Source organism: Bradyrhizobium sp. dw_411 (genome assembly GCF_018449695.1).
Classification (GTDB): Bacteria; Pseudomonadota; Alphaproteobacteria; order Rhizobiales; family Xanthobacteraceae; genus Bradyrhizobium.
Genome location: NZ_JAAVUY010000004.1, coordinates 1 through 449,735 on the forward strand (window position 1 = coordinate 1; position 449,735 = coordinate 449,735).

Below are 449,735 nucleotides of genomic sequence, written 5' to 3' on the forward strand. Positions count from 1 at the left end.
GCCGGCGCGCCCGCTCTTGCTGCCATTCGCAACGGCCAACCCGATCCAATCATTGCTGCGATCGAGCGATATCGCGCTGCGGCGAAGGTTGAGAATGACGCTGAAGCCGATTTCATTCGTCGCGAAAAACTGTTGCTCGACACGGTCGGACAGCGTGAACCGTCAATTGGAGTGTTTAATTTAGCGGGTTCGGCGCAAGGTCCCGCGTATGGCCAACAATGCACGGCATATTCGCACGACCAGATCGATGCTCTCTGTCCACCGGATCGGTTCGGGGAAATGAACCGATCGCACCATGAGTTCTTCGAGGGCTTTGTGAAGCGTCATGAAGAGATCATGGGAGACGCAGAGCGAGTTCGACAGGATGCCTCGGAACCTCGGTTCGATGCGCTTGCAGATCTCGTCGAAACAGTTCCGACAACGATGGCGGGTGTTTTCGCGCTTATCGAATGGCAACGGGATACGATCGACCTCGATGGCCAAGCACTGCACACCCGCCACTATTCGATTTTGTGTGACACGATCGGTGATGCGTTGCGCAGGCTGCGCTCCTGAACCACAGAGACCCCGCCGGTTTTAGCGCCGGCGGGTGTCTTGCCCTGTGGAAAAGCCGCGGACGAATCAGGCCGCTTCATGATCGGCAGACGACGGCGCCGCAAGGGCCGGAGAGTTGATCGTCGCCTTATGACCAGCAACAAAAAACCTAATATTCTGAAATGTTTCTCGCGTTTGTAAGAGCGTCGTTAGATGAGTTCGCGCGAATTCACTGTCTTGAATTAGCCGAAATACGCCAACGAGATAATACTCCAGCACGTCCTTTGAATTTCCGAAGAATACGCCGTCCCGGAAAACGGCACACGCGATCTCGAGGGCGTTGGCGAGATCAGCGAATGCGTGACGCCGCTCCGACTCTCCTGGTGCCGCTAGGAAAGCGTTCCAATTTTGCCGGAAGGTCTCGCTCAGCGCCATCAAAGAAGCGCCAGACCCAGCCTTCCGGGCGAGGGAGAGTTGACGGGCTGCGTACACGATCGCGCAGATTCCGAGTGGCAGCGCAAAAAGGGCCGCCAAACCAGACCAATACTGGATCGTCTCGGCCAGAGGCCAATCCATCATTTCTTCTGTTCAGACGGAGCGGGAGCCGGCGCCGGAGCATCTGCGCCCGAAGTCTGTTGAGCCTGCCCAGATTGAGGCTGTGTATTTAAACGATCCCGGAGATGTGCGGTCGTCTGGTGTCTTTGGACGGGCACTTGTTCGCCCGCAGGTCGCAGATCCGCGAGCTTTTCGCGAAGATGCGAGACAGTCATGTGATCATGGGCGTGCGTCGGATTAGATTTCTTATCAGGCATCGATCATCCTCTAATGCAAGTGTGCGTTGGATTGTGCGTAGATACCGAGATAAAACATAAAACTGAACATTATCAGCGACTTAATTAAATAACTGGCGGAAGGGGTGTCAACCGAAGGGCACTGGAAAAGCTACGGTATTTCCGATTTTCGGGTTTGACCCCACGAACTATCCCACGGCGTGAAAGTATGCCCGTCCCTAAGCAAGTATGAGCGGCCGCACTTGATGGGCGGGCCTTTGCTGATAGTGGCGATGTCGGGAGACCCATTTTTGGGGGTTTAGCTCGGTTGCGGCGCTTGATCCGGGTGCGATATAATCCCCGCGAATTCAGGGTTCAGCCGTAGTGGGACCCGCGATTCACTGGGATGCCGAAGTGGCGTGGCACGCTCACCTGAGGGTCTCCGCGAAGGTCGAAGGAAATCTAATCCTAGGCTCAACCGGAGGAATGAAAGATGAAGGCAACGTCCATAAAAATGCAAACAACCATCCAAAAAATGCGCGCGCGCATTCTAAAAGGCTTCGCAATACTCACGGTTCTGGGGACCCTGTAAGGGGGAGACGTTGCTGCGCCAACTTCTACCGTTAGTGAAGACCGGTACCACATAGCTGGAAGAACCGTTCCCCGCCAGATTAGGCCTCGGCAAAAGCCGGGGCCTTTTCATTTTCAGATAAGTAAGTTGGCAGTCCAGACTGACACGGGGCCGTGAAAAGCCACAGAGATTCTGATTTTCGATTCGCTGTCAATCGCTCGCTGTGATTTGTAATCTAGCGTTCTCGATGACTTCATTTATCGGAACGAGTCCGTTCGTCATCTGTGTATAGCGGGTGTTGTCCACATGGAAAAAATGCGGATTCGGCTGTCATCCACAGGCTAAGCTGATGATTCCATTCTAGGAATCGCATAAAAACTAGGGTTGTGCACAGCCACACGCAACGCTTGCGCGGATTCCGCAAATCAATCACCTAGTAGGGGAGCCAGATGGCGTTCTTGCAAAACACCACCTGGCGCCTGGAGCCGAGTCGAAACTCACTTCCGCAACGCTGAGGGTTTTCTCTCATCTCCAGGCACCCTGTCAACATTTGCGCGATGTCATTTTCGCGCCACGGTGAGGCTTGCCTGATGTTTAAGAAAACTAATTGGACGGCGCGCGCTCGCCGTTTTCTGAATCGTAACTGGAAGTTTTTGATGCAGAGCGGCATCAACATACTCAGCATCCTGCATAAGTAGTTAGTGCTGGAACTGAGCATTCGAATTGACACTCTGCAACTTGGGCGCGAGTATTTCGGCCATTTTGGGGGCTGCGATGTTCACAGCGAAAATTACTGGCGTGATTCCGAAGGGGATGAACATAACGTCTGCCCCGGTCGAAACCCGCGAGTTCGACAACATTACTGCGGCCAAGCAGTGGCTTTTGGGGGAGGCCCTGAGCAATCTTCCAACACCCGTAAGTACGGTTGAGGTCTTTTCAGGGGGCCAATCCATCTGGCGTGAATGGCACTGGAGCCATGACGCCTTGAAGTCCAAGAACGAGCTTTGGTGGGACGCGAAAGACCCAAGCCGTCACGAGCGCGAAGCGGCGCAGGTTGAGCGTAAGCGTCAGGTGGAATCAGGCCAGATACCCTATAGCCAGCTTTCATTGAAAGAGCAGTTCGAGAGAGCCAACCCTCGTTGGCTCGGGCCTTACTTTGCGTGGCTTCCGACCAGCACAATGGACGCCGGGACCATCTGGATGAGCGAATACTGGGTACGCGCGACCCTGGGCGTGAAGTACAAGAGCAAATCGTTCTTTTTCGACAACGATTAGGTGTCTTGGAATGGCGACGTTTATCGGTCTGGCTATACTCTTTTTATTTTCGGGTGGATTCGTCGCCTTCGGATGTGACAGAGGATACGACTACATCGCGAAGGTCCAAGAGAATCCCAACGAAGTGGCGATACGATTAGCGAGGCTTGACCTTATTTCGTACCTGCTCACGAGTGTGCCGCTCATGGGCGGGTTGATGATCATACTAGGCAGGGACCCGGATTTTATCGTTCAGCTCCCGCTGCCAAGCGCCTGGAACGACTACACCACCGGCTCGCTTTGCTTGATCGCATCCATTGGAATTGGTTTAGGTGTCGCCCGCCGACGTTGGACGCTAAAAACGTTGGCCAAGCGGTAAGGTATTGCCCTGCTGCAATCTTGGAGATTGCTCTGTGCATCCCCATCTGAGGTTGAGCGAGAGGGGTTCAAATGATGACAGACCTGACCGACGAAGATATTCGAGTTTTGCAGTATATCGCAGACCGCGGCGACGCCGGTATCACGACCGATCGGGCGCTGCTCCGTTATCGTGCCTTGGCAAAAACTGGTCTGTTGCAACATCGGGCAGTCAGCCTGGACGCCGAGTGGTTCGGGTTGTCGGAGCAGGGCCGCGAAGCGTTAGAGCAGGCGACCGCCGCCACATGACTACGAACGAAACCATCCCGGCAGATCAAACTCCAAACGCCAATCGGCCGCCACTTCACTTTCTTCAAAAATGGGGCGCTATCGCCGCCATGGGAAGCTTCTTCGTTGGCGCCACGATACTGACTCTCACGTACATCAACTTTCAATCGCCTGAAACAAAGCGGCAGGAAGCTATTCTGAGAGAGCTGTCATACGACTTCTTCGCTTCCGAGGGATCGATTCCCCTCAATTCCCAAGACTATCGAGACGCGGCTGCCCCCTACATTAACAGGCGCTTGGCGGAGATGAATGAAACTTGGCGGTTCGATCCTAAAACGGACCGAAGAGTCCCGTTTCGTTGATTGCGACCCACTGAGACGGCCCATAGCGTGAAAAAGACAAATGCGCCGATCAGCACGGCAACGGAAAAAGGTAATAAGGGCGAGGAAAACTTGGCCATGCAGACCAAGAGCACGTTGGCTGTTTTGTCGGCCCCACTTCGGCTGAATTATCTGTCTGGCCTTAAGAACGCCAGTGTGGGCAATTGAGGGAATTTATTCATGGATGATTCCAAAGTTAAGTGGCGACCGATAGCTACCGCGCCGCGGGATTTAGCAGTCGTCCGCTTGCGGCTCGAAAATGGCGTCGGCCCCAATCGCGAACCGATCGAAACTATCGGTTACCATGTTGGTGGCGGAGCGTGGGTTCAATCGCCCAACGGCGGTACGATGCTCCCAACACATTGGGCACCTCTTGAAGACGCATCCGATAGCGAAACCCCGAGCTGATATCTCACTTTCGCGACGGGCGATATTTTAGAAAAAGGCAGAAGAGCTTTTTCTGGCCGCTGATCGGTACATCAAAAATTTATTCATGTTGCAAGCGCAGCACGCTTGCTGGATCATTCACGCGGCCATCTTCCGCTGAATCAATCACACCTATCCCGGATTCTGGTAATAAATGGATCGGCCGACTAAAGCCGGCCATCATGTCATTGTTTGATCTTAGTCTCGTCCTTGAACCCACGCGCCTCGCACGCTTCATTTGCGTGCAGGCCTATCGACACCGCCTCGGCTGAGGGCGTCCACCGATAGCTTGTTGAAGTTATCCAGATCAGCGCGGCGCTTGGGTGCCGAAGTAAAGCGTGATAGACACCTCGATATCACCCTCTAGCGGCTTCCTTTTCCATTGGCTTTTAGCTTCGCACTGGTACTGCTCTTTGAGAGCTTTGCCCTCGGGCGTCATGTAGGTAGTTGAAAAGCCGTTCCGGCAAGTGTTGCGGTAAATATGCTGGGTAGACTTTGGCTCACCCTTAGGTACGATAGTGGCCGCTTCCACTACCTAAGCGTACCATGCCCATATTCCTGCTGACGTATCCCTTTGCCGCGAACACAGCCGAGTCATCACCTATGAGCTGGCTGCAATTTACTGACTCGATGTTTGGTCACCTTGTATGGCCCGCTGTGGTGATCTTTATTATTTTCATGCTGCGACCTCACTTGGGACCGCTTCTTGCTCGTTTAAGCGAATTTGGCTTTGGCGGAGCGACCTTAAAATTTGATCGGTTGCTTTCAAAGGGTAGGGAAATCATCGCCGAAGCTGACGCGCCGGAGGAGACTGAACCAGAACAAAAGCCGACAATTAGAGATGCTGAAAAGGTCTCGTCTCAACAAAGAGAGTTGCAGCGCAAGCTGGAACGAACGAAGCGCACACTCAATCTGTTAAAAGCATGGCGGGTAACTGGCACTCCTGTTCCTCACGCATTCTCCGAAGTCGAAACCGAACTGGAGAAAATTGGCGAGCAATTAAACGTAAAAGCCAGAAATGGGATGCTCGTCAGAATGCTAGTCACTAGGGGGCTGCTTATGCCCGAGTTGCAAGAACTTTACGATACGCTTCGCAAAGGGCGTGACGCCGCTGTGCACGGTGAATTAGATCCGACTATCACGCAATACAAAGAATACACTAATCAAGCGGCCTTCCTCGTTGGCTTTCTCAAGGGGGTGTCGGCGAAGCTAGAAGAGAATAAACCCCGCGGTTAAGCGGGGTAGAAGGTTTCATTGCGGGTCATCAGCTCTCGACGCGGCTTTCTAAGTCCCTTACCGCGCCAGCGTGCCTAACCGCTGCTCTGGGAAGAATCGCACGAAGCTAAGCGAGTTGTTCAGGGGCTCATGGTCGTGCGTAGTTTAGCAATCTCTGCGCGGACTAGTTTCAGGCACTGAATGCAGTGCGTTCCAAGGCCGGTCAATGTGAACATCTGAAATTAATTTCAGTAGATTGGCTTGGCGTGGGTCCGGCAATCGAACGGGCCGTCTTTGCCTGAGCCCTTGATGTTGGCGTTGTAGTACTGGCCCATCGACGACGCATTGAGGAAGGCGTCATAGCTCAAGGCGGGCAGTTCACAGTAGGGGTAGTAGGTGCCTTTGAGCTGTACCACCATGAACTGCTTGGCCTTGTCGTAGCAGGCGCGGTTGATGAAGCTGCTTCTGGTGACATCGGTGCAGGCGAAGGTCTTAAGGTCGAGCGAGCCGTAATACTTCACGTCGATGGTCTCGGCTTCGGCCCAGGTCGCATTGGTGATGATTGAAATGAGAAGTGTGAGAATGCGCAGCATTGAAATTTCCCAAGGCCTCGTGGCTACCAACGGCCAAACCAACCTTTTTTCTGCTCTTCTAGATTTGAGCCGCCATCTGCTTTTTCAATTTGCTGGCGATAGATAATTGGAAATTCGTCATCGTTGTAAAATGGCATATCGACAAGCTCCAGCCCCTGAAAAACTGCAAACTTCAAATGTTGGCCGGTGAGCAACGCGATGAGCTGACGTTGAATTCCTTGTGAAGTCCGGGGCGACATGAGTGCGCCTTTTCCACCATCGACGGATTTTACATCCACGCCCACCGGCATAGAGCGGTCGGCACCCATTGGGACGAGTGAAACACCCAAGTCGAGGCCGTCCACAACCGCGAATGGTGCGAACCTGTACGAAAGGGTCGTTGCCGTGGAGCCTTTTTCGATCTTGCAGGTAAAAATGATGATGGCGACGTGCTGTTTCGTCCGGGAGTCCGTATAGTCCATGCGGCGTTTCATCTCGCCGTCTTCAACCGACCACGCGCTGTAATCCACGCCTACTGCCATGGTGTCCTCCTGCCGGGTACTCAGATTCGCACTAGACACGGGTCGATTGCAAGTCCCGTTTAGGGGTGCTGCAAGTGGCAGCTGGGAAAATCTGAAATTGTTTGACGATCGGGACTGGTCGGCTCACGATTCCAGCGTGCAAACAATCCAAACCAAGAAGCGGGGCGGGCGCCGCGTCGGCAGCGCGGTACTGGCCGGTTTGGAGAACCGACACTACGCGTTCCCGTGCGCCGTTCGACGACTGGCTCATTGATATCCGGCAACGCCAGCGGATTAAACGGCTCGACCTGCAGCGCCGCGTATCGGAGTTGCTGCGAGATAACGGCCAAAGCCCACAAGCGCATCATCTTCGAACATCAGAACTGGTACGCGCGCGACATCCGCTATGTGCCGGCGGGGCAGGAGACCTGGGGGCGCTACCTTCGCCACGGCGGCGGTGTTGGTAATGCAGGTCGGGCATATGGCTGAGTCGTCCGGGACGGGGCCTCGGCATGTTGCGGCTGTGGCTGATGGTCGGAAGTTCCGCTTGCTGGCTGAGGAGCCTTACTCGGCTCAGTGACGGGTGGTTGCAGTTCTGTACGGCGCGTCGATTCACGAATTGTCAGATAGAACGAAACCGCCATGATGGCTGCAGAAGGCCGTGACTGATTTGCCGAAACGGCGTCATCGGCATCCAGTACGGCAAGCGGCCAGTTCGATCTCGCGATGTCACGGCGCCATAAAGCACTGAATTGACAGGGGTAATCTGAATTACCCTTTCATTTAGTATCAGATTGAGGAACCGCTGATACCTCAGCGGAAGGCGGTGCGTCGCTGCGGTTGGCGACTGGCCGTCGCGCTACCGTGCGAGTGCGTTGCGGTTTTTGCCCAGTCCCACACGGTCGAAACAGGGCGTCGCAAGACAGGAGGTCGGCGTGTCAGATCAGGATGCGAAATACTCAGATTTGGTGGAGATCGCCAAATGCAGCGGCGATTTCAAGAAGAATTATGGGGCGGCCGGCGGGGGTCTGCTCATGGCTTGGTTCTCGTGGCTTGCTCACCTTGCCAACCGTCCTCGACCTGTTTTGCGGCTCGGGTGGCTTTTCGCTGGGGCCAGTGCCTACTACGGTGCCTGGAAGCTGTGGTTGTCCTGACCGAAACCTTAGGGTTGCGCAATGGGTTTGCTGGAAGACTGGTTATCCTTCACGGATAGGCTGCTCGCAACGGGAGTCTCCGTCATATCAACCGGGGTGGTTGACCTGGCCGAGGAGAGCCGTGCCGACCCCAAGGTGCTGTGCCTCCTGCTTCTGACCCGCACGATGTCCCACGTCAAAGCGGTGAGGGCACTGGCAAAGGTAGGCAGGACACTGGAAGCCCGCATCCTTGCCCGCAATTGCTTCGAGAACAGCTTCTATGTCGCCCGGCTGGCCAAGGACGGCAACAAGTTCGTCATGGAAATGCTGGAAGACGAGAAGAAGCGCAGGGTGGCACGGGGCCAGCTCCTGTTTGAACACCAGCTCGTCATGGAGGACGAAACGGAATCGAAGTTCCGCCAGTGGATGAAAGACCACAAGGGCTGGGCGAAGGGGGAGACCCTAAGCCCCAAGGGGATCGTCAGAAAAACGTCGATCGAGAAAAGCTACGTCTTCTATTCGGAGCTGTCCGTCGATGCCCATCCGTCAACCGATACGCTTTCCCGCTACCTTCTGCCGGCGGACGAACAGGGCCGTCCCGGAATCGACCTTGAGCCGCCGTTGAACCCGGAGGAACTGGTCGATACGCTGAACCTCAATGCCTGCGCGGTTCTTGGCGTGCTGTTCGGCGTTAATGAGGTGATGGAAGCCGAAGCGTCGCACCTTCTGACCGATCTCGCGAACGAGTATCAGGAGCTGGAGAGGCGCGGCAGGGAACGAACCGACAAGCGAGAGGGCGGCGAACGTGGCGTACAGTGAAGCCTACTTGGGTGAGAGCTTGAATGATCGGGCCAACGATGCTGCGAGAGAAGGTGCGGCCGCATTAAACGCTGTAATGCGGCAAAACGCTGCCCTTGGACGGCTGGCCAGCGGAAACACGTTGATCGGGTTTGGGAATAAGGTGTGTAGGGTCTTCGGCGAGCAATTCGATAGCGCTGCTAAGTTCACCTTCAGCGTGACGGGCGGCAACGCGCCCGAGACCATCAAACCACTGGATTACTTCGCCGGACGGGTAGTGGAAATGCTCTGCCAAAAGCTTGTCGAGTTTGGTCCGCAAACAGGGCTTGACGAAAGGACTTGGGCTCGGGAGCTAAACCTTACCCGCCAATGATCCGTGTGCTCGATCAAGGTTTATCTGAACCCGGGAATTGAATCATGAAGTTGCATGCTGATCGCGTGTATCGCATCAGCAAGATTGTGCGGATCGCCAGCTTGTCGATGAGTGATCGCAGTCTCTTGCAGTGTCTGAACAAAATTTGCAGCATCCAGGGCGCCCCTCTTATCTAGCTCAATCACAAGGGTACGTAGCACCGACAGCATGCCTAGGACTAAACGGTCTCCCGGAATTTTCTGTTCATTTGCCATTTTTGCCGACTCCAGTTTGCGGAAAATAACATCTTCCCTTACGCGTAGGTTTGGGCCTAATTATTTCACTTCGTCTCTCGTTCTTCTTCTTCCCTAAAATAGCACTCTCTGGCATGTATGCCCGATCTGGCTCATTGAAGAGAATTGCAAATTGGGTCACGCTTCGTCGGTGACCACTTTTTTGGGTGACCGTATGGCAAGACTCGCAGGATTTCCGGCAGAGACGTTTTTTGCGATGCAGCGCATCCGCGAAACGGCGCTTGTGAAATTTGATAGCCTTTTCTCACCCGATAGAAACATCTGGACTCTCGAATCGCTTCGACAATTTCACTCGTTGTTCGTCGATCGATTCGACGATGGCCAAGGTAACTTCCTTGAAAAATTCAAAAAGCAACTTGAAGGAGCTAACAATGATATTGTGCAGCTTGCCGCCGAACTTCTCTATGTTCAACAGTTCTTCACAAGTCTCACCGGACCAGACAAAAAACTGGAAAACGTAACGACGATCCTTAGCTGGGGCGCGCATTCGCCGCAAATTCCACGTTGGGCGGTTGAAGGTGTGCAGCACAAAATTGCCGCCGACCAGAGCTTCAATCAGCACCGTCCGTTTCATCTCGCCTGGCTGAGTGAATTCTTAATTCATTGGCAGGAGTTGCAAGCGGTGACGAGAGATAAACTACTTAGCGATCCATTTGGCTTTGCCAAAGATGTGCGCAGCATAGAATTTGAGCGCGGAGCCTTCCAGCCGATGCAGGAGGCGTGGCTGCACATCGCGTTCCCAGAAACGTTCGAAAGCATCTCGTCAAGAAATGATAAGAAACAGATACGTGACGCCTTTTATGACCGCCTTACCAAGGGTCCTTCCGAGAATATTGATGCAGATCTTTTAGAAATTCGCAACAAATTGACAGAGCAAGCAGGAGCGGGATTTCATTTTTACAGATCGCCAATCGTTGAACAATGGAAAGAAGCAAACCTTTATGAGCACGACATTGATTTAATTCGGCAAAGCCGATCTCGTGAGAAATACGCGGATTTTTCTGCGGAGGAAAAAGCAGCACACAAGCGGGTGCACGAGGCACTTCTAAGGCTCGGTCAGGTTGCGCTTGATGAACTCGGTGGGCCCAGAAACTATGTTCTCAAACGCACTTCAGGATTCCATCCCGAGTCTGGAATTCGCGGGGGAAAGCCAAAAGACCTTTGGTTTGGGATCTATCGTAAGGAAAATGAAGACAAATTTCTTGGTAACCCTCAAATCTTTATGATTGTCTCAGGCCGAGGAATCGAATGGGGATTTTCTCCCTTGACGCACCCGGATGATTTTTCAAATCAAGAGATGCGACGGCGTACACGGGAGATTGCCAAGGCCGTACTCGAGCAACTTCCTGTCGCTGGCTCGCTCGAAGCCCAAGAGCTGGCCTCCCAGCTTTCGGAATCAGGCAACTGGCACTTTAGACGAAAACAGCGTCTTGACCCAAAGCAGTCGGAGTTTGCCTCTCTGGCGGATTGGCTTTCGTTTCTGCATACAGATGAGGGCGCAAAGAACGCCGGTGGGGGGATTACTCGATATGCACTGGGCAAAGAAATTGACGGGCTAGAGCTTGTAGAGGAAGTCAAACAAATGACGCAACTCTTCAAACCGCTCATGGAGCGGATAATAGCGGAGTCGCCACCGACCGCCGCCGCATTCAAAGAGCCCGAACCTATTGAATCAGTCAGCCCCGTTGCGCTCACGCCTTTCGGCGAGCTCCTGCGAGCCTTCCTTCAGGAACTTAGCCTTGTACGAGGCGGGCCCTTCCAGAAGACGGATCCTCTCTGGAATGCAATGTCGGCCGTGAAAAATCGACTGGAACAGTTTGAGCCGGTTCAAAGCCGTCCCAATTTTCAGGTAAATATTAGTGTTGGCCAAGGTAACTGGGCGACCGTGCCGTGGATAGCAATCCTGAACACCAACGTTACAAAGTCAACCCAGGAAGGTGTCTATATTGTTTTTCTTATTTCCAAAGAACTGAACCGCATTTTTCTGACTTTGAATCAAGGTACGACGAATCTCGTTCAAGAACTAGGCCAACGCGAGGCACAAAAACAGATGCTTGACGTTGCTAGCAAGACGCGGAGTGTCGTTTCAGAACTCGCATCAGCAGGATTTATTTTAGACAATGAAATTGAATTGGGCGGCGGAGGTTGGCTTGCGAAAAACTATGAGATTGGAACCATAGCGCACATCGATTTTGGGACAGACAACTATCCAAATGATGAACATATGAATGCGTTGCTCGAGGCATTGATCAAAGCCTACGACCGAGCAGTTGACGAAACGCCATCAGAGACTCTTCCGACAAAAGACAGTTCCCTAGAGACGCAAGCAATTGAAGCGGAGGCATACAGGATAGAAGATGCTCTCTCAGAACTGTTCCTGGAGCAGGCACAGCTCGAGCACCTTTTGACGATCTGGGACGCAAAGAAGAATATTATCCTACAGGGAGCGCCTGGCGTCGGTAAAAGCTTCGTAGCTAAACGTCTCGCCTACCTCATACTTGGGCAGAAAGATTCCAGCCGGATCGAAACAGTTCAATTTCACCAGTCTTACAGCTACGAAGACTTCGTTCAAGGATATCGTCCCAATGGAAAAGGGGGCTTCACGCTTCGCGATGGCGTCTTTCACAGATTCTGTGAAAAGGCGAGACTTTCGCCGGGCCGAAAACACGTGTTCATTATAGATGAAATTAATCGAGGCAATCTTTCGAAGATATTGGGCGAGCTCATGCTGCTTGTTGAGCCCGACAAAAGAGGTCCGGCGTGGGCCACGAGTCTGACTTATGCTCAGCCCGACGAGCCGCGATTTTTCGTGCCCAAAAACGTTTACCTGCTGGGTATGATGAATACTGCCGATCGATCACTATCGATGGTTGATTACGCGCTTCGTAGACGGTTCTCGTTTATATCACTTGAGCCGATGTTTGGGAGCAGTAAATTCAGATCGCTCCTTGCCGACAATGGCATCCCTCAGCCGATGATCGATCTTATCGTTTCACGCATGATTGAACTGAATGTGGCGATTGGCGAAGACCGCGCAAATCTCGGACCAGGCTACCGAATAGGACACAGCTTCTTCGTGCCGATTGAAGACTTTGAATATGATTCCGGTTGGTACCGACGTGTAATTGAAACAGAAGTGCACCCACTACTTGAAGAGTACTGGTTCGACGACCCCGATAAAGCTCAGGGCTGGCTTCAAAAGCTTCTTGAAGGCAGCGCGATATGAAGATTCCAATTCGGAATCTTTACTATTTGTTTCTCTATGCCTGGGCTCAATTCCCCGACGGTGCTATGGGGGAAGCTGGAATTGACGAAAGCCCCGATCTTCCAAACCTATTTGCCAAGATGCTCGCGGCGGGGACACGCAGAATGTTGAGGCGGGGTCTCGATCGAGGCTACAAAACATTTACCCACGAAGTAGTCGGTCCGCGCGGTCGTCTTCGCTTGGATCGCATGATCAAAGAGGCAACCCAGCTTCGAGGCACGGCAATCTGCGATCTCGATGAACTGACCCACGATGTTCTGCACAATCAAGTTTTGAAAGCAACACTGGCGAGCCTTGCAATTTGTCAGGACGTTGAAAAGGCAGCAAGGCATGACCTCCGAGCCCTGGGGAAACTCTTTTACGACGTCGAAGACATACGCCTTTCGGCGAGTGATTTCCGTCGGATCGCTGTATCGCGAAATAATCGTCAGTACGTTTTTCTCATGCGACTGTGCGAATTCGTCTACTGGTCTTTAATGCCTGATGAGCGCGGAGCGAGATCGCGATTTCAGCACGTACTCGACGACGAAGTGCGCATGTCGGCTGTTTTTGAGACGTTTCTCAGGAATTTCTTTCAATTTCATCGAACCGAGTATCGCGTCCGCGCCGAATCGCCGACGTGGCACGTCACTGATGCTACCCAAGATGACCTTGCATTGTTGCCACGAATGATCACGGATATCACACTCCGCCAATCAGATCATACGATCATTATCGACGCAAAATATTATAAAACGACATTAGCAAAGGGACTTTACGGGGAGAGAGTAAAATCAGACAACCTTTATCAGCTGATCACCTATCTTCAGCACGAGCGCAATAGTCAAAAGGACAGAGCTCTCTCGGGCATGTTGTTATACCCAGATGTAGGCCGGTCGCTTCACTTAAAATATCGACTGCTCGATATTCCAGTTCTTGTTGCCACAGTTGACTTAGCCCAAGAGTGGCGAGCCATCGAGAAGCAACTGCATGGTCTGTTGGAAGATTGCGCCGCAGCTGCACGCTCGACAAATGGCCAGAAAAGTTCGCCTCCGGGCATTTTATAGCTCGCGTCATGTCGAAGCCCGTGTCTGTTGGAGAAGCACTGAACTGACCCAGCCATCGGGTGGCCTCGGGGTTCAATAGCGCCTCGGCGGGGCTCAGAATGAATTAGCCGGAGCAATCTCTCGCTTCAGGGCCGCAATCCGCTTGGCGGCTTCCTTACTGGTCAGGTTCTCGGCGAACAGCTTGGACTGCTCGGGCTACTGTTACCAGTACGTCTATTGCAAACTTACCGACGTACCGTGGATCAATCTCGCGACTCACCGAATTTGAAAGCAAGATCAATAACCCTCGGCGGAGGGTAGATCCGCCGAGACTGAGCGGGCAGGGGTGTCAACCGAGGAGCGCTGAAAAAGCTACGGTATTTCCGATTTTCGGGTTTGATCCCACGAACTATCCCACGGTGAAAAAGCATGTGGGATGATGCCAGCCTGGGCGAAAGCCAAGGGCGATACGCTGGAGAGCTACAGAGTGTAAGTGCCCCGTATGGTGGGGCTGACCTTTAGAGCGAGGCCCTTGGGCTGCGACCGACGATTCTCCTGCTTTTGCCTTTAACTTGCAAACTATGCCGTTTGCCATGCAGCGGTTTCACAGAGGGTCACCAGGATTTCAGATTTATCGTCAAACTCAAAAGAGCCGGCATTAACGCCGCCTCGGCCGCGCTTTTGCTGGGACGGATGCTGGCCACAATAGAGACCCTTTGTGCGGAGCGGGACCCGCTGAGGAAGGAGCAGGGCGGCCCCGTGAAAGGGAAAGCTTTGGGCGGGAGGTCTTCGTGAGCATTCCCCGATACTTTTCCGACGAGCCGGCTCTGTCGCCGTTCCTCGAAGCCCTGAACGAGGTTCGCCACTTGGCCACTCGGGGAGGATGGTGCTGGCAACATGTCCAGGCCATCACAGTAGCGATCAACGAGTACGCTGAAGCCGCGACAGGAAATCGGGAGTATTTTCTCAATAGCCGCACTCAATTGGTGGTGGTAGGACGGCTGGAGACATTCCGTAGGGCTACATGATGGCCGCCGAGGCACCGCCGCCGAGCGATATCCCAAATGTATTCGGCATGAACGAGCCGCAGCACATGCTGACGAAGCTCTATGTCGAGATACATGACCTTTCCAATTCGCTTTCGGTGTGGACGAAGAGCGAGTCTTTTCCACGGCCGCTGTTCATCGTCTGGAATACCGCGATGACTGCGTGGCACATCACCGACTGGCTGTGGGCGTCAAAGCAGACCACCCGCGACATGCTCTCCAAAAAGTTCGGGTTCGATTACATTGAAGATACGATAAGCGGCCGCGAAAAGGGTCTTTCGAAATTTCAGAACTCCGTTCGCGAAGCTTTTCGAGAGCTGCACGTTTGTCGTGAACTTGCGAACGCCTCAAAGCATATGCGCCTGAAATCAAATGACCCGGACATTCGCGCCGAAGTTGAGTGGCACGAAGCGAAAGAGGCAGTTGGTGAAGTCAAGGTCGGAGACCTCATCATGAACCTGTTTGTATTCGACAAGGGAGAAAAGACCGACGTTCAACTGATACTCATCGAGGCGGCCGGTTACTGGGAAAAACTTCTCAGGGATGAAGGCCTTCTCTCGAAAGACGCTGTGCTGCCGTCGAAGGTTATTCCAGCTAACCAGTGAACATCACCAGACATTCTGAGTGTCCGACAAACCATGCCCGCGCCCTTGCAAGTGGTGCAATTTGCGGAATGCGTGACCCAGCCGTTTTTTGCAGCCCTTCAGTTGCTCTTTTCGGATACGTGACAGGGTTCTTTAGCTGATGACCGGCAAGCAGGTATTCGGCCTTATCATTATTTGGCTAGCCGGAAGTGAAGGCGCTCCGATGGGGCGCCTTTTGTATTTCTGAAAACAGAAATTAGGTCTAGCCCCGTCGGGCAAATCATTGGTCTAACTATTTGATCGCGAAACGGGCACAAACTACAAAAGCGCCGCGTTAATGATCGTTTTTCGCCGGATTACGCGAGCCGTTTTGGCTATCGCCCAATTAGTTAGATGATTATATTTGGCTGTCGGCGTACCCCCATGGGTTCGAGTCCTTACAACATTGGGGTTTGGAACAAAACTGGAACATTTGATCTGCTGTGCTAGCTAAGTTTGGCTAAGCTGCAACATCGGATAACTAAACGCGTTGATGGAAGTAGAAGTTATCGCTGTGTGGCAGGCACTTCTAACGTCCTGGATAGATGTCTAGGACCATTGTTGAGTCACTGAATCAAACCCCTTTATGAGGGCAGGTAAATGGCGAGTATTAAACCACCCAAAAAGGTGGACGATGTTCTGCGCCCGAAATTTGGTAGCATGGCAAGCATCTTGGCTCAATCACCCGCCGTCGCTGATTCATTTGGGCGCTGGCCAGGCTTCGCTTTAATGGTTTTGGCCATGATGGTTATGCTGATTATTGGTCTTGCTGGGGTTGCTGCCTTAGCAAAGGGAATTTCGATTGTCGTTCCTCACTACTCACTGTCGGTGTCATCGTTGTTTTGGGTTTGAGAAACCACCACGTTTCAAAAGCGGGAGCCACTGGCCAAGGTTGAGGTGCGGGTGCGGGAATCGACGCCGTCCGAAAAGCCTGAAGCAGCCGACAGCGCCACGATGCTCAAGTTGTTGCGGCAAAACCCCGGCAAGTCAGAAGCGGAAATCGCCGCTATAATGCAGCAGACGGTTTGACGAAGGGAAAAATGCAAGACGATGTTTTCGTTGAAGGTCTCGCCAGAGCTGAGGAGGTGCGAATTGCCCTCACAGATCGGTTCGAATGGTTCACGCACGACACAGGGTTTTCGCACCTGACTCAGGTTAGAGATAGTGGGCTGCCAACAAGGGAATATGAGCCTTGGGAGATTCCTGTCGATGTAAAGGAGGCTAGAGGCGGTGAGGCAAATTGTCGTATTTTATGCTTTCATCCGCTCGGCGCGAAATTGCGACCACCTAGCAGCAAAGAGCGCCCGCATATTCGGCTTGCAGTTGCGGGCGCGGATTTGCCAAAGCTCGTCGGCCTGGACTGGACATACGAGCAGAAATTAGTGCGATCGAGGAGACGGGCTCGTGCATCTGCGCCGATTGAAGATGTAAGCGTAGAAATAGCTAACGAACTCGGGTCGGTATCGGTCTACGAACCCATTAAGCCAGAGTTGCTTAGAGTGTGGACGATAGGAGCTTCGGATGATCCGGCAGCATGGCCGTGGTTAAACGACACGAAAAATGATGAAATAATGAAGTTTTGAGCAAGCCAAGCGCCGCTGAACTCCACCATCCACTGGGGGGGATTCTGGGAGACTGGGAAGGGTCTGAAGGCTCACGACTGGTTCGTCATCCCCCTGACGCTGCGTGTGCACCGCCTGTATCACTCTTTGGGGCGAGACTCGTGGGAGCGCCGGTTCGGCACCCACCAAGCCCTTTTAAAGCGGTTCTGGGAGGAGGCCGGATTCGTGCCTGGAGATTTCATGACCGTGGGGATGGCGCCGAAGCGGTTGAATGGCTGAAACGAGTATTGGCTAGATTGCTGTAAAATAGGCAAATGCCTACTGAGTATGATGAATTATGTGGCATATGTATTGCATTGCTCTCTGTGAAGGTCATTGAACATGGAATCCCGGCTGACGGCTCTCGGGTTTCCAAACGGAGAGCTGCGTCATGGGCTATCTGTTCACAGATGGATATGAGTCGTGTAGGAGCGGCGACGGTGCGTTGCGCCGCTCTCGAATCTCTGATCCCATACCCTTTGCTGATTCGAAGGTTCTCCAAGATATTAAATGGAGGACCATGTCGTGAGCCCCCCCGAGCTAATCGTTAAGTTCTGGCCGCCCAGCATTACAGCCAAGGGAGTGGTGGCGATTAACGCTATCCGCCGACCGCTGGCCTTTGCGGTGTACGCGCGGCCGGTTGTGGCTATTATTATTGGCCTAGCCCTACTGTTTGAGGGGCACCAATATCTCCCTTGGGCGTTGAGACTGCTTAGGTTCTGGTAGGTAGCGTTTGTGAGTAAAGTAGTGAAATCGCGCGTGTGCGCTGCGTCAGCGGCGATGCCTGGATTCATCAAACCCCAGCTAGCCACCCTGAAGGCCAAAGCTCCCTCTGGAAGCCAGTGGCTCCATGAAATCAAATTCGACGGCTAACGGTACAGGTTCACGTCAACTCAGGTCGGAAGAAGGTCTACACCCGCAACGGCCTGGACTGGACGAAGAGGTTTTCACTCATTGCCGGCGCCCTGGATATTCCTGGTCAGGTCATCATCGACGGGGAAGTTCGTGAAAGACGGCCGGACGAATTTCTCTGAACTCCAGGCTGAACTTTCCAAGGGCCATCAAGATAACCTGATCTATTACGCCTTCGACCTTCTGTGGAGGGACGGGGATCTGCGCAAACTCCCCCAGATCGAACGTAAGCAACGTTCGTCCGATCTGCTTGGTGAAAACGACATCGGCATGCCCATTATCTATTCCGAACACCTGATCGGTGACGGGCAGGAGATGTTTGAGCACGCCGCCAAACAGAACTTTGAAGGAATCGTTTCAAAGCGTGCCGACGCCCCTTACCGATCGGAGCGTAACCAAGGCTGGATAAAAATCAAAACCGTTCAGAAAGGGGAATTCCCGGTCATCGGATTCGTGAAGGACCCAACCGGTGTCGCCGCTCTTTTCCTCGGTAAAAACGAAGGGAAAGACCTCGTCTACATGGGCAAGGTCGGTACCGGCTAGTCCCGAACGGTCTCCAGCAAGATTCGGAAGCAGCTCGATACCGTGGTGAGCCCGAAATCCACACTGACGAAACAGGTCAAAATACCGAAGGCGACGTGGGTTGACCCAGTCTTCGTGGCAGATGTGGAATTCAGGGATATCACGTCGGAAGGGCTCTTAAGGCAGTCCTCTTTCAAAGGACTATCTAAAAAATAGACCCACCGTTTTGATGGTGATTGTTGCGGACCTCGCCTTAGTTGCTAAGTCGGCCTACCGCAACTACTCTTGATCTTGAGCACTTCCTCGTTAGAAATCTGCATTGGTTCAAAGTCGGGTGGAATTTGATGTCGAATCCATTTGTTTCCGCCGTATTGGGCGCGATCGGCACTGCTCTCGGGGCGTGGTTAGTTTCATTGATACCCGGCGTGAGAAAGTGGGTGGCCGGGCAGTTTAAAGAACGGCCGCAGGCATCTATCATTATTCTTAGTGGGCTTATTGCGACCGCGATCTCGATAGTGACACTATATGCCTACGAGAAGCGCCTGATTTTCGCAGGGTCTGCAACGGAGGTTTATCAATGTCCTAGAGCTGGAGACCTTGAGGGTGAGGGCTCTTTTGCTTGGGCATCGTTCGGTTGTGTTGGTCAGGTGTCCTCTCTCCCAGAATGTCAAAACGCTGGGTGGAATATCAAGCAGAACGCTGCAACTTATAAAGCGCATAGCTGCAAGAGGATCGGAGAGCTAAAGTACGATACATCCGACAAGTGAGGGTCGTCTCAAGATTCAAAGCCCCCGAGGGGCTTTGAATCATTCCCTTACTGTTTTCCGCTAGCTTGAGTGAGTGCGCTTAAACTAAAGCCGGGTGCCTTCTTGCTCAAGAGGTGAAGCGATGTTTGAATTTCCCGCCCACCTCCGTTAGCGACAAGGCGGAACGTGATGGCGGCTCCATCAACCCACCGCAGCGGCATTGATAGCGCATGGTGTCGCAAGCGGTCTAGCCGCGGAGCTCCGCCAAAAGAAATGGACTGTTGGGAAGTTGAAGCAAGCCGGTGAAGCGAAGCTGCACGAGCTCAGGCTGCCTGCTTTCGCGATCGATGTTTTGCTGAAAGGACGCGCGGCCTGAGATTCCGTTCAAGAACCTTACAGGAGCCCTCTTCGCCAACCATTTCGCATGCTGCGTCTGCCGTGATCCGAGGAAGAACAGCAAGCTCAGTCCGACGCCAAAACCCTCGTGGGGGTAGCGCTCTTGCAGCCGCCTGTGGTCGTCAACTAGCCGCAATCCGTAAGATCGGTCGTCGGCAGGGGTACATTGTACAGGTCGATGGCTTCGCCGCGGGCGCGGGCGCGGTACTGTTCCTCGGTGTAGAGAATGGTCGATGTAGCGGCCTCGATGTTTGACTGAGGCCACCTAAAATCCATTCTATCTGAGACGAACGCAGCAAACGCCGTGGCGTCGTCTTGCGATGGGATATCTCGCTTGAACCGCAAATCCAAGAATCCAGTGAGTGCCAACCGGTAAAGCGGGGCAGCGTAGATGTAGAGCGACCTTTGGGACGGTCGAACAGCCAGACGTTCCCTTGTCACTGGATTGCCGTGGAGGAAGTCATTCCGGGCTTTGTAGAGTTCGCCGTAAATCCAGCAGGGCAGAATGTCCTTGGTCTGGGTCGTCTTGAACCCATGAGCCTCATAGATCGGCGTACTCAAGGCTGGTAGGCCAAACTCCACGGTTTTGAGGTTGTCATAAACCTTAAAGAAAGCCGATGACTTGGCCGGTGAAAGGATCTCGAACGCACTGACCCAGAGAGAAACCTGTCGGCCGATATCGTACATCGTTACTTCGACGCCGGCAGGCATGAGAGCTGCGAAGTTGGCCATGTTCAAAGACCTGAATAGTGCCACGTCGTCGTGTTCTGGTGTTTCCGTTCGGTAGCACCGCTGCCAACGCGTCAACAGCTCCTTCAGCAGGATTTTATCGATAAAGCCATGGTCAAGGTGTCGGGGCGAAATCCCTGGCGAGGATTGACCACGTAAACGAGTCACTTCGTCCATTCCACTGGTCGCCATGGTCATCGACAGGAGATGTTCGTAATTCTTGTCGAGCATCCATGGGTAAATTGAAAACCAATTGGAATAGTGGATACCCATACCACCGTGCCCGAACCTGAGAGACTTGGCCCAGCTCAGTGGGATTACAGACATTGAAACGCTGTCACGGAATGCGGCCAGAGCTTCCACACCCCGGAAAGCTGGTGGGGCGTCCTTGTGAGCCAGCACAAAGCTTGGGGCCAATGAACGGCCGAACTCGGTCTTGAAACTGCCGATGTAGGTTTGAAAGGCTGGATGGGCCGAGGCAATTTCGCCAATCCTCGGGTCGGCGGTCGAAACCAGCGCCACATCTTCGGATTCAATAGCTTCGGTGAGGGCGATGTTCGGCAGGGTGAACATCGGTATCCAGTCGGCCATCCGAAACTCCGTTGAAAAGCGTGAGACTGCACAGTTTCCCGTTCCCGTTGTAGCGGCGATTACTGTATTCTGGGTCGGGAATATGGCGGGTGACTATGGAAAAAGAGTACTTTGAGAGAGCGCTTAGACAGCGTGTCGTCGCAGCTCGTGGAGAGTGCGCGACCGCGTTGGACGGGATCATGCGACGACACGCTGCCGCGGGCAGGTTGGCCAGTGGGGCGACCCTGAAGGCGTTTACCGACGAAACGGTAGGCGTCTTTAAGGCGTCATACCTCGAAGCCCAGCGTTTCTCGTTTGAACTGGCAGGCTCAAATGAAGAGGTCGATCGGCTTAGCCGGTTTGCCTCGGAGATGATTGATGCCTTCATGGCTGAGGTCACTGAACGGTCTAACAGGACGGGGATTCAAGGGACCGTCGTCCCAAACCAGCTCGGGGTGCTGCGCCGGTTTCTCGAAGACCTGAGGACGGGTCTGACTGACGATTACCAGCACGGCATGCAGGGAAATCAGCGCTTAAAGAAAGACCCCATCGTGAACGTCATCAATAACCAGACCAACAGCCCAGGCGCCATCCAGCAGGTCGGGATAGGAGATAATTTCTCCCAGCAGGCGTTCGCGCAAAACCATCAGGAACTGGTGAACGCTATCGACCGGGCCTTGGCATCTGACGCATTTGCGCAACTCTCGCCTGACAGAAAAGAGGCGTTTAGCGACACGGCCCTAGTCGTGAAGGAAGAGGCGGCGAAGGCGCAACCTGATGTCGGCAAGTTGAAACGGTGGGGAAGACGGCTGGTCGATCTCGGCAAGGATCTCGGGATAAAGGTGGCAACGGCTGAAATCGTGCACCTTCTGGCCAAGATGTTCGGGGCGTAAATGGCCGCTACGTACGATGAACTGCTCGACCTGTCAGAGTTTGATGGCCAATCGCTACTGGCTAAATACATCCACCACGGCGGCGACATCAATAACTTCGCGACAACATGGGAATATGTCTCGTTCACGTATAGCCTCGCGTTCGACGAGCTTGCGCGAAAGGCATATGAACCCGGTCACTGCGTCAGTAACCTGAGCATTCCGCTTTTCTTTCTCGCCCGCCATTCGATCGAGCTGGCGCTCAAGACCGCTATTCTCGAATACGCAGAAACGGACGATACCACGCCCAAGTCGGATGGTCATGACCTTGTTGTTCTGTGGAAGGAACTTTCAGGTTGTATGGAGCGATGGGGATGCCCGGCGACAGATGATTGGGGCGTTATCGTAGCCAAGCAGATAGCCGATATCCAAGAGGTTGACCCAAAGGGGGATCGCTTTCGATACCCGACCGATATCAAGGGCAAACGGTTCGAACTGACCCACGTAGAGCTTGAGGGGCTTGTGAGGGCGCACAACAGCATAACGACGTATCTCGATGCGTGTGCGAATATGCACTCGGATGGCTACCGCGGTTGACGCTTTGGCGAAGTAGACTGCCTCTGTCGAAGAGACCCTAGGCGGGGCTCTCACTGCTTTCACGATGAGCAGGTTGCGACATCAATCCAAAATCTCTAACCTATTCTACAGGGCTGGATTATCTGGCTGAGCCGGATTTGTGCCGCATGAGCGCGTTTGCAGGCAGGCCGACAATGCCTTTATCGAACTCTTTAATCGTCGGGCACAATTCAGTCAGCCGCTGCAATGCGGGTGAGATTCCCGAATAAGCTTAAGCACTTCGAGCCGGGCCAGAGCGGCAATGCCTAGCATCGCGCCCTACCGTGTGACGCAGCGTGGATGATGGTGTCGGTCAAATCGACGAAGCGCCGAATCTAAACGCTAAATCAATGACAGTCGGCGGAAAGTACATCCGCCTAGCAATACGCCGAAGCAGCGACGGGGAATCGCGAATAGTTTTGGACCAAGCCACAGTCGGTTGGTGGTAGTAGGAGGGGAGATATTTGCTACCTGAAGCGATCAGCTATTGCCCAAGCGGGTTTGCTAAACAACCGCATCCTCGAGATCCTGACGTCCGACACGTAGAGCCTGTCCCATCCTTCTACGGGCATTCTGCAAGGCGTCGTAAAAGTCATCAGCCGCCAGGCTTAGACTTTCTGGAGATTGGGCTCGAGCCATGTCCTCCGTGGACCATTCTCGGTTCAATTGTTTCGCCAGCGCAAACACGACGGCACGGCCAACCTTAAGCGTCATCGTACGCTCTGCAAGGTCGTGCGCCATGCGACGCATAATCTCCGGATCCGGGGACGCCGCATATTCCGTCTCTAAAACAGATTTCATTTCATTTACGGATGGGTAGTTCATGTTCACGAACAACTGCCCCGACTCCCGATAGAACTTAGCGGCTTTTCCTTTAATGCCTTTCTCTTCAATCGCAGCATCATCATGTAACGGTATGATTTCGGGGGCCCTCTCGGCATTCAGCGAGACGGTAGCCCGCTTAGCACCGGTGGGAGCAGCGAGGACGTCGTCCTGGATGCCGCGCGGGTTCTTTCCGGATGACGCTCCATTCCCGTCACCCTGTTGATTTCCCCGCACGCCAATCCCTTGATTGCGATCGACAAGTATGTCGCCTTGGAGTGTGACTCGCGGTGTTTCGGAGCGAATACGCAAGGCGTTTAGAAGTTTTTGTAATTCATTACGAATCTCTCCAGCACTTTCGGAATCCGCTGGCGACAGGGAGGAGATGATTTTCAAGAGCCATTCGGGTCGCTTTTCTCTAACCAAGTTGGCAAAATCCTCAGCCTCAACCTGTCTTTGATCATCTTCTTTGTACCGTAAAAACTGTCGATATGCTTCAGGACGCACGGCAAAATCATCCGGCAACTCTATGTGCACGGAGATGTGTTTGGCTCCGAACGCTATCCCAAAAATCGGCGCGTCAAGCGTCCACTGTCGCCCGCGCTTCAAGTCGTACATTTCATTCTTGTGAACAATTGCGCAGGTGCTCACGTCAGTTGTCATAGCCCCGCTTACAGAGGCATTGTGGCTGGTGCTCTTGAGCGGAGGATCATAGAAATAATGGATAGTGATTCCCGTGGAACTCGACACACTTTCGGAGTGACCTAGTTGATAGGCGCGGCTAGGGATGGTTTTGAAAACCCGCGTTCCGTCCAACTTGTGTGCACCAGGTGCAAATCGCACCAACAAGCCCTCGGGAAGTCTGTAGAACCGGTGATAAAGCGTGTCGGCAATCCATTGTTTTTGGACTGACGGATTGCCATCGTATGGATCACGCACGGTATCTTGGTCGGCGCGATTTCCGAAGAGTACTACTTCGGTCCAGTCTCGTGCGAGATCGTAGCTGCCTTCTGATTTGCATGCTTCTGTCACATCGACCACCTCCTCGATGGTGCCAGTTTCCGAAAGCTCCCGCCTGTAGCGACCGTACACGCCATCGCGTTCGCACAAGATGACTTCGCTAACCACTCCTTGTTTACAAGATCGGTATCTAAGGCCGTAGCGATTGGAGGGCAGGGAAGCTACTTTGGCACCCATCCCAAAGTTCTCATCCAGGCCTTTGTCTTTTCCTAGCGATGCAGCCAAGTCACATACGCCGTGCAGTTCTTCACTGGACATACCTGCTCCCGTATTCCAAATGCACAACTTCTGAACGCCCCCGATCTCCTTGACCTTGATCTCGATTACTTTCGATCCATCAACTGTTGACATCGCCGATTCTTCGGCATTCTTGAAAAGCTCTCTGATCATCATCGTTTTTGGGCACCGCTCGATCAGGCTGGCGATCAAGAACGCTTCATCTGCGACGTGCAGCGGGGCAACCTTGGTGGTTTCAAACATGCGATAGGACTTTCAATTGAAGGGAAAATTGAACCTCGCCCTAAACTAGGACGAGGTTCACTGGCATTCTCACTTTTGATGGCGGTTCGGTAATTTTAGGCGCCACCGGATCATGTCTGAAAGGATCGGGAAGATGTCATTGTGCTTTGCGCCGAAACGCATGAGCCCACCCTGGAATGATCCCAGATCGCGGTTCGCATCGCCGGTAATCTCGCCGCCGGCGGGAAGATATGCGGCGAGCCCGGCTAATCCCATGTCACTTCGTTCGGTTTCGCCGAGTTCGTAGTAGCGCCACATTGGATTGTTGTGGCTGAAGTCCAGCGAATTCAATCGCGAAAAGAATGTATCCAAAAGCGTGTCCCCGTTGTCGGGACGACGATTCGAGAAAGCTAGATCAAAGACCACTTTCGCAATTGCTTTCAACACGACCGGTTGAGCGGCGACCGTTTTGAGCTTTGCGCCCGGTTTCCCATAATCTTTGATCCTAAGAATTGAACTCCACATACGCGACACAGTTTCGACGCGCGGCTCAACAATTGCCGGCGTAGCACCAGCGACATTACCTTTGTTGAGAAACGCGGTGGCGTTTACGGCGACGATATCTCGACGAGAAAGGGCGCCGTCGTCATTGTTCCAATCGGTCTGTTCGCTTTCGCAATCCTTCAACTTAAGCTCGTTGATGAGGACATCTTCGATGAACTTGGTAATTGGGTTCGAGCCATCGAATTTGAGCGATAGGGATCGGGTGACCTTCTTTCCGAGATTGTTGAGATCGTGGAACAATTGCCTTTCTTGGTCGATCGAGAGGCCAAGATGCAATTCGACCTGGACCGTCGCGAACGATCGGGCGCATTCGAGTGCTTCCATCCATACGGCCATGTCTTCCGGCGCGACCTTGCCCCTAGCAGTGTAAAGATTATTGCGAGCCGGATAGCTTCCAGTCTTCGTGACAGTTTCAAGGAATTCCCTGGTGATCTGCCCTCCTGCCAAGCGATGCTGGCCATCAATCATCCACCATCGATAGTGCCGGGGCAGGTAGACCTGAAATCCGCGTGTCTCATTGTTGGTGGAGAGAATGCGATCAGCCCGGACGGACGGCTTGTCGGGCTGAATGTCGCGGATGTTCGCGACAAACGGCTGAAGCGAAAAATAGGGCTGTGATCCCAATTGATGCAGCACAGTGCCGAACGTCTCAGGGATTTCTTTGCCTTGGAGGTGCTTCCTGGCCATGGCTGCGTTTACTAGCCCTTTCAGCATGTAAACCGCCAAGCCGCGGGCATGGTTCATGTCCAGCGGCCGCTGAGCAACTTCCCCTTTTTCAGGATCGTTCGCGACCGATGACCATTCGATCAACTTCATCAGCGTCACATCCGCCGCCCACGTCATCCGGCCGAGATTGTAACCCACCAGTACCGTGAACGGCTCTTCGTCAGAGCTTGTGAAGGTCATCATCTCGTCCAGGCTGCCTGAGGTGATTAGCGCCTCATCGACCGCCATCGGCTTCGGCATACCCTGCGTATTTCCAAACATAAGCACCTCCCGCAAATCGGCAAAATTACCGTCCTGGCCTCTATAAATATTATCCCAGGAAGAAGTCAAATCTTTTTTTTCGGCTTCGATAACATTCCTGGGATAAAATATAATTCACCTGGATGATTGTGCTGGCCGGCTTGGCGCTAGTCTTTGGAGCGGAAATAATCGACAAACCAACAACTTAGAGAAGAGCATGCTAAGTTACTCAATTTTACCCCGAGGGTCTGTCACAGCTGAGGGCGAGCCAAAATGACTAAAAGCTATTTTGTCGAATCGGTCTTTGAGAGCCGCAGTGATTGGGCTGCAAATTCATCCTCGGCTTGGGTCTCAGAACGACCCTCGGCGTTGGTAGGGTGTTCGTAGATGGAGGATTGGATGGCCAGACACTTCGGTTTCAAAGCACCATCTGCTGCCGCACCGTCGGGGTCCATAAGTTCTTCCAGCGCTACGCCGGACCTGACTGCCTCGGCGTCTGCATCGAAGAACCATTCTCAGGGCAGTTCTCCAGCGGCAAGGCTCTCTTCCCCACGCTCGGTGCTGCCATCCTCGCCTCCGAGCTGGCGAGGCTCCCATGGTCGGTGATCCGTCTCAGCAAACTGAAAGTCCACGCCACCGGCAAAGGCAACGCCAAGAAGCCCGACATGCAGGCCGCCGCCAAGGCACTTTGGGGAAAGATCTGGGCGACGACGAAGCGGATGCTGCCTGGGCGGGCGCGTATGCGTTAGACTGCGGACTCTTCCACTAACGCCGCAGGTCGGAATGTTCGATATTCGGAATTCAGCCGATTTCTATCGCAAGTGTTTGGACGATTATTCGTCGTTGCTTTTCAACCCGTCCTACGCCGGCTTCGCCATAAACTGCGCTATGTCCTCCTACCATTTGGCTGAATGGATTTGGGGCGACTGGCTCAAGACCGACCATGTCCTGAAGGCTCGGCTGAAGGTGAAGAGTTGCGACGATTTCAAAGGGTGGGTTGAGGCTCAATGCCCATTCTTTAAAACCGTTCAATCGATCGCCAATGGCTCGAAACATTTCAACCGTAACGTTTCAGGAAACACTGCAAAAATGGAAGGCGTTGCGGAGGACGAGGGCTTTGAGCGGGATCACTTGGTCGTACTGACGGACGATAACACCATGCGCAGTATCGAGGATATGATTCAGGTACTGCTCACCTTCTGGCATGATTTCCTTGAAGAACACTCGATCTACAAGGACTTAAAGAGTCCCGACGAGGTGGGAAACGAGTCTTAGCGCGCTTTCAGCATTTCGACTTTGGCTTCCGCCTTGCGTATGTCAGCAGCCTTAATGTAGGTGCTGTCGGCTTGGAAATTCTTCAGCCGGGTCGCGGTGTAATGGTGGCAACGCTCGCGCGTCGCGGTAACCGTGATGCTCCACAGCTTGGCTATCGATCGTGTCGTTTCGCATAACGCGAAGCTGCGCGCGGTCGTTAACAAGATGATTGCGAACATCACCAAGGCGACAATAGGGGAGAAAAAGCGTGCGTTGAAAGCAATTGCCACAAGCTCGGCGAATAATTTTCAGGCGCTGTTCAACGACTTGCTGGTAAACCCGCGGGGATACGATTTCGATCGGGACAAGAAGAGCATCGAGGCGCTTCGTCACCTGCTGACCTCAACGTCGCAACAGTTCCCACTCACGATCGCCAAGCCTGCTGCGGCCAATGGTGCCGAATTGAAGAGGGTGGTTGATGCGGTGACGGCCCAATTCAAGCAACTCGTCGAATACAACGACCTATCGCGGCTGCTGTGGGACGGCTCTACTCCTAAATCGGAGAAGGCCGCACAGCTCTTTTATTTCGGCGTGGCGGACTCGTACTGTAAGGCGAACAACATCGACATCTGGCCGGAAGTCCACTCAGGCGGCGGTCCCGTCGATTTCAAGTTTTCCACCGGGTACAACGGCTCTCCAAGGGGACGGTGGAGCACGGTTACAAAGAGCAGCTCGAAACCTACAAGACTGCCGCCCAGACCGACGAGGGTCTGTTTCTAGTCATCAACGTGGGCCGGATGGGTAGCAAGCTCACGAAAATTAATAAATTGAGGAAGGAACGGATTGAAAAGGGCGAGCGCGCCTCAGACATCGTCGTCGTTGACGCCACGCGGAAACTGTCGGCCAGCAAGCGCACTAAGGGAACTTGATGCGCAAAATCACTCTCGCCAACCTTCATCAAATGCATCAACAGAGAGAGTGATAACGGCATACGGGGAGCGCTCGCCGACCGAGCGACGCAGCGTGGATGACGACGTGGGTCAAATCCACGAATCGTCGAATCTAAACGCAAAATCAACAACCATAGGCGGAGAGTGCATCCGCCTCAGCGTGACCGACTGAGGAATGATCAACATCGCCAGTGCGTTTTTCCTTGTCTATGCTTGCCGGCTACCGTCGGTTGTGGCTGAATGCCGACGGGGGGAATGGTCATGCTTCGGTGCCTTTTGCTTTGTGTTGCGGCGGTTAGCCTTTCCGCTTGCGACCTGACGTCCGGCAATTCATTCGCATCTCCATCAGGGGCTATCGTCAATACGACAAAATGTAACCGCTCATCAGACGCCTGCTTTCAAAAAGCGGCGGCGATATGCGGGGGACCGTATCAGGTTATAGATAGCGACAGCCATCCGGGCGGAGCTTTCACTGACGGAACGGCTGGCCCCGTCGTTTGGTACAACATGACTTATCAATGCGGCCCATCGGATGGCAAAATGCCAGCATTCCCCTTCAGAGTTGGCGGAGGGCCGCCGCCGACTACGGTCAATGCAAACGTGAGCATCCAACAACGCTAGGTGGGGCTGAAACCTCCGACAACGCCGTGAGCGTGTCGTGGCTGCTAGCATCCACTCGGCTCGCGGCGCGATCGAGCCGCATCGAAAAATTGCGCTTAGCGAACGGGCGATTCAATGAATGTTTCCCCAGGGTCGCAGTCGCCTTGGTTCAATTACGTGTTGAATCTCCGCGACACCTTCGCGCGCCCGCGCGTACTGCGGATCATGACCACTTATCACCGCGAATTCTTCATGCCGTTCCATCGTTTGATCTCTCAACAAGTTATTTGCGATGAGACGCGGTCACTCGATTCAAACGCTGCGTTGTGACGCATCGCTGAGTGTTTTCCATGGTTGGATGCTTTCGTTGGTTTCGCCAATTAAGTCTTTGAAATTTCAGCCTCACACCTCACATCACCCTCACATCGCCTCACAAATGTGATGTCACAAATCCTCACATCACATCACACACCCCTTTAGGGGTGTGAGTGTGAGGGGAGTGCGAGAGGAATTGGTGGGGGCGGAATTTTAAGCCGTACTTGGCCATCCATTTCAATTATCTGTTGAGTCAAAGCGTCCTTGATGCGCTTGAAGGGCTGCCATGGATTTTTGGCGTCGGATTTCAGTAGACCAGCCTTGGTCAATTCCTCTTTCCAATAATCGACATGGACAGCGCCGTCCTGGCCATGCGAGGCGATCACACACTTGAGCGCGTCGAGAGCTTGCGTCTGTTTAGGGGTCAATCTGGAATCGGCTGGACGGGCTTCTGTGGCCGTCTGATCGGGCTTGTGGGGCGATAGGATCGAGACCGTAAAAGACCTTTCCGGTATGGTACGCTCTCCCACGACGAAGGCCGGGCGCGTAACCGTAAAGTCTTCCGGCTCGAATGTCGCAAGCTCTCCCACGGGCACGTCGTTGGCCTTGACGATCTCCGCCGTCCCCTTGTTGATATAGACAGCCAAGTCCATATGGGCGCGCTTAGCGCTGTTGCCGCGCTCTTCCTTCTTTCCGTCCTTGCCTGAGTGACCAACCGTTAAGAAGTGATAGTTGCTGCTACTGTACCGATCTCGGATTTTTCCAAGATGCGCGCAGGCATAGGTTTGTGTTGCGGCTAGATTTTCGTCACAGCCCCCCATCGCTTTCGCCCAACTATCGAATACTACCAAGCCAACGGCACACCGATTTTGACGTTCGAATTCAAAAATCGTGTCCGAAACGCTTTCGACACAAGCTGGGTCGCAAAGATTTACGGGGTCAGGGCAGACCGCGATAGGAAGATCATCCGGAAGACTGTCCCGCTTTTTATATGCCTCTAATCGGCGCCGATGTAGGGCCGCACGCTCTGTTGCGAAAATGAGAACCCCGTTCGGTATTTCTTCGTTCGGTTCGGAACCCGGAGCGAATTTGTAACCACGCCAGTCACGTTTGCTCGCAATGTGAATTGCTATATCATCGATAACGGTTGACTTGCCTTGACCGTCTCTGCCGAACCAAGTCGAGTCCTCGTTGAGCGCAATCACGCCTTCAATTAGCCAGTCCTTGGGCTCCTGATTGCCGAAGTCCGCGAAGGTCGCGAAGTTGAGGCTCTTGAATATGACTATTTCATCGTCTTCGTCGTAAGTGATCCCGTGCTCGACGGTGGTCTTAGTAAGCTTGCCGTTTTTGTAAACTTTTCCATCTCGAATGAAATGCATCGTTTAGGGTTTCTGTCGGCACGGACGTGCGGACGGTCATAACCCCCCGATGCGAAACGCTTGACCTTTTGGACCGGTTGCGATATGAAACTAGTTGTCAAGCCAATTCCAATGCAATCAGCCCCGGTCGCGCGCTAACGCGGTCGGGGTTTTTGCGTTTAGGCGGCTTGGGACGTTCCGGCTTCGCGAGCGGCGCGCCAGGTGATGTATGCATCACGGCTTATGCGGCGAGTGCTGCCAAGGGGGTATGTCCGTGGCGCCTTACCTTGTGAATCAAGTTTGTAGAAAAAGCTCCGCGAGATTTTCTCGGCGGCGCAAAACTCGTTGATGGTGAAAGACTCGTCCATGACAGGGCTCCGATTTGAGCGCTCGCCAAGGCAATAAAAAGCCGAGGGCGAGCACAAGATTGATTTGTGCTGTTCGCTCTCGGCGCGGATACTCTGCCCACGTCGTTCGGGGTTTCGCCAGACTGATCCTGCCAGTCCATCCACTACACCATGTGCCCTCACGAACACATCGTTTGCGCAACCAAGTGCGCAATGGCCCCTAGAAACTGTCCCCATGTATACACGCTTTTCGCCAAAAATCTACCAACGAGAAGTTAACGGTGCGCGGCGGGAATTGCAGCTATGCGAGCATCAACGGGAATTTGCGTGGCACTCCGGTGTTTCCTTATTCAGACAGCTACAGTCAGCAGATATTTGCACTCACGCAACGCTGCGATGTAAACAGATATTTGCACTAACGCAGTAGTCGGCCCATTCATTCATAAGAGCGCGCCGCTTCGCGAGCGCCGTTGAGCGGCGATAGGCAACTTCCGTTTCGTCCCCGACAGCATGCGCCAGCGCCATTTCGGCAATCTCGCGCGGAAACGTCGTACAGTCGCCGGCCCAATCTCGGAACGTCGATCGCATGCCGTGCGTCGTGGCCGGAGAGTTAGTGTGGCGCGCAATGCAGTTTGACAACGTGACATCCGACACGGGCCGGAACGGAATTTGAGCCAAGGCTAGGTTCGCTAGCGGCACCTTGTGCTCACGCTCTGCTTTCATGCGAACGGCCGGAATCGTCCAAAGGTCTCCCTTTACCTCGCCGGCCGGGTTCATCGCGTCGGCCTCGTTGAACCGACATGCGGTCAGGATGATCCAGCGAAGCATCCGAGCGGCGTGGCTCGTGTCGCCTGCCAGTGAGCGCCAGAACTGCGGCATTTCTTCATAGGGCAGGGCCGGGTGGTGCTGCACGTCGGACTTACGGCGTCGCGCCAGGAACTGATCCAGATGGCCGCGCCACAGCGCGGGATTTTCGCCAGTTCGTAGACCTTCGGCCTTTGCGCCATTCAAGATCGCTTCAACGCGTCCGCGCACCCGCCGCGCCGTTTCTTTCTTCTCGTTCCATATCGGGTCGAGCACTTTGCGAACGGCTGCGGTATCGACGTCACAGACCCGCAAATGCCCAATGTGCGGATGGGCGTAATCGCGCAAGCTATTTGACCACTGTTGGCGATGCTTATCGTTTTTCCAGCCGGCCTCTTTGCCCGCGATGTACCGCTTTGCATAGGCTTCGAACGTGATCGCCCCCGTGGCGTCGGCCTTGACCTTGGCTCGCTCGGCTATGCGGTGCTCAATGGGATCGACGCTATTCCGCACAAGGGAGCGCGCCGCACTGGCGGCCTCGCGTGCCGCGGCCAAGCCAACGTCCCGCATGGGACCTAGGCCCATGAACCTCTCTTTGCCGGTAACGGGCGATTTGAACCGGAAAACCCAACTCGCGTTTCCGTTCTTATCGACGTCGAGCCGTAGCCCGTCACCGTCAGCCAGTTTGTCGCCAGGCTTGGCATTCTTCACTGCCAATGCGGTTAGAGTTCCCATCGCTAATCCCTCCAAAGTGTCCGCCTAAACCCACGTCCTCACCCACGTCTGAAACGCGGATACGGGTTGACACGCGGAGACATTGAAACATGCGAAACTTAATTTTCGCGTTAAATTTCAATGGTTTGGGTGTCAGGTATGGACGTGTAAAGACACGTATGGATTAGCAGGTGGCGGAAGGGGTGGGATTCGAACCCACGGTACCCTTGCAGGCACGCCGGTTTTCAAGACCGGTGCCTTAAACCACTCGGCCACCCTTCCAAACCAGTAATATCAAGCACTTAACTTAGGGTGCCTGAGAACGCAACCCGAACGACTGTCCCAAGATTGTCCCAAACGCCATTTCAGGTGCCCAGGACCGCGTTGATCGCAGCCGCCGCCTTGCTATCGTCCTTCCTAAACAGGTGCGCGTAGATCCGCAACGTGATGTCCGGCTTACTGTGACCGAGCCGCTTCGAAATGGTGACGATATCCACCCCTAGATCGATCAATTGGCTGGCATGGGTATGGCGCAGGTTGTGGAAACCTACGTCAGGCATCTCGATCTGATCCGCGAAGTCGCTCCATGCTTTGCTGATGCGCTTCTGAGAAGGCAAAGCACCGTCGACCCCAACGAAAAGCAGCATCCCGGGTGCCAGCTTGCCTGCCCCTAATTTGATGCGCAGTTCCAATTGAGCCTTGCGGAAATCGCGCAGCGTATCGACCAGCTGATCGGGCAGGGTGACGTCACGGCGCCCGGCTTTGGTTTTCGGTGCTTTGAATCGGATCCCTTGCGTTTTGGTCTCCTCCAGCGCCTCACGGACCTCGATCACCTTGCGCTCCAGATCGACGCGACCCCATCGCAGCGCGAGGACTTCACCAATGCGCATGCCTGTGAACAGCGAGATCATGGCCGGTACAAATAGGCGGTGAGGGCGCAAGCGCTCGATAAACGCCGGCAGGTCTTTCACGATCACCATTTCTTCGTCACCAACCTTCGGCGGCGACTGCGCGGCAACTACGTTTTTAACGGTGACTTCGTTTCGGACGGCATCGCTGAGAGCTTTGCCAAGGACGCGGTGCGCGTGACCGATCGTTCGGGGTGCAAGGCCGCCTTTGCCGTCCGCTCTGCCACTATTCCGCAATGTGGTGTGCCACTCCTCGATGTCGAGCGGTCGCAGCTTCTGGACAAGCTTCGTGCCCAGGTGCGGGGCGATCTGATTTTCGACAAGCTCGCGATACCTGTCCGCGGTGCGGGCGGTGATTTCGCCGGACGCTTCCCAATGCTCCACACGCGAACGAACGAAATCAGCGACCACGATCTTACTCGGTTCGACGAATTGTCCCTTGTCGGCTGAGCCAAGCAGATCGCGGATCTTCGCTTCTGCTTCTTCCTTCGTGCCGTCGAACATCTGGGTGTGCCGCTTGCCCTTCACCCGGTACCGGATGCGGAATTTGTTCTGCCCGAATTGTTGAAGGCCACCGGTACGACCTGTCCGCTTGCGCTTGGCTCTAGTCATTGCCTTCACCCTTTCGATTGCCGTGGATACGCTCGATTTCCTGCAAGGTTTCTCTGTTGATGGCGCGTACGCGATCGCGAGCTGCGCGATCACGATTTTGCAGCACGTTGTCAGCCAATGCGGTCCCCACGTCGTCAGCGTTATTGAAGGGGACGCTTGCAAGCGGCCTGTCCCGAAACGGTGCCACCTTGACGTCGTCGAACAGGTTGTCGTTGTAATCGGCAGGCCGCCATTTTGAGATTGCGCGTAGCAGCATGCGCCGGAAGGTTCGATGCGCAATGCCGTCGCTGTGCCATTGAGTGCCAAGCTCAAGCTCGACCTCACGTGCTAGCTCGAAGATCAGGTGCGAGAATTCTCTAGTCGGTTCGTCCGCCTCGTCTTCCAGGGCAACGAGATCAAGTCCGCGCTTGATGGCGTCGGTGATGCTCTCATCGCGCTTACGCAGCCGATCATAGGTTTCGCGCGGCAGACGAATTGCCGTCTGCACAGATTCTTTCTCCGGTTTTTTCACAACCCGCGTTCTCCTATTGCCAAGTTATACAAATCAGGAATATGTGTTTATACAATCCGAGTGATTTGGTCAAACAAATTCGGACGTTTATGGATACTGCAAGACGGAGAGCGACGAGCATGTCGAACGCATTAAAAGGAAAAACTGCGGAAAATCAGGCGGTTATTGACCGACTTCGCGACGAATCATGTGAGGTTTTGTCGGTAGAAGAAGCTGGTCGGAAGCTCGGTTTGGGCCGGGCAGCCGCCTATGCACACGCCAAAGCGGGCCATCTGCCGATCATCCGGTTGGGCAACCGCATGCTGGTGCCGAAGGCGGCCTTCGCGAAGCTGTTGGCATCGGCCTGAGGTTTGCAACATGGGTGCACGCCGGCCTGAGCTGACCGAGCCTGTTGTCGTCGATCAGTGGTGGGCCAACCGGCGCCACGACGCGATCGTCTTCACGCTTCAGAGCTATCTCGGTCACAACCTAATCGATCTGCGCAAGCACGCGATGGGGCGCGATGGCGTGCTGAAACCGACGTCAAAGGGCATCACCATCAAGGTGACCAGACTGAGGGACCTGCGCCAGGCAATCGAGAAGGCGATCAAGAAGGCCGAGGAGCTTGGACTTGTCGACGCGGAGGGCGCCGAGTGAACGCCCCGGTCCGATTAGAACCCGAACTTGAGGACCTCACGCAAGAATTCGCGGAGTGCTGCGCCATTCAAGCATGGTTCCTGAACGAAGGCTGGATTTCGAAGCAGCAGGCAGTCGATAACCTGCAGCACCTCGTTGAGAGCCTTAACGTGCCAGTCGAGGACCGAGACGCGGCTCAGGCCATCATGGCCGAGGCCTTCAGACCCCGCGACGAGGCCGAGGAAGAAGACCTGCCTTCGGACTATGCTGCGCAGATCGTTCGGCAGTGGGAATTAGCTGACGCGCGGGATCGATGGCAGCACACCGGTGAACCGCCGCCGGTGCCAGGCACAACACCTTTTGGCAATTCCCGGACGACTGATCGCGTTCCGCAGTCGACGATTGATGCGCTCAAATTCGTCGTCAGTCTCGGTGATGCAGAATATCTCGCCAAGTGGCTGCGGGATCACTCCAACGTCGCGCCGGCGCTCCTCGAGCAAATGCGGGAGGCCGCTTGATGGTATCGCCAGCAAACCTTGCAATGGCTCGACGCGTTTTCGCGGACCTCGGATATACGTCGGCACCTCAGGATGACGGTCCGCCGGATGATGGATATGAGGGGCCGATCGAGCTCCCAGAATCTGCCGACACCGAGCCCCACGACGTGTCGCTGGCCACTGAGACATCGCCGCGCAAGACTTCTGAGGAGAAGTCGAAAACGCTGCACCCTACGGCATTTCGATTGCGCGATCCTGCGACAATCCCGCCGAGGGATTCATTGTACGGCAACCACTACATGCGGGGATACGTTAGCGGCACCGTCGCGCCCGGTGGGTTGGGCAAGTCGAGCCTTGCTTTGCTTGAGGCCACGGCGATGTGCTCGGCGCGCAGTCTCCTTGGCTATCCCGTCAGGCAACCGCTCCGAGTCTGGTATTGGGGCGGAGAGGATCCGGTAGAAGAAACCGAGCGCCGGCTGGGCGCTATTCGCCTCCACTACGACATTCGGGACGAAGAGATCGATGGGCGGCTTTTCTGCGATAGTGGCCGCGACATGTCCATCCGGATCGCCGCGATGGTGCGCCAGCAGGCCGTAGTAGACGACAAGCTCGTCGACGAAATTATCGCAGCTCTCAAGTCGGTCGATGCGGATGTTATGATCGTCGACCCGTTTGTCGCCTCGCACGGTCTGCCCGAGAACGACAACACGGCGACCGACTGGATGATGAAGCGCGGTTGGGTCAGGATCGCGGCCGAGGCCAACGTTGCCGTGGATCTTGTCCACCACGTCAGGAAGAACGGCGGGCAGGGCGACACGACTGTTGAGGACGCCCGCGGCGCCTCGGCCACGCTCGCCGCGCTTCGTTCAGCCCGGGTGCTCAACATCATGTCGCCCGAGGACGCCAGGACGGCCGCGGTTCCGGCTGACGAACGCTGGCGGCATTTCAACGTTCAGGTGGGCAAGGCCAACATGTCGCCCCGAACCGGGAAGCCGAAATGGTATCGGCTGGCTTCAGTCAGCCTCGGCAACGGCACCGAAACGCGGCCGGAGGATTACGTCGGCGTGGTGACCGCGTGGACGATGCCGGGTGCCCTCGATGACGTTCAGGTTGGGGACCTCGTGAAGGTCCAAGAATCCATCCGGGACGGCGCGTGGGGCTCCAGTAGGCAGGCAGGCGATTGGGCCGGCTACGCCATCGGCCAAGCGCTGGACATCAACACCGGCACTGACGACGGCAAGGCGAAGGTCAACAGCATGCTCTCAGCGTGGCTCAAGTCAGGCGCCTTGAGGGAGGAAAGCCGGCACGACCACAAGAAGGGACGGGCCCGCCCGTTCATCGTCGTAGGGGTGCAATCATGACGGTCTCGCACTTTCGCACTTGTGGTGCGAGTGGACTGCGAGAAGTGCAAGAAACACCCTCGCACCCCACCTCTATAGGGGTGTGGGGTGTGGTGGGAGAGTTCGCACTGGGGTGCGTGAACAACCTCATCAGCCTGCATAGCGACGTAACTCCGCAACTGCCTGGCGCTGGCGCTGGATATATGCAGGCACCTCGCCGAGCTAGTAACGCGTTACTTCGAAGCTTGGGACAGCTGCTGGGACACGACAAGCCTTGCGACGATTGCGAAGCGCTGATCCTGCTCGACAATTTTCCTCGCCATCACCGGTCTTCGTATTCGGTGCAGTGCTCCGGGCCGGAGGAAACCTAGAAATGGCGCGATATCTGGGGGATGGGCCGGCAGCAAGGGGGGGCGTACGGGGGGTGGCCGGCGATCCTGGCGCTCTCGGCATAGTCGACATCTCTCGTCTGGTTCGCGCCGTCTCCGAAAATTTTGGGCGGCCGTCTAAAGAAAACCTCGTCAACAAATGACAGCAAAGGTCATCACCTCGATGCCCGGGCTTCTCGACGCCATTCGAGCGCGACGGGATGAACTGAACATCAGCAACGAGACTATCGACGAAATCGCGGGGCTGCCGGCGCGCTACACGAGCAAGCTGCTGTCACCCATACCGGTGCGCGGAATCAGCCACATGTCCCTGACGGCGATCCTGGGGGCGCTGGGTATCGGTTTGGTGGTCGTCGAGGACACCGGCCAGCGGGAGAAGGTGGCGGGCCGCTGGCAGCCGCGCAAGCGCGCTCCCAACCGCAAACTCTCGGGTGCGTTGTTAGAGCCAGCAATCCAGCCGATGTTGTCGTCAACGAACGGAGGTCCCGATGTCCAAACCACTTTTGAGTTTCCGGCCGAAGCCTGAACTTGCCGAGCAGATCAAGGCGGCGGCCTCGGAAGACCGTCGGCCGGTAAGCCAGTTTATCTCCAATCTGATCGAGGATGCGCTGGCTGCACGGCGACCCGGTGATCAAAGGACGGCCGCATGACCGATGTAGCTCAACTCCGCGCGCCGGCGATTGCCGAGAAACTTGAGGCCGCCCGCGCGTTGCTTGCTGCCCACAGCGGCGAAGTGGCACAGACCGTGCTCGACGCGGTCGAGAATGTGCCCGGGGCATTGAAGCGGTTGACCGACCTTCGCACGCGCATTTCGACCGGCGAACTCGCCGTGGCGGAGCTCGAAAAGGCCTATGATCTGGCCGGTCAGATTGACCGGCAGGCCAGCGTCGCCGCGGCGACGAAAATGCGGGGCGAACAGCTTGTCGCGTTCCGCAAGGAATTCGAGGCACGGCAGACGGCGATGGCGGCTGTTCTCAAAGCTGCCGCGGCCATGGCATCTGCATACGGCGAGTATTCGGAAGCAACGTTGCGGGCCGCGGCGGTGATCCCATCGGGCACCACCGTGCCACCGATCGCCATCGGTGGAGAGGGTATGTATGGCGCGGCGTTTGGACCGTGCGAACGGTTGATCCTGGCTGAGCTCTACCGGTTGGCGCCCGAGCGGGCGGACGGGATAGGCCGGTTTGTGTTGCCTTTCGCAAAGCCGCCATCGGAGCGGTTCCGCGGCAATCACCCCGCGATTCCGGCCGGCATCGAAGAATTGCGCGCTGCTGACGCCGCAATCCTCGCCGATGTCTCCCAACAAATCGAGAACCTGAACGAGGCGGCCATGCGCTTCGCGCTCGCCCCTGAACGAAAGGACGCGGCATGAACAAGTTGGCAGGACTGACGAAAGTTGATTGCGCAATCGGCTGCACCGCTGAGGGATGCGTCATAGCCGATGGCCGGCCGCACTGCATGCACCCCTGCAAATCTGGCGTGCCCTTCTCCTTCAAGGAGGATCCCGCGATCCAGAAAATCTATGCCGATGCCTGCACCGTACTGGGCGTCCAGAACAAACATCTGGTGGAGCAATGACCGATCAGGCCCATATCCCCGAGACGGCCGTCGCGGCCAGTGAAAAACTCGCAACCCTGCAGGCGGATAAGGATTGGACCGGCAAACTGCTCGCCGGCGATGCTGCCGTGACGCAGGAATGGAACGGACTGCACGAGCGCGTTCACCGCGGCGACGACGAGGCCAAGGAGGCGAAGTCGCTCGCGGATCGCGTAGCCGCCGCCATGACCGGGGATCAGCGGAGCCTGTCCGATCCGGAAGCCAAGCAGATGAACTCCACCGCTGCGATGCTTCGCGAACTCGGCATCCGCGATGAGGTCGTGACGCAGACGCTATCCGGCCGCGACGTCACCCAGGCCGAATTCGACGCCGTGATGAACTGGCAGACCCGCGTGATGCGATCCGCCGAATTCACCAAGCGATATCTCAGCGGCGATCCGGAGGCCTGTCAAAAGATGACGCTCGCCGCGATCGTGCTTTCCAGCAACATAAAAACCGAACTGAGGAGTTCCTGACATGCGGCTCAAATGTGAATTTCGCCATCTCAAGACCGACGACGAGAAAGAGATCGTTGTCACGCTCAACGGCGCCGAGTGCCAATCGGTCGAAAGCCTGCGCAAGCACAAGGGTACGGAAACGGCCGATCTTCACGCACAAGCCTACGCACTGCGCCATGCCTATGGCGAGATACCGGACGGCTGGCGACACACGAAGCCGCCGACGCTTCTTCCTGTCTCCTGATCATTGGAGAAAACCAGATGTCTATCGGTCCCCCAACCACAAGCGCAACTCACGACGCCACCGGCAACGCGAGCGAAGCCACCAGGCAGGCCGCCGACGCCGCAGCACTTGCGACGTTTAAAGCTGGCGGCACCTCGGCGGCGTATCAAACGACACTGAATGCGAACGCGGCAGCCGACTTTCGCCGGCGCATCGCCAGCGCGGTCGGAAATGGCATTGATCCAGCGGTCTTTCGCCAAGGCCTTTGGGAACTGACGGGAAGCTTCACCTGATGTCCGGCAAGAACGACATTCAAACTCGTCGACGTAAAATTATGAAACACAAACTCAATGCCTTCCTGGGTCTGCTTGCCGCCGGCTTGCTCCTCTACGCCGCGCCTGCGCTTGCCCAGACGCTTCCATACACGCTTCCGGGAAATACTGTCGTCGGGCGCCCCAACATCGGCACGGGCGAGGCAACCGCGATGCAGTTCGATCAGTTCGCATCGAGCCTCCGCGCTTCCGGCTTGCTCGCTGGAGTCTCCGTCGGCGGCAGCGTAGCCGATGGTGATTTCGTATTCTTTGATGGGTCAACGGGCGGGACGATCAAGGACGGCGGTGCGGTTCTTCCAAATAACAGGCTCGCCAACATGCCGGCCGCGACGTTCAAGTGCAATCCGACCAACGCCACCGCGGCCATTCAGGACTGCACGATTCCGGGCCTGATTGCCCGAGGTGCCCCGGATGCCAACAACGACAAAATTCTGATCTACGACAGCGCTGCTGGAATGCTCAAATACGTGACGCCGGGACAGATCGCATCGCCAGCGACGGCTGGCGTATCTTCCTTCAATGGGCAAACCGGCGCCATCAATCTGTATGGCCCGCCCCAAGGCCGCCTGACGCTCACTAGCGGCACGGCAATCCCGATTTCGAGCGTTGCCGGTGCGACAACCCTGTATTATACGCCGGCGGGCGGACAATTCGTGCCGATCTACAATGGCACTCAATTTGTGATGACCGATATCGGCGGCGAGCTCTCGCAGGCTACGACAGACACCACCAAATCGCCATCCGCCGTCGCCCCTTCTCAAGTATACGATATCTTCGTATGGAACGATTCCGGGACCAGCCGGGCGACGCGCGGGCCGGCTTGGTCGGCGGGCACAGGCGGATCGAACACGGTACGAGGCACAGGCGCAGGATCGACTGCGCTCACGCTTCTCAAAGGGTTCTTAGTGAACGCCAATGCGATCACAAACGGCCCTCCTGCCAACCAGGGAACCTATGTCGGAACCGTCATGTCTGACGCTGCGTCGGCGTTGGATATGACGTTCGGCGGATCATCAGCGGGCGGCACGGCGGCCGTTCTCGGCGTCTGGAACGCCTATAATCGCGTGCATGTCACAGCGAAGGTCAACGATAACACGGCCAGTTGGACCTATTCCGGCGGGGGACAGTCGGTCGATGCCAGTACGAATAACCGCGTGAGTTTTGTTTCCGGTCTTCAGACGGATTCCATTATTGCAGACTACTACGTCACGGCGATCACGGCCGCCACTTCAGGCTCATTCTGCTTTGTCGGACCCGCACTCGATTCTGCGGCCACATCCAACAGCCGCTCCGGTACGCAAACTACCGCAGCCGTTGCAATGGATGTGTGGGCAAATGCACACAAGATATATCCTCCGCAAGTTGGGTCTCATTTTGTCCAAGCCACTGAAGCCGCTGACGGGACGCATCCCTGCACGTTCCTCGGCGGAGCGACGCCGCAGGCCCTCGAATTCCAAATGCAGATGTGATGAAAATGCTCTTGAAAATTGTTCTCGCAGTGCTGCTGGCGCTTGCTGCGCCCGTCGCTAACGCCTTTGAAGGGAATGCCCTCTCTGGGCCTGATCCATTTCTCTATACGACGCCGGGGCCGGGCTTTTGCTGCGGCAATTCCGTTTCGTCGAAGACGATGACTTCCCAGATCATCAACACCGGTGTTCGCAATCTCGTCATCGTGCTCGCCGGGCAGAGCAACGTTTGCGACAATCACGGCGCGGCCTATACGCCGACAAATGCCAGCAAGATCGACAACATGTACCCCTATGGTGGGGGGATTTACGCGGCGTCCGATCCTATTTTGGGCACGTCAGCCGACAGCGCGGCGTTGGGGCCGGGCAATTTCGTTCTGCGGCTTGCGGACAACCTGATCACCGCAGGGCTGTTCGATCGGGTCATCATTTTCGCGATCGGTATTGGCGGCACGTCGATCGCCGACTGGGACACCGGGGTTGCTACCGGGCGTTGGCAACCGACCTTCAATCGCCTCAAGGCGAAGGGGATCATGCCGGGGCTAGCAAACACCACGATTGCAATCATCTGGGGGCAGGGCGAACAGGATGCCAGTCTCGGAACGTCTCAAGCTGCATATGCAGCGGGCTTGAACAATGTCATCAACCAGGCGCGCGCTGCGGGCTTCTCGCAAAGCAATGTTCCATTTTTCGTTGCCGAGGAAACGTGGTTCGGCGGCACGACTTCAGCAAATGTGCAGAACGCACAAAGCGCCATCGTCAATCATGCCAGCAATATCTGGGCGGGTCCGAACGCTGACAGTTTGAATAGTTCCAATCGTCAGGATAACACCCATTTCAATCCGACCGGCGCGGCTGCCGTTGCGACGCTTTGGCAGGCCGCGCTGCATGCTTTCGGAGCGCCGTTTTGAGGACCTTCCTACGTGCAGGCGACTGTTTTTTATTGACGAACGACGGCGGTAGCGGCGCCAACAAGACGGTGCAGACAGGCTGCCCCTAACCGGTGCCCTCAGTGAGCATGTCGCCCGGGGACATGCCCTTCGACCCATTTAATGAGAGCCGGAGATCCTGCGACCGACCCTGTCATCAGCCGGTCGCGGGTGTGGAAAAGTCAGTGGCGGTTAGTTAGATACTTTCGTCCAAACCCCCTTGGTGTCCTTCATGTCGCGATGGGTCTCCTTGGAATCCCAATCCATGCATGTGCGCACGTCGCCGAAATCATTGAATGTACAAAGCTCTCGTTCAACGATTTTGCCATCCAGATTCTCTCGAGTAAGTGCAATGGCATCAGTCCCATCGAGCTTGAACATCACCCCCGTGGCACAGGTCCGCTCCTCGGGTTGACAAGATCGAAGCGTTTTCGGGGTGCCACCGTTTTGCTGTCGGGACAATTCGAAAGCCTTATTCGTGAAGTCTTTCCAAGATACAGGCGCGGATGCCTTTGTTGCTTGTTGCAATTGCATCGGTGCGCCCGGTTGCGTTTGTGGGGCAAGAGGCCCTGCTGACGCAACGGGAAGCTGTATCGGCTTTCCGACCATCGTTGTTCCCATCGACTGGAGATCAGCGGGGCTTAGCCAAACCATCTCCGATGGTGGTGTGACGACCATGCGTCCAATAATGGCAGACGGAACACCTAATTCCTTCGCCATTTTGGCCATCGAGACTGTTGCTGCATTGGATTGAACGGTCTCTGCGCCATTCTCGTCCGATGCGCCGTGCACGCCGATCTGCGCTGTATAATTCGCGAACTTTGTTTCACCTGCCGCGAAAACCAAAAAGCAAGCCGACGCGCAGGTGGCACCTTGGCCTACGTTTGTTGCCATTTTCGCAAATCTTACTGCATCGGCTATTTTTGCTCCCTCGAGAAGGTTTCCGCCGGGAGAATTTAGCCGGATTGAGGAAACAAACTTGCCGGCGTCATTAGCGACTTTGATTGCAGCCTTCAGCCCGTCAGAGTCGCCCGGGACTATCTCGCCCGAAATAGAAATTACTATGCGGCCATCCTTCAGTGCCGATGGTTTCATGTCTGCCGCTGATGCTCGATGCGTGCTCAAAAAAGCGATTGTAGCTCCCAAGGAGACGACCCAAAAGCCCCACCTCATAACTCAACTCCCCTCAACAACCCATGGAATATTCACGCAACTGGGGCGCGAGCGCAATGGCAAACGCGCGAAAAGCCGCCCGTGAGGGCTTGGCAATTACATGCAGGGCGCTATCTATGATCCGTCTGGGTAGCTCAAAATCGTAGAGCAGCCGTCCGACAAGCCCTCGGGTACATGATCGAACGGATGATGGCGATGCCCCCAGATGCGCACGGACTTTGGGATTAGGCACGCCGAGGCCCGAAAGGGCCGGGCCGGTCAGGCTATGTCCGGCGCGTTGCGTTTCGGCAACCTAACCCTGCGTTTCGGCCGCGCTGCCTTTTCGGCGTCCTTTTTTCGCTTCTCTTCCTGACGTCGCAGGAGGCGGTCTTCATAAGTAACGCCGCCGATTTGTGACATCAGCCCGACGAGCCGAGCCCTGCCTTTCACGCCAGGGCCCAATCGGGCAGCCTCCAGTTCGCGCATGTGGGCGAGCATTCGTTCGATATCCGTCGCCGCGAATTTCTTGCTCCGCCCCATTCGGAGGTAGAACGGAACACCGGCGGCATCGACAGGATTTTCGGCCAGCCAGTATTCAAGCCAACGCCTTGAAACGCGAAGCTCGTTGGCGGCCTCGTTGATCGTGAGCACGGGCATGGCGGGTGATCGAGTCAGAAAGGGGGGGCGGTTAGACTTCGTCCTTCGGTTTGGATCTTGGCAATCGCCCTCTTGGCTGACGAGGTCGCTTCGTCTTTTCCGTCTGCTTTCGAAGCTTCAGAAGTCCCGCATAGCCGCCGCTCGGGAAAGGTGGCCCTGACCGCCCTAACTGGCGCGGTGAAAAAGCTGGCAACGGCTTTGGTCTGGTCGCCTCCAAAATCGCTTCAACATCCTGTTTCGTCAGCACCATACGGTTGCCGAGAATGCGGCATGCGCCGAGCTGTCGCGCCAGGTTTCGGACGCGCCTTGCAGACCAACCGCAGCGCTTCGCTAGCTCATCTGGCGTTGTAACTTCGGGCAAGTCCACGGCCACGTCAACGAGGGTTCGACGGGATCGGCAGCCCGTTGTGCTTATCCAGCCATGCTTTGACCGCCGGCCAGTACCGCCTCGAACCAAAGAGCGGCTGCTTCCTCGGAAAATTGTACTTGCTCTCAAGCCCCGGCAACATCGATCGCATGATCTTTTCGGGCACACCAATGCGCCGGATCAACTCTGCATCGGTAAGATACAGCTTGTCCTTCTCGCGTTCGAGCGTTTCAGGCACTGGCGCAGTCATGATGCAGTCCTCCGATTGGGGACAGGCGATCATGCTAAGCGGCGCTTGGCGAATCCGAATGCGGCAACTTCCCCGCAATCCACCGGGCGGCGCGCGCAAAAGCCCCCCGTTGAGGGGAATTGCTTTTTTAACCAAATCAGCGGAGCATGGTCAGTGGGTGTAGAAACCCTGACCGAGAATATGGCCGCATTCCCTGCAAGGAATTGCCTTGTCGCCTGCAAGCGACGTGGCGGCGGCTGAACCGTATCTTCCCGAGAGGGAGGATACTCACGGACGCGCTTAGCGGCGCGGCACCGATCGGGCCATCATGGCCGGAGGGCGCCGTTCTGTCCAGCCTCGCAAGGGGTAAAAGCGTCGCACCTGTCTTCTCGGCAGGTTTCTACCCTCCGGCTGCCGGCCCGTTGCCGGTGACGGCTGTAGAAAGCCAAACCGAGAAGTAAAATCCCATGACCATCGAAAGACCCATGTTTCCGCCCCGTGCGGAGTCCGTGGATTCGTTTTCCCATCAACCCGCTACCGGACAACCCGAGAGCGGAAACCGCGCCAGTGACTCTCCCAACCCGTTTGGGGACGTCGACCTCGCGCTGCTGCGGTTTGTCCGATGCCTGATCCGGATCGGCCTGACCCTCGACCAGGTCGGCGCCGTTGTATCCGCCGAATTGGAGCGGGCCGAAGCCCTCGCATCGAAAAGGAGGCCACGCAGGTATTGGATCTCCGGACCGTATCTGGTTTCCGGACCCGCAGAAGTGAGGGCCTGAACCATGTCAAGCAACGTCATCACGTTCCCCGAGGCGACCGGCCTTTTTCCCAAGCGAAAGGCCATCCCGATCAACAACGAGCCGGAGTACGAGGCTCCGATAGAGTCCGATTGGCGATCTCGCGAGTGCGTTCAGCGCGACATCGACGAGCACAAAGCTTCCCGGGACCGTTATGCGAAAGCAGTGGCCTGGGTGGCCGCGGCCGAATCTGAAAATCTCCCGCCAGCCAATATCGAAGCGGCACGGCAGGAGCAGGTACGGCTCTACGGGGAAATGCAGGCCTCGGCGCGCAACTTGTTGATCGTGATGCCAACCGATGCGAAGGCGCTGGTCGACCTGCTGCTGTATCTCGAGAGGAATTTCAGCGTGCTGCCGCAGGAGATCATGCGGGGCGGTGGTGCCGGCGAGTCGCTGGCTTTCTACCTGCTCCGTACCGTGCGGCTCTCACTTCGCCCGATCGCGAGATACGGGAAAGGGAAGCACGGGCCGACGTCATGAAGCGCCGGCAACGGTTGGCCGCGCACGCAAGACGGACGAAGCGATAGACGATATCTATCCCGGGCGCCCACGTACGAACGCTGGCGCCCGGACCCACGCTCGCGGAGGAAATAACATGCGAAATTTGATCGAAGACAGAAGAGTCCTCAAGATGCAATTCGAAGCCTTCGCACACTATGCGAGACATGAGAGCGGAAGGCCCGAATCCGCATATTGTTTCGATGCACTTGCGACCAGCGTTGACGACGTCTCGCCCGAACTGTTGGAGGCTTATGTGGAAATGTTCCAGAAGATCGAACACAGGCCAGTCGGCAGCGCCTTAAAGCAATCGATCCAGCAGGGATTATGGTCGCCCACAGATGCGACAGAATACATGGAGCGCTTCATTGCGTTTGCATCTGGAACAGGGGCGCCTTCCTGAGCGTCGGCGCCGATCGGGCGGAAGCGCAACCGACAGCGGACCACCGCGCATGCGAGGCGGCTGCTGCGATGAATTTAGGAGGGGCCGCCATTCACACTGGCGGCCCTTCTGCGCGCCGTCCCGTGGCCTGACGGCCTTGGGGCGAGCACCAGCGTCATACAGCCGCAGCGTGTATGAGCCTAAAGCATGATAATTATCAGAGGTTGTAAATTATTTATTGGAGGTTTTAAGATGAGTGATCAACATTCTTCTACTCCCTCGAAAAGCTCGTCAGACGGCGCCGGCGCATCGATGCCCGACGCAATGGTCGTCAAACAGGAACAAAAGCTAAGCGCAAACCCAAAACTGCTTGATGGAAACTGTCGATTTATTAACCGGTACAACGGGCGCTGCACAGTCTCAGTGTGGTACACTACCGGTGGTGTGAGCAACGCCACATTGCAAAATCAAGGCGACTATTGGGATCTCCGCGTCAGGGATGGCGATTGCTATTGCTGGGATCATAACGGCGCGTGCAACGCGAATTGCTCGTTACGTTGTTCTCCAGGCGGAACCTACTACGTGGGCTAAGAGACGACCTTCCGAGAGGTAGCTGACATTGACCGGTTTGCACTGTGACCGGGCAGCCATGCCAGTAGACTGAACCAATGAAACCGATGGGCCGCCGGAAAACAAAAGCCGGCGACCCATACGCGCGGAACGATTCTGGGTCGTTGCGGGTGGGAGAAGGGGTTCGGCGGCAAGGGGACGAGCGCAGGCCAAAACTGCATCGCTTATAATTTTAATGGCCTTAATTGTCGATCCGGGAGGGAAGAGTGATAAAACGCGCTCGAGCTTTGACCTTCGTTTTGCTGCTGGGGACTTGCTTGCCGCAAGCTTCGACAGCTCAGTTTTTCAACCAGCCTGCGGTCAATCCGCCCACGATCGTTAATCCGCAATGTGGCCCATGTAGGGATAGATGTGTGGATACTAGGGTGGCTTGCAAAATGAACGTCTGCAGAAGGATGGGGGGACGAGTCGATAACGCCCAAAGCTGCAGTTATGTGAAAAACCAGCGTGGTTTTGTTGATGAGCTTCGATTTTGCGAACAGCAAGAAACAGCCTGTTGGACGACTTGTGGTGATTGCCCTCCATAAGTCCCGTTACAACCTCCGGCGGAGGGGTAGTCCCACGTTGCGTTGCGGCGCTACCGAGCGCGCGCCGCCGTCGGTTCCCGCTTGCCGATCAACCAGGGCCAAGTCAGCCCGCCAATCCCGGACTCACCAGCGGGCTCTCCTAGAGTCGGGGAGGGGCTATCCAGTTTGCGGGCTCAGGTCCGCGCCTTTTTACACCGGCACGCGCACGCTGACGGCATCCGCAAACGCTTGAAAATCTTCAATCGATCCCTCGTGTCGGATGAACGGATACATCTGGCTGGCACCTGACGGTGTGATATCAACAAGCGAGCCGTCTTCGATCTCCACGACGGCATGAGCGGCCACCTCCCAGTAGTACGTCAAAGGGGGGAGCGGGCGAAAAATCACATATCCCGGAACATGCTTGTGGTCAGGTTTGTGATGCACCCACGTCGCAACATTAGAGTGACAATTGGCGGGTCTTGGTCGCCATTCAGTGCCGTCAGCGCCCCGTATAAGTACCGTCCTCGTGACCGGTAGCGTGGCGGCATCAAGTCGAGCAATGATGGCGCGGGCCTTAGCGACGAGATCGTTCTCGATCATCGGGCAATACCTTGTCCCAACCCGTGTCCCAATTGGAGCAATACCGTGCCGGACTTAGCGAGACCGGCCAAGACGGCATACGGCAAAGTCTAAGCGGAAGTCCTTGCGTCAGTGGACTAAGCTAGACGCATATGGACCCCACTGAACAGATGCGGGTGTATTTCAAGACCGGTGCCTTAAACCACTCGGCCACCCTTCCGTTGCTGCGACATCAATCACTTAGGATCAGCAGGGTCAAGAACGAGGTGTGAACAAACGCTCACTTGGCCCCAATTCGGCCCCAGCGGGTCTCACGGCTTGAGAAACCCGGCCGCAAAGGCGGCGATTGCGCTGGTCATTGTCGTCGGCCCCCTTGGTCCGCCGCCGCTTGGCACCCCCGGGAACCAGTATATAGGCCGGAGTTTCTTCAAAATCTCGTTAGGGTGTCGGTCGTCATCAAGTTCATTCCGTGAACTTGATCTTCCCAATTTTATCCTGCGTTCCTATCGCAACCCGAATGGTTTCCCTGGAAGAACGTGCGTGACAACGTCGCTTTTGGTCCAAAGATGCGGGGCCTGGGCAAGGTCGAGCGGTACCGTGCCGCCGATCAATTCCTGAAGCTGGTGGGCCTTTCGGGCTTCGAACGGTTCTACCCGTCGCAGCTCTCCGGCGGGATGCAGCAGCGTGTCGAGATCGCGCGGGTTCTTATCAATCCGCCCCGGGTGCTCTTGATGGACGAACCCTTCAGCGCACTCGATGCGCAGACCCGCAGCATGATGCAGGAGGTTCTGCTCGACATCTGGAGCAAGATTCCGACTACAACCGTATTTGTAACCCACGATATCGACGAGGCGCTGTTTCTTGCCGATCGGATCATCGTGATGAGCGCAAGGCCGGGACGCGTGATCGAAGACATAGTTCTGTCATTCGACAGGCCGCGCCATCCGCAGCTTGTCACCGAAATCGAGTTCGTGCGCCTGAAACGTCATATCCTCGAGCTGTTGCGACGCCCGGATGAGTCATCGTTGCCGCGGCGTCTGGACTGAGACTGCTGCTGGAATTGCCTGCTTCCCGTTACGCGAAATCCTTGCGCAGGGGCGTCGCCTCCGGGTTTACTCGTTATCAAGAAAATGCAGCAGCGCGGCGTTGAAGAGCGCGGGATCCTGCAGGAATGCGAAGTGACTGGTATTGGGCAGGATCAAGAGGCCTGCGTTCGGGATCGTGGCGGCAATATATTCGGTATGCGCGCGCTTGATCGCCTCGTCGTGATCGCCGTCGACCACCAGGACTTGCGCGTGAATCGATTGTAACTGGGCGTCGGTCCAGTTGGGTTCGGTCTCCCACATCCTGGTGATCTGAGCGACGAAGGCATCATAGTCCTTCGGTGTCGCAGATAGCTTGGCGTATTCGCCTTTCGCGCGCTCGATAAATCGCGCAAACACCGGGGCCTTTTCAACACCTTCCTGGACACCTGACGTGATGGTGTTGGCGGCGAATGCAAACACTTTGCCTACCCGCTCCGGATGACGGATGGCGAGATCGAGGCCGAGGATGGCACCATCGCTCCAGCCCACTACATCGGCTTTCGCGATATGTAGCGTGTCGAGCAGCGCGACAACGTCATCGGCCATGAGATCGTAACCGTAAGGGCGGGTGTCACGCGTACTTCGCCCATGGCCGCGGCTGTCCATGACGATCACGGTGTGACGCCGGGCGAGAACCCTGACCTGATGGCCCCAATAGTTCGAATTCGAAAGTCCGCCGTGTAGAAGAACGACCGGGGAACCGTGGCCGATAGTTGCGTAGTAAAGGTTGATGCCGTTGACGTTGGCACGGCCGATATGTTGTCCGGGGACCGGCGCGGGTGTCGGGGGCAGTGTTTGCCAAAGCGGCTCAGCGTGGCCGGCCTGAAGAGGAAGCAGTAGCAGGAATATCAAAAGCAGGATGCGCATCGGCAATTACCTTGATGGATTGCGGGATGGCGATGGCTCGGTACATTCCCAACCAAGCCTCTCATCATGGCTTCGTCAAGTTCTTCATTCGAACGAACCTTCCTAGGTTATGCAGATGGGCCGCGGCTGCGACCATGATCTTTCCGGCGGGAGCTCCGAATGTAATGCGATTGTTGCAAGCTTGCGCAAACAACGCTTGTTTCCTTTCATTGACTGGTAGACGTTTGTTCTTACGATTGATTGGATTGGCGGGCTAACCGCAATGATCAACCTGCCGTTTCAGAACTTGCTTGTCGCGTGGGTACGTGTCGAGTCCAGCAACCTCCATCGCGTAACCCACGCGACACGCCCTTTTTCTACCGCAGTCCAGGATTTGGCAGGAAGTTCGCCGCCGACGCCGCGATGTGTGGTGTTCGAACGATGCTCGCATGGCTCGCGACGCAGACTACATGATGCGCATCGTGGTGGCGGATATGGCGGATATGCAGAGCATTATCTTCATGCTGCGACTTCCGCCGAAGCACCGAGATATGCTTCCACAATGGCCGGCGACCGGGCCAGTTGCTCAGCCGGGCCTTCCAACACGATGCGGCCCCCTTCGAGGACATAGCCGCGCTTGGCAAGAGCCAGCGCTTTGCGTGCATTTTGTTCGACCAACAGCACAGTCAGGCCTTGCTTGTTCAGTTCGTCCAGCAGTGCGAATATCTCCGAGACTATTAGCGGTGCAAGGCCCATGGAGGGCTCGTCCAGCAGCAGTACCCGCGGCCCAGCCATCAGCGCACGGCCGATGGCGAGCATCTGTTGCTCACCGCCGGACAACAGGCCCGCCGGCTGGCGGCGGCGCTCTTTCAGACGGGGAAAGCGATCGTAGATTGCCGCGAGCGTGTCTGCGGAGCCGCCACCCTTGCGACCGTAAGCGCCGACGCGCAGGTTTTCCTCTACGCTGAGCGGCGCAATAACCTGTCGGCCCTCCGGCACAAGGGACAGGCCCGCACGGACGATCTTTTCGGTCGGGCGGCCGCTGATCGGCTCGCCGTCCAGTCGAACCACGCCGCCCAGCGGGCGCAGCAGTCCCGCTAACGTATTGAGCAGGGTGGTCTTGCCAGCGCCATTTGTACCGATGACCGTGACGATTTCACCTGCGCCGACATGCAGCGACACGTCCTTCAATACGGCAGGACCGCCATAGCCCGAGGAAAGGCCGACAACCTCAAGCATCTTCGGCTCCCAGATAGGCTTCAATCACTTTCGGATCGGAGCGCACGGCCTCCGGCTTTCCGGACGCGATTGAATTCCCCTGATTGAGCACATGAATTTCGTCACATACGCCCATCACAAGATCCATATCGTGTTCGACCAGCAGGACGGTGAGGCCACGCTCGGGCAGGCCTGCGATGAGATCTCGCAGGGAAGTCCGTTCGCTATGGGTCATACCGGCGGCCGGTTCATCGAGCAACAGAAGCCGCGGCTCGGACGCAAGTGCGCGGGCGATTTCGATCCGCCGGCGGTCGCCATAAGACAAGCCGCCGGCGAGGGTGTCGGCGTGCTGACCGGCACCGACCTGATCAAGCAGCTTCAGGCCGCAGGCGCGGCGATCGCGTTCTATTCGTCCCAATCGCGGCAGGCGCAGCAAGATGTCCAATGCTCCCGCCGAAGGCGTCCGCAGCGCCAGCGTGACATTCTGCAGGGCTGTCAGGTCCGGAATCAGGCGAATATGCTGGAACGTGCGGGCGATGCCGCGCCGCGCCAGCAGGTTTGCGGGCAACCCTTGCACCGGCGCGCCGTCCAGCAATATAGCGCCGTCAGTCGGCGCGTCGACGCCGCTGATCACATTCATCAGCGTGGTCTTGCCCGAGCCGTTCGGTCCAATGAGACCGATCACCGCACCGCGCGGCAACGAAAAAGAGACATTCGATAATGCCGCGACACCGCCGAAATGTCGCGAGACGCTCCGCAGTTCCAGAAGCGGAGTCACGATGCCGCCCTCCGCCGTGACAATTTCGGCAGGCCAACCAGGCCAGCCGGCAGAAACAGCACGACCGCCAGCATCGTCACGCCGATAAGGATTTCTCGCATCTGGGCCGAGAAGCGCAAAGCCTCCGGCAGGACGACAAGAACACTCGCGCCGATCACGGGGCCGGCCAAGTTCCACACCCCGCCCAATACCGGCGCAATCACGGTATCCACGCTGCGCAGAAACCCAAAATCGCCGGGAGCAATGAACATATTGAGATGCGCCGCCAGTCCGCCACCTAACCCGGCGATGGCACCGGACGCCGTGAACAACGCAAGCTTGAAGCGCGCGACATCGTGGCCTGCGGTGGAGACAGCGAGTTCGTCAGCGGCAATGGCACGCATGCGCTCACCAACAGCCGAATGACGTACCGCCCAGATGAGGTAGATGACCAGCGCAAGCAGCCCCGCAAGCTGCCATGTTTCGGTAAGCTGCGGGATACCGAAGACCCCGAGTGCACCGCCGGTCACCGAATCCCAGTTCAATGCAATGATCCGGACGACTTCCGTAAAAGCCAGTGTCGCCATGGTGAAGTAGTCACCGCGCAGCCGCAGCACCAGCGAGCCGAGGCCAAAAGCCGCGAGAGATGCCGCCACAAGGGCAGCCGTCAGTGCCGGCGCGAAGCTCCAGCCCTGCTGCATGGTAAGCCAGATCGAGAGGTAGGCCCCGATCGCCATCAGCCCACCCGTCGCCAGCGAGAAGAGATTGACGCCGAGCAGGATAAAGCAGCCGAACGCGAGCATGGAATTCAGCAGGCAGAGATCGATGACATTGTGATAGGCATAAAAAAGATCGGTCATGCGCGCGTGGTCTCGCGCGTGGCGAACAAACCGGTCGGCCTGGTCAACAGGATCAGAAGGACGATACCGAACCCAACCGCATCGCGGTAACCCGAACCGACGACGACGACGCTTGCGACTTCGACCAGTCCGAGCAGCACGCCGCCCACAAGTGCGCCCACGATATTGCCAAGGCCTCCGAGGATCAACACTGTCAGGCCCTTGAGCAGGATGCCGTCACCCATGAAGGGTGAAACCGACTGGAACAGGAGCGACCACAATACGCCGGCGCCTCCGGCCAACGCACCGGAAACGAAAAAGGTCATCAGCCGGATTCGATCCACCGGCACGCCAACCAGACGGGCGACATTTTCACTGAATGCCACGGTCCGGATGGCGCGTCCGACATTGGTGTAGCGCAGCAACGCGGCAAGCGCGATCACCATCAAGAGCGCCGCGCCGATGGCGACAATCTGCAGAAGTTGCAGGCGGGCACCCAGCAGTTCCAGTGCGGCGCCCGCAAGCGCATTGTCCGGATAGCGCACGACCTGCGTGCCGAATATTTCCTGCGCGAGCCCGATCAGGATCCGGGCCAGCGCGAGGCCGCCGACCATGCCCATCCAGCGATGCGCACCACGCCGTTGCAACGGCCGGAACACCAGCACCTCGCTCAACACGCCAAGCAAGCCCGCGGCGGTCGCCGCAGCAAGGATGGCCAGAGGCAACGGCAACGCCAGGGTGCGAACGACTTCAAGCCCCACATACGCGCCCCACATGAAGACCGCGCCTTGCGACAGATTGAGCACGTTCATGACGCCGAAGACGAGCGTGAAACCGATGGCAAAAACGGCGTAAATGGCGCCGAGCGAGACGCCATTCACAAGCTGCTGAACAAGCACGTCAGACTCAGCTTGTCGCCGCCGCGACGAAGACTTTGCTCTTGCCGTCGCCGATCAGCACCTTGGGCTGCACCGTTGCGTCGCGATCCGCCGACCAGCCAAAACGCCCGAGCACGCCTTCGAAATCACTGATCGATGCGAGCTTGTCGCGCGTGAGCCGGCTGTTGGTCACATCGTCGGCGCGCCTGATAGCTTCGGCGAGCAGATAGGCCGCATCGTAGCCCTGGGCGGCATAAATGTCCGGCGATGAGCCGTAACGCTTCTGGTAGGCGGCAACGAATGCCTTGCTGCGCGGGCTGTCGTAACCTTCAAACCACGACGCGCCGACGATGATACCGTCGGCGGCCGGGCCCGCCAGATCAAACAATTTGGCCGAGATATTGGCGTTGCAGCCGATGAAAGTGATCTTGTCGTCGAAGCCGAGCTGGCGCGCCTGCCGCAAGATGGCGGCGGCTTCCTCGGCAAGCGTGCCAAGGATGACGGCGTCGGGCTTCTGTTCACGGATTTTGGTGAGTTGCGCGGAGAAATCGACGTCGCCCCGCTGGTAGCTTTCGATGCCGACCTGTTCAAGGCCAAGTTCCGTTACGGCCTTTTTCTGCACATCATGTGCCCCGCGCGTGAGCGCATCGTCGAGCCCGTAAATCAATGCCACCTTTTTGATGCCGCGCTTCTGTACGGCATAGCGCAACACGGTGGGAAATACCTGGTCTTCCGGAATGCTGGTGCGAAAAATAAAGTCACCCATCTTGGTGAGATTCGGCGCCGTATTCGAACTCGCGATCACCGGTATGCCGGCCTGCTGGGCGATCGGATCGGCAGCGAAGGCAGAATTGGACAAGGTCGGTCCGAGAATGGCGACGACCTTGTCCTGGCGAATGAGCCGCTGGAAAATGTTGACGGTCTGGCCGCGATCCGCGCCATCGTCCGCATGGATCGCTTCCAGTTTGATGTCCTTGAGGGTATTCGCAGCATTGATTTCCGCAAAGGCCAGCTCGATCGCCTGCTTTTGCTGGATGCCATAGAGCGCGGCTGATCCGCCCGTCGTGGATTGCACCAGGCCGATCTTCGCGACACGCGTCGTTTGGGCGAACACCGCCGAGCCGGACAAAGCGACGGCGCCACCGATGGTCAACACCGCGCGGCGGGAAAGAGTAACGGAGGCCATATCTAATCCTCTGCAAAGACCTGAATTGTTGTTTGAGAGTCTTTGTGTAGGAGGCGCAAAAGCTGAGTCAAGCAATTGAAATAAAACAAGAGGAAGTTCCAAATAGTCGGCGCGATTGAGAACGATCGAACTGACCAGCGGGAATTTTATGCAAGTTTTGTTCGTCGTATACAAAGCGCGTAGACGCCAAAAATCCTTGTTATCCATGAAGCATAACGCCCTGAACGGCTATTGCATTGTCGATGCACGTTTAGGTGATGCAGGGCAGATGATCCTGGATGTCAAACCAGAATCATTCCGTCAACGCTTCGGCACTTTTAGTGGTGCTTCGGGAATGTTCGTTTCATTTGAAGTCAATACTGGAGAACAACGACGTCGTGTTAGTCCAATCAAGGCAAACTAAATGCGGAGGGTATGCGCTATAGCAAAGCCATGTTTCTGCCAGATGCAGCCAAAGGCTTGGGGATTAATATGCGCAATCCGTCACGACGCGATTTATTGATTGGAACGACGGCGCTGGCCGGCGCCATCATAGCCGGCGAAGGTCCGACATTCGCCGCTGAGCCTTTCGACCTCGTGATCCGGGGCGGTGAAGTCATTGATCCCAGTCAAAACTTACGTGGCATTCGTGACGTCGGCATTCGATATGGTCAGATTGCCGCGGTCGAACCCACGATTGATCCGGCGCGTGCCAAGCGCTCTATCGACGCCAAGGGAAAACTGGTCACGCCCGGTCTGGTCGATCTGCATACGCATATTTATGCGTATGGATCCGCAATTGGCATTCCGCCCGATGAATTGGTGCCATTCTCCGGCACCACCACCTATGTAAGCGCCGGTGATGCCGGGGCTAATAACTTCTCGGCATTCAAGCGGGCCTTGGTGGCGCAATCCCGCAGCCGGGTTTTTGCTTTCGTGAACATCTCCACGATCGGACTGGCCGGCTTCCCGGTCGGCGAGACCGAAAATATCAAATATGCCGATGCCGATGCGACCGCGCGGACCATCGCTGAAAATCAGGATATCGTGCTCGGCGCGAAGGTGCGGGAAACCCTGGCCATCGTCGGCAACAACGGGATCGAGCCGCTCAAGCGCGCCATCGAAGCCGTTGAACTCTCCGGCACCAAGGGCCGGGTAATGTGCCACATCGGAGATGCACCCGGTGATTTGCAGGTCCTGGTCAATACGCTGCGCCCGGGCGATATCCTGACGCACCCCTACAGCAGTCTTGGTAATAACACCGTGCAGAACGGCAAGGTTCTGCCGGCACTGCTGGAAGCAAAAAAGCGCGGGGTACTTATCGACGTCGGGCACGGAGCAGGCAGTTTCAATTTCGATATCGCGGAGGCGGCAATCCAGCAGGGGCTGACCTTTGACACCATTTCCAGCGATGTGCATGTGGTTGCTGCAAACACGCCGAGCCAGCCCTATTTGCCCTGGGTCTTGAGCAAATTTCTGGCGCTGGGCTTCTCGCTCGAGGACGTTATCGCGGCTGCGACCATCAAACCCGCGACGATCATCGGGAAGGTGCCAAAACTCGGCACGCTTCAGATCGGTGCACCCGGCGACGTATCAATTCTTGAGCTTATCGAGGGGCCGGTACAGTTGCTCGACACCTCGAACAATCCGCGTACCGGCAAGGCATATCTCAAGGCAGTGCAAACCGTGCGCGAAGGCGTGCCGTTCGGCCGTCCATATCAATTGCCATTTGCCGCGAACTAATGGTCGTTGCGCGACCGATTGACGGCGGTCGATCTGAGGGCACGCCGGTTTGCGGAATCGTCTCCGTGCCTTCTTCCTGAGCTTTTTGAGGGGGAACGCGGATGTCATTACCACGGTCCGTCATCCGCACGCCGGTTCCATCCGAAGAATGGCCTTCTCTTTGTGATGGGAAAAACGAAATGGACGATTTTTCGCCGAGCGATAGTCTGGCGTTAGTCAATTAGCGAGCGGCGAATGCCGAACGATAAACTCAGGGAAGTGAAACATACGTCCGAACTGCCCGGGCCTGAGCGCGCGCGAGCAACTGCCGCGCGGCCGCGGCGAGAATCTCCCGATCAATCCAGGCAACTTTCGGATCGGACTCGCTTGCAGAGCGGGCTTCGCAAGATCAAGGAACCGCGCAAGATCGAAATAGACGATGTTATCCTTGAGACGTTCACGCTGCCACTAGAGGCAGCGCGGCTCGAAGTCCGCGCCATCATTGGCGATATCTCAAAGCGCGGATACCAGAAAATCGTCGAACGCTGGCGGCAGCTTCCCGATGGGCAGATTCAGTTTACCTTGCGACGTTTGCCAGCCACGGAGTGAAGGATCCAGTTTTTGCGGTGACATAACGATCAATCGTGGAGGCTTGAATGATGCTCGACGTTGCCGAACGCACTATTGCGGAACGCGTCAGAACAATCGTAGTCGACCAACTGATCGTCGATCCTGACGATGTCGTGGACACCGCCAATTTCATTGATGACCTTGGTGCCGACAGCCTGGATATGGTTGAAATGGCGATCAAGTTCGAACGGGAATTTGGTTTCGAGATTACCGACGATGCCGCGGAATTTATTTTGACCGTTGGCGATGCCGTCAAATTTCTGGAAAAACACGCGATCACCTAATGTGCCGTAGACCTATGTCGCGGCCAGCCAGCCGACCGCGTCAGCTCTGCGTGGATCTGCGGCCGAAACGATCTCTTCGACATAGACGCAGATCGTACAGCCAAACATGCGGTGTTCGAATCCGACAGGCCCCACTGAAATCCGCAATGTCACTTCGCGCGCATTGCATAATTTGCAGCGTCGCCGGGTTGGCTGAGCGGCGACATTTCGCGCAGCGAATGCCGAATCGCAGATCATTTCATCACATCAAACGATAGCCGAGCTTGGTTGCCATCGTGACGGTTGCATCAACCGGCCGCCTCAATGTTCGCGCAATTTTTCCGGCGGGGAGGGCTTGTTTGGCCATGCCCTTTAGCCTGAATTTATCGACGGCTGTCCATTCCCGCTCGGCGGGTCGGCGCTTCTTGTCGACAATATGTTGCTTGCTCGATCTCTGTTGCAGCATCACTTGCTAATTTCCTCACTGGCTTTGGTGTTGGACAGGATTCGTCGATTGCCGGATCGCAGCCGCGGTCGCGTGCTGCGGACTGGCAAACGACTTTCCATCCAGGACGTCAAATTCCCTGGTTGCGGAGAAAAACACAAAGCCAAGGCGATCCCTGACGACGAGGCCCGCCGCACCATGGTGAGTCTCTATGATGTAATTATCGGACATATCGGAGCCTATCGGCGTGATTTGAAAACCAACGTCTGTTGGAGAGACCTGTAACGGAGCGACTTTGACTGATTGCTTGAGTGCGATCATGCAATCGAGCCACCGCATACCGGCTGCGTCAAGCAAGTTGAAAAAATAAGAGAATGTCTATCGTTCCCTAAATTTGCGGCCAATAGCCATCACCCGAGTTGAAACAATCGCGTAATAATCTTCTCGATGGTCCGGCCGACGCCGGCGAGAATCGCGAATGGCCGCAGCCAAGCAACGCGCAACGTGTTGACGCTGCCCGGATTGCTTGCGGCGATATCTACCCTAAATCAGGCAATGCTTATGGGGTAAGATGCGGCGCAGTGTTTGGCTGCGGAGCGCCTTCGAGTTCGCTTTCCGAAGGCAATTTTTCGTCGTGAATCGGAAGCGATGTTCCGATCCAGAAGGGATCGTCGGCGTGATCCCTTCGCGGGTTCACCGTATTGGGATGAACGAGGATACTCAGGCCGCCGTGGTTGAGCATCAGCCACGGTACCAATGTTGCGAAATGCTCTTTGGCAAAGGCGACTTGAAACATCGCACCATCGTGAGGGCCGACGCGCACGTCATGCCAACGGCCAAGCTGCACCGGAAAACGTTCACCGATCCAGGTACGCAACTGTTCAGCCGTAGGTCTCGTGGTCGCTGGGTCATAATAGATATGAGCATGATAGCTCGATATTTCAGCGATTGGCCTTGGGATCGTCATAGCCGTTGTTTCGCTCATTGGGATGCTGTCGCCGTTGGATCGATCAAATGAGTGTAGCACAGGAAGACGGTAGACGAAATTATGCCTTCGTCCCGGCGACGGATAGCCTGCGCGCCACATTCCTTTCGTAAAGAACTTGTTCCGGAGAACGGATGCGCCGCCCGGTCGAAGGTTTTGGAATTCAATATCGGCGGCGGGTACGACATTGTTTCGCAAGGCATATTCCAGAGGGTTTGGGGATGAGTGTCGATACAGGGGTGCGTGGACCAGCGCAGTCAGTGAACGATCAAGGTGTCAACGTCGAGTCGCGGTGGCGTCTCGACCGTATTGTTGCGGAGTTGCGGAAGTCGCGCGACGTCCTGCACAATATCAGGCAGGATGGTCCGATCCGCCGGGCGCCGTCGCGTGAAGCGCTGGAAACCATAGTCGACGGACTCGTGGAAGCAATATTTCCGCGGCACTATGGGAGATCCGACCTCGACACCGAGAATATCGATTATTTCGTTGGCAATGCGCTGAATATCGCGCTCAACGGACTTTTTGAACAGGTGCACCGCGGCAGCCTGTTTGTGTCCGATGGGCCGGCGTCCGATCAGGCCTTGCAAGACGCGATCGAGCTGACCCGAACGTTTGCGTCGACGCTGCCGGAAACCCGCGGTGTGCTCGTCAGCGATCTCCGCGCAGCGTTCGTCGGGGATCCCGCCGCGACCAGCTTTCCGGAGATCCTGATCGGCTATCCCGGCATGACCGCTATCATCCATCATCGGATCGCCCATGTTCTGTATCGTCTGGGTGCAAGACTGGTGGCTCGCCTGATCGCCGAGATTGCGCATACCAAAACCGGCATCGACATTCATCCGGGTGCCGACATCGGTCCGAGTTTCTTCATCGATCACGGAACCGGGGTCGTGATCGGCGAGACCACGGTTATTGGCGAACGGGTACGGATCTATCAAGCAGTCACGCTCGGAGCGCGGCATTTCCCAACTGACAATGAGGGAAATATCGTCAAGGGAGCCGCCCGGCATCCTGTCGTCGAAGACGACGTCATCATCTATGCGGGCGCGACCATCCTTGGCCGCATCGTGATCGGGCAGGGATCGACGATTGGCGGGAACGTCTGGCTGACGGAAGACGTGCCTCCGAACAGTTTCGTTACGCAGGCGACAGTCCGTAGCAAGGCTGGTCCGCGATAACAGAGTTCACATGATGGTAAAGTTTCTTCCGGGCTTGCTGCGCTGGAAGGAATTTTCGGCTAACGCGCGAATTATACGATAGCTATCTTATTTTCGACGACCCATTGGCGGAACCACGGATCGGATGCAAATTTATTGGCGTCTTGGCTGTTGTGGATTCGGCTCTCCGTAATTGGGTGGTCGCTACATGCAACCTTTCTGGAAAGACGGGTGAAACATGCCGATATTCGTCATCTGTATCTTGCTTAAAATATTAGAGCGGTCGCCTGCGAGTTCGATTGCGTCGCTGGCGGCAATCCGAAGCGCAACGTACTGATCGTAATTACCAGGTGCGGTCTCGATCGAGAATGAATCGACAGGCGCGGGGGCCGTAAGCGGAGATAGTCAAATTGACGGACCAGTTTCCAAAATTTGCGGCATTGCCATTTGTGGCTATTGACGATGACGTTGTCGTTGGTGCGCCGGTGCGCTGCATTAGCGAAAGCGCTGCGATCGCGTGCGCTCAGCGTCTTTTGACGGTTTTCGGAAATGTAGGATCCGTCGTCCTTCGCAGGTCGGCTGCTTCGAGCGATAAACTGGACGTCATTCAGATATTCGGCGAGGTGCCATGCTCAGATGATTTCGCAAGTACGCTGTTTGAGATCGCGGCAACGGCGCGTCAGGCCAGTCATTGAGATGTGGCGGTTGTTATCGGCTGCGAAGAAGCACTTAAGTTGCTTGTGCATGTCGCGTTGATCAGAAAAGAATTCTTCGATGCGCGCCGTCGTTAAAAACATTCGGTTAAGTACGGACACGATCGAAGAATTACAGACTTAAGATTGCGCGGTTTGGATTCTATAATTGACTGTAGCGGTGGATAGTAGTTACCAGCGGTGCTCAAACAATTTCGAGTGATAACGAGCAACGCCATGCCACGAAGATTATCGATTGAGGCCGGCGCCGGAAATGTCTGGTCGCGTTCGATATTCGCGGTTCTCGCCGCAATCTTGTTTCTTGTGGAGCCCGCCGGCGCCGCAGATCAACCGCCTTATCGATTGGGTTATCTGGTTGACGCGTCGGGTCCGCAGCAGACGACGATCAAGCCGGCTTATGATGCATTCCGGCTTTACGTCGACGAATTGAACAAGAAGGGTGGCGTCAACGGCAGGAAGGTGGAAATCCTCGCTCGGGATACGCAGAGCGATGTGCAGCGATCACTCGACGCGGTTCAAGATCTCGGTCGTCAGGAGGTGATTGGCATTCTCGGCCTCGCCGCGACGAACGCGCATGCCGCTGTGTATGCGTCAGCCAAGAAGCTGGGCATCCCTGTTCTTGCCGGTTACCCGATCAATATTCCAACTGTTCTGCCGCCAGCCAAGGAGGGCGCGTTCGGAGTTGGACTGGAGCTCTCGCTGGCAGGTACCGTCGGCGGCTATCTTGCACGACAGGTTAGTCCGCAGGGCAAAAGTACGATTTGCATTGCCTTTGAGGTGCCTGGCTCGATGCTGTCATGCCAGAAAATCGTAGATACGGCCAAGGCGCACGGCTTCACCCAGGCCGAGACTCTTACCGTCCCGATACAACAGCGGGATTTCCGCGCCGTCGTCGAACGGATCGTCAGGGCGAATCCCGATGTCGTGACCATGTGCCTTGGACAGGCTCACGTTGCGTCGTTGCTGCCCGTGCTTGCTGGTTCCGGATATGGCGGCATCTTCCTGTCAATGGACACCGGTATTGGCGACGATACAGTGCGTGCGGCGACGCCACCCGACTCCAAGCTAACCGTGTACAGCTATGGACGCTACGTCAGTGTCCAGGACGGAAGCAGCCCCACATTGACGGCTCTTCGGGCTGCGCTGAAGGAGGGCGGACTGAATGACCAGACGTCCAGCTATCCCGGCGGATGGGCCCTGGGCCTGGTAATCACCGAAGCCCTGCGCAAATGCGACAGCGGCTGCGCGAAACCGTCAAATTTTGAATCCGCGCTTGAGAAGATCAACGTCGATACCGATGGGCTGACCGGTGTGCCCATCCAGCTCGCCGCCGACGATCATTACGGTCCGAGTGCGTACCGGCTTTATAAATACGACAACAAGGCGCGCACGTTCAGCGCTGTCGGCGATTGGTTGCATATCGGGAGCAACGGCAAGATCAGCGAGTAGACATATGACTGTCTTGCCGTATGCGATCAATACGCTGAGTACGGCTGTTGTTTATGCGCTGTTCGCGCTCGCGATCGTGTTTGCCTATCGGACCAGCCGGATCCTGCTGTTTTGTGTAGGTGAGATCGGAGTGATGTCGGCCTATGTTCTTTCTGCAGTGTTACACTGGACGGGTACCACCGCGGGCGGCATAGTCTTGGCTGTCGCCATGACGCTCCTGTTCGATACGGTGATCGGGATCGTGCTTTTCTTCGTGCTCGGACAAGAGAAGCAGGAAGATCCCTTCACCGGCACAGCAATTACGATTGCGCTCGCCATCTTCTTCGCCGGCTGCATCAGCGTGATCTGGGGCGGACAGGTTGAGCAATTACCCTTTCCGAACGGAACGATATCTGTTGCCGGCGCGTCGATCTCGATTATCAGCGTCATATCCATTGCGGTCGGCGCTATTGTGGCTCTTGCCATTCTTGCGCTGTTCTACAACACGTCCATTGGGATCGAACTGCAGGCGTTGGCGAACAACCGCGAACTCGCCGTCCTTAACGGCATCCCCGTCAACTCCCGCATGTTGACTGTCTGGATTGCGGCTTCAATTGTCAGCGGTCTGGCCGGTGTCTTGTCGGGTGCGATCTCATCCGTATCGGCCGGAGGGACGGCTGTAGGCTTTTCCGGTCTGGTGGCTGCCATCATCGGTGGGCTGACGAGCCCGGGCGGCGCCATTGCCGGCGCCATGCTGTTAGCGGCCGGCGAGAACATCACCAGTCTGTTCCTGGATGTTCGCTACAGCGCGGTCGTTCCTGTCGGCTTGCTCGTGGCGCTATTGGCCCTGCGGCCTTACGGCCTGAGTGCCCGAGTCGAGCGCATTGTACGGACCTAGCATGAGCCTGGAACACGCAACGCGATCGCAGGATTGGCCGCGCAGAGAGCTGTATGGCGTTGCTGCTCTGGTCATTCTTGCCGCGGCTCCGTTTTATCTTGGCGCCTATGCGTTGCACTTGGCGGTGAGCGGCGGTCTGATGGCCGTGGGAGCGATGGCTCTGACGGTGATATCGGGTTCTGCCGGTTTGCCGTCGTTAGGGTCTGCGGCTTTCCTTGCGATCGGAGCGTTTACATCCGGCATTCTGGCTACGCAATTGGGTTTTGGCTTGCTGCCGTCGATGATCGTAAGTGCGGTCCTGGGACTTCTGGCCGGTGTTATCGTCGCGGCGCTGACGCTCCGCGTGTCGGGTCTTTATCTCGCGGTTGGTACCCTGGCGCTGCAAAATGTCGTGCATGTCGTCGCAACGGATCTGGATCTCAAGCTGACCTATGCCGCGGGTTTCATGCTCGAAGATCCCGTCTTGTTTGGTGTCACCATCAACACGCTGGTGCGATGGTGGGTCCTCGTGCTCATTCTCATGGCCCTGACATTTTGCATCTTCCGCTTTCTTTTGCGCAGCCACATCGGTCGAGAATGGAGCTTGCTTCGCGTGCACCCGACGGCTGCCGCGGCGCTTGGCATTTTCGGCGCCGGTAGCCGGGTTCAGGTGTTCGCGCTGACCTCGGCGGTCATCGCAGTTGCCGGCGCATTGGGTGCCTATCATATCGGCAATGTGCAGGCGGACACTTACACGGTCCAGCTCGCTATTATTTATCTAACGGTCGCCGCGCTGGGGGGAGCCGGCAATCTCGTTGGAGCAATCGTGGCGTCGTATATCGTCATTCTGCTCCCGGCCTTCATTTCCGCAGCGATGGGCTTGCTGGCGATCGATGCCACCTCTCGGGCTGCCGGATTGGAGAGCGTTGCGATCGGCATCATCCTGATCTTTGCGTTGCTGCAGGGGCCGCAGCAGATCGCGGGTTGGCTGATGCGATGGAAGGTGACCCATGCCGGGCGCTGACGATAGCTGGCTTTCCCTTCGCGAGGTCAGCATCCTCTATCGCGGCAAGATCGCGGTGGAGCGTTTGTCCCTCGACGTCGCTCAGGGTGAGAGCGTGGCCGTCGCCGGCGGCAACGGGGCCGGCAAGACCTCGCTTCTCAGCGCGATTGCCGGGATCGCGCGCAAAGGACAGCGGATTGAAGGAAGGGCGGTCTTTCGGGGCAGGGACCTGCAATGGGGCGATGTACCTGATCATATCGACGCCGGCATCCGCCTTGTTCCTGAACGGGACAAGGTTTTCAGCCTGCTCACCGTCGCGGAGAATCTTCAGATTGGCATGCGACGGCGCGATCGGAAGACTGTTGCGGCGGCGGATGCCTTCGGCTGGTTCCCGCGCCTCGCAGAGCGTCGAACTACGCTCGCAGGTAATTTGTCCGGCGGAGAACAACAGATGTTGGGGATAGCCATGAGCCTGCTGGCCTCGCCCAGTCTCTTGCTGCTCGACGAACCAACTCTCGGATTGGCGGCGCCGGTGATTGAAAACCTTTGTGACAGCCTGACGAAATTGCGCCGCGATCTCGGCTTGACGATGATCGTCGCGGAATCCGACTCCCAGTGGCTGCCACGGCTTGTCGAGCGCGCGATCGTTATCGATAGAGGCCGGCTCATCGGCAAAGTAGATCGTGTCGACGAGGCCAATCTCGCTGCCGTTCACGATTTGATGCTCGGCGTTGTCGCATCTCAGGGCGTTGGAGAGGTCATCGCGCATGCCCTATAACCAAAGTTCGGCTACCGCGGATAGCCCCGTACTCGAACTGGACAAGGTCAGCCTTGCGTTCGGAGGAGTGAGCGTCCTCAACCGGATTTCCCTGAGCGTGGGCCAATCGGAAGTATTGGCACTGATAGGCCCGAACGGCGCCGGGAAATCCGCGTTATTGAATTGCGTCAGCGGTGTCTACCGGCCGCAGCAGGGGGCGCGCATTGCGCTTGGGGGAATCCGCATCGATCACCTGCCTCCTCACAAGATCGCGCGCGTTGGCGTGCGTCGTACGTTTCAAGGCCTGAATCTGATCCTGGACCGCTCCGTCCTCGATAACATTTTGTTGGGGTGGACACCGCTGTTCAGCCTGAACGTGCTGGGGATGCTCGCAAGACCTCTACGCGCCCGGCGCGAAGAAAGGGAAGCGCGCGAGCGTGCGTCCGAGATCATCGCACTCTGCGGCTTGAAGCATCTGGCAGACCGCCGGTGTGCCGATCTTCCGCTTGGAATCCTGCGCCGGGTCGATCTGGCCCGTGCATTGGTGAGCGATCCGAAGCTATTGCTGCTTGACGAGCCGGCGTCCGGGCTCAGTCATGACGAGCGTCCCATCATAGGTGAGATGGTTCGCCTGGCGCTCAGCCGGAAAGGCCTGTCGGTCCTGTGGATCGAACACGATCTGGATCTCGTGTTTTCCGAAGCACAACGGGCCGTGGTCCTGCATCACGGTGATCTGATCGACGTCGGCGATCCCCGGATATCAGCGGATCGGGCTCGCCTTATCAGCTCTTATAAGGCAGGCCGGAAAGCGGCGGCCCCTGCCATCGCGGCCTGAGCAGCCCCGGCGCTCAGGCGGCGAAAGCGGCTCTGCCTATGGCCTGCCGGCGTCGAGCCAGTCGGCGAGTTGCTTAACGCCTTTCAGGCCAAGCTCGTGGCTGGGATATTCCGCATTTTCGCTCTCGAATGTGCGGATCAGACGCAATGCCGAGGGATTAAGCGCCTTAATCTCCTCGATAAGTTTCTGCGCCTCAGCCTCGAGGTCCGCAGCCTTGACAACCCTGTTGATCAGACCGAGTTCGCGCGCTTCGTGCGCCGGCACGTCGCGTCCGGTCAGGTAAAGTTCGCTGGCGATCTTTGGCGAGATAAAGTGCGGCAGATAGAGGACGACAATCAGCGGCGCCAGGGCGTGCTTGATCTCGTCGAATCCGAATACCGCCGTGTCCGCGGCGATCGAGATGGAGCTGTGTAATGCCACGCCGGTGCCGAAACCCTTTGCGCCGCCCTGGATGAGCGAGATGCTGACGCCCGGAAAGCGTCGCAGCAGATCGTTCGCCCGCAGGATCAGCGACAGATTGTCCCGGCGGCTGATGTCGATTTTTTCCTTCTGGTCGCGGCCCAGCGTGAAGTCGTCGCCTTTAGCATCGATCACCAGACCGATGGCGCCGCGCTCCGTCGCGTCCTGTAACGCCGCGATGTAATCGTTCATCATTTTGTAGGTGAAGCGGTTTGACGTGCCGGGGCTATCGAAGGTGATCCGGGCAATCGATCCGTCATTCTTGTAGACAATCATTCGTAAACTCCAAGGCCTAGATTTTCGCGAAGCGTCTCGCCCGCGATTTCGGTGCGGAAGATTCCGCGTTTCTGGAGCAGCGGGACCACTTCGCTGACCAATTCGCTCAAGCCGTCCGGCAGTACATCGATCATGATGTTGAAACCGTCGGCAGCGCCGGCTTCGTGCCAGTGCGCGATCGTGTCGGCCACCTGTTCGGGAGTGCCGACCACCTGAAGATGGCCGCCGCCGTTGCGATACAGAATTTCACGAACCGTCAGCCGCTCGGAAGTTGCCAGATTAACCGCGGCGGAACGAAATCCCTCGGACGCGCGGAATGACTTGTTGGCCTCGATTAGCTCGACCGGAAGCGGCGCATCGAGTTCGAGTTGCTCCACGCGCACGCCGACGCGCAGCGCAAGTTTGCGCAGCTCGGCATTTCCCGAAAGGCGGTCAAGATCGTCCTTGCGGCGGCGCGCCTCGGCTTCCGTTCCGCCGAGGATGGGGACAATGCCGGGCAGTATCTTGATGCTGTGCGGGTCACGCCGGTAGGTCTGTGCGCGCGTCTTGATGTCGTCCCGAAAAGTCTTCGCGGCCTCAAGCGTGTTGCGTGCGGTGAAAACGACATCGGCGACCCGGGCGGCAAGCTCGCGCCCGGGGCCGGAAGAGCCGGCCTGGAACAGGACCGGCCAGCCTTGCGGCGAGCGCGGAAGTGTGAGGGGACCCCGGACATCAAAGTGACTGCCGTGATGATCGATCGCATGCACGCGGCTGCTATCGGCGAACGTGCCCGTCGTCTTGTTGCCGACCAGCGAACCCGGTTCCCAGCTTCCCCAGAGGCTGCGCACGACATCGACAAATTCCTCTGCCCGGTCGTACCGCGCATCGCCGCGCGGCAAGGCTTCGGAGCCGAAATTCGCCGCGACATCGGGCACGAAAGTGGTGACGATATTCCACCCGGCACGGCCGCGGCTGAGATGGTCGAGCGAAGCAAAACGACGCGCGAGATTATAAGGCTCGTTGTACGTTGTGGAGGCCGTGGCCACCAAGCCGACGTGGCTGGTGGTCGCGGCGAGTGCAGCCAGAACGGTAGCGGGATCCATAGCCCCGAGATTGGGCCGCTCGAAGTTCTCCTCGCTTACCGCCAGCGTGTCGGCGAGAAAGAGCGCATGCAGAAGACCTTTTTCGGCGAGGCGGCCGATCTCCTGGTAGTAGCCGATGTCGGTATAAGCGAATGGATCTGCGTCGCCGTAACGCCATGCGCCCAGATGCATGCCCAGGCCCATGACGGTGGCATTGAGAATCAAATCGCGATTCACGTCTGCGCCACGCGAAGCTTGCGTTGTTCGAGCAGCGGCAACACGTTCCTGGCGAAGAAATCAAGTTCGGGGGCGTAGTCGTAAAACCCGATCTGGATGCCGTCGATGCCGGCGTCGTGTAATTGCTGGATCTGCTCGGCGACATCTTCAGGCGATCCAATGATCTGGATGTGGCCGCCGAGGATGCGATCCGCCGGAACGTGTTTTGCCCAGCCCTTTGCGTCCCCGCCTGAATGGCGTGCGGTGTAACCACGTATCGAGTCGAGGTCGGCATGCTCGACGATCGCGTCGCGGTAGGCCAGGGCTTCGGCGCGCGTCGGCTTGCAGATGATCAGCGGGAAAATGATGACTTTTCCGGTGCGGCCGGTCGCGGCATAGGAGGCGCGGATCGATGCGGTGTGAGCGGGCAGGGCCTTGATTGCATTCTCGAAGATCGCACCCGCCGGACTTGATGTGAACACGATGTCCGAATGGCGTGCAGCATAGTCGAAGCCGACCTTCGAGGCACTGGCCGATACCATGATGGGGCGATCGTAGAGTGGGCGCGGCGATACGTAGGCGCCTTCGAGCTTGTAGAAGCGGCCCTCGAACGTGATATTGTCCTCGCCGGCCCAAAGCTGTTCCATGATGGATGAAAATTCGCCGGCGCGATCGTAGCGGGCATCGTGCTCGATGCGATCCATACCGAACATCAGTGGCTCGGTCGCATCGTAGCCCGTCACAATGTTGAGTCCGAACCGTCCGCCCGAGATGTGGTCCGCTGTGGCGGCGAAACGAGCGAGATGGAGCGGGTGCCAGTTACCGTACAGCACATGCACTGTCGAAATGGTGATGATGCGCGTCGTCACCGGCGCAAGTGCTACGGTCGAGATGAATGGATCGAGGAAATTCTCGCGATAATGCGATTCTCCGCCGAATCCACCCTTCGGAAGCCATTGTTGCAGACCAAACACGAAATCGAATCCGTATTTTTCCGCCGTTAATGTAAGAGCCTTGTTGTATTCGAAATCCCAGCGGGTCGCCCTCGGCAGAGTCGATTGAGAGAATCCACCCGTCTGTGTCGGAAGGAACAGGCCCAGCATCATTGGCTGACGAATGGCACGTGCGAGTGGACTATTCTCGAAAGAGAGCGGGCCGTGGAAAATTGTATCAGCTCGCGGCGACGTTTGAAGCATAAGTCATACCTTGTGCGATGATGCAGAAACAGCTGCGATTATGCGGCTGCAATAGCGTTGACTTGTTGTATGGAGAATATAATCAGACCGTCAAGCTTCGGTGAAGCGCATCACTGTTGCGCTGTGATGCATAGAAAAAAAATGATGCAGAGGATGTTCGGAATGAACGAAGTTCATCGCAAGGCGGACCAGAAAAAGAATGTTGGTCTTTTGGTCCCGCCACTCACTCCTTTTACCGACGATCTGAAGATCGATATCAAGTCGTTGCACGTCGGTGTCGACTACATCGTCGAGCGGGTTCGTCCGACAACCATCATTGCGGCTGGCGTTGAAGCGCAGGAATATCAGTTCCTGTCTTTCGAAGAGCGCAAGACGCTCATCGAGCAAACGATAAAAGCGGTAAATGGACGCATTCCGGTCGCGGTCGGAGTTTCGCATCCTTCCTTCCGGATCGCCGTCGAGCTCGCTCATTTCGCGGAAAAAGCAGGTGCCCAGCAGTTGCAGCTTCTCGCGCCGCAGAAGCCGACCGGTGGCGTGCCGACGACGAAGGAGTTGGTCGCGTATTTCGAATCGATCGGGCGCGAGACCTCGCTGCCGATCATTCTCTATCTCAACGCCGGCCCGGGAGCCGATCTCAGCATTGATGCGACGATCGAGCTCGCCAAGCTCGATTTCATTCACGGCATCAAAGAGAGTTCGCGAGACCTGGCGCGGGTATCACGACTGATTGTCGAGATCGATCATGCCGGTTACGCGCAGTACTTCACCACGATGCAGATGCTGTTGATCACCCTTCAGCTTGGCGGTTCCGGAATTACGTTGCCGCCACCGGCTGCCGAGCTTGCGCGTCACGTTATCAATGCCTATGAGGCCGGCGATCTTGAGAGAGCGACGCAATTGCAGTTGCAGTTTGCGACGTTTCCGGGGAAATGGATGCCGTTCGGCCTAGCCGCCGTCATGAAAGCCGCGTCGAATTTCATCGGCATCCCGGCCGGCGAGCCATATCCTCCCTATGCCCCGGTATCGGGCGACGCGCTTGCTTCATTACATCGTTTTCTGTCAACCACCGACCTGACGCGCAAGGAGCTCCTACGTGCTTAATGTTAAGCGTTTATCGATCGACGAAGCCCGCATCCTTATCGAAGGCTCCATTGTCGCGTCACGTGAGATCAATATTCCCATGTGCATCGCTGTCGTCGATGAATCCGGCTATCTGATCGCCTTCGAGCGGATGGATGGCGGCAAGATCAGCAGCGTCAGCATCGCAATTGACAAGGCATTCACGGCCGCCGCCGCCCGCAACGGAACGCATGTGTACAATCAACTCTGCGTGCCCGGGCAACCCACCTTTGGGATTCACATCACCAACGGCGGGCATTTCAGCGTAATCGGCGGGGGGCTGCCGGTGAAGGTCAGCGGCGAGATCGTAGGCGGCGTCGGAATCAGCGCCGGCACGGCGGTACAAGACGTCGCCGTAGGGGAGCAGGCGCTCAAATATTTCTATGAGAAGACGGGGTACGCTCCCTGATCGAAGCGGTTGCTGCAGATCGAACAAACGAAACCAGGATTGACCCCGCTGCCGATCGCCGCAGCGGGTCGATGGGCCGCCGATGATGAGCTTTGGCTACTCGATCAGTAGCAGCACCTGGCCGTCCTCGATTTTGACAGGAAATGTTTTGATGCTTTCCGTGACCGGCTCCAGGGTCGGCTGTCCATTGGTCACGTCAAATCGGCCCTGATGCAGCGGGCACTCGATTTCATTGCCTTCGAGGTATCCTTCGCAAAGCCGGGCATGGCCGTGGGTGCAGATGTTCGCAGTGGCGTAGACCTCGCCATCAACGCCATACAGCGCGATCTCCTGCTCGCCGACTGTCACCGCAATGGCGTCGCCTTCGCGCACGTCGGTCCGCGCCGCTACCCGCTGCCATTCTCCACTCATAGATACCTCGGAAATGTTGGCGCGCACGGTGCAGCGGCGACGCTTGTATGATCGATTGCTTCAGAGCGGATAGATGATCGAATTCGGGACCAATTCGCTGTCGAAGATGCACAGCCTCGATTTGAACTTGAGTCCTTCGTCCGTCTTGCGGACGACATCGATGTAGCGGCCGACGTTGAAAACCTCGGAGAATTCATCCTGCTTGGTGCGCAGCACGAGGTAGTTCGCCTCCGAACGGATTTCGTTGTCATCGGCCGCAAGGACGCGAGGAGCGGCAACGATATGCCGTTGGTAATAAGGATCGTGATAGAGCGTCTCGCGGATGCCGTAGACGCGGTCCTTGAGCATGCCCTTGCTTTCCAGCCAAATGATGGAAAGCGGCAATTTGCGATCGTAGTTCTCCCTCGGTTGAATGCGATATTCGCATTCTTCAAGAAAGAAATCGGGCCACTTCTCGAAATCGCCCTGATCCAGGCAGGCCGAGTATTCGCTGTAGAGGTTTTGCAGCGCCATATACCCGCTGCTCACGTCGATCATCGTCAGATCTCCATCACTTTTCGCCAATAAGAGAACATGGCCCGGATCGGATTCTCGGTGATCAAATGGTTCACTTCGCCCCAGTCGCGGCCGCCTTGTTCGGCCAATGTGCTGCGGGTCGGTTCCTGCTCATACGATTCCTGACAGAATTCGAGCACTTCGCCGTCATCCGCCGAGACGTAGCCGGCCGGTCCGAACATGTTGGCCTGCCGCAGGCGCCGCAGCGACATGTCGGGATCGTCCTCCTCAAAGCCGAAATGCGTCCAGACGAAATCGAACGAGCCGGGACCGCGCGGCATGATCTGCCGGGTGGACATGCTGTTCGACTGCTGCTGCACGATCAGGTTCGGGAACAACGTCAGCATCACGACGGTCGGTCCGTTCCACCAGGCTTCCGGTTTGACATCGACGATCCGCTTATCGTGCAGGACCATGCCTTCCTTGAAGCTGGCGACGCCTTTGGTCACGCCGCTGTCCGCCTGCTCCTTTTCGCGGGTGGACGCCATCGCCCCGTGACGGCCATGCACGTCCGTGACGAGGCGTGACTTCTGATCGCCGCGGATCAGTCCGAACACCACGAACCATGTATGCAAAAGGCCCACATGATAGGGGTCCTTGATGTTTTCCTGCATCAGCTTCCAGTTGCTGGGCACGCGCTGGCGCGAGTAGCCGATGACCTTGAGCTTGCGGCCGTTAAAGACGCGATCGAAATAGGCCAGGATTTCAGGACCAAGATAGCTCTCGAACGATTCGATGTCGTGATCGAACGACGCGAAGATCACGCCGTTGCGCACGGCCACCTTGAGCTTGTTGAGGGGATGGTCCGCCGGCTTGAAGTCGGCCGGCATGCCGCCACGCACTTCGCCGTCCTTTTTCAGGCCGCGGCGGAACGGCACGCCCTGCAGGTTGCCCTTCAGGTCGTAGGTCCACTGGTGATACGGGCAGAGAAATTCCTTGGTGTTACCGAATTTCTCCCGGCAGAACTGGGCGCCGCGATGGGCGCAGATATTCTCGACGGCAGTTACCGAACCATCGGTGTCCCTGGCGACGACGATAGAGCGCTCACCCACAGACGAGCGCTTGAAATCGCCGGGATTGGGAATTTCGGCTTCAAGGCCGACATAGTTCCAATGCTTGGTGTAGAAAATGCGCTGGAGTTCACGCTGGTAAACTTCCGGGTCGGTGTAGGCCCAGAAAGGTATCCGGCTGGACCCTTCATGGCTCCATACCGGCATTTCGACATCGGCATCTGACTGGATCGGTGATTGCTGTTGCATCGGCGCGCCTCCGCATTTCTTCCCTGATGGATAGAGGTAACGCGACCTCCGTCCCAAAGCGACGAAAGGCGCTGAATGTTCGTTATCACCCGGGATGATCTTGCTTATGTTGCGCTGCAACAATCCGCAAAACACCCATTGAACAAAGCTTAATACGCTATATCCATATAAATACAACGATTCTAGACTGGGGCCTGGACTTCAAGACGACCGATAGTGAAGCTGTGGACCCGGAAAAAATCGACCTCAACCTGCTTCTTGTCTTTTCGCACCTGTTCCGTGAGAAGCGCGTGCGGCGCGTCGCCGACATTCTCGGCATGTCGCAGCCCGGCGTCAGCAACGCACTCAACCGGCTCCGCAGCCTTCTGAACGACGAATTGTTCGTCCGCACCCCCCATGGCATGGAGCCGACATCCTATGCCATGCAACTGGCTGGCCCGATCTCCGAGGCGCTGGAGCAAATCCGAAGCGCGCTCGATGTCGGGAATCCCTTCGATCCTGCGACCAGTAAACGCCGGTTCACGATCGCGATGACCGACATCGGCGAAATCGACTTCCTGCCGAGCATGATGGACGCCGTCGGACGCGTGGCGCCCTCGGTCACGATCAACACGGTGCGCAATAACGCCTTGCATCTGAGGGAGGAAATGGAGAACGGTCAGGTCAATCTGGCCGTCGGGCTTCTTCCGGACCTGCAAACCAACTTCTTCACGCGGCAACTGACCGTCAGTGAATATGTCTGCCTGTTCCGGCGCGGACATCCGCTCGATAAATTGCACATCACGCTCGACGAGTTTGTCGCAGCCTCACATCTCGTCGTGGTGTCGGCAGGAACCGGACACGGGGTAGCTGATGAGGAATTCGAACGGCGCGGCATCGCGCGGGACGTCAAATTGAGAATCCCGCATTTTGCGTCGGTCGGGTATATCCTGCACGAAACCGATCTCATCACGACGGTTCCGCAGCGGCTGGTCAACCGGTGCGCCGGTCCCTTCGACTTGTCGTCCGTACCGGTGCCTTTCGAACTGCCGTCAATCCCCATCAATCTGTTCTGGTCCGCTCGCTATCACCGCGATCCGGCCAATCAATGGCTACGTTCGATGATGGTGGAGACCTTCAACAAGGAGGAGGCCGTTCGACAGAGCGCCGGCCCGCAATCTCCGGCGCTCCTTGCGTCAACTTTAGCGATTCACCGGGGGTAGGGGATGTTGCGTTGCTGGATAGCTATTCAGACGCATCCAGCCGGCAAGCGTCCCGGTATCGGCGCGGGCTTGTTTGAAAGGCAGTGCGAAAGGCACGGCTGAAACTGCTGGATTCCGAAAAGCCCCAGCGAAAGGCGATCGACGTGATACTTTGGTGATTGAGACTGGCGTCGGCCAGGTCGCGGCGGCAGCATGCCAGGCGCCGCTCACGGACGTATTCACCGACGGTGCTGCCTGAGCTTTGCCGAAAGATTTGCTGGAGATGTCCACTGGATATTCCGACGGCCGCGGCGATTTGTTCGACCGATAGAAGCGGATCCCCCAGCATCTGCGATATATAAGCGCATGCGCGCGCAAAGCTCGATGCGGATAGATTGTGGCCGCGCCGACCGGCATTGCCCTCGAAGAAAAATCGCGCAGCCAGCGCAAGGTGATCGAGCGCACGATTGGCAGCGGCGGGCAAAAGAATCGGATCGATCGCAGAGACAAAACGCTCAAGCAGAACGATGTTTTGACGGGCGATCACGGTCAGCGCATCGTCGCCGGACAGCGCCATTCCGGCGACATCGCGGCTCCTTGGCATGATGTCATAGAACAACGGAGCGGGCATTCTGAGAATATTTTGCCGGAACGTCTGCGGGAAAATCACCTCATAGGGGCGGGCGGTATCGAGGAAGCCGATGTCGCCCGGCTTGAGCGTGGCCTGCTGCTCGCTTTGGCGGATCGTGCAGGTGCCTTCTTCCTGAACCATCAGAAGCCAGGTTGGTTCGGTCTGCATACTGATCAATTCGCGGGTGCGACGAACCCGCTGCGGATCGGCTTCGACATGCACCAGGTCGAAGCTCGGCATATGCGCGAGAGGAATTGGCTGGGCGTGGATAGCGCCAGCATAGGGATGCGCATCGCCAAGCGCAGTTGCTTCGACGCCCGCGATGGTGTGGCACACAACTTCACGCCAAAAATCGAGACGCTGCGCCGCAGGCACGCTTGCCGTCGTCAGCAGGCCCGCGATCTTCCCATATTCGGCCAGCAGGGCAGCTTTGCCATGCCGTGTCGTGCCTGGCAGCGAAGTCACGGCGGACCTCGGTGAAATCTGTTTCGACGAGCCGAAATCTAATCATAGGGCATCCGGACTGTCGACGAGAAATCTGAGTTTAAGTCAAATCGTGACTGCAAACTGTCAAGACGCCCTCGCGGGCCGGAGCCAACCTCAAGCCCAGAGATAAGCGCCATTCCCTGGGACCGGCGCTATATCCCGACGAAATTAACGCATCCCCGCACAAGGAGAGATCACATGGCCGCATCGCATGAGATGATCAACGGAGTCCCGAACTACAATCTCTACATTGCCGGTGAGTGGGTGCGCTCGCTGCGCAACGACGCCACGGAAAGCACCAATCCGGCAACGGGCGAGCTTTTCGCGCGGGTCCAGCAGGCGGGCGCAGCCGAAACCGAAAAGGCCATCACAGCGGCTCACAAGTCCTACAAGAGCTGGTTCGAGACGCCGGTTTCGCAGCGGGAATCCATATTCCTGAAGGCGGCCGATGTGCTCGGCGCCAAGGCCCAGGAGATCACCGAGGTCCTGGTTGCCGAGTCCGGATCGGTCTATGGCAAGGCCGGGTTCGAGGTCGGCTATTGCTTTGACCTGTTGCGCACCGCTGCCGCCGAAATGCGCCGCTCGCCCGGCGAGACCATGCCGCTGACCGCGCCCGGGCAATTCGGTTTCACCATTCGCCAGCCGCTCGGCGTGATCGCGGGGATCGCGCCGTTCAATGCACCATTTTTGCTCGCGATGAAAAAAGTGGTGATGGCATTGGCCGCGGGCAACGGATTTGTCCTCAAGCCGTCCGAACTCACGCCCGTCACTGGACTAAAGATCGCGGAAGTGTTCCACGAGGCCGGGCTCCCGCCGGGCTTGCTCAGCGTTATTCCAGGGCCGGCCGCCGAGATCGGCGCGACGATCTTCAAGGATCCCCGCGTGCGCATGATCACGTTTACGGGCTCGACCCACACCGGTCGCATGCTGGCGGTGGAAGCGGCCAAGACGTTGAAGCGCTTCACGCTGGAGATGGGCGGCAAAAGCCCGCTGATCGTATTGGGCGATGCGGATGTTGACTACGCGGTGAAAGCCGCGGCGTTCGGTATCTTTTTCCATCAGGGTCAGGTCTGCATGGCGAATTCGCGCATTCTGGTCGAGGAGCCGATATTCGATGCGTTTTGCGAGCGCTTCGCCGCGGTCGCCAAGAGCCTCAAGGTCGGCGATCCCCGCGAGCCCGATACTGTGATCGGGCCATTGATCCGCGGCACCCAGTGCGCCGTGATCGATGGCCATGTCGAAGACGCCGTCGCCAAGGGCGCGAAACTGATGTGCGGAGCCACCCACAAGGATCAGTATTATTGGCCCACCGTTCTCAGCGGCGTCACGTCCGACATGCGCATCTTCCATGAAGAAAGCTTCGGCCCGGTCACCTCGATCATCAAGGTTCGCGACCACGAAGAGGCGCTGGAGCTCGCCAACGCCACCGACTACGGCCTGTCATCGGGTGTGATCACCAACAACATGCAGAAGGCGCTCGACCTGGCCTTCGGGCTCGAATCCGGCATGGTCCATCTCAACGATTGCACGGTGTCGGACGAACCGCACGTACCCTTTGGTGGCGTCAAGAACAGCGGCTATGGCCGCGAAGGCGGTCGCTTCTCGATGGAAGAGATGACCGAACTCAAATGGATCACCGTGCAGCGGGGCCAGCGTCAGTTTCCGATCTGACGGCGGCTCCTTTGAAGTGACGTGCTTTGTGAAGTGACTTGCCCCGGGGGATGCGACGCCCTCGGGGCTTATACTTCCGGCGATGATCGGGCTACGGACAACGGACCGTCATTCCACGTCGCTTTGTTGTGGCGCAATGCGGGTGGTTGCGAATGTATCTGTCGTCAAGATGATAGCGGCGACGATCGCCAATCCGCCGCCAAGCAGGCAGACGCCGGACCAACCACCCAACGTCCAGGCGAGGCCTCCAGTGAGGGCGCCAATGGCTCCGCCTGAGAAGGTCGCAACCATGTAGACCGTGTTGAGCCGCCCTCGGATCGTGTGGTCAATTCCAAAGATCCTGGTTTGATTGGCGACCTGACCGCTTTGCAACCCGAAGTCCAGCAAGTTGACGGCGACGACCAGGCCGATGATGGAGGCCGCGCCCCATGTTCCCGCAATCGCAAAGCTGAGCGCCGTTGCGCAGAGCGCGGCGGCATTCACGGGTGCGGTTCCGAAGCGGTCTGAAAAGCGCCCTGCGGCGGGCGCGACAAGTGCTCCGGGCGCACCCCACAGCCCAAAAAGCCCCACAGCCGTCGGCCCCAGTGCGAAGGCCGGCGTTTCCAGGTGAAATGCCAGCGTTGCCCAGAACGCGGAGAAGGCTCCGAAGATGCAGAAATTCATCCCCATCGAGACCAAAAGCGATCGGTGACGCAGCAGCGAAGGCAGCGATGCGAGAAGATCCCGATAACGTGTCGGTGCTCTTTCCTTCGCCTCCGGCAGGAAGTGCGGCACGATGAAGAGGAGGATCGTGGTCAGGGCCGCGGCTAAAGCGTATGGCGCGCGCCATGATCCGCTGAACCCCGCCACAGCGCCCGAAATGGTGCGTGAGAGAAGAATGCCCAGCACGAGCCCGATCTGAAGGGCGCCGAGGCTGCGGCCACGATTCTCCGGCGCGACCAAGGTCGGCGCCAATGGCATCAGGATTTGCGGGATCACCGTGACGGTCGCAAAGCATACGCTCGCAACCAGCAGAACCGGGACGTTTGGCGACAATGCCGCCGCGGCGAGGCCAATCGCTGTCACCGCCATCAGCGACCGGACGAGCAACGCGGGCTTTGCCATATCGGCAAGCGGAACAATCAACAGAATGCCGAGCGCATATCCAACCTGGGTCGCAACAGCGACAAGCGAGGCTGCTTTCTCGGCAATGCCGAATTGCTGCGCCATTTGCGCCAGCAGCGGCTGGCACAGATAGATATTCCCGACCATCACGCCGCAAGCGACGGCCAATACCGGAATGGAGCCAGCCCGTACGCCGGGCAGCGTTAACGATCGTTGCATTGTAGTGCTTTCAGGGTTTGGCAGTGTCAGCTCGAAGCGTGCTTTTTGCCAGCCTCATCCAGTGCCGCGAACTCGCCGTCCGACAAGACGATATCCGCCGCAGCGACGTTCTCTTCCAGATGCTTGACCTTTGACGTGCCGGGGATGGGCAACATCACCGGGCTTCGCTTCAACACCCAGGCCAGCGCGATCTGGCTCGGGGCAGCCCCGTGCTTTGCCGCGATCGCATTTAAAAGCGAGCCAGGTTTGGCGAGATCGCCCGCCGCCAAGGGAAACCAGGGGATGAAGCCAATGTGCTGCTGCTCGCAATAGTCGAGAACGTCTTCGCTGCCGCGATCGACGAGGTTGTAACGGTTCTGCACCGTCGCAACCTTGAATATCTGGGAAGCCGACTTGATCTCGGCAATCGATACCTCACTCAAGCCCGCACAGCGAATGAGGCCTTGATCGAGCAGGGAGCGGATAGCGCCGAATTGCTCGCTGCTTGGCACGTTTGGATCGATGCGATGGAGCTGCCACAGGCCGATCTGCTCAACGCCGAGTTGCTTCAGGCTCTTGTGAACCTCAGCGACGAGGTATTCCGGACGTCCATTCGGGACCCAGTTATTTGGCCCGGGCCGCTCAAGGCCGCCCTTTGTTGCCACCAGTAGATTTTTGTAGGGATGCAACGCCTCGTGGATCAGTTTTTCCGAGACGTCGGGACCATAGGAATCCGCGGTATCGATAAAGTTCACGCCAATTTCAGGCAACCGCTTGAGGGTGCGGATCGCTTCCGCGCGATCCCTGGGTTCACCCCAGATTCCGTCACCGGTGATTCGCATCGCACCGAAACCGAGACGATTGACGTCAAATTCATTGCCGATTTTGAAGCTGCCGGACTTACCCGCATCGATCGTGGTCATTGTATTTCCTAATCCCGCCTAACGTTAGCCGATCGCGAAAACCCCTTCCGCGATTGCAGGGACTTCATCCTGCCGTCGAGCGGTCGGGTGGCGGGCAACGAATAGCTTCTCGTGAAGACGCCCTATAGCGCCTCAGGTTAGATAGTTCGATCCTGTGATTGAGACAATGAACTTGTTGTGAGGCGCATTTTTCGCTTATTTCCGTGCCCGCATAAGACTGAGGCAGTTGCCATCCGGTGAGCGCGGCTCCGCGCATTTTGCCACGCGAACTGCCTTCGGCAGCATGTGTTTTGCTCAGAGAATAACCAGCAAAGTCCTCGTTTTCAGGCAATCCACAAAACATCGCCCCATCGATATATGTAATGGTATATAGCGAAGGAAATTATCACGAATTCGCGACTGAACGACCGGCAAGAAGTTCAGAATTTTTAGAAATTACGAAAACTCCCACGTGATCATGCCGCTACTTTTGTTTCCAGGAGTCTCTCATGAATCCCGCTTCGTTCGACGTCATTGACGGTCTGCCGCACTACAAGCTTTTCATCAATGGCGCATGGATAAGGTCGTCACGAAACATTCTGGCGGACGATATCAACCCGGCGACGGGGAAGGTGTTTGCGCGCACGCAACAAGCGGGCGCCGAGGAAGTAGATAAAGCCATCGCGGCTGCCGATGCGGCGGCGGCGACCTGGGGTAAAACCATGGTTGCCGAACGGGAGGTCATACTGCTGCGTACGGTGGACGTCATCGTTCGACGGACGGCCGAAATCCGCGACATGCTGATCGAGGAATGCGGCTCGGTATTTTCCAAGGCATTGTGGGAAATCGAATACGTGCTCGATGCACTGCGCGCTGCCGCGGGCGACGCTCGTCATGTCATGGGCGAGACGATGCCGATGACCATGCCCGGGCAAATTTCGATCTCGCTGCGCAAGCCGCTTGGCGTTATCGCCGGGATCGCGCCGTTCAATTCGCCGTTCCTGCTGTCGATGAAAAAGATCGTCTATGCGCTGGCGGCCGGGAATACCTTCGTACTCAAGCCGTCCGAAGAGACGCCCGTTTCGGGCGCGCTGATTGCCGATATCTTTGAGGAGGCAGGCCTTCCGGCTGGCGTGCTGAACGTTGTCCCGGGCGTACCTGCGGAAGTGGGGGATCGGTTGATCGCGGATCCGCGCGTGAAAATGATCACCTTCACCGGCTCGACCCGCACTGGCCGTCATCTGGCCGCGGAGGCTGGAAAGCATCTCAAGAAATTCACGCTGGAAATGGGCGGCAAGAGCCCCCTGATCGTGTTGAAGGATGCCGATGTCGATTACGCGGTCGATGCCGCCGCTTTCGGGGTCTATCTGCATCAGGGACAGGTCTGCATGGCCAGCTCCAAGGTCATCGTCGAGGAGCCGCTGTTCGACGCTTTCGCCGAGAAATTCAAGATCAAGACCGCCGGCATCAAGGTCGGCGATCCCAGGGATCCTGAAACGGTGATTGGACCGCTGATCCGCGCGCGGCAATGCGGCTTCATCGACGGCCAGCTCAAGGACGCGACCGAGAAGGGCGCCAAAGTCGTGGCAGGCGGTACCCACGAAGGCCAGTTTTATCAACCGACAGTCCTCACCGGCGTCGAACCATCGATGCGCATCTACCACGAGGAGACCTTCGGGCCGGTGGTCTCACTCATTCGGGCGAAGGACGCGGATGATGCGCTTCGCATCGCCAACGACACCGAATACGGGCTTTCCGCCGCCGTGATTACCAACGACATGCAGAAGGCGCTCGATATCTCGATGCGACTGGAATCCGGCATGGTGCACGTCAACGACGCGACGATCTCCGACGAGCCCCATGCACCTTTCGGCGGCACCAAGAACAGCGGTTTCGGCCGCGAGGGTGGGCGCTACTCGCTCGAGGAAATGACCGAGGTCAAATGGGTGACGATCCAGATGGGGAAGCGTCAGTTTCCTTTTTAACGGCCACGCCGAGAGGATTTAAACAGGCGAGGGACCGCTACGGCGGTATCATCTTGTGCGAAACGTTCTTCGCCACCGTGTAACCCTGAAGCCCCTCGGTGCCGCCCTCGCGTCCATAGCCGCTGTCCTTGACGCCGCCAAACGGCGTCTCGGCCAGCGATGCGACGAAATGGTTGATCGAGAGATTTCCGACCTCGACCTCATTGGCGAGACGATCGGCATTGCCAGCCGATCGGGTGAAGGCATAACCGGCGAGGCCATAGGGCAGCGAATTGGCCTTCTCGATCGCCTCGTCCAGGTCGCGCACGGGGTTGACGAGGGCCAGCGGACCGAACGGCTCCTCGCTCATGACGCGCGCATCGTCCGGTACATCGGCAAGAACGGTGAGAGGAAAGAAATAGCCTCGGTTGCCGATCCGGCTGCCGCCGGCAAGCACGCGTGCGCCCTTTGACTTTGCGTCGGCAACGAACGCTTCCATGGCATCGATCCGCCGTGAATTGGCCAAAGGACCCATCTGCATCTTTGGATCGAGACCGTTACCGACCCTGAGCTGAGACGCCTTTTCGGCGAATGAATCGGCAAACTTCTGATAAATCGACTCCTGAACAAAGAACCGCGTTGGCGAAACGCAGACTTGCCCGGCATTGCGTGACTTGCCCGTGACGGAGGCGGTCGCCGTGGTGAGCGGATCGACGTCGTCGCAGACGATGACCGGTGCGTGACCGCCGAGCTCCATGATCACCGGCTTCATATAGCGGCCGGCCATCTCCGCGAGTGATTTCCCGACGGGGATCGAACCGGTGAAGGTAATGAGGCGGATCGATGATTGCGGGATCAGGTAACTAGAGATCTCGGCCGGGTTGCCGAACACCAGATTGAGCACGCCAGGAGGTAACCCGGCATCGTGGAAGGCCCGCACGAGCTGTACCGCGCCCGCCGGGGTTTCTTCCGAGGCCTTGAGAATGATCGAGCAGCCGGAGGACAGCGCCCCCGCTACTTTGCGCGCGGGCGAACTCATCGGGAAATTCCACGGCGAGAACGCGGCCACAGGTCCGATCGGCTGGCGCAGAACTGTATGGCGTATGCCTTCTTCGCTGGGGATGACGCGGCCGTAAAGCCGCAGTCCCTCTGTGGCATCCCATTCGATGATGTCGCAGCCGCGCAGGATCTCGAGCCGGGCTTGTTCGATCGGCTTGCCCTGTTCGAGCGTCATTGCGGTCGCCATGTCGTCCACACGCTGGCGGATGAGACCAGCGGCCTTCAGGATGATTTGCGATCGCTTGGCGGGCGAGGTCTTTCTCCAGATTGCAAATCCCCGTTCAGCCGCAGCCAACGCATCATCGAGATCGCTTTTGGTCGCGGTGGGAACAGTCCCGAGGACGCTTTCGTCCGCGGGATTGATCACCGGCACTCCGCTGGCGCGCTTCCAGCGGCCATCGATATAGAGTTCGATATCGGGGTAATTGGTCATGGTACCCTATGGCGTTGGCGGAGCTAAAACTCCGCTGGGATCAGTTCAAACGCAGATCGCGCATCTCCGGTTCGAACCAGTCGAAGGGGTCGTTGCTTTTGTTGATCATGACGGCCTTGGTGTAAAAGTAATGGTCGAACGACTCCTGACCGAATTCGCGTCCGGTGCCGGAATCCTTGACGCCGCCCCAGGGAGAGGCCGCATCGACCCGATGATGGTCATTGACCCAGATGATGCCGGCTTCGAGGTCTTCGGCGAAACGAAGCGCGCGTGCGACGTTGTTGGTGCGTACCGCCGCGGCCAGGCCATATTGTGAATCATTGGCGATACGGAGCGCGTCTTCCTCGGTGTCAAACGGCATCACGACGGTGAACGGCCCGAACACCTCTTCGCGCGCGATCCGCATATCCGGCGTGACATCGGCGAAAACCGTAGGCTCGACATAAAACCCGCCGCTGCCCTTGAGATGTTCGGGGACGCCGCCGCCGGCGACCAGCCGGGCACCTTCGTCGAGGCCGATTTTCACGAAATCCAGCACCCGCTGACGCTGGCGTTCGGAAACAACCGGCCCCATCTGCGTCGTCTTCGCAAAGGGATCGCCGACCGCAATACCCCGGGCCTTGGCTGCGAGTTTCTCGACGAATTCCTTGTAGATCGTCCGCTGCACCAAATGCCGGGAAGAACAGATGCAGGTCTGTCCGGCGCCGATGAAGGTGCCGAACGCGGCATAGTTCACCGACTGGTCGATGTCGTAATCGTCGAACACGATCACCGGGGCCTTGCCGCCGAGCTCAAGCGTTTGATGGGCAAAATGGCGGGCGGCAGCCGCACCCGCGAGCCGGCCGGACTCCGTGCCGCCGGTCAGCACCAGTTTTTGGACGCCGGGATGACTGGTAAGGGCCTTGCCGGTGGTCGCGCCGAGGCCGGTTATGAGGTTGAACACCCCCGGCGGCAATCCGGCCTCGTTGAAGATTTCCCAGGCCCGTATCGTCGTCAGCGGGGTATATTCCGAAGGCTTTACGACGGTCGTGCAGCCGGACGCGAAGGTCGGCGCGAGATTGCGCGCGGCGATCAACAGGGGATGGTTGAAGGGCGTGATGTTGGCGACGACACCGACCGGGCGGCGCAGGGTATAGCCGAGATAGTTGCCGTCGACGGGAATGACCGCGTCGCGCTTCGATAGCGCCAGACCGGCATTGTAACGGAACAGGTCCGCCACCTTTCCGAGTTGTGCCCTGGTTTCGCGGGTCGGCCGTCCGTTGTTTAGCGTCTCGAGCTCATAAAGCTCATCCAGATGCTTTTCGAGTGCGTCGCCAAGCTTGTAAACCAGCTTCGCGCGGGTGCGCTCCGACATCTTGCGCCACTCTTTGCTTTCGAAGGCGCGTCGGGCGCTGGCAATGGCCGTATCGACGTCAGCCTCATTGGCGTTGACGGAGTGGCCGATGACTTCGCCGTTTCCCGGCGAGATGATCGGAAAGGTCTCGCGCGTGCCCGCGGGCAGTTCCTTGCCGTCGATGAACAGGCCGCGAACCGGCTTGGAGGTCGCGTTCGATACGGCGTTTTTTGGCTCTGGCTTATTCATGTTTATCTCCCTGGCCTTTCTCGCAAATCGCGGCGGCACCGAGTAAACACCCGCGGCCGCATTGAACCCGTCGGCTGGTCTATTATTTATCGTTCGATCACGCTATATTTGTTTGAATATAACGAGTCAAATATTAGGGTCGGACCGGTAGCAAAAGGCCCCGGGGCTCTCGCTTTTGTTACCTCAAGTTACCTCGTTACCTTGCCAAAATGCCGCACCGCGAGGCTCCGGGATTCGGAGATCCCTCGCGAACAAATCGCTCCAACAAACGGGTGAAACAATGTCCGACGTCAAAGGAAAAGTTGTCGCGATCACGGGGGCATCGAGCGGCATCGGCGAAGCGGCCGCTCGTTTGCTGGCCGCGGCGGGAGCGAAGGTCGTTCTCGGCGCGCGGCGGGTTGACAGACTGGAAGCCATTGCCGGCGATATCCGCAAGAACAAGGGGGAGGTCGAGGTTCAGGCGATCGACGTCAGCAAGCGTGAAGACCTGACTCGCTTTGTCCAGAAGGCACAGGACCGGTTCGGCAGGCTTGACGTTCTGGTCAATAACGCCGGCCTGATGCCGCTGTCGCCGCTGGACGACCTCAGGGTCGACGAGTGGGACCGCATGATCGATGTCAACATCAAGGGCGTTCTCTATGGAATAGCCGCGGCGCTGCCGGTGTTTCGAAAGCAGGGCAGCGGTCATTTCATCAACATCTCGTCGGTTGCGGGCCATCGCGTGGCGCCGACCGGTGCGGTCTATTCCGGCACCAAGTTTGCGGTGCGTGCGATTTCCGAGGGCCTGCGGCAGGAGGCCGGCGACAAGATCAGGGTGACGATCATTTCGCCGGGCGCGGTGGAGTCCGAGCTGGCCGAAACCATCACCAATCCTGCCGTAAAAAAGCGTATTGAAGACTATCGCAAGATGGCCATCCCGGCCGACGCAATCGCCGCCGCGATGGTATATGCCATCGGGCAGCCTGATAATGTCGACGTCAGCGAGATACTGATCCGCCCGACCGCACAGCCAAACTAGCAGAGCCCGGGCGACGGGTTCAAGGAGACGAAAATGGACTATGTAAAATTCGGCAGGACCGGTCTTGGCGTGTCGCGCCTATGCATCGGCTGCATGACCTACGGCATCCCGGATCGAGGAGCACACACATGGACGCTCGACGAGGAAAAAAGCCGGCCGCTGATCAAGCAGGCGATCGAACTCGGCATCAATTTCTTTGATACGGCCAACGTCTATTCGGACGGCACATCGGAAGAGATTCTTGGCCGCGCGCTGAAAGATTTCACGCGCCGGGAGGACGTCGTCATCGCAACCAAAGTAAACAGCCGGATGAGGCCGGGCCCGAACGGGGCAGGGCTGTCACGCAAGGCTATCGTCGGCGAATTGGACAACAGCCTGCGCCGTCTCGGGACGGATTTCGTCGATCTCTACCAAATTCATCGATTGGATCGGACGGTCCCGATCGAAGAGACCATGGAAGCGCTTCATGACGTCGTGAAGGCCGGTAAGGTCCGCTATATCGGCGCTTCCAGCATGTATGCCTGGGAGTTTTCCAAGGCGATTTACACGTCGCGGCTGCACGGCTGGACCGAATTCATCAGCATGCAAAATCACATCAATCTACTCAATCGTGAAGAGGAGCGCGAGATGCTCCCGCTTTGCATCGATCAGGGCATCGCTGTGATGCCGTGGAGTCCGCTGGCGCGGGGACGTCTGACCCGGGCATGGGATGAAAGCAGCTCACGTCAGGAGACCGACGAGTTCGGAAAAAAGCTCTACGACCAGTTCCCGGACACCGATCGCCTGATTGTCGATCAGGTCGGCGTCATTGCGAGCGCCAGAGGTGTGCCCCGCGCACAGGTCGCGCTGGCCTGGCTGCTGCAAAAGAAGGGCATGACCTCTCCGATCGTGGGCGCGTCGAAGCCGGATCATTTGAAGGATGCGGTTGCAGCACTCGCGTTGAAACTCACGGCCGAAGAGGTCGCCGCACTGGAGCGGCCTTACGTGCCGCACAGCGTATCGGGCTTTTGATTGGCGAGTACAAGGGATTTGGGACTACGGCTGTAATGCCGGGACGGCGCCATTGGCTTTAAACGGGAGAAACGTTCAACCATGCTTCTTTTTGTGCTGGCCTATCTCGGCGGCGTGCTGACCATCGTTAGCCCCTGTATCCTGCCGGTTATTCCCTTCGTGCTGGCGCGGGCCGATCGTCCGTTCATGCGAAACGGTCTGCCGATGCTGGTCGGCATGGCCTTGGCATTCGCTGTTGTCGCAACTCTGGCATCGGTTGCGGGCGGCTGGGTGGTTTCGGCCAATCAATACGGGCGAATAGCGGCGCTAACGCTGCTGGCGATCTTCGGCGTGACGTTGCTGTTTCCCGAGGTCGCCGACCGGCTGATGCGGCCGCTGGTCGCCGTTGGCGCCCGGTTGTCGCAGTCGGCGGACCAGGCATCGGATGGTTCGATTCTGGCGCCGCTGTTGCTCGGGGTCGCGACGGGCTTTCTGTGGGCCCCCTGCGCCGGACCCGTGTTGGGTCTCATCCTGACTGGCGCGGCGCTTCAGGGGGCCAGCATCAAGACCACGCTGTTGCTGCTGACCTATGCCGCCGGCGCGGCGACGTCGCTAGCTTTGGCGCTCGCTATCGGCGGCCGGGTTTTCGCGGCCATGAAACGCTCGATCGGAGCCGGCGAGTGGATCCGACGCGGTTTGGGCGCGGCGGTGCTTGCGGCGATTGTCGCGATCGCGCTCGGTCTCGACACCGGCTTTCTGACCAACGTATCGGTCGGGAGCACGACGTCCCTCGAGCAAGGCTTGCTCGATAAATTGCGTCCTCGCGAAGCTTCAACGGCAATGACCGGCGGTCCATCGATGATGCGGGCCAAGCCGGATGGACAAAACGAGGACCTGCCGTCCGAGGGCGAGATGCCTTCTCTATCAGGCGCTGTCGAATGGCTGAATTCAGCACCTCTGACAGCCGAAGGTTTGAAGGGGAAGGTCGTCCTGGTGGATTTCTGGACCTATTCCTGCATCAACTGCCTGCGCGCGATCCCTTACGTGCGCGCCTGGGCCGAGAAATACCGGGATCACGGCCTGGTCGTGATCGGCGTGCACGCGCCTGAATTTGCGTTTGAGCGAAACGTCGACAATGTGAAGAAGGCGATCGCGATGCTGGGAATTAAATATCCGGTCGCGATCGACAATGAATACAAGATCTGGCGGGCCTTCGAAAACGAATATTGGCCGGCGCATTATTTCATCGACGCAAAAGGCATGATCCGTCACCACCATTTCGGGGAGGGCGATTACGACGAGTCCGAAGCCATCATCCAGAAGCTGCTGGCGGAGGCCGGCGACAGCCACGTGCCGACCGGCACGGTCGCCGTCAATGCGTCAGGTATCGAGGCGGCTTCGACCCAGGGAGACGTCAAGTCACCCGAGACGTATATCGGCTACAACCGCATCGAACATTTCGTCTCGCCGGGTGGCGTGGTGCAGGACGCAAGCCATGTCTATGCGGCCGGTCCGCCGAGATTGAACGACTGGTCGCTGGCCGGTAACTGGACCGTCGGCAACGAGCGCGCACTGCTGAACGACAAGGATGGCAGCATCATCTATCGCTTCCATGCGCACGATCTGCATCTCGTGCTTGGGCCTGACCCGGACGGCAAACCCGTTCGCTTTGTCGTGACCATCGACGGCAAGCCCCCGGGGGAAGCGCATGGCGTCGATACCGATGCTGACGGGCAGGGCGTGGTGACGGCGCAGCGTCTCTATCAATTGGTGCGCGATCACGGGACGGTCGCGGATCACACCTTCGAAATCCGGTTTCTCGATCCCGGTGTCCAGGCTTACGCCTTTACGTTCGGCTGATTTGCGGGCTGGGCGATTTCACGCAGCCAGCGGGTGAACACACGGTTCGCCCGGGGCGCCAGGCCGCTTGCGAGTTTGGATGTGGCGGCGCGCAATTCCGGAACGGAGATTTTGGCGGCCGCAAGCTCGACGGCGTGGCCGACATACCATTCCTCGAGCTGGCGCGGATCGGCTTCCAGATGAAACTGGAGGGCGAGGGCGCTGCGGCCATAGGCGAAGGCCTGATTTTCATAATGAGCGTTGGATGCCAGTCTTTGGGCGCCCTTGGGCAGGTCGAAGCTATCTCCGTGCCAGTGCAGGACGGTCGCCTCGGTTTCCGCAAGCGGGTTCAGGCAGGACGATATGCCCTCGCTGGTGAGCTTAACCTTGCCCCAGCCGATTTCCTTGACCGGGCCGGCATAGACCCGGCTGCCGAGCGCCCGTGCCATCAACTGGCTGCCCAGGCAGATCCCGAGCGTGGGCAAATCCCGCGACAGCCGATGCTCGATCAGGGCCAGTTCGGATTTGAGGAACGGATAAATGTCGGTCTCGTAGGCGCCGATGGGGCCTCCCAGGATTACCAGCAGATTGGCATTTCGAATTGAATCATGAAGCAGGTCATCGACCGCCGCCTCGCAGAACGAAACATCCCAGCCCTCGCGCTCCATGACGGGTGCCAGCAGGCCCAAATCCTCGAACGCAACATGACGGACGGCGACGGCAGAACGGCGATGCTGGATCATTCGAACGGGCTCGCGCAACGGTGATACACGCGCTTATACGCCAAGTTCATAGGTCATGTGGAAGCTCTTCAACGGGGGTGACCTAGTTCACGTTCACGGTGGGTTTGGCCGCATGTTCGGTCACTAGCGCCTCGCCAAGTTCGCTTTGCAATTCACGTCCCATCGAGAAGCAGACTGTGAATCCGTCGGTCGTGCTCAGCGTCACCATTCCGGTCGCCAAGTCAGACGATTGTTCGATCGCCCAGGACGCAAGCGGATAAGCGTAGCGCAGGCTTTGATCCTTGAACCGTGAACGAAGCGCCCTGGTGATGAGGTCCGGCAGCGTCATGGCAAGCGCCCCAACCTGATTGATCGAGAGGCGGATCGTGGCCGGCTTGCCATCCTTATCGATGAGGCCAAGAAGAATCGCGCTGCCGTCCGGCGCAACGTCACAGGCGGTGAGCGATTGGCTTTCGATGTTCATGAGAGCTCTCGTGTCGTGGTTTCGTTATATCAATACAAATATAACGAAACCCGCAAGTTCGTCCAGTCCGCCACGCGGACCAATGGCACGGATGACCTGGCCGGTTCCTGCGCAGGTCCGGGACAGGCCTCCCGAATTTGGCTGGACGACGGGGCATTGCGGCGCCGTCGTGACGATCATGTATCCGGCGTCGAAATATCCATTGGAATATAACGTTGACGGCCCATTCGGCCGGGAGCACACTCGCAGGCAGGCGTGCTCGCATTAAGTCTGAGACAACGACGCCAGAGGTCCTGAGGACCTCAAACGCGCATGACCGGCCATGTGCAGGCCGGCGTGCCACCGAGGCAACGACCTCGGTAATGACTGCCGGAAATCAACACCACGACGCCCAAATGGCGCACAACAGGGAGAACGTCATGTATCATGAAGCGATCGAGAAAGTTTCCAAACAGGTTCTGATCCGAGAGCGATACGAAAATTTCATCGGCGGCAAATGGGTAGCTCCGCAAGAAGGGCGCTATTTTGATAATCCCAGCCCCGTCACCGGTAAAAGGCTTTGCGCGGTTCCGCGCTCCTCTGCAGCCGATATCGAACTGGCGCTCGACGCGGCTCACAAGGCCAGGGACGCCTGGGGCAAGACCTCGGTCCAGGAGCGCTCCCGCGTCCTCAACAAGATCGCCGACAAGCTCGAAGCCAATCTGGATCTGCTGGCGCTGGTCGAAACCCTCGACAATGGCAAGCCGATCCGCGAGACCACCTATGCCGACATGCCGCTCGTTGTCGACCATTGGCGCTATTTCGCCAGCGTTGTGCGGGCGCAGGAAGGCGGCATCTCGGAGATCGATGCCGAGACCGTCGCCTATCACTATCATGAGCCGCTCGGGGTCGTCGGTCAGATCATTCCCTGGAATTTCCCGATCCTGATGGCGACGTGGAAATTGGCGCCGGCGCTCGCCGCGGGCAATTGCGTGGTGCTCAAGCCCGCCGAGCAGACACCGCTTGGCATCCTCGTGGTGATGGAACTGATCGCCGACCTGCTGCCGCCTGGCGTCGTCAATGTCGTCAACGGATTCGGGGTCGAGGCCGGCAAGCCGCTCGCCCAGAACAAGCGGATTGCCAAGATCGCCTTCACCGGCGAGACCACGACGGGTCGCCTGATCATGCAATACGCCTCGGACAATATCATTCCGGTGACGCTCGAACTCGGCGGCAAGTCGCCGAACATCTTCTTCGCCGACGTCGCCGATGCAGACGATGAATTCTTCGATAAGGCGCTCGAAGGTTTTGCCATGTTCGCGCTTAATCAGGGCGAGGTCTGCACCTGTCCGAGCCGTGCGCTGATTCAGGAATCGGTCTACGACCGCTTCATGGAACGCGCCGTCGCCCGGACCAAGAAGATCAAGCAGGGGCATCCGCTCGACGCGACCACGATGATCGGCGCCCAGGCTTCGAACGACCAGCTTGAGAAGATTCTTTCCTACTTCGACATCGGCAAGCAGGAAGGGGCGAAGGTCCTGACCGGTGGCAAGCGTGCGCAGCTCGGCGGCGAAATCGCCGAAGGCTATTACGTCGAGCCGACGATCTTCGAAGGCAACAACAAGATGCGAGTGTTCCAGGAGGAAATCTTCGGCCCGGTGGTGTCGGTCACGAAGTTCAAGGATGACGACGAGGCGCTCGCCATCGCCAACGACACGCTTTACGGGCTTGGTGCGGGTGTCTGGACCCGCAACGGCAACCGCGCCTACCGCTTCGGCCGGGCCATTCAAGCCGGCCGGGTGTGGACGAACTGCTATCACGCCTATCCGGCCCACGCCGCCTTCGGCGGATACAAGGCATCCGGCATCGGCCGTGAAAACCACAAGATGATGCTCGACCACTACCAGCAAACCAAGAATGTCCTGGTGAGCTACGGCACCAAGGCGCTTGGTTTCTTCTGAGGACCGAAGTAACGGAATAAATTAAAAATAGAACCGTCATTGCGAGCGAAGCGAAGCAATCCATCCTATCGCAAAGAAAGAATGGATTGCTTCGTCGCTTCGCTTCTCGCAATGACGAGAGGAATTTGGTCATGGTCAACCGGGTTGAGATCACGGATAAGGCGGCCGAAGTGGTGGCGCGCCTCAAAGGCCAGCATGGCGCCCTGATGTTCCATCAGTCCGGCGGCTGCTGCGATGGGTCGGCGCCGATGTGTTATCCGGCCGGTGACTTCCGGGTCGGACCGCAGGATGTGCTGCTGGGACAAATTGCCGGCTGCAAATTCTATATCGGTGCCAACCAATTCGATTATTGGAAACATACCCAGCTTATCATCGACGTGGTGCCCGGTCGCGGTTCCGGCTTTTCCGTCGAGGCGCCCGAAGGCGTGCGGTTTTTAACGCGCAGCCGCGTGTTCACCGATGAAGAGGTTGCCGAACTGGAAGCGGCAGGGCCGCCGGCGCGCGCAGCGTGACGATGGTTGGCATGCTGTCGTCTATTTCGATGTTGCCACAACGATCAATCCGATCGCGACGAGCGCGATAGACAACAGGTTTTTCGGAGATACTTTCTCTTTCAGCAACAGGACCCCGATCAGCGCCGCAAACAGCACGCTGCATTCACGAAAAGCGACGACGCTCGCTACTGGATTTCGGCTCAGCGCCCACAGCAATATCGCAAAGGATGAAACGCCAAGAACGCCCGCGGCGATCGTCGTGCCTTTGGCCCCGCGCACTTCCGCCCATATCTGCGGTCCACGAATGGCGCGCGCGACGGCAAAGAAACTCAGGCTGTCGAGAACAATCAGCCACGCAGTGAATGACGACCATCCGGACACGCTTCGTGTTCCCAGGGCGTCAACGACCGAGTATCCCGCGACCATCACGCTCGCGGCGGCCGCTGCCAACAGCGTTCGAACAGGAAGGCTTGAACGTTTCGGCTCAATCGATAGTCCAATGACGCCGCAGACGATCACGGCTATTCCGGCCAACTGCATCGGCTTTGGCAGTTGCGAAAGCAGCAGGTACGACAGAACAGTCGCAAACAAGGGAACCAGACCGCGCGCCAACGGATAGGCCCGGCTCAGTTCGCTTCTATCATAGGCCAGCGCGAGACTGACTTTGTAAGCCGCATGCAAAACAAGCGAAAGCAGCAGGATCGGCCATACTTCGATCGACGGGGCCGGCACCAGGAACAGGAACGGGAAAGTGAGAACCGCGCTCACCAGTCCCATCCCGGCGAGCACCGAAAGGCTGCTTCCCGTCTTGACGATGGCATGCCAGCTTGCGTGAAAAAGACCCGCAAGCAGCATCAGGACGACAGCGGCGGGATCCACGCAATCAATCTTTCCCGGGATGCCATTGGATTGGTGCAAAATAGGGGCGCTGATCCCGCTTGAAGGATTCGCGCGAAATAATCCGGCTGGACGGATTTAACGTGATCGCTTCGCACTCAGCTTGCGTGACGTAGCGCAATCTTGCGATTTCCTCGCCATCGGCCTTCAGGGCTCCGCCGATGACCGATGCCTCGAACGCGATGGTCGTGTAGTAGGTGAGGTCACCGTTCGGGTAGCGGACCAGGAACTCCGGACCGCCAAACACACCGACCAACCTTTCCGGTCTGACGAGCAGGCCGGTTTCTTCAAAGCACTCGCGAACCGCCGCGTCCGCGGGATTCTCATTGGGGTCGATGGCTCCGCCCGGCAAGGTCCATCCGCCGGTCCCGGTGTCTTCTCCCAACAGCAGCCGGCCACTCGAATCGAAAACGGAAATGGATGCGGCGGTGATGGTGAGAAGATCGTGGCCAACCTTGGCTCGGACGGCGGCCAGATGAGACGAAATCGGCATTGAACATTCCTTCGTAGTTTTTTTCTTCGCGTGACGGGCGCGAGTAAAGCTACGTACCCATTTCGGAGACCATCAACCACTGCTGATATGAGCCGGGCGGCTTCGATCCGTCCCGAAATAATGCGAAATGGCGGCAGGGACCTGATCCAGACGACAAACCTTTGGAAATCGGGAGCAATTGCCGCAAAAGCAACGATTGGTTCACCACGCCCACGCTCTCCCCATTTTCGCCGTGTTCGGGCTGCGGTATGTTCATACGTTGATGCGGAAATGGGCTGCATCGGGGACGTATGGCCGCAAAGTGCTCAAGTAGGCACACGGCCGTTGGAATGGTATTTGGGGCGTATGGGGATTCGACGGTCAGATCCGGTTTTCCGGGCGGCGCGCGGCGCTGCAGCCGTGGCGGCATGCCTTTTCCTCGCCAATTGTGCTTCATCAAGCCTTTCCAGCCGGGTCGATCCCAAATATGGCGTTTCCAGCAGTCCCCGGGTCGTCGCCCTTGGTGACCCCGTGCCAAAGGGCGGGGGGACTTACCGCGTCGGCAAACCCTACACCGTCGCCGGACGGGTCTACGTCCCCGAAGAAGACGTCAACTACCGTGAGGAGGGTCTCGCTTCCTGGTACGGCGATGATTTCCACGGGCGACTGACCGCCAATGGCGAGGTGTTCGACATGGGGTCGCTATCCGCGGCCCATCCCACGCTTCCGATGCCGTGTTATGCGCGCGTTACCAATCTCAGCAACGGCAAATCCCTGATCGTCCGTGTCAACGATCGCGGTCCCTATCACGGCAACCGCGTGATGGACGTCTCCAGCCGGGCTGCCGATATGCTCGAATTCAAGGGTAACGGCGTCGCGCGCGTGCGGGTCGAATATGTCGGCCGGGCGCCGCTCGAAGGCTCTGACGACCGCCAGTTGATGGCGACCTTGCGCACCGGCGTGCCGGCTCCGTCGCCTTCATTGGTCCGGGTGGCTTCCGCCCGTCCGTTCATTCCGGAAATGTCCGGATCGTCGCGCCCAATCCGTGGTGAGGTTCCGATGCCGGAGGGGCGGCCCTACAGCCTCGGCAATACCTCGGCGGATCAGTCGTCGCTGTCCGCGACATCCGAGATGTCCGCATCTGCGCGGTCGCGCTCAAGCAGCCGCGTCCTCGAAAACCCGCGCGCGGTGTCATATGAGGATGATGGTCGCTACTCGCCTGACGCCAGGGCGGTCTCGGCCTACGCCCCGGTCGATCCGCGCGGCCCCAGCGAGATTTTGGCCGGACGCGGCCTTTACTAGCGGACCTCGCTGTGGCCTAGCGGCCAACTTCCTTCAGAAACGCAATCAAGGCCACATTGACCTCGGCGGGACATTCCTGCTGAATCCAGTGGCCGGCGCCGTCGATGATGAGCTTTTGCTTGAGGTTCGGCAGAACCCGCTCCATGTCGGCCACACGCTTGCCGCCCATTAGACCGGTGACAACCGCGTCGTTTGAGCCCGCGATGAACAGTGATGGTTGAACGATCCGCGCGCCTTGCCATGGCGCGGTCAATTCCCAGTTGCGATCGATGTTGCGGTACCAATTGAGGCCGCCCCGGAACCCGGTTCTCCGGTAGATCTCGATAAAATAGGAAAGCTCGGCCTCACTGAGCCAACCTGGCAGCGGCGTACTGGCGCTGACGTCACCGAGAAATCCCAGGCCGTCCGCGATGAACAGAGACGCCTCGGGGTCGGAAAATCCGCGCCCCAGCACGGTTCGCATCGTCAGATCGACATCGCGCTCCAATTCGCGTTCCGCGACGCCGGGTGTCTGAAAATATTGCCAATAGAAATTGCGGATACCGATATCGCGTAAATTTTCGAGCGGCCGGCCACGTCCTCGAACAGGCGGCGGCACGCTCAAGCCCGCAACCGCGGTGAACACATCGGGGCGGAACATCGCCGCATGCCAGGCAACCGGCGCGCCCCAATCATGGCCGACAATGATCGCCTGCTTTTCCCCGAGGGCTGCGACCAGCGCAACCATATCGCCGACATTGTCGAAGATGCTGTATGCATCGACCTTGACGGGAGCGCTGGTTCGGCCAAAGCCCCGCATATCCGGAGCGGCAACATGGAAGCCGGCCGCCGCCAACACCGGAATTTGATGCCGCCAGGAATAGGACAATTCCGGCCAGCCATGGCAGAGCAACACCAGCGGGCCTTCGCCCTGTTCGAGCAGAAATATCTCGATCCCATTGGCGGAAATGGTGCGTGAAGATTGCATCGCTTTTCCGCCTTGTTTCCGCGACTTTTTTGAAAAATTTGCAATCCGGTGCGAGATGGATATCTGCCAAACCATAGACGGTTTGGCGGAAAGATCACGGCGACTGGACCGTCCCGCCACCGTGCGTAAAACCTGTGTTGTTCCCGATACTTCCAACTGTTAGAGCATAATCCGGGAACGTGGAAAGCGGTTTTCCGGACACGATCCTGATCTACCCTCTCAAGGCGTACCGATGACTGGCAAAATATCATCCACACGCAAGGACCGGTCCGCGCCCCGGTGGCGCGGCCTGATCGCCGCCGCGGTCGTCATCGCGGTGGGGTGGGGAGGCATGGTCTATGCCGCCAATAACAGCGTGCAGGGCGCCACCAAGAAAGACGAGCTTGGCTTCGATGGCGACGCGCCGACCGCGATCCTGATCGAGGCCTCCAGCGGTAGCGTACTGTTCGAGAAGAATGCCGACGAGTTGAGGGCGCCGTCCAGCATGATGAAGCTGATGACCGCGGAAGTGGTTTTCCATGCCCTCAAGCAGGGCGACATCAAACTGGCCGACGAATACCGGGTCAGCGAGTATGCCTGGCGCAAAGGCGGCGCGCCGGCCGGCGGCTCGACGATGTTTGCCGCCATCCATAGCAAGATTTCCGTGGACGATCTGTTGCACGGCGCGCTGATCCAGAGCGGTAACGATGCCTGTATCGTGCTGGCAGAGGGACTTGCCGGCAACGAAGACAGCTTTGCGCAGATGATGACCAAACGCGCGCGCGAATTGGGGCTGACGCGTTCGACCTTTGCCAATTCCAACGGCCTGCCGAACCCCGGCAACAAGATGACGGTGCGTGAGCTTGCAACCCTTGCGCGCTATGTGATCCAGACCTACCCCGATTTCTACAAGATATTTGGCGAACGCGAATTCACCTGGAACAAGATACGGCAGCCGAACCGCAATCCGCTGCTGACTTCGCTCGACGGCGCCGACGGGCTCAAGACCGGATATACCAAAGAGGGTGGCTACGGCATGGTCGGCTCAGCGGTGCAGAACGGCATCCGCCTGATCGTTGTCATCAATGGTCTCGACGACCCCGAAGATCGTGCTTCCGAGGCAAAGAAAATGCTCGAATGGGGATTTAAGAATTTCGAAGTGCGCACCTTGTTCGCCGCGGATCAGACGGTCGGCTACGCCAAGGTGTTTGGCGGCGAAAGCCGGTCGGTGCAGCTCGCCAGCCATGAGCCGATCAAGGTCATGGTGCAGAAGAACGGCACCGATAAATTGATCGCGCGCGTCGTCTATAATGGGCCGGTCCGTGCCCCCTTCGAGTCCGGCCAGCAGGTCGGTGTCGTTAAGGTCTGGCGCGGCACCAATATCGCCGTGGAGGCGCCGGTCTATACGGCGGAAGCAGTCAGCAAGGGATCGACGATGCGGCGGGCGTTCGATGGCGTGAGCGAACTCGTAATCGGGATGTTTCGCGCGGGCGCCGAGAAACTCTGAACATGGCCGAGGCAGCGGTTAAACGAATTCCCGGGCGCGGACGTTTCATCTCCTTTGAAGGCGGAGAGGGATCCGGCAAATCCACGCAGATCAAGATGCTGAGCGAACGCCTGGATGCCGCAAAACTACGCGCCATTGTCACGCGCGAGCCCGGAGGATCGCCGGGCGCCGAAATTATCCGGCATCTGGTGTTATCGGGCATGGGCAAATTGCTGGGCCCGGATGCGGAAACGCTGTTGTTCGCCGCTGCGCGCGACGACCATGTGCGATCGGTGATCCAGCCGGCCCTGAGCCAGGGAATTTGGGTGCTGTGCGACCGGTTTTCGGATTCGACGCGCGTCTATCAGGGCAGGCTGGGGCAGGTGGCTCCCGCGATCCTCAATGCGATGGAGCGGGTGACCATTGGCGATCTCAAGCCGGACTTGACAATCATCCTGGATATCCCGGTCGAGATCGGCATGCAGCGCGCGGCCGTCCGACGCGGCACCGGCGCACCCGACAGATTCGAATCCGAAGACGTCAAGTTTCATCAGGAATTGCGCGACGCCTATCGCCAGATCGCGGCGGCCGAGCCGCAGCGATGCGTATTGATTGACGCCAATGCCGACGCCGGCACGGTTGCCGCGAGCGTATGGTCCGTCTTGCGCGACCGTTTCTTTACGGCCGACGCCGCCAATTTGGCGAGTTCAGCATGAGCGCCCGTCAGGTCGAGCCCAAGATCAGCGTGGCGCATCCGCGCGAGATATCGGCATTTTTCGGGCATCACGAAGCCGAGACGGCCTTGCTTAACGCTTATCGCAGCGGGCGTATCCCGCATGCGTGGCTGATCGGCGGCGCGCAAGGCATCGGCAAGGCCACGCTGGCTTACCGGATGGCGCGGTTCGTGCTGGCGCACCGCGATCCCCTGGCCGCGGATGTACAACGCGCCGAGAACTTGAACATTGATCCGTCCGATCCGGTTGCACGCCATGTCGCGGCCAATGCCCATGGCGGCCTGCTCACGCTGGAACGGAGCCTCAACGACAAGGGCGTGATGCGCACGGTCATTACGGTCGACGAGACCCGGGAGACGATCTCGTTTTTCGGCTCTACCGCCGCCGTTGAAGGCTGGCGGGTCTGCATTGTCGACACCGTGGATGAACTCAATCCCAATGCTGCCAACGCGCTGCTCAAGATCCTTGAGGAACCGCCGCGACAATCGCTGTTTCTTCTGGTCAGCCATGCGCCCGCGCGAGTGCTGCCGACCATCCTGTCACGATGTCGTAAATTGATGTTGCGGCCACTCGCGACCGCCGATGTGATCCAGGCCGCAGCGCTGGCCGCCAGCATCGAGCGCGACGACCCTGCATTGTCGGAAGCGGCGGAGGCGTCCGAGGGCAGCGTCGCCCGCGCCCTGACGCTATTGGGTGGCGACGCCGTCAAGCTTCACCAGCGGACCGCGGCGCTGCTGGCGACGCTGCCACAGGTCGACCCGCGCGAATTGCATGCGCTGGGCGATGCGCTTGGCGGCAGCGACCGGGTGGCGCTGGCGGCCTTCATCGACAGCGTCGACCGCTGGGTCAGCGAGCGCCTGCGCAGCGATGACGCCAATGCCAATGCGAACCTGCCCCGCCTTGCACGGCTGGCGGAGGTGTGGGAAAAGATCAACCGCGCCGCGCGCGACACCGAAGCCTATAATCTTGAACGAAAACCGCTGGTTTTCTCGGTGTTCGGGCTGCTTGCGGAGGCGATCGGCTGACCGGCCGGATTTACCAGACCGCATCACCGCGCGTTGAAAGATAAAGCGATGAAAGGCCTTCGCAACGATGGCGAATGCAACCAATTTGTCCCGTGAGTCCTACTACATCACGACCGCGATCGCGTACCCCAACGGGGTGCCGCATATCGGCCACGCCTATGAGGCGATAGCGACCGATGCGCTGGCCCGCTTTCAGCGGCTCGACGGCAAGGACGTGTTTTTTCTCACCGGAACCGATGAGCACGGCCTGAAGATGATTCAGACCGCGCAAAGCGAGGGAATGACCCCGCTCGATCTCGCGACCCGCAATGCCGGCCGGTTCAAGGAAATGGACCAGCGCCTGAACGTTTCGTTCGACCGGTTTATCCGCACCTCCGAAGAGCAGCATCATCGTTCGGTCCAGGAAATCTGGAAACGGATGGAGGCCAATGGCGACATTTATCTGTCGAGCTATGCCGGCTGGTATTCGGTGCGCGACGAGGCTTACTACGCCGAAGACGAAACCGTTGTCGGCGAGGACAAGGTGCGGCGCGGACCGCAGGGCACGCCGGTCGAATGGGTCGAGGAAAAGAGCTATTTCTTCAAGCTGTCGGCCTATCAAGACAAGCTTCTGGCGCTTTACCAAAATCAGCCTGATTTCATCGGCCCGGACTCGCGCAAGAACGAAGTCGTGAGCTTTGTCAAAAGCGGTTTGCGGGATCTGTCGATTTCGCGAACCACCTTCGATTGGGGCGTCAAGGTGCCTGGCGTTCCCGAGCACGTGATGTATGTGTGGGTCGACGCGCTGACCAATTACATCACCGGCGTCGGCTTCCCCGACGAAAGCGATGCGAACTGGCGCTACTGGCCGGCCGACGTTCATATCATCGGCAAGGACATCATCCGTTTTCACGCGGTGTACTGGCCGGCCTTCCTGATGTCGGCAGGCATTCCGGTACAAAAGCGCGTCTTCGCCCATGGCTTTCTGTTCAACAGGGGCGAGAAGATGTCGAAATCGGTCGGCAACGTGGTCGATCCGTTCAATCTCGCCGATCAATACGGCGTCGATCAGATGCGCTATTTCTTCCTGCGCGAAGTGCCATTCGGACAGGACGGCAGCTACAACCATGAAGCCATTGTCGCGCGCATCAATGCCGACCTTGCCAACGATCTCGGTAATTTGGCGCAGCGATCGCTGTCGATGATCGCCAAGCAGCTCGAGGGCGTGCTGCCGGAGCCGGGCGCTTTCAGCGACAACGACAAAGCGATCCTGGCGCAGGCCGATGCCATGATCGCCTTGGCGCGAACCGCGATGGCCACCCAGCAAATCCATCAGGCGCTCAACGCCGTCTGGGCTGTCGTGGCCGAGGCCAACCGCTATTTCGCGGGCGAGGCGCCGTGGGCGCTGGCGAAGACCGATCCGCAACGCCAGAAAACGGTACTTTACGTGACCGCCGAAGTGGTTCGCCAGGTCGCCATTCTGGCACAGCCGGTGATGCCCGACTCTTGCGCGAAGATGCTGGACGTTCTCGGCGTTCCCGCCGACCAGCGGGATTTTGCCTGCCTCGGCGGCGGCACCCGTATCAAGCCGGGCACCGCGCTGCCTGTGCCGACGGGAATCTTTCCGCGCTATATTGAGCCGACCGCGACCTGAACGGTTTGAAAACGATGCTCGTCGACAGCCACTGCCATCTCGATTTTCCGGATTTTGCCGACGATCTCGATGGCATCGTGGCGCGCGCGGCGAGCGCCGGGATTGGACGCATCGTCACGATCTCGACGCGGGTAAAGCGCCATGGTGCGCTGCTCGCGATCGCCGAGCGGTTCCCGAACGTGTATTGCTCGGTCGGCACTCATCCGCACCAGGCCGATGAGGAAGACGGGATCCCCGCAGATGAACTGATCGCGCTGACGGATCATCCCAAGGTCGTCGCTCTCGGCGAAGCCGGGCTGGACTATTTCTATCAGCATGGCTCACGCGAAGCGCAGGAGCGCGGCTTTCGGGTGCATATCGCGGCGGCCCGGGCGACGGGTTTGCCGCTGGTTATTCATACCCGCGAAGCTGACGAAGACTGCGCCCGCATCCTGGAAGACGAAATGGCCAAGGGGCCGTTTCGCGCGGTGCTGCATTGTTATACCGGCGGACGCGAGCTCGCGATGAAAGCGATTTCGCTAGGTCTTTCGATTTCATTCACGGGCATTCTGACCTTCAAGAACTCGCAAATCCTGCGCGATCTCGCGGCCGAACTTCCCGCCGATCGCATCATGGTCGAAACCGACGCGCCATTTCTGGCGCCGGGCAAATTCCGCGGCAAGCGCAACGAGCCGTCTTTTGTGGTCGAGGTCGCCAAGGTGCTGGCGGAAACCCGCGGCGTCTCGCTCGAGGAGATTTCGCGCCAGACCACGCAGAATTTCTTTCGTCTGTTCAGCAAGGTGCCGCCGCCGGAAACGACGGCATGACGCTTACGCTCACGATCCTGGGCAGCGGGTCATCGGCGGGCGTACCTCGCCCGGCACTCGGCTGGGGCGCGTGCGATCCCAATAATCCGAAAAACCGCCGCCGCCGCTGCTCGCTGTTGGCCGAGCGCGTGGGAGATCATGGGACCACGCGGATCGTGATCGATACCTCGCCCGATCTGCGCGAGCAGTTGATCGACGCCGATGTCGATCATATCGATGCGGTATTTCTGACCCATGAGCATGCCGATCAGACCCACGGCATCGACGATCTGCGCTCGGTGGTGCTGCATCAGCGCAAGCGCATTCCGCTCTATCTGAACCGCTCGACAGCCGATCATATCCTGTTGCGATTTTCCTACTGCTTCGTCTCACCGCCGGGCAGCGACTATCCGCCGATCCTGGACAATCATTCCATCGAAGCCGGCGAAAGCCGGACCATCGAGGGGAAGGGCGGTCCGGTGACGCTGTCCGCCTTTATTTTGGAGCACGGCAACATTCCAGCACTCGGCTATCGCATCGCCGATGCCGCCTATACGCCAGATGTCAGCGACATCCCGCCGGAGAGCTGGCCATTGCTGGAAAATCTGGAGCTCTGGATCATCGACGGGCTGCGCTACGCCGGGCATCCCAGCCATTTCAGCGTCAACGACGCTCTGGCCTGGATCGAACGCTTCAGGCCGCGCCGCGCTGTCATCACCAACATGCATTCCGATCTGGATTACGAGGTGCTGCGCCAGAGCCTGCCGCCGGACGTTATCCCGGCCTATGACGGCATGCGGCTGACGCTGCAGCGGGCGGGTTAAGCTACCTCAAACCTTGTGCAATTCCAGCGCGGCCGGATGGAACAGATCTTCCGGCGTCAGCAACCGGGCTGACAATCCCTCAGCGTGATGACGCTGCAGAAACCGGTTCAAGACGTGGCGGTTGGGCTCCAGCCCGTAGGACCAGAAATCCTCGCCCATCAGCAAGCGCGCGGCCCGTAATTGCTCCTCAACGAACGGCATCGTCACCTTGGTCGCGGATGTGTCGCCCAATTTTGCTACCGCAATAGCCTTGGAGCGCTCAAACGCTTTGAAGACCGCTACCGGCAGCCAGGGATGCTTGTCAGCCAGCGAGCGGCGGATCCCCAGCGTATGCATGATCGGAAAAAGCCGGGTCCGCTTATACCATTCGGTTGCGGTCTGCTGTGGGTCGGCAAAGAGATAGCCGACATTGGGATGGCCCTGATCGAAGCAGGACGGAGCCCGCGGGCCGATCACGGCATCAATTTCTCCGCTCGCCAGCAGTGCGGAAATGGTGGTGTCCGAACTTGCATTTTCCACCACCACATCGGCCGGCAAATTGAGGCTGATTTTCTCTACGCGGCCCGGGTGCTCGTAAGCGCCGCGAACCCAGGTGATGTCGGCGGGACGGATTCCGTAATCCTCCTCCAAAAACATCCGGGCCCAGATATTCGCCGTGAGCTGATATTCCGGCACGCCGACGCGACGGCCTTTGAGATCGGCCGGCGATTTGATCCGGTCGGTGCGGACGTAGATCGAGGTGTGCCGGAAGGCGCGGGACGGGAACACCGGCACCGCGACATAGGGGCTGGTTCCGGCCGCGGTCTTGACGCTGTAGCTCGACAGCGACAATTCGCAGATGTCGAAATCCGCATGCCTGAAAGCGCGGAAGAAAATCTCCTCCGGATCCAGCAGCATGAATTGCGGATCGACGCCGTCGATCTGTACGAGGCCGTCAACCAGCGGACGCATCCGATCATAGTCGCCGATCGCGACTGAAAGCTGCAGTTTGCTCATTGTTGTTCCATCAGGCTTGCAAGGAGGGATTAGTGGAAGGAGTGGGCGCAGCCGTTAGCGTGCCCGAGGCGCCGGTCGGCGGCAGCAGACCCATGAGTGCGCAGGCAACGGCGCCAATCACCACCGATCCGCCTGCGACCGCGAAGATCGTCGCGACATCCCATTGGGCAGCAACCATTTGGCCGACGACCAGGGGTCCCGTCACCGACCCGAGACGGCCGATCCCGGTAGCCCAGCCGACCCCCGTGGAGCGGATCTCGACCGGGTAGTAGATGGCGGACTGTGCGATCAGTCCTGAACTCGCGCAGCCCAGTAACAGGCCGAACAGTCCCTGCGCCATCATGAGGGAACTGAGCGACGGCGCGGTCCAGCCGACCATTACATAGGCGAGGGCACCGAGCGCGAGGGTCGGGGGCAGCACGCGCAAAACACCGAGACGGCTGAGCAACATCCCCGCGGCTCCCGAACCAAACAATGAGCCGAAATTGTAGAGCGCCAGCGCCAGTGCGGTTTGCTCGGTGGGGATGCCTACGCGCCGCAGTAAAATGGGACTCCAGGACGAGTTCGTGACCAGGATCATGAACGCGAAGAAGAAACTGACCCACAGCAGAAACGTCCCCAGGGCTCGCCCCGACCTGAACAATTCCAATACGGATGCCCGGTGTGCGATTTCCTTGGCGATTTCGAATTGCGTTCCCACAGCGATCGAAACGTCAGGGAAGATACCGCGCAGCGTGCGAGCGATCCGGTCTGCCGGCTTGCCGGCGGTGACCAGGAAGCTCACGGATTCCGGAAGCACTGTCGCCAGGATCACCGACAGCAGGATCGGCAGAACGCCGCCGACGAGGAAAATGGATTGCCACCCGTAGGCCGGGATGATCCACGATCCCAACACGCCGCCAATGACGCCGCCTAGCGGAAAGCCGGCCCACAGCAGACTGACCACGGTAGCCCGGCGCGATTTCGGAACATACTCCGACGCCAGACTGATGAAGCTGGGCATTGCGCCACCCAGCCCTAGTCCGGTCAAAAAGCGGCAAACTAGCAACTGCGTCAGATCGCCGGCATAGGCCGTCGCGAGCGTAAAGACCCCGAAGCCGAAGGTGGCGCCGACAAGAACCTGCTTGCGGCCAACCCGATCGGCCAGAGGTCCAAGCAGAAAGGCGCCCAACGCAAGACCGGCCAGCGCAGCACTGAACACGAATCCGAAGATATGCGGGGCGACGTGCAATTGTGCGATCATCGCGGGCGCCGCCAACCCGATAGATTGCAGATCGAGGCCATCCAGCATGGCCACAAATCCACACAGCCCGATCACAACCCACTGCGCGCGACCGATGGGGTGGCTTTCGATCAATGCCCCCACATCCAAAATGCGTTCCGCCATTTCCTTGTCCCCCCGCGGCTAAGCCGCTATCGTTTTTTTGTTTAGATCACGGCTTTGATTGGATCACTATGCCACCAGATTGGCGATAACCCTTTCAAGTACACGTGCCGCCACATCCGCATCTTCCGGATCGACCCCAGCCAATGCCCTTCGGTTGATGGCGGCCCCGATCGGTAGCAACTCCGTCTCCAACGCCCGTCCGGACCTGGTCAGAAACAGATGGTACTTGCGGCGATCTTCCCCGCGCTGTGTGCGGCGCAGAAATCCTTTGCGTTCCAGCGTCGACAATACCGAGGTCAGCGATGCTTTCCGGACCCGCATCCGATCGGCGAGGGCGACTTGTGTGAGCCCTTCCTGCAGCCACAACATGCGCAGCACCGCCCATTCAGCGGCGCTGACATCATGTGGCACAAGTTGGTCTACCAGCCGCGCCACAAAGGCCCGGTGGGCCTGACGCACCAGAAAGCTGAGGCTGCGATCCGTCAGCGCCGGCGCGGGGCCGGTGTTCCCTGAACGCTGCGCGGGCGCCGCTTTCGTGGCTGTCGATGGCATATACCTCTGTCCCCGGGGTTGATCGCAATTTCTTGCCAAACATCGTATGGCTCCATACTATCTCGCGCAAGAGCAACATTGAGGGGAGCGACGATCCGCCATGACCGATAATGCATCCGAGACGATCGCAGCGGCGACCCGCGAATTGGTCGACGCCAACCACATCCTGTTCGATCAAGGCGTGGTGGATGGGTTCGGCCATGTCAGCGTGCGCCATCCCGTGCGTCCCGCTCACTTTCTGCTCGCCAGAAGTATGGCGCCGGGGCTGGTTACCGAAAAGGACATCCTCGAGTTCGATGCAAACGGAGAAGCAGTCGAGGCCGGCGGACCGACGGCTTATCTGGAGCGCTACATCCACAGCGAGATTTTTCGTAGCCGGCCGGATGTGAACGCGGTCGTGCACAGCCATTCGCCGTCGGTGGTTCCGTTCAGCGTGGTGACCGGCACCAGACTGCGTGCGATCTGTCACATGTGCGGCTTTCTTGGCAGCGATACTCCGGTGTTCGAAATCCGTGATTTTGCCGGGCCGGGCAGCGATCTTCTGATCCGCGACAATAGCTTGGGCTCGGCTTTGGCGAAAAGCCTGGGCGATCGTCCTGCGGTATTGATGCGCGGTCACGGCTCGACTGTCGTCGCAAGCAATGTGCGTCAGGTCGTATTCCGCGCAGTCTACACCGAAGTGGGCGCGCGCCTGCAGTCCGAAGCGATGCGGCTCGGACCCGTGACATATCTGACAGAGGAAGAGGCCGCGGCGACCACAGCGACCAACAATGGGGTCATTGACCGGGCGTACCTGCTTTGGCTGAAGACTGCGCGGAACCGATCGATGGTCGGCTAAAGCTTACTTATGCCGAAATCGCCTTGGCTGAATCGACCTGATTGCGCAGGATGAATTTCTGAATCTTGCCGGTCGAGGTCTTGGGGATCGGGCCGAACACCACGGCTTTCGGCGTCTTGAAGCCGGACATCTGGCTGCGGCAGAACGCGATGATGTCGGCTTCGGTGGCTTGTGCGTTGTCCTTCAATTCGACGAAGGCGCAGGGTACTTCACCCCATTTGCCATCCGGTTTCGCCACCACAGCCGCGAACAATACGGCCGGATGCTTGTAGAGCACATCCTCGACTTCGACCGAGCTGATGTTCTCGCCGCCGGAAATAATGATGTCCTTGGAGCGATCCTTGATGATCACGTAGCCATGTTCATCGAGTACGCCGAGGTCGCCGGTATGAAACCAGCCGCCGGCAAAGGCTTCGCGGGTGGCCTTTTCGTTTTTGAGATAGCCCTTCATCACGATATTGCCGCGGAACATCACCTCGCCGATGGTCTCGCCGTCATGCGGCACTTCCAGCATGGTTTCGGGGTCGATCACGGTGACATCTTCCTGCAACGGATAAGGCACGCCCTGCCGGCGCTTGAGTTGCGCGCGTTGATCGGCGGGCAATTGATCCCAGCCCGGTTGCTCTGCGCAGACCGATGCGGGGCCGTAGACTTCGGTGAGGCCGTAGACATGCGTCAGCTTGATGCCGATGCGCTCGGCGCCTTCGAGCACCGCGACCGGTGGCGCCGCGCCCGCGATCAGGCCGACGACGGGCCGCGCGGCTGATTGCTTCGGTGCATCCGGTGCATTGATCAGCGTGTTGTAGACGATGGGCGCTCCGCACATGTGGGTGACGCCGTGTTTGGGAATCAGCTCAAAGATCTTGCCGGGATCGACCTTGCGCAGGCAGACATTGACACCGGCCGCCGCCGCGATGGTCCACGGAAAACACCAGCCGTTGCAGTGGAACATCGGCAGCGTCCATAAATACACCGGATGCTGGCCGAGATTGCCCGCGAGGATATTGCTGACGGCGTTGAGATAGGCGCCGCGGTGATGGGTGACGACGCCCTTGGGATTACCAGTGGTGCCCGAGGTGTAGCTGAGCGCAATGGCGTTCCATTCATCCTGTGGCAGCCGTGCGGCGAAATTCTCGTCGCCCTGCAACAACGCGTCTTCATATTCGATCTCGCCGATACGCTTGCCGCCAGTGAAAGCTTTGTCGTCGACATCGATGACGAACGGTTTCGGTCCGCTCATCAAAGCGAGGGCTTCGGATATCACGCCGGCAAATTCCGGATCGACCAGGATGATCCTGGCGCCGCCGTGATCGAGCTGGAACGCAATGGAGGTCGCATCCAGCCGGATGTTGAGTGCATTAAGAACGGCGCCGGCCATCGGTACCGCAAAATGCAGTTCGTTCATCGCCGGGATATTCGGCAGCATGGCCGCAACGGTATCGCCATGGCCGATACCTCGGTTGGCGAGGTAAGAAGCAAAGCGTCGGCAACGCGCATAGGTCTGCGACCATGTAAAAACGCGCCCCTCGTAGACCGTGCTGACATGATCGGGGTAGATCGCGGCGGTGCGCACGAGGAAGCTCAGCGGCGTCAAGGCGACGAAATTGGCCGGCGTCTTGTCCAGACCTATATCGTATTGGTTCTGCGCAGCGCTCATGGGCCACCATCCATTTCGCGAGATTAATTTGACAGGAACCCGATCGATATCCACGGAAATATGGCCACGAAAATCAAGCCCACCAGCAGCGCCAGCAGATAGCCCCAGATCGGGCGAATGCCCTCGGCCGGATCGACCCGCCCGATGGCGCAAGCAGCATAATAGCCCACTCCGAACGGCGGGGCGAACAATCCAATGCCCATCGCCAGGATGATGATCATCGCATAATGGACCTCGTGGACGCCGACAGCCTTGGCGATCGGAAACAACAGCGGCCCGAACAGCACGATGGCCGGAATGCCCTCAAGGACGCTGCCCAGGATCGTGAACGCCACGATCGATACCGCGATAAAGGTCGCGGAACCGCCGGGCAGGCCGGTCATCGCGGCGGCCAGCGCGCGTGAAAATCCGGATTGGGTCAATCCCCAGGCCATGCCGGTGGCGGTGCCGATGATCAGCAGGATCGCACCGGACAGGCACGCCGTTTCGATCAGCATCGGCATCAGTCGTCGCCAGTCGAAGCAGCGATAGACCAGAAGACCGATGATGGCCCCATAGACGATCCCGATGGTGGAGACTTCAGTGGCGGTCGCGATCCCCTCGACCACAGCCGCGCGGATCACGAATGGCAGCGCCAGCGCGGGCAGGGCGACGATAAAGGACCTGGCGATTTCGCGGCCCGTGGCACGCGTGACGTGACTAAGGTCCTCGCTGCGATAGCGCCACCACACCAGCGCCGACAGCGTGATGGCGAGCACGACGCCCGGCAACAGGCCGCCGGTAAACAGCGCCGAAATCGAAACGCCGGTGACTGAGCCGATCGTGATCAGGACCAGACTCGGTGGGATGGTCTCGGTCTGGGCGCCGGTCGCGGCGAGCAGGGCGACGAGATCGCCGGACTTGGCGCCGCGCAGCTTCATCTCGGGAAACAATACCGGCGCCACAGCGGCCATGTCGGCGGCCTTTGAGCCGGATATGCCCGAAACCAGATACATCGCGCCGACCAGCACGTAGTGCAGGCCGCCGCGCACATGGCCGAGCAGGCTTGAAAGAAACGCGACCATGGCGCGCGCCATGCCGGTCATCTCGATCAGCAACCCCAGAAACACGAACAGCGGCACTGCCAGCAAAATCAGATGGCTCATGCCCTCGTCCATCCGGCCCACCAGCACGGTCACCGGGGTGCGCGTGGTCAGCGCGAGATAGCCGAAGATCGAAAGCCCGAACCCGAAAGCGATCGGCACGCCGGTGAAAACGCAGAAGCCGGCGACGCCGACAAAGAAGATCACCAAATTGAGATTGCCGAGCGGCTTCAGCCATGGCGCCCCGAGCCAGAAAACCGCAATCAGCAGCGCGACCGAAACTCCCGCACGCAGCACCAGCCCGATATCGCCGACCCGCGCCAGCCGCAGACAGGCAAACAGCGCCATCAGGCAAATGCCGGTCGGCAACGCCGCGGCGCGCCATGAATTGGGTATCTGCAGCGCCGGGGTTGTGATGAAGCTCTCGTCATAGGCGAATTCGTAAGCCGGCCGTGCGATCAGCAGCAAAAACGCGAGCGCAGCGCAAGTCGCCACGACGTCGAGATAGGCGCGCAACGTCGGCCTCGCGCTGGCGACCACGGCCGTCATCCGCATGTGCTCGGAGCGCCGGAACGCCACCGCGGCGCCCAGCATGGCCAACCAAAGGAACAGGATCGACGCCAGTTCGTCCGACCAGATCAGCGGTCGCTGCAGGCCATAGCGTGCCACCACACCCGCGAACAGGATGACGATCTCGGCGACAACCAGCAACGCTGCCGGAATTTCGACCAGCATTCCGAGCCACGCTTCAAGCGTCGCCACGGGCGAACGACGGCGAGGGGACACCACCTCGCCGTTTACCGCTTGCGTCGCTTCGGCATGCGCCATGTCAGTCCCCCGGCCGTGCCCTGAGGTTTTCCGTTACGACAATTTGCCGACGGATTTTTCCAGGATCGACCAGGCCTCTTCGCCGTATTTGCCCTTCCATTCGGAATAGAACCCGGCCGACCGCAGCTTCTCGCGGAATGGCGCGACATCCGGCTGGTTAAAGGTCAAGCCCTTTGCCGCGAGCTCCTGGCGCACGGTTGCATTGAGCTTTTCGGTATCCACGCGAGCCTTGACCGATGCGGCGTTGATGTTCCTGGCCACGATGGTGCGGATATCTTCCGGCAGCGCTTCCCAGGCCCGGCGGTTGGCCAGGAACCAGTAGCCGTCCCACATGTGGTTGGTCAGCGAGCAATATTTCTGCACCTCGTTCAGTTTTGCAGTCGAAATCAACGCCAGTGGATTTTCCTGACCTTCCACGATTTTGGTCTGGAGCGCCGAGTAGACTTCATTGAAATTGATCGAGGCGGGCGCGGCATCGAACGCCTTGAACATCGAGGTCCATAGCGGCGACACCGGCACCCGAATCTTGAAGCCCTTGTAGTCCTCGGGTCCGTTGATCGGCTTGGTCGAGGAGGTGGTTTGGCGAAAGCCGTTGTCCCAGATCTTGTCCATCGCGACCAGATTGGCCTTGGCAATCTGGCCACGCACATAGGCGCCGAGATCGCCGTCCATGGCCTTCCAGACCGTGGGATAATCCGGGAACGCAAATCCCATCCCGTTGATCGACGCGGCCGGCACCAGTGTCGCCAGGATCAGCCCCGATATTGTGAAGAATTCAACGCCGCCCGAGCGCAACTGGCTCAACACGTCGGTGTCGGCGCCGAGTTGATTGTTCGGAAACACCTGAACATCGACGCGGCCATCGGTCTCGGTCTTGATCGCCGCCGACATTTCCTTGGCGCGGATGTTCAACGGGTGCGAGTCCGGCAGATTATTGGCAAATTTGTAGGTAAATTCGGCCTGCTGGGCGCGCGCGACGAACGGCGCGCCGACGCTGCCGATCACCGCCGAGGCGGCGGATGCCTTCAATAGCGTGCGTCGTGAAAAGCTCATTGGTTCGTCTCCCTGAATATTTCTTATATTTTGATCATACGGACCCTGCGCCGCCGGGTCACCAGCCGTCTTTGACCGGCTTATTGCCCGCTTTCGCCCCAAATACCAAGCCTTGTGCGGACGGCTTTTTTGTCGCGGAATTTCGCCCGGAAGCTGCTTGCGGAAGCCCGTCAGTGGCGCCAGAGCACGGCTGGAAATCCGTCCCGGTCGATCTCGCGCCATGCCCGTTTTGATGACCGCCGAACCCGGCTCGATGTGAAGCGCGCCGATGCCGCGATCCGCATCAGACCGCCGCACGTTTGCCGGACGAGTTGCGGTTGGATATCTATAGGACTGGACGCAAGAGATCGGATCATGCTGAGCAAGAACTGCAGGATTTATCTCTAACTATTTGGAATATTTGTATATAAATATATTCCATAATATACCTTATGCGAATATCGTATTTTTAGATCGGCATCTTGGTACAGACCTGTCGTCTCGGTCCCCTCAAGCCATCCTCCCAAGCTGGCTTGAAATACAGAACCGCAGTTGGCCTTTCGGGTTTGGGCGATCCTTCGATCCCGGAGGGTTTGGGCACCGCATCTGGCATCCAACCGAGAGGCTTTGGCTTTTCAGATCGGTACGGGCTGACGCTCCGGTTTTCTTGAAATCCACAACGAACCTGGCACGGTGGGTCGTCGCGCGCTGCCACGTTCGCCGCCCGACTGACGACAGCCGTCGCGCAAAGTTCGCGACAATCCGTAGGGTCAGTCACGACTGTAATTTGGCACCAGTACCATTGCGCAACTTCAAAGAGCCGCGTTGCGCGGTTGATACCTAAGGCGTGCCTCGTTGAGGCATTCGATGCGCGTCGACTGCATATCGACCAGTCAACGCCCTCGCGCCAAGGGGCTGTCTTCCCGGCGTAAATTGTCGTAACGGAAAAGCCTCGATGCACGATCGAGCAATTCTGATGGTTCACGCAAGTGTGTGGCAGCACGTTATATACATATGGCTATATCGCACGAGCTGCTGCGCGCCCAAGCGTCCACCAGTCAAACAATACGGGAGATAAACAAAAATGAGCATTCCCAAGAAAAAGCCTGAGCAGAAGCTTGTCACAAATCTGATTAAACAGTTGCTTTGCGCCAGCGCGTTGGCTGCCGGTACGCTGGGCATAGCCCCGGCTTTCGCGCAGGCGCCGCCCCCACTTGCGGTATCGGAAAAGCCCCAAGTAACCCCGCCGAAGAACGACGCGCTGCTGCGTGCCCTCACCCCTGCTCCGGCGAAGATGCTGCTCAATCCGCCGGAAAGCGACTGGCTGATGTGGCGCCGCACTTACGATACCTGGGGCTTCAGCCCGCTGAAGCAGATCAACACCGACAACGTAAAGAACCTGACGGTCGCCTGGAGCTGGGCGATGACGCCGGGCGCCACCGAGACCACGCCGCTGGTCCATGACGGCGTGATGTTCCTCTATAACTTCCTCGACAAGGTGCAGGCGCTCGACGCTGCCAATGGCGACCTGTTGTGGGAGTACAAGCGCGACATCCCCGCTGAAATCCCGCGCCAGAATGGAAATTTCGCCGCCAAGCGCAACATGGCGATGGTCGACGACAAGCTGATCGTGGCCACTTCAGACGTCCACATCATCGCGCTGGACATGAAAACCGGCAAATTGCTCTGGGATCACCAAACCGAGGACTACAAGAAAGGCTGGCGCTATAGCGGCGGCCCGCTGGTCGCCAACAACGTCATCGTGCAGGGCATGACCGGCTGCGGCAACGCAATGCCCGGCGGCTGCTTCATCACCGGCCACGACATCAACAACGGCAACGAGCTCTGGCGCTTCCACACCGTCGCGCAGCCCGGCGAGCCCGGCGGCGATAGCTGGAACGGCCTGCCGCTGGAGAAGCGTTTCGGCGCCTCGACCTGGAATTCCGGCAGCTACGATCCCGACACCGACACCCTGTTCCTGGGCGTTGGCCAGCCCTACCCCCACATCGCCGAAATTGGCGGACTGCTCCCGAAAAAGGAAGGCGCCAACAACGACGCCCTTTACACCGGCGCCACGCTCGCGCTCGACCCGCATACCGGCAAGCTGAAGTGGTACTACCAGCATTTGCCGAACGACACCTGGGACCTAGACTACGCCTATGAGCGCGTGCTGGTCGACCTTCCCGTCGATGGCAAGGTGCGCAAGGCTCTGGTGACCGTGGGCAAGCTCGGCATCATCGAGGTGCTCGACCGCACTAACGGCCAGTGGCTGTGGGGCAAGGAGACGGTGTACCAGAACGTCATTTCGGCGATCGATCCGAAGACCGGCGCCAAGACGATCAATCAGGCCGCCGTACCACATATCGGCAAGACCACCACCAACTGCCCGGCGGACCCCGGCAGCCGCGGCTGGCCTGCCACTTCCTACAGCCCACGCACGCACATGCTGTATCTGCCGCTGAACGAGTATTGCTCCGACACCACCCCGATTCCGATCGAGGAAGGCAAGACCTACACCGGCGGCAGCCGCGCGATCTTCGCGCGTGGACAGATTCCGAACAGCGACGGCAAGATCGGCCGCGTCGACGGCGTCGATCTGTTCACCCAGAAGGCGGTGTGGTCCGACCGCACGCGCGGGGCACAGACCGGTGCCGCGATCTCGACCGGCGGCGGTCTTGTGTTCGCCGGCGCATTGGATCGCTACTTCCGCGCCTATGATGACAAGACGGGCAAGGTATTGTGGCAGATGCGCACCTCGAACATCGTCAACTCCTTCCCGATCACCTACTCGGTGAAGGGCCGGCAGTATGTCGCTGTCGCGGTGGGTAACGGGTCCAGCCATGCACGTTCGCTGGCCACTTTGACGCCAGAGATCGCGATCCCCGATGGCGGCTCCGCGCTGTTCGTGTTCGCGCTGCCGGAAAACAAAAAGTAAATGATGCAACGACGCTTCTTCCGCCCTTCCCTTCACGGCATCGTCGCCACCACAGCCTTGCTGGTGGCAACGCTCCCCGCACTGGCACAAACCGGCGCAGGGAGTGCGGATGCAGGGTCGCGCATCTACGCAAGCAACTGTGCCGCCTGCCATCAGGCCGGCGGCACAGGCATGGCCGACGCCTTTCCGCCGCTGGCCGGACATTTCCCCGATCTGCTGAAGCCGGCGGACGGGCGCACTTATGTCGGCAAGGTGCTGTTATTCGGCCTGGAGGGCCAGATCAGCGTCAATGGCGGCAACTATGCCGGCACCATGCCGGACTGGCAGGCGTTGAGCGACAGCGACATCGCAGCCGTGCTCAACTACGTCAGCACCGCCTGGGACAATGGCAAATCATTGCCGGCAGGCTTCAAGCCGTTCACGGCAGATGAGATCAAGGCGCTTCGCACGCCGCCGCTGACATCGGCAGCGGTCTATGCGCTGCGGTCAGGTACATTCGGGGGCGGCGCACCGGCGACGGCGAGCGGCGCAAGCGGATCGGTGCCGGTGAGCTTCACCGCAGACCAGGTCACGAGCGGCTCCGACATCTATGCGGACCGCTGCGTCCAATGCCACGGCGACAAGCTTGATAACGGCGAATTCGGCGGTGCGCCGCTGAACGGATCGTATTTCAAGAAGCACTGGGCTGGTGGCTCCGTGGCAGCCTTGGTGGGCTTCATGAAGGCCAAGATGCCTCCAGACCGACCCGGCAGCCTTACCGACCAAAGCTACGCCGAGCTTGCCGCCTTCCTGCTGGATGCGAACGAATATCCCAAGGGCGACAAGGAACTGCCGAGCGATACACCGTCGCAGCAGGCAATGAGCATGAAGCGCGGTCAGTAACCAACCAGTGGTTCTAAACCCTGGTTCTCTGGCGTTCGCTCAATCGTTTGGCGAGCGTTTCCAGGTCTTGCTTGCGGCCGCTTCGGATCAGCTCTGAAAATTCGTCCGGATCAATCGCGGGGGCATCCGGAGCGTCGGGCGAGACCCTCGCCCATCGCTCCCAAAACCGGCGGAGAAGCCGGATAATGCTGCGAACTTCCCTCATCTCACTTGGAGAGCGACGCTGCCTTTCCGGGGATCGGCGCAACCGGAGATCCCGGACCGATCTTCTGCAGATTGCCGGTGATGACGCGGTCGGTTTCGGACAGACCGGTCACGCTGACGGAGTCGCCGTCGGTCGGTCCCAACGACACCAGCTTCTGCTCGGCCTTGCCGTCTGCGCTGACAACGTAGACGTATTTGCCGAGTTGGCTTGAGCCCAGAGCGGTCTGTGGCACCAGCAGCGCGTCGGTCTCGTCGCGGACATGCAGGCGAACGCGGACATATTGGCCCGGCAGCAGCGTAAATTTCGGGTTGGGCACCGTCGCACGCGCGGTGATCGTTCCCGTCCCGCGGTCCACGCCATTATCGATGAAACTGAGTTCGCCCGAATAGCTGTTCGAGGAATCATCCGGCAACGACACCTTGGCGACCACCTTGCGGGTCGTCCGCGCCGTTTGGATGGCGGCAAGATCCCGTTCGCTCGGATTGAACGTCACGTACAACGGATCGAGTTGAACGAGCGTGTTGAGCGTGGTCCCGGCGCCGCCCACGAGGGTGCCGACGGCCGCGCGATTGCGGCCGAGACGGCCGTTAAAAGGTGCTCGAATCTCGGTATAGGCGAGATTGATCTCGGCGCTGTGGACATTGGCGCTGTCCATCGCGACCGATGCTTCGCTTTGGCCGAGCGTGCTGGCGCGCTGGTCGTAATTGTCCCTGGCGAGGAAACCGGTCTTGACCAGTTCGTCGCCACGATTGAAGTTCGACCGTGCATAGCTGAGCGCAGCGACATTGCGTTGCGCCTGCGCCTTGGCCTGATCGAGCGTGGCCCGATAGTCGCGGTCATCGATCTTGTAGAGGAGATCGCCCTCCTTCACATCGGCGCCATCCGTTCCCGGCTGCGACTGGATGTAGCCGGCCACCTTGGCCTGCAGCGAAACCTCGCGAATGGACTCGGTGCGCGCGGAATAGTCGAGATAGACCGGGATGGTCTTCTTGATCACTGCCGTGACCGGCACCGGCATCGCCGGCGGACCTGATGGCGCCGCGGCGGCCGCCGTCTGCGGGCCACGGTTCGAATAGAAGAATGCGCCCGCCCCTACGCCAATGATGACGGCGCTTCCCAACAAAAGTTTCCAAGCTCGCATGATGTTCCCCTGAATTTATTCGGCTGGCACATGTGCCAGCGGCGCATCGCCGCTGGTAGCCGTTGTTTTATGATTCCGTTCCCGGAAGCCTTCGATGACCGCGTAGAAAACGGGTACGAAAAGCAGCGTGAGGATCGTCGCGGCGAGCATGCCGCCAAACACGGTAGTGCCGATCGATTGCCGGCTCGCCGCGCCCGCGCCGTTCGCCACCATCAGCGGGATCACGCCCAGGATGAACGCGAACGCCGTCATCAGGATCGGCCGCAGCCGCAGTCGCGCGGCTTCCATCGCGGCTTCGACGATGCTGAGGCCTTCCTGGCGCCGCCGCTTGGCGAATTCGACGATCAGAATGGCGTTCTTCGCTGACAATCCGATCAGCATCACCAAGCCGATCTGCGAATAGACGTCGGTCTGCAGACCGCGAACGAACAGTGCCAGGAACGCTCCGAACAGCGCCAGCGGCACCGCAAACAGCACCATGAACGGCATGCTCCAGCTTTCGTATTGCGCCGCCAAGATCAGGAAGACGAAAACGATAGCCAGCGTGAACACCACCATGGCGATCGATCCGGCCTTCAACTCCTGATAGGTGATCCCCGTCCATTCGAAGGCGAAATCGCGTGGCAGCGCCACCGCCGCCGCCCGTTCCATCGCAACCACCGCCTGTCCGGAGCTATAGCCCGGCGCGGCGCCGCCATTGATCAGCGCAGACGCGTAATTGTTGTAGTGCGGCACCGTCTCCGGGCCGACGATCGGCTTGAGAAGCCCGAGCGTGCTTAGCGGCACCATGCCGCCGCTGGCGTTGCGCACATAGAGTCGTGAAAGGTCGGTCGCCGATGCGCGGGATGCCGTGTCGGCCTGAAGTGTAACACGAAAAGTTCGCCCGAACAGATTGAAGTCATTCACGTAGAGGGAGCCAAGATAGATCTGCAGCGTGTTGAACACGTCGGGCACGCTGAGCCCGAGCAGCTTGGCCTTAGTGCGATCGAGATCGTATTTGAACTGCGGGGTCGACGTCGAAAACGACGAAAACAGCTGCATCGGGTTCAGCTCGGGCTGCTTGCGCGCTTCGGCGATCAGGGCCTGTGTCGCCTCATTCAGTGCGAAGCTGCCGCGGCCGGTCAGATCCTCGACCTGAAACTCGAAACCGCCCGTAGTGCCAAGACCGGGAATCGACGGCGGGTCGAAACTCAGGACAAAGGCTTCGGGTATCGCGAGCAGTTTATGGCGAACGTCTGCGACAATGCGCGAGGCGTTCTGTTCGGGCGGCCGCTCGTCCCAAGGTTTGAGGATGCCGAATTCGACCGCGGAGTTCGACTGCGCGGCATTGGTCAGGAAGTTGAGCCCGCTGATCGAGCCGACGATGTCGACGCCCGGCGTGGCCTCCAGGATGCCCCTCACCTTTTCGGCGACCGCATCGGTGCGCTCAAGGGCGGCGCCGTCGGGAAGCTGAATCACGACAAAGAAATAGCCCTGATCCTCGACCGGGAGAAAGCTCGACGGAATGCGCTGCGACAGCCAATAGGTCGCGCCGAGCACGGCCAGAAACAACACTAAAACCGCCCACCTCGCCCTGATCAGCAGCCGCACAAAATTGGCGTAGCCATGCGAGAGCCGCTCGAAACCCGCATTGAACCACCGGAACGGCGCGAAATTGCTCGCCGGACGGTGCCGAAGGAAGGCCGCGCTCAAGGCCGGACTTAGCGTCAGCGAATTGAATGCCGAAATTCCGACCGAGATGGCGACGGTCAGTGCGAACTGATTATAGAGGCGCCCAGTGACGCCGGGAATGAAGGCGACCGGCACGAAAACGGCCATCAGCACCGCGGTCGTTGCAATAATAGGACCGGTCACCTCCGCCATCGCGGCCTGGGCGGCGCGAAGCGGCGGCAGACCGTTCTCAAGCTGGCGCTCGACGTTTTCGACCACGACGATGGCATCGTCGACGACCAGCCCGATCGCCAGCACCATGCCAAGCAGACTAAGCATGTTCAGCGAGAAACCCATGACCTGCATCACCGCCAAAGTCGCGATCAGCGACACAGGGATGGCGATGGTCGGAATCAGCGTGGTGCGCCAGTTCTGCAGGAAGATAAAGACGACCAGCACGACCAGGCACAGTGCCTGGGTCAGGGTGATGATCACGTCGCGTTTGGCCGCCGAGACGAAGCGTGTCGTATCGTAATGCAAGGCATATTCGATGCCCTTGGGGAAGCGCTTGGAGAGCTCCTCCATTTTGTCCTTCACATGCTGCTGAAGGTCGAGCGCATTCGAACCCGGCATCTGGAACACGGCGAGCACCACGGTCGGATCCTTGCCGAACACCGCCGTGGAGGAATATTGCAAAGCGCCAAGCTCGATACGCGCGATGTCCCGCATGCGGACGATCGCGCCGCTGGCCGGATCGGAACGCACCACGATGTCGCCGAATTCCTCGGGATCGCTGAGCCGCCCGGTCGCGTTCACCTGCATTTCAAATGGCGTGCCGGCCGGCGCCGGCGATTGCCCGATCTTTCCCGCGGCGACCTGAACGTTCTGTTCGGAGACCGCCTGCTGCACGTCCACCGCGGTCAGCCCTAGCTTGGCGAGCTTGTCAGGATCGAGCCAGATTCGCATCGAATAGCGCCGCTCGCCGAAGATCTGGACGTCGCCCACACCCGGCACGCGCTTCAGGGGATCGACCACCTGGAGATAGGCGTAGTTGCTCAACGCTACGGGGTCGACGGAACGGTCCGGCGACACCAGATTCACGATCAGGACGAAGTTCGGATTCTGTTTCTTGATGATGACGCCGGCCTGATTGACGATCGGCGGCAGCGAGGCCGCAGCCTGCGCCACGCGGTTCTGCACATCGACCGCGGCGATGCTCAGGGGGTAGCCGACGTCGAAGGTCACCGTGATGGTCGAGGAGCCGTCGTTCGAGCTCGAGGATGACATATAGGTCATCCCCTGCACGCCGTTGATCTGCTGCTCCAGCGGCGTGGTGACGGTATCGGCCACGACCTGGGCGCTTGCCCCGGGATACACCGCACTGACGACGACCTGCGGCGGCGTGATATCCGGAAATTGCGAGACCGGCAGCAGGAAGTAACAAATGGCGCCGGCCAGCACCATGATGACGGCAATCGACGACGCGAAGATCGGCCGGTGAATGAAGAAGCTGACCATGGTAGCAGACCGATCTTGATCGTGAATGTGACGGGATTGTTCCATCACCCGGCCTAAACGGAGGATGGTTCCGATTATTATACGGAGGGAGTCTCCGTTTATCAAGGCCGGGAGACCGCATCAATGCGGGAACCGATCTTGACCCTGAATGTCGAGCGATGTTACTGTTCGGTAACATCGACCTTACCGATCGGTAACATCGCGGTCAAGCGGGGCGCACGGTATCGTCCACCGGAGGAAGCAAGTGTGCCCGACGAAGTTGCTTTGATCGCGCCTCCCCGCGCGCGCATCCTCGCCGCGGCTCGCGATCTCTTCCATCGCCACGGACTTCGCGGTGTCGGTGTCGATGCGATCGCCGAGGCTGCCGGCACCAACAAGATGACGCTCTACCGGCATTTCGAATCAAAGGACGAGCTTATCGTCGCTTATCTTCGCGGTGTCGTATCCGAAGCCGACGACATCTGGCGGGACATCGAACGAGAGAATCCCGACGATGCCCAGGCGCAATTGAGGTCCTGGCTCAAGCGGGCAGAGGAATGCATCTCGGTTGATGGCCGTGGCTGTGATCTCGCCAACGCCGCGGTCGAATTGACGGAGGCCGGGCATCCGGCCCGGCGCGTCATCGAGGAAATGAAGACCGACCAGCGCGACCGGCTGGCCAGGCTATGCCGCAGGGCCGGCATTGCCAAATCCGAAGTGCTCGCCGATACCCTCACGCTGCTTCTCGAAGGCGCACGCGTCAGCCGGCAGTCGGCAGGCTGCAACGGTCCCAGCTCCAAATTCATCTCGACGGCGCAGACCGTCATCGATACGTTTAAAACAAAACCGAAGGCGACCGACAAGAAGTCGGCGCATAAGCGCGCCAGTTAAGCTCGGACAAAATAAAAATGGCGCCAACGCGCCGCGACTCTGGGAAGGAACACCGCATGCGTGCAATGCTTATCGCCGCCGGCCTTTGCTCAATGGCGGCCTCGGCCGCAGCGCAGACCCCTCCTCGCCCCGACCCCGGCCCTCTCACTATCGCCAGCCAAGGCAGCTTTTTCATCGGCGGCCGCGAGGTGAAGTCCGATACGCTGTCGACGCTGCCGGCCTACGCTTCGTCCGGCACCATCACCGTCGACCAGATGTATGTGCGCTATCAGGTCCCGGTCGGCACATCAGCGGTTCCCATCACCCTGATCCATGGCTGCTGCCTGACCGGCAAAACCTGGGAAACCACCCCGGACGGCCGCATGGGCTGGGACGAATATTTCGTCCGCCATAGCCATCCGACTTACGTGATCGATCAAGTCTGGCGTGGCCGCTCGGCTGCCGATCCCTCCGCCATCAACGCGGTTCGCAACGGCAAGGCCGCGGTGGATCAGCTACCGACCGTATTTTCCGCCGGCCACGAGGGCGCCTGGGCGATCTTCCGGTTCGGCAAGGAATATCCGCAGACCATGCCCGGCATGCGCTTTCCTCTCGCTGCCCAGGCCGAGTTCTGGAAGCAGATGGTCCCCGACAGCCTGAACAGCCTCCCCACGCCCAATCCGACCGTCCCGGCGCTTTCGGAACTGGCGCAGAAAATCGGCGGTACGGTGCTGATGAGCCATTCGCAATCGGGCATCTATCCGTTTCAAACCGCGGTACTCAGCCGGAAGGGCATCGCCGGGATCGTCTCGATCGAACCCGGCGCATGTCCTTTGCCCACCGACGACATGGCGCCCTATGCCGGCCTGCCGATACTGGTGCTGTTCGGTGATTATGTGGATGAGTTTCCGCGCTGGGCTCCGCGTCTGAAGAACTGCCGCGCCTTCATCGCCGCCGCCAATGCGGCGGGCGGCAAGGCGGAGTTGCTGGTGCTGCCCGACATCGGCATCAAGGGCAATTCGCACATGCTGATGCAGGACGACAACAGCCTCGATATCGCGGACATCTTGCTGGATTGGATCGGCAAGCACGTGGCGGCTTCGGTGCGCTGATCCTGCTGCGTTTTAACGCCCGGTGAAGCGTGGCTTGCGCCGGCCCAGGAAGGCGGCAACGCCCTCCCCGTGATCCTCTGTCATGCTTGCCAGCGCGAATTGATCGACATCCATGTGGCTGGCAAGGTCATCCAGTGCGTAGGCCAGACGGTTGACGGTCAGCTTGGTCATCGCGACCGACAACGGTGGCTGCGCCGCGACTTTTGCCGCCATGATCATCGCGGCATCGAAGGCGGTGCCGGGATCAACCACTTCCTCCACCAGACGCCATTCATGAGCCTCGGCGGCGCTGATGCGCTGATCGGCGAGGATCACCGCCTGCTTGGTTCGCGCCGGTCCTATCAGATGCAACATGCGCGGAATGCTCTGCCAGCTCATGTTCATGCCGAGCCCGATTTCGGGCACCCGCATGTGGGCATCACGGCTCATGACGCGAAAATCCAGCGCGACGGCCAAGGCAACACCGCCGCCGATGCAAAACCCTTCGATGGCGCCGATAGTGATCTGCTCCATCTCCTGCCAGGCGCGCGACAGCCGCGGTCCGAGTTTCAGGTGCCGGCGCAATGAACCGATATCCATGGTTTTGCGCGATTGGCCCTCCGCGTCTTTCAGGTCGAATCCGGCACTGAACGCCTTAGCGCTGCCGGTCAACACCACAACGGACGTGTCGCCGTCGTCCTCAAAGCTGCGCGCTGCATCGGTCAATTGACGCAGTGCTTCCGGCGACAGCGCGTTGATACCGTCGCCGCGGTCAAAGCGAACCACGGCGATGCGGCCTTCCGGACCGAGTCCCTTTTCGATCGATACAAAATCGGTCACCGACACCCTCCCCTTGCCGCTTGCTTCGCCTGCCTGTCAGCGTAGCTGAGACGTCAATGCATTGCGCACAGCCTGGGCGACGGCAACGGCATTTGGCGTATCCGAATGGACACAGATTGAATCGGCGCGCACCGCAACGTCCACTCCATTGATGCTCTTGGTTTTGCCCTCGGCCATCGCGCGCAGGCAGCGCGCCGCAGCCTCTGCGGGATCGACGGCCTGATGTTCACGCGTCACAATCAGGCTGCCGTCATCATTATATTCGAGATCCGCATAATACTCCGCGACGAAGGCATGGCCCCGTGCCGGATAAACGGTCTCGTGTTGCGTGCCGATCATGCCCATCAAGGGCACCTTGAAAATATCCGCGGCATCGCAGATGGCATGCGCCATGGCTTCATTCCGCGCCGCCATGCCGTAGAGCGAACCATGGGGTTTGATGTGGTTGAGCGGCATGCCCTCGGCTTCAAGGAAGCCCTTTAGCGCACCCACCTGATAGATGATGCAGTTGGCCAGTTCGTCGCGCGCCATCTTCATTTCGCGGCGGCCGAATCCCTGCAGATCGGGGAGCGACGGGTGCGCGCCGACCTTGACGCGATGCTGCTTGGCCAGTTGGACCGTCCTGCGCATGTGGTTGAAATCGGAGGCATGGAATCCGCAGGCGACATTGGCGACGGAAATAAGCGGCATCAGCCCCTCGTCGTCGCCGATCCGATAGAGGCCGAATGCCTCGCCCATATCACAATTGATTGTTGTCACCGCGCTGCTCCGGGTCCTGGCCTCAAGGCCGCAGGCTAGCACTCTCGACAGGAACCGAACATTGCGTTTATCTTTGCGGCATGACCGGCCATGACCACGACCATCATCACGATCACGACCATTCGGAACTGTCCGAAACCGAATTGCGGGTCCGTGCGCTCGAAACCATCCTGACCGAAAAAGGCTATGTCGATCCGGCCGCGCTCGACGCCATCATTCAGGCCTATGAAACGAAAATCGGTCCCCATAATGGTGCGCAGGTGGTTGCCAAGGCCTGGTCCGATCCTGCGTTCAAAGCGGCCCTGCTGGCGGATGCCAGCAAGGCCGTCAGCACGCTCGGACACGTCAGCCGGGTTGGCGACCATCTTGTCGCGGTCGAGAACACCCCGCAGCGCCACAACATGGTGGTGTGCACATTGTGCTCCTGCTACCCTTGGGAAATGCTGGGATTGCCGCCGGTTTGGTACAAGGCCGCGCCGTATCGTTCTCGCGCCGTCAAGGATCCGCGTGGCGTGCTTGCCGATTTCGGCGTCAGCCTGCCGAAAGAAACCGAAATTCGGGTATGGGACTCCACCGCCGAAACCCGCTTCCTGGTGCTGCCGATGCGCCCCGCGGGCACCGACGGCTGGAGCGAGCAGCAGCTTGCTGACCTCGTGACGCGGGATTCGATGATCGGGACCGGATTCCCCAAAACGCCGGGCGCGCCATCGTGAACGGCGTGCACGACATGGGCGGGATGGACGGTTTCGGCAAGGTCGAGCCGGAAGCCAACGAGCCGATGTTCCATACGGAATGGGAAGCTCGCGTGCTGGCAATGGTGCGCGCAATGGGCGCCGCCGGCGCCTTCAACATCGATACGTCGCGCTTCTATCGGGAGACGTTGCCGCCTCCGGTTTATCTCAGCAGTTCCTATTACAAGAAATGGTTCCTCGGGCTCGAAGACCTGCTCATCGACAAGGGGTACATCGCCGCCAGGGATGTCGCCGCGGGCCACGCGGTTGAACCGGCAAAGCCGCTCAAGCACGGCAAGTTCACCCTTGATGACATCGAGCGCATCATGGTGCGCGGCCGATTTGGGCGCGCTGCGCCGGCGCCCGCGAAGTTCAAGGCAGGTGATCGCGTGCGCGCCAGGAATATTCACCCGGCGACGCATACCAGGCTGCCACGCTATGTACGCGGCCATGTCGGCGTGGTTGAGCGCGACCACGGCTGCCATGTTTTTCCGGATTCGGCTGCGATGGAAGCCGGCGAAAATCCGCAATGGCTGTACACCGTCGTGTTCGACGGCGCCGAGCTGTGGGGGCCGGACGCCGATCCTACGGTGAAGATATCCATCGAGGCGTTCGAGCCGTATCTGGAGACGGCGTGATGGAAGCCGCCGCGGCTAACGCGACCAAGGCCGTCCCGAGCATCCCCCGCGATACCGATGGACCGGTGTTCCGCGAACCCTGGGAAGCGCATGCCTTTGCAATGGCGCTGGCACTGCATGGGCGCGGCCTGTTCACCTGGAACGAATGGGCGGCCGCGCTCGCCGATGAAATCAAACGCGCGCAAGCCGCCGGCGATCCGGATACGGGCGAGACCTATTACCGGCATTGGCTCGCGACGCTGGAGGGACTGATCGCCGCCAAGGGCGTCGCCTCTCCCGAAACCCAGCATCGCTACCGCGATGCCTGGGACCACGCCGCCGACCGCACCCCGCATGGTTTGCCGATCGAATTGAGGCCGGAGGATTTTGCGGGCTAACCGCTACGCTCCACATATTGCCGCCATCCATTGGCGCGTAACGCGCAGGCCGGGCATTCACCGCAACCGTAGCCCCATTCATGCTGCTCGCCGCGATCCCCAAGATAGCAGGTGTGGGAATATTCCCTGATCAGATCGACCAGCCCGGCCCCACCAAGGTCATGCGCCAGTTGCCATGTATTTGCCTTGTCCAGCCACATCAGCGGCGTGTGCAATTCGAAGGTCCGATCCATCCCGAGATTGAGCGCGGTCTGCAGCGCCCGGATGGTGTCGTCACGGCAATCCGGATAGCCGGAATAATCGGTCTCGCACATGCCACCGATGATGTGCCGGATGCCGCGCCGATAGGCCAACGCCGCCGCAAAGGTGAGAAACAGCAGATTGCGACCGGGCACGAAGGTATTGGGCAGACCGTCTTCCTGCATCGCAATCGCGACATCGCGCGTCAGCGCCGTGTCCGAGATCGTGGCGAGCGTGGCAATCTCAAGGGTGTGGCTATCACCGAGCTTGCCGGCCCAGTCCGCGCGTAACGATTTCATCCCATCAAGCAGACGTTCGCGGCACGCAAGTTCGATAAGGTGACGCTGCCCGTAGTCAAAACCGAGCATTTCGACGCGTTCAAAGCGCTCCAGCGCCCATGCGAGGCAGGTAGCTGAATCCTGCCCGCCGGAAAACAATACCAATGCTGTTTCGGTTGGGAACCGGTCACTCATGGCGGCTGCGATAGCACCCAACGTCCCCCTCGCCAACCGGTGGAAATAGCCTTTGATCGGGCTCGTTTCGCTGGGACGCAGCCGCATCTTGCGGCATACAGGCCTGACACGCTTTACAGGTCTCGGTGCACCATGACGGATTCTTCCCGCGATATTTCACGCCTGCTTGATATCATGGCGCAACTGCGAACCCCGGGCAGCGGCTGCCCCTGGGACCTCGAACAGAATTTCGCAACCATCGCGCCCTACACCATCGAGGAGGCCTATGAGGTCGTCGACGCCATCACGCGCGGCGATCTCGACGACCTGCGAGACGAACTCGGCGACCTCCTGCTGCAGGTGGTGTTTCACTCCCGCATGGCGGAAGAACAGAACGCATTCGCATTCGGTGACGTGGTCGATGCGATCTGCCGCAAAATGATCCGCCGGCATCCGCATGTTTTCGCTGACAAGGACGGACGATTGACGCCGTCCCACGTCAAAGATGTGTGGGAGCGCATCAAGACCGAGGAGAAGGCCGAACGTGCGGCACGCCGACCTCTGGAAGAGCCGACGGAAAACTCCCTGCTATCGGGCGTCAAGGCAGGACAGCCGGCCTTGACCCGCGCGATGGAATTACAGCGCAAGGCTTCAACGGTCGGTTTCGACTGGAACGATTCGCGCGCAGTGCTGCACAAAATTCGCGAAGAAGCCGACGAGATCGAAGCTGCCCTCGACCGCGGCGACGCCGGTGAACTGGCTGACGAGACCGGCGATCTGATGTTCGCCGTGGTCAACCTGGCGCGCCACGCCGGTGCCGATCCGGAATCCGCGCTACGCGGCACCAACGCCAAGTTCGAGCGACGTTTTGGCTACATCGAGCGAACGCTGGCGCAACAAGGACGTTCGCTCGAGAGTGCTTCGCTCGCCGAGATGGATGCGTTGTGGAACGAGGCGAAGCAACACGAGGCACTTTGATCGCTAGCGCACCAGCAAGCGATCACTGATAATTCAAAACGTCGCTTGTTCGCACGCGTCATGCTTTGGATTATTCCCAAGCTGGACAGATTCCATACTGGAGAGATTCAAGTTTCGTCAGCGCGAATAACGTAGAACGCGACTTCCCCACTCGTGTAAGCCGAACCGTGACAGCGGTGTTTAACAGCCGTTTTTCATTGTTCTAATTCCAATGTGGGGCACGGCACATGACGACGCGTTCTGGTTCAATCAGCATTTTTCTGGCGTCAGCCTCAATCGCCGTTCTCTGTCTTTTTTCGATCGAGGCAAACGCGCAGCAAAATTCCGACGGTGGCGCTTCAAGCAAACAGCTTCCGCCGATTACAGTCACTGCGCCGAATACCGGGCGCAACGCTACTGCAGCGTCGAAGCCCAATTCACGAATCGCAAGTTCCCGAGCATCGAAGCGCGCACGGCGTCCGGGCCAAACGGCCGCGGCCGGGGCCAATTCGCGTGGTGGAAAAGGCGGTCAGATCGGCCAGGACCCTCGCGGCCCGATCGACGGTTATGTCGCAGACCGTTCGATGACCGGCACCAAGACCAACACGCGCATCATGGAGACGCCGCAGTCGATTTCGGTAATCGGCGCCGACCAGATCCGCGATCAGAAGCCCGCCAGCGTCGCCGAAGCCTTGCGTTACACGCCGGGTGTCGCAGCGCAATTCTTCGGCGCCGATACGAGAAACGATTGGTTCCAGATTCGCGGCTTCAACGCACAGGACGTTGGACTGTTGATGGATGGTCTGCCGCTTCCCGCGGCTTTCGGTTTTGCCACCTGGAAGCTGCCAATCAACGGCCTTGAGCGTATCGACATTCTGCGCGGGCCGTCTGCCGTGCTTTATGGCGGCGGCTCGCCTGGCGGCTTCGTCAACCTCATCAGCAAGACGCCTCCGAACCAGCCGCTCAATTACGTTGAGACCGGCGTCAACTCGTTCGGCAATGCCTATTTTACCTTCGATTTCGGAGGGCCTGTCGCGATCAAGTCCAGCCAGAGCGACGATCTCTTTTACAAGGCCAAACAGAGCAACGATCTTTATTACCGCATGACCGGCACGGTGAAGAACGGCGGCACGCAAACGGATTTCACCAACGACAACAGCTATTCATTCTCCCCCTCGGTCAGATACCGGCCCGATCTCGACACCAGCCTCACGATCATCGCGCTCGCACAGAAGGATCAAACGCGGGGGCAGGGCTTCCTTCCCTATGTCGGAACGGTCACCAATGCGCCCTTCGGCAAGATCGGCACCTCGCTGTTCGCCAGCGATCCGCGCGACGACTACTTCAAGCGTGAAACGGAAATGCTGGGCTATCAGTTCGAGAAAAGCATCAATGAGAGCGTGACGTTCAGGCAGAATGCACGCATCTCCCACGATGAGGTGGAATTCCAGACGCTGCTCGGCAATGGATACGTCAACGGAAATCCGTCGACCGCGATGCTGTCGCGCTTCAACGATTTCGCCCGCGACAACGCCACCCAAGGTAACATCGATAACCAGCTCGAATACCGTTTCAACACCGGACCGGTGCAGCACACCGCGCTGTTCGGTGTCGACTACAAGCACTACTACCTCGCCGACCTCCAGGCCTTCGACTTCGGAACACCGGCGCTCAATCTGGTCAATCCGGTTTACGGCGTGTTCCAGGGCTTTCCCGGCACCGTTTTCCAGAACCAGAATTTCACGCAGCAACAGACTGGCGTCTATATGCAGGACCAGATCAAGCTCGGCCGACTGACGGTGGTCGCAAGCGGCCGCAACGATTGGGTGAACTTGAACGACAACAACCTGATTGGCGCCAGCCTGTCGCGTGACGATAGCAAATCCACAGGCCGCATCGGGGTCATCTACAATACGCCGATCGGTCTTGCGCCGTACGCGTCCTATGCGACGAGCTTCAATCCGCTGGTCGGCACCAATTTCCAGACCGGCCAACTTTTCCTGCCTGAAACCGGGCAGCAGGGGGAAGTCGGCGTCAAATTCGAACCTGCAGGCTTCAACGGTCACTTCACCGCGGCGCTGTTCGATCTCAAACGGCAAAACGTCCTGACGGCGAACCCGGCGAACATCACGCAGGCGTTCCAGACCGGCGAGGTGACGTCGCGCGGCGTCGAACTTGAGGCGGTCGGGAATGTGACGCCAGAGCTGAAACTCGTCGCCTCCTTTACCGACTTCCGCATCTTCGACAGCAAGGATGTGGTTCCGGCGCTGGTCGGCACGGTGCCGACCAATACGCCGAGCGAGATGGCCTCGGCATGGGCGGACTACACGATCCAGAACGGCCGGCTTGCTGGCTTCGGCTTCGGCGGTGGCGTGCGCTATGTCGGCATTTCCTATGCCGACCAAGCCAACACGCTGGTCGTACCGTCCTTCGTCCTCGGCGACCTGGCGCTGCACTATCAGGTTGCTAACTGGCGATTTGCGCTCAACATTACCAACATCGCCGATCACATCTATGTCGGCGGCTGTAGCTCGGCGACCGCCTGCTTCTACGGAGATCGCCGGCGCGAAACGGCAAGCGTATCGTATAAGTGGTAAGTATTTTGACGTGATTTGAGCTTGAGGGAGGCGCATCATCGTGACGGCGAGGTCGGTGCGATGGTGGTCGATCATCCATCGATGGACAAGCCTTGTCTCGACAATCTTCCTGCTGCTGCTGTGCCTGACCGGGCTGCCGCTGATCTTTCACCACGAGATCGATGAACTGCTCGGCTACGCGCCGAAGCCTGAACCGGTCCAGGCCGGCACACCGAAAGTTTCCGTCGATCGAATAGCCGAGGCCGCCTTGGCCGGTGATCCCGGCAAGCAGTTGCAGTACATCGCCTGGGACAAGGACGAGCCCGGAGCCGTGATCGCCTATACCAACTATGCCGCAAACGGTAAACCTGACGACGCCGTCGTCAGGGCGCTGGATTCTTATTCCGGCAAGTTGCTCGGTCCGGTCGGCACCGGTCCGATGCTGGTGGTGCTCAAGCTTCATACCGACATGTTTGCGGGCCAGCCCGGAAAACTGTTTCTCGGCGGTATGGGCCTCTTGTTCCTGATCGCGATCGTATCAGGCGTCGTGCTTTATTGGCCATTCACGCGACGCCTGCCATTCGGCACAATCCGACAAACCAACTCGCTTCGCATAAAATGGCTCGACTGGCACAATCTGCTCGGGGTGATCACTGTCGTATGGGCGAGCGTGGTCAGCGCCACCGGCGTGATCAACACATGGGCCGAGCCGATGCTCGATCAGTGGCGCACGACCGAACTCGCCAGCATGGTCGCGCCCTACGCCAACAAGCCGCCCGGCTCGCGGATGGCATCGCTCGACAAGATCGTCGAGAACGCCACCAAGGCTGCTCCCGGCATGGAGGTCGCCTTCATCGCGTTTCCGGGAACGCCGTTCAGCAGTTCGCATCATTTCGCCGCTTTTATGCGCGGTGACCAGCCGCTGACATCACGGCTCCTGAAGCCCATTCTACTCGATGGAGAAACCGCGGCTGTCGCAGACACGCGTGACCTGCCGTTCTATTTAAAAGCCCTGTTCATTTCGCAGCCACTTCATTTTGGCGATTATGGTGGAATGCCGCTGAAGATCGTCTGGGTACTGCTCGATGGCTTCACCATTGTCGTCATTGGCAGCGGGCTTTATCTTTATATTGCCCGACGGCGTAAAGGCCGGTCCGTAAAGCCCTACCCAGCGGGTGCACGTGAACTTATTGGATAAACGTATTTCCACGCCGAATTGGCGGACCGTGTACGGCGTGCCGATCGTCGTTGGTCTGTTGTCACTGTCGGGCTTGGCCTCGGCCTTGCTGCTGGACGAGACCGGCCGATATTTTTCATGGATCGCGGTCGGATCGCCGGTATTCCTGGTGGCGTGGCTGCTCACATCGCGTGCGGCACGGCGTCGAAACGGTTGACGACGATATCGCGTTTGGTCGGATCGACGCGCACGGTCATGTCGAAGCGACCGTCGTGAAGCTCTTTGTTGAGCACTTCCGCATTGCGATGCAGCCAGCTGATGCCGGCGCCGTCGGCGGCATCGATCGATAAATCCAGCGTCATCCGCGTTGCCGCCAGCCGATCCTCGATGGCGGCAAGAAGCGCATCGACCCCCTCCCCGGTTTCCGCGGAGACCAGGAAGCACGGGCGCTCCGGCGGGCGACGGGCGGCGATATTTTTCAGATTTTCCCGCTCCTCCGGATCGAAGCGATCGATCTTGTTCCAGATTTCGAGAATCCGCTGTCCGGCGTCCGGGTCGATGCCAAGCTGGCGCAGCACGGTATCGACGTCGCGCTCCTGGGCGTCCGCGTCCTCATGCGAGATATCGCGAACGTGGAGAATGACATCGGCTTCCAGCACCTCCTCCAGCGTCGCACGGAAGGCCGCAACCAGTTGCGTCGGCAGGTTGGAGATGAAGCCGACCGTATCCGACAGCATCGCCTTGCCGCCATGCGGCAGGCTGAGCGCGCGCAGCGTTGGGTCGAGAGTCGCAAACAGCATGTCCGCGGCCTGAACGTCGGCGCGGGTCAGGCGGTTGAACAGCGTCGACTTGCCGGCATTGGTGTAACCGACCAGCGCCACGACGCGGTACGGCACGCGCTGCCGGCCGGCGCGGTGCAGCCGCCGCGTCGCCTGAACCTTCTTGATTTCATTCTCGAGACGCGTGATGCGCTCGCCGATCAGCCGGCGATCCGCCTCAATCTGGGTTTCACCGGGACCGCCCATGAACCCGAAGCCGCCGCGCTGCCGTTCAAGATGGGTCCACGACCGAACCAGGCGGCTGCGCTGATAATTCAGATGCGCCAGTTCGACCTGCAATGAGCCTTCCTTGGTCTTGGCGCGGCGGCCGAAGATTTCCAGGATCAAGCCGGTGCGGTCGAGCACCTTGGTGTTCCATGCCTTCTCCAGATTGCGCTGCTGGATCGGCGACAGCGCGCAATCCATCACCACCAGTTCGATCTCATGCCCGGTGATCAGTCCGACGATTTCATCGACCTTGCCCTTGCCGAGATAGGTCGCAGGCCGGATCTGATTGATCGGAGCGATCAGCGCCTCAGCGATGGTGAGATCGATGGCGCGCGCGAGACCGACGGCCTCCTCGAGCCGCGCCTCGGAATCGCGAATGGCATGCAACTCCGTTTGCGCCTCGGGGTCGCCGCGGCGCATGCGTAAGTAGGGGCCGATGACAATCACCCGCCCGCTGTGTTGGCCCGCTACCGACCGCGGACGGTCGGCTCCCCCTTCAAGATTTCGGGGTTCCAATCAGTTCACTCTCAAGCCGGAGCATCCTCACCGCCTTCGAACAGCTGGATCGGAGCGCCGGGCATGATGGTTGATATCGCATGCTTGTAGACAAGCTGCGAGTGACCGTCGCGCCGCAGCAGCAGGCAGAAATTGTCGAACCAGGTGACAATCCCCTGCAGCTTCACTCCATTGACCAGAAAGATCGTCAGTGGCGTTTTGGTTTTACGAACGTGATTCAGGAAGGTGTCTTGTAGATTTTGTGCGCGGTCTGCCGCCATTGTTTTTGTCCCGCAGTCTTGTTTGCTTCTTTTTATTACCGATCGCGGCCCTCTGTCGGAGCCATCCCCGGTTGCCGGCTTCCCTGAGATCCCCCTCCGGGGAGCGCGGCGGAACGATTAGAGGGCAGGCTTGGTTTTTAGGCAAGCCAGTTCACGCATTACCCCTGCCGAACAGAGGTCACATTCTCCGAAAAACCCGGAAACAGGTGGAATTTCGCGGTCAAGGCATGAAAAAAATCCGGGAATCGGGGTTCAGCCGACCCCCAGCGCCTTCAGCTTGCGATGAAGCGCCGAACGCTCCATGCCGACGAATTCCGCTGTGCGAGAAATGTTGCCGGAAAACCGGCTGATCTGGGCGATCAGGTAATCGCGCTCGAACACCTCCCGCGCCTCGCGCAGCGGCAGGCCCATGATGTGCTCGCCATTGTTGCTGGTCGGCATCGCCGGCACCATCGAGCCCACGTCCTGCGGCAGCATATCGGCGGTGATGATGACTTCCGGGCCACCACCCGCCAGAATCATCACCCGCTCGACATTGTTGCGAAGCTGCCGGACATTTCCCGGCCAGATATGCGACTGCAATACCGCCATCGCATCCTGCCCGATCTGACGTTTCGGCAAGCCCGTCGCGACCGAGATCTGATCCATGAAATAGTCGATCAGCTCCGGAATATCCTCGCGGCGTTCGGACAGCGGCGGGACCCGAATCGGCACCACCGACAACCGGTGATAAAGGTCCTCGCGGAACCGGCCCTCGGCGATTTCCTCTTCCAGGTTGCGCGCCGTCGATGAAATGATGCGCACGTCGACGCTGACCTTGGCGTTTCCCCCTGCCCGCTGGAAGGTCTGGTCGACCAGCACCCGCAGAATCTTGTTCTGGGTTTCGCGCGGCAGGTCGCCGATTTCATCGATAAACAGCGTGCCGCCATGGGCTTCTTCGAGCGCACCGGCCTTGCGCGGGTGCTCGCCGTTGGATTGCTCCACGCCGAACAGCTCGATTTCCATCCGTTCCGGTGTAATCGCCGCGGCGTTGATGACGACGAAAGGTCCCTCCGCACGGCTGGATGAATTGTGCAGCGTGCGCGCGGCCAATTCCTTGCCGGCCCCGGAGGGACCGACGATCAGAATCCGGCTATTGGCCTTGGCGGCCCGGTCGATGGTCTGGCGCAGTTGGTTCATGCAGGCCGAATGGCCGGTCAGCACGCTTGCGGCCGGCGCCAGCTGCTTGAGTTCCTTCACCTCGCGCCGCAAGCGCGACGTCTCCAGCGCCCGCGTCGCCACCAGAATCAACCGGTCGGACTTGAACGGTTTTTCGATGAAATCATAGGCGCCGCGCTTGATCGCCGCGACCGCGGTTTCGATATTGCCGTGACCGGAGATCATCACGACCGGCACGTCGGCGTGATCTCGTTTCACCTGCTCCAGCAACTGCAGCCCGTCGAGTTTGCTGCCCTGCAGCCAGATGTCGAGAAACACCAGATTCGGGCGACGATTGGCGATTTCCGCCATGGCCGAGTCGCTGTCGCGCGCCGTCCGCGTCGTGAAGCCCTCATCGTCAAGGATGCCCGCAACCAGATCGCGAATATCGGCTTCGTCATCGACAATAAGAATATCATTCGCCATGGATCACGCCTGTCTTCTGTCTTTTCAATTGCCTGTTGCGGCTTTGATTTTTACTTGATCATTGGTCGTAGCAGCCGGCTCGATGGTTTCGAATTCCGGCGGTTTTGTTTCGGAAACGGGCTCCTTTGCTTCAATTTTTGGTGCATGGCCCGATACTGCAAACCGCAATCGCATCCAGGCTCCCCGCGCGCCCGGACGAATATCGGCGGCGTCATTGAGTTCGATCTTTCCGCCGTGATCTTCCAGAACCCGGCCGACAATGGCGAGGCCAAGGCCGGTGCCTTTCTCGCGGGTCGTCACATAGGGCTCCAGCAAGCGGGCCCGGCTGACCTTGGGCAGGCCTATGCCGTTATCGATCACATCAATCACAATGTCATCGTTCTCGCGCTCAGCGATGACATCAATACGACCCTTGCCGAGCTCTTCCGGGGGGACGGCCTCAATGGCTTCGGTCGCGTTCTTGATAATATTGGTCAAAGCCTGCGAAATCAGCCGCCGGTCGAATTGCGCGCGCATCGGGTCGGTCTTGATCTCAGCGTCGATATCGATGTCGGGGTGTCCGACCCGCATCAGGAACACGGCTTGACGCACGGTATCGGCGACATCCTCGCCTTCGATTACGGGCTTCGGCATCCGCGCGAAGCGCGAGAATTCGTCGACCATTCGCCTGATATCGTCGACCTGGCGCACGATCGTATCGGTGCATTGCTCGAAGATGGCCTTGTCCTCGGTGATGACCTTGCCGAATTTGCGGCGAATGCGCTCGGCCGATAGCTGGATCGGGGTCAGCGGATTCTTGATCTCATGGGCGATGCGGCGCGCAACGTCCGCCCATGCCGAAGTCCGCTGCGCCGAAACCAGCTCGGTAATGTCATCCAGCGTGATGATGTAGCTGTCCCGGGTCTGGCTGGTCTGCTCGGCGCTGACACGAACCGACAGATTGCGCTCATGGCCGTCGCGCGTGATGGTGATCTGGCCCTGCACCAGCCGCTGAGTCCCTTCTCGCGCGGTTCTCATCATGTCGTCGAGTTCGGGCAGCACGTCCGACAGCGGATGATCGAGCGTCTCTGACTCCGCGTGACCGATCAGCTTTTCGGCCGAGCGATTGAGAATCCCGACGCTGCCGGACGCATCGACGCCGATAATACCGGCGCTTGCCGACGACAATACCGCCTCGATGAAGCGGCGGCGGCTGTCGATCAGATCGCTCGCGCTTACCAATTCGTCGCGCTGGGTGCGCAACTCCTGCGTCATCTTGTTGAAGGTCTCGCCGAGTTGCGCCAGATCGCCCTCCGAGCGGAGCACCGGGACCTGTACATGCAGATCGCCGGTCGAGACGATGCTGGCGGCACTCATCAGCCGCCGGATCGGAGCAACCAGCCAGTTGGCGAAATTCAATCCGATCAGGATCGAAGCCATCAGGATAGTCAGCGCGATCACGGCGAAGATCAGCGCGAAATTGACCTGAAGGCCGAGCCGCCGCGATTCAATTTCGGCGTATTCGGCGACGGTGGCTTCGGTTTGTTTGAGTTGTGCGACGACACGGGGATCGAGTTGGCGCGCGACGTAGAGAAAGGTGTCGCTAAAGGCGCGTAGCCGGATCACGGCCGCGACGTAGTTTTCGTCAGGCAGCACCGCGATCTCAGGCTCATTTTCATTGACGTTGCTGAGGAACTCCGCCGGAGGTGCAGCGAAGGCCAATTGAATGCCGGTTTGCGCGGTCTCCAGGATATTGCGATCCTTGTCGATCAGCATCGCTCCCGGCAGGTTGCGCACTGCCGCATTGGCCGTCAGCAATTCGCGAAAGGATTTGCGGTCCTGGTCGTATAATGGCCGGGCATGGGCGATATCGTTGGCCATGCCCAGGATGTCGCCACGAATGAGCTGTGCGTGTTCCTGCATGTAGGCGCGGGCAATGATCAGCGAGTTCTGAATCACCTCGCGCGTCGGTCCCGAAAACAAACGGTCGAGGCCACGATCGATCGTCACATTGGCGACGACCGCCACCAGCACCGCCGGCAACACAGCGATGATGGAAAACAGACTGACAATCTGGACGTGCAATCGTGCCGCCGCCCGGCCGCGCCGCCGCGCCTGCATCAATTGCCAGACTTCGTGGACGATGATGCCGACCAGCACCAGGATGGTGGCGCCGTTCATCAGCATGAAGGAGACGGCGACTTCGCGCGTCGGCTCAATCCGGGTCAGCCCGGTGAGAACCACGAAGGTGAGGAAGGCCGTCAGCAGCGCCAGAACAACGGCAAACGGCGCTAGCCACCTCCGGAGGGATCCCCCCTTGGATTCAGCGAGCGACGGGTCGAACGGTGCGGCCGAGGTGTCTACGCTGGTCATTCCGGCAAAAGGTGAGCTGAAGTCATGGCCCGTCCACTACCAGCGGACTGATGCATTCATATCACAATGTTGCCAAATTGCGACAAATCCGCGGCGCTGGCCTCGAGCGAAGCGGGTAATCCCCGGCGATCAGCCCTCTTGAACGGCTGTAAGAGGCATTCCAGCCGCCAATGCGCCTAATTGCCACTCCGGTAGACCTGAATGTCCAGGTCGCGAATCTTCTTGCGCAGGGTGTTGCGGTTGAGACCCAGGAGGTCGGCCGCACGGATCTGGTTGCCCCGGGTTGCCGCCAGCGCGGCCGTGAGCAGCGGCACTTCGATTTCCTTGAGGATCCGGTGATAGAGCCCCGGCGGCGGCACGCCGTTGGGAAATCCCGAAAAATGCGAGGACAGATAGGCCTCAACCGCACCGCCGAGATTGTCGATGCCATGCTGGGTGCTGCCACCTGAGGTCACCGCCGGAGGCGCCAGTTCGCCATCGATCACCGAGCCCGTGATCACGTCCTGCGGATACAGCGCCGCCAACCGGCGGGCAAGATTTTCCAGCTCGCGCACATTGCCGGGCCAGCGATGCTGCTTCAGGCGCTCCAGCGCCAGCACGTCGAGCTTCTTGGGCGGCAACCCGTCCTTCTCGGCCAGTGCGAAGAAATGCCGGATCAAATCGGGCAAATCCTCGATTCGTTCGCGCAGCGGCGGCAACCGCAACGGCACGACGTTCAAACGGAAGAACAAGTCTTCCCGGAACAGGCCCTGCTGGATCAGGATGCGCAGATCCTTGTTGCTCGCCGCGACGATGCGCACGTCGGTCTTGATCGGCGTGCGGCCGCCCACGGTGGTATATTCGCCCTGCTGCAGCACCCGCAGCAGGCGGGTCTGCGCTTCCATCGGCATGTCGCCGATTTCGTCGAGAAACAGCGTGCCGCCTTCAGCCTGTTCGAAGCGGCCCGAGGCGCGGGTATTGGCGCCGGTAAATGCACCGCGTTCATGGCCGAACAGTTCGGACTCGATGAGATCGCGCGGGATCGCGGCCATATTGACGGCCACGAAGGGCCCGTTGCGCCGCTTGCCGTAGTCGTGCAGCGCGCGCGCCACAAGCTCCTTGCCGGTACCGGACTCGCCGGAAATCATCACGGTAAGATCGGTCTGCATCAGCCGCGCCAGTACGCGGTAGATTTCCTGCATTGCCGGCGAGCGGCCGACCAGCGGGATCGAATCGAATTCGGACTCGTCGGCGTGGTTGGCGACCCGCTCCTTCGGTTCCGCCAGCGCGCGGCCGACGATCGCGATCAGTTCCTTCAGATCGAACGGCTTGGGCAGATATTCGTAGGCCCCGCGCTCGGAAGCCCGAATCGCCGTCATGAAGGTGTTCTGCGCGCTCATCACAATGACCGGGAGACTAGGCCGCATCTTTTTGATCCGCGGCAACAGGTCGAACGCGTTCTCGTCCGGCATCACGACGTCTGTGATGACCAAATCACCCTCGCCCTGGCTGACCCAGCGCCACAAGGTCGCCGCGTTTCCTGTCAGCCGCACCTCATATCCCGCGCGCGACAGCGCCTGATTGAGAACGGTGCGGATGGCGGTGTCGTCATCGGCGACAAGAATACTACCTGCGGGCATAGCTATTCCTCATCTTGATTCTTGCGAGGCATGCAGTGGCGTCCCCGAAACGTCTTCGCGGTTGCTTTTATCGAACTGTTTCGCGGTACTGAACATCGGCAACAGCACGCGGAAAACGGTCTTCCTCGGCTGGGATTCGCATTCGATAATGCCGCCGTGATCGCCAACGATCTTGGCCACCAGTGCGAGCCCGAGCCCGCTGCCGGTCGGCTTGGTCGTGACGAAAGGATCGAACAGGTTCGGCAACAGGTCCTCCGGCACCCCGGGACCATTATCCTTGACGCAGAATTCAAGCGGCAATGAGACCCGCGATTTCTTGCCCGGCACCGACAGGCGCACCCCCGGACGAAATGCGGTGGTGAGCTGGATTTCCGCATCGCTGCCGAGATCCGCCACAGCTTCCGCGGCGTTCTTCACGAGATTCAAAAATACCTGGATCAACTGGTCCTGATTGGCGAGCACCGGCGGCAATGACGGGTCGTATTCTTCGACGAACCGGATGTTGCGGGCAAAGCCGGACTGGGCAAGCCGTTTGACGTGATCAAGCACGCTGTGAATGTTGACCGGGCCGCGCGCCACCGGACGATCGTCGCCGAACACTTCCATCCGATCGACCAGCGTGACGATGCGATCCGCCTCGTCGCAGATCAGCCGCGTCAGCATGCGGTCTTCCGACGAAGCCGCCTGCTCGAGCAACTGCGCCGCACCGCGGATACCCGACAGCGGATTCTTGATTTCATGCGCCAGCATCGCGGCCAGCGCGATCACCGAGCGCGCAGCGCTGCGATGAGTCAATTGCCGGTCCATCTTGTCGGCGATGGTCCGTTCCTGGAGCATCACGACGATGTGGCCGGGGCGCTCCGTCAACGGCGCGACGTGAAGGTCGACCTGGCGATCGCCGCCCATCCGCGGCGTGCCCAAATCGACCTTGTATTCATTGACGGGTGAACCGCTGGAGCGCACCTGATCGATCAGCGCCAGCAACGGACTTCCGAATGGCACAAGCTCCTTCAACGACTGACGTTGCAGGAATTGCGCGGAAATTTCGAAAAACGATTCCGCGGCCATGTTCGCATCGACGATCTTGCCGTCGGGCGCCACCAGCAGCACGGGATTAGGCAACGCATTCAGGATGAGGTCGCCATCCGATGGCACGGGCCGGCGATGTTCTGCGGCTGATGTCATGCGGCGGCACTCCACGCAAAGTCGTCGAATGCATCTTGAAGCGCGCGATGAACGCCGGCGGGTTCTTCCGATGTCAGAACCTTTTGCTTCCAGCTCTTGAGCGTCATCGCCGGCGCGCGGCTGCACTGCGCGGCAATCTCCAGTGCCCAGCCGAGATGCTTACGCGCGTGACGCAGGCCGACGCGCAATCCGTAGTGGCTGCAAACCTCGTCATAGAGCGCACGGATATATTTGAGCTGTTCTGTCAGCGACGGCGCGGATTCGACGATGCCGGTTTCGATGCGCCGCCCGATCTGACCGGGCAACCACGGCTGACCCTGCGCGCCGCGGCCGACCATGACCGCGTCGGCACCGGACATTTCCAGCGCCGTCACGGCCTTTTCGAATGACGTGATATCGCCGTTGACGACGAGCGGAATAGTGACGGCATCCCTCACCGCGCGCACCGCGCCCCAATCGGCTTCGCCTTTGTAGAACTGGCAACGTGTACGGCCATGCACCGAGATCAATTGCACGCCCGCAGCTTCTGCACGGCGCGCCAATTCCGGCGCGTTGAGAGAACGATCATCCCAGCCGAGCCGCATCTTCAGCGTCACCGGCACTTTCACGGCTGCTATCGTCGCCTCGATCAGTTTCAGCGCGTGATCGAGATCGCGCATCAACGCCGAGCCGGATTGACCGCCGGTCACGTGGCGCGCGGGGCAGCCCATATTGATATCGATGATGTCAGCGCCGGCGGCTTCCGCGATGCGGGCGCCTTCGGCCATCCAATTTGTTTCGCAGCCGGCGAGTTGAACGACATGCGGCCCGATGCCCGTCGCCTCGCATCGCAGCCGCGACATCGGGCGGCCGTTGACGAGATCATTGCTCGCGGTCATCTCGGACACCACGAGTCCCGCGCCAAGGGCTGCGGTCAGGCGTCGAAAGGGTGCATCGGTGACGCCAGACATAGGCGCAAGGAGAACCCGGTTGGCGACCTCAATATCGCCTATTTTCAACGGCTTAAGGCCTGAGGATTCCGGACCGGTCACGGATTTCTCGTTGTTCTGACAACCGCTTCATCGCGGCTGCTAGGATCCATTTTGCGCACAAATCTTGTGCAGTCAAGCGTCATGCCTACACTTTAGACAGTTCTGCCAATCTTGCAAGTGCACTGCAACAAAATATGCTTTTCCCCACAGCTCCCTTGGAATCGTTCTGTTTTCATGGCGCGAGCATGATAAGGGCTGTGCGCAACTGATCGATGTTCCCACCCCTTTGCCCCTAATTGAGTCTGATGCCCAAACCTGAGCGGACTGCAGCCATCCTCGTCGCAGCCGGACGCGGCCTGCGTGCCGGTTCGGGTGGACCGAAGCAATACCGCTCGATCGGCGGGCAGACCGTAATTTTCCGCGCGATGGAGCCGTTCTGCTGTCATCCCGAAGTGTTCGCGGTGCAGCCGGTTCTCAATCCCGATGACGCCGCGGTCTTCAACGAAGCCGTCAGCGCATTGCGCTATCAACCGCCAGCCAATGGCGGCGCGACGCGCCAGGCCTCGGTGCATGCCGGGCTTGAAGCGCTGGCCGGCCAGAAGCCCGATGTCGTTCTCATTCATGATGCAGCACGACCTTTCGTCACGGCCGCGCTGATCTCGCGTGCGATCGATGCGGCTGGCCGCACCGGCGCCGCGGTGCCGGCGATAGCGGTCGCCGACACCATCAAACTGGTCGACGGCAACGGCAACGTCGAAGCCACGCCGGAGCGTGCGCGGCTGCGGATCGCGCAGACACCGCAGGCCTTTCGATTTGACGTCATTCTCGATGCCCATCGCCGCGCCGCGCGCGAGGGTCGCAGCGATTTCACCGACGACGCCGCGCTGGCGGAATGGGCGGGATTGACGGTGGCGACATTTGAAGGCGATCCTGCAAACATGAAACTGACGACCCCGGAAGATTTTGTTCGCGAAGAAGCCCGCCTCGGCGCCATGCTCGGCGATGTCAGGACCGGCACCGGTTATGATGTTCACGCCTTCGGCGACGGAGATCATTTGATGATCTGCGGCATTCGCGTGCCCCACAGCCGCGGCTTTCTCGCGCATTCCGATGGCGATGTCGGCCTCCACGCTCTGGTCGACGCCATCCTCGGCGCGCTGGCGGATGGCGATATCGGCTCGCACTTTCCGCCCAGCGACATCAAGTGGAAGGGCGCCTCCTCCGACCAGTTTCTCAAATATGCCGTCGAGCGCGTCACCGCGCGCAATGGGCGCATCGCGCATCTCGAGGTGACGATGATCTGCGAGCGCCCGAAGATCGGACCGCTGCGCGACACCATGCGCGCGCGCATCGCCGAGATCACCGGGCTCAGCCTGTCGCGGGTCGCCGTCAAAGCGACGACCAGCGAGCGGCTGGGGTTTACCGGCCGCGAGGAAGGCATTGCCGCTACCGCGAGCGCTACCATCCGCCTGCCCTGGAGCGATTAAGATGAGCGGCAGCGACGCCCGCGCTCTATCCCGCTCGCTGCTCGATCTCTGCCGGATGCGCAAGCTGACGATTGCCACGGCAGAGTCCTGCACCGGCGGTCTCGTTGCCGGCGCGCTCACCGATATTCCCGGTTCCTCCGACGTCATCGACCGCGGCTTTGTCACCTATTCCAACGAAGCCAAGCGCATGATGCTCGGCGTGAAGCCTACAACGCTGGCGACCTTCGGCGCGGTCAGCAAGGAAACCGCCACCGCGATGGCGATCGGCGCGCTGGAGAAGGCCGGCGTCGATCTCGCGGTCTCGATTACCGGCATTGCCGGACCCGGCGGCGCCACGCCCGGTAAACCGGTCGGTCTGGTCCATTTCGCCGTTGCGGCGCGCGATGGCCGAATCATGCACCGCGAATGCCGCTTCGGCGCGATTGGCCGCAGCGCGGTGCGCCAGCGCTCGGTGGTCGAGGCCCTGCGCATGCTGACGGAACTGGCGCGCGGGCCGCAGGCGCCGGCCAAGCCGCGCCGTGAAACAACCAGCCGCCTGCGTCCACGCGTCGCGCGAACCTCGCGACGCAGCCCCGTCAAACGGCGGCGTCCGCCGCGGGCGTAATCCCCGCGTTCACGCTCACGCGCCAGCGGGCTTTCCGTAAATGGCATCCGCGCGCTTCTCGAACGCGGCCGCAAAACGCTGAAACGCGGTGTCGAACATCGTCCCCATCAGCATCGCCAGCATCCGGCTCTTGAATTCATACGACAGGAAAAAGCCGACGTCGCAGCCGTCGTCCGGCTTCGGCTCGAATGACCAGCGGTTTTCGAGATTGCTAAACGGCCCCTGCAGATACTCGACCATGATTTTCAGATTGGGACGGTCGAGCGTGACCCTGCTGGTGAAGGCTTCGCGCACCAGCTTGAACGCCACGGTCATGTCGGCGATCACGATCTCGGTGCCATCGGGCTTGGGCGTGCGCTGGCGGATCTTCAGCGATTTGCACAGCGGCACAAACTCAGGATAGCGCTCGACATCGGCGACAAGGTCGAACATCTGGGCCGCGCTGTGGTGAACCCGGCGCTTGCTGGAGAATTTCGGCATCGCTTGCGCTCAGCGGGATTTTGCAGCGCGCGCCGCCTGAAGCTTGGCGAAATCATCCCCGGCGTGATGCGAGGAGCGCGTCAGCGGGCTCGCCGACACCATCAGGAAGCCCTTGGTATAGGCGACCTTCTCATAGCCCTGGAATTCGTCCGGGGTCACATAGCGCATCACGGCGTGATGCTTGCGGGTCGGCTGCAGATATTGCCCGATAGTCAGGAAATCCACATCGGCCGAGCGCAGGTCGTCCATCACCTGCATCACTTCATGACGCTCCTCGCCCAATCCGACCATGATGCCGGATTTGGTGAAGATCGTCGGATCGATTTCCTTGACCCGCTGCAGCAGCCGGATCGAGTGAAAATACCGCGCGCCCGGACGCACGCTCAGATACCGCGACGGCACCGTTTCCAGATTGTGATTGAATACATCGGGTTTGGCCGCCGCGACGATTTCAAGCGCGCCTTCCTTGCGCAGGAAGTCCGGCGTCAGGATCTCGATGGTCGTGGTCGGGCAGCGCTCCCGGATGGCGCGAATGGTCTGGGCAAAATGCTCGGCGCCCCCGTCGGCAAGATCGTCGCGATCGACCGACGTAATGACGATATGGGCGAGCCCGAGCTTGAATGTCGCCTCCGCCACATGTTCCGGTTCCAGCGCATCGAGCGCACCGGGCATGCCGGTCTTGACGTTGCAGAACGCACAGGCGCGGGTGCAGGTATCGCCCATGATCATGAAGGTGGCGTGCTTCTTATCCCAGCACTCGCCGATGTTCGGACAGCCTGCTTCCTCGCACACCGTGACGAGGCCGTTTTCCTTGACGATTTTATGGGTATCGGCATAGCCGCGCGTATTCGGCGCGCGCACCCGGATCCAGTCCGGCTTGGGCGGCGACAGCGCATCCGGCCGGTTCACCTTTTCGGGGTGACGGGGGCGCAGTTGCGTGGCTGAAATGGTATCGACGACGACGACCATGGACTGTCCGTTGTGAGAGCTTTAGCTAGTCCGCTGGACCGGGAATCGCAACCGCTTTGGGGCGTTACCCCAGCCGGGATTATTAGCATATCGGCTTGAATGGCTCAAAACCGCACATCGCCTGAAGAAAAGCTCGGCAAACCGATAAAACGCGCTTTCTTTGCCCGGAGCGTGCATGAGGTCGCACCCGACCTGATCGGGGCGACGATGCTGGTGAACGGCGTCGGCGGCATTATCGTCGAACTCGAGGCCTATCACCACACTGAACCGGCCGCGCACTCCTACAACGGGCCGACCCCTCGCAATATGGTGATGTTCGGCCCGCCCGGCTTTATCTATGTCTACCGCTCCTACGGCATCCATTGGTGCATCAATTTCGTCTGCGAGAAAGAAGGCTCGGCCAGCGCGGTGCTGATCCGCGCCCTGCAGCCAACCCATGGCATCCCGGCGATGCAGCGCCGGCGCGGATTGCAGGACGAGCGATCGCTGTGTTCGGGCCCCGGCAAATTGACGGAAGCGCTTGCGATCACCCACGCGCTTAATGGATTGCCGCTGGATGCTCCGCCGATCGCGCTCTTTGCGCGCCCGCGCAAGGTGGAAGTCGTGACCGGCCTGCGGATCGGTCTCACCAAGGCGGTCGATCTGCCCTGGCGGTATGGGTTGAAGGACTCGAAATTTGTCAGCAAGCGGTTTTGAGGACGTGAGACCACGCACTTGAAACCGTCATTGCGAGCGCCAGCGAAGCAATCCATCGAGCAAAACAAAGAAAAAGTGGATTGCTTCGTCGCTTCGCTCCTCGCAATGACGGCAGATACAGTTCCGCATTCTCGCGGCGCAATTCGCCCGAGTTTTGCTCTGCTCGTTCCGCCCTCTTTAGAGGGCGCAGGGAATGCCGGGCGCCTGGTGCGCCCGCAGCCGCGCGTGTAGTGGGTGGTAGCACGCGCGTTAGTCACCACGGTCACACCGGAAACGCCCGGCATTCCCCGCACAATGGTTTTACGACTTATTTCGTGCTCTCCTCGATGATCGGGCTTTTTTGTCACCGTCGCCCCTGAGAGGCTTGCTTCTCAAGAACTTGACGTCAGCGTCGAGACGTCAGGACCACACGACTTCGCCGTCCGCTTTCGCGCCATTCGTCAAAGGCACAATCTGCGTCCACCGCATCCCGCCTCACGTCCGTGACGATCGCGAAACGCCCCTCTGGGAGGCGGGACGGCGGAATCAATATTCCTGTTTCTACCCCGGCGTCAATTGAAATTCTGAATTTCCGAAATTGACTTTGGGGCGCTTATCGCCGGTTCAGCGTGATGCTGCGCTTTTCAAGATCCTGGATCTTGTCTTCAGGGACGTGCAGTTCCTTCAGGATCTCCGTATTGTGTTCACCCTGATAGGCCGGCCTGCCGGGCCAGGGCAGCTCAGACTGACTGAATATCCAGGGGTTGCCCGGCATCCGCACCGAGCCCCCGCCCCGATCGTCGACTTCCACGATCGCGTTCCATTCCCTGACCCAATCCGACTTCGAGAACTCACCGAGGGTTCGAATGCGGCCTACGGCAAGCCCTGCTTCGCTGACTTGGGCCTGCAACTGCTCGAAGGTGTCGAACGTTGCCAGCCAGGCGCGGACTTCAGCCAGCAGCGAAGCCAGGTTTTCGCGGCGCAGCCGGGCCGTCGCGTAACGCGGATCGGCCAGCAGATCGCTCCGCCGCATCATCGCGCAGTAGCGTGTGAACATCGGCGAATAGATCGGGCTTGAGGCAATCGTCATCTTGGTGCCGTCGGCCATCTCGAAAATATGGGATTCGTTGGCCGACAGCGCGATCGGCTCGCCGTCGGTGTCGATCTCGGACAGCATGGCGCCAGCGCGCTCATTCACCGACAGCATCGTCGCGGCCATCGAGACGTCGACGTGCTGGCCTTCGCCGGTGCGATTGCGGTGCTGCAGGGCTGCGAGCACGGCAATGACGCCCTGCAAGCCCGTATAAACGTCCGCATGGCTGCTGGAGTCACCGCGCGGCTCGGACAGTGCCTCGCCGAAATGATCCTGCACAATGGCGGTCAATCCGGTTTCGGCCTGCACGGTCGGCGCAAAGGCCGGACGATTCCGCCACGAGGTCGATTGCCCAAATCCACTCAGGGACACATAGATGATCCCCGGATTGAACGCCTTGACGTCTTCGTAAGCGAAGCCGAAACGCGCCAGCGTTCCCGGCCGAAAATTTTCGACAATAATGTCTGCGGATTGGCAGAGCTGCCGAACGATCTCCCGCGCTTCGGCAAAGTTCAGATCGAGGCTGAGATTTCGCTTTCCGGCGTTCTGCTGCACGTAATAGAGGCCCATGCCGTTGACATAGGGCAAGCCGAAACGCCCGAGATCGCCGGCCGGCGGCTCGATCTTGGTCACGTCAGCGCCAAGATCGCGCAACGCCTTGGTGCAATGAGGGCCCGCGAGAACTCGGGTGAAATCGACGACACGCAATCCTTCAAGGGGAGCGCCGGACATGATCAATCTCCCTGGAAGATCGCGGTCGCGGGACCGGAGGTGAAGAAAGCGTCAGCCCCGCGCTGCCGGTCATTTGCTTTCCAGATCATGTCGTTGATCTCGACCTGCCGCGCGTCCGCAGATGCGATGCCGCCGCGAGCCTCGAGATTGGCCTGCAGCTTGATGCCCTTGATGACCTGCGTCGGGCCCGCGGCGAGTTGCCGTGCCCAGGTCATCGAGACCGAACCGAGTTCGGATTCCGGCACCACCTGATTGATGATGCCCCAGCGTTCGAAGGCTTCGGGCGTGTGACGGCGGCCGAGCATCGCGATTTCCTTGGCCCGCGCGACCCCCGCCCGCTGCGCGAGGCGCTGCGTGCCCCCGAGCAGTGGCAGAAGACCGACCGCGACTTCGACCTGCCCCAGGAACGCGGTGTCGGCCGCGACGATCATATCGCAGGTCAGCGCGATCTCGAGACCGCCGCCCAGCGCGCCACCGTTGATGGCGGCCAGCGTTGGCACCGGCACGTCCTCGAGATTTTTCAGCATCGATTCAAACTGCTGCTGGCTGGTATGGATTTTTGTGCCCGTGCCCCATGACGCCATCTCGGCGCCGGCGCAGAAATGCCGCATTCCGCTGCGCAGCAGGATCGCGCGGCAACCGCCCGCGACCACGGCCTGGTAGGCGTCAACGAGATCATTGATCAACTGGTCATCGAGCAGATTATGCGGGGGCTTTGCGAGCGTTACGACGCCGACCTTGCCGTCGATTTCGTGCTTAACGGTTGTCATCCTGTTTCTCCCTTTATCGATAGCAGCCGGTGCGCCGCTGGCGGCTTCGTTCCGGACCACAAACGCCTTGCCGCCGCCGTGTTCGGCTTCCAGCGCGTTTCGATATTTGGAATGTCTAACGTCATATGACGCGTGACAACGTCAGGCCATGCCAATTATGATGTCAAAAGCTGCCAAACCGGCGAAAACAGGCGGGACGGACCAGTCAATTTGTGCCATGCAGCAGGGAGGAGCCATGAAGCCGATCAAGCTGGTCACGCCCATTTCGGGCGACCCCGACGCGCCGACGCAGAACCTCGTCGGGCTCGGCGCGCTCGCTGCCGAACTCGCGGCGGAAGGAATCTCCGTCCGCGACCTGTTTGCACGAACCGGCGTCGACGCGGCGCAGCTCGAAGACGCCCGCGCACGCATCTCGCATCGGCAGCGGCTCGCGATCTATCGCAATGCCAAGCGGCTCGCCAAGCGATCCGACATCGCGCTGTTGGCCGGAGCGCGGCAACGCATCAGCGACTACGGCATTTACGGCTACGCGCTGATTTCCAGCCGGACGTTCGGGGATTCGCTGTTGTTTTCGCTCGATCACGTCACCATGGCAGGCCCTGCGGTTCGCCAGATCAGTTTCCGGATCGAAGGCAAGACCGCCATCCTGCGCAGCCATGGCCTCGACACCCTCGGCGACCTCCTGCCATTTGCCGCCGAATTCTGGCGCAGCTCGATGACCGCGATATTCAGCCGCGTGCTGGAATCACCGTTCCCGAGCAAGCGGATGGTGTTTCCCTTCCCGGCGCCGCCGCATTGGCGCAATTACGAGCGGATGTTCAACTGCCCGATCGACTTCGGCGCCGATCGCATGGAGTGGCACTTCGACGCTGAGATCCTCGACATGCCCTGCCCGAACGCCAACCCGATCACAGCACAAATTTGCCAACAGGTCTGCGACGTCGTGTTGACCGAGGGTCCCGGCGAATCCGAACTGATCCGCAGGGTTCGCGCCGCGTGTCTCAACAGCCCGAACCAGTTTCCGGCCGCCGCCAGAATTGCTTCCGAACTCGGTCTTTCCTTGCGCACCTTCCACAGAAGGTTGGCGCAGGAAGGGCTTTCCTATCAGTCCATCGTCGACGGTATGCGCCGGTCGCTGGCGACCGAGCTTCTGGAGAACACCCATATGGGGATCGATATGATCGCCGAACGCATCGGTTTTGCCGACGCGACCAGCTTTCGAAAGGCCTTCAAGAAATGGACGAGCCGCTCGCCCTCCGATTTTCGTCAATCGTAGCGCCGCGGCTAGAGCAATATCGTTGCCCACAACAGCAGCCGCGTCATCAGCAACGCTGACAGCGCGATTAGAAGCGTCACAATCTGTCCATCACGAACCTCATCCGGATCGAGTTCTGGAAGCGAAAGATGTGTGTAGATAAGCGAACCCTGGCAGCTCATCGGCAGCTCCTGAACAACGATTGAACCATTTCACCTGTTTCAGATCTCGGCGGCCGCGATCCTGCCAACGCATGATCCAAAGCCGATGGGGACAAACCCCTGTCGGCTGCATCGGCCGCGGAACGTCACTTCGTCGTCATCCGCAAGGAAGCTGCGCTGCTCCCTGTTTGGCAGGACGACCGGCCGCTCGCCGGCGGTGGTCAGTTCCAGCATGCTTGAGAGTTCGGCGCGCGTGGGTCCGGAAATCGTGCCGGTGCCGATCAGATCGCCCGGCTGCAGGTTGCAGCCGTTGATGGTGTGATGGGCGACCATCTGCGCGGGCGTCCAATAGAGATATTTTGCGTTCGAAGTCAGGATTTCAACGGCGGGTTCGTGCGCGCTGCGCATCTGCGCGCTCGACAGAGAGACCTGAAGATGGACATCGAGCCCACCTTCCGCCTGGTCCGCATCATCGAACAAATAAGGAAGCGGGCGCGGATCGCCTTCAGGCCGTTGCAAGACGGGAACGCGGAACGGCGCCAGCGCGTCCGCGGTAACCACCCAGGGCGAGACTGAAGTGGCAAAACTTTTGCTCAAGAATGGACCGAGCGGGAACATTTCCCAGCGCTGGATGTCGCGCGCCGACCAGTCGTTCAACAGCGAGAAGCCGACGATTTCCTGTGACGCTTGCGCAATCGGGATCGGCTTGCCCTGAGGGTTACCGCCGCCGAGGTAAAAACCCATTTCGAGTTCGAAATCGAGGCGTTCGCAAGCGCCGAAACTCGGGTCGTCCCCGGCCGCGGCCGGCGGACGCTGGCCAAGCGGGCGGCGCACCGCGCCCCGCCCGACCTGAACTGAGGACGCACGCCCATGATAGGCAATCGGTACCCATTTATAATTTTGCGGCAGCGGATTTTCCGGCGTCAGCAACGCGCCAGCCGCGCGCGCATGATAGATGCCGGCATAAAAATCCGTGTAATTCGCCACTTTGGTCGGAAGATGAAACGTGCACTCGTCCATGGGAGCGAGCAGTTCCGACGCGTGCCGCCGGATCTGATTGCCGCGGCTTCCCTGATCGAGCATGTCGGCGGCCGTGCGGCGCAGGTCGCGTAACGCGTCGGCCCCGAGGGAAAACAGACGATTGAGCGAGGCTTCCTGAAGCGCTTCCACGACAGGTGGTGAAAGGCCCGCCTCCGCGCCACTGGCCCTCTTCAGGTCGAACACCTGATCGCCGATCGCCATGCCGATGCGTGGATTGGGATCGGCTTGGGTGCTGAATACGCCAAGCGGCAGGTTCTGGATCGGAAAATCCGTATCCGGGCCGTTGGCGGTTTCAACAAAGCTGCGGCGCGCCGCGTCGTGGGTTTCGTCGAGAGTATGCGTCATGATGCCTCCGATCGCGCGCAGTATGCGGCGTGGTATGCCGCGCTGCGCGCGAGCCTGGTCTTACGAGCCGGCTTTCTTCAGGAAGGTGAGAAGCCTGTTATCGAGCGATTGCGCCACCGCATCGATCTCGGCGCTTTTGAACTGCCCGAACATCGAGGTCGGCCGGTCATATTCCATGGTCGTGCCGCCCTTTTCGTTGGCATAAACCACCACCCGCAGCGGCGCGTAGAGGCCCGCGGCCGGATTGACTTTGGTCATCTCGGACGCGGACAGGATGTTGCCGATGTAATAGGCGATCAACGGACGCCGCTCGCCCCTGAGTGCCAGGAGATCGCCATGCAGCGCCACGTAGTGGATCGCCAGGCCATCCGATCCCGCGATGCGCTCCGCGGCGGCACGCAGGCCCTCGATGTCGTTCTTGGTCAGCATGGCGCGCATGGCGTCATCGAAGCGGCCGAGCTTCTCGATCCGCGCCTTGACCTCCGGATACGGCTTCGCCGTTTTGATGACGATATGTTCGACGGCGAGCGGCGCGGAAGTCACCTCCACGCCTTCATTGGCCGAAACGCCGGAAGAACCGTTGGTTGAAGCAAGCGCCATGAAAATCCCTCCAAGCACCAGATACCGAAGCCACTGAATCCGTTTTATCATTGTATCCCTTTCCTTACTCAAGACGTTGCCTCCGCCATTACCCTGCCCTCTGCCGCGAGCGTTATTCCGATCTCGGACTGAACGAACTGTGCGTCGAATGCCCTGCGTTCGCGGGCGGCGCGCGCACTGCGATCCGTGACCGAGAACAGCCAGATGCAAAGAAACGCGAGCGGCATCGAAAACAGCGCGGGATTTTCGTAAGGGAACAGCGCTGACTTGAAACCGAACACCGCGACCCACACCGTCTTGCTGAATACGACCAGGATAACGGAGCTAAAGAGCCCAGCCAGCGCTCCGGTCACAGCGCCGCGCGTGGTGGTGCCGCGCCAGAAAATCGCCATTGCGAGGACGGGAAAGTTGCAACTGGCGGCGACCGAAAGCGCCAGCCCGGCCATGAACGCCACGTTCTGGTTTTCAAAAGAATAAGCCAGCAGCACCGCGACGATACCGATGCAGACGGCAGCTACCTTCGAGACCCAGACCTCGCGTGCATCCGATCCGCGTCCTTTGGCGATCACCTGGCCGTAGATGTCGTGACCGATCGCGGAGCAGCCGGCGAGCGTCAATCCGGCGACCACAGCCAAAATCGTTGCGAATGCGACGGCGGAAATGAAGCCGAGCAGAACCGGGCCCCCGACCGCATGCGCAAGATGGATCGACGCCATGTTCGGACCACCGATCAGATCGGTGATCTTGTTGAATTGCCCGGAAGCATCGACGCGGAAATAGCTCGAATCCGACATCAGGATCGGCACCGCGCCGAATCCCAGGATGGGAATCACCAAGCTGAAATAGGCCACGCAGCTCGTGGCATAGAACACCGACTTGCGGGCATCCGCGGCGTCCTTCACGGTAAAGAAGCGCATCAGGATGTGCGGTAGACCGCACGTCCCGAACACCAGCGCGAGACCCAACGAAATCGCGGAGACCGGCTCCGCGAACAATCCGCCGGGCGCCAAAATTGCCTCGCCCTTGGGATGAATGCTGCTGGCCGCGGCAAACAGCTTCGCGAAGCTGAAATCGAAACGCCGGAGCACGACGAAGCCCAATAGCGTTCCGCCGCACAACAGCAACGCCGCCTTGGTGATCTGGACCCACGTCGTCGCCTGCATGCCGCCGACAGTGACATAGAGGATCATCAGGATTCCGACGCTACTCACCGCGATCAGATAATTGACGCCGAACAGGAGCTCGATGACCTTACCCGCGCCGATCATCTGCGCGACCAGATAAAACAGCACGACGACAAGGCTTCCGATCGCGGCGACCAGCCTGATCGGCGTGCGTTCCAGCCGGAACGCCGCGGCATCGGCGAACGTATAGCTGCCGAGGTTACGCAGACGCTCCGACATCAGGAACAGAACGATCGGCCAGCCCGTGAGGAAGCCGAGCGCATAGAGAAATCCGTCGAAGCCATTGGCATAGACCAGCGCCGAAATCCCGAGGAATGCTGCCGCCGAAAGAAAATCCCCGGCGATCGCAAGACCGTTCTGCAGCGGCGTGATCGCGTGGCCGGCGGTATAGAAGTCAGCTCTCGATTTGGTGCTACCTGCCGAGCGATAGGTGATGACGAGTGTGGTGAGGACGATCGCCATGAACATCCCGATGGCGATCCAGTCGGTACCGCGACCGGCCGCCGCGGATGCCGCCTGGGCAAACGCCGCGAATGGAAATGCGATGAACAATACAGCCAATAAAACTCTCATTGGCGGAACTCCCGGTTGAGGAGGCTGGCAAGCTCGTCGAAGCGTGAATTGGACCGGTAGACGTAGAAGCCGGTCAGCATCACGACCACCACGCACATGGACATCGCCAGCAAAAGTCCGAGCGGGATCGAGCTGCCTGCGACCGCCACGCCCAGCGCGCTTTTGGCGGTCGAGATCAAGGCGATGAAGCCGAAAAACATGATCAATGTCACGATCGACAGGCTCCAGCGGAGTTTGGCCCGCGCCGAAGCCAGATTCCGGAACCTGGGATCCCTGATGATTTCCTGTGTCCGGTCTCGTGTAAATTGCAGCATGCGATCCTCCTGCGGGGACCGGAGGCGTGCCCGCCCCTCGCTCCCTATGCGTCAATCCTGCCGTGGCGAAATGCTGCCAGTGCAGAACTTCAGGGGACTTTTGCCAGACCCTCAGACGCGCGTTTCCTTGGCCTCGAACATCAAATGTTCAGGCTGGAGTCACAAGGTTCTTTGCTGCCAAAGTGCAGGTCATTTCATGCCATCGAAAAGCAGGCCTGGCGGCGATGCCGGTGCGACAGATTGGCACGACGGGCACATCGCCTGCGCTGTGCATAACGGATGTGTGATGGACATCGGGCAGTGTCCGAATCGTACTAATTTCGGTCGCGGGCCGCCCTTTCTCCGGCGGCGACTGTCATATATGAGAGAATTAGTTAATCTAAAAATCGCAAGCTGAACCTTGATCGACCCAACCGCAGATACGCATTTCAACCGGGGCATGGCATGTTAAATCGAGTTATGACGGCGCAATCCACCGTGGCGATGCGACGGTGGGGGCCTCCCGCCATGGCAACGCTGGCGGCGATCGCCGCACTGACGGCGCTGACATCAGGCGCCGCGGCGAGGCAGGCGCGCCCCGCGCCTCCCACCGAGGCGACCGCGCCGCGCGAGGCCGGCGAGCCGATCATGGCGATCGTGTCGATCAAGAGCCAGCAGGTGATTTTCTACGATTCCGAAGGCTGGATCCTGCGCGCGCCGGTATCGACGGGAACCACGGGCCGCGAGACGCCGGCCGGCGTCTTTGCCCTGCTCGAAAAGGACAAGGACCACCATTCGAGCCTCTATGACGATGCCTGGATGCCGAACATGCAGCGCATCACCTGGAACGGCATCGCGCTGCATGGCGGGCCGCTGCCCGGCTATGCGGCCTCGCACGGCTGCGTGCGGATGCCCTATGGCTTTGCGGAGAAGATGTTCGACAAGACCCGGATCGGAATGCGGGTGATCATCTCGCCGATCGACGCTGCCCCGATCGATTTTTCCGATCCGAAGCTGTTCGCGCCGCAAGCCGAGGCGATCGCCGCGGCTCCGGCGCGGGCCGAGACGCTTGCCCGCGAGTCCGACGAAGCCGTCAAGGCCGCGGACGAAGCGAAGAAAGCCTCCGCGACCGCAGCGCGCACGACGGCAGCGCTGACAGCATCGCTGCGCAAGCTGGAATCGCAGAAGACCCGTGCCGACGCCGAGGCTGCCTACGCCGACAAGGCGCTCGCCGCCGCCAAGACGGACCAGGCGACGGCGCGCGCCCAAGAGCTGAAGCAGAAGGCCGACGCCAAGGCCGCGGAACTCGCGACGCAGCTTGAGGCCGCCAAGGCCGACGCGAAGTCGAAGCCCGACGCGGCTGCTTTGAAGGAAGCCGCCAAAGCGGCCGAGACCAAAAAGGCCGACATCGTGAAGGCGGCGAACGACGCCAAGCTCGCGCTCGAGCCAGTCTCGGTCTACATCAGCCGCGCGACGCAGAAGCTTTACGTGCGGCGCGATACCCACAAGCCGTGGGCTGACGGTGGCGAGGTGTTCGACGCGACCATCGAGGTTCCGGTCACGATCCGCAATCCCGACCAGCCGATCGGTACGCATGTGTTTACGGCGGTGGCGTCCAACGACAAGGGCCTGCGCTGGACCGCGGTCACGATCGACGAAGGCGACAACGCCAAGGACGCGCTCGACCGCATCACCATCCCGCAGGAGATCCTCGATCGCATCGCCCCGACCGCGATGCCACGATCCTCGATCATCATCTCGGACGAGCCGCTGAGCAAGGAGACCAACTATCGCACCGAGTTCGTTGCGGTGTTGAGCAACCAGCCCCAGGGCGGCTTCATCACGCGCAAGCCGACGGTGGTGGCAAGCGATAATGTCCCGGGCGATGACGGCAATTTCTTCGGTTCCTTCTTCCAGCGCAGTTGGGACCCCCAACCTGTCGATCCCAGGACTGTCGATCCGCGTCGGCGCGGCGTCCCCGGTGATCCGCGCCGGAGCGGTGGTCAGTACTATCGTCAGGCGCAACCGCAATCGGGCTGGGGATGGTAGGACGCGGCGCGTAAGCCGCGTGGCTACTCAAGTCATTGGGATCGAGTTCGGCGTGTCGGGCCACGTCGGGTTCGAGGCAGATGCTGCCGGTCAAACCACCATGTTGCGTTCGATAATCTCGCGATAGAACGAGGCGGAAAGTTTTGGCGTGCGGCGCTGGGTGTTGAAGTCGACCCGGTAAAGGCCGAAGCGCTTTTCAAATCCGTCCGCCCATTCAAAATTGTCCATCAGGCTCCACAGGAAGTAACCCAGCACGGGGACGCCCTCTGATGTCGCGCGCTGCAACTGCGTCAGATAGTTGCGCAGATACATGATCCGGTCGAGGTCGTAGACATTGCCGTCGGCGACGGGCTGGTCCGAAGCCGAGGCGCCGTTTTCGGTGATATAGATCGACTTCACATTCCACAGCTTCGCGACCTGACGCGGCGCCCAATACATCGCCTCGGGGCCGATCTTGAGCCAGTCCGATTCCATGTGCGGGAACGACTTGGGAAACGGCAGCAGCGAAAAGCCGGCGGCGTTATCGGCCGCGACGACGTAGTGATGGGGCAGATAGATGTTCAGCCCGACGAAATCGATCGGGGATGAAATGATTTTCAAATCCTCGGCGGTGTAGGTCGGCGCATTCTTGCCGGCATAGGCCAGAAATCCATCGGTGTACTTGCCCTCCAAAATCGCGGTCAGGTAGCCGGCATTGAGTTCGCGTGTGGCGATTTCGGTGGCGCGGATGTTCGCCGGCGTCTCGATCGCCGGTATGCAGACGACGAGGTTTTCGGCCGGGCCAACTTTGGTCCCTGCCCGCCCGTGCGCCCGCACCGCTTGCACCGCAAGACCGTGCCCGAGCGCGACGTTGTGCATGACCTGGTTCAATTCCTGCGGCGGCAGGCTGAGACCCGGCGCGTCGATGCCGGCGCCGTAGCCGGAATAGACCAGCCTCGAGCACTCGTTGATCGTGAAGATGTCCTTCACGCGATCGCTCAGGCGCTCCGCGACATAAGCGGCATAATCCGCGAACGCCTTGGAAGTTTCGCGCGACCTCCATCCGCCGAAGCGGTCCTGCAGCGACTGCGGCAAATCCCAGTGATACAGCGTTGCAAACGGCTCGATGCCATTCGCCAATAATTCATCCAGCAGCCGGTTGTAGAAATCGAGGCCCTTGGGGTTGGGCGCCCCCGTCCCTTCCGGAAAAACCCGTGGCCAGGCGATCGAAAATCGATAGGCCTTCGCGCCCAGCGCCTTGATGAGTTGAACGTCTTCCTTGTAGCGGTGGAAATGATCGTTCGCAACATCTGCCGTGCTGTGATCGCTGATCTTTCCATCGATATGAGCAAAACGATCCCAGATCGACGGACCCCGTCCGTCTTCGTTGACCGCCCCCTCGATCTGATAGGCTGACGTCGCCGTCCCCCACAGAAAATGACCTGGAAAGCTGGAAGGCTGGCCCCGGTTGGACGGCCCGGCTTGCGTGCCCGAAGGGGTCTGACCGGAGGCGGATTTGGTCGATAGTCCGAGAGCCGACCATCCTGCGATTTTGGCAAAATGGCGCCGGGAAAGTCTGTTGAACAACATCACTTTACTTGTTGGGACCGAGACAAATTTGCTATCAGAACACAGTTCAACTATGGCACCCGGCCCTTGATGCAGGTTAATACTGTGCCCCCCGCATTCCGACCAAACTGCGCGGACCGCTCGACCATAATCGACGGGGCTGCCGGAGGACAGAGCCAATCGCCTTGCGCGCGCCGCTGACGCTTCTCATCGTTTGCCTGGGTATGATTGCCGCGGTCTGGTGGTGGCTCGCCGCGCCGGTCACGCTGGCGCGTGCGCCGATCGACCCCGTGGCAAAACTGGAATGCGTCTCCTATGCGCCGTTCCGGGGCAGCCAGACGCCCCTGAATTCGCAATTGATCGTCAGCCCCGAACATATCCAGGAGGATCTCGCCGAACTCGCCAAGGTCACCCAATGTGTCCGCACCTATTCCGTCGATAACGGATTGGAGAAGGTGCCCGAGTTGGCCTCCAAGGTAGGGCTGAAAGTTCTGCTTGGCATCTGGATTGGAAACGGCCGCGCCAAGAACGCACAATTGATCGACACCGCGGTCGCGCTATCCAAGGAATATCCCGACACAGTCAAGGCGATCGTCGTCGGCAACGAAGTGATGTTGCATGGCGACATGAGCGCATCAGACCTTCGGGCGACCATCCGCTCGGTCAAGGCGCGCGTCAGCGTTCCCGTGACTTACGCCGATGTCTGGGAATACTGGCTGCGCTACCGGGAGATCGGCGCCGACGTCGATTTCATCACGGTCCACATCCTGCCCTATTGGGAAAACATCCCGGTCCGCGCCGAAGACGCGGCCGCGCATGTGGTGGCGATCGCCAAGCAGGTCGCGTCGGCCTTTCCCGGTAAGGAAATCCTGATCGGCGAAACCGGCTGGCCAAGCAACGGACGAATGCGGGAAGGCGCTATCGCGTCGCGCACCAACCAGGCCCGTGTCGTCTCGGAGATTCTTGATCTGGCGAAGCACGAAAACTTTCACGTCAACCTGATCGAAGCCTACGATGCATCGTGGAAGCGCGAATGGGAAGGAACGGTCGGCGGCAATTGGGGCCTGTTCGACGGCACCAATCGTGAAGTGAAATATCCGCCCGGTGTCGCTATCCGCAACTACCCGCTCTGGCAGCTACAGATGGCCAGCGGCATGGTGCTGGCCATCCTGATATTTGCCGTGGCGGGGCTGACGTTGCGGCGCAGGCCGTGGATGCCGCCTCTCGCCTCCTGGATCGCGGTCGCGCTATCCGCAACCACGGCCGGAATCCTGCTCGGGATCGCGGCCGACAAGATGTTTTACGAAAGCTACGGTCTTGGCGGCTGGCTCGGCTGGGGCGCGCTGTTGGCGGCCGCAATCGCCTCGCCGCTATTCTGCGCCAACGCCCTGATGGCGGGACGGAGCTTGCCGACCTTTCTGGAACTGATCGGCCCGCGCGAAGATCGGACCATCTCCGTGCCCGCGATGGCGTTGGGTTTCGTGCTGATCCTGACCACGCTGATCGCTGCAAAGACCGCGCTGGGTCTGGTGTTCGATCCGCGCTGGCGCGATTTCCCGTTCGCCAGCCTGACCATGGCGGCGGTACCGTTCTTGACGCTGACACTGCTCAACCGTCCAAAATCAGGCACACGCCCGATCGCCGAGACCGTGTTCGCGGTCCTGTTCGTCGTCATTGCGCTCTATGCGATCTTCAATGAAGGCACCGACAACTGGCAGGCGCTGTGGACATCTGCCGCCTATTTCCTGCTTGGCGCCACCTTCTGGCGCGCGCGGTTTATGGCCGTCGCCGGAACAGCATCGGCTGCTCCTGCTGTTGTTGCGGAGACAAGGGCTTCGACCAGGAAAGAGGAAGAGCTCGATCCGGTCGGGATGCTTTAGAAGTTTTCCTGGTTCGCCCTGATCATTGCGACCGTTCTCGTGGCTTCATGGTTCGAGACGCGCGAAGACGCGCTCCTCACCATGAGGACCGGATTGCAACAATTTCGGACCTCATCCTGAGAGTCTGACTCATAATTCGCAGGACGGCCGCACTTTGGCATTTTTGTCCTGCGGCAGTCGATTTGGCTTCGCTTCTCTTGATTCTAAAATTTCAGAACCACACGCTAATCGATTCTAAAGTTACGCGGGAACCGGTACTTAAAGCCACACACGGTGGCTCCTACGAATTATCAGTCAGGCTCTGAGGAGCATCGCGAAGCGATGCGTCTCGAAGGATGCAGCCGGCACTACGCGGCGTTCTTGAGCCGCTCCAGCGCTTCGAGAATCTTTGCCTTGCGCGCCACCGCGGCCTCACGCTTTTCTTTTTCCTCTTCGACGATTTCTTCCGGCGCGTTGGCGACGAACTTCTCGTTGCCGAGCTTGGCATCGACGCGCTTGATATCGGCGTCGGCTTTGGCGAGTTCCTTGTCGAGCCGCGCCCGCTCCGCGGAAAGATCGATCACGCCCTTGAGCGGCAGGGCCGCGACCTCGCCGCGCACCAGCAGTTGCACCGCGCCTTCCGGGGCCGCATCGGCGAAGGAAATATCGGCAAGCCGCGCCATCCGTTTCACGATGTCGTTCCAGCGTTGCGCCCGTCCCCGGGTTTCGGCGGAGGCCGAGGCCAGCACCAGCGGCGTCAGCGTCGCCGGCGGGATATTCATTTCCGCACGCACCGAGCGGATCGCGGTCACGAGATCGACCACCCAGCCGATCTCGGCCTCGGCGGCGGGATCGCTGAAATCGGCGGCATCGGCAGCCAACAGCACCGGCGGAACCAACAGATCATTGGCGCTGGTGATGGAAGCCGCAACCAGTTGCTCCTCAGATGGCCCGGTCTTGCGCGACCATGGCGCCAGCACCAGCAGACCGTCGCGTGAAGCCGTCACCGCCCAGAGCTCTTCGGTGATGAAGGGCATGAACGGATGCAGAAGTTTGAGGATTTCGTCGCGCGCCCAGGCCACCATTGCCCGGGTTTCCGATTTGGCGGCGCCGTCCTCGCCGAGCAACCCCGGCTTGGCGAGTTCGAGATACCAGTCGCAATAGACGTTCCAGACGAAACGATAGGCCGCATTGGCGGCGTCGTTGAAGCGATGGGATTCGATCGCCTCGGTCACCTCACGCGTGGTGCGCGCGGTCTCGTGCGCGATCCACCGGTTCAGCGTTTCCTTTGCCTGGGTCGGATCGAATCCCGGCGTCAGCGCGCAACCGTTCATCTCGGCGAACCGGCAGGCGTTCCACAGCTTGGTCGCGAAATTGCGATTGGTTTCCACATAATGCGGCGCCAGCTTGATATCATGGCCCTGCGCCGCCGAACGCGCGAGCGCGAACCGCAGCGCATCGGCGCCGTACTCGTCGATGACGCCGAGCGGATCGATGACGTTGCCTTTCGTCTTCGACATCTTCGCGCCCTTCTCGTCGCGAACCAGCCGGTGGATGTAGACCGTCGAAAACGGGATATCCTTCATGAAATGAAGACCCATCATCATCATCCGGGCGACCCAGAAGAAGATGATGTCAAAGCCCGTAACCAGCACGTCGGTCGGGTAATAGCGTTTGACGTCGGTATCGTCGTCGGGCCAGCCCAGCGTCGAGAATGGCCATAACGCCGAGGAAAACCAGGTATCGAGCACGTCTTCGTCGCGCGTGATAAAGCCTTCACGCTTGGCGGGATCGAGCGCCATCTCCCGGCCCTGCTCCGGCGTGATGACTTCCTGCTCGGCGTAATAGCCGAGCGCATTGCCGACCGCCTCATCTTCGGTTTCGGCAACGAACACCTTGCCATCCGGCCCGTACCACGCCGGGATCTGGTGGCCCCACCAGAGCTGACGCGAGATGCACCAGGGCTGGATGTTCTCCATCCATTCGAAATAGGTCTTTTCCCAGTTCTTCGGCACGAACGTCGTCGCACCGCTGCGCACCGCTGCAATGGCCGGCTGCGCCATGGTCTTGGCGTCGACGTACCACTGGTCGGTCAGATAGGGCTCGATCACGACGCCGGAGCGGTCGCCATGCGGCACCATATGGGTGTTGGGCTCGATCCGCTCCAGGAAGCCAAAATCTTCCAGCCGGGTCACGATCAGCTTGCGCGCGGCGAAGCGATCGATGCCGTTCAATTCGTCGGCCAGATGCACCGCGCCTTCCGGCAATCCGCGCAGATAGTCTTCGTTTTCCGAAAGCGCGAGACGGCCCTCCTGATCGAGCACGCTGATCTGCGGCAGGCCATGCCGTTTGCCAACCTCGAAATCATTGAAGTCGTGCGCCGGCGTGATCTTCACCGCGCCCGAGCCTTTTTCGGGATCGGAATATTCATCGGCGACGATCGGAATTCTTCGTCCGACCAGCGGCAGGATCACATGCGTGCCGACCAGTTTCGTGTAGCGTTCATCGTCCGGATGAACCGCGACCGCGCTATCGCCGAGCATCGTCTCCGGCCGCGTGGTGGCGACGACAATGAAGGTCGAGGGATCGTCGGGACTGAAATTCTCGCCTTCCAGCGGATAGCGCAGATACCACAGACTGCCCTTGACCTCGGTCTGCTGCACCTCGAGATCGGAAATCGCCGTCAGCAGCTTCGGATCCCAGTTCACCAGCCGCTTGTCTTTGTAGATCAGCCCCTGGCGATGCAGTTCGACGAATACTTTGACGACCGCGCGCGACAGGCCTTCGTCCATGGTGAAGCGTTCGCGCGACCAGTCGCAGGACGCCCCTAGCCGCTTTAACTGATTGACGATGATTCCGCCGCTTTCGGCCTTCCACTGCCAGACCCGCTCGAGAAACTTGGCCCGCCCCATGTCGCGTCGGCCCGGCTCCTGCCGCTCCATCAATTGGCGCTCGACCACCATCTGGGTCGCAATACCGGCGTGATCGGTGCCGGGCTGCCACAGCACGTCGCGCCCGCGCATCCGTTCGAAGCGGCAAAGAATGTCCTGCAAGGTGTTGTTGAGCGCGTGCCCCATATGCAGCGAACCCGTCACATTGGGCGGCGGAATCACGATCGTAAAAGGCTTCGCCTCGCGCCGCTCCGGGCGCCCGGCCTTGAAGGCGCCGCTGTCCTCCCAGAGCCGGGACATGCGGCCTTCGATATCGGCGGGCTGGTAGTTTTTCTCGATCATGACGGTGCAATCGGGGACGGTAAGAGGGCTAATGCCTGATGGGTTCCGAACTCTTCAGAACCCAAGGCTTTGATGTATTATTTCGGTGTTTTTCCGTGCTGGAAAACGCCCTAGAAAGCCGCCGGGACACGCCAAGTCAACCCGGCAAGTCAGGCCGAAAGGCAAGATAAAGCCCGATGGGGTGGCTGAATCAGGGCGCGGAACCGGGAAGGTCAGCGGCCGCGCGAAACCCGCTCGATTTCCGCCTTGACGATGCGCTCCACCAGCCCGGGCAGATTGTCGTCGAGCCAGGATTTCAACATCGGCCGCAGCATCTCCTTGACCAGATCTTCCAGCGTCCGGGCATTATTGCTCAGCACCGTATGGGCAAGGCTATTGAAGGCCGATTCGACGGCGGACACGGTCGAGTGCGACAGAATCTGCTGCTGCGGCGGAGCCGCGGGAATGTCGAACGGCGATGCATCGAATGCCGGCGTCCGCTGTACCGTCCTGGCCGCGGCAGCTTCGGTAAATTCGAGATCGTCCGCCGGCTCGATCTTGTGGAACGAGGGTTGCGGGGGCGGTTCGGGAGGCGCTACCGCCATCTCGTCGGTCAGTTCGAACACTTCCTCGATTTCCGGGGCGGCTGGCCTGATCTCCGCTTCCGATGTCGCTTCGTCGAGGCCCGCCAGCATCGCGTCGATGTCGTCCTGGCTGTTGCTCGCGGCAGGCGCTGGAGCGGGAGGCGGCGGCGCAGCTTTCGCCACGGCTGCCTGTGCAGCCGGAATCTTTGACGGCGGAATGTCGTTCATCACAGGCGCCTTCGCTGCCGGTGGCGGCGCAGCGGGCTTGGCCGGCGGCGCCGGTGTCGGCGGCTTCTCGGCCGCTGCGGGCTTTGCATCCGCAGGCTTGGCTTCAGCCGGCTTGACTTCAGCCGGCTTGACTTCAGAAGGCTTGGCTTCGTCGTCGGCGATGATGCGACGGATCGATGCCAGAATCTCCTCCATCGAGGGCTCTTGGAGCTTGGCTGGCTGCGTCATCTCCGATTCCACCTCATCAACGCTCTCGTATGCGTTTTACACCAAGCGAGACAGGATTTGCCGGTTCCGGATATGCGGGCTGGGATTTTCATCACACAAGCCCGACTTGTCCCCAGATCAAACGCCGCCCGACGCGTCGTGCGGAATCTGCCCCTGCCCAGGGCAACGAAGCGTCGCGGCTTTAAGGTGCCAAATGGAAGTGCGAATCGCTCTGCTGCCAATGGCAACGGTACGTCATGGCAACAAATGATTGCAAGCAACGGCGTTGACTGCAAGCAAGGCTGTGGCGAGCAAGTCTGTCGCGAGCAAGGCTAGGACTCGCCGCCCGACGCTTCATGAAGCTCACTTCATCAACGCGGGCGGCTCAACAGACGTCAGAGAAGACGTCAGGAATCAGCGGCCGTCAGGTGCGCGAACACCAAACCAGCTATCGCGCACCTGATGATAGTGCACGCTCGGATCATAGACGGTGGTGGCAAGGTTGAGCACCTGCGGTGACAACCGTCCGACCGAATTCAAGACCGCATAGGACGCGACCACGCGATCATGCTGCGCCGTCACCAGAGCGACACGGGCGTTGACCAGCGCCTGCTGGGCGTTGAGCACGTCGAGTGTGGTTCGCTGTCCCGCCTTGGCTTCTTCGCGCACGCCGTTAAGCGCGATCTCCGACGCCGTCACCTGCGACTGAGCCGAGGCCACCTGCGCCCTGCCCGCCACCAATTGGCCCCATGCCGTCACCGTGTTGGCGCGGGTCTGGTCGCGGGTTTGTTCGAGCACCAGACGCTGTTGCGCCAGGGTTTCCTTGGATTGGCGGATCAGCGAGTACTCGGCGCCGCCCTGATAGACCGGGACCGAAAGCTGCGCGATCGCCGAGGCGCCGAAGGAGCGGTAGACCGTCATGGTCTGTTCGTAGGATTGCTGCACCGCCGCCTGCACCGTCACCGTCGGCAACAGCGCGCCTTCGGCGACCTTGACCTGCAGGAAGTTGACGTCGATGCCGAACATCGCCGCCGTCACGCTCGGGTTCTGGACCAGGCTGAGTTCGACAGCACCGGGCAGCGTGCCCGGCAGGAAGCGATCCACCGGCGAGCCCGGCGCCAATGCTTCGGGCTCGTTGCCGATGATGCGGCGGAAGTTCGAGCGTGTGGTCGTCAGGTTTGATTCGGCAGTCAGTTGCTGCGTCTTGCCGGCGGCAAGCTGCGCTTCCGATTGCGCGACGTCGGTGCGCGTCACTTCGCCGACGTTGAAACGATCGCGGGTCTGTTTCAACGTCTGTTCGAGAACGCGGGTATTGCTTTTCTGAACCTCGACGATCGCGGCATCGCGCAGATAGTCCATGTAGATGGTCGCGGCCGAGAGCAACACCGACTGTTCGAGCACGCGCAGAGCTTCGCGCGCGCCGGATACCTGACTTTCCGCGGCACGGGTCTTGTTGCCGGTCTGACCACCGTTGTAGAGCGTCTGGCTGACGTTCAGGCTGGCGCTGCGCGGTGGGTCAACGCCGTGGATCTCGGTCCGGACGAGTTGGGTGGCCGTGCCGCCCTGAGTGGAATTCGTATCGGTGTATTGGGTACCGGCACTGGCCGTGAGGTTGACCTTCGGGCGATAGCCCGACAGCGCCTGCGGCACGTTTTCGTCGGTAGACCTGACACTCGCCCGCTGCGCATTGAGCTGCGGATTGTTTTGATAGGCGCGCACCAGCGCAGCCTCGATAGTGTCGGCCAGAGCCGGCGCCGGACCCGTATACATTAACAGAAGGACCGCAGCCGCAGCTCCGGTAAAAACCTTCACACCATTCATCCCCGGTCATCCATTCATGCAACAGGCCCGACTCAAGCGGCGCTCAAATCAGGGCGATGCGTAGTTCCACGCCAACATCCGTACATACCTTATGCCGCGCGCAAGCGGTAAGGAACCCCTGGAGGTGCAACGCAGTAGGAAAGTCTTAACGTGGGGCATCTCGGCCACACTTTTGATTCGGAAACGGAATTTGGAGGGCCGGCAGGCGCTAAAAAACAAAAGCCGCAGGCCGCTCAAGACCCGGCAAGACCGGAACGGCGGCATCAAACAGCGCCCGGCTCCCGAAATCGTCATGGGAGTGCGTCACAATGGTAGCCCGTTGCGGCTGGGTCATGGCAAAAACCCCGAGCAGGCGGCCCCCCTCCTTGAGCTGCCGGTAGAGCCCTTCCGGCACGATTTCGGTCGCCCCGTTGAGAACGATCACATCATAGGGAGCATTGGCCGAATCACCCTCGGCCGCCGAGGCGGCACGGACCGTCACATTGCCAAGCCCGAGCTCGGCGAAGGCGTCCCTGGCTTTTGCCACCAGCGATGGGTCGCTTTCGGTGGCAGTGACTTTCCCGGCCAGTTTTGCAATCACCGCGGCCGAATAACCGGATGCACAACCGACCACCAGCACATTGTCGGTGTCCTTGATCTCGGCGGTCTGCAGCATTTTCGCCGTCACGACCGGCTTGATCAGGAAGCGTTTCGCCGCTCCGCCCTCGCTGACATCGAGATCGAGATCGAGATAGGCCAGCGCGCGCTGATTCTGGGGAACAAAGGCTTCGCGCGGCACCGCCAGCATCGCATCGATAATCCTGATATCGGTGACGTCGCTGGGACGGACCTGACCATCGACCATTTTCTGACGCGCGGTCGAAAAACCGGACATTGGGAACCCCAGGAGAAAGCGCGGAGAGGCCGCGGGATGGAACGAGAACCGGGCCATCTTTGATACAAGGTTCGCCAAAACGCAACACGGCGGTGGCCCAAGCTTGGGAGCCCGCGACCGGCGTATCCTTCGTCACATGATTGATGTGGATAGCGGCCTATTCGATCGTAACGACGAGGCGCCCGATCAGTCTTGCGACTTCGTCCAGATCCTCGGAATCATGTTCCGCAACGGCTTGCGCCAGCCGAACCAGGCATTCGTCATCACTCAAGGCCGGGATGTCGCTGGGTACGATCGACGGCACAGGCCTGAGGAGAACGGTCTGGGTGTCGGACATGGAATCACCTCTCGTAAAACCGGGGCATGCCTGAACTTCATCGGCAAATCGGTCTTTTTAGCGCTCGGTTCGTGGCGCGAAAGCGTGACCGGATCACGACTTCCGGATCGCCAAAGCCGTCGTAAACCGATGTGACGCCACGACTATCCGGCTTATCTGAATGTCGCCGCGTTCCGGCCTATTTCGTCCTTTGCAACGCCCGGAGGCTTTGTTATACGCTGCCGCGTGCGAACCATCGGTTTGCCTATTCCTCGGTAGCTCAGCGGTAGAGCATTCGACTGTTAATCGAATGGTCGCTGGTTCGAATCCAGCCCGGGGAGCCATTTCGGTACAAAACTGCGAACTTCTGACCGTACAGTTTCCACTCCATGCTTTCCCTCGGATGCTACGAGCGTCTGAAGGAGTTGGAGGGTAGAGCCGCGGATCACGATTCGATCGGATCCCACCTCCGCCCGCCCTACGATCTTTTGGAGGTGGCTCCTGCGGAAGGTTCCATCCTCGCGTCGCAACCCCTCCCTCGCGAGCCGAGCAAAATGGGCCAAGGCCTCGGGGGTGATCTCGGCAGCCCTGGTATCCCTGCCCTCCGCCCGTTCAATATCGGCACGAGCCCCATCCCTGATGCGCTTGAGCTCCGTGATTCTGCCTTTCAGGTTTGGGTCATTCAAATCGGCCAGACCGTTCTCGATCGCCTCGTAAAGGCGTGTCAGCTTTGCATCAGCGTCGCCAGCCTGGCGCTTCAGTTCCGCAATGCGGGTCTTCTCCTTATCCGCATGAGCCTGCCGCATTTGGAACAAACCACCCAAGGCCTTCTGAAGCCGTGTGGGCTCCAGCAGGCGCCGTTCAACGTGGTCAACAATGAGCCCGTCCAATTCCGCCATCGGGATCGTCCGACCCTTACAGCCTGTTCTCCCCTGCCGGGCTGCCGTGCAGCAGGTGTAGTAGCGGTACTCCTTGCCTTTGCCGGAGGTTCGCAGTGTCATCGCACCGCCGCAGTCGGCACAGAAGACGACGCCGCCGAGAAGTGTTGGAGCGTTCACAAATCGTGGTGCCTTTAGCTGGGGCGCTCGCGACTTGAGCATCCCCTGAACTTCCTCGAACTCTGCCGTTTCGATGATTGGTGGGACCAGGACTTCGACAACGTCCGCCGGGTTCTTTTTGACACCCTTCCGCTTTCCGCTGACGTTGAAACGGTGAAGCCCGATGTAGGTTGTTCGGGTGAGCAGTTCGTGGATAGCGCCGACACCCCAACGCCCTCCCGTCTGCGTACGTTGACCACGGTCGTTCAAGTAACCGGCGATCTGCCGGACGCCCATCGGCCCGTCGCCGTCGCCCAGCCGCGCAAGCCGGAAGATCAGGCGAACCGTTTCAACCTGGGTCGGGTCAGGCTCGATCTTTTTCTTTGTCCGGGCGCCGCGCATCTCGACCGCGACCACTTTATAGCCGAAGGGTGGTCGCGAGCCATTCCAGTAGCCTTGGCGTGCGTTCTCCTTCATCGCCCGGAGCGTGTGCTTCGCATTCTCCTTCGACTGGTATTCGTCAAATAGCGCCATGATCTGCCGCATCATCACGCTCATCGGATCGTCCCCCAATTCTTGCGTGATCGACGTCAGCCTGACACCATTTTTGGCCAGCCGGCGTACATAGAATTCGAGCTGAAACTGGTCGCGGAAGAAGCGCGAGAACGAATGAACGATAATGACGTCGAATGGCGACGGCCGCAGAGACGCCTCGTCCATCATTCGTTGGAAAGCGGCCCGCTTGTCGTCAGTTGCCGTTGCACCAGGCTCCACGAATTCTGCGATCACCTCGATGCCACGCGCCGCGCAATAGGCCCGAAGTTGACGACGCTGGTCGGGAATTGAGAGATCTTGCTCGGCTTGGCGGCCCGTCGAGACGCGAAGATAAAGTGCTGCACGTCCCAAGACGGCCGAGGTGGAGGCCGCATTGGCATTCATGCGAGGCCTCCCTTGGAACGATTACTTCTTAAAGCCGAGGATTTCGTCCAATTCGTCGCCGAAGTAGAGTTCGTATAGCTCAAGCTCTTCAACATAGACCGGCACTTCCTCTGGCCAGTCATCGACAATCTGCGGCGCCCATTTTTGCCTTCCCCGGCGCGAAATTCGCTCGCGCGACGGTGGCTCTTCAATCCGTACAGCGCAAAAATCAAAATCGTCGGCTTTACTGTCCTGTGGCGCGAGAAATGGTGTGACCTTTCGGGACATGCCGCCATTCTTGCGCAATATCCTCGATATTCCAAAGCATTACCTCCATATGTTAATGTGGGAGATTGGATAGCCCCGCGCATGGGCGGCGGCCGTCGTGCAGAAAGGACGGCGGCGGCGTAGTGCAAATACGCGCGCTTTTCGGTGCAAACACCGTTTAATGGGGGATGTCGCTGCCTCTAAAGGCACTGGCGAGGTGGGCGGCATCACGCGGCCCTAAGCGGACGGGCGCGCTTGATCCGCTCGCGCTCCTTGGGACTATGCATCGCCTCCCAAAGGTCGCTGCGCCGCTGCACGTTCAGCCAGAAGTCCGGGCTATTACCGAAAACCCGTGCCAAGATGAGAGCCGTCGATGCGGTCACATTCCGACGCCCATTGCACAGCTCATTGACGTGCTTGCGTTGCACGCCCATCGCCTCGGCGAGAGCCGTCTGGGTCAACCCCAAAGGCTGCATAAATTCTTCCACCAAAATCTCACCGACTGTGATCGGCTTGCGCTTTGTCATCAGCATGTTTGCCTCGCCTTACCTGTAGCTATGATCATCCAGATAGACGCCATCTGCCTCACCTCGGCCGCTGTCCCATCGGAAGACCAGCCGCCATTGTTTGTTGACGCGGATCGAATGGAACCCCGCCAGATTGCCGCGCAGCTTTTCAAAGTGGTTGCTTGGCGGCACGCGCAAATCCTGATCGGTCGCGGCGTCGTCAATCATCTGCAGCTTCCGAAAGAGTCGGCTTTCGAGATCGGGCGGGATATTTCGAGAGCGGATATCCTCAACGAAAAAGGCGCGCAGCCATTCGTCCTGAAAGCTCACGATCATACCACAACTCCGCGCGAGTATATGTACCACTCTATGGTACATCGTGCAATAGTTTTGACCTAAAATAGCGACGGACCCTAGGCGAAATGGCGTAGGGAGACGCTCCCCCTAACCGCGATCTGAGAAGCAACCGACGTTGAACTTTCAGCGTCGATCAGTCCCCGACGAAGTCACCCTCCAGCGTCCGCTCTTTTCTAGGGTCAGGGCCGGATCTCCGACGCGGATGCGCTCGCCGAGAAAGTCGATGAAGGCCCGCACACGGGCTGGCAGCGGCCCACCCTGTCCCAGGTAGACCGCGTGGATGTCTTCCCGGTCACCAGGATTGAACTCTTCCAGCACTGGCACGAGCCGCCCCGCCTCGATGTCCTGTCCGATGTGGAACAGCGCCAGCCGCGCGATTCCGATGCCGCCGAGCGTGAGAAGCTTTGCCGCCTCGCCGTCGCTGGCGCGCGCAATTGGCGGTGCGGAAATCGCCTCGGTCCCCTGCCCGCTGCGGAACGGCCAACCGCCGATGGTGCGAAAGAAGGTCCAGCCGATGCCCTTGTGATGCACAAGATCGTCGGGACGCTGCGGCGTGCCGTGCCGCGCGAGATAATCCGGCGAGGCGACGACTGCCATGCGGCTGGTCCCGAGCTTGCGCAGACGCAGGCGGGATTCTCGCAGCGGTCCGACGCGGATGGCGATGTCGGCGCGCTCCTGAAGCAGATCGACGACGGTATCGGAGAGAACAATATCCAGGGTGACTCCCGGATGCTGCTCCAGAAAGGCCGGCACCAGCGGCATCACATGGAGCAGTCCGAACGGGATATTGCTGTTGATCCTGAGGTGCCCCCGAGGTGAAGCGCCGGCGGCTGCCTCGTGCTCCGCTTCATCCATATCTGCCAGCACCCGCACTGCGCGGTCGTAGAAGATCTGCCCTTCCGGCGTGAGCTGGAGTTTGCGCGTCGACCGATTGATCAGCCGAGCATTGAGCCGCATCTCCAGCCGCGACACCAGCTTGCTCACGCCGGACGGTGTGAGCCGAAATTCGCGAGCCGCCGCGGTAAAGCCGCCCAGATCGACCACCCGGACAAAGACCTCCATCTCGGCGGCGCGATTGGTATCAAGGCGAGGCATTGTGAATTCATCTCATAAATCAAGTGAATTGTCGCGCTCTAATTCCTCTTGTTGCGATGCGCCATGTTCGGTCGACCGCCATCACTAGGAAATCCAAACATGCCCGTCGCCGTCCTCGCCCTCACCGCCGGTGCTTTCGGCATCGGCACCACCGAATTCATCATCATGGGCCTGCTGTTGCAGGTCGCTGCCGATATGCACGTCTCGGTCTCGACCGCTGGTCTGCTGATCTCGGGCTATGCGCTTGGGGTGTTCGTCGGCGCCCCGATCCTGACCCTCGCGACACGCCAAATGCCGCGCAAGGCGGTGTTGCTGGCGCTGATGGCGATCTTCACACTCGGCAACGCCGCTTGCGCGTTGGCGCCGGACTACGGAACGCTGATGGCGGCGCGCGTGCTCACCTCACTCGCGCATGGCACGTTCTTCGGCGTCGGATCCGTGGTGGCGACCGGACTCGTGGCGGCGGACAAGCGCGCCTCGGCGATCGCCACCATGTTCGTCGGACTTACGGTCGCCACGCTGCTTGGGGTGCCGTTTGGCGCCTGGTTCGGGTTGCTGTTCGGCTGGCGCACCGCGTTCTGGGCCGTGGCGGCCATCGGCGTGATGGCATTCGTCGTGCTCCTGCTGTTCGTGCCAAATCATGTCGGGCGCGACGAGAAGACCTCGCCGTTACGCGAAGAACTGGCGGTGCTGGCCCGGCCGCAGGTACAACTCGGCCTCGCCATTACGGTGCTCGGCTTTGCCGGCCTGTTCACGATCTTCACTTACATCCAACCGATCCTGACCCGGGTGACCGGCTTTTCCGATGCGGCCGTATCCCCGATCCTGCTGGTGTTTGGCGCTGGCCTGTCGATCGGCAATATCGCCGGCGGGAGATTCGCGGACCGGGGCCTCGCCCGTGCGCTGGTCGGCACAATCGCCAGCCTCGCAATCGTGCTCGCGGTGCTGGCACCCGTGCTCTCGATCAAGATCCCGACCGTGCTGCTGATCGGGCTGCTCGGCGTCGCCGCCTTCGCCACTGTCGCGCCGCTCCAGCTTCGCGTGCTCGAGAAGGCAGGCGCCGCCGGCCAGAACCTCGCCTCCAGCCTCAACATTGCGGCCTTCAACCTCGGCAATGCGCTCGGCGCCTGGGCCGGCGGTCTCACCATCGATCACGGACCCGGTCTCGCCGCGTTGCCGCTGGTCGCAGCGGCGATCACCGCGCTCGGATTGATCCTGGCGCTTTGGAGCCTGCGCCTCGACCAAAAGCTCGTGCCGGCAGTCGGATAAGAGATAGAGGGAGAAGAACCATGGAATTCCGCAATCTCGGCAAATCAGGACTCAAGGTCCCTGTCCTGAGTTTCGGCACCGGCACGTTCGGTGGCCAAGGGCCGCTGTTCTCCGCTTGGGGCAACAGCGGCGTCGAAGAAGCGCGGCGTCTCATCGACATCTGCGTTGAAGCCGGAGCCAACCTGTTTGACAGCGCCGACGTCTACTCCAACGGCGCCGCAGAAGAGGTTCTGGGCGCCGCGATCAAGGGCCGCCGCAACGAAGTGTTGATCTCGACCAAGACCAGTCTGCCGATGGGGGATGGCCCCAGCGATGCGGGCTCGTCGCGTTCGCGCCTGCTGCATGCGGTCGAGGCATCTTTGAAGCGGCTCGGCACCGACCATATCGATCTTCTCCAGCTTCACGCCTTCGATGCTCACACTCCGGTCGACGAAGTGCTCTACACGCTCGACCTCCTCGTGCGCGACGGCAAGGTGCGTTACATCGGCGCGTCCAACTTCTCCGGTTGGCACCTCATGAAATCGCTCGCGATCGCCGAGCGGCACGGCTGGCCCCGCCACGTCGCGCACCAGGTCTATTACTCGCTGGTCGGCCGCGACTACGAGTGGGAGTTGATGCCGCTCGGCCTCGACCAGGGCGTCGGCGGTTTGATCTGGAGTCCGCTCGGTTGGGGCCGCCTCACTGGCAAAATCAGACGTGGCCAGCCATTGCCTGAAAACAGCCGGCTGCACGACACCGCTCAATGGGGACCGCCCGTCGAGGAGGAGAGACTCTATCGGATCGTGGATGCGCTGGACGCGGTGGCTGTCGAAACCGGCAAAAGCGTTCCGCAAATCGCCATCGCGTGGCTGCTCTCGCGGCCGACCGTCGCATCGGTCATCATCGGTGCGCGCAATGAAGCCCAACTTCGCGACAATCTTGGCGCGGTGGGCTGGTTGCTGAGCCCGGAGCAGATTCAACGGCTCGATACCGCCAGTAACGTGATGCCGGCCTATCCCTATTATCCGTATCGCACGCAGGAGGGTTTCAGCCGACTCAACCCGCCGCCGGTTTAGGAAATCGCAGCGGCAACGCCCAGCTTTGAGAGCTGGGAGATTAGGCGCCTCTCAGAACCGCCGCGTGCGTGGACGAATGATGGCGCTGACTCGCCAATTAACTTGTCAATGCGCCTGCCGTCGGCAGAGCGACCATCTTGAACGGATCAATAGCGCTCACGAATCAAGTCGATCAGCGCACGCAGCCCGGCAGGCACATGCCGGCGCCCTGAATAATACAGACACAAACCAGGGAAAGGTGGTGTCCAATCCTCGAGCACGCGCACCAACGCGCCGTTCGCCAGATCGGGGCCGGCGTTCCATTCGCTGAGATAGGCGAGACCGACACCGGCGCGTGCCGCGTCCAGCATCAGGTGCGGTTCGTCGAGGATAAGCGGGCCGTTCACGTCGATCTCAATCTCCTCACCGTGCCGCTCGAACTCCCAATGATAGATGGCGCCGCTCGGCAACCGCATCCGGATGCAGCGATGCTGCAGGAGGTCCGCGGGCGTGTGAGGCTGCTGGTGGCTCTCGAAATAGACCGGGGATCCCACAACTGCGAAACGCAACTTGGGGCCGACCGGCACGGCGATCATGTCCTGCGGCACCAGTTCGGCCAAGCGAAAGCCCGCATCGAAGCCATCGACGACGATATCGATCAGCCGGTTCTCGGTGACGATGTCCACCGTCACGTCGGGATAGCGACGCAGATACTCGAGAATGATCGGCTCCATCATCTGCCGTGCGGCACCCGTCGATGTGTTGAGGCGCAGCGTACCGGCGGGCGTGTCGCGATGGCTCCCCGCCTGTTCCATCGCATCGCGAATCTGGCTGAGCGCTGGGGCCACGCCGGCAACGAATTGCTCTCCAGCTTGCGTGAGAGAAACGCTTCGCGTGGTGCGGTGGAACAACCGCACGCCGAGCTTCGCCTCTAGCGCCGCGACGGCATGGCTGAGCGCCGAACGCGACATGTCGAGCTCGATCGCGGCCGTCCGAAAGCCACGGTGGCGCGCCACCGCCAGCACAGCGTCAAGTTCGACCAGTCCCGATGCCCTCATTGTCCTGATCCTTGCACCAGTTCATGCCGCTTTATACAGCTTATCTGAGCAATTGGCACCGCTATCTCCCGGAGAGTCCACCTTTTGTGCCCCGGGAGTGCCAACATGCACATCATCGACAAGGTCTATATCGACGGCGCGTTCGTCACCCCGCACGGGACGGATTGGTTCGATCTTCACAACCCGGCGACCGCGCGGGTCATCGGCCGGGTTCGGCTCGCCGATGCGGAGGACGCCCGCGTGGCGATCGCGGCCGCAAAGGTGGCTTTCCCCGCCTTCTCCCGCACGAGCAAGATCGAGCGGATCGCCCTGCTCCGCCGCATGCACGACGCCTTAAAGGCGAGACGCGACGATCTGCTGGAGGCGATCATCGAGGAATATGGCGCACCCACGGCGCGAGTGGCGTTCATGGCCGATCATCCGGCGAACGTCCTGCTCGATGCGGCGTGTGTGCTGGAGCAATATGATTTCGTCCGTCGCATCGGCACCGCGGAGGTGGTGATGGAGCCGCTCGGCGTCGCTGGGCTCATTACACCCTGGAACAGCAACGCAGGTTTCATCTGCGGCAAGCTCGCAGCGGCGATCGCCGCAGGCTGCACGGCGGTTATCAAGCCGAGCGAGATGAGCGCGATGCAGACGCAGATCGTAACCGAAGCGCTGCATGACGCAGGTTTGCCAAACGGGGTCTTCAACATCGTCACTGGCCGCGGCGAGGTGGTCGGCGCGGAGATCAGCAGCCACCCGGACGTGGCGAAGATCTCGTTCACCGGCTCGACCGCGGTGGGAAAAGCAATCCTGCGCGCCGGCGCGGAAACGATGAAGAGGGTTACGCTCGAACTCGGCGGCAAGTCGCCGAGCGTCATCCTGGACGACGCAGACTTCACACAGGCGATCCCGCTCGCCGTCGGCGTCGGCTTCGGCAACAGTGGACAAGCCTGTATCGCCGGCACCCGCATTCTCGTGCCCCGGAGCCGCCTGGCGGAATTCGAGGCGCTGGCGAAGGCGGCGGTCGAGAATGTCAGGGTCGGCGATCCCCGCGATCCGACAACCGCGGTCGGTCCGATGGTCAGCCAAAAGCAATGGGACCGCGTACAGCGCTATATTTGCATCGGCATCGAGGAAGGCGCGACGCTGCTCGCCGGCGGCCCCGGAAAGCCGGATGGACTCGCTGGCTGGTTTGTACGGCCGACCCTGTTCACCGACGTACGCAATGACATGACCATCGCGCGCGAGGAGATTTTCGGCCCGGTGCTGTCGATCATCGCCTATGCCGACGAAGCGGAGGCGATCGCCATCGCCAACGACACCGTCTACGGCCTGCAAGCCTACGTGATGTCGACCGATGAGGATCGGGCGCGACGGGTGGCAAGCCGGATCGTCGCCGGCCGCGTGCTGATCAATACCTATGCGCACGAGCCGATGGCGCCTTTTGGCGGATTCAAGCAGTCCGGGATCGGACGCGAATACGGCACATTCGGACTGGAGGCGTTTCTCGAACCCAAATCCCTTCTCGGCCTGCACGCAGCCTAATCGGGAAGGCTGGCAGGTCCGCCGATCGGCATTCACCTATCTATCGCGCCCTCAGTCATAAGCGCTCGCACGTATGGCCTTTGCCAATCGCATTGACATCCCCATCGTCTCGAAGACGGTCGAGGTGCGGGTTTGACGACATCCTGGAACACAAAAAATTCTGGGCGCATGTCACATAGGCAGGCCTTATCTCGTCATGCTGTCGAGTCCAACCGAAGAGGGAGCCTCGACACAACATGGGCGTTGAGAAGACGTTATTGGTGCAGTCAGGGCCAGGGCACGCCCTGCAAACGACGTCATGGGATCATACCGGGCCGAGCTGGCAGAGCCGAGTCATCGTTGGTCTGCTGCGGCTTCTCCCTATCAAGAAGCGGATGGCGTCGGCCACTGCGGTGCAAGAGCATGTGCGCAGATTGGCATTGCGACCAGCCTCCTTCGAACCGACCGGTCTGGGCCGCGGCGTCGAGGTCACCAGGAAGGACGTGGCGGGATGGCCCGTCTACCATACGGCGCCGTCCGGGCGTTCAGACGTTGGCAACATCGTGGTGTTCCTGCACGGCGGCGGATACATCAAGGAGATCGTTCGTGCCCATTGGCGCTTCGTCGGTTATCTGACCCGCAGTGCGCATCGGCGCTTCGGGTTCTGCAGAGCCGCCGCGATATCGCCCTGCTCTTCACCGACATCGTCATGCCCGACATGAACGGTCGGCAACTGGCTGAAGAGGCCTTGAAGCTGCATCCCGGCATGCCCGTCCTATTCACGACGGGATATACGCGGAACGCCATCGTCCACAACGGAGTGCTGGACCCCGGGGTCAACTTCCTTGCCAAGCCCTATACGCTCGATCAGCTGGCGCACAAGATCCGAGAAGTTTTGTCTTAAGCGAGCAGCGCCAGCTCTTGGCGGGCTGTCCGTATGTTGGTCACGCGCATGCTTCCGCGTCTTGACCGGCGCGATGTTCCTCGTTTGTTTCTAACAAGTCCAGCTTGGATTCCCGGGCATCGCAAGCCCGCCCAACCGAGACGCCGCTCCACTCTTAATCGGCCGAGCGAAGCCGCCGCATGGTGAACTCGATGCCGCCGTTCGGCAGTTCGCGCCAGCTCTCGACCTCGGTCATGTAGGCGGCTTTCGGATAGGCAGTCAGGAAGTCGCGCGCCCGCTTGCGCGCTTCGACGCGCGGCAACGCAAAGGTCTCGCGGATGAACCCGTCCTCGGCCGATCTGGCAGGTGATTTCGCTGGGCGGCGGGCGGCCATCCGGTCTGCCAGATCGCGCGGGCGATTGGCCATATAGCGCCTCCCACACAAAAACGACAGGCTGGATATAGGCCTTCCGGGAACGAATCCGAGATGGTGGGCTTGAATCCCGGTTCTGTTGCGTTCCACTGTCCGGAGTACGTTATGGCCCCGCGCGCCAACTGGAAGGGCTTTTTGCGCCTTTCCCTCGTCACCTGCCCGGTCGCGCTGTTTCCGGCCACCTCCGATTCCGAAAAGATCAGCTTCAACCAGATCAACCGGGCGACCGGCCATCGCATCAAATATCTGAAGGTCGATGCCGACAGCGGCGAGGAGGTCGAGTCCTCCGACATCGTCAAGGGCTACAAGGTCGACACCGACACCTACATCGAGGTCTCCAAGGACGACCTGGACAACATCGCGCTGGAATCCACCCGCACCATCGACATCGACCAGTTCGTCCCGAAATCGGAAATCGACGACCTCTATCTGGTGCGGCCCTATTTCATCGTGCCCGACGGCAAGGTCGGTCACGACGCCTATGCCGTGATCCGCGAAACCATCCGAACGCTCGACAAGGTGGCGCTTGCCCGCGTCGTGCTGACCAGTCGCGAACACGTCATCGCATTGGAAGCGCGCGACAACGGCTTAATGGGCATGCTGCTGCGCTACCCTTACGAGGTGCGCGATACAGCGGAATATTTCGACGACATCCAGGAGGTGAAGATCACCAAGGACATGCTGGATCTCGCCAAGCATATCGTGGAGCAGAAATCCGGCCATTTTGATCCCGACAGTTTCGAGGATCACTACGAGGCGGCGCTGACCGAGCTGATCAATCAGAAGCGCAATGGCAAGACCATCGCGGCCAAGCCGCGCCCGCGCGGCGAGAACGTGGTCGACCTGATGGATGCGCTGAAGCGAAGCATCTCCGCCGACACAAAGACGGCGCCTCCGACCACAACAAAGAAGCCCCGCAAAGCGGCATCCGGTCAGAAGGAAATGCTGCTGCCGATCAGCGGCAAGCGAGCGGCGAAGGAGACGAGCAAACGCACCGTAACGTCCACAGCCCCGACTCGTGGACGCAAACGGGCGTGAAGCTTGCACGCACCCACGTCCTGACGACGGCTGAGCTGATCCGGCGCAGACCTATTTCGGAAGGTTGCGGGAGACGGGTTGCCCGAGGACGAATTGCTCACCCCCGCCGAGCAGCATTTGGCCGGGCAGCCGCCCGCGCGACCGCTTCATCATCGACGAGATGTTGCGTTCACTGGCCCCATGTCGCGAACAGGCCGACCGCCGCGGCCGCCATGACGAGGGTGGCGGCCCAACCGACGATCTTCAGGCCTGCATGCAGCTTGAAATCACCCATCGCGGCGCGATGGCTGGACAAATGCATCATCAGCGCCATCACAGGGACCGCTACCACACCGTTGATCACGGCGCTCCAGAACAGCGCCTTGATCGGATCGATCGGGGTGAAGTTCAGCCCTACCCCGATCAGCGTTGCCACAACGATCGTCCCATAGAAGGCTTTCGCCCTGCTGGCCTTGCGCGCCAGCCCGACGTGCCATCCGAAGGTCTCGCCCACGGCGTAAGCCGAGGACCCCGCCAACACCGGAAGCGCCAGCATCCCTGTTCCTATGATCCCAAGCGCGAAGACGACAAACGCGAAGGGACCGGCGATCGGGCGCAGCGCCTCTGCCGCCTGCGCGGAAGTCTGGATGTCGGTGACGCCGTGCGCGTTCAAGGTGGCCGCCGTGGTCAGGATGATGAACAACGCCACAAGGTTGGAAAGACCCATGCCGACGGCGGTATCGATGCGGATTCGGCTGAATTCCGCGGCCGCCTGTTCGGGCGCGCGCACCAGCGGCTTAGCGTCCGCACGTTCCTTGACCTCCTCCACTTCCTCCTCGGCCTGCCAGAAGAAGAGATACGGGCTGATGGTGGTGCCAAGCACGGCGACGACGGCCGTCAGATACGGGCCGTTGAAGGTGATATGAGGGACGACCAGATTGTAGCCGACCGTGCCCCAGGGAATCTGCACGATGAAGGCGACGCCGACATAGGCGAACAGCGACAGGGTCAACCATTTCAGCACGGAAACGTAGCGCGAGTAGCGCGAGAACACTTCCAGCAACACCGAGATTAGGCCGAACAGCGCAACATACAGCAGCGCGGGGCCGCCGATCAAAAGCTTCAGCGCCGCCCCCATCGCCCCCAGATCGGCGCCCAGATTGATCACGTTAGCGATCACCAGCAGGAAGACGATGCCATAGACCACGCCGAGCGGATAGTGCAGCTTCAGGTTTCCGGCAATGCCGCGACCGGTCACCCGGCCGATCCGGGCGCTGATCTCCTGAATGGCGCACATCAAGGGCCAACTGAACAGCATCACCCAGTTCAGGCTGAAGCCAAACTGCGCACCGATTTGGGAATAGGTCGCGATCCCGCTCGGATCATCGTCGGATGCGCCCGTGATCAGGCCCGGACCAAGCACCTGCAGCAGCTTCGGCCGCTCCGGCTGCTTGACGGTATCAGCCGGATCCAGCTCGACAGGGAATTCAGGCGCCGTCATCAGGTCCTCGCATATTTGATCCTTCGCAATACTTGCGCGTGCTTTGATCTTACTATCACCATCTATCTAGCTGCTTTGTTCGACCCAAGATCAGCCGCCGGGTTTTGATCGTTTAGTCAAGCTGATTCACGGACGAATGGTTGCGCCATCACGACGACGGTCGGCGGCATGGTCGGAACCTGTACACTGGTTCGATCGATCCGGAGCCTGACAATCCACGTCTGCTAGAAACGTCCGCGCGATCGGAGACACGAAGATGAGCCAAAGCAATGCCGAAAACTCGCTGCAGCATGAATTGGCGGTCTTCCCCTCTCTGCCTGCCGCGGAACGCGTTTGCCACGCGTTAGTGAAAGCGGGATTTGCTGAGGACGATATAAGCCTCTTCGTCCAGGTCCCCATCAAGGACGTCGCACCGTCGACCGGCGACCCGGCGACCGACGACGCCATCGATGTCGGGGGCGTCGCGGGCGCGGAGATCGGCGGCGCTGCAGGCGGCATCGGAGGATTGTTGGCTGGACTTGGTCTGTTGGCGATACCGGGGGTTGGTCCCATGCTCGCCGTCGGCCCAGTCGCCGCCGCGTTGACCGGCGCCATCACCGGAAGCGCGCTTGGAGGGGTCGCCGGATCTTTGGTGGGCCTCGGCATTTCGGAAACTGACGCCATCGCCGCCGAAAAGCACATGAAAGCCGGACGCGCGGTGGTCATCGTCAGTTGCCGGGACCACCGCGACGAGGCGCGTGACGTGTTGCGCGCGACCGGGGCGATCGATATCGGCAGCCCAACGGCTGCAACAAAGCGCTGATGGCGATCTCCGGCCCAGAGGCAACAGCCTTGGCACCTGCGTTCGGTTTATGGCTTGGATCGAGGAGATAGAACCTGGAGCACGCTATCGACCGGGGGCGGCGTCTCGGCTGTCAACCGTCCCCGGCGATCTTGAATATCGGCAATGGCGCCTATCCGCGACGCGCCATTTTCTCGATGCTCTTGGCGAACAGAGGCGTCTCTTCGGCGTTGTGGGCTTCCAGGTCCTTCACCATGGCGGCTTTTGCCTGCTCGATATCAACCTTGTTTTCCGCCAGAAATTTGTAAAATTCCGGCGTCGCGTGTACGGCGACGCGGTTGAGGAACTCGCAGCGTCCGCCCCCCATGGCCGTCACCTTCAATTCCCATGTAATGCGCGACGTCGTGCGACCGCCTTGCGGAGTGAGAACGTCGCTGATCGAGACGACGCGGCAATGGTCTTTTTTTGAGACGTCTTCATTGTAGTGCGAGATGATGAGATTACCGACCTTTTCCACGTTGATCGAGACACGCTTGCCGGCTGTATCCGTGCTTGCGCCGGCTGCAATGTGTGCCTTGGAGCACCGTTTGTATTCATCGTCGGCGAGCGTGAAAACCCACGTGGTAAGATCCAGGGCCTCGATCGGGGTATTGATCGTGGCCTTGTATTCGGATTCGGCGAGAAGTTCAGACATCGTTCTTGCTCCTTTAGGTTGATTGAAAATTCAGAGGCGATCACTGCTCGGCGGCCGCAGTGAATTCGTCGGCATTCGCAAGGCATCCGCGAATTCGGCGATGATCTGTGCAAGTTCCCGGGGCGACTCCAGCATCGACAGGTGCCCTGTCCCCGGCAACACGTGCAAGACGGCGTGCGGAACACGCGAGAGCAGTTCTGCCTTCAGCAAGTCGACGCTATCGACACGGTCCGCCCCGCCGGCAATGACGAGCGTGGGTGCGGTGATGGCCGTGACTTTGCTTGTGATATCTTCCAGACTCGTCGCCCTCGGCCAGGCCGCCTTCGCCTGCGGCGCACCCCGCAGGCTGTCTGCGATGACCAGTTCCCGGTCGGCGGCGCTGAGCGGCTTCGCCGTCAGCACGTTGTCGATCGTCATCTCGACCGCCTCGCGACCGGCGTAGGCTTTCGCCATCATCTCCCGCGCTTCCGCCGGCATGTTCATCGGCTGCGGCGGCGAGGGCGCGACCAGGACGAGGCCGGCGAGTCCGGGCGGCCGGCGCGAGGCCATCAACTGGGCGACCTTGCCACCCATCGAATGGCCGATGAGTACATAATGCCGCAGGTTCAGTGCTTCGATCACGCCCTCGGCGTCGGCGGCGAGCTCGGTCAGGCCATAGCCGCTTGGGGGCGCCTCGGACTCGCCCCAGCCGCGATGGTCGGTCGCGAAGGTTCGATGGCCCTTCGACAGGATCGCCGTGACATGACTCCAGGTACGCGACGAGCCGCCCCAATAATGCAGAAAGACGAGCGGCGGGTCTCCGCTACCCCGCTCCTCGACATGGATCCGAATTCCGTTCGATGCGACTTGCATGTGGTTTCTCTTCGCCCCCGAAAGCCAGGTTCCATTCCCATCGGCTCGAAGTGAAGGTAGAGCATCTACTGTAGATCGATAATCGCCGCTCTGGTATCATCAGTCGATAATCAGGATATCAGATGGGTCGACTATGGATCGCTTGACCAGCATGGCGGTGTTCGTCGCGGCGGCAGAGGAAGGAAGCCTCAGCGCCGCGGCACGGCGCTTTGGCTTGTCGGTTTCGATGGCCGGAAAGCATGTCTCCGCGATCGAGGCGGACCTGAACATCCGGCTGATGCAACGCACGACCCGTAAGCTGATTCTGACCGACGTGGGCCATGCGTATTATGCGCGCTGCAGGCGAATCCTGGAGGAATACGAGGACGCCAACCGGGAGGCAGGCGACGCTCAACAGTCGATCCGCGGCGTTCTGCGCGTCGCCGCCCCGCTGACCTTCGGCGCCATGCATCTCGGTGATGTGGTGGCCGGCTATCTGGAACAGCACCCCGGCGTCGCCCTGGAAATCATGCTCAACGATCGATACGTCGATCTCCTGGCCGAGGGGATCGACGTGGCCATTCGGATCGGGCGCTTGCTCGATTCCGACCTCGTGGCCCGGCGTCTTGCGCCTTGCCGCATGGTGATCTGCGCATCTCCCAAATTTCTCAAGCGGCATGGCACCTTGAGCAAGGTAGAGGAACTTCGTCGGGCTCCTCGATTGGCTTTCAGTGAAGCCATTTCGTCGGGAGACTGGACGCTCACAGATCCGGACGGCCAAGCTCACTTGATAGACGGTCCGGTCATTGTGGCCGCGAACAACACCCAGATGCTGCTCGCCGCCGCGCTGGCCGGGGCCGGCGTGGCTTACGGTCCCAGTTTTGTGTTCGGCAAATCCATCACTGCGGGTGAGTTGATCGCTCTCTTGCCTGACTACAAAACATCTGACCTCACCATCCAGGCCGTCTATCCGACGAAACGGCATGTCTCGTTGAAACTACGCAGCTTCGTGGATCATCTGGTCACGAGTTTTGGTGGCACCCCTCCCTGGGATTTATCGCCGACTGAGTGATCGACGCCAGCCGGTCAGGTCGGATATTCGCCGGAAGACGAAGCGGCCAAACTTACTGCCGACAAGCGCGTGATACCGGAGAGAGCCCCGCGAAGCGGCAAGCCCACTCGGGCCGCGCGTATCTACAGCGAAATTTCCAGGTGTGATTTTGCCGCCGCATCGTAGATGCGGATCTGAAGCATCGGGAAACGTCGCTTCAGTTCGATCGCGCCGCGATCAGCCCCTTCCTTCGTATCGAACTCGGTCTTGATGCGGCCGTCGACCTCGATGGCAAAACCGGTCTTTGGAAGTTCCGAAGATTGAAGCGACATATTCTCGCGTTCCGGCGGTGTGACTGGATCGGTCTCTGGTACGGCGAGTCTCGTCATTCGAGCAAGTCCAATGAAGTGTAGACAGCCGACGACGGAGCAGAGCCCAGCACTGAGTCGCGCCAGGCAAATTGATCTGATCTCATTTCATGAAATGGCCATCAGCCCCAGCTCGTGAGTCGATCACAGGCCGGAGCAAGTTCGGCCGAACGGTTTATGCCTAGCGGAAATCCCGCGTCTTCACCCTAATCTGGTCGAGATGCCGATAACCCTCCGAAATTCGACGGCATCAGCATGAACATCCACAACCTCGCCTCGCCACATTGGCGGCGCTGGAACGCGAGGATAAACTCCGTCTGCAAGATGCTCGCGCCTGGACTACGGAAATTCGACCTCAATAATAATTTGATGATAGCTGCGATCGGTTTCTGAGCCGATTTGGATGGATCTTGAGCCGAAGATCTGAATGACGTCGTATGCCGTTCCTTTAAAAGGCTTCTCACCCTTGGGCGCATCCCGTCTCATCACCAGCCCGCCCTTTAACTTCCGATAAAAAGCGGGATCGTCCCGGACCACTGAGAGGGAGGGAGTCGTACGAGCAAACTCATTAGCATCCACACTCTTCAGGGCACGGCGAAACGACAGAAGGAGTCCATCAGATAACAACAACCATTCGCGAGTCGCATTGTCGCCATCTCTTCCCACCAGGCAGACGGCTTGATTGGCTTCAACATCGGCCTCGACCAGTAATTCTGCAATATTATTGGCCTTCCGCAATATTATCCTGACACCCGCGCGATAGCGCGTCGGCAACGCGGCCAAAGTCCCGACACGCCCCAGCCGTCCGATGAAAGCTTGCTGCAACTGAAGCGCAAAAGGCGTCCTAAGGCGCCGCACCCGCTCGAGGCCCGCTGCCAACTTGTCGGGAATGTCGTCGATCCTCCAAGTCTCAACAGCGAGCAAATTCCAGTCAACTGAAAGTTTTTGGTCGTCAACGTACATAATGGGGGTGCGAGGCGTGGAGCTTTTCAGCCGAGGCCGTTCATAGGGCTGAACGCTGCCCTTGAGAAGGAGCACCGTATCCACACCGCCGTGCTTCAGATCGCACGCCTGCGAAAGCACGACATAGGCGTGCTGCTCACTGCGCGCCGGCGTTGCACCATCTGCCGGAATTATGACGGGCGATGTGACGAAGACGTCGCCCAATCGCACTGCCTTAGGATCATTGTCGATCGCCGCTTCCGTCTTCGTGCGACTTTGATTGTGGAACAAAGCCCCGTCCATCATCTGATCGGCCTCTTCACTCGGCATGAACTGTGCCGGTGGATAGTCGGCCCAGCTGATTTCGTTCAATGCCTTGCCAGCCGTGATCAGTGCGATATCCCCCTCCAGAATCGAATGGAGATGCAGATCATACAGATCCAGGATATAATCTCCGACCGGCTCCTCTTCAGCCTCAAGTATGAGTGCATTCATATTGGCGTAGTCTGGAAGGTCGAGCGTTCGGATACTGCGCAGAAATTTCTCGTGAGACTCCTTGAGAGCGCGATCCCACGACAGCATGAACGAATTCAGTTTCAGCGAATCCGGGTATGATACCGCGAGTTCGTAAAGTCGCTCTGCCAACAATTCTGAATCGGAAAGCTGATTCTTGCTTACCATGCGAAACTGGCAACCCAGCAGTTCTGCATCATCGCGCACCCTCGGACCTAATTCCTGTAAAAGCGCACTTTCGGAGAGTAAGACGACGGTCGGCGGGTTGGCCCTTCGCTTTTCAATTACGCCCTTAATTCTGGCGATCGCCTGCAGTATGGCTTCTTCGCCTTCGACGTAGCCCAGGAAAAGATCTAGGAAAATGATATCGGCGTTGTCGACATCGTCGTGCCCCTCCCGGCCAAATGTTTTGCACGACAGTCCCAACTCCTGCACGAGGAGGTGCTGTAGAGGGGCGATTCGATCGCGTTTAGCTCTTTGCGTGTCCGAAAATTCTCCGAATAGAGCGGCAGCGGGCGGGACGTCGGCGCGGATGCGCCATGCAGCATCCACAAAAATTGGATCTCGTCTCAGATCCGAGACATCCGAATCGTCGTACTTTTGCTTTCCATACGCCTCGGACAGTTTGTTATCATCGGATTCCTGCAGGTCATCGAAAAATCGATCCCACAACTCGGCCCGTATCTCAGTGGCCGTTGGCATCTCATCGAATGCATCGTCGACGATAGCTGCTAACTTGAATTCACGCTCAGCAAGAAGTTGCTTCACCTGTTCGATCATGATGCCGGCCTCGGGATCTCCAGAATGAATGTATTAAGTCGTCCCCGGTGGATTTTCCGCTCGTCCGAGAGGTAGATCTTTCCCTCGTGATAGGATGCGCATTCTTTCGCGATATAGAGCCCGAGTCCCTGACGGCGGGACTTGCCCTTTGTCGAGAAGAACGCCTTGAATATCTCATCCCTCAGCGACGGTTGCACTCCGGGGCCGTTGTCTGTGTATTCCAACAGATTAGGCAGGTTACCGATCTCTAAAGTTATCTTTGGCTTGTAGTCCTGTTCGTCTAGTCGCCGAAGATCCATCCAATAGAGAGAGTTCTGGATCAGATTTTCGAGAATCTGGACGAACATGCCGCGCACGCCATTGATGAGCACAGACTTGGCGCCCTTTTCCGTGGTAATCTCTATGGACACAGAGTGGCGCTGGAACTGTGTCGTGTGGCCAGCAAATACCTCACGTGCCAGCGCAACGAAATCAAATACTTCCTTACGCTGCCTGCCCGACACGCTGAGCGGATCAAGGACCCGCAACCGTCGGTTCATTGTCTGCATCTCATCTCGGAGAGACTTGAACAATGCGCTTACATCGGGTGATAGCTCTTCGGACGTACCTTGCGAGAGAAGTTTCAGCGTCGTCTCAGTCGACCTCGCCAGTTCGTGCGCGACGATCTCCAACATCAGGCCCACGCCCGCGAGGTGAAGCATTCTGTCCCGCTCGTCTTCGATCTGCTCGGCCCGCTCCTTTGCGGCCGCAAAATATCCCGTCATCTCCTCGATCAGGGACATAAGGTCGCGCAACTTCGGCTTTTCACTTGCGTGACGAGACCCAATCTCTTTGATGGAAGCGGCTGCCCTTGCCTGCAGCGTCTTGACTCTCTTATCGGCTCTGTCGAAATCAATAGCTTCCGGCTGATGCCGCTCAGCAACCTCGTCAAGAAAATTACCCAGCCGCTCCGTAATAATGTAATGGAGCAGTTCGACGAAGACTTCTTTCTCGTCGCAATCCTTCAGCCCTTCGCGACTTGTCTGATCGATTAAATTTGGATTGGCCGTGCGCGATATGGACACGCGCCCAATGAACTGCGATTTATTCAGCTTGTATCCTTGAGAAGCAAGCGCCTTGCGGTCCAACTCAAGCCAATCATTGTCTTCATCGCCATATGGAAAGACTCGATAACCGTTCCGGAAAAGCATGATGCCGGACCACTGCCGCTGCAGTTCCTGAACTCGCTTGCGATCCCCGATCGAGTCGACCTTGGTAAGCAGCCGCCGATTGTACCAATAGAACTCGAACGAAAACGGCCCGACGCTTTTCAAAGCGGATTTTGGCAGGTCTTCTGCCAATGCACGTAAGTCGACGCGGTCGAAGTGCAATCGGCGCTCTTCGGGAGGATTGCCTTTGCCAAGGTCACCGCACCACAGTTCGACGTCGAGCTGGGGCTTTCCTGCAACGATTGTGTATTCGCCGGAAACCTTCGCATGCGCCAACTCAAAGATCGCGCGGTCTAGCCGTGGAACATCGACACGCGCCCCGTTGAACTTGATCAGCAGGCGAAACCGCCGCTTTGAACGGGAAAATGGATCCGACAAGCGCGCTAGTTCGGTCGCGCAGACGTCAACGATACGCTTGGGGGACCAATTAGAAGCGATTCCCTGGATACGGATCGTCGTCCCGCTGTCTTCGGGATTTTGCTTTTTTAGGCCATAAGTCGGTTTGATTTCGATGTCGCCAATCATCTTCTCAAGATTGTCGAAGTCTGACCAGTCAACGTGAAGCAGATTCTGACGACGATCGTCGACCGTCGCCGTTGTCACCGTCAGCACGGTGCCGAGCCGCATGGCCGACAAACGTCCGACCCCTTTTTCTCCGAGATATTGCGCTTCGCCACTCTTTGTACTTAGGGTGGCATCAAGCGACCGGCGTCGCGACGGCGTGCCTATGACGAGAAATGATTGGAGCAAATCGTCCTGCGACATCCCGCAGCCGCTGTCCCTGAATTCAATCCAATTGGCTTTGTCGTATGCTGTCTTGAGCCGTTGCTGAAAATCGTCCGTCGACCGCGCGGCATCGATCGCAGCGATGATTTCGGTCTGCGACTCCGCCGACGAGATCTCCGAGATTTCGGATTTAGTCGCAGCCTTGAGATCGGCAAAGTCGGACGCTAATTCCTCTCGCGATCGATCTGTTCGGGATCCAATCTCTTCGGCTCGCGCGAGAGCATCGATGTAGGCGCCGTGCTTCAGCGCAATATTGAACTCAATTTCGACGCCGCTCTTCGACCGGGCGTCGATCGCATTCTTCACCAACTCGTAGATAGCCACGGCGTCGGAGCTGATAAGCTCCGCGCCAAGCTCCAACACCGTCCTTGCGGCAACTTTGAACGACAACGAAAGCCCGATCGCTTTTAAAATGAAACCTTACGTTAAAGTGAACAAATTAAGCAACCGTCACGCTCTGGTTCGTCCTCGGTTGCCAAGCCGCCCAGGGTTTCTGCGAGAGGCCGGTTCTTGCGGTTTTTGCGTTTCCGCTCCTCCACAGCTTCCCTGTTTGCCTTGATTGCCGCAATCCGCTCCGGGCGCTCCAGCTCGGTGAGAGACTCGGACTGACACCACGTAAACTTCACGCCCCGGTCGGCACTCTCCTTTTCATAGGATTTTGCTTGCTCGAAAAGGTCAGGGTGCGTTTCCTTCAATCTGACCCATTCAATTTTTTGCTGGTAGAAGCAGAAGAAGCACCCGGATCGGCTTCGCCCCCAATCCATATAGGTCGGGAGGCCAAGACCGGACTCGTCCAGAATGCGAAGGATATCCGCCCGGACAAGGCCATCCTCCTTGAACGGATAGACCGCAGTTATGTTGGCTTTGGTCGAGATGTAGCCGATGCGAGGCTCATCGGCACGCAGACCGACATAGTTTATTACGGGATCTTCGCCGACGTATTTTTCGAACGGCTTGAGTTTCAGCATTCTTGTGCACCAGCGGCGGTGGTTCGACGGAAGGACGCCCCCGTACACTCTCAGCCAATGATCGAAACTATCGGTCGGAGAGGTCTTTGCGATCGGCTTTCCGAGAATGGCCTCCAGCCGCGCTAGATAAGCGTAGGTCTCCGGCAACTCCTTATCCGTATCGTGGAAAATGTACTCCATGTCCGGAACGCGGTCCCGCATATAGATCGCAAGAGCCGCGCTGTCCTTGCCACCGGACAAACTGAGGATGTGACGAACCGCCTTCATAAAACTTCTCAAATCTATTCTGTGAGTTTATCCACGGTCTGACTTATAGCGAAGGGTTACACTGGTCCCTCAACCTTGTAGTTCATTCTTCGACTCGGATGGTTCGTGCGCCTCCGGGTCCGTACCACCGAGGCTCTCCCAAAGAAGGCGGTAGAGAATTGCCAACCGATCCGCGCGCGATCCTTCCAGAACCGAATTGATTTTCGAAATCGCTCGCCCCATCCGCTCTTCCTCTTCTGGGGTGGTTTCAATTACTCGCGCGACCTCTCGTCCGTCTGCTAGCGTTATTCCAATTCTTACGGCCGTCTTTGCCGGCTCGGGACCGCTTGCAAATGCCGTAGCTTCGACGCGCAGGAAAGTTTCGCCTAACAGCGCAATGTCGGTTTGCCATGTCGATAAATCTGCCGCAGTCCATTTCGCGGGCGGCTTACTGACCACCACGCTTGCAAGAGACTCGATCCAGGCATCAGGCGTAAGGCCCGGATCTCGCAGACGAAGGGAAAACGTCCGGATGCGAGTTTCTCGTACGGCAAGCGACACCCGAGCGGCTCGATAGGCCAACTTTGCTCGGTCAAAGTTACCCTCGCCGGCCGAGAGGTGGCGGCCGACGTCGCTGGCAATCGCCACCAGCAGGGCCGGATAGGTATCGCGAAGCGTGTCTGTAGCGGACCTTAGCGTCGAGACGAATGCCTCTATTTCCTTGGTATCGCGCTTACCGTCCGGATCGAACGGCTTGATCCCGCACGCTTCGGGAAGTTGATGGAAGATCAGGCGCGACGGATCCTGGCCGGTCAGGAGGCAGTCGCGCACCTTTATGGCGACGCCATCGATTTGCGATGATCGTCGCGTGAAGTCCGGCAGTTGGGCCGCAAATGTGCACAGAGGCCCCACAACATCGAGCAGATCCGAATTCCGACTCTGCGGCTTTGAAGCAGAGAAACAGTCGAGCAGTCTCCGAAACACCTCCGCCCGAACCCCCACGACGCGACAGAGCTGGCATTCGAATGCTTCTGGTTGCTTGGTCAACCGGAGGAAGTCAGACGGCCCGAACTTATGCAGAAAAGTCCCGTTCTCATATACGGCAATCTCGTGAGACCTCGTGCTCAGTACGATGGCGAGCAAGAGCGGTGATACACCGTCGCGCACTCCAAAGGGTTGTGCGCGCAGTTCAGCAAAGAGCCTGTCAACGCCAATTCTTCCACCTTTTGCTGACTCGAGGACGTTCATGATCTTTGAAATGGCCGGACGAAGCCGCAGCGGGTCCCGGTCATCTGGCGGCTCATCGATAAAGAAGCGGCCTTTCTCCTCCCTATGAATATGCCCCGTCGACAGTACCGACAAGTACATCGACTTCTCCGGCGGAGCGCGGTCCTCATCTATTCCCAGCATTCTTCTGTCGGCGAAAAGAAAAATGCCTTCAATGAGGCGCATCCGCGCCGCAGCGGCGGCCGTGCTGAGAGCGTTCCTATTGAGCAGCTCGTTCATCACAATCGGCGCCTTCGTGTAAAGGTCGTCGCAGACCAACGAAATTACGCCGGCCAGTTGTCGGCCTCGAGACACATCGACTGGATCGCCCGCTCTCCAGAGCTTGGCTTCTGACGCTAGCACGGAGCGCAGACCGATCGCGGCCTCAAGATTGGCTGCAAGGCGGTTTGACGAATTCCGAACCTGACGTTCCGCCACCGTGAGGGTGCCCGTCGTGCTGCCGCCGTTGCCGGCATCGTGGCCTACAGTCACAGCTCCGGTTGCGTTCAGACTTGTCCCCTGGCCTGCGATAGACGCTGTTCCGGTGCCGCCGTTCCAGCCAACTTCGAGGCCGGTGAGAGAAGCCTGGCCGCCGCTGCCCATATTCAGATTGCCAGTCGCACCGGCATTGTAGCCTAGAACCAGAGTCGTGCCCCTGAACGCGCCGCCAGTGGTGATATTCACCGTACCAGCGCCGGTGGTGCCGGCTCCGCCAAGACCACCAAAACCCGCCAGCGTCTCACCTGCCGTCTGCGTGACGATCGCATTATTTGCAATATTCAACGTGCCTGTGCCGGCCTGTTCGCCGAGCGTGAAGTTGTTCCCGATTGTGAAGCCCGACCCTTGGCCGGTGACGGTAACCGTTCCCGTTCCCCCCTGACCGACCTGGCCGACGCCTCCAAAACTCGCAACGCCGCCGTTGGAAATCGTCAAGCTGTTCGCGCCGGACGAACTGAAGCCTACGACCAGGTTGCCGCTGGCGGTCAAGCTCGAACCAGCGCCGTCGATCGTGCCGGTGCCGAGCGCACCGCCGTCGCCGATCGAGACATTTACCGCCGTAACTGTGCCGCCGGAGAGGATATTGAGCGTCCCGGTCGCACCGGAGATCTGCGCGACATAGATGCTGTTTCCAACGTTGTTGATCTTGCCGCCGTTGGAAACGGTCAGGGTGCCGACGGTGGTGGTGCCGGGTGCGGTGCCGCCGGCCACGACAATATCCGATCCGGAGTTCCAGGTTGAGCCGGCGCCATCGACAGTGAGCTTGCCTGTGCCGCCGGTCGTCACCCCATCATTGTAACCGATCAAGGTCGCCTGCGTGAAATTGGTCGAGGTGTTCAAGGTGCCACCCGCCGAGACCAGGACCGTGCCCGAAGAACCCGTTCCATAGCCGAGAGCCAGGGCGCCTGTATTATTTGCGCCAACTGTCCAGACCGATCCGGCCCCGGTGACGGTCACCGATCCAGTGCCGCCGGCACCAGTGGTGCCGCCGGTATAGCCGATAAAGGCGTTGCCTTGGTTCGAGAAAGTCCCGCCGGCGGAGACCGTGATCGAGCCGCTGGCGCCAGTTCCCGACCCTACGGCGAGGTTACCCCCCACGCCGATGACCCAGCTCGAACCCGTCCCCGCAATAGTGACGGCGCCCGTGCCGCCGGCCGGAACGCCCGCGGCTTCGCTATTGGAGCCGATCGTGTTGAGGGCAGCGGTCGTCAGGGTACCGCCATTGGTGATGTTTATTGTGCCCGTGCCGCCGTTGAAGCCTTCTCGGATCGCCGCGGTCGGATCCGCCACCGACCCACCGTTGATATTGAGGGTGCCGGTGCCGCTGGTCGAACCGACCGTAAGGAGCCCTCCCGTCATATTCAGAAGGCCGCCGGTCCCTGCACCGGTGCCAATGGAAAGCGTACCTACGGCGCCGGAACCGAAGCCGACGCGAACGCCGACATTGCTCGCGTTCCAGGTCGAGCCCGTGCCGGAAACGACCATCGTGCCGGTACCCGACGTCGCGGTGGAGATGCCGCCCGTCACGCTGGCGGGTGCGATACCAATGGTGCTGTTGAGTGCCGTCGAAAGCGTTCCTCCCGCGACGACATCCAGTTCGCCCCCGCCAAGAACCTGAAGTCCTCCGGCGGTCGCGGTGCCACCAGCGCCGATCGTCACAATGCCAGGTGTTTGAATGAGCGTCGGACTGTCGGTCGCCGCAGGCAGCCGGTGCGTCGCGGTGTTGTCGGTCCAGTCGGCCGCCGTGAACCAGCTGGCATTGGTGCCGCTCGGAGCGGTCCACGTCACGGTCTGCGCCCTGGCTTCGCCCGTGAAAGAAAGCGCAATCAGCGGCACCGCGCCCAGCAGCGCGGTGCGCGCTACCGATCCGCGCAGCAGGTGGCGCTGCCGGTAGAAAACGGAATTTTGCCTGGAGTTTTTCGGCGCGTTCGCTTCGTACATGGTCCGCTCTTTTCTTTTCGAATTCCGCCCGGCGACGCCGGAGATTTTTAAAACGATCGGCCCGTCACGAGCCGCACGACTGCATTCGCTGTCGCGCATGCGACGGCGTTTCGGCTGCCTTTGAGCCAGCCGTTATTGTTGTGCTTGCGATCTCTTGCTGTTCGGTCGGAAGCTCTCAGCCGCCTCTTCACTCAGCACAGGTGTGTCAGGTTTGCCGACCTGCGACGACAAAGCGTCGCCACCGACCGTCCCTAAGCACTACCGACTCTCACTTTTTCCGCGGCGCCCTGTGCGCCAAACACCCTTTCCGGCACAAAGCCGTCCTCTCAACAGGAGCGCGCGACCGCGGCAAGATCGTCCGATCGAATCCCCTCACCCGAGAAGACGATTGGAGCCGTCCGAGACTGAATCAAAAAAATTTATCAGGTTGGAATTTTAATGAATCCCGGGCTGCCGCCTCCCGGAGAGTGGCACGCGCTGGAGAGAGCAAATGTCTTTTGTCAGTGATGCAAAGCCACCTGTTGCACCGATAAATCCCGCCGCCTGAGCCGGGACGTGGTCACGTCCTGTTTCTCGACCAGGGGACAGAAGCGCTCTCATAGGTCGAGCGATGATCGGCCCGGCTTTGTCAGGCAGTTCAGAGGCTAAAGCAGCCGACACAGACAAAGACGAGTTAATGCCGCCGAGCGGCAATGAGCCTCTCCGCCCCCTGTTCGTGACGGACCAATATATTTTGACGTGCCTTCCGCGCTGGCGTGAATCCGCAACCGGGAAACACCTCCAGCACCCGACCAGTCGGACCCAGGCAATGAGGTCCGCAGGCACGAAACGATATCGGCCTGCATTAACGTCATCGGTGCAAGCGGATGGTGCTCGCGAGGATGGAATGAAACTGGTGCGGCGCCATGCCGCTGCGGCCCGGTTCGAACCTCACCAATGTCCTGTTGCCGCCCAAGAACGCCAGCGCGGCATTTCTGGAGGCAGGCGAGCGGCTCGGACGCGCTTTCGTCGCCGCGGGATTGCCCGAGCAGTGACGCGGCGGTGCCGTGCGCTAAGCCAATCGCGGATTAGTTAAGCGCACGCAACCTCTCTCTCATCGCCGCATTTTCGAGATAGACAACGCCGTCGCTTCGGACCGAGCTATTGATGAACTCAGCGACAAAGGCGCGCCCGATATCATCCTGCTCAATGGTGCCGAAAGATCCCGGAATCAGACGCCCCAACCAGGCTACATAGCCCGGCGTGTGCGCATTGCCTGCGATAATTCCCAGACGGAAAATCGCAAGGCGCTGGAAGCCTATCTCTCTAACCGCGTCTTCTTTCAACCCCATCACCCGCACATAGCGGATCCTGCTTTTCGCAGTGCTTCCCACTGCCGAGAGCAGGGAAAACTGTGTGATACCTCCGGCCTGACAACCGCGGGCAAAGCCACCGACCACGCCAATCTCGAGGGCCTTTAATTCCGCCTCGCTCCACTGCATGCTGCCTTTACCGACGCCAACGCAGGATGCCCCATAGACGGGATCGCCTTGCGCGACCATGTCCTGCGCAAGCTTGGTTACTTCCGCCGAAAACTGAGTAGCTGCCGTATCCAGAATCACCTGCCGCACACGGGAATCAGCGGTCAGGGAGATCGCCTTGCGATTGACCATCACGACTTCGGCGCAGGCCGGCCCCGAAGCCAGCGCGCGCACCACCGCGGCTCCCACCTGCCCCGTGCCACCGATAATCAAGACACGAAATGCCATTTGAGGCCTTTTGCCGAGGAGCCCCCAAGAGGCCCCGCACCTGAGAAGCAAGCGCTAATGTTTAGCGAGGCTAGAACCAGCTCGGGTTTGGATATGGATTTACCTTGAAAGGCGAAGTCCCACCCGGTGCATACATCGGGTCGCGCGCACAGGCGGCGCTTCCGCGATTGTCATAACTTCCAGAGCCCCGGAAAGCGTTGAAGGACTGGTAATCGTACACGGGGCTGTAAGGGTTTCCCGGCTGGATCGTCGCGCAATATGTGCTGATGGTTTGCTGCGGGGGTTGGCCCAAATCTTGTTGCCTCAAGTCTTGTTGCTGCTGGGCAATTGCAGGCGTTGCCATCACGGCAAGAACCAAAGCGATCCTGAATTCTCTCGATATCATCCAACTGCTCCCTTGGTCCCGGAACGGCACAAACAGGATTCGCTTTTAAGACATGTCCCTTGTTTTTTAAAAGGCATTTGGGGGAAGCACGGAAAATTGTGATCGCGGTTGAACCACTCCAGACTCCAGGGAACCTGCGGGCTACTCACCGCCTTGGGGCGCGGACATGAGCCCGCGCGCCCTCGTCTCTACCGCCTGAGCGGCAGCGCCGGTGTCATGATCGGCACGGCGCCGCAGCGGTATGTGTCGTCTTCGCCAATATGGCGAAGCCCGTAACGTCAATCGTTCGATTTCGGTCCGCCATGATAGCGGTGCGCATTGCTCTCGGCCGTCTGCGTCGCCATTGCCGGATAGAAAGCATCGAAGGCAGATCGCCCTTGCTGATCCGAATGGCCGGTCGCTGCGGACCAATCCCGGGTGACGGGTCCGGCCGCTTGCGCAGTCGCAAGTCCTGAAATCGCAACCAGCATCGTTATCGATGCCGCGAGGGTAAGGTTTTTCATCGTCATGGCTCTGTTTCCTTATACTGTGTCGTCATCCCCTTGGCAGGGAGATGCGGATCGGGGCATAGGAATGCGAGCCTGGATCACCCATCCAGTTATAAACGCGACATAGGAACCGGGTCGTCAGTTGCGCTGGCGCCCTCGCCGCGCGTTATGTCTCCGCGCCTCGAAAACGCGGCACATTTAGGCAAAAGCCCTGTTGAAATATTGAAAAACCTGTGTTTCCGTCGTTGCTTGTCTGCGTCGTCACGCCAAGAATCGCAGCCGTGATATTCTGCGCCCTGCAACCCGGCCCATAGGAAAACGGTGATCATGAACCCGCGGTTGGCATCGATGGCAGCTTTGTGCCGAGAGGGCGCCATGCCTGCTTTGGTTCTCGCGTGGATTGCTGCGTTTGGTTCTGCAGGAATCGACCACACCAGCGCTGCACCCATCGTTGCGCGCGTCGCACCGCTTCTCACCGCCGACGCCAGATTCGCCGACAAAGCCCCGCCAATCGTGTCGACCGCCACAAGCGTCGTCCCTGCCAGCATATCCGTCACTGAAGTTCCTGCTGTCGCCCCTTCACCCGTTCTTGCACCCGTCCTTGCACCCGCCCCCACGGAGCCGGACCCGATCGTTACCGCCGCGCTGACGGATCCGGCGGAAGTGCTGCGCCCCGAAACGCCGGCAGATCCAATCTTCCAAACTGGCAAAGCGACCGATGAGTCCGGCAATTCCGGGGCGGCTGTCGAGTCGGCCAAAACTCCCGATGACTGCTCTGATAGCTGCATCGACAGTTACCTTTGGACGCTTTACGAGCGCACGCCGAAGGAAGACAGCGTCAAAGAGCACGAGCAGCGACAGGTGACCGTCAAGAAGAAGGGCAAAATGGTAACGGTCACCAGGACCGTTACAAAAATTGCCGATGAAGACTTCGCCTGGAAGGACTTCAAGGCCGCCGAGAACGCCGGCATGCCGGTGCCGGACTATGTCATCGGAGGCATGGATCGGGAATTCAAGCTGAAGCTGTTTCATCTGCTTCGCGCCGCGGATGACGCCGGCCTGTCACCCGGCATCACCAGCGCATTCCGCGATGATTACCGTCAGTCGATTGCAAGCGGCCTCAAGGCGGCCAACGACAGGTCCTATCATGGCGGCAGCTCCCGTGGCGGCTATGGCCACGGCATCGCGGCCGATATCGTTGGCGTCAACGGTGCGACACGCGCCGAACGTCTGGCCTCGAGCCAGACCCTCTGGAAATGGGTCGACACGCACGAGAAAGAGTTCGGGATCGGACGGCCTTATCTCAACAGAGATCCCCCGCATGTCGCGTCGATCGACGGCAAGGAATACGCCGATCACCATCCCCGGATGAGGGTTCGACAGGCGAGATCAGCAGCGAAGCCAGACAAGGGCCTCGCTTCACGGGACGATCATGCCACGGCGAAACGCGTGAGAACGGCACGATCCTCGTAGCCGCGAACGATCCCACTCCGATCCGCTTTTATCCGCCTGATTTGTTGATCTTCTTCACTTTGGCATCGGTCGCTTCAATCGACGCCGCCAACTCCAGGATCGCTTTCGCCAAGAGGTCAGCGGCTTCCTTGGGATCCTGCGACCGTTCGGCCCGAAGCGCATAATTTTTGGCTGAAGACAGTGACATCGGCATCCTCCCCTGCGGAAAATCCGCGGGGTGAGACGACGGGTTTTCTTGCGCATTGTCCAGCGTCGAAGCGCGAGTCTGCCCTGCTCGAATCGGCGTCAGATCAACTTCACTTGACAAGAGTAGCCAGCGGGATCGCGGGGGTGTCTCAGCGGCAACGATGGCACGCCAATTGCTTGATCCCTGACAGCACCGAGGAGCTCATTTTGGTTGATTTTCCGCCTTTGAATAAAATCTCACGCCGTAGCGCTCTGGCTTTGCCCCTTGGCTTAGCCGCATCGACGATCTCCAACAATTTCGTCAAGGCCGATGAGCCGGTGCGCGGTGGCACGATGGTCATGATCGTGCAGCCCGAACCCTCGACGCTTGCCCATTACGCCGTGACTGCCGGCAATATCCCGCCAATCGCCACGCAGATCTATGAAGGTCTTGTGACCTACGACTGGGATCAGAATCCGCAACCCAATCTTGCAAAATCCTGGGAGATCGCGCCCGACGGAAAGTCCATCACCTTCAAGTTGCGAGAAGACGTTTTCTTTCACAACGGCGCATCTTTCACGAGCGCCGACGTTCAATTCTCCTTCATGGAAATTTTGAAGAAATATCACCCCTTCGCGCCGCTTCTGCTTGCCGAACTGACCGGCGTAGACACGCCGGACGCCACGACGGCGATTCTGCGTCTCGCCAATCCCGCGCCGTATCTCATGAAGGCGCTGGCAGGACGCGATCTGCCGATCATGTGCAAATCGGTTTTCGAGGGCACGCAAATCCTGCAGAATCCGTCGGCCAACAAGCCCATCGGCACAGGGCCATTCAAATTCGGGCAATGGGACCGCGGACAGTTCGTGCGGCTCGATCGCAACGAAAAATATTGGAAGCCGGGACTGCCCTATCTCGATCATATCATTGCGCGTTTCATCCCCGATGCCGCGACGCGCTCTGCCGCACTGGAGACCGGCGAAGCGCATTTCGCCGGCTATAGCGCCGTCAACTACGCCGATCTCGCGCGGATGAAGACCAACCCGATCCTCGATACGACGATGAAAGGCTATGAGATGACGCCCGCCTTGAGCGTGCTCGAACTCAACGCCAAGCATCCGCCGCTCGACAAGAAAGAAGTGCGCCAGGCAATCGCCTATGCGATCGATCGCAAGGTTATCTTGCGCGATGTCATGTATGGTTACGGCCAGCCGGCCACAGGCCCGCTCAGCAAGCTCTTCAAGACCGTTGGATTCTATACGGACGATGTGCGCAATTACGACGTTCCCGATCGTCTCGATATTGCCAACAAGCTGCTCGACGGCGCCGGCCTGCCGCGCGGCGCGAACGGCATGCGCTTCGGCATTCACCTAGAAGTCAATTCATTTGGCGAGCAATGGCTGCGTCAGGCCGAATATTTGAAACAGGCGCTGGCGATCGTCGGGATCGATCTGACGCTGCGCTCGGAAGACACCGCGACGTGGTTGCGGCGCGTCTATACGAATTACGATTACGACATTAACGAGCCCTTCCTCAGTCAGGGCGTCGATCCGGTCTATGGTCTCAACAAGCAATATCTCACGTCGCAGATCCGCAAGGGCGTGACGTTCGTCAACGACAGTTTTTATTCCAATCCGGAATTCGACAATATTCTTAACGAAGCCATGCGCGAGCAGGACCATGACAAGCGCGCCGCGTTGTACAAAAAGGCGCAGCAGATTCTCGCCGAGGATTGCCCGCTTGTCTGGCTCATCGACGTGCAATACGTCTCGGTCTTCAATCGAAAGCTTCACGATCACACCACCGGGCCGCTCGGTACGCAGCAGGCTTTCGAACGGGCCTGGCTGGAAAAGTAAACCGTGCGATTGGCCCGCTATATCGGATACCGGCTCGTCACTGCGCTGCCGGTGATCTTCGGCATTATTGTGCTCAACTTCCTGCTGATCCATCTGGCACCGGGCGACGCTGCGTCCGTGCTGGCGGGCGAAAGCGGTGCGGCGACGCCAGAATATATGGAAGAACTTCGCCATAAATTCGGCCTCGACCAATCGCTCGGCATGCAGTTCCTGACCTATGTCTCGAACATGGCGCATTTCAACCTCGGCTATTCCTACCGCAACGATGCCGATGTCTCTGGCCTGATTCTCGAACGGCTCGGACCAACAAGCCTCCTGATGTTGACGGCCTTTGGCACCGCTTTGGCGCTCGGCATCATCCTCGGTCTGCTTGCCGCGACAGGGCGCAATTCCTGGCGCGACAACATCATTTCGGTGATCAGCCTCGTCGCCTACGCGACGCCCGGATTCTGGCTTGGGCTCATGATGATCGTGATCTTTTCGATCGGCCTCGGCTGGCTGCCGACAAGCGGGTTCGATACGGTCGGCAGCGGCCACCAGGGTTGGGCGGAGGTTTGGGACATCGGTCGCCATCTGGTGATGCCCGCGGTTTCGCTCGCGCTGTTTTACCTGGCGCTTTATGCGCGCCTCATGCGCGCGTCCATTCTGGAACAAACCGGCATGGATTACGTGACGACGGCGCGCGCCAAGGGCCAGACGGAACGCCGCATCATAACAGGTCACGTCCTGCGCAACGCGCTGTTGCCCGTCGTGACGCTTGCCGGTGTTCAGGCCGGCAATCTGATCGGGGGCTCCATCGTCGTGGAAACCGTATTCGGCTGGCCGGGCATCGGCACGCTTGCCTTCAACGCGCTACAGTCGCGCGACCTCAATTTGCTTCTCGCGATCTTCTTCATTTCGGCCTGTCTGGTCGTGATCATCAACCTGGCCGTCGATGTGATCTATGTCCTGCTCGACCCGCGCATGGAAATTTAACATGAAAGCGGGCTTTACGCGCTTCGCACGCAACCGGATGGCGCTGTTCGGCGCAGCCGTGCTGCTGTGCCTTCTCCTGCTCGTCCTATTCACGCCTGTCATCTACCCGGATAACCCGTTCAAGCTTGCCGGCCCTGCCTTGCAGCCGCCGGGCGGACGCTTTCTGCTCGGAACCGACACGCTCGGCCGCGACATCGCGGCGGAAATCGCTTACGGCGCGCGCACCTCGCTCATCATCGGGGTCGGCGCGACCTTCGTTGCGATTGTCCTCGGCGCGGTGGCCGGAGGTGTGGCCGGGTATTACCGCGGGGCGACCGAGACCGTGCTGATGCGCATAACGGAATTCTTCCAAACTATCCCGGCTTTCATTTTTGCCTTGTTGATCGTCGCGATTCTCTCACCCTCGGTGTCCAGCGAGATCATCGCAATCGCCGCAGTCTCCTGGCCAAGCATTGCACGGCTCGTGCGCGGAGAATTCGTCTCGCTCGGCGGCCGCGAATTCGTGCAGGCCAGCGCCAGTCTCGGTGCGAGCGATGCGCGTATCATCTTCCATCACATGTTGCCCAACTGCGCCTCTTCCATCATCGCAGTCGGTTCGCTGCTGATAGGCACCGCGATTCTGCTCGAAGCCGGATTGGCGTTTCTGGGCCTCGGCGATCCCAATGTCATGAGCTGGGGATTGATCATCAGCGCGGGACGCGCGGTCCTGCGCTCCGCCTGGTGGATCTGCACTTTTCCGGGCATCGCGATCCTGCTCACGGTACTCGGCATCAATCTCGTCGGCGACGGACTCAACGAAGCCCTCAATCCAAGGCTGCGTGAGCGATGAGCGAGACCGTTCTCGAACTTGAAAAGCTCACGATCGCTTTGCCGCCCGGCGCCGACCGGGCCAACGCGGTGAGCGATGTCGATCTGGTGTTGCGCGCGGGCAAAGTGACATGCCTGATCGGCGAGAGTGGATCGGGTAAATCGCTCGTCGCGCGTTCCATCCTTGGCCTGCTGCCCCGCCCGCATGTGCGCGTCGGAAGCGGTCGCATCCTGTTCGAAGGTCAGGATCTCGCCGTCGCTCCGCAAAACAACATGCGCGTGATTCGCGGCGCGAAAATCGGCATGATCTTCCAGGAGCCGATGACCGCGCTGAACCCGTTGCACACGATCGGCCGCCAACTCGACGAAGTGCTGCGCATCCATACGCAGCTAGGAAAAACCGCACGCCGCGCCCGCGTACTCGAATTGATCGACAGCGTTCATCTGCCGGAACCCGGCCGCATCATCCGCTCATATCCCCACCAATTAAGCGGCGGCCAGCGCCAGCGCGCGATGATCGCGATGGCCTTGCTGCTCAGTCCGCGCCTGTTGATAGCCGACGAGCCAACGACGGCACTCGACGTGACGACCCAGGCGCAAATCCTCTATTTGATCCGCGAGCTGCAGCGCGAGCACCGTACATCCGTTCTCTTCATTACACATGATTTCGGCGTCGTAGCTGACATTGCCGATGAGGTCGCGGTGTTGCAGCGTGGCACTTTGGTCGAACGCGGCACGGCCGCCGCGGTACTCGGCGCGCCGGGCCATCCTTATACCAGAGCCTTGATCGCCGCGATGCCGAAGCTCGTGCCGCCGCCGGCGCGGCCTGCGAACGTGCAACCTTTCATCGTCGAGGCGCGCGATATCGCCAAAACCTACGGCACACGAAGCATGTTCGGCGGCCGTGTCACGCCTGCTCTCGCCGGCGTGACGATTGAACTGCGCCGCGGTGAAACGCTCGGAGTCGTCGGAGAAAGCGGTTCGGGCAAGAGCACTTTGGCCCGCGCCGTCACACGGCTGCTGCCGATCGACAGCGGCGAAATTCTGCTCGACGGCGCGGATATCGCCCAGCTCTCGCGGCGCCAGCTCCGCCCGATCCGCAAACGCGTGCAAATGGTGTTTCAGGATCCCTACGCCTCGCTCGATCCGCGCCAACGCATCATCGACATTATCGCGGAAGGCCCCGTCATTCACGGCACCCTGCCCGCCAAGGCCCGAGAGGAAGCGCAAACGCTGCTTGGTCTCGTCGGTCTCGATCCCTCCGCCGCCCAGCGTTTTCCCCACGAATTCAGCGGCGGCCAGCGCCAGCGGATCGGCATTGCCCGCGCGCTTGCGCTGCATCCTGAAGTGCTGATCGCGGACGAGCCGGTCTCGGCGCTCGACGTGTCGGTGCAAGCGCAGATACTGGCCCTTCTCGCTGATATCAAGGCGAGGCTGCATCTCAGCATGCTCTTTGTGACTCATGATTTGCGCGTCGCGCTCCAGGTCTGCGACCGCATCGCCGTGATGAAACATGGCGAGGTCGTCGAGGTCGCGCCGACCAACGATATCTTTTTTAATCCGCAACACGCCTATACCAAGGCCTTGTTCATGGCCGTGCCTGGCGGCACCTGGCAAGACCGGCAAGACTGGAAAGCGCCACCGGAGCGTATCGGGAGAAAGCCATGAGCTGGAACAATGAAACGGGCAGCTTTGCACTCGGCGATTTTGCCGTGGAAAAAGGTGGCGTTATCCGTGAGGCCCGGCTCACCTGGCAGCGCTTTGGCACGCTGAACGACAAGCGCGACAATCTCATTCTCTATCCCAGCAGCTATTCCGCGCGTCTCGCCGATATGTCCTGGCTGATCGGGCCGCAGGGCATTCTCGATCCCACGCGCTGGTGCATCATCGCCGTGGGCATGTTCTCAAATGGAGAATCGTCTGGCGCGGCGGAGACTCCCGATTATCCCGCGCTCGTCACCGTCGCCGACAATGTGCGGGCGCAACACCGTCTCGTCACGGAGATGTGCGGCGTGGACAGGCTCGCCGCCGTTTATGGATTTTCGATGGGCGGCATGCAGGCCTATCATTGGGCGGCGCTCTACCCCGAAATGGTGAAGCGCGCTTTCGTCGTCTGCGGCAGCGCCCGGACAGCCGATCACAACAAGGTTTTCCTGTCCGGCCTGTTACGCACGCTCGAAGCCGCGCCCGAGCATACCGGCAATGGCCGCTTTTCGAGCGAGCCGCTGCTGGCGCTCAAGGCCTTCGGCCATATTTATGCCGGCTGGGGCCTGAGCCAGGATTTCTACCGTGCCGGCCTCTATAAAAGTGCGCTTGGCGCGCCCGATCTCGAAACCTTCGTCCGCATCAATTGGGCCGAACGGTTCTCGCAATGCCGCGCGGCGAACCTCTATGCGCAGGCCCTCGCTTGGTTTCACGGCGATATCAGCGACAACACGCTTTACGACGGCGATCTCACGCACGCGCTTCGGTCCATCAAGGCGCAAATGCTGCTGATGCCGAGCGAGACCGACCTCTATTTTCGCGTTGCCGATAATGCAGCCGAACTCCACCATCTTGCACGCGGGGCCCTGCGGCCGATCCCGAGCGTCTGGGGTCATCGGGCTGGCAATCCGAGCGCCAATCCAACAGATGCCGCCTTTCTCAAGGCGGGGGTCTCGGATTTGCTGTTGAAGTAAAGCCCGGCTCCTGGACAAGTAGTGAAACGCACGGCCGCTTAACGCAGCCTGTGTCGGCTTTGCTCCGGACCGCCGACGTCTCCGCGACGTCGCAGCAGACACGCGAAAGAATATTCGCCGAATGTGATTTGCCTCACCTTCCGCCGCAGCCGGCCGGCCTAGAATTCATTGCAAGGGGCAAGAAATCAGTAACCACATCGATTGTGATGGCCTGATCGTTACAATTTGAGTGATCCATTCAACCCCGAAACAAAGGACTTCTGAGACCTTGCGCGCTCGAACACGGGAGAGCGTGATGAGCGAAGCTGAATTCGACAGGTTGCTGGACGCCGTGCGAACCGCTGTCGCGCCCGTGCCGCGGGAGGATTCCCTGAGCTACCCACGGTTCGATCCGCCACCGCCCGCCAACGACAACCAGGTGGCTTGGCCGCTGATTCCGTTTCCCGAAGGCTGGTGCGCCTCCTGCTGATGCTGCGATGACTTCCGGCGGTACCGGCCGGAAGCCGATTTTCATCTCGAAGCGTTGATCAGCACGATTTAGCTTGCAGCGGTACCCTGTTCCGCCGACCATTCGAGTGCGCCGGCAAGCCACGGCAGAGGCTACCCGGCAAGTTGCCCGCCGGGGTCAAGCGTTGCGAAGCCCTGAAAAAGGCCGGCAATCTCCGATTTGGCGCTATCCCGGCAAGAAGCCCCCAGCAGATCCAAAAATGACCGCCGCAGCCGGGTAAGTGCGGCGGCCAAGTTTGGAGGAGAACGCTCTGTCGAAAGGCCCGCGATCGGCCCCCTCTGCAGGGCAAAATCTCCATGCATGTTTCGGGCCGCGCACCGCAATGAAAGCCGCGCCAGCCCATGCTCTTTGGGAGTCGGGAATCGCGCCGCCGCGGCTTCGTAAATGCCCGCGCGCGCAGCTAAAGTAAATTCGTCAAAATAAGACACAAGCAGTTGATAATATTAATGGAGGCCACGACCAGAATTGAACTGGTGTACACGGTTTTGCAGACCGTTGCGTAACCACTCCGCCACGTGGCCCCATGGGGCGGGATCAATACAGAGCCTCAACTAGTTAGGCAACCGTGCTGGTCCCGCACACCAAAAGTTATGAAACCCTGATTTCGCCTGCGTTTCTGAACCGCGCAGGCCCGCCAAGTTCCGGCCACCCACAATAGCATCCAGCAGCGCGGCATCTGCCTCATCATCAGGCATGTTTGCGGCGACGGTAGTCGCGTTTCGGCCTCGGCTTGGGCGCGAGTTCCGGCAGCGTGGTTTGCGCCTCACGATATCTGGCCAGCATTCGCTCAAAACTCTCGTTCAGTGTCGCGGTGATATCCGGTCGCTTTTCCAGACTACCGAGCAGCATCGCCGCCGCCTCGATGGTGGACAGGCCGTCGCGGCGAGGTTCGCGGCGTAATTGCCCATAACGCGACGGACGCGCCGGGCCGAGAATTACGCGCTGGCACTTCAACATCCACGCATTGCGCCACCACAGCGCCTTGGCCTGGCTCCAGGTGCCGTCGAGCAGCACGATACCTTCGATGTCTTTCAGGATGGCGCGCTGATTATCCTCGATCTCGCCCTTGCGGTTGATGGCAACGATATCGCGGTCAGTCTCGAGATCGGCGACCTTGGCGGAACCGAGATAGAGCACCGCCCAGCGCGAGGGATCGTGGACGGGCCGGCCCAGCGCCTTGGAAAGGCTTGGCCACGACAATCCGATCTTGAGCACGGCATTGGCGAAATGCAGAGCGGTCAACCGCGCAGTACCGAGCGCCCTGTCCTGCTCCTGTGGATGCTGCAGAATCAGCAGCGCGACGCGGTTCTCGATTGGCGTGATGCTGTCGCAAATGCACAGCGGCAACGGCTTATGGCAGTGCAGACAGTCCGGGATCGCTTCCGCGATGCCGGTGTCAGGCTCGGATTGTTTTGACATGCGTCCGCTATACGCTGGGCGGCGGCGTGCTTCAACAACTCAAGGCCGATTCGGGCGCATTTCGCGGACGCCTGGGGGGGGCGAATCCGGGTCGCGCGCAACCAATTCTTGCTGAAACTTCAAGAACAAGCCCCCGTATCTTGTTAATCAACCAGTGGGGGACGGAATGCGGGTAGCGGTTATCGGAACGGGAATCGCCGGCAATGCGGCCGCCTGGACCTTGTCGAAGCGTTATCCGGTAACGGTCTATGATCGCGAACTCAGACCCGGCGGCCACAGCCACACCGTCACCATCGACTATGACGGCACGCCGCTGGCGGTCGATATCGGCTTCATCGTCTACAACGAACTGAACTATCCCGATCTGACGGCATTGTTCGAGCATCTCGATGTCGAGACCGTGGAAAGTTGCATGAGTTTTGCGGTTTCAGCCGACGCCGGTCGCTTCGAGTGGAAGGGCGGCGGCGCCAATTGGGGCGAAACCGCCAGCGGTCTGTTCGCGCAGCCCCGAAACCTGTTGTCGCCGTCCTATCTGTGGATGCTGCGCGACATCCTCACCTTCAATACCCAAAGCGTCCAGGACTACGCCGCCGGCCGGCTGGCCGGGCTTACGCTTGGAGAGTATTTTAGCCGTAACCACTTCGCGCCGAGGCTATTGACCGATTATCTTGCGCCGATGGGTGCGGCGATCTGGTCGGCGCCGGCCCATGAAATGCTGGATTTTCCGGCTGAGAATTTTGTCGCATTCTTCAACAATCACCGCCTGCTGCAATATGATCGCCCGATCTGGCGCACCGTCAAAGGCGGCAGCCGGCGCTACGTCGAAAAAATGACGGCGGCGTTTCGCGATCAGCTTCGTCTGGGCTGCGCCGTGACCTCAATCGAGCGCACGCCGCATGGCGTCGTCGTCCATGACAGCCACGGCAAAAGCGACAGCTACGATCATGTGGTGATCGCGGCACACAGCGACCAGACATTGTCCCTGCTGTCCGACGCTGACAGCCGGGAGCGCTCGATACTCGGTGCGATCGGCTACGCGCCCAATACCGTCTATCTGCATCGCGATCCCAGATTGATGCCGAAACGTCAGCGCGCCTGGGCGTCGTGGAATTTCCTGCGCTGGCGGCGCGAGGGAACGACCGTGAACGACGTCGCCGTGACCTATTGGATGAACCCGCTGCAGGGCATTGAAGACGACAAGCCGCTGTTCGTCAGCCTCAACCCGCCCTTCGCGCCGGACCCGGCGCTGACCTTCGGCAAATATATGTGCGAACATCCGCAATATAACGCGGCGGCGTTCGCCGCCCAGCAGCGATTGGGCGAGATTCAGGGCCGCCGCCACACCTGGTTTTGCGGCGCCTGGACCGGATATGGTTTTCATGAGGACGGCTTGCAGTCCGGTCTTGCCGTCGCAGAGGCGTTGGGCGCGGCGGTGCCCTGGCGCGGACCCCTGCCCGAACTCGCGCAAGCCGCGGAGTAGCAATGCCCGATCGAGTCACCAGGGCCGTAGCAGGTAAGGCCGGAACCAACGCTGCGGCGCTTTACTTCGGCGAGGTGATGCATGCGCGCTTGAAGCCGGTGGGACATCGTTTCAGTTATCGCGTGATGAGCTTGCTGATAGATCTCGACCGGCTCAGGGATGCCGACCGCCAATCCCCGTTGTTCGGCGTCAACCGGACCGCGCTCTATAGTTTCAACGAGGCCGATCATGGCGAGCGCAACGGATCGAGCCTGCGCGCCTATGCGCAGCGCTGCGCGGCGGAGCGTGGCATCGATCTGACCGGCGGGCGCGTGCTGCTGCTGTGCTATCCCCGCCTGCTGGGCTACGCCTTCAATCCGCTGTCGGTCTATTTCTGCTACCGCGCGGACGGCAGCCTTGCCCTGCTCATCTATGAAGTGCGCAACACCTTCGGCGATATCCATAGCTACGCCCTGGCCGTGAAACCGGATGAGGTCAGCGATGCCGGCGTCCGGCAACAGCAGGACAAGCTGTTTTACGTCTCGCCCTTCATCGAAATGGCGATGCACTATCATTTCCGGGTGTCACCGCCGGCCGATGACGTCAAACTGCGCATCCTTGAGACCGACCGCGAGGGCCCGCTGCTCGCCGCGACCTTCCATGGCCGCCGCCACGCTTTGACCACGGCGGCGCTGCTGCGCGCGTTCTTCTCGCTGCCGCTCGTGACCTTCAAGATCGTCGCGGCGATCCATTGGGAAGCGTTGCGGCTCTGGCTCAAGGGCGCACGTCTGGTGCCGCGAGCCGATACCGCACCTGCGAAAGCTGCCTCCAATACCAGCTTGGCGATTGACCGACGTGCTGATTATACTCGGAGGCAGAACCACCTCATCCCGTGAGTTCGCGAATGTCTGCGCCGATTTGCATAACACCCGACAATATCGACCGGGCGCTGCCCGATCTGCCCCGCCTGGTTCGACTGGCCATCGGCTTCGGTTCACGGCTGCGGCGCGGAACGCTTGATGTCACCCTCCCCGACGGCCGGACGGTACGGCTCGGCGGCGTGGAGCCCGGGCCGTCTGCTGCGATGACGCTTTCCAATTATGGCTTTGCGTCGCGGCTCCTCAACAGCGGCGATATCGGCATCGCCGAGGCCTATCTGCACGGCGAATGGGACACCCCGGACCTGACGCAGTTTCTCTATCTCTTCTGCGTCAATCACGATCTCATTCAGGCGATGCTGAACGACAAGCCGCTGATGCGCTTCCTCCAGATCGTCCGGCACTGGTTCAACCGCAACACCAAGCGGCAGGCGCGCCGGAACATCTACGCGCATTACGACATCGGCAACGCGTTTTATTCGGCGTGGCTCGATCCGAGCATGACCTATTCTTCCGGGCTGTTCGAGGAAGACACGCCGGATTTGACCGCGGCGCAAACCAACAAATACCGCAGGCTTGCTGAAGCGATCGACCTGAAGCCCGGCCAGAAACTTCTGGAGATCGGATGCGGATGGGGCGGCTTTGCCGAATTCGCCGCCAAAACCTTCGGCGCCAAGGTGGTCGGGTTGACCATCAGCAAGGAACAGCGGGATTTTGCACAGAAGCGGATCAGCGACGCCGGCCTGAACGAAAAGGTCGAAATCCGCCTGCAGGATTATCGCGACGAGCGCGACCGGTATGATCGCATCGCTTCGATCGAAATGATCGAGGCGGTTGGGGAACAGTTCTGGCCGAAATATTTCTCGCAGTTGCGTGACCGGCTTTTGCCTGGTGGCTTCGCCGGCATTCAGGCCATTACCATCCAGGACAACTTGTTCCAGACCTATCGGCGCGAAGTCGACTTCATCCAGCGCTACGTTTTTCCAGGCGGAATGCTGCCCTCGCCGCAGATCCTCAAGTCGCTCGGCGAGCGATTTGGTGTTCCTGTTATCCGGGAGCGCATTTTTGGGCAAGATTATGCCAAGACACTGGCGATCTGGCGAAGTAATTTCCGCGCCGCATGGCCGAACCTGATGCCCTCGGGTTTCGACGATCGGTTCCGGCGGCTATGGGAATACTACCTCGCCTACTGCGAAGCCGGATTCCTGTCGGGAAATATCGACGTTCGCCAGGTGGTGTTCGCGAAATCGAGTTAACCGCGCTTCGCCGCGCTCATCCCACCTCGCCCTCGGCTTGTGCCCCCCGCGGGGGTCCACTAGGGTCGCTCAGAGATTGAGCAACAACTGGCATTTCCGCAGATGACCATCAACAACGACGTCGTTGAAGCGATCGGCAATACGCCGCTGATCAAGCTGAAGCGGGCTTCCGAAGCGACCGGCTGCACCATTCTTGGCAAGGCGGAGTTCATGAACCCCGGCCAGTCCGTCAAGGATCGCGCCGCGCTGTTCATCATCCGCGATGCGATCAAGCGCGGCAAATTATGGCCGGGCGGCGCCGTGGTCGAAGGCACCGCGGGGAATACCGGCATCGGTCTCGCGCTGGTCGCCAACGCGTTGGGTTACCGCACCGTGATCGTGATTCCGAACACGCAGAGCCAGGAAAAGAAGGACATGCTGCGGCTGTGCGGCGCGCAATTGATCGAAGTGCCCGCGGTGCCCTATTCCAATCCGAACAATTACGTAAAACTGTCGGGTCGCCTCGCCGAACAACTGGCGAAGACCGAGTCCAACGGCGCGATCTGGGCCAATCAGTTCGACAATGTCGCCAACCGTCAGGCGCATATTGAAACGACGGCGCCGGAAATCTGGGAACAGACCGGCGGCAAGGTCGACGGTTTCGTGGCATCGGTCGGCTCAGGCGGCACGCTTGCCGGGGTCTCGATTGGCCTGAAGAAAATGAATCCCAAAATTCGCGTCGTGCTCGCCGATCCCATGGGCTCGGCGCTGTACAATTATTACAAGCACGGCGTGCTCAAATCGGAGGGCTCCTCGATCACCGAAGGCATCGGTCAGGGCCGCGTGACCGCCAACCTCGAGGGCGCGGTTATCGATGATGCCTACCAGATCAGCGATGACGAAGCTGTCCCGATCATCTTCGACCTGCTCGAACATGAGGGGCTTTGCCTGGGCGGTTCGACCGGCATCAACATCGCCGGCGCCATTCGCTTGGCCAAAGACCTTGGACCGGGCCACACCATCGTGACCGTGCTGTGCGACTACGGCACCCGCTACCAGTCAAAGCTGTTCAATCCTGAGTTCATGCGCTCCAAGAACCTGCCGGTGCCGGACTGGCTGGAGCAGCGCAGCACGATCAATGTGCCGTTTGAGAAGGTGTGATCCGGCACAGCCGTCCTAGAAGGCACGCCTGCCGAATCCCGCCCCTGCCCCGCGCGCGAGGCGCACGGCAGCGACCGAAGCCGCGCCACTATTCTGCGAAGCAGTTTCCGGCATTCTCGGCGGCGTCGCGTCAAACGTCGGCTCTTCATCGTCACCGCTCGGCCAGAACAACAGGGCCAGAAATAACGCCGCGTTGAACAAAAGGCCGACGATCGTCCCCTGATGCTCCGGCCCGAGCGACCACGCCGGGATCTTGCCCGCGATGAGTTTATCGACGACGACGATCGCGATCCACATCGGAATGACGCAGACGGGGTCCCACCCGATATCCCTGATGCGCATCGACTGCAACGTGAAGCTCATCCCGGCAAAGAACGCAATGGCGATGAGCGTGGGCCAACCCATCAAGTCCGCGGGCGAAATCGGTTGTCCCGGACGATAGGCATGGCCGGCAATAACGAAACAAACGACGGTCATCAGAACGGCGAGACCGATCGTGGCCAGGAAATAATGCAGCCGGCCGAGACGCGCATTGAAACCGAACAGGAAGCCCAGCATGGATAGCTCCTTTTCGAGCTAGCCTTGCATGACTTGCTTTCGGAGCGATGAACGGCTGCCGATGCAAATCCGGCTATGGTTTCCAACGACCTTCCGGGATGATTAAAGCCAGCGCCAATGCCGGCTTGAACGGCCCTGATGCCTGCTCAGCGCAATATCTGGCTAAGGAACAGCTTGGTCCGTGCGTGCTGCGGATTGGCGAAGAAGTTTTCAGGCGTGTTGGCCTCGATGATCTGGCCTGCATCCATGAAGACGATACGGTCAGCGACTTCGCGCGCAAATCCCATTTCGTGGGTGACGACGAGCATGGTCATGCCCTCATTGGCGAGATCGACCATGGTATCCAGCACTTCCTTGACCATTTCGGGATCCAGCGCCGAGGTCGGCTCGTCGAACAGCATGACCTTCGGATTCATGGTCAAAGCACGGGCGATCGCGACGCGCTGTTGCTGACCGCCGGACATCTGGCCCGGATATTTGTTCGCCTGCTGCGGAATCTTGACGCGCTCGAGATATTTCATTGCCGCCGCCTCGGCGTCCTTCTTCGGAATATTGCGCACCCAGATCGGCGCCAGCGTGCAGTTCTCCAGCACGGTCAGATGCGGAAACAGATTAAAGCTCTGGAACACCATGCCGACCTCGCGCCGGACGTCGTCGACGCGGCGCAAATTCGGTCCAAGTTCGATGCCGTCGACAACGATCCGGCCTTCCTGAAATTCCTCCAGCGCGTTGATGCAGCGGATCAGCGTCGATTTGCCCGAACCCGAAGGACCGCAGATCACGATGCGCTCCCCCTTCGTCACATCGAGATCGATGTCGCGCAGCACATGAAAATCGCCGTACCATTTGTTGAGGCCGGAAATGCCGACGATCGGGTTCTCGGTCATGGTCATCTACTCAATTTTGCCGGTGCGCGTTCAGCCGGTGCTCGACGAACTGCGAATAGCGGGACATCGCAAAACAGAAAGCGAAATAAATCATTCCGGTGAAGGCGAAGCCCGTAAACAGCGTCGTCGGCGTCGCCCAGACCGGATCGGCGAACGACGCCCGCAACTGCCCGAGCAGATCGAACAGCGCGACAATCGAGACCAGGGAGGTGTCCTTGAACAGGCCGATGAAGCTGTTGACGAGACCGGGAATGACGTGCCGCAAGGCTTGCGGCATCACGATCAGCGACGTCGTCTTCCCCCAGGACAGACCGAGCGCGGCCGCCGCCTCGCCCTGCCCGCGCGGAATTGCCAGCAAACCGCCTCGGATCACTTCGGCATTATAGGCGCCGGAAAACAATGCGACGCCGATCAGAACCCGCATCAGCCCGTCGATCGTGAAACCCGCTGGAACGAACAGCGGCAGCATGTAGGTTGCGAAAAACAGCACGGTTATCAGCGGGACGCCGCGCCATAATTCGATGAACGCGATCGAGAAAACCCGGATCAATGGAATCGTCGAGCGACGCCCCAACGCCAACGCGATTCCGATCGGCATCGAGCTGACGATGCCGGTGACCGACACCACCAGCGTGATCAGAAGCCCGCCCCACACTCTGGTGTCGACAACAGGCAATCCGCCACGGTCCAGCCCCATCACCGCGATCACGATGCCGGTGCCGGCAAAAATCAAAAGACTGACGATCAGCGATCGCCATCCGGTGCGAACGCCGCCGTTCAACACAAACACCGAAATCGAAGCAATGGCCGCGGTGACGGCGAAATCGGTCCATACCGGACGACTGGACGCCTGGATTTGGTCGCGAAGCCAGATCAGCGGCCAGACAACATAGGAAACGGCGATGCTGAACAGCATGATCAGCTTGCCGAGCGCTTGCAGCAGCGGCCCAACCAGCGCCGTCGTCTCGCCCACACTTGCGACCTTGCGCCCAGCCTCGCCGATGCTGTCCACGAATCCCGACAACAGGCTGGCGGTCCAGCTGATACCGAAGCCGGCCAACCCACCGCCATGCAGCAGGAAGAACGCAACGATGGGAAACGCCACAAAAAACAGTCCGGCGTTGAGACTTTTGGCCGGCAGTCGCGGAATCAACAGCGGTAACAGCAAGAGCGCGGCCAGCAGGAACGTCAGATTGACCCGCCAGCGTTCGGGTTCGGGGTAGAAGCCGTAGATGAATTGGGAGAACTTCGCCTGCACATAAGGCCAGCAGGCGCCAACCACATGTCCGGCGTTCTGCGCCAGACACGCATTGCGGTCGGTGCCGTGCCAGACCGCATCGACCAGCAGGAATTTGATCGCGGGAATAACAGTGAGCCACAGCAACATAACACTCACAAGCGTGAGCAGGATGTTGGTCGGCGAATTGAACAGGCGCGTGCGGAGGAATCCAACAAAACCCGTGGTCTTGATTGGCGCGGCGCGCGGCGGGACCAATTCCCCGCGCACAAAGGAGGAGGCCGCAACATCACTCATGCACCCAAGCTCCGGCCGATCCGCCATCCGTAGAAACTCATGATCGCGCTGGTCACTAGCGAAATCAGCAGATACACGCCCATGGTGATCGCGATGATTTCAATGGCCTGCCCGGTCTGGCTCAACGTCGTTCCCGCAAACACCGAAAACAGATCGGGATAACCGATCGCGACCGCCAGCGACGAGTTCTTGGTGAGGTTCAGATATTGGTTGGTCAGCGGCGGCAGAATAACGCGCAGCGCCTGCGGCACCACGATCAGCCGCAAGGTCGTACCGCGACTGAGGCCGAGCGAAGACCCTGCTTCCAACTGCCCCTTATGGACCGACAGGATACCGGCACGCACGATCTCGGCAATGAAGGCCGCGGTATAGATCGACAGCGCCAGCGTCAGTGCCACGAATTCGGGAATGACACGTGAGCCGCCGGAAAAATTGAAACCCTTGAGTTCGGGCATTTCAAACGTGACAGGCGCCCCGAACGCCAGCGAAGCGAGTAACGGCAGGCCGATCAGCAGGCCCAATGCATATGGCCATACCCGGATCAGCCGGCCACTCTCGAACAGTTGACGGCGCGCATAATAGCGCAGCCCCCACGTCACCACGATCGCGATCAGGATCGCGAGCGCGAACGACTCCAGACCGGCAGCGCCGATCGGCTTTGGAATGACCAGGCCACGATTACTGAGAAAGAAACTACCGAATAAAGAGATGCTCTGCCGCGGGTTCGGCAACACGCCGAGCACGGCGAGGTACCAGAACAGGATCTGGAACAGCAGCGGCAGGTTGCGCACCAATTCCACATAGCCGCCCGAGATGCGCGCAACCAGCCAGTTCGGCGACAGCCGGCCGAGCCCGACGATAAATCCGATCAAGGTGGCGAAGAAGATGCCGATGATCGCGACCAGCAACGTGTTGAGCAGGCCGACAAAGAAGACGCGGGTATAGGTATCGGACTGGGTATATGAGATCAGGCTCTGGCTGACGTCAAAACCCGCGGTGTTCGACAGGAATCCGAAGCCCGAGGTGATCCGCTGCGTTTCCAGATTGGTGCGGGCATTGGCCACGATTTCGTAGCCGATCCAGACCAGCACCGCGACGAATATAATCTGGAGGGCAAACCCGCCCCACCCGGCGTGGCCACCGAGCGCGCGCCGCAATTTGACGGCCAGTTGCAGCGGTGGCGCGCGGGGCTCGATGCTCATCGCTGCCGGGGCTTTCGCTGCGCGTGCTTTAATCAGCGGATCGGCGGCGCGTATTGAATTCCGCCCTTGTTCCAGAGCTGGTTGAGGCCGCGGGCAATCCCGAGTTTTGAGCCGGCGCCGACGTTACGATCGAAAGCTTCACCGTAATTGCCGACCGCCTTGACGATCCGTATCACCCAATCCTTGGTCAGGCCGAGCTGTTCGCCGAGATTGCCGTCGGTGCCGAAGGCCCGCTTCAGCTCGGGCTTGTCCGACTTGGCCATCTCGTCGACGTTCTTCTGGGTCACGCCGAGTTCCTCGGCATCGACCATCGCAAACAGCACCCATTTCACCAGATCGAACCATTGATCGTCGCCATGGCGAACCATCGGGCCGAGCGGTTCCTTCGAGATCACTTCGGGAAGCACCGCATGATCGGCCGGATTGGCCAATTTCAAACGTTCGGCATAGAGCCCTGAAACGTCGGTCGTGTAGACGTCGCAACGGCCGGATTCATAAGCCTTGACGGTCTCGTCGGCGCTCGCAAACGCGATCACCTCATACTTCATGTTGTTGCCCTTGAAGTAGTCGGCAAGATTCTGCTCGGTGGTCGTGCCGGTTTGCACGCACACCGAGGCGCTGTTCAATTCCAGAGCGGAATTGACCTTGAGAGACTTCTTCACGAGAAACCCCTGACCGTCGTAATAGGTCACGCCGGTAAAGTTGGCGCCGAGCGAGGTATCGCGGGAGAGCGTCCAGGTCGTATTGCGCGACAGGACATCGATTTCGCCGGATTGAAGTGCGGTAAAACGATCCTTGGCCGACAACGGGACGAATTTCACCTTGGTCGGATCGTTGAAAATGGCGGCCGCCACCGCGCGGCAGATATCGACATCGAGGCCGGTCCAGTTACCCTTGTCGTCCGGGGACGAGAAGCCCGGCAAGCCCTGGCTTACGCCGCAGGAGACCATGCCGCGGTCCTTGACGGTCTTGAGCGTTTGCGCCGTAGCAGCCTGGGTCGAAAGGCCGGCGGCAAGGGCAAGGGTGAAGACCAGCGGTACGCGTTTCATGGCAAAGCCTTTCAAGGGTCGTCCGGGCAAGGGTCGGTCCGGGAATGGTGGCATATCATCGCCTGAGCTGACGGGCCAACCCGACAATCCGACCGGTATCAACGCCATCCTGAAGTGCCAGTTTGACGCGCTGTCCGGTCAAGCAATGGATCGACGGCCGCGGCAAGCCCCTCAACGTGCGGCGACGGAATAACTGCCGTGCATCACAGAACGACTGGCGAGCCGGGTCAAGGGGTTGACGCGCGTCTTCCCTGTCCTGTTATTAACGGACCCAGCCGGAATCCACCGCTTCACTGGGCTTTCAAGTCACATCGCGGCTGGTCAATAAATATTTTGGCGGCAAACACATGAATTCTCCAGGCGACGAGGGGGCGACCAGGCCGCTCAAGGCGGAAACGGCGCTGGTGACCGCGGGTCGCGACACCAAGGCCCAAAAGGGATTCGTTAATCCGCCGGTGGTCCATGGTTCCACCGTGCTTTATCCCACCGCTGAGGATCTGCACGCCCATCGTGGCGAATTCCGCTATGCCCGCTATGGAACGCCGACCACCAAAGCGTTTGAGCAGACCTTGATGGCACTCGAGGGCCCAGCCTGCGCGGGCGTTGGCATTGCGCCGTCGGGACTGGCGGCGATCACCACGACGCTGCTTGCGGTGCTCAAGGCCGGCGACCACGTTCTGGTCTGCGACAATGTGTACCGTCCCACGCGCAATTTCTGTAACGGGCTGTTGGCCGGCTACGGCGTCGAGACCACCTATTTCGATTCCATGATCGGCGCCGGCATCGATGCCCTGTTCAAACCCAACACCAAAGCAGTGCTGGTCGAAGCGCCGGGATCGCAAACCTTCGAGATGCCGGATATTCCCGCCATCGCAGCCGTCGCACATGCGCGCGGCGCGCTCGTGATCGACGACAACACATGGGCGACGCCGCTGTTTCACCGCTCGCTCGATCTGGGTGTCGATATCAGCATCCAGGCCGCGACCAAATATATCGGCGGACATTCCGACATCATGTTCGGAACCATCTCCGCGAACGCCCGGGCCTGGCCTGATGTGATCGAGACGATCCGGCAGCTCGGCATTTGTGCGGGCCCGGACGACGTATTCCTTGCGATACGCGGCCTGCGCACGCTCGCGGTGCGGCTCGCCCAGCATCACAGATCGGGGCTGGAAATGGCGCGATGGCTGGCCGCGCGGCCCGAGGTCATCGAGGTGTTGCATCCGGCGCTGGAAAGCCATCCCGGCCATGCGATCTGGAAACGCGATTTTACCGGCGCCTCCGGCCTGTTCAGCATCATTCTGAAGCCGGCGCCGGAGAAGTCGGTCGATGCGCTGCTCGATGCCGTAAAGTTGTTCGGCATGGGCTATTCCTGGGGTGGCTTCGAGAGCCTGATCATTCCATTTGACTGTGCGTCGTATCGTACGGCCTCCAAATGGGCGCCGGGCGGTCCGGCGCTTCGGCTCCATATCGGGCTGGAGAATGTCGAAGATCTCAAAGCCGATCTGGCGCGCGGGTTTGAGGCCTTCAACGCCGCGTAAAAACGTTGTGCAAAATAACTGGAACAATCGGCAACTGACGGCCTCGTCAGGTGTCTGGAGCTTAAAGCAATGACCGACGCATCCGACTACACGCCCCCCAAAATCTGGAGCTGGAACAAGGAGAGCGGCGGCAAGTTCGCGAGCATCAACCGCCCGATCGCAGGCCCAACGCATGAGAAGGAATTGCCAGTCGGACGCCATCCGCTGCAACTTTATTCGCTGGCCACGCCGAACGGCGTGAAGGCCACTGTAATGCTGGAAGAGCTGCTGGCGCTTGGTTTCAGCGGCGCGGAATACGACGCGTGGCTGATCAAGATCGACGGCAATCAATTCGGCAGCGGCTTCGTGGCCGTGAACCCGAACTCCAAGATACCCGCGTTGATGGACCGCAGCGGACCGAAGCCGGTCCGGGTCTTCGAATCCGGCGCGATCCTGATGCATCTCGCCGAGAAATTCGGTGTGCTGTTGCCAACCGATTCGAGGCGCGCCGAATGCCTGTCGTGGCTGTTCTGGCAGATGGGCAGTGCGCCCTATCTCGGGGGCGGCTTCGGCCATTTCTATGCCTATGCGCCGACCAAGATCGAATATGCGATCGACCGGTTCGCCATGGAAGTGAAGCGCCAGCTCGACGTGCTCGACCGGCGCCTGGCGGAAAGCACGTATCTGGCGGGTGATGAATACACCATCGCCGATATCGCGGTATGGCCCTGGTATGGCGGCCTGGCAAAGGGCGTGCTCTACGAAGCCGGCGAATTTTTGCAGGTGCAGGACTACAAGAACCTGCAGCGCTGGGCCGATGCTGTCGCGCAACGTCCGGCGGTGCGCCGAGGACGCATGGTCAACCGGACCTGGGGCGATCCCGCCAGCCAGTTGCACGAACGCCACGACGCCAGCGACTTTGAAACCAAGACTCAGGACAAGCTCGCCCCGGCGACGTGAGTCGCAGGCTTTTTCCAGGATAGTTTAGAGAAGCCGCTTGCGAATAGCGTCTTCCACAGCCGCGAGTTCGCAATTGGCTTTGTAGAGCTGGTTTTCGGCCGCCTGCGCGCGGAACTCTGCCGCTACAGTGCGTTCATCCGCTTCCGTGATGCGCGCTTCAGCCTGTTGCAGCGCGCGGGTTACGTCCCGAATCCTGTTGTTTAGTTCGCTGATGATTTCCCGGCGTGCGCGCTCCGACGAATCGCGCTGCATCTCGGCCTGCTGCAATTTCTCGGTGAGGCTCTTGTACATCGATTGCGCGCGGGCTTCGGTTTCACGCGCGTGGGTTTCCATATCGCCAAAGATGTCGGCGGCCTGCTGTACAAGATTGAGTGCTGACGTGCCGTACTCCCTGGAAGTGGACGGCGGAAAGCTGACGATTTTTTCGCTTTCGACTGGCGCTTCGACAGGCGATGATTTGTAGCGATAGTCCCACATGTCCTCGCGGAGCTGCTGATTTGCGCGGAACGCCATGATGTGACCCTTGTCTGAAATGCTTGCGTAAAAGCTAGCTCAAACATGGTAAAGGTGCGGTTAATTGGAGCGCTTTCAGCCCCCTTCCCCCACCAGCACGAACGGCGCCCAGGCCGTGGGATCGGCATTGTGTGCGGAAGACCGGTCGGCGATCAGCGCCTGAATCGAACGCCGCAAGGCTTCGGCCCGGCCGATTCCGGGATTTTTGCGCAGCCCGGCGAAAGCACCGGTCGTCAGCTTGACGGCGGCCGAGGATTCCACCGGCCAATACGATACCAGGAGCGAGCGCGCGCCGGCATAGAAGAATGCGCGCGCAAGACCTGAAAGACCTTCCGCGCCGGGCTTGTCGCCCGCCGCTGTGTTGCAGGCTGAAAGCACCGCCCAATCCGCATCGAGATTGAGTTTGGCAATGCGGCTCGCAGTGAGCAGGCCGTCGTCCTCGGCGGTCGGCTTGTCCGGCAGGCTGAGCACCAATGCAGGCTCACTCAAGCCGCTGACTTCGCCAGCCACCAGGCCATGGGTTGCGAAGTCGATAACCCGATACTGCTCCAGCGGCGTCGCCCTGACGAGCGTGACGGTGGCCGCGGCACCGAGCTTCACGTCGTCGTCGGTGGCGCCGAGATCGCGCGCCACGGCGCGCAGCTCATCGGCGGTGTCAGGTAACGCGGGTAGCCCGGTTCGCAACTGCTCGATATCGACGACCGAGCCGCGGTAGTAGCTCTCGTAGGGCTGCACGCCGCGCGCCGCGGCCCGTTTGCTCTCGCCACCGGAACGCCGCAATTGCGGATCGCCGAAGCCAATAAATGGCTTGGTCGCACGCGACGTCCTGGCGAAGACCCGCAACGCGCGCAGGCTCGCCACCGACGGCAATACAGTCGTCGCCTTGTCGTTGAGCAGCCACGCCGCCAGGCGATAGCGATCCTCCGGCGCAACCTTCGGATCCGGCTTTTTGGTCACCAGGACATGAAACGGCAGACTGGTCAGCGCTCCCGTCGGCACCACCAGCAGTTTTGGCTTGTTCGCGATCGCGCTTTCGACCGGCCCGATCAGCGCCGAATACAGATCGAACGAGGCGTCGAGATCGAACGGTTTTGGGGCGGCATCCGGCGCGGGATCGAACAGGCCAAGGCGCAATTTACTGACCTGATCGCTAATGGCTTTATTCCCCAGGGGAATTTGCTGCCAGACATTGGTCTCGCGGGTGACGGCGAAGACGTAGCTTTTGTCGCTCAAACTGAAGAACGAGACCAGTGCCTCGTCCGGCTTGAGCAACGCCTGGGTCTGCGCGATCGTTAGCGGTGCGGGGCTGGATAATTCGGCATAGGCGGGAAATTCGCGTGCGATCCGCGCCGACGTTTCCTCGAAAGACTGACGCGCCCGCACGCTTTCGGCGCGAAGGCTCGTAATCAAGGCGTCGTTGCGCTTGCCATCGGGCGCGCCAAGCTCGGTAGTGATGCGCTTTTCAAGGCTGTCGAGTGAGGCCTTGAGGTCCTGTTGCCGGCGCACCACCGACGCAATCGCATCGTTGCCGGCGCCGAACCGCGCCGCCATTTGAGACAGAGCGGCTCCCGCCTGTGTCTCGCGGGCGCGCTGCGCGGCGCCGAAGGCTTCGTTCTTTGCGGCGTCATCCGGTTTACCATCCGCGACGCGCCAGACCGCTTCGATCAATGAGGAATCGAGGTCCGTGAAGCGTTTGAACTGTGCATCATTCCGGCCATCGGCCTCCATCGCAACGGAAGCACGCCGCAGCAGTGCCAATGCCGCAGGCCATTTGTTTTCGTGGCCGTCAACATCGGCAAGGTTGACCGTGGCCGCAATCGTATCGTGGTGACGGGCGCCCAATTTAGCCTGCGCGATCGCCAGCGCGCGCTCAAGTCGCGCCCGCGCATCGGCGTAATTTCCGGTCATGGTTTCGAGAACGCCTACGCTACGAAGATCGTTCACGAGATGCGGATGTTCCGGCCCCAGCGCGCGCTCGTCGATTTTCAACTCGCGCTCGAGATATTGCGCCGCCTCTTCGAAGCGCCCCTCGTCCTTCAATATTCGTCCCATGGCGCCGATGGCCAGCGAACTTGCGCCGCTGTTCTCGCCAAATTTTTTCTCCATGATGCGCAGCGCCCGCTCGTAAAGCGGCAGCGCTTCATCTCTTCTACCCAAATCAGCATAGCTGTTGGCGAGGTTGTTTAGGCTGCGGCCGACATCCGGGCTCTCAGGACCGAGCGCCTTTTCGTAGATCGCCAGAACACGTTGTTGAAGACCGGCGGCTTCCTGGATGCGCCCCTGCGCGGCATAAACGTTGGCGAGATTATTCAAGCCTATTGCCGTTATCGTAGTATTGGGTCCGAATCTTTTTTCATAAATGGCGAGGGTTCGCTTGTAGAGATCCTCGGCCTCGGTCAACCGCGACTCCTGCTCCAGGACGGTCGCAAGATTCCCCATGGTCGCCGCGACATTGTGGTGATCCTCGCCGAGCGAAGCGCGCGCGGCGACGAGCGAGCGCCCGAACGCCTTCTCCGCCTCGGAAAAACGCCCTGCGTCTTTGTAGAGATTGCCGAGATCATTCAGAGCTTTTTGATAACTGGGCGCACCCTGAACGCTGCCGCCGTAGGTTTGCTCCAGCAATTTCAGACTTTGGCTGAGCATTCGCTCGCCGTCGTCGAACCGGCCTTCCAGGCCGTAGACATCGCCGAGATTGTCCATCGATTCTGCGACTTCCAAGGGAGCCGCAAGCGGTGACTTTTGCTGGGCCATCAGCGCACGCTCGAAATAGCGCTCGGCATCCTTGTAGTTCTCCTGATCCCGCGCGAGATCGCCGAGCGCCGAAAGAACTCCGCTCACTCGCGCGTCATCAGGACCGAACGCCCGGGTTCCAATCGCCAGCGCACGTTCAGCCGCCGCTGATGCTTCGGCCCGGCGTTCCAGCCTCGCCAACGCCGCAGTTAATATGTTGGATGATCGCAGCGTCGACGCCGCATCGTTGTTTTTGAGCTTGACCGCCAGGGCCGCATTCAGCTTGTCGACCGCTTCCGGATACCGGCCGAGATTGTACAGGAACATGCCCTGATTGTGCAGGACGCCCGCATAATTCATATTGCTGGTGCCCTGCTGCCGACGCACCAGCGCCTCGAGCTTTTGCGCCAGCGCCAGCCCTTCAGCATTATGCCCGGTCTCGCCCGCCTCTTTCATTTGCGCGGCAAGCGTGTCGATGGCGTTGCCGCGCTGAGCCCACGCGCTTTGACAGGCAAAGGACGCAGCAATCACGAAAATGATCGCCATGATCGCGCGAGCGCATTGCATGCCCTGCTCCGCCACAAGCTTGTTTGGTCAAACCGACCGCGGAACAGCCTATCACAAAACGGGCAAGCGGTTCGTGAGGCGCGTCACGCTCGGTTATCGGCCGATACCTGCCGGCTGTTGATGATGATGAAATACATATTGCGCAGATAGACCACGAGCCCAAGCGCCTGCCCCGCAATAAATACCGGGTCTCGGCGGTACAGCGCATAGACCAGCAGCAGCGCGCCGCCCCCGATCGAGAAAAACCAGAACGCCACCGGTATCACGCTCTTGCGGGCGCGTTCCGACGCGATCCACTGCACCAGGAAGCGCATGGTGAAAAATCCCTGCGCCACAAAGCCAAGAATGACCCAGCCGTCGAATTTGATGACGAAGACATCGTGAAAGTAGCTGGCAAGGTTGTTCAATAATTCAGTCATGGCGTCACCTCGGTCGCGATAGGCGTCGGCTTCTTGCGTCGGATCAGCCACCACACCCCGGCAAGATCCATGATTCCGATCCAGAGCCGGTCGAAGAAGCCGTAATTGGACACACCCGAGTGACGTGGCCGGTCGGTCACGTCGACATAGGCGATTCCGTATCCTTCGCGGCGCATCAGCGCCGGCAAAAACCGATGCAGGCCGTCGAAATACGGCATCGCCAGGAACACATCACGCCGGAAGGCCTTCAGGCCGCAGCCGGTGTCCCTTGTACCATCGCGCAGGATGGCGTTGCGCACGCCATTGGCGATGCGCGACTGGATTTTCTTGAAGCCGGTATCCTTGCGTCCGACACGCTGACCTGCGGCAAGCCCAACGCGCTCACCGCCCCGTTCGATCGCCGAAATCAAATCGGGCAGGAACGCCGGATTGTTTTGCCCGTCGCCGTCGAGCGTGGCCACGATGCTGCCGCGCGCGGCACGGACTCCGCTGCGCACCGCCGCCGACTGACCCGTCGATATCTCGTGGCGGATCTGGCGCAGATTGCCACGCTGCTTCATGATTTCGATCAGCCGTTCAGGTGTCGCATCGGTCGAGCCGTCGTTGACGTAGATGATTTCATAGGCCCATCGGCCGTCGAGCGCCGCGACGATCTCGGCAATCAGCGGGGCTACGTTGTCGGCCTCGTTGCGCACGGGAACAACGATGGAAACGGCCACGGCGGGATCGGAAGGCAGCAAATCAGGGCTCATGGTTTGAGTTGGCCGGCACCGGGAACTTCGTATCCGGCCGCACTGATGTCGCTTCTTATGGGGCCGGGAGGACGCGGGCAACCCTTTTGAGGGACCCGGCTAATGCCTTGAAAGCGGGACAATTTCTCCCCCGCCGCCGATGGCAAAGCCGAGCCGGCGTGCGGCGAACCAGTATCGCACGGCCATGGCGCCGACCACGCCGATCACGGCACCGGCGACGACGTCGCTCGGATGGTGCGCCAGCAGCACCAGACGCGTTAATAAAATCACGATGGCATAAGCAAACATCACGACCCGTGTCCGTGGCCAGACGGCGCTAACCGCAAAGGCCAAGGCAAACGCCGTGATCGAATGCGCGGACGGCAAACTGAAATGGGCTTCGGTCCCATTGAAAGGCACGAAATTGAAGGCATTCGCCTTGCCCCCCACGAACGGCCGGCCACGCCCCACAACCCATTTGATGACTTCGCTCGCGAGCACGGGGATCAGCACCGCCAGAAACAAATATTCGAATTGCGTTCCCAGGCCGAGCCAACGTGAACGCAAATTCTCCCGCGATCGCGGCACAACAAGGGCTACGATCAGCAGCGCCAACAGCAGCGCTGTAAGCACATATTCGTCCTTGGCGAAGTCGGTCAGAATGCGCGCGGGCCACAAGCTTGCGGTGCCGCGCGGCGGCATCAGGCCGATCTCCCACGCATCGACGAAAACCATCAATCCAGCGACGGCCACGGCGCCAATACCGAGCAGCCACGCAATCTGCCGCCGTGTCCTGGCCGCCGCCTCGGCGCGCAGCGGCGACGATGGCGGACGCACCAGCCCGTTGAACGAGCGCCGCATCACGCCAAACACCTGCACGAAATAGGGCGAGGCTTCGTCGAGGCCGGATGGAGCAGGCATGTTATTCCGTGCCTTCGGAGCGGAAGATCGCGATGGAAATCGCCCTGCCCTGCGAAATATTATAGCCGTCAACCCGGGCGGCCACATCGTAGCGTAACCCGATGGCTTCGGCGCGCTGCGCAAAGCCTCGCTCCGAACGCGCTTCCACCAGCGCAAACCGGCAGCTGCCCTGCCCTAAGAAATCCGCCGCACCCGAGCCATCCGTCAGCAATGTCGAGGTGCCCGTCATAAAAACCAGGCTCGGTTCGTGAAAACCCGCCGCGGCCGCTTTCGGCCCGACGCAGACGACATTGCGCAGCGCCCGCGCCACCTCGGCGCTGGGGAATAACGGCGTCAATGCCGGCAGCACAACGCCATAGACAGCGAACGCCAGAAACATCGCGGAGACCACCGCGGTCAGCAGCGACCGTTCGGCGCGATTATCGTCATAGAGCCACCACGCAAACAGTCCGAAAATAAGCGCCGCCGCCACGAACGGCCACGCCAGAAACACCGGCTGGCGCGTCAGTGTGACCGCGCCGACCACTGCGATAACGGACGTCACGGCCGGAATGACGAACCACCACGCCGCACCGCGCATCAGCCAGGACCGCGACAACACCCGGCGCTCCAATGCGCCAATGGTCAGGATCGCGATCGCCGGATAGAGCGGCAGCACGTAATGCGGCAGTTTGGTCAGCACCAGTTCGAACACGATCCACGACGGAATGAGCCAGGCCAGCAGGAATTGCGCGCCGGGCTCGCGCCTCGCCCGCCAGACAGCGGGCGCCGCCATGCCCGCCAGCGGCGCGCCTGGCCAGAACGTGATCCAGAACAGCAGCAAGTAGATTCCCGGCGGCGCGCCATGAGATTCCTGCGCCCCCAGCTTGCTCAGCATGTCGCCGCCAATGGAGTCTGAAAAGAACGCGTCGCCGGCGCGCCAGAAAATGGCGATGAACCAGGGCAGCACCAGCACCAGCATCCACATCAGACCCCAGACCGGACGCAGACGCCAAAGCCATGCGGCGGAACGATCGAGGATCGCCAGGGTGACGATTGTCAGCCCCACGAACATCAGGATCAGCGGGCCTTTGAGCAGCACGCCGCCCGCAAGTGCAGTCCAGAAGATCACCGGCCCGCTCCACGGCGGATGCGCGGGGTCCTCTCCGCGCTGCCAGGACAGATAGACCCGCGCTATCGCCCCCATCGCCGCGACGACGGTCAGCAGCAGCATCGCATCGGTCTTCGCCAGCCGCGCCTCGACGCCCAGCAGGACCGAGCTGCACATGATCAGCGCGGCCAATATCGCGCCGCGCCGCGTGACAAAAGCGAGCGCCGTCCAGTAGGTCAGCAGTACCGCGCCGATGGCGCCGATCAGGGATGGCACCCGATAGAGCCAGACCCGAACCTGCGCCCGCGGCAGCCCGAGCGCCGAAGCGGTTTCGACCGCGGCCGCCTGCATCCAGTAGATGCCGACCGGTTTCTTGTAGCGAACCTCGTCCTGGAACCGGATATCGACGAAATCGCCGCTTTCGACCATTTGCTTGGTCGCCTGTGCGAACCGCGCTTCATCGCGATCGATCGGCGGAATGTTGAAAAACCCGGGCAGGAACAGCAAAAACCCGCACACGGCCAAAAACGCGACCGCCCTGACATGACTGGCCGTCACAAAATCGATCACCGCGACGAACCGATTGCCCGGATTTACCCGGTTTTTCGGCTCTCTCGGTGCTCCAAATCGGGGGCGGGCATAGGTCTCGGCCATCGGTTTCGCATACGCCGAAACCACTATCGGGACAACCGCTTAGCGCATCGCTATTGAATTCTTACGACAACTGTGTCCGCGGCGCCCATGGCGTCGATCACGGTCAATCGGGTGAAGCCCGGACCGGGCGGATCGACCAGCCGCTGGCGGCGGCTGTCGATTTCCCCGGCCGACACCCCGTTTACCAGCACGGTCATTGGCAGCACGCCGCCGGCGACCTTCACCGGCATCGCGGAAAATGACGTGCCGCCCGGGCCCGCGGCGTCGATCCGCGAACCGTTCAGCGGAAACTGGATATGCGGCGCCTGCTCGCCACCGGTCCGGACCAGCTCTCCCACCGGCCGAAACCGCCGCAGCGGCAACGGCAGTTTGGCGTTGCTCGCCACCAAGGTCCCTTTCGGAGGTTTCGGCAGCGACGCCGGCAGTTTGCCGGTACGGGCAAAGGCATCGAACAGGATCGGCGCCGCAGCGGTGCGACCGACAATTCCCGGCGCGGGCGCGCCATCCGGCCGTCCGACCCAGACCCCGATGGTGATGCGGCCATCGAAACCGACCGACCAGGCATCGCGGTAGCCGTAGCTGGTGCCGGTCTTGAAGGCGATCCGATTGTGCACGCCATTCTCCGGCGGCGGCGTACCCAGCAGCACATTTCCGACCTGCCACGCCGACACGGGATCCATTAGACGCAGGGGTTCACGCGCGTCATCGTTCGCCCTCATGATCTCACGCAGCGGGCGGGTACTGCCAAGCCGCGCCAACCCGCCATAGAGTTGCACCAGATCCTGTAAGGTGATGCCGACGCCGCCTAATCCCATCGCGAGGCCCGGCGTCTCGTCCTTGGGCAACACCAGATTGGCCCCGGCCTGCTTCAGCCGGGACGACAGGCGGCTGGCACCGACGCGATCCAACAGCGCTATGGCCGGGACATTCAGGGACATCTGCAGCGCCTTACGCACCGGCACCGTGCCCTGAAAGGTCATGTCGAAATTTTCCGGCGCATAAGAGCCGAAGCGGATCGGCCGGTCATCGATCAGACTTTCGGGATGAACGAAACCATCCTCAAACGCCATGCCATAGATGAACGGCTTTAGCGTCGATCCGGGCGAGCGTATGGCACGGGTCATATCGACCTGCCCGGCGCGACGGTCGTCGAAATAATCCGGCGAGCCGACTCGCGCCAGCACGTCGCCGCTTTCATTGTCGACCGCGATGATCGCCACGGAAATAGTCGGGCCCAAAGTAATCGCGCGGTCATGCGCCAAAGCTTCGAGATTCCGCTGCAGGCCTGAATCCAGCGTCAACTTGATCAACGGTGTATCTTTTACGATGCTGATGGCCTGATCGGCCGAATGCGGGGCCAGAATGGGCATCGGCTTGCGTAACCGCGGCACCGGCACGGCCTTGGCCTGCGTCGCGTCTTCCGCCGATACCTGGCCGTCTTCGACCATGCGGTCGAGCACGCGGTCGCGCGCCGCATGTGCGATTTCGGGATGCCGATCCGCACGCCGGTTTTCCGGCGACTGCGGCAGCGCTACCAATAGCGCGGCTTCCGCCAGCGACAGGCGCTTCGGCTCCTTGCCGAAATAGGCGATCGAGGCGGCGCGAATGCCTTCGAGATTGCCGCCATACGGCGCCAGCGCCAGATACAGATCGAGGATCTGGTCCTTTGTCATCCGCCGTTCGATTTCGAGCGCGCGGACCATCTGGCGCAGCTTGGCGGTGACCGATCGTTCCCGCCGCGGCTCCAACAGCCGCGCCAGTTGCATCGTGATCGTGGAGCCGCCGGAGACGATATGACCACGGGTGACAAGTTGAAACGCGGCGCGGCCAAGCGCCAACGGATCGACGCCGGCATGAGACCGGAAGCGTCGGTCCTCGTAAGCCAGCAACAGCTTGAGATAACCCGGATCGACATTGGTCTTCGCATCGACCGGCAACCGCCAGCGGCCGTCGGCCATCGCATAGGCGCGGAGCAGCTTGCCGTTACGATCAACAATTGTCGTGGAGACCTGACGCGCCTGCTGCAGCGGAAGAGGTCCAAGCGAAATGACCCACGCAGCGAATGCGCCGACCAGTATAAGGCTTGCTGCGGCAGAGACCGCCGCTGCAAGCTTGATCCGTCGCCAGCGGCGTTCAGCCGGCGTTATGATCGCGGCTGAACTCATTTCGCCGAACGCACCTCAACGGAGCCGGTGCCGGAGCGGCCGTAGCGCGAGGGGTTATACATGTCCTCGACATAGGCCTGCGGCAGCACGTATTTGCCGGGGGAGACCGCACGCACGACATAGGCGACCGTAAACACCGCCTTGCTGTCGCTGGCGCGATCGACGGCCGCGGTGAAGCGATCATCTCGGAACTCGGTATTTTCAGGCTCCTGACCGTCCTCGATCCAGTCGAGCGTGCCGGTGTCACCTGACGAGACCAGATGCGGATTGTCGATCTCGAGCCCAGCCGGGAGATAATCCGACACCATGATGTGACCGTATTCCGGCTTCGCCTCGGTGATCTTGAGCACCACTGCAAAGCGGTCGTTCTGCTTGGCTTTCGACACATCGGCCGGCTTGCCGTCGAGCGTAAAGTAATTGCGCTCGATCTTGAAGCCGTTCGATGCCGCGGGCTCCGGGGTAACCGGCGCGCCGCTCACGGAAACCACCGCCTGCACCGGCGCATCGCCGGTGTTGGTGATCTTGATCGGCTTGCCCGCCATCTGGGCGGCTTTGTAGCTGCGATAGAGCGCAGTCTTGACCGGTGCGCCATCGATATCGAGCGCCATGGTTTCCTTCGACAGCGCGCGCGACGCCAGCACCAGCCAGGCATTTTCCTGCGTGGATGTGTAAGGCGTCAGCCCGCGCGCCACTTCGACCCGCGCGACCGCCTGGGTCAGCGTCGCCCGCGGCGCATTGCCTTCGCTGGCCAGCGACACCAGTGCCGCGGCGTCGCGCAAGGCGCTGCCGTAATCGACCCGGCCGAACTCCAGCACTGGTTTGGGCGCCAGGCTGTCGAGGGCCGCGGCATAGACCCGCTCCGCCCTGCCCTTGTCGCCGACCAGCGCCAGCGCGGCTGCCAATTGCGACTTCGCAATCGGGGTCGCCAGATTGCTCAGTTTGGTATCGGCGAGATAACGCAGATCGCCGATCGGCGCGGTGCCGTTGCGGGCGAGCACGTAGAGCCCATAAGCGAGATTACGCCCACCATCCTTTTCCGGCTCGTTCGCGTTGACGACGGAATTACGAATGCGATCGAGCGCGCTTTTGAACAGCACGTCCGGGACGACAAACCCCTTTTCGCGGGCGCGGGTCAGGAAATCCGTCACGTATGCATCGAGCCAGGCGTCGTCGCCGCCGGCCGACCACAGCCCGAACGATCCGTTCGAGCCTTGCCGCGCCAACAGCCGATCGATGGCGTCCCGGATGCGCTGATCGACCTCGGTATCCATCGCCAAGTGTGCGCCAGCCGCCAGATCGTTGACGTACAATAGCGGCATCGCGCGGCTGGTGATCTGCTCCGAACAGCCATGGGGATAGCGATCCAGCGCTTTGAGGATGGTGGCGGCATCGAGCGCCGTCGACAGGCCGACCGACAGCGAGACGCCGCCGGTGCCCTGCACCAGATCCGAGAACATGTCTGACGTCAGCGTCAGACTCTCACCCTTGGCCAGCGTCCGAATCGAGCGGCGCGCCAGGATTTGCGTCGCCGGCTTGACGTCGAGCGCATAATGCCGCGCCAGGGTCAGGCCATCAGGCCCTTTGATGTCGACGTCGAACTGCGCATTTCCGGCATAACTCGCATCGAGCGCCAGCGACATTGAGGTTCGTTGCTTGGCGGCGAGTTTTACCGTCGTCGACGGACTGCCGGATACTTTCACCGGGCCCGAAGCCTTGACGTTGACGGTGTAGTCGCCGGGCGCGCCCTCGACATTGTCGAGGTCAAAACTCATGGTGCCATGATCGCCGTTGAGCAGGAAGCGCGGCAAGGTTGCCGTCAGCACCACGGGATCGCGCACCGTTACATCAGTGGTGGCGCGGCCGAGCTTGGTCGAGGTCCAGGCAACCGCCATCACGCGGGCGGTGCCGGCGAATTCCGGAATATCGAAGCTGATTTCGGCGGTGCCGTCGGCGGCTACCGTGACGATTCCGGAATAAAGCGCCAGCGGCTTCTGCGTCGGCGGGCTGCCCTGTAGTTCCGCACCAGCGCCGTCGCCGCCGGTTCTGAGCCGGCCACGGGTGCCCTGCATACCGTCGATCAATTGGCCATAGATGTCGCGGATTTCCGAGGTCATGCGGCGCTGGCCGAGGTAATAATCGTCCGGCGCCGGCGGCTTGTAATTGGTCAGATTGAGAATGCCGACATCGACAGCCGCAACCACGATCTTTGCATCTTCGCCGGGGTTCAACCCGCCGAGCTTCACTGGAATCTTCAGCATGGTGTTCGGGCGCACCAAGGCCGGCGGCGTCAGCTTGACCTCGATGGTGCGGGCCTTCTTGTCGATCCCGAACCATTTCAGCCCGATGGCCCGGCCCGGCATTCTTTGCGCCGCAGCGTCGAGCGGACGGCGCAGCGTCGCCACCACATAGGCGCCGGTGCCCCAATCCTTGCCGACCGGAATTTTGACCTGCGCGGTGCCTTCCTTGACGTCTGACGATTGCGTGGTCAGTAGCCGGTCGCCGAGCACATTGATGGTCAGCTTGCCGGCGGTGCGGGCATTGACCGACACCACCATGGTGTCGCCGGACTGGTACTCGGGCTTGTCGACCGAGGTTTCCAAAAGGTCTGGCGTATCGGCGCTGCCGTCGGAATACCAGCCGACATCGAACTGGACTGACGTTAGCGGCCCGTCGGCGTCGGCCGTTTTGACATCGAGGCGATAGCGGCCAGGCTGCGGCGACAGGGTGATACGCGATGGCTTGTCGGCGGCAATGGTCAGATCGCCATCGGCGATGCGGGTGGTCGATTTGACCGGTTCATATTCCCAGGACGAACTCTGGCGATACCACTGATAGCGCGACTCCATCTTCAGCAGCTCGTAGCGCAAGCCGTCGCGCGCCAGCGATTTGCCGTCGGGGGCCGCGAACACCACATCGAACGCGGCCTTGTCGCCTTCCGCGACGCTCTTGTCGCCGAACAGCGGCTTGACGCCAATCATCGCGCTGGCCGGGGCGACCGGCAGCACCAGTTTGCGCTCGACGGCGCGACCGCCGGCTTCCGCCATGCGGATGAATATCTGGGCTTCCTGCGGACGGGTCGAGGATGGCGGCTTGGCAAGACTGACCGGGAACGTGGCGACGCCATTGGCGTCGGCTTCCGGCAGGTTCTCGATCGGGGTGCGTTCGTTGCTGGCGGTTTCCTCGTCGGCTACGCCGAACTGGTAGCCGGCATAGCCGGGCCGTTCCGACGCCGGGGCCACCAGCATGTCGCCCTCAAGCTGCAGTCCAGAGGCCGGCGCGCCGTAGAGGAAATGACCATCTACTTTAAGTTCTACAGGAAGATCAGCCTTAATCTGTTTATCTTTGGAAGATATATCAAATTCGATCCGTTCAGGGATGTAATCCTCGACCATGAAGGTGGTTTCGCCGACCGCCGAAGCCTTGGGATCGGTGAACGCCCGCACCCGCCAGGTCCCGGTCGGAACCGCCGAATTGAGTGCAACCGCGAGGCTCCGCCCGCCCGCGCCTTGATCCGGCAAGACGGCGCGGCGGAATTCGACCCCGTCGGGGCGCTCGATCACCAGGGTCAGCGGCCCGCCGGTCACGGCATTGCCTTGGCCGTCGCGCACCAGCGCGGTCAGGTACACCGTCTCGTTGGAGCGGTAGACGCCGCGCTCGGCATAAACAAACGCATCGGCGCCCGCGGGCACGGTGCGGCCGGACACGCCGCGATCGCTGAGATCGAAGGCATTGGATTTCAGGCTCAGGAAGGCGTAGTCGGCCTTCTCGCTGGTCACGGTCAGAAGCGCCGGCGAAAGACCGCCCTCGCCGCGCGCCAGCCCCGCCTCGAACAACACGTGGCCTGACTCGTCGGTCTTGCGGGTCGCCAGGATCTCGTTGTTGCGCGCGACCAGCCGTACTTCGGCTTTTGCGACCGCCTCGGTTGACGCCAGCGAATTGACGAAGACATGAATGCCGTCATTGCCGGAAAATGCCGCGAGACCCATGTCCGAGACGATGAACCACTGCGTCGCCAGCGAATTGTCGTCGTCGCTGCCCGGCCCCTTGGCTGCAGCGGTCATCACATAGACGCCGGGCTGCAGATCGCCGAGCGCCTGATCGACCGGAAACGCGGTCGTGACGTCCTGATTGAGCGTGGTCGCGGTCGCGAGTTCCCCCGACCAGACCTTGACGCCGCGCTCGTCACCCAAGCTCGAGAGCTGGTATTTGCTGAGGCTCTGCTGGAAATCGCTGTCGATCACGGTGTTGATCAGATTGCGGTCGCCGATCCTGAACACATCGACCGTCACTGAGGGCGTATTGACACTGACCAGCGGAATGCCGCGCTGGCCGGTGCGCGGCAGCACATAGGCGCGGCCGGTGAAGCGCACGAACGGCTTGCGGTCGCGCACATAGATGTTGAATTCGGCCGATTTCGGCAGGGTTTCCTTTACGGTGGACGGCAATCCGGCGCGCAGATTGATGTTGTAGCGCTCGCCGTGCTTCAGGCCATCGACGCAGAGCTGCTTGCCTTCCGACGATAGGGCCGGCTTGTCGCTGCCCGCCAGCGCCAGGAACGGCGCGAAATCAGTTCGCTTGGCGAGGTCTTCGGAGAACTGGAAACAGGTCCGCGGCGATGCGGAATCGGAATCAACCGTATAATCCAGCAGCCGAAAACCATGCTCGTCGCGCATTTTCTCGTATTGGCCGCGCACGTCGGCGACCTCGCGCAGGTCCAGCGAGAGCCGCAACGCATCGAGCGACGGGCGCCACAGTTTGCGGTCGGACAGCGAGCGGCCGAGCACGGCAAGCGCATCGGCCTCCTCGCCGGCATTGGCGGCGCGCTGATAGGCGATATAGGCCGCGGTCGAGGCGCGCTCCAGGAGGAAGGTCAGTTCGGAGCTGTTGGCGGAGCGGATCAGAAAGATAGTGCGGGCCAGCCGCAGCCAATTGGCACTGTCCTCAGGCGTGGTGGCCGCGATCTGCCCCAGGATTTGCAGGCCAGTGCGGAAGTCGCCGCGTTTGAACGCGGCGTCGGCGTCGGTCCGCAAATTGGCGCCGGATTTGCTGACCGGCCCCGCCTCGCTCTTGATCTGGGCCTCCAGCTTGATCGCCGAATCGGCCAGATCGTCGCGCTTGAACGCCTTGTCCGCCGCCTGCGCTGTGACGAGGCCGAACGCCAGCGTGGCGCACAATGTCACGGCGCGAACCAAACCAATCATGATGGAACTCCCTGACGCGGACGAACGCCGCGTGTCGAATAAAAGTGCGCTAAAAGGTGACGGACTCGTGGCCGCGGAACGGGGTAGCGAAAAGGTCGCATGCGACATGACGGTGACAGCGTTCGCGGTGACAGCATTGGCGGTGACAGGCCCATGCCACCGGCCGGCGGTCGGCCGTGGCACACATCATTGCGGTGCGGCGGACCCCGATGCAACGGTCCACCGTCTCGCTTGGTCGCGGTATCCCGGAAAATGGTTCGGATGGGCTTGGCGCGGATGCGGATTTTTCATATTGGCAGTGCTATGAAGGCCGGGTTTTCGGAAAGCTGGTTTCCGGGAGGCTTGGCCTTCGGAAGATCGGCCTCTTGGGAGGCTCGGGTTTCAGAAGTTACGGTCCCATAGCTCAACTGGATAGAGTAACGGATTTCTACTCCGTGGGTTGCAGGTTCGAATCCTGCTGGGATCGCCATAGATCGATCAAAAAGGCGCAATCTATAAGGGTTTCTCAAACATCAAAGATTTCATCTAAGTGTTTTTTCTCGACACAGATTGGTACAGAAGGCCAAAAAATCCCAAAGTGAGTCACAAAGTCCCTCTCGTTCCAACGAACGTACATGCGTCATGGATCATTCTATAACCTGTTATAAACACGGCTATTTTTCATTTCTCTCTGCAAATTGGCCCAATGAAACGGATTGAATGGCGAGGAAACAAACTGAACGTCGTGACTGCTCAGCATGCGGTTCAAAGGCCGCAAATTCTTGGCCGCCCGTTCGCCCTAAACGGAGGCGCGGACCTCATTGTTTGGTTCGATCAGCACAGAGGCGGAAGAGGCTATCCAGGCGACACCAAACAAGTATCGAAGGGAGACCTTCGTAATATTCGTAAACTCTGCAAATTGACATCATCGAATGGAGTCGACTCTCAAAGCTTTTATCACGGGGTGGACGACATGACGTCGCTGCTCTCCGAATATCAGCAAAATTTGAGACGCCTTGCTGATCGGTAATCTCAACGGGCTCGCCACTTCCGCTTCGAGCGAGTTACCGACAATTTCACTTGGTACGAGCCAGTCGGAGTAAAATTTGACGCAGCACCTTCCGTCCAAGCGATCCCACGACATTCGGAGGAAGAATGGAGAACCATCGGTCTATCAGCGCTCGATTAAAGCGCACGCGGGTAATGCTTGGTTTTTCACAGGCAAGGTGGTGCCGGTTAGTCGGCATCACTCCGAGCGCGTGGAATAATTATGAAAGGGGCGCCAATAGAATATCGCTTGACCAAGCGCTAAAGATCTGCAGAGCGACAGGGATTTCGCTTGATTGGATTTATCGCGGTCTGAGGGCGGGAATGCCTTACGAACTAGCTTGCGAACTGCTGAAAGCCGACAAGGCTTAGAAAAGGGATGCGGAGGGAGGACCCACAAAGAAAATCACAAAGATGGAGACGAACACCTTCTAACAATTTGATATCACTACACGAAATTGTAAGAAGCTAAAATCTTTCTACTCCGTGGGTTGCAGGTTCGAATCCTGCTGGGATCGCCACTTCATTTTCCGCCTCAATATTTCGATAGGGTTTACACTTTGGCTCCCGGGGTCAATTCGGATTTCCGAAATGAGCCTGCGTAAGTGGGACGTTGGCCGGGATGACGATTAGACGGAGATTCGATGACACGGAAGAAACGGCGACGGAGTTTCACGTTGGCTCTCGCGTTTTGTCTGGCGGTCGCGTGGCTCGGTTCCGCGATCGCCCAGACGGCCTCTCCTGCTGATTTGATTTCGAACTATCGCGTCAAAAATGGCGAAGGGCGAGTGACTGCAGATCCTGTCCTCAACCGGATCGCGCTGCAACAAGCCAACGCCATGGCAGCAAGGGACTTGCTCGATCACGCAGCACTTGCGCCGTTGAGTTCGCGCGTGGCGGGGGTGCCTTCAGGCGGAGCCCGCCGGATCGCGGAAAACCTCGCAGGCGCCTACGCCGATTTTCCCAGAACGCTCGATCAATGGATCGAATCGCCGGGACATCGAAGCAACCTCTTGATGCACGACGGGTTGCGGGTTGGTGTCGCCAGCGCGAAAAGCCCGAAAACGGGACGGACCTATTGGGCGATGGAGATCGCCGGCGACTACGAAACCACCAGGAAACCGGGGACAAAGAACAAACCCGGCGCTCAGGAAGAATGCTCCTTACAGATGGGGAGCATCTGCCTCAATTGAGGTACCGCAGCAGCCTTCCGTGGCTTGCACTCGCTGCCACCGACTGGTCCGCAATACACGAACGATACACGGTGGTTTCAGTTTTTGTTCCAAGAAGCGCTCTCCGATTTCGTGTTCCGACGAAACCGTTTCTGGGTTAGGCCGCAGAGGCTCAGACCGATGCGCGGCCGTTCAATTTTTGATCAGCGCTCTGGCATCGGGAATGACGGGGCCTGTCAGTTAGGGTTGACCGGTTAGCTTAACGCACGTCTTCAATTGTCAGACACGGGCGACAGGTTATCGTGAACAAGTCACCCGCCCGATCATATTGCATTGGACGGTTTGTGGCTTTGGATCACGCCCAGATGTCATCCGCTGGTGAAATCTTGCATGGATTTTATCTTGTCGTTTTAGCGATTGCCATCATCGTGGCGATGGCCGGTTGGGTCTATGCATTAGGATGGGTCGCGTTGAAGGTCATCGAATTCATCTAGCTGGGCGAAGAGGCCCCCGGCCCGCCTTCGTCAAACGACACCCGCATTAGTGGGCGAGCTACGCCCGCACGCCATAGACCAATTCATCTTGCCAAAGCAGAAAGGTCAGCACCACGAGGCTTGGCGTCCAGGATAACATCATTCCCAACAGAATTGCTTGTAAGGTCGTCATGGCGTTCTCCCCTCAGCTCATCTTAGCTAGGTAAGCGCTTTGGACCACCGTTGGTTGCTCGCGAAGTTCCCCGCTCCGCGCAACACAGGATGATTACTTCTGCATATCGCGGCGCACAAAAGCCGCTCCATCAAAGTCAGCGGCGCCGACCTGTGAACTCGCGCCGGCTTATCTTGGCCCGCTTGTCGGACAGCAGCAGAAAGCCCGCCGGGGTTGAGACGGCGGGCTTCCAGTTATTATCTCGCGGTATGAGTTACGATATCCGCGATGCCTTACCGATATCGCGAACCCGTTGAGAACCGGTTACCATCTCAGCGGGCTGGGCTGTGCGACGGAAGCCAGACTGGAGGCTGGTGCTGTGGTGAGCGGAGCACCACCAACCGAGATGGATCCCTCAGGCTTCATTTGCCGAGCCAGCCGTTTGTGCCCAATTCCGGACAGCCGGGCGCGAGCGCGCACCTTCGGAATGGACGATGTCATCTCCGACTTCATTGCGCTTTGCAGCGAGTCGACTTTCGCAATCAGCGTCGCGAGCTGAGCAGATATCGCCTTCACGTCGGACCGCTCGTCCGTCAGGCTCGATCTCAGGGTATCAAGCTTAATTGCACCCTCCTGCAGCAAAGCGGTGTTTTGCTGCAATGAGGATTCATTCTGCTGCAGCAGCGCGTTGTTTTGTTGCAACCAGAAACCATCGTCCTGCAGCGAGGTGGCGTTGTTCTGATGGGTTGACTGAATATCGTTCAAGGCTGCAACAACCGTATTCGGGATTGGCTGTGAAGCTCCCTCACGCGGAAGCAATCCGGCCACCAACCCGGGGACATTCGGCCAGACGAAATCGGAAGGCGACAGCGTATAGACCGCGGCAGTCGCATTTACACCCAAGGCGAATACGGACAGCGCCAAAATCGATTTTCGGCTGGATTTATTGCTCTGCGATTCCGGTGTCTTGATCACCTGAATTGACCTCAAATGAATGAATATAAAAGCCTTAAGACCAAGGTAGATTATGAACTGATCAGATTAATTCCCGGTTAGCGCCTCAGCCCCTTACGTGAGCCGATGTCCGCGACCGAGCTTGGCCCCAACAGCCGTTACGGCTGAGCCGCGTAATATCTCGCGACCTGATCGATCTCTTCGCCCGTCATCTGGCGTGCGATGTTGCGCATTTGCTGGCTGATGTCGTTGTGGCGGCTGCCGGACGCAAATGCTTCGAGCTGGGCCTTGATATAGACGGCGGACTGGCCGCCGAGCCAGGGGCTTCCGGCCTTGGTGTCGATATCGCCATGACAAGCGCCACAAGGGGGGATATTGCGCATCGGCGCTCCCGTCACGACAATCCGCGGCGCGGCCAATTCAGCATCGATCTTGTTCGACGGCACCCTTGGCAAATAAGCGTAGTAGGCGGCGATATCGAGCATATCCTGATTGCTCATGGTGGCCGCGAACGGACTCATCACCACGTTGACCCGCGCTCCGGCCTTGAAGTCGTTTAGTTCCTTGTACGTCACGGCGGCGAATTGACCGGCGAGATTGGGCGAGTTGGCATCGCTGACGCCTTCTGGCCCGTGGCAGATCGCACATCGCTGCGCCAGCGTCGCGCCTCGCCCGATCGATACTTGATCCGGATGTGTCAGCATCTCCGACGTCAATACGACGCTGGACGTCTTGAAGTCGGGCTGTTGGACGCTGGACTGTGGCGCGGCACGCGGCACGCCGGCCGCGCTGCAGATGGCGTCCCAGATGCCGCTGATTTTCAGGTCGGGCTGAGCCAACGGCAACCAGATCAGGCCGGCCAGGAACGACAGCACGGCGATCCCCCCGGTAATGCCGACGGCAGCGCCGAACCAGGGATTGCGCAAGGTGAACAGCTTCTGCTCACTCATCGGCTGGCTCCGACATAAATCGCGGGCACATTGGTTTGCTTCAGCACCAGAAGCTGGGCGATCGGATAGCCGTAATTCACCACCGTGAGGCCGACCATCAGCGTCAGCCATAATCCAAAACTGTTCAGCGCCACCGGTATCCGCGCGGGCATATGGATCGGCACGCTGAAGCGATAAGCGCCGGCATCACTGCGTTCGGCTCGCTGGCCCCGGATCAGTACGACGAAAAACAAAACGCCCGACGTCAGCAAGATCAAACCTCCGACGGCCGACATCCCCACCGAAAAGGTCTGCGGCGAAATCGCCGGATTGGCGTAATCGTAGAACGCCATGCGGCGTGGCATGCCGAGAATGCCGACATAGTGCCATGGGAACGTCGTCACGATCATGCCGATGAACCACAGCCAGAGCTGCGTGCGCATCAGGCCGAAATGGTCCATCGCCCGGCCGGTCAGATGCGGCCATAGATCATAAGCGATCGCGAAATACATGATCACGATCGCGCCGCCGAAGATCAGATGGAAATGCCCGGTGATCCACTGGGTGTTATGGATGGTGGCATCGAGCTGATAGCTCATGTTGATGATGCCGCCGGCGCCGCCGAAGCCGAGCATGACCAGCGACAGCGCGGTCGCGAGCATGATCGGGTTTTGCCAGGGCAGCGCCCTCACCCACCCGAACGCGCCGCGGCCGCCGCGCAGGCGGCTGGCGATCTCGGCGGAGGCGCAGATGGTGAATATCGTCAGCAAGGTCGGCAGCGTGACCAGGCCGGTGAACACCGAATGCATGAACTTGAATCCGGCGCCGACTTGCGGATCCGCAAACAGATGATGCACGCCGATCGGCATCGCCACCACCACGAACAGGATAAAGGAAATCCGCGCCATCGCGTCGCTGTAGAGCCGCCCGCCGATCGCGCGTGGGAAGATCGTGTAATAGGCGATGTAGGTCGGGATCAGCCAGAAATAGACAATCGCATGCAGCGTCCAGGAGAAGAACACGCGGGCAAGCCCGGCATCGATGGTCGATCTAAGGCCAAGCGCCACCGGCAGGATCAGGAAGATGATTTCGAGCGCGGCGCCGACCGCGGTCCAGCCCCAGAGATAGGAGCCCGCGACATTGGCGAACATCGCCAGCGGCACCGGCCGGTCGGGGTTGTCTCGCTTCCAGATCATGAGATTGATCGACATCAGCGCGACCCATATCCAGGAGCCGACCACGACCATCACGACGCCGATATAATAAAAAGGATTGCCGACCATCGGCGGATAGAACGTGTAGAGCACCGAGGCGAGCCCCAGCGAGACCGGGATCATCGCCACCACAGCGCCGACCGCGACCAGCGCAAAACCGGCCCAGGCCCAGCGTACCCCAACCAGCGGCTTTTCAAGGGTCGCTTCGGTGATGGCGTACCCAAATCCCATCGCGATCAGGGTCGGAAACACATAACCCATCGCCGAGCCATGCGCGGTGACCGAGCGATAATAGAATTCCGGATTGAAATGCCAGGCGTTGAACGGACTGCGGACGAACATCTGCCAGGCGCCCAATATCAACGCCAGGCCGAACACCGCAAAGGCGAGCCAGAAATGCGCCAGGATCAGCCGCTTGTTAATCAACACAGCTCAGCCTCCGTCGCGACGCCATCATCCTGAGGAAGGCGGTCTTGTCGACCACCTTGACCTTGGCCCACATTCCCTGATGCCCGATCCCGCAAAATTCCTGGCAGGGCATCGCGTGTTCGCCGGGGGCTTTGAACCGGACCGGCAACTCCGAGACGTATCCCGGCACCAGCATGGTGTTGATGTTGGTGCCTTCGATCAGCAGCCCATGCACGGCATCGGCACTGGTGGCACGCAGCGTCACCGGCGTCTCCGACGGCACCACGATGCATTGCGGCGTGAAGGAATATTGCTGGCCGATCGCGCGCACCGTCACAGAGCCGTCCGCCTCCATTGCGCTGCCGAGATTGCTTTCGATGAATTCGCCGGTGAGATGCAGCGTTTTGGGATCGGCGGTCTCGACATGGCCTTGCGGCATCGTCGCATGATCGATGCCGATGAAGATCGCCATGCCCACGAGCACGCCGACGACCACGATCGACAAGGTCGCCCATCTGCGTTCGATGCGAGCCGCGACGGCTTCGCCAAGGTGGGAATCGCTCTCGGTTGTCATGATCAAGCGCTCCGCGGCAGGAACACCAACAGATAGAACGCAAACCAAAGCGCGATCACGACCGCGGTGGCTATTCCGGCGACGACGATGGCGCCGGATGGACCCGAGCGGACAATGGCGGCGACGCGCTCCTCTTCGGTACCCAGCGTGGTCGCCTGCGGTGGAGGTGAAATGATCATGGCATGCCTCAGTTCAGCGTCGCCGAGCGCAGTTCATTGGCCTGCCGCGCCGAAACCGGTTCGCCGCGATTGCCCCAGGACGTCCGGATGTAGGTCACGACGGCGGCGACCTCGTCGTCGGATAGCCGCTGCGCAAAGGGCGGCATGCCGTACGGCCGCGGATTTCCGGCCGTGCCCGGCGGATAGCCGCCATTGAGCACCATCCGGATCGCATTGACGGCGGACACCATCTGGATCGATGGGTTGCCGGCCAGCGGCGGATAATGCGGCGGCATGCCGACCCCTGTCGCGCCATGGCAGCCGCCGCATTCCCGATCGTAGATCGACTTGCCGAACGACAGCAGCAGGCTGCTTTCCGCCGACGGCAGCGACGCTGCCGGCTTTTCCGGGGACGTGCCCTGCGCGAGGCTCTTGAGGTACACCGCCATCGCGCGGGTATCGTCGTCGTTGAGATATTGCAGGCTGTTATAGACCACTTCCGCCATCGGTCCGTAGACCGCGCCGCGGGTCGACACGCCGGTACGCAGCAGGTCGGAAATTTCCTCGATGCTCCAGTCGCCGAGGCCCGCTTCCTTGTTCGAGGTCAGGGACGGCGCGTACCAGTTCTGCATCGGAATCAGCCCGCCTTCGAAGGCCTGCGATTCCGAACTGCCGCCAAGCGCGTTGATCGCGGTGTGGCACATCCCGCAATGGCCGAGGCCCTCGACCAGGTAGGCGCCGCGATTCCAGTCGGCCGATTTGGTCGGGTCGGGCTTGTATTCGCCCTCCCGGAAGAACAGCGTGCGCCAGCCGATGATCAGCGAGCGGTTATTGTAGGGAAATCGCAGATCGTGCGGACGATTGGCCTGCCTGACGGGGGGGATCGAACGCAGATAGGCGAAGATCGCGTCGCTGTCTTCGCGCGTTACCTTTGTGTAGGAGGCAAACGGCATCGCCGGATAAAGCAACCCGCCGTCCGGAAAGCGTCCATTATGCATCGTCGTGAAAAATTGATCCGACGTCCAGGTACCGATCCCGGTTTGCGGATCGGGCGTAATGTTCGACGTATAGATCGTGCCGAACGGCGTTTCCATCGGCAGACCACCGGCAAAGATCTTGCCTTCTCGCGCGGTATGACAGGCGATGCAGTCGCCGGCCCGCGCGAGATATTCGCCCTTGGCTATCAAGGCAGGATTCGCTATCGGGGCCGGGACCGGTTTCGGCGGTTGCTGTGCGATCGCACCCGTTGTGCCGATCGTCATGGACGACACTGCCAGCACCGATAACAATTTCTTCAAGGCTCGCGGCATTCTCACGGCCCCCTCAATGCGGTTCACTGCCGCACGCAAGCGGCATCGGAAGACTTCCACGCGGCGCAAAGGAAGGATCGGCCGGCGCCGGTCGCGACGCAAGATAGGCTGCTACCGCCTTCACATCGTCTTCCGTCAAAAGACTGGCAACGATCTGCATGCAATCGGGCGCCAAAGCGGTTCGCGTGCCATAGCGCCAACCGCCGAGCTGGGCACTGATGTAGCTGGCGCGCAGGCCCAACAGGCCCGGAATCGCCGGCTCCATGCCGGTGAAGCCGGGATTGTGACATCCCGAACAAGCCGGGATGCCATGCTGCGGATCGCCGTTCTTCACCAGCGTTTCGCCACGTGCCAGGACTTCAGCGCTGACGGTTGGAATGGCAGGCGCCGCAAAAGGAGGCCGCAACGAGGCGAAATAAGTCGCGATCTCCTGGAGATAGGCGTCAGGGAGAAATTCGAGCAGATAGTTCATCGGCGGGTATCTGCGCCGCCCGTCGCGGAAGGCTATCAATTGGTTGTAGAGATAACCGGCCGGCTTTCCCGCCAGTCGCGGGAAATAGACGTCGCTGGTGCCCTCGCCTTGCGCGCCATGACATCCGGCGCATGCAAGGACGCGGGCGGCCATGGTGTCAGGCGCGCGCTCCGTGCTCTGCGCGCATGCCGGTCCAGGCATGGACAGCAAAAGTATCAGGCAAGTAGCGATCGGCAGGATACGTCGTGTTGGCACCGCTCACCCCATCTCGACCGACGACGCTGGATTTTTTGCATATCGGACGAACGGACGCAACGCGTTATTCCTTGCCACGCGTCATCTGCGATTTGCATTGCGCCGTCAGTAGAGAAAAATCATCGGCAGGAAAGCGAGAAAAATAACATCAAGATTTCAATATCTCGCGCGGTTCTTGTTTCAGTCTTCGCGAGGCTGTCCCGCCCTGCATCATAACCCGCCCTTCGACAAGCCTGCGACAAGCGGATGCACCGGGCGAAGCGGCACCGTGGTTCAGACCCCAGAAGTGCGCAGCCGCACAGTGGGCACCATTCCCCTTCTGCCTAACGACCGTGATGCCAAGATGCCTTGATGCAATCAATTCTGGCGCGGGCGGCCCTGAATTGGCTCACCTACAGATCGGCGGCCTGTCTTTGTGATCTCGATCCCAACTTCTCACCGGATCAATAGTCCTTGACGCGCTAGTTCTGATCGGCGCCGATCTTTGAACCCGGTGCGACCTGCATGTTTGGCGGAGTGCCGCCCTGGGGATTGGCCGCCGAAGCGCCGCCGCTACCCGTGGTCAGCGGACCTTTAGGGTCCGGCGACTGAGTTTGCCCTTTGTTATCGTCAGACGATGCAGGTTCACCCTTGATGGGCTGTGAGGCGCTCAACCGATCCAGGTTAGGCTCAGTCTGAGCACACGCCATCGGGGCGTAAGCGCAGATGCATAGCGTGGCGAGTAGAAGACGCATGTGAGATCATCCGTGAGGTTGATCTCTTCCAACCCACCGTGCGGGCATTGGTTCCGCGCGAGCCACGCGCCGTCGCGCGCGCAAGCCACCTGTCGCTGACGCGTTCACATCACTATGGCACTACGCAGCGTCGTAACCAATGACCGCCTTGATCTCGAGATACTCCTCGAAGCCGAAGATGCCGCATTCCCGGCCGTTTCCGGATTGCTTGTAGCCGCCGAACGGAGCTTCGACGTCTTGCGCTTTGCCGTGCGGCGCATTGTTCAGATAAATGCGCCCTGCCCGCAGTCGCGCGCCGACGCGGCGCGCTTTGGCGATATCGCCGGACCAGACATAACCCGCCAACCCGTAGACGGTGCCGTTGGCGATTTCGACCGCGTCGTCCTCGTCCTTGTAGGACATCATCACCAGGATCGGCCCGAAGATTTCCTGCTGAGCCAGCGTCATCGTCGGCGTCACATGCGCGAAGATGGTTGGGCGTACGTAATAGCCGCGATTCAGTCCCGCAGGTCGGCCCGCTCCGCCGGCAACCACGGTCGCCTTTTCCGCGATCCCGGTCTCGATCAATTTCTGCACGCGCTCGAACTGCGTCTTGCTGATCAGGGGACCGAGCTGGCTTTTGTCGTCATAGGGCGAGCCGACAATGAAGGCGTCCGCCGTCTTCCGGGCGATATCGATGGCTTCGTCCATCTGGTCCTGATGAACCAGCATGCGCGTCGGCGCCTGACAGGACTGTCCCGAATTGGTGAAGCTGCGCATCACGCCGGCGGGAACCGCTTTCGAAAGATCGACGTCCGGCAACAGGATGTTGGCGGACTTTCCGCCCAATTCCTGGGACACGCGCTTCACAGATGCTGCCGCGGTCTGAGCCACGAGAATGCCGGCGCGGGTGGAGCCGGTAAAGGACACCAGATCGATATCCGGATGCGATGCGATGGCGTGGCCGACCGTCGGCCCGTCGCCATTGACCAGATTGAACACGCCTTTCGGCAGGCCGGCGTCGTGCAACACTTCCGCCAGGATGATCGAGCTCAACGGCGCCATTTCGCTGGGCTTGACCACCACGGTGCAGCCGGCCGCCAGAGCCGGCGCCAGCTTGGACGCGACCTGATTGACCGGCCAGTTCCAGGGCGTGATGAGGCCACACACGCCGATCGGCTCGCGTACGATGCGGGTGCCGCCCATCATATGTTCGAACTCATAGGCCTCAAGCACGCGGCAGGCTTCTTCAAAATGGTCGAGCGCGGTCTGAACCTGGACCTTTTTGGAAAACCAGAGCGGCGATCCCATCTCCTCGGTAATGGCGCGCGCGATGTCGTCGAACCGCTCTTTGTAAGAAGCGATGATCTTGCGCAGGAATACGAGGCGCTCCTGCTTGCTGGTCTGCGAATACGTTGGGAATGCCTTGCGGGCGGCAATGACAGCGCGATCGACATCCTCTGCCGATCCGAGACTGATCGCACCGATCGTCTCCTCGGTCGCCGGATTCACGAGATCGAACAATTTCGGCACAACCGGGGAGACCCAGACACCGTCGATGTAGAACCTGGCGTTGTTGTTGTTCTTGCTCATAGGTTCTCCCATGTAACCATCCTCCCGCCGCACTGGTGCGGGGTTGCACTATTTGCGAGCTTCGCTGGATTTGACACTGAATATAACGTGAGTGGCCAATTCAGAAGTCTAATGGCCGATTGAAATTTCATCATTTGCGCAGCCGTTGTTTTGGGGGGGAATTTCCGGACCCCTTGCCGGCCGGTCGAGACTGCGTCGCAGATATTGCGCTTTTGTTCAGGCTTGCGTTCCAATAGCCTCACATTTTCGGGGGGATTTCATGAGAAGGATTTTATTGGCGATGACGTTAGCTGTCTCGGCCTCGTTGGCCCATGCTGGCCCGAAGGAAGACGCCTACCAGGTCGTCGAGAAATGGGGCAAAGCGTTCACGGCCTCGGACGTCGATGCCATCGTCAGGTTATACGCCCCGGATGCGCTGATGATCGGCACGTTAGGCAAGGTCGTCCTGACGAAACCGGAGGAAATCCGCAAATACTTCGAGATTGCCCTGAACAACAACAAGCCGCGCTCCGCTTCTTTGAACAGCTCAGAAGCGCTTGTTATCGATGACTCCACCGTCATCATTAGCGGGTTCGACACCGTCACCGGTGTGAAGGACGGACAATCGGTGATCGGTCTGGGCCGCGTCACTTTCGTGGTCGCCAGGCGCGGTTCGGATTGGCTGATAGTCCATCTGCATCGTTCGCCGCTGCCGGCAACATAGGCGCATTATCGGCGTCCGCGCCCGTCGCGTCAGATCAGCGATCGAACCTCAAAATCTCGTCGAATTCCGAGGGCGCATATCGGCGGCCAGCGGAATCGGCGATGTGAACTTTCCATCCGGTTTTAAATAGCCCGCGCGCTTTGGCGACCGTCAGGGTCGGGCTGTCCTGCTGGATCTCATTGGTCTCGCCGTTCTTTGATGCATGCACCGTGAAGGCGGCTAGCTTGGGTGCGCTCGGCCCGTCTTCCCTGATCGTAACGCTATCGAAGATTTCCTTAGGACTTGGTCGCAGTATCCTCAGTTCCGCCTCGCCGAAATTGTCCGGCAAGATCGGAACCCTCATTTCTTTGGGCTTGAACCACGCCACGCCACCCTCCCCACGCAACTCTTTTGTTTATTAAAACGGGGACCAGCGCGGTTCGCAAGGAAAAAGGCCTCTTCTCAGAGTCGCGGAATGCTGCAGCGCGACGAAAGCTACACCACCTTGACGTTGTACGGATTGCGCGCGGGATCGAGCCAGAACGAGTCACTCTCGTATTTGCGGATCAGTTCGGGCGGCAGCAGGCTTCGCCGCTCGTTGGTGTGGATGCTGCGGCCGACCCTGTGAAGTCCGGGTGTGCCGATGCGGCGGTCGAATTCCTCGGCGTCGAATTCGATGTTGTTGAAGTCGTGCTTGAAGGGCTTCTCGCCGATAAATTCGTATACCGCCGCGATCGCCTGCTCCGGGTTCGTGGTCAGCGTCTCGTAGGTCAGTGCGAGCAGGCAGCTGGTTTGTTCGCCGAGAAATGCCTCGCGCAGCGCATTCCAGGCAAAGCCGACCATGCCGTTGGCGCCTGCCAGTCCTTCCACGCGCGAAAACACTGTTCCGCCCGGCTCGAAATTGAAAATGCCTGACGGTTGCAAATTGTTCTTGCGGATCAGCCGCTCGACGGAATCGAGCACCCAGGGCACCCGGCGGACGCAGCAGATCACCTTGGCGGCCGGGAAAAGATCCGTCAGCAGCGGCAGACGCGAACACCAGACCCGGTTGGTGTCGAACACGACATCGCCCTTCGGCATCTCGGCGTAGAAGGTGGAGAAGATGTTCTTCAGCATCGCCCGGCGCTGCGCATCGGTGATGAAGATCGCGGTCTCGTTGCTCATGCTCATGCTGCGAAGCATGGCATCGGTCAGCGAGCCCACCGGCCCTGTCATGTTGGCATGAAACCTCGGGTTCTGGCGCAGAATGGCCGACAACAAGGTCGATCCGGCGCGCGGAAGCCCGGAGATAAAATGGATATTTGCCTTCATAGTCGCCTGGGATTCCTGTTGAGCGGGCCGATTATCGGCCATTTCGATGACCGGCGGGTTAAGTCGACGCCGCCTGTCTCATTCATGATTAATGCAGGTGCACGCCGCTCGTGAAAAACGCATGCAGGTGCTGCGGCGTCGTGCCCGCGATCGTCCCGTAGTCGTGAGCCGGGTCGAACGTTGCGTGGCTCTGGTCTTCGTGCACCGGGAGTTGCGCCCATTGCGCCGCCGGCGGGTTGATGAAATGGCTGAGGTCGAACGTATCGCGGCCGAAATCGGAACCGCCGGGACCCTGCGCACCCAAGCCCGGCCGGAATACGAAATTGTGGCCCGGCTCGGCCGGAGCATCGCTTGCGGCGGGTGCATTTGGCGCAGCCGATGCGGGCGGATCGAAGATCAGCGTGCCGCCATTGCCGTCGGAGGCGAACTTGAACGAGCTGTTGAAATTGCTGAAGGTCAATTCCGCGGTGTTGATGCCGTCGGTCACCGTGAGCACCCCGCCCGCGTAGCTCTCGTGGAAATTGGCCGACGTTTCGTTGATCCCGGCGAGATCGATCACATCGGAATGCGCGGCGTCCGCCTGGGTGCCGGTGAAGCCCGCGATGGTAGCGGCGAAGCTTCCGGGGGCGTCAAGCTTGAGCTCGCCGGTGCCGCCCGCGAAGGTGACGGTGGCGCCGCCGGCGACAGAGCCGCCGAACTCCAGCGTCACACCGGCATTGATCTGGAAGTTTCCGCTTCCCGTGACGGCGCTCGCAAAATCCAGCGCGGGACCGCCAGCGTCGGAAGCGATCACATTGCCGGACATCACGATACCGGCAGCAGAAGAGACGGTCCCGTCGCCCTCGAAAGTCACACCATGGCCAATCGAGATCGCCTCCGCGGATTGCAGGGCGCCACCGTCGAGATCGAAGATGCCGGCGGCAAGCGTCAGCCCGCCGCTCACCATCAGGATGCCCTTGTCGTCGATGGTGGCATGGGCGTCGTTGATCGTGAGATTGTAGGCCTGCGCTAGTTCGCCCTGCGCGACCGAGATCGTGTAAGGGGCGCTCGCGCCGGACGCGATGGTCACGTCGTTGGCCGCGGTCGGGACGGCGGAAGTCCAGTCCACCAATGTGTTCCAGTCTCCGCCGCCCGTGCTGGCCCAGGCGACCGAACTACTGGTGATGGTCGTGACGCCGTTCGTGATGTCGAAATGCAGATCCGAGTTGAGATTGGCGCCGGGGTTGGTGAAATCGATGATCACCGTCTCATTCGCGCCGGACGTGAAGTTCGTACCGGTCAGCGTCAGCAGGCCGTTATTATAGCTTTCACCGGTCTCCACGAAATTGTCGAGCACGATAGCGTTGGGCAGCAGGCCATTGCCGGCTTCGAGTTGAAGCGTCACATGATCCGGCTGCGTCAACGTGATCGCACCGAAACCTGCCCCGTGCACACTCGTCACATCCAGCGTGCCGTTCTCGAGCAGGATGCCGCCGGTGAAAGTGTTGTTGCCGGACAGGATCAGCGTGCCCGGCCCGCTGACGACAAGCGCGCCCGCGCCGATCTCGCCCGTATGGTCGTTCGAGCCGGTCATGTCCGCGATGGCATCGGAGATCGTGACGGTCTGCCCCGTTTGCGGCGCGAAGGTGATGGTCTCATTGCCTTGCAGGAAGATGCCGCTGCCCAACCCCGAGCCGTCATTGCCGAAACTGAAATACGTGTCGCCACCGGCGACGCTGTTGTTATACGCGGCCCCGCTTCCAGCGAAGGTCAGCGATCCGCCCTGCTGCACAAAGATCGCGCCGCCGGCGCCGAGACCGCCGCCGCCGACACCGCTGTAACCGCCGCCGCTGATGCCGTTGCCCGCGCCAAAACCCGCGTTGCCGCCAGTCCCGTAATTGCCGGCTCCGCCGCCACCGCCAAAGCCACCAGCGCCACCGCCATACCTGCCAGCGCCACCCCCGCCGCCGAAGCCCCCGGTTCCGCCGATGCTGTAGCCGGCGTGATAGAAAGCGCCGAGGACGCCGCCGCCGCCACCACCGCCGCCAAAGCCTCCTGCTCCGCCTGCGCCGGTGGACGTATTCCCGGCGGTACCGCCAATGCCGCCGCCATAGCCGGGGCCACCGAATCCATCCACGCCGAAAACGCGGGGGGCGTTGGAGTAGAAGCCGACACTCTGGCCGCCGCCGCCGCCATTGGCCCCGCCCTGATAGACATGGTAGGTGCCGCCGGTTTGACCGCCGCCCGAAGCTGCCCCGACGACGATGCCGGCGCCGGCCGCTGTACCGGTGCCGTCCGGCGTGGATGAACTCCCGGACTGGAAACCGCTGGCGCCGGATGCGTGAATGCCAACACCGCCGCCACCGAGGAACCCGCCCGCACCGCCAAGGCCGCCGCCGCCGCCCAGCACCGCAATGCCGTAGTTGGAGAAGGTGACACCCGCATGGCCACCGACGGCCTGATCATGGGTAAAAGTGACACCCGACAGCGTGACAGCGCCGGCCGACGCGATGAAGAGGCCGCCGCCGAGACCGGCGCCGCCACCGCCCCCGGAATCAGTGCTGCCGCCCTGAGTCAGGGCATTTTCGATCTCGAGGTTGTTGATCGTAACATCGCCGGAATAGACGAACAGGCCCGGCTCGCCGTTGGCGTTGAGTATCGTGTTTTCGCCGTTGATGGTGAGCGAGGCGCCCTGCGCGAGATTGAACGCGGGAAGTTGGTCGGTGAGCTTCAGATCGTTGGCGATGTCGAACGTGTAATGCGCTCCCGCCTGCGCATATGCGCCGGAAACATCGATCTGTGCGATGGCTTTCGCAAGATCGGCCGCCGAGGTGATGACCCAGGTGTCCGGCGTCGGCGTGACAGTAACGCCTACCGCTGCCGATGGCTGGCTCGGAACTCCCTGAACCGTCTCGACGGCCGTGATATTATGCGTGCCGCCGCTGAGCGACTCGAACGAACTATAGATGTCAAACTGACCGTTGCCACCGACCGTGCCGGTGCCGATCGCCGTGGTGTAGTTGCCGTCGGCATAGAGCGTGATCGTGCTTCCGGCATCGCCGGCGCCCTTTACCTCGACGCGGCCGACCGGATCGGCGACCGACACGACCGAACTGATGTCGGCCGCCTCTCCCGCGACGCTCGCGTCGAAGGTGGCTGCCGGGCTGGTGAGATTCAAAGCGGTATCGGTTTCCGTCACCGTGACGTGCTGGATACCCCCGCCGAGGAGCTGCGAGTTCGCGTTCGAGATCACGTCGAAATGGCCGGTGCTGTCGACGGTGCCGCTGCCGATCACGGCGTTTCCGATACTCAGCGTAACCACATCGCCAGCCTGACCGCTGCCGGTCAATTCGATGCTCCCGTGATTGGTGCCGATGCCATTCTGCTGGATGTTGGTAACCGCCGCGGGATCTAAAGTCGCAGAGAAGCCGGCCGACGGAGCACTGATATCGTGGCCAGCGGTCTCGGTCGCCGTCAGCGTGTGCAGTCCATCGGCGGGCAGCGACGCGGTCGTCGTAATTTGGAACACGTCACCAGTGCCCACGGTCCCGGTGCCGATCACGGTCGAGCCGCCATCAGCGTAAAGCGTGATGACGTCGCCGATCTGATGCCCGGTGCCGGTAACGACGAAGTCGGCATTGGCATAAGGCTGCGCTACGCCCGCAGCCCCTGTGACCGATGTGATCGTCGGTGCGTCCGGATTGACATCAAATTGCACGGCGGCGGAAAGCGTGCTTGTCAGGTGGAGCGCGGTGTTGGTTTCGCTCGCGGTGATCGTGTGGGTGCCGGCGAAAACAACATCGTCAGTGAAGTCGAACTGGCCAGTAGAATCGACCACGATGGAGCCGAGAGCGGTCCTCGAGCCATCGACGAAGAAATTAACGGTCTCTCCGGCCTCACCCGTTCCCGTGATCTCGATCGCCTGGGGTCCGGTGGCAACGACGGATGATATTCCCGGCGTGTCCGGCAATACGGTTACGTTGAAAGCGGCGGAGATCGGGCTCGGCAGACCGCTCGCGTCGGTGACAACAGCCGTCAGCGAATGGACGCCGTCCGCGAGGTCAACCGTCGTGGCGGTGAAACTGGTACCGCTGACGGTACCCGTGCCGACCACATTGCCGTTCTCGTAGAGCGTGATGGTGCCGTTCGGAACCGACGTGCCGTTGGTATGGCCTTGAAGCACGGCCGTGCCGCCATTGACGGGCTGTCCGACGACAGAAGTGATCGTAGGCGCCAGCGGGTCGACATCGACCGTGAAGGCGGTCGATTGCGCGCTCGTGTAGTTGACCGACTGAACGACGTCGGTCGCCGTCGCTGTCAGCGAATACTCGCCGTGGCTCAAGGGTACGGTCGTGGCGATATTGAAGTTGCCGTTGGCATCGGCGGTACCCGAGCCGATCAGGGTGCCACCGTTGAAGATGTTGACCGTGAGACCTGCCTCGGCGGTTCCCGTTACATGGAACGAAGCGTTGTCGAGCGGTTGTGCGACCACGCCCGTGATGGTCGGGGTCTGCGGGTCGACATCGAACGACAAGACATTCGACGGCAGGCTCACAACCTGAGCGCCGTCGGTGTCGGTCGCTGTGAGGGTATAGTGCCCCTCGGCCAGGTTCGGCGTGGCAAAACTGTAGTTTCCGCTGCCGCTGGTTGAGGTGGTGTATGTCGCGGTGAAGCCGCCCGGACCACTGAGATTCAGCGTGATGGTCTGGCTGGCCTCGCCGCTTCCCGTCACCTGGACGCCGGCGTTGTCGACCAGGAGAGTTTGTCCGGACGCCAAAGCGAGCGACGGCGTCGTGGGCAGTACATCGACTATGAACGACGTGGTTTGCGGCGGGCCATTACCCGTTTGTGTCGTGGTGAAGGTGTATTGGCCGTCAGCGAGTGCCGACGTGGTGAAGCTGAAGTGGCCGATGTTGTTGGGCGTGGCCGTGCCGACCTGCACGCCATCGATGAGGATATCGATGGTGCTGCCCGGTACCCCGCCCACACCATTCAACGTGACCGTGCCGCCATTCTGCGGCTGGCCCGCGACGGTGCTGACGAGCGCCGCCGTTTCGGTGACCGCGACACCGCCATTATAGGACGTGACGGTGAACTGGACGCTCGAGAAATCAAAGCCCGGGGTGAGTTGAAACACGGCTTTGTCCGGGCCGTCGGTGACCGTAAGAACATTGTTGGCGCCAAGCGTCGCGGTCGCGTTGGCGGCGAAGCCCGCTAAATCGATCGTGTTGCCCGGAAGGAAGCCGAGGATGGTGTTGGGGACGATATGGTTGCTCGGGATGAAGGCCGCATCGACGATGAGGGTCGCCTGCGCACCTTGCTCGAAGACGATCGGTCCGCTACCGGCCGCACCCGCGACGGCGAGTTCGACCGTGCCCTGACCGGAAAGCTGCACGCCGCCATTCACGGTATTGGCGACGTCGAGCGTCAGCTCGCCCGTGCCGGAGACGCCGATGAAGCCGTTGCCTTGCAGGCTTGTCGTTGTCGTCAACGTATACGCCGCCGAGCCGGAGACCGTCAGTGAATCGTTCGTCAGAGGGCCATTAAGTGTCAGCGTGCTGCCGCCGTCGATGTCGATGGTCGTAGCACTCACCGCGCCAAGCACGACATTGCCGGATCCGGCGATATGGATAGTGCTGGCCTGATCGCCGGCGATGGCATCCGAGAATGTCAGCGTCTTGCCTGGATCAGGCGCCAGCGTGACGTTGTCCGAACCTGCGAACAGACCGGCACCGAGGCCTTGTCCGTTACCGCCGTTCTGCGCACCGGCGATGGCCGCGCCGCCGCTGCCGCCCTGAACGTAATTTCCGGAAACGGTCTCGCCGCCGGCAATGGTCAGCGACCCGCCGGGGGCGACAAAGATGCCGCCACCTAGTCCGGCACCGCCGCCGCCGCCGCCACCTATATTTGCCGACGAGAAACCACCATAGCCGGCACCGTAACCCGCGGCACCTCCGCCATAATGGCTTGTTCCGTGTCTTCCCAGGTAACGGAAGCCATAGGCACCCCCGCCGCCGCCGCCGAAGCCACCGTTTTGGCCGCCGTAGTCGACGCTGCCAGCACCACCCGATTGATACCCCTCGCCGTCAACCACCCCGCCACCGCCGCGATAGGCGAATCTGGTGTAGCCCCCGAAGCCGTTGCCGCCGTTGCCGCCGATGGCGCCGTCATGGGTGACGGTTACATTTGTGATCGTGGCCGAGGCGCCGCTGCCGATAAAGAACGCGCCGCCGGCACCGAGACCACCGCCGCCACCGCCACCACCTCCGCCATAAAATTGGCTTCGGGTCGCGAAGCCGCCATTTTGACCGCGTTCGACCAGATGTTGCATCGTCAGGTCGGAGAACAACGCATTGCCCGACCGGAGATAAAATCCGCCGTAGGAATTGCCACCGTCGATCGTGTGGCCGTTGCCTTCGAACGTCAGGGTATCGCCTGCCCCAAGGGCGATGACCGGCAGGTTGGCCGTCAACGTCGGATCGCCGGTCAGGTCGATGACGTAGTTGGTATTTGTGGAGGCAAAAAAGCCTCCGTTATCGATCGCCTGAAGCACGCTCGCCAGGTCGGCCTGCGACGCAACGCTGAACGTCGGCTGCGTATTGGCCGTCAGGACAGTGCTGCCACCCGCGACTGGTGTCGAATAGGTGATCGTACCGGTCGGGCTGGTCGCGCCGTCGTAAAGATGGCCGTTGGTATTGATCGTCAACGTATCGCCGGCCGCGAGGTTGAAAGCCGGCAGATTGGCCGTCATCGGCACATCGCCGGTCAGGTTGATGACGTAGTTGGTGTTGACGCTCGAGAACAGATCGCCGGCGTTGATGGCCGACGCCACTTTCGTCAGATCAGTTACGGAGCCGACGTCAAAGGTCGGCACAGCAGTGCCGCTCAGGACCGTGCTGCCGCCCGGGCCTGTCGCCGCAAAGATGAAACTGCCGGTAGAGCTGGTCGCCCCATCGAAAAGATGGCCGCCCGTATCGATTGTCAGGGTATCGCCGGCCGCGAGCTTGAAGGTCGCCGGATTGAGCGCAAGCGGCACGTCACTGGTCAGGTTGATGACGTAGTTCGTGTTGATGCTCGAGAGGAGACCGCCGGAGTCGATGGCGGAGGACACGTTCGCCAGATCGGTTGCGGAGGCGACGTCGAACGTCGGCTCGGCTCCCCCTGTCAGCACGGTGCTGCCGCCCGGACCGGTCGCAGCAAAAATGAAGTCGGTGCCAGCGGCGTTGGTGGCGCCGTCAAAAAGATGGCCGTGGGTGTGGATCGTTAGCGTCGAACCGCTGGCCAGCGTGACCGGCGGAAGGCCTGCGGTATCAACAACGTCAGCGGTCAGGTCGATAACGTAATTCGTGTCGATACTCGAAAGCGGATTGCCGATATCGAGGGCGGTAACCGCGTTCGCCAGATCGCTTGCGGACGCAACGCTGAAGATCGGCTCCGCACCGCCGGTCAGGACGGTGCTGCCGCCCGGCCCGGTCGCCGCAAAGGTGAAATCAGCGCCGGCGCCGTTGGTCGCGCCGTCAAACAGATGGCCGTTGGTATCGACCGTCAGCGTGTTGCCGGCAGCCAGCGAGATCGCCGGCACTCCGCCGCCCGCCGCCACATCGGCGGTGAGATTGATGACATAATCGATGCCGCCAACCTGCCCGATCGCGTCGGTATCGATGGCATAGACCACTGCGGCAAGGTCCGAGATCGATCCGAGATTGTAGGTGGGATCGATGGTCAGGGTTCCCGAACCGGTGTCTATAATGGTCTGGGTGCCGAAGAAGGCGCCGGACAGCGTGACGTTGCCCGCGCCGGAAATGTTGATGGTCTCGCTTCCGGAATCGAATCCGCCGGAAAGAACGACATCGCCCGGCCCCGAAATATTGATCGTTCCGCCGGGACCGCCAATCGAGTTGGCCACGGTGAGTGCCTCGCCGGCCGGCGGGGCGAAATTGACAGTGCCGCCGTTGAGCCAGAAGGCCGCCCCCGCGCTCGCAGAATCCCCTGAGAGCGAGCCGGCGCCGAACGTCAAAGAAGCGCCGGACGCAACAGCGATCGCACCGCCGACGCCCCCTGGCGCCTGGTTGTCGCTGAAGATGACATCGGACAAGGTAGCGGACGTGCCCGCGGCCATGTTCAATCCGCTGCCATTGCCATTCGTTTGCGAGAAGGTCAGGTCGCTGAGGCTCAGATTACCGGATTGCAGATTGAAAGCAGCGTAGGCGGGAGCATTGTTCAACACGCCGCTGATAGTGTGACCGTTGCCGACAATGGACAACGTGTCGCCATTGGCCAAGTGGATGTTAGGCAAATTCCCTGAAAGCGCGATGGCGCCGGTCAGGTCGATCTCATAGCTGGTATTGGCGAGTGAATCGGCACCGCCGATGTTGATCTCGGTGATGAGCGCGGCAAGTTGCGCAGCCGTGCTGGCTGTGAATCCCGCGATGTGGCCCAGCCGCACGTCGGTGCCACCGGCGCCATCGGAGACAATGACAGGGGCATCCGACGCCAGATCTTGCGACGGATCAAAATGCAGCGTGCCGAGCGTCGTACCGCCCGAGGTCAGCGCATAGCTGTTGTTGCCGAGCGATTGGATACCGGTCGCAGCGATCCCGGCCAGGTCGATGATATCGCCGTCCGCGATGCCGAAGATCGTCGCGGTAGGAACGCCGCTGCCGATTTTCAGCATCGTCTCAGGCTGAGTGAAAGTTATCGTGCCGGTCCCGGTAACCGCGCCGCCGATGACGGCGGTCGTCGTACCAAGCTCGATGTTGCCATTGTCGGTGACTGCTTTGATGCTGCCACCGGCAAGATCGAGCGTGGTGCCCGCATTAACGGTCGTGCCGCCGGTATAGGTATTCGCCGCGGTGAAGGTGACGGTCCCGCCGCCGATGACAACCGATCCGCTATTGCCGTTGCCGCCGTCGGCAATGACACCGGAAATCGTCTCAGACTGGCCCGTAGATGCCAACAGCGTGAGGCTGTGGTTACCCTCGATGAAAATGCCAAAGCCCGGCGTATTGGCAATCGACAGGTTCTCGATGGTGACGCCAGCAGAATTGTCGATGAAGCCATTGTTGCCGCCGTCGAGGCTGAAGTCCGCCCCGTCAACGAGCAGCGTACTGCCGCTACCAAGGTTGATCGTGGCAAGCTGGCCAGAGAGCGACGACAGCGAGAAGCCGCCGGTGAAGGTGATCGTGTAGGATGCGCCCAGGGAAAAATCCGCGCCCCCCTGGCTGATGCCGGCAAGCGCCGCAGCGAGATCGGTCGCCGAGGCAACCGAGAACGCGGTCTGAATCATATCGATCAGGGTCCCGCCATGACCGTCCGACAACACGCCGAGTTGCAGATTGGTCTGGGTAGGATCGAAGTCCAGCGTGCCGACGGTCGTACCGCCGGAGTTCCTCAACGTCAGGATATTGTTGGCGCCGAGAGAGGCGCTGGTCGCCGCGATGCTGCGCAGGTCGATGATGTCGCCGCTGCCAAATCCCGTGATCGTCTTGGAAATCCCGCCGCTCACGACGAGCGCGGTTGCGGCTACACCGCTGCCGAAATTGAGTGTGCCGGTGCCGGACATCGAGGCAAAGGTAGAGGTGCCCCCGTTATCGAGCGCGATCACACCATTACCGTCAACACCGCCGATGAAGGCACTCGCGGCATTGACATTCAGGGTGCCGCTGTCGTGGATGATTTGGTTGAACGTCGTCCCGGCGTTGACGTTGATCGTGCCGTTGTCGGTCAGTGCATTCGCGATGGTACTTCCGACATTCAGATTCAGCGTGCCATTGACGGTGATCGCCCCCGCCCCGACATTTCCGCCGCTGTCGATGTCAAGCGTCGCGCCGGAATCGACGACCGTGGTTCCGGTGTAAGAGTTGACGCTGGAGAAATGCACCACGCCGGCGCCGCCGACTTCGATATTGCCGACGCCGGCATTGGCGCCAGTGCCGCCGCTGCCGCTCTGGTCGGTGATACCGTTCGCAACCGTCAGCGTATCGCCAGCCGCCGGCGCGAGGATGATGGTCTCGTTGCCCTGTATGAAAATGCCGGAGCCGAACCCCGCGCCGCTTTGACCGCCGGAAACGCCTGCACCGCCGGAAACGCCATTGCCCGACAGCGAGCCGCCGGCGATTGTCAGCGATCCGCCCTGCTCGACAAAAACGCCACCGCCAGCGCCGAGGCCACCGCCGCCGCCGGCATAGATGCCAGCGCCGCCATGGCCGGCGCCGAAGCCGCCCGCACCGCCGGCGTGATTGCTTCCACTGCGGCCGCCGCCGCCGCCGAACCCACCAGCCCCGCCGGTCGCACCATTGTTGTTGCTGCCGAGCCCCGCACCGCCGCCGCCGCCGCCGAAGCCGCCGTTACCTCCGCCCGTGTAGTTGGTGTAAGCGTTGTATGCAAAACTCTCCCCCCCGCCACCGCCGCCGCCAAAACTGCCGTTCTGGGCCGTCGTGGAGTTGCGGAAGTAGGCCGGAGGGCCCTGATGTGAGCCCACATTACCGTTGATATATTCGACGAAATAACCGCGGTATCGAACGGTGTAATTGCCTCTTGTCGAAAAGCCACCCGAGCCGAGGCGATTGACGGAACCGACGGCGGGAATATTCGCATGGCTGCCCGTCGCCGTATTTCCGTAGCCACTGTGCCCCGGTACGGTCAGACCGACAGTCCCGCCGTTACCGCCTCCTTTGACGTACGCGAAGTCGGTTGGGCCATAGATCTCGGTACCCGTATGCGTCCACACACCATTGACGGAGCTGTAGAACGGGAAAATATAGGCTTTTGAAAGCTTCGTCTGGTAGGTGGAGCCTTGACCGGACGATCCCATACCGCCGCCACCGCCGCCCACAACGGCTCCGCTGTTGTAGCTAGCGGTGCCGCCGCCATTGCCACCTATCGCGCGGTCGCCAATAAAATTCACATTGCTGATCGAGACGGCCGCCGCCGAGCCGACGAACAAGCCGCCGCCTAACCCGGCGCCGCCACCGCCGCCGCCGGTACCACCAGTGCCACCCTGCGCCAGCGTGTGTTCGATATTGAGGTTGTCGATCGCGACAGAGCCGGCAAACACGAACAGGCCGCGATACTGGTTGGCGCCGTCGAGATCGAAACCATTGCCGTTGATGACGAGCGACGAACCGTTGGCAAGATCGAGGGCCGGAAGATTGGAGTTCAGCGTAATGGTCTGGGTGAAATTGATCTGGAATAACGGGGCGCTGCTTTGGCTGCCGCCCACGCTCATGGCGTTGATCGCGTTGATCAGCTGAGTTTCGTTCGCAACGTTGAAGATGACCGGCGAGAGGACCGAAATATTTCCGCTGCTAAGACTGGTCGAGCCGCCATTCGGATTGCTGATTTGGGCGACGACATCGATCGTACCGCCGGCGTCGCTGGACTGCACCGCGTAGGTCGCGCCGGTGCCGACCAGGTGGGAGACGCCATTCTCGACGCTGAACCATTGATAGGTGACGCCGAAGGCGCCGGCGCCTTCGGAGGCCGTCAGCACGTCCGCCGGTCGCGCCGTGCTGGGACCCGAGAGATCGTTGCTGGTGATCGTGGGCGATGTGATCGCGATGAAGTTGTCTTTCGCGACGCTCGTGCTGGTCTGCCCGTCGCTGTCCTGCTCGGTGACGGTCGCGGTCAGTGTGTAGTAGCCGTTGGTTGGCGCCGTGAAAGTCAGCCCCCCGTAGCTCCAGCCGGTGATGTCGAGCGAGCCGTTGGTTACCGTGCCGTGATCGCCGGCACCGTCCGTCAGGGTGACGCCGTTGGGCGCACCGGTGATGATCACGGACTCGATTGAATTGTGCGAACCATCGCCGTTCGCGCCGCCTTCGCTGGAATCGGTGACAGCGAGCCCGACCGAAGCGGCCGTGCCCGCGTGACCTCTTCCCGAAGCGTTGTTGAACGATACTCCCGGCGACAGCGGATCGACCGTGATGGCTTCGCTCGTCTCCGCGGAATAAGAGAAACCATGGCTATCGGTCGCGGTCACCAGCGCCGACAGCGTGAAATTGGTGTCGTTGGGTGGCGTGACCGTCAGCGACGTAAGAGTCCAGGCATGGACATCGACGGATGTTTCACCGACCTGCGCTGTGAAAGTATGACCGTTTCCGTCGCTCAGAACCGCGCCGACCGGGATGCCCGAGATCATGTAAGACGAGAGCGTCGCGCCGCCGGTGAGATTCTCGTTGAAGCTAAAAGAGATCGGCGAACCTTCGGTGCCGACAGCCGGCGTCGTGCCGGCGCTGATATGCACAAGCTGCGTCGCGACCTTGAGGTCGGTGCCGCCATTGTTGTCGCTCTTGAAGGCAAAGATATCGCCGGAGGGAAGGCCGCCGGAGATGGTGAAGTCGACCTGCGCGCCGTTCAGGAACAGATGAGTGCCGTCCCAGATCGCGTTGGTGACGGTCACGCCCTTGAGATCGATGATGTCGTCGGTATCGATCCCGGAGAGCGCCATATTGAACCGGGCGCCGGCCTCGATATCGAGCGCCCCCGCGCCGGAGAAGGTCAGCGTATCCGTCGGGTCGAACGTGTCACCGCCCCCGATATCGACGATGCCCGCGTCGGTGATCTTGACGCCGGTCAGCGTCGAATTATCGATATCGAGCGTGCCGTCCGGACCGACGGTGAGATTGCCGCCGGTGATCTTGGTGCCGCTTTCCAGCTCCAGCGTCGCAGCGCCGGGATCGACGACGATGTTGCCGTGATTGACGACGTTGACGCCGCTGAGAATATTGAGCGACGGATCGATCTGCAGCGCACCATCGGCATCGATGGTCAGCGTGCCACCGGTCATGGTGGTGCCATCGTCCAGGGTCAGCGTCGACGTGCCGGACTTGCCGATCTCGATACCATCGGCAGCGGCCTTGGCCGTCACCGTGACACCGTGGAAGGTCGCACCCACGGTGCTGTCGACATCGACAATGCCGGTATCGCCGGTCGCGCCGAGGGCGAGCGTGCCGCCGGTGATCGTGGTGCCATCCTTGAGCAACAGTATCGCGTTGCCGGTCTGCCCCACTTTGATGCTGTCAGTGGAGGCCTTGGCCACGACCGCAACGCCATCCAGCGTCACGGCGGAGGCGCCTTCGACATCGACCGTGCCGGTGCTGTGAACCGCGCCAATCGCGAGTGTGCCGCCCTTTATCGCCGTGCCACCATTCAGTAGCAGTGTCGACGTGCCGGTTTGCCCGACCTCGATATTGTCGGTCACAGCATGAGCCGTGACAACGACGCCATCGAGCGTTGCGCCGGACGCGCTTTCGATATCCAGCGTGCCGGTATGGCCGGCGGCTCCAATCAGGAGCGTACCGTCGGTGATCGAGGCACCATTCTTCAGCGACAGCGTCGCGGTGCTGGTCTGTCCGACTTCAATCTTGCCAGTCGCTTGAGCCGACACGGCGATGCCGTCGAATGTTGCACCGGGGCCGGTTGCGCCCCGCTCGACATCGAGTGTCGAACCGGATTTGATCTTGACTTGGCCCGAGCCGGAAAGGGTCGCGCCATCGTCGAGTGTGAGAATAGCGGCGGCAGTATCGCCAATGTCGAGCGAGCCATTATCGACGACGGCAAGACCGTCGAACGTCGCGCCGCGATGAGCGCTGCCGGTCCCCCGTTCGACGTCCAGCGTCGAGCCGGATTCGATGGTCAACTTGCCGTTGCCGTCGATGGTGGTGCCGTCGTCTAGCGTCAGAACGGTAGCAATGTTGTTCTCAACATCCAGCGCGCCATCGACGGTGACGAGTACGCCGTCCAACGTCGCGCTCTTCAACACATCGAGTGTCGAGCCGTGGTTGATGCTCAGCGTGCCACTGCCACCACCGGTGATGTCGGTACCGCCGGAGATCGTAAGGACAGCGCCGGAATGATCGCCGCCGACGTCGATCGCGCCATTGTCGATGACATCAAGGCCGCCGAGAACCGCGCCGAAATCAGGCCCCGTGCTGCCCTTCTCGACATCGAGCGTCGCGCCGCGATCGACCGTCAGCTTGCCGCTGCCGGTGATGGTGGCGCCGTCATCGAGCGTCAGGGTGGCGTTGTTGCTGACTTCGAGCGAGCCGTCGTCGGTCACGGCGACGCCGTCGAGCGTCGCGCCGTGATGACGGTTGCTGCCGCGCTCGACGTCGAGCTTTGAGCCGGCTTCGATGGTCAGCGAACCCGGACCCGAGATGATCGTGTCATCGTCAAGTGTAAGGATGGCCCCGGTCGCTGTAGAGCCGATATCGATAGCGCCCTTGTCCATGACGCTGACGCCGTCAAGGACCGCCCCGCGCGAACCGCCGAAATTGCTGCCACGCTCGACATCCAGCGTGCCGGCGCCGTTCACCGTCAACTGGCCGCCGGCGATCGCCGTGCCGTCGTCGACAACCAATGTCGCCGGGTCGGTGCGGTCGATGATAATGCCGCCGTCATTCTCGACATCGACGCCGTCGAGATAAACGGTCTTCTCGATGTGCAGCGTGGCGTGGGCCTCGACCACCATGTCGCCGCCGGCGACGGTCAAATTCTCCAGCGTATCGGTGTTGAAGACGTCGATGACGTTCTGGTTCCTGATCAGGCCGCCGTCCACGGTGGCGGAGACCAGATCGAGTTCGCCATGACGCAGGACCGAGATCGTGCCGGAACTGTCGATGGCGCCGGTCAGTTCGAGCTTGGTGCCGCCATCGACATCAACCAGCGTGCCCGACGTGATGGTCAGGTCCTTGAACGTGCTGGTGCCCTGCACGGTCTGGATCAGACCACCCGAGGCCGTCGTCAGTTTGCCGCCGACGATATGGGACTGGTCGAAATCGACGGTGGAGTCGCGCCCGGAAGCTGAAATCAGGCCATTCGTGTTGTCGACATGGCTGTCCTCGAAGGTGACTTCGCCACCGCCCGAAGCCGCGATCTCGCCGTTATTATCGATGTTGGCCTTGTCGAAAATGACGCTGCCGCCAAGCTCGGCCTCGATCTGCCCGGAATTTTCGACATGGCCGCGGTCAAAACGCACTTGCGAACCGCGGCCATTGGCTTCGATAGTGCCATGACGGTCATTGTCGACGTGGGACCTGGTGAACCTGACTTCGCCCTGTTGCGTGGCGTCGATGAGGCCGGAATTGTCGACGTGATCGCGACCGAAACTGACTTCGGAGCCTCGGCCGTCAGCTTCGATGATGCCGTGAGAATCGTTTACGATAAACGATTTATCAAAATCGATCTCGCCGCCGCGATCCGCTTCAATGCGTCCGGAATTGGCGACGTGATCGTGCCTGAACTGAACCTGCGAACCACGGCCATTCGCTTCAACCGTGCCGCCACGATCATTGTCGATATGCGACCGATCGAACACCACCTCGCCGCTGCGATCAGCCTCGATACGCCCGAAGTTGTCGACGTGATCGCGATCGAACGCGACCGTTGAGCCCTTGCCGTCGGCCGCGATCGTGGCGTGCCGGTCGTTATCGACATGCGAGTTATCGAACGCGACCTCGCCGCTACGGTCCGCCTCGATGCGTCCGGCGTTAAAGACCTGGTCGCGGTCGAAGTCGACATCGGAGCCGCGGCCATCGGCTTCGATCTCACCGCCACGCCCGTTGTAAATCCAGGATTTTGCGAGTTCGAGCGAGCCGCCCCAGACAGCGCCGATCCATCCCCAATTGCCGACGGCGTCGCGCTCGAACCTGACCTTTGAGCCCTTTCCGTCCGCCTCGATGGCGCCATCGCGATCATTGAGGACAAGCGACGTATCAAATTCAACTTCGCCGCGGTTGTCGGCCTGGATCAGACCGGCATTACCGACCAAGTCGTATTTGAACGCGATGCTTGAACCCCGGCCGTTAGCCTCGATGATTCCGTCGCGCTCGTTGACGACAACCGACGTATCAAATTCAACTTCGCCGCGGTTGTCAGCCTTGATGAGACCGGCGTTACCGACCAAGTCGTATTGGAACTCGACGTTCGAGCCGCGTCCATCCGCCTCGACGGTGCCACCGCGATCATTGAGGACAAGCGACTCATCAACCGCTATTTGTCCATGATGATCCGCCTCGATCAGACCGGAATTATCGACATCGTCGTGGTCGAATGCGACCTTCGAACCCCGGCCATCCGCTTCGATTGTACCGTGACGAGCATTGTCGATATGCGAACGATCAAACGTTACTTCGCCGCGATCCTCGGCCTCGATCAGACCGCTATTGTCGACGCGGTCGTGCTCGAACCGAACCTGTGAGCCGCGGCCATCCGCCTCGATCGTGCCGTTCTTTTTATTATCTATATGCGACCGGTCGAAGGTCACCTCGCCGCCGCGCTCGGCGGTGATCTCGCCGGAATTCTCGACACGGCTGCGTTCGAAGCTGACCTCGGAGCCCCGTCCCGTCGCGCTGATCGAACCGTCGCCCTCGTTCCTGACCCGGTCGCGATCGAATTCGACGGCGCCCTCGCGCCGCGCGGTGATCGCGCCGTCATTTTTAACGGTGCTGTGCGCGATATCGACCAGCGAGCTCCTGCCGGCAGCGACGATCCTGCCGGTGTCCTCGTTGGTGACATCGGTGAAGTCGAGCGAAACCGTACCGCGATGGCGCGCGGCAATATCGCCGAAATTGTCGACGCTGAGTTTATTGCCGGATGTACCGGCGATATCGACTTGGGCATTCTTGCCCCGCGCAACGATCTTGCCGGTATCCTCGTTGATGACATCGGCCTCGATCAGGACTTCGCTGGAGGCATGCGCGATGACGGTGCCGGAATTATCCAGATCGCTTTCGATCTTCAGTTCGCCGCCGCCGGTCGCCTCGAACAGCCCGGCGTTAACGATGGTGTGGGCGCCGGTGGCGATCACGAGCGTCTGACGCTTGAGGTCGGCGTCGACCGTGCCCTGCGCGTCGTTCCTGAATGCCAGCGCGCCGTCGCCCTCGCCGATTGCGCCCGCCCCCGCAATCGTATTGTCGCGGTTCTCAAGGCTTACCGTCGCAAAGCCTGCACCCGGCAGGCCGTCGATGATGTCTTGCGCAGGCGACAGGCCCTTCTTGCCGGGGATGGTTTGTCCGCCGTCCAGGATGATATCGCCGCCGCCCGACAGGATCGCCTGGGGCTGATTGAAGTCGAGTTCTGTCGCGTTGCCGATCGAGGCCAGTTCGATGGTCCCGGCATTGTCGATATCGAACGGGCTTGCCAGCGTCAGCGAGCTGTCGTCATTGATCAGGATCTTGCCGGCGTTGACGATGGTCGGCTGCGCCGTGTTGCGCGTGCCGTTGGTCGTATCGATCCTGTTACCGGTCCCTGCGACCGTCTCGATCTCGCCTCCGGCCTGAACCGACACAAAGCCTTCCAGGATGGTGGCGTCCGCAAGCAGTATCTCTGAGTTAGCACCGGCCAAAACCAGTCCGTCGGCGATCTGGCCGGCGCCATTGACGCCCGAATTGACAATCGTCGAATCCTGGATCGTCAGCCTGCCGCCTGAGATCGCCTCGATGGTGCCGGTATTGAAGCCGTTGTTGTCGATGACGACAGACGATCCGGAGCCGATGGCCTCGACCGAACCGAAATTGAACAGCCGGTCCTCGATCTGGAGCTGGCCGGTCAGCGTCGCCTCCAGCACGCCGAAATTCTGGATTGCGTTGCCGGTGTTGATGATCAAAAGCCCGCTGTCGCCGGCCACAACCGGCGTGGCATCGACGCTCGCCTTGTTGATGAAGGTGAGCCGGCCGTCGCCGCCGCCGATATTGCCGCTGCCCTCGATCAGGTTATCGGCATTGACGAGACTGGCTGCGAAATCGCCAAGGATGAAATTGCCGGCGGTCGGGCCCAGCATCTCGATGGCGCCGCCGCCGGTCAACGTGATCGCGCCATGGATCACCAGCGCCGGATCGCTGCCCGACGAATTGATCGCAATGGTGCCGGCATTGGTGAGGCCGCCGACCGTGAGCGAGCCCTGGGCCATATTGAGCGTGGCGCCGAAATCGACGCTCAGGCTGCCGATGAAATAATTGGCGCCATAGGTCGATTTGCCGCTCTGGATGATGACGGTGTCGATCTCTGAGGTGGGCGCAAAGCCCAGGTTCCAGTCCTGCGGCGTGAGGTCCCAGCCGCCAAAACCGTTCCAGATGAAGATGTTGGTATGGCCAAAGCCCTGTTGGCCATTCGGCTGGGGGAGATTGCCGATAAAGGACGGACCGCCCGCATTGGGGTCGAAGCCGAAGCTCGGGCCGAGCGCGTTGAGGTTGACCGGCTGGGGAAACAGCGACGGATCAATCGAGCTGCCGCTGCCGTGAACGCCGAGCGCGCTCGTCAACGGATTGGTCTCGTCCAGCCCGCGGATCAGGTCCCGCGACAGGCCGTCGGTGAACTCCCGCGAATGGTCCAGCGGCATCGAGATCAGATTGCCGTCCTGATCGAGGTACCAGACCAGATTGGGATCGCCGATATTGCCGACGACGCTGTCATTGACCAAGAGATCGTAGAGGCCGTGGCTGTCGCTGCCGTGCTCGTTCACCACCGCAAAGGAAAAGGTGACATGGCCGAGTTTTGACGAAATCGCCGAGATCTCGTCCGAGGAAAGCTCATGGGCCCAGCCGGTAGTGCCCTCATGAACGTTCATAAAGGCGACCGGGGTCGCGATCTTCATGTCGCCGCCATGCGCGGCCTTGCCGGCGAGGAAGGCGAAGGTGCCCTCCAGCAAGGTGAACAGCGCGTGGTTCGCATCGGAATTGGCGTCGAACGAATATGCGTTGAGCACCATATGGGTATTGGCGACCAGATTGAGCGCGGTGCCGTCCGACAGCGAAATCGAGACCGACGATCCGCCGCCGGTCTGGATCACGTCGTTCTTGTAAACCGCGTCGCCCGCATGCAGCGTCACCAGCACCCCATTGCGCTGCACGCTGACGTCGCCGACGATCTTGTCGACATGGCCGATCGCATACGGGCCGGCGTGATGCGCCGCATCGTTCGCCGTATTGGCCGGCTGCGCTTCCGCATGCTGGTCCGCCAGCTGCGCGACGCTGTCGCCGGGCAGCCGTTCACCGTTCGGCGCCATCAGCGCGGCCGGATGAGCGCTCGCGAAATAGCCGGGGATGACGAGATGCTGGCCGTCATGGCCGTGCAGATGCAGGTCCGTGCCCGCACGTTGAAACGTCGCGGTCTGGAGCAATTCGGCGTCGGCAATATTGACGATGTCGGGGTGCGATGAATCGGGTTCAACTACGGTAGCAGCAGTTCCGTATCCGTCCCTTGCAAACTCGTAAGTCATTCCGATTCCTAAGCCTTACTCCTCTCCCGTCCGCCTACGATCTCAGCATCCCCACTGAATCGGTTCCCGCCGGAACCGGGTTCTGGACCATGCGACATTTCATCAAATGCGGCAAGATTACCGTAAATGAATGGTAAATAAGCGACCGTGAGACGTCCTCAAATTGCAGGCGGAAGAGGAACAATTTTAAATCGTTTAATATGCGAATCCTCTTTTCCGCCGGAAATATCCCAATCGGCAGCGGCAGGCTCTGTGCTTTTTTGGGTGTCGCGGCGAACTTCCGGTCCATTTGACCGATGATTGGCCAGTATCCGCAGTATCAAGCCCGCAAAAGCGTCGACATGCGCAATTTCGGCCGGGAAATATCGCGAAATGGAAACCCGGTGTGCAACGATTGCCCCTGACGCGCTGGCCTTGCCGTTCAACACCGGCTGCGTCTATTTAGCGTTCGACTTTTGGGGAGCCCGAACGGATGCGCAATCTGGCTATTTTGGCAGCTTTCGCCTTGGCCGGTTGCGCCATGGGCGGCTTCAACGCGGAACGCAACAACTTTAAAGGGAAACCCTTAAGCGCCGTCACCACAAGTCTCGGCCCGCCGCAAATGCAGGAGACCTTCGGGGGACAAAAATCCTACACTTGGAGCGTGGGCCAGCCGCCCATTCTGTGCCACATCAGGGTCATCATGGCCGGCGATGTCGTCGATACCTATGAGACGTCAGGCGAGCCCAGCGCTTGCCACGCCTATGAGAGTCGCCAAATCGTCCGCGGCGACGAAACGATAGCCCGGTGATTTTCTGACACCCAAGGTTTTCCGACGCGCAGGAAAAGCGCCAGACGGGAACAATTGGCACGGCGCTCCGTTAGGTGCCCGGGATTGAATGTCAATTTCAACTGGTCGGCTTGCCGATTTCCTCTCCAGATTATTGGGGCGCACAACAATCAGATGAAACATGTCAGCAACAGCCGCCGGCTTTTTCCAACGCTGGTCGTCCCGTGCGTGGCCGCAATCACGCTCGGTGGATGCTTCGAGGGCCCCAAGGGAGACAAGGGCGATCCCGGAGCGGCGGGAGCGGCCGGCCCGCCAGGCGAACCCGGCAAGACCGGCCCGGCGGGAATAGCCGGTAAAGACGGCAGGGATGGCGCACCGGGACCCGCCGGTCCGGGGAGCCCGCTATACGCCAAAACTGTCGACGCCAATGCTTGCGGTTCGATCGGCTGCACGTCCGAATGCGAGGCTGGTGAGATCATCGCGTCGGTCATGTGTTTGTCGAGCGACGGGACGACCTTGCAACCCGGCATACATGCGGGCGGCGTCTGGACCGCATCCTGTCCGGCGCCGTCAAGCCGGATGATCCTGCTTTGCACCAAGAAATAATCCGCCAATCGTCGATCAGACGCCCTGTTTTTGGTGGCTTCCCGGAGCCCGTGGCTGTACACCGCTCTCGATCGTGAGACGCGTATTTCAGGGGCCGCGGCGAATGCGAAGCCCACCGTCTCCCAACCCAAAATGAAAGCGACAAGGCCCGCCCAATGAGTGGATTCAAGGAACCTGGCTTCGCAGACCGGCAGAAGGCGGCGCAGGAAGCCAGGAAAAACATCCTGAACAAGTTTCGCAGCCAGCCCGGTCCTGACGATCCTGCTGTCAAACAGCGCCAGGCCGAGCGCGAGGCGCTGGCCGCCGAACGCGCCAAGGCCAAGCTGGCACGCGAGGCCGCCAAGGCCGAACAGAAGCGGCTTGAGGAAGAGGCCGCAGCCGAAGCCGCAGCCAAGCTCGCGCGGGAAAAGGAAGAAGCCGCAGCCGCGGAATTGGCGCTTGAGGCCGAACGCAAGGCGGCGCGTGACGCCCGCTATGCCGCCCGCAAAAAACGAAAATAGCTGACGGTTTCCGGCCGCAGGTCATCCGATACATCACAGGCTCGCCGTTCTCTCGGCGAGCCTGTGAGATGAAATCCGGTGATTACTTCGACATGCTGTCTTTCTTCATCATCATGCCGTCCCCCTTTTTCATCATGCCATCGTCTTTTTTCATAGCATCGTCTTTCTTCATGGCGTCCTTGGACATCGAGTCCTTCTTCATGCCGTCGTCCTTCTTCATGGCGTCCTGGGCAAAGGCAACAGGCGCAAGCGCCAGGCTGAGCGAAAGAGCAGCGGCCGAAATTCCGAGCGCGAAGCGGGTGCTGATGGTCATTGGTGGGTCATCCCTTTGAAACTGGTTTCGAACGCGACACATGCCGCACTGTTAACGACGATCCAGCTATCGTGACTGTTACGGTGGTATTGGAAAAAAATTTCTGCATAACAGGCATTTGAAGTGCGGGATGGGGTTCATGACGAATGCCTCGTAAAATTCGTGTTAACGCGAATTTCGTTGCGAGTGTGCATCGCAGCAATTCGGAACCTTATCGAACTATCAGACTAGAGCTAATCAAGACCAATACGGGCTAGGATGCCCCATCAACATCGGCCCAAGATCCGATCAAAGACAAAGTTGCCCCGGGGAGAGTATCATGTTCACACGCCGCCACGTCCTCGCATCAGCGCTCGCCGCGCCTGCCATCCTGCGTTTCGGGACTGGAACGGCGAAGGCCGCGACAACCCTGAAAATATCGCACCAGTTTCCCGGTGGCTCGATCGACAAGGGCGATTTCCGCGATCGTCTATGCCGCATGTTCGCCGCTGAGGTCGCCAAGCGCAGCGGCGGCGATCTGGTCGCTGAAATCTACCCGAACTCTTCGCTGATCAAGACCAACGCGCAATTCTCGGCGATGCGCAAAGGTGCGCTGGATATCAGCCTGTATCCCCTTCCCTACGCCGGCGGCGAGATGCCGGAGGCTAATATCGGCTTGATGCCAGGTCTGGTCTCAACCTATGAGCAGGGCCTGAGCTGGAAGACCAAGCCGGTCGGCAAGGCGCTGTCGGATCTGCTCGCCGACAAGGGCATCATCCTGCTGAGCTGGGTCTGGCAGGCCGGCGGCGTCGCCAGCCGCTCGCGGCCGATCGTCGCCCCGGAAGACGCCAAGGGGCTCAAGGTTCGCGGCGGATCGCGCGAAATGGACATGGTGCTGCAGACCGCGGGCGCGGCCGTGCTGTCGGTGCCGTCAAACGATCTCTACGCGGCAATGCAGACCGGCGCCTGCGATGCGGGCATCACGTCCTCCACCAGCCTGATTTCCTTCCGGCTCGAGGAAGTCTCGAAATCGCTGACGTCAGGCGCGGGCGCATCGTACTGGTTCATGCTGGAACCGCTGATGATGTCGAAGTCGATTTTCGATGGCCTGCCGAAAAATCAGCAGGACATCATTCTGGCCGTCGGCACCGAATTGGAAGCCTTTGGCAGGAAGGGCGCACAGGCCGACGATGCTGAAGTCGCCAGCGTCTATGAAAAAGCCGGCGCCAAGGTCAGCGCGCTCGATGCGGCGACCGTCGGCAAATGGCGCGACATCGCCCGCGACACCGCGTGGAAAGACTACAGCGCGAAAACCGCCAACGCGGCCAATCTGCTGAAACTCGCGTCCGATATCTCAGCATGATGCATGGTCCGCTTCCGGATCAAAACGATCGGTCGATCGTAACGACGGACAATACGTTCGTCGCGGCGATCGAGCGCGGGCTTGCCGTGTGCAACAACATCATTGTCGTCCTTGCCGCAATCGCGATGATCGCGGCTTGCGCCATCCTCAGCTACAGCGTTGTGGGGCGCGCGCTGTTTCACAGCCCTAACTATTGGCAGGATGAGGCGGCGGTATTTCTGCTGGTTGGCGCGACATTCATGACGTCGGCCTATGTGCAGCAACAGCGCGGTCACATCGGCATCGAAGCCTTCGTCGGATTGCTGTCGCCGACGGTCAATCGTGTGAGGCTGTGGCTGGTCGATCTGGTCAGCTTGCTGTTTTGCGCATTCTTTGCCTGGAAATCCTGGACACTCGCGCATGAGGCATGGGTCGACGGTCAGGTGTCGAACTCGATGTGGTCACCGCCCCTGGCAATTCCCTACGTCCTGATGGCGATGGGCATGACGCTTTTGTGCGTGCAGATCCTGTTGCAGATCATCCTTCCCCTCACCGGAACGGCGCGCCGATGACCGTCCTTGGCATCGGCATCAGCTACGGGATCGCAACACTGGTCGCGATGTTTTCGGGCATGCCGATCGCGTTTGCGCTCGGCGCCGTCGCCGTGGTGTTCATGGGCATCTATATGCCCGCGGCATCGCTCGATACCGTGACCCAGAACGTCTATGAGGAAATGTCCTCGATCACGCTGTTGTCGATTCCGCTCTTCATCCTCAAGGGCGCGGCGATCGGCAAATCCCGCGCCGGTCAGGATCTCTATTCGGCGCTGCATGCCTGGCTGCATCGCGTACCCGGCGGCCTCGGTGTCGCCAACGTGTTCGCCTGCGCGCTGTTTGCGGCGATGGCGGGATCCTCGCCCGCCACCTGCTCGGCGATCGGCTCGGCCGGCATCCCGGAAATGCGCAAGCGCGGCTATTCCGGCGGCTTCGCGGCCGGAATTATCGCCGCCGGCGGCACGCTCGGTATTCTGTTGCCGCCTTCGATCACCATGATCCTGTTCGCGGTCGCGGCGGAAAAATCGCTGGGCCGCCTATTCCTGGCCGGTATCGGTCCCGGCCTGTTGCTGGTTTCGCTGTTCGGCGCCTACGCGGTGATCCGTTTTCGTAAAGAGTATGCCGCCGCCAGCGCGGTCTACGCCCAGAGCGGTGTAACCTCGGCCATCCTGACCCGCGACGATTTTACCATGGCCGAGCGCTTCAACGTGCTGCCGCGGGTGCTGCCCTTTGTGCTGTTGCTGACGGGCGTGATGATCGCGCTGTATGGCGGTTATGCGACGCCTTCGGAAACTGCAGGGTTAGGCGGGCTCCTCGCGCTGGTGCTGATCGCGCTGATCTACAGCGTGTGGCGGCCGAGCGACCTCGCGCCGATCCTCAAATCGACCATCCGCGAATCCACCATGCTGATGATGATCATCGGCATGTCGCTATTGTACTCCTACGTGATGAGCTACCTGCATATCTCGCAATCGGTCGCGGAATCGATCGTCGCCATGCACCTGCCGCGCTGGGAATTGCTGGCAGCGATCCTGGTGATGGTCGTGATGCTCGGTTTCTTTTTGCCGCCGGTGTCGATCATCCTGATGACCGCGCCGATCATCCTGCCGCCGCTGCGGGCGGCGAACTTCGACATCATCTGGTTCGGCATCGTGATGACCATCGTGATGGAGATGGGTCTCATTCACCCGCCGGTAGGGTTGAACATTTTCGTCATTCGCAACGTCGCGCCGGATATTCCGCTCAGCGAAGTGATCTGGGGCACGCTGCCCTTCGTGCTGCTGATGATGGCGGCCGTCGTAATCCTGTGCTTCCTGCCGGAGATATCGACCTATCTGCCCAATCTGGTGATGGGACCGGACGGCGGGCGCTAGACCCTGCGGTGGTTATTTGGCCGCCCGCGCCTTCGCATTGATCGCCGCGGCTACCCGGCTCACCGGTAGCCGACCGATCAGGTGGCTGACCTCGTTGGTGGCCGCCACCAGCTTGGTCATATCGACCCCGGTCGCGATGCCCATGCCTTCCAGCATGTAGACCACGTCCTCGGTCGCGACATTGCCGGTCGCGCCGGGCGCATAGGGGCAGCCGCCAAGGCCGCCGGCGGCGGAATCGATTACCCGCGCGCCCTCCTCCATCCCCGCATAGAGATTGGCCAGCGCCTGACCGTAGGTGTCGTGAAAATGCATCGCGAGATCGGCCATGGGCACGACACCCGCCACCGCGCGCAGCAATTGCCGGGCCTTGACCGGCGTGCCGACGCCGATGGTGTCGCCAAGCGAGACCTCGTAGCAGCCGAGCCGCCACAGCACCTGCGCGACCTCGACCACCGCCTGCAGCTTCACCTCGCCGTCATAGGGGCAACCCAGCACGCAGGAAATATAGCCGCGCACCTTGATGCCGTCCGCCTTGGCACGGGCCACCACCGGTTTGAAACGCTCGATCGATTCCGCGACCGAGCAATTGATATTGGCACGCGAAAAACCCTCTGAGGCCGACGCAAACACGGCGATAACCTTGGCGCCAGCCTCGCGCGCGGCCTCGTAGCCTTTCTCGTTCGGAACCAGCACGTGGAATTCGCTGTCCGGATGATGGTTGACACCGCGCAGCACCTGGTCAGAACCGACCATCTGCGGGATGGCCTTCGGCGACACGAACGCGCCAACCTCGACGGTATGCAGCCCCGCGCCGACCAGCGCCTCGATAAACGCAATACGCCCGGCGACGCTGACGGGGGTCTTCTCGTTTTGAAGGCCGTCGCGCGGCCCAACCTCGACGATGCGTATCTGGTCGCTCATATCGATCTTAACCGGCTTCCGGTTCGATTTCGGCGAGTTCGACGCCTTCCTGCACGATATCGCCGACCTTGCATTTAATCACCTTCAGCACGCCTGCAAACGGCGCGCGCAGGGTCTGCTCCATCTTCATGACTTCCAGCGTCAGGATCGGCGCACCCTTTTCTAGTTTGGCGCCGATCTCGGCCAGCAATGCGACCACGGTGCCCGGCAGCGGGGCGACGATCTTGTCTTCGCCGACCAGCTCCTCGTCGTCGCCGCCGAAGGGATCGACCCAATGCAGGTCGAAGCGGCCATTGCGGGTTCGCAGATATAATTCGTGGCCTTCGATATCAGCGACGATACGGGATTTCAGACCATCGAGCGTCAGATCGAAACCGTCCGCGCTCGGGGACGAAGTGAAGGCAAATTCGCGCTCGCCGATCGACAATTTCGCCGGGCCTTGGCCGTAGTGCAGATGAGCTTCTTGCTCGGCGTCCTGCCCGTGGCGGAACACAAACCGCCGCTGGCGCCGGCCCACCGGCATCCAGCCGGCTGTGCGCCATGGCGACGAAGCCTCCGTCTGCGTCACCTCCGCTTCTTCGATCAGGATAGCCGCCACGGCCGCGCAAAGTTCGAGATCGCCGGCCGCTGCGGCCGGCGGCGTCAATACCTTCAGTTCACGCTCGATGAATCCGGTATCGATGGCGTTGGCGCGGACGTCCGGGTGCGTCACCAAGGCCGACAGAAACGGAATATTGGTGACCACGCCGCGCACATCGGTGTCTTCAAGACCGCGATTGAGCCGATCGATCGCAGCATCGCGGGTCGGCGCCCACGCGATCACCTTCGCCAGCATCGCGTCGTAGTTCGGCGAGACCATATCGCCCTGGCGATATCCGGCATCGATCCGTAGGCCATTCGACGGTTCCGGAGTGTGCCAGGTCCTGATCCGGCCGACCGATGGCATGAAGTTCTTGTGCGGATTTTCCGCATAGACCCGAGCCTCGACGGCATGACCGTTGAGCGTGATCTGGTCTTGCGTTCGCGGCAGCTTTTCACCGGATGCTACGCGCAACTGCCATTCCACGAGATCGATGCCGGTGATCAATTCGGTCACGGGGTGCTCGACCTGCAGCCGCGTATTCATCTCGATGAAGAAAACATCCTTGCCGTTGGAGACGAATTCGATGGTGCCGGCCCCGACATAACTGACCGCGGCCGCCGCCTTGCGCGCGGCGGCGCATACCGCCTCGCGCTGCGCCTCGTTGAGCGTCGGCGACGGGGCTTCCTCGATCACCTTCTGATGCCGCCGCTGCAGCGTGCATTCGCGCTCAAACAGCGACAACAGATTGCCGTGACTGTCGCCGATCACCTGCACTTCGATGTGGCGCGGATTTTCCACGTATTTTTCAATCAGCATGCGGTCGTCACCGAAGGCCGCCTTGGCCTCGCGCTTGGCGCTGACCAGCGCGGCGGCAAGTTCGTCCGCTGAACGCACAATCCGCATGCCGCGGCCGCCGCCGCCGGCCGAAGCCTTGACCAGAACCGGAAAGCCAATCTGATCGGCCGCCTTTGCCAGCGTCGCGTCGTCCTGGGCTTCGCCGTGATAGCCCGGCACCAGCGGCACGCCGGCCTTCTCCATCAGCATCTTGGAGCCGGATTTCGACCCCATTGCCCGGATCATGCCGGCGGTCGGGCCGACGAAGATCAATCCGGCCTCAAAACAGGCCTGCGCGAATTCGGCGCTCTCGGAGAGAAACCCATAGCCGGGATGCACGGCTTCCGCGCCGCTCTGCCGCGCAGCTTCGATCACGCGCGCGATATTGAGATAACTGTCGCGTGCCCGCGCCGGCCCGAGCAGGACGGCTTCATCGGCCATCGCGACATGCATCGCGTCGCGGTCGGCCTCCGAATAAACAGCGACCGTGCGCAGCCCCATCGTCTTTGCAGTGCGGATGACGCGACAGGCAATCTCGCCGCGATTGGCGATCAGCAGCGTGCGAAACGGCCTGAAATGAGCGGTGCGATCCATCATTACATCCGGAACAGGCCAAAACGCGTCGGCTCGATCGGCGCGTTGGCAGAGGCCGAAAGACCGAGCCCGAGCACCAGCCTGGTATCGGCGGGATCGATCACGCCATCGTCCCAGAGTCTGGCGGTGGCATAATAAGGGCTGCCCTGGGTTTCGAACTGCGCGCGCGTCGGTGCGCGAAACGCATTCTCCTCTTCGGTCGACCAGGTGCCGCCCTTGGCCTCGATATTGTCGCGCCGCAATTGGCTCAGCACCATTGCCGCCTGCTCGCCGCCCATCACCGAAATCCGGGCATTCGGCCACATCCAGAGGAAGCGCGGGCTGTAGGCGCGGCCGCACATTCCGTAATTGCCGGCACCGTAGGAGCCGCCGATCACCACGGTGAATTTCGGCACCGCGGCAGTCGCGACCGCCGTCACCAGCTTGGCTCCGTCGCGCGCGATGCCGCCGGCCTCATATTTCTTGCCGACCATGAAGCCCGTAATGTTCTGCAGGAACACAAGGGGGATATTGCGCTGACAGCACAGCTCGATGAAATGCGCGCCTTTCAGCGAACTCTCGCTGAACAGGATGCCGTTATTGGCGATGATGCCGACCGGGTATCCCCAGATATGCGCGAAGCCGCAGATCAGGGTCTGGCCGTACAGCTTCTTGAATTCGTCGAATTCCGACCCGTCGACCAAGCGCGCGATGATGTCGTGCACATCGAACGGTTTGCGTCCATCAGCAGAGACCACGCCATAGATTTCTTCGGGCGCGAACAAAGGCTCGCGCGGGTCGCGCATATTCAAGACGGCGCGTTGCGGCGGTTTCAATGTGGCAATGATACGCCGCGCAATTCCGATCGCGTGAGCGTCATTCTGCGCATAATGATCGGTGACCCCCGATTGTCTGGAATGCACGTCGGCGCCGCCCAGTTCTTCGGCAGTAACAACCTCGCCGGTCGCTGCCTTCACCAGCGGCGGCCCGCCGAGAAAAATCGTACCCTGATTGCGCACGATAATGCTTTCGTCCGACATCGCCGGGACATAGGCGCCGCCTGCCGTGCAGGAGCCCATCACGATCGCAATCTGCGGAATACCCAGCGCCGACATCTGCGCCTGATTGTAGAAGATCCGACCGAAATGCCGTTCGTCAGGAAAAATCTCGTCCTGTTGCGGCAGAAATGCGCCGCCTGAATCGACCATATAAACGCAGGGCAGATTGTTCTGCCGCGCGATATCCTGCGCGCGAAGATGCTTCTTCACCGTCATCGGATAATAAGTGCCGCCTTTGATGGTCGCGTCGTTGGCGACGATCATGCATTCGCGGCCGGATATCCGCCCCACCCCGGTGATGATGCTCGCGGAATGCACGTCACCGCCATAAAGGCCAAAGGCCGCCAGCGGCGACAATTCGAGGAACGCAGTCCCCGGATCGATCAGGAGATCGACGCGCTGACGCGCCAGCATCTTGCCGCGGGAAGTATGCCGGGCACGAGAGGCTGCGCCGCCGCCGCCGGCGACCTGATCGAGCTTCTCCCGGAGTTCTGCGACCAGCGTCCGCATGGCCTCGGCATTACGGGCAAAATCAGACGAGGCGGGGTTGGTGCTTGACTGGAGCGGCATGGCCTTCAGCGGTTCTATGGTGCGCCGCAATCGGCGCATCCGGCTTGCGCCATGGTGTCATTGCGCCGCTGGCTTAGGCAACCCAGAACTTTCAAGCCCCGCGGGAAGCCAGGACATTCCCTGCGCCTGACTACCTCAGCCCCATAACGGGTCGAACGTTCAATGCGTCCGAGGTTCAATGGGTCTGAGGTTTAATGGGTCCAGGGTTCGCCGCGCCGGAATGCAAAATTGTCGGCGTAGGCGACCTGCCGGTGGGCCGGCTGCTTCGGTTCGATGACCTGATAGGGGATGCCCTCGCGTTCGCAATACGCCACAGCCTCTTCCTTGGTCTCGAAGCGAAGGGTGAGCTGCTGCTTCATGTCGCCAGAACTGGTCCAGCCCATCAGTGGCTCGATGGCCCGCGGTTGCTCGGGCTCGTAGTCGAGCTGCCATTCCCTGGTTTTGGCGGTCCCTGATTGCATCGCGTTTTTGGCGGGCTTAAAGATGCGTGCGGTCATGGATGGTCGGACCCCCCTTAGAAGTGCGGCATGGAAGCGCGTGGCAGAAACAGCCGTGATAGTATAAAAACACCCTATCACGAGTTCGATCGATGATTCCCGGCTTTATGTTACATTTTCCGGTCTGGTATAGTCACAATGCCGAGCGGTGACAATCTTGCCCGGTCGCGTGGCGGATACCCTGCCCGGCTGCTTGATCCTCTCCTACGCATCACTTCGAAACGGCGCCCATGAAAATCAACGCTACCCTGCCGGAAAAAGGACGCGATCTGCGGCTCGATCTGTTCCGTGGGGTCGCCAACTGGGCGATCTTCCTGGATCATATTCCCGACAATGTCGTGAACTGGATCACCACCCGGAATTACGGTTTCAGCGACGCCGCCGATCTCTTCGTTTTTATTTCGGGATATACCGCCTCGTTCGTCTATGCCCGGATGATGATCGACCGCGGTTTCATCGTCGGCGCGACCCGCCTGACCAAGCGGGTCTGGCAGCTGTACGTCGCGCATATCATCCTGTTCGTGATTTATATCGTTTCAATCGGATATGTCGCACAGCGCTTCAGCGATCCGGAGATCATCAGCGAGTTCAACGTCGCCGGTCTGGTTGACAGCGCGGTCGAAACGCTGCGGCAGGGATTGCTGCTGAAATTCAAGCCGGTCAATCTGGACGTGCTGCCGCTCTACATCGTGCTGATGGGTCTTTTCCCGCCGGTGTTGTGGATGATGCTGCGGCAACCCGGGGCAACGATGCTGGCTTCGATTGCGCTGTGGCTCGCGTCCCGGCAGTTCGGCTGGAATCTGCCGGCCTATCCCGGCGGTTCCTGGTACTTCAACCCGTACTGCTGGCAGGTTCTGTTTGTATTCGGCTCGTGGTGCGCGCTGGGCGGGGCAAGGAAGTCCCGCTTGATCGTCGACGCGCCCGCCACCCTCTACATTTGCATCGCCTATCTCCTTTTTGCGATGCTGATGACCATGGCGGGCAAGTTTCCGGATTTCGGCGCGATGTTCCCGCACTGGCTTGTTGAAATCTTCAATCCCAACGACAAGACCAATCTGGCGCCCTATCGCTTCATTCACTTTGTGACGATTGTGATCATAGTGATCCGGTTTGTGCCCAAGGACTGGCCCGGCCTCGAATGGAAGATTTTCGACCCCGTCATCGTCTGCGGTCAGCAATCGCTCGCGGTATTCTGCGTCGGCGTCTTCCTGTCCTTTGTCGGACATTTTGAACTGATGATGAGCTCCGGTTCGCTGTTCGCGCAGATCTTCGTCAGCGTGACCGGCATCGCGCTCATGACCATCGTCGCCTACTACATTTCCTGGTCGAAGCGGCAGGACAAGCCGTTGAAGGCGCCGGCGCCCAAGCCGGCCTGATGCTCCAAGACCGGAAAGTGCAAGTCGTGCGTTAGGGCCGCGGCTTGTTGGGCACCATTCTGCCCTTCGACGAAAAGCCACCCCATTCGGCGGACCAGCCGATACCATCCTCGCGCCGCGTCCCCTGCAGCGCGAACGGAGCGCCTTGCGGGTCCTGGCATCGGACAATCCAGCTGCCGCCGAGAAGTTCAAGCGGGCCTGTAAATATCCGTCCGCCGGCGCGCCTCACGCGCTCCGCGGCTTCGTCGATATCGCCGACATTGAAATAATAAAGCCAGAACGGAACCGGCTCCGTTATGGGTTTGGTAAGCATACCGCCGATCGTCGGCCCGTCGATGGCAAACGGCTGATAAGGATCCGCAGTGTTGATTTCGAAATCCACTTTCTGCCAGCCGAAAAGCTCGACATAGAAAGCCAGCGCCTTCTCCCAATTGGTCGCGTGCAGCTCATGCCAGCCTACGTGCCCTGCTTTGCCCGGCGCGACAGGCTTCGTTTGAACAGGCTTCAGCCCTTCGACCAATGCAAAATTCGCCGTTTGCGGATCCGCGACAATCGCGATGCGGCCGATGTTGCTGTCAGTCGGTGGAACATACACGGCGCCGCCACGGCGTTTGATTTGGCCGGCGGTGGCCTCGATGTCCTTGACGGCGACATATCCTGCCCATCTTGGCGTCGCACCTCTGCGTTGCGCGACTTCCGGCAATTCGGTCACTCCGGCGACCGGAGTCGTTCCAGCGGCCAACAAAGTATACGCAAAATCGGGCGTCGGAGCGTCCTGTGTGCCCCAGCCCACGACATCAGCGTAAAACACTTTGGCGGCGGCCACGTCGGTCGTGATCAGCTCGTACCAGACGAAACGCCCATGATGATCGTTCATGTCGTTTCCCGGTTCGAGTTTGCAACCGGGTGAAGCTCATCGCGATGCAACATTGAACCGGGCGGCCTTTTTCTGCGACGTATCATAGGCGGTCGAAATACCTCTGCTGAATAACGGTGTGACGGTCAAATAACTTTCACTCGTTGAGGTTGCCGCCGACTACCTGGTGACTTGAACAACGACGGTATAGTTGGCGCAATCGTCGTTGATTAATACAGGTTCATGAACATGAACAAGATGAACTCCATGCGCTACATCGCAATCACGACCATGTTCAATCCGCAAGCGCAAGCAGCCTTGCATGGTGGCTTTGCTCAGCGTATTAATACGGTGCTGGACTCGAAACTTTTTTTACAGGTATGGAGGAACTATGCCACGGCAGAAGCAAGCTTCGAAGCGTAAGCATATGAAGATCGCGGCACCCGCACTTGGCGCCGCTGGGTTGACTTTATCGCTGGTGGGCGGTGCATCCGCCGCTGTCGTGCCGGGAGCAGAAGTGCAACCGACACCGAACTACACTCCGAATCATCAGGTCACTCTCGGTGAAGAAGAAATCGCCGATGTGAGCCTGGCTACCTTCTACGTGTTCGACAAGGAAGGCACTGCGGCTGTTAAGGACGGCGTCCAGCTGGCCCGCGGTTGCGGTGGTTGTCGTGGTTGCGGCGGTCGTGGTTGCCGCGGTTGCCGTGGTTGCGGCGGCAGAGGCTGCGGCGGTTGCGGCGGTTGCGGTTGCGGCTGTCTCTCCTGGGGCGGTTGCCGTATTTGCTAAGCACGACACTCCGACTTACTTGATAAACGCAAGTGGTCATGGCCGGGTTCGATCACGTCGACCCGGCCAATCCATGTCTAGACCAATTTATGTCTGGACCAATTTATGTCTTGGCCAATGTATGTCTCGGCCAATTCATGTTTAGACTGCGACACGTTCCTCACGCCCGCGTGGGAGAGATTGCAAATATCAGCCGCAACTATTGGCTGAACGATTCTACGACTTTTCGAAAATTCCGGCGTGCGCGCTGGACTGCAAGAATTCCGGCGGCCGGAGAACATGGCCGCGGCGATCCGGAGTGTTAAGCAAGATGCATGTGCTGACGTTATGACAGGTGATCGCAAGACCCCTTCCAAAAAGAAATCCACGCGGCGCACCAGCAAAAACGCTCTGCAATTCGCGCCTAATTTCACCATCTATACGATGCTTCCGGATGTCGTTTGCCTCTATTCCGAGGACCGGAAATTTTTCCTTCACGGCGAACTGTATTGCGCGCTCGTATCCGCCATCGGAAAGGGCGGAAAGAGTTCTCAAGAACTCGTTCGCGAGTTGTCGCGGAATTTTCCCGCCGACAAGATCAACGAAGCCATCAACCGGTTGATCGAGCGCCGCTATGTCATTCAAGCATCGGGATCCTCTTTAGGCGCGGTGGACGGCTATTGGGCGAGCCTGGGAATACCGCGTGAAATCGCGGAAAAAAATCTCGCTTCGATGCGGGTGCGCATTCAGTCCATCGATGTGCAGGGAGCAGCCAAGCTCGGCGCTGCCCTCACCGCGATGGGCGTCCGCGTGGTCGCGCGTTCCGCCGACCTGACCGTGGTGCTGGTGAATGATTACCTCGAATGGGGTCTCGCCGAATTAAATCTGAAGAATGTATCTGACGGGACGCCATGGCTGCTAGTCCAGCCCTCCGGCGCCTTCCCGCTGGTGGGGCCCGTGTTCATCCCCGGCGAGACGGCTTGCTGGACGTGCCTGTTCGATCGCATGATCCGCAACCGCGAAGTTAAAGGGTTTCTCGAGCGCGGCGGCGCACGCGCCATTACCGTCTCGCCGTTGGCTCGCAATACCCTGGGACACAGTGGCATCCAGCTTGCCGCCGTGGAAATCGCCAAAGCCATCGCCACCGGCTTTCGCACCGAATTGCGCAATCACATCGTCAGCCTCGATCTGCTGGGCTCAACGGTGGCGAAGCATTATGTGGCGCACCGCCCGCAATGTCCGACCTGCGGCAGCAAGAAGCTGCGCGACCCCAGGCGCGCCCCGGCGCCGATCGAACTCAGCGCCGGCACCAAACTGGTGATGACCAGCGGCGGATACCGCAGTGTCACATCGCGAGCCACGGTGGAACGATTCCGCAAGCATGTGAGCCCGCTGACCGGCGTGGTTACCCGGCTGGAGCGGATGGAATCTCATTTGCCGATGAATACCAGCTTTTATGCCGCGCATAATTTCTCTGCCCCGGCCCAGAACGTCAACGAGCTCAGGTCAGGACTAAGCGGCGGCAGCTTCGGCAAAGGCAGCACTGCCGAGCAAGGCGAAGCCAGCGCGCTGATGGAGGCGCTCGAACGCTATACCGGCGTCTATCAAGGTGACGAGATCCGGTTGCTGCGGCGGTTCAGCGATTTTCCGCCCGGCGACGCTATCCTTCCTAACGAGGTCCTGCTCTATAGCGACTCGCAATCGGAGTCGGACCAGAACCCGCCCAGCAACGATCCCAACAATATTCCGTTGGACCCCACCCGGTTTGATCCGTCGGCCAAGATGGAATGGTCGCCGGTCTGGTCGCTGCGCGACCACCGTTTCAAATATCTTCCGACCAGTACCTTGTATTTTTTCTACCGGGGCCCCTACCCCTATGCCGCGGATTCCAATGGCTGCGCCGCTGGCAATACACGCGAAGAAGCTATCGTGCAGGGCTTCCTCGAATTGGTGGAGCGGGATGCCTATGCGATCTGGTGGTACAACCGGCTTCGGATGCCGGAAGTCGATCTCAACCAGTTTGACGATGCCTACATCACCGATCTGAAAAGCCAGCTTGGGGCCGCCGGACGCAAGCTCTGGGTGCTCGATGTCACCAGCGACCTGGGCGTTCCCACCTATGTTGCGATTCTGCACTGGATGCAGGACGGAAAGGAAAACATCGAATTCGGTTCCGGTGCGCATTTTGATCCACGCATCTCCATGCTGCGGGCGCTGACCGAGCTCAATCAATTCCTGTCCATCGGCCTGATGGGCGGCGGCTCCGGCGAAAAATCGAGCCTCGACGGCGAGACGCCGTTGCGGCTGGAGGACCATCCCTTCCTGCTGCCAAACGGCAAGCCGTCGGTCACGTCAGATGCAGGCTCGAAGGTCGCGCTCGACAACACACGCGATCAGGTGCTCGCCTGCGTCGATATCGCGGGGCGTGCTGGCCTGGATTTCCTCGTTCTCGATCAGACGCGGCCTGATATCGAAACGCCGGTCGTCAGAGTGATTGTGCCAGGCTTGCGGCATTTCTACATCCGCTTCGCGCCAGGCCGGCTTTATGACGTTCCGGTAAAACTCGGATATCTGGATCAGCCACTGACGGAAGACGAATTCACTCAGTTCCTTCCCCACACCTAAGGGGCAACCGGATGCGCGCTCCCGGAAAAAAGAAAGGACGGCAGGTCAAACTGCCGCCCATTTCGGCCCGGCTGATCGGTTACGTCACGCTCGAAGCGCAGACTGACGGCACCGTCGCCGCCTATTTTGACGGCTACGCCGTCGGTTTGGGAAAATTCAGCCATGAAGCGGCGGCGCGCGCGCAGGGACTAAGCACAGGCCTGCCATTTGGCTCATTCCCGCCGGACGGGAACAGCGTCGACAAGGAAATCCATCTGTTGGTCCAGCGCCTGGCTCGGCGCGGTCTGCTGGAATATCGCCTTGGCGATGCGGATGACGACAAGGACCGGGTCGTCGTCGAACCGCAGGTTGCCGACTACTGGCCGCAAATGCCGGCGCTTGACGACGCCGATGTGATCGTCCTGTCGCGATTTGCCTATCTGCGACGACGCGGCAACGAGATGGTTCTGGAATCGCCCCGCGCCGGGGCGCTGTTTCGCATTTGCGATCCGCAGATTGCGACCGCTCTCGCGATGCTGTCGACGCCGCGCCAGATCAAGCAATTCCGGCGGCAGGACGGTTTTCCGGGCGCCGAACTTCTCGGCTTGCTGATGGATTGCCAGATCGTTTTCAAGATCGGCGCAGACGGCGGTGACGGCCTGCGACCGTCTGAAGGCGGCGACGCGCTTGTCCTTTGGGACTTTCACGATCTGCTGTTTCACACCCACAGCACGGCCGGCCGGCAGGCCAATCCGCTCGGCGGGCTCTATCCCTATGCGGACACGATACCTGCACCACCGGCGGTACGCCCCCCTTGGCCCGGCAAGAAGATCGATCTGGCCAAGCTTACTGCGACACCTTCGGACACCACTTCATGGGTCGCCAGGCTCTTGCGTGCACGCCATTCGACGCGCGACTTCGACGATCAGCAACCGATCACGCTGACTGAGCTTGCGCAGTTTCTCGACGGCGCCGCGCGCGTGCAGTCGAAATGGAAAGGCCGGATCGACGACGACGGCGGCGGTCCCGAGGTTTCCTACGCCACGCGTCCCTATCCTTCCGGCGGCAGCGCTTACGAGCTCGAACTTTATCTGTCTGTCGCCAATTGCGAAGGACTTGCGCGTGGGTTCTACCACTACGACGCCGACCGGCATGCGCTGGCGCCGATCGGCGCCGGCACACCGGCGCTCGACGCGCAACTGGCCGCGGCTGAATTTGCGCTGGATGCACCCGGCGTGCCCCAGATCTTGATCACGATTGCGGCGCGCTTCGACCGGACGGCCTGGAAATACAGTTCAATCGCCTACTCGCTGGTCCTGAAAGATGCCGGGGTGCTGATCCAGACGCTCTATTTGATGGCGACGGATATGGGGCTCGGCGGGTGCGCGATCGGCAGCATCGATATCGACCTGTTTGCGAAGATGACGGGACTTGAATTCCACATCGAGGGTCCGGTCGGACAATTCGCGCTCGGCCGCGGCCGGAAAATGGAATCTCAGGACTGATGCCTCCGTTTTGACGGGCCATCCGAAGCTTTTACGGCCGCAACGTCTTCGATTTTAAACCTGCTGGCGGAACGCCTCTCAAAGGACGATGTCCGGCGGCGCCGCCGGCATGGAACACCGACAAACCGATTGACAGATTATAATACAATCCTATTACCTTTGGTCTGAAACTGCGGCCTGCAAGACCGGCTCTCCCATAGAGCCCCAATAAATCAAAGGAGGATGACGCCATGGCAATCGAGATCGAGGCCAAGGGAAAAGGCGTTTCGGTCGTTACCCTGGCGGGTCATGACGCTGGTAATTTCCTGTATACGCAGGATTTGCTCGATCTCGCGGCGGTTCTTACGACCGCGGCCTCCGACAAGGATTTGCGGGCGCTTGTCATCACCGGCCGGAACAACACTTTTTGCGGCGGCCGCGTCGGCGCCAAGGGGCTGACGCGCGCCTCCGAGGTCGCCGAGGATCTCGGCGCTATTCTAAAGGTCAATAACGCGATGAACGCGCTGAGCGTTCCCGTGATCATCGCGGCCGAAGGCGAGGCTTTCGGATTTGGCTTTGGAATGACCGCACAGTCTGATTACGCGGTCGCCGCCGAGAATACCGTGTTCTCGCTGCCGGAAATGTCCCACGGCATACCGCCGTTGATCGTCTTCACCTATCTGTTCCGGTTTGTACCCTACAAGCGGGCGTTTGAACTTGCCGTTACCAGCCGGAACATCTCCGCAAAGGAAGCGATGGATGCCGGTATCCTGACCGAACTCGTCGCGCCAGGCACCGCTCTGAAGCGCGCGCTCGAGGTCGCTGACATGATGGCGGCTTTCAATCCGAAGGCGATGGGTCTCTTGCGAAAATTCGGGCGTGAAGTCGCAGACGTACACTCCACATCGAAAAGCGAACATGCGGTTGCTTTAATGAGCGTCATGCTGGCTGAGCGGAATTCCGCGCACTGAGCGAGACGCGCACTGCCTTCGAAGCAGCGCTTAGACTAACGGTTTGGACGGACGGACAAGACCGATGCATGTTTTGGTGACCGGAGGAGCTGGATTTCTTGGCGGCTACGTCATGGCGGCGCTGGCCAGGCAGGGCCACCAGGCGTTCGCCTACGACATCGTGCCGCCCAACGCGGAGATGCTGGCGGTTTCGCCTGACATCGCGTCCCGGCTTCGGCGAGGGCAGATCGGCGATATCGCGCGGCTTTTCGACGTCTGCCGCAGCGAGAAAATCGAAGCGATCATTCATACCGCGGGGATCGTCGGACTTGAAACATCGCTGAGAGAGCCGATCGCGACCTACCAGACCAACGTCATGGGACAGGTCAATGTCTGCGAGGTCGCCCGGCAGTTGCAGATGCGGCGCGTCGTGTTCGTGTCGAGCAATGCCGCCTATCACAAAGGCTCCGGCGGGAGCCTGGTCGAAACCGATCCGGCGTTTTCGATCCGTGACGGCAATCCCGCCGGACATTACGGCACCTCCAAGATGGCGGCCGAAGCGGTCGGGCTTGCTTATGCGAGCTTCCAAGACCTCGATTTTCTCAGCGTGCGCGTTACCGCGATTTACGGCTTCGGCATGAGCAGCCCGATGTATATCAAGCCAATGGTCGAGAATGCGGTGCTGGGCAAGCCAACGCGTTTTGCGACGGGTGGACGGATGAAGCGCGACTACACCCACGTGCTCGATTGCAGCGATGGCCTTATCGCAGCCTTGCAGGCGCCGCGATGGACCGCCGGCGAGCAGCGGGTCATCAATGTCGCGTCCGGCAGCGCGCGAACCGCCGCCGAGGTTGCCACGACCGTGCGCAATACAATTCCGGAGGCCGATATCGAGATCGGCGATGCCCTGACGCCGCTCGAAGAACAGAACGTCAAGATGCGGGCTTCGCTCGATATCGCCGCTGCCAAGCGCCTTCTGAACTGGTCGCCGAAATGGCCGCTTGAAGCCGGCATCGCCGAATATGCAGAAGCGTTCCGGCGCTACACGTCCCTTTCCTGAGCGAGCACAGCCCAAGAGATACCTATGTCAGACCTTCCGAATTACGAAGTCTACGCCATCCGCTACGCCACAAGGGCGTCGAAACGATCCGACAATTTCGTCGGCGGCGATCCGCATGATGGCCCGATGCCGCTGGATTATTTTGTCTGGGCTGCCATCGGTCCCGACCGCAGCTATGTCATCGACACCGGATTCACCGCCGAGATCGCCGCCAAGCGAAAACGCGACTATCTGCGTTGCCCGATTGAATCGCTGAAGTTGATCGGCCTCGATCCCGGCAAGATCACCGACGTTATCCTGACCCACCTGCACTACGATCACGTCGGCAATTTCGACAAGCTTCCGGCCGCGAATTTTCATCTGCAGGAAACCGAGCTGCATTACGCGGTCGGCCGCTACATGCGCTACAAGAAATTGCAGCACTCCTACGAGATCGAAGACGTCGTCGGCATGGTTCGCGCCAACTATGCCGGCCGGGTCAACTTCTACGACGGCATGGCCGAACTTTCGCCGGGGATTACCATTCATCCGGCGCCGGGCCATTCAGCAGGTCTGCAGTTCGTGCGCGTGCATACCAAGCGCGGATGGGTGGTTCTGGCCTCCGATGTCACGCATTTTTACGAGAACATGGACGCCTACAAGCCGTATGTGACGGCCTTCCATATCGGCAACATGCTTGAGGGCTTTGACAAGCTTCGCGCCGCGGCCCCCTCGCCCCAGCACATCATTCCCGGCCACGACCCGCTCGTGATGCAGCGCTACAAGGCGCCTCGCCCCGATCTGGACGGCATCGTGGTGCGCCTCGATGAGCCGCCCAGTGCCTGACGATATTGTGGATACCGATCGACCAGAGAGGTTGTTGCCATGACTGTCGAATCGCTTCGCGTGGTTCGTTCGCTCGTATCGCTCAAGAAGCAGGTTGTTGAATCCCTGCGCACCGCCATTTTCGATCGGCGCTTTTCACCGGGAGACCGGCTGGTCGAACGCGAATTGTGCGAAATGCTGGATGTGAGCCGCACCCTGCTGCGCGAAGCGCTCAGCCAGCTCGAAGCCGAGGGCGTCGTCCAGATCATCCCGCATCGCGGCCCGATCGTCGCGGTCTACACCGCCGAAGACGCCAAATCGATCTATGAAGTGCGCGCGGCGCTGGAGGAAATGGCCGGGCGCTGCTTCGTCGAACGCGCAACCGAGCAGGAATGCAAGGCGCTCGAAACCGCTTTTGCCGAAATGAAACGCAGTTGCACCAGCAAGCTCGGCGCCGATCACCTGACCGTCAAGACCAAGTTCTACGCGGCATTGACCACGGGCGCGCATAATCCCGTGCTGGTCGAAATGCTCAGGCTCATTCACGGACGCGTCTCGATGCTGCGCGCGACAACGCTGGCGCAGCCGGGCCGCCTTGCCGCCAGCCTCGCCGAACTCGGCAACATTGTGAAGACGATCAAGGCGCGCGATGCGGAAGCAGCCGCACGGGCTTGCCGCCTTCATGTCGAAAATGCCGGCGTCATTGCCATCAATATCCTCGCCGAGGATACGGCGGCGCCCGAAGCCAAATCGCCTCAGGCGAAACGTCGCCGACCGGCCTGATATCAAATCACCTTTCGTGAGCAGATGAGTTCAACATGACACAAGTTTTGACGCAGCAATCCGGCGTTCACTCCATCCGAACGGGACAACGCGGCGCACCACTGGTGGTACTGATCCACGCCGTCGGCGTCGATCTGACCTATTGGGGCGACCAGATCGAGATGCTGCAGGCATCCTACGACGTCGTGGCCTACGATCTGCCGGGACACGGCGGATCGGCCAAACCCGCCAAGGGTTTTGGCTTTGCGGACGCCGTCGCCACCCTGACCCAGGTGATCACGAATGCGGCGGCCGGACCGGCGCACATCATCGGACTATCGGTCGGCGGGATGATCGCGCAAAATTTCGCGCTCGCCCGGCCGGATCTGGTGCGCTCGCTTGTGCTGGTCGACACCATCTCGACCTTTCCAGATGCCGTTCGAACAGCGCTGCAGGATCGCGCCAGACTGACGCGAACCGAAGGCATGGGCGCCATCCTGAAGCAGACGATCGAGCGCTGGTTCACCGCGGATTTCATCAAGCGCCGCCCGGACGTGATCGATCGCACCACCAAGACGTTGCTGGCCGACGATCCCGAGATTCATGCCGGCATGTGGGAAATGATCGCGACGCTCGACACCGCGCCGCGGCTGGCCAGCCTCAACAAGCCAACGCTCGTCGTGGTCGGCGAGCACGATCCAACCACGCCGGTGGCCGCCGCCCGCGCGATTGCCGAGCGCATTCCCGGCGCAGTTCTGCACATCCTGCCGGATGCGTCGCACATGGCGCCGCTCGAAAAGCCGTCGCAGGTGAACGACATCTTGCAAGGTTTTCTGGCTGCCCATTGAGCACGGCCGGACATTGTAACGGGAGAGCGTGATGAGAATAGGCTTTGCAGGACTGGGCGCGATGGGCGGCCCAATGGCCGGTCATCTGCTGGATGCCGGCCATAAGCTCCTGGTGCTGACCCGGCGGCGTGAATCCGCCGCTGCCGCGATCGCCAAAGGCGCCGTCTGGGCTGAAACCGCAAAGGCCCTGGCCGCCGGTTCGGAGATGGTTTTCACAGTGCTGCCCGGTCCCGCCGAGATCGAGGCCATCATGGCGGGCGAAGATGGCCTGCGCGCCGGGTTTTCAGCCGGCACGCCCTATATCGATCTATCGACCAATTCCCCGGCGCTGGTCCGCAAGCTCTCGGCCGACCTGGCGGGCATCGGCGTGCCCATGCTCGATGCGCCGGTCAGCGGCGGCCCCAAGGGCGCAGCCTCGCGAAAGCTCGCGATCTGGGTCGGCGGTGAACGCGCGACCTATGACGCCTGCAAACCGATCCTCGATCTGCTCGGCGACCAGGTGCGCTATCTCGGGGCGAGCGGCAGCGCTTCGGTCGCCAAGCTCGTGCACAATTGCGCCAATTACGGCATTCAGATGGTTCTGGCTGAAGCCTTCACGATGGGAGTCAAGGCCGGGGTCGATCCCGCCGCCCTGTTCGGCGCGATACGGCAAGGGTCGCTCGGCCGCCAGCGCGCCGTCGATCGCATGACCGATCAGTTTCTGCCGCATGAGTTCGACAATCCCGCTTTTGCGCTGGAACTGGCCCACAAGGACGTCTCGCTGGCTACGGCCCTCGGCCGCGAAAACGATGTGCCGATGCGCTTTGCCAATATGACGCTCGCCGAGATGACGGAAGCCCTCAACAAGGGCTGGGGAAAAAGAGATTCCCGCGTTGCGATGCTGATCCAGGAGGAACGCGCCGGTCTCGATATCCGGGTTCCCCGCAGCGTGCTGCAGGACATTCTCAAGAACGAGCCGCTCTGACCTGCGCGGATCGCAGGCGGTTCGAACTTGACAAAAATCAGTCATAGGATTGTCTGACAATCATATAAAAGACGGCGGCAAACGGAGGAAGCAATGAAACAGTTCTCGACGGTTTTGGCGGCCGGCCTGGTGACGCTGACCGCAGCCAGCGCAGCGATGGCGGAAGACGCGGCACTGGAAAAAAAGAGTATCGCGATCGCGGTCGGTGGTTCCATCAGCCAGATGAACAAGGTCGGCTACGCCATTGCGCTCGCGCGCAAATATTTCGAGCAGGAAGGGCTGACGGTTGATTCAACCGCTTTCGCCTCGGGAACCGCGGGGCTGCAAAGCCTGGTGGCTGGCGGCGCCGATGTGGCGGAAGGCGCCTACGAGCACACGCTTCGCATGCAGGCAAAGGGCGTCAATCTCACTTGCCTCGTCGCCTATGGCCGCTATCCCGCCAACGTCCTGGTGGTGCGGAAATCGATGACCGACAAGATCAAGACCGTGGCCGATCTGAAAGGCAAGAAGATCGGTATCTCGGCGCCGGGGTCTTCCACACAGAACTTTGTCGCCGGCCTGATGGAACGCGCTGGCGTGTCCTGGAAAGAGGCCAGCTATGTCTCGATCGGCACCGGCCCGAGCGCGGTTGCCGCGATGAAAACCGGCGGCGAACTCGATGCGCTGGTGAATCTCGATCCGGCGATCAATGCCTTGGTGGACGGTGGAGATGCGGTCGTCCTTTCCGACAGCCGGACGGAGGAAGGCACCAAAGCCGCTTTCGGTGGCGACTATCTTGCCGACTGCCTGTTTGCCAAGACCGAATTCTACAAGGCCAATCCCAATACGTCGCAGGCCATTGTCAACGCGATGGTTCACGCGATGCAGTGGCTGAAAACCGCCTCGATCGACGACATCATCAAGTCGCTGCCTCCCGCCTATTACAAGAGCGACGAAAAGCTCTACCGGGAGTCCCTGGAGAAGAACATTTCCGCTTTCCAGTGGGATGGCTTCATCACGCCGGAAGCCTCCAAGAACGTGCTGGATTCCATTGCGGTTCTCGAACCAGCGCTGCGGCAGACCAAAATCGATTTCAGCATCACCTACGACAACAAGCTGATCGAAACCGCGCTGAAGAAATACCACTCACCGGTATCGCAGTGATCCCGGTGCAGACCAACTCATCCATTTACCTGATGGACATCAAATGATTGCCTCCCTGAAGAGAGCCGATAACCTTGCCACGATGGCTCCGGCCGCCAGGAAGGCCGAGGCCGCATTGACCTTCGATCACGTGACGGTCCGCTTCGACGACTACACGGCCGTCGCGGATGCCTCGATCACGGTCGGCGACGGCGAATTCGTATCGATCGTCGGCCCGACCGGCTGCGGCAAATCAACCCTGCTCAACGTCGCCGCCGGCCTTCTCGAGCCGACCGCGGGCGACATCAGCGTCTATGGCAAGTCGCTCGAAGGCCTCAATCGCCAGGCCGGCTACCTGTTTCAGGCGGATGCGCTGATGCCGTGGCGAACCGCCCTCAGCAACGTGACCGCCGGTCTCGAATATCGACGGATGGCGCCGAAAGACGCCGAGGAACTCGGCCGCAAATGGCTCGCGCGTGTCGGCCTGAACGGCCATCACGAGCGTTTTCCTCATCAGTTGTCAGGCGGCATGCGCAAGCGCGTCGCACTCGCGCAGACGCTGATCATGGACCCCAAGATCATCCTGATGGATGAGCCATTCAGCGCGCTCGACGTCCAGACGCGGGTCTTGATGGAAAACGAATTGCTGGCGCTTTGGATGGCAGACAAGAAATCGGTGATGTTCATCACCCACGATCTTGAGGAGGCGATCTCGCTGTCCGACCGCGTGATCATCCTCTCCGCTGGTCCGGGAACGCATCCGATCGCCGAATTCGTGATCGACCTGCCGCGTCCGCGCGACGTCTCCGAAGTGCGGATGACGCCGCGCTTTGTCGAGCTGCACCACCATATCTGGGAAACCATGCGAGAAGAGGTCTTGAAGGCTTATGAGCGAAATCAGCACAAGCTTGCCGACTAGCGCGGTCGCGACGCCCCGTCGCCGTCCCGTCAAGAAAGCCGGATTACCGAGCCGCGGCACCATGGTAGCGCTGCAGATCGCGCTATTGTTCGCAGCGTTCGCGACGTGGTTTGCACTGGTCAAGCTCAAGATCCTGCCGGTGTTCTTTTTCGGCGATCCGGTGCTAGTCTTGCAGCAGATCGTCGACTGGGTGGTGACCGGCGAGGTCTTTGTCCATCTCGCGACAACGCTGATTGAAACGATTCTGGGCTTCCTGATCGGCATTGCCTTCGGCGTCGCGGGCGGCGTGTGGCTTGGCCTGTCTCCCCTCACCGCTGCCCTGCTCGATCCCTACATCAAGGCGTTCAACGCGATGCCGCGGGTCGTGCTCGGCCCGATCTTCATCGTCTGGTTCGGACTTGGCATCACCTCCAAGGTGGTGCTTGGCGTCACCCTGGTGTTCTTCGTGGTGTTCTTCAACGTGTTCCAGGGTGTGCGCGAAGTCAGCCCGGTCGTGCTCGCCAATGCGCGGATGCTCGGCGCCAATCGCAGCCAGTTGCTGCGGACGGTCTATATCCCCTCGGCCATGAGCTGGGTGTTTTCGAGCCTGCACATGTCGGTCGGCATGGCGTTTGTCGGCGCGGTGATCGGCGAATATCTCGGCTCGTCGCGTGGGATCGGCTACCTGATCCTGCAGGCGGAATCGACCTTCGACGTCAACGCGGTGTTCGCCGGCATTCTGGTGCTGACGGTGTTCGCACTTCTGCTCGATACCTCGGTCACCCTGGTCGAACGGCGCCTGATCGTGGGCCGTCCGACCTGAAGCGGCGCCTCACGGAAGAGCCAAGAGCGCGCTGGCGATCGCCAATGTCACCAGCGCCGACAGCGCGAGCGACCAGTGCACGCCGATCAGGCTGCCCAACAGGCCGACGGAAAGGCCACTGAAAGCGCGCAGGCCAAGGCTCGACATGTTGAACAGGCCGATGACCCGGCCACGCATGTCGAGCGGCGCATTCAACTGCACCAGGCTCTGCGCCATCGCATTAAAGGACAGTTCCAGGAATCCCGCGGCAAACAGGAAGCCGAGCGCGAGAATGTAGCTGTTGGCCAGCGAGAAGATCGCCAGCGCGGCACACCACAATATCGCGAGCACGATCGCGGTACGCGGGCGCGGCGGCAGCAATCGCCCGCCTTCGAGCACAATGCCCGCCAGCAATCCGCCGCCAGCGTCGGCGGCCAGCAGCATGCTGTAGGATATGCCGGGGTCGCCATGGCCGAGATCGCTGGCAAAACCCGGCATCTGCGAGCTATAGGCATTGCCGACAAAGAAGGACGCTGCGCCGGCCAATAGCGTCATCGAGACGATGACGGAATGATTTTTGATGTCGCGTATCGTCTGCACGATGTCGGCAAGTCCGCGGACGGCACGGCGCGGTCCGGGCTTGCCCGAGCGAAAGCGCGGACCATAGGGCGCGTTCACAAGCCACAACACCAGCGGCAGGTAAAATAGCGTGTTGAGCATGATTCCGAGCGCCGGTCCGAATGCGAGCAGGATGGCGGCGCCGACCGCGGGGCCAACCAGCACCGCAAGATAACGCGCCATCGCATTGAGGCGCACCGCGCTTTCCAGATCCTGCGGGCCGACGATATCATAGAGCAGCATCTGGTTCGGCGTCTGCCACAGCACGCCCGCGCAGCCGTGAATGACCAGGATCACCATGGCCTGCCACATCTGCAGGGTATCGGTGATGAAGAAATAGCCCCAGCTCAGCGATGCGATAATGAAGAGCGCCATGCCGATCTGGATGATCCGGCGCGGGTCGAACCGATCGGCCAGCGCGCCAGAGGCGACCGAGAACAGCAGGAACGGCAGCCAATGCGACACGACCGCGAAACCGCCCAGCGCCGGTGAGTGAAATTTCTGAAACACCACCCAGTAGCTGATGACGTGCTCGACATTGTCGGCCATCATCGCAAGCACGAATGTCGTGAACTGGGCGCGGAAACCCGCGTGACGCATCGCCGCAAAGGAGCGCTTCGCGGGCGGCGGTGCGCTGACGGGAGCAGTTTTCGTATCAGTCATGAAGGACCATCAGAGGCTGCGCGGTGTGAGGGTCACATCCGCAGCTTGATGCATTTGGATATGTTCGGACAGATTCCCAATGTGGGCGATCTTATCGTTCACCCCACCGCCATGTCGATGGCGGATCAAGGGCTTGCATGCATGGCACGCATTCCGTTCACGCCGCTGGACTGAGCTGCATCCGCTTGATTTCCCCGACCACCACCAGATAGCTGAACACCGCCACCAGGGCATTGGCGCCGACGAACACCAGCGCGCCATTGAAGGAGCCGGTGCCCTGAATGATGTAGCCGATGATAATCGGCGTCGTGATCGATGAAATGTTTCCAAACATATTGAACAGCCCGCCGCTCAGGCCGGCGATTTCCCTCGGGCAAGTGTCCGAGATCACGGCCCATCCAAGCGCTCCGATACCTTTGCCAAAGAACGCGAACGCGATGATCACGACGACAAGCCACTGCGCGTCCACATAGTTGCAGATCACCATGCTGGTCGACAGCAGCATTCCCGCCACGATCGGCGTCTTGCGCGCCACCGTCAGCGACCACCCTCGTCGCAGGATAAAATCCGAAATCACGCCCCCGAGCACGCCGCCCAGAAAGCCGCAGATCGCCGGTATCGAAGCCACCATGCCCGCATTGAGGATCGACATGCCGCGCTGCTGGACCAGATAGACCGGAAACCAGGTGATGAAGAAGAACGTCAGGGTGTTGATGCAATACTGACCCAGGTAGATGCCGAGCATCATTCGGTTGCTGACGAGCTGGCGCAGATAATCCCATTTAAACGGTTGCTGCATACCCCGATTTGGCGCGGCTTCCTGCCCCTTCGCGGCATCCATATTGACCAAGGCACCGCCGCGCTCGATGTAGTCGAGCTCGGCACGGCCGATCCGCGGATGCTGATTGGGCGCGTAAATCACCCAAAGCCAGATGACGGAAACCAGAACACCAATCAGGCCCATGAAATAGAAAACGTAGGGCCATCCGAGCGAGACCGTGATCCAGCCCATGATCGGCGCGAACAACACGGTCGCGAAATATTGCGCCGAGTTGAAAATCGCCGACGCGGTGCCGCGCTCATTGGCCGGAAACCACGCCGCTACAATACGCGCGTTGGCTGGAAAGGAAGGCGATTCAGCAAAGCCTACCAGGAACCGCAGAGCAAACAACGCATAGACGGCCGATGTCGCGGCGAACAGACCAACCGCCCCCTGCAGCAGCGTGAAGAGCGACCATGTAAAAATGCTGACGAAGTAAACCGACTTCGATCCAAACCGATCCAGCAGCCAGCCGCCCGGAATTTGTCCGATCACGTAGGACCAGCCGAAGGCAGAGAAGACGAATCCCATCTGCACGGCGCTCAGCCCGAGATCCCTGGACAGAACCGGCCCCGCGATCGCAATCGTGGCACGATCGGCGTAATTGACGATGGTCACGGCAAACAACATTGCAACGATGGAGAAGCGCACCCGCCCGATGGCCGTCACGGGGTCGCTGACCGCGGCGGTCATTACGGATGTTCCCTTCCCAGGTCGATTTTGCCGCAGAATCGCGATGCGCTAGAGATGCTGGCTATTGAGATAATGTTTTACGACCCGCAGTTCCCGGACCTGCGGGGCGGCCCAGAATACGGCCCGCGAAGTTCCGGATCCGCACACATGGTTACCTTAACGTTTCTCTGCGGTCGGATACACCAGCGATTGGTCCTCCAGCTCGTCCGTGGGAAGCTTGTGCACACCTGCCATTGTGTGCAGTTCCAGCAAGGATGGCATGGCGGCAGTCGCAGCAGACAATTCGACCGCCGCGGTTCGGGAGCGCAGTACGAACCCAGCTCCAATCACGGCAACGAGTACGATTGCGGAAACCACTAGGCGTTTCATGGCAAACCTCCGGCTTCGAGTCTTGAATTTGTCGGTGTACCTCTGAGAAGGTTCGAAATTTAAGCGCCATCAACAAAAGGCATTATCACTGACCAAATCACCGACTCAGGACGTCTTGCAGCTCAACGCGTATTCTTAGTCTTGCAACCATGCAGAACTAGTTTCGTGCGCTGGATTCGGCAAACGCGACCGAAACAGGCTCCTGCGCAAAATTGATCAGAATAGTAGCGGCTCCGCCAGCAATAATGCCTGCGATCAGGCATGCGAGGATGAATGCGCGCATCGTACTTTCTCCTGAAAAGGCCAATCGGACAGATATTCAAGACGACAGGGCAAATCCCTCTGTTTCGATATCCACGAACGTTCGCCCCAACAACCCTACGCTAGCGTAAAAGTCGGCCGATTGAGCGTTCTCCAGATCAACAAAAAAACGTCTGATCCAGGGAGCGAGATGTTTTTTAAAGAACTCGCGATCCGCACCCGCCGGACTGACAATATCTCCGCGGATAAGTCCAGCCATGACTTCGCAAACAATGGCCACGTGATCCTCGGGCTCCGAATTTCCTGCCGTGCTCTCGACGCCGAGTTGCTGAAGGGTTTCGCGCAACCGTCCGAGCGGCCGGCCGTAGAGCGACCCCGTCAAATAGTGCGATGCGTAAGGCAACAGCGGGCTCTTCCCCAGCCCGGCAAATAAGCCGAAATACTCCCGGGCTGCGCTTTCCTCATTTGTCCTGCCGGCGGCCTGCCCGAGCGCTGTATGCGCTGACCCAAGCGGGCTTGCGTCGCCACGCAGCAACGCCAGCCGCCCGATCATCTGGATATCGGGGCTGCGGGACAGCAAGACCGAAAGCAGCGCATATTCCTGCGCACGCGCATGATCGATCTCATCGACAGCGCGCTCCGAGGAAATATGCGATGTGGTTTCCTGCATCTGCTCCATCATCAATCCCTGACCTGTAAATCCGCCGGTGCGGGTGGCAGCCGCCCCGATCGAACTCAGCGCGGTAACGCGCCGCCGTGTGAACGATGGCTTCGTGAGGAACCAGCTTCCTCAGCAACGCCATCGTCCCGGGTTGCCGTGTTTTCATCGCTGTCATCAGGCAAACTGCTCATCTCATCTGCCGCCGACAATCTCTCAGACATTCGCTGGTCAGGGGTGGATATCTCAAGATGAGCCGCAGACGGCGGCCCATTCTCCACGGGAGCCGGAATTTCCGGAATCATGTCGGCGAACTTATCCCGATCGCCCATCGCGCGCGCCAGGAGTTTAGGCAAATTATCCGTCTCCAGCATCGGGCCGAAGCCGGGCATCGCGGTCGGGTCGTTAAAATCCCATTGATTCTCAGCGATTCCAATAAAGTCGCGAATGGCCGGATCGCTTGCCCAGGCCTGGCGCAGCGCCGCGCGCGTCAATGCGGCAGGCACACGGCTTTGCAAAAACCCGCGAATGTCGGTATCGCCGGTAATTGTCGCGATCGATGGCAGGCTGGCCGGATCAAAGGGGTCATCGACCACCTCGCCCTCTTGGCGCGGGGGCGGCGTTTCCGCGACAACCGAAGCAGCCGAGTCGAGCTGTATACCGTCGGGATCGGCTTCAGGTTCGATGCCGGAAGCGCGCTTCAGACGCGCCCAGCGCGAGACGAAATTTTCGGGCGCGGTCATTTATCGCCTGCCCTTTTCGTCTTCGCGTCGGGCCAACCCAGCCTCTGCTGGTTGCCGCCGGCGCTTGACGAAGGGCCGCTCGACGTGGTGTTCCCTGAGGAATTGAACGATGGCTTCCACGACTTCGGAGGGCATGGCCACCGCTTCAACCAGATAGCTGCCGGCATCGGTGAACGCCTCGCCTTCGGCCGGATCGGCCGTCACAGCGAGAATATCATACGGCTGTTCCGAAGCCGCAGGCTGCAAAGCCACCCACAGTGTCGGCGCGCCCGATGCAAGATTGTCGCGGTAGTTTGTCGTCTCGGTCCGGTGCAATTCGATCACCGCCTGTCCCGCATAGAACAAGGAGGTCTCGGATTCCGTATCGAGCGGCGTCCAGGGCGCCGCCGACGGATTCCCGACAAACACCGAGACCGGCCGCCACAAAAAATCGACCCACATGCTCCGCGCCTTGCGGCGCTCGACCACGACACCCACCGTGATACGTGCAAGAGCTGTCGACCTCAATTAACCGCCTCCGCCTGCCGGATGGGCAGGCCCGTTACGAGGTTTTGCGGCTTTAGACGCAATATATCGTCGGCGTTCACCGCGGCCAGGAGATAGACCGGATCCCCCCTGACTTTCTCGATCATATCCGCTGGTTCCTGGAAAGTCAGCCGGAACAGGCCAACCAATTTCGCACGCGTTGCGTCATCGAGATCGTTGCCGTTCCAGATGGCGTCGCCGATCCGCGTAGCCTCGGAATCGAGACCTACATACCAGGACCATGACGTGTTGTGCAGTTCCAGCAGGGGTTCGATCACGACATCGATTGCGAGCAAGTGCGATATCCAGCGCGCGATGACGTCGCCGAGGGCGGCCACTCCACGCTGACCAGCGGTCATATCGAGCGCCATGTCGAAACGGTCGCTACGCTGCCAGTAACTGCCCGCGGTCGCATCGCTGAGCACGTCGATTTCGGTGGTCGACGGTAGCCCCAAAAGAGCCTCCAGCGGCGATCGGGGCGGCCGGCCAAGCAACGACTCGGTTTCTTCGTCGATCGCGACGATCGAAGCTTCCTGCATCGCCAGTCTCTGCGGACGAAAGAACATTTCCGCGGCCCGCAGGACGAACGCATCCGTACAATCATCCAGCGCGTTTCGCAGAATCGCCTGGATCAGGTGCCCCATAAAAGCGTGTGGAAATTTAATGTTATGCCTGACGATATCGAGATAGGCCGCTTCCAGCGTGCGATGCTTCACCAGATGATCGCGCCAGCCGATCATGACCTGCCAGTTCTCACGCGCGTCGGCGTCCGCTATCCCGGCGATTTGCGACACCCCGACCGATCGCCTCGGATCTCCCAACAATACATGGTGCAATTGGCGTTCCGCAGGACACGCCTCCGGCGGCGGCACAATTTCGGGACGCGCCAGATAGGCTTTCAGGAATTCGTCGGTGACCAGCAAATTGCCCGCCATATCGCGGTCAAGCAAATGATGACCACAAGACAGCCAGAAGTCGCGCGACGGATTCAATGAAGCGCCTCCTTGCCCAGCTTGGCGAGATCGAGATGCTCGCCCGGAACATCATCTTCGCCGACCACTTCGAGAAACTCGAACGCACGACTATGCCCTGCTCCTTCGCGGGGACGCAACGTGCGGAACGTTTCGCGGATGGCTCCGCTTTCGTGGCTTCGGGTTACGGCGACGAGGACACCCGGCGGGTGGTCGCAAAGAGAGGCCGCAAAGCCGATCTCCTCCTCGGCAGCGATGCGAGCCGTGGCAAGATCAGGCGCACCGAAGCGTTGCACAAGTTGCACCGCGAGCAACTCGACAACCAAACAACGATCCTGTTCATTCGCTTCGACGATCTGCGCCAACGTTGAGCGGCCCAGCGAATCCAGCCCCAAAAAACCGGCGCGGAAGGCGGTACGCGCTTTACCCCGCAAGTTCATCACGTCGGTGTGAGCGAACGCGAACGCGCCCGACACGGCCCATTCACCGGGCTCCGCGGGTGTCTCAAAAACGAACGAATCCGACCCATCAAGCCTGATAGTCCGCAATAGCTTCACTGGCTCGCCCTTCTAGCAATCGGATAAAATCATATACTTTTCCGGAAGCCTGGGCCAGCGTGGGCGAACGCCCTGAGCTTCAGCTATAAGTGATTGTGAGAGTAATGGCCGATTTGACCGGACATCTTCTGATTTGTTCGTGTGACGACACGATGCCGCTCGACTCCGCCGCGATCCACCGAGGTTGCCGCGGCGAGCCGACAACCGCGACCCAGCTTTGCCGAGCCGAACTTGGCCGCTTTCGGGCCATCGCGGCGGCGGATACGCCGCTTACGGTGGGCTGCACGCAGGAAGCTCCCTTGTTCTCCGAAATCGCGATGGAGGTTGGACGAGCAAGCCCGGTTAAATTCGCCAATATTCGCGAAGCTGCCGGATGGTCCAGCGAGGCGGCCCTGACGGGGCCGAAGATGGCGGCCCTGCTGGCGGCCGCAACCGAGCCTGTGCTTCCCGTGCCGTCCATCAGCCTGGAAAGCGACGGCATCATCCTGATCTGCGGGCGCGACGAAACCGCTGTCGAAGCGGGCAACCTGCTCAAGGATCATCTCGACGTCACCGTGCTGATTGAACCGCCGGCAACCATCGCACCGGCGAGGGTCACCGAATTTCCGGTGGCCAAAGGAAAGGTACGAAATGCCAAGGGCCATCTCGGCGCATTCGAAGTCGCGATCGATGACTTCGCGGAGGCGATGCCGTCTTCGCGCGGCGTGTTGGCATTCGGAGCATCACGCCACGATGCGAAGTCGAACTGCGCTATCATTCTGGATCTAACCGGCGGACCGGCGCTCTTCCCAGCCGCCGACTTGCGCGATGGCTATTTGCGCGCTGATCCCAGGGATCCCGCCGCAATGTTGCGGGCGGTTTTGCGGGCGCGCGACCTCGTCGGCACCTTCGAGAAGCCACGATACATCACTTACGACACCAGTCTGTGTGCCCATTCACGCTCGCAGATCGTCGGCTGCACGCGCTGCCTCGACCTTTGTCCGACGGCCGCCATTATGCCTGCCGGCGACCATGTGACCATCGATGCAAACATCTGTGCGGGCTGTGGGCAATGCGCAGCCGCTTGCCCGACCGGCGCAGCCTCCTACGCACTGCCTTCTGAAGACGCACTGATGCGGAAGCTGCGCGCGATGCTGATTGCCTATCGCGAAGCCGGGGGGCAACAGCCGATTGTCCTGCTGCACGACGATCCCCATGGCGCACCGCTGATCGATGCATTGGCACGGTTTGGCGATGGATTACCGGCCCATGTTCTGCCGCTCGCGCTCAATGAAATGACGCAGCTCGGGCTGGAAAGCATCGCCGCCGCCTTTGCCTATGGCGCTTCCGCGATGCGTTTCCTGCTGCGGGCACGTCCGCTTCACGACGTTTCCGGCCTGCTGCGGACGATCGCGCTGGCCGATCCGATCCTTACAGGACTTGGCTTCGGTCCCGGCCGGATTGATACGATCGAAACCGACGATCCGGATCTTTTACTGGAGGCACTCCGCGCGATCCCGTCGATGCCACCGGCGCCACGTCCAGCGAGTTTCCGGCCCCAAGGGGGAAAAAAAGGCGTATTGCGCTTTGCGTTGACCGAGCTGCATCGCGCGGCGCCTGATCCGGTCGGAATCATTGCACTCCCTGAAGGCGCCCCGTTCGGAGCCGTCGAAATCGACGCGGAAGGCTGTACCTTATGTTTATCCTGCGTATCGGCATGCCCGACCGGCGCGTTGCGTGACGACCCCGAACGTCCGATGCTGCGCTTTGTCGAGGATGCCTGTGTGCAATGCGGCCTGTGCAATGCAACCTGCCCCGAGAATGTCGTTACACTCAAGCCTCAGATCGATTTCGACGCGGCAAGGGCCCCTGCCCGCGTCCTGAAGGAAGAGGAACCGTTCTGTTGCATCCGTTGCAGCAAGCCGTTCGGCGTCAAGAGCACGATCGAGCGGGTGATAGCGAAGCTCGAGGGCAAGCACTGGATGTATACGGAATCCCGGCGGATCGACGTCATCAAGATGTGCGATGATTGCCGCGTCGCCGTCGCAGCAGAACAAAGCCTGGATCCATACGGCGCACAAAACCCGACGATGCGAACCACGGACGATTATCTCCGCGAGCGCGAAGCGCAGAGAAGCCGCGATCAGGACACCAATTAATCCGATCGCTTCAGGGCGATCGGATCATCGACGCACGCTGATCAGCCCGGCACGACTGGAAATTTGTCCTTGTGCAAAGCGGCCAAAGTCTGCGCATCCAGCTTCAAATGCGCCTGCACCAGTTCGGGAGGCGTCAGCGCCAGCCACTGGTTCAGCGAGACGTCGGCATAATAGCTGCTCTTGAAGACTTCCAGAAACCGGAGTGGCGTCGTACCGGTATTCTCGACGTAATGGCCCATCGCGAACGGCACGTAACCAACGTCACCAGCCATAAAGTCGAAAGTGCGCGCCTGACCTGACGCGGCGAACACACCCATCCGCGCCTGACCTTCGATGTAGTATTGCCACTCATCCGTGTTGGGGTGCCAGTGCATCTCGCGCATGCCGCCCGGCTGCACCTCAACCAGCGCCGCCGAGATCGTCTTTGACGCCGGAAATACGCTGGTATCCGTGATCCGCACAGTGCCGCTTTTGGTCTTGATCGGTTGCTGCGCCAGCATCCGGTGGCTGAATGTCTCGGAAACCGGAGTTGCCCCGGCAATCTTGTCGGAGGCCAGCGTTCCAGGTACGGGGGCCGCGAAAATATAGAGTTCGCTGGGATCGGGGACCTTGCTGAAAGACGCGCCGGGCACGCCGAAATTCTTGGACAGCACGTCGTTCGGCGTGTGCTTGAACCAGTCGCTCAACAGGAAGGTATTGTCCTCGTCGAATTCGCCGTCATCGAAAACCAGCAGGAACTCGCACCCATCCGGATTAAGACCCTGGATCGAATGCGGAACGCCCGAGGGAAAATACCAGAGGTCGCCGACGCCTACGTCATCGACGAAGTTTTGACCTTGGGAATCGATCGCCGTGATGCGGGCGGTGCCGTACAGCATATAGGCCCATTCGGCCGCCTTGTGCCAATGCAGCTCGCGAACGCCGCCGGCATTCAGGCGCATGTTCACCCCGGCGATCCCCTTGGAAATACCGAGTTCCCGAACCGTGACCTGACGGGTCCAGCCACCGGATTCCTGCCGCACATGGGAATCCGAGAACGAGAAACGCAAATTGGGAAGCGTGCCGTGATCGGTCGCGGGCGGAACCAACAGGTCGGGATTCTGCCGATCCCTGGCGAGGTTGCGTGGACCGGGGTCGGTACCGCCGTGTCCGGGACGTTGCGGCTGAGGCAAAGTTTCGCCGGTTTGCGCTACTGCCGCTGTCGCGGCCGTCAACAATCCGCCAGCGGCAGCTGCCGCCAATACTGTACGTCGCGTTGGTTCATCCATTTTAGACTCCTGTAAGTATCGATCGCGGATCCCCCAAAGCCGCGCGCATTGAAATGTTGATGCAACGTATTGAAGTTCCTATTCCGCAGGCGTCGCCGAAGCGTGCGTCTGCCGGTCTTCGTTGGCGAGCTTTCGGGCAAGCCAGAGGTCGTGATGCTCTTTGGCCCAGTTGAGATCGACCTCGCCGCTGCCCATGGCTTCGAACGCGCCTTCCATTCCGAGCGTGCCGATGTAGATGTGACCGAGTATCAGGGCGACGAACAACACGGCGACAACCGCATGCACGCCCTGGGCGATCTGCATGTCGGCGATGTTCGTTCCATAAAACGGAAACAGCAGCACAAAGCCCGACACCGAGACCGAAATGCCGGCCAAAAGCGAAAGCCAGTAGACGGCCTTCTCGCCGGGGTTGAAGCGGCTCGCCGGAGCATGCTTGCCCTTGATGAAGCCTCCGCCCTGCTTAATCCAATCAAGATCGACTTTCTCCGGAATGTTGTCCCGAAAGAAGATCACGATAATGAGCAAAAGCCCCGCCACGAACGAGAAGCTGGTGAAGTTGTGGACGTACTTCGCGATTTGCGAAATGTCCGAGAAGGCTTCCGGCCCGATCACCGGCAAGAGCACAATTTTTCCAAAGGTGATGTTGAGGCCAGTCAGACCGAGAATGACAAAGGACACGGCGGTCAGCCAATGCGAGACCCGTTCAAAAGCCTTGAAACGGGTAATCTTCTGACCGGAACGTCCTGCCGTGATCCGAAGCCGCCCCATCACCAGATAGGCTAACCCAAGCGTCCCGATCGTTCCGAGGATTATAGCGGCGCCGCCCCAATGCAACAGCACCTCGTGGAAGTAGTCCCACGTCCGCCCGGCAGGCTGGATCAGCACGGCGGCTTTGACGTCGGGGATATCGATCCGCCCTTCGGCACGAGGAACCTGCTTCAGGAGGTCGCGCTCGCTGGTCCCGCTTGCCGTTGGATTGGGTGCGCCGTCGGGCCCGAGCTTCTGCGCAACTGCCGGCACAGCCAACATCAACCCAAGCAGAAGAACAATCACGGTCGCAAGGCGAATGCGTACAAGAAATGTCATGACCGCCATCCTCCTCCCGAGTTACGAGCTTCCACCAAATCTTTTCCGAGGCCTTGACCGTTCAAATCTCGATGTCCTGGTGATAGGCCGTCATCCAGCCCCACGCTCCCGAGCCATAGCCGCGCTTGAGCACCCGCTCCTTGTAGATCTGGGCGATGACGTCGCCATCGCCGGCCAGCAGCGATTTGGTCGAACACATCTCGGCGCATAGCGGCAGCTTACCCATGCCGAACCGATCCGAGCCGTACTTCTCGTACTCGGCAGCGCTCCCCGGGGCTTCCGCCCCGCCGCCGCCGGCGCAATAGGTGCACTTGTCCATCTTGCCGCGCGAGCCGAAATTTCCGACTTTCGGATACTGCGGCGCGCCGAAGGGACAGGCATAAAAGCAATAGCCACAGCCGATGCATAGATCCTTGGAATGCAGCACGATGCCGTCTTCAGTCGGATAAATGCAGCTCACCGGGCAGACCGCGGCGCATGGCGCATCGGTACAATGCATGCAGGCCATCGACACCGAACGTTCGCCTGGCTTGCCGTCATTGATCGTAACGACGCGCCGGCGGTTGATGCCCCACGGCACTTCGTTTTCGTTCTTGCACGCGGTGACGCAAGCGTTGCAGTCGATGCAGCGATCCGCGTCGCAAAGGAATTTCATGCGCGCCATTGGTCTTACCTTTTCACGCCGCCCGGATCTGACAAAGCGTAGCTTTTGGCTCTTGCATGCCGGTCGCGGGATCATAACCGTATGTCGTGATCGTGTTCACGCTCTCACCGAGCACGAAAGGATCGGCGCCTTTCGGATATTTGGCGCGCAGATCGGCGCCTTCGTACCAGCCGGCGAAGTGATAAGGCATCCATGCAACGCCCCTGCCGACCCTCTCGGTTACCAAGGCCTTCATGCGGGCCCTTGAACTGTTTTCCGCCCCGGTCACCCAGACCCACCCGCCGTCCTTGATGCCGCGTTCGCCTGCATCCGCTGGATTGATCTCGATGAACATGTGCTGCTTCAACTCAGCGAGCCACTTGTTGGAGCGTGTTTCTTCGCCGCCACCTTCATATTCGACGAGCCTGCCCGAGCTCAGGATCAACGGGAATTGCTTCACGATCCCCCTGTCGACAGCGGTTTTCTGAACGCTGAACCCGATATTGGGCACGCGGAACTGCCTTGCATCCGGCAAGGTCGGATAATCGGCGACGAGATCCGGCCGGGGGGTATAGATAGGCTCGCGATGAACTGGAACCGGATCGGGCAGGTTCCAGGCAATCATACGCGCCTTGGCGTTGCCGTAGGGCGAACAGCCATGCTCGATCGACACCCGCTGGATGCCGCCGGAAAGATCGAGCGACCAGGATACCGCGTCGGGATTGGCGGGATTCACGCGCTGAATGATTTCCATTTCCTGCGCCGTCAGATCCTTGTCCCAGCCGAGCTTCTTGAGCACAGCCAAGGTGAACTCCGGATATCCATCCTTTATTTCGGAGCCGACCGAATAAGACCCCTCGGCCAGGAGGTTGTCGTGCTCCTCCTTTTCGACCTCTTGTCCGTTCTCCATCACCTTGCGTTTGACCACACGCTCGACGCCAAACCGGGCGCGGAAGGTGCCGCCGCCCTCTTTGATCGACAGATTGGTGTTGTAAAGAAGAGGCGTACCGGGGTGCTTGAACTCCGGCGTTCCCCAACACGGCCAAGGCAAACCGTAATAGTCGCCGCCCACTTCCGGGTCGTCCTTCGGAGCCCGCATGGTGACCAGATCGAACTTGGCCTGGTTCTTCATGTGAGCCTTGAGCCGTTCGGGCGATTGCCCGCAATAGCCTGTCGACCAGCCGCCGCGATTGATCTCGCGCAGGATATCTTCCGCCAACGGCGTATTATTTTCGACCTTGATGTTCTTGAACATCTTGTCCGCGAAGCCGAACTTGCGGGCAAACCGATACATCGTCTCGTAGTCGTTTTTCGATTCGAACACCGGCTCGACGATCTTCTCACCCCATTGCAGCGAGCGGTTCGAGGCGGTGCGCGAACCATCCATCTCGAAGCTCGTGCAGGCGGGCAAAAGATACGTACCGTCCTTGCGCTCGGACAGCACGGACCATGCCGTCGGATAGGGATCGCAGACTACCAGCAGTTCGAGTTTCTCGATGCCGCGGACCGCTTCCGGCATCCTCGTGATGGTATTGACGCCATGCCCCATGATGAACATCGCCTGCACCGGCTCGGGCTGGCTGATCTGTTCTTTCGGCAGCAAGGTCGCGTCGAACCAGCGCGTGCTGGGAATACCCGGCGTTTCCATCAGCTTCTTGCTGGGGAAGCGTGAACTCATCCATTCGTAGTCAACTTCCCACACCCGGCACCAATGCCGCCAGGCTTCCTCGGCCAAACCGTAATAGAGCGGCAGCGACGTCACATCGAGGCCAAGGTCGGTAGCGCCCTGCACGTTGGTATGGCCACGGAAAATGTTGGCGCCGCCTCCGGCATGTCCCACATTGCCAGTGGCGAGCAGCAAAATGCAGCTGGCACGGACGTTTGCCGTGCCGGTCGTGAATTGAGTCTGCCCCATCGCCCAGATCAGCGTAGCCGGTTTTTCCTTCGCGAAGATTTCGGCGATGTGCCTGACCTGCGCCTCGGGCAGACCCGTAACGCGTTCGACTTCCTTTGGCGTCCACTTCGCCACTTGCTTGCGGACTTCATCGACGCCGTAGACGCGCTGGTTCAGAAATTCCTTATCCTCCCAGCCGTTTTCAAAGATATGCCAGAGCATCCCGTAGATCGTGGCGATATGGGTGCCAGGCCGCACACGGACATATTCGGTTGCGTGTGCTGCGGTCCGCGTCATCCTGGGATCGACGACGATCATGTTGGCGCGATTGAGCTCTTTGCCCTCAAGAATATGCTGAAGCGAGACCGGATGCGCCTCCGCCGGATTACCACCCATCACGAGAATGGTCTTGGAATTACGGATATCGTTGTAGCTGTTCGTCATCGCGCCATAGCCCCAGGTATTGGCTACGCCGGTGACCGTGGTGGAATGGCAGATACGCGCCTGATGATCGGAATTATTGGTGCCCCAGAAGGCGGCGAGCTTGCGATTGAGATAGGCGGCTTCGTTGGTAAACTTGGCTGAACCCAGCCAGTAAACCGAATCCGGTCCTGACTTCTGACGAATGTCGAGCAGTTTGTCGCCGATCTCGTCCACTGCCTGGTCCCAGGAAATGCGGACCCACTGCCCGTTCACGAGCTTCACGGGATAACGCAAGCGGCGCTGGCTCAGCACGTCGTCGCGAACCGCTGCGCCCTTGCAGCAATGCGATCCTCGATTGATCGGACTTTCGTAGTCCGGTTCCTGGCCAATCCAGACGCCGTTTGCGACTTCGGCGATCACCGAGCAACCGACAGAACAGTGCGTACAGATATTCTTGCGCGTGGTAACGGCTGCGCCGACAGGCGGCGGTGCGCCGGCTTCCGCTTTGCGCACCCCGCCGAGCGGTAGATTGCCCAGCGCCGCCAACGCCCCGGCGGCGACTCCGGAGCGCTTCAGAAAGGCACGGCGATCCCAACCATCGCGGCCACGGTCATCGCCGGATTCAATCGTCTTCTTGCCAGCGAATTTTGCGCGGCTTCGACGACGTTCCGATGTCTTGATCAGCACAGACGTCTCCCTCAGCGGGCCGGATAAGAGTTGACGCGGTAAAAATTTCGAACCTCGGCGGAATTCGCCTGATATCGCGCCTTGCGCTTATCCTTGAGATCGACTGGTTTGGCGGCCGCCGGCTCGGCCGTGACGGCCTCCGCGACCGCGGCGCCAGCGCCTGCCAGTGCAAGACCAAGCAGATCGCGGCGGCGAACAATCGCCTTGGGGCGGTCCTTCATAAAGGTCGCTCTCCTCGGTACAAGCCGCCACTCCCATCGGAAAGGCAGATCGGCCACGATTATCGTTGCAGTCCGGGCATATCACGCAGGCGACACATCATCAACCGCGCTAACGTTCACCTTCCTTACACATTGGTGTTAGTTGCTTTTTGGTCAAAACCCATCCAGCGGTCCCGGCATTTGGCTCAGGATCGGTTGGCCGGATCGAGAGGCCCGCACGTTAAAGGCGAGCCGCCTGCCTCATAAAGTCATCTGCAGGCTGAGCATGTAGGTTCGTGGCATGCCGAGATACGCGGTGTTCGCACCGGGGCTTCCCACGATGTTGCCGTCTGCAATCGACGAATAATAAAACACGTTGCCGACGTTAAGCACCTGAAAACGTCCCGTTACCGTGTGCCCGTAGAAAGTCCTTGTGGCGCGAACCCCGAGATCGAACGTTGCATAGGACGGCGCATACGAATTGTTCAAATTGGTTGCCGCGCGTTCGCCCTCCGCATGAACGCCACCTGTCAGTGCGAAGCCCTGCAGGAACAGTGGGTGGTAGTCGAGAGCAAGATCGGCTTTGAACAGCGGGACACCTACGACCAGTTTATTATTGGTCGAAGCGACTCCGGTATCCTGCAGCCTTGCATCGATGTAGCTGATGCCGCCGAACGCCGACAAATCCGGCGTAATTTCCCCCTGTAGAAAAAGCTCGGCGCCGTTATTGCGTTGCGTGCCGACTACCTCGAAAATGTTCGTGATAGCGTCGGTTGAAGCAAGCGGGCGCGTCATGTGGAACAAAGCGAAGGTCGCGAGCAGCGTGGGCGTGGCGGCGTATTTGACGCCGACCTCGTATTCCTGGTCTTTATACGGCGCGAGAAACTGATTGACATTGGCGGTCCCGGCCGGCGCCTGCTCGCCCTGTTCGATGCTGTTAGCCCATGTCGCATAAGTCGTAATTTTCGAGAAAGGCTTGTAAATCAGGCTGACGGTCGGGCTAACGACGCCATCGGCAGAATTGTCGCTGGTGAGAACGCCAGTGCTTGAAAAGCTCTGTGAATGCAGGAAAGACGTGCTGACAACGCTTTGCACGGCCCACTGGTCGTTGAAATGGAACGTGTCCCCCGTGATGATCGTTTGGTTGGAAAGCGTCGCGGATTTAAACTGGCCACCGTTGTTCGGAATTGGCTGCGTCGGCAGTACAGCCGGATCGGCCAGATTTGAGGCGCCAAGCGTTGTGGCAATGGAATTTACATAGGAATACTGACCGTTGAAGAAACCATTTGTGCCGATCGTCACTTCATTTCTGAAGCCGAAGACATCAAACTTTCCGTTCAACGATGCCGTGTTGCTGGCGATGGTGAAGTGTGGCACGGCAGTGAAGTTCTTGGTGACCGTGTAATTGCCGTTGTTGTCGGTCAGCGTGTTTGTGATGCCGAACAGGTTACGCACGGCATCCTGATAGAGGCCGCCAATCTCGAAATTCCAGTCGTTGTTGAATTCGTGCTTGAGCTTGACGAGACCCGTGTTGGTAACGAGATCCGTGCCCGCGCCGGGTTGCCCGTAACCGACCCTGGTCGGATCGACGGCGGCCGGCAGCACGGGAAATTTTGGCGAGCCGAAATAGACGATGCTGCCCGGCAGGCCGGTGGTGTTGGTTTCGTAATGGCTCAGGTTCGTTTCGATGACCGTGCGATCACCCACGTAGAAATCAAGGGCGCCGCTCGCCAGCGTGCGATTGGATGAGCTTTGCGGCACATAGCTCTCGCCCTCGCCATGAACGACATTGAACCGATAGCCAACCTTTCCGTCAGGGGTACGTCCGCCGGCATCGAGACTTTCGGTGAATACCGAAGTTGAATCGAAGCCTTGCGTGTAACTCGTATAAGGCGTGTCCGTCGGCCGCTTCAGGACATAGTTGAAAACGCCGGCCGGAGTGGCAGGACCGTAGAGCGATCCGGCAAGTCCGTTCAGCACCTGGATGCTGGCAAGATTTTCGGCCGGAATGGCGGTGGTCCCGATAATATTAAGACCGTCAAGCCGTGTCGCTTGTACGATGCTGCCTTGGAAACCGCGTGACTGCGGACGGGAGACTTCAAAGCCCTGCTGGTTCCTGATCTCGACCGAAGGAAGGTACCGAAGCGCATCGGTGACCGTCTTTATTTGCAGATTTTGCATCAGGTCTTGAGGGATAGCCGTTACCGAGAACGGCGTGTCGAGCAGTTTCCGATTTCCGAGGGGCCCCAGGCTGACGGCGTCGGTATTATATTGGGGGTTGGTCGCGACGTTATGGACACTGCCCGCCCCACCCTGTCCGGGCACACCGGCGGCCGGCGGCGGCGGAACCGATCGACGCGCCGTTCGCTTCTTTTTCTTTGACGCATTGTTTTGCTGAGGAGCCGATTGCGCTTGCTGACCCGTCCGTGGTTTCGGGCTCTCAACTGTGACCGACGGAATTTCTTGCTGAGCGTAGGCAACGTCAACCGTCTCAGAAGCCACACTCGCCAGCAAAATGCCGGCTGCCGCTGCGTACTTCATCTCTTTAGCCCCCGCACAATTTTCTCTATAGGATCGATAGAGCATGAACAGGAAGAGACATACCGTTATATAGATGTTGCCATATCGATTTATTCAGAAGCTGCCTTTTACGCAACAGAAGCCACCGGGGAAAATCTACCCCAAGTTTAAAACTGTCGAGAAATCACACGGTGCGATTGCAATATTGCATCGAAAATCTGGAGGCCCTGATGCCGCGCACCGTCTACGGCTTAATTATCGCCCTTCTGGCCGTCTCGACGCCGGCAAGCGCGGACACATTGAAGGTAATGGGTGCGGGCAGCTTGCGGGCGGCGATGACGGATCTCCTGCATCGGTTCCCGGTGGGAGCGGACACCGTCGAGACGCCCGAGTTTGGCGCCTCGGGTTTAATGCGCCAGAAAATCGAAAATGGCGCAGCCGTCGATGTCTTTGCTTCGGCAGACATGGAGCAACCGCATCAGCTTGCGGCGGGTCATCCCGAGCGCCTCGTCATCCTGTTTGCGCGCAACAGCCTGTGCGCGCTCGCGCGCCCGAACCTGGGCCTCAATGAGGCCAATTTTCTCGATCGGCTGCTCGACCCGGCGGTGCGGATAGCCACATCAACGCCAGGTTCGGATCCCTTGGGAACATATAGCTGGCAGGTGTTCGCGCGGGCGGATGCGCTCAAACCGGGTGCGCGCGCGACGCTGGAAGCAAAGGCAAAGAAACTGGTTGGCGGCGGCGAGAAAACGCCTCCTCTGGTGCCGGGCAAGGGCGCCGTCGAAGGCATTTTTCTCTCCGACCAGGCGGACGTCATGTTGATTTATTGTAGCGCAGTTCAGGCGATACAACGTGAGATGCCCTCTCTGACGTCCATCAAATTGCCTGCAACGCTTACCGTTGAGCCGGCGGATGGATTGATCATCCTCGATAGCAAGCCGGTCGCGTTACGCTTCGTTGCTTTCGTGATGTCGGAGGAAGGTCAGGCCACTCTACGAAGCCACGGCTTCGAGCCGGTAGCGTCGGTCACGCCAGATCACCCCTGAGACGCAAACCCGCGCAAGGTCCATCGTCTGCCGGCCCGTCTCGCTGCGGTCACTCCGCTGCAGTTCGAATTTCTGCGCGCTCCGCACGAACCGCGCAGAATTTAAACTCGGGGATCTTTCCAAACGGGTCGAGCGCCGGATTGGTCAAAAGGTTCGCTGCGGCCTCGGCGTAGCAGAACGGCATGAAGACCATGTTCTCCGGCACGTCGCGATCGCTGCGGACCTTCAATTCGACCGCGCCACGGCGCGTTTCCAGCCGGATGAAATCGCCGGGCCACACATTCAGTCGCCGCATATCCTTGGGCGACATGAAAGCGACCGCCTCCGGCTCGATCTGGTCGAGCACGTGCGACCGCCGGGTCATGGAACCCGTGTGCCAGTGTTCCAGCACGCGACCGGTTGAGAGCACCATCGGATATTCGTCGTCGGGCAGTTCGTCCGGAGGAATGACCTTGGCCGGCACGATCTTGCCGCGGCCGCTCTCGGTCGGGAAACCGGTGGTGAAGATGATCTCGTTGCCCGGCTTGTCCGGACCGTCCACGGGATACGTCACGGCGCCCTCGCGCACCAGCCGCTCCCACGTGATGTTCTTGAGCGACGGCATCAATTCCGCCATCTCGGTGAAGACTTCGCCCGGGCCGGCATAGTTCCAGGGCAATCCCATACGCTTGCCGATCTCCTGGATGATCCAGAGATCCTGCCGGGCTTCGCCGGGCGGCTTGACCACTTCGCGCGCCAACTGCACGCGGCGATCGGTGTTGGTAAAGGAGCCGGATTTTTCCGCGAACGCCGACGCCGGCAGAATGACGTCAGCGTGGAAGGCGGTCTCGGTCACGAACAAGTCCTGCACCACGAGATGGTCCAGCATGGCGAGCGCCCCGCGCGCGTGCTGCAGATCCGGATCCGACATCGCCGGGTTCTCGCCCTCGACATACATGCCGTTTATCTGGCCCGCGTGGATCGCATTCATGATCTCGACGACGGTAAGCCCGCGCACGGGATCAAGTTCTTGCCCCCAATTCTCCTCGAAGGCACTCCGCAGGTCATTGCGGCCGACCGGCTGATAATCCGGAAGAAACATCGGAATCAATCCGGCGTCGGAAGCGCCCTGCACATTGTTCTGGCCGCGCAACGGGTGCAGGCCGGTACCCGGACGTCCGATCTGCCCCGTTATCAGCGCCAACGCGATCAGGCAGCGCGCATTGTCGGTGCCGTGCACATGCTGGCTGATGCCCATACCCCAGAAGATGATGGAGGATTTGGCGCGTGCATACATCCGCGCCACTTCGCGCAGGGTTTCGGCGGGAATACCGCAGATCGGCGACATCCTCTCCGGCGTGAACTCGGTGATCTTCGCCTTGAGGTCGTCGTAGCCTTCCGTGTAACCGGCAATGTACTGCTCGTCGGTCAGGCCTTCGGTAATGATCGTGTTGATCATCGCGTTGAGCATGGCAACGTCACTGCCGGGCTTGAACTGCAAATGCTTGGTGGCGTGGCGCGACAACGTCTGCCGGCGCGGATCCATCACGATCAGCTTGGCGCCGCGCTTGACCGCGTTCTTGATAAAGGTCGCGGCGACCGGATGGTTCACCGTAGGATTGGCGCCGATCACCCAAATGACCTCGGCATCTGCAGCCGCGGCGAATGGTGCCGAGACCGCGCCCGAGCTGACGCCTTCGAACAAGGCCGCGACCGACGACGCGTGGCAAAGCCGCGTGCAGTGGTCGACATTGTTGGAACCGAAGCCGGTGCGGACGAGTTTCTGGAACAGATAGGCTTCCTCATTCGATCCCTTGGCGGAGCCGAAGCCGGCCAGAGCTTTCGGGCCTTTCTCGTCACGGATTTTGACGAGACCCTTGGCTGCGATGTCGAGCGCCTCTTCCCACGAGGCCTCGCGGAAATGCGTGAACGGGTTGGCCGGATCGACCTGGTCGTTGGAATCCTTTTTCGCGTTCGGCAGCCGCACCAGCGGCTTGGTCAGGCGATGCGGGTGATGGATGTAGTCGAAGCCAAAACGCCCCTTGACGCAGAGCCGGTTGTGATTAGCCGGACCGTCGCGACCCTCGGCATAGATCACCTTTTCGTCCTTGACCTCATAAGTGACTTGGCAGCCGACGCCGCAGAACGGGCATAGCGAGTCGACCTTCCGGTCCGCATAGGTGACGCGGGTCTGGTTCTCGTCGAGCATCACCGAGGGCATCAGCGCACCGGTCGGACAGGCCTGCACGCACTCGCCGCAAGCCACGCAGGTCGATTCCCCCATCGGATCGTCGAAATCGAACACGATCTTGGAATCGTGACTGCGATAGGCCATGCCGATCACGTCGTTGACCTGCACTTCGCGGCAGGCGCGCACGCACAGGCCGCATTGGATGCAGGCATCGAGATTGACGCGCATCGCCGGATGGCTGGCGTCGCCCTGCCAACGTTCGGCTGCCGGGAAGCGGCTTTCAGTCACCTCGATCCTTTCCGCCCAGTGCCAGAATTTTGAATCCGGATCGTGGGAAGTCTCGCGCGCCGGTTGATCGGCGACCAACAGTTCCATCACCATCTTCTGCGCCGCAACCGCCCGCGTGCTTTCGGTCTTCACCTTCATGCCGACGCTCGGCGTGCGCTTGCATGACGCCGCCAGCACGCGCTCGCCCTCGATCTCAACCATGCAGGCGCGGCAATTGCCGTCCGGCCGGTAGTCCGGCGCGGGCGAATAACACAGATGCGGAATCTCGCGGCCTTGCCGTTTCGCAACCTGCCAGATGGTTTCGCCGACACGGGCCTCGACTTGATGACCGTCAAGCTCGAACTTGATCATCTGAGGTCCGCCGCCCTTGCCTCCAACCGTCCCGGTTGGTTCGGTATGCGTGACTGCTACCCGGCCATCCGGCACATTCTTGCCCCCGGCCGCGCCTTTGGCGTCGTGACCGTAACCTTGCGGCGTCGGAGCGATTTTGTCGGTGCTCATGCTAAGACCTCGTACGGAATATCGGGAAAGCTCTGCGTAGCAATGCAGGTTGTCAGACCGCGAACTCCTCCGGAAAGTATTTAATCACAGTCGTCAGTGGATTGGAGGCCGCCTGGCCGAGCCCGCAGATCGACGCATCCCGCATAGCCTGGCTCAATTCGTCGAGCAGTTCACGGTTCCACACCGGCCGTTCCATCAGAAGCGCCGCCTTCTGGGTGCCGACGCGGCAGGGTGTGCACTGGCCACAGCTTTCATCCTCGAAGAACCGCATCAGGTTCAGCGCGGCACTCTTCACGCTGTCATGTTCGGACAGGATGACGACCGCCGCGGAACCAATGAAGCAGCCGTATTTCTCCAACGTACCGAAATCGAGCGGGATGTTGTCCATCGCGGCCGGCAGGATACCGCCGGAGGCGCCGCCCGGCAGATAGGCATGGAACGTATGCCCATCGGCCATGCCGCCGCAGAACTCATCGATCAGTTCACGCACGGTGATGCCCGCAGGCGCCAGTTTCATCCCGGGATTCTTGACACGGCCAGAGACCGAATAGCTGCGCAGGCCGTGACGGTCGTTACGGCCGTGGCTCTTCCACCAATCCCCACCCTTCTCGACGATGTCGCGCACCCACCACAGCGTCTCGATATTGTTGATCAGGGTCGGCAGGCCGAACAGACCGACCTGGAACGGATAAGGCGGCTTATGCCGAGGCAGGCCACGTTTGCCTTCCAAACTTTCCAGCAGCGAGGATTCCTCGCCGCAGATATAGGCGCCGGCGCCACGCCGCATATGCAGCACGGGTCCTCCGGGCGGCAGCTTCGCAATCTCGCGCTCGAGAATTTCCCGCGAAGCCGGATATTCATCCCGGAGATAGATGTACACGTCGGTCGCTTCGACTACATGCGCGCCGATCAGCATGCCCTCGATAAAGCGGTGTGGATCGGTTTCGAGATAATGGCGGTCCTTGAACGTACCGGGCTCGCCCTCGTCGCCATTGATCGCCATCAGCCGCGGGCCAGGCTCGCCCAGCACCGAGCGCCATTTGCGTCCGGTCGGAAAACCCGCGCCGCCGAGACCGCGTAAACTCGCGTCGTCGAGCGATTTCAGCAAATCTTCCTTTGGAAGAGCGCCGGAGCGCAGGCGCGCCAGCAATTGATACCCGCCATCAGCGACATACGCATCCAAATCGACATAATCTGGCAGATGCGCATGGGTATCGCCGCCCTTCGCCGCCGCAAGCACATTGGCGACCGTTGCATGATCGACGAAGTGATGGCCGACCTCGGCAGCCGGCGCGGTATCGCAACGGCCGACGCAGGGCGCGCGAACCACGCGAATGCCGGGACCGGCCGTGTTCTGCAATTCCTGCAGCAGCTTCTCCGCGCCCAGCATCGCGCATGTCAGGGAATCGCAAACGCGGATGGTCAGCGGCGCAATGTCCGGTTCACCTTCTTTCACGACATCGAAATGCGCGTAAAAGGTCGCGGTCTCGAACACTTCGGCAAAAGCAAGCTTCATCTCATCGGCCAACGCCGCAAGATGGGCCGCGGAAATCTGATGATATCTGTCCTGGATCAGATGCAGATGCTCGATCAGAAGGTCGCGCCGCCGCGGCCTGTCACCGAGCAGAAGTTCGATCTCATGCCCGGCGGCCGGATCGATCTGGCGGCCTTTGGGGGTGGACTTGGCCCGCCGCCGTCCCTCGCCCGGATGATCGAACGAACGGACCTCTTGGACATCATGACTCATCGCGATCTCGATTCTGACATTGCGCGAATTCTAATGCTTGGCATACCAAATGCCAAGCAAAAACAATCTGATAGTTCGGGGACTTATCGAAATCTGTAGCGGCGAGACCCCCGTGCCCGCCCGATCATTCGGACAGATGACGCTTGCGATGTCGATCATCAAAAGGTCGGATCAACCGACCGGTCAGACCAGACTGGCATAAGCGAGAAACCCAACCGCCTGGCCAGGTTCCACCCGCTCAATGCCTTCGCCAAGTTCGACTAATCCATCGGTGTCCACAAGCGACGAGAGCAGTCCTGCGCCTTCCCGGGGAAATTTGACCGCTTCGAGCACGCCATCCTCACCCCTGCGCAGATTGACCCGCACATATTCGCGGCGGGCGATCTTCTTTTTGTAGGCGAAGGCAGCGCGCACCGGCATTGGAACAAGATGCTGTTGCACGGCCCCCGCCAGCGCCAGCACCGTCGGCCGCACCACATGCACGAAGGTGACAAAACTCGCGACCGGGTTGCCCGGCAATCCGATGAACGGTGTGCCGTCGACAATTCCCATGGCGACCGGACGTCCGGGTTTGATCGCCATCCGCCACAGCACCAGGCTGCCAACGCTTTCGACGGCAGCCTTGACGTGATCCTCTTCGCCGGTCGAAACGCCCCCGGTGGTCAGGACCAGATCATGTGTTCCCGCCACCTTCTTGACGCCGTCGGCAAGCGCGGCGCTGTTGTCGCTGACAATGCCGAGATCGCTGACCTCGCAACCAAGCCGCTTCAGCATTGCCATCAGCATGAACCGGTTGGAATCGAACAATTGTGAAGCCGCGCGTGGCCTGCCGGGCGATACCAGTTCGTTGCCGGTCGAAAATACCGCGACGCGAATTCGCCGGCGCACATCCAGTTGCGCAAGGCCGAACGCTGCCGCCAGCGCCACATCCTGTGGCCGCAAACGAAGGCCGGCTGCGAGAGCCGACGTACCGGCAGGAATGTCTTCGCCCGCGGGACGCACATTGGCGCCCGGCCTGAGGCCGGCCGGAAGAACGACCCTGCCTTCCGCATCGAGGCGCACATCCTCCTGCATGAAGACCGTATCGGCGCCATCCGGCATCGGCGCGCCGGTAAAAATCCGCACTGTATGGCCTGGCTTGATCGCGTCGCCTGATGACGCGCCGGCCTGTACCCGGCCTGTCACCGGAAATGCCATTTCCTTATCCTGCGGAACATCGCCGCCGCGCACGGCATAGCCATCGACTGCGGAATTGGTGAAAGGCGGCAGCGGCAATGGCGCCGAAATGGCGTTTGCGAGAATGCGTCCATCGGCATCTCCCAAGGACACGGTTTCGATGTCCCGTACTGCCGTCACCCGCGCACTGATGATTGCCACGGCTTCATCGACCGACATCATCGGCCCGCCAAAGGCAAAGCAATCGTCAGACAGTTGCGCCATCGTGGTTCTCAGGTTTCCGGCAAGCTCTGCGCCAATACGTCTTCGATATCGATGGCCGACGCAATATCATGCCGGCAATCCCCCTGATATCATCGAGATGGCGACCGGTAGCGGTGTTTCAAGCTTCCACTGGCCGAAATCCCGCCTGCGCCAGTGCCGCGCGACTTTCATCCGACGCCAGTGCTGCGAGAAATGCCTGCACCGCCGGACGCTGCTTGCGAGCCGCCACTAACGCAAAATCATAATGCTCTTCCGCCAGCGGAATGAAGCCAAGCCCGGCGGCGTGTGCGACAGGTGCAATGGTCATGCCCCAGTCGGCACGATTCTGCGCCACCGCTGCGGCGACCGCATTATGCGAACGCGGCTGGTTCCAGTAACCGTCCGGCCGCGCGGAGCCGAGCATGCGGTCGATCAAAATCCGCGTCCCCGCCCCCTGGTTGCGGTTGACCATGATGCAGGCTGGATCGGCAAGTGCCGCTCGCACAGCATCCTGCGCAGTTAGGCCCTGGAAGCGCGTATCCCCAGGGCGAAACACGATACCTTGCATCCGTCGCCAGCCCGGCACCAGTTCAAGACCGTCAACCAGAAACGGCGTATTGTAACTTTCGCTCGCCTCGTCAAACAGATGGATCGGCGCAAGGTCGCATTCGCCACGCCGCGCCGCAGCAAGGCCGCCGAGACTGCCGATTGAAATCGAACGCACCAACAGGCCAGAACGCGCCAGTGGCGCGGTGACCAAATCGAGACCCGTACAATGGCTACCGACGATGACGAGATCGGGAACGCGCACATGCGGCGTGAATAACGTTACCTCGGTTTCGGTACCCGCCGGCATCTGATCGGCCAGCGCCTCTATCTTCAAGAAACCGTCGGCTTGGGCAAATGAAGTGATTGCGCCAGACCCCTTGCCGGAAGGGTACGCGATCAAGTCATCAGCGCCTTCAACCAGCGACACCATGACAAATTCTGTGCGGCCCATTTCCGATGCGATGCGCACCGGGACCTTGGCCGTGACCTTTGCATCGGAGCGAGGTGGCAAGCCAGCCATCCGGCGTAGCACCGGTACGATCATGTCGTGAAAAGTGAACATCGCTGATGTCGGGAAACCCGGCAAAATCACAACCGGTTTTCCGTCGCAGACCGCAAGGCAAAGCGGCTTGCCTGGCTTCAACGCAACGCCGTGCGCAATAATGCCGGGTTTACCGAGCCGCGCGATGATGCGGTGCGACACATCACCCGTACCTTTCGAAGTGCCCCCTGACAGCACCAGCATATCGCAGTCATCAAGCGCTTTGCGCATGATGGATTCGAGTTCATGCTCAACATCGGGAATGGCGCCGAAAAAGATCGGCTCGCCTCCGTTCTCGCGAATGGCCGCGGTAACGATAGCGCCGTTGGTATCGTAGATCGCTGCGGGGCGTAACTTTAGCCCCGGCTGCACCAACTCGTCTCCCGTGGAGATCACTGCGATGCGTGGACGGCGTGCGACAGAAACTTCGGCAATGCCGCAGGCGGCGAGCATGCCGATCTCACGCGAACCGATCACGGTTCCGGCGCGCAGCAGCGTCTCGCCGCGCGCGATGTCTGAGCCGGCATAGGACACGAACTGTCCGGGCGATGCGGCCCGGCGGATCTCGATCACGCGCTCCCCGGCGGGCTGAGTGTGCTCGACCATCACGATAGCATCTGCGCCACGCGGCACCGGTCCCCCGGTCGCAATCGAGGTCGCCGTCCCCGGCGCGACGGGCAGCATCGGCGCGGTGCCGCATGCGATGATTTCGTCGTTGAGTACAAAGCGAACCGGTGTCGACTCCCCTGCCAACGCCAGATCGGCGGAACGCACCGCGAAACCATCGACATTTGAACGATCGAATGGGGGGACATCGATGGGCGCGACGACATCGTCGGCCAAGGCTTGACCAAGCGCATCGGACAGCGGTCGCCGCTCGCTTGCAATAGCGCGTGGAAACAGCGCGGCTTCAAAGCGTGCCAGCGCATCCTCGCGCGACAGGATCGTCAGGAACTGATCCTGCTCGAAGCTGTCGCCTCTCTTCTGCATCGGAGTTTCGGTCATGCTGAAAGCACTCTTGGTCAGCCCCTTAGCATATGGGCGTCGACCGGCGTTCCCGCCGCGAACCCTTCACTGCTGCCGGGCACGGCCAGCCACGCATCGGCGCGCACGATATGCGCGAGCGAAAGATCCCCAATTGCCAGCGGCATCCAGGCGCCCTCGCTTTCCCTGAGTAAAGCGATATCCGCAATTCCGACGCCGGACGATATCTTGCGCGCCAGCGGTAGCGTCTTCGTGCGCTGCAGGTGTCCCGATAGCCGATCCAGCACCGGCAGCACCAGCGTCCACCACGCCGCCAGCGCCTGATCCGGCGCACCGGCCAAAGCGATAACGGGAGTATCATCGATGGTGCAGAGGGCAGTCGTGCGACCCGGCTGCAACGCGACCCCATGAGCGATCAGCCGGCCGTTTCTCGTCAGCGCCTCGACTGTCGCGTCGGTATGCCCGACGCCGGTGCCGCCAACGGTGACAATTAAATCGCATCTCTCGCCAGTAAGCGCCTTCGCGACGGACGAAGCATCGCGCCCGTTGGCCTGAGAACAGATAACATCGGCTCCCGCCGTGCGAGCGCTTTCCGCGATCAATTGAGCTGTTACCGTATGCCCGGCCACCGCCGGAATATTGATCAGCCGCAGGCGCGGACGGCGAAGCGCGAGCTTCCCCAGCCCGGTCGCACGTGCCAGCATCAAATCGAGCGCGCGAAGCCGACGCCCGGCAGCGATGGTCAGGCCTCCTTCACCGATATCAGAGCCGGCGCGACGGACGCCCTGCCCCGGCAAGGCCTCGCCCAAAACCTGAAACATCGAACCTGAAAGTTCAACCAAGGCGGAATCGACGACACAATCCGATCCATTTGGCATGCGATCGCCGGCTTCAATCCATACCGGAGGTCCCGTCAGCGGGAACGGCGAGTAGGACGATGCCCCGACGAGATCGCGGGCGCAAAGTGCCCAGCCATCCGTAACGGCAAAGTCGTTTACAGGGATCGGGCCGAGTAGCGATACTCCCGCAGAGACAGAGCCTAACGTCTCCGCGATCGGCAGCTCCCTTGGGGCGACAGGTTCCAATCCATCCAGCAGCGCAGTCAGCGCCTCGTCGAGTGGAATTAGCGATCCCGTCAGACGCTGCCCCGCCGTCATTTGCGATAATCCTCCGCGATTTCCGGGCGGCTGGCGGAACAGCACAAGAACCGCGTGTCAGCGTCAGGGCAAAATGTCAGGATCGCAGCGAGAAGAATCAAGGGGTTAGTTGGTCGGGGCAGCTGGATTCGAACCAACGACCTGCAGTACCCAAAACTGCCGCGCTACCAGGCTGCGCTATACCCCGATCATTTGGGAAGGGTCGTCGATACACGCTTAAAGCGCCGCCAGCAAGGCTGGCTGGCGCCGGTTTACCGGCCATTGAACAGCGGATGGGCGACCCGGTCGCCGGGCGCGATCCCGTATTTTTGCGCCGTGCCCGCGATCACCTCCAGCACCCCCTTCGCCATCCCCCTTGAGGAGATGATCTTGGTGGACATCGGCTCGGTATTCTCGGCAATTCGCAGGATCCGGCCGTCGGCCCGGATGAAGATCATGTCGAGGGAGATGTAGGTGTTCTTCATCCACATCGACACTTCCTGTTCCGGTGTGAAATCGAACAGCATGCCTTTCCCATCGGCCAGTTCCTTGCGGTACATCAGCCCGGTGGTTTTCTCCTCCTCGGTGGTCGCCATCTCGACCGAGAAAACCTGCACGCCGGATTTGGTCACGATCTCAAGCGGCTGAATGCTCGCTGCCTGTACGCCTGATACGGTGAAGGCGACAAGCGCACCGGCCAAGGCGATCGATATCCAGACCCACACACGCCCACGATTCCAACCAACCACGCGATTAAACTTCATCAGACAACACTCACCCTGGCCGCAGATTCCATAACGCGCGCATTCTAGCGCAAATCAATCGATCCGATCTGCGTAAATTTGACGGAATGCACGCGGGCTGACCGTAGCCTAGGGATCGTGGCAAATACCAGACCGCAGGCAGACTTCAGCCAGCCGAATTTATTTCTGGTCGGAAATGCGAGGCAGTCGCCCGATCAGTGCGACGACAATCCGGGCGAGCCGGCTTCGGGCTGAATCTCGGCGGCCATCATGCCCTTGGAGCCGGGCCCGAACCGCACCAGCACATATTGGCCAGGACGAAGCTCGGTCATGCCATAGCGGCGCAAGGTTTCCATGTGCACGAAAATATCCGGCGTGCCCTCCCCGCAGGTCAGGAAGCCGAATCCGCGCAGCCGGTTGAACCATTTGACCTGCGCCCGCTCCAGCCCGCTGGTCGGCGTGACGCTGACATGGGTCCGCGGCGGCAGCATCTGGGCGGGATGGATCGCGGTCGACTCGTCCATCGATAGAATGCGGAAGGCCTGATAGCCCTTCTGACGCTGGACGCATTCGCAGACCAGCCGCGCGCCCTCATAGGCGGTTTGATAGCCGTCGCGCCGCAACACCGTGACGTGCAGCAGGACATCCGGCCAGCCATTATCGGGAACGATGAACCCGTAGCCCTTTGATGCATCGAACCATTTGATCACACCGGAGATTTCGACAAGGTTCGCAGCGGCCTCACCGAGACCCGTCAGGGCGTCGATGGCCGGATCGCGTCCGACGCCACCTGCAAATTCGCCTGGCCCAAGCCGGTTGGATGATGCTCCGCCAGATAGCGGCCCCCCGAGCTTTTTGGACTCAAAACCGTCCGACCCCATGACCCCGGACCCCACACAATGATTTACGCGCCGTCATCTAAAGCGACGGTGCCTGTCGCGCTCATCGATGACAATTCATGATGACGCCGCGCGAATCTCTTGAATCAAAAGATAACACTCCCGGTTGCCGCGCATAGATAAAAAACGAATCTGCCTGAATCTATGAACAGGCTTGCGCGTCAGCGAATCAATTGGGCATCAGTTGCCCACGAACGGACCAAGGGTTTCCCCGATATCAAATCTGATCACCAGATCAGCCATATCGTCCTGTTCGGTCGGCTCATTGTTGATGATGACGAGTTGTGCGCCGCTGTTTTTGGCCAGTTGCGGAAAACCGGCGGCGGGCCACACCACCAGCGAGGAACCGATCGCGATAAAGAGATCGCAGGCTTGCGACAGTTCCGCGGCGCGGCGCATCTCGTCTTCCGGCATCGCTTGTCCGAATGAGATGGTCGCGGTCTTCACCGGTTCGTCGCAGATCGTGCAATCGGGCGCACCGGATGCCTCGAAGCGGGCTTTGACCCAAGGCAGATCATAGGCCTGCCCGCAACCGATACAGCGCGCGTAAGTAGTATTGCCGTGAAGTTCCACAACGTGATCGGCCGCGAAGCCCGAGACCTGATGCAGATTGTCGATGTTCTGGGTGATGACCGCCGGAATTTTGCCGACCTTGTACAGCGATGCGAGCGCGCGGTGGCCGCGTCCGGGCTTTGCGGCGGCGAAGGTCGCCTCCATCGCAAAGCGGCGTCGCCATGCCTCATCGCGCGCCTCGACGCTGGCGACAAATTCATCAAACGGAATCGGCCGGTTGCGGGTCCACAATCCGCCCGGCGAGCGGAAATCGGGAATGCCGCACTCGGTCGAGATGCCCGCGCCGGTAAAGGGAACGATGATTGTAGCCTCGGCGATCATGTCGCCGAGCCGCTCTACACCACTGCGAAGATCTGAAGCAATCACGAAGGACAATCCGAAAATCAGGTCATGCCGATTATAGCATGACCGGTCGGATTGCCACGCACCGTCGGCTTTAAGCTGCCTTTGAAACCGGTTCTTTGGCAGTCGGCTCCTTGGCGAGCGATTCCTTGGCGAGCGGTTCTTTGGCGATCGGTTCATCGGCCTTTTTAGGCTTTAGAACCGGCGCAATGGCGGCGGATTTCTTCGCCGGCCGGTCATATTGCGCCAGCTTTTCAAGTTCCGCTTCGAGTTCGGCGCGTCGCGCCGCGACTTTTTCCATCAACTTGTCGGTCGCGTTGTCGCGCAACGCAGCGACTTCCTCGATGCTCAGGGAATCCAGATCGATTTTTGCCATGCAAGCCTCCTGCTCCCTTGTCGCTACCGGGAAGGTGCTGGCGCCGCAAGAAAGCCGCCGGTCTTATCCACCGCGCGATGTAATTTCTCCACCACGATATCGCCCGGGCCTGCGCAGGAATCACAATCCTGCAACGACATGTCCCAATTCACGCCTCAATCTCACACGCCAATACGCACGAGAGACGAGTCAAGAAACTCGACTTAACAAAACAGGATGGGCATGACCGAAACAACCAGGGACCGCCTTGCTCGCGAGCGGGAAGAAATCGCAGCACGCATCGCAAATTTCAAAGCCACGCAGCAAAAATTCCAGCGCGAGCGCGAAGAATATTACACCGCGACACTGGAGAACGCGCGGCTATCCGAACATGGGCGTCACACGCTGGAACAGATTCCGTTCTGGTCGTAGACGGTGGCGGCATAATCATCAGCGTCCCCCCGACCTGGTGCGCAATTGTGCACGGGGGCCGGGACCACACCTGTTGTGTGTAGTGCGCGATCAATTCGAATTTCAAACAGCCACCTAAGCCGTCATTGCCGGGCTGGACCCTGCAATCCATCCTCTTCAAAAAAACTTCTCACAGAGATCGATGGGTGCCCGGATCAAGTCCGGGCATGACGAGTGAGTGATCGCGGCGCCAAGCGCCCGAGTTTTGCTGAAACGTCCCGCCCTCTCTCCAGAGGGCGCAGGGAATGCCGGGCGCCTGGTGCGCCCGCAGCCGCGCGCGTATTGGTAGTTAGCACGCGCGTTAGTCACCACGGTCACACCGGAAACGCCCGGCATTCCCCGCGCAATGGTTTACGGCTTACTTCGCGCTCTCCCCGGCGATCGGGCTCTTTTGTCACCGTCATCAGCGAATTGAATCCGCCAACTTGACACCAGCGTCGAGGCGTCAGGACCACACGACTTCGCCGTCCGCTTCACACGCCGTTCGTCAAAGGCGCATCCGCGTCCACCGCATCCCGCCTCACGTCCGTGACGATCGCGAAACGCCCCTCTGGGAGGCGGGACGGCGGAATCAATATTCCTGTTTCTACCTCGCCGTCAAATTAAATTCGGAAATTCCGAAATTAATCACGACTCCCGGCACGGGAAACCAAAAAGCAGCCCGGAAGCGTCGCCTCCGGGCTCGTTCGATTTATCAGTAACCGCGCCAGTAGCGGTGCCGCCAATACGGCCCGCTGCCGTAATATCCGCCGTAGTAGGCATACGGCCCGCCTCCATAATATCTCGGCCCGTAATACCCGTAATAGCGGGGGCCGTAATACCGGGGATATCCGTAATAGCCGTAGCGCGGTCCATATGGCCCATAATAGCCGTAGGCGCCGTAAGCTCCGGCCGTGATCGCGCCGGCGGCCAGGCCAAACGCCAATCCCGGACCCCACCCCCAACCGCGCGCCTGTGCCGGTGCCGGTGCGGTGGTCACAGCAACCGAGGCGACCGTCGCCAACACCGCCAATACTTTCTTCATCTGCACCTCCTGTCGCAAATGTGTTCAAGGCAACGCAAAAGAGGCTTTTTGGTTGCAGGAGCAATCCGGATTTTTGAATCCCGATTTCGCATCAGCGAACAGCCCCGGACAACAGCGGGGCCAAGCGACTGAACAATGAAGCTGATCAAAACGGGCGGGGAAAACAACCCGGCAGGCTGCCGCGTTCAGGATGATCATCCCGACGGCAGGCTTGAACGAGATACTGCAGCAGACGCTGCCTTAATGAAGGTTTGTGCTTATGGGGGATATTTCAACCGCCATCCGCGCAGCCCTGAACGTACTTGTATCCCGGGAAATCCCGCCTATTTGGGATTCACTAGACGGTCGAGCCTTCCAGGGCTCCTGTCGCAAAGGCCCTGCTGACACCCCTCGGCAGGGCCTTTCGCTTTTCCGCAGAGCCCTTTCAGCGGGCATCGCGGACGCTATCGCTTTTTCTTTTTTCCAAAAATATCGTTCCAGTTATCCTTGTAGGCTTGGGTCACAGGCTTCTGACCTTCGCCCATACCTTGTTTCTTCGGTGCCGCGTCCGGCTTGCTTTCACTCGTGGGAGCAGTGCCCGGCTTGGTTTCAGCAGGCTTGGTTTCAACACCCTTAGCTTCGACACCCTTGGCTTCGACAGCCTTGGTTTCGGGGATTGGCTTTTTAGGCGCAGCGTCCCGGGATTTCTTACCGTCTGACATTTTTCCTCAATGTTATGGCTTCTCGCCGCGATAGTAGCTCTGGGCGTATATCACCAATGAGCGCGGCCTGGCGGTAGGTCGTCAGCCCCCATAAATACTTTGGTGATTAAACCATCACCATCCGGCTACCCGGCACGCGTTCCTTTGCAGGCTGCTCGCGTTTCAGCCGATCCCGATCCGCACACATATTGCCGATGTTGGCCAGCATCCGGGCCAACGGGGCTTCGGCCGGCAGTGAATTGATGCCAGCCTTTTGCAACGTAAGTATCTCCCTGCCTGCGCTGGCGAGAAACCTGCACGCGCATGCGTTCGATTTCGCTTCGAAGGAAGTTGATATCTGGCATGGATTCGGTCCCGGACGTCCTGCCTGGTACTGGCCGAAATAGCCAGTCGCAACCCAAAACAGGCCAGTAACGAAAACACCGCCCGGCGGAATATAATCGCAGGGCGGCGTTTGGTTAGTCACCGGATTCCTCAAATCCCCCGGTCCCGTGTATGTATACAATAGGGACGCCAAAGTTCAATTAATAGGCAAAGGGGATCTTGGGGAACGGTTAACCGGATGCCAAGTTATCCAGCGGTGCCGCCCCCCACGGCACATTCCAACCCGGACGGCCTCAGCGCTTACCAGGCCGGTACCTCCTGCCTCAACAAAACAAAATAAGAACATTAAGCAACCCCCTGCGAATAGTGTCCGCCTGGTGGAACACCCCAGGGCCGAGATGCTTGGCCTCAACTCGCTTGGGGCGGGCCGGAGAAATTTTATGAATGCATGGAGCGAATATTTACGAGAACAGGCGGTGATTGCAGATCGCTACGCCAAGACGATGACGACCGCAGAGACGATCAAGGAGTTCCTCGATATCGCGGAGAGCTTTCGGCGCGACGCCGACGCTGAAGACGCCAATCCGACTTACGAACATTAGAGCATGATCTTTTTTGGAAAAGCGGTCCCCATCTTTTCCGGATCATGCCGTCGCCTACACAAGGCCGCCCAGGGAACCAAACCGGCGCCAGCGCATTGAATGAGGGAACGTCAGGCGACGCTCACCCCAAAGGAAAACCCTGTCCTCCCCCGGCAGGGTTTTTCTCTGAGGGGTCTCGCTTTTCTTTGACGCGTTTTCTTCACGCGAACCGGTCTCCACTTCGCTTGAAAACGCACTGATGGAGTCGGTCATGGACGAAGGTTTCCCGCAACACACGGTTGGCTTCATGCGCCGCAAGCGCGAGAAGGAACAGCAGAACGACCGCAGCGAGTCCTCACAATCCTGAACGCAAGGCCGGTGCCCGAAGCGGTTGGCTCGGTGCCGCGCCGTTCACGCAAGAGATTGTTAAGACCTGGCGAGCGCTGATTTGATCGACTCCGATTCGTTCTTTGGGAACGAAATGGAGTCAGATCGAGAACGAAATCATTGTTGTGAAATCATCGTTGCAAAATCGTCGTTGGATGACGCAGCTCTCAGGCGTGCAGTTTGGGCAAGGACGGGCCAAACGCCCCGCTCCTGCCCCCTGCCTGAATGCTTTGGTCTGACCGTTTGATGGAGCTACGTGTTTTCGGAATACCCCCTGAAATCCACCGTGTGAAACCAAACTGTGGCTCGCCCGTAGCTCGTCCTGGAGAAATGGAGCCCGAAACGATGTATCTGCCCACCCCTGTCGAACAACTCGCGATTCAGGCCAGATTGAATTTCATGCTGGGGCCCCGGGAATACGACAGATTATTCATCGACTTTGTCTGCGGCGAGATCCGCGGCCTGTCGGCCCACGTCTTTGCCCGGAGCGAATACAATGCCAACGAGATTGCCCTGCTCTATGGGGCCCACGTTGCCATCGCGATCGAAAGCATCGTCAAGCGCCCGATCCGCTCGGTGAAAGTGCAACCGAGAAATTTTTCCAATTCGCAGACGTGATGGAATGGTGCGCGATTGTTGATCCGGGACCCACCCGGCAACCGGCACTCAATAGATCAACCCGGAATGCAGGATGATGCGGGAGCTGACTTTGGCGAACGCAATGCAGAACATCAGGGTGATGAAGTATTTGTACATGGCAAGTCTCCTTTCGCCGTTTGTACAATCAACCCAATCCCGGGGAATGTGAGTTACCTCACGCTGGACGCTGTCGCCGATATCTGGCCCAACCACCGAACAGAGCAGCCATTCAGGAACGAAGACGCTGTGCGGCGCTTTAGAGGGCCATGCAATGGATCGAAGCCATCATTAATATTTCAGCGCTCGCCGGGTTCATCGGCGTGGCGAATCTCGGCTCACGCTGGTGCTTCAGGAGCGCAGCCCGTTAGATTGATAGTGCGCCCAATTCATATATACGAAGGCCGCCCGACTATCTTTCCAGCACAAGAGACCCACGTTGAAACGACTTGCCTTCGGCCTTCTCATTCTGTCCTCTCCCGCACTCGCCGTCGACGACAGGTTTCTTGCGAGCCTGAGCCGGCTCGATCCTGAAACCAGGCTTGAGCAGGTTTGCGATTTAGAAGCGATGAACCGGATAGGCAGGGCTGACCGCGCGAAGTCCGATGTGATTTCTCATCCCATCCACAACGGGAATATGTTGACCGCGAGCGGTGGAGCGTTCCGTCAGAAAGGCAAATGGTACCAGTTTTCTTTTGTCTGCAAGGCGACCCCCGACCATCTCAAAGTTCTTTCGTTCAGCTACAAGGCGGGAGAATTAATCCCCGAACAAAAATGGTCGTCTTACGGGTTATGGCGCTAGCCTGCGCTCCAATAGCCTTGTTTTTACGCTGGCGCGCTCATATCTCAACCTCATGGAATTGACCCTCATTCAGGATTACGCAATCCAGGCGCGCGTGGCGGCAGTCATCGGCGCCAGCGTGTTTGACCGCGTCTTTGCCGGCGTCAGATTTGCCGAGACAGATGGGCCTCTGCTTTACGTCTACGCCAAGGACGAGAGCGCCGCAGCGGAGATTGAGGACGACTTCTCTTCACTGATTGCAGATATCGCCAGCCGGTTGTTAAAGCGCGAGATCGAGTTGGTCGTTGTGCTGCCCAAAGTTCTTCAGTGAGCGAACCACGCACATTGTTCTCCCTCTGACTCTATTCTGTTCTCAAAGAACGAATCGGAGTCGGACAAACCAGCGCCGACAAAATCTTAACAATGTATTTTGAAGCGTGACATCGAGATAGCTGCTGTTCCGCCAAAAGTGCTTCAATGAAACAGGGACAGCCAAACGGCTACTGCCAGAACAGCCGTTAGCACACCGAAATAGCAAACAATCTCTGGATTTACGACAATCTCGCCATTTGGAAGTCGTTCATACGTCCCGTTTACGGCGGCTTTCTTCGGGACAATGCGTCCCCATGAGCAAACGTATAGAATCGCTGCGCCGATGGCCCAACCGACGGTGTAAAGCAGCAACTGAAATACAAGCTCTGCAAGTAACTCCATCACTTGAATAGATCAGAATTCAGCCAGCAGTTTTCAAGTCGCGTTTTACGGTGCAGGATTCCCCAATATCCGAGAAATAGAGAGGCGTTGGCCGACACACACCGGCTGCCCTTCGCCGCATTTTACTGCTATTGAATGCGCCGAACCACCCAGACCGGATTCAATCCGCAAAACCTCTCAAAGGGAGTCCCGACCATGCGTTATCTCCACACCATGCTGCGCGTGCGCAATCTCGATGCTGCGCTGAAATTCTACCAGGACGCGCTGGGACTGAAGGAAGTCCGCCGCACCGACAACGACAAGGCCAAATTCACGCTGGTGTTCCTGTGCGCCGCCGAGGATGTCGAATTGCTCAAGCGTTTGCCCGCCAATCGCGGCGCGCCGCTGGTCGAACTCACTTACAATTGGGACGAGGAAAAATACGGCGAGGATCGTTATTTCGGCCACCTCGCCTACGAGGTCGACGATATCTACGCGACCTGCGCGCATCTGATGAAGCTTGGCATCACCATCAACCGTCCGCCGCGCGATGGACAGATGGCGTTTGTCCGCTCGCCCGATCTGCACTCGATCGAGCTCCTGCAAAGGGGCGACGCGAAAGCGCCGGCCGAACCGTGGACGTCGATGCCGAACGTCGGACACTGGTAAGACGATTCCCGGGACACTTATAAATCCTGCGCGCGGCCGCGTTTTACGTGGCCCGCACGGGAACCTCGCATCGGCCCGCGCGTTCTTGAATCATCGAGATTTCAAGGAGACTGTGATGGGACGAGGAATTTTGCTCTGGCTTTTGGGCGTGCCGATACCGGTGATCATTTTGTTGTGGTTGTTCTTCGGCCGCTGATTTCAGGCTGACGGCATACTCGCGCAGATAGGCCTGCATAATAAGGCTCCGTCATCGACGGGGCCTTATTTTTAAGGTGCCGGAGCCTTTATTTTGAAAGGGCCGCATTGCAACGCGACATGGCACGACAGCGATACGACACGCGCTTTTTTTTGAAAACTCCGGTATGACGCCTGCGTCAGGTGTGGGTTAAATGGCCCGCGTAAAATTGCCGGGAGCGAAATACCGTGTCGAACAACAATCAGGGTCAACTCAAGATCTGGGGCCGGGCCAATTCGGTCAATGTCCAAAAAGTGCTGTGGTGCCTGCGCGAACTCGATCTGCCCTATGAGCGCATCGATGCCGGCATGGCGTTCGGCCGCAACCGCGATGCGGATTATCTCGCGATGAATCCGAACGGACGCGTGCCGACGCTGGTGGATGGCGATTTCGTGTTGTGGGAATCCAATTCGATGATGCGCTATCTCGCCCTCGCCTACAAGCCGCAATCGCCGCTTTATCCGCAATCGCCGAAGGCGCGCGCCGGCGTCGATCGCTGGCTGGACTGGACGCTGTCGACGCTGCAGCCGGTCGATCGTCCGGTGTTCTGGGCGCTGGTGCGAACCCCGGTCGAGCAGCGCGACATGGTCGCGATTCAGAAAGACGCCGACGCCGAAGCGGCGCAATGGGTCATCGTCGATGCCTACCTGGCAACACGCCGCTTCATCGAGGGCGACGAGTTCACGCTGGCCGATATCGCGATCGGCGCCTATGCGCGGCGCTGGTTCGGCGTCGAGGGCGTTACCAAACCGCGGTTCAAACACCTCGACCGCTGGTTCGCGCAATTCGCCAGCCGGCCGGGATTCGCGCAATTCGTCGCGCCGCCGATGTCGTGAGGTTTGACGTGGCCTCATGGTTCAAGACGCGCGAAGACGCGCTCCTCACCATGAGGGTCTGAGTCCTCATCCTGAGGAGCATCGCGAAAGCGATGCGTCTCGAAGGATGGATGCGCCATTAAACTGGAAAATGCGTTACCTGACGAACTTCACGCCGAACGATTTTCCGCGGCGCCAGACCACTTCGCAAGCACGGCCGGTGCGGGCGTCGCGCGAGAAGGCGAGCCGCAGCTTGCCGGTGAGCACCGAGGCATCGTCGAGCGTGATCTTCGCACCGGAGTTCGACAAATCCTGCACCACGCATTGGCGCGCCGCAAAGCCGCCATCGAGGGTGACCCACCCCGGCTGGTGCAGCGATCTGCGCGCTTCGCGCTTCTTGTTGTTCAGGGCGGCCATGGCGTTTCCGGTAAACAATGCTCAGGGTACAGCCCTACCCCGTTAGGCTTAAAAAGCCGTTGCAAAACCTGCTCGAATTGACCGCATCTCCCGGATCGAGGCCCGTTCATATTGCGGGGAAAACCAGCTTCCGGGCGGCTTGCCCGGCCGCGCAAACGCCACTATACGTTCGCCCGCTGGCTCAAGGATCAATTCGCCCGATCCGGGTCCGGCACGGCGCCACCGCGGCCTCAACGCGTTGATTTGCCGATACTATTTGCCTTGAATGCCGTGCGAAACGGCGGCGCCATGACCGGTCGGTCTTCCGACTCGATCCTGGCGATCCAACGTTTTCGCTCCCTTCGTCTATCGGTTAGGACGCCACCCTTTCACGGTGGAGAGAGCGGTTCGATTCCGCTAGGGAGCGCCACCACCATCGCTCAGCCCTAATAACTGCCGCGCGGAGCGATCCAGCCTCACCCATGCCAGTGCGAGTGGCGGATGACGCTGCAGAAATTCCCGCGTTTGAAATGTGAGTCTTTATCGGCGAGCACGTCGGCCTTGACGTTGCCAAAGGTCGTCTCCGGCTTGTGCTTGATGCCGTCGTAGAACGCCTGGATGATGTCTTCCTTGAAGTGCGGCGTTCGCGGAAAAGCCTTCACGACTGCCTCACGCTCGGCGTCGGAATATTCGCGATAGGTCAGGCCCAGCACATCCATCTCGACGCCGGCCGTCACCAGCGCGACCACCGGGTGCATGTGTTTGGGAATGCCGGGCGTCGTGTGCAGCGCGATCGCCGTCCAGACCGTATCGATATCGGCTTGCGTGATGCCTTGCCGCTTGAGGAAATCCCGTGCGGCGTTGGCGCCGTCCACCTCGAAGCGTTCGTCTGCGCTGCTGTGCGCTTTGGTCAGGCCCATGTCGTGGAACATGGCGCCCGTATAAAGCAGTTCCGGGTCGAACTTCAGGCCGCGGCGTTCGCCGGCCAGCGCGCCGAACAGATAGACCCGGCTCGAATGGTTGAACAGCAGTTCGGTTTCGGTGTCGCGAACGATTTCGGTCACTTCGCGAGCCAGTCTGCTGTCGGGGATCTTGATGGCATGAGTTGCAATGGTCATTGGGTGAACCTCCGTTTTTGGCCCTCCCCACTCTAGAAATCCCGGGTAATGTCCTATATAGTCGCGATACGACGAATATGGACATTTGACCCGGTTATGAGACACGCATCCATTCCCAAGACATCTGCTCCCAAGAAAATCGGCATCCTGGCTCTGCCGGGCGTGCAGATGCTCGACGTCGCGGGCCCACTCGATGTCTTTGCCGAGGCCAATGTGCAGTCGGGCAGCAACGCCTATGCGCCCTGCGTGATTTCGACGGTCGAGGGCCCAATCGTCAGTTCATCCGGTTTGCGAATTCTTCCCGACATCGTTCTCGGTACTCACACACTTTCTGCCTTCGACACGCTGCTGGTGGCAGGCGCGCCGCATCTTGGCAAAATCCCGGCCGATCCGGCGCTGCTCGACTGGCTGCGCCGGCATGCGCCGAAAAGCCGCCGCTTCGGCTCGGTCTGCAGCGGCGCCATGTTGCTGGCGGCGACCGGATTGCTCGATGGGCGGCGCATCACCACGCATTGGGCGATGGCCGAACAACTCGCCCACTTGTTTCCGGAGGTCCTGATCGAGATCGATGCGCTTCACGTCCGCGACGATCAGATCCGCACCGCCGCGGGCGTCACAGCCGGGCTCGATCTGGCGCTTGCGCTGGTCGAGGAGGATCTCGGCCGCGAGATCGCCAAGAAGATCGCGTCGCAACTGGTGATGTTTTTCAAACGCCCCGGCGGCCAACTCCAGTTCAGCCGGCGTGGCGAGACCAATCCCGTCGGCCGGTCGGCGCTTCAGGAAATCCAGCGTTGGGTGGCCGCACATCCGGCCGAAGACACCAGCCTGGCCGCGCTGGCCGGCCGCGCCGGCCTCAGCCCGCGTCATTTCGCGCGACTGTTCCGGCAGGAAATCGGCATGACGCCGGCCGCGTGGGTGGAAACGGTGCGGATCGACGCCGCGCGCCGCATGCTCGAGGGCGGCGAGCGACCCAAGCAGGCGGCGGCCGCTTGCGGTTTTGTTGACATCGATACGTTCCGCCGCGCCTTCCAGCGCCAAGTCGGTGTCACGCCTGCGGAGTATCGACGCCGCTACGAATTGGCGGACGCCGCGTGATTTTGTCGCCCTTGCTGCGAAAGGGCGCGATCACCGCAGCATCAAGATTCTTTTAGGTGCCAAGCCCGGAACCTGCTGGTATTGCGTGACTTGCGTTACCGAAACACAGGGAGGAACGCATGACGAAATTGAAACTCTTGGTTGGGACCGCCGTCGTCTTTTCGATGCTGGCAGGACCTGCAATGGCCCGTCGCTACACATCCTCCCGTCCGGTCCAGAGCGTCTATTGTGCGACCCGGGAAATGGGCAATCCCCACAGCCAATACTGCGATTATCAGGCCTGGAGCCAATGGCGGAGGTTTGGCAGTTGGGACTCCAGGCTCGACAATGCCTGCCTGGCCAACCCGGCTTACATTCCCGGCGAATGCGGCCGCGATGCGCAGGGCAATGTGCTGTTTCCGCGGAATGTGTACTGAAGGGCATGACCTGATAGAACGGGTCCATGCCTGACCATCGCTTGCAGGCCGACGGCGCACGGGTCCTGGCTGATCTCAATGCGCTGCGCGGCATCGGCACCTACAAGACCGGTGTTCACAAACCGACCTTCTCCGAGCCGCATCTGCGCTCGCTGGAATGGCTGGCGCAGCGCCTGCCCGATGCCGGGCTCACGGCCGAGATCGACGGCATCGGCAATGTGCTGGGCACAAGCGCAAAACCCGGCCGCAAATTGCTGGCCGGCTCGCACCTCGAAAGCCAGAATTTTGCCGGCTGGCTCGATGGCCCGCTCGGCGTGATCTATGCGCTCGAAGCCGCGCGCGTTCTCAATCCCGATCCCGGCATCGACGGCGCCGTTGAAGTCGCATCCTGGTGCGACGAGGAAGGCCATTTCGGAAGTTTTCTCGGCAGCCGGTCCTATATCGGCAATGTCAGCGAAGCCGATATCGACGCGGCGCGCGACCGCAGCAGCGGCCGGACGATGCGCGATGCGCTGCGTGACGCTGGCCTCGCCGGCCGGCCGCGCATCACCGCCGATGCCAAGCGGCATATCGGATATCTCGAGGCCCATATCGAACAAGGCCAGCGGCTGGAGAGCAGCGGGCTTGCGATCGGTATCGTGACTTCCATCGTCGGCATCTGGCAATACCGCATCACATTCACCGGCGAGCAAAATCACGCCGGCACGACTCGGATGGATGTACGCAAAGACGCCGGCCTGGCGCTGGCGCGGTTTTGCGTCGATATCGATGAGCGCTTTCCCGCCGTTAGCGGACCGCGCACCGTATGGACCACCGGACGCATCACGCTCGATCCCGGCGCGCCGAGCATCATTCCCGGCCACGCGGAAATGCTGTTCCAGATGCGCGACGACGATCCCGCTGTCATTGCCCGGCTGGAGGATCTGCTGCAAAGCATAGCCGCCCAGGTCAGCGCACAGGGCCGCTGCAATGTCGCGATCGAGCGCATTCGCACCGGCGCCCCCGCCTTGATGGACGCCGGCTTCCAGCAAGCGATTGAAGCGGCGAGCCGCGCATTGGCCGGTGGAAGGTCCGAGCGCATGCCGAGCGGCGCCGGCCATGACGCCCAGGTTCTCGCCACCATCATGCCGGCCGGCATGCTGTTCGTCCCGTCGATCGGCGGCATCAGCCATCACTGGAGCGAGAATACTGATGATGCCGATATCGTCACGGGGGCGCAGGTGTTCGTGGACACATGCCGGCGCCTGCTGACGGCATAAGCGTCGCCCTTGAGCGCCCGCGTCCAACCTCAGTCACTTCGGCAGTTCAAGCCGGCAATTCGCCTGACTGTTTTAATGCCGCGGCCGGTTTGGCGAGATCGTTCGCCAATTGCCTGAGCACCGCCGGATCACGGCTCGACAGCAGCCTGGCAAATTCATCCAACTCGAAGGGAAGATCAGAGAAGCCGGGAGCCGGCTGGCGCCATGCCCATTTGCGTCGAATCCATATGCGTAAACGGCGTAACATTGTCGACCCCGCCATTTTGCAATCACCTGCTGGAAGCCTTGCAGGAATGATTGGCTAGAATGATTGGAACGTCATCGACGTCAAACGGTTCCGGAGCGCCGGCATCAGGCCAGAAATTTTAGAATTGCATCGTCACTTCGGCGCCGCGGCCTGACCGGATTGGATATAGGGACCGGTCTGGATTCGACGAAGCACCGTCGCAACGTCTTCTTCGAAGGGGACGAGATGCTCCCGGCCGAACAGGATCGCCGATCCCGTGCCCTGCCCCGGCTGAACCATCAGGATTTGATCGAGGTTCACCAGAACCTCTCGTGCGGGTGGGCCCGGACGTTTGAGTGCGATGAAGGTAGCCATTTTATTGCCCCCGGTTCGGCGCGCCTGAAATCCGCTGACGCCGGGAACCTAGGCCATGTCCGTTGAAAAGGGCAACGGAATCCGTCGCGGCCTCGCCGGGAGGGGTGCGGCCTATCGCGCCGGCTCTATGACGTTGCAGTTGGTGCGTCCCGACATCAGGCAATCCTGCATCTTGCTGGCTGCGGTCAGCTCGTGCGCCAGCCACAGCCCCACCACCAACAGCACAACCGCAATCAGCAGTCCCGCCATCGCCGGGCCGCGATTTTCCTGTTGTTCGGGTTCACTCATCGCAGGGGCACCTTTGCAAGTCTTTATATTTGAGGAGTTTCTTGGTTGATCTGTCACTCACCGCATTTGTCGGAACGATACAGGAGTCCGTTCAGCGCCGTCCCCAGGGAACGGGCGCCCATACGCGTTCGTGAAGGTAATACCACGCAATTTTGGTGATGATCTCCATACCGGCAATTGAGCTGGCGATCGCGACCTTGCCGGTGAAAAACCAGCTGATCGCAAACGTATCGAGCGTTCCCAATGTTCGCCAACTGACGGCCTTGAGGATCGATCGCGTATGCGTCTCTGCTCCATGGAATAAAACCACCCGGCGCGCCTCCCTGGCTTTTCTTTGACACAACCTATCATGCGTCGCGCAGCGCCATGCCGCGCACCGGTAAATCCCGCTTTGCAGAATCGTCCGTGGACACGAATAGCGATTGAGGGCAATTTGGCTGGAGGAATCGATTAAACGCCTCGATTTAACTAAATAATCGTAACCTGCGTGGGATACGCAGACGTTCGTGATTGGTTTCATCTGTTATCGACGAGGTTGAAATGAAAATCTTTGCCGTGCTGGTTGCGGTTTGCGCATTGTCTTCGCCCGCTCTCGCCCAGAACTGCAGGGGGACGCCTGATGTCGATGGCCGGCTGGCCTGCCACGACAACTACGCACCCGCCGAGAAATCGACGTTGCCAAAACCCTCGTCGCCGGCGCCGGCAAGGGCGTCCGCGGGGAAGCCCGACCCCAATGCTTACATCGATGAAATCAGCGCCGAAGACGCGCGGATGCAGGCGCAGTTGAAGAACATCTGCCGGGGTTGCTGAACGGAAGTTCGACGGCGAAAACGCGCGCCGGCTGACTTGATCCTGCGGCGGCGGGCCGCTCAGCCAAAAACGAAAGCCAATCCGGAAAGTGGCGAATAAGCCACATTTGTCCCCGAATGCGCGGTTTTTGTGCCAAACTTCATCTCGGGGACGAGAAAACGGCGTAATCGCCCCAGATGTGTGGCGCCGGTGCCCGGTCCTCCAGACGTGGTCGTATGCGTTCGCTAGATGTTTATCCTTGAATCCCTTCCGACCGTGATCGGCACCGCCGCGGTGGCGCCTGCATTGCTGATCCTGTGGCTGGTGGTCGCCGCCGACGAGCGGCCCGGACCGCCCGCCAAAGTATGGACCGCCTTTGTGTTCGGCGCCGCCAGCATCTCGCTGTTGGGAATTCTGCGCGCGCCTTTCCTGTCGCTGCTCACGGCTCCCGAAAACCCATGGCTCGCGCAGGCGATGCATTCGCTGTTCGGCGTCGCCCTCCCCGAGGAAACCGTCAAGATCCTGGTCATCGTCGCGGTTTCGGCGCGGCGCAGCCGCTTCGCCGACCCGATGGACACCGTGGTCTATGGCGCGGCCGCCGGCCTCGGTTTTGCGGCTTACGAAAACCTCGCTTATCTCGTGCAGCATGCCGAGATGTGGCAATCGCTGGCGGCGTTGCGCAGCGTTCTGACCGTGCCATTCCACGGCGCGCTCGGCGTCATCGCCGGCGCGTACCTCGCAATCGCGCGATCCGGCAATGCCCTCGGCGCCCACCGGTATCACCGTGACCGGGCACGCTTCGTGAGCGGAATCTTGATCGTGTTGGCGCCCGTCGCACTCCATGCCGGTTTCGATTTCCCGCTGCTGGTGCTGCAGAAGAATCCGGACCTAGAATCGTCGACCCGTTTCATATTGGGGGCCGCCAGCGTCCTGATCGGATTCAGTTCGATCGGCTTTGCAATACGGCTGGTGCGGCGGCTCGGCCGTCACCACGCGCCGCGCACCGACGTCGCGCGCGAGCGGCTCAGCCAGTTGCGCCGGATGTGGGCGATGTTGGTGGTGGGCGGCGGCGCGGGGTTTGCCGGCGTGGCTTTCGTGCTGTCGTCGATCCATCGCTGGCTCCTCAATCCGGATCGCAACATGGCGATGGTGCTGATTCCGGTCGGACTGGTCTCGATCCTGGTCGGCATCGCGCTGCTGGTGGTCACCACCACGATCTATTTCCTCGGCCGAGACCGGATGCGCACGACTGCACAGGGCTTTTCATCCGCGCCCAATCGCGGTTGAGCCTTGTTGAATCTTGCTGTGTCTTGTCGATTCCTAAGATCAAAAGGCTCTGCGCAAGCCCGCCGCAGAAGTCGTTGATTTTACTCAACCCGCGTTCGAAACATATTTGCCCACACAGCGTTTGCGCACGCTATATAGAAGCCATCGCAGCGCCGCACCGGGAGCATCGCCATGACCCTTCCCCAAGACACACCGCAAGGCATTCCTCACGACATCACCGCCCTGCAAGCCAAAATGAGTGCGGCGGTTCGCGCGCATTGGAAGGCCTTCCTGATCGAGGGCATTTTGCTGGCGGTGCTGGGACTGGCCGCGATGATCGTGCCGCCGCTGGCGAGTCTCGCGGTCACGATTTTTCTTGGCTGGATGTTTCTGGTCAGCGGCATCGGCGGGCTCATACTGACATTCTGGGCCCGGCAGATGCCGGGCTTCTGGTGGTCGCTGATTTCAGCCGTGCTGGCCATTGGCGCCGGCATCATCCTGCTGGCGCAGCCGGTGCAGGGCACGCTGACCCTGACGATCGTGGTCGGTGCTTATTTTCTCGCCGAGGGCGTCGCCACCATCATGTATGCGCTGGAACATCGCCGCGAATTGTCGGAGCGATGGTCCTGGCTTCTGGTCGGCGGGCTGATGGATATCCTGATCGCGGGCATCATCATCGCGGGATTGCCGGGGTCGGCGCTCTGGGCGGTCGGTCTGCTGGTCGGCATCAACATGCTGTTTGGCGGCGCGACCCTGATCGGCATGGCGCTCGCCGCACGCAAGAGCTGATCCAGGACGTCAGCCGGCAAGTTCGGGCGTAGCTGACTGACAACTGTGTTCGCGCGGCAACCAAAAGCCCTTGGTCAGGCCGAAGATCGCCGGGATAACGATAAGCGTCAGCAGCGTCGAGGAGATCATGCCGCCGATCATCGGCACGGCGATGCGCTGCATGATCTCGGAGCCCGTGCCGGTGCTCCACATGATCGGCAGCAGGCCCGCCATGATGGCAACGACGGTCATCATCTTGGGCCGCACACGCTCGACAGCCCCCGCCATGATAGCGTCGTACAAGTCGCCGCGCGTCAGAGCCCTGCCCTCGAGTTCCCGGCGGGCCTTGATCTCTGCGAGAGCCTGATTCAGATAGATCAGCATCACGACGCCTGTCTCGGCTGCGACACCGGCCAGCGCGATGAAGCCGACGGCGACGGCGACGGATAGGTTGAAGCCGAGCCACCACATCAGCCAGAGGCCGCCGACCAGCGCGAACGGCAACGACAGCATCACGATCATGGTTTCCGTGATCGAACGGAAGTTCAGGTACAGCAGCAGGAAGATGATCAACAGTGTTACCGGCACGACGATCTTCAACCGTGCCGTCGCACGCTCGAGATATTCGTACTGGCCGCTCCACATCACGTAGTAGCCGGGCGGAAACCGAACGCTGGCCTGTACCGCGCGCTGCGCGTCTGCAACGTAGCCGCCAAGATCCCGGTCGCGGATGTCGACATAGATGTAGGTCGCCAACTGGCCGTTTTCGGTACGGATCGAGGACGGTCCCCTCGCCGGCGTTACCTTGGCCACTTCGCCCAGCGGAACAGCGCCGCCGGCGGGCATCGGCACCAGAACATCGTTGGCGATGGACTGCGGGTTATCCCTGAGATCGCGCGGATAGCGCATGTTCACGCTGAACCGCTGCCGGCCCTCAACTGTCGTGGTCACCGTCTGGCCGCCGAGCGCAGTCGCGATGACGTCCTGTACGTCCTGGATCATGATGCCGTAACGCGCCAACGCCTCGCGGTCGGGTGTCACGTCCAAATAGTAGCCGCCGATGCCGCGCTCGGCATAGGCCGATGAGGTGCCGGGAACGGCCTTGAGGACCTGCTCGATCTGCTTGGCGAGCTTGTCCATTTCGATCAGATCCGTGCCGATCACCTTGACACCGACCGGTGTCCGGATGCCGGTCGACAACATGTCGATCCGGGCCTTGATGGGCATGGTCCAGGCGTTCGAAACACCGGGAAACTGCAGCGCCTTATCCATCTCCGCAACCAGCCCGTCGACGGTCAGGCCGGAGCGCCACTGCTCCTTCGGCTTCAGGTTGACCACCGTCTCGAACATCTCGGATGGCGCCGGATCGGTCGCGGTCTCGGCACGGCCGGCCTTGCCGTACACCGACGCCACCTCCGGAAACGACCGGATGATCTTGTCCTGCGTCTGTATCAGTTCGCCGGCCTTGGTCATGGAGATGCCAGGCAGCGTCGTCGGCATGTAAAGCAGCGTGCCCTCATTGAGGCTCGGCATGAACTCGGTGCCGAGTTGACTCGCCGGCCAAACGGTGACCGCGAGCACGGCGACAGCGAGGATCACGACCAGCGTCTTGGCGCGCATCACGGCCTTGATCACCGGCCGGTAGATCCAGATCAGCAAACGGTTGATCGGATTGCGGTGCTCGGGAACGATCCGTCCACGAACGAAGATGACCATCAGCGCCGGCACCAGCGTCACCGATAACAATGCGGCGGCGGCCATCGAGAACGTCTTGGTGAACGCCAACGGGCTGAACAGCCGGCCCTCCTGCGACTCCAGCGTGAAGATCGGCATAAAGGACACGGTGATGACGAGCAGGCTGAAGAAAAGCGCCGGCCCCACTTCCGAAGCCGCCTGGATGAGGATGTCGATGCGGGATCTGTCCGGCTCCGCGCGTTCGAGATGCTTGTGGGCGTTCTCGATCATCACGATCGCCGCATCGATCATCGCCCCGATCGCGATGGCGATCCCACCCAGGCTCATGATGTTCGAGCCGAGGCCGAGCACCTTCATTGCGCCGAATGCCATCAGAATCCCGACCGGCAGCATCAGGATCGCCACCAATGCGCTGCGCAAATGCAGCAAGAACACGATACAGACCAGCGCGACGACGACGCTTTCCTCGAACAGCGTATGCTTGAGGGTATCGATGGCCGCGTAGATCAGGTTGGAGCGGTCATAGACCGGGACGATCTCGACCGATTTCGGCAGGCTCGATGCAATCTCCTTGAAGCGCTTCTTGACGTTTTCGATGACGTCGAGCGCGTTGACGCCAAAGCGCTGCAGCACGATTCCGCTCGCGACCTCGCCCTCTCCGTTCAGTTCTGTGATGCCCCGCCGCTCGTCGGGACCAAGCTCGACACGCGCCACGTCACGCAACAGCACCGGTGTGCCGTTGTTGGTCTTCAGCACGATGTTGCCGAGGTCGTTGATGCTTTTCAGATACCCTTTGCCGCGGATGACGTATTCGAACTCCGAGAGCTCGACCGTGCGACCGCCGACATCGGCGTTGCTGGCGCGAATAGCATCCCGCATCTTCGCCATGGTGATGCCGAGATCCCGCATCCGTTGCGGATCGAGGATCACATTGTACTGCTTGACGAAGCCCCCGACGCTCGCCACTTCCGCGACGCCTTCGGCCTTGGCCAGCGCGAATTTAAGATTCCAGTCCTGGATGGTGCGCGTGTCGGCAAGGTTCAGTTCCCTCGACATCACCGCGTACTGGTAGACCCAGCCGACGCCCGTCGCATCGGGGCCGATGGTCGGCGTCACGCCCGCCGGCAACCGCGAGGCGGCGCCGTTGAGGAATTCGAGCACCCTCGATCGCGCCCAGTAGATATCGGTGCCGTCCTCGAAGATGACGTAGACGAACGAAACGCCGAAGAACGAGAAGCCGCGGACGACCTTCGATTTCGGCACCGTCAGCATCGCCGTCGTCAGCGGATACGTGACCTGGTCCTCGATCACCTGCGGCGCCTGTCCCGGATATTCCGTGTAGACGATGACTTGCGTGTCCGAGAGATCCGGAATCGCGTCCAGCGGCAAATGGACCAGCGCATAGATGCCGGCCGCAGCGGCGAAGCCGGCGCCGAACAGCACCAGCACCAAGTTGCGAGCCGACCAGGCGATGAGGCGCGCGATCATGGCTGGGCCCCCTCGGAGAAGCCTTTCAGCGCGGCCTTCAGGTTGCTTTCCGCATCAATCAGGAAGTTGGCGGAAACCACCACCGGTTCGCCCTCGGCGACGCCCTTGCGGACCTCGACATAACCGTCGCCTCGCTGGCCCAGTTTGACATCGCGAGGTTCGAAGCGGCCCTGGCCCTTGTCGACAAAGACGGCCTGCCTGCTGCCGGAATCCATGACCGCGCTCTGCGGAATGGACAAGACAGGGTCACCATTGCCGGTGTCTATTTCCGCGTCGACATACATGTCGTGAAGCAGCACCAGGTCGGGATTGGGCAAATCCACGCGAACACGCGCCGTCCGTGTCTCCTTGTTGATCTCCGGATAGATCGCCTCAATCTTCCCCGAGAATTCACGCCCGGGAAAGCTGCGAGCCTTCACGGTGGCCGTTTGACCGATAGCAATGGCGCCGAGATCGCGTTCCGCGACGTCGATCAGCGCCCAGACCGCCGAATGATCGGCGATCCTGAACATCACGCCGCCCGGCTGAACGCGCATTCCTTCGATCGCGTTGCGCTCCAGAACGACACCGTCACGCGGCGCGGTCCACTCGATGGAGGTCAGCACGTTCCGGTTTTTCTCGATGGCAGCAATCGCCGCCTCCGGCACATCCAGGTTCATCAGTCGCTGCCGCGATCCCCGGCCGTATGATGTATCTGCGCTGATTGCCTTGGAGGTGATGGTGGCGAGATACTCGGCAGCCGCGGAAGACACCGCAGGGATGTAGACTTCCATCAGGAGCTGACCCTTGACGACGTGCGCCCCCGTCGTGACGTCGGCGACCTTCAGAACGAAACTTTCGGACCTCATGGAGATGACGGAGATCCGCCGTTCGTCGAGCGCAATGGTTCCCGGCGCACGGATGATGGTACGGATCACGCGTTTGGCCGCAGGCTCGGATTTCGCACCGGTACGCTGGATCTTGCCCGGCGACAGTTTCACCGAACCGTCGTCGGTATCGTCGCCTTCGTAGACGGCGATGTAGTCCATTCCCATGGAGTCCTTCTTCGGCGTCGGCGACGTGTCCGGAAGACCCATGGGATTGCGGTAGTATTTGATCTTGCGCTCGGCGCCGCCGGCGGATGTCGTCGGCATTGTTTCCGGAGCCTGCTCGTCGAAACTCACGTCGGCGCTGGCAGGAACCGCGCGGTAGTCGCGGCCGTCAGGGGTCTTCCTCGGCGTGAGCGAGTAGAGGGGCGCGCCGTCCGGGTCCTGAAAATAGATCGGCGCACGGATTTCCTCGGCCGCGGCGGGGCCGGCCATCGCGATGACCGAGGCTGGCGGCCGACGCGCGCCAGCGACGAATCCGATGCCTGCCGCCGCGATCAACGCGGCGGCAGCGCTTGCGATCATGACGCGGCTCATTTCTGTGCCGTGATGACGAGCTTGTTTTCGACGGTACCGGTCTCGCCCTGAACCTTGGCGCCGAGCGAAAGCTGCCAGCGACCGGCCATCCCAAAGGTTGCCTTGAACCTGTAAGTGCCGGGCTCGGCGCCCGGTACCGGGACGATCCTGGTGGCCATCTCCTGCATGCCCTCTGGCGCCATGTCCAAACGGGTCGCGAAGATCACGGCATCCGGTACCGGTTTGCCCGTTCTGGTGTCCGTGAGCCGGACCGTGATGACCTTGTCGGGGCCGGCCTGCACGGTCTGGTCGACGAGTTCAAACTTGTAGTCTTTGATATCAGCGAAAGCGGAAGAGCTTGCGCCACCGATAGCGGCAGCGATCAGCGCCGCCCTGACGGCGCGCGTGTAGGTGAACGTCTTCATGGTTATTTCCTCGATAATCCTGGGAACGGCCGCAAAGCGGCGTGCGTCGTCCGTGCGCTAAGGGCGTACGAACGCAACCGGCGCCGAGGCGCCAGTCAGACCAGGTTTCGAGGAGGTTGGTCGGGAGGCGGACGATTCAGCCCGACGGCGGGGGCATCATTGAGAACCAGATGCACCGTTCGGACGGGATGGCGCAGCGGCATGGCTGCTGTCGCCGATGGGCCCGCCTGAACCGTCTTCAGGACGCACATCGCGACGAGCGGACAATCCTGGCAACCCTTGTTTTTTTCACTGTCCGGGCAGCACGGCATATCCGTGGACATCGACATGTCCATAGACATCGACATATCCGTCATACCGCTCATCGATGACTGAGCCGCCGCCGGAGTGACCAACGGGGCCGCAGCCAGAGCGACGGTCACGAAGACCGCGAGAGCCAGATTGAGCAATCGTCGAAAATCCATAGCTTAACATCCCACGGCCCGGGGGACTTTGGAAGACGGCCGACTTCACATCTTCGCTAAAATCCCCAAAGGAATGGCGCCCGCCGCGCGAAACGGCCGATCTAAATCGCCAAATAGCGGACTATGTTTTCCTGGAAAGATAGGCTGCAAGCATGCGCCGGGCATCGGCCCGGCGCTCGGCCCGCCATTTGGGCTTTGACAGGTCATGGCCGAATTCGTTCGACAAGGTATGAACATTGGTCAGGTGAAACTGGCTGAGCGCGGCAATCATGATGTAGAGGCGAAGCGGGTCGATATCGGCGGTCAGTTTTCCTTCCGCGACGCCCCGCGACAGCAGCCGTTCCGTCATCGATAACACCGGAGACGACATCTCGTGAATGCGCGGCGACTTCTTCATGTTGCGCGCCTTCATCAGATTTTCTGCCCGCAGCAGGCTGACGAGATGATCGTTGCGCTCGAAATGGCCGTTCATGAAATCGAATAGCTGAAGCAGTCCTTCCAGCGGATCGAGATGTTCGACGTCGAGCGTGAGCTCTTCGGCACGCAATGCCGCCAAGGCATTTTCCAGAGTAGCGATATAGAGCGCCGATTTGCTGCCGAATTGCTCGTACAGCATCCGCGGATTGGTCCCGGCCTTACGGACGATACGGCTGATGCGTCCACCGGCCAGACCATGGGTGACGAACTCCGCCGTGGCGGCCCGCAAGATTTCTTCACGGTTCTGTTCCGCCGAGCGGCGCGGCCGGCGCTGGGTGGACGTTCGACGCTTGCCCGTTGCAGCGTCGGGTGCGGAATCCCGATACGTCATGCCTGCACTTTGGAAGTAGCGACCTTTGCCCAGGGACTTCCGATCTCGAGCAACGCGCGATCATGCCCTGAAGAGCCGACAATGGACAGGCCGACCGGACATCCGTCCACCTCTCCGACCGGGACGCTGATCTGCGGCAATCCAGTGTGGCCCGCAATCGACGTAATCGTGAGCGCTCGCTGGTAGAAGTCGGAATATTCCGATGATGGCGCGTCCTTGCGCAGCGCCACGCGGGGTGTGGTCGGGATCACCAGCCCGACGCCATCACCGAGCATCGCGCGAACGCGGGCGGCAAGCGATGCGCGAACCGGGGTCCAGCGCGCGATTTCGGCCGGCGTGATCGTCGAGGCCTCAGCAAAACGCGCCGCGATCGCTTTGCCGAACCGGGGCTTCGCTGAGCTTATCCACGGCCCCAGCGACTGCCAGATCCCCGCGCATTGAACCACGCGGTAGCACTCCAGCCATTCTTCCGGCGCACCATCAAACAATGTGATCTCGTCGGAAATTCCGATCGCCGCGCAGCGCGAACGCAGCAACGCAGAAACCTCCGGATCGGCCAACGCGAACGCGTCGCCTACCAGCCGTAGCGTGCGGATCGGAGCTACATCGGCCTTCGGCAACAGTGCGTCGCCGGCAAGACTGAGTGTCCTGATGTCGCGCGCGAACCAGCCGACGGTGTCATAAGAGGGCGAGAACGGAATGACGCCTTCGACGGACACCGCGCCATGGGTCGGCCGGAAGCCGAACACGCCGACAAAACTTGAGGGCACGCGAACCGAACCGCCGGTGTCGGTACCCAAGGCAAAATCGACCAGCCCGGCGGCGACCGCAACGCCCGACCCGCTCGACGATCCCCCGGGAATCCGGTCAGGGCATGCCGGATTGATCGGTGTGCCGTAATGCGCGTTGGCGCCTTCGAGGCCGAACGCCAGTTCGTCCGTAGCGGTTTTCCCGTTCAGCGTCGCACCCGCCGCGAGCAACGCGGCAACTGACGGCGCCGATGTTGCCGCCGGTTCGTGTGCGTTCAACCAATCTGGATTGCCGCCGCCGGTTCGCGTCCCCGCCACATCGATCAGATCCTTGACGGCGAAGGTCAGTCCGCTCAGCGGTCCTGCCGCGGTTGGCTCAACAACAAGCCGCGGCCCCGGCACAAACGCACCGAAGTCATCGGCAATTTCTGCGATCGGTGTCGGCGCGCTGGTCAACTCAGGCTCCCGCGCGTTTGCCGAGCGACGCGATCACCGCACTGGAATCGGTGACAAAGCCGAAACACTTTTTAACGTTCCAGATGGTCGCTTCGGTACAGAAGGCGGGCGATGTCGTGGCGCAGCAGTCCTCGACCAGGATACAGCCATAGCCGAGGAAATTGGCGTCGGTGAGCGAATGCAGCACGCATTGATCGGTGTTGACGCCCGCAAACAGGATCGAGCGCACACCGAGGTTGCGCAGGATGCTGTCCAAAGGCGTATCCCAGAAACCGCTGATACGATATTTGTCGACCTTGATGTCTTCCGGCGCCTGCGCGAGTTCGTCCACTACGGCCGCCGCCCATGAATCCTTTTCCAGCACGCGTGCGCCATTGTGCGGCAAGGGATCGCCGAGCCCCACGCCGATGCCGTGGGGCTTGTAAAGATGGATCTGGTTCGGCGGCATGTTGGCCAGATCAGGCCGATTGCCCCAATTCACCCAGATCACCGGCACGCCCGCCTCGCGTAGCGCGGGCAGCAACCGTTGCAGCGGCTCGATCGGCTTGCGGTCCGGCCGAAAGTCGGCGCCGAGATGATCGACCCATCCGCCCGGCGCACAGAAATCGTTCTGCATGTCGATCACGATCACCGCGGTGCGCAACAGATCGACCGTCACGTTTTGCGGTGCGCAGGCAATCGTGACCGGAACCGGTACAGGCGCCGGCCGCGCCATATCGACTTCGCGTTCGCTTGCCCACCAAGCGAACTGACGGCCGAGTCCAAGTTGACTGCCGGTTGAAACCTCTACCCGCTTCTCAACTGCGTTCATGTCTGCCTCCCTCATCCGGCAAGGCACTGTCTTGTTGCCATGCCGCGCAGCACTCGATGCGCTTCGCGTGCTTGGTTGCAAGTTCGTTGCCAAAAAAATTCGAGAGGAAATTCAGTCTCTCTCGCTGCACCGGGCGCGCGCATGCCTAGGAATCCGACAGATCAAACGCGATCCTGGATAAAAAGTAAGCACTTATTTGTTTCGCACGTCCTTTTTGGTGCTCAGGAGCAATAAAATCAAATACTTAACTCCTTGGCACGGCGCTTGCTGATATTCCGGCGCGAACCAATTCTCCTTCCAAAAACCATCTCATGCGGGGGTTTCCATGACGTCACGCCGCCTGCTCCTGAAGGGAGCGCTGCTCACCGGTGCGTTTGCATATTTCACGATATGCGCGCCCATCGCCAACGCCGCCGACGCGCTCAAAGTCGGCATTCTGATTCCGGGATCGAAGTCCGACAAGGGCTGGATGGAGTCGTCCTACGATGGCTTGACCGCCGCACAGAAAAAATACGGCGACAAGATCCAGGTCCAGATGATCGAGAACATCAACTACGCCGACATGGACCAGGCACTGACGAATCTCGCCGGCAAGAACGATCTGGTGATCGGCGTCGGTGGCCAGACCCAGGCGTCGGTGTACAAGATCGCGAAGCGTTTCCCGAAAGTCCACTTCTCGATCGTCGGCGGTAATGAGGGCGAAAGCGCGCCCAACGTCGCCGGATACGACGTCAAGCAGGCCGAGATCGCCTATGTCGCGGGCGTCGCGGCGGCGATGCTGTCGAAGAACGGTGCCATCAGCTATGTCGGCGGTCTCGAAATCCCCTCGATCGTCAATGCCGGCAAGGAATTCGGCAAGGGCGCGAAGTCCGTCAACGCCAATATCAAGTACTTCGAAAACTACACCGGCGATTTCGATGACGTTGCCAAGGCCAAGGAAGCGACGCTCGCCGCAATCGCCCAGGGCGCCGACATCCACTATCACATCCTGAATCTCGGCCTGCGCGGCATGGAACAGGCCGCCAAGGAAAAAGGCACCCACATCATCGGCAGCTATACCGATCGTTGTGGCAGCGATCCGCTCTATGTCGCCTACTCCATCACCGGCACCGGCTATCAGGTACAGTATGCGATCGACGAAGCGGTCAAGGGCACGTGGAAAGCCGGTTACAAGGAGTTCGGCCTGAAGATGGGTCCGGAAGCCTCCGGTATGGTGATCTGCGGCGGAACCCCCGAGCAAAAAGCCAAGCTCGATGCCGTCATGAAGGATATCATGTCCGGCAAGATCACCGTGCTCAAGGGCTGAAGTCGCAAGCCGGAATATCAAGCGATGAATATGGCGTCCGCACCGGCGGAGATCGTGGCCGAACCGCTTCTGTCGCTCTCGGCGATCACGAAGCGGTTCGGCAACTTCACGGCCTTGTCGGACGTCTCGCTGGATATACGCCCCGGCGAAATTCACTGCATTCTCGGCGAGAACGGCGCCGGGAAATCCACTCTGTGCAATCTCATCTTCGGCGTCCACCGGCCGGATGGCGGCAGCATGCGCTATCGCGGCGCGAGCTTTCAACCGTCGGGCCCGGCGGATTCACTCGCTCAGGGCATCGCGATGGTGCACCAGCATTTCAGCCTGGTGCCCGACATGAGCGTGGTCGATAACGTTCTGCTCGGACGGCAGCGCGGTCTTCTCAACCGCGCCGAATGCGCCCGGCAACTCGAGAAGCTTGCCGTCGATTACGGCCTGCCGCTAGACCCCTTTGCCAAGATCGAGGATTTGTCGGTCGGTGAGCGGCAGCGCGTCGAAATCGTCAAATGCCTGATCCGCGATCCCTCGCTGTTCGTGCTGGACGAGCCGACAGCAGTGCTGCTGCCCGACGAGATCGCAGCACTGTTGGACGTCTGCCATCGCGTCGCTTCCAGCGGACGCGCGGTCGTGCTGGTGACGCACAAGCTTGCCGAAATCAAGAAAATCGCGGACCGGGTCACGGTGCTGCGCGGCGGACGTGTGGTCGCGACCTCGGACAAACCCGCAGCCGAGATCGACGCGCTGGTCCGCGCCATGATCCAGGGCAATGTCGATACGCTGGATCAGTCGGCCGCCTCCATCCTTGGCCTCGAGCCGGTCAAACACATCGGCCACGGTACAGAAAACGACAACACTCCCAAGACAAAGGTCGAGGCGCTGCAGATCGATGGCCTCACCGTCAGGGATTATCAGGGCGTCACGCGGCTCGATAATTTCACGCTGACGGTGGACCGGGGCGAGATCGTCGGCGTCGCCGGCGTTGAAGGCAATGGGCAGAGCGAACTCACCGCGGTGCTCGCGGGCATGATGACGCCGTCGGAGGGCAAGATTTATCTCGGCGACATCAACCTTACAGCAAAATCGCCGAAGGAAATCACCGCCGCCGGGGTCGGAATCGTCCCGGAAGACCGCCACGCCGTCGGCTGCGTGACCGGAATGAGTCTGGCCGAAAATATCTATCTCAACCGGCTCGATGAATTCACGCGCTTCGGCTTTCTCCAACGCTCGGCGCTGGAACGCGAAGCGGCCGCGCTGATGCAGCGGTTCGACGTTCGCGCCCGCGGACCCGGCGCGCTGTTTTCCAGCCTGTCCGGCGGCAATCAGCAGAAGGCCGTGCTGGCGCGGGAAATCACCCTGCCCAACCTGACTTGCCTCGTCGCGGCCCAGCCGACGCGAGGGCTCGACGTCGGCGCGGTCGCCGCAGTCTATAGCCACATCCGCGCCGCCTGCGAACGCGGTGTGGCCATTCTTCTGGTTTCCTCCGAACTCGACGAATTGCTCACGGTGGCAGATCGTATCGTCGTGCTTTACCGGGGCCGGATCATGGGATCTTGTGTGGCCGATCCTGATCGGCGCGAAGCGATCGGCGCGATGATGGCGGGGCAGCCGCAATGACGACAACAGATCAACAACCCTCGTCGGCGGCCAAACTCACATCCAAGTTCGGTTTCGCCGCGCGACCCGCGTTGCTGGTGCCGGTGCTGGCGGTGGCGTTTGCCGCCCTCGTTGGCCTCGCTTTGATCGCTGCGATCGGCGTATCGGTGCCGAATGCGCTCGCGGCCTTTATCGACGGCACGCTCGGTTCGCCCTATGCCATCGCAGCCTCGATCAACCGCAGCACGGTGTTCGCGCTGGTCGGGTTTGGCTTTGTGCTCGCCAACCGCGCCAACCTGACCAATGTAGGCGGCGAAGGACAGATCGCGGTCGGCGGCATCGCGGCGACGGCGGTGGCGCTTTACGGCCATGTCGATGGCTTGCCGCTTGGGCTCGCGTTCATCTTGCCGATGCTGGCCGCAATCATCGCCGGCGCGCTGTGGGGCGCGCTCGCGGCTGTGCTCAAGGTCAAATCCGGGACCAACGAGGTGATCAGCACCTTGCTGCTGTCGTTCATCGGAGTCTGGCTGCTCTATTGGTGCGTGCAATCCCCGGCCCTTTTGCGCAAGCCGATGACGAGTTCGGCGACTCTTCCAGAGTCGCTCGAAATTCCCGACGAGACCAAGCTTCCGTTGTTGACCGGCGATTATTCCTTTCCGCTGCACATCGGACTTCCGCTCACCATTATCCTTGCGATTGTCGTCGCCGTGCTGCTGTCGAAGACCGTGCTCGGCTTGCGGCTTCGTGCCGTCGGCCTCAATCCGGTGGCCTCGAACAGGGCTGGCATTTCCTACACGCGAACGGTGATCTTCGCGCTCGCGATGGCGGGGGCGCTGGGAGGTCTCGCCGGCGCGCTGATGCTGCAGGGCGAGCAATACACGCTGAAAGACGGCTTCTCATCGGGATACGGGTTTGACGGTCTCGTCGCCGGGCTGTTGTCGCGCGGTTCGGTTACCGGCGTCATCGCGGCCTCCTTGCTGTTCGGATTCATGCGCTCCGGCGGCATCAATATGGAAATGGTGGCCGCTGTCCCGACCGCGCTGGTCGTGGTCATTCAGGGGCTGATCGTGATCACGCTGGCAGGTGCAACGCTGTTCATCGAACGATGGGAGCGGAAATGACCTGGGAGCTCTTCGCCGTCTTCCTCGGCTCGTCCATTCGCCTCGCGACGCCGCTATTGCTCGCCGGAATCGGCGAGATGGTGAGCGAGCGTGCCGGCGTCCTCAACATGAGCATTGAGGGCATGATGCTCACGGCGGCATTCGCCGCGGCGGTGGGATCATGGGCGACCGGCGATCCGATGCTTGGCCTCCTGATCGGTATTATCGCGGTTCAGCCCATCGCGCTGCTGCAGGCTGTGCTGAGCAACACGCTGCGCGCCAACCAGATCGTTTCGGGGATCGGCATCAACATCCTGGTATTGGGGGCGACCACGCTGGCCTATCGCGAGATTTTCGGCGCGCGCTCCCGCGCTGAAATTCCAGGCCTCGCCAAGATCAAGCCGCCTCTGCTGGGAGACATTCCGGTGATCGGTTCTGCCGTGTTCGAACAGGTATGGCTGCTCTATGCAGGCATCGCGCTGATCGTGGCAACCGCGCTGGTGCTGCGCTACACGTCAATCGGCATCGCCATCCAGGCCGCGGGCGCCGAACCCAAGGCCGTCGATAAATCAGGTCTTTCCGTGACCCGTATTCGCTACGGCTGCGTCCTGTTCGCCGGGTTCATGGCCTCGCTGTCCGGCGCTTTTCTGTCGATCGGCGACATCCATACGTTTACCGAGGGCATGACCAGGGGCGCCGGGTATCTCGCCATCGCCTCGGTAATCTTCGGTAAATGGAGAATCGGCGGCACTGTGTTCGCGTCGCTGCTGTTCGGCGCAGCAACGGCCCTGCAATTCCAATTGCCGGCGCTCGGGATTGCCGTTCCGAACGCCTTACTGATTATGCTGCCCTACCTGCTGGCGCTGCTGGCGGTCGGCGGGCTGGTCGGCCGTCAACTCGCGCCCGCAACCCTGGGCGAACCGTACCGCCGGTAGTCATTCGCATCAGAGCCTTATCGGTTCTGATTGAATCAGAACCGGGCTCTGAACTTTCGTTTTGACGCGTTTTCTTCACGCGAACCGGTATCCACTTCGCTCGAAAACGCTCTGGTGGACCGGCCCGCTCAGCAGCCGCGGCAGATGCTTTTGATCGACTTGTCGAGCGCGGCATCCTCGCGATTGGCCGCACTGTTCGGGTCGCTGAGGTTTTTCTCGTTCGGCACCTGATCGGCGCGCGGCTGGCGGTGTCCGACCGGCGCCGGTAAGGGACCGCCCTGTCTCGACGATGCCCCGTTGGGCTGGTTTCCGGTCTGCGCGATCGCCGCAGGGCTGGCCGCCAGGGCCAGCAGTGTCATCGTCATCAACAATTTTCGCATCTTGCTTCTCCCGTCGCAGAGAAATGCATCTCATCCGATCATCCGTCAATGATGCCTTCGCGGCAATCAAGATTTCGGCGGATAAAGGTGCACGTCACCACAATAATCGACGACACGATAGCGGGTTTCCGCGTCATGATCACCTTCCTGGGAGAAAGAATTTGCCTGAAAGGAAGAATCTGTCCGGGAAAAAGAATTCAAATTTGAAGAAGAATCATCCCTCGACAGGTAATTCGGGCCGACCGGCGCCTTGCCATGGCCACCGGGGATATCGATCACGTAATCCGGCTGACACAATCCGGACACGCTTCCCCGCAATTCCCGCATCACTTGCTGGCCGTGCTCCAGCGTCGTTCGCAGATGCGAAGTGCCGGGCGCGAGATCGCCGTGGTGCAGATAATAAGGTTTGATCCGGCATTCGACCAAGCCGCGCATCAGCGCTTCCAGCGTCGCGGCATCATCATTGACGCCGCGCAGCAGCACCGACTGGCTCACCATCGGAATCCCGGCATCAATCATGGCGGCGCAGGCCGCGCGGGCCTTGGCCGTCAATTCCCTGACATGATTGGCATGCAACGCGACCCACGTGGTCGCACCGTCGATCTTCAGTGCCGATACCATCTCACGCGTGATCCGCGCGGGGTCGGCGACTGGCACACGCGTATGAATCCGGATGATCCTGACATGATCGATCGCAGCCAGATCCGTCATCACCTCGGCGAGCCGGCGCGGCGACAGCATCAGGGGGTCGCCACCGGTCAGGATGACCTCCCAGATTTCCTTATGGGCGCGGATATAATCGAGCGCGCCGTCGTAAGCCGGCTGCGGCAACGCGTTCGCCTTGCCCGGCCCGACCATTTCGCGCCGGAAACAAAACCGGCAATACACCGCGCAGACATGCACCAGCTTGAACAGCACCCGGTCGGGATAGCGATGCACGATGCCGGCGACCGGCGAATGCACGTGATCGCCGATCGGATCGGCGCTCTCGCCGTCGCGGCTGATCAATTCCGCGGCGCTCGGAATGAATTGCCGCGCGATCGGATCGTCGGGGTCCTCAGTATCGATCAGCGCCGCCATGTCGGCCGTGACGGCGACCGCGTAGCGCGCCGCAACTCTTTCCAGATCGGGCAGATCGGCGGCAGGCGCCAGGCCGCGCGCGACCAGATCGCTTGGCGTGCGCAGCGTTGCAGCCGAGGCGAGATTGATTTTGCTCATGCGTCACCCGCCGGCGGCGTCCATACCACCTGATCGATTTTCAACGCACCGCTCGCCAGCATCACCAGCCGATCGAATCCGAGCGCGACGCCGCTGGCGGCCGGCATCTGGCCGACCGCATCGAGAAAATCCTCGTCGAGTGGATAGCGCTCGCCGTAACGTCTTTGTTTTTCGTCCATCGCCTGCGTGAAGCGGCGGCGCTGCTCCGGTGCGTCGGTCAATTCGCCAAATCCGTTGGCGAGTTCGACGCCGCAGGCATAAATCTCGAAGCGCTCGGCAACGCGCGGATCGGACGCCTTGGCGCGCGCCAGCGCCGCTTCGGGAACCGGATATTCAAACAGCACGGTCAGACGTCCCTGCCCCAGATTGGGCTCGATATGCTCGACCAGCACCTTGCTGAAGATATCGGACCAGGTGTCATCGTCCGATATCCGAATTTTTTGTTTCGCCGCATCGGCCAGACGCGCGCGATCGCCCTCGCCGTCCCTGATGGTCGCGAGCAGGTCGATGCCGGCAAAGCGTTCGAACGCCGCCGCCACCGTCAACAGCTCCGGCTCGGCGAAGGGATCGGCGATCCGTCCGCGAAACGAAAATTGTCCGATGCCGGTCGCCTGCGCCGCATGGGCTATAATTACGACGCAATCGGCCATCACGGCGCCGTAGGTCGCCTCCGCGCGGTACCATTCCAGCATGGTGAATTCCGGCAGGTGCAAAGTGCCGCGCTCGCGGTCGCGAAACACCCGCGCGAACTCAAAGATCTTCGGCTCGCCGGCGGCCAGCAATTTCTTGCAGGCGAATTCCGGCGAGGTGCGCAAATAGCGTGTCACGCGGGTGCCGTCCGGACCGGCCAGCTCGGTCCGCGGTGCATGCAGATGGGTCTCATTGCCCGGCGAAACCTGCAGAATCGCGGTCTCGACTTCGGTAAAGCCCTGTTCGTCGAACCAGGCGCGCACCGCCTTGCCGATAGCGTTCCGCGCCAGCAAGAACGGCCTGGAATCGGCATGCCGCGAGGCCGACCACCACGGCGAAACCGGATCGTTTTCGGCGGTCAACGAAACACCCCATAAATGGCCGGTTTTAAGGGAGACCAGGCAGGTATTTGCCGCAAATCGTGCCGTATCCTTACAGCGGCAGCACTAGCTTCCACCGGCAAAATCAGTATGTTGCAGCCCGAAACCGCCTCTGAGGCCTCGGGACGCCCTTGTCCGGACGGGTCCCGGGCCAGAATATCAGGAAACACAGCTTTGAAAGTCATCGCCAGTTCTATTCGCAAGGGCAACGTCATTGAGCAAGACGGCAAGCTTTACGTGGTTCTGACCGCCGAGAACATCCACCCCGGCAAGGGAACCCCGGTCAGCCAGATCGAAATGCGCCGAATCAGCGACGGCGTGAAGATCTCCGAGCGCTACAAGACCACCGACCAGGTCGAGAAAGCGACGATCGAGGACCAGAATTTCAACTACCTCTACAAAGACGCCGACGGCTTCCACTTCATGAACAATGACAATTACGATCAGGTCCAGGTGCCCGAGGACATCATCGGCTCGGCCGCGCCCTATCTGCAGGAAAACATGACGGTCAAGCTGTCGCTGCACGGCCTCGTGCCGGTCGCGATCCAGATGCCGCAACGCGCGACCCTGGAAGTGGTGGAAACCGAACCGGTCACCAAGGGCCAGACTGCGTCGTCGTCGTACAAGCCGGCGATCCTGTCCAACGGCGTTCGCACCAACGTGCCGCCGCATGTCGGCACGGGAACGCGGATCGTGGTGATGACCGAAGACGGCTCTTACGTCGAACGCGCCAAGGACTAGGAAGCGCGCATCGGCGCCGGGGGGCGGATCATTGGTTACGAGAGTTGCCCGGTTCGTTCCGCGTGTGCTGGCAGCTTTCCTCCTGTTTCTGGCCGGCACGGCAGCTTCGACCGCCGACGAATTCCGCACCCCGGCCATCACGGCCGTCCGCGCCGAATGGCAAAGCGCGCTCGATCAACTCCGTGTGGAGATTGGCGCCCAGCCCGCGGTCATCCCGTGGTTCATTTTTACGGGCTGGCGCCGGCTGCCGGCCTACGATCCGCGCGCGACACCGGCGCTGGTGCAACTCAATGCTGTGACCTCGCCATTCTTCACCGGGATCGGACGCAGCCCGGTTCCGGTGCTTTTGCCATTCGATACCGCAGCGTTTCTCAATGCCCAATTGAACGGCGCGCCCGCAAGCCTTTCGCTGGCGCGCTATCAGGCCGACTTTCGTCCCGCCGATCTGTTTGACGCCGGCCCGGCCGGCTACGACGCGATGTTTTCGCTCGAGCCCGGTGCCGGCGACGGCATGCCGCTGCGGGCCTTCGCCAAACCCGTCGAAGTGCAGATCACCGGATCGATACTCCTTTACGACATCAGCGATCCCTTCGCCGGCAAGGGCGAGCCGGTCAAATCATTGGCCGCGCAATATCCCGACCTGCGCCGTTTCATCCGGGAGGGATATGTTCGCTACGCCTTTACACGCTTCGGCGTGCCTTATGTCGTCTCGATCCAATGCCTCGACAGCGTGCCCCGCGCGCAGCACCTCGCCTGTCGCGAAGCCTATCCCGTCGCCGAGCGTTTCCTGAAAGCGCTGCACGTCGCCGGCGGCCTGCCGTCGCGGCCGCGCGTGGATATGCCCTCCGAGATCGTCGAGCGGCCACCGACGGCTTCGCCCGATTTCACCTATCGCCCGGCCGGCGACATCATCGTCAACAGCGGCTCGCGCAAGCAAGGCGGCCGCGCCGACTTCACGGCCTATGCGCAAATTCGCTTTCCGCTAGAAAAGGCGCCGGCCTATGCCCATTCGCAATCGTTCGGCAATCGCCGATCCGACAAACCCGATGAGCTGACCGGCAGCAACACCAGCTATCCCTGGCAGGACAATTTTTGCGAGGCCCGCAGTTTCGGCGTCGGACAATGCGCCAGCGGATTCGGCCATCAGGGCCAGGATATCAGGCCCTCGCCGTGTCCGCTTCACAACACCGAATGCGAGACCAATCAGCAGGGCATCGTCGCGGTCCGCGACGGCGTGTTGCTCCGCTCGCTGAAACAGCAGGCGGCGACGCTGCTGGTCAATTCCCGCAACGAACACGTCCGCTTTCGCTATATGCACATGAACCCGGCGAGCATGGACGCCGATGGCGTTCTGAACGGGCGTCATGTCTGGGAGAGCGAGAAGATCGGCCTGGTGTCGAACTATCTCGACCACCCCAACGGCACCACCCGCCATCTGCATTTCGACACGCAGGTGTTCACGCGCGACGGCTGGCTCTGGGTCAATCCCTACGTCACGCTGGTCTCGGCCTATGAACGCCTGATCCACGGACGCGGACGCGAGATCGGCCCCGAACCCACGCCACCGCCCGCCGTAGCGCACGCGCTGCCGCCCGAAGTGAGCCATCCCGACCCGCAGGAAGGCAGCGAGAACTAGGCTGCGACTCTTTAGCGCGCGGCTAAACGCGAACCGACCGCATTGCCGCTGCCCTCAAGCCGCCCTGGCAAAACAGTTAAATTTTACCGGCAGCAAAATATGCGGCGAAGGGCTTTCCTGCAGTCATTGTCGCGTTTGAATGATAAATGTAATCTCGGCGCCGGGTCCTTGACTGTCGAACAAGATTTGCAGGGAACAAGAACATGGGAATCTACCCTCGACCCACACGTAACATTACCGCTAGCTGTTTCGCGCTGCTCTGCGCAGCCTCATTCGCCGGCACCGCGTCAGCGGGCGAGAAGCCGCCGGTCATTCCCGACGCGCCGTCGGCGCTGACGACGCCATCGCGGGTTGCGGCGACCATTGAATTTGGATTGCCGTCGATCGCATCTGCGGTCGAGCGCGACGTTCCAAGACGGCTTGCCACCATCGACGAGCGCATCGGCTGCGTGAACAAGCGCGTGTTCGTGTTCAGGATCAAAGCCAATTGCGATGTCGACGGTTTTGTCGATCGCGGAGCAATGTCGCTGTATGGTCGTGGCGATCATATCGTCGGATCGATTCCTATATTTGGCAGCATCGAAGGCCAGGGCGCCAACCGCTTCACGTCGCGTATCCACGGCGACGCCGAGGGCCGGGCCATGGTCGAGGTCGAATCCCGACCGAAACTAACCAAGGACTGGTCGATCGACCTGAACTTCAGCGACTCCTTCCACTGGACCGAACCGCCGGTTCTCCGTGTTCTTGGCCGCGAGATTTCGCTGACCAAATACGCTGAGCCCAGCATCCGAAAACAGCTCGGCCGGATCCGGGCACACGCGCAGGAAGCCGCGCGCCGGCTCGATTTGCACGACAAAGCCGCAAAAGCCTGGGAGCAGGCGTTCCAGCCGGTGCCAATTTCGCAGGATCCTCCGGTCTGGCTGCAGATCGTTCCGGCCAACGCGGCGTTCGCGGGCGTCCATGCCAACGCCAAAGACCTTTCCGGTTCGCTCGAATTGACCGGCACGGCTCAAACCCTGATCGGCCAGGCGCCTTCTGCGGTAACGCCGACGCCGCTGCCGACGCTGGGCAACGACATCAGCCAGCCCGGCACGTTCGACATCCTGCTTCCGGTGCGCGTCAATTATGACGCCTTGCGTGACAAGATCATGCAGGCGGTGGCGTCCAGCAAAGCGGGGCCGATCATCAAGGAAATGCAGATCTATCCGTCGTCCGGCAAGCTGGTGATCGGCGTTCGCGCCGCCGGTCCTGACACCACCGATCCGGCCGCCGGCGAATGGCTCTATCTGTCCGGCGCGCTGAATGTCGATTCCGCTCAGCAATCGATCAAGATATCCAATCTGGCGGGCGACAGTTCGCTGCCTGAAGGATCCGTGGCGGCGCAATTGCAGAACCAATTGCTCGACCAGTTGAAGGACATCCCCGACATCGGCTACGGCCTCGCCTATCAAAACCTGCTCAACGCGGCCAATGAACGCTTGAACCGGCCGCTGAAGAACGGCTTCCGCATGGAAGGGCAGCTCACCACCGCCAAACTCGACAGCATCCAGCTTCTTGCCGATGGCGTCGGCATCGCGCTGCGCGTCAGCGGCGATCTCAAAATTCTCTACGGAATGTAAGCCATGCCAGTCGCACTCAGACTCCTCTTTGGTGTCTTGTGTGTACTCGCCGCCATGGATACGGCGAACGCGCAGAGCGAGTTTTATCGCGCGTCACTGTCCGAGGCGGCGGGCGCGCCTGGTACGCTGGTTCGGCAAGAAGTGATCGATGGCGCGCCACTGGGCGCCACCACTTATCGCGTGCTCTACCGCTCAACCGGGTTGGACAATAAACCGATCCTGGTGTCGGGCGTCGTGCTCGTGCCGCCGGGCGATCCACCGCCGGGCGGCCGGCCGATCGTGGCCTGGGCGCATCCGACATCGGGCGTGGTGCCGCGCTGCGCGCCGTCGTTGGCGATCTTTTTGTTCGAGCAGATCCAGGGGCTGCGCTCGTTCGTGCGCGACGGCTACGTGGTTGCGGCAACCGACTATCCCGGCCTCGGCACCCCCGGACCGCATCCTTATCTCGTCGGCTTCAGCGAGGCGCGCGCCGTGATCGATTCCGTGCGTGTCGCCGCCACCCTGCCTGGCGCCGGTGGCGGCAAAAAATTCGTGACCTGGGGCCATTCGCAGGGCGGCCATGCCGCGTTGTTTACCGGCATCATCGCGAAGAGCTACGCGCCGGAACTGGACTTACTGGGCATCGCCGCGGCCGCTCCGGCCACCGATCTGACCACGCTGATGAACGAAGACATCGATTCCGTCGGCGGCAAGAACATCACCGCGATGACGCTGTGGTCCTGGCAGCGGGTATTCGATGCCAGGATGGACAGAGTGGTCGACCCGCGCGCGATGCCTGCGATCAATCAATTGGCCGAGGAATGCATCGAGGGACCGTTCGATCTCAGGCGGCGCCAGCTCACCGAGCAACCGCTGGAGCAATATTTTCTGACCACCAAGCATCCGTCCGATCTCGAACCCTGGCATACGCTGCTGGCGCAGAACTCACCCGGCGCATTGCCGCCCGAAATTCCGGTGTTTCTCGCGCAGGGCACCGACGACGTCATCATTCATCCCGATGTGACCAAGGCCTACGCGGCGACACTGTGCAAGGCCGGCAGCCACGTGCAGCTTCTATCGATGCCGAACATCGGTCACGGCCGGGCGGCTCAGGCCAGCACCCAGGCGATGCTCGAATGGACCAGCGACCGATTCGGCGGAAAGCCTGCTCTCGACGATTGTTCGCGCTAAAAGTTACGCCGCCGCACCAGCTGCATTTGCCCGCACCGGCGGCGACCAGCGATAGGCCACGCCGAACCTGTTCCAGACGTTGATCGACGTGATCGCGGACGTCAGATACGTCAACTCCTGCTCGGAAAATTCCGCCCTCGCCTGCGCATAAACTTCGTCGCTAACGCCTTGCGTCAGCAACGTCAGCGCTTCGGTCCAGGCCAGCGCCGCGCGCTCGCGTGATGAAAACAGCGGCGTCTCGCGCCAGACCACGACGAGGTTGAGCTTGTCGACGGGGATGCCGAGGCCTTCGGCCTGCAGGATGTGGAATTGCACGCAGAAAGCGCAGCCGTTGATCTGCGAGGCGCGCAGCTTGATCAGCTCAAGCAATGCCTTCTCGATGCCGGCCTTCGCCGCGGCCTGACCGAGTGCCGCGACAATATCGTAGGCGTCTGGCGCCAGGGCTTTAAAATCTTTCATCTCGCTTCGAGCATGTGACATTTTAATTGCCTCATGATACATTATCAGTGTTCTGATAAATTATAAGAGTACTTATATTATGCGCAAGATCGAAGCCGCTGCAAAATTGCGTCCGTCGCAAAAAATGCAAAGCCGGAAAAAAGCGCCAAAAAAACGAAAAAAGTCGTCTGCTAAAAAAAGCGCTCGAAACAGAAAATCCGCTCAAAATCCTGACATCGCCGGCATGCGCCCGCCGCTGCCCGGCCACGGCAAGCGTGGCGAAAAAGGCCACCTCGCCTATCTCCTGCGCCAAGCCCAGGCCGCCACCCGGCTGACCCTAGACCGGGCGCTGGACGACCTCGGCGTCACCCCGCCGCAATTCGCCGTGCTGACGATGCTCCGGGCCTATCCGGGCCTGTCGGGAGCGGATTTGGCCCGGGTGGCGCTGCTGACCCCGCAGACCGTCGGGGTGATCATCCGCAATCTGGAGCGCGACGGGGCGATCCGGAAAACGCCGCACCCGGTACACGGCCGGGTGCTGCAATGGAGCCTGACCCGCCGCGGCGGAACCCTGCTCGACAAAAGCCGGCAGCGCGTGGTCGCGCTGGAACGGCGGTTGGTGGCAGGGCTCGGCGCAAAAGCCCAGGTCACGATCCGGCGCTGGTTGTCCAAAATTGCCGCAGACCTGCAGCAGGATGGCTGACGCCTGCGGTAGACTGTGCCGATGAGACAGCTTGATTCCCTGCACGCTCCGACCCGTCGCGCGCTGTTGCGATCGGGCCTTCACGCCAGCCTTGGTGCGAGTGCCCTGCTCGCTCATCCCGTCGCGGCGTTCGCGGCGCCAGCCGGCTTTGATCACTGGCGCGATCGCTTCCGCGCGAAAGCGCTGGCGAAGGGCGTTTCCGAGGCGACTTATACGCGCGTGATGGGCCGCATCGAGCCTGATATGTCCGTGTTCAAGCAGATGCAGCGGCAGCCGGAATTCAACGAGGAAATCTGGCAATACATCAATCGTCGGGTTTCGGACTGGCGCATCATCGCCGGCAAGCAGGCGTTGCGGAAAAACGAAGCGCTGTTCGCACGGCTCGAACGGGATTTCGGCGTCGAGCGCGGCACGCTGCTGGCGCTATGGGGCGTCGAATCCGCGTTCGGCGACCCACAGGTGCAGGAAAACCATATGCGGCCGGTGTTTCCGTCGCTGGCGGCGCTGGCCTGGAACGAGCCGCGCCGCCGCGCCTATTGGGAAACCGAGTTGATCAACGCGCTGAAGATCGTCGATCGCGGCTGGAGCACCCCTGCCGAGATGCGCGGCTCCTGGGCCGGCGCGATGGGACATACCCAATGGATGCCGGAAGTCTGGCTCAATGTCGGGATGGACTATGACGGCGACGGCCGCGTATCGCCATTCGGCAAGCCCGACGATGCGCTCGGCTCGACCGCGCGCTTCCTGATCAACCGCGGCAAATATCACCGCGGCGAGCATTGGGGTTGCGAGGTCCGTGCATCCGGTGAATCCCGCGGCAGCCGGACCTATGCGGCCTGGGCCGGCGCGGGTGTGCAGCGCGCCGACGGCCAGCCATTCACGCAACCGGATGCGAGCGCGCAGATGTGGGTGCCGGTGCCGGGCGGCCCGGCGTTTCTGCTGGGCCCGAATTTCTATGCGGTGCGCAGCTACAATCCCTCAATGAATTACGCGCTCGCGATCTGCCATCTGGGCGACCGCATCCTGGGCGCGCCGCCGTTCCTTCAACCGTTCCCCGGCTCGGAGCGCGCTCTGACGCTGGCCGAAGTGCAGGAAATGCAGACTCGCCTCACCCGCGCGGGTTTCGATACCGGTGGCACCGACGGCCGCGTCGGCAACGACACCATGCAGGCGGTGAAGGACTATCAGAACAGCGTGGGATTGCAGCCCGCGGACGGATATGGCGGATTGCAGGTGCTGGCAAGGTTGAGGCAGGGTGGCTAATCCCAAACCGTTTTTCCGGGATGCGCCACTTGCCGCAGACCTCAGATGTGCGATTGCACATCGGGGAATCTCGAGCTTATTACCTCTAGATTCCGGGTTCGAGGCTACGCCTCGCCCCGGAATGACTGGAGTTACCTGATCATCACCGGCCCTTGATCCGGCACGGCCACATCCAGCACGCGCAGTTGCACGCGCTCGGTGCCCTGCCAGCGGTCTACCGCGAGCGATCCCGCGACATGCAGCGGCTGGCCGCGATGCTGGGTCAGGGCGTTGCCGAGTTTTTGCCCGACGGCGCGGAACGCGATGCCGTTGACGATCGCGCCGTCGCCGGATTTGAACCGTACCCGCACATGGGCCTGCCCGACTTCGTCGGCATAGACCAGTTGATGCGACGGCAGCGCCACCACCGGTTCGGGATTGCCGCTGCCGAAGGGACCTGCGCGATTGAGCGTAGCGGCGAGTTCGGTTGTCACCCCGCGCGCGCTGACCGCGCCATCGATGAAGAGCTCGTTGACATGACGCGCCTGCGCCACGTCATGCGCGAGCGCGGTTTCCATCGCCGCGCGAAACTCCGCCAGTTTTTCCTTGCGCAGCGTGACGCCGGCCGCCATCGCGTGACCGCCGCCCTTCATCAGCAAACCATCCGATACCGCCTGGCGCACCGCCTTGCCGAGATCGACGCCCGAGATCGAGCGGCCGGAACCCGTACCGATGCCGCCGGGCTCCAGCGCAATCGCAAACGCCGGCCGCGAGAATTTTTCCTTCAGCCGCGACGCCACGAGGCCGACCACGCCGGGATGCCAGCCTTCCGACGCCGTCACGATCACCGATCCCTTGTCTTCCAACCCAAGCGACGCCAGCGCCTCGGCTTCCGCCTGCGCCTCCGCCATCTGTTCGATCACGCGGCGTTCGGTGTTGAGACGATCGAGCTCGGCGGCGATCCGCGCGGCCTCGGAGACATCGCCTTCCAGCAGCAGCCGCACGCCGAGATCGGCGCGGCCAATCCGGCCGCCGGCATTGATGCGCGGCCCCAGCATGAAGCCGAGATGCCAGGCCTCTGGCGGGCCGTTGAGCCGCGACACATCCATCAGCGCGGTGAGACCGACCTGATCGCGACGCCGCATCGCGATCAGGCCTTTTGCAACGAAAGCGCGATTGAGCCCGATCAAGGGCGCGACATCGGCAACGGTCCCGAGCGCCACATAATGCAGCATGCCCAGCAGATCCGGCTCCGGCCTTTCGCTGGTCCAGAATCCGCGCGCGCGCAATTCGCGATTGACCGCCACTAAAGTGACCAGCACGAGACCGACCGCGGCGAGATGGCCAAGCCCCGAGAGATCATCCGGCCGGTTCGGATTCACCAGCGCGTCGACCTCGGGCAATTGATCGCCGGTCTGATGGTGATCGATCACGACCACCGACATCCCCAGCCGCCGCGCTTCCGCGAGCGGCTCAAAGCTGGTGGTGCCGCAATCCACCGTCACCAGCAGCGTGGCCCCCTTGCCCGCCAGCGTGCGGATGGCCTCGCTATTGGGGCCATAGCCTTCGAAGATACGGTCGGGAATGTGTATCAGCGGATCGAGCCCGCAATGGCGCAGGTGCCAGGCCAGCAGCGCCGACGACGTCGCGCCGTCGACATCGTAATCGCCGAAGATCGCGACTTTCTCGTTGCGGGCCGCCGCGTCCGCGATGCGCTTGGCGGCGGCTTCCATCTGGGTCACGGTGTAGGGATCGGGCATCAATTTGCGGATGGTCGGATCGAGAAAATCCTCCACCGCATCGATCTCGACGTCACGCCCCGCGATCACCCGTGCCAGCATTTCCGGCAGATGATAACGCTGCGCGATTGCCTGCGCCCGCGCTGCACCGCGCGCATGAAGCCGGTCGCGCCACAGCTTTCCGGTCACGGAATGCGCGACGCCCAGAAAGGCCGGCGGGGCTTCGACAGGCAATGCGGAGGCAGGAAGCGTCATGATGGGTTCAGATAAGCACGAAGCGCGGTTTCGACAAAGGCGGCGGCGTGCCCACAACATTCGCCAGTGTGCAAGCGGTGCGTTGCCAAGCTGCCAAGGCGCGTGATTCTCGAATCACCCTCCAAGAGCAGTTTGATTCTCCTGGTCCCATCCGGCGTGCATCCCACGGCAAATTTCGCCAAAAAAGCAGCCAAATGCCGAAACAAGATGCAGTCCTGGCGACATATAACAAACCCGGAACCCAAGGAAATTAAACGCGCGTTAGAATAAATCGGCGACAAACGAAGAGTTTTCGGTGCGCGCTTTTTCGAACAGGTGAAAAAGCCGCAACGTAGAGAAAGTCCGCCGATGTCCACAGCGCTTGATCGCAATCACAGCCGAGCGAAATCGATCGCGAATGAACCGATCGATCCGGCGAGCGCAGAGGATGAATCCGACATCTCCGGACTGATCGCGCGCCTGACCGCCGAGGTTAATCAGATCGCCTGCGAGAAGACCAAATCGATCCAGCACATCACCAACCAGATGAAGATGCTGGCGCTGAACGCGCTGATCGAAAGTTCACGCGCCGGAGCGCAGGGTGCTGGTTTCGCGGTGGTCGCGCAGGAAGTACGCAGTGTCGGCCAGCAGGTCGAGGCGATCGCGCGCGAGCTTGAAACCCAGTTGACGAAGCGAACCGGAAACCTCATGAGTTCGATCGAGCGGATGACCGAGCGATCGCGCGGCGAGCGCATGATCGACCTGTCGCTGAACGCCGTCGAACTGATCGACCGAAACCTCTATGAGCGAACCTGCGATGTGCGCTGGTGGGCAACCGATTCCGCCGTCGTTGATTGCGCCACGGGTCCGGACGCAGCCAACGTCGCGCACGTATCGGAGCGGTTGGCCGTGATCCTCGGCGCCTATACCGTTTATCTGGATCTGTGGCTCTGCGACCTCGACGGCAATGTGCTGGCCAATGGGCGGCCGGACCGCTTTCATGTTGTCGGGCAGAACATCGCCACGACAAAGTGGTTTCGCGAAGCACGCGGCCTGCGCTCTGGTGACGACTACGTCGCTGGTGACGTCGAGCGCCAGGCGTTGCTCGGCAATGCCCAGGTCGCTACCTATTGCGCGAGTGTCCGCGCGGGAGGCAAGGCCCAAGGCCAGCCGATTGGCGTGCTTGCTATTCATTTCGATTGGGAACCTCAGGCCCATGCCATCGTTCAGGGCGTGCGCGTGGGCGCGGCCGACAAGGCACGTGTGCTGTTGGTCGATTCGAATCTCCGGGTGATCGCCGCGTCCGACGGTCAGGGCCTGCTCACCGAACGGGTGCCGCTTTCACTGGAGGGACGGCGCAGCGGCTTCTATCACGACCGGTCGGGAGCGCTGGTAGCGTTCCACGCCACGCCCGGCTATGAGACCTACAAGGGACTAGGGTGGTTTGGTGTCATGCTTGCAGCGGCTGGATAGCGGCTAGCGAGTAGCCCGCATGAGCGCAGCGACATGCGGGGCTGGTCGACCGAGACCCGGATCTCGCTGCGCTCATCCGGGCTACATTCCAGACCACACCTTTAACACCCCATCCTGTCGGCAACCCCGCCAAAATCCTTGGCGACGATATCCCAATCGCCCTTGGCCTCGAAATCGTATTTCTGCAGCGGGCCGTACTCGGTGGGACGCGCGACGAAGGCGGTCTTCAGTCCGAGCTTCTGGGCGGCCTTGAGATCATGATTATGCGCGGCGACCATCATGACCTGTTCCGGCGGCAGGCACAGCAGGCGCGCGGCGCCGAGATAGGTTTCGGAATCGGGCTTGTAGTGCTCGAACAGTTCCGCCGACATCACGAGGTCCCACGGCAGGCCTGCGAATTTCGCCATGTTGGTCAGGAGCGCGACATTGCCGTTCGACAACGGGCTGATGATGTATTTTGTCTTCAGCCGCGTCAGCCCGGCGACGCTGTCCGGCCAGGCATGAAGCCGGTGCCAGCCCATGGTAAGGTAATGCAGATCCGCGTCGGTCAATCCCGTAATGCCGAGCTGCGCGACCAGCTTTTCCAGGGATTGCCGGTGCAGCGTGTCGAGGATCACGTAACCGCGCTCGGGATGCTTGCGCACCTCGTCCATCGAGGCGGCATAGACCGCGCGCCAGCCGTCTACCAGCGCGATCCAGTCGGCCTTGATGCCGCGCGTGTCAGACCATTTCGTAAAGTCGTTGATCAGGCTGGTGCGCCAGTCGACCACCGTGCCGAAGACATCGAACACCAGGGCTTTCACGGCGGAGATATCGGACATGGTCGCTCCCGGGTTTCTTGTTTTTCTTATCTGTCATTCCGGGATGGTGCGTTAGCACCAGACCCGGAATCTCGAGATTCCGGGTCTGGTCCTTCGGACCATCCCGGAATGACGGCGCTTCTTCCTCAATCCAAATGAAACTTCTCGAGCTGACGGTGCTCGGCCTTGATGTAGCGCACAGTGCCGGTCACCGAGCGCATCACCACGGTCTCGGTCTGGATCACATCCTTGCGGAACTTGACGCCTGAGAGCAGCGAGCCGTCGGTGACGCCGGTCGCGGCAAACAGGCAGTCGCCCTTGGCCATGTCTTCGATGCCGTAGATCATGCGCGGATCGGTGACGCCCATCTTGGCGGCGCGCTCGCGCGTCTCTTCGGTGTCGAGGATCAGCCGGCATTGCATCTGACCGCCGATGCAACGCAGCGCCACCGCCGCCAGCACGCCTTCGGGCGCGCCGCCGGTGCCGATATACATATCGACGCCGGTGTTATCGGGATCGGCACAGTGGATCACGCCCGCGACGTCGCCGTCGGTGATGAGGCGAACCGCGGCTCCCGTCGAGCGCACGCCGTTGATGATGTCGGAGTGGCGCGGGCGATCGAGCACCAGCACCGTGATCGCCGAGGCATCGACGCCCCTGGCTTTGGCGAGCCGGCGGACGTTGTCGGCCGGCGAGGCATCGAGTTCGACGACGCCCTTGGCGTAACCCGGGCCGACCGCGATCTTCTGCATGTAGACGTCAGGCGCGTGCAACAGCGTGCCGCCATCGGCCATCGCCATGGTCGCGATCGAGCCCGGCATGTTCTTGGCGCACAATGTGGTGCCTTCGAGCGGATCGACAGCGATATCGACGCGCGGGCCGGCATTGATGCCGACCTTCTCGCCGATGAACAGCATCGGCGCTTCATCGCGTTCGCCCTCGCCGATCACCACGGTGCCTTCGATCGGCAGCTTGTTGAGTTCGCGGCGCATCGCGTCAACAGCGGCCTGGTCGGCGGCCTTCTCGTTGCCATGGCCACGAAGCCTCGCCGCGGAGACCGCCGCGCGTTCCGTGACCCGCACGATCTCGAGCGTAAGCACGCGCTCCAGCAAGAGCTGCGGCGGTACGGAAATATGGGTCGACATCAGCGAACTCCTTTTAAGACTTCAGTGCGGATCTTTCGGCCCGCATATAATCGTTTCTCGCGTCGTTCGTTCAGACCAACGGATCATAATCCGATTAGATGAAATCGGATTATGATCCCATCTCTTTATTTGCGCATGATCTCGTCGGAAAACCGGTTCCCACTTTTCCGGATCATGCGCTAGTTTTTCTCGATCCGTATCACCTGCGGCCGGCCGCTGATCACCTTGTCGCGCTGAACCGCCTGCAGCGCGCGATGGACCGCGTCTTCGCTGGTCGCATAAGTGATCAGGATGACCGGCACCGGCGCAGCTTTCCCCGTTGCGCCGCTGGCGTCAACGCCATCGGGATGGCGCTGCACGATCGATTCAATGGAAATTTTCTGCTCGGCGAGCCGGGTGGCGATGGTTGCGGCAGTTCCAGCCAAATCCCGCGCCATCAGGCGCATGTAATAGCCACCTTCGTGGCGCTCCATCGGCGCCTTTTTGGTCGCGCGCAACCGCGCCTCGGGGCGTCCGAACGGCAGCGCGCGAATACCGCGCGCGACATCGGCGATGTCGGCGACCACGGCCGAGGCCGTCGCCGCACCACCGGCGCCCGGACCGACCAGCGTGATCGGCGAGATGCCCGCCCCATCGATCGTTACTGCGTTGGTGACGCCCATCACCTGCGCGATCGAGGAGGATTTCGGCACCATGGTCGGATGCACGCGCTGCTCGATGCCTTTGGCGGTTCGCACCGCGACCCCGAGCAGCTTGACGCGAAACCCCAGTTCCTCCGCCGCGCGCAAATCTTCCGGCGCGATCGAGGAAATACCTTCGACATAAACAGCGCTCTGCGCAATTTTGGTCCCAAACGCGAGGCTGGCCAGGATGGCGAGTTTCTGCGCGGTGTCGTGGCCATCGACATCGAAGGACGGATTGGCCTCGGCATAGCCTAAGCGCTGCGCGTCCTTCAGGCATTCGGCGAACGACAAACCCTCCTGCTCCATCCGGGTCAGGATGTAATTGCAGGTGCCGTTGAGGATGCCATAGACGCGGTTGATTTCGGTGCCGGCCAGACCCTCGCGCAGGGTCTTGATGACGGGAATCGCGGCGCCGACAGCGGCTTCGAAATTCAACGCGCCGCCGTGCTTTTCGGCTGACTTCGCCAGCCGCAGGCCATGTTTGGCGATCAGCGCCTTGTTGGCCGTCACCACCGATTTGCCGGATTTCAGCGCCGCGTCGATCGCCGACAATGCGGGGTCGCCCGCCCCGCCCATCAATTCGACAAAGCAATCGATGCCGGGATCGCTAGCTAATTCCAGCGCATCCTTGGCCCAGGTAACGCCGCGCAGATCGACGCTACGTTTCTTCGCCTTGGAGCGCGCCGTCACCGCGACCACCCGCACGCCGCGGCCGCAGCGCGCCGACAGAATGCGGCCCTGCTGCTCAATGAGGCGAACGACTTCGGCGCCAACAGTGCCGAGCCCCGCGATACCCACTTTCAGGGGTGCGACCATGACGTGAAAAACCTGCAAGAAAACTTGGAGCCGAACTTAGAACCAGGCATGACCCAGCGGGATCATGCCTAGCGCCGGTTGGCGAGAGGAACCACGTTGTGCAACGTTTCGATGCCGCTTTCAAGGAAGCGGCGCACGCCGCGGGCGGCCTGGCGAATACGTTGCTCGTTTTCCACCATCGCGATGCGCACATAGCCCTCGCCGTGCTCGCCGAAGGCGACCCCGGGCGAGACCACGACGCCGGATTTCTCTACCATCAGGGTCGCGAACTGCATGCTGCCGACGCCACGAAACGCCTCAGGCAATGGCGCCCATGCGAACATCGAGGCATCCGGCGGTGGAATATCCCAGCCGGCCCGGCCAAAGGATTCCACCAGCGCATCGCGCCGCTTGCGATAGGTGTCGCGCATCTCGCGAATGCAATCGTCCGGACCGTTCAGCGCTGCGGTCGCCGCGACTTGAATCGGCGTGAAGGCGCCGTAATCGAGATAGGATTTCACCCGCGCCAGTGCGGCGATGATCCGCTCATTGCCGACGGCAAATCCCATGCGCCAGCCGGCCATCGAAAACGTCTTCGACATCGAGGTGAATTCCACTGTCACATCGATCGCGCCGGGCACCTGCAACACCGAGGGCGGCGGATTGTTGTCGTCGAAATAGACTTCCGCGTAAGCCAGATCGGACAGAATGAAAATCTCGTGCTTCTTCGCGAAGGCCACCAGATCCCGGTAGAAATCCAGGCTCGCAACATAGGCGGTCGGATTTGAGGGATAACAGACCACGAGCGCGAGCGGCTTTGGGATCGAATGGACGATCGCGCGCTCGACCGCCTCGAAGAATTGCGGCGTTGGTTCAGACGGCACCGAGCGGATCACACCGCCCGCCATCAGGAATCCGAAGGCGTGGATCGGATAGCTCGGGTTCGGACACAGGATCACGTCGCCGGGCGCGGTGATCGCCTGCGCTACATTGGCAAAACCCTCTTTTGAGCCCAGCGTCGCAACGATCTGGGTTTCCGGATTGAGCTTCACGCCAAAGCGCCGCTCGTAATAAGCCGCTTGCGCCTTGCGCAGGCCGGTGATGCCGCGCGACGCCGAGTAACGGTCGGTCCGCGGCTTGCCCAGCGTTTCCTTCAGCTTTTCGATGACATGGGCCGGGGTCGGCAGGTCCGGATTGCCCATGCCGAGGTCGATGATGTCGGCCCCGGCATTGCGTGCGGCCGCCTTGGCGCGGTTGACCTGCTCGAATACGTAAGGCGGCAGACGGCGAATGCGGTAGAAATCTTCCATGGGACCATGCTCCGGCAACCAATCAGTACAGAATCGCCAACAGGCTTTGCAACGAATGCGAATTCGTCCTTGTCCAGAAATCGATCTAAATCAAAGATTTAGGGCGAATTCAGGCGCAAAACCGCGTCTTTACCGTGATTTGCGGTTGAATTGGGTTCTTTTACCACGGACGCCCGATCGCGCCAGCCGCAAGATAGCTTGATACGAGCCTTGCGGTTACTTGCCGGTCGAGTCTTTGGCGGATGTAGCCGAAGCCTGACGGTCCCGGGCGGCCACCAATTCGTTCTGGATCTTGGCCCGCTGGGCCGGGTCCATTGCGGTTTCGTCGCGATCCGGCGGAAGCTGGTTAACCGGCAGATAGGCGCCGGCTTCCTTTGGACGTGCCGGTGCATCCGCCGGCGTGCCGACCAACGGCAGATCGGCGATCGACGTCGAGCAGCCGCCAAGGGCCAGCGCTGATATCAGCAGCGCCCCCCAGGCCAAAGCCCGCTTTTTTCGACCAATCGACATGCGTCCGGAAGTCCCCACTTCACCGACGTGAATTTTTCAGTTGTTAACTTCTACCACCGCTGCTGCTTGTTTGATCAATTGCTGCAGCGCCCAAATCCTGGGTGCCAGTCCCAAGTCCCAACCCGAAATCCACCCTCCTCCAAAACCCTTAAAGTCCAAACAAGAAATCGCAGCGTTGGGGCCTCAATATGACAGAACCAAGATAGTTTGTCGCGGTGCAACACGCCAGATGGGTGGCTTGACATCAACACCATCAACGCCGATCTGCGCGGTGACGAACCTGAAATGAACCTATAGTGTCAGGCAATGGCTGACGTCACGACTGAAACCCAGAGCACAAAAAAATTCGAACCCGAAGCGTTCGCGATGAATCTCGCGCGCGCGATGGAGAGCAGCGGACAGGCGCTCGCGGCCTATCTCAAGCCGCGCGAGAACGGCGAAGCGCGGGACAAGCCGCCGAGCGAAATCGGCGAGGTCATCAAGACGTTCAGCGCGGTCGCCGAATTCTGGCTCTCGGACGAAACGCGCGCGGCCGATCTGCAGTCGAAGCTAGCCAAGGCCTATATCGACCTGTGGGGCTCAGCCGTGCGCCGCATGGCCGGTGAAGACGCCAAGCCCGCGATCTCACCCTCGCCGCGCGATAAACGTTTCGCCGATCCCGAATGGAAGTCGAACCAGTTTTTCGATTTCGTGCTGCAGCTTTATCTGCTGACCACGCAGTGGGCGCAGGACCTCGTGCGCAATGCCGAGGGGCTCGATCCGCACACCCGCAAGAAAGCCGAGTTCTACGTCCAGCAGATCACCAACGCGCTGGCGCCGTCGAACTTCGTGCTGACCAATCCGGAAGTGCTACGCGAAACCCTGGCGTCCAACGGCGGCAACCTCGTTCGCGGCATGAAGATGCTGGCGGAAGACATCGAAGCGGGCCACGGCACGCTGCGCATTCGCCAGTCCGATCCATCCAACCTCGTGGTCGGCGTCAACATGGCGACGACCCCGGGCAAGGTGGTGTTCCAGAACGAGCTGATGCAGCTCATTCAGTACGCGCCCGCGACGGAAAGCGTGCTGCGCACGCCGCTCCTGATCGTGCCGCCCTGGATCAATAAATTCTACATCCTCGATCTCAAGCCGGAAAAATCTTTCATCAAATGGTGTGTCGATCAGGGCCTCACGGTATTCGTGATCTCCTGGGTCAACCCGGACAAGAGCCTCGGCAACAAGACCTTCGAGGATTACATGAAGGAAGGCCCACTGGCCGCGATGGACGCGATCGAGCGGGCCACCGGCGAGATGAAGGTCCACACCATCGGCTATTGCGTCGGCGGCACCCTGCTCGCCTCGACGCTGGCGTGGCTTGCGGAAAAGCGCCGCGTGCGTGTGACCTCGGCGACGTTCATGGCGGCGCAGGTCGATTTCACCCATGCCGGCGATCTCTTGGTGTTCGTCGATGAAGACCAGATTTCCGCACTTGAGCGCGACATGCAGGCGGCCGGCGTTCTCGAAGGCAGCAAGATGGCGATGGCCTTCAACATGCTGCGCTCGAACGATCTGATCTGGTCTTATGTGGTCAGCAATTACCTGAAGGGAAAGCCGCCCTCCGCCTTCGACCTGCTGCACTGGAATTCGGATGCGACGCGGATGCCGGCGGCGAACCATTCGTATTACTTACGCAACTGCTATCTGGAGAACCGGCTATCCGCCGGCACCATGGTGCTGGACAACACGCTGCTCGACCTGTCGAAGGTCAAGGTGCCGGTCTACAATCTGGCAACCCGCGAGGATCACATCGCGCCGGCCGATTCCGTGCTCTACGGCTCGCAGTTTTTCGGCGGCCCGGTGAAATATGTGCTGTCCGGATCCGGCCATATTGCCGGCGTGGTCAATCCTCCTGCGTCGGGCAAATACCAGTTCTGGACCAACGACAATATCAAGGACGTCACGTTGACGGACTGGCTCAAGGGCGCGCAGGAGCACAAGGGATCGTGGTGGCCCGACTGGCGCCAATGGCTTGCCAGCATCGACGCGGAGGAAATGCCCGCGCGCGCCGTCGGCGCCGCCGCGCTGCCGCCGATCGAGGATGCGCCTGGCAGCTACGTCCGGGTCCGCGCATAGCGCAGCGCCAAATGTTTGAATATAACAGGCCGTCCCGCCGGGACGGGACCTGTAACCTGGATTGAGGGGAAACCTATGACGCGCGAATTGTTCTGGCTGACGCTGACGGTCATTCTGACGGGAATTTTGTGGATCCCCTACACGCTCAATCGCTGTCAGGTTCGCGGCCTCGGCGGCGCGATGGCCAATCCATCCCGCAACGACAAGCCCCTCGCGGAATGGGCCACGCGCCTGATGTTCGCGCATGACAACGCGATCGAGAACCTCATCTTGTTCGCGCCGCTGGTGCTGATCCTCAACGCGATCGACTACTCGACCCAATGGACCGTGCTGGCGTGCGCGGTGTATTTCTGGGCTCGCCTCGCGCATCTGATCGTCTACACGATGGGCCTGCCGGTGTTCCGCACGCTGGCGTTCGTCGTCGGATTCCTGGCGCAGGCCGTGCTCGCGCTGGCGATTTTCAAGATTGTCTGAAGCCATCGAGTCGGCGCAAAGCGCCGCCCGATGAAGGCTCTACGAAGCAATCCAGCGTCACATAAAACTGGATTGCTTCGTCGCTTTGCTTCTCGCAATGACGGCTTGGGTTGCTGTTCGGTTGCTAACCGGCAAACCCCAACATCAGCCGCATGTTCTGGATCGCGGCGCCGGAGGCGCCCTTCCCCAGATTGTCGAGCCGCGCGACCAAAACCGCCTGCGGATATTTGGGGTTCGCAAAGACATACAGCTCAAGCTTGTTGGTCTCGTTGAGCGCCTCGGGCTCGATGCGTCCGCTCTTGATCGCGGCATCATCAAGCGGCATCACCGAGACATAGGGGCTGCCGGCATAGCGCTTCGCGAGCGCTGCATGGAGCGCCGCGGCGTCCGGCTTGCCCGGAAGCGTGTCGAGATGCAGCGGCACGGACACCAGCATGCCCTGCCGGAAATCGCCGACCGACGGCACAAAGATCGGCCGCCGGCTAAGCCCCGAATAGAGCTGCGTCTCCGGCAAATGCTTATGCTCGAAGCCGAGGCCATAGAGCTCAAACGCCGGTGCGGTGCCACCTTCGAAACTTTCGATCATGGATTTACCGCCGCCGGAATAACCGCTGACCGCATTGATGGTGATGGGATAATCTTTCGGCACGATCCCGGCATCCACCAGCGGCCTCAACAGCGCCACCCCGCCGGTCGGATAGCAGCCGGGATTTGAGACTTTTCGGGCCGCACGGATCTTGTCGGCCTGATCTGGCGCCAGTTCCGGAAAACCATAGGTCCAGTCGGGCGCGACGCGAAACGCCGACGAGGCGTCCAGCACCTTGGGCGCCGCCACGCCCATGCTGTCGATCAGCGCAACGGTTTCGCGCGCGGCATCATCCGGCAGGCAGAGGATGACGAGATCCACCTCCTCCATCAGCGCCAGCTTGGCCTTCGCATCCTTGCGCTTGTCATCAGGGATGGTTTTGAGCGCGACATCGCTTTGCGCGTCCAGCCGCTCGCGAATGCCGAGGCCCGTCGTTCCCGCGGCTCCATCCACGAACACAGTGGGTTGCCGCGAAACGCCTGACGTCAGGGGCTTCCCTTGCGGTTGCTTGGTGTCGATGACAGTCATGACGTGCTCCTTCCATCCGCGGCCACGCTAGCAGGCGTAGATGACATGTAATCCAACTGCGGCCGCAGCGCGACCATCTGCTTTCCAATGGTCTGCGCGGCGACGTCCGGCTGCTGCGTCAACGCATTCGCCACGGCGACGTGATCGACGTCGGATTTGTGCTGGTTGAGCTTGAAACTGCCCTCGATCTCCTCGACCGTCATTACCAGGCCGACGATCGCCTGTTTCATCGCGGCCAATCGCCCCGCCGTCATCTTCGATGACATCCACGGCGGTTTCGGCGCCAGCCAGTTTTCGAATTTGGCGCTGAGCACGTCGAGGTGCGGCCCGAGTTCGCTGTCCGATAATCTGCGCACCGTGCCGGTCAAATGCACTGCCTGATACAGCCAGGTCGGCACCTGATCCGGCGACACGTACCAGTCCGCCGACACATAGGCATCCGCCCCCGTCACCGCCATCAGCCAGGACGAGGTTCCGTCCGCTAGTTTCACCAGCGGATTGTGACGTGCGACGTGGAACGCCATTTGCGGCGTGCCGTCATCGGCAAACGCCAGGTAAAACGGCAGCGATGAGGCGATCGGCCGACTGCCATCCCACGCGCAGACCGTGCCAAATCCGCGCGCTTGCGCGAACGCGAGGCTGGCGGCGCGATCGGACTTGAACATCGGAGGCGTATACATTTCAAACTCCTGCTTGACGTAGGAGCCACCAGATCAAATCGCGCTGCTTGGTAAGGAAATTGCCGCGGACTGGATCCGGCGGCAGGGGCGACAATCTTAAACGCAGACGTCCGCCCATACCGCGAGAATGCGGCGGCGGCGGGCGGCGGAGATGGTCACGGCGTTGATCATGGGCGCGGCTATAAGGCCGCGCCCGGTTTTCGTCAAGATAAACGCAGGCCCATCAAAGACTGGTATTCCATGGCGCCGGCACCACGCGGTAGCCGTCGCCGTCCTTGACCACGTTGCCGATGCCCGGGAACGGATAGTGGAAGCCCTGCACCTGCAGCTTTTCGGCGACGATCATGTCGTAGACCCGCCGGCGGGTCTTTTCCGCGATATCCCCGTCCTGATCGAAGAACGCGTGCCAGCCCGGATTGGCCGCGAACAGATAGGGGTTGTTGGTGACATCCGACTGGATGAACACTTTGCCCGAACCCGATGACAACACATAGGAAGTGTGGCCCGGCGTATGGCCGACGGTCTCAACCGCGAGCAGGCCCGGTGCGACTTCCTTGCCCCATTCATAGGGCGTGACCTTCTTCTTAAGCGCCGCCTCGAAGATGTTGCGGTTGTTCTTGAACAGACCCTTCATCCGGTCGTTCGATGCGCGGCTCATCTCGCCGTCATCCATCCAGAACTTCCACTCGGTCGCCGGCACCAGAATTTCGGCGTTGGGAAATGCAGGCGTGCCGTCAGCATTCAGCAAACCGTTCACGTGATCGCCGTGGAAATGCGAGATCACCACGGTATCGACTGCCTTGGGATCGAATCCTGCGGCCGCCATGTTGGCGGGGAACTGGCCAACCGCTCCCTTGCTCGACTTGAACGCCTCCGGACCATTGCCGGTATCGAGCACCACGAGCTTCGAGCCGGTATTGATCACCAGCGGCGCGAAATAGATCGTGACCTTGTCTTTCGGCTGAAACGCCTTGTCGAGGGCGGCGTTGATCTCGTCCTTTTTCGCGTTCGGCACGAAGGAGTCGGCGAGCGGAAACGTGTTGGCGCCATCGGAAACCGCAGTCACCTGGATGTCGCCGACCTTGTAGCGATAGAAGCTCGGCGCCTGCTTGTCGGCGAGCGGCACAGCGGCGGCGTGGGCGGGGATGTTTGCCAATAGCGGCGCGGCAGCGATCCCGGCGGCTCCAGCCAATGCGTCACGGCGTGTCAGATCCATGTGATGTCCTCCCTTTTGAGACGATGAGTTCGGCAGGTTTTCCGTTCTCGGCATTTTTCACGACAAGTCTTAGCAACGTTTTGCCCGCCGGGCGATGACGGCGAGGCGAAAGCCGGCAACGACATTCAGAAGCGCTAACCCCTCTTCCGCCGCCCTATTCCGATGCTAGATCGTGCGCCATAGCCATTCGGCGATTTGGCCGATCACATCGCCGAACAGCAGAAGGGCGGCCGACCAGATCAACGCCGACACCCAATTGGCGATTTGAAAGCGCCAATACGGCATCTCGAATATGCCGGCCGCGAGCGGCACCGAGGCCCGCAGCGGACCGAAAAACCGTCCGATGAAAATGCTGGGCGAGCCCCATTTTTTCACGAACGCTTCGCCGCGCGGCAGGATGTCGGGATAGCGCGACAGCGGCCACATCTGCGCGACCTGTTCCTTGTATTTGAAGCCGAACCAGTAGGAGACCCAGTCGCCAAGCGCCGCACCGATACCGCCGGCAATCCAGACCGACCAGAAGCTGATACCGCTGGCGCCGATCAATGCACCGATGGCGACCAGCGCGCCCCAGGCCGGGATCAGGAGCGAGATGAAGGCGAGCGATTCACCGAAAGCCAGCAGCAGAACGATCGGTGCCGCCCATGCCTGATGGTCGCGCACAAAATCGGCCAGCGCGCGCGCGAAATCTTCCATGTCGTGAACGCCCTCTCCCGGGAACCGGCCTGTTCGAGGCGCGGAACTTTTCTGCAGCTTCAATGCCCCGGAGCAGGTAAGCCAGCCCTTCCCATCACATCAAGTCACAAAGGTGGGGACAAGGCGCCGGTGTGCGCCGGGCGCCAACCGTCACTATCTAAGCCTATCCGTGGCATAGTCACGGGAACTGATTCGCGCCATCGAAAGCGCATACAACACATGAAAAAACATGCCTAAATCATTGAAATCGAATACTAAAGCCAAAGCCAACGACCTGTTCGGGTCTGAGCCCAAAGCCCGCGCGCCGCTCAAGGTGGCGTCGCGCGCCGCCAGCGCAGAGGCCGGCTACACCGCAGCCGACATCGAGGTGCTGGAAGGCCTCGAGCCGGTTCGCCGCCGTCCGGGCATGTATATCGGCGGCACCGACGAGAAGGCGCTGCATCATCTGTTCGCCGAAGTGATCGACAATTCGATGGACGAGGCGCTGGCCGGCCATGCCGATTTCATCGAGGTCGAACTCGGTGCGGACGGATTCCTGACCATCACCGACAACGGCCGCGGCATCCCGGTCGATCCGCATCCGAAATTTCCGAAGAAGTCCGCGCTCGAAGTCATCATGTGCACGCTGCACTCCGGCGGCAAATTCGACTCGAAAGTGTATGAGACCTCGGGCGGCCTGCACGGCGTCGGCGTGTCCGTGGTGAATGCGCTCTCCTCGCGCCTCGAGGTCGAGGTCGCCCGCAGCCAGAAGCTCTATCGCATGACGTTCGAGCGCGGCCATCCCAAGGGCAAGCTCGAAGACCTCGGCAAGATCAACAACCGCCGCGGCACGACGATCCGCTTCAAGCCGGACACCGACATTTTCGGTGCCAAGGCCACTTTCAAGCCGCAGCGCCTGTTCAAGATGGCGCGCTCCAAGGCCTATCTGTTCGGCGGCGTCGAGATCCGCTGGCGCTGCGACCCCGCGCTGCTCAAGGGCATCGAGGACGTCCCTGCGGAAGCCAAGTTCCATTTCGTTGGCGGGTTGAAAGATTATCTCGGCGCGGCGGTTCATGCCGACACCCTGGTGCATCCGGATATCTTCGCCGGCAAATCCGGCCGCAACGGCGCCCACGGCGCCTGCGAATGGGCGGTGGCATGGACCGCGGATGCCGACGGATTCCTGTCCTCCTATTGCAACACCGTGCCCACGCCGGATGGCGGCACCCACGAATCGGGCATGCGCAGCGCGCTGCTGCGCGGCCTTAAGGATCACGCCGAGCGCGTCGGCCAGGGCAAGCGAGCCGCCTCTATCACCTCCGAAGACGTGATGGTCGGTGCCGCCGTGATGCTGTCGGTCTTCGTGCGTGAGCCGGAATTCCAGGGCCAGACCAAGGACCGCCTCGCCACCGCCGAAGCGCAGCGCATCGTCGAACAGGCCATCAAGGATCCGTTCGATCACTGGCTGTCCGGCAATCCCCTCCAAGCCAACAAGCTGCTGGAATTCGTGGTCGAGCGCGCCGATGAGCGGCTACGCCGCCGCGCCGAAAAGGAAATCTCCCGCAAGACCGCGGTGAAGAAACTGCGCCTGCCCGGCAAGCTCTCCGACTGCACCAACACGGCCTCGGAAGGCTCTGAACTGTTCATCGTCGAGGGCGACTCGGCCGGCGGCAGCGCCAAGCAGGCGCGCGACCGCAAGACCCAGGCGATCCTTCCCTTGCGCGGCAAGATCCTCAATGTCGCCTCCGCCACCAAGGACAAGCTCACCGCCAACGCCCAGCTCGCCGACCTGATGCAGGCGATCGGCTGCGGCACCGGCGCGCATTATCGGGAAGAGGATTTGCGTTACGCCCGCATCATCATCATGACCGATGCCGATGTCGACGGCGCGCACATCGCCTCGCTGCTGATCACCTTCTTCTACCGGCAGATGCCGCGGCTGATCGATGAAGGCCATCTCTATCTCGCTGTACCGCCGCTGTACCGGCTGACCCACGGCAGCAAGACGGTCTACGCCCGCGACGAGGCGCACCGGGACGCGCTCCTGAAGAGCGAGTTCAATGCCAACGCCAAGGTCGACGTCGGCCGCTTCAAAGGCCTCGGCGAAATGATGCCGGCGCAATTGAAGGAAACCACGATGGATCCGGCCAAGCGCACCATGCTGCGCGTCGTGCTGTTGGCCGACGACCGCGAGGGCACCGCCGATTCGGTCGAGCGCCTGATGGGCACCAAGGCCGAGGCGCGGTTTGCCTTCATTTCCGACAAGGCGGAATTCGCCAATGAGGACCTGCTGGACGTCTAGCGGGTCCCTATCGGACACCCAGGGGTATCTGAGGGCCGTTTCGCCCTCCAAACAGGCCAATTTGTCGCAATTTACCGGCTTTTTGGATGAATTTCCTCAGGTCGTTTTCCGGCGGGTGTGCCTGCGCTGCAACAGCATTTTGGACCAAACCAGCTATAACTGTTCGTGAGCTTCGAGTGCATCTGCACTTATTCGCTCGGTCGGGTACCGGGCAGTCACTGAGGATTTAGACATGAAGAAATTGGTACTGGCTCTGACCGCGGTCGCAGCGTTCTCCGGATCGGCTCTCGCAGCCGACCTTCCGGCTCGGACCTACACCAAGGCGCCGGTGATTGTGCAGACACCGAGCTGGACTGGCTTCTATATCTTCGGCGGCGGCGGCGGCGGCGTCTGGGATGCTGATACCAGCGTGATCAATACCACGACCGGAGCGACGGTTGTGGGCGGTCAGCGCCTCGGCGGCGATGGCTGGTTCGGCACCGTGGGTGCTGGCTATGACTGGCAGTTCAACAACGCTTGGGTATTGGGCATCCTGGCAGACGGCCAGTTTGGTAGCCTCAAGGGCTCGATCCCCGGAGTCGCCACAGGCGCTGGTGCGCTTACTGGCACCGTGAAGCTTCAGGACACATGGGCTGCCGGCGCACGCCTCGGCTACCTCGTAGCTCCGAACGTATTGTCGTATGTCAACGCCGGCTACACCCAGTCCTATTGGTCGGGTTCGACGCTTTCTTCGGTTCTCACCGGAACAGCTCTTGATACGACGTCTTCTTTCCATCGGAATGGCTGGTTTGTTGGCGGTGGTGTCGAAAACAACCTGAATATCTTCGGTTTCTCGGCTCCCGGCTGGTTCATGAAGACCGAATATCGCGCCGCCTACTTCGATCGCGCGAACCTGGTGGAAACCAATATTGCGACCGGCCTTCCGACGGCTGCAACCGTACAGTTCAAGCCCTTCGTCGAGACCATCAGCACCTCGCTGGTCTATCGCTTCAACTGGACCGGTCCGGTCGTTGCCAAGTATTGATTTGAGCTAATTGCTCTAAGAAAAAGCCCCGGCATCGCCCGGGGCTTTTTTGTGCCTTCAGTAAGCCTCGCCGGCGCGCGAACTGGCGTGTCATCCCTGCCCTTGCAAGACATCGGCATGCGCGCCAATCTCGCTTCGGTTGTGCGATCGCCACGCGGCCAGCGCGCTCCTCAAGGAAGCCCCATGCGCGCCCCGCTCTTGATCCTCGGCCTGGTCGCGCTTGCTATTGGCCTGTTGTGGATCGGCCAGGGCACCGGCGTGATCAAATGGCCGGAATCGAGTTTCATGATCAGTCAGACGCAGTGGGCCGGATATGGCGCTGCGCTGGCCGTCCTGGGATCGATTCTGATCTGGCAGAGCAGGCGCTAAAACGGCGTCGGATACGTCATTGTCGTCATGGCCGGGCTTGTCCCGGCCATCCACGTCTTTAAACACGAGCGACAAGAAGGACGTGGATGCCCGGGACAAGCCCGGGCATGACAGAGAGGAAATTACCAATGACATCAAAACCATTCGATCTCCGCGGCAAGGTGGCCATCGTCACCGGCGGCAATGGCGGAATTGGCTTCGGCATGGCGCGCGGGCTGGCGGAAGCCGGCGCCGGCATCGCAATTGTCGGACGCAACGAGGCGAAGTCGGCAGCCGCCGCCGCGGACCTCTCCAAGCTCGGTGTCAGGGCGATATCCGTTGTCGCCGATGTCACCGACACATCGGCGGTCACAGCGATGGTTGAACGCACGGTACGCGAACTCGGCCGGATCGACATTCTCGTCAACAATGCCGGCATCAATATACGAAAACCGCCCCACGCGTTGTCGCTCGAGGAATGGGACAGCGTGATCAAGACCAACCTCACCAGCGCCTTCCTGTGCTCGCAGGCGGCCTACCCCGCGATGAAAGCCGCCGGCGCTGGCAAGGTGATCAATATCGGCTCGATGATGTCGATCTTCGGCGCCAGTTTCGCGCCGGCCTATGCCGCAAGCAAAGGTGGCATCGTGCAGTTCACCCGCTCCTGCGCGGTCGCCTGGGCACCCGACAATATCCAGGTCAATGCGGTGCTGCCGGGCTGGATCGACACAGAGCTTACCCAGCGCGCCCGCGACCAGATCGACGGCCTGCACGACAAGGTGCTGGCCCGTACGCCCGCGGCGCGGTGGGGCGATATCTCTGACTTCGCGGGGATTGCGGTGTTTCTGAGCTCGGCTGCTTCAGACTTCGTCACCGGCACCGCGATCCCGGTCGATGGCGGTTTTTCGGTGATGGGCTGACTTCAGCCAGCCGACGACGGCGACCGCACGTGCTCGGGCCGCACGCCGATCGCTATGAATCTCGCGGTGATGCCCTGCAGCCACGGCACCGCGTTCACGATCCGCGCAAAGAACGGAGCCTTTAGCGGTTGACCGCCCGGCTTGAGCGCAGCGCTGATGATGTTGTTCTGAACCATGATTTGCATTGCCTGCGTCATCCGCATCGGAAACTCCCGCCGGCGGCGCACCGCATCCAGTTCTTCTTCGGACGGGCTGCCGCTGACGAGTTTCGCCGCGAGCAGATTAGCCGTTGCGACCGCGTCCTGAACCGCGAGATTGACGCCGACGCCGCCGACCGGCGACATCGCATGCGCGGCGTCGCCGATGCAGAGCAGCCCCGGTCGCGTCCACCGTTTCAATCGGTTGATCGCCACCGTCAGCAGCTTTACATCGTCCCACGTCTTTACGTCCGACATGCCCGATTTGAGGATCGGCGCCATGCCGGTCACATCGGCGCGGAAGGCGTCGAGGCCGCGGGCCTTGACCGCATCATATTGGCCCTTGGCGATGACGTAGGCGCATTGCCAGTAATCGCCGCGGTCGAATGTCACCATCATCTTGCCGCTATCGACCCGCGCGAACAGGCTTTCGTTCTCATCGGGATGCCTGCCGGCCCGAAACCACAGCACGTCCATCGGGGCGCCGATTTCATCGACCTCGAGCCTGGCGCATTGGCGCACCACCGAATGCCGCCCGTCGCATCCGATGGTCAGGTCCGCGCGAATCTCGACCGGCCCCTCCGGCGTATCGGCCTTCACGCCGACAACCCTGTCGCCCGACCAGATGAGGTCGGTCGCGTCGGCTTTCATCATGACCTTGAGCGAGGTGAACCGCTTGCCGTATTCGCGCAGGAAATTGAGAAAATCCCATTGCGGCATGAAGGCGATGAAAGGGTATTTGGCGTCGGTACGGCTGATGTCGGCGATGCGAACCGAGGTGTCGCCGAACTTGCCGTCCATTTTTTGCAATTGCTGGTGCGGAAGCTTCAGGAAAGCGTCGATCAGCCCCAACTCGTCCATCACCTGCAGCGTCGAGGGGTGCACGGTGTCGCCGCGAAAATCCCGGAAGAAGTCTTCGTGCTTTTCCAGCACGACGGTTTCGACCCCGGCGCGCCCCAACAGATATCCCAGCATCATGCCGGCGGGACCACCGCCGACGATGCAGCAGCGTGTCGTGAGGGTGCGTTGGTTTGGCCGCTCCGAAGAAGTACCCGCGTCCATGATCTGATCCGTGTGGTTAGCGCCGGAAACTCTTGATCTCCGATACGCTGCCGTCGCGGTAAGTCAACTCCACCGACACGAATTGGGTCGACGGCGCCAGCTTCAGATAAGGCTGCGCGTCGGACGGAATGGCGCTGGGATCCCTGGTATTGCAGGAAGGCATTTTCAGCACCCGGTCCGGCACCGCGCTATCGACGCCGATGCGTACTTCACGGATCGCACAGCGGTATGACATCAGATGCGTGTAATAGACCAGAAGCCCATTGAACTCGCGGAACGACAACCAGCTTGTCGCGGTCATATCGAGGATTTTCCGCTGGTCGTGGATCAGCGCCGCTTCGGGGTCGAACTTGATCGGAAACGGTCCCTGCAATTCACCCGAGGTGTCGATGTAGCGCACCTGGATCGTCGCCGCGGGCGCGTCGGCGGCCAGTTCGATCGAGGGATTAGGGATGCGCTTGCGGGTGCGCGGATCGAGCGAGTCCAGGAAACCGGTCTCGCGGAAGTCGCCGCTGTCGCCCATTCGCCAGGAAATCCCGAGCGTCGGATCCATGATCGAAAACACCACGGTCCAGCCGCCATTGTGGCGAGAGAACATCGCGATCGGCGCGTTGACGGAGTCTTCCTTCGGCAGGCGCGGCACCGACACCGGCGGCAGTGCGGCGACCTTCTGCGGCGGTTCGACGGCTTTTGCAACCGCGGGCTCGCTCTTGGCGATGCCGTTGAGAAAGACGTCATCGACCATCTGGTCGAAATAAACCGGAATTTGCTTGTGTTTGACGCCCTCCGCCATTTCGCTGACCAGCCGGCGGGTGCGTTGCGCGACCTGAACGAGGTTCTCGCCGGGCTGTAGCAATTCCTTGGCGAAAGTGCGCGTGAACACCGAATTGGGATTGTCGTCGGTATTCGACAGCCGATCGAGCGCGGTCTGACGTGGCCCGGCTGAAAACACCGAGAATACGCCTTCCGGCAACTGGGTCATCGGCGCCAGACCACCGCCGCCGGCAACGGCACGGGTTCCGCTGCGTTCGAACGGGTTGTTGCGACAGGCGTCGAACACCAGGATCGCGGTGCGTACCTTTTTGTTCTGCATCCGCTCGATGATGCGGTCGGCGAGCACCGAGGCATCCCGCACCAGTTCTTCCTGCCCCTCGCTGGCCGCGGGCACATCTGTCGGCAGCAGGAAATTCTGCCCGGCGATCTCAAAGCCGTGGCCGGCGTAGAAAAAGAACGCGGTGTCGCCGGGCTCGACGGCGGCGTCGAACGCCAAAAGGGTCTGGCTGAATGCCTGACGGGTCTGGTTTTCGGCAACCATCACGGAAAAGCCGAGTTGCTTGAGCGTGTCGCCCATGGTGCGGGCGTCATTGACCGCCTTCTGCAGCTTGGGAACGTTCTTGTAGTCGTTGTTGCCGATGACCAGCGCGACCCGCTTTTCAGCCTGCGCGGGAGCTGACAGCGCCAGCAAGGGAGCGACAAGGCTGCATACCAATATGGCTCGCAACGACAGCCAGCTTTTCATCCGTTTTTCTTTCCCGCCTTTGCACGATTTGCCCGTGCGAGCCACCTACTGCCATAGTCGGCACAGGTTCCCCGCCGGTTCAATTGCGGCCGGTCAGAGAAATTACCGCGTATTTCCGATCATTGCGAGCGTTAGCGCCGCGCCGCGAAAGGTGGATTGATTCGCTGCCGAGCCCGTCATCGGACGCGCCTTCACGCAACCGTTGGCTTGCTTGCACGTACACGTCGTGCTTGCCGCCGGCAATGATAGTCAAATCGCCGGGAGAGCGGTCGATCCGGCTTGCCCCGGAACCATCGCCTGCACAGCAACAGCTCGCTGGGCTCGTCTTTCATTTTCGAAACGCCAATAGAGCAAGCCAAACCACAGCAACAAGGCCAGGAAGGCAAAAGGAACATGGGCGTCCACGGCGAGAGGCTGTGCGGAGGGCAATACCAGTAATGCAGTCAGCGAGACCAATTCAATCTCGTCCCACCCGTCGCGCCAGCCACGTGCGAGCAGCGGAATAATGGACAGCATCAGCAGTGGCGTGTCGTATGACAACGAGTACGGCGTTGTAAGCAACGCCCCCGCGGCCAGCAGCCCCCATCGAAGATCAAGCCTCCCATCCTCTTTTCCCAACTCCCGATTGTTTGCCTTGCCGCGCCAGAAGACCCGGATGATCGCCGCTACAACCGCAACGCTCACGGCCGCTTGCACAAATCCCGCGAGAACAGCCGGCATACCGACTGCCTGCAACGACACGTAGGGACCGAGCGCCAGCGGCCGTACCCCCTCGTAGCCACTGCCGATAAAATGGCCGAACAACACGCTCATACGTAGGTAATCGGTCCAGATCGCGGCTCCCAGCCATATCGTCGAGAGGACAACCATAGAGAAGATGGTCGTCACTGCAGCCGCGACAGCGCGCCACTGACCGGACGCGATTAGCGCGAAGGGCAGCAACAGCCCCAACTGTGGTTTGATTGCCAAAAGACCCATGCAAATGCCCGCGAGCACGGGACGCGTTGGCGAGAAATACGCGGCCCCCAGAACGAACACGGTCACGAGTGTACCGGTTTGTCCGCAAAACAAATTAGCGCCGACAAAGGGCAAAGAGAACGCGACAAGCACGGCGTAGGCCAGCGCTCGTGACCAGCTCTTCTCAGGATTGGCTTCAAGGCCGAGGCCGGAGCGTTTCGCCAACAAAACGATCAAGGCAAAATAGAACGCCAGCGGAATGAGTGACCAAGCCAGCACCGCCTGGTTGTATGTCGCATCGCCCAACGGCCATAAACCAAACAGGGTGAATGGTGGATACACAAACCACGGAAGCCGGGTGGAGGCTGTCCTGCTGGACAAGATGTTCTGCCACGCGTCCGGATCATAGATGGCGGCGATATCGCCGTGCCGCACGCGTTGAGCAGCATTCCAAAAACTAATAAAATCACCGCCGAAGTACGCCCCCGACAGTTGGTGCAAAAGATTGAAGCCGGCCTGCGTCGCAAAGCACGCCGCCAGAATTAGCAGCAGCAATGGTTTCTGCGACGGGCTCATCCTGGCATCGGCAGGTGCGTTAAGGAAAAGATGCACTGCGTTCAATCCGCATGATCGAGCCGAGGCCCGTGTGCAATGACAGATGCAATCTCAGCCATTGCGATTTTGCTAAAGAACGATTTTGGCTGCCGGGGAGGTTAAAGATTACTTGCTGCAAGCTGGGACCGGGAATGACGGAGAGAGCGCGGAACACCCCCTTTGAATCTACCGCCGCTTGGTCAAGCCGGGCTGTTTTCCTTCCTTTACGCGGAAGGCAGCCGAAGTTCGGGCGCACCTGAAAAAGGGCCCTCAGGCCCCGATTCATGCAAAAACATTAAGCTTTTTCAATGCTTCCCGCACCTGCTCCATTGACTTTGGCCAATTCGCCCCTATGTTCCGCCTTGACGCGGCCCGGTATCGAAACGCGATATCTTGATTAAGCCGCCTGTCTGCGTATCCGAAAATCCCGAGCAAATCTGCGTGCCGTTCCGGGGTTGAGCGCGACAGTCATTTCCGGGATTCCAAGCGGCGGTATCTACCAGAGGCTCAATGTCCTTTTCTCATCTCGGCTTGTCCGACAAGGTGCTCGCCGCCGTCGCGGCCACCGGTTACACCACCCCCACCCCCATTCAGGAACAGGCGATTCCCCATGTTCTGGCGCGCCGGGACGTTCTCGGGATCGCCCAGACCGGCACCGGCAAGACCGCTGCCTTCGTCCTTCCGATGCTCACCATGCTGGAAAAGGGCCGCGCCCGCGCCCGGATGCCCCGCACCCTGATCCTTGAACCGACGCGCGAACTCGCCGCCCAGGTAAAGGAAAATTTCGATAAATACGGCGTCGGCCAGAAACTCAATGTCGCGCTTCTGATCGGTGGCGTTTCGTTCGGCGACCAGGACACCAAATTGACCCGCGGCGTCGACGTACTGATCGCGACCCCCGGCCGGCTGCTCGACCATACCGAGCGCGGCGGACTGCTCCTCACCGGCGTCGAATTGCTTGTGATCGACGAAGCCGACCGCATGCTGGATATGGGTTTCATTCCCGATATCGAGCGGGTCTGCAAGATGATCCCCTTCACCCGGCAGACGCTGTTCTTTACCGCGACGATGCCCCCCGAAATCCGTCGCATCACCGAAGCCTTCCTGCACAATCCAGAGAAGGTCGAAGTTTCCCGGCCTGCAACCACCGCGGTCGGCGTATCCCAGTTCCAGGTCAGCGTGGGCCGCGAACCGCACGAGAAGCGCGAAGTACTGCGGGGCCTGCTGCGCGACGCCAAGGACCTCAACAACGCCATCATCTTCTGCAACCGCAAGCGCGAAGTGGCGCTGTTGTACAAATCGCTGCAAAAGCACGGCTTCAGCGTCGGCGCCCTGCATGGCGACATGGATCAATCGGCGCGCACCGCCGCACTCGATCAATTCCGCAAGGGTGAAATTCCGCTGCTGGTCGCTTCCGATGTCGCTGCGCGCGGCCTCGACATTCCCGCCGTCAGCCACGTCTTCAATTTCGATGTTCCGCATCACGCCGACGATTACGTACATCGCATCGGCCGCACCGGTCGCGCCGGCCGCGCCGGCACCGCGATCTCGATCGTGACCCCGCTCGATCAAAAGTCGATGGTCGCGATCGAAAAACTGATCGGACAGAGCATTCCCCGCGCCGAAGGCAGCACCGAATCGCAACCGGTTGAACGCGCGACAATTTCCACCAGCGGCGAGCCGCAGGCGCGCGAAGGGGCAAAAGAGCACACGCGAGAAGGCGCTCGCGAGGGGGCAAGAGAAGGTGGGCGCGAAGGCTCACGCGGCGGCCGCAAGCCACGCCGCGACCGCGAACCCCGGCATTCCGGCGGTGGCCGCCATTCCGGCCAGCAGCCGCAGGCCCCGGCGGCGGCATTCACACCGCCATCGCCGCCTCCGGCTTCCCGCACGCCCTCGATCGGCCGGGCTCCTGCGCCGCAAACTTCGCAGGACTCGTCTTCAGAACCGGCCGACCATTCACATCTTCCAGCGTTTCTGTTGCGACCGGTTCGTGCGCGCGTCTAAACGCGCGCATTTCGCAAGTGCGAACCCGACGGGAACCTGTTTACCGGTCGTTCACTAACCTCCGTTAGCTTTGCGCCATAATTTATTGATTGGTGCGGGAAGCGAACGACGCTGTCCGCTGTTTGGGGACGGGATCAAAGTGCTCGACGAACATGAACGCACGATGGCCTTCGCCGAACTTGCGCTCGGGCAGATCAGGTCCTTGCGGCAAACCGCAGTCCCCCGCAATTATGAAATCTGGTACGTTTACGCTACCGGATACAATTCAGCCCTCAACAAGATCATCAACGAGACCCTGGCGCGCAACGGCAAGCTGACCGAGGCCGATCTCGAGCAGATCTACGAGACCTATCTTTCCCACATCAAGACCACCGACCGTATCGACAAGGTCGGCTCGCGCGTGATCGGCGAAATTGACGACGTCATGAAGCTGATCAGCGAAGCGCTTGGCATGTCCGCCAGCTACGACGCCAGCCTGTCCGGTGCGAACAAAAAGCTGGAGAGCGTGCAGAACCGCGAACAGCTCAAGAAAATCGTGGAATCGCTGGTGAAATCCACCCGCGAGATGCAGGATACCAATAAGGCGCTGGAAGAACGGCTGACGCTGTCGAAATCCGAGATCAGCAATCTCCAGCAGAGCCTGGAAGCAATCAGGGCCGAAAGCCTGACCGATCCGCTGACCGGTCTCGGCAACCGCAAATATTTCGACCGTTCAATCGAAACCGCCGTTCATACCGCCTTGGCGAATGGCGAGCCGCTTTCGCTGCTGATGTTCGATATCGACCACTTCAAGTCATTCAACGATTCCTATGGCCACCTCACCGGCGACCAGGTGCTGCGGCTGGTGGGCCTCTCGCTGAAACAGACCATCAAGGGCCAGGACATCACCGCCCGCTACGGCGGCGAGGAATTCGCGGTAGTGCTGCCCAATACCGCGCTGCGCCAGGCGCTCACGGTCGCCGACCATATTCGCCGTGCCGTGATGTCGAAGGAATTGAAGAAGAAATCCACCGGCGAAATTCTCGGCCGCGTCACCATTTCCGTCGGCGTGTCGATGCTCAAGCCGGATGACGATACCGACTCGCTGATCGAGCGCGCCGACGCCTGCCTCTACGCCGCCAAGCGCAACGGCCGTAACCGTGTCATCTGCGAAGCCGACCCGGAATACGTCGCCGACAGCCGCAGCCAGGTCGCCTGAAGTTTTTTATCTGAATTCGTAACTCGCGACAGCCTCATGGTGAGGAGCGCATCTTGCGCGTCTCGAACCATGCGGCTGCGATCGGTGCACGTTGCCATCCTTCGAGACGCGCGAAGGCGCGCTCCTCAGGATGAGGACCTTCTCTTCTGAGCCTTCTTCACTTTTCCCGGTGCCTTCTTCACGATTGGCTTCTTGGCTACCTGTTTCCTGGCCGCCGGCTTTTTGCCCGCTGTCTTCTTCGCACCCTTACGCGCCTTCGGCTTGCGCAACGCCGCGCGCTGGGCGGCCGACAGCGCCGCCCTCGCCCATCCCGTCATTTCCTCGGGATCGTCGTAGAGCCGCTCCGGCAATTGCCAATAGGAATTGACAGTGACGGTCTTTGCTCGGGTTTGATATTGAAACGGCTTTGAACCTTCCGCCTCGAATTGCGGAATGGTGTGTTCGTCGGCACGCAGATAAAGACCGCCGCGGAGCGCCAGCGCGAAATTGGTACCGTCTGCAGAAATGCCGAAACCGGAAAACATCCGGCGGATAGCCACCGGCCCGAAACCCGCAAACAAATCGATCAGAAAGTCGCGGTCCATGGCGTCATGCTCGACGCGGTGGCTAGATCTTGGCGGCGGTCAGTTGCACCGATTCGCCGCAGCCACAGGCGCTGACCTGGTTCGGATTGTTGAAGATGAACTGCGACTGCATCTTGTCGGCCTTGTAGTCCATCTCGGTGCCGAGAAGAAACAGCACCGCCTTGGGATCAACCAGGATCTTGACGCCCTTGTCCTCGACGATCTCGTCAGTCGGACGGATATCGTGGGCATATTCCACCGTGTAGGACTGTCCGGCGCAGCCGCCGTTCTTGATCCCGACCCGCAAGCCGACGATCTCGGAATCGGCGCGCCTGGTCAGTTCGGTGATGCGCAGCGCCGCCGCTTCGGTCAGTTTCATGACCTGCGGACGGGGCCGTGGCTTCGGCTTGGCGGCGGGCGTGGGTGAAGCGGGTGTCATGTCAGTCATGTGTTTAGTCCTGACGGCAATTCAAGGCGGGGTGTTCGTCCGAAGAAGTTAAACACGCAAAGCTAAACGCGATTCGATTGCACCTTCACCACATATTGAGGACAAGGCGGGCCTCGTCGGTCATTCGATCGGGGGTCCAGGCCGGATCCCAGACCAGATTGACGTTGACCACGCCGACGCCGGGGACGCTGGCAACCGCATTCTCAACCATCGTTGGCAATTCGCCGGCCGCGGGACAATTGGGCGTCGTCAGCGTCATCATGACGTCGACGGTGCGATCGTCCTTGATGTCGACCTTGTAGATCAGGCCGAGTTCATAGATATCGGCCGGAATTTCCGGATCGAACACGGTCTTCAGCGCGGCGACGATCTCGCCACCCAGCCGCTCGGTCTCCTCCGGCGGCAACGCCGAATTGGTTTCCATGTTGCTGGTTTTGACCTCGAGGTTTTTGGCTTCGAGATTCTTGACTTCAACAGTGTCGGTCATGCGAACAATTCCCGCGCCTTGATCAGCGCCTGTGCCAGATGGTCGACTTCTTCACGGGTATTATACATTCCGAATGAGGCGCGGCACGTCGCCGTCACATTGAAACGCTCTAAAAGCGGCATCACGCAATGGGTGCCGGCGCGCACCGCGATCCCCTGCCGATCGATCACGGTCGCGACATCATGGGGATGCGCGCCCTTCATCTCGAACGAGATCACCGGTCCCTTGCCCTGCGCGGTGCCGATCAGGCGCAGCGAATTGATTTCGCGCAGGCGCTCCTGCGCGTAGGCCAGAAGATCGTGCTCATGCGCGGCGATGCGCTCCTTGCCGATCGAATTGACGTAATCGATTGCGGCCCCCAAGCCCACCGACTCGACGATCGCCGGCGTTCCCGCCTCGAATTTGTGCGGCGGATCGCCGTAGGTGACCCAATCCCTGGCGACTTCGCGGATCATCTCGCCACCACCATTGTAGGGCCGCATCGCGACCAGATGCTCATGCTTGGCATGGAGCACGCCGATGCCGGTCGGGCCGTAAAGTTTGTGGCCGGTGAAGACGTAGAAATCGCAGTCGATATCCTGCACGTCGATCGCCATGTGGACCGCGGCCTGGCTGCCATCGACCAGCACCGGGATGCCCCGCGCATGCGCCAGCTTCACTACTTCCTTGACCGGCACCACGGTGCCGAGCGCATTCGACATCTGCGTGATCGCGACCAGCTTGGTGCGCTCAGTCAACAGCTTCTCGAACTCGTCGATCAGGAAATTGCCTTCGTCATCCACCGGCGCCCATTTGATCACGGCGCCCTGACGCTCCCTGAGGAAATGCCAGGGCACGATGTTCGAATGGTGCTCCATGATCGAGAGCACGATCTCGTCGCCGGCCTTGATGTTCGGCGCGCCCCATGACGACGCCACGAGGTTGATCGATTCGGTGGCGTTGCGGGTGAAGATGATCTCTTCATTGCGCTTGGCATTGAGAAATTTCGCGACCTTCTCGCGGCCGCCTTCGTAGGCTTCAGTCGCCGCATTGGCGAGGTAATGCAGCCCGCGATGCACGTTGGCGTATTCGCTTTTGTAAGCCTCGGTCATGCGGTCGAGCACCGCATTGGGCTTCTGCGCCGACGCGGCGTTGTCGAGATAGACCAGCGGCTTGCCGTAGATCTTGAGCGCTAAGGCAGGAAAGTCTTCCCGCACCCGCGCTACATCATAGGAACCGTTCGAGACTGCCGGATGCATGATCAACTCCGTGCCGCCAGCCAGCGCTCGGCGGCCGATATCGCCAGTTCCCGCAAGCTGTCACTGGCGATCTGTTCGATGGCCTCGCCGACGAATGCCTGGATCAGCAGCGCCTGGGCTTCCTTTTCGGAAAGGCCGCGTGCGCGCAGATAAAACAGCAGGCCCTCATCAAGCGCGCCAGTGGTGGCGCCGTGGCCGCAGGTCACGTCGTCGGCAAAAATCTCAAGTTCCGGCTTGTTGTCGGCTTCCGCCTCGTCGGACAGCAGCAGCGCCCGCGTCATCATCTTGGCGTCGGTCTTCTGCGCCTTCGGACGCACGATGATGCGGCCCTGAAACACCGAATGGCCGCGGTCATCGATCACGGCGCGGAAAATCTCGCGGCTCGCGCAGTTCGGGACGGCGTGATCCAGAAACAGCGTGGTGTCGGCGTGCTGGCGGCCATTGAGCAGATTGACGCCATTGGTCTCGACCTGCGAGCCCTCGCCCGCGAATGCGATCACCGCCTGATAACGGCTGACGCTGGCGCCACTGGTCATGCCGAACGTATTGAAATGAGCGTGGGCACCGAGCGACACCACCGCGGACGAAATGTTGAAAGCCTCGCGGCTGTCTTCGACCAGACGCACATGGTCCAGCCGAGCGTTGTCGCCGATCGAAACCACCAGCGAGTCATGCACCTGATAGGTCTTCGCGCCCTCGGCCGCGATATAGCTCTCGACCAGAGTTGCGCCGGCAGACTTGCCGAGGCGCAGCAAGGAGCGGGTGAACATCGCCGCAGGCACGGCACCGCTGGCGATATGAACAATATGGATCGGCTGCGAGAGCACAGTGCCATCCGCGACCTCGATCACCAGACCGTCGGTCATCATCGCGCTGTTGAGCGCGACCATGGCATCGGACGTATCCGGCGCGAATAGCTGCGCTTGCGGCGCATCGCCGGCTTCCATCGTTTTGCGCAGCGTGCGGATGCCGAGCCCTTTTTCGAGGCCGGCCACGTCGGACAAATCGGGCGCAAACGCGCCGTCGACCAACACCAGCCGGCGCACGCCCTCGATCGCATGGGGTTTTAAGGCTCTGCCCGCGCGCGTCAGCGCCGCAGCGTCGGGCGTCGCCGCCAGCGGCAGCACGTCGCGCATCAGCACGCGCAAATCAGTGTATTTCCAGTCCTCGACCCGGCGGTTGGGCAGGCCCGCGCGCTGATAGGCATCGAACGCCTGACGGCGCGCGTCGGCAATCGCGCCCGCGCCGGGCAGCCGATCGCCCGCGACGGCGAGTAGATCGCTCAGCGCGCGCCCGGTTTCGTTTTTGGCTAGTACAAGGTTCATCATCAAATCCGATTGGACGCTCACGCCGCGTCTTCGAACTGCGCGTAGCCGGACGCCTCAAGCTCCAGCGCCAGTTCCTTGCCGCCGCTTTTGACCACCCGGCCCTTCGACATCACGTGCACCACGTCAGGCACGATGTAATTCAACAGCCGCTGATAATGCGTGATCACGACCATCGCCCGCTCCGGCGAACGCAGTGCATTGACGCCGTCGGCGGCGACCCGCAACGCGTCGATGTCGAGGCCGGAATCCATTTCATCCAGGATGCAGAGGCTCGGCTCGAACAGCGCCATCTGCAGCACTTCGTTGCGCTTCTTTTCGCCGCCGGAGAAGCCGACATTGACGCCACGGCGCAGCATGTCCTGCGGAATGTTCAGCCGCGCCGCCACTTCGCGGACCTTCTTGAGAAAATCCGGCGTCGAGAATTCGCTCTCGCCACGCGCCTTGCGCTGGGCGTTCAGCGCGGTGCGCAGGAACGTCATGGTGGCGACACCGGGAATTTCGACCGGATACTGGAACGCAAGAAATACGCCCTTGGACGAGCGCTGGTCCGGCGACATCTCCAGAAGATTCTCGCCCTTGAACAGGATTTCACCGCCGGTGACCTCATAGCCCGGCTTGCCGGCGATGACGTGGCTCAACGTCGACTTGCCGGAGCCGTTCGGTCCCATGATGGCGTGCACTTCGCCCTTGTTCACGGTGAGCGAAAGCCCGTGGAGAATTTCACGCTCCTCGACACGAACCTGCAGATTTTTGACTTCGAGCAATGCCATCACATTCTTCCGTTTTCTTCCTTGTCCTGAGGAGCGCCAAGGCGCGTCTCGAAGGACCGGAGAGTTATCCAACCGATCCCTCAAGCGAGATCGAAATCAGTTTCTGCGCCTCGACCGCGAATTCCATCGGCAGTTGCTGCAGCACGTCTTTGACAAACCCGTTGACCACAAGGCCGACGGCTTCTTCCTGGCTGAGCCCGCGCTGGATGCAATAGAACAGCACGTCCTCGGAAATCTTCGACGTGGTCGCTTCGTGCTCGAACAGCGCGGAGGAATTCTTGGCCTCGATATAGGGCACGGTATGTGCGCCGCACCGATCGCCGATCAGAAGCGAATCGCAGGCGGTGAAATTGCGCGCGCCGGTCGCCTTGCGGTGCGCGGTGACGAGGCCGCGATAGGTGTTCTGCGAGACACCGGCCGCGATGCCCTTGGAGATGATCCGGCTCGTCGTGTTCTTGCCCAGATGAATCATCTTGGTGCCAGAATCGACCTGCTGGTGGCCGTTCGAAATCGCAATCGAATAGAATTCACCGCGCGAATTGTCGCCGCGCAAGATGCAGCTCGGATATTTCCAGGTGATAGCCGAACCGGTCTCGACCTGGGTCCAGGAAATCTTCGAATTGTTGCCGCGGCAATCGCCACGCTTGGTGACGAAATTGTAGATGCCGCCCTTGCCCTCGGAGTTGCCGGGGTACCAGTTCTGCACCGTCGAATATTTGATCTCGGCATCGTCAAGCGTGACCAGTTCGACCACGGCGGCGTGCAACTGGTTTTCATCGCGCTGCGGCGCAGTGCAGCCTTCGAGATAGCTGACGTAAGCGCCCTTGTCGGCGATGATCAGCGTGCGCTCGAACTGGCCGGTGTTGCGCTCGTTGATGCGGAAGTAAGTGGACAGCTCCATCGGGCAACGCACGCCCGGCGGCACATAGACGAACGAACCGTCGGAAAACACCGCCGAATTCAGCGTGGCAAAATAATTGTCCGAGGTCGGCACCACAGTGCCGAGATACTTCTTCACCAGTTCGGGATGCTCGCGGATTGCTTCCGAGATCGGCATGAAGATCACGCCGGCCTGCTTCAGCTCCTTCTGGAAGGTGGTCGCCACCGAAACCGAATCGAAGACGGCATCGACCGCGATCTTGCGCTCGCCTTCCGGGCGCACCACGCCTTCGAGCATCTCGACTTCGCGCAGGGGAATGCCCAGCTTCTCATAAGTTTTGAGAATCTCCGGATCGACCTCGTCCAACGAGGCCAGCTCCTTCTTCTTCGGCGCCGAATAGTAATAGAGATCCTGGTAGTCGATCTTCGGATAGTTGACTCGCGCCCATTTCGGCTCGGTCATGGTCAGCCAGCGGCGATACGCCTCGAGGCGCCATTCCAGCATCCAGGCCGGCTCGTTCTTTTTCGCGGAAATAAACCGGACGGTGTCTTCCGAAAGGCCCTTGGGAGCCTTGTCGGATTCGATAACCGTCTCAAACCCATATCGGTACTGATCGACGTCGATCCGCCTGACGCGATCGACCGTCTCTTGTACAGCAGCCATTCTTTTATTCTCCGCTCGCGGTTTCAAGGACCGCGGTGGACCAATTCCGCAATACTATTACGATGTTTCACGGACGAAATCACCTGCTTAGAACCGTTCAAGCTGTGTTTCGTCAAACCTTAAGTAAGGTACCTTCGAGCTTTCGCCAAGCCTCAAGGCACCGATCGACGTCCGCTTCCGACGTGGACCAGCCCAGACTGAGCCGCACCGCTCCCTGGGCCAGTTCCGGGCCGAATCCCATGGCTTCCAGCACGTGGGAGGGCTGGACCTTACCCGACGAGCAGGCGGAGCCTGAGGAAACCGCGACCCCTGCGAGGTCAAACCCGATCACGGCGGTCTCCGCCTTGAGGCCGGGAACCGTAAACAGCGTGGTATTAGGCAACCGTGGGGTATCGTCGGCGAATATGATCATTTCAGGCGTGTCGCGCAGGCCATTTTCGAGCCGATTTTGCAGGTTTTCGAGCCGAATGGCGCCGCTATCGAGGCCAGCCATGGCGGCCTGGACCGCAGCTCCGAACCCCGCAATTCCCGCGACATTCTCGGTCCCCGCCCGGCGGCCCAACTCCTGACCACCGCCACGTAACAGCGGCTCAAACCCAAGCACCCCCTCTGCCAAGACCACGGCACCGACGCCTTTGGGGCCGCCGATCTTGTGCGCCGACAGCGTCACCAGATCGGCACCCATGGCATTGATATCGAAAGATATTTTTCCGAACGCCTGGATCGCATCGATATGTAGCAAGCCGCCGGCGGCATGGACGATCTCGCTGGCTTCCGCGACCGGCTGCAGTGCGCCCGTCTCGTTATTGGCAAACATCAGCGACACCAGCGCTGGCGGGCTGTTGTCGAGCACCGCGCGCAGACGGCTAAGATCCACCAGACCGGAACGCGTCACGCCGACGATCTCGATCGCCTCGGGCGCAAACCGGCCACCCACGAGAACCGAGGCATGCTCGATGGCCGAGACCACCAGACGTTCAGCAGATGGATGAGAGCCGCGCCGAAGCCCCGGTGTCAGCGCCAGCGCGTTGGCCTCGGTCCCACCCGACGTAAAAACGACATTGCGTGGCAGCGCTCCCACTGCGCTGGCGACCCTCGCCCGGGCTTCTTCCACCAGTTTCCGGGCCTGACGCCCCTCGGCATGGACCGATGAGGGATTTCCAGCCAAATCCCATGCCGCAGCCATCGCGTCGCGCGCTTGCGGGCGCAGCGGCGTGGTCGCATTCCAGTCGAGATAGACGCGGTCGGGCATAGGTGTACTATGATACCTCAAAAGGACGCGCTGGGGTGGATGAGCCACCTCCGTCCTTATGCCAAGTGGCGACCCCGGCGTCTGCAGGCAATCGGCTGGCTAACGCTTTGAACGCGTTGTGCGATGTTCATGAAGCTTGCTTTTTGCCCCTCGCCTCATGCTAGAACGCGGCCTCAAGTTCACCAGCGCCGCTTGCTCAAGCCTGACGACGCCTGATCCGCCCCTTTCTCCTTGCCGAGGCTTCGTCTGCGAACCCGGCGCAAAGCGGTTGATTTGCCAAGCGATCAATCAAGGGATCCTGATGCCTGAAGTTATTTTCACCGGCCCCGCAGGCCGCCTCGAAGGCCGTTATCATCCGGCGAAGCAGAAGAATGCGCCGATTGCGATGGTGCTGCATCCGCATCCGCAGTTTCACGGCACGATGAATCATCAGATCATCTACCAGTGCTACTACGCGTTCGCGCATCGCGGATTTTCCGTGCTGCGTTTCAATTTCCGTGGCGTCGGCCGCAGCCAGGGCTCGTTCGATCACGGCACCGGCGAACTCTCCGATGCGGCGTCGGCGCTCGACTGGGCGCAGACTATCAATCCGGAAGCGCGCGCCTGCTGGGTTGCCGGCTTCTCGTTCGGCGCCTGGATCGGCATGCAGTTGTTGATGCGCCGGCCCGAGGTCGAAGGCTTCATTTCGATCGCGCCGCCCGCCAATCTCTATGACTTCTCGTTCCTGGCGCCCTGCCCGTCCTCCGGCCTGATCGTGCACGGCGAAAAGGATGCGGTGGTGCCGCCCAAGGACGTCAACACGCTGGTTGAGAAGCTCAAGACCCAAAAAGGCATCGTGATCGATCAGCAGGTCATCCCCGGCGCCAATCATTTCTTCGACGGCAAACTGCAGCCGCTGATGGAAAGCGTGACCGGTTATCTCGACATGCGGCTCGCCAACGTTCGCTAGGAGCTGATCGGCGATGGGCTCGTTCGTGGCTCTGCTGCGCGCGGTCAATGTCGGCGGCACCGGCAAGCTGCCGATGAGCGAGCTAAAGGAAATGTGCGAGACGCTCGGGTTCGAATCCGTTCGAACCTACATCGCCAGCGGCAATGTCGTCTTCACCAGCCGCAAATCCGAAGCCGCGATCAAATCGGCGCTGGAGAAGCGACTGGCGACCTACGCCGGCAAGCCGGTCGGCGTGCTCGTACGCAGCGCCGCCGAGATGGCGCAGGTGCTGGCCGATAATCCGTTTCCGAAAGCCCCGCCAAATCGCACCATGGCGGTGTTTCTCGATCACGCCCCACCGGCGGACACGATGGCTGGAGTCCACGGCCGCAAGGATGAACAAATCAAGTTGGGACGCCGCGAAATCTATATCCACTACGGCGAAGGCATGGCCCAGTCTAAGCTGGTCGTCGCTGCGGCCAAGACAGGAACCGCGCGCAACATGAACACGGTTGCGAAGCTTGCGGAGATGGCGGCGGAGTCCTGAAGGCCGCACCGATTACGGCCGCGCGATGATACCGCCGGTCATCGGGATCGGCACGCCGGTGGTTGCGGGATAGCTGAGGGGCAAGCCCTTCAGGCCCCGCGCGGCGAGGAAACCAAACGCCTGCGCTTCGATGGCGTCGGTTGACCAGCCCAGCGCGTCGGCGGCTTCGACGGTAGCCGGCGCCAGCCGCTCGCGCAGCATCCGCAGCATGGTCAGATTGCGCGCCCCGCCGCCGGCAACGACCCAACTCCGCGGGACCTTGGGCAATAGCGGTACGATCCGTGCGATCGCCGCGGCCGTAAAGCCCGTCAGGGTCGCTGCCCCATCGGCCGGCGACATGTCGGGCAGCACCAGGGAGGCGAAGTCGTTACGGTCCAGCGATTTCGGCGGCGGCAGCGCAAAGAAGGGCTGCGCCAGCGCCCGGGCGATCCAGGCCTCATTGGCATTGCCCTGGGCCGCGAGGCGGCCCTCATTATCGAACGCCTGGCCAGTCACGCCGCGGCGCATGAAATCGTCGAGCAACGCATTGCCGGGCCCGGTATCGCAGGCGATCAGCGTGTCGGGGCCATCGATATAGGTGATGTTGGAAACGCCGCCGATATTGAGCACCACCATCGGCCCCTCGCGCTCCAGCGACTGGGCGAGCGCGCGATGATAGACCGGCACAAAGGGCGCGCCCTGCCCGCCGGCCGCGACATCGGCGGCCCGGAAATCATGCATGACCGGGATGTGGATCGCCTTGGCGAGCGCGGGCGCGTCACCGATCTGCACGGTCATTTTCTGCGCCGGCCGGTGCAGCACGGTCTGGCCGTGAAAGCCGACAATATCGATCTCCTCGCACGGAATACGGTGCTGGGCGGTGAAGGTCGCGACCGCTTCGGCATGCGCCAGGGTCACGGCGCGTTCGGCCTCACGCAGGATGCCGGGCCGTGCATCGCGCTGCGGCAGGTTCACCGCCTCGGTCAGGGCCTGAAGCAGCAGGCTGCGCTCTTTGTGGGTATAGGGACGGTATCCGGAAGGACCGAACGCCTTGACACGCCGGCCGTCAGTTTCAATCAAGGCGACATCGACCCCGTCGAGCGAGGTACCGCTCATCAGACCGATTGCCGTCAACATCATCGCCGTCGTGCCTTCTAGGTGTCCGCCCTTGATGCCCTGCCCTTGACGCCCAGCTTGTGCCAAACCCGCACATCTTATAATGCCACAACGCGCCGGACAGCGGCAGCCTATTCCGCAGGGTTTCGCAACTCGTTACAAATAACGTGAAATAAGAATGATCAGAGTCGCACAGAAATGACCGCTTTCAAATCTGATTTTCTCAATGTGCTGCAGAGTCGCGGCTTTATTCATCAGATTTCGGACCCGGACTCGCTGGATGCGCTGGCGGCCCGCGGCGAACTCACGGCCTATATCGGTTTCGACTGCACCGCCCCCTCGCTCCATGTCGGTTCCATGGTGCAGATCATGTGCCTGTACTGGCTGCAGCAGACCGGCAACAAGCCGATCGCCCTGATGGGCGGTGGAACCACCCGGGTGGGCGATCCCTCCGGCAAGGACGAGACGCGGAAAATCCTCTCGATCGAGGACATCGAGCGCAACAAGGACGGCATCAAGCAGGTATTCTCCAAGTTCCTCACATTCGGTGACGGCAAGCACGATGCCGTCATGCCCGACAATGCGGAGTGGCTGACCAAGCTCAACTGGATCGAGATGCTGCGCGATATCGGCCGGCATTTCTCGGTCAACCGCATGCTGGCGATGGACTCGGTTAAGCTGCGGCTCGAGCGCGACCAGGAGATGAGCTTCATCGAATTCAACTACATGATCCTGCAGGCCTATGATTTCGCCGTGCTCAACCAGCGCTACGATTGCCGCCTGCAGATGGGCGGCTCCGATCAATGGGGCAATATCGTCAACGGCATCGATCTCGGCCGCCGCATGGGCACGCCGCAACTGCATGCGCTGACGACGCCGCTGATCACGACATCGTCGGGCGAGAAGATGGGCAAGACCGCAAGCGGCGCGGTCTGGCTCAACGCCGATATGAAGAGCCCCTACGAATACTGGCAGTTCTGGCGCAATACCGACGATGCCGACGTCGAGCGCTTCCTCAAGCTGTTCACGACGCTGCCGCTGACCGAAGTCGAGCGGCTGGCAGCCTTGCAGGGCGCGGAAATCAACGAAGCCAAGAAGGCGCTGGCGGATGCCGCGACCGCGCTGCTGCACGGCCCCGAAGCGGCGCGCCTCGCGGCCGAGACCGCGCGGCAAACATTTGAGGAAGGCAGGGTCGCGGAGAACCTGCCGAGCATCGACATTTCACGCGGCGAACTGGAAGCCGGCATTGGCGTGTTGGCGTCGTTCGTCAAAGCGGGCCTGGTCGCGTCGAATGGCGAGGCCCGGCGCCAGATCAAGGGCGGCGGCCTGCGCGTCAACGACGCTTCGGTTACCGACGAGAAAATGACGCTGACACCCTCCGACCTCACCGCCGAGGGCGTCATCAAGCTGTCGATGGGCAAAAAGCGCCACGTCCTGCTCAAGCCTGCATAGGCGCATTCGCTTTTGACACTTGCCCGGAGCCACCGAAACGCGCTCCTTGCTGGCAATGGATGAGAAAACACCAACCGGGGAAACCGTAACAAAGCCGCTGAAACTAGCGCGCGTGGCGCTCAACGTACTTGCACTGTGTTTCGCGCTATCAGTGCTCGGCCGTGGCCTCGGCGAAAGTTTCACGGTCTTTCTGAAACCGATCTCGGAGAATTTCGGCTGGGACCGCGCACAGGTCGTCTCGGTCTATTCGCTCTCGGCGCTGGCGGGCGGTTTGGCGTCCCCCCTCATCGGCCGGCTGTTCGACTATTCCGGACCCCGTAGCGTCTATTCACTCGGACTGCTGCTGCTAGGCGGCGCATTCCTGTTCGCCGGTCATGCGGAGCATCTCTGGCAGTTCCAATTGAGCCTCGGGCTCTGCGTCGGCGTCGGCATCGCCTTTATCGGCAACGTTCCGAATTCCATCCTGCTCGGCCGCTGGTTCGGCCCGCGGCTGCCGACCGCGATGGCCATCGTTTATTCCGCAACCGGCGCCGGCGTGTTGATCCTGCTGCCCGCCTCGCAGGTGCTGATCGACCATCTGGGCTGGCGCGGCGCCTATCAGGTTTTTGGCTGGGGGGCATTGGCGTTGCTTTTGCCGCTATTGCTATTGCCGTGGCGGCTGTTCTCCAGCGGATCGCCGCAAATCGCCAAGCGCGCCGCCGAAGATTTCATCGACGAAGGCTGGACCCTGCTGAGCGCGATGCGGCATCACGCGTTCTGGGCGCTGTTCTCGACCTTCTTCTTCACCGCGATCGGCATGTACGCGATTTCACCGCAGGTCGTGGCCTATCTGATCGACGTCGGCTTCCCGCCATTGCAGTCCGCGACCGCCTGGGGCTTCAGCGGCGTCGTGCTGCTGTTCGGCATGCTCGGCATTAGCTGGCTCGACGGCATCATCGGCCGCCGGCCATCGGTGCTGTTCAGTTACGCGTTGTCGATCGTCGGGATTTTCCTGCTCTGGCTGCTGCAATGGTATCCGAACATCTGGGTCCTCACGGGCTTTGTGGTCTGCTTTGGCAGCATGATCGGATCGCGCGGCCCGCTGTTGACGGCAACCGCGATGAAGATCTTTCGCGGCGAGCGGGTCGGTACGATCTACGGCACCATTTCGATCGGCAGCGGGTTGGGATCGGCGTTCGGCTCCTGGAGCGGCGGACTGATCCACGACTGGAGCCACAGTTATAATCCGCTGATCGCGTTCGCGCTGGTCGCCGTGCTGCTGGGAATGATCCCGTTTCTGGTGGTGCCGGCGCTGCGGCGTTAGCGAGGGCCTGGACCGAGCGTTCAATTATTGCCGGTCGACGGAAACTCGATCGGATTGTTTTGCTTGCCGGTGTTGAACTCCATGATCTTTCTGGAGACGCCGGGGAATATCGCCGAGATCGGATTAACGCGAAGCACCGGCTGGCCGAGCGTGCCCACGACTTCGTAGGTGATGCCGAACAGCCCTTCATTGCTGCCGCCGCCCAGGAACAGTCCGAAAAACGGAATCTGGCCGACCATGTTGTTCAACCCGTACAGCGGAATGAACGTGCCGCTCATGCGCAACTGGCTTTGGGAATCGATAACGCCCTCGATGGTGCCGCCGATCGTCAGCCCCTTCACGACGCCCTCGCGGATCGTGAGCTGACCGTTTTGGCGGGTGAATTCTGCGCGCAGCCGCGAGAAGGAAACGCCGCCTTGGGGGCCGGGCTGGCCACCCGCAGCCAACCGGTCGAGCGCCGCCTCGCCCTTGATGTTGAAATCGCGAACGCTGATCAGGCCTTCTCGCGCGCTGGGTTCGACGGTCGGCGGATCCATTGCCAATTGAAGCTGCCCGCCGACCAGTTTCGAGTACGTATCGACGAAGCGGAAGAAGGCGCCGGCGTCGTTGGTCTCGAGGTAAATCACGTCGCGTCCCTGCGTCCGGCCGCGCAGATCTCCTGTCAGCAGCGTATCGCGCCCAAGCTTGCCGCTGAGCGCAAAGTTTTTGATGACACCACCACGCCGGGATAATTTGGCATCGACGCCGCGCAGCGCTTCGCCGAAATAACCCGCGACCGCACCGAGCTTGATGTCCAGATCGAAATCGACATTCTTGGTTTTGGCTTTGGGATCGGTTTCCTTGCCCGAAATCGCCGATTTGAGGAAACTGCGGCCGTCGAACACGTCGCCGCGCATGGTCACCTTGAGAACGCCATCGGGACCGCGATCGGCCCGCAGCGAGGTCTTGTCGCCTTCGGACGGCGCATAGACCGGGAAGTTCACGCCGATCAACTCGCCGTTCTGATCGACTTCCACCGATCCCTTGATCGACACACCGCCACCATCGACGACGATGTTTTCAAGGCGGGTGGATTGCGGGGTCTGGACGACGTTGAAGGCGGCATGGCTCGACTTGCCCGGCAACTTGACCCAGCCCGGCAGGATGTTGTCGAGCTTTAACTGGGTCAGGTCGGCGTCGAAGGCAAGACGGCTGGCATCGCCGATCTTGCCGACCAGCTTGATCGGAATGGAGCCGCTGACCGCCGGCCCAAGATCGAATCCGAGACGGGCGCGGCTCGCGTCATCGAGCGTCGCCTGCAATTTGATATCGGCATCGCCTTCGTTCGGCTTGCGATAGTCCAGCGAGGCCGGCTGCCCGTTGATCTTCACGTCGCCCTTGACCTGATAGCCGGCATTGTTGGCGACGATCTTCAGCGCGTTGGATTCGAGCTTTTGATTCATGACGATGCGGTCGGCGGCAAATCCACCGAGGTCGGCGGTGACGGTATAGGTCGTGTCGGCCTTGGTCAGTTCGCGCTTGATCGGCAGGCCAAGGTTGACCACTGCGGAAATCGTTCCCTTGCTTGCGTTGGGATCGATCAGGGTGCCGGAAATATCGCTAAGCTTGTCGGAGGCGAGAATTTCCGCCACCCCCGGTACCGGGCCGTCGATCCGGAATTTAACCCGCGCCGGCGACGGCTTTGGCGCCATGTCCGGCACCTCGAACACAAAATCCGAAATGTTGAGTTTGCGGCCCGCAGGCGTATCGGCCGCCGCCTGCCCGATCGTCACGGCGGCGGTGCGGCCCGTTACATGGACTTTCAAATCGGCATCGCGCACCAGCGGCAAATCGTCCACCGGCCGCAACGTTACGCCGCTGGCGACGATATTGACCGCAAGGCCGTCGTCGGGAATCGGCGGGCCTTTGCGCGACAGGTTCTTAACCGGCGAATTGACGCCGATTTCGATGCGCTGAAGCGATCCGCGTTCGACCCGTCCAATCACCCATTCGCGGACTTCCGGGACGACGATGGTCGGCCATATCCGCTTAAGGGCGGAAGTCGACATCGGCGTTCCCGCCAAACCAAGCTGCAGACGGGCTTCCCCCGCATAATCGACGCTACCGCTTCCGGCGACGCCGACGTCGCCGTTGCTGATGTCAGCCTGCGTCAGCAGCACCCGCTTCTTGTCGGTGTCGAAACGCAGGTTGATCGCGATGCGGTTGAAGATCAGCGGCGGCTCGTTATCGAAGCCGGCCAATATGATGGTGCCGCCGCTGAAACCTAACTGCCAATCGGTGACACTGTCATTGGGCGGCTCAAGATGCGCCAATAGCGTGATCTTGTTCGGACCGGAAGTAATCTTGAAGGGCGCCACCAGCACGCGCCGCCCGGCGTCCCACTCCAGGCTGACTTCGGTCGAATCGATCGCCATTGGATAATCCGGCGTATCGGTGTCGATGATGGTTCCGGGGCCTGAGGAAACTTTGCCGCGGAAATAGGTCGGCAGGCCGTCGCGACCCAGTTCGCCCTTGAGTTCACCAGAGAGCACCAGATCCGCGTTGTAGGTCAGTTCCTTCACCCGCAGCGCCAGCAGGATATTTGCCGCCGAGACCTTATCGGCCCGAATATCGACCGATCGCACACCGTTCGACGGTGGCCCGACCGTAACGCGCAGCGACCAGGCATTACTGCCCTCTTCGCCGACGCTCAGCGCCACCCCACCGCCGCTCGGGCGGCGCAAGCTAAGTGTGATGTTCTGGAAAGTCCGTTTGTTGCCGCGCTGCTGATCGTCGACGATCAGATTGCCGTTCTTCAAGCCGATTTCGTTGAGATTCTGTCCGTCCAATCCGGTCAGGCTCAGGCTGTCGAGCCAGTCGAGGCCCGCCAATAACCCGCTTTGCGTCGTGTCCGGTGTTGCGGCGGAGGACGGTGCCCCGGGGGAAACGGGAGAAGAAGGGGACGGAGTTGCGGATGGCGCGCCTTGGCGGGGGAATGTGGGGGGAATCCCAGCCTCTTTCTTCGAGGCGACGCCGGTTGCGAGCGGCCGTGCATTGTCCCCGGTCGAGACGGTCACATAACCGTCCGGCGTGATGCGTACGGAAAGTTCCGCGTCCACCAGATTAAGACTCTCGGCGCGAAGCCGCCCCATCAACAGCGCCGAACCGGAAAGCCTTACCTCGGCTTTCGGGGCGCTTGCCACGATGGCATGGTCGCGATCCCTGACAATGATGTCGCGGATGCGCACCGCGATTCGAATCTTTCCGGCCCGCTCGATCTGCGTGCCGCCGACCTCGACGGTATTGCCGTTGCCGATATTTTCCGCAATGGCCTGGGCCAGCCATGGCGTCGCCATTTCGAGATTGATCGGACCGGCGCCAAGCCGCCACCACAACGCGCCGAAACATCCCGCGAAAATCACCAGCAAGGCGGCGATGACGATGCCGAGACGTTTTACCCAGCGCTCACCGGCGAGCCAGCGGCGAACCGCCTCAACGCGATCGTTGAACCGGTGAAAGCGGGAGGTCGGCTTCGACAACAGCCGGCGTGCGCGACGGCCCGCCGCCTCGTCGTGTTCCTGATCCCAATCGGCATCATCCCACTGCGAGAGCTGGACGTCAGCACGCGGATTTGACCCCTGGGGCGACGTATTCCTTGCCATTGCCTCTCGGTGCTGGCGTTGATTATCACATTGATCGCCACCAAGGGCTCGCCCGTCGACACGCAACGAGCGCTCCCGTGTCGGCATGCTGCAATCCTCACCTACTAGCGTTGCTCGTCATCCGCCCCAAGGAGCCTTAACGAGCGGATGGGTGATGCGTCGAATTCCTTGTAAGTAGACTGCGAGGCTATCAGACTCGCCCGGCAGTCTGCTCGATTCCAGCTTGCCTCAATACCCTAATGATTGATCCGCGGAAAGCGACGAAAGGAAGGCGTATGTCCAAGAAAACGCGCAAGAAATCCTCCAAACCCTCCACCGGCAAGGCGATCCGCGCCCAATCGGCGACCTCGGCGAAAAAGGCACCTTTGAAAACCCGCAAGGCAAGTGCGACAAAGTCGAGCACGAACATAAAAAGCAGACAAACCGGCAAAGCGACTGCAAAAGCATCGCATAAGGCCCCGTCAAAAAAGTTAAAATCACCGGGCCCCGCCAAATCAGCGCCCCGGGCTACCTCCACACCGAAGACGCCCGCCGCAAAGCCCCCAATGGCCAAGCCTGCTGTGACCAAAACCGCTGTGACCAAGCCCGCTGCCGAAAAGCCTTCCGTTGCAACTCTGCCGTTGAAAAAGCCATCAGACGAAACGGCCGCTCCTCGGCCGGCCCCTCCCGCCGCCGCATCCGGTCCCTCATCCGGTCCTTTGGCTGAGGGGTCGAAGGCCCCGGCTTTCAGCCTGCCTCGTGATGGCGGCAGCACCGTCTCCCTTGGGGACTATGCCGGCAAGAAACTGGTGCTGTTTTTCTATCCGCGCGCGGACACGCCGGGCTGCACCAAGGAGGCCATCGACTTCACGCGACTGGCTGGCGCCTTCGCCGAGGCGCAGACGGCCGTGCTCGGCGTTTCGGCAGATCCTTTAAAGGCCCAGGAAGCCTTTCGAAACAAACACGAGCTTGCCACCCCTCTTGTCTCTGATGAGCAACATGAGATGTTGGAGGCCTACGGTGCCTGGGGCGAAAAATCCATGTATGGCAGGACCTTCCTGGGCGTTCTTCGCACAACAGTTCTGATCGGAAAAGACGGCCGCATCATCCGGATCTGGCGCCATGTGAAGGTCGATGGCCATGCCGATGAGGTGCTTGCAGCGGCCCAGGCCGGTTAGTTCCCGGTGTGCTTTGGAGGGATCTATTTGCTAAAAATTAACCATGACGAGGTCAAATCACTCTCGTAAATTTAGCCGTACGGAACTCCTCTCCGACCGGCGCGGGAGTGCCGATGTCGTACCGTTCCGGTCATCATAGCGAGTATCCTCAGCACCATCCGCATGACCACGGCAGGCCATTGGCCCGCCGTCCGGTCGCTACCAGCCACGCGGCCGTGGCTACCGCCCAGCAGGCGCAGGATGGCTACACCCTGGTCCACGCCGGCAAACAGGTCCGGTTTGGACCGGTGGTGTTCTGGATCGTGATCGGCACGGTAACGGCGCTCGGCATGTGGTCGGCCGCGACTGCAACTTATTTTGCGTTCCGTGACGACGTTCTGACCCGGTTGATCGCGCGCCAGGCGGAAATGCAATACGCCTACGAAGACCGCATCGCCGAACTGCGTGCCAAGGTGGACCGCACCACCAGCCGCCAGTTGCTGGATCAGGAACAATTCGACCAGAAGCTCGAACAGGTCATGCGTCGCCAGACCACACTGGAATCGCGCGCCACGGCGTTGGGCGCGCTGCCGGACGTGCAGGTCACCGGATCGATCAAGCCATCGTCGCGCGGAACGGCTGCAACGGATGCGCCTCCTTCAGGCACACCGAAACCCTCCCCGATCAGCGATACCGTGATTTTCGTCGCCCCCCCGGATCGCGAAGCGAGACTTGAGTCGCGGGCGCCGCTGAACGCCAATCCACAGCCGAATAAATTCGCCAAGATCCAGGGCGTCGATAATGTGATTGTCCGCCTGCAGACCTCGCTCGATCAGGTCGAGGGCCGCCAGCTCGCGGCGCTGAGCTCGGTGGAAGACAGCATGGAATCGCGGGTGCGCCGGATGCGCGGCGTGTTCAGCGATCTCGGCCTCGACATGACGCAACTGGAAGCCGCCACCCCGCGCGCGGGCATGGGCGGCCCCTATGTTCCCGTCAAGCTCGCTTCCGATGCCGGCCCGTTCGAGCGCCAGCTCTACCGAATCAACATCACCCGTTCCCAGGTGGAGCGCCTCAACCGGACGCTCGCGCTGGTGCCCTATCGAAAGCCCGTGATCGGCGAAGTCGAATTCACCTCCGGCTTCGGCGTGCGCAGCGATCCATTTCTCGGCCGCCCGGCGATGCACACCGGCCTCGATTTCCGCGCCGCGATGGGCGATCCCGTCCGCGCCACCGCGAATGGAAAAGTCGCATCATCGGGATGGGCGGGCGGCTATGGCCGCATGGTGGAAATCGATCATGGCAACGGTCTGTCGACCCGCTACGGCCACCTGTCGGAGATCGGTGTAAAGGTAGGTGACATCATCAAGATCGGACAGGTGATCGGCGCCGTCGGCTCAACCGGCCGGTCGACCGGGCCGCATCTGCATTACGAAACCCGGATCGATGGCGAAGCGGTTGATCCGCAAAAATTCCTGCGCGCCGGCGTGCGGCTGAGCGCGGGCTGATAGTACGCCTGTTAGGTTGCGGTGCCTTTCGGCCGCGACACGATCTCGATCATTTTGCCTTCATCGTCATCGGGCGCATAAGCCTTTGCCCGTTCATAGGCCTGCACCGCGGCGCTTCCTACCAGCGGCGTGTCGCGCAGCAGGCTCTCGGCCAGTGCGACGGCATAGGCAGCATCCTTGTGCCGCAGCGCTGACGTGAAGGTGGCACCGGAGAAATTGCGGGCGACCATGCGCCGGGAGTGGCGCAACACCTGAGGGCTCGCGGCAACGCCGGTTTCGATCGACTCCAATACCAGGTTCATGTCGAGCCCGGCCTGTTCGGCGATCGCCAATCCCTCAGCAATCCCCGCGATCTGGATCGCGCCCATCAGATTATTGATCAGCTTGTAAACCGTGCCGGTGCCGATGGCGCCGAAATGCCGGATCGTGGTGCTGAGCGGCACCAGATAGATCCGCGCGGCTTCGAGATCCGCGGGCTCCGCGCCGACCAGCAGCGTCAATTTTCCGCTGGCCGCGGCGTCCGGCAAACCCGTCACCGGACTGTCGATGTAGACGAGACCGCGTCCGCGCAGCTCGCGACCGATATCGAGTGCATGACGGTACGACACGGTGGAACATTCGATCGCCAGCGCACCGGCCTTGGCCGTCGCTGCCGCGCCATCGCTGCCGAGCCACACCGAACGCGACGCCTCGTCGTCAGCGACCATGGTCACGATCGCATCGGCGCCCTCGGCCGCATCTGCCGGCGACGCCGCCCAGCGCGCGCCCCGCGCGATCAGGTCGGCTGCCTTCGCCTGGCTGCGATTCCAGACCGCAAGCGTAAAACCCGCGTCGAGATAGCGGCCGGCCATGCCGTGGCCCATGCGCCCGAGACCGATGAAGGCGACATGAGGCACGGTCTATTCTCCTGAGTTAATCCACATCCTCAACCGCGCCGGGCGATGCGCCGAAGGCGCGTTGCGCCAGCGTCGCCGCCATGAATTCGTCGAGGTCGCCATCGAGCACCCCTGATGTATCCGAGGTTTGCACGCCGGTGCGCAGATCCTTCACCATCTGGTAGGGCTGCAGTACATACGAACGAATCTGGTGGCCCCAGCCGATATCGGTCTTGGCGGCCTGGTCGGCGGCGGCCTGCTCTTCGCGCTTCTTCAATTCGATTTCGTAGAGCCGCGCGCGCAGCATGTCCCACGCCTGCGCTTTGTTTTTGTGTTGCGAACGCCCGGCCTGACAGACCACCGCAACCCCGGTCGGAATGTGGGTGAGCCTGACGGCGGATTCGGTCTTGTTGACGTGCTGACCGCCGGCGCCGCCCGAGCGCATGGTGTCGGTGCGCACGTCGGATTCCTTGATGTCGATCTTGATGCTGTCGTCGACGACCGGGAAGATCGCGACGCTGGAGAATGATGTGTGCCGGCGCGCATTGGAATCGAACGGCGATATCCGCACCAGCCGGTGCACGCCCGCTTCGGTCTTCAGCCAGCCATAGGCGTTGTGCCCGCTGATCTGGATGGTGGCGGATTTGATGCCGGCTTCTTCGCCTTGCGTCTCTTCCAGATATTCGATCTTGAATCCGTGCTTCTCGGCCCAGCGCGTATACATGCGCAGCAGCATCGAGGCCCAGTCCTGGCTTTCGGTGCCACCGGCGCCGGCGTGAACTTCAAGATAGGAGTCGAAACGATCGGCCTCGCCGCCCAGCAACGCTTCGAGTTCGCGGCGCGCGACTTCTTTTTTCAAAGCCTTGAGCGCGGCTTCGGCCTCGGCCACCACGCCTTCATCGTTCTCGGCTTCGCCGAGTTCGATCATGCCGATATTATCTTCAAGTTCGCGCTCGACCTTCCCGATGCCACCGAGCGCGTCCTCCAGCGAGGTTCGCTCCTGCATCAGCTTCTGCGCTTTTTGCGGGTCGTTCCAGAGATTGGGGTCTTCGGAGAGCTTGTTCAGCTCTGCGAGGCGTGCCGTGGATGCATCGACGTCAAAGATGCCTCCTCAGCAGCCCGACTGACTGCTTGATCTCTTCAACGAGGCGTTCGACTTCAGCGCGCATGGGGTCTCTGATCTGCGGCGCAAGCCGCGAAGATGGAAATTGTCAGACGGGATGTAGCGGCGGGCGCCGCAAAGCGCAACCAGGGCCCGCGTCGCTAATAAAGCCCACCGGTACCCGAGCGCATGATGCTGCGGTCGGCATCCGGCGAGACCGTGAGCGAGCGGCCGTCGGCATCGGCAACTCCGATGACCGAGTAATTATCCGGCGGCGCCGTACCCGGCTTGAAGGCTTCGAGAATCGTCCGACCGCCCTCACCCGGACCAACACGCATGCCGCTCTTGGCATCGACACGGATCAGCTTGATTCCGGCCGGGACCTTGAACGGGATGGCGGGCTTGTCGGCCAGCGCGAGTTTCAGGAAGTCGCGTGCGATCGGGGCGGCCAGATGGCCACCGGTCGCGGCATTGCCCCGGCCGAGCGGACGCGGCTTGTCGAAGCCGAGATAGATGCCGACCACGATGTCAGGCGAGAAACCGATGAACCAGGCGTCCTTTGCCTCGTTGGTGGTGCCGGTCTTGCCGGCGATCGGCTTGCCGACTTCCTTCACCGCGATGGCGGTGCCGCCCTGCACCACGCCCTCCATCATCGAGGTGATCTGGTAGGCAGTCATCGTATCCAACACCTGCTCGCGGCGATCGATCAGTTGCGGCTCGGGCTGGTTCTTCCAGCCGCCGGGGGCATCGCAGCCACGGCATTCACGCGCGTCGTGCTTGAAAATGGTGTGACCGTAACGATCCTGGATGCGATCGATCAGGGTCGGCTTCACGCGGCGGCCGCCATTGGCGAACATCGAATAGGCCGTGACCATCCGCATGACCGTGGTTTCACCGGCGCCGAGCGCATAGGAGAGATAGTTCGGCAATTCGTCATAGACACCGAAGCGCCTTGCATATTCGCCGATCAGGGGCATACCGATGTCCTGCGCCAGCCGCACCGTCACCGTATTCAGCGACAACCGTAGCGCGTTGCGCAGTGTCGTCGGCCCATTATACTTGCCGGACGAGAAGTTCTCCGGACGCCAGACGCCCGTGCCCTGCCCCTGATCGATTTCGATCGGCGCGTCGACCACGACGGTCGACGGCGTATAGCCATTGTCCAGCGCGGAGGAATAGACGATCGGCTTGAACGACGAACCCGGCTGCCGATAGGCTTGGGTCGCGCGGTTGAACTGGCTCTGGTCGAACGAGAAGCCGCCGACCATCGCCAGCACGCGACCGGTCCAGGGGTCCATCACGACCATCGCGCCGGATACTTCCGGCAACTGACGCAACCGGTATTGACCTTCAACTGGATTGCCGTCCTTGAACAGCGGGTCCGCATAGATGATGTCGCCCGGCGACACCACTTGCGACAGCGACGTCGGCGTCTTGCCTTTGGCGGGCCCCGCGGTGGGTTTGGCCCATCTGACGCCCTCCAGCGTGATGATGCCGGTCTGGCGTTCCTTGCTGACCGCACCACCCAATTCGCGGGCCGGCTGAAAGCCGATCCGGGCCGATTGATCGCTGGTCTCCAGCACGACGGCCATCCGCCACGGCGCAACGTCCGACAGCGATTTGACGTCGGCGAGTTTCACGCCCCAGTCGCCGGATATATCGAGCTTGCTGCTGGCGCCGCGCCAGCCCTGCGCCTCGTCGTAATTGACCATGCCGGCGGCCATGGTCTTGCGCGCCATCACCTGAATTTTCGGGTCGAGCGTGGCGCGGACCGACAGGCCTCCTTCGTAAAGTTTCTTTTCGCCGTAGCGCTCGAAGATGTCGCGGCGAACTTCCTCGGCGAAATATTCGCCGGCGAAAATATGCGCGCCGTTGGAGCGGTTGGTGACGGCGAGCGGATCCTTGCGGGCCTTGTCGGCATCGGCCTGCTTGATCCAGCCGTTTTCCAGCAAACGATCGACCACGTAATTGCGCCGCTCGATCGCGCGGTCGCGGTTGCGCACCGGATGCAGCGCCGCCGGCGCTTTCGGCAACGCCGCGAGATAAGAGGCTTCCGCGACAGTGAGTTCGTTCACTGATTTGTCGAAATAGACCAGCGATGCCGCGGCAACACCGTAGGCGCCGAGACCGAGATAGATTTCGTTCAGATACAGTTCGAGGATTTTGTCCTTGGAATAGGCACGCTCGATCCGCATCGCCAGCAAGGCTTCCTTGATCTTGCGGGTGAACGACACTTCGTTGGTCAACAGGAAGTTCTTGGCGACCTGCTGGGTGATGGTGGAGGCGCCCTGCGGACGGCGGTTGGAGCCGAAGTTCTGGGCATAGAGAACGGCGGCGCGCGCCATGCCGGAAAAGTCGATACCGCCATGCTCGTAGAAATTCTTGTCCTCGGCCGCGAGGAAGGCGTTGATGACGAGTTTTGGAACCGCCTGGATCGGCAAATACAGCCGGCGCTCCTTGGAATATTCGCCGAGCAGTGCGCCGTCTGCCGCGTGAACACGCGTCATGACCGGCGGCTCATAATCCTGCAACTGCGAATAATCCGGCAAATCCTTGGAGAAATGCCAGATCGCGCCAGCCACGGCGGCGACGCCGACCAGAAACACAACGGTTCCGGCCGCGAACAAGAAACCCAAGAACCGCACCAGTAAGCGCATTATCGATTGTCCGTTCCAGCCCACGCGCCGCAAATGTTGGCGCTTTCCTCAGTGCGAATTCCGGCGCGGAACAATGGCCCATTCCGCTCGGCCGAATAATACATTGCCCGGGAGGTCCTTGTGATCGATTCCGACGCCCCCGCGGAAGTTTTTTTATAGTGCCGCCGCTGTGGCCAAACTAGGGCTTCCAGCATCGCGGCTCCCCTTTTCAATTGGTCAATTGGCCGCCCCGGCGGTTGCGAGACGCTTGGCAAAGAAGGCATCGATGGCCTGCGCCACCGATCCGACGGTACGGGAACGCCAGTTCTCCGACACCAGATGTTCGAGATCGTCCTTGTTCGAGACGTAGCCGAGTTCGATCAGCACCGAGGGAACGTCGGGGGCCTTGAGCACCCTGAACCCGGCGGATTTGAGCGGGTGCTTGTGCATTCGCGTAGTCGTCTTCATCTCGCCCATCAAGAGGCGGGCGAACCGGTTTGAGAACGTGCGGGTTTCGCGCTGTGCCAGATCGATCAGAATGTCGGCGACGTCGGTCGGCTCTTCGGTCAGGTTAACGCCGCCGATGGCATCGGCCTTGTTTTCGGCCTCGGCCAGCCGTTCGGCCTCGGCGTCGGAGGCACGGTCGGACAGCGTATAAATCGTGGCGCCCTGGGCATCGCCCTCGCGGCGCGGCAAGGCATCGGCATGTATTGAGACGAACAATGCGGCCGATTGCGTGCGCGCAATCTTGACCCGGTCGTCGAGCGGAATGAACGTATCGTCGGTACGGGTCATGACGATGCGATATTTGCCTGACTTTTCGATGCGATCGCGTAACGCCAAGCCAAATCCCAGTACCAGGTTCTTTTCGTATTCGTTGCCGGACGCCGTGCCATTATCGATGCCGCCATGGCCGGGATCGATAATGATCACAGGCCGCAAATCCGGCGGCGCCACGGATTTAGGGGCCGCCTCCACTTTCGCCTCTATCGCGGAAGGCACAGCCTCCTTGCCGGCAGCGATTGCCGGCCGCAATTCCGGCCGGCTGTCGGGGGCAAGCGACTGAACGAAGGTGGTGCGATCCACTTCTTCCAGTTCCAGCACCAGCCGGGGCGGCTGGCCATTGGCCGCCTCAAGCATGGTGGAGCTGGCGATTCGCGCCGGACCGCTCAGATCGAACACGATCCGCGAGCCCCCGGGCATCACCAGGCCATAGCGAAATGCCTTGATCAGTCCGCGCCCGGCGACGCCGGTGCCGGCGGGAAGCTGAAAGTTGACCTGGGGAATATCGAGGACCACGCGGTACGGATCGGCCAGCGGAAAAGCCCGAAACGGGATCGCCTTGTCGAGGTCGAGAATGAAGCGGGTCTGCTTGCCGTCGCCGGCCAGCCGGGCGTCCGAAGCGACGGGAAGGCTCGGCGCCACAGCCGGTTTTGTGGAGGGGTCATCGGTTGCGACGCCCACGGCGCCGCTCATGGCCCCCTGGGAATACAGCAATGCTGCGGCGCACAACAGCGCGCAGCTCAGCAAAACATAATGATTTGCGCGGCTCGCCAACGAATCTGTGCCTCCGAGCAGCCCTCTTACCGCAATAGAACCACAGGGTTAACTCCTGCTTAAGGCTGCCGCGGCGAATAAGGCCGAGTGTTGCCCCCCGGCGACGCTTCCCTTGCGCGGGGCGGTCAATCCACGTATGTACAAGGGGCTGACGGCTAAAACTCCCGGTTGTGTCGCGTTCAGCCTCCCGGTGCAGCGCCGGAACCTTCGAAAGTAAGAGGTTCCAGCGTCTTTCCGATCCTCTCCACAGCCAGCGCAGCGCGCGGCTGACAAGGAGGGGCGGTTTCGAGCCCGAGCGGCGTCCGGTCCCAGGTTACCATCTTGTTCCAGGGACGGCTTTAGACACGGCATAACCGATTATCGGGCCGCATGGCCCCGATATGCGATGGCCGGCGGGCGCTTTGGCGCCATGCCGGGCTTTCAGCGACCGACAAGGCGGCGCCTTTTGCCGCCAACGTGTTCAGACGGGCCGACGCTTGATGCGCCAGACTGTGTTGCCGACGATGATCCAAGGAACCGCGCCGACGCGGAGCGAAAGCTCTGCGCGTCGCGTTGCTCCGCCCGGATCCCGTTCGGCTCGGCGCCCCGGGTTGCGTTTTGGCCTTCCCCTCACCCCCGAATCAGGTGGACCGTCGCGTCACCCGGCCGCGCCATACGCGCGCACCGACATACGCGCCCGCCGCCGTCAAGAGTCCCAAAATGCCCAACAAAATGTTGATCGACGCCACCCACCCGGAAGAGACCCGGGTCGTTGTGGTCCGCGGCAATCGAGTCGAAGAGTTTGATTTCGAGACCGCCCAGCGCAAACAACTGCGCGGCAATATCTACCTCGCCAAGGTCACGCGCGTAGAACCATCGCTTCAGGCCGCCTTCATCGAGTATGGCGGCAACCGTCACGGCTTCCTCGCCTTCAGCGAAATTCATCCGGACTATTATCAAATTCCGGTCGCCGATCGTCAGGCCCTGATCGAGGCGGACGAGCGCGCCCATCGCGAAGCCGAGGAAGAAAGCGAAAACCGCTCCAGCCGTCACCGCCGTCCGCGCCACCGCAATTCGCGCCGCCGCGGCAGTGGCGAAAGGGTCCAGAGCGAGATCGTCGAGAACGCCGCCCTCGATCCGTCGCAGGCCGCTCAACCGTTCGAGCATGCCGAAGGCGTGCACACCGACGACGGCCACGCTCACGATTCCCTGGAATCCGGTCATCACCACGCCGATGCCGGGCATCACGATCATGAGCATCATCATGATGGTGAAGATTTGCACGATCATGATCATGACGACGCTCACGAGCATGACCACGCGCATGACGAGCACGATCATGCCCACCCGCACGAGACACCTGCCGTTGCGGCCTCGCCCGATATGCCGGTTTCGGTGGCGATCGAGACTGCGGCACCGGCAAGCCCGGAAATCCATGAAGAACATGCTCATGATGAACAGGGGCATGAAGACCATAGCCATGACGAGCGCTCCCACGACGAGCAGGCGCGCGAAAACGCCGCCCATGCCGACGATGCTGTTCATGCCGAACACGGCGAGCACGCCGATGAACATCACGCCGCGCCGTCTCACGACGAACATGCTGCCGCCCATGATCATGAACATCACGGCCATGAACATCATGGCGACGAGCATCATGACGATGAAGATGATGGCGACGAAGCCGAGGAAGAAGTCGTTGAATCCGTCGGCGGCGACGACGTCATGGAAGAAGTACCCGAGCGCGCCTTCCGTCCGCGCCGTCAGTACAAGATTCAGGAAGTCATCAAGCGCCGCCAGGTGATGCTGGTACAGGTGGTCAAGGAAGAACGCGGCAACAAGGGCGCGGCGCTGACGACCTATCTGTCGCTGGCCGGCCGTTACGCCGTGTTGATGCCGAACACCGCGCGCGGTGGCGGCATCAGCCGCAAGATCACCTCCGCGCAGGATCGCTCGAGGCTGAAGGAAGTGGTGCAGGATCTCGACGTGCCCGAGGGCATGGGGATCATCCTGCGCACCGCCGGCGCCTCGCGCACCAAGCCCGAGATCAAGCGCGACTTCGAATACCTGATCCGCATGTGGGAAACCGTGCGCGACATGACGCTGAAATCGCAGGCGCCGACCCTCGTCTACGAAGAAGGCTCGCTGATCAAGCGGTCGCTGCGCGATCTCTACAACAAGGAAATCGACGAAATCCAGGTCGCCGGCGAAGCCGGTTATCAGGAAGCCCGCGACTTCATGAAGATGCTGATGCCCTCCAACGTGCGCGCTGTGAGGCAGTATCGCGACGGCCAGCCGCTGTTCTCGCGGATGGGGGTCGAGAGCCAGCTCGACGCGATGTTCTCGCCGACCGTGCAATTGCGCTCCGGCGGCTACATCGTGATCAACCAGACCGAAGCGCTGGTTTCGATCGACGTCAATTCCGGACGCTCGACCCGAGAGCATCACATCGAGGATACCGCGCTCAAGACCAATCTCGAAGCCGCCGAGGAAGTCGCACGCCAACTGCGCCTGCGTGACCTCGCCGGGCTGATCGTGATCGATTTCATCGACATGGACGAGAAGCGCAACAACCGCTCGGTCGAACGCAAGCTCAGCGATTGCCTGCGGCAGGACCGCGCGCGAATCCAGGTCGGGCGCATCTCGCATTTCGGCCTGCTCGAAATGTCGCGCCAGCGCATCCGCGCCAGCGTGCTGGAGAGCTCGACGGAGCCCTGCCCGCAATGCGGCGGCAGCGGGCATGTCCGCTCGGTGTCGTCGGTAGCGTTGCAACTGCTGCGCGGCCTTGAAGAGATCTTGATGAAGGGCGCGACCCACAATCTCGTGGTGCGCACCCGGACCGATGTCGCGCTCTACGTCCTCAATCACAAGCGTGGCCATCTGCGCGATCTCGAAAGCAGCTTCAAGGTCACGCTGAGCGTGATCGCCGATCCGACCGTGAGCGGCCAGCAGTCGTTCATCATCGATCGCGGCGAACAGGTTCATACGCTGGAAGCCGCCAAGGCGTTGCTGGCAGCGCAGGTCGCGGCCTTCCCGCCGCAGACCGAGGAATTGTTCGATGAGGACGATCCGTTTGACGTGGAATCCGAAGCGGAAATTGAAACCGACGAGACCGAAGGTCTCGCCGGCGACCAACCTGTCAGCGAAGCCAGGGACGGCGAACCCGATGCGGATGGCCACAAGCGCAAGCGGCGCCGTCGCCGCCGCGGCCGTTCCGGCGAGGCCCGCGAAGGCGGTCCCGCGCGGGAAGATAACGGCGCGGCGCACAGCATCGCGCCTGACGCGGTCGCAGATACCGGAGCCGATGAAGGCGAATCCGACGAGGACGAATCCGAGGAACAGCCCGGCGTCGCGCGCACCGATCAGGCCGCAGGCGGCGAGCGGCGGCCCCGCCGTCGTGGACGTCGCGGCGGACGCCGCCGGCGTGGCGGGCCGGAAGATGGTCTCGCCGGATCGATTGCGGACGAGCTCGGACCGACGCCCGCTTCGGAAGCCATCAGCGCGGTTGCCGATTTCGATGGTTATTCCCCACCTGCGGAGCCGGCCCTGCCGGTGGTGCAACCTGAATCGATCGCTCCCCGGTCTGAACCGCAGCCCACCGCGGATCATGCTCCCCAGGAAACCAGCGCTGCTGTCCACGAGGAAGCCACTCAGGAGGCCGAGCGTGCTGCCGCGCGACGGCGTTCGACGGTGCGGGAAAAGGTCAGCTTCATGACCAGTGCCCAGCCCGAAGCTCCGGCACCCGTGACACAGAGCGCGCCCGAACCGGCGGCAAGTCCGGCTCCGGCCGAACCCGACGCTCAGCCCGCTGAAACCCAGCCCCGCCGCGCGGGATGGTGGTCGCGACGTTTTGGTAACGGCGAATAAGCCCATCTAAATCCACGAAATAAAAAACCGCATCCACGAAATAAAAAACCGCCCGGCAAAACCGGGCGGTTTTTGTTTGGCTTGAGATGCTTGCGCTACGCGCCGTTGGTACGAGCCGCCGGCTTCGGCGCCTCTTCCTTCAGCTTCTCCAGCGCATCGGGCATCATGCGTCCGAACATCGAACTCAGCATCGCCGTCGGAATGAGACCGCCGCTGTTTTCCTGGCCTTGCGCACCGGACATCAGGAATTGCGGAACCAGCGGCTGGTTGATCTTGGTCAACGCATCGGCGAAGCGGGAGAAGTTCTGTTCGGCCAGGCGATATTCGGGGCCACCATACGCGTCGACCGAAAGCTTGGTCGCCTGCGCATTCGCCGCACCGATCGCCAGCGCCCGGTCGGCCTCGCCTTTACCTTCAAGCCGCGACCGCTCGCCCGCCGCAGCCGCCGTCACCTTGACGGTTTCGGCATCCTTCTGCGCCCGTGCCAATGCCGCGGCGCCCTCGTTTTCGTGCACCTTGACCTGGATCAGCGACTGGGTGAGCGCGACCTGCGCCGCCGCGGTGGCCTTGGCTTCGTTCAAGGTCCGCTCCTGCACGGCCGCCTTCTCCTGCTCCTGATAGGTCGTCACCTGCTCGCGCGCGACCTGGCGCGAACGCAACTGGAACAGGATGTCCTCGATGGTCCGATCGCCCGCGGCGGCGCGCGGCGTTCCGATCAGCACTTCCTGCAATTCGAGCGAATAGGCCTCGAAACGTGCTTTCATCTCGTTGCCGGACTCTTCCTGAATCGCGGCCCGGTTCTGCAGCAATTCGATCAGCGTCATCTTCTGCGCAATATTCTTGAAGAAGGCGCTGACCATCGGGTCGAGTGTCTGTTCGACCAGTTTCTTCACATCGCCAAAGCGCTGAATGATCATCGGCGCTTTTTTATAGTCGATATGCATCACGACGGAGAGCGGCAGCGTGGGCTCGAACGCATCCTTGGTGATCAGCGAGATCTCCGAAAGATTCTCGTCGAGTTTCAGCGCGCCGACTTCACCACGCACCCATTTGAGGATGAAGTTGACGGTCGGAATGATCTCGATCTTGCCGGCGTAGGTGTTGAAGGCGTATTTGCCCGGCAACATCGGATCCCGCCAGACGCCACGACTGCCGTTCATCACGAGTTCGCCATGGCGATATTGCTCGCCGGAAACGTCTGCGGTCCTCGGTCCGGTATAGAAGATAACCACGCCGACATTGCCGACCGGGATCACAGTCTTTGGAACCGCCTCGACCGTCGCGAACAAGCGGTTGATGTACCAGGTGCCTTCGACCACGACCTGCAACTGGCGGCCGCGAAAGCCGCCCGCCTCCAGGAATCGCTCCGGCTCCTGAAAATTGTTGTGAAACGTTGCGGCGTTACGCAGGTCGGTTCCAACCTCCGGCGCAATGATTTCACCCGGCGGCAGCGAGGGGCCGTCATGAACCGTGACGATGCCGACCAGATCCTGACCGACCGCCAGCACGACTGGGACGAAACCGTCGCGATCCGCGATCGTCTGCTTCATGTTGTCGAGAACGCCCTGCTCCAGTTGGCTGAGGGCGTGGCCGTAAACGCGTTCATCGGTGATGATTGCAAATTGCGTGGTGTTGATCGCATAGGTTCCTTCGCGCAGAATCTTGCGCTGCGGACCCTTCTGGCCGCCGCCGACCAGAAACCGGCGCACATCCTGAAAGTCGGATTTGTCCTCGGTGTCGTTGGCGGCGAGCACCTGGGAAGCCCCGAGTGAAGCGCCGTCGCGCGCGAACACATAGGCGATCTTGCCCTGCCCGACCGTGACGAGGTCGGAAGTGTGGATTCGATAGGTGAACGGAAAAAACAGGTGGATACCACCGCGCAGGATCTCGGGCTCGAAACCAGCCTCGCCATGCAGTGCGATGAAGCCGGATTTGATCGATCCCCTTGGCGCCCACATTTTCTCGACGATCCCGACCTGATTGTTCGAGATGTAGCGAAAGATATTGGACACGCGCAGCAAAACAAGAATCACGACGACAGCCCCGGCCCAGATGCCGGGGATAACGAGATTATTGATGTCCACGATAGGCCTCCTGAGTGCCCGCACCGGGCGACCGCCTCGGCGGGGTGCGACATCTAGTTAGTCGCGGGCACGCCACCAGAGGTTCGCTCCGGCGTGCACCTTCGACTTTAGGATATCGCGCCCGCCGCTTAGGCTTAAGGAGGGTTTAACCGAGTTTTATGACACAACCGCTGCTTCTATCCCGTCGTAACAGCCGTCTCCAGATCCGACGTATCGACGGTCTTGTTGAGGTTGGCGTGCAGCAACTCGTGATCGAGTTCGCCTTCCCACCACGACACGAACACCGTGGCGATGCCGTTGCCGGTGATGTTGGTCAGTGCGCGAACCTCGCTCATGAACTTGTCCACCGAGAACACGATCGCCATGCCCGGCACCAGCGCCGGATTGACGACCGAGAGCGTCGCCGCCAGCGTGATGAAGCCCGCGCCGGTAACACCGCTGGCGCCCTTTGAGGTCAGCATCGCGACCACCAGGATGGTCAGTTGCTGGCTGAAGCTGAGATCGACGCCAAGCGCCTGCGCGATGAACAGCGTCGCCAGCGTCATGTAGATATTGGTGCCATCGAGGTTGAACGAATAACCGGTGGGCACCACGAGGCCGACCACCGATTTCGAACAGCCGAGCCGCTCGAGCTTCTCCATCAATTGCGGAAGCGCGCTCTCGGATGAACTGGTGCCGAGCACGACCAGCAGTTCATCCTTGATATAGGAGATGAACTTGAAAATGTTAAACCCGATCACGCGCGCAATCAGGCCCAGCACGACGACAACGAAAAGTCCCGCCGTTGCATAGAACAAGGCGATCAATCCAAGCAGATTGCCGAGCGCGGCCGGCCCGAATTTCCCGATCGTGTAGGCCATCGCGCCAAAGGCGCCGACCGGCGCCGCCTTCATGACGATGCCGATCACGCCGAACACCGCATGCGAGGTGTCGTCGATAATATCGCGCAGCCGGTGGCCGCGTTCGCCGAGCGCCATCAGCGCAAAGCCGAACAGGATGGCGAACAGCAGCACCTGAAGGATATCGCCTCGCGCCAGCGCGCCCACCACGCTGTCAGGAATGATGTTGAGAACGAAATCGACCGATTTCTGCGCTTCCGCCTGCTTGACGTAAGTGGCGACCGCCGCCGCGTCGGGCTTCGCGGCCAGTCCGTGGCCGACCTGGATGAGATTGCCCATCAACAGGCCGAGGATCAACGCAAAGGACGAGACAATTTCAAAATAAACCAGCGCCTTGACGCCGACGCGGCCGACCTTGCGGGCGTCCTGAATATGCGCAATGCCTGACACGACCGTGCAAAAGATGATCGGCGCGATCACCATCTTGATCAGCTTGATGAAGCCGTCGCCGAGCGCCTTGATCCAGTCATTGGTCGCGAAGTTCGGCCACAGCCAGCCGACCAGAACGCCGATCACAATCGCAATCAACACCTGAAGATAAAGGATTTTGTACCAGGGTTTGGCGGCGCGAGCCGGCGCCTCGGTTGCGATCGTTGCCGCCATCAGTCTCACTCCCCCTCAACGTCGTGTCACCCTGCCCGTCGCCCCCGGCGCGGACCGCCTTGTTATCCAATACAGCCAAAAGCAATTAGATCAGCGGAGTCAATGGCGCCGGCTCATTTTCCGGTGATCGCACCCGCGACAGATCGCGTCATCCAAGCCATTGCGCGATGCGCGTCACGGCTTCGTGCATTTCCTCAGCCGAGCGCGCGTAGGAGAACCGGATGAACTGGTGGCCGTGGATGGGATCGAAGTCGATGCCGGGGGTCGCCGCGACGCGTGCGCGTTCCAGCATCTCACCGGCGAATTTGAAACTGTCGGAGGTGAATTTCGAAACATCGGCGTAAAGGTAAAACGCGCCGTCGGCGGGCAGGAATTTGGTGAGACCAGCGCGCGGCAAGCCTTCGATCAGAATGCGGCGGTTCTCCAGATAACCGCGCTTGATCGCTTCCATCTCCTCGCGGCCCTCGAACGCCGCCTCGGCGGCAATCTGCGACAGCGTCGGGACCGAAATGGAGAGGTTTTGCTGCAGCCGCTCGATCGGACGCACCAAGTGCTCCGGCACCACCATCCAGCCGACCCGCCAGCCGGTCATGCAGAAATATTTCGAGAACGAATTGATCACAAGCGCGTGGGGCGACAACTCCGCCGCCGTGACTGCCGGGAATGCGTAGTCGAGGCCGTGATAGATTTCGTCCGAAATGAACCGAATGCCGGCACTTTCTGCCGCCGAAATCAGGCTGGTCAATGCCTCACGGGACATCATCGTGCCAGTGGGATTGGCGGGGCTTCCGACCAGCACCCCCTTCAGCGGCGTCTTGCGATGGGCCGCGAGCAAGGCTTCGCCGGTCAGGGCATGCCGGGTGTCGCTGGAGGTCTCGATCAGCACCGGCTCGCAGCCCAGTGCTGTGAGAATATGGCGATAGGGCGGATAGCCGGGCACGGTGACCGCCACCCGGTCGCCGGGCTCGAACATGGCCAGAAAGCCCAGGATGAATGCCCCGGATGAGCCCGTGGTCACGACGATCCGTTCGGCATCCACATCGCAGTCATAGGCCTCGCGGTAGTGGCGGGCGATACGCCGGCGCAGCGTTGGGGTTCCCAATGCCGACGTATAGTCGATCCGGCTGCTGTCGAGCGCAGCATGCGCGGCCATGATCGCCGCTTTGGGCGCCGAGGCCGCCGGCTGTCCCACTTCCATGTGGATGACATGGCCGCCGGCCGCTTCAATGCGTGCGGCAGCCGCCATCACATCCATCACCATGAACGGCGGAACATCGCTTCGCCCCGATGCCCCCAACAGGCCTTTTGCACGGTCTCTCAGTGTCGCTTCAGGCATCGATATCTGCTATTTGAGCTGGTGCCCCAGACTAGCCGCATTCCGCGGTTTGGTAGGGCATATCGCGTATCCGCCCTGCCGCCAATCATTAAAGACCGCTCGATGACGTTTCGCCCAGCGCTGCGCCAGAAACCATCCAAGTTTGCCACCGTCACTACCGCGATCGCGCTAGCTTTGGCGCCGTTTTCGGCGTTTGCACAAGAGAAAGAAAAAGGTCCGGCGCTGCTGCGCGATACTGAGACCGAGCAATTGCTGCGCGACTATACGCGTCCGGTCCTGCGCGTCGCGGGCCTCGAGAAGCAGAATATCCAGGTGACGATCATCAATGATCCCGCCTTTAACGCCTTCGTCGCCGACGGCCACCGCATTTTCGTGAATCACGGCGCGTTGATGCAATCGGAAACGCCCAATCAGATCATCGGAGTGCTGGCGCATGAGACCGGGCATCTCGCCGGCGGTCATCTCGCCAAATTGCACGAACAGGTCGCAGCCGCGCAAACACAGATGGTTATCGCGATGCTGCTGGGCGCCGGTGCGCTCGCGGCGGGTGCCAAAGGCAACGGCAATACCGGTCTGGCCAATGCCGGCGCCGCCACGCTCTCCGCGCCGCAGGAAGTGATCCGCCGCAGCCTGCTCTCCTATGTGCGCGGACAAGAAGAAAACGCCGACCGCGCCGGCGTGAAATTTCTGACCGCGACCGGTCAATCCGCCAAGGGCATGTACGAGACCTTCAAGCGATTCACCAACGACAGCCTGTTCGCCGCCCATGGCTCCGACCCATACGTGCAGTCGCATCCAATGCCTGCCGAACGCGTCGCGGCGCTCGAGGAAATCGCGCATTCCAGCCCCTATTGGGACAAGAAGGACGATACGGCCCTGCAACTGCGCCACGACATGATGCGCGCCAAGATCTCGGGCTTCATGGAACGGCAGGACACGGTCTATCGGCGCTATCCGCTGTCGAACACCACCCTGCCCTCACGGTATGCGCACGCGATCTCCACCTATCTGCACGGCGATCTGCAGAACGCCCTCACCCAGATCGACGGACTGATCCAGGTGCAGCCCAATAACCCGTATTTTTATGAATTGCGCGGCCAGGCGCTGCTCGAAGGCGGCAAGCCCGCGGAGGCGATTGCGCCCCTGCGCAAGGCCGTGCAGCTCTCGAATAACGCGCCGCTCATCGAGATGTTACTTGGGCAAGCACTGGTGGCGTCCGATAATAGGGCCTACGCTGACGAAGCGATCGGGATTCTGCGGGCCGCCGTGGCGCGCGAGAGCGAAGCGCCGCTGGGCTTTTCGCAGCTCGCGATGGCCTACGGCCGAAAGGGGGATCTGGCGGAGGCCGATCTGGCATCGGCACAGGCGGCCTATCTGCGCGGCGACAACAAGACCGCGCGCGATCTTGCTTCCCGCGCGAAAACCCGTTTCGCCGTCGGCACCCCCGGATGGGTCAAGGCCGACGACATCATCTCCTCGAAGCCACCCAAGAATAATTGAACCCGAGAATAACCGAACCAGATATACGCAACGAGAAATAAACTGGCCTGACCTACAAGGTTTTCGAAAACCGGTTTTCACAAGAACTTGCCCTCACGAACATGCCTGAGGACTAACTCAAGAGGATTTGCCGATGCCTCCGTTCCGCCTGCTCGCTTCCGCTCTGCCCGCATTGTTCGCGCTCGCTCTGTGCGTCACACCTCCGGCGGCATCGGCGGAAACCTTCTCCGACGGCCAGCGCGGCGAGATCGAGAGCATCATCAAGAATTATCTGGTCAGCCATCCCGAGGTGCTGGAAGAGGCGATGGCCGAACTCAACAAGCGCCAGGCCGCCGCGGAAACCGAGAAGCACGAAGCCAGCGTCGCCACGAACGCGGATACGATCTTCAATTCGCCGCGCGGTGTCACGCTCGGCAACAAGGACGGCGACGTCACCTTCGTCGAGTTCTTCGATTACAATTGCGGCTACTGCAAGCGCGCGATGGCCGACATGCTCGATCTGATGAAAACGGACCCGAAGCTGAAAGTGGTGCTGAAGGAATTCCCGGTGCTGAGCGAAGGTTCGATCGAAGCCGCCAAGGTTGCGGTTGCCGTGCGCATGCAGGATCCCGGCGGCAAGAAGTATCTTGATTTCCACCAGAAGCTGCTCGGCGGCCGTGGCCCTGCGGACAAGGCGCGTGCGATGGCGGCGGCCAAAGACGCCGGCCTCGATACCGCGAAGATCGAAAAGGATCTGGCAGGTCCGGAAGTGCGCGCCACCATCGAAGAAAACTTCAAGCTCGCCGAAGCCATGGGCATGAACGGCACGCCGAGCTATGTGATCGGCAAGCAGGTCGTGATCGGCGCGATCGGTCTTGACGGCCTCAAGGAGAAGATCAGCGCCGCCCGCTGCGGCAAGGCGACGTGCTGAGTTTCACCTTCTGGGATAAAAGATAGAAGATTCGAAACGATTGAAGATTTCGATTCGACGGAAAAAGGGCCGGCTGCTTTGCCGGCCCTTTTGTTTTGGCGAATAGCATCACGCGTGGTGGTTCATCGCGCATTCATAAAACAAACCCGATGGAACCGCCGAAGCCCGGGAACATCGCGCATCTCCTGTCGTTGGTCGGGCGGGCAAACGCAAACTCGTGAGGAGATATTTTGATGTTGAATCGTTTGATGATCACGGCGGCCACCGCAGCGCTGATCGCTGGAACCGGTTTCGCCAACGCACAGGGAATGAATCGCGAAGCACCGTCGGCCGGCGCAGGCATGCAGCAGAGCGCGCCTTCACCGGATCGCGGCTCGCCGGCCGCAACCCCGATGAATCGCGACAGCGCGCAGGATCAGGGCATGAAGTCGACCCAGTCCGACGAAAAGATGCAGCCCAAAGGCGGCAAGAACCAGCAGACACAGGGCGACATGAAGGCCGGGCCCAAAGGCGACAACAAGGGCGAGAAGTCCGCGCAGGACACCAATACGAACAACAACATGAAGGGCGACAAGCCGAACGCCATGAGTTCGCAAAAGGCCGAAGACCGCAACGGCAGCATGAAGGCGGATTCGAAGGGCGCGGACAGCAAGTCGCAGACCGTTGGCCAGGCCGGCGCCGGCGCCAAGCTCTCCGGCGAGCAGCGCACCAAGATCACCACCGTGATCCGGAACCAGCATGTGGCTCCGGTGACCAATGTGAACTTCTCGATCTCGGTCGGCACCCGCGTTCCCCGCGATGTCGCCTTCCACCCGCTTCCGGCGGAGATCGTGACGATTTATCCGGATTGGCGCGGATATCAATTCATCCTCGTCAACGACCAGATCGTGGTGGTCGATCCGCAGTCGTTCGAGATCATCGCGGTCATCGACGCCTGATAGCCGTTAAGCACGATCTGCGGGCGGGCCGACGGGCCCGCCCCTTTTCACTCGCCAGGTCAGTTCCCCGTTCGCCGCACGCCGCGGTTAGCTGCATCCTTTAACCTTGGTTAACGAGTAGTTTCCGTAGGTTCCATGCGGGTTTTTATCAAGCGGATGAGGCATTTGAGAGTTATCCCCAAGGGCCTAAAGGCTTCCCCTAAGGCTGGTTGTTACCTATAACCCCGCCACCTACACCCATTGCCGGGATTTGGATGGCCAACACGCCTGCCGACAAGACAGCCGCCGGAACGATTTACGTTCTCAACGGACCCAACCTTAATCTGTTGGGAACCCGCGAGCCGGAAACCTATGGTCACGCCACGCTCGCTGACGTCGAGAAACTGTGCGCCGAGACGGCGGCGCAATTCGGCTTCAAGGCCGATTGCCGGCAGTCCAACCGCGAAGGCGAGTTGATCGACATCATCCATGAGGCGCATGCCAAAAAAGCCGTCGGGATCATCATCAATGCCGGGGGCTATTCGCACACCTCGATCGCCCTGCATGACGCCTTGGTGGCGGTGAAAATTCCGACAGTCGAAGTACACGTCAGCAACATCCACGCGCGCGAGAGTTTCCGCCATCACTCCTTCACCGCCCAGGCCGCCTTCGCCACGCTGGCCGGTTTCGGCATCGACGGTTACAGGCTCGCGATTACGGGTCTTGCCGCCAAGATTCTTGCCAACAAGCTTGGCGTCAAGGCAAAAGCCTGACGTATCCGCCCATCACGCAGAAAGTTCCGGATCAAGATCATGGCGCGCCAGCCTGACGATAAAACAGCCGCAAAATTCACCAGCAGCGACAGTGCGCTTATTCGCGAACTCGCCCTTCTGCTGGATGAGACCAGCCTGACCGAAATCGAGATCGAGCGCGCCGGCTTGCGGCTGCGGGTTGCCCGCAATGTCAGCATTGCCGCCTCGATGCCGGCGAATTTCCAGCCCGCCGCCGCCTCCGCGCCGGCCGCCGCAGCACCCGCCGTTGTGGCCGATGTCGCCAAGCATCCGGGTGCGGTGCCCTCACCGATGGTCGGCACGGCCTATCTGGCCTCCGAGCCCGGCGCCAAGCCCTTCATCGAAGTCGGCAGCAAGGTGGCGGTCGGACAGACGCTTTTGATCATCGAAGCGATGAAGACGATGAACCAGATCCCCTCCACGCGCGCGGGCACCGTGACGCAAATTCTCGTCGAGGACGGCCAGCCGGTCGAATTCGGCGAACCGCTGGTGATTGTTGAGTAGAGGCGAATAGCGAGTGGCGACTAGTTCATTTTTACCATTCGCCGCTTAGGGACAACATGTTCGACAAAATCCTCATAGCCAACCGCGGCGAAATCGCACTGCGCATTCTGCGCGCGTGCAAGGAACTTGGTATCGCCACGGTGGCTGTGCATTCCACCGCCGACGCCGACGCCATGCATGTGCGGCTCGCCGACGAGAGCGTGTGCATCGGGCCGCCGCCGTCCAAGGACAGCTATCTCAACGTCCCCGCACTGCTGGCTGCCTGCGAGATCACCGGCGCGGATGCGGTGCATCCCGGTTACGGATTTCTGTCGGAAAACGCCCGCTTTGCCGAAATCCTCGCCGATCACAATCTGCATTTCATCGGGCCCAAGGCTGAACACATCCGCCTGATGGGCGACAAGATCGAGGCCAAGAAGACCGCTAAGCGGCTCGGCATTCCCGTGGTGCCCGGCTCCGACGGCGGTGTCGGCCCCGAAGACGATGCGATGGCGATCGCGGAACAGATCGGCTTTCCGGTGCTGGTGAAAGCCGCTTCGGGAGGCGGCGGCCGCGGCATGAAAGTCGCGCAGACCGCCGGCGATTTGATGCTGGCGCTCTCGACCGCGGCCAATGAAGCCAAATCCGCTTTCGGCGATGCTTCGGTCTATCTCGAGAAATATCTGCAGAAGCCGCGCCACATCGAAATCCAGGTGCTCGGCGACGGCCGCGGCGGCGCTATCCATCTCGGCGAGCGCGATTGCTCGCTGCAGCGGCGCCATCAGAAGGTTTGGGAAGAAGGTCCCTCACCCGCTCTCGATGCCGCCGCGCGCGCCAGGATCGGCGCGACGGTCGCCAAGGCGATGCAGGAGATGAAATATCTCGGCGTCGGCACCGTGGAATTTCTGTACGAAGACGGCGAATTCTATTTCATCGAAATGAATACCCGCATTCAGGTCGAACATCCCGTGACCGAGATGATCACCGGTATCGACCTTGTGCTGGAGCAGATCCGCATCGCCGCCGGCGGCGACCTGCCGGTGACGCAGGATGAAGTCGTTATCAACGGCCATGCCATCGAATGCCGCGTCAACGCTGAAAACCCCGTGACCTTCCGGCCCTCGCCCGGCAAGATTCTGCAATACCATCCGCCCGGCGGCCTCGGCGTGCGGATCGATTCCGCCGTCTATCAGGGCTACGTGATCCCGCCCTATTATGACTCGCTGGTCGGCAAGCTGATCGTGCACGGCAAGACCCGCGGCGAATGCCTGATGCGGCTGCGCCGCGCGCTGGACGAAATGGTGGTCGAAGGCATCGAGACCACACTGCCGCTGTTTCGGGCGCTAGTCCGGGAACCCGACATCATCGACGGCGACTACCACATCCACTGGCTCGAACAATATCTGGCCGGCAAGCCGGCCGGTTAATGGCCGTCCCAAAAACGACGAAGGCGCCGGGACATTAATGGGAACCAATCGCCCGGACAGGCGTTTACGGCATCAGAAACCTCTCCCTCCCGGGAGACTGCTGGAATTTCGCTATCTCATGACGAGCGTGTTGTGACGCCTGAAGCCATGCGCAGGCGCGCGATTGGGCAAGTCCTGCTGCTCGCAGCGGGCCTTGTCGTGCTGACCGTCATCAGCGCCGGGTCCGTCTACCTCGTCAATCAATCGCGCGAGGATGCCAGATGGGTGCTCCACACCGTCGAAGTCGAAAACCAGATATCGCTGACGCAGTTGCAGTTGCGCCGGGCCGAAAGTGCACAAAGCAGCTATATCTCGACATTGCTGCCGGATTTTCTGACCGATTTTGAGAACGCAGCGTCCCAGCTGACACCCGACCTGATGCAATTGCGCCGGTTGACGAGCGATAACCCTGTACAAGGTCGCGTCATCGACGAGATAATTCAGCTCAGCACTCAGCGTATCGAGGAATTCCGCAAAACCATCGCGCTTGCGCGGGAAGAGCATGCGGATGACGCCGCCCGGATTGTCCGCGAAGGCACCGGCCGCGAGGCGATGAGCCACATCGACGATCTGGCCAACCAGATGCGCGCCGAAGAAGATCGCTTGTTCGCCCTGCGAACGGCGAGCGCCGACCGCAGCCAATCGCTGGCGGCTTCGATGACAGGCGTGGGTTCAGGTCTGGTGGTGCTGTTGGCGGGCATTTCCATTTTTCTGGTGCGGCGATCCACCCGCGCGCGCGACGCCGCCGAAGAGCAGTTGCGCGACAACAATCTCAATCTGGAGGCCACGGTTGACGCGCGCACCGCCGACCTTCGCGAGGCCAACGACGAGATCCAGCGTTTCGCCTATATCGTCAGCCACGATCTGCGCTCGCCACTGGTGAACATCATGGGTTTCACCAGCGAACTCGAAGAATTGCGCGGCGACATTTTCAAGCGGATCGCCACCCTCGGCCGCGCGACCGCAGGAGCCGGCGGCGAGATCGAGCCAGCCCTCGAAGGCGAAGACAAGCAGCTATCGGAGGATTTTACCGAAGCGCTGGGCTTCATCAAATCGTCGATCGCCAAGATGGATCGGCTGATCACAGCCATCCTCAATCTCACCCGGGAGGGGCGGCGCGAATTCGAACCGGTGCGGATCGAAACCCGCGAACTGATCGAAAGCATCGTCTCGACCATGGCGCACCAGGCCTCAGAGGCCCAGGCCGAAATTCGCATCGCGCCGTTGCCGGATCTCATCAGCGACCGCCTCGCGCTGGAGCAGATTTTCTCCAATTTGATCGACAATGCACTTAAATATCTCAAGCCCGGGGTTCCCGGCGATATCTCCATCCGAGGCCGGACCAAGCTGGGCTTTGCGATCTTCGAAATCGCCGACAATGGCCGCGGTATTGATCCCAAGGACCATCAGCGCATTTTCGACCTGTTCCGCCGCGCCGGCGAACAGGACAGACCTGGACAGGGCATCGGGCTGGCGCACGTTCGTGCATTAGTGAGACGACTTGGTGGAACCATGTCGGTATCGTCGGAACTTCACAGTGGCAGCACCTTCACAATAACACTACCTTTGGCTTGGACAGCCAGTAACCGGAACCGAGATACATGAGCAAACCCGTCACCATTATCATGATCGAAGACGACGAGGGACACGCCCGTCTCATCGAGCGCAACATTCGCCGTTCCGGCATCAACAACGACATCATGCCGTTCACCAACGGTACAGCCGCGGTCAACTACCTTTTCGGCAGCGATGGCACCGGGGGCGAGCACAAGGGCACGGCGCTATTAATCCTGCTGGATTTGAATCTACCCGACATGACCGGCACCGACATCCTGCGGCGGGTCAAGGAAAACAAATATCTCAAATGCGCGCCGGTTGTGGTGCTCACCACGACCGACGATTCCCAGGAAATCAAACGCTGCTACGAGCTCGGCTGCAACGTCTACATCACCAAGCCGGTAAACTACGAAAGCTTCGCCAACGCTATTCGTCAACTCGGGCTTTTCTTCTCCGTCATTCAGGTTCCGCGATCCGCCACATGAACGCTGCGACGCCGACGCTGCTTTATATCGATGACGACCAGGCGCTTGCCCGGCTGGTTGACCGCGGCCTGACGCGGCTCGGCTTCACGGTCGTGCATGCCGCAAGCGGCAAGCATGGACTGGAGCGGCTGCAGCAAGGCGGTATCGACGTCGTCGCGCTCGATCAGTACATGCCCGGTCTCGATGGCCTCGAAACCCTTGAGCGTATCCTGGCGATTCCGAATGCGCCCCCGGTGGTGTTCGTCACCGCCTCGCAGGACTCCAACGTTGCCGTCACGGCCTTGAAGGCTGGCGCCGCCGATTATCTGACAAAGGACATCCAGGGCGACTTCATCCCCCTGCTGCAGGTCGCCATCAATGGGGCGTTGCGGCAGGCCAGCATCCAGAAGGCCCGCGACGACGCCGAGGCCGAGGTCCATGCCTCGCGCGACCGCTATGCCGCGCTCGCCGCCGAACGCGAAATGTTGTTGCGCGAAGTCAACCATCGCGTTGGCAACAGTCTTCAGATCATCGCCTCACTGCTGCATTTGCAGGCCAATTCAAGCACCGACGACGACGTCAAGGCGGCGCTGACCAATGCGATGGGCCGGGTGGCCGCGGTGGCCCAAGTTCATCGCCGGCTTTACACCTCGCACGATCTCAAAAGCGTATTGCTGAACCAGTATCTCGACGCGTTGCTGGAGGATCTGCGAAGGTCCGCCGAAGGCAACCGGATGTCGCGGCTGACCTTGAAGTCCGAACCGATCGAGATCGATCCCGACCGCGCGGTCGCGATCGGCATCATCGTCAACGAGCTGGTGATGAACGCAGTGAAATATGCCTATCCCGACGGTGCAGGTCCGATTCACGTCGACCTGCGCGCGCAGGATGAGCATCTGTTGCTGTCGATTGCCGACGACGGCGTCGGCCTCAACGTCAAAACCGACCCGCGTTCCACCGGCATGGGACAGCGTATCGTCACGGCGATGGCGTCCAAGCTCGAGGCCAGCGTCGAGCGCGACCCTGGTCATGCCGGCACAAGGATCATACTGCGGTTCCGGCGCGCCAATGCCCCCGCGACGCCAAAGCCTGCGGCCGCCACCGCCAGCTAGCCGCAGCCGCCTTCCGCCTGCTATCCTGCGCTCATGACCTCGCGCGAATCCGCCTCGTCCGATATCACGCCTGAAGTGCTGCTGCGCGCCTATGCCTGCGGCATCTTCCCGATGGCCGAGAGCGCCGACGATCCTACCTTGTTCTGGGTCGAGCCGGAAATGCGCGGCGTGATTCCGCTCGACGGCTTTCGCGTCGCCTCGCGTCTGGCGCGCACGGTGCGTTCCGACGCCTTCACCGTGACCGTCAATACCGCCTTCAAGGCTGTGATTGCCGGCTGTGCCGCGCCACAGCCGGGCCGCGACGACACCTGGATCAACAAGCGCATCCGCGATCTCTATATCGGACTGCACGAACTCGGGCATTGCCACAGCGTCGAGGTCTGGGAAAATGATGACCTGGTCGGCGGGCTCTATGGCGTCAGCCTCGGCCGAGCTTTCTTCGGCGAGAGCATGTTTCACCGCGCCCGTGACGCCTCGAAAGTCGCGCTGGTGCATCTGGTGGCGCGGATGATCGCAGGCGGCTTCGCACTGCTCGACACGCAATATGTGACCGAACATCTGCGCAGCTTCGGCGCGGTCGAGATTCCGCGGCGGCGCTATACTGCCCTGCTCGAAAAGGCGATCCGGGGCGAGGCTGATTTTCTGAAATTGCCGGTTGATCACCCCATCAGCGGCGAGCGCGCGCTGGCGATCATCGCAGATCGGGAATAGTCGCGAACGCCGCGGCGCACGGTGCCGCGTCCTGTCATCAGCCCAGAAGTATTACTGCCTGAAAATTCCGAACAGGCCGCCGGGTTGCTGCGGCGGGGGTTGCGGCTGAGGCGGCGGCAGCGGTTGGGGCTGCTGCTGGAATTGCGGCGGCGGTGGCGGACGCTGCGCCTGCTGCTTCGGCGGGGCCGGCGGACGTTTCGGGGCCACCGGAGCCGGCGCGGGTTTCGGCGGATCGGGCTGCACGCTGACAACGGTGGCGTCAGGCGCTTTACAGTCGGTCAGCCAGATATCGTAAATCGGATGCTCGACACCGTGCAGGCCGGGACTGGCCGCATACATCCAGCCCGAAAAAATCCGCTTCACCTCGCCCTGCAGCGTGATCTCGTCGACCTCGACAAACGCGTCGGTGTTGGCGGCCTCCGTCGCCGGGCGCGTATAGCAGGCGTCGGTTTTCACACGCAGCGCGCCGAACTGAACGGTCTCGCCGACATCCTCGTCGAAATTGATGATGCGCCCGGTGATCTTGTCCAACCCCGAAAAGCTCGCCTTCTTGTTGACGATCTTCTGCGCTGGCGGCTCGGAAACCACCTCGTCGCCGGGCTGCAGCGTCGCCGGCGTCTGCGGCACGTTTTTAGGCTGCTGACGCTGTCCCGGCGCGCCAGGCGGCGGATTGGCGACTGGTGGCGCGACCGCGACGCCCTGATTGGGCTGCGGAGGGGCTATCGCTACGCCGGGCGGCGTGTTCTGCGGGACGACGGTGGTACCCGGCGGCGGCGCCAGCGGCTGCGACTGCACGCTTCCCGGCGCCGGTACACCCTGCCCCGGCGGCAACGGACGGTTGGGGGTCGGCAGCAGGCGGCCTTGCGGCAGTTCCGGCACTTCCTCTTCGTCGTCGAGCTGCTGTTGCTGCTGCTGATTGCCGCGCGGAATGCTGCCGGGCGGGCGCGGCGCCGGATCGGAAAAAATATTGCCGATCTGCGCATGCGCCGGGGGCGCAAACGAGATGGTCGCGGCGGCCACCAGGGCCGCAAATCCGATCAAGGCAATGGTTCGAAACATCTCGCGGCTTTAAAAAAGCGAATCGGGCTCACGACATTGTACAGGCTATCGCCGCTCGCAGGGCTTCCGGTTAACATGCCGAATACGGCGGGGAAAGGGCGGGTGCCCATCCGCTTCGTCACTGGTCAGCCCGCGTCACAAATGAAATAATCTCGCCATAAAGGCCCGTGCGCGACGCGCCGGAACCCAAAAATCCGGAATAACCGGACTACCCCTGAGGAAACGCTGGGCATGCCCGATCGCATTCGTCTCGACGGCAGGGTTGCCGTCGTCACCGGCGCCGCTGGCGTCATTGGCATCGCGACCATGCAGCTTCTGGCCAAGCGTGGTGCGCATATTGTCGCAGTCGACCGCAAGCCAAGGGAACTGCAGGCTGCCATCAGGGATTTGCCGGGATCGGCGAGGCCTCTCGCAATCACTGCCGACGTAACCCGTGAAGAGGAAGTCGCCGAATATGTCCGCGCCGCCGTCGATACATTCGGCACCATCGACGTGTTTTACAATAACGCCGGTATCGAGGGCGATATCGCACCGATAACCCGATATTCGCTCGAAACCTTTCGCCGGGTGCTCGACGTCAACGTGGTCCGCGTCTTCCTGGGGCTTAAGCATGTGCTGCCGGTGATGCTCAAACGAAACAAAGGCAGCATCATCAACACCGCCTCGATCGCCGGCCTGATCGGCTCTCCCGATATCGCAGCCTACAGTGCCAGCAAACATGCGGTGATCGGCCTGACCAAGAGCGCCGCGCTGGAATGCAGCCAGACCGGCGTGCGCGTGAATTGCGTTTGCCCCGGGCTCATCGACAGCCGCATGCTGAGCGCGATCATCGACGGCCGCAATCCTGGCAACGCAACTGTTCCCACCGATAAAGTTGCGGAACGGATTCCCGCGCGCCGGCTCGGACAAGCCTCGGAAGTCGCTTCCATCGTCGCGTTCCTCGCTTCTGACGAAGCTAGTTACGTCTCGGGATCGGCCTATACCGTCGATGGCGGGCGTACTGCTGCCTAGAACAGGAAACTCATTATGCCCGTCACCCTCGATCCCGATGCCGCCTTCGTGTTCAAGGCATTTCAGGAAGCCGGCCGGCCAGCTTACGAGACGCTATCGCCGAAAGAGGCGCGCGAATTTTATTTGCAGGCCCGGCTCGTCACCAATCCCGAGCCGCCCGCGCTCAAATCAGTTGAGCCGCTCGCGATCCCCTCCCCCGCCGGGCCGATCCCTGCGCGCATCTACACGCCGTTGAAACTTCGCAGCTCCAACGGTCTGGCGCCCTGCCTGGTATTTTTTCACGGTGGCGGTTGGGTGATCGGCGATCTCGACACCCACGACGTGGTGTGTCGAAAACTGGCCGACGAAGGCCAGCTGATCGTTATATCAGTCGATTATCGCCTCGCGCCCGAGCACAAATTCCCGGCCGCCGTCGATGACGCGATCGCGGCGACCAAATGGATCGCCGGCCACGCCAGCGATCTCGGCATCGACGCAACGCGGCTTCTGGTCGGCGGCGACAGCGCCGGCGGCAACCTCGCCGCGGTGGTCGCGCTATCGGCGCGTGACGGTGACGGTCCCGCGATCTCGGGTCAGGTGCTGATCTATCCGGCGACGGATTTTGCGATGACGCAGCCCTCGCATCGCGAGCCCGAGACCAGCATCCTTCTCACCCATTCCGTGATCAGGTGGTTTCGCGATCATTATCTGAACGGCATCTCCGATATCGGCGATTGGCGCGCGTCACCGGCCCGCGCCAGGACATTCGCCGGATTACCGCCAGCCTATGTGCTGACCGCGGGCGCCGACCCCTTGCGCGACGAAGGCGATGACTATGCGCGACGCCTGAAGGAAGCCGGCGTCGCCGTAAACTGGCGGACCTTCCCCGGCCAATTCCACGGCTTCTTCACCATGGGCAAGCTGTTGCAGCAGGCCAATGTCGCCGCCACCGAAATCGGCGCGTGGTTGAGAGCGCTGAATTAGATCACCATCAAAACGGAAACAGACCGCAACGAGACGTTACTTTATACCGTGCACCGATTGCCACATGGTCACGTTCCGCCCTCCCTTCCCGCAGCATATCCTTCGAAAGCCACATGCCCGTCATTTTACAAAAGGCCGGAGCCATTCCGGTGCAAGTCCTGCGCTGGCTCGGCGCTCAGGGCACCCGCGCGGTAGCAGCCCTGGTGTTCATCGGCGTTGCGCTGCCCCCGCTTGGTGAACTGCTCAGACCTTACGTCACGGAGGCGATCTTTGTTCTGCTGTGCATATCGTTCATGCGCGTGGATGTCGCAGCGTTGCGGGCGCAACTGCGGCGGCCGGGAATCGTTCTTGCCGCAACGCTGTGGACCACATTCGGCGTGCCCTTGATTGCGGGCCTGGGCTCACTTGCGACCGGATTCGATGTCCGTTCGCCGGATCTGTTTCTGGCGTTGATGCTGCAAGCGGTGGCGGCGCCGATGATGGCGGCGCCGGCGCTGGCGGCCCTGATGGGACTGGATTCAACGCTGGTGCTGATCACGCTGGTCACCAGCATATCGCTGATTCCGATTTCGGCGCCGCTGTTCGCCTATGTGTTCTTCGGCGCCGCGCTGACGCTTTCGCCGCTCGGGCTCGGCTTAAAACTGTTCGCGATTGTCGCCGGCTCGCTGGTCATCGCCGCCGTGATACGCTGGAGCGTCGGCGCCGCTGCCATCCAACGGCACAAGGGCCCGATCGACGGACTCAATATCATCACCCTGTTCGTGTTTGTCAGCGCCGTGATGGGGACTGTGGCCGGCAGCTTTTGGGCTGATCCGATCTGGGTGATCGAAGTCACGGCCTTCGCCTTCGCGGTGTTCTTCGCGCTGCTCGGTGTTACCGTGCTGATTTTCCGCAAATGCGGTCACGAACGCGCGTTCGCGCTCGGCTTGATGGTTTCACAGCGCAACATGGGACTGATGCTGGCCGCCACCAACGGCGTGCTGCCGGGGACGACGTGGCTTTATTTCGCGCTCAGCCAATTCCCGGTTTACCTGACACCACTCCTGCTCAAGCCGATCGTGGCGCGACTTAGACCGATACAGCCGGCTGAAACTATCCCGCCCGCGCCGCGCGACGCAGCGATTGCGGGGGCTGACCGAAGGCGCGAATAAAAGCACGCCGCATCCGTTCCGGATCGCGAAAACCGGTGACTTGCGCAACGCGCTCGATCGCCTCGCCGGACGATTGCACCCGTTGCCGCGCCACCTCGATCCGCAGGCGCTCGACCGCCTTTGAGGGCGTCGTGCCGGTCTCCGCGATGAAAGCGCGCGTGAAATGCCGCGAACTCATGCCGGCCCGCTCGGCGAGATCCTCCACCGTCAGCGGCGCATCGAGATGTTCGCGCGCCCAGGTGAGCAACGGGCCGAAGCGGCCGTTCGGCGTCTTCAATTCCAGCAGCGATGAAAATTGCGACTGGCCGCCGCTGCGGCGATGGTAGAGCACGAGCTGGCGTGCGGTTTCCTGCGCGATCTCCTCGCCGAAATCCTCCGCCGCCATCGCCAGCGCGAGATCAATGCCGGCGCTGATGCCGGCTGAACTCCAGATATTGCCGTCGCGGACGAAAATCTGGTCAGCCTCCAGTTTCACTTTCGGATAGGTGGCAATGAAATGCCGGGTGCGCCGCCAATGCGTGGTGGCGCGACGGCCGTCCAACAGCCCGGCTTCGGCGAGCACGTAAGCACCGGAACAGACGCTGGCGACGCGGCCGCCGCGCCCGGCAATTCCCCGCACAAAGGCCAGCGTCTTCTCGCACTGCGCCGCCGCGCGCACGCCCTCGCCTCCCGCGATAATCAGCGTGCTGATCGCGCCCGATGGTTTGAGGCCGCGTGCGAAAATCTCAACGCCCGACGAACTGCGCACCGGTCCCGGCACCGCTGCCACAACCTTGATTGACGAGGTTTTGCCGGCAAAGCGGCCCGCAATCTCGAACACCGAGATCGGGCCGGCAGCATCCAACAACTGGAAATCGGGATAGACAAGCACGCCGATCATGTTCGCGACGATGTCCCAAATTGAGGGAAATAAGGCATTCATGACAATAGCCTGATGTGGCAGGATAGCAAGCTCCAGGAGGTTCTCTTCATGCCGGCACCGCTTCAGATCGGACTTCTCGTCTTTCCGAAAGTGACCCAGCTCGACCTGACCGGGCCGCTGCAGGTATTTGCGAGCGTGCCGGGCGCGCAGGTGCATCTGATCTGGAAACGCATCGAACCGGTTCCGAGCGATAGCGTGCTCACGCTGACGCCGACCGTCAGCTTTGCGGATTGCCCGCAGCTCGACGTGATCTGCGTACCCGGCGGCGCCGGCACCGACGATATGGTCAATGACGAGGAGATGCTGGCATTCCTGCGCCGGCAGGCGGGCGGCGCGAAATATATCACCTCGGTGTGTACGGGATCGCTGGTGCTGGGCGCCGCCGGCTTGCTCAAGGGATATCGCGCAACCACGCATTGGACCGCGATGGATTATCTCGCGCCCTATGGCGCGACGCCGACGAGGACGCGTGTATGCGTCGACCGTAACCGCGTCAGCGGCGGTGGTGTCACCGCGGGGATCGATTTCGCACTCACGCTGGTGTCGATCCTCGTCGACCGGCAGACGGCCGAAGCCATTCAGTTGCGGCTCGAATATAATCCGGCGCCGCCGTTCAATGCCGGTTCGCCCGACACCGCGCCGCCGGAAATTCTTGCGCGCGCGAAAGAGCGGCTTGCATCCAGCCAGCAACGGCGCGGTGAGGCGAACCGCCGGGCCGCGGCGCGGCTGGCGTGATCACAAGAAAAAGGCCGCCCGGTTTCCCGAACGGCCTTTCCTGTCCTATGGCAGCTCCACATTGACGGGCGATTTCAGGAACTCTGCGCCGAGGGCCTATCTCCCAGCCGTAACCTGATCGGCAGCCGCTGCATATCGGGGCAGTCGCGAACTGTTGCCCGAACCGACGCGATGGTTTCCCACCTCCATAAGATGACGTCATTAAGCCGTCATGTCGGGGCGGACTCAAGAACGCGTTGCCGGATGTCCCCGCTGTTCACAGGGCGGAACGACAAGGAGCTTCAGTTGCTGCCCGGGGTCCACGGCTGATAGTCGCCGGTCGCCTTGGGGCGTCGGCCGCTGGCGAGCGTCGAGCCGGAAGGCCGGTAGGCGGCGGGCGTGCCCGTCAGATTGGGCTGATGCGGCTTCTGCCATTCGCGCGGCGTATAGCTCTCTTCGGTCGGCGCGACATCGACGGTGTGATGCAGCCAGCCGTGCCAGGACGGCGGCACGCGGGTCGCCTCGGCATAACCATTATAGACCACCCAGCGCCGCTCGAAGCCGAGCGTCGGATCGATCTTGCGGCCCTTGGTGCGGTAATAGCGATTGCCCTGCTCGTCTTCGCCGACCAGCTCGCCGAACCGCCAGGTCCACAATTGCGTGCCGAAGGTCTGGCCGCTCCACCATGTGAAGACTTTGAGAAAAAACAGTTTCATGGGGCCCGGCCGGTTCGAGAAGTGCGTCGAAGCCCTGATGCCATTGACCGGCCGAATTGTCCAGTTTTGTTCGGTCACAAGCCCGTTCGATCGACGATATACGCCACCCAAATCACACGAAATCGACGCAATCCGTTCATACCGCGTACAGTTGGGCTCGGACAATCTCCTCCCACGCATTGAGATGCGGTTTGGGCTTGTCACCCTCCCCCGGGGGTTCGACACCCCCTGAGGATGGAGCCGAACATGATTGGTTTTAAAATTTTGAGCGCGGTTGCTATTTTGACCCTCGTCGTCGCGGCGCCCGCCGCAAGCTTTGCCGCACCTCACGGTCGAGGCGGCGGCGGTGGCGGAGGCGGCGGTGCCCGCGCAGGTGCTGGTTTCCATGGCGGTGGCGGCGGTGGAGGCTTCCGCGCCGGTGGCGGCGGGGCCGCCTTCCGCGGCGGCGTACCGGGCGCGCGTTTCAGCGGCGTCGGCCCCGGTTTTCGTGGCGGCTATCATCGTCGCGGCGGCGTCTTCATCCCGGGCTCGGTGGTCGGCGCGGTCGGCTTCTACGACGACGGCTATTACAGCGACGGCTATTACGACGACGCCCCTGTCGCGGTGGGCCCGGCTCCCTTCCAAGCCGTTCCCGTCCAGGGCGACGACGGTAGCGTCGCCTACTGCATGCAGACCTATCGCTCCTACGACCCGCGATCGGGAACCTATCTCGGTTATGACGGCCTCCGGCATCCCTGCCCCTAAACTCCTGCCCGGACCCCGTAACGGGAGGCGCTATTTGGCGGCCGATTTGGCTTCCAGCGCCTTTTCCAGATGCTCGTGGGCATTCTTGTAATTGGGTGCGAGTTCGATGGCGCGGCGATATTCCGCGATCGCGTCATCGGTCTTGCCGTCGGTGGATAGAGCGACGCCCAGACCATCGTGGGCCGTTGCGTTCCTGGAATCGAGATCGAGCGCGAGATGATATTCCGCGATGGCGTCGTCGGTCTTGTGCTGATGATACAAAGCGGAGCCCAATTCGACGTGGGTGTACGCGTATTTCGGATCGAGCGCGATCGCGTGATGGAATTCCCTGACCGCGTCGTCGAGTTTGCCCTGGCGGGCGAACGAACGGCCAAGATTGTAATGCGGTAGTGCGGCGTGCCGGTCGAGCTCGATCGCCCGGTTCAATTGCGCAATGGCGTCGTCCTGACTGCCGTCCGGCAGCGCCTTCTCGCCCAATACCAAACCCAGATTATTATAGGCCACCGCCGATCTCGGATTGATGCTGATGACGCGCCGGAATTGCGTAATGGCCTCGTCGTATCTGTTTTGACGCCGCAACACGAGACCGAGATTGTTGTGCGGCGTTGTATTGCTCCAGTTCAGGCTGATCGCCTTTCGCTGCATCGTTTCCGCTTCGGCAAATTTGCCGTGATCGGAAGCGTAACGTCCCTTCAGGATATACGCCCATTGCACGCTGACGTCGCTTTGCCGGGGATCGGCGATGATGTCCTCGGCCCTCTCCACGGCCTCGTCCGGATGAATGTGATACAAGGCCATCGCGCCGATATGGGGCTTTATTTTCCACGTGACCGCGGGCGCCGCCTTGGTCAGGAGATCGTCGGGATTCTCTGAATCAAATCCGCTGCTGTAAACCTCCCGGCCATCCACTCGCAGCCGCAGCGCCAGTCTGTCGTGCGAAATGAGTTCGCCGGATATCCTGTGCCCCGTGCCGTAATGCAGGACGCTGCGCATCGACGACACCAGCGCGTTGAGCGACAGGTCAATTTTCGGAACCACGAAATCCGGCAACTCATCGCTCGGCGCGATGTCCAGCTCTTCCATCAGCGAGGCCACCTTGTTGTCACTGGCGTAATGCTGGATGGCATCGAGCAGCCGATGGCTCGCCACTTCGGGTGTGTAGCCGTTGTCGGACAGCGCCTTCGGCACCGAGATCGGTTCGATCGTGACGACGTCTCGCGCGAGTTCCTCCACCACGAGAACGCCGATCACGATAAAGATGATGACCCAGCTCAGCGCGATCACATTGCCGAACGTAGCCGCCCGCGCGACCCATCCGGCCGCGGCCTGAAAATTTGTCTTTAATTTAAGCCAAACGGCAATGATTGAATTCACGGCTCAACCTTCCCAGTTGTTCCGCATAATGCCCACAACCCTATCATTTTGCGCGCGGCCGCGGTAGCGGCGGCCGGTCAATTCGGCGCGTGGTTCTGTCGCAGTGGGGCGCTTTGCCGAATTCCGCTCACGTCATTCCGGGATGGTGCGAAGCACCAGACCCGGAATCTCGAGATTCCGGGCTCGATGCTTTGCATCGCCCCGGAATGACGTCGCTTGAATTTCCACACACACCACAGCATTCCCGCGACGCATCCGCCCGAGTTTTGCTCTTCTCGTTCCGCCCTCGCTTCAGAGGGCGCAGGGAATGCCGGGCGCCTGGTGCGCCCGCAGCCGCGCGTGTATTGGGTGGTAGCACGCGCGTTAGTCACCACGGTCACACCGGAAACGCCCGGCATTCCCCGCGCAATGGTTTTACGACTTATTTCGTACTCTCCCCGGTGATCGGGCTTTTTTGTCACCGTCGTCCGCGCAGTCTTCTGCGCGAGACTTGACACCAGCGTCGAGGCGTCAGGACCACACGACTTCGCCGTCCGCTGTCGCACCATTCGTCAAAGGCGCAACCTGCGTCCATTGCATCCCGCATCAACGTTCGTGACGACCGCGAAGCGCCCCTCTTGTGAGGCGGGATGCGCATGGGTTTAGACTGATTTGCGATTTCGGAAAATCGGAATATTTTTATGGAGAGAACTGGACATTTGATTTGTGAATATGCGTATTGATTTGCCCGTCGGGTAGAACGCTCTCCCCTCGTCGTCCCTGCGCACGCAGGGACCCATAACCACAGGACGTTGTGTTGTGCGAAAGTCCTCGAACAGCGTCCTTCAACGATAGGCCACGGCGTATGGGTCCCTGCGTGCGCAGGGACGACACCTGTTATGTGGCGCCGCTGCCAATTCTGTCATTGCGAGCGAAGCGAAGCAATCCATAGCACAACACACGCCACACTATGGATTGCTTCGTCGCTTTCGCTCCTCGCAATGACGAGAACCGCGAGCGTAAGTGAAGCCTCTACGACTTCGTCGCCAGCGCAACACCCGCCAGCGTGAACACCAGGGCCGCGACCTGGCCGGGGCCGAGGGGTTCGTGCAGCGCCAGCGCCGAGGTCATCACGCCGATCACGGGCACCGCCATGGTGCCGATCGCGGCGACCGAGGCCGGCAGGCGCGCCAGTGCTGCGAACCAGGCGACATAGGCGACGCAGAACTGGATCACGGTCGAATAGAACAGCAACAGCCAGCCGGTCTGCGTGAGCTCGTTCCAGTGCGGCGTATCGATCAGGAAGCCAACGATCAGGACCGGAAAACAGCCGATCCCGATCTGCCAGGCGGCGGCCGGGATCGGCGGCAATGGCAGCGGCAGCTTTTTCGCCAGCACAGTTCCGAGCGCAAACGCCATCGCGCCGACCAGCGCCATGATGATCCCCGGCAGTTTCGTGACGCTGGCGGTGAGACCGTTGCCGCCCATGATCGCCGCAAGACCTGCAAACGCCATCACCAGCGCCAGCGTGCGCAATACAGTGGGCCGCTCGCCGAGCACCGGCCACGCCAGCAGCGATGCCCATACCGGCATCGTATAGGCGATCAGCGCGGCTTCGCTGGCGGGCAGCCAGAGCAGCGCCAGTCCCATCAGCACCATCCAGCCCATTACATTGAGCACTGCCGCCAGCACCAGGCGCGGCCAAAGATCCGGGCGCACTTTCAGGCTCTGCCCCCGCGTCAGCGCCAGGATCGCCAGCAGGCTCGCGCCGATCACGCCGGTCACGCCGCGCAGGGTCATCGGCGGCAATTCGCCGATCAGATATTTGGTGGCCGGCCAATTGAAGCCCCAGCCGACCGAGGTGATCGCGAGGAATATCAGGCCAGCGGGCGCGATGCGCGCTTTGGCGCCCGGCTGAGTTTGCAGTGTCATGAAATGGCGACCCGGTGGAATCGGCGCCACCCTGCCGGTTATATCAGCCCAATACCATCGGCCGGCGGGCATGCCTGCTTATTGAAAAGGCCTGCCGCTGGAAACCAACATGAGTTCGGGAATCCCCGATTCGGCGTGCGCCGTTACGATTCGTGCACCCACAGCGCGAGCCCCAATCCACCGCGAGAAACTTTCTCCGTAGCTTCACGTGAGTCTTGGCGAGGCAAGTCCTCGGCCACAATAAATAGTTGCCCTGTGAACAGCGGGGCGAAGCCCGGAAAGGCACCCCCAAGTCACTTTTTTTCGCTTGGGAATCCCTGAGGACTCACTGATACTTGCGGGCAAGACAGGCGCGGGTCGCCCCCTGTTATTCTCCCTTTTCCACCATATTTAGTATTTGATTCAGGAACTCGTACTAATCCTTGACGGGCGCGATGGAGTCGTCCTAGTTTTGATCCTGTTCGGCGCGAGTGTGTTTGGGTCCCGCTGATCGCTCCCTGAAGGGTTCCAAGAATGACCACTCCGCCAGCCGGTTGAGGCTGCGGGTACGGGCTTTTTTGTCCGTAAATTCGGGGATTTCGGAGCGGCAAAAACGAGCCAAAACGGCTCAGGTGGCGTTGAGAGTAATGGTCTGATGGAAACGGGGCGTTCCGGTCAGACCATGCGGCGGCAAGACCATGTGCAGGCAATCGCCTGTACCGGTCTGGCGGCCAGAGAAACAGGGCCGGGTCAACCGGTAGAGCGTGCGAAGTACCCGGACCATTTTGGTCCGGAAAATTCGCTCAAGGAATAACATCCGGCCGCGCGGCAGCGGTCCGGTCAGAGAGAACGGGGCAAGACCAATGCGAATCGAACGGCGCAACACGACTCAAGGCCAGTCACCCTACGCAGGAATTGATTTCAGATTAACGACATCTGAAATCCGTAATCCTGACGGCTCGGTGGTGTTCCGCCTGGAAAACGTCGAGGTGCCGGAATTCTGGTCGCAGGTCGCCTCCGACGTGCTGGCCCAGAAGTATTTCCGCAAGGCCGGCGTCGCTGCGCGCCTCAAGAAGGTCGAGGAAGAAACCGTGCCGTCATGGCTGTGGCGCTCGGTGCCCGACACTGCGGCGCTGGCCGATCTGCCGGAGGCTGAGCGCTATGTCAGCGAACTCTCGTCCAAGCAGGTGTTCGACCGCCTCGCCGGCTGCTGGACCTATTGGGGCTGGAAGGGCAAGTATTTCTCGTCGGAAGAAGACGCCAGCGCGTTTTATGACGAACTGCGCTTCATGCTGGCCAAGCAGATGGTCGCGCCGAATTCGCCGCAATGGTTCAACACCGGCTTGCATTGGGCTTACGGCGTCGATGGACCCGGCCAGGGCCATTATTATGTCGATCCCTTCACCGGCAAGCTGACCAAATCGAAATCGTCCTACGAGCATCCGCAGCCGCACGCCTGCTTCATCCAGGGCGTCAATGACGACCTCGTCAACGAGGGCGGCATCATGGACCTGTGGGTGCGTGAAGCGCGTCTGTTCAAATACGGCTCCGGCACCGGCTCCAACTTCTCGCGGCTGCGCGGCGAAGGCGAACGTCTCTCCGGCGGCGGCCGCTCCAGCGGCCTGATGAGCTTCCTCAAGATCGGCGACCGCGCCGCGGGCGCGATCAAGTCCGGCGGCACCACCCGCCGCGCGGCCAAGATGGTCGTGGTCGATGCCGATCATCCTGACATCGAGACCTATATCGACTGGAAGGTAAAGGAAGAGCAGAAGGTCGCCGCCCTCGTGACCGGCTCCAAGCTCAACCAGCGCCACCTCAAGGCGGTGCTGAAAGCCTGCGTCAATTGCGAAGGTTCGGGCGACGACTGCTTCGATCCCGAAAAGAACCCGGCGCTGCGCCGTGAGATCAAGCTCGCTCGTCGCGCGATGGTCGCCGACGGCATGATCAAGCGCGTGATCCAGTTCGCCAAGCAAGGCTACAAGGAGATCGATTTCCCGATCTACGACACCGACTGGGATTCGGAGGCTTACCTCACGGTGGCCGGCCAGAACTCGAACAACTCGGTCTCGCTGAAGGACGATTTCCTGCGCGCGGTTGAGACCGACGGCGACTGGAACCTGATCGGCCGCACCAACAAGAAAGTGACAAAGACTCTCAAGGCGCGCGATCTCTGGGAAAAAATCGGTCACGCCGCCTGGGCCTCGGCCGATCCCGGCCTGCACTTCAACACCACCATGAACGACTGGCACACCTGCAAGGCATCGGGCGATATCCGCGCGTCCAATCCGTGCTCGGAGTACATGTTCCTGGACGACACCGCCTGCAATCTGGCGTCGGCCAATCTGATCACCTTCTACAACACAACGACAAAACAGTTCGACGTCAGTGCCTATGAGCATCTGTGCCGGCTGTGGACCGTCGTGCTGGAAATTTCGGTGATGATGGCGCAATTCCCCTCCCGAGCGATCGCGGAACTGTCTTATGAGTTTCGCACGCTGGGTCTGGGCTTCGCCAACATCGGCGGTCTCCTGATGACCATGGGTCTGTCGTATGACTCCAAGGAAGGCCGCGCGCTGTGCGGCGCGCTGACCGCCGTGATGACCGGCATCAGCTATGCCACCTCGGCCGAGATGGCCAAGGAGTTAGGCCCCTTCCCCGGCTACAAGAAGAACGCCGCGCATATGCTGCGGGTGATCCGCAACCACCGCCGCGCCGCGCACAGTGAAAGCCGTGGCTATGAGGCGCTGGCCGTCAATCCGGTGCCGCTCGACTCCGCCTCCTGCAAGCAGCAGGACATTGTCACCCACGCCCGCGCCGCCTGGGATCTCGCGCTTGAACTCGGCGAACTCCATGGCTTCCGCAACGCGCAGACCACCGTGGTGGCGCCGACCGGCACCATTGGTCTTGTGATGGATTGCGACACCACCGGCATCGAGCCTGATTTCGCGCTGGTGAAATTCAAGAAGCTCGCCGGTGGCGGCTATTGGAAGATCATCAACCGCGCCGTGCCCGAGGCGCTGCGCACGCTCGGCTATCGCGAAAGCGAGATCGCCGAGATCGAAGCCTATGCCGTCGGCCATGGCTCGCTCTCCAATGCGCCGGCGATCAACGTGTCTACCTTGAAAGCAAAAGGCTTCACCGACGAAGCCCTGGCCAAGGTGGAAGCGGCGCTGCCCACCGCGTTCGACATCAAATTCGCCTTCAACAAATGGACCTTTGGCGAAGACTTCCTGCGCGATACACTGAAGATCGAGCCGGAAGCCATTGCGGCGGCGAATTTCGACCTGCTCGCCGCGATCGGGTTCACCAAGCGCGAGATCGAGGCCGCCAACGTGCACATCTGCGGCGCGATGACGGTGGAAGGCGCGCCGCATCTGAAAGCCGAGCATTACAGCGTGTTCGATTGCGCCAACCCCTGCGGCAAGATCGGCAAGCGCTATCTCTCGGTGGAAAGCCACATCCGCATGATGGCGGCGTCGCAGCCGTTCATCTCCGGTGCGATTTCCAAGACCATCAACATGCCGAACGACGCCACGGTGGAAGACTGCAAATCCGCTTATCTTCTCTCCTGGAAGCTCGCGCTCAAAGCCAATGCACTCTATCGCGACGGCTCGAAGCTCTCGCAGCCGCTGAACTCGCAACTGATCAGCGACGAGGACGAGGAAGAGGATGCGGTCGAGGCGTTCTACGACAAGCCGATGGCGGCGCGCACCGCGCAGCTTTCGGAAAAGGTCGTGGAGCGGCTGGTCGAGCGCATTGTCGTGATGCGCGAGCGCGAGAAGATGCCGGATCGCCGCAAGGGCTATACCCAGAAAGCCGTGGTCGGCGGACACAAGGTTTATCTGCGCACCGGCGAATATGATGACGGCCGGATTGGCGAGATCTTCATCGACATGCACAAGGAAGGCGCGGCGCTGCGCTCCTTCATCAACAACTTCGCGATCGCCGTCTCGCTCGGCCTGCAATACGGCGTGCCGCTGGAGGAATATGTCGACGCCTTCACCTTCACCCGCTTCGAGCCCGCGGGCCCGGTGCAGGGCAACGACTCGATCAAGTACGCGACCTCGATCCTCGACTATGTGTTCCGCGAACTCGCGGTCAGCTACATGAGCCGGTTCGATCTGGCGCATGTCGATCCCACCGAGTCGAATTTCGACGCGCTCGGCAAGGGCGTCGAGGAAGGCAAGTCGCCCGATCCCGCGCATTCCACCCGCTATGTCTCGAAAGGCCTGACCCGCTCGCGCACCGACAATCTCGTCGTCATGCGCAGCGAGCCGCAGCCGGAAGCCCGCGCCTCCGGCAACGTCACCGCGCTGGCCTCGCACGCCCCGACCGGGCGCACCGCCGACACCATCGAAGGCGCGGTCGCGCTGAAGCAGGAAGCCCAGCACGATCTGTCACCGACAGAAAAGCTGGAAGCACTGCAATGGAGCAAGGCCGGTGCAGCCGCCGCGGCAGTGCCCTCAAAGGCTGAGCGCCGCGCGGAAGCCAAGGCCAAGGGCTACGAAGGCGAGATGTGCGGCGAATGCGGACACTTCTCGCTGGTGCGCAATGGGACCTGCATGAAGTGCGATACGTGCGGCAGCACGACGGGGTGTTCGTAAAACACTCAGGCTGTCATGGCCGGGCGCCTGTCCCCGACTAGATCGGGGATGACCCGGCCGTCCATCAGATAGAAAGGGCGGCCGAGAGGCCGCCTTTTTGTTTCGTCGTCACATGTGACTTCGCCTTTCTTCTGGCTGAGCGCGCATTTTTCAACGTCGAAAACGGCTAAAAAAATAAGATTTTTTCCTGAATTCTCCCAATAATTCAGTAGCTTGTTGATCAAAAAAGAATTGCATTGACTACTAAATACGAATCACGATTGCGGACCATCCGCAAGTATGGTTAATTTTTAACTCTTATTCCCAAGTTCATTTGTGCTGAGGTGTTCCATGCGTACCAGCCAATCTCGGAAAGCGTCGCGCCAAATCAAAAATCGGTCAGTTAGTTTAAACGTGACGACAAGCGGTCTTGAGATCCAGATCGAGGACCTCAAAAGTCTGATCAAGCATCCCCCGTCTACTTCTAAGATTATTGAATTTTCACCAGCTCTCGCTGAGCACATCCTTACGAATTTCTCGCGCGACAACCGCCCCACAAAACCTGCGAAGATCAAAAGGTATGCACAGGATATCGTCGATGGGCGATGGGGACTTACCGGTGACACTATCAAGTTTGGCTCTAACGGAGTTCTGCGAGATGGACAAAATCGTCTCGCTGCCTGCGTGCGAGCAGGACGTTCAATTCGGTCTCACGTTGTGTTTGGGATCGATCCCGATCTCTTCACTCGTATGGATATCGGAAAAAATAGAACTCCTGCCGACGTGTTCTCAATAGCCGGAATCCCTTACGCAAGCCACGTCGCAGGTGCGGTTCGCTGGCTCGTAATTCTAACAGGTCCAAATCCCGGCGACCGTGGTGCCCAATTCTCAAACGAAGAGTTGCTTCAAGCTTACAGGGAAAAGTTTGATGCAGACAAACTCGAACATTCCATCCAGTGCGCCCTCGCTGTTCGAAAAAGCACGAGGCATCCAGTCGCTCCTTTGGCCGCTCTGCACTACATTTTCGCAGAAAAAAATCGTGAGAAAGCTGACGGCTTCTATGAAGAATGGGTGATGGATCGCACTAAACGCGCTCGTGCACCCACCCGGTACCTTCAGAGAAGACTCGTTGAAGTTGCTCGTCAAAGCAATCAACGGCTTCACGAAAACGTACGTAACGCGCTAATTATCAAGGCATGGAACGCATATGTAGCCGGCCGCGCTTTAACGAAAGCGGAAATGCAACACGCGCCGGGGGACAAAATGCCAAAGATTTCCGGCTAAATCGGATACCGATTTAAATACCAACGCCGGAGCGCGAACTCCGGCGTTGGCACCCGCGAAGTCCCAGCTAAGGTACTTGCGGGGATGTCCGGAAAGCGAGACCCGCCTCCCTGACTGACATCGGGAAAATAGCGGTTATCACTCTTGGCGTCCAGCGGAGCCTTAGCATCACAACCGGCCCTCGGCCGGAAAGGTACTGCTATGGCTAATCATGAAATTAAGTGCATCAACAAGACTGATCGCCTTAACCCCCATGAGCGTATTCAAAATGTTGGGGGAGTTCGCGCTTCGGGTTCTACCTTCAAAATCACTCAACCGGCTTGTATCGCTGAAATTGAGCGAGGCGAGCAGTTCTTCGTGCACCGGGCAGGAAAAACTGTGAGGGTGATCGTCGCCACCCACAACGGCAATAAGTACATCAAGACCGAAGCAGACGGAGTTCAGCCAGACAATCTCCTGGCGCTGCCTGAGTGCCCTTAAAACTATTGAACTTCACAACCGAAGAGCGGCTGAAAAGCCGCTCTTTCCAGCTTCTGCGACCATCTTATAGAGCAGATGAGCGTCAGCGTGATCCGCCACTAATCGGCGCAATACGCTTCGCTATTGCGCCCTACCAGCCTTGAGCAAACGCGATAGTGTGATCGCCCCCACCATTGCGGCCGCAGTCCGGGCTCGCTATGGACGCCCCTCACTTCACCGTCACGACGGCATCAAAAAGAACACTTCATGGCTTCTTCCTTTACGCGCAACGCCGTTGTGCTCGGACTGCTGTCGGCGGTCGGTCCGTTCGCAATCGACATGTATCTACCGGCGCTGCCGGCGATCGCAGCCGATCTGCATGCCACCACGTCCGCGACGCAGATGACGCTGATCGCGTTCTTTGTCTCGTTCGGCCTGTGCCAGATCGTCTACGGGCCGCTGTCCGATATCTATGGCCGCAAGCTGCCGCTGTATGGCGGGCTGGCGCTGTTCATCCTGGGCGCGATCGGCTGCGCGCTGTCGCCCAATGTTGCCTGGCTGATCGGGTTTCGTTTCCTGCAGGGCATTGGTGCCGCGATGGGCGTGATCCCGCGCGCGATCATTCGCGACCTCCATACCGGCGCCGAAGCGACCCGGTTGATGTCGCTTGTGATGCTGGTGTTCTCGGTATCGCCGATCCTGGCGCCCCTGACCGGCAGCGCGCTGATCGTGCCGTTCGGCTGGCGCGCGGTGTTTCTCGCGGTCGGTGTCGCTGCGCTGATCGCATTGCTGCTGGTGATTTTCCTGCTGCCGGAGACGCGCCCGGCCCATGAGCGCATCGCGGGCAGTGTGCGCAGCATCTTCGGCAGTTTCGGCGAATTGCTGCGCGACTGGCATTTCCTCGGGCTGACCTTCATCGGCGGATTCGGCATTGCCAGTTTCTTCGCGTTCCTGTCGACGTCGTCCTTTGTCTACATCGGCCATTACGGCCTGACGCCGACGCAATACAGCATGGCGTTCTCGATCAACGCCATCGGCTTCATCGGCGCCTCGCAACTGGCGGGTTTCTTCGGCGGCCGCTTTGGCATGGGCCGGATGGTGATGGCGGCGGTGTCGGCCTATGCGTCGTTCGCCGTGTTGTTGCTGGCGCTGACGCTGGCGGGCCTCGACAGTCTGCGCGTGCTGATTCCGCTGTTGTTCGTGTCGTTCGCGTTTCTCGGGCTGGTGATACCCTCGACCATGGTGCTGTCGCTGGAAAATCACGGCCGCATCGCGGGCATTGCCTCGGCGCTCGGCGGCACGCTGCAGATGGTCGCAGGCGCCATCATCACCGGCATCGCCGGGCTGTTCTTCGACGGCACCTCGCTGCCGATGGTTGCGACAGTCGCCGCGGCGGCCGTAGCCGCGTTCGTGCTGAGCCTCGTCACGATGCGCAAGAGGGAGCTGAAGCCGGTTCGCCATTCGTAGAGCGGATTAGCGTCAGCTCGGTTACGTCGTTTCCTTCACCATCCAGGCGAGATATTTTTCCAAACCGCCCTCCACCGGCAGGCACAGAATTTCCGGCGTGTCGTAGGGATGGATCTTCACGATCGCCGCTTCGAGCGCCTTATATTTATCCTTGGTCGTCTTCAGATAAATCAACTGCTCGTCGCCGTTTTCGATTTTTCCGTCCCACCAGTAATGACTTGATATCGGTTGGATCTGGACGCAGGCGGCGAGACGGGCTTGCAGGACGGTCGTCGCGATTTTCTCGGCGTGCGCCTTGTCGGGCGCCGTGGTCATGACCACGCAGGCGTTGATGTCGGCCATTTCATCGCTCCGTCAGCTCGGATAACACGTAGCCCGCATGAGCGCAGCGATATGCGGGATCGATAGACCGAAGACCCCGGATGTCGCTTCGCTCATCCGGGCTACGTACCTTCCGGATATCCCAAAATCGTCTTCAACAATCTTGGAAACCGCGCATTGATATCCGCCACGCGCACGACGTTGCGGTGTTCGACGCCTTGTTTGGAGGTCTGGATCAGGCCGGCTTCGCGCAGCACGCGAAAGTGATGCGACAGCGTTGATTTGGCCATGCCGGGGCACGGCATCGCCTCGGTGCAGGACATACAATCGTTGCTTTGCTCAAGTAGGCTCTTGACGATGCGCAGCCGCATCGGATCGGCCAGCGCTGCCAGCACGCCCGCCAATGTGATGTCTTCGCGCGAGGGGTGAACGAATTGCACCATGCACAAAGATATAGCGCTGCCCTTGAACCGGTTCAATAGTTCACTATTACTGAACTATTGAACAATGCGCTGCGGCGCGACAGGAGAGCCAAATGACCAAGAGACTTGCAGGCAAAGTGGCGCTGGTAACCGGCGCATCCAAGGGGATCGGCGCCGAAATCGCGGTTCGCCTCGCCGCAGAAGGGGCCGCGGTGGCCGTCAACTACAGTTCCAGCAAGGAAGGCGCCGACAAGGTGGTGGCCGCGATCACCGGCAAGGGCGGCAAGGCCGTCGCCGTGCACGGCAACCTCTCCCAGGCCGGCCAGGCGCAAAAGGTCGTCGCCGACACCGTCAAGGCGCTGGGCGCGATCGACATCCTCGTCAACAATGCCGGCCTTTACGAATTCGCGCCGCTGGACGGCATCACCGCCGAGCACTTTCACAAGCATTTCGATCTCAACGTGCTCGGGCTGCTCCTGGTGTCACAGGAAGCCGCGCGGCATTTCAATCCGGCCGGCGGCAGCATCATCAACATCTCCTCCGGCGTTTCGACTATCGCGCCGCCGAACACCGCAGTCTATACCGCGACCAAGGCCGCGGTCGACGCGATCTCCTCGGTGCTTGCCAAGGAACTGGCGCCGCGCAAGATCCGCGTCAACACCGTCAATCCCGGCATGATCGCGACCGAAGGCGTGATCTCCGCGGGCTTCGCCGAGGGCGACATGCGCAAGTGGATCGAGTCGGTCACGCCGCTCGCGCGGATCGGCAAGGTCGAGGAGATCGCCGCGGCAGTGGCCTTCTTCGCGTCCGACGATGCATCCTACGTGACCGGCGAAACGCTGCATGTGACGGGTGGCTTGCACTAAGCGATGACGATTTTGTCACGGCCGGGATTTGTCCCGGCCGTGATGAGGTGCGCAGTTGAAAAGTAGCCCGCATGAGCGCAGCAATATGCGGGACCGGCCCCCGGATATCGCTCCGCTCATCCGGGCTACTCTCGATCTCCTGGCATCAATTCTGATAGCACCAGATGATATCGCAGCTTTTGGTATCGCTCGCTGCAGGCCTGGGGCCGCCATGCTGCTGCGTTGTACGCGCGGGCTTGCGGCCATGACGCGCGGCATCGGCCGTCTCGATCGTCAGGGCAGCCATCAGCACGACAGCGAGAACGGTCAAAACGCTTCGACGCATGTGAGTCTCCGCTGAGAGCGCAGCGCTGAAAGACAATCATGCTGTTGCGCTGCACATATTGTCCCTGCCCGCCCGCTTCAAGTCAGCCTTGAAAATCCGGTCGAGAACAAACATGATCCGCGCCGGACGCGCCTGCTCAAAGACAGGCCGTGGAGGAGATTCCCGATGTTGCAACGTGCCCTCCCGGTCACGCACCCACCCATGCTGCCTGGCCGGACGCTTCGTGCGCGCAAGCGTTTTGGCGCGCGTGCGCTGTATCGGGCATTTGCCGTTCGCGCGCGGCTGATGTTGCGGCGGCTGGGCGACTTCTTTGCCGCAGGCGGTCCACTATCGTAGAAACGCGGAACTAACTTTCTGGCGCTATCCTTGCTCCCATTCGGATTTTAACGCGCGATTAACTCTAAGCGTTTGGCGTTTTGGTTGGAGCATAGGGATGTTCAGATTTGGCACCGTGATGGTGGCGGCAATGCTGATCGCTGCGGGCGCAGCACACGCCCATGAGGAGGCTCCGGCGCCGCCGCCCAAGAAGGAAACGCCGGCCGTTCCGATCAAATTCGCCGAGACCAAACGCGGCACCGTGCTGGCCAATACTAGCGGCATGACGCTGTATTATTTCGACCGCGACGACAGCGGCACCAAATCGACCTGCAACGGCAAATGCACCGAGAAATGGATTCCGCTTGCCGCCTCCGACGAGTCCAAGCCGCAGGGCGATTTCACAGTGATCACCCGTAGCGACAAGAGCAAGATGTGGGCCTACCGCAATCGCCCGCTCTACACGTCTTACGAAGACAAGGCCGCCGGCGACGTCAACGGCTTCGATCCCGCCAATCTCTGGCACATCGCCCGGCCGGTGAACTGAGGCTGGCGTCATTGACTTCATCCTTCGAGACGGCGCTTCGCGC

General features: G+C 60.4%; 394 protein-coding genes, 6 tRNA genes and 2 pseudogenes. 193 read left to right on the forward strand and 209 right to left on the reverse strand.

Annotated features, from left to right (window positions below; all coding sequences use genetic code 11):
* Positions 1 to 555: hypothetical protein (locus tag HB676_RS07220; RefSeq protein ID WP_213737033.1), on the forward strand; the 555-nt coding region annotated here is incomplete at its 5' end.
* 66 nt (positions 556 to 621) lie between these two features.
* Here HB676_RS07220 and HB676_RS07225 read toward each other — a convergent pair.
* Positions 622 to 1,110, reverse strand: coding sequence for a hypothetical protein (locus tag HB676_RS07225; protein WP_213737034.1), 489 nt, complete (start codon positions 1,108 to 1,110; stop codon positions 622 to 624).
* 1,539 nt (positions 1,111 to 2,649) lie between these two features.
* On the opposite strand from HB676_RS07225, the gene HB676_RS07230 reads away from it, so the two are divergent.
* The 5 genes from HB676_RS07230 to HB676_RS07255 all read left to right on the forward strand — a co-directional run bounded on the left by HB676_RS07230 (position 2,650) and on the right by HB676_RS07255 (position 5,816).
* Positions 2,650 to 3,150, forward strand: a complete 501-nt coding sequence (locus HB676_RS07230; protein WP_213737035.1) for a hypothetical protein — start codon at positions 2,650 to 2,652, stop codon at positions 3,148 to 3,150.
* 10 nt (positions 3,151 to 3,160) lie between these two features.
* Complete coding sequence (locus HB676_RS07235) at positions 3,161 to 3,508, forward strand: hypothetical protein (RefSeq protein ID WP_213737036.1); 348 nt, start codon at positions 3,161 to 3,163, stop codon at positions 3,506 to 3,508.
* A gap of 74 nt (positions 3,509 to 3,582) precedes the next feature.
* Entirely contained in the window at positions 3,583 to 3,795 is a 213-nt protein-coding gene (locus HB676_RS07240; RefSeq protein ID WP_213737037.1) for a hypothetical protein, read from the forward strand.
* Positions 3,792 to 4,136 carry a hypothetical protein gene (locus HB676_RS07245; protein WP_213737038.1) on the forward strand — a complete coding sequence of 115 codons (345 nt, stop codon included), beginning with the start codon at positions 3,792 to 3,794 and terminating at the stop codon, positions 4,134 to 4,136. The genes HB676_RS07240 and HB676_RS07245 overlap by 4 nt, the downstream gene beginning before the upstream one ends.
* Positions 4,137 to 5,183: 1,047 nt before the next feature.
* Positions 5,184 to 5,816, forward strand: a complete 633-nt coding sequence (locus tag HB676_RS07255) for a hypothetical protein (protein ID WP_213737040.1) — start codon at positions 5,184 to 5,186, stop codon at positions 5,814 to 5,816.
* Positions 5,817 to 6,043: 227 nt separating this feature from the next.
* Here the strand turns inward: HB676_RS07255 and HB676_RS07260 are convergent, their stop codons facing one another.
* Positions 6,044 to 6,388 carry a KTSC domain-containing protein gene (locus HB676_RS07260; RefSeq protein WP_213737041.1) on the reverse strand — a complete coding sequence of 115 codons (345 nt, stop codon included), beginning with the start codon at positions 6,386 to 6,388 and terminating at the stop codon, positions 6,044 to 6,046.
* A 23-nt stretch (positions 6,389 to 6,411) separates the two neighbouring features.
* Positions 6,412 to 6,909 carry a hypothetical protein gene (locus HB676_RS07265; protein WP_213737042.1) on the reverse strand — a complete coding sequence of 166 codons (498 nt, stop codon included), beginning with the start codon at positions 6,907 to 6,909 and terminating at the stop codon, positions 6,412 to 6,414.
* A gap of 914 nt (positions 6,910 to 7,823) precedes the next feature.
* Between HB676_RS07265 and HB676_RS07270 the strand changes: the two genes are divergently transcribed.
* From HB676_RS07270 to HB676_RS07280, 3 genes are read left to right on the forward strand one after another with little or no spacing between them, the layout of a single operon-like run.
* Positions 7,824 to 8,042 (forward strand): hypothetical protein, encoded by a 219-nt coding sequence (locus HB676_RS07270; RefSeq protein ID WP_213737043.1) that lies wholly within the window; start codon positions 7,824 to 7,826, stop codon positions 8,040 to 8,042.
* A 21-nt stretch (positions 8,043 to 8,063) separates the two neighbouring features.
* Positions 8,064 to 8,840 carry a DUF5677 domain-containing protein gene (locus HB676_RS07275; protein WP_213737044.1) on the forward strand — a complete coding sequence of 259 codons (777 nt, stop codon included), beginning with the start codon at positions 8,064 to 8,066 and terminating at the stop codon, positions 8,838 to 8,840.
* Positions 8,827 to 9,192: a hypothetical protein gene (locus HB676_RS07280; RefSeq protein WP_213737045.1), complete on the forward strand. Its 366-nt coding sequence runs from the start codon at positions 8,827 to 8,829 to the stop codon at positions 9,190 to 9,192. Before HB676_RS07275 ends, HB676_RS07280 begins: the two co-directional genes overlap by 14 nt.
* Before the next feature lie 20 nt (positions 9,193 to 9,212).
* Here HB676_RS07280 and HB676_RS07285 read toward each other — a convergent pair whose 3' ends face one another.
* Positions 9,213 to 9,446, reverse strand: coding sequence for a hypothetical protein (locus HB676_RS07285; RefSeq protein ID WP_213737046.1), 234 nt, complete (start codon positions 9,444 to 9,446; stop codon positions 9,213 to 9,215).
* A gap of 193 nt (positions 9,447 to 9,639) precedes the next feature.
* Here HB676_RS07285 and HB676_RS07290 point away from each other — a divergent pair, with 193 nt between their 5' ends.
* From HB676_RS07290 to HB676_RS07325, 8 genes are all read left to right on the forward strand, one after another.
* Positions 9,640 to 12,711 carry a DUF3578 domain-containing protein gene (locus tag HB676_RS07290; protein WP_213737047.1) on the forward strand — a complete coding sequence of 1,024 codons (3,072 nt, stop codon included), beginning with the start codon at positions 9,640 to 9,642 and terminating at the stop codon, positions 12,709 to 12,711.
* The gene (locus tag HB676_RS07295; protein ID WP_213737048.1) at positions 12,708 to 13,796 is read left to right on the forward strand and encodes a hypothetical protein; all 1,089 of its coding nucleotides are present in this window, start codon (positions 12,708 to 12,710) and stop codon (positions 13,794 to 13,796) included. Before HB676_RS07290 ends, HB676_RS07295 begins: the two co-directional genes overlap by 4 nt.
* A 1,006-nt stretch (positions 13,797 to 14,802) precedes the next feature.
* Entirely contained in the window at positions 14,803 to 15,426 is a 624-nt protein-coding gene (locus tag HB676_RS07300; protein WP_213737049.1) for a hypothetical protein, read from the forward strand.
* 618 nt (positions 15,427 to 16,044) lie between these two features.
* Complete coding sequence (locus HB676_RS07305; protein ID WP_213737050.1) at positions 16,045 to 16,296, forward strand: hypothetical protein; 252 nt, start codon at positions 16,045 to 16,047, stop codon at positions 16,294 to 16,296.
* A 188-nt stretch (positions 16,297 to 16,484) separates the two neighbouring features.
* Positions 16,485 to 17,027 carry a hypothetical protein gene (locus tag HB676_RS07310; RefSeq protein WP_213737051.1) on the forward strand — a complete coding sequence of 181 codons (543 nt, stop codon included), beginning with the start codon at positions 16,485 to 16,487 and terminating at the stop codon, positions 17,025 to 17,027.
* A 1,023-nt stretch (positions 17,028 to 18,050) separates the two neighbouring features.
* Entirely contained in the window at positions 18,051 to 18,500 is a 450-nt protein-coding gene (locus tag HB676_RS34215) for a hypothetical protein (RefSeq protein ID WP_346347278.1), read from the forward strand.
* 45 nt (positions 18,501 to 18,545) lie between these two features.
* Entirely contained in the window at positions 18,546 to 18,695 is a 150-nt protein-coding gene (locus HB676_RS34220; RefSeq protein ID WP_346347279.1) for a hypothetical protein, read from the forward strand.
* A 128-nt stretch (positions 18,696 to 18,823) separates the two neighbouring features.
* Entirely contained in the window at positions 18,824 to 19,246 is a 423-nt protein-coding gene (locus tag HB676_RS07325; RefSeq protein WP_213737052.1) for a hypothetical protein, read from the forward strand.
* 501 nt (positions 19,247 to 19,747) lie between these two features.
* Here HB676_RS07325 and HB676_RS07330 read toward each other — a convergent pair.
* Positions 19,748 to 20,941, reverse strand: a complete 1,194-nt coding sequence (locus HB676_RS07330) for a hypothetical protein (RefSeq protein WP_213737053.1) — start codon at positions 20,939 to 20,941, stop codon at positions 19,748 to 19,750.
* A gap of 179 nt (positions 20,942 to 21,120) precedes the next feature.
* Here HB676_RS07330 and HB676_RS07335 point away from each other — a divergent pair, with 179 nt between their 5' ends.
* Both HB676_RS07335 and HB676_RS07340 read left to right on the forward strand, forming a co-directional pair.
* The gene (locus tag HB676_RS07335; protein ID WP_213737054.1) at positions 21,121 to 21,813 is read left to right on the forward strand and encodes a hypothetical protein; all 693 of its coding nucleotides are present in this window, start codon (positions 21,121 to 21,123) and stop codon (positions 21,811 to 21,813) included.
* On the forward strand, positions 21,814 to 22,389 hold the full coding sequence (locus HB676_RS07340; RefSeq protein ID WP_213737055.1) for a hypothetical protein: 576 nt from the start codon (positions 21,814 to 21,816) through the stop codon (positions 22,387 to 22,389).
* A 522-nt stretch (positions 22,390 to 22,911) separates the two neighbouring features.
* Here the strand turns inward: HB676_RS07340 and HB676_RS07345 are convergent.
* Positions 22,912 to 24,729, reverse strand: coding sequence for an ATP-binding protein (locus HB676_RS07345; protein WP_213737056.1), 1,818 nt, complete (start codon positions 24,727 to 24,729; stop codon positions 22,912 to 22,914).
* Between the two features lie 69 nt (positions 24,730 to 24,798).
* Positions 24,799 to 26,259, reverse strand: coding sequence for a DNA sulfur modification protein DndB (locus HB676_RS07350; RefSeq protein ID WP_213737057.1), 1,461 nt, complete (start codon positions 26,257 to 26,259; stop codon positions 24,799 to 24,801).
* Positions 26,260 to 26,633: 374 nt separating this feature from the next.
* On the opposite strand from HB676_RS07350, the gene HB676_RS07355 reads away from it, so the two are divergent.
* From HB676_RS07355 to HB676_RS07365, 3 genes are all read left to right on the forward strand, one after another.
* Positions 26,634 to 26,987, forward strand: coding sequence for a hypothetical protein (locus HB676_RS07355; protein ID WP_213737058.1), 354 nt, complete (start codon positions 26,634 to 26,636; stop codon positions 26,985 to 26,987).
* A gap of 34 nt (positions 26,988 to 27,021) precedes the next feature.
* Positions 27,022 to 27,513: a hypothetical protein gene (locus tag HB676_RS07360; RefSeq protein WP_213737059.1), complete on the forward strand. Its 492-nt coding sequence runs from the start codon at positions 27,022 to 27,024 to the stop codon at positions 27,511 to 27,513.
* 135 nt (positions 27,514 to 27,648) lie between these two features.
* Positions 27,649 to 28,272, forward strand: a complete 624-nt coding sequence (locus tag HB676_RS07365; protein WP_213737060.1) for a hypothetical protein — start codon at positions 27,649 to 27,651, stop codon at positions 28,270 to 28,272.
* 1,246 nt (positions 28,273 to 29,518) lie between these two features.
* On the opposite strand, the gene HB676_RS07370 is transcribed toward HB676_RS07365, so the two are convergent.
* From HB676_RS07370 to HB676_RS07390, 5 genes are all read right to left on the reverse strand, one after another.
* Positions 29,519 to 30,736 carry an AAA family ATPase gene (locus tag HB676_RS07370; RefSeq protein ID WP_213737061.1) on the reverse strand — a complete coding sequence of 406 codons (1,218 nt, stop codon included), beginning with the start codon at positions 30,734 to 30,736 and terminating at the stop codon, positions 29,519 to 29,521.
* 707 nt (positions 30,737 to 31,443) lie between these two features.
* The gene (locus tag HB676_RS07375) at positions 31,444 to 32,601 is read right to left on the reverse strand and encodes an integrase arm-type DNA-binding domain-containing protein (RefSeq protein WP_213737062.1); all 1,158 of its coding nucleotides are present in this window, start codon (positions 32,599 to 32,601) and stop codon (positions 31,444 to 31,446) included.
* A 171-nt stretch (positions 32,602 to 32,772) separates the two neighbouring features.
* Positions 32,773 to 32,862 (reverse strand) — tRNA-Ser (locus HB676_RS07380).
* Positions 32,863 to 32,945: 83 nt separating this feature from the next.
* Positions 32,946 to 34,100, reverse strand: a complete 1,155-nt coding sequence (locus HB676_RS07385; protein WP_213737063.1) for a site-specific integrase — start codon at positions 34,098 to 34,100, stop codon at positions 32,946 to 32,948.
* Positions 34,093 to 34,611: a hypothetical protein gene (locus tag HB676_RS07390; protein ID WP_213737064.1), complete on the reverse strand. Its 519-nt coding sequence runs from the start codon at positions 34,609 to 34,611 to the stop codon at positions 34,093 to 34,095. Before HB676_RS07390 ends, HB676_RS07385 begins: the two co-directional genes overlap by 8 nt.
* Before the next feature lie 119 nt (positions 34,612 to 34,730).
* Between HB676_RS07390 and HB676_RS07395 the strand changes: the two genes are divergently transcribed.
* From HB676_RS07395 to HB676_RS07455, 12 genes are all read left to right on the forward strand, one after another.
* Positions 34,731 to 34,958 (forward strand): helix-turn-helix domain-containing protein, encoded by a 228-nt coding sequence (locus HB676_RS07395; RefSeq protein WP_213737065.1) that lies wholly within the window; start codon positions 34,731 to 34,733, stop codon positions 34,956 to 34,958.
* Positions 34,959 to 34,968: 10 nt separating this feature from the next.
* Positions 34,969 to 35,247, forward strand: coding sequence for a transcriptional coactivator p15/PC4 family protein (locus HB676_RS07400; protein WP_213737066.1), 279 nt, complete (start codon positions 34,969 to 34,971; stop codon positions 35,245 to 35,247).
* Complete coding sequence (locus HB676_RS07405) at positions 35,244 to 35,744, forward strand: hypothetical protein (RefSeq protein ID WP_213737067.1); 501 nt, start codon at positions 35,244 to 35,246, stop codon at positions 35,742 to 35,744. The genes HB676_RS07400 and HB676_RS07405 overlap by 4 nt, the downstream gene beginning before the upstream one ends.
* Entirely contained in the window at positions 35,744 to 37,084 is a 1,341-nt protein-coding gene (locus HB676_RS07410) for an AAA family ATPase (RefSeq protein WP_213737068.1), read from the forward strand. The genes HB676_RS07405 and HB676_RS07410 overlap by 1 nt, the downstream gene beginning before the upstream one ends.
* Before the next feature lie 507 nt (positions 37,085 to 37,591).
* Positions 37,592 to 37,978 (forward strand): hypothetical protein, encoded by a 387-nt coding sequence (locus tag HB676_RS07415; protein ID WP_213737069.1) that lies wholly within the window; start codon positions 37,592 to 37,594, stop codon positions 37,976 to 37,978.
* 120 nt (positions 37,979 to 38,098) lie between these two features.
* Positions 38,099 to 38,824, forward strand: coding sequence for a hypothetical protein (locus tag HB676_RS07425; RefSeq protein WP_213737071.1), 726 nt, complete (start codon positions 38,099 to 38,101; stop codon positions 38,822 to 38,824).
* The gene (locus HB676_RS07430) at positions 38,821 to 39,030 is read left to right on the forward strand and encodes a hypothetical protein (RefSeq protein WP_213737072.1); all 210 of its coding nucleotides are present in this window, start codon (positions 38,821 to 38,823) and stop codon (positions 39,028 to 39,030) included. Before HB676_RS07425 ends, HB676_RS07430 begins: the two co-directional genes overlap by 4 nt.
* Positions 39,027 to 39,524, forward strand: coding sequence for a hypothetical protein (locus HB676_RS07435; RefSeq protein ID WP_213737073.1), 498 nt, complete (start codon positions 39,027 to 39,029; stop codon positions 39,522 to 39,524). Before HB676_RS07430 ends, HB676_RS07435 begins: the two co-directional genes overlap by 4 nt.
* A gap of 1 nt (position 39,525) precedes the next feature.
* Positions 39,526 to 39,750, forward strand: coding sequence for a hypothetical protein (locus HB676_RS07440; protein WP_213737074.1), 225 nt, complete (start codon positions 39,526 to 39,528; stop codon positions 39,748 to 39,750).
* Between the two features lie 17 nt (positions 39,751 to 39,767).
* A complete protein-coding gene (locus tag HB676_RS07445) occupies positions 39,768 to 40,022 on the forward strand; it encodes a hypothetical protein (protein ID WP_213737075.1) in 255 nt (84 codons plus the stop codon).
* The gene (locus tag HB676_RS07450) at positions 40,022 to 41,530 is read left to right on the forward strand and encodes a hypothetical protein (RefSeq protein WP_213737076.1); all 1,509 of its coding nucleotides are present in this window, start codon (positions 40,022 to 40,024) and stop codon (positions 41,528 to 41,530) included. Before HB676_RS07445 ends, HB676_RS07450 begins: the two co-directional genes overlap by 1 nt.
* A gap of 11 nt (positions 41,531 to 41,541) precedes the next feature.
* The gene (locus HB676_RS07455; RefSeq protein WP_213737077.1) at positions 41,542 to 42,438 is read left to right on the forward strand and encodes a sialate O-acetylesterase; all 897 of its coding nucleotides are present in this window, start codon (positions 41,542 to 41,544) and stop codon (positions 42,436 to 42,438) included.
* A gap of 210 nt (positions 42,439 to 42,648) precedes the next feature.
* Here HB676_RS07455 and HB676_RS07460 read toward each other — a convergent pair whose 3' ends face one another.
* From HB676_RS07460 to HB676_RS07470, 3 genes are all read right to left on the reverse strand, one after another.
* Positions 42,649 to 43,551, reverse strand: a complete 903-nt coding sequence (locus HB676_RS07460; RefSeq protein WP_213737078.1) for an ATP-dependent Clp protease proteolytic subunit — start codon at positions 43,549 to 43,551, stop codon at positions 42,649 to 42,651.
* A 336-nt stretch (positions 43,552 to 43,887) separates the two neighbouring features.
* Complete coding sequence (locus HB676_RS07465) at positions 43,888 to 44,265, reverse strand: hypothetical protein (protein ID WP_213737079.1); 378 nt, start codon at positions 44,263 to 44,265, stop codon at positions 43,888 to 43,890.
* Positions 44,266 to 44,639: 374 nt separating this feature from the next.
* Positions 44,640 to 44,882 (reverse strand): winged helix-turn-helix domain-containing protein, encoded by a 243-nt coding sequence (locus HB676_RS07470; protein WP_213737080.1) that lies wholly within the window; start codon positions 44,880 to 44,882, stop codon positions 44,640 to 44,642.
* 761 nt (positions 44,883 to 45,643) lie between these two features.
* Between HB676_RS07470 and HB676_RS07475 the strand changes: the two genes are divergently transcribed.
* Positions 45,644 to 46,138: a hypothetical protein gene (locus tag HB676_RS07475; RefSeq protein WP_213737081.1), complete on the forward strand. Its 495-nt coding sequence runs from the start codon at positions 45,644 to 45,646 to the stop codon at positions 46,136 to 46,138.
* Between the two features lie 115 nt (positions 46,139 to 46,253).
* Complete coding sequence (locus tag HB676_RS07480; protein WP_213737082.1) at positions 46,254 to 46,559, forward strand: hypothetical protein; 306 nt, start codon at positions 46,254 to 46,256, stop codon at positions 46,557 to 46,559.
* A 1,325-nt stretch (positions 46,560 to 47,884) separates the two neighbouring features.
* Here the strand turns inward: HB676_RS07480 and HB676_RS07485 are convergent.
* Complete coding sequence (locus tag HB676_RS07485) at positions 47,885 to 48,277, reverse strand: hypothetical protein (RefSeq protein WP_213737083.1); 393 nt, start codon at positions 48,275 to 48,277, stop codon at positions 47,885 to 47,887.
* A 500-nt stretch (positions 48,278 to 48,777) separates the two neighbouring features.
* Between HB676_RS07485 and HB676_RS07490 the strand changes: the two are divergent.
* Positions 48,778 to 49,302, forward strand: a pseudogene (locus HB676_RS07490) (ATP-binding cassette domain-containing protein); the annotation flags it as partial.
* Between the two features lie 66 nt (positions 49,303 to 49,368).
* On the opposite strand, the gene HB676_RS07495 reads toward HB676_RS07490, so the two are convergent.
* The 6 genes from HB676_RS07495 to HB676_RS07520 all read right to left on the reverse strand — a co-directional run bounded on the left by HB676_RS07495 (position 49,369) and on the right by HB676_RS07520 (position 55,065).
* Entirely contained in the window at positions 49,369 to 50,208 is an 840-nt protein-coding gene (locus HB676_RS07495) for an alpha/beta hydrolase (protein ID WP_213737084.1), read from the reverse strand.
* A 498-nt stretch (positions 50,209 to 50,706) separates the two neighbouring features.
* The gene (locus HB676_RS07500; RefSeq protein ID WP_213737085.1) at positions 50,707 to 51,426 is read right to left on the reverse strand and encodes an ABC transporter ATP-binding protein; all 720 of its coding nucleotides are present in this window, start codon (positions 51,424 to 51,426) and stop codon (positions 50,707 to 50,709) included.
* A complete protein-coding gene (locus HB676_RS07505; protein WP_213737086.1) occupies positions 51,419 to 52,183 on the reverse strand; it encodes an ATP-binding cassette domain-containing protein in 765 nt (254 codons plus the stop codon). The genes HB676_RS07500 and HB676_RS07505 overlap by 8 nt, the downstream gene beginning before the upstream one ends.
* Positions 52,180 to 53,022 (reverse strand): branched-chain amino acid ABC transporter permease, encoded by an 843-nt coding sequence (locus tag HB676_RS07510; RefSeq protein ID WP_213737087.1) that lies wholly within the window; start codon positions 53,020 to 53,022, stop codon positions 52,180 to 52,182. The genes HB676_RS07505 and HB676_RS07510 overlap by 4 nt, the downstream gene beginning before the upstream one ends.
* Entirely contained in the window at positions 53,019 to 53,900 is an 882-nt protein-coding gene (locus tag HB676_RS07515) for a branched-chain amino acid ABC transporter permease (protein ID WP_213737088.1), read from the reverse strand. The genes HB676_RS07510 and HB676_RS07515 overlap by 4 nt, the downstream gene beginning before the upstream one ends.
* Before the next feature lie 7 nt (positions 53,901 to 53,907).
* Positions 53,908 to 55,065 (reverse strand): ABC transporter substrate-binding protein, encoded by a 1,158-nt coding sequence (locus tag HB676_RS07520; protein WP_213737089.1) that lies wholly within the window; start codon positions 55,063 to 55,065, stop codon positions 53,908 to 53,910.
* A 148-nt stretch (positions 55,066 to 55,213) separates the two neighbouring features.
* Between HB676_RS07520 and HB676_RS07525 the strand changes: the two genes are divergently transcribed.
* The 4 genes from HB676_RS07525 to HB676_RS07540 all read left to right on the forward strand — a co-directional run bounded on the left by HB676_RS07525 (position 55,214) and on the right by HB676_RS07540 (position 57,680).
* Positions 55,214 to 55,468 (forward strand): hypothetical protein, encoded by a 255-nt coding sequence (locus tag HB676_RS07525; RefSeq protein ID WP_213737090.1) that lies wholly within the window; start codon positions 55,214 to 55,216, stop codon positions 55,466 to 55,468.
* A gap of 68 nt (positions 55,469 to 55,536) precedes the next feature.
* On the forward strand, positions 55,537 to 56,787 hold the full coding sequence (locus HB676_RS07530; RefSeq protein ID WP_213737091.1) for an amidohydrolase/deacetylase family metallohydrolase: 1,251 nt from the start codon (positions 55,537 to 55,539) through the stop codon (positions 56,785 to 56,787).
* 366 nt (positions 56,788 to 57,153) lie between these two features.
* Positions 57,154 to 57,375 carry a hypothetical protein gene (locus HB676_RS07535; protein ID WP_213737475.1) on the forward strand — a complete coding sequence of 74 codons (222 nt, stop codon included), beginning with the start codon at positions 57,154 to 57,156 and terminating at the stop codon, positions 57,373 to 57,375.
* A 50-nt stretch (positions 57,376 to 57,425) separates the two neighbouring features.
* Complete coding sequence (locus HB676_RS07540; RefSeq protein ID WP_213737446.1) at positions 57,426 to 57,680, forward strand: acyl carrier protein; 255 nt, start codon at positions 57,426 to 57,428, stop codon at positions 57,678 to 57,680.
* A 241-nt stretch (positions 57,681 to 57,921) separates the two neighbouring features.
* Here the strand turns inward: HB676_RS07540 and HB676_RS07545 are convergent, their stop codons facing one another.
* The 3 genes from HB676_RS07545 to HB676_RS07555 all read right to left on the reverse strand — a co-directional run bounded on the left by HB676_RS07545 (position 57,922) and on the right by HB676_RS07555 (position 59,287).
* On the reverse strand, positions 57,922 to 58,125 hold the full coding sequence (locus tag HB676_RS07545; RefSeq protein ID WP_213737447.1) for a hypothetical protein: 204 nt from the start codon (positions 58,123 to 58,125) through the stop codon (positions 57,922 to 57,924).
* 15 nt (positions 58,126 to 58,140) lie between these two features.
* Positions 58,141 to 58,425 (reverse strand): hypothetical protein, encoded by a 285-nt coding sequence (locus HB676_RS07550; RefSeq protein ID WP_346347282.1) that lies wholly within the window; start codon positions 58,423 to 58,425, stop codon positions 58,141 to 58,143.
* Positions 58,426 to 58,663: 238 nt separating this feature from the next.
* Positions 58,664 to 59,287, reverse strand: a complete 624-nt coding sequence (locus tag HB676_RS07555) for a DOPA 4,5-dioxygenase family protein (RefSeq protein WP_346347283.1) — start codon at positions 59,285 to 59,287, stop codon at positions 58,664 to 58,666.
* A gap of 62 nt (positions 59,288 to 59,349) precedes the next feature.
* On the opposite strand from HB676_RS07555, the gene epsC reads away from it, so the two are divergent.
* The 7 genes from epsC (at position 59,350) to HB676_RS07590 (ending at position 65,859) form a co-directional block, all read left to right on the forward strand.
* On the forward strand, positions 59,350 to 60,267 hold the full coding sequence (epsC, locus tag HB676_RS07560) for a serine O-acetyltransferase EpsC (protein WP_346347284.1): 918 nt from the start codon (positions 59,350 to 59,352) through the stop codon (positions 60,265 to 60,267).
* 389 nt (positions 60,268 to 60,656) lie between these two features.
* Positions 60,657 to 60,941: a hypothetical protein gene (locus tag HB676_RS07565; RefSeq protein ID WP_213737093.1), complete on the forward strand. Its 285-nt coding sequence runs from the start codon at positions 60,657 to 60,659 to the stop codon at positions 60,939 to 60,941.
* Between the two features lie 321 nt (positions 60,942 to 61,262).
* Positions 61,263 to 62,408 carry an ABC transporter substrate-binding protein gene (locus HB676_RS07570; protein ID WP_346347299.1) on the forward strand — a complete coding sequence of 382 codons (1,146 nt, stop codon included), beginning with the start codon at positions 61,263 to 61,265 and terminating at the stop codon, positions 62,406 to 62,408.
* Between the two features lie 4 nt (positions 62,409 to 62,412).
* Positions 62,413 to 63,285, forward strand: coding sequence for a branched-chain amino acid ABC transporter permease (locus HB676_RS07575; protein WP_213737095.1), 873 nt, complete (start codon positions 62,413 to 62,415; stop codon positions 63,283 to 63,285).
* A 1-nt stretch (position 63,286) separates the two neighbouring features.
* Positions 63,287 to 64,288 (forward strand): branched-chain amino acid ABC transporter permease, encoded by a 1,002-nt coding sequence (locus HB676_RS07580; RefSeq protein ID WP_213737096.1) that lies wholly within the window; start codon positions 63,287 to 63,289, stop codon positions 64,286 to 64,288.
* Entirely contained in the window at positions 64,275 to 65,045 is a 771-nt protein-coding gene (locus tag HB676_RS07585; protein WP_213737097.1) for an ATP-binding cassette domain-containing protein, read from the forward strand. Before HB676_RS07580 ends, HB676_RS07585 begins: the two co-directional genes overlap by 14 nt.
* Complete coding sequence (locus tag HB676_RS07590; protein WP_213737098.1) at positions 65,035 to 65,859, forward strand: ATP-binding cassette domain-containing protein; 825 nt, start codon at positions 65,035 to 65,037, stop codon at positions 65,857 to 65,859. Before HB676_RS07585 ends, HB676_RS07590 begins: the two co-directional genes overlap by 11 nt.
* A gap of 36 nt (positions 65,860 to 65,895) precedes the next feature.
* Here the strand turns inward: HB676_RS07590 and HB676_RS07595 are convergent, their stop codons facing one another.
* From HB676_RS07595 to HB676_RS07605, 3 genes are read right to left on the reverse strand one after another with little or no spacing between them, the layout of a single operon-like run.
* Positions 65,896 to 66,594 (reverse strand): enoyl-CoA hydratase/isomerase family protein, encoded by a 699-nt coding sequence (locus tag HB676_RS07595; protein ID WP_213737099.1) that lies wholly within the window; start codon positions 66,592 to 66,594, stop codon positions 65,896 to 65,898.
* Positions 66,591 to 67,892 (reverse strand): LLM class flavin-dependent oxidoreductase, encoded by a 1,302-nt coding sequence (locus HB676_RS07600; RefSeq protein ID WP_346347285.1) that lies wholly within the window; start codon positions 67,890 to 67,892, stop codon positions 66,591 to 66,593. Before HB676_RS07600 ends, HB676_RS07595 begins: the two co-directional genes overlap by 4 nt.
* A complete protein-coding gene (locus HB676_RS07605; protein WP_213737100.1) occupies positions 67,889 to 69,067 on the reverse strand; it encodes an LLM class flavin-dependent oxidoreductase in 1,179 nt (392 codons plus the stop codon). Before HB676_RS07605 ends, HB676_RS07600 begins: the two co-directional genes overlap by 4 nt.
* A gap of 162 nt (positions 69,068 to 69,229) precedes the next feature.
* Here HB676_RS07605 and HB676_RS07610 point away from each other — a divergent pair, with 162 nt between their 5' ends.
* Together HB676_RS07610 and HB676_RS07615 are read left to right on the forward strand one after the other, a co-directional pair.
* The gene (locus tag HB676_RS07610; RefSeq protein ID WP_213737101.1) at positions 69,230 to 70,168 is read left to right on the forward strand and encodes a dihydrodipicolinate synthase family protein; all 939 of its coding nucleotides are present in this window, start codon (positions 69,230 to 69,232) and stop codon (positions 70,166 to 70,168) included.
* Positions 70,161 to 70,595, forward strand: coding sequence for a heme-binding protein (locus HB676_RS07615; protein WP_213737102.1), 435 nt, complete (start codon positions 70,161 to 70,163; stop codon positions 70,593 to 70,595). Before HB676_RS07610 ends, HB676_RS07615 begins: the two co-directional genes overlap by 8 nt.
* A 96-nt stretch (positions 70,596 to 70,691) precedes the next feature.
* Here HB676_RS07615 and HB676_RS07620 read toward each other — a convergent pair whose 3' ends face one another.
* From HB676_RS07620 to HB676_RS07630, 3 genes are read right to left on the reverse strand one after another with little or no spacing between them, the layout of a single operon-like run.
* The gene (locus tag HB676_RS07620) at positions 70,692 to 71,006 is read right to left on the reverse strand and encodes a non-heme iron oxygenase ferredoxin subunit (RefSeq protein ID WP_213737103.1); all 315 of its coding nucleotides are present in this window, start codon (positions 71,004 to 71,006) and stop codon (positions 70,692 to 70,694) included.
* A 60-nt stretch (positions 71,007 to 71,066) separates the two neighbouring features.
* The gene (locus tag HB676_RS07625; RefSeq protein WP_213737104.1) at positions 71,067 to 71,543 is read right to left on the reverse strand and encodes an aromatic-ring-hydroxylating dioxygenase subunit beta; all 477 of its coding nucleotides are present in this window, start codon (positions 71,541 to 71,543) and stop codon (positions 71,067 to 71,069) included.
* Positions 71,544 to 71,545: 2 nt separating this feature from the next.
* Positions 71,546 to 72,820: an aromatic ring-hydroxylating dioxygenase subunit alpha gene (locus HB676_RS07630; protein WP_213737105.1), complete on the reverse strand. Its 1,275-nt coding sequence runs from the start codon at positions 72,818 to 72,820 to the stop codon at positions 71,546 to 71,548.
* A 224-nt stretch (positions 72,821 to 73,044) separates the two neighbouring features.
* Between HB676_RS07630 and HB676_RS07635 the strand changes: the two genes are divergently transcribed.
* The 3 genes from HB676_RS07635 to HB676_RS07645 all read left to right on the forward strand — a co-directional run bounded on the left by HB676_RS07635 (position 73,045) and on the right by HB676_RS07645 (position 76,789).
* Positions 73,045 to 74,022 (forward strand): LysR substrate-binding domain-containing protein, encoded by a 978-nt coding sequence (locus tag HB676_RS07635; RefSeq protein WP_213737106.1) that lies wholly within the window; start codon positions 73,045 to 73,047, stop codon positions 74,020 to 74,022.
* A gap of 376 nt (positions 74,023 to 74,398) precedes the next feature.
* Positions 74,399 to 75,112 carry a hypothetical protein gene (locus HB676_RS33730; protein WP_249780126.1) on the forward strand — a complete coding sequence of 238 codons (714 nt, stop codon included), beginning with the start codon at positions 74,399 to 74,401 and terminating at the stop codon, positions 75,110 to 75,112.
* A gap of 204 nt (positions 75,113 to 75,316) precedes the next feature.
* Positions 75,317 to 76,789 carry an aldehyde dehydrogenase family protein gene (locus HB676_RS07645; RefSeq protein ID WP_213737108.1) on the forward strand — a complete coding sequence of 491 codons (1,473 nt, stop codon included), beginning with the start codon at positions 75,317 to 75,319 and terminating at the stop codon, positions 76,787 to 76,789.
* A gap of 108 nt (positions 76,790 to 76,897) precedes the next feature.
* Here HB676_RS07645 and HB676_RS07650 read toward each other — a convergent pair whose 3' ends face one another.
* Together HB676_RS07650 and HB676_RS07655 are read right to left on the reverse strand one after the other, a co-directional pair.
* Positions 76,898 to 78,112 carry an MFS transporter gene (locus HB676_RS07650; protein WP_213737109.1) on the reverse strand — a complete coding sequence of 405 codons (1,215 nt, stop codon included), beginning with the start codon at positions 78,110 to 78,112 and terminating at the stop codon, positions 76,898 to 76,900.
* A gap of 26 nt (positions 78,113 to 78,138) precedes the next feature.
* The gene (locus tag HB676_RS07655; protein WP_213737110.1) at positions 78,139 to 79,014 is read right to left on the reverse strand and encodes an aldo/keto reductase; all 876 of its coding nucleotides are present in this window, start codon (positions 79,012 to 79,014) and stop codon (positions 78,139 to 78,141) included.
* Between the two features lie 488 nt (positions 79,015 to 79,502).
* Between HB676_RS07655 and HB676_RS07660 the strand changes: the two genes are divergently transcribed.
* Complete coding sequence (locus HB676_RS07660; RefSeq protein WP_213737111.1) at positions 79,503 to 80,978, forward strand: aldehyde dehydrogenase family protein; 1,476 nt, start codon at positions 79,503 to 79,505, stop codon at positions 80,976 to 80,978.
* A 37-nt stretch (positions 80,979 to 81,015) separates the two neighbouring features.
* Here the strand turns inward: HB676_RS07660 and HB676_RS07665 are convergent, their stop codons facing one another.
* Together HB676_RS07665 and HB676_RS07670 are read right to left on the reverse strand one after the other, a co-directional pair.
* The gene (locus tag HB676_RS07665; RefSeq protein ID WP_213737112.1) at positions 81,016 to 82,449 is read right to left on the reverse strand and encodes an NAD-dependent succinate-semialdehyde dehydrogenase; all 1,434 of its coding nucleotides are present in this window, start codon (positions 82,447 to 82,449) and stop codon (positions 81,016 to 81,018) included.
* Between the two features lie 40 nt (positions 82,450 to 82,489).
* On the reverse strand, positions 82,490 to 84,031 hold the full coding sequence (locus HB676_RS07670) for an aldehyde dehydrogenase (RefSeq protein WP_213737113.1): 1,542 nt from the start codon (positions 84,029 to 84,031) through the stop codon (positions 82,490 to 82,492).
* Between the two features lie 280 nt (positions 84,032 to 84,311).
* Here HB676_RS07670 and HB676_RS07675 point away from each other — a divergent pair, with 280 nt between their 5' ends.
* The 3 genes from HB676_RS07675 (at position 84,312) to HB676_RS07685 (ending at position 87,899) form a co-directional block, all read left to right on the forward strand.
* The gene (locus HB676_RS07675; RefSeq protein ID WP_213737114.1) at positions 84,312 to 85,049 is read left to right on the forward strand and encodes an SDR family oxidoreductase; all 738 of its coding nucleotides are present in this window, start codon (positions 84,312 to 84,314) and stop codon (positions 85,047 to 85,049) included.
* A gap of 33 nt (positions 85,050 to 85,082) precedes the next feature.
* Positions 85,083 to 86,060 carry an aldo/keto reductase gene (locus HB676_RS07680; RefSeq protein WP_213737115.1) on the forward strand — a complete coding sequence of 326 codons (978 nt, stop codon included), beginning with the start codon at positions 85,083 to 85,085 and terminating at the stop codon, positions 86,058 to 86,060.
* Between the two features lie 81 nt (positions 86,061 to 86,141).
* Positions 86,142 to 87,899, forward strand: coding sequence for a cytochrome c biogenesis protein DipZ (locus tag HB676_RS07685; RefSeq protein ID WP_213737116.1), 1,758 nt, complete (start codon positions 86,142 to 86,144; stop codon positions 87,897 to 87,899).
* On the opposite strand, the gene HB676_RS07690 is transcribed toward HB676_RS07685, so the two are convergent.
* Complete coding sequence (locus HB676_RS07690; RefSeq protein WP_213737117.1) at positions 87,878 to 88,621, reverse strand: glutamine amidotransferase; 744 nt, start codon at positions 88,619 to 88,621, stop codon at positions 87,878 to 87,880. The two genes, HB676_RS07685 and HB676_RS07690, sit on opposite strands and share 22 nt — an antisense overlap.
* Before the next feature lie 82 nt (positions 88,622 to 88,703).
* On the reverse strand, positions 88,704 to 89,084 hold the full coding sequence (locus HB676_RS07695) for a hypothetical protein (RefSeq protein WP_213737118.1): 381 nt from the start codon (positions 89,082 to 89,084) through the stop codon (positions 88,704 to 88,706).
* A gap of 419 nt (positions 89,085 to 89,503) precedes the next feature.
* On the opposite strand from HB676_RS07695, the gene adh reads away from it, so the two are divergent.
* Entirely contained in the window at positions 89,504 to 91,024 is a 1,521-nt protein-coding gene (adh, locus tag HB676_RS07700) for an aldehyde dehydrogenase (RefSeq protein WP_213737119.1), read from the forward strand.
* Between the two features lie 131 nt (positions 91,025 to 91,155).
* Positions 91,156 to 91,536, forward strand: coding sequence for a DUF779 domain-containing protein (locus tag HB676_RS07705; protein ID WP_213737120.1), 381 nt, complete (start codon positions 91,156 to 91,158; stop codon positions 91,534 to 91,536).
* A 21-nt stretch (positions 91,537 to 91,557) separates the two neighbouring features.
* Here HB676_RS07705 and HB676_RS07710 read toward each other — a convergent pair whose 3' ends face one another.
* Positions 91,558 to 92,397 carry an EamA family transporter gene (locus HB676_RS07710; RefSeq protein ID WP_213737121.1) on the reverse strand — a complete coding sequence of 280 codons (840 nt, stop codon included), beginning with the start codon at positions 92,395 to 92,397 and terminating at the stop codon, positions 91,558 to 91,560.
* A 4-nt stretch (positions 92,398 to 92,401) separates the two neighbouring features.
* Positions 92,402 to 92,908, reverse strand: coding sequence for an NUDIX domain-containing protein (locus tag HB676_RS07715; protein ID WP_213737122.1), 507 nt, complete (start codon positions 92,906 to 92,908; stop codon positions 92,402 to 92,404).
* Between the two features lie 345 nt (positions 92,909 to 93,253).
* Here HB676_RS07715 and HB676_RS07720 point away from each other — a divergent pair, with 345 nt between their 5' ends.
* Entirely contained in the window at positions 93,254 to 94,189 is a 936-nt protein-coding gene (locus HB676_RS07720) for a septal ring lytic transglycosylase RlpA family protein (protein ID WP_213737123.1), read from the forward strand.
* Between the two features lie 16 nt (positions 94,190 to 94,205).
* Here the strand turns inward: HB676_RS07720 and HB676_RS07725 are convergent, their stop codons facing one another.
* Positions 94,206 to 95,156, reverse strand: a complete 951-nt coding sequence (locus HB676_RS07725; protein ID WP_213737124.1) for an alpha/beta hydrolase — start codon at positions 95,154 to 95,156, stop codon at positions 94,206 to 94,208.
* A 232-nt stretch (positions 95,157 to 95,388) separates the two neighbouring features.
* Here HB676_RS07725 and HB676_RS07730 point away from each other — a divergent pair, with 232 nt between their 5' ends.
* The 6 genes from HB676_RS07730 to HB676_RS07755 all read left to right on the forward strand — a co-directional run bounded on the left by HB676_RS07730 (position 95,389) and on the right by HB676_RS07755 (position 101,622).
* On the forward strand, positions 95,389 to 96,642 hold the full coding sequence (locus HB676_RS07730; RefSeq protein WP_213737125.1) for a serine hydrolase: 1,254 nt from the start codon (positions 95,389 to 95,391) through the stop codon (positions 96,640 to 96,642).
* Between the two features lie 2 nt (positions 96,643 to 96,644).
* A complete protein-coding gene (gene tmk / locus HB676_RS07735; protein ID WP_213737126.1) occupies positions 96,645 to 97,337 on the forward strand; it encodes a dTMP kinase in 693 nt (230 codons plus the stop codon).
* Positions 97,334 to 98,380 (forward strand): DNA polymerase III subunit delta', encoded by a 1,047-nt coding sequence (locus HB676_RS07740; protein WP_213737127.1) that lies wholly within the window; start codon positions 97,334 to 97,336, stop codon positions 98,378 to 98,380. Before tmk ends, HB676_RS07740 begins: the two co-directional genes overlap by 4 nt.
* 67 nt (positions 98,381 to 98,447) lie before the next feature.
* Positions 98,448 to 100,013, forward strand: a complete 1,566-nt coding sequence (metG, locus tag HB676_RS07745) for a methionine--tRNA ligase (RefSeq protein ID WP_213737128.1) — start codon at positions 98,448 to 98,450, stop codon at positions 100,011 to 100,013.
* 14 nt (positions 100,014 to 100,027) lie between these two features.
* Positions 100,028 to 100,819 carry a TatD family hydrolase gene (locus HB676_RS07750; protein ID WP_213737129.1) on the forward strand — a complete coding sequence of 264 codons (792 nt, stop codon included), beginning with the start codon at positions 100,028 to 100,030 and terminating at the stop codon, positions 100,817 to 100,819.
* A complete protein-coding gene (locus HB676_RS07755; RefSeq protein WP_213737130.1) occupies positions 100,816 to 101,622 on the forward strand; it encodes an MBL fold metallo-hydrolase in 807 nt (268 codons plus the stop codon). Before HB676_RS07750 ends, HB676_RS07755 begins: the two co-directional genes overlap by 4 nt.
* A 6-nt stretch (positions 101,623 to 101,628) precedes the next feature.
* Here the strand turns inward: HB676_RS07755 and HB676_RS07760 are convergent, their stop codons facing one another.
* The 3 genes from HB676_RS07760 to HB676_RS07770 form a co-directional block, all read right to left on the reverse strand.
* Positions 101,629 to 102,618 carry an ABC transporter substrate-binding protein gene (locus HB676_RS07760; RefSeq protein WP_213737131.1) on the reverse strand — a complete coding sequence of 330 codons (990 nt, stop codon included), beginning with the start codon at positions 102,616 to 102,618 and terminating at the stop codon, positions 101,629 to 101,631.
* Positions 102,619 to 102,628: 10 nt separating this feature from the next.
* Positions 102,629 to 104,005, reverse strand: a complete 1,377-nt coding sequence (locus HB676_RS07765) for an MFS transporter (RefSeq protein ID WP_213737132.1) — start codon at positions 104,003 to 104,005, stop codon at positions 102,629 to 102,631.
* 66 nt (positions 104,006 to 104,071) lie between these two features.
* On the reverse strand, positions 104,072 to 104,557 hold the full coding sequence (locus tag HB676_RS07770; protein ID WP_213737133.1) for a MarR family transcriptional regulator: 486 nt from the start codon (positions 104,555 to 104,557) through the stop codon (positions 104,072 to 104,074).
* A 100-nt stretch (positions 104,558 to 104,657) separates the two neighbouring features.
* On the opposite strand from HB676_RS07770, the gene HB676_RS07775 reads away from it, so the two are divergent.
* Positions 104,658 to 105,395 (forward strand): class II aldolase/adducin family protein, encoded by a 738-nt coding sequence (locus HB676_RS07775; RefSeq protein ID WP_213737134.1) that lies wholly within the window; start codon positions 104,658 to 104,660, stop codon positions 105,393 to 105,395.
* Positions 105,396 to 105,402: 7 nt separating this feature from the next.
* Here the strand turns inward: HB676_RS07775 and HB676_RS07780 are convergent, their stop codons facing one another.
* Genes HB676_RS07780 through HB676_RS07790 form a run of 3 tightly spaced genes read right to left on the reverse strand, consistent with a single transcriptional unit; the run spans position 105,403 to position 110,015 of the window.
* On the reverse strand, positions 105,403 to 107,052 hold the full coding sequence (locus tag HB676_RS07780) for an acyl-CoA synthetase (RefSeq protein ID WP_213737135.1): 1,650 nt from the start codon (positions 107,050 to 107,052) through the stop codon (positions 105,403 to 105,405).
* 23 nt (positions 107,053 to 107,075) lie between these two features.
* The gene (locus tag HB676_RS07785) at positions 107,076 to 108,962 is read right to left on the reverse strand and encodes a TRAP transporter large permease subunit (RefSeq protein WP_213737136.1); all 1,887 of its coding nucleotides are present in this window, start codon (positions 108,960 to 108,962) and stop codon (positions 107,076 to 107,078) included.
* Positions 108,963 to 108,995: 33 nt separating this feature from the next.
* Positions 108,996 to 110,015, reverse strand: a complete 1,020-nt coding sequence (locus HB676_RS07790; protein ID WP_213737137.1) for a TRAP transporter substrate-binding protein — start codon at positions 110,013 to 110,015, stop codon at positions 108,996 to 108,998.
* Between the two features lie 1,063 nt (positions 110,016 to 111,078).
* Here HB676_RS07790 and HB676_RS07795 point away from each other — a divergent pair.
* The gene (locus HB676_RS07795; protein ID WP_213737138.1) at positions 111,079 to 112,929 is read left to right on the forward strand and encodes a PQQ-binding-like beta-propeller repeat protein; all 1,851 of its coding nucleotides are present in this window, start codon (positions 111,079 to 111,081) and stop codon (positions 112,927 to 112,929) included.
* Positions 112,930 to 113,811, forward strand: coding sequence for a c-type cytochrome (locus HB676_RS07800; protein ID WP_213737139.1), 882 nt, complete (start codon positions 112,930 to 112,932; stop codon positions 113,809 to 113,811).
* Positions 113,812 to 114,017: 206 nt separating this feature from the next.
* On the opposite strand, the gene HB676_RS07805 is transcribed toward HB676_RS07800, so the two are convergent.
* Both HB676_RS07805 and HB676_RS07810 read right to left on the reverse strand, forming a co-directional pair.
* The gene (locus HB676_RS07805; protein ID WP_213737140.1) at positions 114,018 to 115,157 is read right to left on the reverse strand and encodes an efflux RND transporter periplasmic adaptor subunit; all 1,140 of its coding nucleotides are present in this window, start codon (positions 115,155 to 115,157) and stop codon (positions 114,018 to 114,020) included.
* Positions 115,158 to 115,172: 15 nt separating this feature from the next.
* Positions 115,173 to 118,325 (reverse strand): multidrug efflux RND transporter permease subunit, encoded by a 3,153-nt coding sequence (locus HB676_RS07810; protein ID WP_213737141.1) that lies wholly within the window; start codon positions 118,323 to 118,325, stop codon positions 115,173 to 115,175.
* A 246-nt stretch (positions 118,326 to 118,571) separates the two neighbouring features.
* Here HB676_RS07810 and HB676_RS07815 point away from each other — a divergent pair, with 246 nt between their 5' ends.
* Together HB676_RS07815 and HB676_RS07820 are read left to right on the forward strand one after the other, a co-directional pair.
* Positions 118,572 to 119,195: a TetR/AcrR family transcriptional regulator gene (locus HB676_RS07815; protein WP_346347288.1), complete on the forward strand. Its 624-nt coding sequence runs from the start codon at positions 118,572 to 118,574 to the stop codon at positions 119,193 to 119,195.
* 56 nt (positions 119,196 to 119,251) lie between these two features.
* A complete protein-coding gene (locus HB676_RS07820) occupies positions 119,252 to 120,286 on the forward strand; it encodes an esterase (RefSeq protein WP_213737143.1) in 1,035 nt (344 codons plus the stop codon).
* A 12-nt stretch (positions 120,287 to 120,298) separates the two neighbouring features.
* Here HB676_RS07820 and HB676_RS07825 read toward each other — a convergent pair whose 3' ends face one another.
* Together HB676_RS07825 and HB676_RS07830 are read right to left on the reverse strand one after the other, a co-directional pair.
* Positions 120,299 to 121,105: an enoyl-CoA hydratase-related protein gene (locus tag HB676_RS07825; RefSeq protein WP_213737144.1), complete on the reverse strand. Its 807-nt coding sequence runs from the start codon at positions 121,103 to 121,105 to the stop codon at positions 120,299 to 120,301.
* 36 nt (positions 121,106 to 121,141) lie between these two features.
* Positions 121,142 to 121,864 carry a LamB/YcsF family protein gene (locus HB676_RS07830; RefSeq protein WP_346347289.1) on the reverse strand — a complete coding sequence of 241 codons (723 nt, stop codon included), beginning with the start codon at positions 121,862 to 121,864 and terminating at the stop codon, positions 121,142 to 121,144.
* Positions 121,865 to 121,944: 80 nt separating this feature from the next.
* Between HB676_RS07830 and nthA the strand changes: the two genes are divergently transcribed.
* From nthA to HB676_RS07845, 3 genes are read left to right on the forward strand one after another with little or no spacing between them, the layout of a single operon-like run.
* Positions 121,945 to 122,577, forward strand: coding sequence for a nitrile hydratase subunit alpha (gene nthA / locus HB676_RS07835; RefSeq protein ID WP_213737145.1), 633 nt, complete (start codon positions 121,945 to 121,947; stop codon positions 122,575 to 122,577).
* Positions 122,574 to 123,233 carry a nitrile hydratase subunit beta gene (nthB, locus tag HB676_RS07840; protein ID WP_213737146.1) on the forward strand — a complete coding sequence of 220 codons (660 nt, stop codon included), beginning with the start codon at positions 122,574 to 122,576 and terminating at the stop codon, positions 123,231 to 123,233. The genes nthA and nthB overlap by 4 nt, the downstream gene beginning before the upstream one ends.
* A complete protein-coding gene (locus HB676_RS07845; RefSeq protein WP_213737147.1) occupies positions 123,233 to 123,610 on the forward strand; it encodes a nitrile hydratase accessory protein in 378 nt (125 codons plus the stop codon). Before nthB ends, HB676_RS07845 begins: the two co-directional genes overlap by 1 nt.
* Here HB676_RS07845 and queC read toward each other — a convergent pair.
* Positions 123,607 to 124,323 carry a 7-cyano-7-deazaguanine synthase QueC gene (gene queC, locus HB676_RS07850; protein ID WP_213737148.1) on the reverse strand — a complete coding sequence of 239 codons (717 nt, stop codon included), beginning with the start codon at positions 124,321 to 124,323 and terminating at the stop codon, positions 123,607 to 123,609. The genes HB676_RS07845 and queC overlap by 4 nt on opposite strands.
* Before the next feature lie 132 nt (positions 124,324 to 124,455).
* Here queC and mazG point away from each other — a divergent pair, with 132 nt between their 5' ends.
* The 4 genes from mazG (at position 124,456) to HB676_RS07870 (ending at position 129,229) form a co-directional block, all read left to right on the forward strand.
* Positions 124,456 to 125,280, forward strand: coding sequence for a nucleoside triphosphate pyrophosphohydrolase (gene mazG / locus HB676_RS07855; RefSeq protein ID WP_213737149.1), 825 nt, complete (start codon positions 124,456 to 124,458; stop codon positions 125,278 to 125,280).
* Between the two features lie 563 nt (positions 125,281 to 125,843).
* Positions 125,844 to 127,856: a TonB-dependent siderophore receptor gene (locus HB676_RS07860; protein ID WP_249780127.1), complete on the forward strand. Its 2,013-nt coding sequence runs from the start codon at positions 125,844 to 125,846 to the stop codon at positions 127,854 to 127,856.
* 40 nt (positions 127,857 to 127,896) lie between these two features.
* On the forward strand, positions 127,897 to 129,033 hold the full coding sequence (locus HB676_RS07865) for a PepSY domain-containing protein (protein ID WP_213737151.1): 1,137 nt from the start codon (positions 127,897 to 127,899) through the stop codon (positions 129,031 to 129,033).
* Positions 129,026 to 129,229, forward strand: coding sequence for a hypothetical protein (locus tag HB676_RS07870; protein WP_213737152.1), 204 nt, complete (start codon positions 129,026 to 129,028; stop codon positions 129,227 to 129,229). Before HB676_RS07865 ends, HB676_RS07870 begins: the two co-directional genes overlap by 8 nt.
* Here the strand turns inward: HB676_RS07870 and hflX are convergent.
* From hflX to dusB, 7 genes are all read right to left on the reverse strand, one after another.
* Positions 129,195 to 130,574 (reverse strand): GTPase HflX, encoded by a 1,380-nt coding sequence (hflX, locus tag HB676_RS07875; protein WP_213737153.1) that lies wholly within the window; start codon positions 130,572 to 130,574, stop codon positions 129,195 to 129,197. The genes HB676_RS07870 and hflX overlap by 35 nt on opposite strands.
* A gap of 11 nt (positions 130,575 to 130,585) precedes the next feature.
* Positions 130,586 to 130,834, reverse strand: a complete 249-nt coding sequence (gene hfq, locus HB676_RS07880; RefSeq protein WP_006020546.1) for an RNA chaperone Hfq — start codon at positions 130,832 to 130,834, stop codon at positions 130,586 to 130,588.
* A 252-nt stretch (positions 130,835 to 131,086) separates the two neighbouring features.
* Positions 131,087 to 132,457, reverse strand: coding sequence for a sigma-54 dependent transcriptional regulator (locus HB676_RS07885; RefSeq protein ID WP_213737154.1), 1,371 nt, complete (start codon positions 132,455 to 132,457; stop codon positions 131,087 to 131,089).
* Positions 132,458 to 132,481: 24 nt separating this feature from the next.
* On the reverse strand, positions 132,482 to 134,809 hold the full coding sequence (locus HB676_RS07890; RefSeq protein WP_213737155.1) for a PAS domain-containing sensor histidine kinase: 2,328 nt from the start codon (positions 134,807 to 134,809) through the stop codon (positions 132,482 to 132,484).
* 176 nt (positions 134,810 to 134,985) lie between these two features.
* Positions 134,986 to 136,428, reverse strand: coding sequence for a nitrogen regulation protein NR(I) (ntrC, locus tag HB676_RS07895; protein ID WP_213737156.1), 1,443 nt, complete (start codon positions 136,426 to 136,428; stop codon positions 134,986 to 134,988).
* 9 nt (positions 136,429 to 136,437) lie between these two features.
* Complete coding sequence (locus HB676_RS07900; protein ID WP_213737157.1) at positions 136,438 to 137,613, reverse strand: nitrogen regulation protein NR(II); 1,176 nt, start codon at positions 137,611 to 137,613, stop codon at positions 136,438 to 136,440.
* Complete coding sequence (dusB, locus tag HB676_RS07905; RefSeq protein ID WP_213737452.1) at positions 137,610 to 138,611, reverse strand: tRNA dihydrouridine synthase DusB; 1,002 nt, start codon at positions 138,609 to 138,611, stop codon at positions 137,610 to 137,612. The genes HB676_RS07900 and dusB overlap by 4 nt, the downstream gene beginning before the upstream one ends.
* Positions 138,612 to 138,889: 278 nt before the next feature.
* Between dusB and HB676_RS07910 the strand changes: the two genes are divergently transcribed.
* Together HB676_RS07910 and HB676_RS07915 are read left to right on the forward strand one after the other, a co-directional pair.
* Positions 138,890 to 140,071: a bifunctional 2-C-methyl-D-erythritol 4-phosphate cytidylyltransferase/2-C-methyl-D-erythritol 2,4-cyclodiphosphate synthase gene (locus HB676_RS07910; protein ID WP_213737158.1), complete on the forward strand. Its 1,182-nt coding sequence runs from the start codon at positions 138,890 to 138,892 to the stop codon at positions 140,069 to 140,071.
* 1 nt (position 140,072) lies between these two features.
* On the forward strand, positions 140,073 to 140,675 hold the full coding sequence (locus HB676_RS07915) for a CinA family protein (protein ID WP_213737159.1): 603 nt from the start codon (positions 140,073 to 140,075) through the stop codon (positions 140,673 to 140,675).
* A gap of 15 nt (positions 140,676 to 140,690) precedes the next feature.
* Here HB676_RS07915 and HB676_RS07920 read toward each other — a convergent pair whose 3' ends face one another.
* Both HB676_RS07920 and lipA read right to left on the reverse strand, forming a co-directional pair.
* Positions 140,691 to 141,155, reverse strand: coding sequence for a type II toxin-antitoxin system RatA family toxin (locus HB676_RS07920; protein WP_213737160.1), 465 nt, complete (start codon positions 141,153 to 141,155; stop codon positions 140,691 to 140,693).
* A 9-nt stretch (positions 141,156 to 141,164) separates the two neighbouring features.
* A complete protein-coding gene (gene lipA, locus HB676_RS07925) occupies positions 141,165 to 142,124 on the reverse strand; it encodes a lipoyl synthase (protein WP_213737161.1) in 960 nt (319 codons plus the stop codon).
* Positions 142,125 to 142,223: 99 nt separating this feature from the next.
* Here lipA and HB676_RS07930 point away from each other — a divergent pair, with 99 nt between their 5' ends.
* Positions 142,224 to 142,820, forward strand: a complete 597-nt coding sequence (locus tag HB676_RS07930; RefSeq protein ID WP_213737163.1) for a DNA-3-methyladenine glycosylase — start codon at positions 142,224 to 142,226, stop codon at positions 142,818 to 142,820.
* Positions 142,821 to 143,412: 592 nt separating this feature from the next.
* Here HB676_RS07930 and HB676_RS07935 read toward each other — a convergent pair.
* Entirely contained in the window at positions 143,413 to 144,624 is a 1,212-nt protein-coding gene (locus HB676_RS07935; protein ID WP_213737164.1) for a CoA transferase, read from the reverse strand.
* A 2-nt stretch (positions 144,625 to 144,626) separates the two neighbouring features.
* Positions 144,627 to 145,394, reverse strand: a complete 768-nt coding sequence (locus HB676_RS07940; protein ID WP_213737166.1) for an enoyl-CoA hydratase/isomerase family protein — start codon at positions 145,392 to 145,394, stop codon at positions 144,627 to 144,629.
* A 235-nt stretch (positions 145,395 to 145,629) separates the two neighbouring features.
* On the opposite strand from HB676_RS07940, the gene HB676_RS07945 reads away from it, so the two are divergent.
* Positions 145,630 to 146,670 carry an AraC family transcriptional regulator gene (locus HB676_RS07945; protein ID WP_213737167.1) on the forward strand — a complete coding sequence of 347 codons (1,041 nt, stop codon included), beginning with the start codon at positions 145,630 to 145,632 and terminating at the stop codon, positions 146,668 to 146,670.
* Positions 146,671 to 146,678: 8 nt separating this feature from the next.
* Here the strand turns inward: HB676_RS07945 and HB676_RS07950 are convergent, their stop codons facing one another.
* The 5 genes from HB676_RS07950 to HB676_RS07970 form a co-directional block, all read right to left on the reverse strand.
* Positions 146,679 to 146,831 carry a hypothetical protein gene (locus tag HB676_RS07950; RefSeq protein ID WP_213737168.1) on the reverse strand — a complete coding sequence of 51 codons (153 nt, stop codon included), beginning with the start codon at positions 146,829 to 146,831 and terminating at the stop codon, positions 146,679 to 146,681.
* A 39-nt stretch (positions 146,832 to 146,870) separates the two neighbouring features.
* Positions 146,871 to 148,196: a fumarylacetoacetase gene (fahA, locus tag HB676_RS07955; protein WP_213737169.1), complete on the reverse strand. Its 1,326-nt coding sequence runs from the start codon at positions 148,194 to 148,196 to the stop codon at positions 146,871 to 146,873.
* A gap of 60 nt (positions 148,197 to 148,256) precedes the next feature.
* Complete coding sequence (locus HB676_RS07960; RefSeq protein WP_213737170.1) at positions 148,257 to 148,796, reverse strand: DUF302 domain-containing protein; 540 nt, start codon at positions 148,794 to 148,796, stop codon at positions 148,257 to 148,259.
* Positions 148,797 to 148,864: 68 nt separating this feature from the next.
* The gene (actP, locus tag HB676_RS07965; RefSeq protein WP_213737171.1) at positions 148,865 to 150,553 is read right to left on the reverse strand and encodes a cation/acetate symporter ActP; all 1,689 of its coding nucleotides are present in this window, start codon (positions 150,551 to 150,553) and stop codon (positions 148,865 to 148,867) included.
* On the reverse strand, positions 150,550 to 150,867 hold the full coding sequence (locus HB676_RS07970) for a DUF485 domain-containing protein (protein WP_213737173.1): 318 nt from the start codon (positions 150,865 to 150,867) through the stop codon (positions 150,550 to 150,552). The genes actP and HB676_RS07970 overlap by 4 nt, the downstream gene beginning before the upstream one ends.
* 444 nt (positions 150,868 to 151,311) lie before the next feature.
* Here HB676_RS07970 and HB676_RS07975 point away from each other — a divergent pair, with 444 nt between their 5' ends.
* On the forward strand, positions 151,312 to 152,895 hold the full coding sequence (locus HB676_RS07975) for a L,D-transpeptidase (RefSeq protein WP_213737175.1): 1,584 nt from the start codon (positions 151,312 to 151,314) through the stop codon (positions 152,893 to 152,895).
* Between the two features lie 90 nt (positions 152,896 to 152,985).
* Here the strand turns inward: HB676_RS07975 and HB676_RS07980 are convergent, their stop codons facing one another.
* Complete coding sequence (locus HB676_RS07980; RefSeq protein WP_213737453.1) at positions 152,986 to 154,461, reverse strand: GH1 family beta-glucosidase; 1,476 nt, start codon at positions 154,459 to 154,461, stop codon at positions 152,986 to 152,988.
* A 206-nt stretch (positions 154,462 to 154,667) separates the two neighbouring features.
* On the opposite strand from HB676_RS07980, the gene HB676_RS07985 reads away from it, so the two are divergent.
* On the forward strand, positions 154,668 to 156,323 hold the full coding sequence (locus HB676_RS07985) for a beta-(1-6) glucans synthase (RefSeq protein ID WP_346347300.1): 1,656 nt from the start codon (positions 154,668 to 154,670) through the stop codon (positions 156,321 to 156,323).
* Positions 156,324 to 156,670: 347 nt separating this feature from the next.
* On the opposite strand, the gene HB676_RS07990 is transcribed toward HB676_RS07985, so the two are convergent.
* The 5 genes from HB676_RS07990 to HB676_RS08010 form a co-directional block, all read right to left on the reverse strand.
* Positions 156,671 to 159,535, reverse strand: coding sequence for a valine--tRNA ligase (locus HB676_RS07990; protein WP_213737176.1), 2,865 nt, complete (start codon positions 159,533 to 159,535; stop codon positions 156,671 to 156,673).
* 212 nt (positions 159,536 to 159,747) lie between these two features.
* Positions 159,748 to 160,554, reverse strand: coding sequence for a DUF2497 domain-containing protein (locus HB676_RS07995; protein WP_213737177.1), 807 nt, complete (start codon positions 160,552 to 160,554; stop codon positions 159,748 to 159,750).
* Positions 160,555 to 160,947: 393 nt separating this feature from the next.
* Positions 160,948 to 162,354 (reverse strand): TolC family outer membrane protein, encoded by a 1,407-nt coding sequence (locus HB676_RS08000; protein WP_213737179.1) that lies wholly within the window; start codon positions 162,352 to 162,354, stop codon positions 160,948 to 160,950.
* A 208-nt stretch (positions 162,355 to 162,562) separates the two neighbouring features.
* Complete coding sequence (locus HB676_RS08005; RefSeq protein ID WP_213737180.1) at positions 162,563 to 163,228, reverse strand: protein-L-isoaspartate O-methyltransferase; 666 nt, start codon at positions 163,226 to 163,228, stop codon at positions 162,563 to 162,565.
* Between the two features lie 157 nt (positions 163,229 to 163,385).
* Complete coding sequence (locus HB676_RS08010) at positions 163,386 to 163,565, reverse strand: hypothetical protein (RefSeq protein WP_213737181.1); 180 nt, start codon at positions 163,563 to 163,565, stop codon at positions 163,386 to 163,388.
* A gap of 248 nt (positions 163,566 to 163,813) precedes the next feature.
* Between HB676_RS08010 and HB676_RS08015 the strand changes: the two genes are divergently transcribed.
* Positions 163,814 to 163,888 (forward strand) — tRNA-Asn (locus tag HB676_RS08015).
* Here the strand turns inward: HB676_RS08015 and HB676_RS08020 are convergent.
* The 5 genes from HB676_RS08020 to HB676_RS08040 all read right to left on the reverse strand — a co-directional run bounded on the left by HB676_RS08020 (position 163,847) and on the right by HB676_RS08040 (position 167,724).
* Positions 163,847 to 165,520 (reverse strand): recombinase family protein, encoded by a 1,674-nt coding sequence (locus HB676_RS08020; protein WP_213737454.1) that lies wholly within the window; start codon positions 165,518 to 165,520, stop codon positions 163,847 to 163,849. The genes HB676_RS08015 and HB676_RS08020 overlap by 42 nt on opposite strands.
* A 21-nt stretch (positions 165,521 to 165,541) precedes the next feature.
* The gene (locus tag HB676_RS08025; protein WP_213737476.1) at positions 165,542 to 165,787 is read right to left on the reverse strand and encodes a hypothetical protein; all 246 of its coding nucleotides are present in this window, start codon (positions 165,785 to 165,787) and stop codon (positions 165,542 to 165,544) included.
* 206 nt (positions 165,788 to 165,993) lie between these two features.
* Entirely contained in the window at positions 165,994 to 166,299 is a 306-nt protein-coding gene (locus HB676_RS08030; protein WP_213737182.1) for a HigA family addiction module antitoxin, read from the reverse strand.
* Positions 166,300 to 166,311: 12 nt separating this feature from the next.
* Positions 166,312 to 166,608: a type II toxin-antitoxin system RelE/ParE family toxin gene (locus HB676_RS08035; RefSeq protein WP_213737183.1), complete on the reverse strand. Its 297-nt coding sequence runs from the start codon at positions 166,606 to 166,608 to the stop codon at positions 166,312 to 166,314.
* A 144-nt stretch (positions 166,609 to 166,752) separates the two neighbouring features.
* A complete protein-coding gene (locus HB676_RS08040) occupies positions 166,753 to 167,724 on the reverse strand; it encodes a LysR family transcriptional regulator (RefSeq protein ID WP_213737185.1) in 972 nt (323 codons plus the stop codon).
* A 99-nt stretch (positions 167,725 to 167,823) separates the two neighbouring features.
* Between HB676_RS08040 and HB676_RS08045 the strand changes: the two genes are divergently transcribed.
* Together HB676_RS08045 and HB676_RS08050 are read left to right on the forward strand one after the other, a co-directional pair.
* Positions 167,824 to 168,993 carry an MFS transporter gene (locus HB676_RS08045; RefSeq protein ID WP_213737186.1) on the forward strand — a complete coding sequence of 390 codons (1,170 nt, stop codon included), beginning with the start codon at positions 167,824 to 167,826 and terminating at the stop codon, positions 168,991 to 168,993.
* 20 nt (positions 168,994 to 169,013) lie between these two features.
* Entirely contained in the window at positions 169,014 to 170,048 is a 1,035-nt protein-coding gene (locus tag HB676_RS08050; protein ID WP_213737188.1) for an aldo/keto reductase, read from the forward strand.
* A 146-nt stretch (positions 170,049 to 170,194) separates the two neighbouring features.
* Here the strand turns inward: HB676_RS08050 and HB676_RS08055 are convergent, their stop codons facing one another.
* Positions 170,195 to 171,085 (reverse strand): LysR family transcriptional regulator, encoded by an 891-nt coding sequence (locus HB676_RS08055; protein ID WP_213737189.1) that lies wholly within the window; start codon positions 171,083 to 171,085, stop codon positions 170,195 to 170,197.
* A 105-nt stretch (positions 171,086 to 171,190) separates the two neighbouring features.
* Between HB676_RS08055 and HB676_RS08060 the strand changes: the two genes are divergently transcribed.
* Positions 171,191 to 172,615, forward strand: a complete 1,425-nt coding sequence (locus HB676_RS08060; protein WP_213737191.1) for an aldehyde dehydrogenase family protein — start codon at positions 171,191 to 171,193, stop codon at positions 172,613 to 172,615.
* A 592-nt stretch (positions 172,616 to 173,207) separates the two neighbouring features.
* Positions 173,208 to 173,498, forward strand: coding sequence for a response regulator (locus tag HB676_RS33735; RefSeq protein WP_346347290.1), 291 nt, complete (start codon positions 173,208 to 173,210; stop codon positions 173,496 to 173,498).
* Positions 173,499 to 173,652: 154 nt separating this feature from the next.
* On the opposite strand, the gene HB676_RS08070 is transcribed toward HB676_RS33735, so the two are convergent.
* The gene (locus tag HB676_RS08070) at positions 173,653 to 173,904 is read right to left on the reverse strand and encodes a hypothetical protein (protein WP_213737193.1); all 252 of its coding nucleotides are present in this window, start codon (positions 173,902 to 173,904) and stop codon (positions 173,653 to 173,655) included.
* A gap of 111 nt (positions 173,905 to 174,015) precedes the next feature.
* Between HB676_RS08070 and HB676_RS08075 the strand changes: the two genes are divergently transcribed.
* Positions 174,016 to 174,948, forward strand: a complete 933-nt coding sequence (locus tag HB676_RS08075; protein WP_213737194.1) for a Ku protein — start codon at positions 174,016 to 174,018, stop codon at positions 174,946 to 174,948.
* 169 nt (positions 174,949 to 175,117) lie between these two features.
* On the opposite strand, the gene HB676_RS08080 is transcribed toward HB676_RS08075, so the two are convergent.
* On the reverse strand, positions 175,118 to 176,428 hold the full coding sequence (locus HB676_RS08080; RefSeq protein WP_213737195.1) for a divalent metal cation transporter: 1,311 nt from the start codon (positions 176,426 to 176,428) through the stop codon (positions 175,118 to 175,120).
* Positions 176,429 to 176,684: 256 nt separating this feature from the next.
* On the opposite strand from HB676_RS08080, the gene HB676_RS08085 reads away from it, so the two are divergent.
* On the forward strand, positions 176,685 to 177,230 hold the full coding sequence (locus HB676_RS08085) for a hypothetical protein (protein WP_213737196.1): 546 nt from the start codon (positions 176,685 to 176,687) through the stop codon (positions 177,228 to 177,230).
* A 151-nt stretch (positions 177,231 to 177,381) separates the two neighbouring features.
* On the opposite strand, the gene HB676_RS08090 is transcribed toward HB676_RS08085, so the two are convergent.
* A complete protein-coding gene (locus HB676_RS08090) occupies positions 177,382 to 177,903 on the reverse strand; it encodes a hypothetical protein (protein ID WP_213737198.1) in 522 nt (173 codons plus the stop codon).
* Positions 177,904 to 177,933: 30 nt separating this feature from the next.
* The gene (locus tag HB676_RS08095) at positions 177,934 to 178,755 is read right to left on the reverse strand and encodes an alpha/beta hydrolase (protein WP_213737199.1); all 822 of its coding nucleotides are present in this window, start codon (positions 178,753 to 178,755) and stop codon (positions 177,934 to 177,936) included.
* Between the two features lie 151 nt (positions 178,756 to 178,906).
* Here HB676_RS08095 and HB676_RS08100 point away from each other — a divergent pair, with 151 nt between their 5' ends.
* Positions 178,907 to 179,806 (forward strand): LysR family transcriptional regulator, encoded by a 900-nt coding sequence (locus HB676_RS08100; protein WP_249780129.1) that lies wholly within the window; start codon positions 178,907 to 178,909, stop codon positions 179,804 to 179,806.
* A 122-nt stretch (positions 179,807 to 179,928) separates the two neighbouring features.
* Here HB676_RS08100 and HB676_RS08105 read toward each other — a convergent pair whose 3' ends face one another.
* From HB676_RS08105 to HB676_RS08125, 5 genes are all read right to left on the reverse strand, one after another.
* Positions 179,929 to 180,174: a hypothetical protein gene (locus HB676_RS08105; protein WP_249780130.1), complete on the reverse strand. Its 246-nt coding sequence runs from the start codon at positions 180,172 to 180,174 to the stop codon at positions 179,929 to 179,931.
* A 318-nt stretch (positions 180,175 to 180,492) separates the two neighbouring features.
* Positions 180,493 to 182,388, reverse strand: a complete 1,896-nt coding sequence (locus HB676_RS08110) for a hypothetical protein (RefSeq protein ID WP_213737202.1) — start codon at positions 182,386 to 182,388, stop codon at positions 180,493 to 180,495.
* Complete coding sequence (locus HB676_RS08115) at positions 182,385 to 184,772, reverse strand: sensor histidine kinase (RefSeq protein WP_213737203.1); 2,388 nt, start codon at positions 184,770 to 184,772, stop codon at positions 182,385 to 182,387. The genes HB676_RS08110 and HB676_RS08115 overlap by 4 nt, the downstream gene beginning before the upstream one ends.
* Positions 184,773 to 184,807: 35 nt before the next feature.
* Positions 184,808 to 185,617 (reverse strand): phosphoadenosine phosphosulfate reductase family protein, encoded by an 810-nt coding sequence (locus HB676_RS08120; RefSeq protein ID WP_213737204.1) that lies wholly within the window; start codon positions 185,615 to 185,617, stop codon positions 184,808 to 184,810.
* A gap of 69 nt (positions 185,618 to 185,686) precedes the next feature.
* On the reverse strand, positions 185,687 to 189,400 hold the full coding sequence (locus HB676_RS08125; protein ID WP_213737206.1) for an S-layer family protein: 3,714 nt from the start codon (positions 189,398 to 189,400) through the stop codon (positions 185,687 to 185,689).
* Between the two features lie 806 nt (positions 189,401 to 190,206).
* Here HB676_RS08125 and HB676_RS34040 point away from each other — a divergent pair.
* Positions 190,207 to 190,335 carry a hypothetical protein gene (locus tag HB676_RS34040; protein ID WP_275944925.1) on the forward strand — a complete coding sequence of 43 codons (129 nt, stop codon included), beginning with the start codon at positions 190,207 to 190,209 and terminating at the stop codon, positions 190,333 to 190,335.
* Positions 190,336 to 190,368: 33 nt separating this feature from the next.
* Here HB676_RS34040 and HB676_RS08130 read toward each other — a convergent pair whose 3' ends face one another.
* Positions 190,369 to 191,049 (reverse strand): hypothetical protein, encoded by a 681-nt coding sequence (locus HB676_RS08130; protein ID WP_213737207.1) that lies wholly within the window; start codon positions 191,047 to 191,049, stop codon positions 190,369 to 190,371.
* A 663-nt stretch (positions 191,050 to 191,712) separates the two neighbouring features.
* A complete protein-coding gene (locus tag HB676_RS08135; protein ID WP_213737208.1) occupies positions 191,713 to 191,943 on the reverse strand; it encodes a hypothetical protein in 231 nt (76 codons plus the stop codon).
* 306 nt (positions 191,944 to 192,249) lie between these two features.
* Here HB676_RS08135 and HB676_RS08140 point away from each other — a divergent pair, with 306 nt between their 5' ends.
* Positions 192,250 to 193,395, forward strand: coding sequence for a D-alanyl-D-alanine carboxypeptidase family protein (locus tag HB676_RS08140; protein WP_213737456.1), 1,146 nt, complete (start codon positions 192,250 to 192,252; stop codon positions 193,393 to 193,395).
* A gap of 28 nt (positions 193,396 to 193,423) precedes the next feature.
* On the opposite strand, the gene HB676_RS08145 is transcribed toward HB676_RS08140, so the two are convergent.
* Positions 193,424 to 193,582, reverse strand: coding sequence for a hypothetical protein (locus tag HB676_RS08145; protein ID WP_213737209.1), 159 nt, complete (start codon positions 193,580 to 193,582; stop codon positions 193,424 to 193,426).
* A gap of 257 nt (positions 193,583 to 193,839) precedes the next feature.
* Between HB676_RS08145 and HB676_RS08150 the strand changes: the two genes are divergently transcribed.
* The 6 genes from HB676_RS08150 to HB676_RS08175 all read left to right on the forward strand — a co-directional run bounded on the left by HB676_RS08150 (position 193,840) and on the right by HB676_RS08175 (position 200,346).
* Positions 193,840 to 195,417, forward strand: a complete 1,578-nt coding sequence (locus tag HB676_RS08150) for an ABC transporter substrate-binding protein (RefSeq protein ID WP_213737211.1) — start codon at positions 193,840 to 193,842, stop codon at positions 195,415 to 195,417.
* Between the two features lie 3 nt (positions 195,418 to 195,420).
* Positions 195,421 to 196,392 carry an ABC transporter permease gene (locus HB676_RS08155; protein ID WP_346347291.1) on the forward strand — a complete coding sequence of 324 codons (972 nt, stop codon included), beginning with the start codon at positions 195,421 to 195,423 and terminating at the stop codon, positions 196,390 to 196,392.
* Position 196,393: 1 nt separating this feature from the next.
* Positions 196,394 to 197,221 (forward strand): ABC transporter permease, encoded by an 828-nt coding sequence (locus HB676_RS08160; RefSeq protein WP_213737213.1) that lies wholly within the window; start codon positions 196,394 to 196,396, stop codon positions 197,219 to 197,221.
* Positions 197,218 to 198,867: an ABC transporter ATP-binding protein gene (locus tag HB676_RS08165; RefSeq protein WP_213737214.1), complete on the forward strand. Its 1,650-nt coding sequence runs from the start codon at positions 197,218 to 197,220 to the stop codon at positions 198,865 to 198,867. Before HB676_RS08160 ends, HB676_RS08165 begins: the two co-directional genes overlap by 4 nt.
* A complete protein-coding gene (locus tag HB676_RS08170) occupies positions 198,864 to 199,877 on the forward strand; it encodes an alpha/beta fold hydrolase (protein ID WP_213737215.1) in 1,014 nt (337 codons plus the stop codon). The genes HB676_RS08165 and HB676_RS08170 overlap by 4 nt, the downstream gene beginning before the upstream one ends.
* A 295-nt stretch (positions 199,878 to 200,172) precedes the next feature.
* Positions 200,173 to 200,346, forward strand: a complete 174-nt coding sequence (locus HB676_RS08175; protein WP_213737217.1) for a hypothetical protein — start codon at positions 200,173 to 200,175, stop codon at positions 200,344 to 200,346.
* 486 nt (positions 200,347 to 200,832) lie between these two features.
* On the opposite strand, the gene HB676_RS08180 is transcribed toward HB676_RS08175, so the two are convergent.
* Positions 200,833 to 200,906: transfer RNA gene (locus HB676_RS08180), tRNA-Cys, on the reverse strand.
* Between the two features lie 166 nt (positions 200,907 to 201,072).
* Positions 201,073 to 201,804 carry a tRNA-uridine aminocarboxypropyltransferase gene (locus HB676_RS08185; protein WP_213737219.1) on the reverse strand — a complete coding sequence of 244 codons (732 nt, stop codon included), beginning with the start codon at positions 201,802 to 201,804 and terminating at the stop codon, positions 201,073 to 201,075.
* A 166-nt stretch (positions 201,805 to 201,970) separates the two neighbouring features.
* On the opposite strand from HB676_RS08185, the gene HB676_RS08190 reads away from it, so the two are divergent.
* From HB676_RS08190 to HB676_RS08205, 4 genes are all read left to right on the forward strand, one after another.
* Complete coding sequence (locus HB676_RS08190) at positions 201,971 to 203,284, forward strand: FAD-dependent oxidoreductase (RefSeq protein WP_213737221.1); 1,314 nt, start codon at positions 201,971 to 201,973, stop codon at positions 203,282 to 203,284.
* Between the two features lie 2 nt (positions 203,285 to 203,286).
* Positions 203,287 to 204,159: a DUF1365 domain-containing protein gene (locus HB676_RS08195; RefSeq protein ID WP_213737222.1), complete on the forward strand. Its 873-nt coding sequence runs from the start codon at positions 203,287 to 203,289 to the stop codon at positions 204,157 to 204,159.
* An 8-nt stretch (positions 204,160 to 204,167) separates the two neighbouring features.
* The gene (locus HB676_RS08200) at positions 204,168 to 205,397 is read left to right on the forward strand and encodes a cyclopropane-fatty-acyl-phospholipid synthase family protein (RefSeq protein ID WP_213737223.1); all 1,230 of its coding nucleotides are present in this window, start codon (positions 204,168 to 204,170) and stop codon (positions 205,395 to 205,397) included.
* Between the two features lie 102 nt (positions 205,398 to 205,499).
* Positions 205,500 to 206,537, forward strand: coding sequence for a cysteine synthase A (locus HB676_RS08205; protein ID WP_213737224.1), 1,038 nt, complete (start codon positions 205,500 to 205,502; stop codon positions 206,535 to 206,537).
* Positions 206,538 to 206,552: 15 nt separating this feature from the next.
* Here the strand turns inward: HB676_RS08205 and HB676_RS08210 are convergent, their stop codons facing one another.
* The 5 genes from HB676_RS08210 to HB676_RS08230 all read right to left on the reverse strand — a co-directional run bounded on the left by HB676_RS08210 (position 206,553) and on the right by HB676_RS08230 (position 211,767).
* Positions 206,553 to 207,095 (reverse strand): DUF805 domain-containing protein, encoded by a 543-nt coding sequence (locus HB676_RS08210; RefSeq protein WP_213737225.1) that lies wholly within the window; start codon positions 207,093 to 207,095, stop codon positions 206,553 to 206,555.
* A gap of 146 nt (positions 207,096 to 207,241) precedes the next feature.
* Positions 207,242 to 207,982, reverse strand: a complete 741-nt coding sequence (locus tag HB676_RS08215) for an amino acid ABC transporter ATP-binding protein (protein WP_218625671.1) — start codon at positions 207,980 to 207,982, stop codon at positions 207,242 to 207,244.
* A gap of 10 nt (positions 207,983 to 207,992) precedes the next feature.
* Positions 207,993 to 209,516: an amino acid ABC transporter permease gene (locus HB676_RS08220; RefSeq protein WP_213737227.1), complete on the reverse strand. Its 1,524-nt coding sequence runs from the start codon at positions 209,514 to 209,516 to the stop codon at positions 207,993 to 207,995.
* Positions 209,513 to 210,718, reverse strand: a complete 1,206-nt coding sequence (locus tag HB676_RS08225; protein WP_213737228.1) for an amino acid ABC transporter permease — start codon at positions 210,716 to 210,718, stop codon at positions 209,513 to 209,515. The genes HB676_RS08220 and HB676_RS08225 overlap by 4 nt, the downstream gene beginning before the upstream one ends.
* Before the next feature lie 32 nt (positions 210,719 to 210,750).
* The gene (locus tag HB676_RS08230; RefSeq protein ID WP_213737230.1) at positions 210,751 to 211,767 is read right to left on the reverse strand and encodes an amino acid ABC transporter substrate-binding protein; all 1,017 of its coding nucleotides are present in this window, start codon (positions 211,765 to 211,767) and stop codon (positions 210,751 to 210,753) included.
* A gap of 347 nt (positions 211,768 to 212,114) precedes the next feature.
* Between HB676_RS08230 and metC the strand changes: the two genes are divergently transcribed.
* Both metC and yghU read left to right on the forward strand, forming a co-directional pair.
* On the forward strand, positions 212,115 to 213,308 hold the full coding sequence (gene metC / locus HB676_RS08235; protein WP_213737231.1) for a cystathionine beta-lyase: 1,194 nt from the start codon (positions 212,115 to 212,117) through the stop codon (positions 213,306 to 213,308).
* 69 nt (positions 213,309 to 213,377) lie between these two features.
* Positions 213,378 to 214,247, forward strand: a complete 870-nt coding sequence (gene yghU, locus HB676_RS08240) for a glutathione-dependent disulfide-bond oxidoreductase (protein WP_213737232.1) — start codon at positions 213,378 to 213,380, stop codon at positions 214,245 to 214,247.
* Between the two features lie 24 nt (positions 214,248 to 214,271).
* Here yghU and HB676_RS33740 read toward each other — a convergent pair whose 3' ends face one another.
* The 8 genes and pseudogenes from HB676_RS33740 to HB676_RS08280 all read right to left on the reverse strand — a co-directional run bounded on the left by HB676_RS33740 (position 214,272) and on the right by HB676_RS08280 (position 229,238).
* Positions 214,272 to 214,760 (reverse strand): hypothetical protein, encoded by a 489-nt coding sequence (locus HB676_RS33740; RefSeq protein WP_249780131.1) that lies wholly within the window; start codon positions 214,758 to 214,760, stop codon positions 214,272 to 214,274.
* A gap of 75 nt (positions 214,761 to 214,835) precedes the next feature.
* On the reverse strand, positions 214,836 to 218,057 hold the full coding sequence (locus HB676_RS08250) for a CHAT domain-containing tetratricopeptide repeat protein (protein WP_213737233.1): 3,222 nt from the start codon (positions 218,055 to 218,057) through the stop codon (positions 214,836 to 214,838).
* A gap of 83 nt (positions 218,058 to 218,140) precedes the next feature.
* Complete coding sequence (locus HB676_RS08255; protein ID WP_213737234.1) at positions 218,141 to 218,476, reverse strand: lipid-A-disaccharide synthase N-terminal domain-containing protein; 336 nt, start codon at positions 218,474 to 218,476, stop codon at positions 218,141 to 218,143.
* Positions 218,473 to 219,228 carry a glycosyltransferase family 2 protein gene (locus tag HB676_RS08260; RefSeq protein ID WP_213737236.1) on the reverse strand — a complete coding sequence of 252 codons (756 nt, stop codon included), beginning with the start codon at positions 219,226 to 219,228 and terminating at the stop codon, positions 218,473 to 218,475. The genes HB676_RS08255 and HB676_RS08260 overlap by 4 nt, the downstream gene beginning before the upstream one ends.
* Positions 219,229 to 219,283: 55 nt before the next feature.
* Positions 219,284 to 220,128 (reverse strand): annotated as a pseudogene (locus HB676_RS08265) (phosphatase PAP2 family protein).
* Position 220,129: 1 nt separating this feature from the next.
* Complete coding sequence (locus tag HB676_RS08270; RefSeq protein WP_213737238.1) at positions 220,130 to 221,872, reverse strand: glycosyltransferase family 39 protein; 1,743 nt, start codon at positions 221,870 to 221,872, stop codon at positions 220,130 to 220,132.
* A 50-nt stretch (positions 221,873 to 221,922) separates the two neighbouring features.
* Positions 221,923 to 224,037, reverse strand: coding sequence for a penicillin-binding protein 1C (gene pbpC / locus HB676_RS08275; RefSeq protein ID WP_213737239.1), 2,115 nt, complete (start codon positions 224,035 to 224,037; stop codon positions 221,923 to 221,925).
* Positions 224,034 to 229,238: an alpha-2-macroglobulin gene (locus HB676_RS08280; protein WP_213737240.1), complete on the reverse strand. Its 5,205-nt coding sequence runs from the start codon at positions 229,236 to 229,238 to the stop codon at positions 224,034 to 224,036. The genes pbpC and HB676_RS08280 overlap by 4 nt, the downstream gene beginning before the upstream one ends.
* A gap of 392 nt (positions 229,239 to 229,630) precedes the next feature.
* Here HB676_RS08280 and HB676_RS08285 point away from each other — a divergent pair.
* From HB676_RS08285 to HB676_RS34045, 3 genes are all read left to right on the forward strand, one after another.
* A tRNA-Arg gene (locus HB676_RS08285) sits at positions 229,631 to 229,707 on the forward strand.
* 1,234 nt (positions 229,708 to 230,941) lie between these two features.
* The gene (locus tag HB676_RS08295) at positions 230,942 to 231,457 is read left to right on the forward strand and encodes a CAP domain-containing protein (protein ID WP_249780132.1); all 516 of its coding nucleotides are present in this window, start codon (positions 230,942 to 230,944) and stop codon (positions 231,455 to 231,457) included.
* 344 nt (positions 231,458 to 231,801) lie between these two features.
* On the forward strand, positions 231,802 to 231,930 hold the full coding sequence (locus HB676_RS34045) for a hypothetical protein (RefSeq protein WP_275944926.1): 129 nt from the start codon (positions 231,802 to 231,804) through the stop codon (positions 231,928 to 231,930).
* A gap of 475 nt (positions 231,931 to 232,405) precedes the next feature.
* On the opposite strand, the gene HB676_RS08300 is transcribed toward HB676_RS34045, so the two are convergent.
* From HB676_RS08300 to HB676_RS08335, 8 genes are all read right to left on the reverse strand, one after another.
* On the reverse strand, positions 232,406 to 233,056 hold the full coding sequence (locus tag HB676_RS08300; protein ID WP_346347294.1) for a hypothetical protein: 651 nt from the start codon (positions 233,054 to 233,056) through the stop codon (positions 232,406 to 232,408).
* 137 nt (positions 233,057 to 233,193) lie between these two features.
* A complete protein-coding gene (locus tag HB676_RS08305) occupies positions 233,194 to 233,985 on the reverse strand; it encodes a c-type cytochrome (RefSeq protein WP_213737244.1) in 792 nt (263 codons plus the stop codon).
* A complete protein-coding gene (locus HB676_RS08310) occupies positions 233,982 to 235,607 on the reverse strand; it encodes a cbb3-type cytochrome c oxidase subunit I (RefSeq protein ID WP_213737245.1) in 1,626 nt (541 codons plus the stop codon). The genes HB676_RS08305 and HB676_RS08310 overlap by 4 nt, the downstream gene beginning before the upstream one ends.
* Positions 235,597 to 236,160 (reverse strand): cytochrome C oxidase subunit II, encoded by a 564-nt coding sequence (locus tag HB676_RS08315; protein WP_213737246.1) that lies wholly within the window; start codon positions 236,158 to 236,160, stop codon positions 235,597 to 235,599. The genes HB676_RS08310 and HB676_RS08315 overlap by 11 nt, the downstream gene beginning before the upstream one ends.
* Positions 236,161 to 236,162: 2 nt before the next feature.
* Positions 236,163 to 236,339, reverse strand: coding sequence for a hypothetical protein (locus tag HB676_RS08320; RefSeq protein WP_213737247.1), 177 nt, complete (start codon positions 236,337 to 236,339; stop codon positions 236,163 to 236,165).
* A gap of 8 nt (positions 236,340 to 236,347) precedes the next feature.
* Positions 236,348 to 237,628 (reverse strand): cytochrome c, encoded by a 1,281-nt coding sequence (locus HB676_RS08325; RefSeq protein ID WP_249780144.1) that lies wholly within the window; start codon positions 237,626 to 237,628, stop codon positions 236,348 to 236,350.
* 13 nt (positions 237,629 to 237,641) lie between these two features.
* Positions 237,642 to 238,301 carry a c-type cytochrome gene (locus HB676_RS08330; protein WP_213737462.1) on the reverse strand — a complete coding sequence of 220 codons (660 nt, stop codon included), beginning with the start codon at positions 238,299 to 238,301 and terminating at the stop codon, positions 237,642 to 237,644.
* Positions 238,302 to 239,209: 908 nt separating this feature from the next.
* The gene (locus HB676_RS08335) at positions 239,210 to 240,661 is read right to left on the reverse strand and encodes an aldehyde dehydrogenase family protein (protein WP_213737249.1); all 1,452 of its coding nucleotides are present in this window, start codon (positions 240,659 to 240,661) and stop codon (positions 239,210 to 239,212) included.
* A 280-nt stretch (positions 240,662 to 240,941) separates the two neighbouring features.
* On the opposite strand from HB676_RS08335, the gene HB676_RS08340 reads away from it, so the two are divergent.
* The gene (locus tag HB676_RS08340; RefSeq protein WP_249780145.1) at positions 240,942 to 241,364 is read left to right on the forward strand and encodes an SgcJ/EcaC family oxidoreductase; all 423 of its coding nucleotides are present in this window, start codon (positions 240,942 to 240,944) and stop codon (positions 241,362 to 241,364) included.
* Positions 241,365 to 241,398: 34 nt separating this feature from the next.
* On the opposite strand, the gene HB676_RS08345 is transcribed toward HB676_RS08340, so the two are convergent.
* The 4 genes from HB676_RS08345 to HB676_RS08360 form a co-directional block, all read right to left on the reverse strand.
* On the reverse strand, positions 241,399 to 241,731 hold the full coding sequence (locus HB676_RS08345) for a hypothetical protein (RefSeq protein ID WP_213737252.1): 333 nt from the start codon (positions 241,729 to 241,731) through the stop codon (positions 241,399 to 241,401).
* A gap of 107 nt (positions 241,732 to 241,838) precedes the next feature.
* Positions 241,839 to 242,654, reverse strand: a complete 816-nt coding sequence (locus HB676_RS08350; protein ID WP_213737253.1) for a sulfotransferase — start codon at positions 242,652 to 242,654, stop codon at positions 241,839 to 241,841.
* Between the two features lie 88 nt (positions 242,655 to 242,742).
* Positions 242,743 to 261,846: an autotransporter-associated beta strand repeat-containing protein gene (locus HB676_RS08355; RefSeq protein ID WP_213737477.1), complete on the reverse strand. Its 19,104-nt coding sequence runs from the start codon at positions 261,844 to 261,846 to the stop codon at positions 242,743 to 242,745.
* A 158-nt stretch (positions 261,847 to 262,004) separates the two neighbouring features.
* Positions 262,005 to 262,271, reverse strand: coding sequence for a hypothetical protein (locus HB676_RS08360; protein WP_213737254.1), 267 nt, complete (start codon positions 262,269 to 262,271; stop codon positions 262,005 to 262,007).
* A gap of 47 nt (positions 262,272 to 262,318) precedes the next feature.
* On the opposite strand from HB676_RS08360, the gene HB676_RS08365 reads away from it, so the two are divergent.
* The 3 genes from HB676_RS08365 to HB676_RS08375 all read left to right on the forward strand — a co-directional run bounded on the left by HB676_RS08365 (position 262,319) and on the right by HB676_RS08375 (position 263,721).
* On the forward strand, positions 262,319 to 262,636 hold the full coding sequence (locus HB676_RS08365; protein ID WP_213737256.1) for a hypothetical protein: 318 nt from the start codon (positions 262,319 to 262,321) through the stop codon (positions 262,634 to 262,636).
* 153 nt (positions 262,637 to 262,789) lie between these two features.
* Entirely contained in the window at positions 262,790 to 263,221 is a 432-nt protein-coding gene (locus tag HB676_RS08370) for a hypothetical protein (protein ID WP_213737257.1), read from the forward strand.
* A gap of 155 nt (positions 263,222 to 263,376) precedes the next feature.
* Positions 263,377 to 263,721, forward strand: coding sequence for a DUF6481 family protein (locus HB676_RS08375; protein WP_213737259.1), 345 nt, complete (start codon positions 263,377 to 263,379; stop codon positions 263,719 to 263,721).
* An 82-nt stretch (positions 263,722 to 263,803) separates the two neighbouring features.
* On the opposite strand, the gene HB676_RS08380 is transcribed toward HB676_RS08375, so the two are convergent.
* Entirely contained in the window at positions 263,804 to 264,034 is a 231-nt protein-coding gene (locus HB676_RS08380; protein WP_213737260.1) for a pentapeptide MXKDX repeat protein, read from the reverse strand.
* A gap of 319 nt (positions 264,035 to 264,353) precedes the next feature.
* On the opposite strand from HB676_RS08380, the gene dctP reads away from it, so the two are divergent.
* The 3 genes from dctP to HB676_RS08395 are packed head-to-tail and all read left to right on the forward strand — an operon-like array spanning position 264,354 to position 267,282.
* Positions 264,354 to 265,376: a TRAP transporter substrate-binding protein DctP gene (gene dctP, locus HB676_RS08385; RefSeq protein WP_213737261.1), complete on the forward strand. Its 1,023-nt coding sequence runs from the start codon at positions 264,354 to 264,356 to the stop codon at positions 265,374 to 265,376.
* Positions 265,373 to 265,927 (forward strand): TRAP transporter small permease, encoded by a 555-nt coding sequence (locus HB676_RS08390; RefSeq protein ID WP_213737263.1) that lies wholly within the window; start codon positions 265,373 to 265,375, stop codon positions 265,925 to 265,927. Before dctP ends, HB676_RS08390 begins: the two co-directional genes overlap by 4 nt.
* On the forward strand, positions 265,924 to 267,282 hold the full coding sequence (locus HB676_RS08395; RefSeq protein WP_213737265.1) for a TRAP transporter large permease: 1,359 nt from the start codon (positions 265,924 to 265,926) through the stop codon (positions 267,280 to 267,282). The genes HB676_RS08390 and HB676_RS08395 overlap by 4 nt, the downstream gene beginning before the upstream one ends.
* 12 nt (positions 267,283 to 267,294) lie before the next feature.
* On the opposite strand, the gene HB676_RS08400 is transcribed toward HB676_RS08395, so the two are convergent.
* The 4 genes from HB676_RS08400 to HB676_RS08415 form a co-directional block, all read right to left on the reverse strand.
* Entirely contained in the window at positions 267,295 to 268,203 is a 909-nt protein-coding gene (locus tag HB676_RS08400; protein ID WP_218625672.1) for a hydroxymethylglutaryl-CoA lyase, read from the reverse strand.
* A 7-nt stretch (positions 268,204 to 268,210) separates the two neighbouring features.
* Positions 268,211 to 270,214, reverse strand: coding sequence for an acetyl/propionyl/methylcrotonyl-CoA carboxylase subunit alpha (locus HB676_RS08405; protein ID WP_213737266.1), 2,004 nt, complete (start codon positions 270,212 to 270,214; stop codon positions 268,211 to 268,213).
* 2 nt (positions 270,215 to 270,216) lie between these two features.
* Entirely contained in the window at positions 270,217 to 271,821 is a 1,605-nt protein-coding gene (locus tag HB676_RS08410) for a carboxyl transferase domain-containing protein (RefSeq protein ID WP_213737267.1), read from the reverse strand.
* Positions 271,822 to 272,012: 191 nt separating this feature from the next.
* A complete protein-coding gene (locus HB676_RS08415; protein WP_213737269.1) occupies positions 272,013 to 272,318 on the reverse strand; it encodes an ETC complex I subunit in 306 nt (101 codons plus the stop codon).
* A gap of 230 nt (positions 272,319 to 272,548) precedes the next feature.
* Between HB676_RS08415 and HB676_RS08420 the strand changes: the two genes are divergently transcribed.
* Positions 272,549 to 273,694, forward strand: coding sequence for an OpgC domain-containing protein (locus HB676_RS08420; RefSeq protein WP_213737270.1), 1,146 nt, complete (start codon positions 272,549 to 272,551; stop codon positions 273,692 to 273,694).
* 31 nt (positions 273,695 to 273,725) lie between these two features.
* Here HB676_RS08420 and HB676_RS08425 read toward each other — a convergent pair whose 3' ends face one another.
* Positions 273,726 to 274,571: a VOC family protein gene (locus HB676_RS08425; protein ID WP_213737271.1), complete on the reverse strand. Its 846-nt coding sequence runs from the start codon at positions 274,569 to 274,571 to the stop codon at positions 273,726 to 273,728.
* A gap of 228 nt (positions 274,572 to 274,799) precedes the next feature.
* Here HB676_RS08425 and HB676_RS08430 point away from each other — a divergent pair, with 228 nt between their 5' ends.
* The 12 genes from HB676_RS08430 (at position 274,800) to HB676_RS08485 (ending at position 287,638) form a co-directional block, all read left to right on the forward strand.
* Positions 274,800 to 274,973 carry a hypothetical protein gene (locus HB676_RS08430; protein WP_213737272.1) on the forward strand — a complete coding sequence of 58 codons (174 nt, stop codon included), beginning with the start codon at positions 274,800 to 274,802 and terminating at the stop codon, positions 274,971 to 274,973.
* Positions 274,974 to 275,667: 694 nt separating this feature from the next.
* On the forward strand, positions 275,668 to 277,944 hold the full coding sequence (locus tag HB676_RS08435; RefSeq protein ID WP_213737273.1) for a TOMM precursor leader peptide-binding protein: 2,277 nt from the start codon (positions 275,668 to 275,670) through the stop codon (positions 277,942 to 277,944).
* An 11-nt stretch (positions 277,945 to 277,955) separates the two neighbouring features.
* Positions 277,956 to 279,428, forward strand: coding sequence for a SagB family peptide dehydrogenase (locus tag HB676_RS08440; RefSeq protein WP_213737274.1), 1,473 nt, complete (start codon positions 277,956 to 277,958; stop codon positions 279,426 to 279,428).
* 230 nt (positions 279,429 to 279,658) lie between these two features.
* Complete coding sequence (locus HB676_RS08445; RefSeq protein WP_213737275.1) at positions 279,659 to 280,378, forward strand: enoyl-CoA hydratase/isomerase family protein; 720 nt, start codon at positions 279,659 to 279,661, stop codon at positions 280,376 to 280,378.
* Positions 280,379 to 280,442: 64 nt separating this feature from the next.
* Positions 280,443 to 281,417: an NAD(P)-dependent oxidoreductase gene (locus HB676_RS08450; protein WP_213737277.1), complete on the forward strand. Its 975-nt coding sequence runs from the start codon at positions 280,443 to 280,445 to the stop codon at positions 281,415 to 281,417.
* A gap of 24 nt (positions 281,418 to 281,441) precedes the next feature.
* On the forward strand, positions 281,442 to 282,242 hold the full coding sequence (locus tag HB676_RS08455) for an N-acyl homoserine lactonase family protein (RefSeq protein ID WP_213737278.1): 801 nt from the start codon (positions 281,442 to 281,444) through the stop codon (positions 282,240 to 282,242).
* 39 nt (positions 282,243 to 282,281) lie between these two features.
* Complete coding sequence (locus tag HB676_RS08460; protein ID WP_213737279.1) at positions 282,282 to 283,004, forward strand: GntR family transcriptional regulator; 723 nt, start codon at positions 282,282 to 282,284, stop codon at positions 283,002 to 283,004.
* A 35-nt stretch (positions 283,005 to 283,039) separates the two neighbouring features.
* Positions 283,040 to 283,831, forward strand: a complete 792-nt coding sequence (locus HB676_RS08465; RefSeq protein WP_213737280.1) for an alpha/beta fold hydrolase — start codon at positions 283,040 to 283,042, stop codon at positions 283,829 to 283,831.
* A 31-nt stretch (positions 283,832 to 283,862) separates the two neighbouring features.
* Positions 283,863 to 284,795 carry an NAD(P)-dependent oxidoreductase gene (locus HB676_RS08470; protein ID WP_213737281.1) on the forward strand — a complete coding sequence of 311 codons (933 nt, stop codon included), beginning with the start codon at positions 283,863 to 283,865 and terminating at the stop codon, positions 284,793 to 284,795.
* Between the two features lie 93 nt (positions 284,796 to 284,888).
* Positions 284,889 to 285,938, forward strand: a complete 1,050-nt coding sequence (locus HB676_RS08475; RefSeq protein ID WP_213737282.1) for an ABC transporter substrate-binding protein — start codon at positions 284,889 to 284,891, stop codon at positions 285,936 to 285,938.
* A gap of 43 nt (positions 285,939 to 285,981) precedes the next feature.
* A complete protein-coding gene (locus tag HB676_RS08480) occupies positions 285,982 to 286,836 on the forward strand; it encodes an ABC transporter ATP-binding protein (protein WP_213737284.1) in 855 nt (284 codons plus the stop codon).
* Between the two features lie 61 nt (positions 286,837 to 286,897).
* Complete coding sequence (locus HB676_RS08485) at positions 286,898 to 287,638, forward strand: ABC transporter permease (protein ID WP_213737465.1); 741 nt, start codon at positions 286,898 to 286,900, stop codon at positions 287,636 to 287,638.
* Positions 287,639 to 287,647: 9 nt separating this feature from the next.
* On the opposite strand, the gene HB676_RS08490 is transcribed toward HB676_RS08485, so the two are convergent.
* From HB676_RS08490 to HB676_RS08525, 9 genes are all read right to left on the reverse strand, one after another.
* A complete protein-coding gene (locus HB676_RS08490; protein WP_249780133.1) occupies positions 287,648 to 288,898 on the reverse strand; it encodes an MFS transporter in 1,251 nt (416 codons plus the stop codon).
* Between the two features lie 157 nt (positions 288,899 to 289,055).
* Complete coding sequence (locus HB676_RS08495) at positions 289,056 to 290,411, reverse strand: MFS transporter (RefSeq protein ID WP_213737285.1); 1,356 nt, start codon at positions 290,409 to 290,411, stop codon at positions 289,056 to 289,058.
* A 156-nt stretch (positions 290,412 to 290,567) separates the two neighbouring features.
* Entirely contained in the window at positions 290,568 to 290,780 is a 213-nt protein-coding gene (locus HB676_RS08500) for a hypothetical protein (protein ID WP_213737286.1), read from the reverse strand.
* Positions 290,781 to 290,937: 157 nt separating this feature from the next.
* On the reverse strand, positions 290,938 to 291,063 hold the full coding sequence (locus tag HB676_RS34050; protein ID WP_275944927.1) for a hypothetical protein: 126 nt from the start codon (positions 291,061 to 291,063) through the stop codon (positions 290,938 to 290,940).
* A gap of 36 nt (positions 291,064 to 291,099) precedes the next feature.
* A complete protein-coding gene (locus tag HB676_RS08505; protein WP_249780134.1) occupies positions 291,100 to 291,720 on the reverse strand; it encodes a molecular chaperone TorD family protein in 621 nt (206 codons plus the stop codon).
* Between the two features lie 56 nt (positions 291,721 to 291,776).
* On the reverse strand, positions 291,777 to 292,442 hold the full coding sequence (locus tag HB676_RS08510; protein WP_213737287.1) for a DUF3306 domain-containing protein: 666 nt from the start codon (positions 292,440 to 292,442) through the stop codon (positions 291,777 to 291,779).
* Positions 292,443 to 292,949: a DUF3305 domain-containing protein gene (locus HB676_RS08515; RefSeq protein ID WP_213737288.1), complete on the reverse strand. Its 507-nt coding sequence runs from the start codon at positions 292,947 to 292,949 to the stop codon at positions 292,443 to 292,445.
* Positions 292,946 to 293,959: a DUF6352 family protein gene (locus HB676_RS08520; RefSeq protein ID WP_249780135.1), complete on the reverse strand. Its 1,014-nt coding sequence runs from the start codon at positions 293,957 to 293,959 to the stop codon at positions 292,946 to 292,948. The genes HB676_RS08515 and HB676_RS08520 overlap by 4 nt, the downstream gene beginning before the upstream one ends.
* Positions 293,956 to 294,495 carry a DUF6505 family protein gene (locus HB676_RS08525; RefSeq protein WP_213737290.1) on the reverse strand — a complete coding sequence of 180 codons (540 nt, stop codon included), beginning with the start codon at positions 294,493 to 294,495 and terminating at the stop codon, positions 293,956 to 293,958. Before HB676_RS08525 ends, HB676_RS08520 begins: the two co-directional genes overlap by 4 nt.
* A gap of 152 nt (positions 294,496 to 294,647) precedes the next feature.
* On the opposite strand from HB676_RS08525, the gene HB676_RS08530 reads away from it, so the two are divergent.
* Positions 294,648 to 296,633: a 4Fe-4S binding protein gene (locus tag HB676_RS08530; protein WP_213737292.1), complete on the forward strand. Its 1,986-nt coding sequence runs from the start codon at positions 294,648 to 294,650 to the stop codon at positions 296,631 to 296,633.
* A 41-nt stretch (positions 296,634 to 296,674) separates the two neighbouring features.
* Here the strand turns inward: HB676_RS08530 and HB676_RS08535 are convergent, their stop codons facing one another.
* From HB676_RS08535 to HB676_RS08560, 6 genes are all read right to left on the reverse strand, one after another.
* Positions 296,675 to 297,901, reverse strand: a complete 1,227-nt coding sequence (locus tag HB676_RS08535) for an oxalate decarboxylase family bicupin (protein WP_213737293.1) — start codon at positions 297,899 to 297,901, stop codon at positions 296,675 to 296,677.
* 78 nt (positions 297,902 to 297,979) lie between these two features.
* Positions 297,980 to 298,987, reverse strand: a complete 1,008-nt coding sequence (locus HB676_RS08540; RefSeq protein ID WP_213737295.1) for a formate dehydrogenase subunit gamma — start codon at positions 298,985 to 298,987, stop codon at positions 297,980 to 297,982.
* Positions 298,988 to 299,048: 61 nt separating this feature from the next.
* Positions 299,049 to 299,651 carry a formate dehydrogenase FDH3 subunit beta gene (fdh3B, locus tag HB676_RS08545; RefSeq protein ID WP_213737296.1) on the reverse strand — a complete coding sequence of 201 codons (603 nt, stop codon included), beginning with the start codon at positions 299,649 to 299,651 and terminating at the stop codon, positions 299,049 to 299,051.
* Positions 299,652 to 299,664: 13 nt separating this feature from the next.
* Positions 299,665 to 302,634 (reverse strand): molybdopterin-dependent oxidoreductase, encoded by a 2,970-nt coding sequence (locus HB676_RS08550; protein WP_213737297.1) that lies wholly within the window; start codon positions 302,632 to 302,634, stop codon positions 299,665 to 299,667.
* Between the two features lie 11 nt (positions 302,635 to 302,645).
* On the reverse strand, positions 302,646 to 302,855 hold the full coding sequence (locus HB676_RS08555; RefSeq protein ID WP_213737299.1) for a formate dehydrogenase: 210 nt from the start codon (positions 302,853 to 302,855) through the stop codon (positions 302,646 to 302,648).
* A 240-nt stretch (positions 302,856 to 303,095) separates the two neighbouring features.
* Positions 303,096 to 305,420, reverse strand: a complete 2,325-nt coding sequence (locus tag HB676_RS08560; protein ID WP_213737300.1) for a TonB-dependent receptor plug domain-containing protein — start codon at positions 305,418 to 305,420, stop codon at positions 303,096 to 303,098.
* Positions 305,421 to 305,584: 164 nt separating this feature from the next.
* Here HB676_RS08560 and HB676_RS08565 point away from each other — a divergent pair, with 164 nt between their 5' ends.
* Complete coding sequence (locus tag HB676_RS08565; protein WP_213737302.1) at positions 305,585 to 306,400, forward strand: substrate-binding domain-containing protein; 816 nt, start codon at positions 305,585 to 305,587, stop codon at positions 306,398 to 306,400.
* A 49-nt stretch (positions 306,401 to 306,449) separates the two neighbouring features.
* Here HB676_RS08565 and fdhF read toward each other — a convergent pair whose 3' ends face one another.
* The 10 genes from fdhF to HB676_RS08615 all read right to left on the reverse strand — a co-directional run bounded on the left by fdhF (position 306,450) and on the right by HB676_RS08615 (position 318,668).
* Entirely contained in the window at positions 306,450 to 309,209 is a 2,760-nt protein-coding gene (gene fdhF / locus HB676_RS08570; RefSeq protein WP_213737468.1) for a formate dehydrogenase subunit alpha, read from the reverse strand.
* Between the two features lie 202 nt (positions 309,210 to 309,411).
* The gene (locus HB676_RS08575) at positions 309,412 to 311,106 is read right to left on the reverse strand and encodes an NADH-ubiquinone oxidoreductase-F iron-sulfur binding region domain-containing protein (RefSeq protein WP_213737304.1); all 1,695 of its coding nucleotides are present in this window, start codon (positions 311,104 to 311,106) and stop codon (positions 309,412 to 309,414) included.
* Positions 311,107 to 311,289: 183 nt separating this feature from the next.
* A complete protein-coding gene (glp, locus tag HB676_RS08580; RefSeq protein ID WP_213737305.1) occupies positions 311,290 to 312,546 on the reverse strand; it encodes a gephyrin-like molybdotransferase Glp in 1,257 nt (418 codons plus the stop codon).
* Positions 312,547 to 312,664: 118 nt separating this feature from the next.
* Positions 312,665 to 314,620, reverse strand: a complete 1,956-nt coding sequence (locus tag HB676_RS08585) for a molybdopterin biosynthesis protein (protein WP_213737306.1) — start codon at positions 314,618 to 314,620, stop codon at positions 312,665 to 312,667.
* A gap of 17 nt (positions 314,621 to 314,637) precedes the next feature.
* Positions 314,638 to 315,756 (reverse strand): molybdopterin-binding protein, encoded by a 1,119-nt coding sequence (locus HB676_RS08590; RefSeq protein ID WP_213737307.1) that lies wholly within the window; start codon positions 315,754 to 315,756, stop codon positions 314,638 to 314,640.
* A 110-nt stretch (positions 315,757 to 315,866) separates the two neighbouring features.
* A tRNA-Pro gene (locus HB676_RS08595) sits at positions 315,867 to 315,943 on the reverse strand.
* A 64-nt stretch (positions 315,944 to 316,007) separates the two neighbouring features.
* On the reverse strand, positions 316,008 to 316,499 hold the full coding sequence (locus tag HB676_RS08600) for a DUF192 domain-containing protein (protein ID WP_213737309.1): 492 nt from the start codon (positions 316,497 to 316,499) through the stop codon (positions 316,008 to 316,010).
* A 194-nt stretch (positions 316,500 to 316,693) separates the two neighbouring features.
* Entirely contained in the window at positions 316,694 to 317,359 is a 666-nt protein-coding gene (locus tag HB676_RS08605) for a cold-shock protein (RefSeq protein WP_213737310.1), read from the reverse strand.
* A gap of 198 nt (positions 317,360 to 317,557) precedes the next feature.
* Complete coding sequence (locus HB676_RS08610) at positions 317,558 to 318,316, reverse strand: Sir2 family NAD-dependent protein deacetylase (protein WP_213737312.1); 759 nt, start codon at positions 318,314 to 318,316, stop codon at positions 317,558 to 317,560.
* A 70-nt stretch (positions 318,317 to 318,386) separates the two neighbouring features.
* Entirely contained in the window at positions 318,387 to 318,668 is a 282-nt protein-coding gene (locus HB676_RS08615; RefSeq protein ID WP_213737314.1) for a hypothetical protein, read from the reverse strand.
* A gap of 222 nt (positions 318,669 to 318,890) precedes the next feature.
* Between HB676_RS08615 and HB676_RS08620 the strand changes: the two genes are divergently transcribed.
* Positions 318,891 to 319,079, forward strand: a complete 189-nt coding sequence (locus HB676_RS08620; protein ID WP_213737316.1) for a hypothetical protein — start codon at positions 318,891 to 318,893, stop codon at positions 319,077 to 319,079.
* Positions 319,080 to 319,812: 733 nt separating this feature from the next.
* On the opposite strand, the gene HB676_RS08625 is transcribed toward HB676_RS08620, so the two are convergent.
* The 3 genes from HB676_RS08625 to HB676_RS33745 form a co-directional block, all read right to left on the reverse strand.
* Complete coding sequence (locus HB676_RS08625) at positions 319,813 to 320,142, reverse strand: hypothetical protein (protein WP_213737318.1); 330 nt, start codon at positions 320,140 to 320,142, stop codon at positions 319,813 to 319,815.
* Between the two features lie 443 nt (positions 320,143 to 320,585).
* Entirely contained in the window at positions 320,586 to 320,843 is a 258-nt protein-coding gene (locus HB676_RS08630) for a hypothetical protein (protein ID WP_213737319.1), read from the reverse strand.
* A gap of 106 nt (positions 320,844 to 320,949) precedes the next feature.
* Complete coding sequence (locus HB676_RS33745; protein ID WP_249780136.1) at positions 320,950 to 321,102, reverse strand: hypothetical protein; 153 nt, start codon at positions 321,100 to 321,102, stop codon at positions 320,950 to 320,952.
* A 505-nt stretch (positions 321,103 to 321,607) separates the two neighbouring features.
* Between HB676_RS33745 and HB676_RS08640 the strand changes: the two genes are divergently transcribed.
* Positions 321,608 to 321,769: a hypothetical protein gene (locus HB676_RS08640; protein WP_213737321.1), complete on the forward strand. Its 162-nt coding sequence runs from the start codon at positions 321,608 to 321,610 to the stop codon at positions 321,767 to 321,769.
* A gap of 54 nt (positions 321,770 to 321,823) precedes the next feature.
* Here HB676_RS08640 and HB676_RS08645 read toward each other — a convergent pair whose 3' ends face one another.
* Positions 321,824 to 322,021, reverse strand: a complete 198-nt coding sequence (locus tag HB676_RS08645) for a hypothetical protein (protein ID WP_213737323.1) — start codon at positions 322,019 to 322,021, stop codon at positions 321,824 to 321,826.
* A gap of 360 nt (positions 322,022 to 322,381) precedes the next feature.
* Here HB676_RS08645 and HB676_RS08650 point away from each other — a divergent pair, with 360 nt between their 5' ends.
* From HB676_RS08650 to HB676_RS08665, 4 genes are all read left to right on the forward strand, one after another.
* A complete protein-coding gene (locus HB676_RS08650) occupies positions 322,382 to 322,753 on the forward strand; it encodes a hypothetical protein (protein ID WP_213737325.1) in 372 nt (123 codons plus the stop codon).
* 457 nt (positions 322,754 to 323,210) lie between these two features.
* Positions 323,211 to 323,573: a DUF930 domain-containing protein gene (locus tag HB676_RS08655; RefSeq protein ID WP_249780137.1), complete on the forward strand. Its 363-nt coding sequence runs from the start codon at positions 323,211 to 323,213 to the stop codon at positions 323,571 to 323,573.
* A 52-nt stretch (positions 323,574 to 323,625) separates the two neighbouring features.
* The gene (locus tag HB676_RS08660; RefSeq protein WP_213737327.1) at positions 323,626 to 323,883 is read left to right on the forward strand and encodes a hypothetical protein; all 258 of its coding nucleotides are present in this window, start codon (positions 323,626 to 323,628) and stop codon (positions 323,881 to 323,883) included.
* A gap of 578 nt (positions 323,884 to 324,461) precedes the next feature.
* Positions 324,462 to 324,914 (forward strand): VOC family protein, encoded by a 453-nt coding sequence (locus HB676_RS08665; protein WP_213737329.1) that lies wholly within the window; start codon positions 324,462 to 324,464, stop codon positions 324,912 to 324,914.
* 43 nt (positions 324,915 to 324,957) lie between these two features.
* Here HB676_RS08665 and HB676_RS08670 read toward each other — a convergent pair whose 3' ends face one another.
* Entirely contained in the window at positions 324,958 to 325,149 is a 192-nt protein-coding gene (locus HB676_RS08670; protein ID WP_213737331.1) for a hypothetical protein, read from the reverse strand.
* A 188-nt stretch (positions 325,150 to 325,337) separates the two neighbouring features.
* Between HB676_RS08670 and HB676_RS08675 the strand changes: the two genes are divergently transcribed.
* Complete coding sequence (locus HB676_RS08675; RefSeq protein ID WP_213737333.1) at positions 325,338 to 325,985, forward strand: glutathione S-transferase N-terminal domain-containing protein; 648 nt, start codon at positions 325,338 to 325,340, stop codon at positions 325,983 to 325,985.
* Between the two features lie 135 nt (positions 325,986 to 326,120).
* Here the strand turns inward: HB676_RS08675 and HB676_RS08680 are convergent, their stop codons facing one another.
* On the reverse strand, positions 326,121 to 326,381 hold the full coding sequence (locus HB676_RS08680; protein WP_213737335.1) for a PilZ domain-containing protein: 261 nt from the start codon (positions 326,379 to 326,381) through the stop codon (positions 326,121 to 326,123).
* Between the two features lie 334 nt (positions 326,382 to 326,715).
* Between HB676_RS08680 and HB676_RS08685 the strand changes: the two genes are divergently transcribed.
* Positions 326,716 to 326,790: transfer RNA gene (locus tag HB676_RS08685), tRNA-Glu, on the forward strand.
* A 46-nt stretch (positions 326,791 to 326,836) separates the two neighbouring features.
* On the opposite strand, the gene HB676_RS08690 is transcribed toward HB676_RS08685, so the two are convergent.
* A complete protein-coding gene (locus HB676_RS08690) occupies positions 326,837 to 327,478 on the reverse strand; it encodes an HD domain-containing protein (protein WP_213737337.1) in 642 nt (213 codons plus the stop codon).
* A 96-nt stretch (positions 327,479 to 327,574) separates the two neighbouring features.
* On the opposite strand from HB676_RS08690, the gene HB676_RS08695 reads away from it, so the two are divergent.
* From HB676_RS08695 to HB676_RS08705, 3 genes are all read left to right on the forward strand, one after another.
* The gene (locus tag HB676_RS08695; protein WP_213737339.1) at positions 327,575 to 328,573 is read left to right on the forward strand and encodes a GlxA family transcriptional regulator; all 999 of its coding nucleotides are present in this window, start codon (positions 327,575 to 327,577) and stop codon (positions 328,571 to 328,573) included.
* Between the two features lie 119 nt (positions 328,574 to 328,692).
* On the forward strand, positions 328,693 to 328,989 hold the full coding sequence (locus HB676_RS08700) for a hypothetical protein (protein WP_213737340.1): 297 nt from the start codon (positions 328,693 to 328,695) through the stop codon (positions 328,987 to 328,989).
* 26 nt (positions 328,990 to 329,015) lie between these two features.
* Positions 329,016 to 330,248: a Zn-dependent hydrolase gene (locus HB676_RS08705; RefSeq protein WP_213737342.1), complete on the forward strand. Its 1,233-nt coding sequence runs from the start codon at positions 329,016 to 329,018 to the stop codon at positions 330,246 to 330,248.
* Positions 330,249 to 330,294: 46 nt separating this feature from the next.
* Here the strand turns inward: HB676_RS08705 and HB676_RS08710 are convergent, their stop codons facing one another.
* From HB676_RS08710 to HB676_RS33750, 4 genes are all read right to left on the reverse strand, one after another.
* Positions 330,295 to 330,510: a hypothetical protein gene (locus HB676_RS08710; protein WP_213737345.1), complete on the reverse strand. Its 216-nt coding sequence runs from the start codon at positions 330,508 to 330,510 to the stop codon at positions 330,295 to 330,297.
* Positions 330,511 to 330,627: 117 nt separating this feature from the next.
* Positions 330,628 to 330,849: a hypothetical protein gene (locus HB676_RS08715; RefSeq protein ID WP_213737347.1), complete on the reverse strand. Its 222-nt coding sequence runs from the start codon at positions 330,847 to 330,849 to the stop codon at positions 330,628 to 330,630.
* Positions 330,850 to 330,960: 111 nt separating this feature from the next.
* Positions 330,961 to 331,137, reverse strand: a complete 177-nt coding sequence (locus HB676_RS08720; protein WP_213737348.1) for a hypothetical protein — start codon at positions 331,135 to 331,137, stop codon at positions 330,961 to 330,963.
* 91 nt (positions 331,138 to 331,228) lie between these two features.
* Positions 331,229 to 331,447, reverse strand: a complete 219-nt coding sequence (locus HB676_RS33750; protein WP_213737349.1) for a DUF2061 domain-containing protein — start codon at positions 331,445 to 331,447, stop codon at positions 331,229 to 331,231.
* Positions 331,448 to 331,677: 230 nt separating this feature from the next.
* On the opposite strand from HB676_RS33750, the gene HB676_RS08730 reads away from it, so the two are divergent.
* The 3 genes from HB676_RS08730 (at position 331,678) to HB676_RS08740 (ending at position 333,981) form a co-directional block, all read left to right on the forward strand.
* Positions 331,678 to 331,947: a hypothetical protein gene (locus tag HB676_RS08730; RefSeq protein ID WP_213737350.1), complete on the forward strand. Its 270-nt coding sequence runs from the start codon at positions 331,678 to 331,680 to the stop codon at positions 331,945 to 331,947.
* Between the two features lie 228 nt (positions 331,948 to 332,175).
* The gene (locus HB676_RS08735) at positions 332,176 to 333,213 is read left to right on the forward strand and encodes a PrsW family glutamic-type intramembrane protease (protein WP_213737351.1); all 1,038 of its coding nucleotides are present in this window, start codon (positions 332,176 to 332,178) and stop codon (positions 333,211 to 333,213) included.
* Positions 333,214 to 333,384: 171 nt separating this feature from the next.
* On the forward strand, positions 333,385 to 333,981 hold the full coding sequence (locus tag HB676_RS08740) for an HdeD family acid-resistance protein (RefSeq protein ID WP_213737352.1): 597 nt from the start codon (positions 333,385 to 333,387) through the stop codon (positions 333,979 to 333,981).
* 9 nt (positions 333,982 to 333,990) lie between these two features.
* Here HB676_RS08740 and HB676_RS08745 read toward each other — a convergent pair whose 3' ends face one another.
* From HB676_RS08745 to HB676_RS08775, 7 genes are all read right to left on the reverse strand, one after another.
* Positions 333,991 to 337,143 (reverse strand): CusA/CzcA family heavy metal efflux RND transporter, encoded by a 3,153-nt coding sequence (locus HB676_RS08745; RefSeq protein ID WP_213737353.1) that lies wholly within the window; start codon positions 337,141 to 337,143, stop codon positions 333,991 to 333,993.
* Positions 337,140 to 338,546: an efflux RND transporter periplasmic adaptor subunit gene (locus tag HB676_RS08750; protein ID WP_213737354.1), complete on the reverse strand. Its 1,407-nt coding sequence runs from the start codon at positions 338,544 to 338,546 to the stop codon at positions 337,140 to 337,142. The genes HB676_RS08745 and HB676_RS08750 overlap by 4 nt, the downstream gene beginning before the upstream one ends.
* Positions 338,543 to 338,950: a FixH family protein gene (locus tag HB676_RS08755; protein ID WP_213737355.1), complete on the reverse strand. Its 408-nt coding sequence runs from the start codon at positions 338,948 to 338,950 to the stop codon at positions 338,543 to 338,545. Before HB676_RS08755 ends, HB676_RS08750 begins: the two co-directional genes overlap by 4 nt.
* Positions 338,951 to 339,045: 95 nt before the next feature.
* Positions 339,046 to 339,414 (reverse strand): hypothetical protein, encoded by a 369-nt coding sequence (locus tag HB676_RS08760; protein ID WP_213737356.1) that lies wholly within the window; start codon positions 339,412 to 339,414, stop codon positions 339,046 to 339,048.
* Between the two features lie 121 nt (positions 339,415 to 339,535).
* Positions 339,536 to 340,222: a TetR/AcrR family transcriptional regulator gene (locus HB676_RS08765; protein WP_213737357.1), complete on the reverse strand. Its 687-nt coding sequence runs from the start codon at positions 340,220 to 340,222 to the stop codon at positions 339,536 to 339,538.
* Positions 340,219 to 341,427: an amidase gene (locus HB676_RS08770; RefSeq protein WP_218625674.1), complete on the reverse strand. Its 1,209-nt coding sequence runs from the start codon at positions 341,425 to 341,427 to the stop codon at positions 340,219 to 340,221. Before HB676_RS08770 ends, HB676_RS08765 begins: the two co-directional genes overlap by 4 nt.
* 1 nt (position 341,428) lies before the next feature.
* On the reverse strand, positions 341,429 to 342,238 hold the full coding sequence (locus tag HB676_RS08775) for an isochorismatase family cysteine hydrolase (protein ID WP_213737358.1): 810 nt from the start codon (positions 342,236 to 342,238) through the stop codon (positions 341,429 to 341,431).
* Positions 342,239 to 342,563: 325 nt separating this feature from the next.
* On the opposite strand from HB676_RS08775, the gene HB676_RS08780 reads away from it, so the two are divergent.
* The 4 genes from HB676_RS08780 to HB676_RS08795 are packed head-to-tail and all read left to right on the forward strand — an operon-like array spanning position 342,564 to position 347,172.
* Positions 342,564 to 343,544, forward strand: a complete 981-nt coding sequence (locus HB676_RS08780; protein ID WP_213737359.1) for a BMP family protein — start codon at positions 342,564 to 342,566, stop codon at positions 343,542 to 343,544.
* 24 nt (positions 343,545 to 343,568) lie between these two features.
* Positions 343,569 to 345,158 (forward strand): ABC transporter ATP-binding protein, encoded by a 1,590-nt coding sequence (locus HB676_RS08785; RefSeq protein WP_213737360.1) that lies wholly within the window; start codon positions 343,569 to 343,571, stop codon positions 345,156 to 345,158.
* Complete coding sequence (locus tag HB676_RS08790; protein WP_213737361.1) at positions 345,155 to 346,258, forward strand: ABC transporter permease; 1,104 nt, start codon at positions 345,155 to 345,157, stop codon at positions 346,256 to 346,258. Before HB676_RS08785 ends, HB676_RS08790 begins: the two co-directional genes overlap by 4 nt.
* Positions 346,255 to 347,172: an ABC transporter permease gene (locus HB676_RS08795; RefSeq protein WP_213737362.1), complete on the forward strand. Its 918-nt coding sequence runs from the start codon at positions 346,255 to 346,257 to the stop codon at positions 347,170 to 347,172. The genes HB676_RS08790 and HB676_RS08795 overlap by 4 nt, the downstream gene beginning before the upstream one ends.
* A gap of 128 nt (positions 347,173 to 347,300) precedes the next feature.
* Here HB676_RS08795 and HB676_RS08800 read toward each other — a convergent pair whose 3' ends face one another.
* From HB676_RS08800 to epmA, 3 genes are all read right to left on the reverse strand, one after another.
* Positions 347,301 to 347,552: a hypothetical protein gene (locus HB676_RS08800; protein WP_213737363.1), complete on the reverse strand. Its 252-nt coding sequence runs from the start codon at positions 347,550 to 347,552 to the stop codon at positions 347,301 to 347,303.
* Between the two features lie 66 nt (positions 347,553 to 347,618).
* The gene (locus tag HB676_RS08805; protein WP_213737364.1) at positions 347,619 to 348,770 is read right to left on the reverse strand and encodes a lysine-2,3-aminomutase-like protein; all 1,152 of its coding nucleotides are present in this window, start codon (positions 348,768 to 348,770) and stop codon (positions 347,619 to 347,621) included.
* A complete protein-coding gene (gene epmA / locus HB676_RS08810; protein ID WP_213737365.1) occupies positions 348,767 to 349,822 on the reverse strand; it encodes an EF-P lysine aminoacylase EpmA in 1,056 nt (351 codons plus the stop codon). The genes HB676_RS08805 and epmA overlap by 4 nt, the downstream gene beginning before the upstream one ends.
* Before the next feature lie 192 nt (positions 349,823 to 350,014).
* Here epmA and efp point away from each other — a divergent pair, with 192 nt between their 5' ends.
* The 4 genes from efp to HB676_RS08830 all read left to right on the forward strand — a co-directional run bounded on the left by efp (position 350,015) and on the right by HB676_RS08830 (position 355,006).
* On the forward strand, positions 350,015 to 350,581 hold the full coding sequence (gene efp, locus HB676_RS08815) for an elongation factor P (RefSeq protein WP_213737366.1): 567 nt from the start codon (positions 350,015 to 350,017) through the stop codon (positions 350,579 to 350,581).
* Positions 350,582 to 350,612: 31 nt separating this feature from the next.
* Positions 350,613 to 352,217: a M23 family peptidase gene (locus HB676_RS08820; RefSeq protein ID WP_213737367.1), complete on the forward strand. Its 1,605-nt coding sequence runs from the start codon at positions 350,613 to 350,615 to the stop codon at positions 352,215 to 352,217.
* A gap of 203 nt (positions 352,218 to 352,420) precedes the next feature.
* Positions 352,421 to 353,836, forward strand: a complete 1,416-nt coding sequence (locus tag HB676_RS08825; protein WP_213737368.1) for a DUF4403 family protein — start codon at positions 352,421 to 352,423, stop codon at positions 353,834 to 353,836.
* Between the two features lie 54 nt (positions 353,837 to 353,890).
* Positions 353,891 to 355,006 (forward strand): alpha/beta fold hydrolase, encoded by a 1,116-nt coding sequence (locus HB676_RS08830; RefSeq protein ID WP_249780138.1) that lies wholly within the window; start codon positions 353,891 to 353,893, stop codon positions 355,004 to 355,006.
* Between the two features lie 3 nt (positions 355,007 to 355,009).
* Here HB676_RS08830 and HB676_RS08835 read toward each other — a convergent pair whose 3' ends face one another.
* The gene (locus HB676_RS08835; RefSeq protein WP_213737370.1) at positions 355,010 to 355,486 is read right to left on the reverse strand and encodes a carboxymuconolactone decarboxylase family protein; all 477 of its coding nucleotides are present in this window, start codon (positions 355,484 to 355,486) and stop codon (positions 355,010 to 355,012) included.
* A 58-nt stretch (positions 355,487 to 355,544) separates the two neighbouring features.
* Between HB676_RS08835 and HB676_RS08840 the strand changes: the two genes are divergently transcribed.
* Positions 355,545 to 356,147: a MarR family transcriptional regulator gene (locus HB676_RS08840; RefSeq protein WP_249780139.1), complete on the forward strand. Its 603-nt coding sequence runs from the start codon at positions 355,545 to 355,547 to the stop codon at positions 356,145 to 356,147.
* A 21-nt stretch (positions 356,148 to 356,168) separates the two neighbouring features.
* Positions 356,169 to 357,410, forward strand: coding sequence for a lytic murein transglycosylase (locus HB676_RS08845; RefSeq protein ID WP_213737371.1), 1,242 nt, complete (start codon positions 356,169 to 356,171; stop codon positions 357,408 to 357,410).
* Positions 357,411 to 357,541: 131 nt separating this feature from the next.
* Here the strand turns inward: HB676_RS08845 and recJ are convergent, their stop codons facing one another.
* The gene (gene recJ, locus HB676_RS08850) at positions 357,542 to 359,383 is read right to left on the reverse strand and encodes a single-stranded-DNA-specific exonuclease RecJ (RefSeq protein ID WP_213737372.1); all 1,842 of its coding nucleotides are present in this window, start codon (positions 359,381 to 359,383) and stop codon (positions 357,542 to 357,544) included.
* Between the two features lie 348 nt (positions 359,384 to 359,731).
* Here recJ and HB676_RS08855 point away from each other — a divergent pair, with 348 nt between their 5' ends.
* Complete coding sequence (locus tag HB676_RS08855; RefSeq protein ID WP_213737373.1) at positions 359,732 to 360,835, forward strand: methyl-accepting chemotaxis protein; 1,104 nt, start codon at positions 359,732 to 359,734, stop codon at positions 360,833 to 360,835.
* Positions 360,836 to 360,936: 101 nt separating this feature from the next.
* Here HB676_RS08855 and HB676_RS08860 read toward each other — a convergent pair whose 3' ends face one another.
* The 5 genes from HB676_RS08860 to HB676_RS08880 form a co-directional block, all read right to left on the reverse strand.
* Entirely contained in the window at positions 360,937 to 361,656 is a 720-nt protein-coding gene (locus HB676_RS08860; RefSeq protein ID WP_213737374.1) for a haloacid dehalogenase type II, read from the reverse strand.
* 125 nt (positions 361,657 to 361,781) lie between these two features.
* Entirely contained in the window at positions 361,782 to 362,780 is a 999-nt protein-coding gene (gene glpX / locus HB676_RS08865) for a class II fructose-bisphosphatase (RefSeq protein ID WP_213737375.1), read from the reverse strand.
* Between the two features lie 179 nt (positions 362,781 to 362,959).
* Positions 362,960 to 364,279, reverse strand: coding sequence for a homoserine dehydrogenase (locus HB676_RS08870; protein WP_213737376.1), 1,320 nt, complete (start codon positions 364,277 to 364,279; stop codon positions 362,960 to 362,962).
* Between the two features lie 68 nt (positions 364,280 to 364,347).
* Positions 364,348 to 365,568: an LL-diaminopimelate aminotransferase gene (locus HB676_RS08875; protein ID WP_213737377.1), complete on the reverse strand. Its 1,221-nt coding sequence runs from the start codon at positions 365,566 to 365,568 to the stop codon at positions 364,348 to 364,350.
* Between the two features lie 216 nt (positions 365,569 to 365,784).
* Complete coding sequence (locus HB676_RS08880; protein ID WP_213737378.1) at positions 365,785 to 366,078, reverse strand: hypothetical protein; 294 nt, start codon at positions 366,076 to 366,078, stop codon at positions 365,785 to 365,787.
* 306 nt (positions 366,079 to 366,384) lie between these two features.
* Here HB676_RS08880 and phaC point away from each other — a divergent pair, with 306 nt between their 5' ends.
* Positions 366,385 to 368,190, forward strand: a complete 1,806-nt coding sequence (phaC, locus tag HB676_RS08885) for a class I poly(R)-hydroxyalkanoic acid synthase (RefSeq protein WP_213737379.1) — start codon at positions 366,385 to 366,387, stop codon at positions 368,188 to 368,190.
* Positions 368,191 to 368,265: 75 nt separating this feature from the next.
* On the forward strand, positions 368,266 to 368,664 hold the full coding sequence (locus HB676_RS08890) for an MAPEG family protein (RefSeq protein WP_213737380.1): 399 nt from the start codon (positions 368,266 to 368,268) through the stop codon (positions 368,662 to 368,664).
* A 124-nt stretch (positions 368,665 to 368,788) separates the two neighbouring features.
* Here HB676_RS08890 and argC read toward each other — a convergent pair whose 3' ends face one another.
* From argC to HB676_RS08910, 4 genes are all read right to left on the reverse strand, one after another.
* On the reverse strand, positions 368,789 to 369,778 hold the full coding sequence (argC, locus tag HB676_RS08895; protein WP_213737381.1) for an N-acetyl-gamma-glutamyl-phosphate reductase: 990 nt from the start codon (positions 369,776 to 369,778) through the stop codon (positions 368,789 to 368,791).
* Positions 369,775 to 370,458: an FMN-binding negative transcriptional regulator gene (locus HB676_RS08900; RefSeq protein ID WP_213737382.1), complete on the reverse strand. Its 684-nt coding sequence runs from the start codon at positions 370,456 to 370,458 to the stop codon at positions 369,775 to 369,777. Before HB676_RS08900 ends, argC begins: the two co-directional genes overlap by 4 nt.
* Before the next feature lie 223 nt (positions 370,459 to 370,681).
* Entirely contained in the window at positions 370,682 to 371,674 is a 993-nt protein-coding gene (locus tag HB676_RS08905; protein ID WP_213737383.1) for an MBL fold metallo-hydrolase, read from the reverse strand.
* Positions 371,675 to 371,839: 165 nt separating this feature from the next.
* The gene (locus HB676_RS08910; protein ID WP_213737384.1) at positions 371,840 to 372,370 is read right to left on the reverse strand and encodes a DedA family protein; all 531 of its coding nucleotides are present in this window, start codon (positions 372,368 to 372,370) and stop codon (positions 371,840 to 371,842) included.
* A 229-nt stretch (positions 372,371 to 372,599) separates the two neighbouring features.
* Between HB676_RS08910 and parE the strand changes: the two genes are divergently transcribed.
* From parE to HB676_RS08930, 4 genes are all read left to right on the forward strand, one after another.
* Complete coding sequence (gene parE / locus HB676_RS08915; protein ID WP_213737385.1) at positions 372,600 to 374,651, forward strand: DNA topoisomerase IV subunit B; 2,052 nt, start codon at positions 372,600 to 372,602, stop codon at positions 374,649 to 374,651.
* Positions 374,652 to 374,883: 232 nt separating this feature from the next.
* Positions 374,884 to 375,675 carry a porin family protein gene (locus HB676_RS08920; protein WP_213737386.1) on the forward strand — a complete coding sequence of 264 codons (792 nt, stop codon included), beginning with the start codon at positions 374,884 to 374,886 and terminating at the stop codon, positions 375,673 to 375,675.
* A gap of 183 nt (positions 375,676 to 375,858) precedes the next feature.
* Positions 375,859 to 376,044 carry a hypothetical protein gene (locus HB676_RS08925; RefSeq protein WP_213737387.1) on the forward strand — a complete coding sequence of 62 codons (186 nt, stop codon included), beginning with the start codon at positions 375,859 to 375,861 and terminating at the stop codon, positions 376,042 to 376,044.
* A 128-nt stretch (positions 376,045 to 376,172) separates the two neighbouring features.
* Positions 376,173 to 376,943 carry a glucose 1-dehydrogenase gene (locus HB676_RS08930; protein ID WP_213737388.1) on the forward strand — a complete coding sequence of 257 codons (771 nt, stop codon included), beginning with the start codon at positions 376,173 to 376,175 and terminating at the stop codon, positions 376,941 to 376,943.
* A 2-nt stretch (positions 376,944 to 376,945) separates the two neighbouring features.
* Here HB676_RS08930 and HB676_RS08935 read toward each other — a convergent pair whose 3' ends face one another.
* The 3 genes from HB676_RS08935 to HB676_RS08945 form a co-directional block, all read right to left on the reverse strand.
* Positions 376,946 to 378,202 (reverse strand): FAD-dependent oxidoreductase, encoded by a 1,257-nt coding sequence (locus HB676_RS08935; RefSeq protein ID WP_213737389.1) that lies wholly within the window; start codon positions 378,200 to 378,202, stop codon positions 376,946 to 376,948.
* Positions 378,203 to 378,218: 16 nt separating this feature from the next.
* On the reverse strand, positions 378,219 to 379,721 hold the full coding sequence (locus tag HB676_RS08940; protein ID WP_213737390.1) for a caspase family protein: 1,503 nt from the start codon (positions 379,719 to 379,721) through the stop codon (positions 378,219 to 378,221).
* Positions 379,722 to 379,970: 249 nt separating this feature from the next.
* On the reverse strand, positions 379,971 to 381,290 hold the full coding sequence (locus tag HB676_RS08945; RefSeq protein ID WP_346347301.1) for a glycosyltransferase family 87 protein: 1,320 nt from the start codon (positions 381,288 to 381,290) through the stop codon (positions 379,971 to 379,973).
* 492 nt (positions 381,291 to 381,782) lie between these two features.
* Here HB676_RS08945 and HB676_RS08950 point away from each other — a divergent pair, with 492 nt between their 5' ends.
* The gene (locus HB676_RS08950) at positions 381,783 to 383,276 is read left to right on the forward strand and encodes a DEAD/DEAH box helicase (RefSeq protein WP_213737392.1); all 1,494 of its coding nucleotides are present in this window, start codon (positions 381,783 to 381,785) and stop codon (positions 383,274 to 383,276) included.
* Between the two features lie 163 nt (positions 383,277 to 383,439).
* Positions 383,440 to 384,474 (forward strand): GGDEF domain-containing protein, encoded by a 1,035-nt coding sequence (locus tag HB676_RS08955; RefSeq protein WP_213737472.1) that lies wholly within the window; start codon positions 383,440 to 383,442, stop codon positions 384,472 to 384,474.
* A 125-nt stretch (positions 384,475 to 384,599) separates the two neighbouring features.
* Here HB676_RS08955 and HB676_RS08960 read toward each other — a convergent pair whose 3' ends face one another.
* From HB676_RS08960 to HB676_RS08995, 8 genes are all read right to left on the reverse strand, one after another.
* On the reverse strand, positions 384,600 to 385,058 hold the full coding sequence (locus HB676_RS08960; RefSeq protein ID WP_213737393.1) for a TfoX/Sxy family protein: 459 nt from the start codon (positions 385,056 to 385,058) through the stop codon (positions 384,600 to 384,602).
* A gap of 22 nt (positions 385,059 to 385,080) precedes the next feature.
* A complete protein-coding gene (locus tag HB676_RS08965; RefSeq protein ID WP_213737394.1) occupies positions 385,081 to 385,485 on the reverse strand; it encodes an iron-sulfur cluster assembly accessory protein in 405 nt (134 codons plus the stop codon).
* 85 nt (positions 385,486 to 385,570) lie between these two features.
* Complete coding sequence (locus tag HB676_RS08970; protein WP_213737395.1) at positions 385,571 to 385,972, reverse strand: SUF system Fe-S cluster assembly protein; 402 nt, start codon at positions 385,970 to 385,972, stop codon at positions 385,571 to 385,573.
* Positions 385,969 to 387,216 carry a cysteine desulfurase gene (locus tag HB676_RS08975; protein WP_213737396.1) on the reverse strand — a complete coding sequence of 416 codons (1,248 nt, stop codon included), beginning with the start codon at positions 387,214 to 387,216 and terminating at the stop codon, positions 385,969 to 385,971. Before HB676_RS08975 ends, HB676_RS08970 begins: the two co-directional genes overlap by 4 nt.
* Positions 387,213 to 388,535, reverse strand: coding sequence for a Fe-S cluster assembly protein SufD (gene sufD, locus HB676_RS08980; protein ID WP_213737397.1), 1,323 nt, complete (start codon positions 388,533 to 388,535; stop codon positions 387,213 to 387,215). The genes HB676_RS08975 and sufD overlap by 4 nt, the downstream gene beginning before the upstream one ends.
* A gap of 20 nt (positions 388,536 to 388,555) precedes the next feature.
* On the reverse strand, positions 388,556 to 389,308 hold the full coding sequence (sufC, locus tag HB676_RS08985) for a Fe-S cluster assembly ATPase SufC (protein WP_213737398.1): 753 nt from the start codon (positions 389,306 to 389,308) through the stop codon (positions 388,556 to 388,558).
* A gap of 64 nt (positions 389,309 to 389,372) precedes the next feature.
* Entirely contained in the window at positions 389,373 to 390,851 is a 1,479-nt protein-coding gene (gene sufB / locus HB676_RS08990) for a Fe-S cluster assembly protein SufB (RefSeq protein WP_213737399.1), read from the reverse strand.
* Positions 390,852 to 390,963: 112 nt separating this feature from the next.
* Positions 390,964 to 392,103, reverse strand: a complete 1,140-nt coding sequence (locus HB676_RS08995) for a cysteine desulfurase family protein (protein WP_213737400.1) — start codon at positions 392,101 to 392,103, stop codon at positions 390,964 to 390,966.
* Between the two features lie 301 nt (positions 392,104 to 392,404).
* Between HB676_RS08995 and HB676_RS09000 the strand changes: the two genes are divergently transcribed.
* Entirely contained in the window at positions 392,405 to 393,052 is a 648-nt protein-coding gene (locus tag HB676_RS09000; protein WP_213737401.1) for an alpha/beta hydrolase, read from the forward strand.
* 13 nt (positions 393,053 to 393,065) lie between these two features.
* Complete coding sequence (locus HB676_RS09005; protein ID WP_213737402.1) at positions 393,066 to 393,578, forward strand: DUF1697 domain-containing protein; 513 nt, start codon at positions 393,066 to 393,068, stop codon at positions 393,576 to 393,578.
* A 12-nt stretch (positions 393,579 to 393,590) separates the two neighbouring features.
* Here the strand turns inward: HB676_RS09005 and HB676_RS09010 are convergent, their stop codons facing one another.
* Positions 393,591 to 394,697: an anhydro-N-acetylmuramic acid kinase gene (locus HB676_RS09010; protein WP_213737403.1), complete on the reverse strand. Its 1,107-nt coding sequence runs from the start codon at positions 394,695 to 394,697 to the stop codon at positions 393,591 to 393,593.
* Positions 394,698 to 394,871: 174 nt separating this feature from the next.
* Here HB676_RS09010 and tyrS point away from each other — a divergent pair, with 174 nt between their 5' ends.
* Together tyrS and HB676_RS09020 are read left to right on the forward strand one after the other, a co-directional pair.
* Positions 394,872 to 396,125, forward strand: coding sequence for a tyrosine--tRNA ligase (tyrS, locus tag HB676_RS09015; RefSeq protein ID WP_213737404.1), 1,254 nt, complete (start codon positions 394,872 to 394,874; stop codon positions 396,123 to 396,125).
* A 55-nt stretch (positions 396,126 to 396,180) separates the two neighbouring features.
* Positions 396,181 to 397,428: an MFS transporter gene (locus HB676_RS09020; RefSeq protein WP_213737473.1), complete on the forward strand. Its 1,248-nt coding sequence runs from the start codon at positions 396,181 to 396,183 to the stop codon at positions 397,426 to 397,428.
* Between the two features lie 20 nt (positions 397,429 to 397,448).
* On the opposite strand, the gene HB676_RS09025 is transcribed toward HB676_RS09020, so the two are convergent.
* Positions 397,449 to 401,156, reverse strand: a complete 3,708-nt coding sequence (locus HB676_RS09025) for a DUF3971 domain-containing protein (protein ID WP_213737405.1) — start codon at positions 401,154 to 401,156, stop codon at positions 397,449 to 397,451.
* 188 nt (positions 401,157 to 401,344) lie between these two features.
* Here HB676_RS09025 and HB676_RS09030 point away from each other — a divergent pair, with 188 nt between their 5' ends.
* The gene (locus tag HB676_RS09030; RefSeq protein WP_213737406.1) at positions 401,345 to 402,226 is read left to right on the forward strand and encodes a peroxiredoxin; all 882 of its coding nucleotides are present in this window, start codon (positions 401,345 to 401,347) and stop codon (positions 402,224 to 402,226) included.
* Positions 402,227 to 402,339: 113 nt separating this feature from the next.
* Positions 402,340 to 403,710 carry a M23 family metallopeptidase gene (locus HB676_RS09035; RefSeq protein ID WP_213737407.1) on the forward strand — a complete coding sequence of 457 codons (1,371 nt, stop codon included), beginning with the start codon at positions 402,340 to 402,342 and terminating at the stop codon, positions 403,708 to 403,710.
* A gap of 11 nt (positions 403,711 to 403,721) precedes the next feature.
* On the opposite strand, the gene HB676_RS09040 is transcribed toward HB676_RS09035, so the two are convergent.
* The 4 genes from HB676_RS09040 to HB676_RS09055 all read right to left on the reverse strand — a co-directional run bounded on the left by HB676_RS09040 (position 403,722) and on the right by HB676_RS09055 (position 409,880).
* On the reverse strand, positions 403,722 to 404,606 hold the full coding sequence (locus HB676_RS09040) for an NAD(P)-binding domain-containing protein (RefSeq protein WP_213737408.1): 885 nt from the start codon (positions 404,604 to 404,606) through the stop codon (positions 403,722 to 403,724).
* Between the two features lie 16 nt (positions 404,607 to 404,622).
* Positions 404,623 to 405,754, reverse strand: a protein-coding gene (gene prfB / locus HB676_RS09045; RefSeq protein WP_213737409.1) for a peptide chain release factor 2 whose coding sequence is annotated in 2 segments (ribosomal slippage) — positions 404,623 to 405,684 and positions 405,686 to 405,754 — 1,131 coding nt in all. Because the reading frame shifts where the segments join, the coding sequence is not laid out codon by codon here.
* A 94-nt stretch (positions 405,755 to 405,848) separates the two neighbouring features.
* Complete coding sequence (locus HB676_RS09050; RefSeq protein ID WP_213737410.1) at positions 405,849 to 408,344, reverse strand: penicillin-binding protein 1A; 2,496 nt, start codon at positions 408,342 to 408,344, stop codon at positions 405,849 to 405,851.
* Between the two features lie 216 nt (positions 408,345 to 408,560).
* Complete coding sequence (locus tag HB676_RS09055) at positions 408,561 to 409,880, reverse strand: N-acetylmuramoyl-L-alanine amidase (protein ID WP_213737411.1); 1,320 nt, start codon at positions 409,878 to 409,880, stop codon at positions 408,561 to 408,563.
* A gap of 699 nt (positions 409,881 to 410,579) precedes the next feature.
* Here HB676_RS09055 and HB676_RS09060 point away from each other — a divergent pair.
* A complete protein-coding gene (locus HB676_RS09060; protein ID WP_213737412.1) occupies positions 410,580 to 413,726 on the forward strand; it encodes a ribonuclease E/G in 3,147 nt (1,048 codons plus the stop codon).
* A gap of 95 nt (positions 413,727 to 413,821) precedes the next feature.
* Here the strand turns inward: HB676_RS09060 and HB676_RS09065 are convergent, their stop codons facing one another.
* The 3 genes from HB676_RS09065 to HB676_RS09075 form a co-directional block, all read right to left on the reverse strand.
* The gene (locus HB676_RS09065) at positions 413,822 to 415,810 is read right to left on the reverse strand and encodes an SPFH domain-containing protein (RefSeq protein ID WP_213737413.1); all 1,989 of its coding nucleotides are present in this window, start codon (positions 415,808 to 415,810) and stop codon (positions 413,822 to 413,824) included.
* Positions 415,811 to 415,986: 176 nt separating this feature from the next.
* Complete coding sequence (gene dctA, locus HB676_RS09070) at positions 415,987 to 417,312, reverse strand: C4-dicarboxylate transporter DctA (RefSeq protein WP_213737414.1); 1,326 nt, start codon at positions 417,310 to 417,312, stop codon at positions 415,987 to 415,989.
* A gap of 148 nt (positions 417,313 to 417,460) precedes the next feature.
* Positions 417,461 to 418,648 carry an aminotransferase class I/II-fold pyridoxal phosphate-dependent enzyme gene (locus HB676_RS09075; RefSeq protein ID WP_213737415.1) on the reverse strand — a complete coding sequence of 396 codons (1,188 nt, stop codon included), beginning with the start codon at positions 418,646 to 418,648 and terminating at the stop codon, positions 417,461 to 417,463.
* A 102-nt stretch (positions 418,649 to 418,750) separates the two neighbouring features.
* Between HB676_RS09075 and HB676_RS09080 the strand changes: the two genes are divergently transcribed.
* From HB676_RS09080 to aat, 10 genes are all read left to right on the forward strand, one after another.
* On the forward strand, positions 418,751 to 420,148 hold the full coding sequence (locus tag HB676_RS09080; RefSeq protein ID WP_213737416.1) for a M48 family metalloprotease: 1,398 nt from the start codon (positions 418,751 to 418,753) through the stop codon (positions 420,146 to 420,148).
* 133 nt (positions 420,149 to 420,281) lie between these two features.
* Positions 420,282 to 421,058, forward strand: coding sequence for a DsbA family protein (locus HB676_RS09085; RefSeq protein ID WP_213737417.1), 777 nt, complete (start codon positions 420,282 to 420,284; stop codon positions 421,056 to 421,058).
* A gap of 233 nt (positions 421,059 to 421,291) precedes the next feature.
* A complete protein-coding gene (locus tag HB676_RS09090) occupies positions 421,292 to 421,996 on the forward strand; it encodes a DUF1236 domain-containing protein (RefSeq protein WP_213737418.1) in 705 nt (234 codons plus the stop codon).
* Positions 421,997 to 422,250: 254 nt separating this feature from the next.
* Positions 422,251 to 422,748: a type II 3-dehydroquinate dehydratase gene (aroQ, locus tag HB676_RS09095; RefSeq protein WP_213737419.1), complete on the forward strand. Its 498-nt coding sequence runs from the start codon at positions 422,251 to 422,253 to the stop codon at positions 422,746 to 422,748.
* Between the two features lie 39 nt (positions 422,749 to 422,787).
* Positions 422,788 to 423,270, forward strand: coding sequence for an acetyl-CoA carboxylase biotin carboxyl carrier protein (accB, locus tag HB676_RS09100; RefSeq protein WP_213737420.1), 483 nt, complete (start codon positions 422,788 to 422,790; stop codon positions 423,268 to 423,270).
* 56 nt (positions 423,271 to 423,326) lie between these two features.
* On the forward strand, positions 423,327 to 424,676 hold the full coding sequence (gene accC, locus HB676_RS09105; RefSeq protein ID WP_213737421.1) for an acetyl-CoA carboxylase biotin carboxylase subunit: 1,350 nt from the start codon (positions 423,327 to 423,329) through the stop codon (positions 424,674 to 424,676).
* 132 nt (positions 424,677 to 424,808) lie between these two features.
* A complete protein-coding gene (locus HB676_RS09110; protein WP_213737422.1) occupies positions 424,809 to 426,320 on the forward strand; it encodes a CHASE3 domain-containing protein in 1,512 nt (503 codons plus the stop codon).
* Positions 426,317 to 426,757 carry a response regulator gene (locus tag HB676_RS09115; protein ID WP_213737423.1) on the forward strand — a complete coding sequence of 147 codons (441 nt, stop codon included), beginning with the start codon at positions 426,317 to 426,319 and terminating at the stop codon, positions 426,755 to 426,757. The genes HB676_RS09110 and HB676_RS09115 overlap by 4 nt, the downstream gene beginning before the upstream one ends.
* Positions 426,754 to 427,848 (forward strand): response regulator, encoded by a 1,095-nt coding sequence (locus HB676_RS09120; protein ID WP_213737424.1) that lies wholly within the window; start codon positions 426,754 to 426,756, stop codon positions 427,846 to 427,848. Before HB676_RS09115 ends, HB676_RS09120 begins: the two co-directional genes overlap by 4 nt.
* A 33-nt stretch (positions 427,849 to 427,881) precedes the next feature.
* Entirely contained in the window at positions 427,882 to 428,559 is a 678-nt protein-coding gene (aat, locus tag HB676_RS09125) for a leucyl/phenylalanyl-tRNA--protein transferase (RefSeq protein WP_213737425.1), read from the forward strand.
* Between the two features lie 51 nt (positions 428,560 to 428,610).
* Here aat and HB676_RS09130 read toward each other — a convergent pair whose 3' ends face one another.
* The gene (locus HB676_RS09130) at positions 428,611 to 429,618 is read right to left on the reverse strand and encodes a DUF2155 domain-containing protein (protein WP_213737426.1); all 1,008 of its coding nucleotides are present in this window, start codon (positions 429,616 to 429,618) and stop codon (positions 428,611 to 428,613) included.
* A gap of 231 nt (positions 429,619 to 429,849) precedes the next feature.
* Here HB676_RS09130 and HB676_RS09135 point away from each other — a divergent pair, with 231 nt between their 5' ends.
* The 3 genes from HB676_RS09135 (at position 429,850) to HB676_RS09145 (ending at position 432,743) form a co-directional block, all read left to right on the forward strand.
* A complete protein-coding gene (locus HB676_RS09135; protein WP_213737427.1) occupies positions 429,850 to 430,629 on the forward strand; it encodes an SDR family NAD(P)-dependent oxidoreductase in 780 nt (259 codons plus the stop codon).
* A gap of 15 nt (positions 430,630 to 430,644) precedes the next feature.
* Entirely contained in the window at positions 430,645 to 431,592 is a 948-nt protein-coding gene (locus HB676_RS09140; RefSeq protein ID WP_213737428.1) for an alpha/beta hydrolase, read from the forward strand.
* A gap of 113 nt (positions 431,593 to 431,705) precedes the next feature.
* Positions 431,706 to 432,743: a Na+-dependent transporter gene (locus HB676_RS09145; RefSeq protein WP_213737429.1), complete on the forward strand. Its 1,038-nt coding sequence runs from the start codon at positions 431,706 to 431,708 to the stop codon at positions 432,741 to 432,743.
* On the opposite strand, the gene HB676_RS09150 is transcribed toward HB676_RS09145, so the two are convergent.
* Entirely contained in the window at positions 432,685 to 433,623 is a 939-nt protein-coding gene (locus HB676_RS09150) for a GlxA family transcriptional regulator (protein ID WP_213737474.1), read from the reverse strand. The two genes, HB676_RS09145 and HB676_RS09150, sit on opposite strands and share 59 nt — an antisense overlap.
* Before the next feature lie 90 nt (positions 433,624 to 433,713).
* Between HB676_RS09150 and HB676_RS09155 the strand changes: the two genes are divergently transcribed.
* Entirely contained in the window at positions 433,714 to 434,400 is a 687-nt protein-coding gene (locus HB676_RS09155; protein ID WP_213737430.1) for a DJ-1/PfpI family protein, read from the forward strand.
* 281 nt (positions 434,401 to 434,681) lie between these two features.
* Here HB676_RS09155 and HB676_RS09160 read toward each other — a convergent pair whose 3' ends face one another.
* Positions 434,682 to 435,095 (reverse strand): NADH:ubiquinone oxidoreductase subunit NDUFA12, encoded by a 414-nt coding sequence (locus tag HB676_RS09160; RefSeq protein WP_213737431.1) that lies wholly within the window; start codon positions 435,093 to 435,095, stop codon positions 434,682 to 434,684.
* 246 nt (positions 435,096 to 435,341) lie between these two features.
* On the opposite strand from HB676_RS09160, the gene HB676_RS09165 reads away from it, so the two are divergent.
* Complete coding sequence (locus tag HB676_RS09165) at positions 435,342 to 435,839, forward strand: BA14K family protein (RefSeq protein WP_213737432.1); 498 nt, start codon at positions 435,342 to 435,344, stop codon at positions 435,837 to 435,839.
* Between the two features lie 30 nt (positions 435,840 to 435,869).
* Here the strand turns inward: HB676_RS09165 and HB676_RS34225 are convergent, their stop codons facing one another.
* Complete coding sequence (locus HB676_RS34225) at positions 435,870 to 437,213, reverse strand: tetratricopeptide repeat protein (protein WP_213737433.1); 1,344 nt, start codon at positions 437,211 to 437,213, stop codon at positions 435,870 to 435,872.
* A 1,011-nt stretch (positions 437,214 to 438,224) separates the two neighbouring features.
* Positions 438,225 to 439,124: a DMT family transporter gene (locus HB676_RS09175; protein ID WP_213737434.1), complete on the reverse strand. Its 900-nt coding sequence runs from the start codon at positions 439,122 to 439,124 to the stop codon at positions 438,225 to 438,227.
* An 842-nt stretch (positions 439,125 to 439,966) separates the two neighbouring features.
* Here HB676_RS09175 and HB676_RS09180 point away from each other — a divergent pair.
* The 4 genes from HB676_RS09180 (at position 439,967) to HB676_RS09195 (ending at position 446,896) form a co-directional block, all read left to right on the forward strand.
* A complete protein-coding gene (locus HB676_RS09180; RefSeq protein ID WP_213737435.1) occupies positions 439,967 to 443,707 on the forward strand; it encodes a vitamin B12-dependent ribonucleotide reductase in 3,741 nt (1,246 codons plus the stop codon).
* Positions 443,708 to 444,037: 330 nt separating this feature from the next.
* Positions 444,038 to 444,970, forward strand: coding sequence for a hypothetical protein (locus HB676_RS09185; protein WP_213737436.1), 933 nt, complete (start codon positions 444,038 to 444,040; stop codon positions 444,968 to 444,970).
* A 201-nt stretch (positions 444,971 to 445,171) separates the two neighbouring features.
* Positions 445,172 to 445,450 carry a DUF3892 domain-containing protein gene (locus tag HB676_RS09190; protein WP_213737437.1) on the forward strand — a complete coding sequence of 93 codons (279 nt, stop codon included), beginning with the start codon at positions 445,172 to 445,174 and terminating at the stop codon, positions 445,448 to 445,450.
* Between the two features lie 246 nt (positions 445,451 to 445,696).
* Entirely contained in the window at positions 445,697 to 446,896 is a 1,200-nt protein-coding gene (locus HB676_RS09195) for a multidrug effflux MFS transporter (protein ID WP_213737438.1), read from the forward strand.
* 21 nt (positions 446,897 to 446,917) lie between these two features.
* Here HB676_RS09195 and cutA read toward each other — a convergent pair whose 3' ends face one another.
* Together cutA and HB676_RS09205 are read right to left on the reverse strand one after the other, a co-directional pair.
* Positions 446,918 to 447,238, reverse strand: a complete 321-nt coding sequence (gene cutA, locus HB676_RS09200) for a divalent-cation tolerance protein CutA (RefSeq protein ID WP_213737439.1) — start codon at positions 447,236 to 447,238, stop codon at positions 446,918 to 446,920.
* Positions 447,239 to 447,339: 101 nt separating this feature from the next.
* Positions 447,340 to 447,660 (reverse strand): helix-turn-helix domain-containing protein, encoded by a 321-nt coding sequence (locus tag HB676_RS09205; protein WP_213737440.1) that lies wholly within the window; start codon positions 447,658 to 447,660, stop codon positions 447,340 to 447,342.
* A gap of 92 nt (positions 447,661 to 447,752) precedes the next feature.
* On the opposite strand from HB676_RS09205, the gene HB676_RS09210 reads away from it, so the two are divergent.
* Positions 447,753 to 448,505, forward strand: coding sequence for a glucose 1-dehydrogenase (locus HB676_RS09210; protein WP_213737441.1), 753 nt, complete (start codon positions 447,753 to 447,755; stop codon positions 448,503 to 448,505).
* Positions 448,506 to 448,650: 145 nt separating this feature from the next.
* Here HB676_RS09210 and HB676_RS09215 read toward each other — a convergent pair whose 3' ends face one another.
* Positions 448,651 to 448,830 carry a hypothetical protein gene (locus HB676_RS09215; RefSeq protein ID WP_213737442.1) on the reverse strand — a complete coding sequence of 60 codons (180 nt, stop codon included), beginning with the start codon at positions 448,828 to 448,830 and terminating at the stop codon, positions 448,651 to 448,653.
* A 165-nt stretch (positions 448,831 to 448,995) separates the two neighbouring features.
* Between HB676_RS09215 and HB676_RS09220 the strand changes: the two genes are divergently transcribed.
* Together HB676_RS09220 and HB676_RS09225 are read left to right on the forward strand one after the other, a co-directional pair.
* A complete protein-coding gene (locus tag HB676_RS09220) occupies positions 448,996 to 449,166 on the forward strand; it encodes a hypothetical protein (RefSeq protein WP_213737443.1) in 171 nt (56 codons plus the stop codon).
* A 97-nt stretch (positions 449,167 to 449,263) separates the two neighbouring features.
* Entirely contained in the window at positions 449,264 to 449,692 is a 429-nt protein-coding gene (locus HB676_RS09225) for a hypothetical protein (protein ID WP_213737444.1), read from the forward strand.
* Positions 449,693 to 449,735: the final 43 nt, after the last annotated feature.

What these genes read in the sequence shown, in the direction of transcription:
- HB676_RS08780 (WP_213737359.1), top strand. Translation starts at nt 342,564, where the DNA reads ATGACGTCACGCCGCCTGCTCCTGAAGGGAGCGCTGCTCACCGGTGCG.
- HB676_RS07630 (WP_213737105.1), bottom strand. Translation starts at nt 72,820, where the DNA reads ATGCAACAGCAATCACCGATCCAGTCAGATGCCGATGTCGAAATGCCG.
- HB676_RS08955 (WP_213737472.1), top strand. Translation starts at nt 383,440, where the DNA reads ATGGCCTTCGCCGAACTTGCGCTCGGGCAGATCAGGTCCTTGCGGCAA.
- HB676_RS07665 (WP_213737112.1), bottom strand. Translation starts at nt 82,449, where the DNA reads ATGACCAATTACCCCGATATCGAACTCTATATCGATGGCCGCTGGAAG.
- HB676_RS08255 (WP_213737234.1), bottom strand. Translation starts at nt 218,476, where the DNA reads ATGACTGAATTATTGAACAACCTTGCCAGCTACTTTCACGATGTCTTC.
- HB676_RS09025 (WP_213737405.1), bottom strand. Translation starts at nt 401,156, where the DNA reads ATGCCGACACGGGAGCGCTCGTTGCGTGTCGACGGGCGAGCCCTTGGT.
- HB676_RS08460 (WP_213737279.1), top strand. Translation starts at nt 282,282, where the DNA reads ATGACTGTCGAATCGCTTCGCGTGGTTCGTTCGCTCGTATCGCTCAAG.
- HB676_RS07720 (WP_213737123.1), top strand. Translation starts at nt 93,254, where the DNA reads ATGGGGATTCGACGGTCAGATCCGGTTTTCCGGGCGGCGCGCGGCGCT.
- HB676_RS09205 (WP_213737440.1), bottom strand. Translation starts at nt 447,660, where the DNA reads ATGGTGCAATTCGTTCACCCCTCGCGCGAAGACATCACATTGGCGGGC.
- HB676_RS08060 (WP_213737191.1), top strand. Translation starts at nt 171,191, where the DNA reads ATGCACATCATCGACAAGGTCTATATCGACGGCGCGTTCGTCACCCCG.
- HB676_RS08665 (WP_213737329.1), top strand. Translation starts at nt 324,462, where the DNA reads ATGCGTTATCTCCACACCATGCTGCGCGTGCGCAATCTCGATGCTGCG.
- tmk (WP_213737126.1), top strand. Translation starts at nt 96,645, where the DNA reads ATGGCCGAGGCAGCGGTTAAACGAATTCCCGGGCGCGGACGTTTCATC.
- HB676_RS07960 (WP_213737170.1), bottom strand. Translation starts at nt 148,796, where the DNA reads ATGGCGCTTGCTTCAACCAACGGTTCTTCCGGCGTTTCGGCCAATGAA.
- fdh3B (WP_213737296.1), bottom strand. Translation starts at nt 299,651, where the DNA reads ATGGCGCGCATGAAATTCCTTTGCGACGCGGATCGCTGCATCGACTGC.
- HB676_RS07805 (WP_213737140.1), bottom strand. Translation starts at nt 115,157, where the DNA reads ATGCGAGCTTGGAAACTTTTGTTGGGAAGCGCCGTCATCATTGGCGTA.
- HB676_RS07300 (WP_213737049.1), top strand. Translation starts at nt 14,803, where the DNA reads ATGGCCGCCGAGGCACCGCCGCCGAGCGATATCCCAAATGTATTCGGC.
- HB676_RS08080 (WP_213737195.1), bottom strand. Translation starts at nt 176,428, where the DNA reads ATGACGGCGCCTGAATTCCCTGTCGAGCTGGATCCGGCTGATACCGTC.
- HB676_RS08070 (WP_213737193.1), bottom strand. Translation starts at nt 173,904, where the DNA reads ATGGCCAATCGCCCGCGCGATCTGGCAGACCGGATGGCCGCCCGCCGC.
- HB676_RS07385 (WP_213737063.1), bottom strand. Translation starts at nt 34,100, where the DNA reads ATGACTAGAGCCAAGCGCAAGCGGACAGGTCGTACCGGTGGCCTTCAA.
- mazG (WP_213737149.1), top strand. Translation starts at nt 124,456, where the DNA reads ATGACGGATTCTTCCCGCGATATTTCACGCCTGCTTGATATCATGGCG.
- cutA (WP_213737439.1), bottom strand. Translation starts at nt 447,238, where the DNA reads ATGGCCGACATCAACGCCTGCGTGGTCATGACCACGGCGCCCGACAAG.
- HB676_RS08030 (WP_213737182.1), bottom strand. Translation starts at nt 166,299, where the DNA reads ATGCTGATGACAAAGCGCAAGCCGATCACAGTCGGTGAGATTTTGGTG.
- HB676_RS08660 (WP_213737327.1), top strand. Translation starts at nt 323,626, where the DNA reads ATGGAATTGACCCTCATTCAGGATTACGCAATCCAGGCGCGCGTGGCG.
- HB676_RS07330 (WP_213737053.1), bottom strand. Translation starts at nt 20,941, where the DNA reads ATGGCCGACTGGATACCGATGTTCACCCTGCCGAACATCGCCCTCACC.
- HB676_RS08750 (WP_213737354.1), bottom strand. Translation starts at nt 338,546, where the DNA reads ATGAGCCGCGTCATGATCGCAAGCGCTGCCGCCGCGTTGATCGCGGCG.
- HB676_RS08485 (WP_213737465.1), top strand. Translation starts at nt 286,898, where the DNA reads ATGGTAGCGCTGCAGATCGCGCTATTGTTCGCAGCGTTCGCGACGTGG.
- HB676_RS08555 (WP_213737299.1), bottom strand. Translation starts at nt 302,855, where the DNA reads ATGAAGGACCGCCCCAAGGCGATTGTTCGCCGCCGCGATCTGCTTGGT.
- HB676_RS07915 (WP_213737159.1), top strand. Translation starts at nt 140,073, where the DNA reads ATGAGCGGCAGCGACGCCCGCGCTCTATCCCGCTCGCTGCTCGATCTC.
- HB676_RS07990 (WP_213737176.1), bottom strand. Translation starts at nt 159,535, where the DNA reads ATGATCGAGAAAAACTACCAGCCCGCCGATATCGAAGGCCGCATGTCC.
- HB676_RS09215 (WP_213737442.1), bottom strand. Translation starts at nt 448,830, where the DNA reads ATGCGTCGAAGCGTTTTGACCGTTCTCGCTGTCGTGCTGATGGCTGCC.
- HB676_RS08200 (WP_213737223.1), top strand. Translation starts at nt 204,168, where the DNA reads ATGTCTGCGCCGATTTGCATAACACCCGACAATATCGACCGGGCGCTG.
- HB676_RS08315 (WP_213737246.1), bottom strand. Translation starts at nt 236,160, where the DNA reads ATGACAACCGAGAGCGATTCCCACCTTGGCGAAGCCGTCGCGGCTCGC.
- HB676_RS09180 (WP_213737435.1), top strand. Translation starts at nt 439,967, where the DNA reads ATGCGAATCGAACGGCGCAACACGACTCAAGGCCAGTCACCCTACGCA.
- HB676_RS08335 (WP_213737249.1), bottom strand. Translation starts at nt 240,661, where the DNA reads ATGAGCAAGAACAACAACAACGCCAGGTTCTACATCGACGGTGTCTGG.
- HB676_RS07575 (WP_213737095.1), top strand. Translation starts at nt 62,413, where the DNA reads ATGACTGTCTTGCCGTATGCGATCAATACGCTGAGTACGGCTGTTGTT.
- HB676_RS08005 (WP_213737180.1), bottom strand. Translation starts at nt 163,228, where the DNA reads ATGTCCGGTTTTTCGACCGCGCGTCAGAAAATGGTCGATGGTCAGGTC.
- ntrC (WP_213737156.1), bottom strand. Translation starts at nt 136,428, where the DNA reads ATGCCCGCAGGTAGTATTCTTGTCGCCGATGACGACACCGCCATCCGC.
- HB676_RS08775 (WP_213737358.1), bottom strand. Translation starts at nt 342,238, where the DNA reads ATGAACGCAGTTGAGAAGCGGGTAGAGGTTTCAACCGGCAGTCAACTT.
- HB676_RS07625 (WP_213737104.1), bottom strand. Translation starts at nt 71,543, where the DNA reads ATGATCGACGTGAGCAGCGGGTATATGGCGCTGCAAAACCTCTACAGC.
- HB676_RS07350 (WP_213737057.1), bottom strand. Translation starts at nt 26,259, where the DNA reads ATGTTTGGAAATACGCAGGGTATGCCGAAGCCGATGGCGGTCGATGAG.
- HB676_RS09195 (WP_213737438.1), top strand. Translation starts at nt 445,697, where the DNA reads ATGGCTTCTTCCTTTACGCGCAACGCCGTTGTGCTCGGACTGCTGTCG.
- HB676_RS07660 (WP_213737111.1), top strand. Translation starts at nt 79,503, where the DNA reads ATGAATCCCGCTTCGTTCGACGTCATTGACGGTCTGCCGCACTACAAG.
- HB676_RS07605 (WP_213737100.1), bottom strand. Translation starts at nt 69,067, where the DNA reads ATGCTTCAAACGTCGCCGCGAGCTGATACAATTTTCCACGGCCCGCTC.
- HB676_RS07310 (WP_213737051.1), top strand. Translation starts at nt 16,485, where the DNA reads ATGCAAGACGATGTTTTCGTTGAAGGTCTCGCCAGAGCTGAGGAGGTG.
- HB676_RS08325 (WP_249780144.1), bottom strand. Translation starts at nt 237,628, where the DNA reads ATGCCGCGAGCCTTGAAGAAATTGTTATCGGTGCTGGCAGTGTCGTCC.
- HB676_RS08825 (WP_213737368.1), top strand. Translation starts at nt 352,421, where the DNA reads ATGGGAATCTACCCTCGACCCACACGTAACATTACCGCTAGCTGTTTC.
- HB676_RS07260 (WP_213737041.1), bottom strand. Translation starts at nt 6,388, where the DNA reads ATGCTGCGCATTCTCACACTTCTCATTTCAATCATCACCAATGCGACC.
- HB676_RS07370 (WP_213737061.1), bottom strand. Translation starts at nt 30,736, where the DNA reads ATGCATTTCATTCGAGATGGAAAAGTTTACAAAAACGGCAAGCTTACT.
- HB676_RS09150 (WP_213737474.1), bottom strand. Translation starts at nt 433,623, where the DNA reads ATGATCGGCGTGCTTGTCTATCCCGATTTCCAGTTGTTGGATGCTGCC.
- HB676_RS07450 (WP_213737076.1), top strand. Translation starts at nt 40,022, where the DNA reads ATGTCCGGCAAGAACGACATTCAAACTCGTCGACGTAAAATTATGAAA.
- phaC (WP_213737379.1), top strand. Translation starts at nt 366,385, where the DNA reads ATGGCTGACGTCACGACTGAAACCCAGAGCACAAAAAAATTCGAACCC.
- HB676_RS07940 (WP_213737166.1), bottom strand. Translation starts at nt 145,394, where the DNA reads ATGACAACCGTTAAGCACGAAATCGACGGCAAGGTCGGCGTCGTAACG.
- pbpC (WP_213737239.1), bottom strand. Translation starts at nt 224,037, where the DNA reads ATGAGTTCAGCCGCGATCATAACGCCGGCTGAACGCCGCTGGCGACGG.
- HB676_RS08690 (WP_213737337.1), bottom strand. Translation starts at nt 327,478, where the DNA reads ATGACCATTGCAACTCATGCCATCAAGATCCCCGACAGCAGACTGGCT.
- HB676_RS07295 (WP_213737048.1), top strand. Translation starts at nt 12,708, where the DNA reads ATGAAGATTCCAATTCGGAATCTTTACTATTTGTTTCTCTATGCCTGG.
- HB676_RS07525 (WP_213737090.1), top strand. Translation starts at nt 55,214, where the DNA reads ATGCAAGTTTTGTTCGTCGTATACAAAGCGCGTAGACGCCAAAAATCC.
- HB676_RS08630 (WP_213737319.1), bottom strand. Translation starts at nt 320,843, where the DNA reads ATGTCAGACGGTAAGAAATCCCGGGACGCTGCGCCTAAAAAGCCAATC.
- HB676_RS08340 (WP_249780145.1), top strand. Translation starts at nt 240,942, where the DNA reads ATGACGTTAGCTGTCTCGGCCTCGTTGGCCCATGCTGGCCCGAAGGAA.
- HB676_RS08800 (WP_213737363.1), bottom strand. Translation starts at nt 347,552, where the DNA reads ATGCGAAAATTGTTGATGACGATGACACTGCTGGCCCTGGCGGCCAGC.
- HB676_RS08010 (WP_213737181.1), bottom strand. Translation starts at nt 163,565, where the DNA reads ATGTCCGACACCCAGACCGTTCTCCTCAGGCCTGTGCCGTCGATCGTA.
- HB676_RS08575 (WP_213737304.1), bottom strand. Translation starts at nt 311,106, where the DNA reads ATGAGTCATGATGTCCAAGAGGTCCGTTCGTTCGATCATCCGGGCGAG.
- HB676_RS08680 (WP_213737335.1), bottom strand. Translation starts at nt 326,381, where the DNA reads ATGGCCGCCCTGAACAACAAGAAGCGCGAAGCGCGCAGATCGCTGCAC.
- HB676_RS08120 (WP_213737204.1), bottom strand. Translation starts at nt 185,617, where the DNA reads ATGAAGGCGGTTCGTCACATCCTCAGTTTGTCCGGTGGCAAGGACAGC.
- HB676_RS08145 (WP_213737209.1), bottom strand. Translation starts at nt 193,582, where the DNA reads ATGTCACTGTCTTCAGCCAAAAATTATGCGCTTCGGGCCGAACGGTCG.
- HB676_RS08805 (WP_213737364.1), bottom strand. Translation starts at nt 348,770, where the DNA reads ATGAGCAAAATCAATCTCGCCTCGGCTGCAACGCTGCGCACGCCAAGC.
- HB676_RS09030 (WP_213737406.1), top strand. Translation starts at nt 401,345, where the DNA reads ATGTCCAAGAAAACGCGCAAGAAATCCTCCAAACCCTCCACCGGCAAG.
- HB676_RS08160 (WP_213737213.1), top strand. Translation starts at nt 196,394, where the DNA reads ATGAAAGCGGGCTTTACGCGCTTCGCACGCAACCGGATGGCGCTGTTC.
- HB676_RS08420 (WP_213737270.1), top strand. Translation starts at nt 272,549, where the DNA reads ATGAAAATCAACGCTACCCTGCCGGAAAAAGGACGCGATCTGCGGCTC.
- HB676_RS07510 (WP_213737087.1), bottom strand. Translation starts at nt 53,022, where the DNA reads ATGACCGATCTTTTTTATGCCTATCACAATGTCATCGATCTCTGCCTG.
- HB676_RS08205 (WP_213737224.1), top strand. Translation starts at nt 205,500, where the DNA reads ATGACCATCAACAACGACGTCGTTGAAGCGATCGGCAATACGCCGCTG.
- HB676_RS07800 (WP_213737139.1), top strand. Translation starts at nt 112,930, where the DNA reads ATGATGCAACGACGCTTCTTCCGCCCTTCCCTTCACGGCATCGTCGCC.
- HB676_RS08560 (WP_213737300.1), bottom strand. Translation starts at nt 305,420, where the DNA reads ATGCTCTATCGATCCTATAGAGAAAATTGTGCGGGGGCTAAAGAGATG.
- HB676_RS08900 (WP_213737382.1), bottom strand. Translation starts at nt 370,458, where the DNA reads ATGTATACGCCTCCGATGTTCAAGTCCGATCGCGCCGCCAGCCTCGCG.
- HB676_RS09160 (WP_213737431.1), bottom strand. Translation starts at nt 435,095, where the DNA reads ATGAAACTGTTTTTTCTCAAAGTCTTCACATGGTGGAGCGGCCAGACC.
- HB676_RS07715 (WP_213737122.1), bottom strand. Translation starts at nt 92,908, where the DNA reads ATGCCGATTTCGTCTCATCTGGCCGCCGTCCGAGCCAAGGTTGGCCAC.
- fdhF (WP_213737468.1), bottom strand. Translation starts at nt 309,209, where the DNA reads ATGATCAAGTTCGAGCTTGACGGTCATCAAGTCGAGGCCCGTGTCGGC.
- sufD (WP_213737397.1), bottom strand. Translation starts at nt 388,535, where the DNA reads ATGAACCTTGTACTAGCCAAAAACGAAACCGGGCGCGCGCTGAGCGAT.
- HB676_RS08025 (WP_213737476.1), bottom strand. Translation starts at nt 165,787, where the DNA reads ATGTCCCGAAAGGTCACACCATTTCTCGCGCCACAGGACAGTAAAGCC.
- HB676_RS08425 (WP_213737271.1), bottom strand. Translation starts at nt 274,571, where the DNA reads ATGAACGATCATCATGGGCGTTTCGTCTGGTACGAGCTGATCACGACC.
- HB676_RS09085 (WP_213737417.1), top strand. Translation starts at nt 420,282, where the DNA reads ATGCCTCCGTTCCGCCTGCTCGCTTCCGCTCTGCCCGCATTGTTCGCG.
- HB676_RS09050 (WP_213737410.1), bottom strand. Translation starts at nt 408,344, where the DNA reads ATGCGCTTACTGGTGCGGTTCTTGGGTTTCTTGTTCGCGGCCGGAACC.
- HB676_RS07680 (WP_213737115.1), top strand. Translation starts at nt 85,083, where the DNA reads ATGGACTATGTAAAATTCGGCAGGACCGGTCTTGGCGTGTCGCGCCTA.
- HB676_RS07395 (WP_213737065.1), top strand. Translation starts at nt 34,731, where the DNA reads ATGTCGAACGCATTAAAAGGAAAAACTGCGGAAAATCAGGCGGTTATT.
- HB676_RS08735 (WP_213737351.1), top strand. Translation starts at nt 332,176, where the DNA reads ATGTTTATCCTTGAATCCCTTCCGACCGTGATCGGCACCGCCGCGGTG.
- HB676_RS08090 (WP_213737198.1), bottom strand. Translation starts at nt 177,903, where the DNA reads ATGTCTGAACTTCTCGCCGAATCCGAATACAAGGCCACGATCAATACC.
- HB676_RS07245 (WP_213737038.1), top strand. Translation starts at nt 3,792, where the DNA reads ATGACTACGAACGAAACCATCCCGGCAGATCAAACTCCAAACGCCAAT.
- HB676_RS08715 (WP_213737347.1), bottom strand. Translation starts at nt 330,849, where the DNA reads ATGGCTACCTTCATCGCACTCAAACGTCCGGGCCCACCCGCACGAGAG.
- HB676_RS07480 (WP_213737082.1), top strand. Translation starts at nt 46,254, where the DNA reads ATGCGAAATTTGATCGAAGACAGAAGAGTCCTCAAGATGCAATTCGAA.
- HB676_RS08960 (WP_213737393.1), bottom strand. Translation starts at nt 385,058, where the DNA reads ATGGACCGCGACTTTCTGATCGATTTGTTTGCGGGTTTCGGGCCGGTG.
- queC (WP_213737148.1), bottom strand. Translation starts at nt 124,323, where the DNA reads ATGAGTGACCGGTTCCCAACCGAAACAGCATTGGTATTGTTTTCCGGC.
- HB676_RS08565 (WP_213737302.1), top strand. Translation starts at nt 305,585, where the DNA reads ATGCCGCGCACCGTCTACGGCTTAATTATCGCCCTTCTGGCCGTCTCG.
- dctP (WP_213737261.1), top strand. Translation starts at nt 264,354, where the DNA reads ATGTTCACACGCCGCCACGTCCTCGCATCAGCGCTCGCCGCGCCTGCC.
- HB676_RS09075 (WP_213737415.1), bottom strand. Translation starts at nt 418,648, where the DNA reads ATGCCTGAAGCGACACTGAGAGACCGTGCAAAAGGCCTGTTGGGGGCA.
- HB676_RS08510 (WP_213737287.1), bottom strand. Translation starts at nt 292,442, where the DNA reads ATGACCGCGCCCGAAAATTTCGTCTCGCGCTGGGCGCGTCTGAAGCGC.
- HB676_RS09005 (WP_213737402.1), top strand. Translation starts at nt 393,066, where the DNA reads ATGGGCTCGTTCGTGGCTCTGCTGCGCGCGGTCAATGTCGGCGGCACC.
- adh (WP_213737119.1), top strand. Translation starts at nt 89,504, where the DNA reads ATGTATCATGAAGCGATCGAGAAAGTTTCCAAACAGGTTCTGATCCGA.
- HB676_RS07820 (WP_213737143.1), top strand. Translation starts at nt 119,252, where the DNA reads ATGCGTGCAATGCTTATCGCCGCCGGCCTTTGCTCAATGGCGGCCTCG.
- HB676_RS08165 (WP_213737214.1), top strand. Translation starts at nt 197,218, where the DNA reads ATGAGCGAGACCGTTCTCGAACTTGAAAAGCTCACGATCGCTTTGCCG.
- HB676_RS08590 (WP_213737307.1), bottom strand. Translation starts at nt 315,756, where the DNA reads ATGACGGCGGGGCAGCGTCTGACGGGATCGCTAATTCCACTCGACGAG.
- HB676_RS07475 (WP_213737081.1), top strand. Translation starts at nt 45,644, where the DNA reads ATGTCAAGCAACGTCATCACGTTCCCCGAGGCGACCGGCCTTTTTCCC.
- HB676_RS07285 (WP_213737046.1), bottom strand. Translation starts at nt 9,446, where the DNA reads ATGGCAAATGAACAGAAAATTCCGGGAGACCGTTTAGTCCTAGGCATG.
- HB676_RS08650 (WP_213737325.1), top strand. Translation starts at nt 322,382, where the DNA reads ATGGAGCTACGTGTTTTCGGAATACCCCCTGAAATCCACCGTGTGAAA.
- HB676_RS07610 (WP_213737101.1), top strand. Translation starts at nt 69,230, where the DNA reads ATGAACGAAGTTCATCGCAAGGCGGACCAGAAAAAGAATGTTGGTCTT.
- HB676_RS07580 (WP_213737096.1), top strand. Translation starts at nt 63,287, where the DNA reads ATGAGCCTGGAACACGCAACGCGATCGCAGGATTGGCCGCGCAGAGAG.
- argC (WP_213737381.1), bottom strand. Translation starts at nt 369,778, where the DNA reads ATGACTGTCATCGACACCAAGCAACCGCAAGGGAAGCCCCTGACGTCA.
- HB676_RS08450 (WP_213737277.1), top strand. Translation starts at nt 280,443, where the DNA reads ATGCATGTTTTGGTGACCGGAGGAGCTGGATTTCTTGGCGGCTACGTC.
- HB676_RS07545 (WP_213737447.1), bottom strand. Translation starts at nt 58,125, where the DNA reads ATGCTGCAACAGAGATCGAGCAAGCAACATATTGTCGACAAGAAGCGC.
- glp (WP_213737305.1), bottom strand. Translation starts at nt 312,546, where the DNA reads ATGGCGCAACTGTCTGACGATTGCTTTGCCTTTGGCGGGCCGATGATG.
- HB676_RS07290 (WP_213737047.1), top strand. Translation starts at nt 9,640, where the DNA reads ATGGCAAGACTCGCAGGATTTCCGGCAGAGACGTTTTTTGCGATGCAG.
- HB676_RS08465 (WP_213737280.1), top strand. Translation starts at nt 283,040, where the DNA reads ATGACACAAGTTTTGACGCAGCAATCCGGCGTTCACTCCATCCGAACG.
- HB676_RS07675 (WP_213737114.1), top strand. Translation starts at nt 84,312, where the DNA reads ATGTCCGACGTCAAAGGAAAAGTTGTCGCGATCACGGGGGCATCGAGC.
- HB676_RS07340 (WP_213737055.1), top strand. Translation starts at nt 21,814, where the DNA reads ATGGCCGCTACGTACGATGAACTGCTCGACCTGTCAGAGTTTGATGGC.
- HB676_RS08365 (WP_213737256.1), top strand. Translation starts at nt 262,319, where the DNA reads ATGCGCAATCTGGCTATTTTGGCAGCTTTCGCCTTGGCCGGTTGCGCC.
- HB676_RS07690 (WP_213737117.1), bottom strand. Translation starts at nt 88,621, where the DNA reads ATGATCCAGCATCGCCGTTCTGCCGTCGCCGTCCGTCATGTTGCGTTC.
- HB676_RS08870 (WP_213737376.1), bottom strand. Translation starts at nt 364,279, where the DNA reads ATGGTCGCACCCCTGAAAGTGGGTATCGCGGGGCTCGGCACTGTTGGC.
- HB676_RS08940 (WP_213737390.1), bottom strand. Translation starts at nt 379,721, where the DNA reads ATGAAAAGCTGGCTGTCGTTGCGAGCCATATTGGTATGCAGCCTTGTC.
- HB676_RS08380 (WP_213737260.1), bottom strand. Translation starts at nt 264,034, where the DNA reads ATGACCATCAGCACCCGCTTCGCGCTCGGAATTTCGGCCGCTGCTCTT.
- HB676_RS08930 (WP_213737388.1), top strand. Translation starts at nt 376,173, where the DNA reads ATGACATCAAAACCATTCGATCTCCGCGGCAAGGTGGCCATCGTCACC.
- HB676_RS08260 (WP_213737236.1), bottom strand. Translation starts at nt 219,228, where the DNA reads ATGAGCCCTGATTTGCTGCCTTCCGATCCCGCCGTGGCCGTTTCCATC.
- HB676_RS08705 (WP_213737342.1), top strand. Translation starts at nt 329,016, where the DNA reads ATGCCTGACCATCGCTTGCAGGCCGACGGCGCACGGGTCCTGGCTGAT.
- HB676_RS08620 (WP_213737316.1), top strand. Translation starts at nt 318,891, where the DNA reads ATGACCGAAACAACCAGGGACCGCCTTGCTCGCGAGCGGGAAGAAATC.
- HB676_RS08640 (WP_213737321.1), top strand. Translation starts at nt 321,608, where the DNA reads ATGAATGCATGGAGCGAATATTTACGAGAACAGGCGGTGATTGCAGAT.
- HB676_RS07650 (WP_213737109.1), bottom strand. Translation starts at nt 78,112, where the DNA reads ATGCAACGATCGTTAACGCTGCCCGGCGTACGGGCTGGCTCCATTCCG.
- HB676_RS08085 (WP_213737196.1), top strand. Translation starts at nt 176,685, where the DNA reads ATGAGCCAAAGCAATGCCGAAAACTCGCTGCAGCATGAATTGGCGGTC.
- HB676_RS34045 (WP_275944926.1), top strand. Translation starts at nt 231,802, where the DNA reads ATGTCATCCGCTGGTGAAATCTTGCATGGATTTTATCTTGTCGTTTTA.
- HB676_RS07440 (WP_213737074.1), top strand. Translation starts at nt 39,526, where the DNA reads ATGCGGCTCAAATGTGAATTTCGCCATCTCAAGACCGACGACGAGAAA.
- HB676_RS08405 (WP_213737266.1), bottom strand. Translation starts at nt 270,214, where the DNA reads ATGGATCGCACCGCTCATTTCAGGCCGTTTCGCACGCTGCTGATCGCC.
- HB676_RS09220 (WP_213737443.1), top strand. Translation starts at nt 448,996, where the DNA reads ATGTTGCAACGTGCCCTCCCGGTCACGCACCCACCCATGCTGCCTGGC.
- HB676_RS08875 (WP_213737377.1), bottom strand. Translation starts at nt 365,568, where the DNA reads ATGGAAGATTTCTACCGCATTCGCCGTCTGCCGCCTTACGTATTCGAG.
- HB676_RS08835 (WP_213737370.1), bottom strand. Translation starts at nt 355,486, where the DNA reads ATGTCACATGCTCGAAGCGAGATGAAAGATTTTAAAGCCCTGGCGCCA.
- HB676_RS08370 (WP_213737257.1), top strand. Translation starts at nt 262,790, where the DNA reads ATGAAACATGTCAGCAACAGCCGCCGGCTTTTTCCAACGCTGGTCGTC.
- HB676_RS08055 (WP_213737189.1), bottom strand. Translation starts at nt 171,085, where the DNA reads ATGAGGGCATCGGGACTGGTCGAACTTGACGCTGTGCTGGCGGTGGCG.
- HB676_RS08935 (WP_213737389.1), bottom strand. Translation starts at nt 378,202, where the DNA reads ATGGACGCGGGTACTTCTTCGGAGCGGCCAAACCAACGCACCCTCACG.
- HB676_RS07730 (WP_213737125.1), top strand. Translation starts at nt 95,389, where the DNA reads ATGACTGGCAAAATATCATCCACACGCAAGGACCGGTCCGCGCCCCGG.
- HB676_RS08925 (WP_213737387.1), top strand. Translation starts at nt 375,859, where the DNA reads ATGCGCGCCCCGCTCTTGATCCTCGGCCTGGTCGCGCTTGCTATTGGC.
- HB676_RS08320 (WP_213737247.1), bottom strand. Translation starts at nt 236,339, where the DNA reads ATGATCATTTCACCTCCACCGCAGGCGACCACGCTGGGTACCGAAGAG.
- HB676_RS07265 (WP_213737042.1), bottom strand. Translation starts at nt 6,909, where the DNA reads ATGGCAGTAGGCGTGGATTACAGCGCGTGGTCGGTTGAAGACGGCGAG.
- HB676_RS07345 (WP_213737056.1), bottom strand. Translation starts at nt 24,729, where the DNA reads ATGTTTGAAACCACCAAGGTTGCCCCGCTGCACGTCGCAGATGAAGCG.
- HB676_RS07930 (WP_213737163.1), top strand. Translation starts at nt 142,224, where the DNA reads ATGGCTCAAAACCGCACATCGCCTGAAGAAAAGCTCGGCAAACCGATA.
- HB676_RS07985 (WP_346347300.1), top strand. Translation starts at nt 154,668, where the DNA reads ATGATTGCCGCGGTCTGGTGGTGGCTCGCCGCGCCGGTCACGCTGGCG.
- HB676_RS08270 (WP_213737238.1), bottom strand. Translation starts at nt 221,872, where the DNA reads ATGGCCGAGACCTATGCCCGCCCCCGATTTGGAGCACCGAGAGAGCCG.
- HB676_RS07705 (WP_213737120.1), top strand. Translation starts at nt 91,156, where the DNA reads ATGGTCAACCGGGTTGAGATCACGGATAAGGCGGCCGAAGTGGTGGCG.
- HB676_RS07790 (WP_213737137.1), bottom strand. Translation starts at nt 110,015, where the DNA reads ATGAGCTTTTCACGACGCACGCTATTGAAGGCATCCGCCGCCTCGGCG.
- HB676_RS08175 (WP_213737217.1), top strand. Translation starts at nt 200,173, where the DNA reads ATGAGCGAAGCTGAATTCGACAGGTTGCTGGACGCCGTGCGAACCGCT.
- HB676_RS08095 (WP_213737199.1), bottom strand. Translation starts at nt 178,755, where the DNA reads ATGCAAGTCGCATCGAACGGAATTCGGATCCATGTCGAGGAGCGGGGT.
- HB676_RS07620 (WP_213737103.1), bottom strand. Translation starts at nt 71,006, where the DNA reads ATGAGTGGAGAATGGCAGCGGGTAGCGGCGCGGACCGACGTGCGCGAA.
- HB676_RS08480 (WP_213737284.1), top strand. Translation starts at nt 285,982, where the DNA reads ATGATTGCCTCCCTGAAGAGAGCCGATAACCTTGCCACGATGGCTCCG.
- glpX (WP_213737375.1), bottom strand. Translation starts at nt 362,780, where the DNA reads ATGTCGACCCATATTTCCGTACCGCCGCAGCTCTTGCTGGAGCGCGTG.
- HB676_RS08440 (WP_213737274.1), top strand. Translation starts at nt 277,956, where the DNA reads ATGCGCGCTCCCGGAAAAAAGAAAGGACGGCAGGTCAAACTGCCGCCC.
- metG (WP_213737128.1), top strand. Translation starts at nt 98,448, where the DNA reads ATGGCGAATGCAACCAATTTGTCCCGTGAGTCCTACTACATCACGACC.
- HB676_RS08535 (WP_213737293.1), bottom strand. Translation starts at nt 297,901, where the DNA reads ATGGATGAACCAACGCGACGTACAGTATTGGCGGCAGCTGCCGCTGGC.
- HB676_RS07435 (WP_213737073.1), top strand. Translation starts at nt 39,027, where the DNA reads ATGACCGATCAGGCCCATATCCCCGAGACGGCCGTCGCGGCCAGTGAA.
- HB676_RS09175 (WP_213737434.1), bottom strand. Translation starts at nt 439,124, where the DNA reads ATGACACTGCAAACTCAGCCGGGCGCCAAAGCGCGCATCGCGCCCGCT.
- HB676_RS08950 (WP_213737392.1), top strand. Translation starts at nt 381,783, where the DNA reads ATGTCCTTTTCTCATCTCGGCTTGTCCGACAAGGTGCTCGCCGCCGTC.
- HB676_RS34040 (WP_275944925.1), top strand. Translation starts at nt 190,207, where the DNA reads ATGCCGCTGCGGCCCGGTTCGAACCTCACCAATGTCCTGTTGCCGCCC.
- HB676_RS07365 (WP_213737060.1), top strand. Translation starts at nt 27,649, where the DNA reads ATGCTCCACAGCTTGGCTATCGATCGTGTCGTTTCGCATAACGCGAAG.
- HB676_RS08710 (WP_213737345.1), bottom strand. Translation starts at nt 330,510, where the DNA reads ATGGCGGGGTCGACAATGTTACGCCGTTTACGCATATGGATTCGACGC.
- HB676_RS07460 (WP_213737078.1), bottom strand. Translation starts at nt 43,551, where the DNA reads ATGAAACCATCGGCACTGAAGGATGGCCGCATAGTAATTTCTATTTCG.
- HB676_RS08970 (WP_213737395.1), bottom strand. Translation starts at nt 385,972, where the DNA reads ATGACCGACACTGTTGAAGTCAAGAATCTCGAAGCCAAAAACCTCGAG.
- HB676_RS08350 (WP_213737253.1), bottom strand. Translation starts at nt 242,654, where the DNA reads ATGAAGGCAAATATCCATTTTATCTCCGGGCTTCCGCGCGCCGGATCG.
- HB676_RS08585 (WP_213737306.1), bottom strand. Translation starts at nt 314,620, where the DNA reads ATGACCGAAACTCCGATGCAGAAGAGAGGCGACAGCTTCGAGCAGGAT.
- HB676_RS07810 (WP_213737141.1), bottom strand. Translation starts at nt 118,325, where the DNA reads ATGGTCAGCTTCTTCATTCACCGGCCGATCTTCGCGTCGTCGATTGCC.
- yghU (WP_213737232.1), top strand. Translation starts at nt 213,378, where the DNA reads ATGACCGACGCATCCGACTACACGCCCCCCAAAATCTGGAGCTGGAAC.
- HB676_RS07760 (WP_213737131.1), bottom strand. Translation starts at nt 102,618, where the DNA reads ATGAGCAAACTGCAGCTTTCAGTCGCGATCGGCGACTATGATCGGATG.
- HB676_RS07780 (WP_213737135.1), bottom strand. Translation starts at nt 107,052, where the DNA reads ATGAGCGCTGCGCAGAACCAATACGATATAGGTCTGGACAAGACGCCG.
- HB676_RS07885 (WP_213737154.1), bottom strand. Translation starts at nt 132,457, where the DNA reads ATGGCGAATGATATTCTTATTGTCGATGACGAAGCCGATATTCGCGAT.
- HB676_RS08860 (WP_213737374.1), bottom strand. Translation starts at nt 361,656, where the DNA reads ATGTCCGATATCTCCGCCGTGAAAGCCCTGGTGTTCGATGTCTTCGGC.
- HB676_RS07725 (WP_213737124.1), bottom strand. Translation starts at nt 95,156, where the DNA reads ATGCAATCTTCACGCACCATTTCCGCCAATGGGATCGAGATATTTCTG.
- accB (WP_213737420.1), top strand. Translation starts at nt 422,788, where the DNA reads ATGGCGCGCCAGCCTGACGATAAAACAGCCGCAAAATTCACCAGCAGC.
- HB676_RS08505 (WP_249780134.1), bottom strand. Translation starts at nt 291,720, where the DNA reads ATGGAGCAGATGCAGGAAACCACATCGCATATTTCCTCGGAGCGCGCT.
- HB676_RS07670 (WP_213737113.1), bottom strand. Translation starts at nt 84,031, where the DNA reads ATGAATAAGCCAGAGCCAAAAAACGCCGTATCGAACGCGACCTCCAAG.
- HB676_RS07935 (WP_213737164.1), bottom strand. Translation starts at nt 144,624, where the DNA reads ATGTCCGGCGCTCCCCTTGAAGGATTGCGTGTCGTCGATTTCACCCGA.
- HB676_RS07945 (WP_213737167.1), top strand. Translation starts at nt 145,630, where the DNA reads ATGAAGCCGATCAAGCTGGTCACGCCCATTTCGGGCGACCCCGACGCG.
- HB676_RS07520 (WP_213737089.1), bottom strand. Translation starts at nt 55,065, where the DNA reads ATGGCCTCCGTTACTCTTTCCCGCCGCGCGGTGTTGACCATCGGTGGC.
- HB676_RS08050 (WP_213737188.1), top strand. Translation starts at nt 169,014, where the DNA reads ATGGAATTCCGCAATCTCGGCAAATCAGGACTCAAGGTCCCTGTCCTG.
- parE (WP_213737385.1), top strand. Translation starts at nt 372,600, where the DNA reads ATGCCTAAATCATTGAAATCGAATACTAAAGCCAAAGCCAACGACCTG.
- HB676_RS07845 (WP_213737147.1), top strand. Translation starts at nt 123,233, where the DNA reads ATGGAAGCCGCCGCGGCTAACGCGACCAAGGCCGTCCCGAGCATCCCC.
- HB676_RS08495 (WP_213737285.1), bottom strand. Translation starts at nt 290,411, where the DNA reads ATGACCGCCGCGGTCAGCGACCCCGTGACGGCCATCGGGCGGGTGCGC.
- HB676_RS07890 (WP_213737155.1), bottom strand. Translation starts at nt 134,809, where the DNA reads ATGACCAGCGTAGACACCTCGGCCGCACCGTTCGACCCGTCGCTCGCT.
- HB676_RS09060 (WP_213737412.1), top strand. Translation starts at nt 410,580, where the DNA reads ATGCCCAACAAAATGTTGATCGACGCCACCCACCCGGAAGAGACCCGG.
- HB676_RS08845 (WP_213737371.1), top strand. Translation starts at nt 356,169, where the DNA reads ATGAGACAGCTTGATTCCCTGCACGCTCCGACCCGTCGCGCGCTGTTG.
- HB676_RS08905 (WP_213737383.1), bottom strand. Translation starts at nt 371,674, where the DNA reads ATGGATCTGACACGCCGTGACGCATTGGCTGGAGCCGCCGGGATCGCT.
- HB676_RS07595 (WP_213737099.1), bottom strand. Translation starts at nt 66,594, where the DNA reads ATGATTGTCTACAAGAATGACGGATCGATTGCCCGGATCACCTTCGAT.
- HB676_RS07430 (WP_213737072.1), top strand. Translation starts at nt 38,821, where the DNA reads ATGAACAAGTTGGCAGGACTGACGAAAGTTGATTGCGCAATCGGCTGC.
- HB676_RS07755 (WP_213737130.1), top strand. Translation starts at nt 100,816, where the DNA reads ATGACGCTTACGCTCACGATCCTGGGCAGCGGGTCATCGGCGGGCGTA.
- HB676_RS08785 (WP_213737360.1), top strand. Translation starts at nt 343,569, where the DNA reads ATGAATATGGCGTCCGCACCGGCGGAGATCGTGGCCGAACCGCTTCTG.
- HB676_RS07530 (WP_213737091.1), top strand. Translation starts at nt 55,537, where the DNA reads ATGCGCAATCCGTCACGACGCGATTTATTGATTGGAACGACGGCGCTG.
- HB676_RS07375 (WP_213737062.1), bottom strand. Translation starts at nt 32,601, where the DNA reads ATGGGAACTCTAACCGCATTGGCAGTGAAGAATGCCAAGCCTGGCGAC.
- HB676_RS09190 (WP_213737437.1), top strand. Translation starts at nt 445,172, where the DNA reads ATGGCTAATCATGAAATTAAGTGCATCAACAAGACTGATCGCCTTAAC.
- HB676_RS08645 (WP_213737323.1), bottom strand. Translation starts at nt 322,021, where the DNA reads ATGACCGACTCCATCAGTGCGTTTTCAAGCGAAGTGGAGACCGGTTCG.
- HB676_RS07860 (WP_249780127.1), top strand. Translation starts at nt 125,844, where the DNA reads ATGACCGGCACCAAGACCAACACGCGCATCATGGAGACGCCGCAGTCG.
- HB676_RS08185 (WP_213737219.1), bottom strand. Translation starts at nt 201,804, where the DNA reads ATGTCAAAACAATCCGAGCCTGACACCGGCATCGCGGAAGCGATCCCG.
- HB676_RS09145 (WP_213737429.1), top strand. Translation starts at nt 431,706, where the DNA reads ATGCCCGTCATTTTACAAAAGGCCGGAGCCATTCCGGTGCAAGTCCTG.
- HB676_RS07950 (WP_213737168.1), bottom strand. Translation starts at nt 146,831, where the DNA reads ATGAGCTGCCAGGGTTCGCTTATCTACACACATCTTTCGCTTCCAGAA.
- HB676_RS08755 (WP_213737355.1), bottom strand. Translation starts at nt 338,950, where the DNA reads ATGAAGACGTTCACCTACACGCGCGCCGTCAGGGCGGCGCTGATCGCT.
- HB676_RS08910 (WP_213737384.1), bottom strand. Translation starts at nt 372,370, where the DNA reads ATGGAAGATTTCGCGCGCGCGCTGGCCGATTTTGTGCGCGACCATCAG.
- HB676_RS07770 (WP_213737133.1), bottom strand. Translation starts at nt 104,557, where the DNA reads ATGCCATCGACAGCCACGAAAGCGGCGCCCGCGCAGCGTTCAGGGAAC.
- HB676_RS08855 (WP_213737373.1), top strand. Translation starts at nt 359,732, where the DNA reads ATGTCCACAGCGCTTGATCGCAATCACAGCCGAGCGAAATCGATCGCG.
- HB676_RS08105 (WP_249780130.1), bottom strand. Translation starts at nt 180,174, where the DNA reads ATGACGAGACTCGCCGTACCAGAGACCGATCCAGTCACACCGCCGGAA.
- HB676_RS33740 (WP_249780131.1), bottom strand. Translation starts at nt 214,760, where the DNA reads ATGGCGTTCCGCGCAAATCAGCAGCTCCGCGAGGACATGTGGGACTAT.
- HB676_RS08100 (WP_249780129.1), top strand. Translation starts at nt 178,907, where the DNA reads ATGGCGGTGTTCGTCGCGGCGGCAGAGGAAGGAAGCCTCAGCGCCGCG.
- accC (WP_213737421.1), top strand. Translation starts at nt 423,327, where the DNA reads ATGTTCGACAAAATCCTCATAGCCAACCGCGGCGAAATCGCACTGCGC.
- HB676_RS08140 (WP_213737456.1), top strand. Translation starts at nt 192,250, where the DNA reads ATGAACCCGCGGTTGGCATCGATGGCAGCTTTGTGCCGAGAGGGCGCC.
- HB676_RS08375 (WP_213737259.1), top strand. Translation starts at nt 263,377, where the DNA reads ATGAGTGGATTCAAGGAACCTGGCTTCGCAGACCGGCAGAAGGCGGCG.
- HB676_RS08395 (WP_213737265.1), top strand. Translation starts at nt 265,924, where the DNA reads ATGACCGTCCTTGGCATCGGCATCAGCTACGGGATCGCAACACTGGTC.
- HB676_RS08210 (WP_213737225.1), bottom strand. Translation starts at nt 207,095, where the DNA reads ATGCTGGGCTTCCTGTTCGGTTTCAATGCGCGTCTCGGCCGGCTGCAT.
- aat (WP_213737425.1), top strand. Translation starts at nt 427,882, where the DNA reads ATGACCTCGCGCGAATCCGCCTCGTCCGATATCACGCCTGAAGTGCTG.
- HB676_RS08700 (WP_213737340.1), top strand. Translation starts at nt 328,693, where the DNA reads ATGACGAAATTGAAACTCTTGGTTGGGACCGCCGTCGTCTTTTCGATG.
- HB676_RS07920 (WP_213737160.1), bottom strand. Translation starts at nt 141,155, where the DNA reads ATGCCGAAATTCTCCAGCAAGCGCCGGGTTCACCACAGCGCGGCCCAG.
- actP (WP_213737171.1), bottom strand. Translation starts at nt 150,553, where the DNA reads ATGAGAGTTTTATTGGCTGTATTGTTCATCGCATTTCCATTCGCGGCG.
- HB676_RS08305 (WP_213737244.1), bottom strand. Translation starts at nt 233,985, where the DNA reads ATGAGTGAGCAGAAGCTGTTCACCTTGCGCAATCCCTGGTTCGGCGCT.
- HB676_RS09120 (WP_213737424.1), top strand. Translation starts at nt 426,754, where the DNA reads ATGAACGCTGCGACGCCGACGCTGCTTTATATCGATGACGACCAGGCG.
- nthA (WP_213737145.1), top strand. Translation starts at nt 121,945, where the DNA reads ATGACCGGCCATGACCACGACCATCATCACGATCACGACCATTCGGAA.
- HB676_RS07655 (WP_213737110.1), bottom strand. Translation starts at nt 79,014, where the DNA reads ATGACCACGATCGATGCGGGTAAGTCCGGCAGCTTCAAAATCGGCAAT.
- HB676_RS08840 (WP_249780139.1), top strand. Translation starts at nt 355,545, where the DNA reads ATGCGCAAGATCGAAGCCGCTGCAAAATTGCGTCCGTCGCAAAAAATG.
- HB676_RS08795 (WP_213737362.1), top strand. Translation starts at nt 346,255, where the DNA reads ATGACCTGGGAGCTCTTCGCCGTCTTCCTCGGCTCGTCCATTCGCCTC.
- HB676_RS08790 (WP_213737361.1), top strand. Translation starts at nt 345,155, where the DNA reads ATGACGACAACAGATCAACAACCCTCGTCGGCGGCCAAACTCACATCC.
- HB676_RS08445 (WP_213737275.1), top strand. Translation starts at nt 279,659, where the DNA reads ATGGCAATCGAGATCGAGGCCAAGGGAAAAGGCGTTTCGGTCGTTACC.
- HB676_RS09080 (WP_213737416.1), top strand. Translation starts at nt 418,751, where the DNA reads ATGACGTTTCGCCCAGCGCTGCGCCAGAAACCATCCAAGTTTGCCACC.
- metC (WP_213737231.1), top strand. Translation starts at nt 212,115, where the DNA reads ATGAATTCTCCAGGCGACGAGGGGGCGACCAGGCCGCTCAAGGCGGAA.
- HB676_RS08430 (WP_213737272.1), top strand. Translation starts at nt 274,800, where the DNA reads ATGAACAAGATGAACTCCATGCGCTACATCGCAATCACGACCATGTTC.
- HB676_RS07590 (WP_213737098.1), top strand. Translation starts at nt 65,035, where the DNA reads ATGCCCTATAACCAAAGTTCGGCTACCGCGGATAGCCCCGTACTCGAA.
- HB676_RS08045 (WP_213737186.1), top strand. Translation starts at nt 167,824, where the DNA reads ATGCCCGTCGCCGTCCTCGCCCTCACCGCCGGTGCTTTCGGCATCGGC.
- HB676_RS07900 (WP_213737157.1), bottom strand. Translation starts at nt 137,613, where the DNA reads ATGACATCAGCCGCAGAACATCGCCGGCCCGTGCCATCGGATGGCGAC.
- HB676_RS07325 (WP_213737052.1), top strand. Translation starts at nt 18,824, where the DNA reads ATGTCGAATCCATTTGTTTCCGCCGTATTGGGCGCGATCGGCACTGCT.
- sufC (WP_213737398.1), bottom strand. Translation starts at nt 389,308, where the DNA reads ATGGCATTGCTCGAAGTCAAAAATCTGCAGGTTCGTGTCGAGGAGCGT.
- HB676_RS08470 (WP_213737281.1), top strand. Translation starts at nt 283,863, where the DNA reads ATGAGAATAGGCTTTGCAGGACTGGGCGCGATGGGCGGCCCAATGGCC.
- HB676_RS08600 (WP_213737309.1), bottom strand. Translation starts at nt 316,499, where the DNA reads ATGAAGTTTAATCGCGTGGTTGGTTGGAATCGTGGGCGTGTGTGGGTC.
- fahA (WP_213737169.1), bottom strand. Translation starts at nt 148,196, where the DNA reads ATGACGCATACTCTCGACGAAACCCACGACGCGGCGCGCCGCAGCTTT.
- HB676_RS08410 (WP_213737267.1), bottom strand. Translation starts at nt 271,821, where the DNA reads ATGCCGCTCCAGTCAAGCACCAACCCCGCCTCGTCTGATTTTGCCCGT.
- HB676_RS08230 (WP_213737230.1), bottom strand. Translation starts at nt 211,767, where the DNA reads ATGAAACGCGTACCGCTGGTCTTCACCCTTGCCCTTGCCGCCGGCCTT.
- HB676_RS08400 (WP_218625672.1), bottom strand. Translation starts at nt 268,203, where the DNA reads ATGAGCGACCAGATACGCATCGTCGAGGTTGGGCCGCGCGACGGCCTT.
- HB676_RS08000 (WP_213737179.1), bottom strand. Translation starts at nt 162,354, where the DNA reads ATGAATGGTGTGAAGGTTTTTACCGGAGCTGCGGCTGCGGTCCTTCTG.
- HB676_RS08195 (WP_213737222.1), top strand. Translation starts at nt 203,287, where the DNA reads ATGCCCGATCGAGTCACCAGGGCCGTAGCAGGTAAGGCCGGAACCAAC.
- HB676_RS08280 (WP_213737240.1), bottom strand. Translation starts at nt 229,238, where the DNA reads ATGATTGGTTTGGTTCGCGCCGTGACATTGTGCGCCACGCTGGCGTTC.
- HB676_RS09090 (WP_213737418.1), top strand. Translation starts at nt 421,292, where the DNA reads ATGTTGAATCGTTTGATGATCACGGCGGCCACCGCAGCGCTGATCGCT.
- HB676_RS08250 (WP_213737233.1), bottom strand. Translation starts at nt 218,057, where the DNA reads ATGCAATGCGCTCGCGCGATCATGGCGATCATTTTCGTGATTGCTGCG.
- HB676_RS07425 (WP_213737071.1), top strand. Translation starts at nt 38,099, where the DNA reads ATGACCGATGTAGCTCAACTCCGCGCGCCGGCGATTGCCGAGAAACTT.
- HB676_RS09010 (WP_213737403.1), bottom strand. Translation starts at nt 394,697, where the DNA reads ATGATGTTGACGGCAATCGGTCTGATGAGCGGTACCTCGCTCGACGGG.
- HB676_RS07225 (WP_213737034.1), bottom strand. Translation starts at nt 1,110, where the DNA reads ATGGATTGGCCTCTGGCCGAGACGATCCAGTATTGGTCTGGTTTGGCG.
- HB676_RS07685 (WP_213737116.1), top strand. Translation starts at nt 86,142, where the DNA reads ATGCTTCTTTTTGTGCTGGCCTATCTCGGCGGCGTGCTGACCATCGTT.
- HB676_RS07975 (WP_213737175.1), top strand. Translation starts at nt 151,312, where the DNA reads ATGTTAAATCGAGTTATGACGGCGCAATCCACCGTGGCGATGCGACGG.
- HB676_RS08965 (WP_213737394.1), bottom strand. Translation starts at nt 385,485, where the DNA reads ATGACTGACATGACACCCGCTTCACCCACGCCCGCCGCCAAGCCGAAG.
- HB676_RS08415 (WP_213737269.1), bottom strand. Translation starts at nt 272,318, where the DNA reads ATGACCGCACGCATCTTTAAGCCCGCCAAAAACGCGATGCAATCAGGG.
- HB676_RS09210 (WP_213737441.1), top strand. Translation starts at nt 447,753, where the DNA reads ATGACCAAGAGACTTGCAGGCAAAGTGGCGCTGGTAACCGGCGCATCC.
- HB676_RS08125 (WP_213737206.1), bottom strand. Translation starts at nt 189,400, where the DNA reads ATGCGCGACAGCGAATGCAGTCGTGCGGCTCGTGACGGGCCGATCGTT.
- aroQ (WP_213737419.1), top strand. Translation starts at nt 422,251, where the DNA reads ATGGCCAACACGCCTGCCGACAAGACAGCCGCCGGAACGATTTACGTT.
- HB676_RS07230 (WP_213737035.1), top strand. Translation starts at nt 2,650, where the DNA reads ATGTTCACAGCGAAAATTACTGGCGTGATTCCGAAGGGGATGAACATA.
- lipA (WP_213737161.1), bottom strand. Translation starts at nt 142,124, where the DNA reads ATGGTCGTCGTCGTCGATACCATTTCAGCCACGCAACTGCGCCCCCGT.
- HB676_RS08765 (WP_213737357.1), bottom strand. Translation starts at nt 340,222, where the DNA reads ATGACGTATCGGGATTCCGCACCCGACGCTGCAACGGGCAAGCGTCGA.
- HB676_RS08455 (WP_213737278.1), top strand. Translation starts at nt 281,442, where the DNA reads ATGTCAGACCTTCCGAATTACGAAGTCTACGCCATCCGCTACGCCACA.
- HB676_RS08920 (WP_213737386.1), top strand. Translation starts at nt 374,884, where the DNA reads ATGAAGAAATTGGTACTGGCTCTGACCGCGGTCGCAGCGTTCTCCGGA.
- HB676_RS08220 (WP_213737227.1), bottom strand. Translation starts at nt 209,516, where the DNA reads ATGAGTGATGTTGCGGCCTCCTCCTTTGTGCGCGGGGAATTGGTCCCG.
- HB676_RS09165 (WP_213737432.1), top strand. Translation starts at nt 435,342, where the DNA reads ATGATTGGTTTTAAAATTTTGAGCGCGGTTGCTATTTTGACCCTCGTC.
- HB676_RS08605 (WP_213737310.1), bottom strand. Translation starts at nt 317,359, where the DNA reads ATGGGGTCGGACGGTTTTGAGTCCAAAAAGCTCGGGGGGCCGCTATCT.
- HB676_RS07400 (WP_213737066.1), top strand. Translation starts at nt 34,969, where the DNA reads ATGGGTGCACGCCGGCCTGAGCTGACCGAGCCTGTTGTCGTCGATCAG.
- HB676_RS09020 (WP_213737473.1), top strand. Translation starts at nt 396,181, where the DNA reads ATGGATGAGAAAACACCAACCGGGGAAACCGTAACAAAGCCGCTGAAA.
- HB676_RS07495 (WP_213737084.1), bottom strand. Translation starts at nt 50,208, where the DNA reads ATGCGCATCCTGCTTTTGATATTCCTGCTACTGCTTCCTCTTCAGGCC.
- hfq (WP_006020546.1), bottom strand. Translation starts at nt 130,834, where the DNA reads ATGGCGGCAGACCGCGCACAAAATCTACAAGACACCTTCCTGAATCAC.
- HB676_RS08170 (WP_213737215.1), top strand. Translation starts at nt 198,864, where the DNA reads ATGAGCTGGAACAATGAAACGGGCAGCTTTGCACTCGGCGATTTTGCC.
- HB676_RS08890 (WP_213737380.1), top strand. Translation starts at nt 368,266, where the DNA reads ATGACGCGCGAATTGTTCTGGCTGACGCTGACGGTCATTCTGACGGGA.
- HB676_RS08390 (WP_213737263.1), top strand. Translation starts at nt 265,373, where the DNA reads ATGATGCATGGTCCGCTTCCGGATCAAAACGATCGGTCGATCGTAACG.
- HB676_RS08490 (WP_249780133.1), bottom strand. Translation starts at nt 288,898, where the DNA reads ATGACTGATACGAAAACTGCTCCCGTCAGCGCACCGCCGCCCGCGAAG.
- HB676_RS08075 (WP_213737194.1), top strand. Translation starts at nt 174,016, where the DNA reads ATGGCCCCGCGCGCCAACTGGAAGGGCTTTTTGCGCCTTTCCCTCGTC.
- HB676_RS08225 (WP_213737228.1), bottom strand. Translation starts at nt 210,718, where the DNA reads ATGAGCATCGAGCCCCGCGCGCCACCGCTGCAACTGGCCGTCAAATTG.
- HB676_RS07765 (WP_213737132.1), bottom strand. Translation starts at nt 104,005, where the DNA reads ATGGCGGAACGCATTTTGGATGTGGGGGCATTGATCGAAAGCCACCCC.
- HB676_RS09155 (WP_213737430.1), top strand. Translation starts at nt 433,714, where the DNA reads ATGCCGGCACCGCTTCAGATCGGACTTCTCGTCTTTCCGAAAGTGACC.
- HB676_RS07445 (WP_213737075.1), top strand. Translation starts at nt 39,768, where the DNA reads ATGTCTATCGGTCCCCCAACCACAAGCGCAACTCACGACGCCACCGGC.
- HB676_RS09035 (WP_213737407.1), top strand. Translation starts at nt 402,340, where the DNA reads ATGTCGTACCGTTCCGGTCATCATAGCGAGTATCCTCAGCACCATCCG.
- HB676_RS08880 (WP_213737378.1), bottom strand. Translation starts at nt 366,078, where the DNA reads ATGTCGATTGGTCGAAAAAAGCGGGCTTTGGCCTGGGGGGCGCTGCTG.
- HB676_RS08190 (WP_213737221.1), top strand. Translation starts at nt 201,971, where the DNA reads ATGCGGGTAGCGGTTATCGGAACGGGAATCGCCGGCAATGCGGCCGCC.
- HB676_RS34050 (WP_275944927.1), bottom strand. Translation starts at nt 291,063, where the DNA reads ATGCGCGCATTCATCCTCGCATGCCTGATCGCAGGCATTATTGCTGGC.
- HB676_RS07645 (WP_213737108.1), top strand. Translation starts at nt 75,317, where the DNA reads ATGGCCGCATCGCATGAGATGATCAACGGAGTCCCGAACTACAATCTC.
- HB676_RS07795 (WP_213737138.1), top strand. Translation starts at nt 111,079, where the DNA reads ATGAGCATTCCCAAGAAAAAGCCTGAGCAGAAGCTTGTCACAAATCTG.
- HB676_RS07235 (WP_213737036.1), top strand. Translation starts at nt 3,161, where the DNA reads ATGGCGACGTTTATCGGTCTGGCTATACTCTTTTTATTTTCGGGTGGA.
- HB676_RS08500 (WP_213737286.1), bottom strand. Translation starts at nt 290,780, where the DNA reads ATGAAACGCCTAGTGGTTTCCGCAATCGTACTCGTTGCCGTGATTGGA.
- HB676_RS07465 (WP_213737079.1), bottom strand. Translation starts at nt 44,265, where the DNA reads ATGCCCGTGCTCACGATCAACGAGGCCGCCAACGAGCTTCGCGTTTCA.
- HB676_RS07360 (WP_213737059.1), top strand. Translation starts at nt 27,022, where the DNA reads ATGTTCGATATTCGGAATTCAGCCGATTTCTATCGCAAGTGTTTGGAC.
- HB676_RS07415 (WP_213737069.1), top strand. Translation starts at nt 37,592, where the DNA reads ATGACAGCAAAGGTCATCACCTCGATGCCCGGGCTTCTCGACGCCATT.
- HB676_RS08830 (WP_249780138.1), top strand. Translation starts at nt 353,891, where the DNA reads ATGGATACGGCGAACGCGCAGAGCGAGTTTTATCGCGCGTCACTGTCC.
- HB676_RS07255 (WP_213737040.1), top strand. Translation starts at nt 5,184, where the DNA reads ATGAGCTGGCTGCAATTTACTGACTCGATGTTTGGTCACCTTGTATGG.
- HB676_RS08035 (WP_213737183.1), bottom strand. Translation starts at nt 166,608, where the DNA reads ATGATCGTGAGCTTTCAGGACGAATGGCTGCGCGCCTTTTTCGTTGAG.
- HB676_RS07550 (WP_346347282.1), bottom strand. Translation starts at nt 58,425, where the DNA reads ATGATCGCACTCAAGCAATCAGTCAAAGTCGCTCCGTTACAGGTCTCT.
- HB676_RS07995 (WP_213737177.1), bottom strand. Translation starts at nt 160,554, where the DNA reads ATGACGCAGCCAGCCAAGCTCCAAGAGCCCTCGATGGAGGAGATTCTG.
- HB676_RS09185 (WP_213737436.1), top strand. Translation starts at nt 444,038, where the DNA reads ATGCGTACCAGCCAATCTCGGAAAGCGTCGCGCCAAATCAAAAATCGG.
- HB676_RS08330 (WP_213737462.1), bottom strand. Translation starts at nt 238,301, where the DNA reads ATGCCTGGACCGGCATGCGCGCAGAGCACGGAGCGCGCGCCTGACACC.
- HB676_RS07470 (WP_213737080.1), bottom strand. Translation starts at nt 44,882, where the DNA reads ATGACTGCGCCAGTGCCTGAAACGCTCGAACGCGAGAAGGACAAGCTG.
- HB676_RS07585 (WP_213737097.1), top strand. Translation starts at nt 64,275, where the DNA reads ATGCCGGGCGCTGACGATAGCTGGCTTTCCCTTCGCGAGGTCAGCATC.
- HB676_RS08730 (WP_213737350.1), top strand. Translation starts at nt 331,678, where the DNA reads ATGAAAATCTTTGCCGTGCTGGTTGCGGTTTGCGCATTGTCTTCGCCC.
- sufB (WP_213737399.1), bottom strand. Translation starts at nt 390,851, where the DNA reads ATGGCTGCTGTACAAGAGACGGTCGATCGCGTCAGGCGGATCGACGTC.
- HB676_RS09225 (WP_213737444.1), top strand. Translation starts at nt 449,264, where the DNA reads ATGTTCAGATTTGGCACCGTGATGGTGGCGGCAATGCTGATCGCTGCG.
- HB676_RS08530 (WP_213737292.1), top strand. Translation starts at nt 294,648, where the DNA reads ATGCCGCTCGACTCCGCCGCGATCCACCGAGGTTGCCGCGGCGAGCCG.
- HB676_RS09115 (WP_213737423.1), top strand. Translation starts at nt 426,317, where the DNA reads ATGAGCAAACCCGTCACCATTATCATGATCGAAGACGACGAGGGACAC.
- HB676_RS07970 (WP_213737173.1), bottom strand. Translation starts at nt 150,867, where the DNA reads ATGCTGCAATTTACACGAGACCGGACACAGGAAATCATCAGGGATCCC.
- HB676_RS07485 (WP_213737083.1), bottom strand. Translation starts at nt 48,277, where the DNA reads ATGATCGAGAACGATCTCGTCGCTAAGGCCCGCGCCATCATTGCTCGA.
- HB676_RS07540 (WP_213737446.1), top strand. Translation starts at nt 57,426, where the DNA reads ATGCTCGACGTTGCCGAACGCACTATTGCGGAACGCGTCAGAACAATC.
- HB676_RS07410 (WP_213737068.1), top strand. Translation starts at nt 35,744, where the DNA reads ATGGTATCGCCAGCAAACCTTGCAATGGCTCGACGCGTTTTCGCGGAC.
- HB676_RS08040 (WP_213737185.1), bottom strand. Translation starts at nt 167,724, where the DNA reads ATGCCTCGCCTTGATACCAATCGCGCCGCCGAGATGGAGGTCTTTGTC.
- HB676_RS08110 (WP_213737202.1), bottom strand. Translation starts at nt 182,388, where the DNA reads ATGATCGAACAGGTGAAGCAACTTCTTGCTGAGCGTGAATTCAAGTTA.
- HB676_RS08615 (WP_213737314.1), bottom strand. Translation starts at nt 318,668, where the DNA reads ATGGCAAAAATCGATCTGGATTCCCTGAGCATCGAGGAAGTCGCTGCG.
- HB676_RS07785 (WP_213737136.1), bottom strand. Translation starts at nt 108,962, where the DNA reads ATGGCGCATGCCGAAGCGACGCAAGCGGTAAACGGCGAGGTGGTGTCC.
- HB676_RS09000 (WP_213737401.1), top strand. Translation starts at nt 392,405, where the DNA reads ATGCCTGAAGTTATTTTCACCGGCCCCGCAGGCCGCCTCGAAGGCCGT.
- HB676_RS07240 (WP_213737037.1), top strand. Translation starts at nt 3,583, where the DNA reads ATGACAGACCTGACCGACGAAGATATTCGAGTTTTGCAGTATATCGCA.
- HB676_RS08740 (WP_213737352.1), top strand. Translation starts at nt 333,385, where the DNA reads ATGACCCTTCCCCAAGACACACCGCAAGGCATTCCTCACGACATCACC.
- HB676_RS08695 (WP_213737339.1), top strand. Translation starts at nt 327,575, where the DNA reads ATGAGACACGCATCCATTCCCAAGACATCTGCTCCCAAGAAAATCGGC.
- HB676_RS08130 (WP_213737207.1), bottom strand. Translation starts at nt 191,049, where the DNA reads ATGGCATTTCGTGTCTTGATTATCGGTGGCACGGGGCAGGTGGGAGCC.
- HB676_RS08135 (WP_213737208.1), bottom strand. Translation starts at nt 191,943, where the DNA reads ATGACGATGAAAAACCTTACCCTCGCGGCATCGATAACGATGCTGGTT.
- HB676_RS08670 (WP_213737331.1), bottom strand. Translation starts at nt 325,149, where the DNA reads ATGCAGGCCTATCTGCGCGAGTATGCCGTCAGCCTGAAATCAGCGGCC.
- HB676_RS09140 (WP_213737428.1), top strand. Translation starts at nt 430,645, where the DNA reads ATGCCCGTCACCCTCGATCCCGATGCCGCCTTCGTGTTCAAGGCATTT.
- HB676_RS08475 (WP_213737282.1), top strand. Translation starts at nt 284,889, where the DNA reads ATGAAACAGTTCTCGACGGTTTTGGCGGCCGGCCTGGTGACGCTGACC.
- HB676_RS07775 (WP_213737134.1), top strand. Translation starts at nt 104,658, where the DNA reads ATGACCGATAATGCATCCGAGACGATCGCAGCGGCGACCCGCGAATTG.
- HB676_RS08355 (WP_213737477.1), bottom strand. Translation starts at nt 261,846, where the DNA reads ATGACTTACGAGTTTGCAAGGGACGGATACGGAACTGCTGCTACCGTA.
- HB676_RS08215 (WP_218625671.1), bottom strand. Translation starts at nt 207,982, where the DNA reads ATGACCGAGAACCCGATCGTCGGCATTTCCGGCCTCAACAAATGGTAC.
- HB676_RS08760 (WP_213737356.1), bottom strand. Translation starts at nt 339,414, where the DNA reads ATGGATTTTCGACGATTGCTCAATCTGGCTCTCGCGGTCTTCGTGACC.
- HB676_RS07910 (WP_213737158.1), top strand. Translation starts at nt 138,890, where the DNA reads ATGCCCAAACCTGAGCGGACTGCAGCCATCCTCGTCGCAGCCGGACGC.
- HB676_RS07500 (WP_213737085.1), bottom strand. Translation starts at nt 51,426, where the DNA reads ATGCTTGAGGTTGTCGGCCTTTCCTCGGGCTATGGCGGTCCTGCCGTA.
- HB676_RS08625 (WP_213737318.1), bottom strand. Translation starts at nt 320,142, where the DNA reads ATGAAGAAAGTATTGGCGGTGTTGGCGACGGTCGCCTCGGTTGCTGTG.
- HB676_RS07275 (WP_213737044.1), top strand. Translation starts at nt 8,064, where the DNA reads ATGGGTTTGCTGGAAGACTGGTTATCCTTCACGGATAGGCTGCTCGCA.
- HB676_RS07305 (WP_213737050.1), top strand. Translation starts at nt 16,045, where the DNA reads ATGGCGAGTATTAAACCACCCAAAAAGGTGGACGATGTTCTGCGCCCG.
- HB676_RS07335 (WP_213737054.1), top strand. Translation starts at nt 21,121, where the DNA reads ATGCGACGACACGCTGCCGCGGGCAGGTTGGCCAGTGGGGCGACCCTG.
- HB676_RS08745 (WP_213737353.1), bottom strand. Translation starts at nt 337,143, where the DNA reads ATGATCGCGCGCCTCATCGCCTGGTCGGCTCGCAACTTGGTGCTGGTG.
- HB676_RS09130 (WP_213737426.1), bottom strand. Translation starts at nt 429,618, where the DNA reads ATGTTTCGAACCATTGCCTTGATCGGATTTGCGGCCCTGGTGGCCGCC.
- recJ (WP_213737372.1), bottom strand. Translation starts at nt 359,383, where the DNA reads ATGACGCTTCCTGCCTCCGCATTGCCTGTCGAAGCCCCGCCGGCCTTT.
- dctA (WP_213737414.1), bottom strand. Translation starts at nt 417,312, where the DNA reads ATGGCGGCAACGATCGCAACCGAGGCGCCGGCTCGCGCCGCCAAACCC.
- HB676_RS07695 (WP_213737118.1), bottom strand. Translation starts at nt 89,084, where the DNA reads ATGAACATCGAAAGCCAATCGCTCACCGCCTGTGACGTTGCGCCGGAC.
- HB676_RS07740 (WP_213737127.1), top strand. Translation starts at nt 97,334, where the DNA reads ATGAGCGCCCGTCAGGTCGAGCCCAAGATCAGCGTGGCGCATCCGCGC.
- HB676_RS07750 (WP_213737129.1), top strand. Translation starts at nt 100,028, where the DNA reads ATGCTCGTCGACAGCCACTGCCATCTCGATTTTCCGGATTTTGCCGAC.
- HB676_RS08540 (WP_213737295.1), bottom strand. Translation starts at nt 298,987, where the DNA reads ATGACATTTCTTGTACGCATTCGCCTTGCGACCGTGATTGTTCTTCTG.
- HB676_RS08020 (WP_213737454.1), bottom strand. Translation starts at nt 165,520, where the DNA reads ATGAATGCCAATGCGGCCTCCACCTCGGCCGTCTTGGGACGTGCAGCA.
- tyrS (WP_213737404.1), top strand. Translation starts at nt 394,872, where the DNA reads ATGACCGCTTTCAAATCTGATTTTCTCAATGTGCTGCAGAGTCGCGGC.
- HB676_RS08435 (WP_213737273.1), top strand. Translation starts at nt 275,668, where the DNA reads ATGACAGGTGATCGCAAGACCCCTTCCAAAAAGAAATCCACGCGGCGC.
- HB676_RS08995 (WP_213737400.1), bottom strand. Translation starts at nt 392,103, where the DNA reads ATGCCCGACCGCGTCTATCTCGACTGGAATGCGACCACGCCGCTGCGC.
- HB676_RS08720 (WP_213737348.1), bottom strand. Translation starts at nt 331,137, where the DNA reads ATGAGTGAACCCGAACAACAGGAAAATCGCGGCCCGGCGATGGCGGGA.
- HB676_RS09135 (WP_213737427.1), top strand. Translation starts at nt 429,850, where the DNA reads ATGCCCGATCGCATTCGTCTCGACGGCAGGGTTGCCGTCGTCACCGGC.